The 461,373-nt window shown below is 52.5% G+C and carries 397 protein-coding genes, 8 tRNA genes, 4 pseudogenes and 1 riboswitch (2 of these 410 only partly in view); of the genes and pseudogenes, 181 read left to right on the forward strand and 228 right to left on the reverse strand.

The genetic code is table 11. From position 1 onward, the window contains the following. On the reverse strand, nucleotides 1–1,250 hold the start of the coding sequence (gene metH, locus CPA50_RS07205) for a methionine synthase (RefSeq protein ID WP_096781736.1). It extends 2,449 nt beyond the left edge of the window; the window shows 1,250 of its 3,699 coding nt (coding positions 1–1,250); the start codon lies at nucleotides 1,248–1,250; its stop codon lies off the left edge, out of view. 243 nt (nucleotides 1,251–1,493) lie between these two features. Between metH and nfuA the strand changes: the two genes are divergently transcribed. Next, a complete protein-coding gene (nfuA, locus tag CPA50_RS07210; RefSeq protein ID WP_096781737.1) occupies nucleotides 1,494–2,081 on the forward strand; it encodes a Fe-S biogenesis protein NfuA in 588 nt (195 codons plus the stop codon). 27 nt (nucleotides 2,082–2,108) lie between these two features. Here nfuA and CPA50_RS07215 read toward each other — a convergent pair whose 3' ends face one another. The 5 genes from CPA50_RS07215 to CPA50_RS07235 form a co-directional block, all read right to left on the reverse strand. Continuing rightward, nucleotides 2,109–2,435 (reverse strand): TusE/DsrC/DsvC family sulfur relay protein, encoded by a 327-nt coding sequence (locus CPA50_RS07215; protein WP_096781738.1) that lies wholly within the window; start codon nucleotides 2,433–2,435, stop codon nucleotides 2,109–2,111. Nucleotides 2,436–2,438: 3 nt separating this feature from the next. Beyond that, nucleotides 2,439–2,723, reverse strand: coding sequence for a sulfurtransferase complex subunit TusB (gene tusB / locus CPA50_RS07220; protein ID WP_096781739.1), 285 nt, complete (start codon nucleotides 2,721–2,723; stop codon nucleotides 2,439–2,441). Nucleotides 2,724–2,760: 37 nt separating this feature from the next. Next, on the reverse strand, nucleotides 2,761–3,111 hold the full coding sequence (locus CPA50_RS07225; RefSeq protein ID WP_096781740.1) for a DsrE family protein: 351 nt from the start codon (nucleotides 3,109–3,111) through the stop codon (nucleotides 2,761–2,763). 2 nt (nucleotides 3,112–3,113) lie between these two features. After that, complete coding sequence (tusD, locus tag CPA50_RS07230; protein ID WP_096781741.1) at nucleotides 3,114–3,533, reverse strand: sulfurtransferase complex subunit TusD; 420 nt, start codon at nucleotides 3,531–3,533, stop codon at nucleotides 3,114–3,116. A gap of 121 nt (nucleotides 3,534–3,654) precedes the next feature. Then, on the reverse strand, nucleotides 3,655–4,374 hold the full coding sequence (locus CPA50_RS07235) for a Bax inhibitor-1/YccA family protein (RefSeq protein WP_096781742.1): 720 nt from the start codon (nucleotides 4,372–4,374) through the stop codon (nucleotides 3,655–3,657). Nucleotides 4,375–4,632: 258 nt separating this feature from the next. On the opposite strand from CPA50_RS07235, the gene CPA50_RS07240 reads away from it, so the two are divergent. After that, nucleotides 4,633–4,723 (forward strand) — tRNA-Ser (locus CPA50_RS07240). 191 nt (nucleotides 4,724–4,914) lie between these two features. Further along, complete coding sequence (locus tag CPA50_RS07245; RefSeq protein WP_096781743.1) at nucleotides 4,915–5,133, forward strand: hypothetical protein; 219 nt, start codon at nucleotides 4,915–4,917, stop codon at nucleotides 5,131–5,133. Nucleotides 5,134–5,206: 73 nt separating this feature from the next. Here the strand turns inward: CPA50_RS07245 and hemH are convergent, their stop codons facing one another. From hemH to CPA50_RS07265, 4 genes are all read right to left on the reverse strand, one after another. Further along, nucleotides 5,207–6,316, reverse strand: a complete 1,110-nt coding sequence (gene hemH / locus CPA50_RS07250; protein ID WP_096781744.1) for a ferrochelatase — start codon at nucleotides 6,314–6,316, stop codon at nucleotides 5,207–5,209. A 42-nt stretch (nucleotides 6,317–6,358) separates the two neighbouring features. Further along, entirely contained in the window at nucleotides 6,359–6,790 is a 432-nt protein-coding gene (locus CPA50_RS07255; protein ID WP_096781745.1) for a TIGR01244 family sulfur transferase, read from the reverse strand. Nucleotides 6,791–6,923: 133 nt separating this feature from the next. Next, nucleotides 6,924–7,349, reverse strand: a complete 426-nt coding sequence (locus tag CPA50_RS07260) for a YeeE/YedE family protein (RefSeq protein WP_096781746.1) — start codon at nucleotides 7,347–7,349, stop codon at nucleotides 6,924–6,926. Between the two features lie 4 nt (nucleotides 7,350–7,353). Next, nucleotides 7,354–7,791: a YeeE/YedE family protein gene (locus CPA50_RS07265; RefSeq protein WP_096781747.1), complete on the reverse strand. Its 438-nt coding sequence runs from the start codon at nucleotides 7,789–7,791 to the stop codon at nucleotides 7,354–7,356. A gap of 393 nt (nucleotides 7,792–8,184) precedes the next feature. Between CPA50_RS07265 and CPA50_RS07270 the strand changes: the two genes are divergently transcribed. Beyond that, nucleotides 8,185–8,601 (forward strand): phasin family protein, encoded by a 417-nt coding sequence (locus CPA50_RS07270; protein ID WP_096781748.1) that lies wholly within the window; start codon nucleotides 8,185–8,187, stop codon nucleotides 8,599–8,601. Nucleotides 8,602–8,644: 43 nt separating this feature from the next. Here the strand turns inward: CPA50_RS07270 and CPA50_RS07275 are convergent, their stop codons facing one another. From CPA50_RS07275 to CPA50_RS07320, 9 genes are all read right to left on the reverse strand, one after another. Then, nucleotides 8,645–9,274, reverse strand: coding sequence for a TetR/AcrR family transcriptional regulator (locus tag CPA50_RS07275; protein ID WP_096781749.1), 630 nt, complete (start codon nucleotides 9,272–9,274; stop codon nucleotides 8,645–8,647). Nucleotides 9,275–9,292: 18 nt separating this feature from the next. Beyond that, nucleotides 9,293–10,105: an exodeoxyribonuclease III gene (gene xthA, locus CPA50_RS07280; RefSeq protein WP_096781750.1), complete on the reverse strand. Its 813-nt coding sequence runs from the start codon at nucleotides 10,103–10,105 to the stop codon at nucleotides 9,293–9,295. Nucleotides 10,106–10,189: 84 nt separating this feature from the next. Continuing rightward, nucleotides 10,190–10,423, reverse strand: a complete 234-nt coding sequence (locus CPA50_RS19645) for a hypothetical protein (RefSeq protein WP_227519522.1) — start codon at nucleotides 10,421–10,423, stop codon at nucleotides 10,190–10,192. 495 nt (nucleotides 10,424–10,918) lie between these two features. Continuing rightward, the gene (locus CPA50_RS07295; protein ID WP_096781752.1) at nucleotides 10,919–12,193 is read right to left on the reverse strand and encodes an SAM-dependent methyltransferase; all 1,275 of its coding nucleotides are present in this window, start codon (nucleotides 12,191–12,193) and stop codon (nucleotides 10,919–10,921) included. After that, nucleotides 12,181–13,068 (reverse strand): DUF1365 domain-containing protein, encoded by an 888-nt coding sequence (locus CPA50_RS07300; RefSeq protein WP_096781753.1) that lies wholly within the window; start codon nucleotides 13,066–13,068, stop codon nucleotides 12,181–12,183. The genes CPA50_RS07295 and CPA50_RS07300 overlap by 13 nt, the downstream gene beginning before the upstream one ends. Beyond that, a complete protein-coding gene (locus CPA50_RS07305) occupies nucleotides 13,068–14,333 on the reverse strand; it encodes an NAD(P)/FAD-dependent oxidoreductase (RefSeq protein ID WP_096781754.1) in 1,266 nt (421 codons plus the stop codon). The genes CPA50_RS07300 and CPA50_RS07305 overlap by 1 nt, the downstream gene beginning before the upstream one ends. Beyond that, on the reverse strand, nucleotides 14,330–15,130 hold the full coding sequence (locus tag CPA50_RS07310) for an SDR family NAD(P)-dependent oxidoreductase (protein WP_096781755.1): 801 nt from the start codon (nucleotides 15,128–15,130) through the stop codon (nucleotides 14,330–14,332). Before CPA50_RS07310 ends, CPA50_RS07305 begins: the two co-directional genes overlap by 4 nt. Further along, nucleotides 15,127–15,594: a nuclear transport factor 2 family protein gene (locus CPA50_RS07315; protein ID WP_096781756.1), complete on the reverse strand. Its 468-nt coding sequence runs from the start codon at nucleotides 15,592–15,594 to the stop codon at nucleotides 15,127–15,129. Before CPA50_RS07315 ends, CPA50_RS07310 begins: the two co-directional genes overlap by 4 nt. After that, nucleotides 15,591–16,547 (reverse strand): acyl-CoA desaturase, encoded by a 957-nt coding sequence (locus CPA50_RS07320; protein ID WP_096782373.1) that lies wholly within the window; start codon nucleotides 16,545–16,547, stop codon nucleotides 15,591–15,593. Before CPA50_RS07320 ends, CPA50_RS07315 begins: the two co-directional genes overlap by 4 nt. 28 nt (nucleotides 16,548–16,575) lie before the next feature. Between CPA50_RS07320 and CPA50_RS07325 the strand changes: the two genes are divergently transcribed. Then, a complete protein-coding gene (locus tag CPA50_RS07325) occupies nucleotides 16,576–17,622 on the forward strand; it encodes an NAD(P)/FAD-dependent oxidoreductase (protein WP_096781757.1) in 1,047 nt (348 codons plus the stop codon). Here CPA50_RS07325 and CPA50_RS07330 read toward each other — a convergent pair. Further along, a complete protein-coding gene (locus tag CPA50_RS07330; RefSeq protein ID WP_096781758.1) occupies nucleotides 17,612–19,096 on the reverse strand; it encodes an HD domain-containing protein in 1,485 nt (494 codons plus the stop codon). The two genes, CPA50_RS07325 and CPA50_RS07330, sit on opposite strands and share 11 nt — an antisense overlap. 113 nt (nucleotides 19,097–19,209) lie before the next feature. Here CPA50_RS07330 and CPA50_RS07335 point away from each other — a divergent pair, with 113 nt between their 5' ends. The 7 genes from CPA50_RS07335 (at nucleotide 19,210) to CPA50_RS07365 (ending at nucleotide 24,736) form a co-directional block, all read left to right on the forward strand. Continuing rightward, entirely contained in the window at nucleotides 19,210–20,430 is a 1,221-nt protein-coding gene (locus CPA50_RS07335) for a PP2C family protein-serine/threonine phosphatase (RefSeq protein WP_096781759.1), read from the forward strand. A gap of 14 nt (nucleotides 20,431–20,444) precedes the next feature. After that, nucleotides 20,445–20,936 (forward strand): STAS domain-containing protein, encoded by a 492-nt coding sequence (locus tag CPA50_RS07340; protein ID WP_096781760.1) that lies wholly within the window; start codon nucleotides 20,445–20,447, stop codon nucleotides 20,934–20,936. Nucleotides 20,937–20,999: 63 nt separating this feature from the next. Continuing rightward, nucleotides 21,000–22,067, forward strand: a complete 1,068-nt coding sequence (locus CPA50_RS07345) for an NAD(P)H-dependent glycerol-3-phosphate dehydrogenase (RefSeq protein WP_096781761.1) — start codon at nucleotides 21,000–21,002, stop codon at nucleotides 22,065–22,067. Nucleotides 22,068–22,092: 25 nt separating this feature from the next. Further along, nucleotides 22,093–22,542 (forward strand): SixA phosphatase family protein, encoded by a 450-nt coding sequence (locus CPA50_RS07350; protein ID WP_096781762.1) that lies wholly within the window; start codon nucleotides 22,093–22,095, stop codon nucleotides 22,540–22,542. A 44-nt stretch (nucleotides 22,543–22,586) separates the two neighbouring features. Further along, nucleotides 22,587–23,483, forward strand: a complete 897-nt coding sequence (locus CPA50_RS07355; protein WP_096781763.1) for a radical SAM protein — start codon at nucleotides 22,587–22,589, stop codon at nucleotides 23,481–23,483. Between the two features lie 24 nt (nucleotides 23,484–23,507). Then, on the forward strand, nucleotides 23,508–24,074 hold the full coding sequence (locus tag CPA50_RS07360; protein ID WP_096781764.1) for a DUF1285 domain-containing protein: 567 nt from the start codon (nucleotides 23,508–23,510) through the stop codon (nucleotides 24,072–24,074). Nucleotides 24,075–24,274: 200 nt separating this feature from the next. Continuing rightward, nucleotides 24,275–24,736 carry an FKBP-type peptidyl-prolyl cis-trans isomerase gene (locus CPA50_RS07365; protein WP_096781765.1) on the forward strand — a complete coding sequence of 154 codons (462 nt, stop codon included), beginning with the start codon at nucleotides 24,275–24,277 and terminating at the stop codon, nucleotides 24,734–24,736. A 114-nt stretch (nucleotides 24,737–24,850) separates the two neighbouring features. Here the strand turns inward: CPA50_RS07365 and CPA50_RS07370 are convergent, their stop codons facing one another. Beyond that, on the reverse strand, nucleotides 24,851–26,503 hold the full coding sequence (locus CPA50_RS07370; RefSeq protein ID WP_096782374.1) for an electron transfer flavoprotein-ubiquinone oxidoreductase: 1,653 nt from the start codon (nucleotides 26,501–26,503) through the stop codon (nucleotides 24,851–24,853). Nucleotides 26,504–27,033: 530 nt separating this feature from the next. Between CPA50_RS07370 and CPA50_RS07375 the strand changes: the two genes are divergently transcribed. From CPA50_RS07375 to CPA50_RS07390, 4 genes are all read left to right on the forward strand, one after another. Beyond that, nucleotides 27,034–27,783, forward strand: coding sequence for an electron transfer flavoprotein subunit beta/FixA family protein (locus tag CPA50_RS07375; protein ID WP_096781766.1), 750 nt, complete (start codon nucleotides 27,034–27,036; stop codon nucleotides 27,781–27,783). Beyond that, nucleotides 27,783–28,724 (forward strand): electron transfer flavoprotein subunit alpha/FixB family protein, encoded by a 942-nt coding sequence (locus tag CPA50_RS07380; protein ID WP_096781767.1) that lies wholly within the window; start codon nucleotides 27,783–27,785, stop codon nucleotides 28,722–28,724. The genes CPA50_RS07375 and CPA50_RS07380 overlap by 1 nt, the downstream gene beginning before the upstream one ends. Before the next feature lie 107 nt (nucleotides 28,725–28,831). Then, nucleotides 28,832–29,674, forward strand: a complete 843-nt coding sequence (locus CPA50_RS07385; protein WP_096781768.1) for a putative RNA methyltransferase — start codon at nucleotides 28,832–28,834, stop codon at nucleotides 29,672–29,674. A gap of 81 nt (nucleotides 29,675–29,755) precedes the next feature. Continuing rightward, complete coding sequence (locus CPA50_RS07390; RefSeq protein WP_096781769.1) at nucleotides 29,756–30,997, forward strand: saccharopine dehydrogenase family protein; 1,242 nt, start codon at nucleotides 29,756–29,758, stop codon at nucleotides 30,995–30,997. Here the strand turns inward: CPA50_RS07390 and cydC are convergent. The 4 genes from cydC to CPA50_RS07410 are packed head-to-tail and all read right to left on the reverse strand — an operon-like array spanning nucleotide 30,994 to nucleotide 36,738. After that, nucleotides 30,994–32,604: a thiol reductant ABC exporter subunit CydC gene (cydC, locus tag CPA50_RS07395; protein ID WP_096781770.1), complete on the reverse strand. Its 1,611-nt coding sequence runs from the start codon at nucleotides 32,602–32,604 to the stop codon at nucleotides 30,994–30,996. The two genes, CPA50_RS07390 and cydC, sit on opposite strands and share 4 nt — an antisense overlap. Beyond that, nucleotides 32,597–34,303: a thiol reductant ABC exporter subunit CydD gene (gene cydD / locus CPA50_RS07400; RefSeq protein ID WP_096781771.1), complete on the reverse strand. Its 1,707-nt coding sequence runs from the start codon at nucleotides 34,301–34,303 to the stop codon at nucleotides 32,597–32,599. The genes cydC and cydD overlap by 8 nt, the downstream gene beginning before the upstream one ends. Continuing rightward, nucleotides 34,304–35,305: a cytochrome d ubiquinol oxidase subunit II gene (cydB, locus tag CPA50_RS07405; RefSeq protein ID WP_096781772.1), complete on the reverse strand. Its 1,002-nt coding sequence runs from the start codon at nucleotides 35,303–35,305 to the stop codon at nucleotides 34,304–34,306. A gap of 2 nt (nucleotides 35,306–35,307) precedes the next feature. Further along, entirely contained in the window at nucleotides 35,308–36,738 is a 1,431-nt protein-coding gene (locus tag CPA50_RS07410) for a cytochrome ubiquinol oxidase subunit I (protein ID WP_096781773.1), read from the reverse strand. A 184-nt stretch (nucleotides 36,739–36,922) separates the two neighbouring features. Here CPA50_RS07410 and CPA50_RS07415 point away from each other — a divergent pair, with 184 nt between their 5' ends. The 5 genes from CPA50_RS07415 (at nucleotide 36,923) to CPA50_RS07435 (ending at nucleotide 41,091) form a co-directional block, all read left to right on the forward strand. Further along, on the forward strand, nucleotides 36,923–37,546 hold the full coding sequence (locus CPA50_RS07415; RefSeq protein ID WP_096781774.1) for a class I SAM-dependent methyltransferase: 624 nt from the start codon (nucleotides 36,923–36,925) through the stop codon (nucleotides 37,544–37,546). 46 nt (nucleotides 37,547–37,592) lie between these two features. Continuing rightward, nucleotides 37,593–38,282 (forward strand): c-type cytochrome, encoded by a 690-nt coding sequence (locus tag CPA50_RS07420; protein WP_096781775.1) that lies wholly within the window; start codon nucleotides 37,593–37,595, stop codon nucleotides 38,280–38,282. Next, a complete protein-coding gene (locus CPA50_RS07425; protein ID WP_096781776.1) occupies nucleotides 38,282–39,241 on the forward strand; it encodes a c-type cytochrome in 960 nt (319 codons plus the stop codon). Before CPA50_RS07420 ends, CPA50_RS07425 begins: the two co-directional genes overlap by 1 nt. Before the next feature lie 100 nt (nucleotides 39,242–39,341). Beyond that, nucleotides 39,342–39,428, forward strand: a tRNA-Leu gene (locus tag CPA50_RS07430). Between the two features lie 712 nt (nucleotides 39,429–40,140). Then, nucleotides 40,141–41,091 carry a hypothetical protein gene (locus CPA50_RS07435; protein ID WP_096781777.1) on the forward strand — a complete coding sequence of 317 codons (951 nt, stop codon included), beginning with the start codon at nucleotides 40,141–40,143 and terminating at the stop codon, nucleotides 41,089–41,091. Between the two features lie 367 nt (nucleotides 41,092–41,458). Here the strand turns inward: CPA50_RS07435 and CPA50_RS07440 are convergent, their stop codons facing one another. Then, a complete protein-coding gene (locus CPA50_RS07440; RefSeq protein WP_096781778.1) occupies nucleotides 41,459–42,484 on the reverse strand; it encodes an IS110 family transposase in 1,026 nt (341 codons plus the stop codon). Between the two features lie 457 nt (nucleotides 42,485–42,941). Here CPA50_RS07440 and CPA50_RS07450 point away from each other — a divergent pair, with 457 nt between their 5' ends. Then, nucleotides 42,942–43,256 carry a hypothetical protein gene (locus CPA50_RS07450; protein ID WP_096781780.1) on the forward strand — a complete coding sequence of 105 codons (315 nt, stop codon included), beginning with the start codon at nucleotides 42,942–42,944 and terminating at the stop codon, nucleotides 43,254–43,256. A 152-nt stretch (nucleotides 43,257–43,408) separates the two neighbouring features. Here CPA50_RS07450 and CPA50_RS07455 read toward each other — a convergent pair whose 3' ends face one another. Further along, nucleotides 43,409–44,017: a short chain dehydrogenase gene (locus CPA50_RS07455; protein WP_096781781.1), complete on the reverse strand. Its 609-nt coding sequence runs from the start codon at nucleotides 44,015–44,017 to the stop codon at nucleotides 43,409–43,411. Between the two features lie 99 nt (nucleotides 44,018–44,116). Here CPA50_RS07455 and CPA50_RS07460 point away from each other — a divergent pair, with 99 nt between their 5' ends. Further along, nucleotides 44,117–44,992 carry a LysR family transcriptional regulator gene (locus CPA50_RS07460; protein ID WP_096781782.1) on the forward strand — a complete coding sequence of 292 codons (876 nt, stop codon included), beginning with the start codon at nucleotides 44,117–44,119 and terminating at the stop codon, nucleotides 44,990–44,992. Nucleotides 44,993–46,290: 1,298 nt separating this feature from the next. Then, nucleotides 46,291–47,148 carry an AraC family transcriptional regulator gene (locus CPA50_RS07470; RefSeq protein ID WP_096781784.1) on the forward strand — a complete coding sequence of 286 codons (858 nt, stop codon included), beginning with the start codon at nucleotides 46,291–46,293 and terminating at the stop codon, nucleotides 47,146–47,148. On the opposite strand, the gene CPA50_RS07475 is transcribed toward CPA50_RS07470, so the two are convergent. Continuing rightward, entirely contained in the window at nucleotides 47,110–47,697 is a 588-nt protein-coding gene (locus CPA50_RS07475) for a LysE family translocator (protein WP_096782375.1), read from the reverse strand. The two genes, CPA50_RS07470 and CPA50_RS07475, sit on opposite strands and share 39 nt — an antisense overlap. 360 nt (nucleotides 47,698–48,057) lie before the next feature. On the opposite strand from CPA50_RS07475, the gene CPA50_RS07480 reads away from it, so the two are divergent. The 8 genes and pseudogenes from CPA50_RS07480 (at nucleotide 48,058) to CPA50_RS07520 (ending at nucleotide 55,628) form a co-directional block, all read left to right on the forward strand. Continuing rightward, on the forward strand, nucleotides 48,058–48,552 hold the full coding sequence (locus CPA50_RS07480) for a hypothetical protein (RefSeq protein WP_096781785.1): 495 nt from the start codon (nucleotides 48,058–48,060) through the stop codon (nucleotides 48,550–48,552). Between the two features lie 244 nt (nucleotides 48,553–48,796). Then, nucleotides 48,797–49,249, forward strand: a complete 453-nt coding sequence (locus tag CPA50_RS07485; protein ID WP_096781786.1) for a GNAT family N-acetyltransferase — start codon at nucleotides 48,797–48,799, stop codon at nucleotides 49,247–49,249. Nucleotides 49,250–49,972: 723 nt separating this feature from the next. Next, a complete protein-coding gene (locus tag CPA50_RS07495; protein WP_096781788.1) occupies nucleotides 49,973–50,731 on the forward strand; it encodes a hypothetical protein in 759 nt (252 codons plus the stop codon). Nucleotides 50,732–51,038: 307 nt separating this feature from the next. Next, nucleotides 51,039–52,160: pseudogene (locus CPA50_RS07500) on the forward strand (IS3 family transposase). A gap of 274 nt (nucleotides 52,161–52,434) precedes the next feature. Then, the gene (locus CPA50_RS07505) at nucleotides 52,435–52,887 is read left to right on the forward strand and encodes an MOSC domain-containing protein (RefSeq protein ID WP_202971739.1); all 453 of its coding nucleotides are present in this window, start codon (nucleotides 52,435–52,437) and stop codon (nucleotides 52,885–52,887) included. Nucleotides 52,888–52,933: 46 nt separating this feature from the next. Further along, nucleotides 52,934–53,800, forward strand: a complete 867-nt coding sequence (locus CPA50_RS07510; protein WP_096781790.1) for a CHAD domain-containing protein — start codon at nucleotides 52,934–52,936, stop codon at nucleotides 53,798–53,800. Between the two features lie 51 nt (nucleotides 53,801–53,851). Then, a complete protein-coding gene (locus CPA50_RS07515; protein ID WP_096781791.1) occupies nucleotides 53,852–54,727 on the forward strand; it encodes an ADP-polyphosphate phosphotransferase in 876 nt (291 codons plus the stop codon). 118 nt (nucleotides 54,728–54,845) lie between these two features. After that, entirely contained in the window at nucleotides 54,846–55,628 is a 783-nt protein-coding gene (locus CPA50_RS07520; RefSeq protein ID WP_096781792.1) for an enoyl-CoA hydratase, read from the forward strand. Here CPA50_RS07520 and CPA50_RS07525 read toward each other — a convergent pair. Genes CPA50_RS07525 through CPA50_RS07535 form a run of 3 tightly spaced genes read right to left on the reverse strand, consistent with a single transcriptional unit; the run spans nucleotide 55,625 to nucleotide 57,825 of the window. After that, nucleotides 55,625–56,155, reverse strand: coding sequence for a DUF192 domain-containing protein (locus CPA50_RS07525; protein WP_227519524.1), 531 nt, complete (start codon nucleotides 56,153–56,155; stop codon nucleotides 55,625–55,627). The genes CPA50_RS07520 and CPA50_RS07525 overlap by 4 nt on opposite strands. Then, nucleotides 56,119–56,880, reverse strand: coding sequence for an ABC transporter permease (locus CPA50_RS07530; RefSeq protein WP_096781794.1), 762 nt, complete (start codon nucleotides 56,878–56,880; stop codon nucleotides 56,119–56,121). The genes CPA50_RS07525 and CPA50_RS07530 overlap by 37 nt, the downstream gene beginning before the upstream one ends. Nucleotides 56,881–56,892: 12 nt before the next feature. Next, the gene (locus CPA50_RS07535) at nucleotides 56,893–57,825 is read right to left on the reverse strand and encodes an ABC transporter ATP-binding protein (protein WP_096781795.1); all 933 of its coding nucleotides are present in this window, start codon (nucleotides 57,823–57,825) and stop codon (nucleotides 56,893–56,895) included. A 103-nt stretch (nucleotides 57,826–57,928) separates the two neighbouring features. Between CPA50_RS07535 and CPA50_RS07540 the strand changes: the two genes are divergently transcribed. Genes CPA50_RS07540 through cls form a run of 3 tightly spaced genes read left to right on the forward strand, consistent with a single transcriptional unit; the run spans nucleotide 57,929 to nucleotide 60,192 of the window. Next, nucleotides 57,929–58,432: a hypothetical protein gene (locus CPA50_RS07540; RefSeq protein WP_227519525.1), complete on the forward strand. Its 504-nt coding sequence runs from the start codon at nucleotides 57,929–57,931 to the stop codon at nucleotides 58,430–58,432. A gap of 27 nt (nucleotides 58,433–58,459) precedes the next feature. After that, nucleotides 58,460–58,762: a hypothetical protein gene (locus tag CPA50_RS07545; RefSeq protein WP_096781796.1), complete on the forward strand. Its 303-nt coding sequence runs from the start codon at nucleotides 58,460–58,462 to the stop codon at nucleotides 58,760–58,762. Further along, nucleotides 58,762–60,192: a cardiolipin synthase gene (gene cls, locus CPA50_RS07550; protein ID WP_096781797.1), complete on the forward strand. Its 1,431-nt coding sequence runs from the start codon at nucleotides 58,762–58,764 to the stop codon at nucleotides 60,190–60,192. The genes CPA50_RS07545 and cls overlap by 1 nt, the downstream gene beginning before the upstream one ends. Before the next feature lie 29 nt (nucleotides 60,193–60,221). Here the strand turns inward: cls and CPA50_RS07555 are convergent, their stop codons facing one another. The 3 genes from CPA50_RS07555 to CPA50_RS07565 are packed head-to-tail and all read right to left on the reverse strand — an operon-like array spanning nucleotide 60,222 to nucleotide 63,231. Then, on the reverse strand, nucleotides 60,222–61,688 hold the full coding sequence (locus tag CPA50_RS07555) for a PhnE/PtxC family ABC transporter permease (protein WP_096781798.1): 1,467 nt from the start codon (nucleotides 61,686–61,688) through the stop codon (nucleotides 60,222–60,224). 17 nt (nucleotides 61,689–61,705) lie between these two features. Further along, nucleotides 61,706–62,356 carry a phosphonate ABC transporter ATP-binding protein gene (locus tag CPA50_RS07560; protein ID WP_096781799.1) on the reverse strand — a complete coding sequence of 217 codons (651 nt, stop codon included), beginning with the start codon at nucleotides 62,354–62,356 and terminating at the stop codon, nucleotides 61,706–61,708. Further along, complete coding sequence (locus CPA50_RS07565) at nucleotides 62,356–63,231, reverse strand: putative selenate ABC transporter substrate-binding protein (protein WP_193825467.1); 876 nt, start codon at nucleotides 63,229–63,231, stop codon at nucleotides 62,356–62,358. The genes CPA50_RS07560 and CPA50_RS07565 overlap by 1 nt, the downstream gene beginning before the upstream one ends. A gap of 245 nt (nucleotides 63,232–63,476) precedes the next feature. Between CPA50_RS07565 and senB the strand changes: the two genes are divergently transcribed. After that, nucleotides 63,477–64,463, forward strand: a complete 987-nt coding sequence (gene senB / locus CPA50_RS07570) for a selenoneine biosynthesis selenosugar synthase SenB (RefSeq protein ID WP_096781800.1) — start codon at nucleotides 63,477–63,479, stop codon at nucleotides 64,461–64,463. Nucleotides 64,464–64,477: 14 nt separating this feature from the next. Here senB and selD read toward each other — a convergent pair whose 3' ends face one another. The 4 genes from selD to CPA50_RS07590 all read right to left on the reverse strand — a co-directional run bounded on the left by selD (nucleotide 64,478) and on the right by CPA50_RS07590 (nucleotide 69,498). Next, entirely contained in the window at nucleotides 64,478–66,754 is a 2,277-nt protein-coding gene (gene selD, locus CPA50_RS07575) for a selenide, water dikinase SelD (protein WP_096781801.1), read from the reverse strand. Next, nucleotides 66,754–67,425, reverse strand: coding sequence for a helix-hairpin-helix domain-containing protein (locus CPA50_RS07580; RefSeq protein WP_096781802.1), 672 nt, complete (start codon nucleotides 67,423–67,425; stop codon nucleotides 66,754–66,756). Before CPA50_RS07580 ends, selD begins: the two co-directional genes overlap by 1 nt. Before the next feature lie 37 nt (nucleotides 67,426–67,462). Further along, entirely contained in the window at nucleotides 67,463–67,861 is a 399-nt protein-coding gene (locus CPA50_RS07585; RefSeq protein ID WP_096781803.1) for a hypothetical protein, read from the reverse strand. A gap of 116 nt (nucleotides 67,862–67,977) precedes the next feature. Continuing rightward, nucleotides 67,978–69,498 (reverse strand): bifunctional GNAT family N-acetyltransferase/carbon-nitrogen hydrolase family protein, encoded by a 1,521-nt coding sequence (locus tag CPA50_RS07590; protein ID WP_096781804.1) that lies wholly within the window; start codon nucleotides 69,496–69,498, stop codon nucleotides 67,978–67,980. Between the two features lie 116 nt (nucleotides 69,499–69,614). On the opposite strand from CPA50_RS07590, the gene CPA50_RS07595 reads away from it, so the two are divergent. Then, nucleotides 69,615–71,501 (forward strand): methyl-accepting chemotaxis protein, encoded by a 1,887-nt coding sequence (locus CPA50_RS07595; protein WP_096781805.1) that lies wholly within the window; start codon nucleotides 69,615–69,617, stop codon nucleotides 71,499–71,501. 1 nt (nucleotide 71,502) lies between these two features. Here the strand turns inward: CPA50_RS07595 and CPA50_RS07600 are convergent, their stop codons facing one another. After that, a complete protein-coding gene (locus tag CPA50_RS07600) occupies nucleotides 71,503–72,450 on the reverse strand; it encodes a hypothetical protein (protein ID WP_227519526.1) in 948 nt (315 codons plus the stop codon). A 269-nt stretch (nucleotides 72,451–72,719) separates the two neighbouring features. Here CPA50_RS07600 and CPA50_RS07605 point away from each other — a divergent pair, with 269 nt between their 5' ends. Beyond that, complete coding sequence (locus CPA50_RS07605; protein WP_096781806.1) at nucleotides 72,720–73,274, forward strand: DUF4442 domain-containing protein; 555 nt, start codon at nucleotides 72,720–72,722, stop codon at nucleotides 73,272–73,274. Nucleotides 73,275–73,301: 27 nt separating this feature from the next. On the opposite strand, the gene recQ is transcribed toward CPA50_RS07605, so the two are convergent. Further along, a complete protein-coding gene (gene recQ, locus CPA50_RS07610) occupies nucleotides 73,302–75,170 on the reverse strand; it encodes a DNA helicase RecQ (RefSeq protein WP_096781807.1) in 1,869 nt (622 codons plus the stop codon). A 187-nt stretch (nucleotides 75,171–75,357) separates the two neighbouring features. Here recQ and CPA50_RS07615 point away from each other — a divergent pair, with 187 nt between their 5' ends. Together CPA50_RS07615 and CPA50_RS07620 are read left to right on the forward strand one after the other, a co-directional pair. Further along, nucleotides 75,358–76,551, forward strand: coding sequence for a 1-acyl-sn-glycerol-3-phosphate acyltransferase (locus CPA50_RS07615; protein ID WP_096781808.1), 1,194 nt, complete (start codon nucleotides 75,358–75,360; stop codon nucleotides 76,549–76,551). Nucleotides 76,552–76,587: 36 nt separating this feature from the next. Continuing rightward, a complete protein-coding gene (locus CPA50_RS07620) occupies nucleotides 76,588–77,247 on the forward strand; it encodes an alpha/beta hydrolase (RefSeq protein ID WP_096781809.1) in 660 nt (219 codons plus the stop codon). A 25-nt stretch (nucleotides 77,248–77,272) separates the two neighbouring features. Here the strand turns inward: CPA50_RS07620 and CPA50_RS07625 are convergent, their stop codons facing one another. Continuing rightward, on the reverse strand, nucleotides 77,273–78,685 hold the full coding sequence (locus CPA50_RS07625; protein ID WP_096782379.1) for a TrkH family potassium uptake protein: 1,413 nt from the start codon (nucleotides 78,683–78,685) through the stop codon (nucleotides 77,273–77,275). Nucleotides 78,686–78,933: 248 nt separating this feature from the next. On the opposite strand from CPA50_RS07625, the gene CPA50_RS07630 reads away from it, so the two are divergent. Together CPA50_RS07630 and CPA50_RS07635 are read left to right on the forward strand one after the other, a co-directional pair. Further along, complete coding sequence (locus tag CPA50_RS07630; protein ID WP_096781810.1) at nucleotides 78,934–79,509, forward strand: ACP phosphodiesterase; 576 nt, start codon at nucleotides 78,934–78,936, stop codon at nucleotides 79,507–79,509. Further along, nucleotides 79,506–80,123, forward strand: a complete 618-nt coding sequence (locus CPA50_RS07635; RefSeq protein WP_096781811.1) for an ATP-dependent zinc protease — start codon at nucleotides 79,506–79,508, stop codon at nucleotides 80,121–80,123. Before CPA50_RS07630 ends, CPA50_RS07635 begins: the two co-directional genes overlap by 4 nt. 6 nt (nucleotides 80,124–80,129) lie before the next feature. Here the strand turns inward: CPA50_RS07635 and CPA50_RS07640 are convergent, their stop codons facing one another. Further along, the gene (locus tag CPA50_RS07640) at nucleotides 80,130–81,506 is read right to left on the reverse strand and encodes a PLP-dependent aminotransferase family protein (RefSeq protein ID WP_202971740.1); all 1,377 of its coding nucleotides are present in this window, start codon (nucleotides 81,504–81,506) and stop codon (nucleotides 80,130–80,132) included. A 189-nt stretch (nucleotides 81,507–81,695) separates the two neighbouring features. Here CPA50_RS07640 and dctP point away from each other — a divergent pair, with 189 nt between their 5' ends. The 4 genes from dctP (at nucleotide 81,696) to CPA50_RS07660 (ending at nucleotide 85,954) form a co-directional block, all read left to right on the forward strand. Next, entirely contained in the window at nucleotides 81,696–82,751 is a 1,056-nt protein-coding gene (gene dctP, locus CPA50_RS07645; RefSeq protein WP_096782381.1) for a TRAP transporter substrate-binding protein DctP, read from the forward strand. Between the two features lie 71 nt (nucleotides 82,752–82,822). After that, entirely contained in the window at nucleotides 82,823–83,338 is a 516-nt protein-coding gene (locus CPA50_RS07650; RefSeq protein ID WP_096781812.1) for a TRAP transporter small permease subunit, read from the forward strand. Then, nucleotides 83,335–84,657, forward strand: a complete 1,323-nt coding sequence (locus CPA50_RS07655) for a TRAP transporter large permease (protein ID WP_096781813.1) — start codon at nucleotides 83,335–83,337, stop codon at nucleotides 84,655–84,657. The genes CPA50_RS07650 and CPA50_RS07655 overlap by 4 nt, the downstream gene beginning before the upstream one ends. Nucleotides 84,658–84,682: 25 nt before the next feature. Further along, a complete protein-coding gene (locus CPA50_RS07660; RefSeq protein ID WP_096781814.1) occupies nucleotides 84,683–85,954 on the forward strand; it encodes a hydroxymethylglutaryl-CoA reductase, degradative in 1,272 nt (423 codons plus the stop codon). 24 nt (nucleotides 85,955–85,978) lie between these two features. Here CPA50_RS07660 and CPA50_RS07665 read toward each other — a convergent pair whose 3' ends face one another. Beyond that, nucleotides 85,979–86,788, reverse strand: a complete 810-nt coding sequence (locus CPA50_RS07665; protein ID WP_096781815.1) for an alpha/beta fold hydrolase — start codon at nucleotides 86,786–86,788, stop codon at nucleotides 85,979–85,981. A 188-nt stretch (nucleotides 86,789–86,976) separates the two neighbouring features. Between CPA50_RS07665 and CPA50_RS07670 the strand changes: the two genes are divergently transcribed. The 15 genes from CPA50_RS07670 to CPA50_RS07740 all read left to right on the forward strand — a co-directional run bounded on the left by CPA50_RS07670 (nucleotide 86,977) and on the right by CPA50_RS07740 (nucleotide 117,200). Next, entirely contained in the window at nucleotides 86,977–87,552 is a 576-nt protein-coding gene (locus CPA50_RS07670; protein ID WP_227519590.1) for a LysE family translocator, read from the forward strand. Nucleotides 87,553–87,760: 208 nt separating this feature from the next. Beyond that, nucleotides 87,761–88,357, forward strand: a complete 597-nt coding sequence (locus CPA50_RS07675) for a hypothetical protein (protein ID WP_096781817.1) — start codon at nucleotides 87,761–87,763, stop codon at nucleotides 88,355–88,357. A gap of 1 nt (nucleotide 88,358) precedes the next feature. Then, nucleotides 88,359–98,171, forward strand: a complete 9,813-nt coding sequence (locus CPA50_RS07680; protein WP_096781818.1) for a DUF6603 domain-containing protein — start codon at nucleotides 88,359–88,361, stop codon at nucleotides 98,169–98,171. Between the two features lie 6 nt (nucleotides 98,172–98,177). Beyond that, nucleotides 98,178–100,217: a hypothetical protein gene (locus CPA50_RS07685; protein WP_096781819.1), complete on the forward strand. Its 2,040-nt coding sequence runs from the start codon at nucleotides 98,178–98,180 to the stop codon at nucleotides 100,215–100,217. Continuing rightward, complete coding sequence (locus tag CPA50_RS07690) at nucleotides 100,214–101,188, forward strand: hypothetical protein (RefSeq protein ID WP_096781820.1); 975 nt, start codon at nucleotides 100,214–100,216, stop codon at nucleotides 101,186–101,188. The genes CPA50_RS07685 and CPA50_RS07690 overlap by 4 nt, the downstream gene beginning before the upstream one ends. Nucleotides 101,189–101,196: 8 nt before the next feature. Further along, entirely contained in the window at nucleotides 101,197–104,994 is a 3,798-nt protein-coding gene (locus CPA50_RS07695; protein WP_096781821.1) for a hypothetical protein, read from the forward strand. After that, nucleotides 104,991–108,806 (forward strand): hypothetical protein, encoded by a 3,816-nt coding sequence (locus CPA50_RS07700; protein WP_096781822.1) that lies wholly within the window; start codon nucleotides 104,991–104,993, stop codon nucleotides 108,804–108,806. The genes CPA50_RS07695 and CPA50_RS07700 overlap by 4 nt, the downstream gene beginning before the upstream one ends. 15 nt (nucleotides 108,807–108,821) lie before the next feature. Next, on the forward strand, nucleotides 108,822–109,541 hold the full coding sequence (locus tag CPA50_RS07705) for a sulfite exporter TauE/SafE family protein (RefSeq protein WP_096781823.1): 720 nt from the start codon (nucleotides 108,822–108,824) through the stop codon (nucleotides 109,539–109,541). After that, on the forward strand, nucleotides 109,542–109,835 hold the full coding sequence (locus tag CPA50_RS07710) for a hypothetical protein (protein ID WP_096781824.1): 294 nt from the start codon (nucleotides 109,542–109,544) through the stop codon (nucleotides 109,833–109,835). Between the two features lie 2 nt (nucleotides 109,836–109,837). Next, on the forward strand, nucleotides 109,838–111,055 hold the full coding sequence (locus tag CPA50_RS07715; protein ID WP_096781825.1) for a hypothetical protein: 1,218 nt from the start codon (nucleotides 109,838–109,840) through the stop codon (nucleotides 111,053–111,055). Between the two features lie 230 nt (nucleotides 111,056–111,285). Next, nucleotides 111,286–112,914, forward strand: coding sequence for a gamma-glutamyltransferase family protein (locus tag CPA50_RS07720; protein ID WP_227519528.1), 1,629 nt, complete (start codon nucleotides 111,286–111,288; stop codon nucleotides 112,912–112,914). Next, nucleotides 112,911–113,705 carry a sulfite exporter TauE/SafE family protein gene (locus CPA50_RS07725; protein ID WP_096781826.1) on the forward strand — a complete coding sequence of 265 codons (795 nt, stop codon included), beginning with the start codon at nucleotides 112,911–112,913 and terminating at the stop codon, nucleotides 113,703–113,705. The genes CPA50_RS07720 and CPA50_RS07725 overlap by 4 nt, the downstream gene beginning before the upstream one ends. A gap of 81 nt (nucleotides 113,706–113,786) precedes the next feature. Further along, a complete protein-coding gene (locus CPA50_RS07730) occupies nucleotides 113,787–114,908 on the forward strand; it encodes a DUF1116 domain-containing protein (RefSeq protein ID WP_179397163.1) in 1,122 nt (373 codons plus the stop codon). A gap of 58 nt (nucleotides 114,909–114,966) precedes the next feature. Next, nucleotides 114,967–116,229 carry an amidohydrolase/deacetylase family metallohydrolase gene (locus CPA50_RS07735; RefSeq protein ID WP_096781828.1) on the forward strand — a complete coding sequence of 421 codons (1,263 nt, stop codon included), beginning with the start codon at nucleotides 114,967–114,969 and terminating at the stop codon, nucleotides 116,227–116,229. Beyond that, a complete protein-coding gene (locus CPA50_RS07740) occupies nucleotides 116,226–117,200 on the forward strand; it encodes an XdhC family protein (protein WP_096781829.1) in 975 nt (324 codons plus the stop codon). Before CPA50_RS07735 ends, CPA50_RS07740 begins: the two co-directional genes overlap by 4 nt. 14 nt (nucleotides 117,201–117,214) lie before the next feature. On the opposite strand, the gene CPA50_RS07745 is transcribed toward CPA50_RS07740, so the two are convergent. After that, nucleotides 117,215–117,628, reverse strand: coding sequence for a hypothetical protein (locus tag CPA50_RS07745; protein WP_096781830.1), 414 nt, complete (start codon nucleotides 117,626–117,628; stop codon nucleotides 117,215–117,217). Between the two features lie 260 nt (nucleotides 117,629–117,888). On the opposite strand from CPA50_RS07745, the gene CPA50_RS07750 reads away from it, so the two are divergent. Genes CPA50_RS07750 through CPA50_RS07765 form a run of 4 tightly spaced genes read left to right on the forward strand, consistent with a single transcriptional unit; the run spans nucleotide 117,889 to nucleotide 122,908 of the window. Continuing rightward, on the forward strand, nucleotides 117,889–118,920 hold the full coding sequence (locus CPA50_RS07750; protein ID WP_096781831.1) for an efflux RND transporter periplasmic adaptor subunit: 1,032 nt from the start codon (nucleotides 117,889–117,891) through the stop codon (nucleotides 118,918–118,920). Between the two features lie 2 nt (nucleotides 118,921–118,922). Continuing rightward, a complete protein-coding gene (locus CPA50_RS07755; protein ID WP_227519529.1) occupies nucleotides 118,923–120,671 on the forward strand; it encodes an ATP-binding cassette domain-containing protein in 1,749 nt (582 codons plus the stop codon). Beyond that, a complete protein-coding gene (locus CPA50_RS07760; RefSeq protein WP_202971741.1) occupies nucleotides 120,668–121,792 on the forward strand; it encodes an ABC transporter permease in 1,125 nt (374 codons plus the stop codon). Before CPA50_RS07755 ends, CPA50_RS07760 begins: the two co-directional genes overlap by 4 nt. Before the next feature lie 3 nt (nucleotides 121,793–121,795). After that, nucleotides 121,796–122,908 (forward strand): ABC transporter permease, encoded by a 1,113-nt coding sequence (locus CPA50_RS07765; protein ID WP_096781832.1) that lies wholly within the window; start codon nucleotides 121,796–121,798, stop codon nucleotides 122,906–122,908. Nucleotides 122,909–122,957: 49 nt separating this feature from the next. Here CPA50_RS07765 and CPA50_RS07770 read toward each other — a convergent pair whose 3' ends face one another. Further along, nucleotides 122,958–123,635: a glutathione S-transferase family protein gene (locus tag CPA50_RS07770; RefSeq protein WP_096782385.1), complete on the reverse strand. Its 678-nt coding sequence runs from the start codon at nucleotides 123,633–123,635 to the stop codon at nucleotides 122,958–122,960. A 117-nt stretch (nucleotides 123,636–123,752) separates the two neighbouring features. Between CPA50_RS07770 and CPA50_RS07775 the strand changes: the two genes are divergently transcribed. From CPA50_RS07775 to CPA50_RS07785, 3 genes are read left to right on the forward strand one after another with little or no spacing between them, the layout of a single operon-like run. Continuing rightward, nucleotides 123,753–124,391 carry a TetR/AcrR family transcriptional regulator gene (locus CPA50_RS07775; protein WP_096781833.1) on the forward strand — a complete coding sequence of 213 codons (639 nt, stop codon included), beginning with the start codon at nucleotides 123,753–123,755 and terminating at the stop codon, nucleotides 124,389–124,391. 48 nt (nucleotides 124,392–124,439) lie between these two features. Then, nucleotides 124,440–125,423 (forward strand): MDR family oxidoreductase, encoded by a 984-nt coding sequence (locus tag CPA50_RS07780; RefSeq protein WP_096781834.1) that lies wholly within the window; start codon nucleotides 124,440–124,442, stop codon nucleotides 125,421–125,423. A 55-nt stretch (nucleotides 125,424–125,478) separates the two neighbouring features. Beyond that, nucleotides 125,479–126,057, forward strand: a complete 579-nt coding sequence (locus CPA50_RS07785; RefSeq protein WP_096781835.1) for a peroxidase-related enzyme — start codon at nucleotides 125,479–125,481, stop codon at nucleotides 126,055–126,057. A 493-nt stretch (nucleotides 126,058–126,550) separates the two neighbouring features. Here the strand turns inward: CPA50_RS07785 and CPA50_RS19435 are convergent, their stop codons facing one another. Further along, nucleotides 126,551–126,712 (reverse strand): hypothetical protein, encoded by a 162-nt coding sequence (locus tag CPA50_RS19435; RefSeq protein WP_179397164.1) that lies wholly within the window; start codon nucleotides 126,710–126,712, stop codon nucleotides 126,551–126,553. Nucleotides 126,713–126,946: 234 nt separating this feature from the next. Here CPA50_RS19435 and CPA50_RS07790 point away from each other — a divergent pair, with 234 nt between their 5' ends. Both CPA50_RS07790 and CPA50_RS07795 read left to right on the forward strand, forming a co-directional pair. Then, nucleotides 126,947–128,215, forward strand: a complete 1,269-nt coding sequence (locus tag CPA50_RS07790) for a tyrosine-type recombinase/integrase (protein WP_096781836.1) — start codon at nucleotides 126,947–126,949, stop codon at nucleotides 128,213–128,215. Nucleotides 128,216–128,377: 162 nt separating this feature from the next. Next, nucleotides 128,378–128,563 carry a helix-turn-helix domain-containing protein gene (locus tag CPA50_RS07795; RefSeq protein WP_096781837.1) on the forward strand — a complete coding sequence of 62 codons (186 nt, stop codon included), beginning with the start codon at nucleotides 128,378–128,380 and terminating at the stop codon, nucleotides 128,561–128,563. Here the strand turns inward: CPA50_RS07795 and CPA50_RS07800 are convergent. The 4 genes and pseudogenes from CPA50_RS07800 to CPA50_RS07815 all read right to left on the reverse strand — a co-directional run bounded on the left by CPA50_RS07800 (nucleotide 128,547) and on the right by CPA50_RS07815 (nucleotide 130,456). Next, the gene (locus CPA50_RS07800) at nucleotides 128,547–128,879 is read right to left on the reverse strand and encodes a hypothetical protein (RefSeq protein ID WP_096781838.1); all 333 of its coding nucleotides are present in this window, start codon (nucleotides 128,877–128,879) and stop codon (nucleotides 128,547–128,549) included. The genes CPA50_RS07795 and CPA50_RS07800 overlap by 17 nt on opposite strands. 1 nt (nucleotide 128,880) lies before the next feature. Further along, nucleotides 128,881–129,405 (reverse strand): hypothetical protein, encoded by a 525-nt coding sequence (locus CPA50_RS07805; RefSeq protein WP_096781839.1) that lies wholly within the window; start codon nucleotides 129,403–129,405, stop codon nucleotides 128,881–128,883. 376 nt (nucleotides 129,406–129,781) lie between these two features. Next, nucleotides 129,782–130,036: pseudogene (locus CPA50_RS07810) on the reverse strand (transposase); the annotation flags it as partial. 12 nt (nucleotides 130,037–130,048) lie between these two features. Next, nucleotides 130,049–130,456: a hypothetical protein gene (locus CPA50_RS07815; protein ID WP_096781840.1), complete on the reverse strand. Its 408-nt coding sequence runs from the start codon at nucleotides 130,454–130,456 to the stop codon at nucleotides 130,049–130,051. Nucleotides 130,457–131,131: 675 nt separating this feature from the next. On the opposite strand from CPA50_RS07815, the pseudogene CPA50_RS07825 reads away from it, so the two are divergent. Further along, nucleotides 131,132–131,702, forward strand: a pseudogene (locus CPA50_RS07825) (MFS transporter); the annotation flags it as partial. A gap of 40 nt (nucleotides 131,703–131,742) precedes the next feature. Here CPA50_RS07825 and CPA50_RS07830 read toward each other — a convergent pair. From CPA50_RS07830 to CPA50_RS07850, 5 genes are all read right to left on the reverse strand, one after another. Beyond that, nucleotides 131,743–133,410 carry a methyl-accepting chemotaxis protein gene (locus CPA50_RS07830; protein ID WP_096781841.1) on the reverse strand — a complete coding sequence of 556 codons (1,668 nt, stop codon included), beginning with the start codon at nucleotides 133,408–133,410 and terminating at the stop codon, nucleotides 131,743–131,745. A gap of 186 nt (nucleotides 133,411–133,596) precedes the next feature. Continuing rightward, nucleotides 133,597–134,349, reverse strand: a complete 753-nt coding sequence (locus CPA50_RS07835) for a hypothetical protein (protein WP_227519530.1) — start codon at nucleotides 134,347–134,349, stop codon at nucleotides 133,597–133,599. Nucleotides 134,350–134,608: 259 nt separating this feature from the next. After that, entirely contained in the window at nucleotides 134,609–135,025 is a 417-nt protein-coding gene (locus CPA50_RS07840) for a LysR substrate-binding domain-containing protein (RefSeq protein WP_096781842.1), read from the reverse strand. Between the two features lie 286 nt (nucleotides 135,026–135,311). After that, the gene (locus CPA50_RS07845; RefSeq protein WP_096781843.1) at nucleotides 135,312–136,004 is read right to left on the reverse strand and encodes a hypothetical protein; all 693 of its coding nucleotides are present in this window, start codon (nucleotides 136,002–136,004) and stop codon (nucleotides 135,312–135,314) included. 19 nt (nucleotides 136,005–136,023) lie between these two features. After that, nucleotides 136,024–137,133 carry an alcohol dehydrogenase family protein gene (locus CPA50_RS07850; RefSeq protein ID WP_096781844.1) on the reverse strand — a complete coding sequence of 370 codons (1,110 nt, stop codon included), beginning with the start codon at nucleotides 137,131–137,133 and terminating at the stop codon, nucleotides 136,024–136,026. Between the two features lie 160 nt (nucleotides 137,134–137,293). Here CPA50_RS07850 and CPA50_RS07855 point away from each other — a divergent pair, with 160 nt between their 5' ends. Continuing rightward, nucleotides 137,294–138,175 (forward strand): LysR family transcriptional regulator, encoded by an 882-nt coding sequence (locus CPA50_RS07855; protein WP_096781845.1) that lies wholly within the window; start codon nucleotides 137,294–137,296, stop codon nucleotides 138,173–138,175. A 58-nt stretch (nucleotides 138,176–138,233) separates the two neighbouring features. Here the strand turns inward: CPA50_RS07855 and ccoG are convergent, their stop codons facing one another. Both ccoG and CPA50_RS07865 read right to left on the reverse strand, forming a co-directional pair. Beyond that, a complete protein-coding gene (gene ccoG / locus CPA50_RS07860) occupies nucleotides 138,234–139,628 on the reverse strand; it encodes a cytochrome c oxidase accessory protein CcoG (RefSeq protein WP_096781846.1) in 1,395 nt (464 codons plus the stop codon). Nucleotides 139,629–139,738: 110 nt separating this feature from the next. Next, nucleotides 139,739–141,145, reverse strand: coding sequence for a PLP-dependent aminotransferase family protein (locus tag CPA50_RS07865; RefSeq protein WP_096781847.1), 1,407 nt, complete (start codon nucleotides 141,143–141,145; stop codon nucleotides 139,739–139,741). Nucleotides 141,146–141,425: 280 nt separating this feature from the next. On the opposite strand from CPA50_RS07865, the gene CPA50_RS19785 reads away from it, so the two are divergent. Further along, nucleotides 141,426–143,558, forward strand: coding sequence for a TonB-dependent receptor plug domain-containing protein (locus CPA50_RS19785; RefSeq protein WP_096781848.1), 2,133 nt, complete (start codon nucleotides 141,426–141,428; stop codon nucleotides 143,556–143,558). A 26-nt stretch (nucleotides 143,559–143,584) separates the two neighbouring features. On the opposite strand, the gene CPA50_RS07875 is transcribed toward CPA50_RS19785, so the two are convergent. The 7 genes from CPA50_RS07875 to CPA50_RS07905 all read right to left on the reverse strand — a co-directional run bounded on the left by CPA50_RS07875 (nucleotide 143,585) and on the right by CPA50_RS07905 (nucleotide 151,218). Then, nucleotides 143,585–144,388, reverse strand: coding sequence for a citrate/2-methylcitrate synthase (locus tag CPA50_RS07875; RefSeq protein ID WP_096781849.1), 804 nt, complete (start codon nucleotides 144,386–144,388; stop codon nucleotides 143,585–143,587). Further along, entirely contained in the window at nucleotides 144,385–145,218 is an 834-nt protein-coding gene (locus tag CPA50_RS07880; RefSeq protein WP_096781850.1) for a citryl-CoA lyase, read from the reverse strand. Before CPA50_RS07880 ends, CPA50_RS07875 begins: the two co-directional genes overlap by 4 nt. A 63-nt stretch (nucleotides 145,219–145,281) precedes the next feature. Further along, a complete protein-coding gene (locus tag CPA50_RS07885; RefSeq protein WP_096781851.1) occupies nucleotides 145,282–147,012 on the reverse strand; it encodes a thiamine pyrophosphate-binding protein in 1,731 nt (576 codons plus the stop codon). Between the two features lie 66 nt (nucleotides 147,013–147,078). Beyond that, nucleotides 147,079–148,770 carry an EAL domain-containing protein gene (locus CPA50_RS07890; RefSeq protein WP_227519531.1) on the reverse strand — a complete coding sequence of 564 codons (1,692 nt, stop codon included), beginning with the start codon at nucleotides 148,768–148,770 and terminating at the stop codon, nucleotides 147,079–147,081. Between the two features lie 13 nt (nucleotides 148,771–148,783). Beyond that, nucleotides 148,784–149,239, reverse strand: coding sequence for a response regulator (locus CPA50_RS07895; RefSeq protein ID WP_096781852.1), 456 nt, complete (start codon nucleotides 149,237–149,239; stop codon nucleotides 148,784–148,786). A 42-nt stretch (nucleotides 149,240–149,281) separates the two neighbouring features. Next, nucleotides 149,282–150,763, reverse strand: coding sequence for an ATP-binding protein (locus CPA50_RS07900; protein ID WP_096781853.1), 1,482 nt, complete (start codon nucleotides 150,761–150,763; stop codon nucleotides 149,282–149,284). Then, the gene (locus CPA50_RS07905; protein ID WP_179397165.1) at nucleotides 150,763–151,218 is read right to left on the reverse strand and encodes a YfiR family protein; all 456 of its coding nucleotides are present in this window, start codon (nucleotides 151,216–151,218) and stop codon (nucleotides 150,763–150,765) included. The genes CPA50_RS07900 and CPA50_RS07905 overlap by 1 nt, the downstream gene beginning before the upstream one ends. A gap of 533 nt (nucleotides 151,219–151,751) precedes the next feature. On the opposite strand from CPA50_RS07905, the gene CPA50_RS19440 reads away from it, so the two are divergent. Next, entirely contained in the window at nucleotides 151,752–151,892 is a 141-nt protein-coding gene (locus CPA50_RS19440; RefSeq protein ID WP_179397166.1) for a hypothetical protein, read from the forward strand. A gap of 91 nt (nucleotides 151,893–151,983) precedes the next feature. On the opposite strand, the gene CPA50_RS07910 is transcribed toward CPA50_RS19440, so the two are convergent. From CPA50_RS07910 to CPA50_RS07980, 15 genes are all read right to left on the reverse strand, one after another. Continuing rightward, a complete protein-coding gene (locus CPA50_RS07910; protein WP_096781855.1) occupies nucleotides 151,984–152,910 on the reverse strand; it encodes a branched-chain amino acid ABC transporter permease in 927 nt (308 codons plus the stop codon). 49 nt (nucleotides 152,911–152,959) lie between these two features. Then, the gene (locus CPA50_RS07915) at nucleotides 152,960–153,847 is read right to left on the reverse strand and encodes a branched-chain amino acid ABC transporter permease (RefSeq protein WP_096782388.1); all 888 of its coding nucleotides are present in this window, start codon (nucleotides 153,845–153,847) and stop codon (nucleotides 152,960–152,962) included. Between the two features lie 92 nt (nucleotides 153,848–153,939). After that, nucleotides 153,940–155,154, reverse strand: coding sequence for an ABC transporter substrate-binding protein (locus CPA50_RS07920; protein ID WP_096781856.1), 1,215 nt, complete (start codon nucleotides 155,152–155,154; stop codon nucleotides 153,940–153,942). Nucleotides 155,155–155,219: 65 nt separating this feature from the next. After that, nucleotides 155,220–155,936: an ABC transporter ATP-binding protein gene (locus CPA50_RS07925; RefSeq protein WP_096782389.1), complete on the reverse strand. Its 717-nt coding sequence runs from the start codon at nucleotides 155,934–155,936 to the stop codon at nucleotides 155,220–155,222. Nucleotides 155,937–155,944: 8 nt separating this feature from the next. After that, nucleotides 155,945–156,748, reverse strand: a complete 804-nt coding sequence (locus tag CPA50_RS07930; RefSeq protein ID WP_096781857.1) for an ABC transporter ATP-binding protein — start codon at nucleotides 156,746–156,748, stop codon at nucleotides 155,945–155,947. 40 nt (nucleotides 156,749–156,788) lie between these two features. After that, nucleotides 156,789–158,435: a fatty acid--CoA ligase gene (locus CPA50_RS07935; RefSeq protein ID WP_096781858.1), complete on the reverse strand. Its 1,647-nt coding sequence runs from the start codon at nucleotides 158,433–158,435 to the stop codon at nucleotides 156,789–156,791. A gap of 253 nt (nucleotides 158,436–158,688) precedes the next feature. Further along, nucleotides 158,689–159,984, reverse strand: coding sequence for an ABC transporter substrate-binding protein (locus CPA50_RS07940; RefSeq protein WP_096781859.1), 1,296 nt, complete (start codon nucleotides 159,982–159,984; stop codon nucleotides 158,689–158,691). Then, entirely contained in the window at nucleotides 159,981–161,339 is a 1,359-nt protein-coding gene (locus CPA50_RS07945; protein ID WP_096781860.1) for a sigma-54-dependent transcriptional regulator, read from the reverse strand. The genes CPA50_RS07940 and CPA50_RS07945 overlap by 4 nt, the downstream gene beginning before the upstream one ends. Continuing rightward, a complete protein-coding gene (locus tag CPA50_RS07950; protein ID WP_096781861.1) occupies nucleotides 161,332–162,984 on the reverse strand; it encodes a sensor histidine kinase in 1,653 nt (550 codons plus the stop codon). The genes CPA50_RS07945 and CPA50_RS07950 overlap by 8 nt, the downstream gene beginning before the upstream one ends. 189 nt (nucleotides 162,985–163,173) lie before the next feature. Continuing rightward, nucleotides 163,174–164,580: a TolC family protein gene (locus CPA50_RS07955; RefSeq protein ID WP_096781862.1), complete on the reverse strand. Its 1,407-nt coding sequence runs from the start codon at nucleotides 164,578–164,580 to the stop codon at nucleotides 163,174–163,176. Next, entirely contained in the window at nucleotides 164,580–167,747 is a 3,168-nt protein-coding gene (locus tag CPA50_RS07960) for an efflux RND transporter permease subunit (protein WP_096781863.1), read from the reverse strand. The genes CPA50_RS07955 and CPA50_RS07960 overlap by 1 nt, the downstream gene beginning before the upstream one ends. 11 nt (nucleotides 167,748–167,758) lie before the next feature. After that, the gene (locus tag CPA50_RS07965) at nucleotides 167,759–168,940 is read right to left on the reverse strand and encodes an efflux RND transporter periplasmic adaptor subunit (RefSeq protein ID WP_179397168.1); all 1,182 of its coding nucleotides are present in this window, start codon (nucleotides 168,938–168,940) and stop codon (nucleotides 167,759–167,761) included. Between the two features lie 208 nt (nucleotides 168,941–169,148). Beyond that, on the reverse strand, nucleotides 169,149–170,096 hold the full coding sequence (locus CPA50_RS07970) for a LysR family transcriptional regulator (protein ID WP_096781865.1): 948 nt from the start codon (nucleotides 170,094–170,096) through the stop codon (nucleotides 169,149–169,151). 142 nt (nucleotides 170,097–170,238) lie between these two features. Next, the gene (gene trxA, locus CPA50_RS07975) at nucleotides 170,239–170,562 is read right to left on the reverse strand and encodes a thioredoxin (RefSeq protein WP_096781866.1); all 324 of its coding nucleotides are present in this window, start codon (nucleotides 170,560–170,562) and stop codon (nucleotides 170,239–170,241) included. Nucleotides 170,563–170,670: 108 nt separating this feature from the next. Next, nucleotides 170,671–171,705, reverse strand: coding sequence for a lipid A deacylase LpxR family protein (locus CPA50_RS07980; protein WP_096781867.1), 1,035 nt, complete (start codon nucleotides 171,703–171,705; stop codon nucleotides 170,671–170,673). A 420-nt stretch (nucleotides 171,706–172,125) separates the two neighbouring features. Between CPA50_RS07980 and CPA50_RS07985 the strand changes: the two genes are divergently transcribed. Continuing rightward, nucleotides 172,126–172,377 carry a hypothetical protein gene (locus CPA50_RS07985; protein WP_096781868.1) on the forward strand — a complete coding sequence of 84 codons (252 nt, stop codon included), beginning with the start codon at nucleotides 172,126–172,128 and terminating at the stop codon, nucleotides 172,375–172,377. Nucleotides 172,378–172,470: 93 nt separating this feature from the next. Here the strand turns inward: CPA50_RS07985 and CPA50_RS07990 are convergent, their stop codons facing one another. Beyond that, the gene (locus tag CPA50_RS07990) at nucleotides 172,471–173,664 is read right to left on the reverse strand and encodes a YbfB/YjiJ family MFS transporter (RefSeq protein ID WP_096781869.1); all 1,194 of its coding nucleotides are present in this window, start codon (nucleotides 173,662–173,664) and stop codon (nucleotides 172,471–172,473) included. 155 nt (nucleotides 173,665–173,819) lie between these two features. Here CPA50_RS07990 and CPA50_RS07995 point away from each other — a divergent pair, with 155 nt between their 5' ends. Both CPA50_RS07995 and CPA50_RS08000 read left to right on the forward strand, forming a co-directional pair. After that, nucleotides 173,820–174,692: a LysR family transcriptional regulator gene (locus CPA50_RS07995; protein ID WP_096781870.1), complete on the forward strand. Its 873-nt coding sequence runs from the start codon at nucleotides 173,820–173,822 to the stop codon at nucleotides 174,690–174,692. 157 nt (nucleotides 174,693–174,849) lie between these two features. Next, nucleotides 174,850–176,919 (forward strand): bifunctional diguanylate cyclase/phosphodiesterase, encoded by a 2,070-nt coding sequence (locus tag CPA50_RS08000; RefSeq protein WP_096781871.1) that lies wholly within the window; start codon nucleotides 174,850–174,852, stop codon nucleotides 176,917–176,919. Here the strand turns inward: CPA50_RS08000 and CPA50_RS08005 are convergent. Next, nucleotides 176,916–177,629 carry an RES family NAD+ phosphorylase gene (locus CPA50_RS08005; protein WP_096781872.1) on the reverse strand — a complete coding sequence of 238 codons (714 nt, stop codon included), beginning with the start codon at nucleotides 177,627–177,629 and terminating at the stop codon, nucleotides 176,916–176,918. The two genes, CPA50_RS08000 and CPA50_RS08005, sit on opposite strands and share 4 nt — an antisense overlap. Then, on the reverse strand, nucleotides 177,629–178,033 hold the full coding sequence (locus tag CPA50_RS08010; protein ID WP_096781873.1) for an antitoxin Xre-like helix-turn-helix domain-containing protein: 405 nt from the start codon (nucleotides 178,031–178,033) through the stop codon (nucleotides 177,629–177,631). The genes CPA50_RS08005 and CPA50_RS08010 overlap by 1 nt, the downstream gene beginning before the upstream one ends. A 287-nt stretch (nucleotides 178,034–178,320) precedes the next feature. Between CPA50_RS08010 and CPA50_RS08015 the strand changes: the two genes are divergently transcribed. Further along, nucleotides 178,321–179,526, forward strand: coding sequence for an esterase/lipase family protein (locus CPA50_RS08015; protein ID WP_096781874.1), 1,206 nt, complete (start codon nucleotides 178,321–178,323; stop codon nucleotides 179,524–179,526). Nucleotides 179,527–179,536: 10 nt separating this feature from the next. On the opposite strand, the gene CPA50_RS08020 is transcribed toward CPA50_RS08015, so the two are convergent. Next, nucleotides 179,537–180,598: an NAD(P)H-dependent flavin oxidoreductase gene (locus tag CPA50_RS08020; protein ID WP_096781875.1), complete on the reverse strand. Its 1,062-nt coding sequence runs from the start codon at nucleotides 180,596–180,598 to the stop codon at nucleotides 179,537–179,539. Nucleotides 180,599–180,806: 208 nt separating this feature from the next. On the opposite strand from CPA50_RS08020, the gene CPA50_RS08025 reads away from it, so the two are divergent. The 6 genes from CPA50_RS08025 (at nucleotide 180,807) to CPA50_RS08050 (ending at nucleotide 186,681) form a co-directional block, all read left to right on the forward strand. Continuing rightward, entirely contained in the window at nucleotides 180,807–181,772 is a 966-nt protein-coding gene (locus CPA50_RS08025) for an ABC transporter substrate-binding protein (protein WP_096781876.1), read from the forward strand. Between the two features lie 162 nt (nucleotides 181,773–181,934). Then, nucleotides 181,935–182,903, forward strand: coding sequence for a beta-ketoacyl-ACP synthase III (locus tag CPA50_RS08030; RefSeq protein WP_096781877.1), 969 nt, complete (start codon nucleotides 181,935–181,937; stop codon nucleotides 182,901–182,903). Between the two features lie 126 nt (nucleotides 182,904–183,029). After that, complete coding sequence (locus CPA50_RS08035) at nucleotides 183,030–183,302, forward strand: YebG family protein (RefSeq protein WP_096781878.1); 273 nt, start codon at nucleotides 183,030–183,032, stop codon at nucleotides 183,300–183,302. Nucleotides 183,303–183,451: 149 nt separating this feature from the next. Then, nucleotides 183,452–184,933 (forward strand): flavin-containing monooxygenase, encoded by a 1,482-nt coding sequence (locus CPA50_RS08040; RefSeq protein ID WP_096781879.1) that lies wholly within the window; start codon nucleotides 183,452–183,454, stop codon nucleotides 184,931–184,933. Between the two features lie 66 nt (nucleotides 184,934–184,999). Beyond that, nucleotides 185,000–185,677: a FadR/GntR family transcriptional regulator gene (locus CPA50_RS08045; protein ID WP_096781880.1), complete on the forward strand. Its 678-nt coding sequence runs from the start codon at nucleotides 185,000–185,002 to the stop codon at nucleotides 185,675–185,677. A 2-nt stretch (nucleotides 185,678–185,679) separates the two neighbouring features. Further along, nucleotides 185,680–186,681 carry a bile acid:sodium symporter family protein gene (locus CPA50_RS08050; RefSeq protein WP_096781881.1) on the forward strand — a complete coding sequence of 334 codons (1,002 nt, stop codon included), beginning with the start codon at nucleotides 185,680–185,682 and terminating at the stop codon, nucleotides 186,679–186,681. 10 nt (nucleotides 186,682–186,691) lie between these two features. Here CPA50_RS08050 and CPA50_RS08055 read toward each other — a convergent pair whose 3' ends face one another. After that, entirely contained in the window at nucleotides 186,692–187,312 is a 621-nt protein-coding gene (locus tag CPA50_RS08055) for a molecular chaperone DnaJ (protein ID WP_096781882.1), read from the reverse strand. Nucleotides 187,313–187,440: 128 nt separating this feature from the next. Between CPA50_RS08055 and CPA50_RS08060 the strand changes: the two genes are divergently transcribed. Genes CPA50_RS08060 through CPA50_RS08070 form a run of 3 tightly spaced genes read left to right on the forward strand, consistent with a single transcriptional unit; the run spans nucleotide 187,441 to nucleotide 192,573 of the window. Further along, complete coding sequence (locus CPA50_RS08060; protein ID WP_096781883.1) at nucleotides 187,441–189,621, forward strand: TonB-dependent receptor plug domain-containing protein; 2,181 nt, start codon at nucleotides 187,441–187,443, stop codon at nucleotides 189,619–189,621. Between the two features lie 35 nt (nucleotides 189,622–189,656). Further along, nucleotides 189,657–190,628: an ABC transporter substrate-binding protein gene (locus tag CPA50_RS08065; protein ID WP_227519532.1), complete on the forward strand. Its 972-nt coding sequence runs from the start codon at nucleotides 189,657–189,659 to the stop codon at nucleotides 190,626–190,628. Then, entirely contained in the window at nucleotides 190,621–192,573 is a 1,953-nt protein-coding gene (locus CPA50_RS08070; RefSeq protein WP_096781884.1) for an ATP-binding protein, read from the forward strand. The genes CPA50_RS08065 and CPA50_RS08070 overlap by 8 nt, the downstream gene beginning before the upstream one ends. Before the next feature lie 25 nt (nucleotides 192,574–192,598). Here the strand turns inward: CPA50_RS08070 and gorA are convergent, their stop codons facing one another. Genes gorA through gspE form a run of 11 tightly spaced genes read right to left on the reverse strand, consistent with a single transcriptional unit; the run spans nucleotide 192,599 to nucleotide 202,514 of the window. Further along, a complete protein-coding gene (gene gorA, locus CPA50_RS08075) occupies nucleotides 192,599–193,960 on the reverse strand; it encodes a glutathione-disulfide reductase (RefSeq protein ID WP_096781885.1) in 1,362 nt (453 codons plus the stop codon). A gap of 26 nt (nucleotides 193,961–193,986) precedes the next feature. Next, a complete protein-coding gene (locus CPA50_RS08080) occupies nucleotides 193,987–194,649 on the reverse strand; it encodes a GNAT family N-acetyltransferase (RefSeq protein WP_096781886.1) in 663 nt (220 codons plus the stop codon). Between the two features lie 54 nt (nucleotides 194,650–194,703). After that, the gene (gene gspM / locus CPA50_RS08085; protein WP_096781887.1) at nucleotides 194,704–195,234 is read right to left on the reverse strand and encodes a type II secretion system protein GspM; all 531 of its coding nucleotides are present in this window, start codon (nucleotides 195,232–195,234) and stop codon (nucleotides 194,704–194,706) included. Between the two features lie 4 nt (nucleotides 195,235–195,238). Further along, nucleotides 195,239–196,543: a type II secretion system protein GspL gene (gene gspL / locus CPA50_RS08090; protein WP_096781888.1), complete on the reverse strand. Its 1,305-nt coding sequence runs from the start codon at nucleotides 196,541–196,543 to the stop codon at nucleotides 195,239–195,241. Nucleotides 196,544–196,545: 2 nt separating this feature from the next. After that, nucleotides 196,546–197,556 carry a type II secretion system minor pseudopilin GspK gene (gene gspK, locus CPA50_RS08095; RefSeq protein ID WP_096781889.1) on the reverse strand — a complete coding sequence of 337 codons (1,011 nt, stop codon included), beginning with the start codon at nucleotides 197,554–197,556 and terminating at the stop codon, nucleotides 196,546–196,548. A gap of 6 nt (nucleotides 197,557–197,562) precedes the next feature. Next, entirely contained in the window at nucleotides 197,563–198,312 is a 750-nt protein-coding gene (gene gspJ, locus CPA50_RS08100; protein ID WP_096781890.1) for a type II secretion system minor pseudopilin GspJ, read from the reverse strand. After that, a complete protein-coding gene (gene gspI, locus CPA50_RS08105) occupies nucleotides 198,309–198,683 on the reverse strand; it encodes a type II secretion system minor pseudopilin GspI (protein WP_096781891.1) in 375 nt (124 codons plus the stop codon). The genes gspJ and gspI overlap by 4 nt, the downstream gene beginning before the upstream one ends. A gap of 41 nt (nucleotides 198,684–198,724) precedes the next feature. Next, nucleotides 198,725–199,264, reverse strand: coding sequence for a type II secretion system minor pseudopilin GspH (gene gspH / locus CPA50_RS08110; RefSeq protein ID WP_096781892.1), 540 nt, complete (start codon nucleotides 199,262–199,264; stop codon nucleotides 198,725–198,727). Nucleotides 199,265–199,267: 3 nt separating this feature from the next. Further along, nucleotides 199,268–199,720: a type II secretion system major pseudopilin GspG gene (gspG, locus tag CPA50_RS08115; protein ID WP_096781893.1), complete on the reverse strand. Its 453-nt coding sequence runs from the start codon at nucleotides 199,718–199,720 to the stop codon at nucleotides 199,268–199,270. Nucleotides 199,721–199,778: 58 nt separating this feature from the next. Then, complete coding sequence (gene gspF, locus CPA50_RS08120; RefSeq protein WP_096781894.1) at nucleotides 199,779–200,990, reverse strand: type II secretion system inner membrane protein GspF; 1,212 nt, start codon at nucleotides 200,988–200,990, stop codon at nucleotides 199,779–199,781. Nucleotides 200,991–200,993: 3 nt separating this feature from the next. Then, nucleotides 200,994–202,514, reverse strand: coding sequence for a type II secretion system ATPase GspE (gene gspE, locus CPA50_RS08125; protein WP_179397169.1), 1,521 nt, complete (start codon nucleotides 202,512–202,514; stop codon nucleotides 200,994–200,996). A gap of 164 nt (nucleotides 202,515–202,678) precedes the next feature. Between gspE and CPA50_RS08130 the strand changes: the two genes are divergently transcribed. From CPA50_RS08130 to CPA50_RS08145, 4 genes are all read left to right on the forward strand, one after another. Continuing rightward, the gene (locus CPA50_RS08130) at nucleotides 202,679–203,338 is read left to right on the forward strand and encodes a type II secretion system protein N (protein ID WP_096781895.1); all 660 of its coding nucleotides are present in this window, start codon (nucleotides 202,679–202,681) and stop codon (nucleotides 203,336–203,338) included. A gap of 129 nt (nucleotides 203,339–203,467) precedes the next feature. Then, nucleotides 203,468–205,084: an FAD-binding oxidoreductase gene (locus tag CPA50_RS08135; protein WP_096781896.1), complete on the forward strand. Its 1,617-nt coding sequence runs from the start codon at nucleotides 203,468–203,470 to the stop codon at nucleotides 205,082–205,084. Between the two features lie 7 nt (nucleotides 205,085–205,091). Then, a complete protein-coding gene (locus CPA50_RS08140; RefSeq protein ID WP_096781897.1) occupies nucleotides 205,092–206,717 on the forward strand; it encodes a glycerol-3-phosphate dehydrogenase/oxidase in 1,626 nt (541 codons plus the stop codon). Beyond that, nucleotides 206,707–208,266 (forward strand): FGGY-family carbohydrate kinase, encoded by a 1,560-nt coding sequence (locus CPA50_RS08145; RefSeq protein ID WP_096781898.1) that lies wholly within the window; start codon nucleotides 206,707–206,709, stop codon nucleotides 208,264–208,266. The genes CPA50_RS08140 and CPA50_RS08145 overlap by 11 nt, the downstream gene beginning before the upstream one ends. A gap of 50 nt (nucleotides 208,267–208,316) precedes the next feature. Here the strand turns inward: CPA50_RS08145 and CPA50_RS08150 are convergent, their stop codons facing one another. From CPA50_RS08150 to CPA50_RS08160, 3 genes are all read right to left on the reverse strand, one after another. Beyond that, entirely contained in the window at nucleotides 208,317–209,876 is a 1,560-nt protein-coding gene (locus CPA50_RS08150; RefSeq protein WP_096781899.1) for a DUF4139 domain-containing protein, read from the reverse strand. 43 nt (nucleotides 209,877–209,919) lie between these two features. Continuing rightward, on the reverse strand, nucleotides 209,920–211,002 hold the full coding sequence (locus CPA50_RS08155) for an endonuclease/exonuclease/phosphatase family protein (protein ID WP_096781900.1): 1,083 nt from the start codon (nucleotides 211,000–211,002) through the stop codon (nucleotides 209,920–209,922). Nucleotides 211,003–211,133: 131 nt separating this feature from the next. Then, complete coding sequence (locus tag CPA50_RS08160) at nucleotides 211,134–211,991, reverse strand: LysR substrate-binding domain-containing protein (RefSeq protein ID WP_096781901.1); 858 nt, start codon at nucleotides 211,989–211,991, stop codon at nucleotides 211,134–211,136. Between the two features lie 190 nt (nucleotides 211,992–212,181). On the opposite strand from CPA50_RS08160, the gene CPA50_RS08165 reads away from it, so the two are divergent. From CPA50_RS08165 to CPA50_RS08175, 3 genes are all read left to right on the forward strand, one after another. Beyond that, nucleotides 212,182–212,409, forward strand: a complete 228-nt coding sequence (locus CPA50_RS08165; RefSeq protein ID WP_096781902.1) for a hypothetical protein — start codon at nucleotides 212,182–212,184, stop codon at nucleotides 212,407–212,409. A gap of 150 nt (nucleotides 212,410–212,559) precedes the next feature. After that, a complete protein-coding gene (locus tag CPA50_RS08170) occupies nucleotides 212,560–212,955 on the forward strand; it encodes a hypothetical protein (RefSeq protein ID WP_096781903.1) in 396 nt (131 codons plus the stop codon). Nucleotides 212,956–212,987: 32 nt separating this feature from the next. Continuing rightward, complete coding sequence (locus CPA50_RS08175) at nucleotides 212,988–213,770, forward strand: SDR family NAD(P)-dependent oxidoreductase (protein WP_096781904.1); 783 nt, start codon at nucleotides 212,988–212,990, stop codon at nucleotides 213,768–213,770. Nucleotides 213,771–213,772: 2 nt separating this feature from the next. On the opposite strand, the gene CPA50_RS08180 is transcribed toward CPA50_RS08175, so the two are convergent. The 31 genes from CPA50_RS08180 to CPA50_RS08335 form a co-directional block, all read right to left on the reverse strand. Next, nucleotides 213,773–214,585: a thioesterase family protein gene (locus tag CPA50_RS08180; RefSeq protein WP_096781905.1), complete on the reverse strand. Its 813-nt coding sequence runs from the start codon at nucleotides 214,583–214,585 to the stop codon at nucleotides 213,773–213,775. Nucleotides 214,586–214,594: 9 nt separating this feature from the next. After that, a complete protein-coding gene (locus CPA50_RS08185) occupies nucleotides 214,595–215,398 on the reverse strand; it encodes an enoyl-CoA hydratase-related protein (protein WP_096781906.1) in 804 nt (267 codons plus the stop codon). Between the two features lie 309 nt (nucleotides 215,399–215,707). After that, nucleotides 215,708–216,358, reverse strand: coding sequence for a HEPN domain-containing protein (locus tag CPA50_RS08190; RefSeq protein ID WP_096781907.1), 651 nt, complete (start codon nucleotides 216,356–216,358; stop codon nucleotides 215,708–215,710). Nucleotides 216,359–216,473: 115 nt separating this feature from the next. Beyond that, on the reverse strand, nucleotides 216,474–218,726 hold the full coding sequence (locus CPA50_RS08195) for a dynamin family protein (RefSeq protein WP_096781908.1): 2,253 nt from the start codon (nucleotides 218,724–218,726) through the stop codon (nucleotides 216,474–216,476). 34 nt (nucleotides 218,727–218,760) lie between these two features. Then, nucleotides 218,761–220,008: a TerB family tellurite resistance protein gene (locus CPA50_RS08200; protein ID WP_096781909.1), complete on the reverse strand. Its 1,248-nt coding sequence runs from the start codon at nucleotides 220,006–220,008 to the stop codon at nucleotides 218,761–218,763. Nucleotides 220,009–220,020: 12 nt separating this feature from the next. Beyond that, a complete protein-coding gene (locus tag CPA50_RS08205; protein WP_096781910.1) occupies nucleotides 220,021–221,679 on the reverse strand; it encodes a dynamin family protein in 1,659 nt (552 codons plus the stop codon). After that, a complete protein-coding gene (locus CPA50_RS08210) occupies nucleotides 221,672–225,226 on the reverse strand; it encodes a patatin-like phospholipase family protein (RefSeq protein WP_096781911.1) in 3,555 nt (1,184 codons plus the stop codon). Before CPA50_RS08210 ends, CPA50_RS08205 begins: the two co-directional genes overlap by 8 nt. Before the next feature lie 415 nt (nucleotides 225,227–225,641). After that, nucleotides 225,642–227,756, reverse strand: a complete 2,115-nt coding sequence (locus CPA50_RS08215) for a UvrD-helicase domain-containing protein (RefSeq protein ID WP_096781912.1) — start codon at nucleotides 227,754–227,756, stop codon at nucleotides 225,642–225,644. Between the two features lies 1 nt (nucleotide 227,757). Next, nucleotides 227,758–234,204: a DEAD/DEAH box helicase gene (locus CPA50_RS08220; RefSeq protein ID WP_096781913.1), complete on the reverse strand. Its 6,447-nt coding sequence runs from the start codon at nucleotides 234,202–234,204 to the stop codon at nucleotides 227,758–227,760. Beyond that, on the reverse strand, nucleotides 234,201–235,265 hold the full coding sequence (locus CPA50_RS08225) for a hypothetical protein (protein WP_096781914.1): 1,065 nt from the start codon (nucleotides 235,263–235,265) through the stop codon (nucleotides 234,201–234,203). Before CPA50_RS08225 ends, CPA50_RS08220 begins: the two co-directional genes overlap by 4 nt. 47 nt (nucleotides 235,266–235,312) lie before the next feature. Continuing rightward, a complete protein-coding gene (locus tag CPA50_RS08230; protein ID WP_096781915.1) occupies nucleotides 235,313–236,440 on the reverse strand; it encodes an HNH endonuclease in 1,128 nt (375 codons plus the stop codon). Next, entirely contained in the window at nucleotides 236,437–237,144 is a 708-nt protein-coding gene (locus CPA50_RS08235) for a flagellar motor protein MotB (protein WP_096781916.1), read from the reverse strand. The genes CPA50_RS08230 and CPA50_RS08235 overlap by 4 nt, the downstream gene beginning before the upstream one ends. Before the next feature lie 12 nt (nucleotides 237,145–237,156). Then, the gene (locus CPA50_RS08240) at nucleotides 237,157–238,776 is read right to left on the reverse strand and encodes a MotA/TolQ/ExbB proton channel family protein (protein WP_096781917.1); all 1,620 of its coding nucleotides are present in this window, start codon (nucleotides 238,774–238,776) and stop codon (nucleotides 237,157–237,159) included. A 116-nt stretch (nucleotides 238,777–238,892) separates the two neighbouring features. Next, nucleotides 238,893–239,930 carry a hypothetical protein gene (locus CPA50_RS08245; protein ID WP_096781918.1) on the reverse strand — a complete coding sequence of 346 codons (1,038 nt, stop codon included), beginning with the start codon at nucleotides 239,928–239,930 and terminating at the stop codon, nucleotides 238,893–238,895. Between the two features lie 268 nt (nucleotides 239,931–240,198). Continuing rightward, nucleotides 240,199–241,743, reverse strand: a complete 1,545-nt coding sequence (locus tag CPA50_RS08250; RefSeq protein WP_096781919.1) for a GTPase — start codon at nucleotides 241,741–241,743, stop codon at nucleotides 240,199–240,201. After that, nucleotides 241,744–243,432, reverse strand: a complete 1,689-nt coding sequence (locus CPA50_RS19535) for a GTPase (protein ID WP_096781920.1) — start codon at nucleotides 243,430–243,432, stop codon at nucleotides 241,744–241,746. Next, on the reverse strand, nucleotides 243,416–243,850 hold the full coding sequence (locus tag CPA50_RS08260) for a hypothetical protein (RefSeq protein WP_096781921.1): 435 nt from the start codon (nucleotides 243,848–243,850) through the stop codon (nucleotides 243,416–243,418). The genes CPA50_RS19535 and CPA50_RS08260 overlap by 17 nt, the downstream gene beginning before the upstream one ends. A 12-nt stretch (nucleotides 243,851–243,862) precedes the next feature. Beyond that, entirely contained in the window at nucleotides 243,863–244,777 is a 915-nt protein-coding gene (locus tag CPA50_RS08265; RefSeq protein ID WP_096781922.1) for a GTP-binding protein, read from the reverse strand. 223 nt (nucleotides 244,778–245,000) lie between these two features. Next, nucleotides 245,001–245,399 carry a TerB family tellurite resistance protein gene (locus CPA50_RS08275; RefSeq protein WP_096781924.1) on the reverse strand — a complete coding sequence of 133 codons (399 nt, stop codon included), beginning with the start codon at nucleotides 245,397–245,399 and terminating at the stop codon, nucleotides 245,001–245,003. 15 nt (nucleotides 245,400–245,414) lie between these two features. Next, the gene (locus tag CPA50_RS08280; RefSeq protein WP_096781925.1) at nucleotides 245,415–250,391 is read right to left on the reverse strand and encodes a class I SAM-dependent DNA methyltransferase; all 4,977 of its coding nucleotides are present in this window, start codon (nucleotides 250,389–250,391) and stop codon (nucleotides 245,415–245,417) included. A 32-nt stretch (nucleotides 250,392–250,423) separates the two neighbouring features. Next, nucleotides 250,424–253,324 carry a DEAD/DEAH box helicase gene (locus tag CPA50_RS08285; protein ID WP_096781926.1) on the reverse strand — a complete coding sequence of 967 codons (2,901 nt, stop codon included), beginning with the start codon at nucleotides 253,322–253,324 and terminating at the stop codon, nucleotides 250,424–250,426. 298 nt (nucleotides 253,325–253,622) lie between these two features. Further along, the gene (locus CPA50_RS08290) at nucleotides 253,623–259,451 is read right to left on the reverse strand and encodes a DEAD/DEAH box helicase (protein WP_096781927.1); all 5,829 of its coding nucleotides are present in this window, start codon (nucleotides 259,449–259,451) and stop codon (nucleotides 253,623–253,625) included. A 15-nt stretch (nucleotides 259,452–259,466) separates the two neighbouring features. Further along, the gene (locus tag CPA50_RS08295) at nucleotides 259,467–261,452 is read right to left on the reverse strand and encodes a hypothetical protein (RefSeq protein WP_143750727.1); all 1,986 of its coding nucleotides are present in this window, start codon (nucleotides 261,450–261,452) and stop codon (nucleotides 259,467–259,469) included. After that, nucleotides 261,445–263,982, reverse strand: coding sequence for a hypothetical protein (locus tag CPA50_RS08300; RefSeq protein WP_096781929.1), 2,538 nt, complete (start codon nucleotides 263,980–263,982; stop codon nucleotides 261,445–261,447). The genes CPA50_RS08295 and CPA50_RS08300 overlap by 8 nt, the downstream gene beginning before the upstream one ends. A 288-nt stretch (nucleotides 263,983–264,270) precedes the next feature. Further along, nucleotides 264,271–264,759, reverse strand: coding sequence for a hypothetical protein (locus CPA50_RS08305; protein ID WP_096781930.1), 489 nt, complete (start codon nucleotides 264,757–264,759; stop codon nucleotides 264,271–264,273). A 78-nt stretch (nucleotides 264,760–264,837) separates the two neighbouring features. Further along, nucleotides 264,838–268,020 carry a UvrD-helicase domain-containing protein gene (locus CPA50_RS08310; protein ID WP_096781931.1) on the reverse strand — a complete coding sequence of 1,061 codons (3,183 nt, stop codon included), beginning with the start codon at nucleotides 268,018–268,020 and terminating at the stop codon, nucleotides 264,838–264,840. Next, nucleotides 268,017–270,659 carry a PD-(D/E)XK nuclease family protein gene (locus tag CPA50_RS08315; protein ID WP_096781932.1) on the reverse strand — a complete coding sequence of 881 codons (2,643 nt, stop codon included), beginning with the start codon at nucleotides 270,657–270,659 and terminating at the stop codon, nucleotides 268,017–268,019. Before CPA50_RS08315 ends, CPA50_RS08310 begins: the two co-directional genes overlap by 4 nt. A 36-nt stretch (nucleotides 270,660–270,695) precedes the next feature. Further along, the gene (locus CPA50_RS08320; protein WP_096781933.1) at nucleotides 270,696–271,640 is read right to left on the reverse strand and encodes a metallophosphoesterase; all 945 of its coding nucleotides are present in this window, start codon (nucleotides 271,638–271,640) and stop codon (nucleotides 270,696–270,698) included. Between the two features lie 21 nt (nucleotides 271,641–271,661). Continuing rightward, on the reverse strand, nucleotides 271,662–272,309 hold the full coding sequence (locus CPA50_RS08325; protein WP_096781934.1) for a hypothetical protein: 648 nt from the start codon (nucleotides 272,307–272,309) through the stop codon (nucleotides 271,662–271,664). Continuing rightward, nucleotides 272,309–272,695, reverse strand: coding sequence for a hypothetical protein (locus CPA50_RS08330; protein WP_096781935.1), 387 nt, complete (start codon nucleotides 272,693–272,695; stop codon nucleotides 272,309–272,311). The genes CPA50_RS08325 and CPA50_RS08330 overlap by 1 nt, the downstream gene beginning before the upstream one ends. Further along, on the reverse strand, nucleotides 272,695–272,949 hold the full coding sequence (locus tag CPA50_RS08335) for a hypothetical protein (protein ID WP_096781936.1): 255 nt from the start codon (nucleotides 272,947–272,949) through the stop codon (nucleotides 272,695–272,697). The genes CPA50_RS08330 and CPA50_RS08335 overlap by 1 nt, the downstream gene beginning before the upstream one ends. 278 nt (nucleotides 272,950–273,227) lie before the next feature. Here CPA50_RS08335 and CPA50_RS08345 point away from each other — a divergent pair, with 278 nt between their 5' ends. Continuing rightward, nucleotides 273,228–273,473: a hypothetical protein gene (locus CPA50_RS08345; RefSeq protein WP_143750728.1), complete on the forward strand. Its 246-nt coding sequence runs from the start codon at nucleotides 273,228–273,230 to the stop codon at nucleotides 273,471–273,473. Here the strand turns inward: CPA50_RS08345 and CPA50_RS08350 are convergent. From CPA50_RS08350 to CPA50_RS08360, 3 genes are all read right to left on the reverse strand, one after another. Beyond that, nucleotides 273,470–274,453, reverse strand: a complete 984-nt coding sequence (locus tag CPA50_RS08350) for a hypothetical protein (protein WP_096781939.1) — start codon at nucleotides 274,451–274,453, stop codon at nucleotides 273,470–273,472. The two genes, CPA50_RS08345 and CPA50_RS08350, sit on opposite strands and share 4 nt — an antisense overlap. Then, entirely contained in the window at nucleotides 274,446–275,171 is a 726-nt protein-coding gene (locus CPA50_RS08355) for a hypothetical protein (RefSeq protein ID WP_143750729.1), read from the reverse strand. The genes CPA50_RS08350 and CPA50_RS08355 overlap by 8 nt, the downstream gene beginning before the upstream one ends. Before the next feature lie 328 nt (nucleotides 275,172–275,499). Then, nucleotides 275,500–276,498: a helix-turn-helix transcriptional regulator gene (locus tag CPA50_RS08360; protein ID WP_096781941.1), complete on the reverse strand. Its 999-nt coding sequence runs from the start codon at nucleotides 276,496–276,498 to the stop codon at nucleotides 275,500–275,502. 430 nt (nucleotides 276,499–276,928) lie between these two features. Here CPA50_RS08360 and CPA50_RS08365 point away from each other — a divergent pair, with 430 nt between their 5' ends. The 3 genes from CPA50_RS08365 (at nucleotide 276,929) to CPA50_RS08375 (ending at nucleotide 279,599) form a co-directional block, all read left to right on the forward strand. Further along, the gene (locus CPA50_RS08365) at nucleotides 276,929–278,128 is read left to right on the forward strand and encodes a peptidoglycan DD-metalloendopeptidase family protein (RefSeq protein WP_264753982.1); all 1,200 of its coding nucleotides are present in this window, start codon (nucleotides 276,929–276,931) and stop codon (nucleotides 278,126–278,128) included. 372 nt (nucleotides 278,129–278,500) lie between these two features. Beyond that, nucleotides 278,501–278,992, forward strand: coding sequence for a hypothetical protein (locus CPA50_RS08370; protein WP_096781943.1), 492 nt, complete (start codon nucleotides 278,501–278,503; stop codon nucleotides 278,990–278,992). Nucleotides 278,993–279,047: 55 nt separating this feature from the next. Continuing rightward, nucleotides 279,048–279,599: an ankyrin repeat domain-containing protein gene (locus tag CPA50_RS08375; RefSeq protein WP_096781944.1), complete on the forward strand. Its 552-nt coding sequence runs from the start codon at nucleotides 279,048–279,050 to the stop codon at nucleotides 279,597–279,599. Nucleotides 279,600–279,686: 87 nt separating this feature from the next. Here the strand turns inward: CPA50_RS08375 and CPA50_RS08380 are convergent, their stop codons facing one another. From CPA50_RS08380 to CPA50_RS08400, 5 genes are all read right to left on the reverse strand, one after another. Beyond that, entirely contained in the window at nucleotides 279,687–280,388 is a 702-nt protein-coding gene (locus CPA50_RS08380) for a FadR/GntR family transcriptional regulator (RefSeq protein WP_096781945.1), read from the reverse strand. A 96-nt stretch (nucleotides 280,389–280,484) separates the two neighbouring features. After that, nucleotides 280,485–281,474: an EamA family transporter gene (locus CPA50_RS08385; RefSeq protein WP_096781946.1), complete on the reverse strand. Its 990-nt coding sequence runs from the start codon at nucleotides 281,472–281,474 to the stop codon at nucleotides 280,485–280,487. 139 nt (nucleotides 281,475–281,613) lie between these two features. Then, complete coding sequence (locus CPA50_RS08390) at nucleotides 281,614–282,348, reverse strand: ribonuclease activity regulator RraA (RefSeq protein ID WP_096781947.1); 735 nt, start codon at nucleotides 282,346–282,348, stop codon at nucleotides 281,614–281,616. A gap of 133 nt (nucleotides 282,349–282,481) precedes the next feature. Further along, the gene (locus tag CPA50_RS08395; RefSeq protein WP_096781948.1) at nucleotides 282,482–284,059 is read right to left on the reverse strand and encodes an aldehyde dehydrogenase (NADP(+)); all 1,578 of its coding nucleotides are present in this window, start codon (nucleotides 284,057–284,059) and stop codon (nucleotides 282,482–282,484) included. Nucleotides 284,060–284,149: 90 nt separating this feature from the next. Beyond that, complete coding sequence (locus CPA50_RS08400; protein ID WP_096781949.1) at nucleotides 284,150–284,926, reverse strand: SDR family NAD(P)-dependent oxidoreductase; 777 nt, start codon at nucleotides 284,924–284,926, stop codon at nucleotides 284,150–284,152. A 535-nt stretch (nucleotides 284,927–285,461) separates the two neighbouring features. Here CPA50_RS08400 and CPA50_RS08405 point away from each other — a divergent pair. From CPA50_RS08405 to CPA50_RS08415, 3 genes are read left to right on the forward strand one after another with little or no spacing between them, the layout of a single operon-like run. Beyond that, nucleotides 285,462–286,430 carry a Bug family tripartite tricarboxylate transporter substrate binding protein gene (locus tag CPA50_RS08405; protein WP_096781950.1) on the forward strand — a complete coding sequence of 323 codons (969 nt, stop codon included), beginning with the start codon at nucleotides 285,462–285,464 and terminating at the stop codon, nucleotides 286,428–286,430. A 26-nt stretch (nucleotides 286,431–286,456) separates the two neighbouring features. Continuing rightward, a complete protein-coding gene (locus tag CPA50_RS08410) occupies nucleotides 286,457–286,927 on the forward strand; it encodes a tripartite tricarboxylate transporter TctB family protein (protein ID WP_096781951.1) in 471 nt (156 codons plus the stop codon). After that, on the forward strand, nucleotides 286,927–288,432 hold the full coding sequence (locus CPA50_RS08415) for a tripartite tricarboxylate transporter permease (RefSeq protein ID WP_096781952.1): 1,506 nt from the start codon (nucleotides 286,927–286,929) through the stop codon (nucleotides 288,430–288,432). The genes CPA50_RS08410 and CPA50_RS08415 overlap by 1 nt, the downstream gene beginning before the upstream one ends. Nucleotides 288,433–288,649: 217 nt before the next feature. Here CPA50_RS08415 and CPA50_RS08420 read toward each other — a convergent pair. Both CPA50_RS08420 and CPA50_RS08425 read right to left on the reverse strand, forming a co-directional pair. Next, nucleotides 288,650–288,723, reverse strand: a tRNA-Cys gene (locus CPA50_RS08420). 63 nt (nucleotides 288,724–288,786) lie between these two features. After that, a tRNA-Gly gene (locus tag CPA50_RS08425) sits at nucleotides 288,787–288,862 on the reverse strand. Nucleotides 288,863–289,118: 256 nt separating this feature from the next. Between CPA50_RS08425 and CPA50_RS08430 the strand changes: the two genes are divergently transcribed. Continuing rightward, nucleotides 289,119–289,499, forward strand: a complete 381-nt coding sequence (locus CPA50_RS08430) for a rhodanese-like domain-containing protein (protein ID WP_096781953.1) — start codon at nucleotides 289,119–289,121, stop codon at nucleotides 289,497–289,499. Nucleotides 289,500–289,538: 39 nt separating this feature from the next. Here the strand turns inward: CPA50_RS08430 and CPA50_RS08435 are convergent, their stop codons facing one another. Further along, nucleotides 289,539–292,199, reverse strand: a complete 2,661-nt coding sequence (locus CPA50_RS08435) for an AAA family ATPase (RefSeq protein ID WP_096781954.1) — start codon at nucleotides 292,197–292,199, stop codon at nucleotides 289,539–289,541. Further along, complete coding sequence (locus tag CPA50_RS08440) at nucleotides 292,196–293,329, reverse strand: metallophosphoesterase family protein (protein ID WP_096781955.1); 1,134 nt, start codon at nucleotides 293,327–293,329, stop codon at nucleotides 292,196–292,198. The genes CPA50_RS08435 and CPA50_RS08440 overlap by 4 nt, the downstream gene beginning before the upstream one ends. A 108-nt stretch (nucleotides 293,330–293,437) precedes the next feature. After that, nucleotides 293,438–293,535, forward strand: a riboswitch (TPP riboswitch). A gap of 67 nt (nucleotides 293,536–293,602) precedes the next feature. On the opposite strand from CPA50_RS08440, the gene thiB reads away from it, so the two are divergent. The 7 genes from thiB to CPA50_RS08475 are packed head-to-tail and all read left to right on the forward strand — an operon-like array spanning nucleotide 293,603 to nucleotide 300,569. Beyond that, nucleotides 293,603–294,607 (forward strand): thiamine ABC transporter substrate binding subunit, encoded by a 1,005-nt coding sequence (gene thiB, locus CPA50_RS08445; protein ID WP_096781956.1) that lies wholly within the window; start codon nucleotides 293,603–293,605, stop codon nucleotides 294,605–294,607. A 21-nt stretch (nucleotides 294,608–294,628) separates the two neighbouring features. Further along, complete coding sequence (gene thiP, locus CPA50_RS08450; protein WP_096781957.1) at nucleotides 294,629–296,305, forward strand: thiamine/thiamine pyrophosphate ABC transporter permease; 1,677 nt, start codon at nucleotides 294,629–294,631, stop codon at nucleotides 296,303–296,305. Then, a complete protein-coding gene (locus tag CPA50_RS08455) occupies nucleotides 296,298–296,912 on the forward strand; it encodes an ATP-binding cassette domain-containing protein (protein WP_096781958.1) in 615 nt (204 codons plus the stop codon). The genes thiP and CPA50_RS08455 overlap by 8 nt, the downstream gene beginning before the upstream one ends. Before the next feature lie 46 nt (nucleotides 296,913–296,958). Next, a complete protein-coding gene (locus CPA50_RS08460; RefSeq protein ID WP_413772146.1) occupies nucleotides 296,959–298,128 on the forward strand; it encodes an MlaE family lipid ABC transporter permease subunit in 1,170 nt (389 codons plus the stop codon). 3 nt (nucleotides 298,129–298,131) lie between these two features. Next, a complete protein-coding gene (locus CPA50_RS08465; RefSeq protein ID WP_096781959.1) occupies nucleotides 298,132–298,959 on the forward strand; it encodes an ABC transporter ATP-binding protein in 828 nt (275 codons plus the stop codon). A 6-nt stretch (nucleotides 298,960–298,965) separates the two neighbouring features. After that, entirely contained in the window at nucleotides 298,966–299,904 is a 939-nt protein-coding gene (locus tag CPA50_RS08470) for an MlaD family protein (protein ID WP_096781960.1), read from the forward strand. After that, a complete protein-coding gene (locus tag CPA50_RS08475; RefSeq protein ID WP_096781961.1) occupies nucleotides 299,901–300,569 on the forward strand; it encodes an ABC-type transport auxiliary lipoprotein family protein in 669 nt (222 codons plus the stop codon). The genes CPA50_RS08470 and CPA50_RS08475 overlap by 4 nt, the downstream gene beginning before the upstream one ends. Here CPA50_RS08475 and pgsA read toward each other — a convergent pair. The 4 genes from pgsA to CPA50_RS08495 all read right to left on the reverse strand — a co-directional run bounded on the left by pgsA (nucleotide 300,524) and on the right by CPA50_RS08495 (nucleotide 303,938). Then, nucleotides 300,524–301,075, reverse strand: coding sequence for a CDP-diacylglycerol--glycerol-3-phosphate 3-phosphatidyltransferase (gene pgsA, locus CPA50_RS08480; RefSeq protein ID WP_096781962.1), 552 nt, complete (start codon nucleotides 301,073–301,075; stop codon nucleotides 300,524–300,526). The two genes, CPA50_RS08475 and pgsA, sit on opposite strands and share 46 nt — an antisense overlap. A gap of 7 nt (nucleotides 301,076–301,082) precedes the next feature. Next, nucleotides 301,083–302,945, reverse strand: coding sequence for an excinuclease ABC subunit UvrC (uvrC, locus tag CPA50_RS08485; RefSeq protein ID WP_096781963.1), 1,863 nt, complete (start codon nucleotides 302,943–302,945; stop codon nucleotides 301,083–301,085). Next, nucleotides 302,929–303,588, reverse strand: coding sequence for a UvrY/SirA/GacA family response regulator transcription factor (gene uvrY / locus CPA50_RS08490; RefSeq protein WP_096781964.1), 660 nt, complete (start codon nucleotides 303,586–303,588; stop codon nucleotides 302,929–302,931). Before uvrY ends, uvrC begins: the two co-directional genes overlap by 17 nt. A 98-nt stretch (nucleotides 303,589–303,686) precedes the next feature. Then, nucleotides 303,687–303,938 carry a hypothetical protein gene (locus CPA50_RS08495; protein ID WP_096781965.1) on the reverse strand — a complete coding sequence of 84 codons (252 nt, stop codon included), beginning with the start codon at nucleotides 303,936–303,938 and terminating at the stop codon, nucleotides 303,687–303,689. A 120-nt stretch (nucleotides 303,939–304,058) separates the two neighbouring features. Between CPA50_RS08495 and CPA50_RS08500 the strand changes: the two genes are divergently transcribed. Together CPA50_RS08500 and CPA50_RS08505 are read left to right on the forward strand one after the other, a co-directional pair. Next, nucleotides 304,059–304,763: an AzlC family ABC transporter permease gene (locus CPA50_RS08500; RefSeq protein ID WP_096781966.1), complete on the forward strand. Its 705-nt coding sequence runs from the start codon at nucleotides 304,059–304,061 to the stop codon at nucleotides 304,761–304,763. Further along, nucleotides 304,756–305,106, forward strand: a complete 351-nt coding sequence (locus CPA50_RS08505; RefSeq protein ID WP_096781967.1) for a branched-chain amino acid transporter permease — start codon at nucleotides 304,756–304,758, stop codon at nucleotides 305,104–305,106. The genes CPA50_RS08500 and CPA50_RS08505 overlap by 8 nt, the downstream gene beginning before the upstream one ends. Nucleotides 305,107–305,115: 9 nt before the next feature. Here CPA50_RS08505 and CPA50_RS08510 read toward each other — a convergent pair whose 3' ends face one another. Beyond that, the gene (locus CPA50_RS08510) at nucleotides 305,116–305,520 is read right to left on the reverse strand and encodes a DUF1330 domain-containing protein (protein WP_096781968.1); all 405 of its coding nucleotides are present in this window, start codon (nucleotides 305,518–305,520) and stop codon (nucleotides 305,116–305,118) included. A 131-nt stretch (nucleotides 305,521–305,651) separates the two neighbouring features. Between CPA50_RS08510 and CPA50_RS08515 the strand changes: the two genes are divergently transcribed. Then, on the forward strand, nucleotides 305,652–306,599 hold the full coding sequence (locus tag CPA50_RS08515) for an AEC family transporter (protein ID WP_096781969.1): 948 nt from the start codon (nucleotides 305,652–305,654) through the stop codon (nucleotides 306,597–306,599). Between the two features lie 48 nt (nucleotides 306,600–306,647). Next, on the forward strand, nucleotides 306,648–307,247 hold the full coding sequence (locus CPA50_RS08520; protein WP_096781970.1) for a DUF938 domain-containing protein: 600 nt from the start codon (nucleotides 306,648–306,650) through the stop codon (nucleotides 307,245–307,247). An 85-nt stretch (nucleotides 307,248–307,332) separates the two neighbouring features. Here the strand turns inward: CPA50_RS08520 and CPA50_RS08525 are convergent, their stop codons facing one another. Both CPA50_RS08525 and CPA50_RS08530 read right to left on the reverse strand, forming a co-directional pair. After that, on the reverse strand, nucleotides 307,333–309,327 hold the full coding sequence (locus CPA50_RS08525) for a TRAP transporter permease (RefSeq protein WP_096781971.1): 1,995 nt from the start codon (nucleotides 309,325–309,327) through the stop codon (nucleotides 307,333–307,335). Between the two features lie 69 nt (nucleotides 309,328–309,396). Beyond that, on the reverse strand, nucleotides 309,397–310,551 hold the full coding sequence (locus CPA50_RS08530) for a TAXI family TRAP transporter solute-binding subunit (RefSeq protein WP_096781972.1): 1,155 nt from the start codon (nucleotides 310,549–310,551) through the stop codon (nucleotides 309,397–309,399). 300 nt (nucleotides 310,552–310,851) lie between these two features. Between CPA50_RS08530 and CPA50_RS08535 the strand changes: the two genes are divergently transcribed. After that, nucleotides 310,852–311,301, forward strand: coding sequence for a GNAT family N-acetyltransferase (locus CPA50_RS08535; protein WP_096781973.1), 450 nt, complete (start codon nucleotides 310,852–310,854; stop codon nucleotides 311,299–311,301). Nucleotides 311,302–311,307: 6 nt separating this feature from the next. Here CPA50_RS08535 and CPA50_RS08540 read toward each other — a convergent pair whose 3' ends face one another. Continuing rightward, the gene (locus CPA50_RS08540; RefSeq protein ID WP_096781974.1) at nucleotides 311,308–312,048 is read right to left on the reverse strand and encodes a siderophore-interacting protein; all 741 of its coding nucleotides are present in this window, start codon (nucleotides 312,046–312,048) and stop codon (nucleotides 311,308–311,310) included. Beyond that, entirely contained in the window at nucleotides 312,048–312,500 is a 453-nt protein-coding gene (locus CPA50_RS08545) for a MarR family winged helix-turn-helix transcriptional regulator (protein ID WP_096782393.1), read from the reverse strand. The genes CPA50_RS08540 and CPA50_RS08545 overlap by 1 nt, the downstream gene beginning before the upstream one ends. Nucleotides 312,501–313,027: 527 nt before the next feature. Here CPA50_RS08545 and CPA50_RS08550 point away from each other — a divergent pair. Both CPA50_RS08550 and yghU read left to right on the forward strand, forming a co-directional pair. Then, nucleotides 313,028–313,582 (forward strand): carboxymuconolactone decarboxylase family protein, encoded by a 555-nt coding sequence (locus CPA50_RS08550; RefSeq protein WP_096781975.1) that lies wholly within the window; start codon nucleotides 313,028–313,030, stop codon nucleotides 313,580–313,582. A 90-nt stretch (nucleotides 313,583–313,672) separates the two neighbouring features. Continuing rightward, on the forward strand, nucleotides 313,673–314,548 hold the full coding sequence (gene yghU, locus CPA50_RS08555) for a glutathione-dependent disulfide-bond oxidoreductase (RefSeq protein WP_096782394.1): 876 nt from the start codon (nucleotides 313,673–313,675) through the stop codon (nucleotides 314,546–314,548). A 66-nt stretch (nucleotides 314,549–314,614) separates the two neighbouring features. Here yghU and CPA50_RS08560 read toward each other — a convergent pair whose 3' ends face one another. After that, nucleotides 314,615–315,235, reverse strand: a complete 621-nt coding sequence (locus CPA50_RS08560) for a TetR/AcrR family transcriptional regulator (RefSeq protein WP_096781976.1) — start codon at nucleotides 315,233–315,235, stop codon at nucleotides 314,615–314,617. 160 nt (nucleotides 315,236–315,395) lie between these two features. Between CPA50_RS08560 and CPA50_RS08565 the strand changes: the two genes are divergently transcribed. The 6 genes from CPA50_RS08565 to CPA50_RS08595 all read left to right on the forward strand — a co-directional run bounded on the left by CPA50_RS08565 (nucleotide 315,396) and on the right by CPA50_RS08595 (nucleotide 321,284). After that, complete coding sequence (locus tag CPA50_RS08565) at nucleotides 315,396–316,094, forward strand: haloacid dehalogenase type II (protein ID WP_096781977.1); 699 nt, start codon at nucleotides 315,396–315,398, stop codon at nucleotides 316,092–316,094. A 262-nt stretch (nucleotides 316,095–316,356) separates the two neighbouring features. Beyond that, the gene (locus CPA50_RS08575; protein WP_227519534.1) at nucleotides 316,357–316,770 is read left to right on the forward strand and encodes a GtrA family protein; all 414 of its coding nucleotides are present in this window, start codon (nucleotides 316,357–316,359) and stop codon (nucleotides 316,768–316,770) included. Then, nucleotides 316,754–317,782 (forward strand): glycosyltransferase family 2 protein, encoded by a 1,029-nt coding sequence (locus CPA50_RS08580; protein WP_096781978.1) that lies wholly within the window; start codon nucleotides 316,754–316,756, stop codon nucleotides 317,780–317,782. The genes CPA50_RS08575 and CPA50_RS08580 overlap by 17 nt, the downstream gene beginning before the upstream one ends. Beyond that, nucleotides 317,766–319,265 (forward strand): ArnT family glycosyltransferase, encoded by a 1,500-nt coding sequence (locus CPA50_RS08585; protein ID WP_096781979.1) that lies wholly within the window; start codon nucleotides 317,766–317,768, stop codon nucleotides 319,263–319,265. Before CPA50_RS08580 ends, CPA50_RS08585 begins: the two co-directional genes overlap by 17 nt. Next, a complete protein-coding gene (locus CPA50_RS08590) occupies nucleotides 319,255–319,998 on the forward strand; it encodes a response regulator transcription factor (protein WP_096781980.1) in 744 nt (247 codons plus the stop codon). The genes CPA50_RS08585 and CPA50_RS08590 overlap by 11 nt, the downstream gene beginning before the upstream one ends. Further along, on the forward strand, nucleotides 319,995–321,284 hold the full coding sequence (locus CPA50_RS08595) for a sensor histidine kinase (protein ID WP_096781981.1): 1,290 nt from the start codon (nucleotides 319,995–319,997) through the stop codon (nucleotides 321,282–321,284). Before CPA50_RS08590 ends, CPA50_RS08595 begins: the two co-directional genes overlap by 4 nt. A 20-nt stretch (nucleotides 321,285–321,304) precedes the next feature. On the opposite strand, the gene CPA50_RS08600 is transcribed toward CPA50_RS08595, so the two are convergent. From CPA50_RS08600 to CPA50_RS08615, 4 genes are all read right to left on the reverse strand, one after another. After that, nucleotides 321,305–322,603, reverse strand: a complete 1,299-nt coding sequence (locus CPA50_RS08600; protein WP_096781982.1) for an NAD(P)/FAD-dependent oxidoreductase — start codon at nucleotides 322,601–322,603, stop codon at nucleotides 321,305–321,307. Between the two features lie 188 nt (nucleotides 322,604–322,791). Next, nucleotides 322,792–323,601 (reverse strand): MFS transporter, encoded by an 810-nt coding sequence (locus tag CPA50_RS08605; RefSeq protein ID WP_202971744.1) that lies wholly within the window; start codon nucleotides 323,599–323,601, stop codon nucleotides 322,792–322,794. Between the two features lie 131 nt (nucleotides 323,602–323,732). Beyond that, the gene (locus tag CPA50_RS08610) at nucleotides 323,733–324,251 is read right to left on the reverse strand and encodes a LysR family substrate-binding domain-containing protein (protein ID WP_179397170.1); all 519 of its coding nucleotides are present in this window, start codon (nucleotides 324,249–324,251) and stop codon (nucleotides 323,733–323,735) included. A 103-nt stretch (nucleotides 324,252–324,354) separates the two neighbouring features. Next, the gene (locus CPA50_RS08615) at nucleotides 324,355–325,281 is read right to left on the reverse strand and encodes a LysR family transcriptional regulator (protein ID WP_096781984.1); all 927 of its coding nucleotides are present in this window, start codon (nucleotides 325,279–325,281) and stop codon (nucleotides 324,355–324,357) included. 122 nt (nucleotides 325,282–325,403) lie between these two features. Between CPA50_RS08615 and CPA50_RS08620 the strand changes: the two genes are divergently transcribed. The 4 genes from CPA50_RS08620 to CPA50_RS08635 all read left to right on the forward strand — a co-directional run bounded on the left by CPA50_RS08620 (nucleotide 325,404) and on the right by CPA50_RS08635 (nucleotide 330,875). Next, the gene (locus tag CPA50_RS08620) at nucleotides 325,404–326,126 is read left to right on the forward strand and encodes an SDR family oxidoreductase (protein ID WP_096781985.1); all 723 of its coding nucleotides are present in this window, start codon (nucleotides 325,404–325,406) and stop codon (nucleotides 326,124–326,126) included. 286 nt (nucleotides 326,127–326,412) lie between these two features. Beyond that, complete coding sequence (locus CPA50_RS08625; protein ID WP_096782397.1) at nucleotides 326,413–327,312, forward strand: LysR family transcriptional regulator; 900 nt, start codon at nucleotides 326,413–326,415, stop codon at nucleotides 327,310–327,312. A 147-nt stretch (nucleotides 327,313–327,459) separates the two neighbouring features. Next, entirely contained in the window at nucleotides 327,460–329,784 is a 2,325-nt protein-coding gene (locus CPA50_RS08630; protein WP_096781986.1) for an FdhF/YdeP family oxidoreductase, read from the forward strand. Between the two features lie 128 nt (nucleotides 329,785–329,912). Continuing rightward, complete coding sequence (locus CPA50_RS08635; RefSeq protein ID WP_096781987.1) at nucleotides 329,913–330,875, forward strand: DUF6635 family protein; 963 nt, start codon at nucleotides 329,913–329,915, stop codon at nucleotides 330,873–330,875. Between the two features lie 105 nt (nucleotides 330,876–330,980). On the opposite strand, the gene CPA50_RS08640 is transcribed toward CPA50_RS08635, so the two are convergent. Next, nucleotides 330,981–331,071, reverse strand: a tRNA-Ser gene (locus tag CPA50_RS08640). Nucleotides 331,072–331,281: 210 nt separating this feature from the next. Between CPA50_RS08640 and CPA50_RS08645 the strand changes: the two genes are divergently transcribed. Both CPA50_RS08645 and CPA50_RS08650 read left to right on the forward strand, forming a co-directional pair. After that, a complete protein-coding gene (locus CPA50_RS08645) occupies nucleotides 331,282–331,812 on the forward strand; it encodes a hydrolase (RefSeq protein WP_096781988.1) in 531 nt (176 codons plus the stop codon). A gap of 14 nt (nucleotides 331,813–331,826) precedes the next feature. Next, nucleotides 331,827–332,480: a cupin domain-containing protein gene (locus tag CPA50_RS08650; protein WP_096781989.1), complete on the forward strand. Its 654-nt coding sequence runs from the start codon at nucleotides 331,827–331,829 to the stop codon at nucleotides 332,478–332,480. 29 nt (nucleotides 332,481–332,509) lie between these two features. On the opposite strand, the gene CPA50_RS08655 is transcribed toward CPA50_RS08650, so the two are convergent. From CPA50_RS08655 to CPA50_RS08665, 3 genes are read right to left on the reverse strand one after another with little or no spacing between them, the layout of a single operon-like run. Next, nucleotides 332,510–333,688, reverse strand: a complete 1,179-nt coding sequence (locus tag CPA50_RS08655) for an MFS transporter (protein ID WP_096781990.1) — start codon at nucleotides 333,686–333,688, stop codon at nucleotides 332,510–332,512. Between the two features lie 3 nt (nucleotides 333,689–333,691). Then, on the reverse strand, nucleotides 333,692–334,519 hold the full coding sequence (locus CPA50_RS08660; protein ID WP_096781991.1) for a CheR family methyltransferase: 828 nt from the start codon (nucleotides 334,517–334,519) through the stop codon (nucleotides 333,692–333,694). A 44-nt stretch (nucleotides 334,520–334,563) separates the two neighbouring features. Continuing rightward, nucleotides 334,564–335,493, reverse strand: a complete 930-nt coding sequence (locus tag CPA50_RS08665) for a chemotaxis protein CheV (protein ID WP_096781992.1) — start codon at nucleotides 335,491–335,493, stop codon at nucleotides 334,564–334,566. Nucleotides 335,494–335,770: 277 nt separating this feature from the next. Between CPA50_RS08665 and flgA the strand changes: the two genes are divergently transcribed. From flgA to CPA50_RS08695, 6 genes are all read left to right on the forward strand, one after another. Continuing rightward, nucleotides 335,771–336,385 (forward strand): flagellar basal body P-ring formation chaperone FlgA, encoded by a 615-nt coding sequence (flgA, locus tag CPA50_RS08670; RefSeq protein ID WP_319823110.1) that lies wholly within the window; start codon nucleotides 335,771–335,773, stop codon nucleotides 336,383–336,385. A gap of 211 nt (nucleotides 336,386–336,596) precedes the next feature. Beyond that, on the forward strand, nucleotides 336,597–336,923 hold the full coding sequence (gene flgM, locus CPA50_RS08675; RefSeq protein ID WP_096781994.1) for a flagellar biosynthesis anti-sigma factor FlgM: 327 nt from the start codon (nucleotides 336,597–336,599) through the stop codon (nucleotides 336,921–336,923). A gap of 7 nt (nucleotides 336,924–336,930) precedes the next feature. Beyond that, entirely contained in the window at nucleotides 336,931–337,401 is a 471-nt protein-coding gene (locus tag CPA50_RS08680) for a flagella synthesis protein FlgN (protein WP_096781995.1), read from the forward strand. 141 nt (nucleotides 337,402–337,542) lie between these two features. Continuing rightward, a complete protein-coding gene (locus CPA50_RS08685; RefSeq protein WP_096781996.1) occupies nucleotides 337,543–338,154 on the forward strand; it encodes a peptidylprolyl isomerase in 612 nt (203 codons plus the stop codon). A 24-nt stretch (nucleotides 338,155–338,178) separates the two neighbouring features. Continuing rightward, nucleotides 338,179–340,098: an FAD-dependent 5-carboxymethylaminomethyl-2-thiouridine(34) oxidoreductase MnmC gene (gene mnmC / locus CPA50_RS08690; RefSeq protein WP_096781997.1), complete on the forward strand. Its 1,920-nt coding sequence runs from the start codon at nucleotides 338,179–338,181 to the stop codon at nucleotides 340,096–340,098. A gap of 75 nt (nucleotides 340,099–340,173) precedes the next feature. Beyond that, entirely contained in the window at nucleotides 340,174–340,806 is a 633-nt protein-coding gene (locus CPA50_RS08695) for a CBS domain-containing protein (protein WP_096781998.1), read from the forward strand. Between the two features lie 53 nt (nucleotides 340,807–340,859). Here the strand turns inward: CPA50_RS08695 and ligA are convergent, their stop codons facing one another. The 3 genes from ligA to smc form a co-directional block, all read right to left on the reverse strand. Continuing rightward, nucleotides 340,860–342,890 carry an NAD-dependent DNA ligase LigA gene (gene ligA, locus CPA50_RS08700; RefSeq protein WP_096781999.1) on the reverse strand — a complete coding sequence of 677 codons (2,031 nt, stop codon included), beginning with the start codon at nucleotides 342,888–342,890 and terminating at the stop codon, nucleotides 340,860–340,862. Between the two features lie 77 nt (nucleotides 342,891–342,967). After that, a complete protein-coding gene (gene zipA / locus CPA50_RS08705) occupies nucleotides 342,968–343,936 on the reverse strand; it encodes a cell division protein ZipA (protein ID WP_096782000.1) in 969 nt (322 codons plus the stop codon). Between the two features lie 147 nt (nucleotides 343,937–344,083). Next, nucleotides 344,084–347,584, reverse strand: coding sequence for a chromosome segregation protein SMC (smc, locus tag CPA50_RS08710; protein WP_096782001.1), 3,501 nt, complete (start codon nucleotides 347,582–347,584; stop codon nucleotides 344,084–344,086). Between the two features lie 419 nt (nucleotides 347,585–348,003). Between smc and CPA50_RS08715 the strand changes: the two genes are divergently transcribed. Beyond that, nucleotides 348,004–348,930, forward strand: coding sequence for a GGDEF domain-containing protein (locus CPA50_RS08715; protein WP_096782002.1), 927 nt, complete (start codon nucleotides 348,004–348,006; stop codon nucleotides 348,928–348,930). Between the two features lie 29 nt (nucleotides 348,931–348,959). Here the strand turns inward: CPA50_RS08715 and rluB are convergent, their stop codons facing one another. From rluB to sdhC, 13 genes are all read right to left on the reverse strand, one after another. Then, nucleotides 348,960–349,991: a 23S rRNA pseudouridine(2605) synthase RluB gene (gene rluB, locus CPA50_RS08720; RefSeq protein WP_096782003.1), complete on the reverse strand. Its 1,032-nt coding sequence runs from the start codon at nucleotides 349,989–349,991 to the stop codon at nucleotides 348,960–348,962. Between the two features lie 39 nt (nucleotides 349,992–350,030). Then, nucleotides 350,031–350,672 carry an SMC-Scp complex subunit ScpB gene (gene scpB / locus CPA50_RS08725; RefSeq protein ID WP_096782004.1) on the reverse strand — a complete coding sequence of 214 codons (642 nt, stop codon included), beginning with the start codon at nucleotides 350,670–350,672 and terminating at the stop codon, nucleotides 350,031–350,033. Nucleotides 350,673–350,718: 46 nt separating this feature from the next. Further along, the gene (locus CPA50_RS08730; RefSeq protein WP_096782005.1) at nucleotides 350,719–351,549 is read right to left on the reverse strand and encodes a segregation and condensation protein A; all 831 of its coding nucleotides are present in this window, start codon (nucleotides 351,547–351,549) and stop codon (nucleotides 350,719–350,721) included. Then, nucleotides 351,512–352,726 (reverse strand): tryptophan--tRNA ligase, encoded by a 1,215-nt coding sequence (locus CPA50_RS08735; protein ID WP_096782006.1) that lies wholly within the window; start codon nucleotides 352,724–352,726, stop codon nucleotides 351,512–351,514. The genes CPA50_RS08730 and CPA50_RS08735 overlap by 38 nt, the downstream gene beginning before the upstream one ends. A 119-nt stretch (nucleotides 352,727–352,845) precedes the next feature. Further along, the gene (gene sucD, locus CPA50_RS08740) at nucleotides 352,846–353,718 is read right to left on the reverse strand and encodes a succinate--CoA ligase subunit alpha (RefSeq protein ID WP_096782007.1); all 873 of its coding nucleotides are present in this window, start codon (nucleotides 353,716–353,718) and stop codon (nucleotides 352,846–352,848) included. Then, nucleotides 353,718–354,884, reverse strand: a complete 1,167-nt coding sequence (gene sucC / locus CPA50_RS08745) for an ADP-forming succinate--CoA ligase subunit beta (protein ID WP_096782008.1) — start codon at nucleotides 354,882–354,884, stop codon at nucleotides 353,718–353,720. The genes sucD and sucC overlap by 1 nt, the downstream gene beginning before the upstream one ends. Nucleotides 354,885–355,079: 195 nt before the next feature. Further along, a complete protein-coding gene (gene lpdA / locus CPA50_RS08750; protein WP_096782009.1) occupies nucleotides 355,080–356,522 on the reverse strand; it encodes a dihydrolipoyl dehydrogenase in 1,443 nt (480 codons plus the stop codon). 35 nt (nucleotides 356,523–356,557) lie between these two features. Then, nucleotides 356,558–357,769: a 2-oxoglutarate dehydrogenase complex dihydrolipoyllysine-residue succinyltransferase gene (gene odhB, locus CPA50_RS08755; RefSeq protein ID WP_096782010.1), complete on the reverse strand. Its 1,212-nt coding sequence runs from the start codon at nucleotides 357,767–357,769 to the stop codon at nucleotides 356,558–356,560. Between the two features lie 25 nt (nucleotides 357,770–357,794). Beyond that, the gene (locus CPA50_RS08760; RefSeq protein WP_096782011.1) at nucleotides 357,795–360,632 is read right to left on the reverse strand and encodes a 2-oxoglutarate dehydrogenase E1 component; all 2,838 of its coding nucleotides are present in this window, start codon (nucleotides 360,630–360,632) and stop codon (nucleotides 357,795–357,797) included. Between the two features lie 314 nt (nucleotides 360,633–360,946). Beyond that, a complete protein-coding gene (locus CPA50_RS08765) occupies nucleotides 360,947–361,651 on the reverse strand; it encodes a succinate dehydrogenase iron-sulfur subunit (RefSeq protein WP_096782012.1) in 705 nt (234 codons plus the stop codon). Between the two features lie 14 nt (nucleotides 361,652–361,665). Continuing rightward, nucleotides 361,666–363,438 (reverse strand): succinate dehydrogenase flavoprotein subunit, encoded by a 1,773-nt coding sequence (gene sdhA / locus CPA50_RS08770; protein WP_096782013.1) that lies wholly within the window; start codon nucleotides 363,436–363,438, stop codon nucleotides 361,666–361,668. 3 nt (nucleotides 363,439–363,441) lie between these two features. Then, a complete protein-coding gene (gene sdhD / locus CPA50_RS08775) occupies nucleotides 363,442–363,789 on the reverse strand; it encodes a succinate dehydrogenase, hydrophobic membrane anchor protein (RefSeq protein ID WP_227519535.1) in 348 nt (115 codons plus the stop codon). Further along, entirely contained in the window at nucleotides 363,780–364,157 is a 378-nt protein-coding gene (gene sdhC / locus CPA50_RS08780) for a succinate dehydrogenase, cytochrome b556 subunit (protein ID WP_096782014.1), read from the reverse strand. The genes sdhD and sdhC overlap by 10 nt, the downstream gene beginning before the upstream one ends. Before the next feature lie 481 nt (nucleotides 364,158–364,638). On the opposite strand from sdhC, the gene gltA reads away from it, so the two are divergent. Together gltA and CPA50_RS08790 are read left to right on the forward strand one after the other, a co-directional pair. Then, on the forward strand, nucleotides 364,639–365,913 hold the full coding sequence (gltA, locus tag CPA50_RS08785; protein ID WP_096782015.1) for a citrate synthase: 1,275 nt from the start codon (nucleotides 364,639–364,641) through the stop codon (nucleotides 365,911–365,913). Between the two features lie 135 nt (nucleotides 365,914–366,048). Next, on the forward strand, nucleotides 366,049–366,921 hold the full coding sequence (locus CPA50_RS08790; RefSeq protein WP_179397171.1) for an NAD(P)-dependent oxidoreductase: 873 nt from the start codon (nucleotides 366,049–366,051) through the stop codon (nucleotides 366,919–366,921). 97 nt (nucleotides 366,922–367,018) lie between these two features. On the opposite strand, the gene topA is transcribed toward CPA50_RS08790, so the two are convergent. The 3 genes from topA to fadB form a co-directional block, all read right to left on the reverse strand. Further along, nucleotides 367,019–369,661, reverse strand: a complete 2,643-nt coding sequence (gene topA / locus CPA50_RS08795; RefSeq protein ID WP_096782017.1) for a type I DNA topoisomerase — start codon at nucleotides 369,659–369,661, stop codon at nucleotides 367,019–367,021. 272 nt (nucleotides 369,662–369,933) lie between these two features. After that, nucleotides 369,934–371,109, reverse strand: coding sequence for an acetyl-CoA C-acyltransferase FadA (gene fadA / locus CPA50_RS08800; protein ID WP_096782018.1), 1,176 nt, complete (start codon nucleotides 371,107–371,109; stop codon nucleotides 369,934–369,936). A 33-nt stretch (nucleotides 371,110–371,142) separates the two neighbouring features. Continuing rightward, a complete protein-coding gene (gene fadB, locus CPA50_RS08805) occupies nucleotides 371,143–373,290 on the reverse strand; it encodes a fatty acid oxidation complex subunit alpha FadB (protein WP_096782019.1) in 2,148 nt (715 codons plus the stop codon). Between the two features lie 416 nt (nucleotides 373,291–373,706). Here fadB and CPA50_RS08810 point away from each other — a divergent pair, with 416 nt between their 5' ends. Continuing rightward, complete coding sequence (locus tag CPA50_RS08810) at nucleotides 373,707–374,522, forward strand: hypothetical protein (RefSeq protein WP_096782020.1); 816 nt, start codon at nucleotides 373,707–373,709, stop codon at nucleotides 374,520–374,522. Between the two features lie 74 nt (nucleotides 374,523–374,596). Next, nucleotides 374,597–375,028, forward strand: coding sequence for a universal stress protein (locus CPA50_RS08815; protein WP_096782021.1), 432 nt, complete (start codon nucleotides 374,597–374,599; stop codon nucleotides 375,026–375,028). Between the two features lie 80 nt (nucleotides 375,029–375,108). On the opposite strand, the gene CPA50_RS08820 is transcribed toward CPA50_RS08815, so the two are convergent. The 4 genes from CPA50_RS08820 to CPA50_RS08835 all read right to left on the reverse strand — a co-directional run bounded on the left by CPA50_RS08820 (nucleotide 375,109) and on the right by CPA50_RS08835 (nucleotide 378,740). After that, a complete protein-coding gene (locus CPA50_RS08820; RefSeq protein WP_096782022.1) occupies nucleotides 375,109–377,079 on the reverse strand; it encodes an ATP-binding cassette domain-containing protein in 1,971 nt (656 codons plus the stop codon). An 8-nt stretch (nucleotides 377,080–377,087) separates the two neighbouring features. Beyond that, a complete protein-coding gene (locus CPA50_RS08825) occupies nucleotides 377,088–377,882 on the reverse strand; it encodes an MOSC domain-containing protein (protein WP_096782023.1) in 795 nt (264 codons plus the stop codon). 99 nt (nucleotides 377,883–377,981) lie between these two features. Then, nucleotides 377,982–378,057 (reverse strand) — tRNA-Gly (locus tag CPA50_RS08830). A gap of 80 nt (nucleotides 378,058–378,137) precedes the next feature. Further along, nucleotides 378,138–378,740 (reverse strand): DUF924 family protein, encoded by a 603-nt coding sequence (locus tag CPA50_RS08835; RefSeq protein ID WP_096782024.1) that lies wholly within the window; start codon nucleotides 378,738–378,740, stop codon nucleotides 378,138–378,140. Between the two features lie 102 nt (nucleotides 378,741–378,842). On the opposite strand from CPA50_RS08835, the gene CPA50_RS08840 reads away from it, so the two are divergent. From CPA50_RS08840 to CPA50_RS08850, 3 genes are all read left to right on the forward strand, one after another. Then, the gene (locus CPA50_RS08840; RefSeq protein WP_096782025.1) at nucleotides 378,843–379,220 is read left to right on the forward strand and encodes a sirohydrochlorin chelatase; all 378 of its coding nucleotides are present in this window, start codon (nucleotides 378,843–378,845) and stop codon (nucleotides 379,218–379,220) included. 11 nt (nucleotides 379,221–379,231) lie between these two features. Beyond that, nucleotides 379,232–380,134, forward strand: a complete 903-nt coding sequence (locus CPA50_RS08845; RefSeq protein ID WP_096782026.1) for a TIGR01777 family oxidoreductase — start codon at nucleotides 379,232–379,234, stop codon at nucleotides 380,132–380,134. 91 nt (nucleotides 380,135–380,225) lie between these two features. After that, nucleotides 380,226–380,301: transfer RNA gene (locus CPA50_RS08850), tRNA-Glu, on the forward strand. A 72-nt stretch (nucleotides 380,302–380,373) separates the two neighbouring features. On the opposite strand, the gene ccoM is transcribed toward CPA50_RS08850, so the two are convergent. Continuing rightward, nucleotides 380,374–380,529, reverse strand: coding sequence for a cytochrome c oxidase subunit CcoM (gene ccoM, locus CPA50_RS19910; RefSeq protein WP_179397172.1), 156 nt, complete (start codon nucleotides 380,527–380,529; stop codon nucleotides 380,374–380,376). 246 nt (nucleotides 380,530–380,775) lie between these two features. Between ccoM and CPA50_RS08855 the strand changes: the two genes are divergently transcribed. Genes CPA50_RS08855 through pta form a run of 3 tightly spaced genes read left to right on the forward strand, consistent with a single transcriptional unit; the run spans nucleotide 380,776 to nucleotide 386,591 of the window. After that, nucleotides 380,776–383,193, forward strand: a complete 2,418-nt coding sequence (locus tag CPA50_RS08855; protein ID WP_096782027.1) for an EAL domain-containing protein — start codon at nucleotides 380,776–380,778, stop codon at nucleotides 383,191–383,193. A 21-nt stretch (nucleotides 383,194–383,214) separates the two neighbouring features. Then, a complete protein-coding gene (locus CPA50_RS08860; RefSeq protein WP_096782028.1) occupies nucleotides 383,215–384,402 on the forward strand; it encodes an acetate/propionate family kinase in 1,188 nt (395 codons plus the stop codon). Nucleotides 384,403–384,434: 32 nt separating this feature from the next. Then, the gene (gene pta / locus CPA50_RS08865) at nucleotides 384,435–386,591 is read left to right on the forward strand and encodes a phosphate acetyltransferase (RefSeq protein WP_096782029.1); all 2,157 of its coding nucleotides are present in this window, start codon (nucleotides 384,435–384,437) and stop codon (nucleotides 386,589–386,591) included. A 27-nt stretch (nucleotides 386,592–386,618) separates the two neighbouring features. Here the strand turns inward: pta and der are convergent, their stop codons facing one another. The 13 genes from der to trmJ all read right to left on the reverse strand — a co-directional run bounded on the left by der (nucleotide 386,619) and on the right by trmJ (nucleotide 399,396). After that, the gene (der, locus tag CPA50_RS08870) at nucleotides 386,619–388,040 is read right to left on the reverse strand and encodes a ribosome biogenesis GTPase Der (protein ID WP_096782030.1); all 1,422 of its coding nucleotides are present in this window, start codon (nucleotides 388,038–388,040) and stop codon (nucleotides 386,619–386,621) included. A 61-nt stretch (nucleotides 388,041–388,101) separates the two neighbouring features. After that, complete coding sequence (bamB, locus tag CPA50_RS08875) at nucleotides 388,102–389,274, reverse strand: outer membrane protein assembly factor BamB (RefSeq protein WP_096782031.1); 1,173 nt, start codon at nucleotides 389,272–389,274, stop codon at nucleotides 388,102–388,104. After that, nucleotides 389,274–389,939 carry a YfgM family protein gene (locus CPA50_RS08880; protein ID WP_096782032.1) on the reverse strand — a complete coding sequence of 222 codons (666 nt, stop codon included), beginning with the start codon at nucleotides 389,937–389,939 and terminating at the stop codon, nucleotides 389,274–389,276. The genes bamB and CPA50_RS08880 overlap by 1 nt, the downstream gene beginning before the upstream one ends. A 42-nt stretch (nucleotides 389,940–389,981) precedes the next feature. After that, nucleotides 389,982–391,262 carry a histidine--tRNA ligase gene (hisS, locus tag CPA50_RS08885; RefSeq protein ID WP_096782033.1) on the reverse strand — a complete coding sequence of 427 codons (1,281 nt, stop codon included), beginning with the start codon at nucleotides 391,260–391,262 and terminating at the stop codon, nucleotides 389,982–389,984. Between the two features lie 50 nt (nucleotides 391,263–391,312). Beyond that, a complete protein-coding gene (gene ispG, locus CPA50_RS08890; RefSeq protein ID WP_096782034.1) occupies nucleotides 391,313–392,431 on the reverse strand; it encodes a flavodoxin-dependent (E)-4-hydroxy-3-methylbut-2-enyl-diphosphate synthase in 1,119 nt (372 codons plus the stop codon). Nucleotides 392,432–392,465: 34 nt separating this feature from the next. After that, nucleotides 392,466–393,494, reverse strand: a complete 1,029-nt coding sequence (locus tag CPA50_RS08895) for a RodZ domain-containing protein (RefSeq protein WP_096782035.1) — start codon at nucleotides 393,492–393,494, stop codon at nucleotides 392,466–392,468. Further along, nucleotides 393,484–394,284, reverse strand: a complete 801-nt coding sequence (gene pilW, locus CPA50_RS08900; RefSeq protein WP_096782036.1) for a type IV pilus biogenesis/stability protein PilW — start codon at nucleotides 394,282–394,284, stop codon at nucleotides 393,484–393,486. The genes CPA50_RS08895 and pilW overlap by 11 nt, the downstream gene beginning before the upstream one ends. Before the next feature lie 46 nt (nucleotides 394,285–394,330). Further along, nucleotides 394,331–395,443 carry a 23S rRNA (adenine(2503)-C(2))-methyltransferase RlmN gene (gene rlmN / locus CPA50_RS08905; RefSeq protein WP_096782037.1) on the reverse strand — a complete coding sequence of 371 codons (1,113 nt, stop codon included), beginning with the start codon at nucleotides 395,441–395,443 and terminating at the stop codon, nucleotides 394,331–394,333. Nucleotides 395,444–395,505: 62 nt separating this feature from the next. Continuing rightward, nucleotides 395,506–395,934, reverse strand: a complete 429-nt coding sequence (ndk, locus tag CPA50_RS08910) for a nucleoside-diphosphate kinase (RefSeq protein ID WP_096782038.1) — start codon at nucleotides 395,932–395,934, stop codon at nucleotides 395,506–395,508. A gap of 81 nt (nucleotides 395,935–396,015) precedes the next feature. Next, complete coding sequence (locus tag CPA50_RS08915) at nucleotides 396,016–397,164, reverse strand: IscS subfamily cysteine desulfurase (protein WP_096782039.1); 1,149 nt, start codon at nucleotides 397,162–397,164, stop codon at nucleotides 396,016–396,018. A gap of 18 nt (nucleotides 397,165–397,182) precedes the next feature. Further along, nucleotides 397,183–397,680, reverse strand: a complete 498-nt coding sequence (gene iscR, locus CPA50_RS08920; RefSeq protein ID WP_096782040.1) for a Fe-S cluster assembly transcriptional regulator IscR — start codon at nucleotides 397,678–397,680, stop codon at nucleotides 397,183–397,185. Nucleotides 397,681–397,757: 77 nt separating this feature from the next. After that, nucleotides 397,758–398,540: a serine O-acetyltransferase gene (gene cysE, locus CPA50_RS08925; protein WP_096782041.1), complete on the reverse strand. Its 783-nt coding sequence runs from the start codon at nucleotides 398,538–398,540 to the stop codon at nucleotides 397,758–397,760. Next, nucleotides 398,533–399,396 (reverse strand): tRNA (cytosine(32)/uridine(32)-2'-O)-methyltransferase TrmJ, encoded by an 864-nt coding sequence (gene trmJ, locus CPA50_RS08930; protein ID WP_096782042.1) that lies wholly within the window; start codon nucleotides 399,394–399,396, stop codon nucleotides 398,533–398,535. Before trmJ ends, cysE begins: the two co-directional genes overlap by 8 nt. Nucleotides 399,397–399,569: 173 nt before the next feature. Here trmJ and CPA50_RS08935 point away from each other — a divergent pair, with 173 nt between their 5' ends. Then, nucleotides 399,570–400,370, forward strand: a complete 801-nt coding sequence (locus CPA50_RS08935; RefSeq protein ID WP_096782043.1) for an inositol monophosphatase family protein — start codon at nucleotides 399,570–399,572, stop codon at nucleotides 400,368–400,370. Nucleotides 400,371–400,475: 105 nt separating this feature from the next. Here the strand turns inward: CPA50_RS08935 and secF are convergent, their stop codons facing one another. The 19 genes from secF to CPA50_RS09030 form a co-directional block, all read right to left on the reverse strand. After that, the gene (gene secF / locus CPA50_RS08940; RefSeq protein ID WP_096782044.1) at nucleotides 400,476–401,429 is read right to left on the reverse strand and encodes a protein translocase subunit SecF; all 954 of its coding nucleotides are present in this window, start codon (nucleotides 401,427–401,429) and stop codon (nucleotides 400,476–400,478) included. Next, entirely contained in the window at nucleotides 401,422–403,296 is a 1,875-nt protein-coding gene (gene secD, locus CPA50_RS08945; protein WP_096782045.1) for a protein translocase subunit SecD, read from the reverse strand. The genes secF and secD overlap by 8 nt, the downstream gene beginning before the upstream one ends. 94 nt (nucleotides 403,297–403,390) lie before the next feature. Next, nucleotides 403,391–403,756 (reverse strand): preprotein translocase subunit YajC, encoded by a 366-nt coding sequence (gene yajC / locus CPA50_RS08950; protein ID WP_096782046.1) that lies wholly within the window; start codon nucleotides 403,754–403,756, stop codon nucleotides 403,391–403,393. Nucleotides 403,757–403,785: 29 nt separating this feature from the next. Beyond that, nucleotides 403,786–404,907 carry a tRNA guanosine(34) transglycosylase Tgt gene (gene tgt / locus CPA50_RS08955; RefSeq protein ID WP_096782399.1) on the reverse strand — a complete coding sequence of 374 codons (1,122 nt, stop codon included), beginning with the start codon at nucleotides 404,905–404,907 and terminating at the stop codon, nucleotides 403,786–403,788. 14 nt (nucleotides 404,908–404,921) lie between these two features. Next, a complete protein-coding gene (gene queA / locus CPA50_RS08960) occupies nucleotides 404,922–406,034 on the reverse strand; it encodes a tRNA preQ1(34) S-adenosylmethionine ribosyltransferase-isomerase QueA (protein WP_096782047.1) in 1,113 nt (370 codons plus the stop codon). 41 nt (nucleotides 406,035–406,075) lie between these two features. Then, nucleotides 406,076–406,162, reverse strand: a tRNA-Leu gene (locus CPA50_RS08965). Nucleotides 406,163–406,245: 83 nt separating this feature from the next. After that, a complete protein-coding gene (gene flgL, locus CPA50_RS08970) occupies nucleotides 406,246–407,466 on the reverse strand; it encodes a flagellar hook-associated protein FlgL (protein WP_096782048.1) in 1,221 nt (406 codons plus the stop codon). 18 nt (nucleotides 407,467–407,484) lie between these two features. Then, nucleotides 407,485–409,524, reverse strand: a complete 2,040-nt coding sequence (gene flgK / locus CPA50_RS08975; protein ID WP_096782049.1) for a flagellar hook-associated protein FlgK — start codon at nucleotides 409,522–409,524, stop codon at nucleotides 407,485–407,487. 4 nt (nucleotides 409,525–409,528) lie between these two features. After that, a complete protein-coding gene (gene flgJ, locus CPA50_RS08980) occupies nucleotides 409,529–410,512 on the reverse strand; it encodes a flagellar assembly peptidoglycan hydrolase FlgJ (protein ID WP_096782050.1) in 984 nt (327 codons plus the stop codon). Between the two features lie 8 nt (nucleotides 410,513–410,520). Next, the gene (locus CPA50_RS08985) at nucleotides 410,521–411,618 is read right to left on the reverse strand and encodes a flagellar basal body P-ring protein FlgI (protein ID WP_096782051.1); all 1,098 of its coding nucleotides are present in this window, start codon (nucleotides 411,616–411,618) and stop codon (nucleotides 410,521–410,523) included. Beyond that, a complete protein-coding gene (gene flgH / locus CPA50_RS08990; RefSeq protein WP_096782052.1) occupies nucleotides 411,615–412,316 on the reverse strand; it encodes a flagellar basal body L-ring protein FlgH in 702 nt (233 codons plus the stop codon). Before flgH ends, CPA50_RS08985 begins: the two co-directional genes overlap by 4 nt. Before the next feature lie 70 nt (nucleotides 412,317–412,386). Further along, a complete protein-coding gene (flgG, locus tag CPA50_RS08995; protein ID WP_096782053.1) occupies nucleotides 412,387–413,175 on the reverse strand; it encodes a flagellar basal-body rod protein FlgG in 789 nt (262 codons plus the stop codon). Between the two features lie 80 nt (nucleotides 413,176–413,255). Continuing rightward, entirely contained in the window at nucleotides 413,256–414,008 is a 753-nt protein-coding gene (locus CPA50_RS09000) for a flagellar basal body rod protein FlgF (protein WP_096782054.1), read from the reverse strand. Between the two features lie 75 nt (nucleotides 414,009–414,083). Further along, entirely contained in the window at nucleotides 414,084–416,018 is a 1,935-nt protein-coding gene (locus CPA50_RS09005; RefSeq protein ID WP_096782055.1) for a flagellar hook protein FlgE, read from the reverse strand. A gap of 27 nt (nucleotides 416,019–416,045) precedes the next feature. Beyond that, a complete protein-coding gene (locus tag CPA50_RS09010; protein WP_096782056.1) occupies nucleotides 416,046–416,723 on the reverse strand; it encodes a flagellar hook assembly protein FlgD in 678 nt (225 codons plus the stop codon). An 18-nt stretch (nucleotides 416,724–416,741) separates the two neighbouring features. Further along, nucleotides 416,742–417,191, reverse strand: coding sequence for a flagellar basal body rod protein FlgC (gene flgC, locus CPA50_RS09015; protein ID WP_096782057.1), 450 nt, complete (start codon nucleotides 417,189–417,191; stop codon nucleotides 416,742–416,744). A gap of 34 nt (nucleotides 417,192–417,225) precedes the next feature. After that, a complete protein-coding gene (gene flgB / locus CPA50_RS09020) occupies nucleotides 417,226–417,624 on the reverse strand; it encodes a flagellar basal body rod protein FlgB (RefSeq protein ID WP_096782058.1) in 399 nt (132 codons plus the stop codon). Further along, nucleotides 417,608–417,832, reverse strand: coding sequence for a hypothetical protein (locus tag CPA50_RS19450; RefSeq protein ID WP_096782059.1), 225 nt, complete (start codon nucleotides 417,830–417,832; stop codon nucleotides 417,608–417,610). The genes flgB and CPA50_RS19450 overlap by 17 nt, the downstream gene beginning before the upstream one ends. 9 nt (nucleotides 417,833–417,841) lie before the next feature. Continuing rightward, complete coding sequence (locus CPA50_RS09030; RefSeq protein ID WP_096782060.1) at nucleotides 417,842–418,396, reverse strand: nitroreductase; 555 nt, start codon at nucleotides 418,394–418,396, stop codon at nucleotides 417,842–417,844. Between the two features lie 210 nt (nucleotides 418,397–418,606). Between CPA50_RS09030 and CPA50_RS09035 the strand changes: the two genes are divergently transcribed. After that, the gene (locus tag CPA50_RS09035) at nucleotides 418,607–420,052 is read left to right on the forward strand and encodes an adenylate/guanylate cyclase domain-containing protein (protein ID WP_096782061.1); all 1,446 of its coding nucleotides are present in this window, start codon (nucleotides 418,607–418,609) and stop codon (nucleotides 420,050–420,052) included. Nucleotide 420,053: 1 nt separating this feature from the next. Here the strand turns inward: CPA50_RS09035 and queF are convergent, their stop codons facing one another. The 5 genes from queF to CPA50_RS09060 form a co-directional block, all read right to left on the reverse strand. After that, complete coding sequence (gene queF, locus CPA50_RS09040; protein WP_096782062.1) at nucleotides 420,054–420,872, reverse strand: NADPH-dependent 7-cyano-7-deazaguanine reductase QueF; 819 nt, start codon at nucleotides 420,870–420,872, stop codon at nucleotides 420,054–420,056. A gap of 42 nt (nucleotides 420,873–420,914) precedes the next feature. After that, a complete protein-coding gene (locus tag CPA50_RS09045) occupies nucleotides 420,915–421,688 on the reverse strand; it encodes an ABC transporter permease (RefSeq protein ID WP_096782063.1) in 774 nt (257 codons plus the stop codon). Continuing rightward, a complete protein-coding gene (locus CPA50_RS09050) occupies nucleotides 421,685–422,629 on the reverse strand; it encodes an ABC transporter ATP-binding protein (RefSeq protein WP_096782064.1) in 945 nt (314 codons plus the stop codon). The genes CPA50_RS09045 and CPA50_RS09050 overlap by 4 nt, the downstream gene beginning before the upstream one ends. A 188-nt stretch (nucleotides 422,630–422,817) precedes the next feature. Then, nucleotides 422,818–424,128: an HD-GYP domain-containing protein gene (locus tag CPA50_RS09055; RefSeq protein WP_096782065.1), complete on the reverse strand. Its 1,311-nt coding sequence runs from the start codon at nucleotides 424,126–424,128 to the stop codon at nucleotides 422,818–422,820. 210 nt (nucleotides 424,129–424,338) lie between these two features. Next, nucleotides 424,339–424,617 (reverse strand): PilZ domain-containing protein, encoded by a 279-nt coding sequence (locus CPA50_RS09060; RefSeq protein ID WP_096782066.1) that lies wholly within the window; start codon nucleotides 424,615–424,617, stop codon nucleotides 424,339–424,341. Between the two features lie 231 nt (nucleotides 424,618–424,848). Here CPA50_RS09060 and CPA50_RS09065 point away from each other — a divergent pair, with 231 nt between their 5' ends. Together CPA50_RS09065 and CPA50_RS09070 are read left to right on the forward strand one after the other, a co-directional pair. Beyond that, entirely contained in the window at nucleotides 424,849–425,865 is a 1,017-nt protein-coding gene (locus CPA50_RS09065; RefSeq protein WP_096782067.1) for a Fe(3+) ABC transporter substrate-binding protein, read from the forward strand. A 181-nt stretch (nucleotides 425,866–426,046) separates the two neighbouring features. Continuing rightward, complete coding sequence (locus CPA50_RS09070; protein WP_096782068.1) at nucleotides 426,047–427,735, forward strand: ABC transporter permease; 1,689 nt, start codon at nucleotides 426,047–426,049, stop codon at nucleotides 427,733–427,735. Between the two features lie 8 nt (nucleotides 427,736–427,743). On the opposite strand, the gene CPA50_RS09075 is transcribed toward CPA50_RS09070, so the two are convergent. Continuing rightward, nucleotides 427,744–428,238: a thioesterase domain-containing protein gene (locus tag CPA50_RS09075; RefSeq protein ID WP_096782069.1), complete on the reverse strand. Its 495-nt coding sequence runs from the start codon at nucleotides 428,236–428,238 to the stop codon at nucleotides 427,744–427,746. Between the two features lie 129 nt (nucleotides 428,239–428,367). After that, complete coding sequence (locus CPA50_RS09080) at nucleotides 428,368–430,035, reverse strand: AMP-binding protein (protein WP_096782070.1); 1,668 nt, start codon at nucleotides 430,033–430,035, stop codon at nucleotides 428,368–428,370. Nucleotides 430,036–430,275: 240 nt separating this feature from the next. On the opposite strand from CPA50_RS09080, the gene CPA50_RS09085 reads away from it, so the two are divergent. From CPA50_RS09085 to CPA50_RS09150, 13 genes are all read left to right on the forward strand, one after another. Then, nucleotides 430,276–431,250, forward strand: a complete 975-nt coding sequence (locus CPA50_RS09085) for an ABC transporter substrate-binding protein (protein ID WP_096782071.1) — start codon at nucleotides 430,276–430,278, stop codon at nucleotides 431,248–431,250. A 69-nt stretch (nucleotides 431,251–431,319) separates the two neighbouring features. Continuing rightward, a complete protein-coding gene (locus tag CPA50_RS09090) occupies nucleotides 431,320–432,222 on the forward strand; it encodes an ABC transporter permease (RefSeq protein ID WP_096782072.1) in 903 nt (300 codons plus the stop codon). Between the two features lie 9 nt (nucleotides 432,223–432,231). Next, nucleotides 432,232–433,026: an ABC transporter ATP-binding protein gene (locus CPA50_RS09095; protein ID WP_096782073.1), complete on the forward strand. Its 795-nt coding sequence runs from the start codon at nucleotides 432,232–432,234 to the stop codon at nucleotides 433,024–433,026. Between the two features lie 244 nt (nucleotides 433,027–433,270). Beyond that, nucleotides 433,271–435,409, forward strand: a complete 2,139-nt coding sequence (locus CPA50_RS09100; protein WP_096782074.1) for an adenosylcobalamin-dependent ribonucleoside-diphosphate reductase — start codon at nucleotides 433,271–433,273, stop codon at nucleotides 435,407–435,409. A 28-nt stretch (nucleotides 435,410–435,437) separates the two neighbouring features. After that, nucleotides 435,438–436,136, forward strand: coding sequence for an NrdJb (locus CPA50_RS09105; RefSeq protein WP_096782075.1), 699 nt, complete (start codon nucleotides 435,438–435,440; stop codon nucleotides 436,134–436,136). 761 nt (nucleotides 436,137–436,897) lie between these two features. Next, entirely contained in the window at nucleotides 436,898–437,902 is a 1,005-nt protein-coding gene (locus CPA50_RS09115; protein ID WP_227519537.1) for a hypothetical protein, read from the forward strand. A gap of 99 nt (nucleotides 437,903–438,001) precedes the next feature. Beyond that, nucleotides 438,002–439,402 (forward strand): hypothetical protein, encoded by a 1,401-nt coding sequence (locus CPA50_RS09120; RefSeq protein WP_096782077.1) that lies wholly within the window; start codon nucleotides 438,002–438,004, stop codon nucleotides 439,400–439,402. Between the two features lie 89 nt (nucleotides 439,403–439,491). Continuing rightward, nucleotides 439,492–439,782, forward strand: coding sequence for an Ada metal-binding domain-containing protein (locus CPA50_RS09125; RefSeq protein ID WP_096782400.1), 291 nt, complete (start codon nucleotides 439,492–439,494; stop codon nucleotides 439,780–439,782). 95 nt (nucleotides 439,783–439,877) lie between these two features. Further along, the gene (locus tag CPA50_RS09130) at nucleotides 439,878–440,222 is read left to right on the forward strand and encodes a hypothetical protein (RefSeq protein ID WP_096782078.1); all 345 of its coding nucleotides are present in this window, start codon (nucleotides 439,878–439,880) and stop codon (nucleotides 440,220–440,222) included. 376 nt (nucleotides 440,223–440,598) lie between these two features. Continuing rightward, on the forward strand, nucleotides 440,599–441,546 hold the full coding sequence (locus CPA50_RS09135; protein ID WP_096782079.1) for a zinc-dependent alcohol dehydrogenase: 948 nt from the start codon (nucleotides 440,599–440,601) through the stop codon (nucleotides 441,544–441,546). A gap of 70 nt (nucleotides 441,547–441,616) precedes the next feature. Continuing rightward, nucleotides 441,617–442,015, forward strand: a complete 399-nt coding sequence (locus CPA50_RS09140) for a GFA family protein (RefSeq protein ID WP_096782080.1) — start codon at nucleotides 441,617–441,619, stop codon at nucleotides 442,013–442,015. Between the two features lie 99 nt (nucleotides 442,016–442,114). Further along, complete coding sequence (locus tag CPA50_RS09145) at nucleotides 442,115–442,900, forward strand: HNH endonuclease (protein ID WP_179397174.1); 786 nt, start codon at nucleotides 442,115–442,117, stop codon at nucleotides 442,898–442,900. A 126-nt stretch (nucleotides 442,901–443,026) separates the two neighbouring features. Further along, a complete protein-coding gene (locus tag CPA50_RS09150) occupies nucleotides 443,027–443,437 on the forward strand; it encodes a hypothetical protein (protein WP_096782401.1) in 411 nt (136 codons plus the stop codon). 132 nt (nucleotides 443,438–443,569) lie between these two features. Here CPA50_RS09150 and CPA50_RS19915 read toward each other — a convergent pair whose 3' ends face one another. Beyond that, nucleotides 443,570–443,758 carry a transposase gene (locus CPA50_RS19915; protein ID WP_202971761.1) on the reverse strand — a complete coding sequence of 63 codons (189 nt, stop codon included), beginning with the start codon at nucleotides 443,756–443,758 and terminating at the stop codon, nucleotides 443,570–443,572. Nucleotides 443,759–443,861: 103 nt separating this feature from the next. On the opposite strand from CPA50_RS19915, the gene CPA50_RS09160 reads away from it, so the two are divergent. The 6 genes from CPA50_RS09160 to CPA50_RS09190 all read left to right on the forward strand — a co-directional run bounded on the left by CPA50_RS09160 (nucleotide 443,862) and on the right by CPA50_RS09190 (nucleotide 448,074). After that, on the forward strand, nucleotides 443,862–444,770 hold the full coding sequence (locus CPA50_RS09160; RefSeq protein ID WP_096782082.1) for a hypothetical protein: 909 nt from the start codon (nucleotides 443,862–443,864) through the stop codon (nucleotides 444,768–444,770). Beyond that, nucleotides 444,767–445,270, forward strand: a complete 504-nt coding sequence (locus tag CPA50_RS09165; RefSeq protein WP_096782083.1) for a hypothetical protein — start codon at nucleotides 444,767–444,769, stop codon at nucleotides 445,268–445,270. The genes CPA50_RS09160 and CPA50_RS09165 overlap by 4 nt, the downstream gene beginning before the upstream one ends. Before the next feature lie 110 nt (nucleotides 445,271–445,380). After that, entirely contained in the window at nucleotides 445,381–445,740 is a 360-nt protein-coding gene (locus CPA50_RS19335; protein WP_143750730.1) for a hypothetical protein, read from the forward strand. A gap of 360 nt (nucleotides 445,741–446,100) precedes the next feature. Next, a complete protein-coding gene (locus CPA50_RS09180; protein ID WP_096782085.1) occupies nucleotides 446,101–446,343 on the forward strand; it encodes a type II toxin-antitoxin system Phd/YefM family antitoxin in 243 nt (80 codons plus the stop codon). After that, a complete protein-coding gene (locus CPA50_RS09185) occupies nucleotides 446,340–446,603 on the forward strand; it encodes a Txe/YoeB family addiction module toxin (RefSeq protein ID WP_096782086.1) in 264 nt (87 codons plus the stop codon). The genes CPA50_RS09180 and CPA50_RS09185 overlap by 4 nt, the downstream gene beginning before the upstream one ends. A gap of 337 nt (nucleotides 446,604–446,940) precedes the next feature. Further along, entirely contained in the window at nucleotides 446,941–448,074 is a 1,134-nt protein-coding gene (locus CPA50_RS09190; protein WP_096782402.1) for a VIT1/CCC1 transporter family protein, read from the forward strand. Nucleotide 448,075: 1 nt separating this feature from the next. Here the strand turns inward: CPA50_RS09190 and CPA50_RS19340 are convergent, their stop codons facing one another. Both CPA50_RS19340 and CPA50_RS19345 read right to left on the reverse strand, forming a co-directional pair. Continuing rightward, entirely contained in the window at nucleotides 448,076–448,264 is a 189-nt protein-coding gene (locus CPA50_RS19340) for a hypothetical protein (protein WP_179397175.1), read from the reverse strand. Between the two features lie 291 nt (nucleotides 448,265–448,555). Beyond that, nucleotides 448,556–449,137, reverse strand: coding sequence for a hypothetical protein (locus CPA50_RS19345; protein ID WP_143750732.1), 582 nt, complete (start codon nucleotides 449,135–449,137; stop codon nucleotides 448,556–448,558). Between the two features lie 17 nt (nucleotides 449,138–449,154). Here CPA50_RS19345 and CPA50_RS19790 point away from each other — a divergent pair. Both CPA50_RS19790 and CPA50_RS19795 read left to right on the forward strand, forming a co-directional pair. Continuing rightward, nucleotides 449,155–449,274, forward strand: a pseudogene (locus CPA50_RS19790) (Lrp/AsnC family transcriptional regulator); the annotation flags it as partial. A gap of 6 nt (nucleotides 449,275–449,280) precedes the next feature. Further along, nucleotides 449,281–449,595 carry an Lrp/AsnC family transcriptional regulator gene (locus tag CPA50_RS19795; RefSeq protein ID WP_413772157.1) on the forward strand — a complete coding sequence of 105 codons (315 nt, stop codon included), beginning with the start codon at nucleotides 449,281–449,283 and terminating at the stop codon, nucleotides 449,593–449,595. A gap of 70 nt (nucleotides 449,596–449,665) precedes the next feature. Here CPA50_RS19795 and CPA50_RS19800 read toward each other — a convergent pair whose 3' ends face one another. After that, a complete protein-coding gene (locus tag CPA50_RS19800) occupies nucleotides 449,666–449,800 on the reverse strand; it encodes a hypothetical protein (protein ID WP_264753983.1) in 135 nt (44 codons plus the stop codon). A gap of 81 nt (nucleotides 449,801–449,881) precedes the next feature. Between CPA50_RS19800 and CPA50_RS09210 the strand changes: the two genes are divergently transcribed. Both CPA50_RS09210 and CPA50_RS09215 read left to right on the forward strand, forming a co-directional pair. Then, nucleotides 449,882–450,139, forward strand: a complete 258-nt coding sequence (locus CPA50_RS09210; RefSeq protein ID WP_096782089.1) for a type II toxin-antitoxin system Phd/YefM family antitoxin — start codon at nucleotides 449,882–449,884, stop codon at nucleotides 450,137–450,139. Further along, nucleotides 450,127–450,429: a type II toxin-antitoxin system RelE/ParE family toxin gene (locus CPA50_RS09215; RefSeq protein WP_096782403.1), complete on the forward strand. Its 303-nt coding sequence runs from the start codon at nucleotides 450,127–450,129 to the stop codon at nucleotides 450,427–450,429. Before CPA50_RS09210 ends, CPA50_RS09215 begins: the two co-directional genes overlap by 13 nt. Nucleotides 450,430–450,797: 368 nt before the next feature. Here the strand turns inward: CPA50_RS09215 and CPA50_RS09220 are convergent, their stop codons facing one another. Continuing rightward, a complete protein-coding gene (locus CPA50_RS09220) occupies nucleotides 450,798–451,961 on the reverse strand; it encodes a YbfB/YjiJ family MFS transporter (protein ID WP_227519538.1) in 1,164 nt (387 codons plus the stop codon). Between the two features lie 110 nt (nucleotides 451,962–452,071). Between CPA50_RS09220 and CPA50_RS09225 the strand changes: the two genes are divergently transcribed. From CPA50_RS09225 to cysK, 4 genes are all read left to right on the forward strand, one after another. Next, a complete protein-coding gene (locus CPA50_RS09225; RefSeq protein WP_096782090.1) occupies nucleotides 452,072–452,917 on the forward strand; it encodes a LysR family transcriptional regulator in 846 nt (281 codons plus the stop codon). Nucleotides 452,918–453,044: 127 nt separating this feature from the next. Next, nucleotides 453,045–453,377, forward strand: a complete 333-nt coding sequence (locus CPA50_RS09230) for an SMR family transporter (protein ID WP_096782405.1) — start codon at nucleotides 453,045–453,047, stop codon at nucleotides 453,375–453,377. A 65-nt stretch (nucleotides 453,378–453,442) separates the two neighbouring features. Further along, nucleotides 453,443–453,985 (forward strand): DinB family protein, encoded by a 543-nt coding sequence (locus CPA50_RS09235; RefSeq protein ID WP_096782091.1) that lies wholly within the window; start codon nucleotides 453,443–453,445, stop codon nucleotides 453,983–453,985. A gap of 50 nt (nucleotides 453,986–454,035) precedes the next feature. Then, nucleotides 454,036–455,007, forward strand: coding sequence for a cysteine synthase A (gene cysK / locus CPA50_RS09240; RefSeq protein WP_096782092.1), 972 nt, complete (start codon nucleotides 454,036–454,038; stop codon nucleotides 455,005–455,007). Nucleotides 455,008–455,143: 136 nt separating this feature from the next. Here the strand turns inward: cysK and CPA50_RS09245 are convergent, their stop codons facing one another. After that, nucleotides 455,144–456,229 carry a hypothetical protein gene (locus tag CPA50_RS09245; RefSeq protein ID WP_096782093.1) on the reverse strand — a complete coding sequence of 362 codons (1,086 nt, stop codon included), beginning with the start codon at nucleotides 456,227–456,229 and terminating at the stop codon, nucleotides 455,144–455,146. A 535-nt stretch (nucleotides 456,230–456,764) separates the two neighbouring features. Here CPA50_RS09245 and CPA50_RS09250 point away from each other — a divergent pair. The 5 genes in view from CPA50_RS09250 to CPA50_RS09270 are tightly spaced (at most 11 nt apart) and all read left to right on the forward strand, a layout consistent with a single transcriptional unit that may run on beyond the window. Continuing rightward, nucleotides 456,765–458,753, forward strand: coding sequence for a phage tail sheath family protein (locus tag CPA50_RS09250; protein WP_096782094.1), 1,989 nt, complete (start codon nucleotides 456,765–456,767; stop codon nucleotides 458,751–458,753). An 11-nt stretch (nucleotides 458,754–458,764) separates the two neighbouring features. Continuing rightward, complete coding sequence (locus tag CPA50_RS09255; protein WP_096782095.1) at nucleotides 458,765–459,286, forward strand: phage tail protein; 522 nt, start codon at nucleotides 458,765–458,767, stop codon at nucleotides 459,284–459,286. Continuing rightward, nucleotides 459,270–460,016, forward strand: coding sequence for a hypothetical protein (locus tag CPA50_RS09260; protein ID WP_143750733.1), 747 nt, complete (start codon nucleotides 459,270–459,272; stop codon nucleotides 460,014–460,016). Before CPA50_RS09255 ends, CPA50_RS09260 begins: the two co-directional genes overlap by 17 nt. Next, complete coding sequence (locus CPA50_RS09265; RefSeq protein ID WP_096782097.1) at nucleotides 460,013–460,882, forward strand: hypothetical protein; 870 nt, start codon at nucleotides 460,013–460,015, stop codon at nucleotides 460,880–460,882. Before CPA50_RS09260 ends, CPA50_RS09265 begins: the two co-directional genes overlap by 4 nt. Beyond that, on the forward strand, nucleotides 460,879–461,373 hold the 5' portion of the coding sequence (locus tag CPA50_RS09270; protein ID WP_096782098.1) for a DUF4255 domain-containing protein. 798 nt of this gene lie beyond the right edge of the window; the window shows 495 of its 1,293 coding nt (coding positions 1–495); it begins with the start codon at nucleotides 460,879–460,881; its stop codon lies beyond the right edge, outside the window. Before CPA50_RS09265 ends, CPA50_RS09270 begins: the two co-directional genes overlap by 4 nt.

Consider the following 461,373-nt stretch of genomic DNA (forward strand, 5'->3'; position numbering starts at 1 on the left):
ACCATTACCTCCTTCGAATCCAGCATGCCCTCATCCATATTGATATCAATAATCTGGGCCCCGTTTTCTACCTGATCCCGGGCCACACTCAGGGCTTCTTCGTACTGCTCTTCTTTGATCAGTCTCAGAAAACGCTTGGAACCGGTAACGTTGGTACGTTCACCAACGTTGATGAACAGGGTGTTTTCATCACCGGTAAACGGCTCCAGGCCTGCAAGTCTCAAAGCTTCCGGGCGCTCAGGAATCCTGCGTGGCGGGTATTTGCCTACAGCCTTAGCTATTGCTTCGATATGCTCAGGGCGAGAGCCACAGCACCCGCCGATAATGTTAAGGAACCCGTCCCGGGCGAATCCTTCGATGATTTCCGCCATTTCTTCTGGCGTCTGGTCGTACTCTCCGAATTCGTTAGGCAGACCGGCGTTGGGGTGAGCGCTGACATAAGTTTCGGCTTTGGCAGACAGTTCTTCTACATAAGGGCGTAGCGCATCTGCACCCAGGGCACAGTTCAGGCCGACAGAAATGGGGCGGGAGTGGGCGATTGAGTTCCAGAAGGCCTCGGTAGTCTGGCCGGACAAGGTGCGGCCAGAGGCATCGGTTATGGTGCCGGAAATCATTATGGGCAGTTCAGTACCGCTGTCTTCAAAATACTGTTGCGTGGCGTAAATTGCAGCCTTGGCGTTAAGGGTGTCGAAGATGGTTTCGATAAGAATAAGGTCGCAGCCACCTTCAACCAGACCGGCAACAGCTTCGTAATAATTGTCTACCAGGGTCTGAAAGTCGACGTTACGGAAACCGGGGTTGTTAACATCCGGGGAGAGGGATGCTGTGCGCGATGTGGGGCCCACCGCACCGGCAACAAACCGGGGCTTGTCCGGGTTCTTTCTGGTAAATTCGTCCGCTATCTGTCGCGCCAGCTTTGCAGCAGCGACATTCAACTCTTTGGCAATTTCTTCCAGGCCATAATCGGCCTGAGATACACGGGTTGAATTGAAGGTGTTGGTTTCAATAATATCTGCACCGGCATCCAGATACTCTGCGTGGATATTCCGGAGAAGAGCTGGCTGGGTAAGGTTCAACAGGTCGTTGTTGCCCTGAACCTCCTGGTCATAATCCGCAAAACGGTCGCCACGGAACGCTTGTTCGTCCAGTTTCTGGTTCTGGATCATGGTTCCCATACCGCCATCCAGAATCACAATGCGTTCCTGCAGGGCTTTGTGAAGTTGTTTCAGGCGAGTGTTGCGATCGGTCATAGTCAGCATTCCGGATGGCGGTATTAACGGGTTATTCGTGTCTTTGGCGCGCGATCATAGCAAAATGGCGGTGCCAGTCGTAGTTTCGTTCGCAGTTATTCTGTTCCTGTATCAAATGCTGATTGCTGAGCATTTGATAGGGGAAAGTCATTACCCGATTAAAGACCAACTATTTTACTCGGTCTTTCATGTTGCTGCGAACTGCCTTAAAATGAATGCAAACATTCAACGGGTTTAAAAAACATGGCACTGGTTACTGTGACAGATCCCGCACGGGATTATCTTGCACAACTTATTGAGAAGCAGGACGTGGAAGGCATGGGTGTACGAATTTTCGTAACCCAGCCAGGCACCAAAAATGCTGAAACCTGCTTGGCTTACTGCCCGCCAAATGAAATTGTACCTACGGATGAGCAGGTTGATCTGGAAAAGTTCACTTTGTACCTGGATCATAACTCCGTTCCCTTTCTTGAAGAAGCCTACGTGGACTACTCCAAGGATCAGATGGGAGGGCAGTTAACCATCAAGGCTCCGAACGCCAAAGTTCCTAACGTTGATGAAAATGCTCCGCTGCCTGATCGTGTAAATTATGTTCTGGCTTCGGAAATCAACCCTGGTCTTGCGGCACACGGTGGGGAGGTTTCACTGGTTGAAATCGTTGATGGATCTGTTGCTGTCATGCGATTTGGCGGTGGCTGCCAGGGTTGCTCTGCAGTCAGTCTTACGCTCAAGCAGGGCGTTGAGTCGACACTTAAGGAGCGGGTACCTGAAATCACGGCGGTTCGCGACGTTACAGATCACACCAAGACTGAAAACGCATACTATCAGTAAGGGCTTTGAGGTCTGTCGGGTAAACTGCTAAAGGCAGTTTGTCGGCCTCGGCAGGCCTGCAATCCGGCAGGCCGTTTTTGCCGGAGTGCCGGGGAATAGCTGCATGAGATAAATGCTGTTTCCCCGCTCATCACCAAAAGCCTCCTTCACCGATTTAACGAACAATCGGTTGGAAGGCGGCGACATTTCATGTTCTTTGTAAAATAAACGCAGAAACTCAATGATTTCCCAGTGCTTTTCGCCAAGCACTATCTGGTCGTCTGCGGCAATTATTGCGGCAACTTCCGGTGTCCACTGACTGGCGTCTTCAAGAAAACCTTCATTGTTCCTGTCGGGCATTACGGAGTCTGTCATGGGTCACCAGCTGATTATGTGTTGGGCTCGCGCCGTCAGGTCGACCATGTCAGGGTAGCTCACCAGGGCAGCCTCACCGGCATTCTGCTCAAGGCCGCGAGCCTTCACATCCGGCATCAGCGCATAAACGGGAATGTTTATACCACGACAACCTGAAGTGGCAAGAGCCAGTACCGCATTCTCCGTTAGCAATAGCGCGTCTCCGGGCCTGAGTGCTTCCATACAGGCTGCAGAGCGCGGATGTCCGGGTGTTTTGTTCAGAATGTGGAGCGTATGAAGAGATGTCATAACGTATTCTGGCTCTCTGTTGGACTCTGTATGGGAATCAGCCGGCAAAGGTAGTGTGTGAGTGCTGGTGCAGCAGTTCAGAGCTGTTTTCAGACAATGCGACACCTGCAATCATATTTTCCGACTTAAGCCCGAAACGGGCGCAGGATGATGCGTCGGCGTAGATTGTTTCTACGCCGAAAACAGGCGCTGCAGAAAGGTTCTTTTCTACGGACTTTTGTTCGACTTCTCCGGTTTCCTGATGCCTGCGCAGCCAGTTGACGCCAGCTCCCGTAAACAACAGGGATACTTTCTGGTCAAAAGCCGCCAGGGAAAAAGCCATATCCAGGGCTTCTCGCCCCGCCCAGGTTCCGTAGGGAGACTGGTCAATAACGATTAATGTGCCCACTCTTAACCTCCTGCATGGAAATAGAGAACACGGGACGATGCCATCGTGCCTTCCACCCACTCACCAAGCCCGGCAATTATAAATGGCTCCAGAAGATTGCTGGCTGGCAGTTTGTAACGCTTTTGTTCTTTTTCGTTTATCAATCCTCGTCTCAACGCCGAGGCAATACAGACGACTCCTGGGATGGTGTATTCCTTGAGGAAGCCTGCCCATTCATCAGGCCAGTGGGTCTCATCTGAAGGTGGTGCTGAGAGTGCTGAGGCGAGGTGAACTCCGTCACCGTAGAGAAATACCCGGTCAACTGTATGGCCTGCGGCAATTGCCGCCCGGGCGAATGATAAGGCTGTTTGCGGAGCCTGAGAGGAGTAGGGTGCTCCTGTGATAACCAGCGTGTAGTTTTGCAAAGGAATGGCATCATTCATATGGTTGAAGCTCTGAGCCGGGATAAAGTCAGTGTACCTGTCAGTCAGTTTATCAATAGCAAAAAACCCGGCAAAGGCCGGGGTTTTTGCAGACTACCAGGCGCGCGATGCGCGGCTGATATTAATCCTGGCCGGAGAAGGCACCGATCAGGTGAAGCAGGCTCACAAACAGGTTGTAAATATTCAGATACAGGCCGGTTGTGGCCATGATGTAGTTGGTTTCACCACCGTTAACGATACGGCTGGTGTCATACAGAATGAAACCCGACATCAGGAACACGATCGCTGCACTTATAGCGAGGCTGATTGCAGTAACCTCTATGCCGAACATTCCTGCAACCATGGTGCCCAGGGCTGCAACCAGCACGACCACCAGACCGGCAACCAGCATGCCACGCATGAAGCTGAAGTCTTTCTTGGTGGTCAGCACATAGCCAGACAGAGCGAAAAATACCAGGCCAGTTCCACCCAGCGCCTGCATAATGATCTGTCCGCCGTTAGCGAATTGCAGGTAGTACATCAGAATTGGCCCAAGGGACAGACCAAGCAGGCCAGTGAACGCAAAAACAACTGCGATACCGGCAGAACTGTTGGCCGTACGTGGCAGGACCAGCCAGATCAAGGCAAGGGCACCGAGGCTGCAGATAAGGCTGGCGCCCTGGCCCAGACCGATGGACATGGATACACCAGCCATGACAGCACTGAATATCAGCGTCATTGCAAGCAGTGTATAAGTGTTACGCAAAACCTTGGTAGCCGACGCACTTATTGGTGCGGTAGCGGACCCACGGGCAATCATGCCGTTGCGGTTCTGCTGAACATTGTACTGTCTGTTTTGCATTCTGATCTCCGGTTTAATCCAGCTTGTGTGGTTACTGGCGTCAGGCATCGAGCCTGATAAACGCCAATCACTTGGAATTAGTATCCATAATAATGTCATATTCTCAACTTTCAATCATTTACGACACGAAAGTCTCCGTCAGATTCCATTAAAAGCCGTTAATGTAAAAAAAATGCTGTGTGTTCTTTCCAGGGCGTTGACAGCACAGGCAATTCCGGTATCATGCACACCGCTGTCGCTTGGCAGCAATGGAAAAACGGTGGGCTGGCAGAGTGGCCGAATGCAGCGGTCTTGAAAACCGCCGAAGGTTTGTAGCCTTCCCGGGGTTCGAATCCCTGGCCCACCGCCATTTTTCCTTCTGATCAAAGCTTAACCCCTCTTTCTGATAATTCCTTTTAGTAAAATCTGCACCGTCGACCTCAGCAATGTCGATCAGCGTGGCTTCTTTTGATCTTCAGGCTTTAAACTCCGTGCAAGGCGCCCCATCTTCTGTTGTATAGCCAGTCCCTGAACTTATACGTCGACTCTCAGGAGAGTGTTATGTCAGATGCCAAAAAAAGTAAGGATAAAGACACCGGGATTGCTGATCGCAGCGATCGGAAGTTTTCCGTTTCCACTAACCGGGGCAGTGCCAGTCATCGTGTTCGCTATGTCGAAGCGGGCGGCGCCGGAGTGGATATAGATGAGTGCACTTTTTGCGATTCGATTCCGGACCTTTCTGACAGGCCACAGAAGCCAGAGGGTCAGGCAGGCGGCTAGGGTGCCTGCCCGTCTTTTATGGGGGCTGGTCCGGCTCAGAGGCGCCGAAAACCGACGCTACTGAGCCCGGTTGTCAAAGATCGCGGCCTGGATAGATTGCTTCTTTTTGTTCGTCGGCTAACATCTGGCGGGCAGCAAGCGTTTCGGGTTTGTTATCTGGAGGCGTCCAGCCCTGCAGGTTTTCTTCTATCAGCTGAACCAGAGCGTCAATATGGCCAGGTGTTGCGTTCAGCGCGGTTATATAACTGAAGCCTTCGCCACCTGCTGCCATAAAGTAGCCGCGGTTTTCTTCATCAATTTCTTCAATGGTTTCCAGGCAGTCCGACGAAAAACCCGGGCAAAACACATCGACTGATTTGATTCCCTGTCCCGGAAGCGCTTTGAGCGTCATATCGGTATAGGGCTTGAGCCATTCTTCCTTCCCGAAACGGGACTGGAAAGTGGTTATGTATTCATCTTTCGTCAGTCCAAGCCGCTCTGCCAGGAGCCTTGAGGTTTTATGGCACTCGCAGTGGTATGGGTCGCCTTTAGTCAGGTATTTCAGGGGCACCCCATGATAGGACAATATCAGTTTTTGATTGCGTCCATGCTCCGACCAGTGGCTCTCAATATGCCGGGCCATTGCCTCGATATAAGGCGGATAGTCAGGGTAATGGGAAATAAAGCGCACATCCGGTATCCAGCGGCGCTTTGTGAAGTCCTGGCTTATCGCGTCGAAGGTTGATGCTGATGTAGAGCCGGAATACTGTGGGTAAAGAGGCAATACCAACAGCTTCCTGACGCCCTGTTGCTGCATTTCTTCAAGTACCTTCGGAATAGACGGGTTGCCATAACGCATTGCAAAACCCACGACCACATCGGGGCCATACTTCTTTTTCAGAACTTCCCGGATTCCTTCAGCCTGTCTGGCAGTATGAATCAGCAGTGGTGAGCCTTCAGGCTGCCATACGCTGGCGTATGCTGCTGCGCTGCGTTTGGGGCGGATGCGAAGGATTACACCATGCAATATCACCCACCAAAGAGGGCGAGGTAACTCCACAACCCTTGGATCGGAAAGAAATTCCGCCAGATAGCGCCGTAATGCTGATGGGGTTGGGGCATCCGGGGTTCCAAGATTGGTTACCAGAACACCGATCCGTTCCGGCTGATTATGCCGGAAGTTCTCTGAGCCTTTGTATTGCATGGGGAGATGGATCCTGAGCGTTGATCGTTTGAAGCGAAGTGTCTATTCCCGGTTGGCAGCCTGTTGCGCCATACGCGGAGCCAGGCCGCTCATATCGTAGCCGGCATTGCTGGCTTTGCTGAAGACTTCCTGTGCTGGAGTCGTACGGACAGCGTTCAGCGACCAGAGTATCGTACAGCGGGTTCCAGTCCGGCAGAAGGCTAATACGGGTTTTTCGGAATTCCGGATCATTTCCCCGAAACGATCAACGTCTGCGTCAGTTACATTTCCGGATTGGACAGGCATGTAAACCCATGTCATTCCATTTTCCCGGGCCGCAGCTTCTATGTCGGCCATTGAAGGCTGACCAAACTCTTCCTGATCCGGGCGGTTGGCTACGAGAGTTTTGAACCCCAGCCTTGCCGCCTCTGCCACATCGCCATAGCTGATCTGGGGGGTGACGGAAATTGTGTCGTCAATTTTTCGGATATCCATGGGGTTTGCTCTCCGGATTCGGTAAAAATTCGACGCTATCATCTCATAGGTGATAACGACTGTCAGAATGATACATCTGCGACTGGTCTGGCCCTGAGCCATCCTGTTTTAATCGACATCGGGGCCGGGCAGATCAGGACGCAGATCTTTGGCGCTCAATCACTTCAAATATACCCATGCCGGCCACCATAGCCACAACGAAGACAATGGCTTTGATCTCTCCCGCACCAAGAGCCACCAGTGCGGGCCCGGGGCAGAAGCCGGCGATGCCCCATCCCATACCGAACATCAGGCCGCCTGTGACCAGGCGTTTGTCGATATGAGAAGTCTGCGGAACCTTCATGTTAAAGCCCAGAAATGAAAGCGTTCTGTTGCGGGCTACAGTAAACGCCCCAAGGCCCACAATAATGGCTCCACCCATTACAAAAGCGAGTGATGGGTCCCAGAGGCCGGCGATATCGAGAAAACCTAGAACTTTTTCCGGATTAGCCATACCGGAAACAATAAGGCCGAAACCAAACAGTAAGCCTGCGAACAATGATGCAATAGCAGCTTTCATGATATTACACTCCCAGCAGATGGCGGATGACGAAAACGGTTACAAATCCGGCGAACATGAAGCTCAGTGTTGCGACCAGAGACCGGGGTGAAAACCGGGACAGACCACACACGCCGTGCCCGCTTGTGCAGCCGGAGCCATAACGGGTTCCGATTCCTACCAGAAGGCCCGCGATAATCAGCGAAGGGTATCCGGCCTCTATTTCAATGGGCGGTAGCTGTGCAACCAGCATCCAAAGGGCAGGTGAGCCGATAAGTCCGGCGAGAAATGCAATTCGCCAGCCGGTATCACCAGCGGCTGGGGTCAGTAAACCACCCAGAATTCCGCTTATACCTGCAATCCTGCCATTCAGCAGCAGAAAGCTCGCAGCAGCGAGTCCTACCAGCACTCCGCCGGCAAGTGCCGACCAGGGAGTGAAGTTACTCCAGGCAATATCTATCATTCAGAAAATCCTCCGGTATGCCCTTCAGGGTGAGGCATGGGAAATTAAGTTCTATTGGCGGGCGAACCCAAAGCCTTATTTGGAATAAGCTTATAAGTGGGGGCGATAATAGCAAAAAAAAGCCCGGCGGGAATGCCGGGCAGAGGCGTGCGAGTAGTATCCATGAAAGACTTCCAGACAAACCGGCGTCAGCAGAGACTCCGGTTACATTCAAGTATTGACTATAATTTGAACAGTTCAAGTTAAGGCGCCGTTCAGCTGAAAACATTTTTTCATATAGAGCCCCCTTTTATACTGCGGCCTTTGGCTGCAGGGCTTTCAGGCCGACTGAAATCAGCTGTAAGCTGTAATACAATAACGCTTCTAGCGCCTATTTTACCCAGAGGTTGTTGTATGTCTGATGAGAACGAGAAAAAACCCGAAGACGACCCTCAGCTTGCGGCCAAGATAAAGGGTTCGGCCCGTCAGATATGGCTTGCAGGCCTGGGGGCTTTTACCAAGGCGGAAGAAGATACGGGAAAATTCTTTGAGCGTCTGGTTCAGGAAGGTGAGCAGTTGGAAAACAAAACCCGCGGGGCGGTCGAGAAGCAGATTCGCTCAGTAGAAGACCGCGTGGAAGAAGTTCGTGAACGGGCAACAGGAACCTGGGACAGGCTTGAGCATCTGTTTGATGAACGGGTATCCGGAGCTTTACGCCGGCTTGGGATTCATCGCAGGGAAGATATCGAAGGACTTGAGCAAAGGATAGAGGCACTTGAGGCGGAATTGTCTGCACTCCGCGAAAAAAGCAACAAAGATGAAGAAGAGTAACCGGTCAGCACGCGGTCTCAAGTCTTCTGTAACTATCGGTCAGCTATAAATAATCCCGGCTGATCAGCTTCACGTGCTCCTGCTCGTTTTCAGAAAAATACGGCAGCATCAGGTGCATCATCTGATAAACACCCCGGCCGGGATCGACAGATTCCCGGTCATGAAGATGAGACAGGGTGTCAAAGGCGCTCCAGTAGCAGGCCGTAAGGGTAAGCTGCTCGCACAACGAATCCAGCTCTTCCTGTTCAATCTGCATCATGTTCTGGCGTTTCATGCTTTCACATATGTTACGAAAGGCACCGGTTTTCTTCTTCAGAAGTCGCCGGAATCGAACCTGCAGGTTTTCATAACGGGATAACACGTTCACCAGATCCTGATACAGAAACCGGTAGCGTGCCACTGTTTCAAATAACAGGTGCAGGAAGAAGCTCTGCTGATCCAGGCTGATGTCCACGTCTTCCGGAACTGCAAGTAAGTCCAGCATTTCCACTTCAAACCTGGTGAACAGTTCGTCGACTATGTCGCCCTTGCTTCTGAAATGGTAATACAGGTTACCCGGGCTGATATCCAGCTCATCTGAAATCAGCAGGGTAGTCACGTTGGGCTCGCCCAGGCTGTTGAACAGCGACAGGCTGGTATTGAGAATGCGGTCGCGGGTTTTTGTTTTTGTCATAGTGCGCCCGGCTCACTCTCAGAGTTCAAACGTTGCCCACACCGGACAGTGATCAGATGGCCGCTCCATCCCGCGAAAATCATAAGCAACACCTGCTTCACGCGCTTTTTCCAACAGGCTGTCATTTGCCATTATCAGGTCAATACGCAGGCCTCGTTTGGGCTCTCGCTCAAAACCCTTGCTGCGGTAGTCAAACCAGCTGAATGTTTGAGCATCGTCTGGATGAAGATAGCGGAAAACATCAGTGTAGCCCCGGCTTTCAACCTTGCCGAGCCATTCGCGCTCCTCGGGCAGAAAAGAGCATTTTCCCGTGCGCAACCAACGCTTGGCATTGTCCGGGCCAATTCCGATATCTTTATCAGTTGGTGAAATGTTCATATCGCCCATGATCACCACATAACCACCCTGTTTGTTAAGTTCATCCAGGTAGGCCACAAGGTCAGCGTAGAACTTTTCTTTGGCTGGAAACTTGGTGGGGTGGTTACGGCTCTCGCCTTGAGGGAAATACCCGTTAATGACGGTAAGCAGCTTCCCGTTTACGGTGAACTGCCCGGCAATCAGGCGGCGCTGAGCATCTTCATCGTCTCCCGGGTAACCCTTGATGACCTGTTCAGGTTCAATGCGGGAAAGCAGGGCAACGCCGTAATGTGTTTTCTGGCCATGAAAATGCACGTGGTAACCCAGTTCACGGATAGCCTCAACCGGGAACTCTTCATCTCTTACCTTGGTTTCCTGTAAACCAATAATGTCCGGGTTATGGCTTTCAATCAGCGCTTCCAGCTGGTGCAGGCGGGTACGGATACTGTTGACGTTAAAGGACACAAACATCATGACTGAGAAATTCTCCGGCGTGGGTTGCCGCAGAAGTTTAACACATAGAAACCAGTGCGCAGCTTTCGCTGAGGGGGTGGAGGCTCAGGGAATAAGCCCGCATATCGGGTAGGTGCTTACGGTATAGAGAATGGTGGCACTGTAATTCTGATCTCTATTCTCACGTACATTGGTGAGGCCCGCATAGGCCGTTAGTGCGCCCCTGCTGTTGTAGCCAAGAATGATCGGGTCCACCAGTAGTTTAAGGACAAGGCTGTCCGGTCGAATCTGTACCAGGTGATCAGCATCCACTATCTGGCTTTGTGCTGGTTCCAGCACAAAGGCGTAATCCGTTCCCCGGGTTGGTGCCAGAAACCGGAACCGGACCTGCTCGCCACGGCCAACAAGCTGTAATCGAGTTTCTTCCCGTCGAAAATCTTTTCGCTACCTTCAGTCTCGTGAACGTAGGTTACCTTATGACCTATGGGCTGAAATATGCCGTTATCGCAGGAACCCTCCACGCGGTGATGTTCCGCGTAGAGTGTTTTTCCATCATTGTTTTTTGCATACCCTGTAAATTTGAAAATATCTGCAGACACCGGCGAGGCAAGGACAGCCGCACAAACCGCTACCGGAAAATATCGGGGCTGGAAGTTCATTGGCTGAGCTCGGGGTAAAGTGATTTGCGGATATACAGCAGTAACGGGAATACAACCAGCCAGCCAAGGGCCAGAGCAAGAAGCGGTCCAAGCAGATCCGGATGAATTATGCAGGCGAACCATCCAGCCTGGAAAAGCATGAAATTCAATATATTACGGGTAGTTCCTGAAGTAATCATACACTAAGGATGTTCTGCCGTTTGTTTCCCAGCTTGGCGAAAACCAGTTGTGAAACGCCGATGGCACGCTCTGAGAATCCCGCTTCGCAATAGGCAAAATAGAAGTGCCAGAGCCTGCGGAAGGCCTGGTCATAACCCATGCTATCTAGCTTTTCCCGGTTGGACATAAAACGATCACACCAGTCGCGCAGGGTGCGGGCGTAATGAAAACCTGTGTCTTCCGAATGGGTCAGGACAAGGTTTGACTGATTTCGCACAGATTCCAGGATCGTGCCAAACGATGGAATGAAGCTTCCGGGAAAGATAAAGCGCTGAATGAAGTCCACGTTTTTCAGAGCGCGCTCATAGCGCTGCTCCGGCATATTGATCGCTTGAATAAGAGCAAGACCATCAGGTTTCAGCAGGGCGTGAATCTGGCTGAAATAGCTGTCCAGAAACTGGGGACCTACGGCCTCAATCATTTCAATTGAAACCAGCTTGTCGAACTGGCCAGCCAGGTCACGGTAGTCATCGAACAGCAAAGTGATTCTGTCTTCCAGACCTTCCCTCAGAACGCGTTTCCGGGCGAGTTCCAGCTGCTCTTTGGAAATGGTGGTTGTCGTTACATGGCAGCCGTAGTGCTTTGCCGCGTGTATCGCAAAACCACCCCAGCCGGTTCCGATTTCGATTACACGGTCACCCGGTTGTAAATCCAGCTTCCGGCAGATCGTATCAAGTTTGTGAACCGCTGCTTCTTCAAGAGTGGACTCTTCATCGGGATAGATGGCGGAGGAGTACATCATCGTGGAATCCAGAAAGGTCTCGAACAGGTCATTGCCGAGATCATAATGGGCACTGATGTTCTTTCTGGATCCGTCTCTGGTATTGCGGTTCAGCCAGTGCAGCCCTTTGAGGGCTGGCTTGGTTATCCAGCTGAACCGGTCTTCAAATTCATTCATGCGGTCAATGTTACGGGTGAAGAACCGAAGCAGGGCTACAAGGTCGGGCGATGACCAGTCACCCGCCACGTAGGCTTCAGCGGCGCCAATGCTGCCACCGGTCAGTAAATCCCGCCAGGTGCCGGGATCGTGAATTATCAGCACCGCAGGAAGATGCTTGCTGTTTCCATCGCCAAACACCAGGTCATCCATGCCGTCTTCCTGGATGGTGAGAATGCCTTCCCCCAACTGTTTGAGTTGCTGGATTACCAGGCTTCGGGCAGCTTTGTCTATCACGGATGGGCCAGACTGTCCGTTGGCAACGCGGCTGACTGATGTATTCATGTTCTCCATGAGCTTACCTTACCCTGTGTCTTGTTGGTGTCGATGGCACTGGTTACGTCTACGCCCTGATCGTTACTTCCCAGCCGATGGGAAGGGTCGTTTCCTGCTAGCTTGTCAGGGTGGGTGTAGAACGGAGCTCCTTTCAATTTCAGCTTCAGGGCATGCCAGTAAATGCCGGCAGCTACCTTGAGCGCTTCAAAAGGAAACCGGCGCAAGCTTCTATGGAGGGTTTTACGTGTGAGAGGGGCTCTCTGGACTACCAGTGTGGCATCAAAGTGTTTTTTTCCTTCCTCTAGCACATTCATATGAATTCTCAGCTCAGGCCCCCGGAAGCTGAACGTCCACTCATAATGCTGTGCCATAGCGTTGAAAGGAGAAACATGAAAGCGCTTGGTAAATCCGAACTGTTCTGTACGCCAGCCTGCTGAATTCGGCAGGCTCCCCGAGGTTTCGAGGCAGTAAGCATGGCGCTCATTCCAGGGTGTGTTGGTTATCTGGGCAACAATAACTGCAGGCACGTCTCCGCTGGAGCCGTTTTCTCCGGCACGGTAACAAAAGTAAAAGCTGACAGGGTTAAACACGTAGCCGGCGTATCGTGGGTGAGTAATCAGCTCCACTGGACCGTCAGGGCGCCAGCCCGTCGCTGTCTCAACCTGATCGCGCAGGGCGTCTGCCAGGTCACCAGCTTCGGGCCGGAAGTAGTCTTTGCGTTTCAGGGATATCCAGTTGAAAGCTTCCAGGGAGAAGAACGGGCTTACGTCGGCCACCTGATGCCATTCGTCTGTATCCAGGGCCAGCATACCTGTGTGGTATTCAAACTCGTGTTTTACCGGGTACAGGCGCCGGTGACGGATTGTTCCCTGTAGCCATTGGCTGCCCGCCATCAGAACTCCACACCAAAATCACTGGTTACCCGCAGTGCGCTGCGCACTCCATCTTCGTGAAAACCGTTAAACCAGTAAGCGCCGCAATAGTGAGTCCGGTTTTTGTTGCCAATTTCCTCGTAGCGTTCCTGAGCCTCAACTGCGGCAAGGGTAAATACCGGGTGAGCGTAACTGAAACGCTTAATCACTTTGTCCGGGGCAATATCCTGGGTGCGGTTAAGGGTGACGCAGAAAGTTTCCGGTGCATTATGGAAATTCTGCAGCGTGTTCATGTTGTAGGTGACAGAAACCGGCTCAGTGCTGTGCTTGGGGATAAAATAGTTCCAGGCCGCCCAGGCTCTCCGGTTTTCTGGTAATACACTGCTGTCCGTGTGCAATACCACATCGTTTTTCTGATAGGGGATTGCACTCAGGATCTCTTGTTCCTGGTCGCTGGGGTCTGCAAGCATGGCCAGAGCCTGATCACTGTGGCAACCGAATATAACCTGATCGAATTCATGGGTCTGATCTTCCGCAGTGATCAGGACGGCATCCTCAGTCCGGCGTACTGCCTGCACCGGAGTATTGAGGTGAATACAGTCACCGAGTCGATCCATCATGGCTTTTACATACTGCGCAGAACCGCCCGAGATCACTCGCCAGGAAGGACGGTCATCTACGGACAACATTCCGTGATTGTTGAAGAACTGCAGGAAAAAACGTATTGGAAACTGCTCAAGTACAATTTCCGGCGCCGACCATATAGCGGCACCCATTGGTACAATGTAGTGGTTCCGGAAATAGCGGGAATAGCCGTTACGGTTCAGATATTCACCCAGAGTTTCTGTACTCCGGATCTTTCCAGCGGCCATGTCTGCACGGGTTTCCTTGTTGAATCTGAGGATCTCCCGGACCATATTCAGAAACGGCAGGTTCAGGAGGTTTTTCCGCTGGGCAAACAGGGTATTCAGGTTTGTGCCATTGTATTGCAGTCCGGTTGAGCCTGAGTCCACGCTGAAGCTCATGTCACTGACTTCTGAACGCACTCCCAACCGCTCCATCAGGCGCATGAAGTTAGGGTAGGTCCAGTCATTGAATACAATGAACCCGGTATTTACCGGCCATGTACGCCCACCCGATTGCACATATTCGGTATTTGTGTGACCACCGGCATAATCTCCGGCTTCAAAAATTTCGACATCGTGCTTTTCAGCGAGCAGCCATGCTGCCGTGAGACCGGATACCCCGGCGCCGATGACAGCAATACGCTGACGTTCGTTGTTCATGTATTTGTTTCCTGTTCGCTGGAACTTCGGCGGGCCATAGACGCGGCCATGCGATCAATCAGTGACTGGGGCAGGGCACCCAGGCATTTGAGAATCCAGGTAAAGCGTTTCGGAAAGGCAATTTCGTTATGGCCTTTGGCAAGGCCACTGACGATTCGTTCGGATGCATCCTCGACAGTCACAAGAAATGGCATGGGGAAGTCATTGCGTTCGGTTAGTGGCGTTTTTACGAAGCCGGGAGAAACCAGCACTACGTCTATGCCCTCGGCAGCAAGGTCTGCCCGTAAGCTGTGGGCAAAGTAGGCCAACGCCGCCTTTGATGCGCCATAGCCTTCTGCCCTTGCGAAAGGGAACCACCAGGCAGAGGAGCCAACAATGACCAGGGTAGCGGGCAACCCTTTGGCACAGGTACGGCGCAATGCGGGCAGGGCGATTTCAACGCAGCGGGCAGTACCGATTACATTGGTCTCTATATTCTTCTCGATTACTTCACTGCTGTAATCCGCGACATCGAGATACTCACAGGTCCCGGCATTGAGAATGGCCATATTCAGATCGCCGTATGATTCCAGTAATGGCGCAAGCGACTGAAGATCTTCCTTGCTGGTTGTGTCCGCTACTGCCGGTACCATTCGTTCTGGCGCAAGGGTTGCCAGCTGTTCCAGAGGTTCAGAGCGGCGTCCTGTAATTATTAACCTGTGCCCTCCGCGAACCAGTGCTTGTGTCACAGATTCGCCAACGCCAGAGCTGGCCCCGGTAATCCATATGCTGGAAGGAGTATTCAGGCGCTGGCTCATCCTGCGTATCCCTTTACCCAACGGATAATGCTCCCGATCGCAGGCAGGTTTTCATACAAAAGCTGCCCGGCGTCAAAATAATCCCTGTGGTAGCAGACTTTTCCGTTTTTGATCTGCAGGTGGCTGATACCAGCTACCTGAATTTCGCGTCCACGGCGAATCCGTTTGTGCTGCAAATGCATCACCCAGGGTATGCTGGCGAAACCACCCTCAACTACCGCGGCCTCAAATGTGAAGTGACAGGAAATCACGTTTGCGTAAGCTTTAGCGAAGTATCGGGTTAAAGCATCAAGGCCTGACACAACGCCAAGGGGATCCTGAAACCGGATGTTCTCACTGTAAACCGAAGGCAATTTACCCAGGTTGCCTTTGTCGAGTTCGTCAAACAGACTCCTGAACTCAGCCAGTGTGGCAGGCACGCCGGGATCCGGGCGGCCGACTTCAATAGCGGGGGCGGTTTTCATGTACGGGCCCTCCTCATCTGATCAAGCTGTCGGGTTTCTTCCTGAATATGCCTGGGGATAGGGTTGAGTTCCCAGATTATTCCCAGTTTTGACAACAGCCACAGGCCATACCAGGTAATATCGATCTCATACCAGCGAAAGCCCTGCCGAACCGATTGCGGCCAGCGGTGATGGTTGTTATGCCAGCCTTCGCCCAGGGTCAGGAGGGCCAGCCAGAAATTGTTGCGGCTGTCATCTGCAGTCTCAAACCGGCGCTTGCCCCAAACGTGAGAGAGCGAGTTAATGGAAACTGTGGCATGAAACAGTGCGACCGTAGAGATGAAAAAGCCCCAGATCAGCATTTGCAGGCCATTGGTGCCAAGCCCGGGCGCCCAGGCGGCGAGTGCTTCACCCAATAGGTAAATGAGTAGTGCTGCCGCTGCGGGAACCAGGGCATCGAAACGGTTAAGAAGCTTCAGTTCAGGGAATTTGAGCCAGTCGCGAATACGGCGCTCGTTCGTCGCAAATCCGGCATCGCAAGTAAACCATCCCATGTGTGACCACCAGAAGCCGCCCTGATGGGGGGAGTGCAGATCCTGCTCGCGGTCTGAATGCTGGTGGTGATGCCGGTGATGAGCCGCCCACCACAGCGGACCACGCTGAGCAGCACTGGCTCCAAGGACTGCAAATAAAAACTGGGCCGTCCGGCTTGTTTTGAACGTCTTGTGTGCGAAATACCGGTGGTAGAATCCGGTAATGGCAAACATTCGCACCAGGAAAAAGAGGATCGCGAAACCCACTGCAAAGGCACTTGCGCCAGTGTAAAAGGCCAGCAGGCATGCCAGATGAAGCGTCAGGAATGGAATCACGCGGATGAAATTGAAGGAGCGTGAGTTTACATCTATGTGATCCGTGCCGGCATCTGAATCGAACCACCTCAGGATGTTTATAAAACAACTTTGCACTCGGGTCATACCCTGATTGCCCTTTTTTCCATGAATCATGTTTGACGAGACGTTTATTGCTATGGGTATACGCCGTATTGCGATTATTGGTTCAGGCATAGCAGGCCTGACTGCAGCCATCAAGTTGAAAGAGCAGGGGCATGATGTAAGCCTGTTTGAAAAAAGCAGAGGGCCGGGAGGCCGGCTGGCGGCCAAAAGGGTAGCCAATGGCTCAGTTGATGTGGGGGCACAGTATTTTACCTCCCGGAACCCGGAGTTCCTGCCATTCCTTACCCGGTTCGCCGGGAACAGCAGTTTTACTACATGGGATGGCCAGTTTGGCTTCCAGGGCAAAGATGGGCAGTGGCAGGAGTTTCCGGATGAACCGAGATATGTCGGTATTCCCAGGATGACCGCGGTTTCCAGAGCATTATCTGCCCACGTCACAGTAACTGCGGAGACACGGATTGAACGCATTGTGCGTAATGACAATGGCTGGGTTCTGTCGGATAGGGCCGGGAATGTTCAGGCCGTCGAGTTCGACTCAGTTATTATCACTGCGCCACCAGCCCAGGCCCGGGATTTACTTGTGCAGAGTAACCTGCCCGAACAGGCGGCATATCTGGATGATGCAGTTACCCGGGTTTTACCCTGCTGGGCAGTGGCTGCACATTTCAAAGAAACTCCATGGCCCCGCCACGAAGGTATGCGCTGCGACCATCCATCACTTTTCTGGGTGGCGAATAACTCAAGTAAACCTGGCCGAAAGGGTGAAGACCAGGGTGGCAGGGGATCATGGTGGGTGCTACATGCAAGCTCAGAATGGAGCCAGCGAAACCTGGAAACCACGCCAGATCAGGTTGCTGCAGAGCTGATTGCGGCATTCAGGGAACTTACCGGCTCGGACCTGATGGCTACCGACTCAGTAACGCACCGTTGGCTGTATGCCCGCTCAGAAGGCGGATCCAGTCCGGGCCACCTTTGGTTTCCGGAGCAGGACATAGGTCTTGCTGGTGACTGGCTTAGCGGGGGCCGGGTTGAAGGCGCCTTCGACAGCGCCTGCAGCCTTGTCTCCGCATACGTGGCAACTGATGCTAGCCGGTAATATTCTGCCCGGCGGCCAGAGTGCTATCGGGACGGGTATAGAAGTGAGTAATGGTGCCGTCGCTGAACTTGCTGAAAAAAGCACTGACATCGGTAATTTGTTTTAGCGAACGCGCGCGGGATACAGGATTGCGGATCAGCACCTTGATGCCATTAAAATTATCCTGGATATTGGAAAACCGTGCCCGCATGGAACAGGTGACTACATGGGCGGGATTCAACTCCATGGCCTCGGCGAGCCAGGCGCTGTGGCTGGCTATACCGCTGGAGGAAAGGTCTTCACGGGTATCCAGATGGTTCAGTTTTACCCGGTTAACGATACAGAATGAAAAACTGTCCGGGCGCTGGCGGGCGACTTTCCGGAAGGCTTCCCAGAAAAAGTTGTCGGTGAGCTCAGCAAAGTAGCGCATGTTGCTAAGGCAGGTGTCTATCCATTCAAAGCTTTCCGGATCTTCCAGAACTTCGTTAATGGCCTCCCGCAACAACCAGTCAAAGCCCAGCGCAGTTTTATGGGCGTAAACCTTGCGGTACATCTGATAGCGACTGTAAACAAAGTCTTCCAGTGCGCCCAGGCCTTTCTGAGTGATTGCAAGCCCAAGCCACGGCTCTGACTCGTCCCACCCGAAGCGCAGATTGCTGAGGAGATGGTCAAGGTTGAACCCACCAATCGTGACAGAAGAGTGGAATCCGTCCCGCAGCATGTAGTCTGCACGGTCGGCATCAATTTCTCCCGACACAATCGATGAGAGTAAATCCAGCACCAGTTGTGGGATATTCTCCCTGATCAGTGATTCCGACTCCGCGTCTTCGCCGGCAATAAACCCCCAGAATGTGCGGGCGTGGCGGCAGAAAGTTTCGCTGGGCGTCACCTCTGTTGTTTCCATAATGCCAATAATATCCTGGGCGTGAAGGCCTGCGCTCTCCAGGTCGACGGCCGACAGAACTTCGTGGGCAACCCTTACCGAATAGTGCTCATGTTCAAGTTCTTCGGGCTCCTCGCTGTGGTATGCCGAATAATTTACGCCTTCCCATAAGTCTGCGAACCGCCCTGGGCGTGACATCAGCTGGCGAATCCGCTTTGCCTGGGTAAACTGGTGGGAAAAACTAGAATGCCCGCTGTCATGGAGCAGGCAGCCAAGGCGAATGGTTTTGGCCAGGTAATCAATGGCGTCGAGCTGGCTGAGACTCAGGTCGGTCTGCTCGCTGAGCTGGCGCTCCCTGAGATAGGCGTCAATCATTGAACGAAACATGCGGGTCCCCACATGCATCACGCCAATACTGTGCAGAAAGCGTGAGTGTGTTGCTCCAGGGAAAACCAGGCTGAGAATATCGTTCTGGCAGATGTTGCGCAGCCGCTGGAACAACGGATGGTCAATCACCTGAATTTCATGCCGGTATAACGGGATCGCTCCGTGAACCGGATCCATGATCAGCTTGTCATAAGCTCCCAACAGGTCATTTACCGCTCTTCTCATTCGCAGGAATCTCCGGGTTTCGCCAAACTGGCCTTGTTATATCACGTAGGCGTGCCAAAATAGGTTTTGAAACGCCATTTTTCGTTTATCGCTAGTAGTTTAGGGCAGCAAACATGACCTCGCGCACCGGGCGCTTATTAATCCGTATACTTATCATCGATGCAGATGAGAAAGCTCGTACTGAGCTTGCGCATTATCTGGAAATTCGAGGATTTTACGTTTCTGGCTATCCCGATCAGGCCACCGCGCTTGCGTCTTTCAAAGATAGCATGCCCGACATCATATTTGCCGATCTTGCTCCTGCGGAAATCCGTAAGCTCGCGGGCGAGTTTGAAGAGAACGAAACATTTATCCCCATCGTTGCCTGTACGGCTACCGAGTCAAGTGTCGACGTGGTGGATGCGCTCCGTGCCGGAGCCGCGGATTTCCTGCTCAAACCCTCTTGTAAAGACAAAGGTGCACTGGGCGATGTTATCCGCCAACTGCTTGAAAGAGTAAGGGTTCGCCGCCTGAACCAGCTTTACAGACAAGAGCTGGAAGAAGCAAACAGCGATCTGAGAGATGGTATAGCCGAGTTGCGTGCGGATCAGAGAGCAGGGCGCAAGGTGCAGCTACGGATGCTGCCCGAGAAGGAGCAGATTACCGGTGGCCTCTATGTGGATCACCTGATCAAGCCATCCTTATATCTCAGTGGTGATTTTCTCGACTATTTCCCGCTCACCGAAGACAAAACGCTGGTTTATATTGCCGATGTATCCGGCCATGGTGCCAGCTCGGCGTTCGTGACTGTACTGCTTAAAAACCTCAGCAACCGTTTGCAGCGAAACCTGCGCCGGGGGTCCAGTGACGATATCCTTTTTCCCACACGGTTTCTTGAGCGCATTAACTCGGAACTGCTGGATACCGGCCTGGGCAAGCACGTTACTATGTTTGTCGGGATCATTTCGTTAACTGAGCGTACATTGGAATATGCGGTAGGAGGGCACTTTCCGATGCCCATACTGTCATTTGAAGGTGGAAGGACAGCTTTTCTGGAGGGTAGTGGCCTTCCGGTAGGGCTGTTTGAGTCCCCCCAGTGGGAAATGTATAAGGTTCCTCTGGACAGTCCTTTTCACCTGATTCTGTTTTCTGACGGCATTCTCGAAGTGATCCGCCAGAAAAGTCTTGATGAAAAGGAGCAGAGACTACTTGAACTCGTATCTGGAGGTCGGCACACTGTCGCATCTCTAAGCGAGGCTCTCAATCTCGATGAGATCACAGAGTTACCGGACGACATCGGTATTGTGACAGTTACTGATACGGTTAAAGTGTCAGAGGATATGTCCTTGAAATAGTGGCAGTATGAGACATGGCTGGTTATAAAATCCTGCAGGCTGAAAAACAGGGCATTTACGTCCTGAAGTTTATTGGAGAGATCCGGCTGAACCTTTGTTGCACGCTGGACAATCTGGTTGACTCCATCACCCTGGATCCGCATTTCAAAACCGTGGTGATTGACCTCACGGAAACAGAAATTATTGACAGTACCACCCTCGGCCTGCTTGCCAAGATAGCCATGGCAGCCCAGAAGCAAAGCCACTTCTTACCTACGTTGATTTCCACCAATCCGGACATTAGCCGTATTATCACTTCCATGGGTTTCGACAAAATTTTCATTATTGTCCGGGAACCTGCCTCGCGTATTGAAGAGCTAGAAGAAATACCTGTGCTCAGGGCCAGCGAACAGGAAGTTCGTAACAAGGTACTTGATGCCCATAAAGTTCTTATGGGGCTGAACAAACAAAACCGGGAAGAGTTCAAAAACCTGGTGCGCGCACTGGAATGCGAAGAGCCTGGCTGAGGGGCCATGTTCAGCATTCCGGGCTGTACGATTCAGACCTGATTCAAAAAAGACGGAATAACTATGCCTGAAAAAAATGAGCTGCTCACGAACGGGGCTAAAGAACCGGTACACGATGTAGCGGTTCTCGGGGGAGGCAGCTTCGGTTCGGCTATGGCAAAAGTGCTCGGGGAGAATGGTCACCGGGTTCACTTCTGGATGCGTGATGAGGCACAAGTTGAAGAAATTCGCACCACTGGCATCAACAGCCGCTATATGCCCGGCGTTGAGATCGCAGGTGATATCCAGCCCACTACTGATCTTGCCGGCGCCGTAAACAAGGCAGAAATTGTATTTGTTGCCATCCCAAGCAAAGCCTTCCGCGCAGTTATCCGCGAAAACAGCGACAAATTTCATGACGGGCAGATTGTTGTCAGCCTGACCAAGGGTATTGAAGCCCACGGCTTCAAACTCATGAGCGAAATCCTTCAGGAAGAGATTCCGCGCTGCCGGATTGGTGTTTTGAGCGGTCCGAACCTGGCAAGCGAAATCGTAAATCGCGACCTTACGGCTACCGTTATTGCGGCCAAAGATCCGGATGTACGCCGGACGGTCCAGGACCTGCTTGGTTGTGAGTACTTCCGGGTCTATGCGAATGTGGATATTTACGGTGTAGAACTCGCCGGGGCGCTCAAGAATATCTATGCCATTGTGGCCGGCCTCGCGTCTGCCCTGAGCATGGGGGAGAACGCCAATGCCATGCTTATTACACGTGGGCTGGCGGAAATGAGCCGCTTTGCAGTCAGCCTCGGAGCCAACCCCATGACATTCATGGGACTTGCTGGCGTAGGCGATCTGATTGTTACCTGTACTTCCTCCAAAAGCCGTAACTTCCGGGTTGGTTATGCCGTTGGCCAGGGCCAGAATCTTGATGATGCTGTTGCTGAGTTGGGCCAGGTAGCCGAGGGAATTTACACCCTTGAACTCGTAAAGGAAAAAGCGGAAGCAATTGGAATCTACATGCCCCTTGTTCGCGGCCTTTATGAAATCCTTTATGGAGACGCCTCGATCAGTGCGGTAATCAACAGCCTGATGATGTCTGTGCAGAACTCGGACGTAGAGTTCATCCTGCCCCGGACAATCGTAGAATAACTGGAACCACCACCGGAGGTTAGCTGTGCAACTGCTTATCATGCGTCATGGTGAAGCTGGCTGGCATTCGCTGGACCGGGAAAGGGCGCTCACTGAAAATGGCCGGCACCAGGCTGCGGAATGCGCATCACAGATTGCAGCATCGCCATGGCGACCGATGCAAATCTGGAGCAGCCCCTTCCTTCGGGCCAGGCAGACAGCGGCTATTGTTGCAGAGATTCTGAATTGCCCCGTGGACGAAAAGGTGTTTATTACTCCGGATGACGACCCCGGAGCATGCCTGGACGCTATTCTTGAAAACGCCCATTCTCCGCTTATGCTCGTTTCCCACATGCCCCTGGTAGGCAGTCTCTCCACATTGTTGATTGACGGGCACAGGCGGGGTATCCCCTTTATGACCGGGCAGGCTGTAGTGCTCGACATGCCAGTGGTCGGTCCCGGCTGTGCAGACTTGAAAGCCCAGTTTTTGCCCTGACTGTTTTGCAGGCAGGGTCATTTCTATTTTACCGAGTGCAGACTATGTACAGTTTTCCTATTGATTATGTAGAGCCAGTGTTCCGGCCTCCGAGTGAAGCCAAATCATTGATTCTTCCCGTCACCAATGGCTGCTCCTGGAATAAGTGTACATTCTGTGAAATGTACACCCAGCCCCAGAAAAAGTTCAGGGCCCGCAAGCCTGAAGATGTGAAACAGGATATCGACAATGCAGCCAGAAGTCTGGGCGGCGTGAAACGGGTATTTCTGGCCGACGGGGATGCCATGGTGGTACCAACGCGCCGGCTTCTGGAAATTCTGGCAGAACTGAAAACTGCGTTCCCGGAACTTCAGCGGGTTTCCAGCTACTGTCTTCCAAGGAATCTTGCGAAAAAATCTGTAGCGGAGCTCTCTCAATTAAGAGAGGCAGGCCTGAAAATCCTTTATGTGGGAATGGAGTCCGGCGACGATGAGGTACTGAAGCGGATTAATAAAGGGGAAACCTGGGAATCAACCCGGTCAGCCCTGGTGAAAATCCGCGAGGCAGGCCTGACCAGTTCAGTGATGGTGCTTAACGGCCTCGGTGGTGAAACCCTGTCACGGCAGCATGCCATAAATACCGCAACTCTGTGCAACGAAACCCAACCGGATTACCTGTCTACACTGGTGGTGAGTTTTCCTCAGGGGGAAGAGCGTTTCCGCGAGGGTTTCGGTGAGGATTTCGTGCCCCTGTCCCAGCAGGGATTGTTTGAAGAAATCCGGATGTTTCTGGAGCACCTTGAGCTGGACCGGACGGTGTTCCGGAGCGATCATGCCTCGAATTACCTCGTCCTTAAGGGGAACCTGGGTCGCGACAAGCAAAAGCTGCTGGATCAGGTTAACCTTGCCATAACAAATCCCGGTGCGGTCCCATTGCGGCCTGAATGGCAGCGTGGTTTGTAACTCGTCGCTATGCGGAGCAGATGTATGAGCGGGAATCCTGAAAATATTGTTGAGCAGGTACAGAACACCGGGGGCAATCTCAGCCAGCCACCGCTGGAGAAGTGGCATCCGGAACTGTCAGGAGACATGGATCTTCGCATAACCCGGAATGGGGACTGGGTTCATGAAGGTAAGCCTCTGGGCCGGAAAGCCATCGTCCGGCTGTTCTCTACTATTCTTCGCCGTGAGGAAGATGGTGAGTACTACCTCGTAACTCCGGTAGAGAAGTGGCGGATTCAGGTGGAAGACACGCCATTGCTTGCTCACTCTGTTGAAATAGAAGGAGAGGGCGAAGGCCAGATCATCAGGTTAACTACCAACGTAGGTGAAACCCTTGAGGTGAGCGATGAGCACCCTCTCGAGGTCGGCACCTACGCAGATTCCGGGCAACCCAGGCCCGTTATCCGCGTTCGACACGGTGTTGACGCCCTGCTTACAACGTCCGCTTACTATGATCTTGCGGAACATGTTGTTGAGCAAACCGTTGATGAAAAAGCCGTGTTCGGCGTGTTCAGCCACGGAAATTTCTACAAAATCGGTCAGGGCGGTTGAAAAGCTTAGGGAAGCCCCCACAAAAGACGGTAGAAAACGCACTGTGTCAGTTGTTAAACTGTGTTTTCGTGCTTGTTACGAGCCTGGCTCTCTAACGAGGCCCGGTGGTCGTTAGTCCCTCTGTGCAGTTTGGCTGTTCATGATTACTTTCGATTACCCCTAATCAAACATACAGTCATTGCGACACTCAAGGAGATCACATGGCCCAACCTCGCGTAGTCACCATCCATTACACGCTCACCAACAACCAGGGAGAAGAACTCGATTCCTCCCGTGTAGAAGGTCGTGAGCCTCTGTCTTATCTGGAAGGTGCACAGAACATCATCGGTGGACTTGAAAGTGCACTGAATGAGAAAAAACCAGGTGACCAGTTGAAGGTTTCTGTCGAGCCAGCTGACGGCTACGGCGAAATCAATGAAGAACTGGTACAGCCCGTTCCGCGTACCGCTTTTGAAGGTGTAGACACCATCGAGCCGGGCATGCAGTTCCAGGCACAGACTCCGGGCGGCCCTCAGGTTGTTCGTGTTGTGGACGTTAACGAAGAAACCGTTACCATTGACGCGAACCACCCGCTGGCTGGTGAAACTCTGCATTTTGATGTAGAAGTTATCGAAGCCCGTGATGCGACTGATGAAGAGCAAGAGCACGGTCACGCTCACTAAGCTTTTCTGAAGTCATATCGAAAACGGCTCCCCAGGGAGCCGTTTTTTTATGCCTGATAAGACGATGAACAAAAAAACGGCCCACAAGGGGCCGTTTTTGATCCTGATCCGGAATTACATGTTGGGGTAGTTTGGTCCACCACCACCTTCCGGTGTTACCCAGGTAATATTCTGGGAAGGATCCTTGATATCACAGGTCTTACAGTGCACACAGTTTTGCGAGTTGATCTGGAACTGTTTGCCGCTTCCGTCATCCTTCTCAATCACTTCATAAACTCCGGCCGGGCAGTAACGCTGAGCAGGCTCATCGTATTTCGGCAGGTTTACCTTGATCGGAATATCCGGATCGGTCAGCTTCAGATGGACAGGCTGATCTTCTGCGTGATTGGTGTTGGAAACAAACACCGACGTCAGGCGGTCAAAGGTCAGCTTGTTGTCCGGCTTGGCGTAGTTGATCTTCTTACACTCAGACGCAGGCTTCATGGTTGCGTAGTCAGGCGTTGTGTCACGGAAGGTGAATGGCAGGCTTCCGCGCAGAATGTTCTGCTCGAAGAAAGCTATTGCACCGCCCACATAGTTGCCAAACTTGTGCATTGCCGGCCCGAAATTACGCTCGTCATAAAGTTCTTTGTAGAGCCAGCTTTCTTTGAACCGGTCACCAAAGCTGGTGATTTCCTCACCAGACTGACCATTTTTCAGGGCTTCAAAGACTGCTTCTGCACCCAGCAGGCCAGACTTCATGGCCGTATGTGAGCCTTTGATCTTGGAGCCATTCAGGGTGCCCGCATCACAACCCAGTAACAGGCCGCCCGGGAAACTCATCTTGGGCAGAGCGTTGAAACCACCTTTGGTGATGGCACGAGCGCCATATGACACACGTTTTCCGCCTTCAAGATATTTCCTGACTTCCGGGTGCAGTTTCAGGCGCTGAAACTCTTCGAAAGGGCTCATGTGCGGATTGCTGTAGGACAGATCAGAAATCAGACCCACATAAACCTGGCCGTTCTCGAGGTGATACAGGAAAGAACCACCGGTTGAGCCACTTTCCTTAAGAGGCCAGCCAGTTGTGTGAACAACCAGACCAGGCTCATGTTTCGCCGGATCAATGTCCCACAGTTCCTTGATACCAATACCATAATGCTGAGGGTCTTTGCCTTCATCAAGGTTGAAATCCTTGATCAGGCGCTTACCCAGATGGCCGCGGCAGCCTTCCGTAAACAGAGTGTACTTGGCGCGTAGCTCCATACCCGGCATATAGCTGTCTTTGTGAGAACCATCTCGGGCAACACCCATATCGCCGGTGAGAATGCCCTTTACCTGACCGTCTTCAACAATAGTCTCGGCAGCAGCAAAGCCCGGGTATACTTCAACGCCCAGCGCTTCAGCCTGCTCGGCCATCCAGCGGCAAAGATTCCCAAGACTGATAATGTAGTTGCCGTGGTTGTGCATGTTTTTGGGCACAAACGCGTTCGGGATCCTGGTAGCTTTGTTCTCGTCTTTCAGAAGGAAAATGTCGTCACGGGTGACGGGAGTATTCAGTGGAGCGCCTTTCTCTTTCCAGTCGGGAAAGAGTTCATTGAGCGCAGTCGGTTCGAACACAGTACCGGCCAGAATGTGAGCGCCGATTTCTGAGCCTTTTTCTACCACGCATACAGTCAGTTCTTCGCCAGCTTCCTGTGCCAACTGCATAACACGGCACGCCGCAGACAGGCCAGCAGGGCCGCCGCCGACGATAAGAACATCAAATTCCATCGATTCGCGTTCCACGTTGGTCTCCTCAACATTATTTTTAATGGATATTATATTGCCCGCAGGCTTTGAATTCTGGAGCGCCATCATACCTTTAAATGTATCCGCAGACGACTACCCGCTGCCAAAAACTCCGGCTATATGGCCTCAAAGAATAACGTATTTGAGTGTGCAATCAAACGTTTGTTTGAAATTTGACCGCAGCTTTGGCATTGTAGTTTTGCACTATAAATCAGTGCGCTGAGTCCGGTTCTCCGCAGGTTTATGCCTTTTTCAGAAGGCTGCATATTGGTTGACTGGCTCAGGAAACACCCATGGTGCGTCTAACTGAGCTATTGACCCACTTAATCTTTGCCTTCAGTATTAGTCCGCCGTGACGAATGGCCCCAGTGCGAGGCCGCTTTTTATAACGTTCGGCCTGAATACACACAATGCTGGTATCTCGCCGAGACGAAGCAATCGAGAATACTCTGTAACCCGCCCGAACAGGCCTTTATTAGAGTGTTTTTGATAGAGTCATTAACCCATCGTAGAAGAACGAGGAATCTATGAAGGTTCTGGTCGCTGTAAAACGAGTAATCGACTACAACGTAAAGGTCCGCGTCAAGCCGGATAATACTGGTGTTGATCTCGCCAACGTAAAAATGGCAATGAACCCATTCTGCGAAATCGCTGTTGAAGAAGCGGTTCGCCTNAAGGAAAAAGGTGTTGCTAACGAAATCNTAGTGGTATCCATTGGCCCCAAGGCCTGCCAGGAGCAAATCCGTACCGCTCTGGCATTGGGCGCTGACCGTGGTATCCACGTGGAAACCGACGAAGAGGTTCANTCTCTTGAAGCGGCCAAGTTGCTTAAGGCCATTGTTGAGAAAGAAGAGCCGAAACTGGTCATTCTCGGTAAACAGTCCATTGATTCCGATAACAACCAGACTGGCCAGATGCTGGCTGCACTGACTGGTATGGGGCAGGGCACCTTCGCATCCGTTGTGGCTGTTGAGGGCGACAANGTTAATGTGACCCGTGAAGTAGATGGCGGTCTTATGACCCTTTCCCTGAATCTGCCCGCGGTTGTAACCACAGACCTGCGTTTGAACGAGCCGCGTTATGCATCTCTGCCAAACATCATGAAGGCCAAGAAAAAGCCACTCGACGTAACGAGCCCGGCTGATCTGGGTGTTGAAATCACACCACGTCTGACCACTTTGAAAGTTGAAGCACCTGCGGCCCGTCAGGCTGGTGTAAAAGTGGCTGATGTTGCCGAACTGGTCGATAAACTGAAGAACGAAGCGAAGGTGATCTGATGAGCATCCTTGTAATTGCTGAGCACGACAACAGCAGCCTGAAACAGGCGACCCTGAGTGTTGTAGCGGCCGCCAAAGCCATCGGCGGCGATATTGATGTCCTGGTTGCCGGTGAAAACTGCGGCGCAGTTGCAGAAGCTGCGGCCANGGCTGAAGGCGTAAACAAGGTACTGGTTGCCGACAACGCGGCTTACGGCCACTTTCTGGGTGAAAACCTGGGTGAACTGGTTGCCGAACTGGGTAAAGGCTACAGCCATATNCTGGCCGCTGCCGGTACTACCGGTAAGGACTTCATGCCACGCGTTGCTGCGCTGCTGGACGTTGCTCAGGTCTCTGACATTATCCGTGTTGAGTCTGAAGACACCTTTGTCCGCCCGATCTATGCGGGCAATGCCATCGCCACGGTTAAAGCCAGCGACAGCATCAAGGTAATTACCGTTCGCCCGACAGGGTTTGATCCGGTCGCTGCTGAAGGTGGCTCTGCTTCTGTCGAGCAACTGGACATTGTAAAAGACGCTGGCCTGTCTTCGTTTGTAGGCGAGCAGAAAGCGGAATCCGACCGTCCTGATCTTGCCAGTGCTGACATTGTTATCTCTGGTGGTCGTGGCATGCAGAATGGCGACAACTTCGCCATGCTGGAGAAGGTTGCGGATCTTCTGGGTGCTGGTATGGGTGCATCCCGTGCCGCAGTCGATGCAGGCTTTGTGCCCAACGACATGCAGGTAGGCCAGACCGGCAAGATTGTTGCCCCGCAGCTGTATATCGCGGTGGGCATTTCCGGTGCTATCCAGCATCTGGCCGGTATGTCGGAGTCCAAAGTGATCGTTGCGATCAACAAGGATGAAGAAGCGCCGATCTTCCAGGTTGCAGACTATGGCCTGGTAGCGGATCTGTTTGAAGCGGTACCGCAACTTGAAGAAGAACTGAAGAAAGTTCTGTAACTTTCTGTCAGACTTCAAAAAAGGCACCTTCGGGTGTCTTTTTTGTTTCAGCATCTTAAACTGTAAATTAATGCCCGCTCCTGTTCTGTTATACCGGAAACCCAGAAATGACTGTCAGCCCGTTCGAAGCTCTTGCCTGTCCTCTTGACGGCTCCCCATTGCAGAAACATGCCAGGAACTGGAGCTGCGCTGCCGGCCACACCTTCGATATTGCACGCCAGGGTTATGTTCACCTGCTACCTGTGCAGAATAAGCGATCCCGGGACCCAGGCGACAACAAAGAGATGGTTGCAGCCCGTCAGCGTTTCCTGAATGCAGGGTATTATCAGCCTGTTGCAGAAGCACTCAGCTGTGCTGTATTCCCCAAGGGTACCACTGAAGCCTCCATCAGTTGCCTGGATGCCGGTTGCGGGGAGGGATACTACCTGCGTCACCTCGCCGATAGCGCACCTGAAAATACCAGCCTCGCGCTTCTGGGGCTGGATATATCCAAATGGGCAGTGTTATCAGCGGCCAAACAGGATAAAAATCCTGCATGGGTTGTGGGGAGTAATGCCAACCTGCCTGTGCAGACAGAAACACTGGACCGCATATTGTGCCTGTTCGGCTTTCCCGTGTACCCGGAGTTTGCCCGAGTGCTCCGGTCCGGCGGTGAGATTATTCTTATAGATGCAGGGCCAGACCACCTACGGGAACTCCGGGAAATTATTTATCCGGAACTGAAAGATCCCCGGCTAGTGCCAGACACTGCTCCCGATGGGTTTACAAATGTGGATATATCGTTTGTTCGCTATAACCTGACCCTCCCGGACAAAGGTGCCATCTCGGATCTTCTGGCCATGACACCTCATCTCTACCGCGCTACCGCCGAAGGCTTGTCCCGAGCGGCGGAACTGGAGTCATTAACGGTTACGGTAGAGACCAGAATTCAGCGCATCCGGAAAGACTGACTGTTAGCGTCTTCCTGCTTTGTGGGGTACTTTACTGGTAATGGGACAGCTCCAGATCGAAACTCCAAAAAGGGATAGATAATGAGTAAGCCAGCAGCAACAACCTACGATCTGATTGTCTTTGGTGCTACCAGTTTCGTAGGCCAGATACTTACACACTACCTGTTCGAATCCTACGGTGTTGCAGGGGAGCTCAAGTGGGCCGTCGCCGGGCGTTCAGAATCAAAACTAGGCGCTCTGAAGTCAGGCCTGGGCACCGGCGCCGACGAGTTGCCGGTAATTCTTGCGGACGCCACTGACGACCAGGCTCTTACAGCAATGTGCGGGCAGACCCGTGTAGTTATCTCTACCGTGGGGCCCTATGCGCTGTACGGAGAGCCCCTGATAAAGGCCTGCGTAGCAACTGGTACGGATTACTGCGATCTTACAGGCGAAGTACAGTGGATCCGGCGCATGGTGGAGCGTTACGAAGATCAGGCAAAGGCCTCCGGTGCGCGGATTGTTCATTGTTGCGGTTTTGATTCCATCCCGTCTGATATGGGTGTTTTCTTTCTGCAGCAACAGGCGGAGAAAACCTTTGGCGAGCCCTGTCAGGATGTGCGTATGCGCGTGAAGGTTGCCAAGGGTGGCCTGTCTGGTGGTACGGTCGCTTCAATGATTAACATCGCCAAAGAAGCCGCTGCCGACCCGGAACTGCGTAAAGAACTGGCCAATCCGTTTTCTATCTGCCCACCGGAACACCGTTCACAGGTACGACAGCCAAGCCTGAAAGGAGCAGAGTTCGACAAGACCTTCAATGTATGGCTTGCGCCATTCGTTATGGGGGCAATCAATACCCGCATCGTGCACCGTTCAAACGCTATGCAAAGTGCCCGATACGGTAAAGAATTCACCTACGATGAAGCCATGATGACCGGCCGTGGTACCAAGGGCCGCCTGAAGGCCTATGGCATAACAGCAATGCTGGCCGGATTCTTCACCGCATCAGCTATCAGGCCCTCCCGCTGGCTGATTGAAAAAATCGTACCCCAGCCGGGTGAAGGCCCTAATCCGGACGCCCAGAAGGCCGGGTTCTATGACCTTCGATTTGTGGGGCGAACCTCGGACGGCAGAACAATGATTACGAAAGTCACGGGTGATGCCGACCCAGGTTATGGTTCAACCAGTAAAATGCTTGGTGAAGCCGGCATGTGCCTGGCATTTGATATTCCCGCAGATCATCCCGGGGGCTTCTGGACGCCAGCTTCAGTACTCGGGGATAAACTTATGGAACGCCTGACAGGCAAGTCAGGGCTGACGTTTGAAGTGGTCGAAACCCGCTAAAGCAGGATCACTCGGTCGGTGCCCGTAAGGGCATCCGGCCCGTGTGCCAGACTGATTACCGTTCTGCCTTCCAGCCAGGCATCAATATGCCGGGTGATTTTCTCTTTTGTAGCCATATCAACACCAGTGAATGGCTCGTCCAGAATCAGCAAGGGCGCCTGGCTCAGAAGCACACGGGCAAGGGCGACACGCCGCGCCTCGCCGCCTGAAAGCCTGCTGCCTGAACTGCCCAGCCAGGTATCCAGCTGATCCGGTTCCGACATAAACCGCTCAGCCAGATCAACCTTCTCCAGAATTTGCCATAGGTCTGTTTCAGTTGCGTCTGGCGAACCCAGCAGAAGATTTGCCCGCAAGGTATCTTCAAACAACACGGTTTTCTGAGTGAGATAGGCGCATGGCAGGGTGACACAGGCTCCGTTTGAAGGCACCAGCAGCCCGGAAAAAGCGTCGGCGAGGGATGATTTCCCACTACCGGAACTCCCGAGTATCCCCACTCGTTCACCGACTTTTACCTGCAGGTCGAAGTGAGTGAAAAGCGGCGCATATGCCGGGTACTTAACCGTCAGGTCTTTTGCCAGCAGCGCCGTACCTTCTGGCAGAACAACGGTATGTGCGGCGCCCTGGGAGTCTGGCTCCCGGCAATCCCGGTTCAGCCTGGCGGCAGACGCCTGGGTGGCCCCCAGCTTGCCGAAAGCATCAGGCAACATACTATAGACTTCTGCAAGCCCGAGGAGGGCTATAGGCAGTAAAACCAGAACAGGGCCGGATATAGCTCCTGAACGAAACAGCTCAAAACCGGCCCAAAGTGCAAACACCGCAGACAGGTTAATCAACAACTGCGAACCCGACTGGTGCCAGCCAATGCGGGAATCCGCTTTTACCTGGTCCGACGACGACTGATACGCCTGCCGCAGGAGCCATGCTCCGTGTTTTCCGGTGCGTCCGGCCGCAGTAAGTTCAGCAAAACCTTCCAGGTGTTCTATAACAGAGGTTCGCAGAGCTTCCTGCAGATCACTCTGGCGGGCAGCAATTTTCACGGTTCGTATATATGTGCCCAATGTAGCTAGTACAAAAGCCACTCCGAGTATCATCCCAACTCCGACAGCAACCTGAATATCAAAAAGTATCGCTGAAAAGCCGAATACGAGCAGCGTAACAAATGCTGCAAGTGCAGCAGGGGCGATCAGGCGCAGGTATAGGGTATCCAGCGCATCAACATCATTTGTCAGCCGGGACAGCCATTGAGCGCCGGTTAACTCATGTCTCTGACCCCGACCAGCAGAGGCCAGCCTGCGAAACAGTTCAACCCGGATATCGGTTAATAACCTTAACACCGTATCGTGGTTATACAGGCGCTCTGCGTAACGGGACACCGTGCGGGATACCGCAAAAAAACGTATGCCACCACCGGGAATGTAGAGGTTAATCGTGGCCGGCAAACTTGCTGCCAAAAGAATGCCTGCCAGCGCGGTTTTTGTAATAAACCAGCCAGACAACGCCAGCAGCCCAAGGCCGGAGAGCAGGGCTGCAAGCATTAACAGAGCTCCGATCAGAAGTCTTCCGGGACGGGCATAGATAAGCTTCAGCCAGGGTTTTAACTCAGACATTCCTGATATCTCCTCCGGAAACCAGCAGTACCCGGTTAGCAAGAGCAAGCAGGGCGTGATGATGGGTGGAAAAAATCAGTGTTTTGCCTGCCATAGCGAGTTTGTGCAGGGCTTCCAGTACAAAGAGTTCGCTGTCACTGTCGAGGCCGGCGGTAGGCTCATCCAGAAGAATCACCTCATAGTCCGCAACGAAAATACGGGCCAGACTCAGGCGCCGGGCCTGTCCACCGGAAAGCCCCTGGCCGTCTTCAGAAACTGCACTGAAAATGCCAGCTTCCCGGCTATCCAGTAAAGGGCCAAGCCCCACATTTCGCAAGGCCGCTTCTATTGCTACATTGGAGACGTCCGGGCTCGTAAGCCGCAGATTGTCCGCCCATGTGCCATGCACGAGAAAACCGCTCTGGCCAAGCCAGCCAAAAGCAAAACTACCCGCGGGCTTACCGAACAGGCGAACATCGCCGCTGTCTGGTTCCAGAAAACCTGCCAGCAGGTGTAAAAGGGTGGATTTACCGCTTCCTGATGGACCGGTCAGGGCGATTACCTCGCCTTTACTTACGGTAAGAGAGATATTGTTCAGGATCTTGTGGTCCGGGCGAAATGCCACAGACACAGAGTTCAGCTTGATTGTATCTGTGTCTGTATCCGGCTCAGGGGCCAAACCCTCCGGGCCTGCCTCTTTTTCAGGAGCCAGAGCGGTAGGCGCATCAGTACCAAGCCTTGCCAGAATCTCTGCGCCAGCTCCAAGTGCAGCGGCACGATCATGATAGTGCTGGGAGAGCGTACGCAATGGCTGAAAGAATTCCGGGGCAAGCAACAGAATCAGAAGGCCAGAGAAAAGCGTCAGATCAGACGATGGTCCATAGGTGATATAGCCAAGAAGACCAAAGCCGATATAAATGGCGATTACGGCGATCGCAACCGACGCGAAAAACTCCAGAACCGCTGATGACAGAAACGCAATACGCAGGGTTTTGAGGGTAATCCTGCGGTAATGATCCGACCGTTTCTGGATCAGCTCTGCGGCGCTGTCAGTCTGCCCGAACAGTTGCAGGGTGGTCAGCCCCCGGACCTTGTCGAGGAACTGGCCAGACAGCCGGCTGATGGTCTCGAAATGTTGCTGATTGAGCTTTTCTGCGCCCATACCCACCAACGCCATAAACAGGGGAATCAGGGGAGCTGACAGCAGAAGGAAAATCCCCGCAAACCAGTCCAGATAAAACACAAGCAACAGAATCAGCAAAGGAATCACAAGAGAAAGGATCATCTGGGGGAGGAAACGCGCAAAATATCCGTGCAGCGCATCAACGTGATCAATCCATTCCCGTGCCAGGCTGCCAGCTGAGGTTTGCCCCAGGGCCAGCGGGCCACTGTTTCGCCAGTGCCTGTGAATTTGTCTGCGCGCAGTGCGACGAACCTGCTCACTGCATCTTGCGGCGAGTTGCGTCTGAACACCCTGAGCTATCGCACGAAAAATAATAGCCAGTACAAGCCCGGCAAAAAGAGGCGCCAGCACAGAGGCTGGCGCATTTTCAATAACTCCAAGGTGAACGATCCGGGCCAGAAACACCATCTGGACGATGGTTGCGACACCTGCAAGGGTGCCGGCTGCAACTGTACCCCGGATCCAGCGCTTATTGCCGCTGGCAAGCCCGGAGAGCCAGCGCCTTACGGCGCTGCTCTCAACCTGCGTTTCACTCACTTAGTGGTAGCCCTCACCAGCCCGTACCTTGCCCCGGAAGACCCAGTAGGTCCAGGCGGTGTACACAAGCACGAAGGGAATCACAATCAACAGACCCAACAGCAGGAATACCTGTGAGTTGTATGCTGACGCCGCATCCCACAGGGTGTAGTCAGGTGGAATCAGGTAAGGCCAGCGACTGACGATCAGGCCAAGATAGGTTGTGATGAACAATCCCATTGTGGCCACAAAAGGCATGCCTTCATAGCGATTGCGTACAGACCGGAAAATCTGGAATGCACACAGCAGAGTCAGGGCAGGCAGCACCCAGATAATACTCAGGTTGCTGAACCAGCGCTCACGAACCATGTCGTCAATGAAGGGTGTCCAGACACTGATAATCCCGAAGACAATCAACACGGCTGCCAGCAGGGGCAGGGAGATCCTGTAAGCCCATTCCTGAAGCCGTCCCTCTGTTTTCATGATCAGCCAGGTAGAGCCCAGCAGCGCATAACCTGCAAGCAGTCCAAGGCCGGTCAGCACCGTAAAGGGAGTCAGCCAGTCCATGCCACCACCTGTAAACACGCCATTAGTCGTTTCATAACCCTGAATGTAGGTCCCGACAACAACGCCCTGAGCGAAGGCTGCTACTGTGGAACCTCCGGCAAAGGCCCAGTTCCACAAGTAGCGTGAAGTACGCGCTTTGAAGCGGAACTCAAAGGCAATGCCCCGGAAAATAAGACCGGCGAGCATCAGGAAAACACCGATATACAGTGCAGGCAGCAGAATGCTGTAAACCAGAGGGAATGCGCCCAGAAGTCCGGCGCCGCCAAGCACCAGCCAGGTTTCGTTGCCATCCCAAACGGGCGCGACGGAATTCATCATAGTGTCGCGATCCTGCTCCGACGGAGCAAAGGGGAACAGGATTCCCACGCCCAGATCGAAACCGTCCATCAGTACATACATGATGACGCCAAAACCAATAATAAATGCCCAGACCAATGTGAGATCAAACAGTTCCATATTCACTTGCCTCCCTGATTGACTGGCTTGAGTTTTGAGTCTTCGTGCAACTCAAACGGCACATGACTGGCAGACAGAGGTCGCATAGGCCGGTCAGATTCGTCGGGCTCATTGTCGTATTTATCCTCAAGCCCTTCATAGAGCACTCGCATCAGGTAATACAAACCGGCAGAGAACACCATGGAATAAACCACCACATAGCCGATCAACGTGAAAAGGGCCATGCCTCCGGTCAGCGACGGGGTTACAGCCTGGGCCTGAGTCATTATCCCGTACACTAGCCAGGGTGCCCGGCCGACTTCGGTTACAAACCAGCCGGTGAGTACCGCAATAAACGGAGCAACACTCATAAAGCGCATACTCTGCAGAAACCAGCGGGCGCGCCAGTAGCGGTTACCAACCCGCAACGCCAGCCCTGTGAACCCCATCAGAATCATTAAGGTTCCAAGCCCGACCATGGTCCGGAACGACCAGAACACAATGGCAACCGGGGGCTGTTCTTCGCGCGGCACATCCTTCAAGCCTGGCACCACACCATCGAATGAATGAGTCAGAATCAGGCTGGCCATACTCGGAATGCCGATTTCAAAGTGGTTGGTCTGGTTCTCCTGGTCTGGAATGGCGAACAACAGGAGTGGCACATGTGAAGAGGTTTCCCAGTTACCTTCCATAGCCGCTACCTTGGTTGGCTGATGCTCAAGGGTGTTAAGCCCGTGTGCGTCACCTACCAGGAGTTGTGCCGGCGCGATGAACAGAATCAGCCAAAGGCACATTGAGAGAGCCTTGCGGTTGGCCTCTACTTCGCGGCCCTTAAGCAGGTACCACGCGCTTACGCCGGCGACAACAAAAGAGCCGGTAAGGAAAGACGCGAGAACCTTGTGAGCGAAGCGGTACTGGAATGACGGGTTGAATATTGCCTCTGTCCATGAAGTTACATGGAAAACACCATCACGCAGTTCGAAGCCCGCAGGGGTCTGCATCCAGCTGTTTGCGGAGAGAATCCAGAATGCAGAAATGAAGGTCCCTGTGGCCACCATGATCGCCGCAAACAGGTGGACGCCCGCAGGCACCCGATCACGCCCGAACAGAAGCACACCAAGAAATGCCGCTTCCAGGAAGAACGCTGTAATCACCTCATAGCTCAGCATGGGGCCGAGGAAATTGGCGGACGCCTGGGAAAAATTACTCCAGTTGGTGCCGAACTGGAACGACATCACGATACCGGATACCACACCCATCCCGAAAACCACGGCGAACACTGTGGTCCAGAATGAGGACAGCTTTGCCCAAACGGGGTTTCTCGTTTTGTACGCAAGCCCCTCAAGGACAGCGATATAGGAAGCAAGGCCGATGGTAAACACCGGAAATATGGCATGAAAAGACACAACAAACGCGAACTGAATTCGCGACAGAATGAGAGGATCTAGTTCCATAGGAACACTCCGGTAATGATAACTTCACAATAAACGAGCCCAGCAAACTCGTTCGGTCGCTGCCTTAGCTTGTATTGTTATATTGTTATTACCAGCAGATACGGTGCATGCTACCGGATATGGTAACAAAACCGATAGGACAGATTGTCGCACTCGTTGACTTAAGACAATTTTGGTGCAACGCATGAGCTATTACGAAGAACGGATACTGCCACACATCATAGACCGTGCCTGTTCTATGGGCCAGGTTATGAAGCTGCGCAGCCAGCTTGTGCCGAGAGCCAAAGGCCGGGTTCTGGAAGTAGGCATGGGATCAGGTATTAACCTGGAATTCTACAACCCGGAAACCGTTTCCATGGTTTACGGGCTTGAGCCTTCAGACGGTATGCGGCGCAAAGCAATTCCCAATGTAAAGCGTTCGCCGATACATGTGGAGTGGCTGGGCCTGCCGGGAGAACAGATCCCTCTCGCCGACAATAGTGTGGATACTATTCTGCTTACCTTTACGTTATGCACTATACCTGACTGGAATACCGCACTGCTGCAGATGAAACGGGTACTGAAACCAGGGGGCGAACTCCTATTTCTGGAGCATGGTGAAGCACCCCATGAGACTACCCGTAAGTGGCAACACAGGATTACCCCCGGCTGGAAAAAAATATCCGGTGGTTGCCACCTGAACCGACATATCGCAGATCTGATCCGCCACGCCGGTTTTGAGCTGGAGGAGCTTGAGAACTTCTACATTCCCAATGCTCCTAAAATAGCAGGCTATATTTATAAAGGCATGGCGCGGAAATCAAACTGAGATATCCGTGCAGATTGCCAGAACAAAGAAAGTCAGGAGCAAACTGATGAGCAAAAACATAAAAACCGTATTCTTTGCACTAGCCGCCCCCTTGGCGCTGAATGTAAGTGTAGCGATTGCTGCCGGAGATTCAGACCCTGGAGAATCCATTGCCACACAGGGCAACGGCGCAGGTGCTCTGGCCTGCAGCATGTGCCATGGCCCTGACGGGAAGGGCAACGATGCTGCTGGCTTCCCGGACATCGCAGGCCTCAATGCTGAATACATGAGCAAGCAGCTTCATGACTACGCCAAAGGCACTCGAAAAAACCCGATCATGCAGCCTTTTGCATCAGCACTGAGCGATGAAGATATTCAGGCGGTAACCACTTACTACCAGAACCTCGAATCACAAACTGCAGCCGTTACTCACCAGACCGCAAACCCGGATAACCAGGGCGAATGGCTGGCGATGCGTGGCGACTGGGATAACGTCATCCCCGCCTGCAACCAGTGCCATGGGCCCAACGGCATGGGGGTAGGGAAATCCTTTCCGGCTCTGGCGGGGCAGCACTCAAGCTACCTGAAAGCTCAACTGACCGCCTGGCGAAGCGGAACCCGTGACAATGATCCGAACGAATTGATGAAAGGCATTGCGGAACGGCTCAGCGAACAGCAGATCTCGGTTATAGCCGACTATTATGCGAAGCTGCCCGAGCAACTGGCGAAGCAGACCAGCCAAAAGGAGAGCCACTAATGAACATCCGGAAATCACTCCGTTCGGTTGCAGTCAGCTCCTTCTTGGTTCTGGCCCTGTCTACGCTTGTTCACGCAGCAGACACCAAAGTGGATTACCAGAAACAGATACCCCCAGGACCTGCAGGCGAGGTCACCTTTAAGCCACCACTGGAAGCAGATATACCCGACAACCAGTATGGAGACATGGTTCGCCTTGGCCGCGACCTGTTCATGAATACCCAGCAATTGCGCGGCAAAAACGTGTTTAACGACCAGAACTGCGTAAATTGCCACCTGGACGCTGGCCGGGCGGCTCACTCAGCACCCATGTGGGCAGCGTTCGGAATGTATCCGGCGTATCGAAGCAAAAATGACAAGGTAAACACTCTTACAGAGCGCCTGCAGGGTTGTTTTACCTACTCCATGAACGGCATCCCTCCGGAAGCCGGCAGTGAAACCCTCGTTGCTATGGAGACCTATATTCACTGGCTATCAACCGGTGCACCTGTCAACAAGGCTCTCCCGGGCCGTGCCTACCAGAAACTTGAGAAACCGGAGGGCGGTTATGACCGCAATCGCGGTGCCAGGCTTTACACAGAACAATGCGCGGTATGCCATGGTGATGATGGCAACGGCCAGCGGGTGGCAGGGCAGGTTGTATTTCCACCTCTATGGGGCGACGGAGCCTACAACTGGGGAGCCGGGATGCACCGTGTAAACACCGCAGCAGGTTTCATCAAAGCCAACATGCCACTGGGCAAACCATACTCCCTGAGTGATCAGGACGCCTGGGACCTGGCAGCGTTCATCAACAGCCACGAACGCCCCCAGGACCCCCGACGCCGCACTCAGGATTCCCTGGACAGCACCGCTGAAACCTTCCATAACCATGATGGTTTCTACGGTAAGGAAGTGGACGGAAAACGCCTCGGGGATCACCATAACTACGGCGAAAACCCTGGTGTTGCCAGCCAGTAGCAGGTACCGAAGCCGCCGGTAAAGCTTGCCGGCGGCGTTTTGAATTGCGTTATTATCCGAGGCCTTATACAATTCTGGCCCTTAAAACCTGCCCCCGAATGCTCCGGTGGTGAAATTGGTAGACACAAGAGACTTAAAATCTCTCGACCTCACGGTCGTGCCGGTTCGATTCCGGCCCGGAGCACCAATAAAATCAATAGCTTATATATTTCTGGAAAATCCCGGCGCGCTTCTAAAGCTCTTTTGTAGACGCTATGTAGACAAAATGGGTGCCTTTTATCCTTCCTTGAACTGACCTTAAGACTCTAACTTCTTTGGGAACACGTTAATGAAGTGTTCGGCTGTCATTGGTTCCAAAGCTTGCTGGTTGTCGGCCCGATTAAACAAAAGCGAACATTCGAGAACCAGCCATTTCCGCCAATTTTTCCTCCTGCGCCGCTCTGAAACCGACGATTTTCAAAACTCAGAACGTTCGATCGCCCCGATTGCGACCGGAGAATCTTGATGGCGAAACGGCCTGTCGCTAAAGTGTGGGTATAATGAAAAATACTCAAAACGCCAAAATTCCTGCGGTTTAATGTGAACGGCTCTGCACACTTTTCACAAAGCATTTCTGTAGGTATCTGTTTCGGCGAGGGAAATTTTCGTCCCTCTGGATTTAACTTGCAAAAATGCGCACAAATATCCCGCGTGCACACTTTTGACAAGATCAGGAGCCCAAAAGCCCTCTGAGATAGAAAGGTAATACTCTGAAAAATATAGCCTATTCGGGTTGTGAAGGAGTTTTGGGCGGGGCGATAGTGTTGAGGTTTAATAAGAATGCAAACTAATAAGCTGTTATGTGCCTATGCTTTGGTTCTTTTATATATGCATAACTACTATTTCATAAGGGAATATTTATGAATACTAAAATTAAATTTTCGGTACTATCGTTATTTACTATGTTAAGTTTTTCGTCATCAGCTAGTTCTAGTGATTATGCTGGGACTGCTCATGTAATTAAAGGTGAGGCTAAAGTCAACGTTTCAACGTTATTTACCTGTAAAAAAGGACGTTCACGTCCGTCTCCAGTCGGCATTAAAAAATATGATAATATTGAATATATTGTTCCTGCAAAGGTTCAGTATGAACAAAATAGTTTTGCCACAGACCTTTATAATGAATGCTCGAAGGTAACCCCAAAATCTTTATCTGAGGTTAACTTGTCGTCCGTACCTATCATAGAAGTAGATAAAGATGGAGAGGTTATTACAGGGTACATATTTGCGGATAATTACTTTGAGTTATTTATAAACGGTAAGTTAATAGCCGTGGATCCTATACCTTTTACTCCTTTTAATTCCAATGTCGTGAAATTTAAAGTTAAAAAGCCATATGATATTGCAATCAAAGTTGTTGATTGGGAAGAAAATTCTGGCTTGGGTAGTGAAGATAATCGTGGTAAACGTTTTCACCCAGGAGACGGTGGTTTTATAGCAAGTTTCTCTGATGATACGATAACAGATTCTAGTTGGTCAGCTCAAACTTTTTACACCTCCCCTATTTATGATCTGAGTTGTGCTAAAGAGATTGGAGAGCAGCGTTCAACAACAGAATGCGATACCAATGGTGCGGATAAATACATTGATACCTACTCATTACATTGGGATATACCGGTAAATTGGAAATCAGACGACAGCTACTTATCTTGGCCAAACGCAGTGGAGTTTACGGAGTCTGAAATTGGAGTCGATAATAAGAAAGCTTATATGAACTTCCAAGAACAGTTCTCTGGTGCTGGCGCTTCATTTATTTGGTCAAACAATGTTGTGTTAGATAACCTTGTCTTATTAAGGTATCGAGTTAAATAAGGCACATAACAAGTTGCTCAAGTCGGATTGCGGTAAACTGTCACCTTGTTTGCAAAAAAAAACGCAAACAAGCCGCCACTTCACCACAACCGCTTAGCAAGGCTACATGGACTCCCCCTGCGGTCAAGCAACGCCATTTGATTTCGAATCGGTTTGAGACTGCAGCTCTACATTCGGCCTCTGTGTGGGCGCTTTTGCCCGGGCCAGGATGATGATGCGTGTGAGTGATGGCCTCATTCGTTAGTCGGCTTGTTATAGCCGCTGAGCTAAACAGGCTCTATCACTCTTGGTCTGACCGTTCCGTCATCGCTTGCCGTTGCAAGACTCGGTTGGCAGGCGTGCTCTGCCTGTCGTCGTTGCTCGGTTATCAGCCCTCCAGAGGCTGCGTTTTAAACTCTGTCTGATTCATGAGCAGTGCCCATATAATCCGGGCATTCTTCGCTGCCAACGCGACGGCTGCCCGCTTGTACCCACGTCGCTCTACCAACTCTTTGGCCCAACTGCTTAGCCGGTCATTCTTATCGGATAATTTCGCTATGACTGCTCGGGTGCCATGAATTAACAGCGTTCGAAGATATTTGTCTCCGCGCTTGGTGATTCTGCCCAATCGGGGTTTGCCACCCGTCGAATATTGCCGGGGCACCAGACCCAGCCAGGCGGCAAAATGTCGTCCGCTTTTGAATTGTCTGGGATCAGGAGCGCTGGCGAGAATGGCTGTCGCGGTTTGTGGTCCAATGCCAGGGATAGCCATCAGGCGCTTGGCTTGCTCATCACGCCGGGCCATGGCTTCGATTTCCCTGTCATAAGCCAGGATCTCTTCATCAAGTTGTAGGATGCGCNGGTTGATGTTGTTGAGTAATCGCCTTGCCAGCATGGGTAAGCCGTTTTCGGCATCCTCCAGGATTTCTGGAATCCGGTGTCGAGCGTGATAGCGCCCTTGAGGGATGATCAGCCCGAACTCAGCCAGCAGTCCACGAATCTGGTTGATCTGGGCCGTGCGTTCTTTGATCAGCCCACGACGAATGCGGTGTAGGCAAAGTACCGCTTGTTGATCCTCGGTCTTGATCGCTACGAAACGCATATTGGGTCGACCGACAGCTTCGCAGATGGCCTCGGCATCGTTGTCGTCGTTCTTGCTGCTCTTGCGATAGGGGGCAACAAAGCGGGGGGCAATGATCCGGGCATCGTGGCCGAGCCTGGTCATCTCCCGTGCCCAGTAGTGGGCACCAGAACAGGCTTCCATACCGATCAGGCACGGTGGCAGCTGTGCAAAGAACGCCAGCAGTTTAGGGCGATTAAGCCGTTTGCGAACCACGACCTTGCCGTATTGATTGGTGCCATGAATACTGAACACAGTTTTCGCCAGATCGATGCCAATAGTTGTAACATTCATGAGGACTCCCCCTCTTCTGATTGAAGTCTGACTACACCTTCAATGTGGCACATGATTGATGCCATGGGAGCAGGGGGAGTCCATATCATTCGTTATGAGTACATGATGGAGGTTTATGGAGAGTAATTGGCAGGTTGCAGGCTTGGAGCTTATCGCATTTCTCAATTATTCCTTCGCATTCATCGTGTCTATCGAGATTGCTTCTCGTGACTTGCTCACGGTTGGCCGAAAATTGAGTTGGACTGCATTTGTCTGGTTAATTCCTCTCATTGGCCCATTCGTCGCGCATCGGCATCTAAAAATTGGTTGGGCGAAAGGGAGAAATGGCGGTGGTAATTCAAATGTTCCACCCGGTGACGGGGGGGCTTTTAGTGCAAACTCATAACAAGGCGCTGTTGTCGGACGCACCTACGCTGCGCTCCGGCACGCCGCAAAGCCAAGCGTTAAGTGTAAAGCCATGAATGAAGTTAGTACGGAAAAATGGTTTATTCACGATCCGGACAAGATCATGAAAATAGCTGCAGGAGTTACGCATCTTTCAGCTGCCTTAGAACCAAGAGAAGATTTAATGTTCTTTGAGCACAAATCTAAGCCATTAAATATCGACTTTGGATTCTATGGCGATGAGGTGACATTGGAAGGCGAATGGGTGGTATGCGTACTGAACACCTCTCTCGAAGAACCGTGGGATGATCCAATAGATCGAATAAGTTCAAATAGTTTTGTAGAGGGTCTCAAGAATGTACAAAGCTGCGTGGCAAAATACACTTAACAAGGCCATCACAGGAATCCAAAACCGCCGCTCCGCTCTGGTTTTGTCTCCTGTGATGGCGGCGTTATAGGGTGAGGATAGTTCGTTAATAACTCGAAGCGGATATTAAAATCCCCAATCGAAACAGAGGCTTAAAACATCACAACAGAAAATTACGCATCAACGGTGATCACTTGACCTGTTATAAATCCATCAACAGAGCGAGCAAACGCCTTACCTACCAAGCTGCCTGGTACTGGTTGAAAGCCTGACATCATTTCTCCATAGACGTCCCATGCCTCTTCAATTACGGTTGGGTTAATCGAATTTATGCGGATGCCTCTTGGTAGCTCAAAGGCCACAGTCTTAACAAAGGTATCAATGGCTCCGCTGGTGGTGGCATCAGCAATCGCCATAGGGATTGGTTTTGAGCTCAGGATTCCAGTAATCAGAGAGAATGATCCGCCATCATTGATGTATTCCTGACCAATACGAACTAAATTGATCTGCCCCATCATCTTACTGAGGACGGTTGTCATCCATTGTCCTTCGGTCATTTCGGTAAAATCGGCGTATTCACAAAGGCCGACCGTGTTGACGACAGCATCGAATGTACCTATTTGCTCGAATAGGTGTCTGATGGATGACTCACTACCAATATCCACTTGATAATCACATCCCTTGCCTGAATAGCTGGCGGTGACCACTTCATGGTGTCCCAGTCCGCTCAGTGCGGCTTGACCCATTTTCCCTGATGCTCCTATTACAATAATCTTCTTCATATCTACCTCTTGCTGTGCCAGTTGTTTGTCATTTGAGTAGCCATAGTAGTCAGCCAAGCATACAATTATAAACAGTTAACTCTTGTTAGAGATACAAGTATGAGTGGTATTGATCGGTTGGAAATTAAGCAGTTAAGGATATTTCAAGCCCTGTTAAGGGAGCGAAATGTTTCTCGGGTTGCTCAGCAGGTTGGGTTGACACAACAAGCTGTCAGTGGGCAACTGAGTAAATTGAGAGAGATATTTAATGACCGGCTATTCCTTCGTAAGAGTAATGGGCTGGTACCTACGCCCTATGCCGAACAATTGAGTGGCAAGATTGATCAGGCTCTGCAAGGTTTTGAGCAACTGTTAGAGCCTGAGTCGTTTGAGCCTGAGCTTATAGTAGGCACTTATGTTATTGCCGCCACCGATTATGCTCAGCAAGTCGTGTTGCCGGAAGTTATCGCCAAGATGCGACAACAGGCCCCCAATTTGAAAATCATTATTCAAGATTTGGATATTGACAATTTAAGTGATTCGCTTACAACAGGAAAAATTAATCTGGTGATAGCATGTCCAGATTTTGTGCCAAGTAATTACCCCTGTAGGACGCTTTTTTCTGAGCATCATATTTGCGTTGCGGCTAAGAACTCTCCATTGGCTAATAAGAAATTGCGTCTTCATGATATTGCCGGCTATCCTCAAATTATTGTTTCGCCCTCTAGGCCCAATTTTCGAGGATCAATAGATACTTGGTTCGAAGAGCATGGCTTGAAGCGTAATGTTGTAATTTCTGCACCTTGCTTCTCTATCGTTCCTCTTTATTTGGAAAAAACCGAAGCTATTGCCTTTTTACCATCGAGAGCGCTGGAAAACTCCAATTTGTCTATCCTTGATCTTTCGGAGAGTCCTTTGAGTTTTGATGTGATTGTGGCTTGGCATCCGCGTTCAAATAAAGACGCCCTACACAATTGGGTTGTTGATTTTCTATAACCTATTTACTGCCCAATAGGCACCACTATCAGCTATTAGCACATAGCTGCTACTCTCCAAATATTCGTATGTTACCCTATAACAAGTTGCAGCAGTTCGCGCCTTTGGCGCCGGACGCTCTTACCTCGCGCCGCTATGCAAAGCATTATGTGGGCAGTTCATGAAGGGATTAGAATGCCGAAAAATTTGACCGAAGCGAAGGACAAGCTTTTAAGCACAGAGTACCCGCGTTGGCGCAATTTTTTATCGTGCACGATTCTCGTGCTTGTCGTCACGGGCGCAGTATCAGCTTGGTGGTATGTCTATTACACGACCCCCGACACTGAGTGCCACAAAGGATTTTTGTATTTCTCTGTCATATGGTTGGCTGTGCAGTGGGTAGTCATTGGTTATCTATATCGCTACCAAAACATTCCGGCATTTGCTCGGGATGCGATCAAGCTGCAGATATTGTTAGGTAATATTTGGTTTGGGCTATTTCTTTTTTCGCTACAGCCTTGTGCTCAGTAGTCCACCCACATAACCAGTAGTTGTAGTTTGTTCCGGCCTACGGCCTCCACCGGACGGCCTTTTCTCCGCTTCGCTACGTAAAGGCCACCGTTGAATTTAGGCGTTATCTTCAAAATTTCATGTCTGCTTTGCGATCAACGCGAAAAGTTCAATAGGACCTTTATCCCTAGCCGAATTAATGGATCACCAGTTTTCTTTTCTATGCTTCAGGAGTCTGCAAACGTACAGTTATTGACAGAACTCCAAGGTGGCGGAATATTCTCACAGTTCAGTTTCTCCCAGGCATAAGCGGTATCGTCAGGCAGTGCGTCGATTTCCGTCTGTGTCACTTCACGGACTTGAGTGAGGCGATTAACCCGTTCGAGCCAGGAGTCTTTCGAGGTGCACGCTAATTCCTCAGTGCGCTGCGGCCGCTTCACCTCCCATCGTAAAGCCCTCGTAATCCAGTATCGACCCCGAGCATAAAGGCCAACAACTTGCCTTTGGAGGGTTCGCCATACTGATTAACAGGCCAATCAAGATACTCACCGGTGTCCTGATTGAACTCCAGCCATTAGTTAGCTGCATGATGTTGGGCTAAGATGTTGCCATAGCCGCCCGGAGATGGCTGGCCGGTATTGTGATCTGAATATCGCTGATGCACAGCTATGATCGGAAAACGAGCAAAATTGCATCAATTGATCGCAAGTGATGCAAAAACAACAAGGCAGCTGTGGATTAAGCTCTGTGAAGCGTTTTTCTACAGGCTCGTTAGTATTGAACCAATACACTGAGAGTGTCAGCAGGATATGAAAGACCCAAGCAAACCTGTGTTCTGGCGAGATTGGCGCATGCCTTATGTGGAGCTCCGGAAAGTCGTGGACGGAAGACAGGTCTGCTACGCCCCACACAGCCATACTCAATGGTCCCTGGGTGCTATAACTGAAGGCCAGAGCACATTTCTCTACCGGGGCGGTCAGTTTAAGGTCAGTGCAGGAAATTTGGTAATTGTGAATCCTGACTGGGTGCATGCCTGTAATCCAATCGACAATCAGCCTTGGGGCTACCTGATGCTGTATGTTGACACCGATTGGTTAACCAATTTGCGATACGAGGCGGGCCTTCTGGAAACACCTTGTTGGGAGGATATCGCGACAGCCACCATGCCTGATCACGAGTGGTATGCGGGCTATTGTCGGATTGCAGAATGTTTGCTGGGGCCGGATCGAGAGTTGCTGGAAAAGCAAACGGCTGTCGTGGAATACCTGACAGCCCTGATGCACGAACTGTCAGGCCAGGCGGCAGAACCGCGACCGAAGGCACCGGATAACTTGCAAGCGGTGGCTGACTACTTGAAGGCTCACGCATCAGAGGAGGTGTCTTTGGATACGTTGTGCGAGCGCTCCGGATACAGCCCGGGGCATTTAATACGCTCCTTTAAGCATCACTTTGGCTTCACTCCACACGCGTATCTGATCAATTACAGGGTCCAATACGGGCAACGGGAGCTGAAACGCGGCAAGCCTATTGCTGAAACTGCAGTTAATGCCGGATTTTCCGACCAGCCACATTTTCAACGCACCTTCAAGAAATTGCTGGCTGCCACGCCGAAGCAATACCGACAGTCATTACTCAATCAGCAGATAGATACAGCTGGCGGCAAGTAACAGTGCGAGTGCCCGGTTCAGTATCCTCAGAACAATGGGGCGTTGAATGTACCGTCGCAGATAAACTCCAGCGTAAACCCAGCAACTTAGTGACAGCCAGCAGATGGGCATATAGAGCATCGCAAACATGATGACTTCACGGAAGTCGTGACAACTCGTGTAAGCCCCAATCCCCGAAGCTGAAGCTAGCCACGCTTTCGGGTTGAGCCACTGCATGATCGCGCCGGTTATAAACCCCGGTGCCTTTTGGGTTTCGCCCTCTGGCAGGCGCCCGTCATCGAGAAAAAGCTGCACACTAAGATAAAGCAAAAATGCGACGCCGGCCCAGCGCAAGAATGCGTTGAACCCTGGTACAACCGTCAGCACAGAATAAAGCCCCAGACCTATAGTAACGAAAAGGACGATGAACCCCAGAGTCGCACCGGTAACGAAGATTAGCCCTTTGGAAAGGGGGTAGCGGGTGCCGCTGCTCAGACACACCAGGTTTACGGGGCCGGGCGAAATGGAAGCCGCCAGGGCAAAAGCCGTCATTGGTAAAATCAATGATATTGTCATTTTTGTCTCTTTGTTTATTGGCTCCTGCTAAAGTTTGCGATAGCGTAAGTGCTAAGTATTGAACAAAATTGAGGTGACCCTGTTCGGTGGAGTCGGGTTCAGAGTGCGGGCGATTTTACGGAGAATGCTAACAAAGCTGTGCATGCGACAAGCGTGTGATCGTGACGGTGAGGCGGTAGAAAAAAACCAAACGAACCCGGTTTGATAAGATTGAGAAAACGATCCTGCCATTCTTCTGAAGATCATCCTGTCTACCTGTTTCAAGGGCATTATCTCCAGCTGCGAGATGAGGCAACGGGGCGACAGCGAAAAGGAGAAAACCATCTACAGACTCTTTGGGAAATAGATCATATTATGTCAAATTACTACACTTTTACTTTAAATTTAAAACTTAAGCGAAATTTAACTTATACAGATATCACGGTATTGGAATATATTCTTAATGGTGAAGGGGCTCCACCAACTGATTTACCAGATCACAATTTTTTTGATAATGGGCTGCCAAAACATGTTTACTGGAAATCATATAAGGATTTTTCAGTAGGAAGCTGGCGTTCTGAGTTTTGGAAATCAGTGTACTCTCCAGGTTGTATTGCAGATGGTGAAATGAATTATGGTGTAAATATACATCTGCCTAGTACTAAAATGGAGGGTGCTCTTAGCGAACTTCCATTTGCTTGCTGGCTTGCAACAATTAGTGCTTCAATTGGATATGTAGGGGCAATTACCTGTGAAGATGATGGTGTTGGAATGCCACTATTACTTATGTTTGTAAGTGACGGGCAGTTAAAAATAAGTAGCTTGCCTGGCAATCTTGAAATGGACTCCGCTGAAGGTATATCTGGTTAATCGGCTGTGTGGACAATCAAATATACTTGGAGCTCCTGATGTGGTAATTGTACTATCTGAAGGAGGGTCTGGTTTTACTAAACCACCCAAAAGGGATGTTGTTGGATATGAAGATAAACTTACCCCTTGTTTAGCCATCCCTGAAACCGAAATGCCTAATGGAAGCCGGGTTGGGTGAGGGGTAGCCAGCCGTTGTGCTAACTATTCAGAGCGGAAAACCCTTCAGGACAAATAGAGGCCAACTATGAGTACCTTCCAGACAAACTTCGTCGTGGCGAGTGATAAACAGGAATGGCGGGCTCTTTTTGACGGCTACGCCGAATTCTATGACGTACCCATGAGTGATGCTATTGCAGATGAAGTGTGGAAATGGCTATTGGACCCGACTCACGTGCTTGAAGGGTTGATCATCCGCACTGACACTGGCAATGCAGTCGGTATCGCCCATGTTCGTGCTTGCCCGCGCCCTCTTGGCGGGAACGAAATTGGGTTTCTGGATGACATGTACGTTTCCATGGAGGCTCGCGGTAGTGGGGCCGCCGACGCTATTTTCGAGGCTCTTCAGAACCTCGCTCATGAGCGAGGCTGGGCTGCTATACGCTGGATTACCCAGTACTTCAATGATCGAGGCCGAGCCTTCTATGACAGGTACACCTCGGGGCCGAGTGATTTCATCATGTACCAGTGGAAGCGGTAACCCTGCATCGCTAAAAGCGTAATGGCCGCTGAATATTGGCATTAGGGACTACCAGCTTCTAACTAATTGAATAACTATATTATTTTCAGTTGCCTTGGCTCCATTCATATGGTTTCAAGAGTTGCTTTCTTGGCATCCGGAGCATTAGGGTTGTTGCACTATTATTTTCGGCTATTTCGCCCGGCATTAATGGTGTCGTTTTAGAATCGCCAATCTTCGCCGCAGTGATGGGGATAATACATTTGATCCTCGTGTGGGCTATTGTCAGAAGAATGGCTTAGGCAATGCCTGTTATCATTTTTCTTCCAATTCTTCAGTACGGAACTTTGTGCCTGAAGACTGGTATTCAGGGTCAAAGCCACCGTCAGTTGAATGTGTTTTTTCAGGCATTAGGCGACAATCTCGGCTTTGAATACCCGGAGAAACCGGCAACTGCGTTGGTAGGGCTTGGTCTCGCTTACCAAGATCCAGCGTCGCCTTAGTCGGCAAATACGAACTCTCAAAAACTGAAAGGCCGTTGGCCTCTGTTTCGTGTTTCGATCCAACAATAACGGGCTATCAATAACTGACATACAAATCTTAACGGTATGACGCTTTTGTTGATATATCGTTTTTTGTACCATTGTCTCCGCACCTTTAACGCTGCATGGCTGGAAGTGTGCAATTTGCGATGATGAAAGGGTCTCGAATATCCATCAATTACAAAATGCTAGGAGCATGTAGATGTTTACATGGATCAAAGGCGGCGCGCTTAAAGCCTCTCCAATTCTTTTCGGTACACTTTTGGCTGCTTGCGGCGGAGGAGGAGGAAACTCTTCCTCCGATACCAATGCTAGTGAGACAAATGTCAAACTCGCTCCTGGTGGCTATGCGACGGGAATCGTTTATGGGGATGGAAGCACCGAAGAAGCCATCACGCTTCTTAGTCCGACTGGAAAATTCGTTACCGTAGTCTATTTAGACTCTATTACGGTGGGAACACTCCAGTTTGGTAGTGACGGTTCGATTAGTGGCAGCGGCACTGATGTCACCTTCGATAGTTCATGGGAAACTATTAACGGAACGTTAACTGGCAAGACTCTCACGTCGGGAACGGCCACAATCACGGCTGGAATCGCTGGGGTTGAGAATAAGGTAACTTTGGAGCGAGACCATCAATATAGTGATCTCGGCATAACGATGTCAGCTCTGACTGGCACCTATTCCATGTCCGACCCAGAAGTCTATCCAACTACGGTAACCGTAGCAGAAGACGGAACTATTACCGGTAGTGACACTACGGGATGCGCATTCAATGGATCTGTTTCCATACCTGATACGAAATACAATGTATTCGAGGTTTCTTACAAAGCGTCCAACTGTGCAGACTCGTTGCGCAACGGCCAGTTCTTTGGTCTGGGTGCCTATGACCCAGAGTTAATGGAGCTTGAGTTTGCTGGCACTGATAGGGAGGTCACGGCTGTTTTTATTGGCACCAAATAAGCATTAGAAAAAGAGGGGGCTTTGAGCTCCCCTTTTTTATTTGGTTCCCCTCCCGCATCGACTGCCACCTGTGTATTGGTGTCATTAAACTCGCACAGGACGTGCGGCTAACAATAGAACCACTACACACATCGCAGGTGGATCGATCTACATCCAGTCTTTAATCCAACTTCATCCTAGTAATGTCCGTAACTCTTGAATCAGTTTTTCCAAGTCGGAGAATGGAGGCAAACTCCAGGTGACCTGCACCCAACTTTCTAATCCATCGTGATCTTAGTAATGTTCATCACCAGAGAGGACGATGAACATGAAGAAGCGATTTACCGAAGAACAGATCATACCCATTCTGAAGGAAGCCGAGGCCGGCCTTCCGGTCAAAGAGCTGTGCCGGAAGTACAACATCTCGGACGCGACCTTCTACACTTGGCGCAAGAAGTATGGCGGTCTGGAAGTCTCTGAAGCACGTCGGCTGAAGGCCCTGGAGGAAGAGAATGCCCGGCTCAAGAAATTGCTGGCCGAGTCCATGCTGGACACCGAAGCTTTGAAGGCCGCTCTGAACCGAAAGTACTGACCGTCGGGAACAAGGGCGAGGCGGTGCGCACCATGCTGTCGAAGACGACGATATCCGAGCGCAAAGCCTGTTCACTCGTCGGGTTATCCTGCGCAACCATGCGTTATCAGTCTCAACGCTCGCCAGAGGAGCGTAAGCTGACAGAACGCATCAAAGCCATTGCCGCTCGAACGCCGCCGGTTCGGGTACCGGCGTATTCATCAGCTACTGCGTCGTGAGGGTACTGAGGTGAATCACAAGAAGGTTTATCGACTTTACCGGGAAGCTGGTTTGGCCGTCCGCAAACGTAAGCGCCGTAAAGGCGCGATGGTCTAACGACAGCCCTTGGTGCTGCCCGATGCGCCGAATCATACGTGGTCTATGGATTCCTTGGCCAGCGGGCGCAGGATCAAATGCCTGACGATCGTGGATGATTTCACCAAAGAATGCCTCGACATTCCCGTTGCCATGGGAATCTCAGGCGAACAGGTAGTTCGTACCCTGGATAGCATAGCGGCCTTCAGAGGCTACCCGAAAGCCGTCAGAACCGATCAGGGACCGGAGTTTACTTGCAGAGCATTGGATCAATGGGCTTACCGTCATGGCGTTGAGCTGAAACTGATCCAGCCCGGAAAGCCGATGCAGAATGGCTACGTCGAGAGCTTTAATGGAAAATTCCGGGACGAGCGCCTGAATGAACATTGGTTCCGGGGCCTTGCTCATGCCCGGGAGAAAATCAGTAATTGGCGACTGGATTACAATGAGCGTCAACCGCATCCATCCTTGGGATACCAGACACCCCTGGAGTTTGCCTCTGCTCTCCGACTTGGAACAACTGATTCAAAAGCAACGGACATTACTAGGGAGCAGCTGGATTAAATACTGGGTGCAGGTCAATAGTGACAATGCCTCACTGGTGGAAGCAATTGTTGTTTGCCTAGTGGGCCTAGCGATACCGATCACCATTTCAGTGCTTCTTGCTCCATGGGACAACTTTGGTACGTAGTGAAGCCTTTTCACGTAACAGAAAATCGCTACATCTAATTGAGGTCTTGGTATCATGAATTGCAAAGTAGTTGCCGTAAGCCGAAGTGGAAAGCACAACTTCAGTAAGGAAAACAGTGAATCGATTAATCTGATTCAGGATTTTGGTGTGGAAGGCGATGCCCACGCCGGGAAAACCGTAAAGCATCTGTTTTTGGCTAAAAAAGCCCCCTCCAGAAAAAATATCCGACAAGTTCACTTGATACCAATGGAACTCCTTGATGATCTGAACGGCAAAGGTTTTTCTGTTTCCCCAGGCCAGCTTGGTGAAAATATCACAACACAGAGTATTGACCTGCTCAGCTTGCCTGTAGGGTGTAAATTGCATATTGGTGAAGCTGCCATCGTTGAATTAACGGCGCTGCGTAATCCATGCGTTCAGATTGAGAACTTTCAGAAGGGTATGCTGAAGGAAGTCATCAGCAAGGATGATCAGGGTAAAATTGTTCGTAAGGTTGGTGTAATGGGTGCAGTAACGGCAGGTGGTTCTGTGAATCCGGATGACCTGATTACCGTTGAACTGCCAGATCCACCGCATAAAAATCTCGAGTACATTTGGTAAAAAGAGCCATGCGGCCCCATCGTCGTTGTAAATTCGAGGTAAATCTATGCGATATCGTCTTAGTGTTGAGGGGAGTCTGAAGAAGCACCTCCGCCGGCTTGTTTGTTCTATTAATGATGATATCGCTCTTGCTCTGTTACTCGCCTGCCGGGATCCGGAAAGAGGGGTTCATGAAGCCCGTAAGAGCTGCAAGGAAATGCGTGCGGTGCTGCGTCTGATCAGGCCCTGGTTGGGTGAGGCTGAATTCAGGTATTGGCAGGATTTTTACCGCTCTTTTTCCGGTAAGCTATCCGGTAATCGCGACGCTATGGTTCGGGTACAAACCTGGAAAAGCCTTGTTGCCGAATTCCCCCGGCTTCAAGGAAAAGCCTTCGCCGGCGTAGCCAGTTTCCTTTCAGCACAGCAGCCAGACTCTGCTGATGAAAGGGGTAGGGATTTTTACCTGGAGCTTGCACTGGAAATAGGCAAGCAGAGCGAAGTACCACAAACCTGGAACCTTCCGAAATCCCTGTCCGATCTGCTTCCGAATCTTAAAACCATATATCGGGATGCCTGTGAAGCCGGGAAAACCGCCAAAAGATCCAACAATACTGATAGCTTCCATCGGTTCAGGAAGCGCTCTAAAGACCTTTTTTATTGCCTGAGAGTTCTGAAACCTGTAATTGATACAAATCTCACATCTATGGTTGCGGGCCTGCAGGAGATGTCTGAGATTCAGGGTAACGCTAATGATCAGGCGGTATTACTGGCATACCTGCGTGAACACAGAAAATCTTTGGGCCTTGACGATTCTGATTGGAAGCTTGTCCAGAACCGGATAACAAAAAAGCGTAGTGAGCTTCGGAGGCAGGCCCATAAAATGGCGAAAAAGCATTTAATGAAATCGCCGGGAGTTTTCATCAAGTCATTATAGATACCCGGAATAACGGCTACTAACTATTATGAAATCGGGAGTGCTGAACCCATGAAGGCGAAGTTTGATACAGACCAATTCCGCGTAAAAGAAGATCAGGCTGTGGACCTCGCCCAATGGCCAACAGAGGTGGACCCCTTTTACTCATCAAAAAAAGACTATAAAAAACGCCTCCGACGCCAGGTAACAGAGTTAAGCGATCTTCAACAAATGCACTATGCATCTAATCGCTATGCAGTTCTTTTTATTTTCCAGGCGATGGACGCCGCCGGTAAAGACGGCGCTATTCGCCATGTAATGTCCGGTGTAAATCCCCAGGGTTGTCAGGTTTTCAGCTTCAAGCACCCAAGCGCCAAGGAGGTGAATCATGATTTTCTCTGGCGCACGAACAAGGCTCTTCCTGAGCGGGGCCACATTGGCATTTTTAATCGTTCCTATTATGAGGAAGTGCTGATTGCCCGTGTGCATCCGCATATTCTGCATAGTGAAAACCTGCCCGACTCATTGCGTGATGATAACGCTATCTGGAAGGGCCGTTACCGTTCCATTGATGAAATGGAAGCGCACTTGCACCGTAACGGCACACGTATCTGCAAGTTTTTTCTGCACCTGTCAAAAGACGAGCAACGCCGTCGTTTTCTCGACCGGATAGATGAGACAGACAAAAACTGGAAGTTCAGCATGGCTGATATTGAAGAGCGGAAATTCTGGGATGATTATATGGATGCTTATGAAGCCTGCCTGAGTAATACCAGTACCGAGCACGCCCCCTGGTATGTGGTGCCTGCTGACGATAAAAAGAACGCCCGGTTGATAATTTCCCAGATCATAATCAATACGTTTAACAGTCTGCCGATGGCTTACCCGAAAGTCTCTTCTGAGCGTAAGCGCGAGCTTAAAAAGATACGCAAAATGTTAGCCGACTGAATGGAATACCCTTTATGAAGACAGATTCTACAAAGGTCGCTTCGACAAGGTCGGGATCCTGTCCGATACTGTTTGTTTTCCAATAAACCCGATTCCCAACAATAAGAGGTAGTGAATCATGTCCAACCTGCTGTTAAAAACCACCGACGAAAACGGCATCACCACGCTAACGCTGAACCAGCCTGAGCGTCGTAACAGCCTTTCCATGGCTATGCTTGATGCGCTTTCCGACGCACTTAAGGTTCTTGCAACAGACGATGGGACCCGCGTGGTGGTTGTTGCAGCGGCAGGCAATGTGTTCTGTGCCGGGCACGATCTCAAGGAGATTCGCAGTGAGCTTGATAGCAATGATTTCCAGCTCGCTTTGTTCCGCCGGTGCAGTGAGGTAATGCAGCAGCTTGTGAATCTGCCTAAACCGGTAATTGCCCGTGTGGCTGGTGTTGCCACCGCGGCGGGGTGTCAGCTGGTTGCCAGCTGTGATCTGGCTGTTGCAGCGGATACGGCACGTTTTGCGACACCGGGTGTGAATATCGGGCTGTTCTGTTCAACGCCTATGGTGGCTTTGTCCCGCAACGTATCCCGCAAACATGCCATGGAGATGCTGCTCACCGGTGAGCTGATCAGTGCAGCACGTGCAGAGCAGCTTGGTTTGGTTAATCGTATTGTTGATGAAGCAAAGCTGGACGATGCTGTATATACCATGGCCCGCACAATTGCTGAAAAATCCGGGCATACGCTTAAGATAGGAAAGGGCGCTTTCTACAGGCAGCTGGAGATGCCTCTGGCCGAAGCATACGGCTATACGGCCAAGGTTATGGCAGAAAACATGCGTGCCGATGATGCCCGGGAAGGCATATGTGCCTTCCTGGACAAGCGTAAGCCCGACTGGAAGGATTGTTAAGGGGCTTTGCAGTTCTCTTTTCCCAGCCGGAGGTGATCCCCAGGCCCGATTCCATTCGCCTCAAAAAAGCCGGCGTTCATTTCTACTGCAGAAATAAATTTTACGCCGGCGGGATAGCTGGGGCACCGGGTTCCGTTGGATGAGGCGCAGGGCACCATTTGCAGGATGTTGCCGATTGCGTCATTTTCATCAAGGTATGCAATGTCCAAGGGAATGAGCGTCTGGTACATCCAGAAGCCATGTTCCGCGGTCTGTTGCTGCTGGTATTTAAACAGCATGCCGGAACTGGCCGCCAGGCTCTCTCTGCCCATCAGGCCCTTGCTGCGCTCCGGTTGTCTGGTTGCGAGTTCAAGGCTGACACTGACTGTGCCTGTGTCTGTCACGAAGCACCCTTCAGCAACCGGCAAACCAGCCGAAGGCTCAGCGCCCGTGCCTGAAGAGCATCCCGCCAGTAAGGTGGCAAAACAGAGCAGGGCGCATTGATACCGCATCAGGTACGCAACCGGTATCCGGTTTTGAAAATCCACCAGATACCTGCCATACAGGCCGCCAGGAACAACAGGGTCATGCCCACGCTCACGCCCACGTGTACATCCGAAACGCCATAAAAGGCCCAGCGAAAGCCGCTGATCAGATAGACAACCGGGTTAAACAGGCTGATGGTCTGCCAGACCTCGGGCAACATATCGATGGAATAGAAGGTGCCTCCCAGAAAGGTCAGGGGGGTCACAATCATCATCGGAACTATCTGGAGTTTCTCGAAGCCGTCCGCCCATATACCGATGATAAAACCGAACAGGCTGAAGGTTACGGCGGTCAATACCAGGAATGATAGCATCCAGAAAGGGTGCAGAACGCTGTAGTCCACAAACAGTCTGGCGGTGGCCAGTATGATCAGGCCCAGTATTACCGACTTTGTGGCAGCAGCGCCCACATAACCGAGAACAACTTCAACATAGGACACTGGAGCAGACAGCACCTCGTATATGGTTCCCGAAAACTTTGGCATATAGATACCGAAAGAGGCGTTCGAGATGCTCTGCATCAGCAGAGAGAGCATCACCAGCCCGGGAATGATGTAGGCAGCATATTCAATGTTGTCGATATTGCCCATGCGAGAACCAATGGCCGAGCCAAAGACAATAAAATACAGGCAGGTAGAGATGACCGGCGAGAGCACGCTTTGCATCAGGGTGCGTCCCATGCGGGACATTTCAAAACTATATATGGCTTTAACACCGTAAAAATTCATGCCTTTCTCCCGTTAGCCTTCAGCTTGTTCATGCACAAGGCCGACAAAAATCTCTTCCAGGGAACTTTCCCGGGTCCGCAGATCACGGTAATCAATCCCGATATCTCCCAGTGTGCGCAATAAACGGGCGACGCCGGCTTGTTCCTGCTGAGAGTCAAACGTATAGATCAGCTCGTAGCCATCGTCTGAAAGCTCCACGGGCTCAAGTGTGAGTTCGCCAGGTACCTTGTCGAGCTTGTTCTGCAACTGCAGGCGGAGTTCTTTTTTACCGAGCTTGCTCATCAGCTGGGTTTTGTCTTCCACCAGAATGATCTCGCCCTGGCGAATAACGCCGATCCGGTCGGCCATCTCTTCGGCTTCTTCGATGTAGTGGGTTGTCAGTATGATGGTTACGCCGTCTTCCCGGAGTTTACGAACCATCTCCCACATATCGCGCCGGAGTTCTACATCCACCCCTGCCGTAGGTTCATCAAGGAACAGAATCCGTGGTTCGTGAGAGAGAGCTTTGGCAATCATCAACCGGCGCTTCATACCGCCGGAGAGGGTCATTATGCGGTTTTTGCGTTTGTCCCAGAGCGACAGGTCTCTCAGTATCTTTTCAATGTGCGCAGGATTAGGTGCTTTACCGAAAAGACCCCGGCTGAACGACACAGCGTTCCATACGGTTTCAAACGAATCGGTATTGAGCTCCTGGGGTACAAGGCCAATGGTTTCACGGGCTTTACGATAATCGCTAACGATGTCATGACCACCGGCCCTGACCTCACCGGAAGACATATTGGTGATACCGCAAATGATGCTGATCATCGTGGTTTTGCCCGCCCCGTTAGGGCCGAGGAGGGCAAATATTTCACCCCGGTTTATTTCCAGGTTGATATTTTTGAGGGCCTGGAACCCGCCCTCGTAAATCTTGTTGAGGCTTTTTACGGAAATCTCCGGCTGCACGAGCGTATCCTGTTCCTGAAAGTGGGTCAGTGATGAAAGCGCGACATTTTCTCATGTCTGGCGCCGGTTTAGAAACTTTGCCTTGAGGAAGATTGTGTCCATAATGCCTCATTGGTTTCAACTGGGTGAGGGTATGTTACGAGCGATTGTGATTGTCGGTTTCATTGTCGGCATTATTACAGCAATTCTTTTGGGAACTGACTGGCTACAAATGGCTGATAACGACGCCTCCGATACTGACCAACCCGTTTGTGACCTGCTGGCCGGCCCATGTGAATGGCAGACAGATTCCGGTCTCTGGAAAGTCGACCTGGAAGATCTGGGCGATAAAGGGCAGGGTACAGAGTACCAGCTAACGGTGAATGCTCCGGCAGAACCGGATCGGTTTCTCGCCGTGTTGCGCGGCGAGTCCATGTATATGGGGGAGTACCCGGTACCGCTGCGCAGTGAAAGTGATGGCAGTTACTCCGCACACTTCACTGCCCCTCTGTGCACTACGGGTTCCAGAATGGTCTGGCGCATTGATCTGCAACAAGGCCAGGTTGCTCTTTCAGAGCCGTCTCCGTTGAAACTTATATATCGCGCCCATGAAAGAGACACCTTGTAAATTTACGCTAACTTCAGAGAAGTCGTGATGGATTACGGTGAGAGTGTACAAAAAGTGCTGCTACGAAAAATTCGTAAAGCAGAGCAGGATCTTATGCAGTTAAAGCTGGACTACTGTCGCTTCGTTTTTGGGCTGGGCCAGCGAACGAGGGTTGTTTCAGGGGGCGAAACTTACCTGGTTCTTTCGGTTGATGTCGACTCCATGGTTTCCACGGAGGAAGGCGAGTTCAGTCGTCCGGCAGTCGCCGGAGTACCTGTCGATGCACCAGACCAGGCAGAGATCGTTGAATTGGGGAGTGACTGGACGCTGGAACAGCACAACGGGAATTGATGACTATTATTCTGGTTCTCCACACGCTGCTGGTGGTTACATTTACTGTCCGGATTCTGCTTCGTGATGACCTTTCGCCACCCGGCCGGCTGGCCTGGTTTGTGATGCTTAACCTGCTGCCCTATTTCGGCAGCGCTATTTACTTCCTGTTTGGTGAAACAGACCTGGGCAACCGGGCGGACAGGCGGCACAGGGAGATTTTCGGAGAGATCAAAGCAAAAGCTTCCTGGTTTATGGGCGAAGCAGCCAACACAGAGAAACTGATCGATCCGGTTTATCTGCCCGCATTTCGCTACGCGGGTTCGATCAACAACTTCTATCCTTCCGCGGGTAATGCTGCCGAGCTGATGGCCGACGGCGAAGAAACACTTACCCGGATGGTCGCTGACATTGATGCCGCCACAAATCACGTCCACCTGATGTCTTACATCTGGCTTGATGACAATACAGGCCATGCCCTGGCTGAAGCACTGATCCGGGCGGCCCAGAGAGGCATTACATGCAGGGCCATGGCTGACGGGCTGGGATCCCGGGCGATGATCAACTCCGAACTCTGGCAACGCATGAAAGATGCGGGCGTTCATCTTGCGGTTGCACTGCCACTGAAGTCTCCCATCCGCACTATTCTGACCAGCCGTCTGGATCTGCGAAATCATCGGAAAATCACAGTGATCGATTCGCGAATCACATACTGTGGCAGCCGTAATACCGCCGACCCCGAGTTTCGTGTGAAAGCGAAGTATGCCCCTTGGGTTGATATTATGCTCAGATTTACCGGGCCGGTTGTTGTGCAGAACCAGCTTCTGTTTGCCAGTGACTGGATGCAGGCAACCAATCAGTCACTGGATTGCATCGCATTGTCTTCTGCCCCCACCGAGGGCGGCTTTCCGGCACAGGTTATGGGGGTAGGGCCAACTGAGCGCCATGGAGCCACACCCCAGCTCTTCGCTAACCTGATTGCCTGCGCCCAGACGAAGCTGACCCTGTCTACACCATATTTTGTTCCCGACGCGACGGTTCTGGAAGCCTTGTGTGCAGCCGCCCATCGTGGTGTTTCCGTATCACTGATCTTTCCCAGGGTGAACGATAGCTGGATTGTGGCGACGGCCAGCCGGAGTTATTACCATAGGCTGCTTGATGCGGGGTGCGCTATTCACGAGTTCAAGGGAGGGCTGCTGCATGCAAAAACCCTCACGATTGATGACAAGGTCAGCCTGATCGGATCTTCGAATCTTGATTTACGCAGTTTTGATCTGAACTATGAAAACAACATTCTTCTGCAGGATGAAGCAACAACTCTTGCTATCACAGAGCGTCAGGAAAGTTATATTAGCCGCTCTGAAGTTGTAGCCTTACCTGCGGTTCTGGCCTGGCATTACCACCAGCGCATCCTGCACAACGTTATCGCAACCATTGGCCCGGTTCTTTAAAACACGGCCAGGGGAAAGGCTCCGGATATTCAGCAGGTAGGCATGGTTTGCAGGGCAAGCTTGCGCCGAATATAACGTCCCAGCGCGTCAACACCAATATTGAGCAGGGCGGTTACCAGAATCAGTACCATGGCCCGGTCAAAGCGGATGTTCTGTATAGCGCTGTCTACATAAAAACCAAGAGTGTAAATCCCCAGAATCCCCAGAATTGCCGTTTCTCTCATGATGATTTCCCAGCGATAGAACAGAAACGCAAGGAATGAACGATACACGCGAGGTACCAGTTCCCAGCTGTAACGGTTAAAACCGGTTGCTGCATCCGGGCGGAGCCTGAGGGAATTGGTTTGCCTGCCAATCAGGTGCCCGATAATTCCGCCGTTGTGCAATGCCAGGGCAACCACCGCAGGCAACATGGATGGCCCCCAGAGCTGCAGCAGAATATAAGCCAGAATGTATTCAGGTGTTGAGCGCGCTATAACCAGAAACACATGGCCGGCGTTGCGTCTTATGGGGCCACCGAAATGGTTGGAAATGAGGGGGAATGCCAGCAGCGAAAGGATACCTGTAGCCACCAGCGCAATCTGGGTTAGCACTATGGTATTCCAGATGCCAGGCATGGCTTCATTTACCGCCAGATCACTTAACCAGGGCATCAGGCCCGTCAGGCCTTCACCGTTACGTATAGGAGCCGGTACTATATCTTCCGTGAAAAACCGTTGAACATTGCCCCAGACAATCGGCAAGCCTTCACCAAGAAAAAAGGGTGCTCCGAGAACATAAACCGGCAGGAGCTTTGGCCGTACCCAGAGGGGCATGGTGGCGATCAGGACATAAAACAGAATCAGCATTGCACCGGCGTCGGAATAAAGCCCTTGAGAGAAGGATGCCTCCAGATAGAAGCCTAGTGTGGGCAAGCCAACGAAGCCAAGGATCGCACTGGAACGCAGGCCACATTCCAGCCTGTAGGCTGTGTAGGTACGCATCTTCACCCAGCAATCCGGAATCCGGGTATAGAGGAATGCAGTAATGTTCCCTGTGCCCGGAGGCAATACACGGCCTGGCTCCGGATCAGCTTCTTCCAGAATTTCCGAATATACCTTGGCAAAGATTCCGGCATAGGGAATGGCAATGGCCAGCACACCCGTGAGCGGATGAAAGCCAAAGAACTGCAGGAAGATCAGCGCCCAGAAAAGTTCGTGAATGGCGCGGATAAAGGCACAGAATATACGCACGGGCAGGGACTGGTAAGCCAGCGCCAGCAAAAAGCCGGCGATACTGCCAAGAGCCACGCCAACAAAAGCAAAGGCGACGGTTCTCAGCAGTGCGGTCATCAACCCTTCGCTGCTGAAAAAGTTGGGGGTTGCCATTCCCAGGAAGAAATTGCCCAGATCCCGCCAGGGATTGGAGGCTGTGATGGCGATATCCGCAAACAGAAGCCCGACCAAAGCGATGGCCAGGAAAATAAAGCTGATACGAACCGTAGGGGAAGCGAACATGAAACGGGCCGTGTTAACTAGTAAAGAGACATAATGTCTGTGGCTGCAAGATTTTCACTTGGCTGGTCCAGGGCAATCTGGCCATCTTCTATACCGACGATCCGGTTGCAATACTTCAGCGCAAGGTCTACATCGTGCAGCGCAATGATACTGGTGGAGAAGCAATCCCGGAGGTATGTCATGACTGAGTTCGCCATAGGGCCATCGAGTGCAGAAACAGGCTCGTCTGCCAGAAGCACGTCTGCGTTACGATAGAGGGCGCGTGCAATAGCAACGCGCTGCCGCTGCCCACCGGAAAGCGAGGCTACGGGCACCCAGAGTTTCTCGGCCATGCCCAGGGATTCCAGGAGTTTACGCACTTCAGCGCGGTCACCGGAAAATGGCCTTGCGAGTGTTACCGTGTTGTACCAGGTGGAATGCTTGTCCAGCCGGCCCATAAACACGTTGTGGAACACCGAAAGGGCGTTTACCAGGCCCAGATCCTGAGGGATGAGCGAAGAGTTACGGTTAATCCGTTCGTGAATCAGGCGGATCAGCGTCGATTTCCCCGCTCCGCTTTTACCCACAAGCGCAATTTTATCGCCTGGATTAACTTGCAGCGAAAGCGGGCCAATGACCCGCTTTCCGCTGAAGGAGGCCGTCAGGCCGGAAAGATCAAAACCTGACATCAATCGAGGATTCCGATCTCTTCTGCCGTTATACGAATCGGCTCATAATCATCGTTGGAAGCAGGAATAAAGCCTGAACGCGGGAAACTTTTCAGAAGCTCCGGGTCATCGAGGTTTAACAGTGCTTCTTTGACCCGTTGTTTGAAGTTTTCACCAAAGCGTTCGTTCACGTCACCACGAATAGTCCATTGATAGTCTGGGTAAGCAGGTGTTTTCCAGATTACCTGAACCGCGTCGGTATCAATGTTTCCATCGCCCAGCTCTTTTTCCCAGACCTGGAAATTGAGTGCGCCTATATCGTAAGTACCCGCTTCAACCAGGCGAAGAGTGCGAGTGTGGTTGCCGCTGAAACCAACACGACCGAAAAATTCTTCAGGTTTGCCGCCAAAAGTGTCGCGTATATAGAACTCGGGCATGAGCCGGCCAGACGTTGAGCCTTTGGAGCCGAAGGTGAATGTTTTACCCTTCAGCTGATCTTCCAGGTCTGAAAATTCCGCAGCTGGCTCTATCCCTGTATTGGTATTGGCAATGAAATAGGTTTCGAAGGCTTCGTCCTCAACACCTTGGGCGATGGCTTCTGAACCCTTCACCAGCCGGCGTGCCTGAACACCAGAAAGACCACCAAACCAGGCCAGTTGCACCTGATTGTTGCGGAACGCACTAACAGCAGCAGCGTATGACTTCACCGGGATATAGCGCACATCTACGTTCAGCTGCTCGGAAAGATAATCCGCTACACCGCGAAAACGTTCTACCAGCTTGGTTTCGTCTTCATCCGGGATTGCCGTGAATACAAATGTTTCAGCCGATGCCGCAGCAGCGGTGAAACAGAAAACGCTGGAAAGCATCAACTTCCGTATAATATTCAAAGCCATTTGAAATCCTTGGTCGGTTATCTGGTTGGTAGGGCAGAGCTGCCATATCTGTCTGTGGCAGTCAGTATCTGCAGGCTAAAGGATACTCTGATTCCGTTTAACCCTGAACCGGTATAAGGTTTACCGGGTAAAATAAGTCAGATATCTACGCATTATTTTTCAGAACTCCATCTCCCGGTATCCCTCTCAATTCTATCAAGATACTGTACAGGCTCCGAATGGGGCTTTTTATACTGTAGAGCGCTATGTATATCATCATGATTACACCGGCTGGCCCGGAATCGAAAGCAGGCAACCGCGCAACGGCGGAGCGTTGGCAGACCCTGCTGGAGCAGGCAGGGCACAAGGTATCTGTTGTTACAGAGTATCTGGGGGAGCCCTGTGATCTATTCCTTGCCCTGCATGCCTGGCGCAGCCGTGAAGCTATCCGCCTGTTCCGGGAGGCAAACCCGGGCAAGCCTCTGGTTGTGGCGTTAACCGGCACAGATATCTATCTGCACCAATACACTTACCCGGAGGAGACTCTGTGGTCCATGAATGCGGCTGATGTGCTGATTGGCCTGCACGAGTCAGTTGGCGATGACATCCCGGAACCTTTTGTGAACAAGCTGGTGACGCTTTTTCAGTCTGCCGGTCTGCCTGCGGCAGACACAAAAAAATCAGCCTCTGTGTCGCCCTTTTTTGATGTGTGCGTTATTGGCCACCTTCGGGATGAAAAAGATTCTCTTCGCGCCGCGAAGGCCGCCAGACTCTTGCGCAAAGATTCCTGTATTCGTGTGTCCTGTGCGGGAAAGCCTCTTGATGTACATTGGGCAGAACTAACCGAACAGGAAGTCCGGGAAAACCCAAGATTCAGATGGCTTGGTGAGCTTTCAAAAAAAGACACTGCCAGGTTAATGACAAACAGCCAGATGCTTGTTCTGAGTTCACTGATGGAGGGCGGGGCAAACGTAATATCAGAAGCCTGCCGTTCTGGTCTGCCTGTTATTGCATCAGATATTCCCGGGAATAAAGGTCTGCTGGGTAAGGATTACGCGGGCTACTATCCCAGGGGTGATACCCGGGCTCTTGCAGATGTTCTCGAACGCGCAGAGACAGATGCGGGATTTCTGGAACATCTGCGAGAGCAGGTCGGGCAACTTGCGAGTCAGTTTACACCAGAGAAAGAACAGGAATCCCTGGAGCAGGCGCTTTCACTTGCTGTGAAGCGCAGCTCCGGGAATGGCCTTTAACGTCACCCTGTATGTCATTCCTTGAGCGAGACTGGCTCAATTGGCCCGTTTTCATCCTGAGCTGTTACCCGGCCGATAATGGCAGTATGAGGGTAACCAAGTGCCTTGAGTTCCCGGACACAGTCTTCAGCTTTGTCTGCCGCGACACTTGCAAGCAAACCTCCCGCCGTTTGCGGATCAAAAATCAGCGGGTAACGAGGATGCTTCACCCAGTTTTCCTGGTCCCGGATACCACGGCGCAGGCGCACATTAGCTGGCTGAAGAGAGCTGAGGATTCCGGCTGCAGCAGTTTCTTCCGCGCCTGGCAGAACTGGAATTGAAGAGAGGTCCAGCTCCGCATCCACGCCGGAGGGCCGCGTCATTTCAACCAGATGACCCAGTAATCCGAACCCGGTCACGTCGGTACAGGCTTTACATCCGAAACGCCGCAGACAGTCTGCAGCCGATTTGTTGGACTGAAGCATGGAGGCGAGGGCGGAATCTATCCAGCGGCCCTTGGCTGCCAGGCGGGCATGGGCAGCAAACAGGGTTCCTGTGCCGATGGGTTTGGTCAGAATAAGGGCATCACCGGCCTGCAGGCCGCCTTTGCTCATAACTTCATCGGGATTGATGAGGCCATTAACTGCAAAGCCCAGAGCGAGTTCACGGCCTTCTCCCGTGTGACCTCCCACCAGCGCACAACCAGCTTCATTCAGGACATCTACGGCCCCGGACATCATCTGGTAGACCACGTCTTCTACTTTGGATTCAATACCGTAGGGTACAGTAGCTACAGCGGTCGCACTTTGAGCTTCAGCGCCCATTGCAAAAACATCGCCGAGGCTGTGGTTGGCAGCTACGCGGCCAAATATATAGGGGTCATCAATAAACGCCCTGAAAAAATCGACGGTATGCACCACGGCTTTACCGGGCGGAACTCTCAGGACAGCCGCGTCATCAGGGGCGTGCAGGCCGATAATAATATCATCCCGCTCGATAGGCCTGAGTTCACCCAGAGCCCGGGAAAGCACGGTGCTGCCCACCTTGGCGCCACAACCACCGCAGCGCATTGCAACAGCTGAAATGGCCTGGGATGCATCTTCAGGATTCTGTGCTGCTGCGGTATCTGGCAAGGCCGCTCCCTCATCCATAGGAGGCAGGTCTGTGAAGTTTTCCATAAAGCGGCGATCGATCCAGTCCTTCCAGCGCCATACCATGGCGCCATCAAAGTGCATCTCACCACGAGAGGCTACTGCATATTTGTCGCCGGTACTGATCAATGCCAGCCATTTCTTTTGCGGATGAAAATCCTTTGGCGCTTTACCAAGAGCCATGCGCTTCAGGTTATCCGCAAGAGGCGGTCCCTGGCGTACAGCAAACACACCGGCTTTCTCGCGGGGGTGATTAATTACGTTGGCAATATCACCAGCTGCAAAAATATTGTCATCATTTTCAACCTGCAATGTGTCCCGCACTCGCAGGAACAGGCCTTCATCCAGAGCGAGACCGGTTTCTTCCAGCCAGGCCGGGCCACCGGCTCTGGTCACCCAGAGGACTTCGTCTGTATGCAGGTTTTCGCCCGCGGCTGTACGCAAGAGCCCTTCGGCCACCTTTTCTACCGGAGAACCAAGGTGCAGTTTTATCCCCCGTTCAGAGAGGGTTTTCCGGAAGACTTCCCGTACTTTGGGGTTGTGGGTAGGAAGAATTTCCTCTGCGGTATCAAACAGGTGAAAGTGCAGTTGCCCGGAATCCTTGCCGCGTTGTTCAAATTCGTTTTTTAGCCGGTACTGCATCGCCAGTGTCAGCTCAACACCGCCTGCACCTGCACCCACAACAGCTATAGTGAGTGGGCCTTCATGGGTTTCAATACGGGAGAGGAGGGCAAGCCAGCGATTGTTGAACCCGGTAATGGGTTTTACAGGTACCGAATGCTCTGCCGCACCTTCAACTTCATTCACTCTTGGTGATGAGCCAATATTGATCGACAGTATGTCATAGGGCACATCAGGGCGGTCTTTGCAGATAACACGCTTGCTATTGCGGTCTATGCCCCTGGCTTCTGCCCGGTAAAAGCGTGCGCCAGCAAACTCTGCCAGACGGCTCAGATCGATGTGTACGTCGTCGTAGCTGTAATGCCCTGCCACGTAGCCCGGCAACATCCCGGAGTAGGGTGTATGTGTGTCACGACAGATGAGAGTCAGCCGGACGCCGGGAACCGGTTTCATTGCAAACCGTTTGAGTACCCCGACGTGGCTGTGCCCACCGCCAATCAGGACAATGTCCCGTAGAACTGGCTGGTCAGGCTTTTGCATCAACTTATTTTCTTGGCTTCTGCCGTGAACTGACTAAATCCTTTGACCTTTGAAAAAGCCTTCAGCTTTTCCTGATCGTCTGGGGATGGGTTGGCAATCTGATCGATAGAAGTGATTCCGGCAGCTTTCATTTTTTCTGCTGTGGCGGGCCCGATACCTTTCACGAGGGTAAGGTTACTTTTATCGGCAGGCTTTTTAGCTTTCACCACAGGTGCTTTTTTCACAGCGGCCTTGGCCGGAGCCTTCGCAGCGGCTTTTGGTGCCGGTGCCTTTTTCGCAGCAGGCTTTTTAGTGGTTGCAGCTGCCTTTTTCGTGGGGCTGGCTGCCTTCTTGGCCGGCGCCTTGCTGCTTTCTTTCTTGCTTTCTTTTTCTGCTTTACGGATATCTTCTTTTGAAGCGACACCCAAGCGCTCAAGTACACTGGACTGCAGTTCGTGGAACTCTTCCATGCGACGTTCAAATTCGTCGTTAAAACGCTTCATTTCCCGTTCACGGAGCTCATCAACTTCCTTCAGGAGCTTGCGGATAGGGTCCTGAACCTGATGTTGCAGGGAGTCGAACTGCTTCAGTGCATCACTGATCAGACTTTCGATCTGGGATGATGTTTTCTCAAATTCTTTGTTGACCTTTTTTACAATTTTATCAACATTCGGCTTGGCTTTTTTCGCCATGGGTTTGTCTCCTTGCAGATAGAACAGATAACAGTGATCAGGCCATCTGCCGGAATCCGGACATAGACCCTGGGGAACGACGTGATTTTAACGACTGCTTTTTGGAAAGAACTTCCCTGATGCGGCGTAACTTATCTTCCAGTCCAGAACCTCCATCTGACGTCAAGTCAACAAAATCAATCGAGTAGAAGAAATTGCTACAGTGCTTTCTGCGCTCGGTGATGAGCCCGGTGATGCCTTCTGCACGAATCTTGTCAAACGGCATGTCCATAATCAGATCGAGCATAACGGTATCGCCGGGGTTGAAGATCTTGTCCGTCTTCATAACACAACCATAGGCATCCAGCTCAAACAGAGCGGCCTCGACCCGTTCCTTGCGGAAAAGGCCGTGCCGGACGATAAACTGGGCGACAAGATCGGGTAACGCGTCCTTCATGAATACTGAGTCTCTGAAAAGGCTGACTTGATATTGATTAAACAATAGACACTGACAGAAGGTTTTGCAACGCCATCAGTGTCATACGATAAACCTTTGAGGCTGTTGTTCAACACTTAACGGGTGATAATTTCATACATGTCAATTCTGCGGTCTTTTAAATTGGTAACTGACCCTTCATTACGCACCAGTGTCAGCTTTTCCAGATCCATATCAGAGAACATGATCATCTCCGTATTAGGTGTTGTTTCCGCCATTACGGCATCGTGTGGAAAAGAGAAGTCAGAGGGCGAGAACACTGACGACTGGGCGTACTGCACATCCAGGTTTTCTACCTTCGGCAGGTTTCCTACACTGCCGGTAATGACTACGTAGCACTCGTTTTCAATTGCCCGGGCCTGGGCACAGTGGCGAACCCGCAAATATCCGTTTTTGGTATCTGTCCAGAAGGGCACACAGATGATGTCCACTTCCTTGCTGGCTGCAATTCGCCCAAGTTCAGGGAATTCGATGTCGTAACAGATAAGAATCGCGACACGTCCTGCATCCGTATCGAAGACCTCAAACCTGTCCCCGCCTTCAACAACCCAGTCCCGACGCTCGTGGGGGGTAATATGAATCTTGCGCTGCTCATCCACCCGGCCATCCCGGTGGCAAAGATACGACACGTTGTAAACCCGGTCGTTCTCAAGCAGTGGCATGGAACCGGTAATGATATTGATGTTGTAGCTCACAGCCATATCGGACATGCGCTCCCGGAACTGATCGGTGAAGCCTGCAAGGAACCGGATGGCGCGGGTCTGGTCTATCTGGTCAGTCAGCCCCATCAGAGGTGCGTTGAAAAACTCCGGGAAGAGTGCAAAGTCACTCTTGTAGTCGGATAGCGCATCCACGAAGTACTCAACCTGTTCCAGTACTTCTTCCACTGAGCCAAATTCACGCATCTGCCACTGGACAGCCCCCATGCGAACCTGGGTTTTCTTTTCGTTCAGTACCGAGGAGGGCGGCGTATAGAGAATGTTCCGCCATTCCAGAAGGGTTGCATACCCCAGGGATTTCTTATCCTCCGGGAGATACTTGTGCATCAGGCGGGTGACCTGGAAATCGTTGGACAGCTGGAAACTCAGAATCGGATCATAGATATCCTTGCGGTCAACCCGGTCAATATACTCGGCAGGGGAATACTGATCCGAGTACTTGTAGTAGCCAGGTATCCGTCCACCGGCGAGGATAGCCCGCAGGTTCATCGAACGACACAGTTCCTTGCGCGCTTCATACAGCCGGCGACCAAGCCGGTAACCCCGATATTCCGGATCGATGAACACATCCAGTCCATACAGCGAATCGCCGTTCTGGTTATGCAGGATTTGCTCGTTAAGCAGGATCAGGTCGTCATAGGTGTGCGGATTACTGAACCGTTCGTATTTGACGGAGACAGTGAGCGCAACCGCGACCAGCTGGTCCTTGTCCTCAATGCAGATCTGTCCGTCCGGGAACTGTTCAACCAGCGCTCTGATAGTGTCCTTTGGCCAGGCACCACCGATATCGTCGTACACACGATCCATCAGTACCTGAAGCTGTTCGTAATCATCAAGTGTCAGGTTACGGAGGTTGAGATGCAGTTCTTCATGGGCCATTCAGATGGGCTCCGGTATGACAGAGAAATGAGTTTGCCACTCAAGTTTATCAGAAGGTATTAAAGACTTCGCATAGTCTGCCGAAAACCATTGAAAGCAAACTGCAGGAGTGTGTGGTGCATCTTACATTTGGTCAAAAACTGTTGGTTACCTTCAGTGTTCTGCTGATTATGGTTATGGCCGCGTTTACTATTGCTGGCAATCTGCGGCTGCAAAACACCACAGAAACTTATGTGGACGCGTTGATTGAAAATACTGCAGAGCAGAATGCGGCAAGCATTGCTGACTGGCTGAATACCCGGCTCGCGATGACAGAGGCCACGGCCAGATCCCTCGAAACAATGACCGGGGACGAACACGTCCGCACGCTGCTCCAGGCAATTTCAAGCGGTGGTGATTTCAAGGATGTCTATGTGGGCCGGAACGACGGCTATATGCTCATGAAAACCGAAGCCGCCGAAGCTGCCTTGCCATCGGATTATGACCCACGCTCGCGCCCCTGGTACAGGAAGGCGATGGATCAGGGCAGTTCATCCTTTACCGAACCCTATCTGGATGCGAGTACCGGTGAAACCGTGATTTCATCATTAACACCGGTAAAGCGTGGTGAATACGCAGGTGTTGCAGGCGCAGACATTACGCTGAAAGCTATTGATGACATGCTTTCTGTCATCAACCTGGCAGGTACAGGTTATGTAGCTCTCATCAGCCGCGAAGGCACAGTGCTGTACCACCCGCAAAAAGCCCTGATTGGAAAAGACATTCGTACACTGCTGGGTGAGGCTCCGAATCTTCAGGGTGGTGAGCACAGTTACCAGCAAGACGATACTCCATGGAATGCTCGTTTCCACCCTATCAGCCAGGCGCGCGGCGTTGACTGGTATCTGGGGACCTTCGTTAATGAGGACAAGATAAATGCTCCGGTCCATAGCGCTATCAAGACAGGCGTGATTATCGCGATCATCGGGCTCCTGGTTTCTCTGGCGATCCTTCATCTGGGCATCCGTACATTGATGGCTCCGGTTCGCCGGTTGAATTCAGCCATGGCGGATATTGGCTCAAACGATGCCGATCTTACCCAGCGCCTCGATGCCAGTGCCCGCGATGAGTTCGGACAACTGGCGGCAAGCTTCAATCAATTTGTAGAAAAGATTCATGATGTTGTCCTTGAAGTGCAGCAGGGCAGCAACGAACTGGCTGGTAATGTGATTTCCTTGAGAAACACCGCCAGAAACAGTCGCAACAGTGTTGAAAGTCAGCAGTCGGAAGTTGATATGGTGGCTACAGCAATAAACGAGATGTCTGCAGCTGCCAATGAAATCGCCCAGAACGCACTGGCAACTGCCGATGCCGCAAACACTGCAGATGAAGACAGCCGGGCTTCACTGGAAACGGTTGCTTCATCTCGGGATGCAGTGCAAAAGCTGTCTCACGAGGTCAGTGCCGCAACAAACGTGATAGATGCTCTTGGGCGCGACGTAACCTCCATTACGTCCGTATTGGAGGTTATTCAGGGCATAGCCGCGCAGACCAACCTGCTGGCATTGAATGCTGCCATAGAGGCAGCCAGGGCAGGAGAGGCCGGACGGGGTTTTGCCGTTGTGGCCGATGAGGTCAGAAACCTTGCTCAGCGTACCCAGGCCAGCACAGAAGAAATAAACAACATGATTGAGCGTCTGCAGAAGGGCGCAACCGATGCGGTTAATGTTATGAAGGCATCTACCGCAGTATCCAATGTCAGTATGGAAAAAGCACAGGATGCGATGGATTCACTGCACCGAATCTCTGCAGCCATCACCTCTATAAATGAAATGACATCTCAGATCGCGACGGCCTCGGAAGAGCAAACCTCCGTTACCGAAGAGCTGAACGCGGCGATCACACGCATTGCCGATCAGGGCCAGGAAGCCGCAAAGGCGGCGAGTGAGAACGATATCTACAGTGGCCAGATTGAAGAAATTGGCCGTACTCTTGAGGACAATGTTTCCCGCTTCCGGGTATAACTCAGCGGTTGAGCATATCAAGGCGCCAGCGCAGGTCTTTAAGTGTCTGGCGCCCGATGCGCTCTGATTCCTCACTCAGGAACGGGTTGTTCAGAACAATGATGGTTCGCCTGTTAAGGTGCAGGTCTGCTGCCGCAGCACCGTAATACTGATTAAGATAAACACCAAAACTTCCATCCTGGATTGCACGTTCCATTCCGAGTTGTAGCCGGTGGGCTGTCTGCTGGTCTTCGGGCCCCACAAACAGGTACGAAGGCATCGGGTAGGCCAGCACGATACCCGGTTCTATAGCGAGCCCGGGATCATTCTCCAGGGTGAGATCGTTAGCAACCTCGCTTACTCCTCGGGCAAAGCAGTCGAAACGCTTTTTCCGGAGCATCCCGAACAGAATTTCGTAACGGGAATGAGTCACCACCGCTATACCATTCTCTTTGAGGATGGGGGTGTCTGGCCAGTGTTCACCCTGACCAATTCGGACACCTCTTTCCCGGATATCCTCAAGGGAGTGGATACCCTCGAACAGAGGAAGGTTCTCAGGCATTACCACACAAACGCGAAAGCCGAGCAGGCCACCGTCTACGGGAACGGGGACTGCGGTGAGAGTCTTCTCACGTTCTGCTGAAGTTGCCACGTTGGCAATGTCCAGAAGGCGACTGTTGCCATCAGCCAGTTCCTTGAGAGCACGCCCCTGGCTCAGTTCACCGCTGCGGAGGATACGGAACTCCCCGTATTCGAGGGTTTTCCTCAGCGCAAGATTAACCAGGGCATAGATAGCAGGGCTGTCGTAGTTCCGGTACCAGAGCAGATAATCCCTGGCCGGGGGGCTGACCGGGGTCGCAAACGCCGCAGAAGTTTCTGCCGGGGAGGGTATCTCAACAGGATCGCGGGTCGCATCTGCGTTAACCGTGCCAGTAAAAAATACGGCATACAGAAAACCCAGTGAAAGCAAAAACTTTGTTTGCCCACCAGGTCTTTCATGGTCGCAAGAACAGGAGCTGCGGGCATATTGCAATATTGGAGTCCTTTTCGCCGGCCTTGCCGAATCTTTCCTGCCATCAGGAAAGCTGGTTAAAAGCATAACCGGTCAGTTAATTCCCTCTACTGTAGATCAGAAAGAACCGGGGAAAGGTTAACTCGCCTAAAATATTGTAAAAGAGTGTTGCGCTATGTAGTTAGCATTGCAATTATTTGCACCAACGACAACTCTGGAGCTGAACCATGGCATTGATTGACAATATTATTGGTGCTACCGGGCAATGGGTTTCTGCCACAGACCCCAAAGCCACGCTTGCTCAGCCTGTTGAATGGCTGAAAAAAATCGGAGGCTACGCTGCCGTCAACCGCATTATAGGGCTGTCGATTCCTTTCGCTCCCCGGAACCGGTTCAGTGTTGAAGAAGTCAGCCCGGGTTATGTCCGGGCACGGATTCAGCTCAAGGGCAACAAGAACCATTTTGGCAGCCTGTACGCCGGAGCATATTTTCTGGTGGCGGAAATTCCGGGCGGGGTGCTGGCCCTTTTTGATCTGGGCCCCGCGTATACGCCAATCCTCAAAGAAATGACGCTTCAGTTTCTGCAGCCCGCAAATTCGGATGTTACTGTTGAGTTCTCTCTGTCCCCGGAAGACGTTGCCGCAATTCTTGCAGACGCTGACGCAACCGGCCGGGCAAAGTTTACCCTGAAGGGTGAATTGCGCGACATGGAAGGCAACCACGTTGCTACTTCTATCGCGCAATACCGGGTTCGCAAGAAGGGTTTTCAGCCGGCAGAGTAACCGGCTACAAATACAGGGGCGGGTTGCTCAGGATTGAGACAGCCCTGCGATGGCGGCAAGGAAAATTTCGCCGTACTTTTCCAGCTTTGCAGCCCCCACGCCGCTGACGCCGGCAAGTTCATCCAGTGTTTTGGGCTTGCGTTCTAGCATGTCGAACAGAGTGGTGTCGTGAAATATCACGTAAGGAGGCACACCCTGTTTGTCTGCCAGCTCCTTGCGGCATGCCCTGAGTGCTTCCCAGCCAGCATGATCCGTAACCTGATCTTTAACCGCACTTCCGGATCTTCCGCCCGAAGAACGCCCGGAAGATGTTTTGACAACAGGGTCCTTGCGCAGCTCAACCTTGTGCTCTCCTTTCAGCAAAGGTCTGCATTGTTCAGTGAGCTGCAGAGCCCCGTAACCCTCAGGGTCTGCCCGCAGGTACCCGTTTGCCACAAGTTGCCGGAATACGGATTTCCATTCGTTTACTGAAAGCTCAGTCCCGATTCCATAGGTTGAAACCTGGTGGTGCCCCGATTGCAGAACCCGTTCGTTTTCCGAACCGCGTAATACATCAATCAGATAGGTAACACCAAAGCGCTGGCCGGTGCGGAAAACACAGGACAAGGCTTTTTGTACCGCAACCGTTCCATCCCAGGTTTCGGGCGGATTAAGGCAGGTGTCGCAATTCCCGCAAGGGGTATCAAGCTCATCACCGAAATAATTCAGCAGGACTTGCCGCCGGCATTTTGTTACTTCGCAAAGACCCAGCATCGCATCCAGCTTCTGTCTTTCTACCCGCTTGAAGTGGTCGTTGCCCTGGGATGCCTCCAGCATTTGCCGCAGTTTTATAACATCCTGCAAGCCGTAGACCATCCAGGCGGTGGAAGGCTTGCCATCCCGGCCTGCGCGCCCGGTTTCCTGGTAGTAGGCTTCGAGGCTTTTGGGGAGGTCGAGATGGGCTACAAAGCGAACGTCGGGCTTATCGATGCCCATACCAAAGGCGATGGTAGCAACGATAATTACACCGTCCTCCCGCAGAAAACGCTCCTGGTTATGAGCCCTGTCGTTTGCCGGAAGCCCAGCATGGTAGGGCAGTGCTGTGTAACCTTTCTGTGCCAGCATCTTTGCTGTGGCGTCTACTTTATTTCGCGAAAGGCAGTAGACGATCCCGCAATCACCTTCATGTTCTGCTTTTATAAACTCCAGTAACTGTTTGTTTGCATTCGTTTTCGGAGCTATACGATATTGAATGTTTGGCCGGTCAAATCCACTGATAAAGTGTCGCGCTTCAGTCAGAGAAAGTCTTTCAGCAATTTCCTTTCGGGTGCGCTCATCAGCGGTTGCCGTCAGTGCAATGCGGGGAATAGCAGGAAATTCGTTGGCCAGTACCGCGAGTTGCAGATAATCGGAACGGAAATCATGCCCCCATTGTGAAACACAGTGCGCTTCGTCAATAGCAAACAGTGAAATAGACGCATCGTGCAGCAACTCCAGGGTGCGAGGCTGTATCAGCCGCTCCGGGGCGCAATAAAGTAAATCCAGTTCACCCGTGCTCAGTGCATATTCAGTGGCGCGAGCCTGCTCAAAATCCATGGTGGAATTAAGGAAAGCCGCCCGGACACCGAGTTGCCGGAGCGCTGCAACCTGATCCTGCATCAATGCTATCAGGGGAGAAATAACAATGGCTGTACCCGAGCGAACAAGGGCCGGAACCTGATAACAAAGGGATTTACCACCACCGGTGGGCATCAATACGAGAGCGTCGCCGCCGGCGGCAACCTCGTGAATAATATCTCCTTGCAGCGGGCGAAAGGATTCGTATCCAAACACTTCGTGCAGAACCTGCTCAGGGCTCCTGCCTGAGGTAGTTGGCCGCTGTGCAGAAAGCTGTTCAAAGTCCTGGTCGGGATACATAGAATAACCGGTTAATCGTGAAGCTGAGGTGAAATCTGGTAGCGGATCATACCAGATTCAGCGTTGCGAATGGCCTGGAAGACCACCTTTTGGGAGGCAAATCCATAGAAGAAACGATACAATACCGCGCTTTCAAACTACCGTTTCACGGCTCACCATAATCTTTACATACAAGAACAGGGCTTCCATGCAGGAATTTGACGCCATCCGTCCCTATTCGGACGAAGAAACCGGCCCCGCAATTCAGCGGTTGGTCAATGACCAGGAATTTCTGGACATGGTGGGGCGCTTCAAGTCGCCGGCGCTTGCGCGCTGGGCCCCCGCCGTTCTGCGCTTTTTTACCAAACGCTGGCTGACCAGCCATTTTGGACACTTCACTCAGGTAGATGAGCTACAGGCCGGGCTATCCGGATACATTGGCGATCTGATTGAACACACCACTACCCGGGTAACAACAAGTGGGGTGGAGAACCTGAGTAAACAGGGAGCCTACCTGTTTATATCCAACCACAGAGATATTGTATTTGACCCTATGGTGGTCAATTACCTGTTGTTCCGCAATGGTCTGCGTACCACGCGGATAGCCATTGGTGACAATCTGCTCGCCAACCGTGTCTTTGCTGAAATGATGCGCCTGAACAAGAGCTTTATAGTTCGCCGCGACATGACCAGCCCTCGCGAAATGCGCGACGCTTACCTGACACTTTCCGGGTTTATCAATCACAGTGTTGCCAACCATGAGAACATCTGGATAGCCCAGCGCGAAGGGCGTGCCAAAGATGGCCTGGACTTCACTGATCCGGCAATCATCAAGATGTTTTATATGAGCTGCAAGAAGAGCGGTCTCAGCTTTTCTGAGGCAATGAACAAGCTAAGGATTGTTCCTGTTTCCATTTCTTACGAATATGATCCCTGTGATAACGACAAAGCCCGGGAGCTGGAGACCAAGGCTCGTGCTGGCAGCTATACGAAGGCAGAAGGTGAAGATACCGAGCAGATAATGAAAGGTCTGACCGAGTTCAAAGGCCATGTGCACGTGCACTTTGGTGCACCGATCATTGACGCACCGGAAAACGCCAAAGAACTTGCAAAGCTGATCGACCATGAAATTCATGCCAATTACCATCTCCACCCCTCCAATCTGGTGGCCTATGAGATGCGGGGAGTTTACCCGCAGGGTGCTATCGACGAGGCGGAACTTCGCAAATCTGTTGTAACCGCAGGGGACTGTTCTGCCGAAGAGATGCAGACTACCCGCTCAGAGATGGAAAAAAGGCTGGAGGCTTGTGATCCCGCTTCTCGCCCTTATTTACTGGATATGTATGCCAACCCGGTTCAGACCGCGCTGGATGCCATTAAAAATCAAAGCATTCCGGATTGATCCGGACCAATATTCCCCTTACAAATGAGGTACTGCGTGCAGGATCTTCAGTATATTGAGCTGGAAACCGGAGCTAACCCGACAGCGGCTGTTATCTGGCTCCACGGGCTTGGTGCCAGTGGCCACGATTTTGAAAACGTAGTGCCGGAGCTTGGCTTGCCAGACGACGCTGCCGTGCGCTTTATATTTCCCCACGCCCCCAATATACCGGTCACAATCAATGGTGGCATGACTATGCCAGCATGGTATGACATCAAAGCGATGGATATTGACCGTGTTGTCGACACCGAACAGCTGAAGGATTCGGCCCGGGCTGTGGGCAAGCTGATTGACCGGGAGATCGAACGTGGTATTCCTTCCGAAAATATCGTTATTGCAGGGTTTTCACAGGGTGGAGCCGTCGCCTACGAACTCGGCCTGACATATCCGAAGCGTCTTGCTGGCATTCTCGCGCTCTCTACCTATTTTGCAACCGCAGACACAGTGAAGCCTTCAGAAGCAAACGCCGGCATACCCATCAATATCTATCACGGAACCTTTGATCCCATGGTTCCTGAGACGCTTGGTGTCCGTGCGGTGGAAACGCTCAGGGGAATGGGCCACGAGCCCGCCTATATGACGTTCCCTATGGAACATAGCGTGTGTCTTGAGGAAGTTCAGGATATCGGGCGTTTTATTCGCAAGAACGCCCTGTAAGACATCTGCAATAACCAGCCGGCATTCAGCTACGCCAGAATGCCGGCGAAAGCACGATTACCACGCTCAGAATCTCCAGCCGCCCCATCAACATACCAACTGCCAGGACCCACTTGGCGGGATCGGGAAGGGGACCGAAGTTCCCCGCAGGCCCGATAATATCTCCCAGCCCCGGGCCTACATTGGTTAACGCTGTCAGCGCACCGGATAAGGACGTTACGAAGTCGAGCTGCATAGCCGCAAGGGATACGGTGATAAGTAGCAGGCACAGCAGGAAAATGAAGGTATAGGCGATCATGGACGCAATAATATCGTCACTGACCGCGCGGCCGTTGTAGTTACGGGTCAACACGGCACGTGGGTGCAGCAAGCGGATCATCTGCTCACGGAGCACGATTACTGACAGCTGAAAGCGGAATATTTTCATGCCGCCCGATGTTGAGCCAGAACACCCACCGATAAACATCAGGAAGAAAAACAGGACAAACGCCAGAGGGCCCCAGGCAGAATAATCCTCTGATGCATAGCCGGTTGTCGTAACCACGGAAGTGACATTGAACAGCGTAGCAACATAGTTGTGGAGAGGATCAAACGGCACCGGAGAGACAGCCCAGCGGTACAATGTCAGAAGCGCCGGTATAACCAGCAATATGGTTAAAAACAATCTGACCTGCTGATCATTGAACAGGGCTCCACGTTGCCCGTGAAGTTCTCTTACAAAAAGAAAGAAGGGCAAACTGCCGATCATCATGAAAAACGAAGCTTCCATCAGGATCAGATCATCGAACTTACCCATGGACAGATCCGAGGTAGAAAATCCACCAGTGGCAATACTGGTAATTCCATGGTTAAACGCATCGAACAACGTCATTCCCGACAGCCAGTAAGTGCTAACCGCAATGGTTGAGAATCCGAGGTAAACAAAGAGCAGCCCACGGCTGAGGGATTTCATTCTGGGAAGAGCTTTATCTGTCCATTCCGACGATTCTGTGGCGAACAGGCGCATGCCACCAACACGCAGGAACGGAAGTACCGCCACGAACATGCCGATTATTCCTATGCCGCCGATCCACTGCAGAATGGAACGCCAAAGGAGCAGGTCTTTGTCCATGGTATCCAGACCACTGAACACCGTTGCGCCCGTTGTTGTAATACCGGAGGCGCCCTCGAAAAAAGCGTCCGCAATAGAAATATCATTGTCACTGAGATAGAAAGGCAAGGCTGAGAGCAGGGCAATGATGAACCACGAAGAGACCGTCAGTACGAACATATACCTTGGTTTCAGGTCCCGGGGCTGCCGGTATGTGGAGGCAATACCCAGCATGCCAATGCCGAAGACAATGGCGGCGGATTCCACAAACGAAGCGGCATTCGGCGCTTCCGAGCCGAGCAACAGGAAGATCGGCAACGTCATGAATATGCTCAACAGCACAAACATGAGGCTGACAATAAAAACAACAGGATAGAGGTTTCTCAATGGATGCCCGAACCAGCTGAACCGAGAGAGGCGTCAGAATACCTGCGGTAAACCACATCCGCAAGGTAACAGACGAGCTGTCGCTTTATTAACCCGATATTAAAACACCGTCAGTTAGGGCTCAATCCGGGCCCTGGATGTGGAAAAGCCGTGCACTTTGATGCAGTCTCGGTAGTTAACATACTCATACGCAACCCGGGAACTGATCCTTGAACCACCTCGCCCATCTTTTTCTTGCCCCGGACTCGCCAGAAGCGCGGGTAGGTAGCCTGCTCGGGGATTTCACCAGGGGGGTGGACCTGGAAGCACTGCCAGATCCAGTAAGGCTCGGCGTCCGTCACCACTTCGCAGTGGACAGTTTTACTGACAGGCATCCGGATGTCCTTGCCAGCAAGCGACTTTTTTCCGGGCAACGCCGAAAGTTCGCAGGTGTCGCTCTGGATGTGCTGTATGACCATTTTCTTTTGCAGCACTGGAGCGAGTTTACCGATGCTGACCAGAGCACCTTTATAACCAGCGTTTACACAGAACTACAGGATAATGAAAGCCTGATGACCCCCGATATGAGCAGAACAATCCGGCGCATGGTGTCTCATGACTGGTTCGGATCCTACCGGGATCTCGATAACATTGGTTTTGCTCTGGACCGGGTAGCTGAGCGCATCCGGTTTCAGAACTCGTTCGCAGGAATCATTACGGAAATTCGCCCGATACAAGCTGAACTTGAAGAACACTTTCTATCATTTTTCCCGGAATTACAGAAGTTTGCAGGAGGAATTGAATGAAGTTTCTGGTCCCGTTTTCCCTCGCTACGGCGCTCATATTTCCAACTTATGCAATGTCAGAAACGACCCCGAAAACTAGTGAGACAGTTCCGGAGGCGCTCGGTTTTGTGGAGTGGGTTGTAATGAACGACACGGGCCTCAGGCTCAAAGCACGACTGGATACCGGTGCTAAAACATCATCGCTGCATGCAGTAAACGTGGAAGAATTCAAAAAAGACGATCAGAAGTGGGTCAGATTCCAGATCCCACTGGCAGATCACAAGGATCAGCCCGCCAAAGGCGACATTGATCATGAAGAAATCATTCTTGAGCTTGAGCGACCCGTAGAGCGCACCGTGTTAATAAAGCGCAAAGGTGCGCCGTCACAAAGGCGGTATGTGGTCATTATGGATTTCTGTATTTCCGGCACCAGTCACCAAACCCAGTTTTCACTTACAGACAGGGGCAACTTTTCCTACCCGGTACTGCTTGGACGAAGGTTCATGAGTGACGACAATATACTGATCGATTCCGCAGACAGTTTTATTGCTACCAGAGAATGTGAATACATGAGCCTGGAAGAACTGGTCGAGGAGCATGAGGCAAAAATCATCAAGGCTGAAGAAACAACCTGACAGTTTTTACAAATCCAGGGCACCTTTCATGAAATTCAGAAACTTGTGATTGTTAGCGTGTGCGATATTGACCCGCAGGGCTTCAGTGCCTGGTCCGCGGGTTAATTCGAACAATTGGCTCGGCGCCAGAAAAATGCCTTCCCGTGCAGCCTGAACAGTCATATCCATTGAATCCACGCCCTCCGGCAAAGGGCACCAGAGGTAATATCCTCCGGTCGGACTTTTCACCTGATCGAGCCCTATGCCATGCAGGGCAGATACGGCATCAATACTGGCGTTGGCGACCCGGTCTCTCAGCCGTTTCAAATGCCGGCGATAACGACCTCGTACAATCATTTCATGAACCAGACGCTCTGTAATACCCGAACTGCTTACTACCGTCAGCATTTTGATGTCGGTCAGTGACGCAATAAGTTTCGGTGTGGCGGCAATGTAGCCACAACGCAGGCTGGCTGACAGGGTTTTGGAAAACGTGCCCACATAAACCACGCGGTTCAATGCGTCCAGTGATGCCAGATGCGGTGTTGCTTTGGGCAGAATATCGGCAAAAGGGTCATCTTCGATGATCACAAGATCATACTTTTCAGCCAGGGTGAGCAGCCGGTGCATCTTCTGCAGTGACATAGATGTCCCGGTGGGGTTGTGGGCCATGGGCTGAACGAAAAACAGTTTAGGCCTGTGTGCCCTTATTTTCTCCTCAAGCATGTCAAGATCCGGACCGTCTGCCAGCCTGTCCACACCAACAACACTTGCTTTCTGAAGTTTCAGTTTGCCAAACAAGGGGTAGTAGCCGGGGGTTTCCACAAGAACTGCATCGCCAGCCTGAACAAAATGACGAACAATCAGGTCCAGCGCATGGTTCGCACCAAAGGTCATCAGGACCTGATCGGGCAGGGTATTGATTGACCGGTCATTCAATGCACGGGCCACATCCTCCCGCAATACCTCTAGCCCCTGTGGCCGGCCATATTCAAAGTCATCGGAATAGTCAGAGGCGTTGGATGTACGCCTCAGGTATCTCCCGATTTCCGAACTCTCCATCCAGGCTGCAGGTAATCTCCCGTCACCTGCACGCACTTCATAATGCTGGTTCAGCTGCTCCCTCAGCAGGGTTACAACATCTACAGCCTCCGTCACATGTTCGGAACGGGAAATAGATGGCGCAAGGTTCGCAGACTGCACATAGAACCCTGATCCACGCCGAGGATGAATGTATCCCGTCGCCACCAGCCGGTCGTATGCATCTGTGACTGTGTTCTTGGAGACGCCATGACCTTCAGCTGCTACGCGTATGGATGGCAAACGGCTTCCCGGAGGTAATCGGCCATCTTCAATTTGCCGGATAAGACTGTCTGCGATCTGTTGTGCGCGAGATATACCCAATCTTTAGCTGCCTTATTAAAGTGTACCAGTTATCTTGCTGGTACAGTCCGTGGTACACATGAGTAAACTGTCCCTTGTTGATTCTAATTGTCTGGCCTAATTTGTACAGGCAGCAATCATAAAAATAATTCGATGAAGATTCTGGTGAATATCGCCGACAAGCAAACAAAAACAAAGATGGAGAATGAGATGAAACTGCACTTTAAACAAAAGGCACAAAGTTATATCCGGTGCGCTCTGAGCGGGTTTATTGCCGCAGCGGCACTGGCTTCCGGGGTTACACTCGCGGAAGAACAACCAACTGTGAACTGGCGTATGCAGGCCCTCTGGGATGCCGGCACCACACCTTACGAATATGAGAAGAAATTTGTGGCGCGGGTCTCACAGCTTACCGATGGAAAATTCACCATCCGGCTGTTCGGCGGCGGTCAGTTGGCACCATCTGCACAAGCGTTTGAAGCTGTGCGTGGTGGCGCATTCGAAATGATGAAAACCTTCGACGGTTATAAGGCCGGCGCTATTCCTACCTTTGCATTCACCAGCACCATTCCTTTTGGCTTCCCGGAATCGGACCAGTATGAAACCTGGTTCTACGAAAAAGGCGGCCTTGAATTTGCGCGCGAAGCCTATGCCCAGGCGGGGCTGTTTTACATTGCCCCCACCGTTTATGGCCAGGAGCCGATTCACTCAAAGTTCCCCATTCACAAGCCTGAAGATGTAAAAGGCAAAAAAGGCCGCTTTGTAGGTCTGGCCAGCACAGTGATGAGCAAATTTGGTGTCGCTGTTACACCACTTCCTACAGCCGAGGTCTACCAGGCGCTTGAAAAAGGCGTCATCGATTTCGCTGACCGTGGTGATCTGACTGCCAACCTGGAAGCAGGTCTGGGCGAAGTCGCCAAATACGTGATCGTGCCGGGATTCCACCAGCCCACCACCGCAACCAGCTACGTAGCAAACCAGAAGGCCTACGACAAACTCCCGGATTCCTACAAAGCAGCACTGGAAGTGTCTGCCAGGGAAATCTCCGGTTCCCTGAGGCAGCACATCATTGCTCAGGATGCTGTAGCGCTTAAAAAGTTTCAGGAGCAGGGTGCTGAAATCATCCAACTGGACCCCGCAGTGGTCGCCAGTGCCCGTCCAACAGCTGTTGAAGCGTGGAAGGAAGCGGCTGGTGATGATGAACTCGCAAACAAAGTGCTTCAGAGCCAGATTGATTTCATGAAGGAACTGGGCTTGCTCGAATAAGCACTCAGGCTGAATTGATTCACCTCAGCCCGGCCTTGCCGGGCTGAAACTCTCTTCTTTGAGGCTTTCCCATGTCGATTATCAACGGCTACTGCAAATCCATTACGCAGCTGAACCGGTGGTTGGCCATAACAGCGTCGTCGCTGGTTTTCATAATGGTCGCGGTTATTTCCTTTGAAGTAATCGCCCGTTATTTTTTTGATGCACCAACAGTCTGGGCACTGGAGTTGTCAACCTTGCTTCTCGGCCCATACTTTCTCCTGGCCGGGCCTTATTTTCTGCATACAGCCGGCCACGTTAACGTCGATATTCTGTATAGCAAACTCTCACCCCGGATTGCCGCGTTTACAGACATGGGTATTTACGCGGTCATTATTGCCATCAGCTGTGTGCTTATTTACCAGAGTATTCCTGTTGCACAAAATGCCATCGAGTCCGGTGAAACGTCATTTTCTTCCTGGAACCCCCCAATCTGGCCTGTAAAGGCGCTCATCCCGGTGGCATTCAGCTTGCTGCTGCTCCAGGCCATTGCGGAATTCTTTACGGCAATTCATCGCGCAGGCTATAGCACAGAGGCACAGACATGAGTTCAACCCTGGTCTTTGCTGCAATGTTTGTTTCACTCCTGCTGCTGTTGCTGAGCGGGATGCCCCTGGCGTTTGTGCTGATATCACTTGCGGTGCTGTTTACCATTTTGCTTTGGGGGCTTGATGCACTGGTTCTGACGGTCCTCCAGACCTACGACGTGATGACATCGGACGTTTTGCTGGCTATCCCGCTTTACGTGTTGATGGCAAGCATTCTCCAGCGTTCCGGAATTATTGAGGCTCTGTACAAGGCAATGGAGCTCTGGTTCAGGCGCCTTCCCGGTGGCCTTGCCGTTGGAACAATTGCCATCTGCACGGTGATGGCGGCCATGACCGGCATCGTTGGGGCTGCAGTAGCCGCCATGGGAATTCTTGCACTGCCATCCATGCTGCGCCGTGGCTATGACGAGAAGCTGGCGCTGGGAGTAATCTGTGCCGGCGGAACACTGGGCATTCTGATTCCACCTTCAATAATTACTATCGTCTACGCTGCTACAGCGCAGATATCCGTAGGTAAAATGTTTGCGGCCGGCATAGTGCCGGGCATGGTGTTGTCCGGTCTTTACGTGAGCTACGTAGTGATCCGGACCATGCTTAAACCCAGCCTTGCACCAGCGCCGGACCACATCAAAATAAGCTGGCTGGAGATGTTCGGGTCACTGAAATCCCTGTTCTTGCCAACTCTGATTGTGTTCAGTGTTCTGGGCAGTATTTATGCCGGAATCGCGACGCCCACGGAAGCTGCTGCGGTTGGGGTAGTGGGGGCCATGTTGTCTGCGCTGCTCCAGGGCCAGTTCACTTATGCAAATCTCAGCGATGCGGCCATGGACACGCTGCGCGTAACCACAATGATCATGTGGATCACCATAGGTGCCAAGATCTTTGTCTCTATCTTCACCGGAACTGGCGGTGCTGACTCCCTTTTGATGTTCATTGAGAACCTGGAGCTGAATCGCTGGCTGGTGCTGCTTGCCATGATGGGCATCCTCGTACTCCTGGGCCTGTTCCTGGATGAAATCGGCATCATTCTTCTGTGTGTGCCTGTGTTCATGCCGATTATCGGTGCCTTTGGTTTTGATCCTGTGTGGTTTGGTGTGCTGTTCCTGATCACCGCGCAGATGGCGTATATCACTCCGCCATTTGGCTACACGCTTTTCTATATCAAAGGTGTATTGCCGCCGGGTATCGGAATGGAGACGGTTTATCGCGCAATTCTCCCTTTCCTCGTACTGCAGATTCTGGCGCTGATTCTGTTCATGTTATTCCCGGACCTGGTGACCTGGCTGCCCAATCAGCTATCCCAGCGCCTGGTTTCCTGATTCTTTACTGGCGGAGATTAATGTTATGTCTACCCAAAATTCCCGTATTTCCGGCTTTCACAACCTCTCCATGGCCGAACGCCTGGGGAAAGTTATCGAAGTCGCCGGTCTGAGCACAGATGTTGCCGATCACATGGGCAACACCGGAAACCTCACAGCCGAAATCGCAGACTCGATGATTGAGAATGCCATAGGCACCATGAACATCCCTGTTGGCGTGGCCACCAATATGATTGTGGATCAGCAGGATACGCTGATACCCATGGCCACGGAGGAATCCTCTGTAGTGGCAGCTGTATGTAACGCTGCGCGCCAATGCCGGGATTCAGGAGGGTTTATTACCTCCATGTCGGGCTCGTTGATGATTGCCCAGATTCAGTTGGTTGATGTGCCCAACCCGGAATTTGCCCGTTTACAGATTCTTGAGCACAAAGAAGAAATCCGGAAAATCTGTGATGAGACTGACCCTGTATTGCTCAAACATGGGGGTGGGTTTCGTGATGTTGAAGTTCGTGTCCTTGAGGGCAGAAAAACGGGCGCCATGGTGATCACGCACCTTATTGTAGACACCCGGGATGCCATGGGCGCTAATGCAGTTAACTCAATGGCAGAAGCCGTAGCGCCGCTCATTGCCAAATGGACCAGTGGCCGCACCTACCTGCGGATCCTGTCTAATCTTGCGGACCGCCGTCTCGCAAGAGCCCGGGCAACCTGGACCCTTGAGGCCATTGGCGGCGAATCTGTACGTGACGGAATTCTTGCCGCATTTGAGTTTGCAGATATCGATCCTTATCGCGCAGCCACCCATAACAAAGGGGTAATGAACGGTGTAAGCGCCGTAGTACTGGCAACAGGTAATGACACCCGCGCTGTTGAAGCAGGGGCCCATGCCTATGCTGCGCACACCGGGCGCTATCGTTCGTTAACCCATTGGGAAACCGACAGCGATGGCAACCTGACGGGCATGATCGAAATGCCCATGCCCGTGGGGTTGATAGGGGGCGCCACAAAATCCCATCCTACCGCTCGAGTTGCCCTGGATATCATGGCGGTGAAAAGTGCGGACCAGTTAGCGCGCACCATTGCTGCTGTTGGTCTTGCTCAGAATTTTTCTGCATTGAAGGCTCTGGCAACGACAGGCATTCAGAAGGGTCACATGGCTCTGCATGCCAAGAACATCGCAGTCATGGCCGGGGCTTTAGGCGCGGAAATCGACGCAGTGGCAAAAGATCTCGTCAGGCTGGGGAAAGTCAGGGTAGATATTGCAGAAGAGCTGCTCGAAAAACTTCGCGGCTGAATAGCCGGAGCATCCCGCCCCTGATCAATGGGGGGCGAGATGTTCTTCCATAAAGTCACTGACCAGCTGCACCACCTGGTTCTGCTTTTCCCTGTGTGGAACGTGCCCGCATTCTTTCAGCATTTCCATCACACAAAGGCCCGCCGGAAGGGAAGTATATTGTTCCGGGTGCCTGGCCGAGCCATATTCATCATCCTCACCATGAATCGCAAGCACAGGACAACGCACGCGTGACAAGGTTTCAGTGAGAGTCCAGTGTCTGAATGTTTCGGAAAGCCAGGTATCAACCCAGGCCCGTAAAACCCACTCGGCCTTCTCGCCATGATATTTTTTTAGCCGTTCTATCTGGCCATCCTGGGCAAAAAGAGTCTCGGCATCACGAATACCGTCTATTGTACGATCTTCAACAAAAGCCTGAGCCGCTTCTGTTATCAGAGCAATACAATGATCCGGGAAAGTCGCGGCACATACTGCAGCCATGGCACCACCCACGCTGTGGCCAAAAGCGACGAAGTTTCCAATACCAAGCTCCCTGCGCAGTGTTGTGAAGGGGCCAGTTGCTTCCTCCATAATGAAGTCCGTTTTCATGACATCCGTGCGGGCATATGAACGCCCGAATCCGGGCCGGTCATAGGCGATAACCTGTCGGCCGAGGGAAAGTGCTAACTGTTCAGGGAAGTCTCGCCAGAGTTCAACGCTGCCAAGCGAATCATGAAAGAGTACAACTGGTGCTTTGGTCCGGGAAATGCCCTCTGTGGCAGGTGTCCAGACCTTCACATACAGGTTACCGGCAGAAGTAGACACATAGCGGTCGTGTGCGGATATTGAGCGCATTGGTATTTTAAATCCTGTCAGGGCGTAAACAGATCAGAAAGCAAGATAGTCTATGGGAGACTAGGATGGAAGGGACAGATAAACTACCATGGATTTCGCTGAACCCGCCCTGATTTTCATGTGAGTACACTGACGTGTCGTTTTTGAACCTTTCTTTGCTGACTGCTTTTATCCCGACCTTTTTCCTGGTGTCGATCACACCCGGTATGTGCATGACCCTTGCCTTATCTCTCGGTATTACTATCGGTGTGCAGCGCGCAATGTGGATGATGGCAGGGGAGTTGGTGGGCGTAGCGATTGTTGCCTCTACTTCTGCTGTGGGTGTTGCTACCTTCATGCTGCGTTACCCTACAGCCTTTGAGTTGTTCAAATATGCAGGCGGCGCCTACCTGATCTGGCTTGGAATCCAGTTATGGATGTCCCGGGGCAAGATGGCTATGCCGGAAGACAATGCCGAACCAAATACCGCATCACGCTGGCAGCTGGCAACTCAGGGCTTTGTCACAGCCATAGCAAACCCCAAAGGCTGGGCTTTTTTTGTCGCCTTACTACCACCATTTATCGACAGTAGCTTACCTATGGCGCCGCAACTGGCAGCCCTGGTAATCATCATCCTGACTCTGGAGTTTATCTGCCTGCAGCTATATGCCCATGGTGGCCGGACACTTCGCCGTGCGCTGAAAAAAAGTGGCAGTGTCCGCCTGGCTAACCGGATTTCCGGCAGCCTGATGATTCTGGTGGGTGTGTGGCTTGCGCTCGGTTAGTTAAAAAATCCGCTAATTTTTTGCAGACTTGCCGTCTGCACCTATACTCAGATTTGTCATAGCAAGATGTCATGACGCTGTTTGCTGTTCATGGGCCGTTGGTCCGAATCCACGCAACAGGGTTTTGATTGTGCAGTCCGGGCAGAGGGGAAGGGAAGTTCTCCTCGCCGGTCAATTATCCTGAGCAAAATTGTCGCAAAGGAAAGCTATGGCAACCCCCGCTCTGTTTCCATCGATTGATTTCGACCGTTTCGTCTGGTTGAAACGCATCGAGGCCGGCCTGCTACTTGAGGTTGGCGCCCAATCTCCCGATCTGCTCTCCATTCCAGCCAAGGATGCCCAACAGGTCCTCAGTGAAACTGTCCGGTTGGTATTGGACCTTCCCCGGAATTCAACGCCATTTGTGGTCTGGACCAAAGGCGACAGTGAGCTTCTGGTTCACAGCGACAAAACCCGCATCAGTCTGTCCAGTGGCGTGGTAACACTCAGTATCACTGTCGAGTGCGAGGAACACGGCAAACTGGTCATCCCGGTACCTATAGGCGTAGGCACCAATCAGTCACCTATTGGCCTGGTAATGGCAACCTTCGAGGATCTGGAGGGCCCAGCTGAGCTGGTTGAGGCTTGGAGTGATGCGATCATTGCATTTGCGTGGGAAGCGTTGCTGGAAATTGCGCGCGTAATCTGTGGAGAGGTAGGCAAGGATAAACGCGGGCTGCCATTGGTTCCGGGGTCGATTGGAGCCTCTTCTAACCGATTACTGTTGCAACCGGTTTCCCGCTTCTCATTGATGCCGGAGGTCTGACATGGGTGCCCAACAGAATCTCGATGTTTTTGCGACCCTGGCTGAAGCCGTTGGATTAACACTCAATGGCGAACTTCAAGGACAGTGGTTTCAAGACCCGCTGGGGCGTCCTGACGGAACCAAGCGTGGCCTGAGTTCCATGATGTATCTCGACGGTCAGCGAGAGGCGCTGATCGACTTTGTTGACGGTGTGCTGGGCGCGGCTGAGCGTGACTCTGTAGGAGAGGCAATCTGGGTTCCACTCTTCAGTGATTCCGGTGCCACTATTTTTGCTGTCGTCGAACAGGCCAGTGATGGCGTACGGGTGGGTTTCGGAATTGAATACGAGAGCGGCAGCGAAACACCGTCGGTTGCTGTCCGCGCTCACGTTCCTGTGTTCCAGTTTGAGCGTCAACATGCAAGCCACGCACTCGATACCACCGGCTCCGAGCCTGACTGGCTGGTGCTTGGGCGGGCGGACGCATACATCGATGTATCCCTTGAAATCGGCATCTCCAATGAGGCACCAACACTGGGAGAGCTGTTTATCGGTGGGGTGTATCTGGCGCTTCATCTTCCAACGGATACTTCCGACGACCTGACTTTCAGCGTTGGTATGCGGCGCCTCCAGTTGCCTGGCAGCAGCACAGCAAAAGACTTTGACCTGACCGTTGATTCTATCGACGAGCTGGGCGGCGAATTTCTCGAATTCATGACTGGTCTTATTCAGGCGCAGGCTGAAGCGCTGGATACAGCTAACCCGGCTACAGCTCCGTTTGCTGCGCTGACCGCTTTGGCAGGGCTCAGGGCCGTAGACCAGATTCCTGCATTTCCTCTGGAGCAACTTATCTCCACGGGAATCCCGGCGGTAACACGTTGGTTTGAATCCATTCTGGCAAATACCGATTCCAGGAATGCCTGGCTCGGGCAATGGGCTGCGTTGCTCGGAGGAACAATCAATTCAGCTCGCAGCGCAATTGCGTTCAGCGATGGCCTGTTAACCGGATCTGTAGGCCTGCGAACCGAGACTTCCTCTGGAGGCGGGTTGATTATCACACCTTGGCTGGAAGGTGCATTGCGCCCTCAGTCTGGTGCAGAGGTCAGAGCTAACGTTGATCTGCTGACCCTGGAAACGCTGACTTCATCCGTCACGGTTTTGCCCAAACTGTCCCTCTCAGCAATCTTCGGGCAGGAGGCGGGACTGGTATCCGGACTTCTCAACGGTGATCCTGCGCTGGGGACTGTCCGGGTAGGGCTGGTTCTCACCGATGGCAGACCGGCATTTGCGCTGACGGCGCATGATGTGACGCTGAACGGCGTGCATCACAATGTGCTCGATCTCTCCAGTCCTGAGGCGGCAATGGACGCAGCCGAGGGCGTGGTTGACGGAGCCCTTGTTTCCGCATTGAACAGTTTGGGTCGGCCCGGTGAAATTTCTGCTCTGGTTTTGGGGCTCGATCCGCCTGCTGGCATCAACGGGCCATCGGCTATTGATTTGCTCACCGACCCAATTGGCCAGGTGTCTGCTTACTGGAATGAACTGAGGGGCTCTTCAGCATCGATGAGGCTCGTTTTGTCAGCAATACAGGAGCTTATAACCGGTTCTGCATCCACTGTGTCAGGTAGCGGTACATCGGGAAACCCATGGAAAATCAATCTTGATCCGGTCAACATTCTTGTCTCTCTCGAGGGGGAGTGGATCTATTTCGACCTCCAGGCGGCTGTAGAGCAGGGCGTGTTCAATGGAAAAACAGCAGATGTGTTTGTTGAAGCACGCCTGCTCAAAATAAATTTCACACACCCGTCGGTTGAGTTTTTCAGTCAAATCAAAGCAGGCACAAAGCTACGGGAATCGGGCGAGGGCAGTTTGAGGCTGGACCTTGGGCCCATCGACATCATCGCCAGTTCGGTTGGCGTGGCGGTTGGCTGGAGTGCCTCTTCGGGGCTCAGTGCCATATTGGAAGCTCCGGAACTCCACGTTGAGCTGGAAGTAGCTCAGGATTCCAGCAGTTCAACGATTGCAATACCGCTTCCGCTACCGGAATTCCATAACGACGGCAGCGTTACCTTTGCGCCCGACTGGGCAGCCATCGAACAGGCCATTGCGGCGCTGCTCCAGCGCATTGAGTCTCCGGTAATCGATGCGGGTCTTGAACTGACGGGCTGGTCGGGTACGGGTGCGCGCCTCTCTCTTTCCGCATTGCTCTCGGACCCCAGATCCGCTTTGGAGTCATGGATGGGGGATCTTGTCCTCAATTGTGACCATGTCCGTGAAGCCATGGGCCCCTTGGCTTACCTCCTTAGTGGTTTCAGGCAAAGGACCCCGTTGGGCACAGGCAATGAGCGCACGCCTTTCCGCGCAGCAATAGCCGCAGAGGCACAGGCACCGGGGCTTGCCGTATGGCTTGATCCCGGTTGTGCTATCCCTCGTGGGCGCTATGAGCCAGAGGCAGGTCACTTTGATCTCAGTGAGCCTCCAGAGCCAACTACACTCGCGGCTGCCCTCAAGTCCGCGGGAGCCGTGTTACCCGCCCTTGATGATCTGATGACGGGTAGGGGCAGCCTGGGTGATGCGTTCCAAATGTTGTTGGATCGCCTGACAGGCACAGATGGTTTGCTTGGCAGGCCAGTATCACTGCCGGATGGCGTCATCGGTGTCGATATAGGCGGGCTCAGCTACCGCGAGCTCATGGCTTATGGGGTTCTGAACCTCTTGCCACAGGAGGCAGCCGGCATTGCTCCGGATTCGGTGCTCTACGTCGGCTGCGAAGATATCTGGGCGAATTGTTTTGGATCAGACAGTTTCGATATCCGCACAGCCAGTGTGAGCCAGACAATTCCAGCTTCAGCTCAGGGTCGTTGGTCGGTTTGTCTTCCTGGCCCCGAAGCCGCCGCTTCAGCGCGCCCCGACCGTGGCGCTGTCGAGGAACAGGCGCACCGGTTAATTGCTGTTCTGGCAGGCCGCGTCGCACCTGTTACCGTTGTTGCATACGATGCTGCTGGCGCCGCCGCAATCAGGGCGGCCAGCACCGCAGCCAACATCGAGCATGTAATTACCGTTGGCACACCCTGGGGCCAGGTTTCTTTGAATGGGCTCACTTCGGGGCTGAGTGGCGATGCCCTCAGATTGCTCGAGCTGATTCGTCGCCCTAACAACGAGACCCTGCCAGAGGAAGAAATTGCAGGCGAATCCGGGCCAATGCTGCAATTCGGGTATGTGGTTGACCGTGCCGTTGCGGCCTCAGGCTTTACAACAACACAGTTGGGTGAACTGCCGCGGGCGGACATGCAAACCCATCGTCCGGGAATGCCCGTACACGCGGTATTTGGCTTACTGGATGCGGATACGCTCGAAGCGGGAATGGCGGCTCTGGTTTCCGGCGCTATCGATTACCAGTACGAGCAGTTTGAAGCACCCGAAACTCCACCTCGAAAGCTTCACCTCGGTGTCGATCTTCCGGTTTTTGATGCAGACCTTGGCGGCGTGCTCGTTGGCGCTGGTGCAATTCTGGAACTTGCCACCTGTGACAGAGGGGAGAGCGGCAACGGATTTGCTGTGCAGACTGAGCGCCAACTGATCGTTGATCTGCACTTTGGCGTTCACGACGGTTGGTTGATTGGTGGCCCGGGCGCAGCACAGACGGATATTGAAGTACGCTGGATTTCCACCCGACTGTATTTGCCTCTGCAAGGAAATACACGCGTTTCAGGCGCACGGATAACGCTTCATGAGGCCAACTGCTTCGGTATACGCAAAGAGCGGTGGGTGATTCAAAACGGAGCAGAGTTTGCGGAGTCCATCCTGCCAACGCCTGATATTCACCTGATCATGGCCGAAGTAGTCTCGCGTCTGTCGTCTGCATCACCCCCAATGACGCAATTGCTGGCAGATCTCGGCTTGATTCAGTCAGGAGGGTATAACCCTGAAGGACTGGATGAGCTTATTGTAGACGCGGGCACTGCGGTGTCATCGGCGCTGGACAGCTCTGCCAGCTCAATCGCCGGTGTAATCCGTGCACTTGCGGGGTTCTCAGGTATTGGCTCGGAAATTTCTTGGGCCGTTGATGCCGCAAGCATTACCGTCAATCTTGAAAATCGAGCTATCCAGGTGGGTGTCGAACACACCGCTGAAGATCTTTCAGATTTTTCAATGTCCGTAGGCGTGTCTTCTGCATCGGCATCCGTATCAGCCAGTTTGGGTCAAATACAGGAAGGTGCAGGGGGGCTTCGGTTAACCGGAGGCGCGCAAACTGGTTCAGCAGCCGCAAGCCTCGGGTTGGATTGGCGTCTACCGGGTGCGCCTGCGACCAAAAACATTAACTTGCTCGCCCCTACCCAGCTTGACGACCTCGCAAGGCTTGGCGCCTCCCTGATACCGGCAACACTGATTGCCGGGTTCGCTGACCATCTTCGCGATAACGCGTCTGAGGAGGCTCGGCAAGCAATTGAAAGCTTGATGAACAGCTTGAGTTTGCTGGCACCGGCATCGGAACTCGCAACCCAGAGAATCCTGTTGCCGTGGGCGCTGTTCCTTGACCCCGCAGGCTGGCTGAAATACGGAACCCGTCAATGGGCACTCGACCCCTTAGGGCAGTCCGTCCAGACACTCAATGCATTGGGGCAACTGCTGATTCCCGGTTTTGCGGGAAGTGAGTTCAACTTCAGTAATGAAGTCGCTGTCGGCTACGGCGTCAACGATGGCCGGCTTGAAGTGGGAGTCAACATTGAGACCAGCCATGCAATGGGGCCGACTCCGGTCAACATCGCTGTTACGGGTGGATTATCGATTACGGCAGCCGGCTCAGTTACGCCAATGCTGGCAACGACCGCTACATTTGATGGCAAGGGGGTGTCACTTGCCGTTTCTCCAGACGTCCGAATTGATCTGATTCGCGCGGCGCCAGCGGCACCAATGCCAATTTATCCGTCTGGGCCGGGAATTGGTGCTCTGCTTTCCACTGGCGCAGGCATGGCCATTCCTGTGGTATTGAACGCTCTGATCACAGAGCGAAGTGATCCATCACCGTCATTAACAAAGGATGTTGCCACCGCGATTTATGAGCTGGGCAGCGCGCTGGACCTGCTCGATTCAGATCAATTCGCCGACGCTAAAATACAGGCGTTCGCCGGCAACCCTGCCAATGCTCTACTCGCCCGGTTACCGAATCTTGTGGTGTCTGGCATTAGTCAGTTGGCGAATGCCCTTGATGCAAGCGGCACAGTTGTCAGCGCCGCACCAGTGGGGCCGGGCATCTGCCGCTTGACCCTTGGCAGCGCCGATCCGGTCGAAATCACGCTGGATGCCAGCAGCTCCGGGCCTGCGATCGAAGTCTCAGCATTCCTTTCAATTACCGATGTCGGAACCATCGGATTTGATCGTGTCAGATTAAGCGAATCCGGCGTTCAGGTGTCTGTTTCTTATAAAGCATCCGGCTTTGATGTAGGCAACGGACTGATACTGCGACCTGTTGCCCATGTTGATGCGGGCATATCCGGTTCCGGTTTTCAGAGGATGGCCGCCATTGGCCTGGCGACCGATGGTGTTGGCGACCAGTCCGTACAATTCCGATGGGCACTTAACCAGACGCCACCAAGAATGGCCCTGGTCGCAAAAAGCGCTACCGGTGAAACCGAGGACACAGATCCTGCTTCAGTTGCCCTGGCGCTACTTTCCCAGGCTATCTCCATGGCGGCCGGAGTTACGCTTGACGCGATAGGCGCTCTGGGCGGCGACACCGTTGATGCACTGCAGAACGTTCTCTTCACTGGCGACTCCGCCACCCTTGATCCAACCCTGTTTGACGACTTTGCAAATGCGGACAGGATGCTGCAGCGGTTGTTTCAGCTAGGCTTCAACCTGGCGGAGCATAACCTGAAAATCACGATCGACAGCAAAATTGACATCGGATTCACCCGCAATGGCGACCAGGCAGGGGTGTTCCTTTCCTTGCCTGAAGGTGAGCGAATAGCGCTGAACAGCAGTGATCCAACGGTGGATCTTGAAGTCGTTGCAAGTTGGATTAACTCGCCAGGTATTGCACCGGGACTATCCATTTTTCTGTTGGAAAAAGTCGACGGACGCCTGGAACTCAATGCGGGCTTTTCACTCGCCGGACTTGGGGTCCGAGTCGGCAAAAATTCAGGCCCGCTTCTGAACCTTGGAATCATGAGCATTGATGCCATAGGGGTTCATATATATGGCGAAGCTGCCTCAGCCGGGCCGGGTGGTGGCGTACAGGTTCAACTGGACGGCCTGTCCATTGTACCTTCGGCAGCTGGTGGCGATAACGCCGTTGCAAACACCATTATGAGCGATGCGGGTAATGATGCTTCTCCTGCCGCTCGCCCGGCATTCAGCCCGTCTTTGGCGATTCAAAAACCACCAGGGCAGGATCTTGGTATTTCCCTTAGCGCTGGAGATCAGCCCGGGCCATGGTGGTTAACCATCCAACGACAGCTTGGGCCTTTGTACCTTGAGCAATTCGGGTTTGACGTAGCCGAAGCGAATGGCACTGTTACCGGCATTTCACTGCTTTTTGATGCACGCATCTCGCTGTTTGGCCTGACAGCATCCGTTGAAGAACTCGGGCTGCATTGGTTGGGCGGGGACGTATTTGAACTGAATAACTGGGCTGTCGACCTTCAAGGCTTGGGCGTGGCAGGCGACTTCTCTGGCTTGTCGATCTCAGGCGGGCTGCTGAAAACCGAGCTCGATGGAAAAACCGGTTACCTCGGCATGCTGTCAGGCCGGTTTGGTGTATACGGGCTTTCATTGTTTGGCGGCTACAACGAAGACAACGGACTGCCGTCTTTCTTTGTATTTGGCGCCATTCAGGGGCCAATTGGCGGGCCACCGGCATTTTTCCTGACGGGGATCGGCGGGGGGCTAGGGATCAAACGGGGCCTGCGTGTGCCCGACGACCTTTCAAAGTTTGGTGAGTACCCGTTCATTAAAGCGCTGGACCCCTCTGCCAGTTCCTCAAGCGATCCGCTCGAAGAACTGAGGCAATTGGCGGCGTATTTCCCGCCGGAACCTGGAAACTTCTGGTTTGCAGCAGGCATCAGCTTTACCAGTTTTTCATTGGTCGACGGCATTGCGGTTCTTTCGGTTTCCATTGGAAACGGGTTGGAGCTGAACCTGTTTGGCCTGGCAAGACTGGCGCTCCCCAGACCTCAAGCTGCTTTGGTGTCGATTGAACTGGGCTTGTTGGCTCGCTTCTCGTCGTCAGAAGGGCTTTTCCTGATTCAAGCACAGCTTACCGATAATAGTTGGCTGCTGTATCCGGAAGTGCGCCTGACCGGCGGCTTTGCCTTTGCAACCTGGTGGCTTGGGCCAAATGCCGGACAGTTTGTTCTCACTCTGGGCGGCTATCACTCGAGCTTCCATCGCGACGGGTATCCGGTGGTTCCGCGGCTCGGGCTTGTGTGGCGAGTTACTGATGACATTGTCATCAAGGGAGAAGCGTACTTTGCGCTGACTTCTGAAGCACTGATGGCGGGCATTGACGTCGAAGTCAGTGCAGATTTTGGTTGGGCCTGGGCAAGGATAGCGTTTGGTGCCTACGCGATTGTCTATTTTGACCCTTTCTATTTCAAAGCAGGGGCCTATGCCCGGATATCCGCCGGCGTCAAGATTAAAACCTGGTTTGGCACCATCCGTTTCAGTATCAGCCTGGGTGCTCAAATTGAAGTGGAAGGCCCGGATTTCCGGGGCAAGGCAACGATTGAAGTCGGGCCTTGTGATTTTACAGTCAGGTTCGGTAACTCCCGGGAAATTCGTGGGAAATTCATTGAATGGGCTGACTTCGTACCCAAGTATCTGGAAGAGGCTGGGCCGGGCAGGGCACGGACGCTTTCCGGGATTACCGGCAAGGGTAGCTTGCCGGCTTCGACCAATGGCGCCAACTCCGCACCATCCTGTGACGGAAGTCTGGAAAAGCCATTTGAAGTCTTCGCTGAATTCGAGGTCTCGATTGTTGCGTCGGCACCCATCACCGCATTCGATCTCGGTCATCCGACGATCAACAAAAACATCGACACCACACTGCCAGATGGAACGACAGCTATCATGGGCCTCAGCCCGATGAATCTTTCCAATCTCACTGGCACTCTCAAGATCAGCCTTGAAAGAAAGTCCGAAAGCGGTTGGGACGATGAAACTCCGAAACTCCGCCTTCTGGCCAAGGGAATGGTTGACGAAAAAGAATCCAAAGAGGGCCCTACCTATGGAATGGAAGCCTTCCCGATTGGAGTTTGGGGTGCTGCAGAAGATACCGAATCATCCACGAATGCACTCCCGAAAGGCGACGTAATATTCGCAGGCAGCAGGTTAAAGCTCGTCGCAGCGGCGGACATGAGCACCCAGACCGGCCCGGAAATCGATTACTACCGTGTTGAGTCGGAACGCCGACTGTTACCTTTATCTGCTACCGGCAATGGCCGCCAAAACAACATCGATCGTGCCGCAGCTATGAGGCTTTCAGCCAACGTCGCCTCAGTGTCGGATGCGTTTAACGAGGCCCGCAAATACCTGTTTGCTGAGGGTGTCCGAGAAGTACCCGAAGGTTTGCTTGCCGTTGGCTCACGGAGCGCAAAATCCAAGGCCATCTATGAAAACTCAAGAACCGCACCGCCAATGTTTGGTTCCCTGATGGATGGGCTTGAGCCGGTCAACTCTGAGAACGCTTCAGTAAGCGTGATGGCTGCCGGCGCACCTGTGGCAGCTCGGAAACCCGCCAGGCCATTTGTGACCGGCGTCATGACCAGCGGCGCCGGTGTGGCTTTGCGTGCGGCAACGACGTCGGTTTCGGATGGGCGAATCAAACGCAGGCCTGCACCCTCGGTCGAATCTGTACGTGGCCGCCTTGGTCGTAGTTTGCCGATCAAACTCAACCTTACCCACGCTCCTTCGCGCATGAGCAACGAGACTGTTGTGCTCCGAGGTTCACTGCCACACACCAGCGTTGCCGGCCTTTCGCAATCTTACCTTGGGGATCGAGTAGGTTCGGGTGCTGGAGCCGGCTATGTCAAAGGTCTGGTCTCCGACCCTGCACCACAGGCGCCTCAAACCAGTCTTAGACCCGGTGATTTTGTGACCCTGCGTTGCCCGGATGCAGCGATTGACACAGGTTCTGCCCGTCCTCAGCTGCGTATTTCCGGTTTCGCTCGCGTCGTAATGCTGCTTGGTAACGGTGCCGTACTTCACGACGGCACGGTTCGAGACGCGACTATTGAAGTGCCGGCAAATACCAGTCTCATTGCGGTGCAGGCAAGCGGTGGTGGCGATGGCCGTGCTACGGGGCTGCAGGTACAAGGCTGGCACGATCAATCACGGCTGATCCGCTTGTCCGGCCGTTCTGCGCTGGGAGCAGGCTGCGTGCTCCTACTCAACGGCACCAGCGGCCGCACCCGGGTAGGCTGGAACATTGCGCAGGATATAGTGCGCGGTGCCGCCTCCGTTTCAACCCGTTTTGGCTCTCATATTACCTGCATTGGTGTGGTCCTGAAGGGAGCCAGCTCCAGCGCGTTGAATGATGTAGCGATTGAGCTTTACGGAGCGACTCATCGAACAGAACCCGTGGAGCCCATCGTGGTTCAGGCCGGCTCCAGGTCCATTCTTCTGTTCGACGTCATCCCGGATGGTAGAAGTTCAGGCATTTCAGTCCGCGCCGTTCAGGGTGGCGTAATGGAAATCGCAGGCATGATTGCCGCGGTTTCTGACGCAGATTCTCTTGCAGAGCTTGTTGCAGAAAAGGGGTTGCCTGTCACTGTTTCGCGCTTACGGGCAGTGTCTGACAAGAGCTGCGACATTGAATGGATTCCGGTGGAGGAGTGAAAACACATGCCTGTTGGTGAAGGGAAATTCAAGCTTTATGCCAAGTTGCCGGCGCCTTTGACGGCTGGTTTGTGGCGGCTGAGAGCCGATCAGCATTTCACGGCACAGTCCGGGGATGCAACGCTGGACGAGAACGATCTGCGCGTAAATCAGGAAAACATCCACTTGCGTATACGGTCGCCGAGATACCTGTTGCCGCCGGACCAGATCCTGTCTACTTACCCACCCGCAAACTCGTTTGGGAGCTATGGAAGCCGCTTGCCGCAGGTGGTTATCAAGCGCCGAACGCTGCCTTGGGAGCGTAGCCTTGATGGTGCACCGGAATACACTCCCTGGCTTGCTCTGGTTTTGATTGCCGAGGGCGAGGCAAAACTTGAAACCTCAGTGGATGTGAACAACTGTGTAACAGCCGGCGTAGAACTTGAGGGACTGAAAGAAGTTGCGAAAGGCAATTGCCTGGTTGCCAAACAATCACTGATTCACCGCGTTTTCCCTACCAAGAACGACATTGATCTGTTGGCCCATGCCCGGGAAGTGGACATCCGGGACACTGAATTGATGATGGGAGATGACGACGGTTTCCTCGCCGTTGTGATCAGCAACCGCTTGCCCCTGCCGGGCAAGGATGAAAACGGAAATGACGCACCGGTGAAGTACCTTGCGTGCCTGATCAACCTGGAAGGCCAGTACGATGTGTTATTGAACCGCTCGCCGGATCCGGCACCCACCTTCGTAACAACGTTCGTAACCCAGCACCTTTCGTTTCATGAGAACTATGCACAGAACGATCATGTCGTCATGGGGACTGCGCTTGCGCCCGGGGGCCCGGGCATTAATCCAGTCGACCTGGGTGAACTGACCAACCCGGTTCCGTTGGCACAAGGTATTAAAGGCTCTCATACCACCCGATACCAGTCCGGTGTGGCGACGGGAGGGGGGGCAAAGCCTTTTTCAGGAAACGGGCAATGGTCGATTTCTCCAACTGCCAACGACACATCGGCGAAAGTTGCCCTGCAGATGGCGGCGCCTTTTCGCAATGTCGATGAATTCCAGGTGCTTCCTTATGACCCGGAATATCGTTTTCCGGTTCTTTTGCACTGGAGCTTTACCACGACGGGCGATACCACTTTCCGTTCCCTTATGACTAACCTTGATTCCCGGTTGCTGGGCGACAAGGGCAGTTCTGCAAAGCCTCCAAGCGGGAGACTTCCCCTTGAAGTGGCGGAGAGCGGACATGTCGGGCTGGGGCACCAGACACGCGAAGGCGACCGGGTACGCGCTTGGTATCGCGGTCCTCTGGTGCCACACCCGACGAAAAATTCCGGCTCTGACAGGCTGAAACTTGCTCACAGTTCGGATCAGCTCAGGATCGTGATTCCCGATGGTCGGGAGGACCTCTCGCTGGCGACGGCCTTCGAAATCGGACGGCTACTGACGCTCTCCCAGCCCTCCATTATTGCCTCACTGATGCGCTGGCGACAGGCGGATTACCATGCGGCACGCCTGCATGCGCTAATGACCGCTAACCAGAGCCTTTGGGAAGAGGTGCTGGGTGTCGGTTTTGAGAAGATCGACGCTCACAGGATAGGCCCTCTGGTAGGCCGTTTGTTTGCAGACGCCATCGCTAAAAACCCGGAACAGTTCCTTGGTAACCCCCGTGCCCGGGTTACGGCCGGTCGACCGCTGGAGTTCGAAGGCAAAGCAACGGCCGTTCTGGCGCGGGGGCTTGGGCTGAAAAAATCTCTTTTTACCGGAGACCTCACCAAAGTATTCAATGGGCTGCGTGATGCCAAGATTCCGAGGGATAACCTGATGCTATCGGAACTCGGACGCGTCGATGTTCGGGATACCCTCGGAGTCGATCTCGACAAGCAACGCATCGACCTGGTTTCCAGTGCGCTTTCAAACAAATTACTGGATGACCATCTGACTGGCCCGGCATTTCCGGTAACAGACCGTTTCAGGGTCGACGTCGTGAATGACAACCTGGATGTAATCCTGCGCGACCCACGGCGTCACGGCTTCACGGATGAGGACGAATCATGATCAATATAAGCAGCGATATTCTTGAGCACCTGGGCGCAGAGCTTGTGAAAGCAGAGCGAGTTCCCGCTACAGAATTCAAACCCGACGAAAACACCGCTATGCCGGCAGAGCTCCGAAACTGGCTCGTTCGGCTGCGATTACTGGAAGGCGTGCCTTTTGCCAACCTGGTCGCCGACAGCGAACTGCTTCCACAGGAATCCATTCGTTGGTTTTACCTGGATCGGCGCTGGACGGACGCCGTCGTGCAAGGTGCACTGAGCGTCGGCACAGTGAACAGCGACGACCGAATACAAATCGAAGCTCAGTACGCCGCCATTCGCGCAGAGCTGGATACTGAGGAACGGAATGTTAGACGAGTCGAAGGCATGGCCAGATTCGCCGGACAGCCAGGCCCCATCACCGGTTTTCTGTTGCGGTCTTCTGCCGTATCCGGGTGGCCAGGCCTTCATGTCCGAGCGTTCAACGTGGACCTGGTAGACAAAGACGATGACCGCTTCCCGGAAGACGACCCTCGTCGAATCCGGCTGCTGCGACTTGAACGGCTCGCCCCGGCTGTGCTGCTTTGCATATTTGATGGAATTCCCAAGGTCGTCCATATCGAAGAACCGAGGCAGGGCATCCAGTTCGGGTTTATGCACAAGGACAACGGCAACCAACGCTCAGCCAAGCTGCGCCCCCGCGCTAAAGCTGACTTTGAGTACCTGGATAAAGATGGTGGAAAGGATATAGACGTTCCCTTCCGGGTTGGCTCGTCTGGCGTGGTAGATATTCGCCGTTTGTCTGAAGCCCTTGAGGCGCATGATGAAACAGGTGCCAACGAAGACGGCTTGAACAGCGCCGAATACGCTCTACAGCTCATTCAGTTTCCGTGGCGACAGGTGTTTGGCGAAATTCAGGTGCCGCCAATCCATGAAATGTTCCGGGCCTCCATCGAGTATGTGTCGATGGTCAATTCCACCTTCAAGCTGTGAGGCCCGCCATGTTCAAACATTTGCTCAAAAAGAAAATACTCGACAAAGCCGTCTATGACGAGCGCTGGGCATGGCTTGTCAGGGCAAACACAGACCCGGGTTCAGTTACAACCTGGGACCCGAACCTGCGCCGAAGCAAACGCATACTGGTTCCCATTGATGTTCAGGCCTACGTGGCCAACGATGCCAACCGGGAAACCCTGGTACCTGTGACAGGAGGGCCGGGTGATCCATTGCCGTTTGCCGAAGGCACAGTGCCTGAGGCTGGTATACACCTGCACTGGGCGCTACCCGACGCGTTGCTCAGAGGCGGCGATTCGGCGGCAGGCGGCGAACTCGAGATGACCGAACTGCCCGACCGCTGGGTGGTTATTCGTTCCCTGTTTCCTGTGGGTATCAACCGACCCATGATCCGAGGCTGGGTGGTGGATGCAAAGAAAGGATCCATAACACCACTGGATCAATATAAGGGGGCAACTCATAACAATGAGGACAAACCTACCTTCGACCAACTCGACGGGACGATTGGGGGATCGCCCCTGTGGACGGCATCCTATCACGCGAGTGCAGGGCGGTTCGGCTTCCACGATGCACTGGAGGATCTGCCCAGACTGAAGAAAGTTGCGAAGGACGGCTTCGAGAATAACGTGGCTACCTACGTGGTGGCAGGCTGGCATACCGATAGCAACAAGGACCCCCTGGCAGTCAGCAAGGCAGATTTGCTGGACGTACTTTCAGAGCTTGGCTGGCAGCTTGATCCAGAGGCCGAACCGCCCGGCAATGAGCCGGACCTTGCAGTGGCAGAGCGGTTACTCGCCAAGGGCAAGTTTAAACAACCATCTGACACAACACCCACAAAAATCATTTCCCGCGGTAGAGAAGAGACGTTTACTTACATTGATGTAGTCCCGGATATGGCCTTGCCTGTTCATAAAGCGGCCAAAGTTTTTATTGCTCAGAAACCACCTGCGTTTCTGTCGCTATTTCACGGGATGATTACCGGTGTGCCCGTGGAGGCAGCGCTGCCAGGCGCGGATGAGCGGCCCCGAAACGCGTCGCTGTCTGTTTCTGCGGGTTTTGATACCGACGATCTTGTGACTGCTCTCGGCGCTCAAACCTTAGGGGGCAGCCTGTCTCAGAGACGTGCGGCAGAAATGATAGCGGCGGCCTTTACCAGCGATCTCATTGACAGGTTTGGAACCCAGGATGGCCTCAGAGATATTGCCGAGCGCGAACACAATGACATGTTCAGTTCATTACCCGGAAAGCCTTTGCCTTCAGCGAAACTCGACCACCTGAGAGCTGAGGACTCGGCATCGGTAAATGCCACCACGGTAGGGCGCAAAGGTCGGACCAAGCTCGCCAGCCAAACCAAGGATGAATACCCCAGCCCCCTTGCACAATGGCGGGACAAGGTCGTTTTCAGACCGGCCGGCAAGGCATTCAAAGAGCCAGCGAGAAATATTGACGATAAGTCCGCTAAAGATAAAAGTGTGCCTGGAAACCGGCGCACTGTAGAGCGGCCAGCTCCAAGGATATTTATCCCTCAGCCGCCCTCCATTGCCATAAAAGGAGCCCGGCCCAGCCTGCGTCATCATTTCGATGGTTTGTACGACGATGAAGGCCGTTTGCGGTGCCGTTACCCGAACGAAGCCGTAAAAGGTATCAAAGGCGTCGTAAAAGCTCGCGACCTTTTACCGACACTCGGGTCCGGTGCCATTCCGCCTGAGGTTCTGGCAGTCGTGCGCGAGGCCATGGTACTGAACCCTTATTGCAGCCGCTGGCTGGCCAACGCCGCCGCTGACAAAGAAGAGAATCGTGTTCAGTACCAGCATCGCATCGAAGGTGAAATGCTGCGGATGTTTTCCGTTGACGGGCGTTACGATGGGAGTGGGGTGTATACGCTGTCCGATAGCGTAATCAGTCCGCAGGCACCGGGAGAGGAAAACTGGCGCTCTGTATCTTTTTTCCAGACCGCTTTGAAGAAGCAGGCCGCGGCCGAACTGAGCCGTGCTTCATACCTCGAAGGCTCCAACCCAGGCCCCTTGGGGGTGACCGCATGGCGACAGCCCTGGGTTCCGCTATGGCTTGAATGGCGCGTAGAACTGGAAGGCTCGACCCGGATCAGTGATTGGGAACTTGGCCAACTGGAAATGATTCGTGGTGGCGATGCGGCTGACATCCAGTTGATCGAGATTGCGGGTCGCAGCCCGATCAACAGGGGGCTTGGCACTGCGCTCCACAGCGGCATCGAACGGTGGATAAAAGCCGAACAGGAACGGGAGGCCACCAATGATTCTCTCACTGCTTCACAGCAAAGTTCACTGGAATCACTGGCGGATTTTCTGGAGCCTCTGGACCTGGCTTCAGCTTCGTTAGATGGAATCCGCGAACAGCTTTTAGGGCTCAACTATCGCGGCGGGTTTTTCTCTGCCCCCGAAGCCGATGATCGCCCGGAGGTGGTCGCAGACCCATTGCCGTTGTTTGGTGGCACTCTCAAATTCAGCGCACTGAGGCTGGTGGATGCATTCGGGCGGGTTCTGGATGTGCCCACCAACAACATCCACACGATTACATCGTTAGAGATCAGCGACGAGCCCTCGTCCATGAAAATGTCCGCAAGGATACAAGGCGGGGCGCGCTGGTTGTTTCGCCTGGTTGATCCAGCCTACCTGGGAGAGCCTTTGCTCGCACCGGAAGCCTTCGTCAATCAATTGGAGCCGGATCTCGCGGTTAACCCTGTCGCCGGTTTCCTGCTCAGTGATCACATTGATGAATCTCTGGAGATCTTTGATATTAAAGGCAATGCTCTGGGCCAGATAAGCCATCACGAGCTCACGGGTGCCGTGCGCTGGGAACCTGCACCGGGGCGGCCACTTCCGCCGGGAGCTGGCCCCATGGCAGAGCTGCCACCCAGTGCCACACCTTTGGGCAAGCTGGCAGCCGGCGTTATCCGGTCAGATGTCCGGCAACGCGATGGCAAGCTTCCTCAATCTGAAAGTTCTTTGACCGCGCTTCTCCGCGCAATCGATACCACCCTCTGGACAGTAGACACCTACAGCACGCTTGGGTCGTCAACAGTCGCCGGGCTGGTTGGCCGTCCGATTGCGGTGGTGAAGGCAACGCTGAGGCTCGATATTCCTGATGATCTGGACAAGGTTCGGGTCGATTCAGAAGAAACAGCCAAAGCCAGACGTGCGGCTTTTGACGCCTTACGGGATGAGTCTTTTCCCGTGCGTTTGGGCGACTTGCAGAGAAGCGACGACTCGTTGCTGGGTTATTTCATCGACGACAATTACGACCATTTTCATCTGGTCGACAAATCCATAGCCGCTCTCGCCCGGGATTCCGGCCGCCGTCGTGGCCAGCTTGGCTTGCTCGGCCAAGTCCACATACCTGGTGTTCAACCCTTGGATCACCCCTATCTGTTCAGCGACGACACGCTCTATATCAAACCCGGGCAGTCATATCGACTGACGTTGCTGATGCTTCCAGCGGGCAAGGTAAACCTGACGTCAGGTGTATTGCCCAGAAAATCTCTGGCGTTGAATGATGCGTGGATCAATAGGGGACTGAAACGTGTTATTCCCTCAGTAAGAGTAGGGCCGGTGCTGGTAGATCCGGAGAAAATCAGATTGCCAAAGGTGAATCTGTTGGGAGATCGACAACAATTCACTAAACGTACAGGGCCACTGACATGGAGAGATGATCCGATCGTTTCAGCGAGCCAATCCGCCTTGTTGCCGCGTATGCCCCATGAATTTCAGGAAGGCTGGATTCGGATAATCGAGGAGGATGAATCATGACTAACGCATCCACCGACCCTCGCATTGCCGCGGAAAAAGCCTGGGAGCGCAGGCGAGACAGGAAATCTAAAAAACAAAAGAATTCAACCGCTCGCGATGCCTTTCTCGAGGGGAGTACAGGTTTTGTAGACCGCCAGGCCCTGTCAGCGTCTTTAAGTGCATTCATGACACAGGCGGAAATTGGCGAATTTGGTGAGCCTGGCCGAGCACCGGGGCCGTCACCGATGGCAGGGCCTGCACCTATGGCTTTTGCTGTTAACAACATCAATCGATGGGTGCCCATTGGACCCTCTGTGGTCAGGCAGGGGCAGGCAGATGGACGGCCCCGAGTATCCGGGCGAGTCCGTGACCTGGCCGTCAGCCCCGATGGCGTGCGGGCCTATGCAGGAACCGCCAAAGGCGGCGTCTGGTACACGGGCGATGGCGGCGCTACCTGGGAACCGCTTGGTGGCTGGGCCAACGAGCCCAGACGGATAGGTGGGAACGTAAGCGCGTTTGCCTCTGGTTGCCTGCTGGTGTCATTTGGAGCCAATGCGGCAGCTGATTTCGTGATGCTGGGAACGGGAGAAATTGGTGCCCGCCAGCGTGCAACGGGGCACACGGCAACCCGCGGTATGGGTATCCTTGTAGCAACGGGCCCCGCCAGTGCGGCGTTGGATGGAGATCCCTGGGAAACGGAAACCGGCATCAATGTTCTGGAAGGTGTTTCGGTAGATCGCATGGTGAGAGTTCCAGGCGCTGTGGTTGGCGCCAATGGCGACCAGGTAATCGCGGCGACATCCGGAGGTTTGTTCCGGGGCACCCGATCCATGGTAGGCGCCGATCTGGGCTTCACATGGATCCCGCTGCAGTTCCCACCGGCTCCAGCAGTGCCGCCCGCTCGAGGTGTTGCGACCCAGTTCGCCGACCCTACGGATCTCTGCTACGTGGGCAATCGGCTCTTCGTCTGCTTCAGTCATACCGGCGTTGCCTTCTCTGATGACAACGGCAATAGCTTTGCATGGGCAACGATGAACTTTCTTCCGCCCCCGACAGTACCTGCGGGCAGTAGACTGATAGGGCGAATGAGCATTGCGGTGAACGATGATAATAACCAAATCTACGTGTTGGGCGAGGTGGATACCAACCCTTTTGTCAACAATTCCCCCCTTGTTGCCCACGTCTGGCAGATTGCTAATCCTGGTGCGATCGCACCCGCTGTGCCGATTGCCACCCCGCTCAACAATGTGCCCACTACGGCCAATCTCTGGCCGGGGCAGAGGGACTATGACCAAGCCATAGTGGTAACAACCCGAACAACAGCCGTCGGACCTCCTCCAGTCAGAACGGACCGAGTCTATATTGGCGGCTCTCTCACTTGGTTGGCAAACTGGAACGCCTCTATCTGGGCGTTCGATGTCATTGGAAACAATCTGGTTCCATCGCCTGGCGTTTCCGACCAACCCGCTGGCACCACCCACGGTGCAAGTACCCCGGGCCTCATAGGTAACGCAGTTCACCCCGATGTTCATAGCCTCCGTAAGGCCACCAATTTGGATGGATCGAGCCAGATCTGGGTAGGGTGCGATGGTGGAGTGTTCGTGTCGCTTCGTAACGGACAGAGCAATACGTTTGCCGCAAAGAACGTAGGGCTTTCCTCCATCGAATCGGTGTTCTCCGCGAATCACCCCACTTCCAGTCACTTTGCCATATTGGGATGCCAGGACAATGGCCGACAGGTGAGGGTGGGCAGCACAGTCTGGGAATTGAAAACCACCATGCAGGGTGATGGCGGCGGTGTCGTTTTCCATCCTGTGCAGTCACATTACGTGATGGGACAGTTTACCAGTGCAAACTGGGCGTGCGATCCTTCCTCACGCTATGTGGAACCGTGCAATGTTGCAGTCAACGATGCAGAGTCTGCAGCCAGTGGTTTCTATTCAGGCATTGCCGCGATCCGCCGTGCAGCTGGAAATCTTGGACGTATTGCCCTGGGTACCAATCGTGTCTGGATTACGGACGATCTGGGAACCAGCAACCCCAATACCTGGAGAGTGCTGCCCATAACAGCTGCCGGTATTTTTGTGCAGGCAAGAGATCCGCGTCCAGGCGGCAGAGGCCCCAGTACGCCCGCCAACCTCGCTTTTGGAGTGCCCGCAGGTGCGCTTGGGCCTGTTGTTACGGTGAAGTGGTCGGATGAGCGAACGGTTCTCGCATTGTTCAATCAAGGTGTTGTTCAGTACCAGGAGAGCGTAGCTAACCCTGGGCGCTGGACATCGACAATCATACTATCGCCTGGCATGGTGGCTCCCGCAGCTCCGCTTGTTGTGCCGGCGGCAACGTTTTTTACGGATATTGAACCGGTTCCTGGAACGAGCGATTTCTATCTGACAGGAACCGGTCAGACCAGCCAGTGGACGCCTGCGATCCCTGCCGTCGCCCCAAACCCCTCCGTAGCAGCTGCCCCGCCTCTTCCAGCGCAAGACACCTGCTATTACTTTGACAGTGCCGCAGGCGGATTCCGTCTAACCGGGCTGGGAGCAATCCTGCCGCCGGTGCCGCCGATTCTTCACAGTCCAATCGACCCGGCTTACTCGGTCGTTGTCGATCCGACAAACGTGAATACGGTTTATGTGGGTACCGCATCTGCCGTTTGGAGTGCCAACAAAATAGCCGGTAACGCTCACAGCCCGTGGCGGCTGTTTGTTAATGGCCTGCCAGAGTGTACCGTTCAGGATTTGAACATATGGGCCGATCCAACCGGCGCAGCAGGCTCACCGCGCCTGCTGCGGGCTGCGCTTCAATCCCGGGGAGTGTGGGAAGTTAACCTTGCTGCCGCTGAACCGAGCCGAACCTATCTGCGGGTGCACGCACGAGACGACCGCCGCATCTTTCCAACGCCGATGCAGAACCCCAGGCGACGACCGGCCGCACCAGCGGAACGATTTTTCGCCAGCCCTGACATTTGTATTCGACCGGAAGCGCCGGTTACCAACCCGCCGTCATTTCGTGGTACGAATCTCTTGAACGGTAGTCTCCGTTACCAACTCTGGACATTCCAGACTGCATTCCGCTGGATCTATCCCAGCATTATTCCGGATGGCCAATGGAGTGATCAGTTTGGCGACCTGGTGGAGAGGCACCGCCGACTGTTAGGGCTTCCAAATGCCGGTTCCCGGCGTGTAGATGCTGCTCTCTGGACGGCCGTGATGACCGCTGCTCTGGATGAAAACGGCTCTCCCGGCGTTTATCGGGCACCATGGCAAAACGCAGTAGTACCTGATCTTCCTGGCTCTGAAATCGACCTGATGGAAACGGTGATACCACGACGAAATATAAATGATGTTTGGCAGGTCTACCGGGACCGAAGCACTGTCGACGTGTTATTGCATCATCGTGACACCCGACCAGTCGCGGCTAACGGCTCATTCGCTGTTCTTTTGTGGCGTTCAGCCCCCTCTCAGAATACCTTGTTGGCAACCGACTGCACCAATCTCGTTCCCTTCGCCAGAAGCCTGACCGGCGGCGTTCCACAACCGATACCCGCAGGATGGAATGTACCCCTGGCCACTGATGGCACGCCTTTGCACAGGTTGTCAGTTCCTTTGGCTGCGCGCATGCCAAGGGCTGTCTCTATCAACATCAATCTTTCAGCAATACCCACAGGGCAACGCGTTCTGATTGTCGCGATTGCAGGGTCAACAACAGACCCGTTTTCGGCGGTTCCCGCCGGTACGCTGGATCGGGTGGAACGACTCGTTCGACACTGGCCACACGCGGCAGCTCGTGTGATTAGTGTCTGGCGTAGGCCAGGCACCCAACTTTTCCCATAAGAAAGGACGCCATCCATGGACTTTGATGCATTAACACTCGTTCTGCTGGTACTGGTTATCCCGGTGTCTTTCGTGCTGTCCGCTGCGGCCGGGCTTGGCGGCTCACTTATCCTTATTCCAGGGTTGATGATCGCCATTGGAACCCGGGAAGGCATAGCTGTGGCGGCACTGCTTCTTGCCTGCAACAACATTGCCAAAGTGGTGGTTTACCGGAAAACGCTGCCTTGGGCTGCGTCAGCATTGGTTGCAGCAGCTGTGATCGCCGGAAGTGCTTTGGGTGCCACACTTATGCTGCAAGTGCCAGAGGCCTGGGTTCGATATGGGGTTGCAGCCATGCTTTTACTGACACTGGCCGGTGACTTTTTTACTCAGGGGTCTGTCCGCAAGGCATGGGCTGTATTTCTGGCGTTTGTCTCTGGCAGCACATCCGGCTTCTCCGGCACATCCGGCCCCTTGAAAGGCATTGCTCTCCGGAGTCTTCAGCTGGAACGATTCTATTTCGTTGGTGCTGCCTCACTGGTCTCGATGCTTGGGGACATAACCAAGGCTCTGGTGTTCAGTCAAGCGGGCCTGATCACTACAACCCATTTAATACTGGCAGGTGGGTTGGTCCCGGTCATGGCCGGTTGCACGTTACTGGGGAGAAAGATCAATCGCGAAGTCGGGGAGAAATGGTACAGCGTGTTGTTCTGGACAGTAATGGGCGGCTATCTGATCCGCTTGATGGTGGTGTAAATGACCGACAGGAAGAAGCAGGATCAAGGGCAGGCTTACACCACCAGCGCACAGAAGCCCGAGTGCCAGCATAAGAACGAGCCTTGCGACGGAGAGAATCAAATAGACAAGCCCGATTTCGATGAGAAAGATGCCAATGTTGCACCAAGACGCAAAGCATCGGGGCCTAACATGCGAACCCGGAATCGTTCAGCAGACCTCGGGGAAAACTCTTCAGTTCAGCCACCGGAGAAAACTGGAAAGCCTCCTGAAGCACAGATCAAAGATGATCTGCCCCCTGAGCACGAGCGCTGATCATGGCAACTATCATAGACCGTTTCGAACTCGACTTCGCAGCGACAGGAGGCCAGGCCGGCACCATCACTGAGCCCAGTATTGCGTGCTCGGGGAAACGAATGATGATGACAGGCAACTGGTTCAGCTCACGCTCAATAACGGGAGGTAAAAGCTGGACGTTTATCGATCCATACACCGAACTGCCAGCTACGGACTCCGGCTTTTGCTGTGATCAGCTTGTCCACTATTGCAAATCCCGCCGCCTTTGGATCTGGTTGCTGCAGTTTTCCAAGAATGCCAGTGGTAACCTGATCCGGGTAGCTGTGAGCTCCTCCGGTGCACCGGGCACATGGACCTGGTGGGACACCCGGCCAGGAGACCTGAATGAAAGCTGGACTCAGGTCTGGCTGGACTACCCGGATATGGCCGAATCCGACTCAAACCTTCTGATCTCGTTCAACGTGTATTCCACAACCGCAAATCGTTGGCAAAGAGCTGTAGTTCTGAGATTGTCACTGGACCAGCTGAAAGCCCGCGAGCCAATTACCCGCGAAGTCTGGTCGACAACCGGTTTCGGATCTCTGCGTTTTGCCCGGGGTTCGGGCAGTACTCCTGTATTTGCAAGCCTCAGTACCAGCAGCCCGTCACTAGAGCTATTCCGCTGGCCAGACTCAGAGAGCGGGGTATCGCAGGTTTCAATACCCGTGACGCCATGGAGTGATGGCCCATATGGTTCAGATTCAGACCCTACCAGCGCATGGATGAATCGCCTGGATGACAGAGTTACGGCTGGATGGGATTGCGATGGCGTTCTGGGTTTTGCATGGACAGCCTCTGCCGACGCACAACACCCTTATCCCTTCATCAGGGTGGTTCGCATAGATAAATCAACCAATCAACGAATTGATGAACCGGATCTATGGAACTCGGACCGGGCCTGGGCGTACCCGTCTGTCAGTCCAAACCAAAGGGGAGATGTGGGCATAGTGGCATTTTGCGGAGCAGGGGGGAGACACCCGACATTAGGTGTCGGCTGTCTCTCTCCCTCAATACGTCTGTGGGATATGACTCTGGAGGCTGCCTCAACCCATATGCCAGCGGCTCAAGCCTGGGGTGACTACCTTGATATACAACCAGACCCCCGGCGAAAAACCTACTGGATAGCGTCCGGATTCACGCTCAGAGGCGGGGGGAGCAGGAATAATATCATTCCCCGGGTTGTGGTTTTCAAACCCTGACGCCTCAACCTCGCCCTCCATGATCACCAATAGTGCATTTTCTTTAAAAGGTTCCGAAACAGGGCATCTCAACACCGGGGAGACAGCCCTGGTAACCCCATTGTATTGCCTGTCATAACGCGCCACTCCTGCCTCGATACACTCGCCTTTCCCATTGGCATATGTAATGCATGCACTTTTATCATTATTTGCCATTGGAGTATGCAAGATGGGACGGAGAGTAATTCACTGTGATCACTGAGCGGAACACGACAGATTCCGGCAAGGCTATGTCCTGCGGGGGAGTGATATGCACTCCGCACCAACAGGCAAGTGAAGCGGGCCTGAAGATACTCAACGCTGGCGGTACCGCCATTGATGCAGCTCTGGCTGCCAGTGCTGCATTGTGTGTGGCCTTTCCTCATATGACCGGCCTGGGCGGTGACGCCATGTGGCTGTTGAGTGACGGGCACAAAGTGGATGCAATTCTGGGGCTTGGCCAGGCGGGACAGCGCCTGCCAGATGCAGGGTCTATTTCCGAAAGAGGGCCTGCCTCTGCCGCAACCACTGCCGGCGCTCTCCGTAGCTGGTCGTTAGCCCAGAATCTTAGCCGCGAACATTGGGGATCACTCCTGGAATGGAAAGACCTGTTGGCGCCGGCCATTGATATTGCCGAGCAGGGCGCTGTGGTCTCTCAATCGCAGGTATTCTGGCAGGATCAGAGAGCTGAACTGATTGCCGGGGCGCCGGGCTTACAACGCCTTTGCTATGGGGAAGACAACCAGTTCCGCAAAGAGGGCAGCACGTTTTTACAGCCAGAACTGGCAAAAACCCTGCGGCAACTGGCCCATGCCGGTGTGGATGACTTCTACGACGGGGAGGTCGCCAGCGCCCTTGCCAAGGGCTTTGCATCAATAGGCAATGGCCTTACAGAAGAAGACCTTCAAAATACTCAGGCTGAACTGGTTGATCCCATAAAAATCCGCTACCGAGAAGGCTATCTGTTTAACATGCCACCGCCTAGCCAGGGGCTTTATACCCTGAGAGCGCTGCATGCGTTGGACAGGGCAGACATCAGTGCAATGGAAAACGGTGGTACTGATTATTACCACCATCTGGTGGAAGCTATCAAACTGCAACTGGCAAACCGCAACCGGGAACTGTGTGACCCTCTCTTCTCAGCTATTGACCTCAGATCCCAGTTGTCAGCCGCTAACGCAGATGCCGATTTTGCGCGTATAGACCCCTTGCAAGCTTCCGTCTGGCAGGAGCCTGCGCACCCTGCGGACACTGTCTGGTTCGCCGCCACTGACAAAGAAGGCCGCACTGCCTGTGTAATCCAGAGCCTATTTCACGACTTTGGTTCTGGCTGTCTTATCGGCGACACAGGCGTGCTCTGGCTTAACCGCGCTGCGGGTTTTAATGCAGATCCGACGCACCCCAATGCCTGGGGTCCGGGAAAACGGGTGGCACACACTCTGAACCCGTCCTGTTACCTAGCGGATAACGGAGAACAGTTTTATTTCGGAACACAGGGAGGTGATGGTCAACCACAAACCCAGATGGTACTGGCCACGCAGTTGATCGATTATTCCCAGTCAATTGAAGCCGCTTTGCATGCACCGCGCTTTCTTCAGGGCCGCAGCTTCTTTGGCAGTACCGAAAACCTGAAACTGGAAGCCTCAGTGGACAAGACTGTTGCCAGCGAACTGGAAGACCGGGGCCATGATATCGAGTGGTTACCCGTGTTAAGTCCCTTGTCCGGCCAGGCGGGGATTATTCGCATACACCCTGACGGACGGAAGGAGGCAATGCATGATCCAAGGGGCGATGGTGTCAGTCTTGGACAATCAAAAGAACTAACGGAAGTTCCATTATGATAGAAATGATTCTTGCCTGTGTGGGCCTGGGTATCGTCGCAGGTATTCTGGCTGGCATGCTGGGCATTGGCGGTGGGGTGGTTATTGTGCCGGCCCTCGTTATCATCCTGAACCATCAGGGGTATCCAGCGGACTATGTTGTTATTTCGGCAGTGGCGACCTCACTGTGCACGATCATTTTTACCTCCATTTCGGCCGCCCGCGCCCAGATCAAGCGTAAAGCTGTAGATTGGGATATTTTCAAACGCTGGGCTTTACTGGTGGTGATCGGGAGCTTTTTGAGCGGGTTTATCGCCGGGCAGCTTCCCCCTATCGTATTAGAGACCGGCATCGCCGTTTTCCTCTTTATCGTCTCCATCATTATGCTTAGCAAGTGGACACCAAACCCGTCCCGTTCTATGCCAGGAAAGGCCGGCACCTCGGTTCTTGGCCTTTTCAGCGGCATGCTCTCAGGCCTGGCAGGCATAGGCGGAGGGAATGTTATGGTTCCCCTGATGGTTTTCTTTAACGTGCCTATGCAGAGGGCCGTAGCTACATCCAGCACTCTGGGACTGCCTTTGGCCCTGGTCGGCACTATCGGGTATTTAATATCAGGTTGGCAGCTATCGATCACCGACTGGAGCCTGGGGTATGTGTATCTGCCTGCGGCGGCTTTGATTGCCGTATTCACCGTCATCATGGCGCCGGTAGGCGTGGCCTTGAGCCATTATATTCCTGCACCCACACTCAAACGGTGTTTTGGCGCCTTGCTGATGCTCGTTGCTCTACGCATGCTGTACAACGCCCTCTGATTTTCCAGGCTGCCATCGGCCAATTAAATGTTCTACGTTCTACGAATCAAAAACCTGAAACTGAGAAAGGCTATACACCGTATGGAAATCGACAGAACTGGAAAGTTCGATGGGGTTTTTCTCAAAGGTATCACCCTGAGAAGTGGAGCTTTTCCCTCTCTTGGCTCTTTCACTTTACTTCACGCGGGGCCTCCATTCTCAGGCACTGATATTCCATTGCCTGTTCGCAATGCGGCCATACATGCGTTGATCTTTGAGCATCATGCTGAAACACGGGATGAGGCAGCCACACTGATTGACTCTGGCAAGGTCAGTTTTGAACCCGCTCAGGACTGGGGTGTGGTCACCCCTCTGGCTCAGGTAATTTCCGCATCCATGCCTTTGTTTGTTATCGGAGATGACAACCACCAAGCATTTGCTCCAGTGGTTGAAGGTGCTCCCGTGGGGCTCAGGTTTGGTTCGTCTGACCCGGCATGTGTGGAGAATTTACGGATCCATACGCAATTTTTAAAGCTTGAACTGATTCCGCAGCTAAACAAAACTCCGGTCAGAATGGCTGCCGTTATCGAAAAGGCTTTGGCGGAAGGTAATGAGTGCCATTCGTTAACTGACCGTGCAAATGCGGCCTTGCTGGAGCAGGTGGATGGCTTGTCCGGCCCTTACCGGAGCCTTCTTGAAAACAGCCCGGGATTCGTTCTGCCAATTATTATGGGCGCCTGTTCCTGGTGGCTCCAGTTTGGCTCAGCCTCCCATGACAACGGAAACGGAGTGGTTGCTGTTGGTGGAAATGGCGTGAGCTTTGGAATTCGCCTCAGAGGCAAAAAACACTGGAACACAGTTCCGGCGAAACCACCCACAGGTAACCGCTTCCCCCAGCAGGAGAACCGACCGGTTGTTGGAGCAATAGGTGACAGTGCTGTCGTGGATTTTTGTGGGTTGGGAGGCCAGGCACTGGACTGTGCACCTTCACTGGTATCTGAGTGGCAAAAGCTACTACCTGAAGATTGGCAAATCAGGCCGGAATGTACTCTTTGCGCAGATACAGGTGTTGTCAGCCCGACAAAAGTAGTCCAGCACCAAAGAGTTCCCATCGTTAACCTTGCACTTGTAAGTGCCGATGCGATGGGAGGCATCCTGGGTAAAGGCTTTTATGAACCCGACCTGGCCGTTTTCGAAACCAGCACAGGCGGTGCGACACAATGAGCACCGTAAGAGCCAGCGAATACTTGTGCCAGCAACCAAAGTAAAGAGGAAAAAACTTATGGAACCCAGGCCCTATGATCTGTTGCTTAAGTCAGGGCGCGTAGTCGATCCCGCCAACCGTATCGACGGCTTTCTCGACATTGCGATTAAGGATGGGCGAATTGCCGCAGTAGAGGCTGATATAGCGCCAGATCTGGCAAATGAAGTATTCGATGCAAAAAACCGACTGATCACCCCGGGCCTGATCGACACGCACGCCCATGTGTTCGAACACGTAACTGGACGTTTCGGGCTTAATCCAGACAGTTGTGGCGTGCGGGCAGGGGTGTCTACCCTGGTTGATCAGGGCGGTCCCAGCCTGATGACGCTACCGGCTTTTCGACACTACGTATCCGAACCGGCTAACAGCCGTGTATTGTGTTTCTTGTCCGCATACCTGGTAGGGGGGCTGGAAGGGCATCACTATCCTCAGCTGTATGGCCCGGAGGATGTGGATGTTACGCGCACTATTGATGTCGGCCTTGCTAACCGTGACCTGGTTAAAGGCATCAAAGCCCATGCGGAGGTTGGCGGCAAGTCTCGTTGGGGAATGGAAGTTATAAAACAGGCCCGGGATATCGCAAGGGGTATCGGGGTGCCACTCTACATCCATCTGGGGCAGATATGGCCCGAAGCGGGCAAAGGTATTGAAGACCCGGATACGGTTATCGAAGAACTGGTTCCTTTGATGCAGGAAGGTGACATCCTGGCTCACCCCTTTACCCGACATCCTGGCGGGTTTATCTCAACCAAAACCGGTGAGTTACACCCGATCGTCAGAGCCGGGTTAGACCGAGGACTGCGGGTGGATGTAGGCCATGGTTCCCACTTCAGTTTTGAGATGGCGAGCAAGGTAATCAAGGCTGGAATACTGCCACACACCTTGGGAGCCGATATGCACGGATACAATACAGATGCAGGGCAGACCAAAGCAGCAGATTTTGAATCCAGCCCATTCTTTGGCAAAACCCGCTTCTGTCTCACTCATGCCATGACTGAGTTGTTGGCCTTGGGTGTGCCTTTAAGCGATGTGGTTTCCACGGTAACGAACAACGCAGCGGAAATGCTGGGCATTGGTGATGAAATCGGTAGCTTGTCAGTAGGCCAGATTGCTGACGTAGCCGTGCTGGAGCATCTAACTGGCCGATTCACACTGTCGGACAACAGTAATATGACCATTGAGGCTACTGAAGCAATCAAGCCAGTGTGCTCATTTCGTGAAGGGGTTCGTTACGATGTGAACAGTCCGGTCGTTGTAGATCCCCTGGAGCTCGCGAGTTGATCTTTGACGACGTTGCTGTGTTGCAGGCGGCGCTGGATTTCAAGCGCCGGAATGCTGCTATTGCACTTATCACGCTTATTCGGAGAGATGGCTCCGCTCCCCGACCACTGGGAAGCCAGATGGTGGTGACTGGGGAAGGGGAGTGCGCGGGCAGTCTCACCGGGACCGGCTGTGCGGACAGTTTGATTGTTCACGAGGCATGTGCAGCTATCAAAGAGGGCATACCCAGGACTTTACGCCTGGGAGCTGGGTCTCCCTATCTGGACATTCGCCTGCCCTGTGGAAGTGGTATTGAACTCTATATCGACCCTCTGCTTGATATTTGTACCCTGGAGTTTCTGCTTAGTGAGTACAGGGCCCGCAGGCCGGTTGCCCTTGAGACAAATAGTGAAACTCACTCTCATCGATGTTTCCTGGGGCAGCCTGTTTCGCCCTTGCCTCCTGATGTGCTCAGGCGATGGATATACCCTCGCCAGCGTCTTATCGTAATCGGGCAAGGCCTCAATGCAGTGGCTCTGAGCCAGGTCGCCGTTGTCAGCGGTTACGACGTGTCGGTTTTTTCACCAGATGAAGCAACATTAACGGCCGGGCGCCAGTCGGGCGCAGACGCAATCCGATTAACGTCGGCGAAGACATTTCCCCCCCCGCCATTGGATGCATGGACCGCCGCCGTTACTATGTTCCACGATCATGATCGGGAGATCCCCGTTTTACAGAAACTCCTGGAAAGCCGTTGTTTTTACCTCGGCGCGCTCGGAAGTCGACGCACCCACTCTCTGCGACTTGCGACATTAAAGGATCTCGGATTGACAGACAGCACCCGACGACTACACGGCCCAGTGGGACTGGATATCGGCGCGCAGTCGCCAGCAGAAATTGCCCTGTCGATCCTCGCTGAAATAACCCACGTTTACCGTACGGTGGAGCGACCGTTGCTGGAAGTGGGGGTAATCACAACACAGGCTCGTTAGTTAATTTGCCAAGGTTACATGCAGGGGCGATAGCGTCCTTCGTGAACCTTTACGCGGTCAATTTCAAAACCATCAAATTTTCTCACGTAAACATTCTCACCAGCCTTCTCAAACACGCTACAGCCACCACGATGCCCGTAACCCACGTTGGTGCAGAATTCTCCGTCTTTTACCTCCCAGGTTCCCAGATACCTTGTATAACCTGATACCTGTTCAGCTCGCTTGTCCTGGCCATAAATTTTGCCGTCGTCCGAAAAGTACTCATAAAACGTGTGTCGGCATTCCCCGGCTTCCCGGTAATCAGCTTGCAAAGTATTGCCTACAAGCAACTCTCCAATCTGCTCTCCATCGAGAATTTCCTGGCTGAAAGCAACACTGGAAATTGAAAACAGGAGTGCCAATACACTGTAAGTAAGGATCTGTTTCATTTCTTTTCCTCAAGCGTGGATACGTAAACTGGAGTATAGATCAGCTGTACGACTTTGCTATCCAGGGAACCGATGATGTTAATCAACTGCACAGACTGACTCGCTATGGTGGATTGGAACCAGCGGATTTAATATGTGAAGACAGACAATCACAGCATCGATGATCATCACCGGTGTATGAATGCGGGATTCCCTTTCTCACCAGGTCAGCAGAATACCTACTGCCTGTTCAGACTCAGAAACAGCGATGGGTGGCGAAGATGCAGAAGAAAAAAATCATTACAGCGATCGTGCCGCTGGTTGTCATAGCCATCATCGCGGTGTTCTGGTGGAAAAACGGCCTGAATGTGAATGATGAATCGACCTTGCACCTCTACGGCAATGTAGACATCCGTGAGGCGCAACTGGCGTTCAACAGCAGTGAGCACGTTTTCGAGATCCTGGTTCAGGAGGGGGATCGGGTTACCAAGGGGCAGCTTCTGGCCCGTCTGCACACCGAATTACTCGATGCACAATTGGCCGAGGCGGAAGCGGCACTCCGTGCTCAACAACAGACCCTGGCCAAACTTGAGGCGGGGAGTCGACCAGAAGAAATCCGCAAGGGACAGGCCGAGTTTAATGCTACACGCGCCACGGCAAAATCAACCAACGACAGCTACGATCGCATAGCCCGCTTACTTGAGAAAAAAATGGCCTCTCCCGAAGATGTAGAGAAAGCCTACTCCCTCGCAGATGCCGCCAAGGCTCAGATGGAGGCATCAAAACAGGCTCTGGCGTTATTGCAGGCCGGCCCCCGCGAAGAAGACATCGCCGTAGCGCGCGCTCAACTGGCAGCTGGTGAGGCACGGCTGGAACTTGCGCGGCAGCAACTGGAAAACGCCAACCTCTATGCACCTGCTGACGGTATCATCCGCAAACGTATTCTTGAGCCTGGAGATATGGCCTTCCCACAAACGCCCGTACTGACACTGGCATTTATAGACCCGGTCTGGGTGCGGGCCTATCTGCCAGAACCGATGTTGGGCCGGGTGGCGTTAGGGGTAAAGGCACTTATTTCCACCGATAGCTATCCCGACAAAACCTACGAAGGTTGGGTAGGCTACATTTCCCCCACCGCCGAATTCACACCGAAAAGTGTACAGACACCGGAACTGCGTATCCGGCTGGTCTACTCGGTCAGGGTCTATGCCTGTAACCGCCAGGAAGAGCTGCGCCTGGGGATGCCGGCAACCGTTACGATTGAACTCGACCAGACATTGTCTGACATTACCGCTAACCACTGCGAGCCATAGGGGTGGGTACCGCCGCACTCACGTTTGCAGCTGTCAGTAAAGCCTTCTCCAGTGGTGGGCGACAGATCCTGGCGCTGGAGAATATGAGTTTCAGTATCCAGCCCGGCCGGGTAACTGGTCTGATGGGGCCGGACGGAGCGGGAAAAACAACTCTTATGCGTCTCGCCGCAGGCCTGTTAGTACCGGATACGGGTAACATTCGGGTATTGGGTATCGACGCAGTCGCCGAGCCATTGTCAGTTCAGTCCAGCGTCGGTTATATGCCGCAGCGGTTCGGTCTCTATGAAGATCTCAGTGTGCAGGAAAACCTGGACCTCTATGCTGATTTACAAGGTGTTCCAAAGGCGGAGCGCCTGGCCCGTTATACAGACTTGATGCAGATGACCGGCCTGAGCCCCTTTACCCGCCGGCTGGCGGGTCATCTTTCCGGGGGAATGAAACAAAAGCTGGGTCTGGCCTGCACACTCGTACGTTCGCCACGATTGCTTTTGCTCGATGAACCCACAGTTGGCGTCGACCCTGTGTCGCGCCGTGAGCTATGGCAGATTGTGTATCGTCAGGTGCAGGACGCAGGCATGAGCGTGTTACTGAGTACCGCCTATCTGGATGAAGCCGAGCGCTGTGATGAAGTAGTACTGATTCACGAGGGCAAACTGTTAGGGCAGGGTGAGCCGAAAGAATTCAGCCATGCAGTAGCCGGGCGCACCTTTAAAGTGACCGCCAGCGGACTGAAACACCGACGCTTACAGGAACAGCTGAGCCGGGCGCCCGGCGTACTGGATGCGCTAATTGATGGCGAGGCTGTGCGCCTGGTGATGACAAGCGCTCAGGCACCCTCGCCGGAAGAGCTTTTGCCAGGGCAGGCAGATGTTCACATCGCACCAGTGGAACCGCGTTTTGAAGATGCGTTTATTGCGCAGTTGAAAACCCGCCGGCCTGAGTCTGAAGAAACTCTTTCGCTAAAGCTGCAGATACAAGCCAGCGATGGAGATGAGGTCATCCGGGTAAATAAGCTGCAACGCCGTTTTGGTGATTTTATGGCGGTGAATAATGTGAGTTTCAGCGTTCGCCGGGGGGAAATTTTCGGCCTTCTGGGAGCGAACGGCGCCGGTAAATCAACCACATTCCGTATGCTCTGTGGACTATTGCCGGCCAGTGGTGGCGAACTGGCAGTAGCGGGGCACGACCTCCGTCGCGCAGCTGCCAGAGCAAGAAGCCGTATTGGCTATATGGCACAGAAGTTTTCACTTTATACCAACCTTTCGGTGATGCAGAACCTTCGTTTTTTCTCCAGCGCTTATGGCCTGCGAGGGACACAACAAAAAGCACGTATTGACTGGGCATTGACTACATTCGAGCTGGAGCCATTCCATAATGCCAATGCCGGGGATTTGCCGTTGGGCTATAAACAGCGCCTTTCCTTTGCTGCGGCGCTGATGCACGAACCCGAAATCCTGTTTCTCGACGAACCCACTTCCGGGGTTGATCCGCTCGCACGGCGGGAATTCTGGGCCCGTACCAACGCATTGGCAGAAGCCGGTGTCACGGTTCTGGTCACGACACATTTTATGGAAGAAGCCAATTATTGCGACCGGCTGGTGATCATGGCTGAAGGCGAAGTGCTGGCCGCGGGAACACCTCTTGAGATGAAAACCCAGGCACGAACAGCGAAACACCCAGACCCTAGTATGGAAGATGCCTTCATTCAGTTGATTGAGCAGCACCAGCAGAATCCGGGGATAACTGGATGACATCGCTTGCCGGAATGCGCCTGTGGGCGATGATTCGTAAAGAGAGCCTGCAGGTCCTGCGTGATCCGTCCAGCATTGCCATAGCCTTCATTATGCCTGTGGTACTACTCTTTCTTTTTGGCTATGGCGTCTCGCTGGACGCAAAACATATACCGGTGGGTATCGTTATTGAACAGCCGGATACGACAACCCAGTCCCTGGCCGGGGCTTTTGAACGTTCCGAATTTTTTAGCCCCCAGTACTTTACTGTCATCCAGACAGCTCAGCAGGCACTGAAGGAACGCAGGATCGACGGCATTGTATGGCTGCGCAATAACTTTTCTGCCCGGTTATTGTCTGGCGGTGAAGCGCCCATCGGCGTCATCGTCAACGGCGTGGACTCCAATCAGGCCAATATCACCCAGAGCTACATCCAGGGCACCTGGCAGGCATGGCTCAGCCACTATGCTGAAAGCCGTGGCAAGACACTGCAGATGCCGGTGAGCCTGGAACAGCGTGTGTGGTTCAATGCAGCCTTATCCAGCCGTATGTTTCTGGTGCCGGGTTTGATCGCTATCATCATGACCCTGATTGGTTCGCTGCTTACAGCCATGGTGGTAGCACGTGAATGGGAGCGTGGCACCATGGAGGCACTTATGGTAACTCCGCTACACCGGCTCGAGATACTGGCAGGCAAGCTGATCCCTTATTTTGTGTTGGGCATGGGAGGGATGCTGTTCAGTGTAGCCCTGGCCGTGTGGCAGTTCGATGTGCCTCTGCTTGGGTCCTTCTGGGTACTGATGCTCAGCTCGGCGCTGTTCATGTTAGTGGCACTGGCGATAGGCCTGCTGATTTCCATCGTCTCGAAAAATCAGTTCGTAGCAGGGCAGCTAGCCATAATTGTCACGTTCCTGCCTGCTTTTATCCTGTCTGGTTTTCTGTTCGACATTAATACAATGCCAGGCTGGATACAGCTCATCACTCATTTAGTGCCGGCACGCTATTTCGTTGCCATCCTGCAAACGCTGTTTCTCGCGGGTGATGTGTGGCCGGTAGTCCTGGCCAACATGGGCGCACTGCTTATTATGTCGTTGTTCTTTTTCACACTGGTGTGGCGGAACTTCCGCAAGCGGCTGGAGTAAGGCATGTATCCAAGACAGATTTTTGCTCTGGCCATCAAAGAGTTTCTTGCTCTTTTGCGCGACAAACGCAGCCGCTTTGTCATCATCGGACCGCCTCTGGCGCAATTGCTGGTGTTCGGTTTTGCCGCGACCTATGACCTTAATAATGTTGCAGTGGCAATCTATAACGAGGATCGGGGCGGGGCGGCTCGGGAATTGGTCAGCCGCATAGAAGGCTCGCCAAATTTTGAGGTTGTTGCTTACATCGACCATGACAGCGAAGTTGCACCGCTCATCAATAACCGGGATGTTCTGGTAGTACTGCACATTGGCCAGAATTTCAGTTCCGACCTGGTAAAAGGTACAACGACCCCCCTGCAAGTGATACTGGATGGCCGCAATTCCAACACTGCAATGATCGCCATGAACTACCTGCGCAATATCGTGCAGGATTACAACCTTGGCTGGCTGGCATCGCAGGGTGAAAGTGGCCTGCAGGTAACCCTTCAAACGCGATCCTGGTATAACGAAAACCTGCAGTCGCGCTGGTTTATCGTGCCCGGTATTGTCGGCCTGCTTACTCTGGTCGTCACACTTCTGGTGACGGCGTTGTCCGTGGCGCGTGAGCGGGAAAGCGGTACCTTCGACCAGCTACTGGTAACGCCTCTCCGGCCGGTGGAAATTCTCATCGGCAAGGCCATTCCCGGTATTGTCATCGGCTTGCTGGAAGCCACGCTGATCATTGTATTGATGGGTATTCTTTTCGATATTCCGTTACGCGGGAGCCTGGGGGCGCTTTACCTCGGTATTGTCTTGTTCCTGCTATCTGCGGTGGGGGTGGGCCTGATGATCTCGGCCATTTCGGTTACTCAGCAGCAGGCTGTTTTGGGAGCGTTTTTGTTTCTGGTTCCTGCAGTCATCCTTTCCGGGTTTTCCACTCCGATCGCGAATATGCCAGAAGTGGTCCAGTGGTTGACCTACCTTGATCCACTGCGGTATTTCCTGGTGATCGTACGTGGCGTCACTCTGGAAGGTAATGGGTATGCGTTACTGATCAACCAATACTGGCCCATGGCCGCGATTGGCGCGGTAACGCTGACACTGGCTGGCTGGTTGTTCAGGCACCGGATGTATTGAAAGGCAGATACGCAGCCCGCTTTGAAATTTGCGGGCTGCATGCCCTATATCAGGCTTTCGGGTAATTCTGGGGAAACAGTTCACGCCTGGCGGCTTCATCACGTTCCGTTTTGAAATCCAGGTCCTTACCTACTTCCCGAGCCTTTGCAGCGGCAGGGCGGCTGTTAATACTGTCAAACCAGCGCTGCAGATTCGGGAAATTTGCCATAGCTTCCGCACCCAGAATAAAGGGCCCTTTGTCGATCCATCCCCAGGCCGAGATATCCGCAATACTGAAGCTGTCGCCAACCAGGAACTCACGGTTTTCCAGATGCTTATCAAGCACCTCGTAATGACGCTCAGTTTCCCGCTCGTAGCGATTGATCGCATAATCAAGCTTTTCAGGCGCGAAGTGTTTGAAATGAACCGCCTGGCCAGAATAGGGGCCGACGCCGCTGGAGATGAACATCATCCATGACAGGAGTTCGGCGCGATCCTGGGGAGTGCCGGCTAGCTGGCCGGATTTCTCTGCCAGATAGAGCAAGATTGCCGTGGAATCGAAAACCCGTACGCCGTCGTCATCAATTGCAGGCACTTTTCCGTTGGGGTTAATACTGCGAAACGCGGGTAAATGCTGCTCGCCTTTCAGGGTGTCGACAGGCACCAATTCATAAGGCAAACCAGTTTCTTCCAGGTAAAACGCAACCTTCAGGGGATTCGGTGTCGGGTGAAAGAATAACTTAATCATATCTGTGCCTCCCATATTATTGAATGATCATTCAAACACTTCTTGAGTGATCATTCAAGTTAGTTGACAGCAACTCAGAGCTTTTATTTTAGAAACGATCGGTCTAATATATTGATCATGGAAACTAAACAGCCGACACGCCCACGCCGTGGGAGACCCCCGAAACACCGTGAAGATCTTATCAACACGCGTGAACTGCTATTGCGTGGAGGGCTGGAGGTACTGACAGAAAAGGGCTTTACCGGAACGGGGATAGACGAGATTCTTGGTCAGGTGGGAGTTCCAAAAGGGTCTTTCTATCACTACTTCAAAAGCAAAGAAGCTTTTGGCCTGGACCTGATAGACCATTACGGCCGTTTCTTTGCTCACAAGCTTGACCAGCATCTTCTCAATACCGAGCTTTCGCCACTGTCCAGATTGCATGCCTTCGTTGATGATGCAGCGGCCGGCATGGCCCGCTTTGAATACCGTCGTGGTTGTCTGATAGGTAACCTGGGGCAAGAGATGGGGTCTTTGCCGGAAAGTTTCCGTGATCGGTTAAGAGCAACATTTGAAGACTGGCAGGACCGTTTCGCCCGATGCCTTGAAGAAGCAAAGAAAGCCGGCGAATTATCAGAAAAGGTTGATACAAAACGCACAGCTGAATTCTTCTGGATTGGCTGGGAAGGGGCAGTGTTGCGTGCAAAACTGGATCAATCTGATACGGCACTTAATGTATTTGCCGAAAGTTTCTTCGCCAGCCTGCCAACACAATAAATTTTTTATCTTTTAATAGACGATCAGTCTAAATTGGGAGAAAAGGTTATGTTCAGAGGAATACTGATAGAAAAGAACGACGACCAGTACGGTGCCTCGATCAAAGAGATAGATGAGGCGCAATTGCCGGAGGGTGATGTAAAGGTTCAAGTCACCCATTCAACGCTCAACTATAAAGACGCACTGGCAATTACTGGCAAAGGTGCCGTGGTACGTAAGTTTCCCATGGTTCCGGGTATTGATCTGGCGGGCGTGGTGGAAGAAAGCTCTCACCCCGATTATAAAGCCGGAGACAATGTTTTACTGAATGGCTGGGGCGTAGGTGAGGGCCACTGGGGTGGTCTGGCACAGAAAGCGCGCTTGAACGGAGATTGGCTGATCCCTCTGCCGGAACAGTTCACACCAGCCCAGGCTATGGCCATTGGCACGGCGGGCTACACGGCAATGTTGTGTGTACTCGCACTAGAGCGCCATGGAGTAAAGCCCTCTGATGGCGACATTCTGGTTACAGGGGCTACCGGGGGCGTTGGCAGTGTTGCTGTAGCCGTTCTGGCAAAGCTCGGCTATTCAGTGGTTGCAGTTACCGGGCGCTCACAAGACTCAGTTTATCTGAAGCATCTGGGCGCTACGGAAATCCTTGATCGTCTGGAATTTTCCCAGCCAGGTAAGCCCTTGGGTAAAGCCCGCTGGGCTGGTGCAGTAGATGTTGCCGGGGGACACGTGCTGGCAAATATCTGCGCCACAATGAAGTACCGGGGCGTTGTTACTGCCTGCGGCCTGGCAGCAGGCATGGAGTTTCCGGCAACTGTTGCACCGTTCATTCTGCGGGGTGTCACCCTGGCCGGCATCGATAGCGTGATGTGCCCACGGCCGGACAGGCTTGAAGCCTGGCAGCGCCTGGCTACAGACCTGGATCTTGAGAAGCTGGGCCAGATAGGCTCCGAGATAGGGCTCGATGAAGTTATTTCCTCCGCCGAGAAGCTCCTGAACGGGGAAATCCGGGGCAGGGTCGTTGTGGATGTAAACAGATAACCAGTGTAGGCCAGTGTGCTGACAGCACACTCAAAGTATTTTTGAGGAGATCGTTATGACATCAGATAAATTGCAATCAATCAGCCGTTTTCCCGTTCCAAGTCTGGATGAAATGCCTGAAGATATTCGTGCAAGAATCGAAGCCGTGCAGGAAAAATCCGGGTTTATTCCAAACGTTTTTCTGGTGCTCGCCCACAGGCCCGATGAGTTCCGCGCTTTCTTTGCGTACCACGATGCACTGATGGAAAAGCCAGGAAATCTGACCAAGGCTGAACGTGAGATGATAGTCGTCGCCACCAGTAGTGCTAACCAGTGTCAGTATTGCGTGATTGCCCATGGCGCAATACTTCGCGTACGCGCAAAGAATCCGCTAATCGCTGATCAGGTAGCCACGAACTACCGGAAAGCCGAAATCACCGAGAAACAGAAAGTCATGCTGGATTTTGCCATGAAGGTTTCCCGACAGGCAGAGTTTGTAGGCGAGCAGGACTTCGAGTTACTGAAATCAAACGGCTTTGATGAAGAGGATATCTGGGATATCGCCGGGATTTCAGCGTTCTTCGGATTGTCCAACCGTATGGCCAATGTGACAAACATGGTGCCAAACCCAGAGTTCTACTCAATCGGTCGATAGAGCGGGAAGTCCTCTTATTCACGAAGCCGGTTGGCCGGTCGGGATTGCATAGTGATCCCGGCCGGCTTTTCAGCAGAAGAGCATGTGGACGTTATTGGTGAAAAATATCTGATCCTCATACTCCATTTAACATAATATACATTATGCGCAGTAGAGTATTGGAGCAGCAGCCGTATCTTCGGGGAGCACCGGCTGTGGTAACAGGCGGAACGGCTCTCCCTCGACGCTCTCACACAGACAAAGCGCAATGGCGCTCAAAATACAGCGCGGAACGCAACGACACAGATTAGCCATCTCAAAGTTGCTGCTAACAGGCGCGCTTGTGCTCCGACAATCTGTCTCGCCGCAACCCGGAGGCTCTCGCCGGACGACGACAGTTATCCGTTTAGGGTTTGACGAGTGGCATCCAGCAACCAAGAGTCACTGCGCCACCGTACCTACCTGTTGTGTCGGCCTGGCAGAATCTTTCAGGGAATCCTGCTGGACGTTTTTTTCAAGCAAGAAAGAATCGCCCAGGCTGCTGGTAGCCTTGCAGGATGATCCTGTTCGCTTCGGTTATGGCGATATCGTCTGTTGTAACCAGGATATGGCGTGATTGCTGGATTACCGGGGATGGTGCCACCTCGAAAAGCAGAACGCATATCCAGGGTGCCATCCGTCCTTTTTCCGGGACATGGGTGTGGACCGTCTATGGGACATGAAAGTGCACCATAACAGAGTCGAAGCGCTCCAATGCCGGCTTGTAGAGCGCGACACGGCTGGCAGCTGAAAACAGGAAAGCAATACTGGAAATAGCAACAAAAAAGAGGCTTTACACAATGTCCAATATTTGGGAGTATTGGACATTACAGCAACCTATTCAGAGTACCCGTAGCGAAAGGCAAACTGCATGAACTCCAGAGCCAGCTTCCCCGGCTTTCCTTTATTTGACACCGCCGATCTCATCCACGAACAGGCGGACCTGGCACTGTATCCCGACTTGCAGAAAGCCCTGGGGTCACTCCCGATACCCCAGCAAGCAGCCCTGGATGACTTTCATATCGCCCTGAAGTTTCTCGCCAAATACAGCGATGTATCAGGTACATTCAACCGTTTTCGCAGCGAAATCCAGCGTTTTCTCAACTACACCTGGCAGATTGCCAAGCGCTCCCTTGCCCAGGCCGACTCTGACCTTGTCAGCAGTTACTTTACCTTCCTGAAAACACCCCCAAAACCATGGATCTCCTGCGGCATTTACGCCGGGTTCGTCAGCAAAAATGGCCAGCGCCGATTCAACCCCCAATGGCGCCCTCTGGCATTGCGGTCAAAAGACCCCAAAGCCCCCTACTCCATGACGCAGGCGAGCCTGAATGCCAGCCGAACCGCGCTGCAGACCTTTTTCAAATACCTCCTGCTTCATGATTTCCTGCGGCGGAACCCCCTGCTGGATGTAAGAAAGCGGGACCGTAATGCCAAGCCCAATATGAATTCGGATAAAGACGAAAATGTCCGTCGGCTGACGGACTGGCAGTGGTCTTACTTGCTGGAGACGCTGACCGATCTGGCGAGCAAGGATGCCCGCTACGAGCGCCATCTGTTTGTGATCGTTACCATGAAAAGCCTGTTTCTTCGGGTCAGCGAACTGGCGCCCAGGCCCGTAGATCGGGGCCAGCTGAGAACGCCCACCTTTGGTGACTTCCGGCGCATCATCATTAATGGAGAGTCTTACTGGGTCTACTCGGTGTTTGGCAAAGGCGACAAAACCCGCCAGGTGACTCTCCCGGATGCCTACATGGATTACCTGAAGCGGTGGCGCAACCATCTGCAGCTCACCTCCCCCCTGCCCGTTCCCGGCGAAACCACGCCAATTCTGCCGTCCAAAAAAGGCAATGCCATTGGCAAAAGGCAGGTACAGCGCATATACGAACAGGCCATGGTGGCCACTGCGGACAGAATGGAAAAGGAAGGCTTCCAGGACGAAGCCAAACAGATCCTGGCCATTCGCTCCGAAACCCACTATCTACGCCATACCGGCGCAAGCCAGGCCATTGAGGCGGGAGCCGATATCCGTCACATCAGCGAAGAGCTGGGACACGCCAATGCCACATTCACTGAATCCGTATACGTCAATTCAGAGCAGGCGCGCCGCCGTACTGAAGGGCGGAGGCGGCTGGTTTGAAAAATGTGAGGCTCCCCCGTCAGCTATGGTGGCCTCGGGCTCAAGCTGGTGTCGCAGGCACCGTATAGCACACAAGGCCAGCCGGGTAAGTAGGCCGTGTTTGGCACACTCCGCGCGCTCAATAACTAAGTGCAACACCCTCTGATCGAGTAAGGTGTTGTCATGAAAAATCACTACCACCACCTCAGCACAACAGACCGTGTCACACTCATGCTGATGATGCGTCAGGGAGCCAGCCTTCGGGCCGTCGCTCGTGAGTTGAAGTGTTCTCCCAGTACTTTGAGCCGGGAGTTGCACTTGGAGTTGGCGACCGCCCACTTACGGACAATAATCATATTGCGCTGTTGATTATTGCTGTTTTCCAACGAGATTTTACGGAAACTTGGCAGCCGTACCCTTTAAGGTCAATTTTTTTCAAAGCTTTATTATTGGACTTTAAGAGTTTTCTAAGCCATCCCTTAGCTACAAACCCACCCCCCTTTGACAAATCCAATATAAGCTTTTTCATATTTGCATTGCACTTAGAATCAGCGGACAACATATCTTCAACAACATCCAAAGTCCTTTCATTGAAGCTGTTCTTATACAATCTTACTGTTGCATCCTCTCCAATTATGGCAACAATAAGGTCATATAGATTTTCTCTTTCAGACTTGCTCAACATGTCAAATTCCTTTTAACAACTTATTATATTCAACTTGATCAACATTCATCCCGGAAAGCATTAGAATATGCTCAGACATATTTACATCCACTAAAAATGACAAGCACGAATCCACACCACATGCCGTGTAGATTAATTTTCCATTACTTTCCGTTTTAGTTACTTCCGGATTATTATATATTCGCTTCGTCTCCTCCCAGGAATTCCTAAAAAGATCGGCATATGGCTGCGAAAGATTGCTTGTAGATTTTAACCCTAGCGAATACTCTGGATACTCTGAGAGATCAAAATCAGAAGGCAAAGATTCAACACCTTTATCTATTATAAGACCAGACAAAACACTACCATCTGAAAACCTAACAGAAATTGAATCCGACTGAAAAAATATTGCTCCGCCCAACTCTTCTAACGGAATACTAATCTTGAAATAGGGACTGTAAGAAATGACTGTGCTAGAGGTGGAAACAGAGGTAGAGGCGCAACCATATAACATGAACACAAAGACAGTAGACATTAAGTATTTCATTGAAACTCCTTTTTCAAAAAAAATACCATGTTACCACCGCATGGAGCAAGGTTCAAAAAGTAGACTGGACTCACATAACACGTGCGGTACACACGCCTGCGGAATGACGGTGTAAGCGCAATGCGATGAGCGTCTCGACACCTGCATTGCCTATATGCTCTATAATAAAAATACAGGAATTTTTATGGTACGGCTGTTTTTAGGGAGGGTCTGATTAAGGCCTGAATTTGCCGCTGAACCGCTTTTCAACTCGAAAAAAGCGATTCAACCGTCATTCGGGCGTTATTACCCCTTCATTCGTTTGTTTTTTTGCCCGTTTCCCGCCATTTTGGCGAAATTCAGGCGCACTGGCCCTACGCCAGCAGGTATTTTCACCCATTAGCAGGTTGCTGAACACGGCCAGCAAGTGTAGTCGGTTACTGTTTTTCGCCAGGCCATGATAGCGGACTTTGCTGTAGCCAAAGACTTGTTTGATGTACCGGAATGGGTGCTCCACCTTGGCCCGGGCGCTGGCTTTGAGCTTTTCAGCTTTCAACTTACGGTCGTCCAGTTTCTTACGAGCGCCAGGACGCTTGGCAATGAACCAGGATACGTTTTTACGACCTTTATGCTCATCCCGCTTTTGAATCCCAAGGAGACTTATTCAGAGCCTCCTTAAAATCAGCACAGTGCAATACACCCAAACCATCAGTAATAAAATACCGAAAGACACAAAACTATACCCATGAGCTCCACCCTTTAAGCCCGAAATAAACTCCAGGGGGCTTGCCATTCCCATCCAGATCATCCCAACGCCGACCGGAATATCTATAACCGAGAAAACGAAAAACATGAGTAACAGTTTTTTTGTGCCAATATCCGCTAATTTGTATTTGGCTGGATTTTTAGAAATAAGTTGTTTTACCAGATTAAAGCACACCACTAACGATAGTGGAAAAGCGGCCAGATCAAATGGCGAAATTGGAATTTGGTATTCTATCCTTATAAATTCAACAATAGCAGATAACAAAATAACGAAAGAAAAAAATACAAAGAATCTAACAACGTACATCAAGAAGGTCCTTCTTCCCCTTAAAGCTCTCCTTTGAGCCGCCTAACTTACTAATTTCCGAACTACGAGAACTATCGCAACGAGGAGTTCCAAGAAGATAGTAAGAAAAGGCTTCTATCCCTGTGACTGCAGAGCTGTGGTTGTTTCGTTTTGACGCCGCAACCACCCTGGACAATCCAATATAACTGTATAGAAACAGAAGCTTACCCAAGAAAACACCTGCTTTCCACGCAATTGTGTAACATTTTAATCTATGGCATACGTCATCCAGGGGTTAACCCCCTAACGTACCCTCCCACTGGGCTTTGCAGGGTGAAGGCGAAGCCGCAATGGAAAATACATCGCCCTACCTGCGACGGTTATACATTTAGTTCTGACCAAACGGCATATTCATTGCCATTTGGATCACTGAAATGAAAGCGGCGACCACCCGGAAACGAAAAAATACCCTTGATGATTTCGGCGATTTTCAACCCAGTTGTCCAAATAGCTGCACCTAAGCAGCTAATTTATTAAGCTCAACTTCCTGCAATTTGCCAGGGTTGAGCGATACCGAACCGGTGACTTCCCCGTTCCGGGTATTTCCAGGCCAACGCTGTGGATTCCGGAGCTTTGCGCTTTCATAAACCCGTTTCCGATGTGCCAAGCGCTGGAGATCAAAGCCCCGATGCCGAGCGACTGCTTCTGGTGTACGCCATGACCGCCGTCGGCTACGGCGGTACCTTCAGCGTTTACCTACCTGACGCCGATTCTGGAGGATGTCAGCGGATTTGCGTCTGGCATGGTAGGCCTGCTGCTGCTTGTTTACGGCATCTCTGTGGCCACCGGCAATATCTGGGGCGGCCGGCTCGCTGACCGCTTAGGGCCGACCAGGGCGCTCTACATCATTTTCGGTGGCCTGGCCGCCATCCTCTTTGTGCTCACCTTCACGGCCTACAATCCAATTGCCGCAGTCATCACCCTGCTTGTTTGGGGCGCCTTTGCCTTCGGCAACGTACCTGGCCTTCAGGTATATGTCGTCCAGCTCGCCGAACGGTTTACGCCCCATTCCGTTGACGTTGCATCCGGATTAAACATCGCGGCCTTCAACATCGGCATTGCCGGCGGCGCCTGGCTCGGTGGACACGTGGTCGAAGATATGGGGCTGATGAACACGCCCTGGATTGGTGGGGTTATTGTACTGAGCGCCCTGCTCCTGACCCGGATTTCTTCAACACTGGATAACCGCGAACCGGCTACGGCCTGAACCCGGTTGATTGTTTGATCGTCCACAGGAACTGGCCGATTCAGGAGATCCTGAATCGGCTCACCATACTGGACAGGCCATTGGCATTGTCGAGAAGCGTATCAGCTGACACCGAGGTCTCACGCCCTTTTTCACTGGTTTCCTTGGATTTGTCAGAGATAGTCACCAAGCGCTCGGTGATATCCTCGCAGACACTCGACTGCTCTTCCGAGGCAGCGGCAATCTGCTCATTCATTTGCGTAATTTCACCGATGGCAGAAACAATACGATCAATGGCATCAACTACTTCCGTATTCTTTGATAGCGCTTTACCACTTCGTTCGTTCGATTTCCGGATAGATTCAACGGCTGCTTTCGCTTTCGTATCCAGTTGACTGATCATGTCGGCAATTTCTTCAGTACTCTTCTGGGTTTTTTGAGCGAGCCCCCGCACTTCGTCTGCGACCACCGCAAAACCACGGCCATGATCTCCTGCACGGGCAGCCTCAATAGCAGCATTCAGGGCCAACAAATTAGTTTGCTCGGCAACACCTTTGATTACCTCAACCACAGAGTTGATGTTGCCGACACCTGCACCTAACTCTTCTACTTCATATGCAGCGGAAGCAATGTCATTTGCCAGAGCGTTCATTTCTGCGGCGCCATCGGAAACGGTTTGCTTGGACGTCATTGCCTGTTTGTCAGCATCCGATGCCGCCATCGCCGCAGAAGAAGCATTGGATGAGATTTCATTAGCAGCAGAGGTCATTTCAGTAACAGCTGTAGCCACCTGTTCGGTTTCTGCGTCCTGGTCATGTACCAGCAATCCCATAGTTTTCGAGTGGGTGGCGATAGATTCTGCATTCTCACGGGTAAGTTCAGCGTTCGTCTTTACGTCTCTGATCAAATCTTCAAGGAGTTCAAGGAATCGGTTGAAGTGTCCTGCCAGAGCACCAATCTCAAATCTATCGTTAACGCTTATACGAGCAGTAAGGTCTGCATCCCCTTTGGACAGGTCTGCTACAGAACTGGAAATTTTCGCGATCGGAGAGCTGATGGTTCGACTTATTATCAGCCCAATGATTGCAGCACCGATCACTGCGAACAAGGCGATGGATACGAACACAAACTGAGCACTCTCAAGGGCGGACTCTCCTTCTTTCTCAATTTCAGCCAGAACCGCATCAACATCATCGAAATAGAAGCCGGTACCAATAACAAGATTCCAGCGATCCAGATGGATGCTATAGGATGCCTTTGGAGCTGATTCAGTTTCGCCAGGTTTAGGGAACCAATAGATGAAATATCCATCACCACTTTTAGCGCTTTGGACAATCTCACGGACCAGGTAGTTGCCTTTTTTGTCCTGCAAATCCCAGAAGTTCTCGCCAAGACCTTTATCAGACTGACCGAGAACAACCCTGTCTCCTGTCTCGGTATAGCCGAAAACATAGCCACTATCGCCATACTTGAGATTCTTCAGAATCGGTATGGCCTCCTCAAGCGAACCACCGTTCTCGTATATATGAGCAATCGAACTGTAGGACATATCCATCAGCCGCTGAAGCTCGACACGTTTTAGCTCAGTGACGTCTTCCCCCACAGATCCCATCTGCTGATCTACCAGGTTTCGGGTTTGCTGGGTAAAAGAGAAAAAGAGAATAGTCGCAAGCGTAAGAACTGGAAGCAGCGCCAGGAGAAGCAGTCTGCTGCGGATGGAGACAGGCATATCATTTCCTTAAAGTTTCGCCGACTCCATGGCGTCAGTAGTCAGAGCGGAAAGAATATTTTTAATTCTGGCGTGTAACAACTATTAAAATGTATTTGTATGTTAACTTGCTCTCGGAACAACCGACGGCCACAGCCGGGCAAATTTCAGCTGGGCTATGGTCATTTACCAAGATTAATTCTGTGGTTAGACAATGGTAGTCAAAAACCAAAGCACAAAAAATACCCCCACAATGGCTCCAAGCTCGCTCATTTCTTCGCCATCACTCAACCAGTAACGCTTACAAGCCTTAAAGAAGCGCTTTGGCGTGTAAATATTTTTCCTGTAATAGCGCTCGTAATATTGCCGTAGTACTTCAGGCATGGTCTCGTCATCGTATCGGCGCCAAAGCTTCAGGACCCCCAGAAGATCTCTTTTCCGCGCCCAGGCTCGGGTAATAGAGGGGAGCCACTTCAGCGCCACCGAAGAACCAAAATCAATCAGCATAGGTTTGCCGTCTGGCGACACCAGAATATTGCCGGAGTTTCCCACGTCCATATGAGCAATCCCTTTATCATGCAGCTCGCTTACAGCTTGGTAGAGCCGAAAGAAAAATCCATCCGGAATATCACCCTTCCGGAATTGTTCTTTAATAGGGACCCCGTCCACATATCCATAACTTATGGTATTTGAACACGCAGCTTCACGTTTAACCCGCTGAGGCGTGAACGCCACCCCCTGTACCTGCGTAAGCATTCGATATTCGTGTGAGGCGAGCAGTCGAAAATATTGACCCAAGGGGCCCTGCTGGTAACGATAGGTTTTGATTGACCGCTTCTCGCCGCTGGCATTTGTATCGATACAGATGACCGGCTTGTACCACTTCCTCCCGGAAACACTCACCGCCTGACCGGATTGCAGATCAAAACTACCCAATGTCGTGCAATCGCTCTCACTCACCCTTTCACCCTCCTACAGCTTCTCTGTTTTACCTCTCAAGAGGTGGTTTTCGGGGTATTATTGTGCGCTGTCGAGAGGTTTAATAATTCCTTTACCGTATAGTGTCCATCATCCAGTGTGATATTTCGTTCCTTCGCAGTTCCCACCAAATCACTGCCCTGTCTCCCACGCCATACATAAAGCGTCCTCTCCAGACCAAGGCGAGGGAACTTTTGACAAAAGGGGGGGGGTATAAAGAGAACCGCATGATCAACACCGATTATCGAAGCCATGGAGGCCGCCGGCCTATCCTCTCCACCAGAAAATCAATAAACGCCCGCACCTTTGCGGTCAGTACATTGGATTTGGGGTACACCAGCCACAACGCCGGCTCAGCTTCCATCCGATAGTCTGGTAGCACCTGAACCAGAGTCCCCGCTGCCAGTTCCCGGTGAACACTCCACAGGCCATGCAAACCAATCCCCGCCCCCTCCATGGTGGCAATCTTGTAGCTCAGGCCATCGTCGATGATCAGCCGGTTCTGGGAACTGCGGTGCTCCACCTGGGCTTTTTCCCCCTTCGGGCCGAGCAGTGCCACAGAGGTCTGGGATTTGAAGGCAATCAGCTGGTGGGCATGCAGGTCGTCCGGGTGCTGCGGACTTCCCCATTTCTTCAGGTATACAGGGGAACGAGGAATTTAGCACTTTGTGTGGAAACCTGAATGAATGCCCTATTCTAGAATTCACTTTCAATTCGTTTAGCACTTTTTGTTGAATTCGTACTGTAACCTATTGATTCGTGGCTACGGAAATTTAGCACTTTCTGTGGTCGTCCAGATTTTTGGCCCCACAACGAGCCTTCTCATGCGGTTACCTTGAGCTATATCCCGAATCTCCGCATCAATCCGTTTTCAGGGCTGGTTTGGCAAAAACAGAACCGACTGAGACAGTCGGTTCCATAATCGGGTTAATCTCCTGCTCGCCCTATTTTCGCCATAACATCATCGGTTCGGCATTGGGCGAGAGCTTGGTTAATACTATCCAGTCGTTACCACTACCAAGGGCACCCTCAATATACCAATCCATACGCACAAATAAGTCCTGATACCCATCTCGATTGAAGTCCCCTCGTGCGACCTCTACATAATTTACTAGCATTTCATCATACGAAACTTTAACGCTGTGCCCCCCTGATTCTATCAGCGTCAAACCTGATTCATACGAAGCCAAATCACCTGTAAGGCCATCCAAGCTTTGCCCTCCCATATATGGAATAGATGTGGAGGGGAATTTTTTTAGTAGCGAAAAATCTAACTTCGAAGGCCAGAAACTGATAGCGGTTTCTGGTGAATTATAAAATCGCATTGCTGCTTCGCAGTCAGTTTTAAGCAAATCCCAACGAGAAAACTCTCTTTCAGATATTTTACCATCCCCTAATGACGCCACTTCCAAACAGTCATTAACTTCAATCCTATTACCATCAACATCTGAATACGATATATCGAAAACCAGGTCATGATAACTATCACCAATAGAATCTATTTTTTCAAATACGCTCACATTAAACCAACGTGATTCCTGTATTTCTTCATCGACATTAACATTTCCAGCTTGGCACCCAGACAAGCCAAAAGCTGAAACAACAAGTGGAGCGCAGATTGAAATTATTGGCTTCATACCAATGTCCTTATGGTAGTTAACAGTTTCTTTTACTGATTTCGATCGCCAGCTTGCCGGAAAACCGCTTGGCCATGAAATCTTTCTGGGCCTGCACCACATCACGCAGACCATAAGTTTTTGCCACAACTGGCCGGATTTCGTTTCGCTCGATGTAGCCAATGAGGTTTTCGAACACGCTCCTGGGCTGCCAGGTGGAACCGAACAGGCTCAGGTCTTTCAGGTATAAGGTACGCACATCCAGCTCTACAATCGGTCCGGCGATTGCCCCGGAAGCCACATAGCGGCCGCCTCTGGCAAGTATCTCCAGCAAGTCAGGCCACTGCGGGCCTGCAACCAGATCTGCCACCACCTGTACGCTTTCTTTTTCCAGAACATCCAGCAGTGACTGGCCCCGCGCAATAACCTGATCCGCGCCGAACTGCCGGACCTCGAAGAATTTTGATTCACCACATACGGCGATCACTTCAGCGCCCCGACGCCTGGCCAGTTGAATAGCCGCTGACCCGACGCCTCCGGATGCGCCGGTGATCAATATCCGTTCCCCGGATTTCAGGCCAGATTTTTCCAGCATGCCTTCAGCGGTAGAATAAGCGCAGGGGAAAGATGCGAGTTCTGCATCGCTGAGTATGCTGTTTACCGCAAAAACTTCACTGGACCGTGCAACAGCATATTCGGCGTAGCCGCCATTGCATTCGGAACCAAAGGTAATCAGATTGTAGGAGGATGGAGTGTCAGGCGCCTGCTGCATGGGGCGTACGAGCACCCGTTCGCCAGTCCGGCCAACATCAACACCCTCACCTACCGCAACTATGGTTCCACATACATCAGCGCCCTGAATAAGAGGAAAATTCAGGGCCTTGCCAGACCAACTGCCATCGTCCTGACTGGCTGACGCGAACCCGCTGGCAGCGCCCTCCTCCGTTCCTGCTGTAACACCCTTGGAATACCAGCCTGTACGAGTGTTGATGTCCGTATTGTTAATCGCGCTCGCACCGACCCTGATCAGCACCTCACCGGCCCCGGCCTTGGGCACCTCAATGTCTTCCCGGTACTCAAGTTTATCGAAGCCGCCGTGGCCGCTCAGAACCACTGCTGACATAAACTCCGGAATATCGGTGTTGTTCATGGTGTCATCTCCTCGCTCATTCAGAACCCATTGGCCTGATCAATTAATAGCCAGTACCAACGACTGCCATGAATCATAGAATCCGGAAGTGGTTCAATCAAACGAATATTAATGATAGCGTTGTTCAGGTTTTGTGAATCACCAGCTGAGGTTGCCCCCAATGAAACCCTTATTGGACCTGGAACTGCTAAATACCTTCGCTGTGGTTGTGGAAGCAGGCGGCTTCAAAGAAGCCTCAAGTCGTCTTTATCGATCCCAGGCTGCTGTCAGCATGCAGATCAAACGTCTGGAAGAGCATCTGGGCCACAGGCTCCTGGAACGCAGTAACCAGGGCATCCGGCTCACCGAGCCTGGAAAGATTCTGCTGGGTTACATCGAGAGACTGCTGCGCCTGAACAACGAGACCCTCAGTGCACTTAGTCTGGAGCCTCTTAGAGGGCCGGTACATTTTGGAATACCCACAGATTACGCCCAGACGTTTCTGAAACAGTTTATTCCGCGGATTCGGGACGCCTTCCCTGAGCTGGTGCCACGAATTACCTGCGGTCGCAGTCGTAAGCTCCGGGAGATGATAACCACCGGCGAACTGGACATTGCGATCGTCACGGGTGAGCCACAATTCACTCCGGAAAAAAGTCTGTGGTCTGAAGCCTTGTGCTGGTATGCCTCGGTTGGCCTTCAAATCAATGCAGAAGCCAGGTTGCCCGTTGCCTTTCTGGAGAGCGACTGTGCACTCCGGGACCTGGCAGCATCCGATTTGAAACAGTCCGGCCTGGACTATGACCCGGTTTTGACAAGCTCTGACGTGGCGAATCTCTACTCGGCGGTGGAATCAGGGATGGCCATTGCGCTGCTGCCAGAGTCCTCAGTGATATCCTCCAAAGTGCGCCCGGTTCAGCTTGATCAGTTGCCGGGGCAGCGGCAATTGACCATGAATATCATCAACGCAGGCACATTGAACCCCGGTTTTCATGAACCTCTCCAGGAGTGCATACTGGCCGCCGCGCGTCCATCTCATGATCGAGCAGCGGCCGGGGCCTGAACCTATCAAGCTGTCCGTGGAAACGAAAAGTATCCTTTGGCCGCGAACGACGTCTCCTTCACCGAAAGACCGGCCCTAAAAACGTGGTAGGTGCGGCGACCCGCTTCTCTGGTTCCGCTGATGTGCTTACTTCAAAGGTAATATTGGTAACCTCACCCTGGAGGCTTGCCGGAGCCTTTTCAAGAATGATCGGGATTTCCCGTTTCTCTCCGGCTCTTAGCTTCACTTCATCCAGCCCGGACATGTTGATGCCCCCGGCACCAGAGACCCTGATAAAGGCAGATCTCATTTCAGTTGCCTTATTGGTTAGACTGAGCAGGTAACTGTTTTCAATATTTCCCGAGCCGTTATACCGGAAAAGCCCCCTGTCTCTTTCGATCTCCAGCGACATTAAAGGTCGCGTCATCAAAACCCAGGAAAACAGGCCAATCATGGTTACAAGAATGAAGAAGTAGGCAACAAGGCGAGGCCTGATAAGATTCTTCATACCATTATTCAGTTCATTATCACTGGCGTAGCGAACAAGACCCTTTTGGTATCCCATTTTGTCCATAATCGAGTCACACGCGTCGATACATGCGGCACAGCCAATACACTCCATTTGCAGGCCATCCCGGATATCGATGCCTGTCGGACATACCTGGACACACATTTCACAGTCTATGCAATCACCCAGCCCCATAGCAGCAGGATCTGCGTCCTTGCGCCTGCTGCCACGAGGATCGCCACGGCCAGCATCATACGCCACCACCAATGAGTCATTATCGACCATGGAGGATTGAAAACGACCATAAGGGCACATGTGGAAACAGACTTTTTCACGGAACCAGCCGGCATTCACGTAGGTAGCCGCGGTGAAGAAAAACACCCAGAAAAATACTCCCCCTGAAAGTTCTAGCGACAGCAGATCCGGAACCAAATCCCGGATCGGGGTGAAATACCCAACGAAGGTCACTGCAGTCGCAGCACTGATTAACAGCCAGAGACAATGCTTCAGCAAACGCCGAACGGCTTTTTCCTGGCTGAACGCTGCGTCATCCAGCTTCATGCGTTGGCGACGGTCGCCCTCTGCCAGCTTTTCGGCCCATAGAAAAACCCACATCCAGACACTTTGTGGGCAGGCATATCCGCACCAGACCCTGCCGGCAAGAACGGTAATGAAAAAAAGGCCGAACGCGCAGATGATCAGGATGCCTGACAACAGGAAAAGATCCTCCGGCCAGTATGTTGCGCCGAATATGTGAAACTTTTTATCGGCGAGATCCCAGAGAACTGCCTGCCGGCCACCCCAGTTCAGCCAGACTGTTCCGAAATACAGAGCGAACAGCATAGAGCCGGCTGCAATGCGGATCTGACGATAGATTCCCGAAAAGCTTCGCGGATAGATCTTGTCGGATACGTGATTTGGCGGGGAATTCGTTACAACCTGTGTTACCGGGATGAGTCGATTCATTGACCGTTTACCTTCCCAAACGTTATATGGACGTGATTGGCAAAGTATGTCGGTCGCCTGAAAATAGAGACAGGCCCAATTTTTTTAATCTTTATAGGTACAGATTGCGATTACTGGTCCTGAATCAGCTCCAGGATTCGCTTCAATGCTTGCCTCCGGTGATTGTCCCAGGGGTGTGCAAAGCTCATCCTCAGACAGTTCCCGAACCGCTCAGACACAGAAAAAAGACTACCAGGAGTGATGACTATTCCCTCATCCAGTGCTCTGGAATAGATATCGATAGTGTTTACCTTTTCCGGTAGTTCCACCCAAACCGTTAAGCCCCCCTGGGGTGCCGTTGTACGCACAGACAACGGCCATGCTGCCAGATATTCCAGTAACTGGTCCCGCTGATCCCGCAACCGAAGACGTAACTTGCGAACAAACGCGGCGTAATCGCCGTCCCTGATATAGCTCTCGACACCCTGCTGAACAAAGCGACTACTGGCTAGCTGGGACGTGAGTTTCATTTGAAGGATTCTGGAGTGCCACCGGCCTCCACTCACCCAACCGAGCCTGAGATCCCGGGAAAGGACTTTCGACAGCGAACTGCAATGAATCACCCGGCCTGTCTGATCCAGGGATTTGAGGGTATCTGGTACGCCAAGCCAGCCAGTATCGGCGTATATATCATCCTCGATAATGGCAAGGTCGTGCTCCTCGGCCAGCTCAAGTAACCGCTTGCGGGCCTCTGTTGGCATGGTTGCACCGCTTGGCGTTGCGAACGCTGGTGATACCACGCAGGCACGGACGTCCCAACACTTGAGAACGTCTGCAAGCGCGGCAATATCCATCCCCGCCTGTAAAGAAGTTGGTACCTCAATGACCTTTAATTTCAATTGTTCCAACAGTTGCAGAACGCCATAGAACCCTGGCGATTCAACTGCGACTATATCTCCTTCGGAACAAACCGTAAGCAACGCCAGAAACAGAGACTGCTGGCATCCGGATGTAACACACAGTTCCGATGCATCCGTATTCCAGCCTCTTTTTGAAAATAACCCGGCAAGTTGAGTTCTCAGGCCATGGTCGCCCGCGGGTTCATCATAGTATTGGTAGTCGCCTTTCTGACGCCTCAGGGCCCGGCCAATTGAACGATTGAGTTGCACTATCCCCTGGGGCATTTCTCCCGATTGAATACTGGGCGTCAGATCAAACGCCGCACTTCTCGTCATGATGTCCCGAAACAGCTCGCTTACGGATACAGGTTTTGGAGACTCAATACGTTCCACCTCGCCAGGCCTGTCAAATTCTTCGTTCCTGTAAGTTACAAAGAAACCAGCCCGCTCACGTGATTCGATCACACCCTTGGCTTCGAGGCGTTGTAGTGCATGCTGAATGGTTATTTTTGCACAACCATGGAGCTGGCACAGTGTTCTGATAGAGGGCAGTCTCTCGCCACACCGCCACCGGCCAGCCATGATGCTCTGTTCTATCTGATTTTCCAGTAGCTGGTATTTCGGGAGGGAACTATTCATGGTGTCAGCTCAACAGATGGAACATCGGGCGATAAAATACCTTTGCTTTACGCCGAGTGCCATTTAATTGATTCTTCGGCAGGCGGGTTTAAAACTTTGCCTGGTTGTCCAGGTTATTGCTTACAGAATCAAGTGCCTCTAAATTCCTATTTAACAGGGGGTTTGTCATTTTGCGTATTCAGCATATCCCGGCAACCCGGTCAGACTGTTTGCTTAACCACAGAAAGGGGCTAGGATTACTATTGCACCATCTGAATGACCAATTATAATCAGAACGCTGATGCTACCCGGAGTAAACTTTATTCACTTCCTTCCCTTTCCCTGTTCCCGTTTGTGGAGCTCCGGTCTGGTGTTCCTCTTGTTGCCAGGGGTTGCCATTGCTGCCGGGAGCGAAGACAGCCTTTGGGATACCTCGCTGGAGGAGTTGGGGCAGATCAGGGTGGTATCCATAGCATCTGGCACGGAAACCCCGCTCGACAAGGCTGCAGCAATTACCTCCGTTATCAGTGCCAGTGACATTTCGGCCATGGGCGCAACGGATCTTGATCAGGTACTGGAAACCGTGCCGGGTCTCCACGTTAACCATTCAGACCAGACCTTTTCATCCAAATACATTTTCAGGGGTATTACCTCCAGCTTTAACCCACAGGCACTGCTCCTGGTAAACGGTATCCCTGTCACCACCATGATGTACGGCAACCGGGGTAATGTCTGGGGTGGTATGCCGGTTAAAGCAATCAAGCGTATCGAGGTTATTCGGGGCCCGGGTTCCGCTTTGTATGGCGCCGATGCCTACGCAGGCGTTATCAACATTATCACCAAGACTGCGCAGGACGTACAGGACACAGTTGTCGGGGCGAGAACAGGGAGCTTCGACACCCGTGGAGGCTGGATTGAAGCCGGGAAACAGCTGGATGGCGTGGGTATAAGTTTCATACTTGAATATCAGGAAACTGATGGCTGGCGGGAAACCATCCGCCATGACAGCCAGACAAATTTTGATACGACTTTCGGAACATCCGCATCTATGGCTCCCGGCCCGGTAAATACTTCAGTAGACCAGCTGGATGCGAGAGTCGATATGAGTGCTGACAACTGGCAACTTCGAGCCGGGATACAGGATCGCTCTAGTGTAGGCACTGGTCCCGGTATTGCTCAGGCGCTGGACCCTGAAGGTCTTTACAGTTCCCGGCGATTCAACACAGACTACAGTTATCGCTGGCAGGAAGTCGCAGATGGGCTCGATGTTGAAGCCAGAATAAGCTACTTCAATATTACCCAGAAGCCGGAAAACAACATTGTGCTCTACCCTTCTGGTGCATTTGGGGGCACCTTCCCCGACGGCTTCATCGGTAGTCCGGGCTATAAGGAGAACCAGGTTCGTTTTGATCTGAGTTCAATATATAGCGATCTGGATGATCACCGTGTATTAACCGGAATTGGCGTGTTTTGGGCAGATTTGTACGAAGTTACCGAGAGCAAAAACTTCAATCCGGATTTCAGTCCAAAAGGCAGTGTTGAAGATGTTTCCGATGATCGCAGGCAGGTCTGGATGCCGGAGGAAGCCAGGACTAATTATTATGCGTTTATACAGGATGAATGGCAGTTTGCTCAGAACTGGCAACTGGTTAGCGGCATTCGTTACGACTACTACTCGGATTTTGGCAACACTATAAATCCACGGGCCGCATTGATCTGGGCAACCACCGATACCATTACCACCAAGTTCCTGTATGGCAGAGCATTCAGGGCCCCATCGCTGAATGAGCTTTATGCCGCTAACAACCCGGTAGCCGGGGGGAACGTCGACCTTGATGCTGAAACCATTGATAGTTTCGAGATTGCTCTGGCACATCAGGTAACCTCCAGGTTCCTGTACGGCGTCAACGCCTTCTACTACGAAATTGATGACCTGATCACTGCAGAACCCACTTCCGGCCCTGTGGCCACCATTTACCAAAATAGCGGCCAGCGCATAGGTCATGGGGCGGAATTCGAAGCCACCTACCAGGTATCAGACGACCTGAAAATTATTGCCAATTATGCCTATCAGAACGCCAAGGATGACAAAACAGACGAGGCTGTTGGCGAGGCCCCCAATCATCAGGTATATGGTCGCGCAGAGTGGCGGGCTCTATCAGGGTGGTATCTCAACACCCAGGTTAACTGGGTAGGTAAGCAAAAACGGGTTGCGGCTGATACCCGGGAACCCGTCTCTGATTACACCACTATTGATCTTACCCTGCGCACTGAAGGGCTTTGGCGGGGGCTGGACCTGTCCGTATCTGTGCGAAACCTGTTCGATGATGATATCCGGGATCCGAGCCCCTACTCAGATCCAATGCCTCTCATCCCCTATGATTTTCCAATGGCAGGGCGTAATCTGGTCGCCGAAGTCCAGTATCGCTTCTGACCGGACACCGCGTTTAGTGCCGTATTTTATTCGGCGCCGTTCCAATCCCGTTTAGCCTTACCCTCATAAACAATGCTGGAGCACCTTACCGGGAAAAAACTCCCCTCGGGCTGGTCTCTGGCATCCTGATAGCAAGGCACCATGCCGGCAATGAAGCAGGGAGTCATAAAAAGCTGGTACTCCTGACATGTCAGCCCCATATCAGCAGCCAAAGCGGCATCAATAGCAGCGACATTCATAGAGTAGCCATAGGTCGCTTCCAGGTGCGCGTGAACGTCTAAAGCCATTTTTAGATAACGCCCTTCCCCCAGCCCACATTCCCCGGCTTTTTTGAGAGTGTAGGGTATTCGCTCATCAGTTTTCGCCAGCGGGCGACCATAACCATAGAGTATTCTGCCTTCGGATTTCTCTCGTTCCACAAACTCTGTCAGCTCACCTCCGTCATCACACCAACGCCCTGCCCGGTAGAAAAAATCCAGAGCCCTGACCTCGGGCCGCCGACCGTACATGGATGCCTCGGATACGCTCATGCCGGCCATCAATGCCAGAGAGGCAGTTGAACGAACACTCCCCGCCAGGGCGGTAACATGGTTTGGCCAGATTGAGGCATCCGGATAGCTGGTAGCAACCCAGTAAAAGTTCAGAAGCTTTGCCTCATTCTCTCCTATGTTTCGGCCGAGAATGCTATACAGGTAGAGACGGAGCCACTCGTAATCGCCAAGCTCCTGGTGCAGGTCCTTGTTGTGCATCACTACACGATCCGACAGATAGGCCTTGCCTTTCCGGGTCACCCAATGGTTTTCGGTATCCAGTAGATTCTTGTAGCTCATCGTGGTTCATGCTCCGGTGCAGAAGGCTGAAACGGGCCAGGGTCATCAGCCAGCTCTATCGCAGGGCCGTAGTATGGAAATTTCTTCCACCCCATTTGTTTTTGCTCCAGCGCATGGACAGCCGCGCCAGGGAGCCTGAGCATCAGATACAGCATGCTGCCCTGATCCTGGTCCAGCCCAAGGTCAACCAGCGCAGCTGCAGCAATACCGCTGATTGCCAAAGGGTATCCAACCCTGCTCTCCAGAGTTGCCCGGTTCTGTTTCAGCCAGGCGAGAGAGCCGTTTGAGGGTGCAAGGCTTGCGAGAAATTCCAGTGATTGCATAACCGGAGTGGGTGTCACATCGCCGTTGGGATCAAAGCCAGGCGCGTGCTCCATCGGGAGCCAGATATCCGCCCGTTCATCTTCTTCAGGATTAAAAAGCCGGGTACTCCAGAGATCGAGGTTTTGACCGCATTCCTGCCAGAGCCGAATACAGATGGAGACTTCCTGGGCCCCGCCGTATTGCCCGGCCCCCACGGCCAATGCTGCCATAAGTGCTGAGCTGTGATTGGTGCCGGCAACACCGGCATTCATCGCTGCACGAACACTGGCCTCACGAGGCCCCGGATTGGCCAGCACCATGGCCAGCTTTTCAAACAGCCTGGACTCTTCCGCTTGCGGACGGTCACCTTTGAACATGAGCAACAGGTACTCAGACCAGCTCGCTTGAGGAATGATCTGCCCGGAGACATCGTAACCATGGCAATAACTCGCCCTGGCTGCGAAAGGATTGGATTCCTCTGGCTCTTCCAGCCAGATGTTGGAGTGATAGTGATAATCAGAAGCCATGTTATACCCTTGCGCTTGTTCTGTTTTCCGTAACCGGACTTGTCACAGGCCCTGGTACCGTGCCTAAACGGCACCCGTTAATACTTTCATTCTGGAGCCCATGGGAGGAACTTCATCACCGTCAATAAGAATATTGAGCAGACAAGGCCCTGGTCGGGCGAGGATGGCTGCGATATCCAGTGCCTCCAGATCCTCCAGGGTTTCAGCTGTATAGGATTCGATACCCATGGACTCGGCCAGCATCGCATAATTGATGTTCGGGAGTTTACTGGCAGTGGCCTCGGCACCACCAAGAGCCTGCCCATGTTGAACCATTCCCAAGGAAGAATCGTTCAGTACCACCATCAGTAAATTGAGATTTTCTTGCAGAGCAGTGGTTATTTCCTGGCCCGCCATAAGATAGCTTCCGTCACCGGTAACGCATATCACCGGAGCACCTTTAGCACCCGCAGCCATACCAACAGAGGCTCCAATTGCCCATCCCATTGAGGCAAAACCAATCCCGATATGAAACAGCTTCTGGTGGGAACCAGGACCTTCTGGCAGGCGAATATTCCAGTAATGTATGCCCCATAAAAAACTGTTGCCGCTGTCCATGAGAACCCGTGTGGTCGGCGGGCAGGTCTGACTCAGGTACGTCATAAGTGCTTGCGGTTTAATCTTCCCAGCCTGAGGGAAGCACTTTGAGCGATCACTGAGCAATGTATGTGCAGGCAGAGGAAGGTCATCCGTTGCTGGTTCCGGCCCGGAGAAGTGGGATGGACGATCGCTTGTCAGGTACTCTACGACAGGCTTGAGCGCAAGCCTCGGCGACCCTAATACGACCAGACGAGCCATAGTCGAACGGCTGAGGTGTTCAGGGTTATGAGACAGGTGAATCAGACGCTCTGATAAGATCGCACCTGGATCCCAGGCGGCGGTTGATACTTCATCAAGCGCCGTTCCTACAACCAGAACTATTTCGGCATTTTCCGGCTTGAGGGCTTCGACAGCACTGTCATGCCCGGCAAACCCGAATACACCGCAGTAAAGGGGGTGACAACTATCAATCAACCCCTTACCACGAGGAGTCGTGACGATTTTCCAACCTTTCGATTCGGCCAGAGTAATCAGTATATCAACCGCACCGGCAGCACCTTCCCCGAGCACAACTGTGGCCCTGGAAATACTGGCGAGTTCCTGTGTGAGCCGCTGGAGGATCGCGGGGGCCGGAGCCACCTCATGATCCACAAATGCACATAGACTGGGAGCGCCAGGGGGCTCAGAAACTGGGTGCCGCATGATATCCAGAGGGATGCCCAGGTGCACCGGGCCAGGCTGGTTGCTCATTGCGTAGCTGATTGCCTGAAGCAGTTTCGGTTCCAGTTGGTCCGGATGTGACACCAGTGTGTTAAACCGGGTGCAGCGCGAAAACATCTCTACTGTATTGATGCTTGTGCAGGAGGATTCTTGCAGGGAGCCTTGCCCAAACCTGTTCAAAGATGTTTGCGCAGAAATCACCAGCATCGGAATACTGTCAGCATAGGCAGACGCCACGCCAGTGATCAGATTTGTAGCCCCTGGCCCGGCCGTTGAACAGCAGACTCCAAGTTTGCCAGTTTCCCGCGAATACCCCTCGGCCATAAATGCGGCTCCGGATTCATGCCGGGCCACCACCGCCCGGATACCTCCCCGGCGCTCACTGCGGGCCAGTGCGTTATAGAAGGGCTCGATACTACCGCCAGGTACCCCGAATACATACTCTACCCCCAAGGCCTCCAGATAACGCAAAATCAGGTCACCGTTCTCAAACATGGAACATTCTTTTCGCTTCGCCTTGAGGTGATGGCATACGGATATATGCCTTATGCAATCTGGCAATTAATCGAGCGGTTTGGGTTTTGCGATACCAAAACCCTGAGCGTAGTCGAGGCCCAGTTCAGTGACACGCGCTCTAATAGCGTCATTTTCGACAAATTCAGCGATGGTTTTAAGTCCGGCGGCATGCCCTATACGGTTGCAGGCATCGACAATGCTCAGATCAATAGGATCATCCAGCAGATTACGGACAAACCCGCCGTCCACTTTCAGATAATCCACTGGGAGAGCTCTCAGGTATGAGAATGAACTCATACCCGAGCCAAAGTCGTCGAGCGCAAACTCAAAACCGTCTTTCCGTGATTGTTCGATAAAGCTGATGGTCTGGTTCAGGTTGGCAATGGCCGATGTTTCCGTAATCTCAAAACAGACCCGCTCAGGCAGAATGGAATATTTCTCAACAAGGTTCCGGATGTAGCCATACAGCTCAGCATCACTCAGCGAGGAACCGGAAAGATTGATAAAGAAAGTACCGGTTGACTGTCGGCCCAAGGCAGTGCGGTCGAGATAGCTGAATGCCAAATCAATAACCCGTCGGTCAATTCTCGGCATCAGCCCAAAACGTTCTGCAGCGGGAATGAAGGCTCCGGGTGGCACGATAGTCTTACCCTGCTGCAGACGTACCAGAAATTCGGTGCGGAAACCGTCCGCATTGTGGGCCTGCAATGGCACCATTTCCTGTTGATACAGTATAAAACTGTCTGTTTGCAGCGCATCCTGAATACGACTCGTCCATTGCATATCAGCTTGCCGCTGCTGCATTTCCGAGTCGTCGCTCTGATAGAGCTGTACGTTATTACGGCCCCGGTCCTTTGCTGCGTAGCAGGCAAGATCAGCGTGACTGAGCAATTCGCTGGTGGAGTTGTAAGCGTTGCTGATGACTACCATGCCTACGCTCAGAGACACCGAAAACGGCTTGTTATGCCATACGAACCGGTATTCCCGGACTTCTTCGCACAAGGTCTCTGCCACTCTTTTTGCGTGGCTGGCGTCACACCCCCTGAGCAGAACCCCGAATTCATCACCGCCCAGCCGGGCCAGTGTGTCATCAGACCGGATGTGGCGACTCAGAATTTTGGATATCTGCTTAAGCAGTTCATCACCCGCGACGTGCCCGGAAGTATCGTTGACAATTTTGAACTGATCCAGATCCAGATAAAGCAGTACATGGTGGCGCCCTGTTTCCTGGGCATCCTGAAGTGCATGGGTCAGGCGTCGTTCAAACTCACGGCGATTGGCAAGATCCGTGAGGCTGTCATGAAAAGCCATATGTTCAAGCGTAGATTCCGCCACCCGTTTGGCCTTACGGACAGAGCTGTCACTAACCTCACGCCGGATGGCAGGAATCAGCCGGGAGAGGTTATTCTTCATGATGTAGTCATGGGCTCCGGCCTTCATGGCGCTGACAGCTACATCTTCGCCAATAAGTCCTGAAACAATAAGGACCGGTAAGTCTGTCCCGTATTGCCGTGTGAGTTCCAGAACCTGAAACGAGGTAAAACCCGGCATATTGTGGTCAGTGATGACAATATCCCAGAGTTCATTCTCGAGGGCTTTTCTCAGTCCGTCTTCTGTATCGACTACTTGATAAAATGGTTCGATGCCGCCTTTTTTTAACGCCCGCAGAAGAAGAATCGCGTCATCCTCGGAATCTTCGACGATCAACAGCCTTAACTGGCTATCTGTGTCAATCACTGGCAGTACCTTATTAAAGTTTACGGACTGAGCCGGATTCCGGAACCTTGTTCACCGTCAACCAGTAGCGGGCGAGTAAGGTCATCTGTTCCGTAAACTCATGGTAATCAATTGCTTTGGTAATGTAACTATTGGCCCCCAGACGGTAGGCCTCAACCAGTTCCGATGGTTCATCAGAGGACGAGATCATTATAACGGGCATCCAGTTAGTCAGTGGCGAAGAACGGATGTGTTTCAGTACTTCAAGCCCGTTTACTCGCGGTAACTTAACATCGAGTAATATCACACCCAGAGTGTCCAGGTTTCTGCGAGACGCCGTTTTTTCGTCCCCGAACAGAAAATCCAGGGCTTCCTGCCCATCCTCCAGAACTATAACCGGGCTGTTTTTGCTCGCATTTTTTAAAGCACGAACTGTCAGCACCTGATCATCTGGGTTGTCGTCTACCACCAGGATCGAATAATCATCCATGCTAATCATTGGTCCATTGTATTGAGCTGAAAATGGTGAGTTTCAGGAGTTGCTCTCAACAGAGTGTAGTCGATCCGCAGCAGGAACAGGCAAACAGACAGCAAATCGGGCACCCTTCCCCACCTCAGAACTCGCAGAAATGCTGCCATGATGTCGCAGAATTACCCGGTTGACTGTGGCAAGCCCTATTCCGGTACCACCAAACTCCGATGGTGTATGAAGCCGATTGAACGCCACAAACAGCTTATCGACATACCTCATATCGAAACCGACGCCATTGTCCTGTATGGCAATTGTAATATAACCAGCGTCTGACGTCGCCGACACTTCAATCACACGTGATGACTCTTTAGCGCTGTACTTCCATGCGTTTTCCAGCAGATTCTGAAAGGCAATACGTAACATCCGGCCGTCGCCTGCTACCCAGATATCTGGCTGGATACGTAATTCGGTTGGCAGGGGTTCGCTGAGATCGCTTAATTCCTCCGCTATTTCCTCTAACATTTCACTGAGGTTCAGGCGCTCGCTTTCCATTGGCTGGCGGCTCACACGGGAAAGTACAAGCAAGCCGTCAATCAGCCCGGCCATTCGTACACTCGCCGCTCTGATCCGCCGCAGATGATCCTTTCCTGTATCGTCAAGCACATCTTCGCAGTCCTCTTCCAGAGCCCGGCCAAATCCTTCTATGGCCCTGAGAGGTTGACGAAGATCATGAGATACTGAATAGCTGAACGCTTCCAGTTCCTTGTTTGCCAGACTGAGCTGGGAGGTGCGTTCTTCCACAGTGCGTTCGAGGCTATCCCGACTTTCCAGAATCCGCAGGTTCTGTTGTTCAATAGTACCGATCATATCGTTAAAGGTTCTGCCGAGGCGGCCAAGCTCATCTTTGCCGTACACCGGAGCCCGGATTGTGTAGTCGTGTGCCAGTGAAATCCGTTCAGCAGCCCTGGAGAGCTCAAGAATGGGTTGGGAGACGAGCCGCTGCAACCTGAAGGCGACGAACACAAGAATCAGCTGGATTAGCCCTCCAATTCCCATGGCCAGAAAAATGAAGGTCTGTATGTGTGCTTTAAGCACTTCCAGATGGGAAATGAGATAGATATAACCTACGGTATCCTCATAAAGCGTGACTGGTTGCGACAGCCGGTAATAGTTTCCAACAAACCCCACCGGGGGCTGCTCACTGAGGCTCGGGCAATCGGTGTCGCCAGAGCTGTACAGGGAATTCATAAGCGTGCCGGAAGCACTGAAAACACAAGCCTGCTTGATAGTCTCTATTTTGCGCAGACTCGAAAGAATACTGGAGAGTTGCTCATGGTCCTCAAATAACAAAGCTGCGGCTGATTGTTCGGCCAGAATTCCGGCAATGACGTGCAACTCTGATTCCAGCTGCTCCCGGTAATTCTGGTTCTCAACAGCAATCAGGCTCGCACAGACCAAAACGATACCCAAGGTACTTGTAAACAAGGTCAGGAACAGCAATTTGGCTTTCAGCGGCCAATAACGCCAGTGCCAACGCTTCATCACTGAATCACCCTCGAAGCCAGTTCCAGCAGCCGTGAATTAATGCTTACGCCAGCCGCGTCAGCAGCCTGGAGGTTAATCTCGAAGCGAATGATATTGCCTTGCTTCACGTATCCGATTATTCCGCCCGCATCAACAAAGCCCGGTAGTTCACTGATAGTGAGCATCTGCCCTTTTTCAGCCATGGAAATAACTGCGGGTAAATTGCGGAGGTTTGATGAACTGACGAAAAGCACGTGGCACCCGGCGGCAGTGGAGAGGTCTTCAGGATTTACAAGTTCAAGGGTTCGTCCTTGCGACTTTCGCCCCGCGAGAGGTTGCAGCAAATCCCCGAAAGGGTTCTCTCCAAGTACACAGACTCTTAATGGTAACTCACTGTCCGGGGTCGGGGTCCAGCTGACAAACTGGGTAAAATTATAAAAATATGCGGCTTTTATCTCGTATTCCGAACGCACGGAAGCATGCGAAGTTGTCAGACCAACGCATAGAACCAATGCAACAAGGAATCTCGAAAATAACAAAAGTAGCCCTCAGCCATCCTTCCTATTAACTCCGTGTCTCAGTACTGTCTGTAATACAATGTGTCAGGAAGCACCGCTGGAGTTACCAATAACCATTCTCAAGCCAGTCATGAAAAGCGGTTGCGCTTTATGAGCCGGGATTCAGCCCCTTCGTACGCACTGAAGAGTAACATTTCTATAGGCCCAAGACTTGTTTTGGTCCACAGACTATGGCAGAACCTACCTTATGTTTCAGTAACACTTTGTGTGGAATCTGCGTCCCCTTCTTACCGGCCTTTGTCGAAAGAAAAACAATAACGCCCCCTAATAGCAATAGCATTTTGTTGATCGTCAAGTCGTATCACTCAAACTGATGTGATGTATACCGCATGGAAACTTTTTCTCTGCACTGCAAACCCCGACAATCACTTCCAAGCCAAACGGGTGAAATTGTTTTTCTAACTTCTTTTCAATAGTGGAATCATCACATGAAAGCTATCAACAAGTTCCTTTTCGTTTTTTCAGTTCTTACCTTCTCTGTAGTAGCTCAGGCAGGAGGCGTCAGCCAGGAAGATATAGATCGTGGAAACAACCCTTCTTCTGTAACTGTTTCTGAAACCGGTTATTGATCAGTCAGTACCAGAGTCAATGGGCGGAGAGTCTCTTCGCCCATTGACAGGAATATCCGCACCAGCTTACTCCCGCGAATACCCTGAGCATTCATCCCGAATTTTTTCGAATCACCTTCTGTAACTCGCCAACCAAACCATTCCGGAACGCCAGCACACAAATAACAAAGACTACGCCCATCAACACATGGATGTAGTTCGCCAGTGGGCCAGAGGCGAGAAAGTTCTGCATTGAAATAATGGTCGCTGCACCCAGAACCGGGCCCCAGATAGTACCCATACCGCCCAGCAGCGTCATAAGAACCACCTCACCCGACATGAACCAGTGAACGTCGGTAAGGGACGCAAGCTGAAACACCAGTGCTTTGGTGGAACCCGCAAGACCTGCCAGTGTGGCCGAAATCACGAAGGCCATCAGCTTGTACTGGTTAACCCTGTATCCCAGAGAAATTGCGCGGGGCTCGTTCTCACGGATCGCCTTCATAACCTGGCCAAAGGGGCTGTGAATGGTGCGGTAGATGGTCAGAAAACCGAAAATAAAGATAGCGAGAACAAAATAATACATGGTCAGGTTGTCGGTCAGGTCAATCAGACCAAACAGCTTTCCACGCGGGATTCCCTGAAGACCATCTTCTCCGCCTGTGAGCGGTGTTTGGAGAAAGACAAAGAAGGCCAGCTGGGCCAGCGCCAGGGTGACCATGGCAAAATAGATCCCTTCGCGCTTTACCGCCAGTTTGCCGTATACGAGGCCAACCAGCGCCGACATAACAACACCTGCAAGAATACCAAGCTCCGGAGTAACGCCATAGGTAACCATCACATACCCGGTTACATAGGCGCCAGTTCCCAAAAATACCGCGTGGCCAAATGAAAGCAGGCCGGCGAACCCCAGCAGCAGGTTAAAGGCACAGGCAAACAGAGCGAAGCAAAGCACCTTCATCAGAAAAACCGGATAGAGCACGAACGGAGCAACCAGCGCCAGACCCAGCAATACCAGGTTAAGTTTTTTGTTGTACATGTTTGTTTCCTTAAAACGAAACAGCGGCGAATAGATAACGCAGAGGCATCTAGGCTTCTTTACCAAACAAGCCGGCTGGCTTGATCAGCAGAACCAGCACCATCACCAGGAAGATCACTGTGTTGGAGGCCTCGGGATAGAAGTATTTGGTCAGGCCTTCAATGATGCCCATGGCCAGACCTGTCAGAATGGCACCTCCAATGGATCCCATGCCGCCGATAACAACGATGGCAAAGACCACGATCAGGATATTCGAACCCATATCCGGGGATACGGTATATATCGGAGCCGCCAGTACACCGGCCAGTCCCGCCAGACCAACACCAAACCCATAGGTAAGAGTTACCAGTAGCGGGACATTGATACCAAACGCCTGCATCAGCTGAGCATTTTCAGTACCGGCACGCAGATACGCACCCAGCCTGGTCTTTTCGATCATGAACCAGGTTCCGGCACAGACCGCCAGTGAGAAGACAATAATCCAGGCACGGTAGTTGGGCAGATACATGAATGGCAGCCTGGTGCCACCCTTCAGCTCTTCTGGCATCTCGTAGGAAAGCCCGGATGAGCCAAACCAGTGGGTGAAGAGGCCCTGCAGTATCAGGGCAATACCGAAAGTCAGCAGCAAGCTGTAAAGGTGATCTTCATTGGCGATGGGACGAATCAGTATGCGCTCAAGTAAAATACCGAAAGCCCCGACCGCCAGGGGAACCAGTATCAGCGCCCACCAATAATTGATACCCAGGTAATTCAATCCAATCCAGGCCGCAAAAGCACCTAGCATGTAGAGCGCCCCCTGAGAAAAATTGATGATCTTCAGCAGGCCGAAGATGATCGCCAGACCCAGGGCAAGCAATGCGTAGAAGGAACCGTTGATCAACCCGATCAGCAGCTGGCCGAACAGGCCGAAAAGATTAATATCGAAAAAAGTCGCCATAACCAAACCCAAAAGTCTTTAGATAGAAGCAGGAGCTTCCTTTTCTTGTTACTTACCAGGGGTACGGGGCAGGATTACCTGCCCCGGAACGGTTACTCTTGGCTCAGCGCGAATGCGCATCCACCGTCTTCCATTTTCATAAAGGCATCTTCACCCTTGATAACTTTTTCTATCGCGAAGATGTCGTTCTCATTGCTACGCTCATCTGCGTTTTTGATCCTGACCTGCAACATGTCATGTACCATTCGGCCGTCTTTGCGCAGGTAACCGTTACGGGAAAAAAAGTCCTCTACAGGAGTCTCTTTCATCTTCGCCATGACCGCGTCAGACTCGTCGGTACCAGCGGCTTCCACTGCTTTCAGGTAATGCATGGTCGAAGAATAAGCGCCAGCATGGGCCATGGAGGGAATCTTGCCATCCATACGAGCCATATAACGCTTTGACCACTCGCGAGTCTGATCATCCATATCCCAGTAGAATCCAGTCGTCAGCTTCATGCCGCCGGCAATTGCCGGATCCAGAGCCTGGGCATTAGGGGTGAAAACCAGCAAGCCGGCTACGTCAGCCATCTCGGTCACACCGAATTCCGCAGCTGTTTTAAGGGCGTTAACCATGTCGCTGCCAGTGTTGGCCAGTGCGATGACATCCGCGCCAGAAGACTGGGCCTGCAGGATGTATGAAGAGAAATCCGAGGTTCCCAGAGGTGCACGCACACCGCCGACCACTTCGCCCCCGTTGGCTTCAATCACACCAGTCGCAACCGATTCCAGTGCATGGCCAAATCCATAGTCAGCAGTAACGAAGAACCACTTTTTCGCCCCGCCTTCAACCATCGGCTGTACCGTACCGTTGGCGAGCGACACCACATCATAGGTCCAGTGGGCATTGTAAGGAGAGCAGGCCGAGGTGGTAAAAGCGTGGCTGGCAGGGGCAGCAATCAGAGTGATTTTTTTGGCATCGGTCATCACCTTGGTTACAGCGCCGGTAACCGAACTGGCAACAGCACCATTAATGACGTCTACCTGTTCGTTCTCGATCCACTGGCGCGCGATCGTCGATCCTATGTCCGGCTTAAGCTGTGTATCGGCACTGACCACTTCGATAGGTTTACCGAGTACCTTCCCGCCAAAATCTTCGACAGCCATCTGTACGGCTTCAATACTGCCCTGTCCTGTGATATCGGAGTAAACACCTCCCATATCGCCCAGAACACCAATCTTGACCTTGTCATCGGAAAAACTTCCGTGAGCCAGCCCGGTCGCAGCAATCAAAGCAGTGGCGGCAGCAGTTTTAAACATCAGTTTCATGATTTTCTCCAGATTCATTGTTTTTGTTTCGGGTTTTACTTCACTGACATACAGATTTCCGGGCTTCAGACACCCAGATAGGTATTCAGAACGTCGGTTTTTGTTCCTAGTTCGTGGGCTTTGATTTCGTCAACGATATGGCCATGTTCCATCAGGTAATGACGGTCGGCGATAGGTGCGGCGAAGCGAAAATTCTGCTCTACCAGTATGATTGTCAGGCCGCGGTCTTTGAGTTTGGTCAGAACTCCCGCGAGCTTCTGAACGATCACCGGGGCAAGCCCTTCTGTTATTTCATCGAGTAGCAGGATGTTGGCTCCGGTTCGCAAAATGCGCGCCATGGCCAGCATCTGCTGTTCACCACCGGATAGCCGGGTACCCTGGCTTTTCCGACGCTCGGCCAGGTTCGGGAACATCTCGTATATTTCGTCAACCGACATGCCTTCAGACCGTACTTTGGGGGGCAGCATCAGGTTCTCTTCAACATTGAGGCTGGAAAAGATTCCACGCTCTTCAGGGCAGAATCCCATGCCCAGGTGAGCGATTTTATGGGGTGGCATGTTCAGGGTTTCCTGACCGTTGATCACGATCGACCCCGTGCGTTTACCCACCATATTCATAACCGCTTTCAGGGTAGTGCTGCGCCCTGCCCCGTTGCGCCCCAGCAGGGTTACCAGTTCGCCCTGATTTACGGTCATGTCGATGCCGTGAAGAATGTGCGATTCACCGTAAAATGCGTGCAAATCGGTTATCCGGAGCTTTTCCCGGTTGGATTTGACCTTCATGACCGTGCTCATACCGAGGCCTCCACTACCGGCCCGTTGTCTGCAGCATCCTCAGGCAGACCTTCTTCAACGCCCATATAGGCTTCGCGCACACGGGGATCAGCCGACACGGTTTCGTAATTGCCTTCGGTCAGAATCGCGCCACGTTGAAGAACCGTGATGGTGTCAGAAAGGTCTGCCACCACGTTCAGGTTGTGCTCAACCATCACAATCGTTCGGTTTTTGCCAACTTCTTTGATAAGTTCGGCAACGACACTGATATCTTCATGCCCCATACCCTGGGTCGGTTCGTCCAGCAACAGCAGCTCAGGATCAAGCGCAAGGGTAGTGGCTATCTCCAGAGAACGTTTACGACCGTATGGCAAATCAACAGCCTTTGCGTTCGGGAAATCCCGCAGTCCCACTGAATCCAGCAATTCCAGAGCACGATCATTGAGATCATCGAGGATCTTTTCCGAACGCCAGAAGACAAAGGTGTCTCTCCGTTTTTGCTGCAGCGCAACCCGGACATTCTCAAGCACTGTCAGATGCGGGAACACCGCCGAGATCTGGAAGGACCGCACAATCCCCATATGAGCGATTGAAGCAGAGTCCTTCCTGGTAATGTCCTGGCCGTTGAAAAGCAAGGTTCCCCGGGTTGGCGTCAAAAACTTGGTCAACAGATTGAAAACCGTAGTTTTCCCTGCGCCGTTGGGGCCGATCAAAGCATGGATAGTACCGCGCTCGATTTTCAGGTTGACGTCATCAACAGCAGTAAAGCCCTTGAACTCTTTGACGAGACCTCTCGTCTCGAGGATCAAATCCTGACTCATAGGTATTCCTTGTTTTTATTTGCAGTACCGGAGAGCTTTTTTATGCATCCAGTTCGCTACGAATCAGTTTTTTATTGATCTTTCCGACGCTGGTTTTGGGGATCTCGTAGACAAACTCAATCCGTTCCGGGATCGCCCATTTCGCGATTTCGCCGCTATCAACAAACTGTTTCAGGTGGGCCTTGATAACATCGGGGGTAGCTTCTGCGCCCTCTTTGAGAACGATGGTGGCCACCGGCCGCTCATCCCAGCGTTCGTCGGGAACACCAACCACGGCGACTTCTGATACGGCAGCATGCTTGCTGATCAGGTTTTCCAGTTCGATGGTTGAGATCCATTCGCCGCCGGTCTTGATCACGTCTTTGATCCGGTCTTTGATCTGCAGGGTGTTGCGGCTGTTTATCGACCCCACATCACCGGTATGCAGCCATCCTCCTTCCCACAATTCGGCGCTTTTCTCCGGTTCCTTCAGGTAACCTCCTGTCAGCCAGGGTGCGCGGGCGACCACTTCACCGACAGCCTCGCCATCGTGGGGAACATCGTTACCTTCAGCATCGACAATACGGATATCAACCAGAGGGGTTCCGACACCGGCCAGGATGCGGGCAGCGCTCTGCTCAGCCATCGGCAAAGTGCGCTCTTCATCCGACAGGTTGACCATTGTGATAACCGGGCAGGTTTCGGACATACCGTAAGCTGTCACAAAGTTGATACCGCGCTCAGCCATCTGGGCGGACAAAGCCTGGGTAGGCGCAGAGCCACCGGTGAGCATATTCCAGCCCGACAGATCCGTGGTCTTGGCTTCTTCGCAGTTGAGCACCATCTGCAGTACGGTCGGGACTCCGTGAGAAAAGGTAACGCCCTCCTCCCGGAACAGCTGAACCAGGCGGTTCGGTTCATAACGACCCGGATAAACCTGTTTGACCCCCAGCATGGTGGCGATATAGGGGACACCCCAGGCATGAACATGGAACATCGGAGTCATGGGCATATAGACATCGTCGCTACGCAGCAACGCGTTTGCATCCGAGCTACCCAGTGTTATCGCAGTACTTAGTGTGTGGAGCACCAGTTGACGATGACTGAAGTACACCCCTTTCGGGTTGCCGGTAGTGCCGGTTGTATAGAATGTGGTCGCGATCGAATTTTCATCAAAATCCGGGAAGTCGTATTCCGTATCTGCTGCAGCCAGCATCGACTCATATTCACCGATTACATTCAGGGTGGTCGGTCCGGCGTTCTGGCCGTCTGTCAGCTGTACATAACCACGAACAGTCTCGAGCTGAGGAGCCACTTGCTCTATCAGCGGCAGAAAATCATCGTGAACCAACACAACATCATCTTCAGCGTGGTTCATGGTGTAGATAATCTGATCTGGGCTCAGCCGGATATTCACGTGATGCAACACTGCACCGATCATGGGTATGGCGAAATAGGCTTCCAGGTAGCGATTGCTGTCCCAATCCATTACGGCCACGGTATCACCAGCACCAACGCCGGCCTTTTCCATGGCATTGGCCAGGCGTGCAATGCGTTCGTTCAGGGTGAGATAGTTATAACGGGAAATATCGCTGTATACGATTTCACGGTCAGGAAAATAACGCACACCCGATAAAAGCAGACTTTTGATCAGCAGCGGGTATTGATACGCGTTTTCTGTGCCGGGGAGCAGTTTAGGGGTTTTCATAGTTCGCCTCGTATTTTTATTGGAGCTATACCGGGGCTAGAGCAAGGCAGGTGCCAATTATGAAAAAAATACAACAGGGCTCTGTTTTTATTGGGGTAATTGTCACGCGGGTATGAGGAGCGGTAAATAATGAGCGGATACCGCTCATCACCGATCAGAATAATGAGCGGTATCCGCTCACTATTCGGCTGACCATGAGCGGGAGCCGCTCATGGTATTGGGCAAAACAGACCTGGAGGGGTGGCCTGCAGTGTTAACGATTCGGGGGTTCAAGCTCAGGCTTATAGATCTTCCAGTTACCCAACATACGCGTGGCCGGCGGATAGTCGTCATTGGGAATCGATTCGCCTATGGCGATAACCTGCATCACCTGATGACTGACAGGGTCGATCCAGGATTGAAACCCGGGCGGATCTTCCGGCAGTGACAATTTCAGCCCTTCTAACGACTGGCGAATCCCTTCAGCATCCATCGTCTCCGCTTTCCGCCAGGCCTCTGCAACCGCCATGACCACGGAATAACTGCTCTCTGCCATGAAATTCGGGTATCTGCCGCTGCGCCGGTAAAACTCCCCTACAAACTCACGGTTTCCCGGGGTGTCCGGCCAGTTATTATGGTGATGCCCTGCAAGGATGACTCCGGGAGGCAGATCGTTCCCCAGCGCCGCCATAACACTGTACCCTCCTCCGGTATCGAAGTTGGCTAACTGACTGACCTCCAACAAACCCTGCAGGTGCGCCTGCCGCACAAAATTGGCAAAATCATCGCCAAAAAAATTACAGACCACGATATCCGGAGGCGAAAGCAAAAGTGCTTCGATATAGGCCGAATAGTCCGGTTCCGAGAGCTTTGGGTAATACTCCGCACTGATCTCAAAGGGAACATCCAGGGCCTCTAACCCTTCCAGCAGGTCTTCCAGTGCCTGGTGGCCGTAATCGTAGTCGGGGCCGACATAGGCCAGCGTGGTCCAGGGTGTTTCAGACTGCATTTCTTTAAGGTAGCGAGCACCCGCCCGCATGGACTGGCGGCTGTCATTGTTGACCCTGAAGTACCATGGGTTAACGGGCGCCTGTGTCAGTCTTGATGAAGTGTGGCCAGCGCCAATGAAAAGCATCTTCTGCCTTTCGGCATAAGCACTGATCTCAAGTGCGATGCTGGAGTAGACAATGCCGCAAAGAATATCAACACCCTGTTCCTCTACCAGCTGTCGGGCCAGGGTCATGCTTCGGTGGCGCTTGCCTTTACTGTCCTCCAGAAGAACTTTCAGATGCGGATAAAGCCTCGCTTCACCAGCATTTATGTACTGTTGATTCAGAAGCGTTAGCTGATCCAGTGCCATGCCTATCGCCACATCAGCGTCCCGACCGAAAAACCCCATCGGCCCTGTCAAAGGATAAAGGCAGCCGATCGTTAAATCAGGTTCCGCCAACTCCTCCCCTTCCTGAAGCTCCAGACCGTATGCCAGAGGCACCAGCGACCAGAGAACAAGGGTTGCACCGAAAGCCTTGCGGAAAAACCGAGGTAGATTCAAAACACTTCGGGGGTTCATTCTGCGATCCCCAGTTTCTGTAATCGCCGTTTGAGCGCATGGCGGGATATGCCGAGCTTTTCTGCCGCGGCTCCCTTTCTCCCACCTGCCTGCTCCAGGGTTCTGAGAATAATGTCTCGTTCCGTTTCCGCCAGTCGATCTCCAATAGAGCTATCAGAATTATCGGCAAGGCGCGTTGAATGATCAGTCGGCTGCATTTCCGGTGGCAGCATGGAATGAGTTACCACTTCACCGGGATAAAGCACGGTCAGACGTTCCAGCAGGTTTTTCAGTTCGCGAATATTGCCCGGCCATTCATAATCTGTCAGGTGTGCCATTATTTCCGGATCAAACAACACCGGGGAACAGCCTTCACTAGAGGCCATCTTGAGACTGAAATGTTCGATCAGAAGGGGAATATCCTCCCGGCGCTGTTCCAGTGCAGGTACCCGGATCGGCATCACATTAAGGCGGTAATAAAGGTCCGCCCTGAAACTGCCTTCTTCTGCAGCCTGCCCTAATTCCCGGTTTGTAGCCGCAACAATCCGCACCTCAGCCTGATGGACCCGGCTGGATCCGATGGGCCTGTATGTGTGGTCTTCAAGAAAGCTCAGCAGTTTAGCCTGCAGCGCAAGAGGCATCTCTCCGATCTCATCCAGAAACAAGGTGCCACCGTTGGCTAACTCCACCAGCCCTGAACGACGCTGATGAGCCCCGGTATAGGCTCCTTTTTCCGCCCCGAAGAGTTCTGCTTCCAGCAATTGTTCCGGCAAGGCGGCACAATTCACTTCAACAAAAGGACCTGAGGCCACCTTCGACAGCTGGTGTACCTCACGCGCCACTACCGTTTTACCTGTACCTGAAGCGCCCTGTAACAGCAGGGTTTTGGCTCCGCTACGGGCGATGCGGGTCAGGTCTTCATGCAACCGCCGCATCGCGTCGCTCCGGCCGATCAGACGCACCTCCCCGAGCTCCCGTTCGCGGAAAAAGTGCACTTCTCTGTCCAGCCGGCAGCGTTCGAGGGTGCGGGCAATCAACGATTTCAGCTCGTGAATATCAAAAGGTTTGGTAATGAAATCCAGGGCACCATTTTTCAACGCTTCAATGGCAACCTTGATGTCCCCGTGGGCGGAAAACATCACCACAGGGCAGCCAGGCAATTGCAGCTGCAACTGTTTCAGCACTTCCAGGCCGCTGAGGTCCGGAAGCCGCAGGTCCAGCAACACCATGTCAGGCTGACAATCCAAAGCTGTTTCGATTCCGTCATTACCGGTATAGGCAGTTGCAATCCCGTAGCCGTCGGCTCCAAGTGCCAGTTGCAACGAGCGCACCAGGCGCTGCTCATCATCAATAATCAGAACCAGTGCCTTATCCATGAATATCCCTTGAAGCATTGAATATCAGCGAAACCCGGGTCCCGGCTCCCGGCTCACTGCTAATCTGCAGATTTCCGCCATTAAGCTGTACCAGGCGTTTGGAAATAGACAAACCCAAGCCAGTGCCCTGGCTCCTGGTCGTGTAAAAAGGCTCCGTGGCCCTTTCCAGCGCTTCAGGGGCCATACCAGTACCCGTGTCACCAACGATGATCACCGTATTTTCTTTAACCGTCTGAACGTCCAGATTCAACTCACCACCTTCCGGCATCGCCTGAATGCTGTTGAGCGCAAGGTTCATCAGCACCTGTTGTATCTGATTTTCATCCACACACAACTGAGCACCCTGATCGCCGGAGAGACTTAAATGAATGTTTTCTCTGACAGCCAGGGGGGCAATCAAGGCTGCCAGACGCCGAAGCAGATCGCCGGCACTTCCCCATACACGCTCGGGATCAAAAGGCCGGGCAAAGCTGAGCAGGTTCTCAACCACCCCATTGACGCGATCAATTTCCTCCAGAACAAGCGTGATCAGTTCGGCATTCCGCGGATCGTCATCCACGGGAAAACTCTGGACACAAACCTTGATGGTCGCCAGAGGATTACGAACCTCATGGGCAATACTGGCCGAGAATTCACCAAGAACCGCTTTCTTTTCAACGTCGAGACGGGAATCGATCAATGCCTGGAGCCTGCCACCCATGCGATTGAATGCTTTGGCCAGAAGTGTAATTTCATCGTTTCCTTCCGGGGGGATATGGATATTCCAATCCCCTCTGGAGACAGCTTCCGCACCTTCTATCAAGGGCACAAAACGTCTTTTAATCCGCACAATAAGCGTCATGAGGAAGCCGCTGACCAGCACAACAGATACACCTACTCCCAGAAGGAAAACAGGGCGCCTGAACTCCTGACTGAGGCTGACAGCGGGATTCTGCTTGAGTACTTCTACCGACCAGCCCGGCGCAAATTCCTGACTGAGCCAACTGGACGCCTGGTCCAGAGCAGGTTGACCATTTACGGTAAAACGTTGCCCTTCAGAGGTACTTAATAATGGCATGAAGCCGTCGATCCGGGTCTGGTTTCTAAGTAACTCAGTCAGGCTGGCCAAACGAACATGCAACGCAACAAATCCGGGAGAAGACGTGTCCCCGGAACTCAGTGGCAATGGTGCTGCCAGCAAAAACCAGCCTGAATGCCCCCGGCGAGGCGCTTGCGGCCCTATTAACCAGAAATCAGCGAATTTTCTCCTGGGCAATCCTTGCAGCGACAACTCCATTTCCCCCCAATAAGGAGATCCGGATGATGCAACACCTGGCAGTGCCGTTTTCAGTTGCCATTGATCATCGAAGAAAAGCACACCATAGATATCGAAGCTGTCAGTCTCGAAGCTGATCAGCGCATGAGTCGACTCTAACTCGGATGACAATGGATCCCACGACACGAACCGTTCGATGTTCGGCAAATCTATAATCGTTTCGAGCTCAAACTGCCGGGCTTTCAGAAAGCCTGACAACGCCGCACGGGTAGCATTCATGGAGTGCTGAACTTTCTGCTCCCCCAGGTCCTCAAGCAATTCACCGGTAAAACGGTCATAAAGCCAGGTAACCACCAACAAAGGCAGCACAGTAACCAGCAATGCAAGCACCAGGTAGCGCCGTAGGAGACTGTTGCGCCATAAACTTATTTTTATCTGGTTTCCTGTAGCTTCCCTCAACGATCGATCACTCTTGAAGTATTGGCCTGAGCCCGGGGCTTAACACTATCTGTTAACTATCGAATGAAAAGCAATTAATACGCCAACATTTCAAGTGCTGTAATTAATCGTCCGCGGATATCACTGGGCGGAAACATCCACCACACTGAAAAGCCGATGGCTCCACAACCCACTGAATTCGCGAAGCACGCTCACACGCGAATCCGCCACGTCGAGTTGCGCTTCCAGATGTGATCGCTGCGCAGCGATCCACTCTCTATTTGCATCGAGGTAATCAATGTAGCCAATCGCCCCTTCCTGATACAGGGCTTTGGCCGTATTGAATGCCGTTCTGGACGCAATCAACGCCTGCTCACTGGCACTTTCGGAACGGGCACTTTGGGTGAAGTGCTCGGCTGCTATCCTCGCCTGCCCAACCGCATTCACCACCGTTTTCCGATAGGCCACATATTGAGCCTCAGTACGGGCAGACTGAACGTCAACCTGTTTCAAAAGCATTGGATAGCTGAGCACCGCCCATGAAATACGTGGCACAGCGCTCCAGACACCCGCAAAACCATCACCCCCGGATTCGATGTTACTCACCCCGCCAAAGCCTTCCACTGAAACCTGAGGATATAGCTCAGCAACTGCGGCCTCGGACAGAGCAGCCTGTTGCGCCAACTCCGCCAGCGCGGCAGAAATGTCAGAGCGTGCCTGAATCGCCTGGGCGAAATTCGAGCCTATGGGTAATGCCTGCGCTTTAAGCAGCGTTTCCGGGGCAGCGTTCAGAATCACCCTTTCCGGGTCCTGCCCCAGCAGAAGGGCCAATCCGGTGCGTGTGCGATATTGATCAGATATGGCCACCGGTAACATCGCGCGCTGTTGATGATACAGAGTTTCTGCTCGAGCCAGATCAAGCCGGGGAGACAACCCTGCGTCTACCCGGTTGTTTATCAGTGCGAGACTGGCTTCGAGTGCCCGCATATCAGATTCAATCAATGCAACCTGCTGACGGGCAGATTCCCAACGCAGGTAAGCCTGAACAACGCCCACCGTAACTTCTTTAATAACGTTACGTTTCCGGGCTTGAGCATTGGCAACACCAGCCTCTCTTGCATCAATTACCGACCGTATCCGGCCAAAAAGATCCAGCTCCCACCTGACCTGCGCGCCTGAAACCGAAGACTCCAGTCTAGTGCCATCGCGCTCTGAAATACTGTACTCAGCAATGCCGCCACCTTGAGGCAAAAGCTCTGATTCACTAACGCCCAGGGTCGCAAGTGCTTCCTGTAAGCGCATGTCTGTCGCCTGAAGGTCCAGGTTCACCGTGTGTGCCAGGTCCACAAGATGATTGAGTTGCCCATCATTCAGGGCTTCCCACCACCGGCTTAGCTGGTTGTTCGTCTGCGCATCATCAACAGAGAATGTCAGCCCGTTCAGGTATTGTTGAGTGTAATCCACCTTCCCGCTGTGATCCGGAAGACTGGCACACCCAGCCAGAACCACCAGAGTTGCGACCACCGCCAGCCCCTTAATATGCAGCATTATGCTGTCTCCTCTCTATCTGTGGCCTGGAGTGCGCCTTCTTTCTTCGCCCGAGTCATTACGGAATAGAACACGGGAGTAAACAGCAGGCCAAAGGCGGTAACACCAATCATCCCTGAAAACACTGCAATGCCCATCGCGTGACGCATTTCAGCGCCAGCTCCGGTGGCAAGCATCAATGGCACAACCCCGGCCGTAAACGCGATGGAGGTCATCAGAATAGGCCTGAGACGTAAACGGCAAGCTTCAACAATGGCTTCAAGGTGTGATTTGCCCTGCAGGTTTTGATCGCGGGCGAATTCAACCATCAGAATGGCATTTTTACTGGCAAGGGCTACCAGAACGATCAACCCGATCTGGGTGAAGATATTGTTGTCGCCACCAGTAAGGGATACGCCCAGCAGAGCGGACAACAATGTCATGGGAACAATCAGAATGATGGCAAATGGCAGCTTAAGGCTCTCGTACTGAGCAGCCAGAACGATAAACACCAGCAATATCACCAACGGGAAGATATACACCATCGTGTTACCCGCCAGAACCTGCTGGTAGGTTACCTCTGTCCACTCATAGTCCATGCCTTCCGGCAGCGTGTCCGCCAATACCTGCTCTATGGCCAGGCGGGCCTGTTCAGAGCTGAATCCCGGAGCCGGGCTACCGTTCAATTCGGCACTCGGGTAGCCGTTGTAGCGCATCACCCGGTCCGGTCCGGTGGTGGACACTGCGTTCATTACGGCCGCCAGGGGCACCATCTGGCCCTTGGCATTACGGACTTTCAGGCTCAGGATATCCTCAGGGTCCAGCCGGTTTTCCGCTTCAGCCTGGGCCATTACCTGATACGTGCTGCCAAACATATTCACGTCATTCACATACACAGAGCCCAGATAAGTCTGCAAAGTGCTAAACACGGATTCCAGTGGAATGCCCTGCAGAAGCGCTTGTTCGCGATCAATTTCAAGATCCAGCTGGGGAACCTGAACCCGAAAGCTTGAATACAGACCAACCAACTCGGGATGTTTTTGAGCATTGGCTACAACGCTCTGCAGTGTAGTAAACAGCGCCTCAAAGCCCTTATTGTCGCGATCCTCAATCTGCAGCTTGAAGCCACCGGTGGTGCCAAGGCCCAGAATCGGTGGTGGTGGGAATACCGCAACAAAGCCTTCATCAATCCGCGAAAACTGTTCATTCAGTTTGCCGGCAATGGCGCCTGCTGACAGATTTGGTTCTCCGCGCTTCGAGAAGTCATCCAAAGGTACAAAGATGACCGCGCTGTTTGGGCTATTTGTGAAGCCATTAACCGAAAGTCCCGGAAATGCAACGGTGTTGGCAACGCCCGCAGTTGCCAACGCAATGGACTCCATCTCACGGACCACGCTGGTAGTCCGGTCAAGGCTGGCAGCATCAGGGAGTTGCGCAACAGCCACCAGATATTGTTTATCCTGCGCGGGGATAAATCCGCCGGGCACCTGGTTAAACAGGTGGCCAGAAAACGCTGTCAGGCCGATATACACAACACCAACAATCGCGCTGTAACGAATCAGCTTTTTTACCAGCTTCTCGTAGCCCGCGCCGCTGGCATCAAACAGGCGGTTAAACGGCTTGAACAGAAAGCGACCAAAGACGAAGTTCAGGCCACGGGTCAGGCGATCCGGCTTTTCATGTTCACCTTTCAGAAGCAGCGCTGAGAGCGCTGGCGACAAGGTGAGTGAATTAAATGCTGAGATCACGGTAGAGATGGTGATAGTGAGAGCAAACTGCTTGTAGAACTGGCCGGAAAGACCGGTAATGAATGCCGTCGGGATGAACACGGCACAGAGCACCAAAGCAATGGCAATGATCGGACCGGTGACCTCGGTCATCGCCACTTTGGTGGCTTCCCTTGGTGATAAGCCCTTATGAATATTCCGCTCAACATTTTCCACCACGACAATTGCATCATCTACCACAATGCCGATGGCCAGAACCATCCCGAATAACGACAGCGTATTGATGGAAACACCGAGCCACTGCATTACGCCAAAAGTGCCGATAAGGGATACAGGAACAGCAACCAAAGGAATGATTGACGCTCTCCAGGTCTGCAGAAACAGAATGACCACGAGTACAACCAGCGCCACCGCTTCAAGCAAGGTCATAATGACTGCATCAATCGAGCCGCGAACAAACACCGTCGGGTCGTAAGCTACCTCATAGGAAACACCTTCCGGAAAATTCCCGGACAGCCTTTCCATGGTCGCCCGCACATCATCGGACAGCTCAATGGCATTGGACCCAGGGCGCTGGAAAATTGGCATGGCTACCGCAGGCTGCCCGTCGAGCATAGCCCGCAATGCGTAGGTGTTTTGTCCCAGTTCAATCCGTGCCACGTCTCCCAGGCGGGTAACGGCGCCCTCGTCGCTCACTTTGATAACAATGTCGCGGAACTCCTCAAGAGTCGACAAACGTCCGCGCACATTCAACAAAACCTGAAACTGGTTTTCGTTCGGTGAAGGCTGGGCACCCAGAGAACCAGCCGCCACTTGCCGGTTCTGTGCGCGAATAGCAGCAACAACCTCAGAAGCGTTCAGGCTGAGAGAGGCAAGGTCGTCTGGGCGAAGCCAGACTCGCACAGCATATTCTCCGCCACCAAACAGCCGAACGTCACCAACGCCACCCAAGCGGGCGATATGATCTTTTACATTCAGTTCTGCATAGTTCGACAGATAAGTGATATCGCGGGAGTCATCTGGCGAGAACAGGTGAACGACCATAGACAGGTTCGGTGACGATTTCTCGGTCACCACACCCAGGCGTTGCACTTCCTCAGGCAACCGGGGTAACGCACTGTTTACCCGGTTCTGTACCTGTACCTGCGCCTTGTCCAGGTCGGTTCCCAGGGCAAAGGTTGCTGTGAGCGTCATCCGGCCATCGGATGTGGCCTGGGATGACATATAAAGCATGTTTTCCGTGCCGTTGATTTCATCCTCCAGCTGAGAGGCGACAGTTTCCGCAATCACCTTGGGATTGGCGCCGGGGTAATTGGCGGTCACTACCACCGTTGGCGGAACCACCTCCGGGTATTCACTGATGGGAAGCTGAAAAAGCGAGATGCCGCCTCCAATCAGAATGATCAGGGAAAGCATCGCTGCGAAGATTGGGCGGTCGATAAAGAAGTGGGCAAATTTCATTGTCAGTACTCTTATCGGGTCGCCGCAGCGGTTTGCGTGTTATTCAACAACTGAGCGTTCAGGGTGAGTTGCAGGTCATGGGTGTCCATATCTACCTCAACTGGGTTAATGGTCATGCCCGGGCCGACTTTGGCCGTCCCATTAATGACCACACTCACACCCTCCGCCAGACCACTTTCAATCACACGATAGTCACCAAACCGCTCACCCAGAGACACTTGTGTGTAAGTCGCCTGATTGTCCTCATTCACTGTCAGCACAAACTTGTTCCCAAGGTCCGTGGCGATAGCGCGATCAGGCACCAGCACCTTTGCACTGGCTTTAGCCACAGCTAGGCGGACGCGGGCAAAAGCTCCAGGTAACAGCTGACCTTCTTCATCGGGTAGCACCGCGCGAATTCGCAGTGTGCCGGAGCTTTCGTCAATGACGTTGTCGACAAAATCGATAACACCACGATGGGGGTATCCCTCTTCACCGATCAGTTGAACCACCACCGGTGCGCTAATAGCGTTTTCCCGTTTACTGTAGTGGCGGTACCAGGTGCGTTCTTCCATGTTGAAATAGGCATAGCGCTGCTGCTGGGACGAGATGTTGGTCAACAGACTTTGATTGGCAGATATAGTATTACCGGCAGTGATCTCTGCACGGGAAATAGTACCGGCGATCGGTGCCCGGATAGACGCGTAACTCAGATCAAGTTCAGCCTGCGTCAGACGAGCCTTTATGGAGTTCACATCAGCCCGGCGCTGCTGAGCAACTGACTGGCGCAGTTCTGCCTGCTCTTTGGAGATGGCTTGCTGTTGAATCAGGCGCTTAGCCCGATTGTATTCGTTTTCAGCCTGGCGCACGGCTGCGCTAGCACTGGCCAATTCTGCGCTAAGCTGATCAACACGAGCGGCAAGATAACGGCTATCCAGAGTAATAAGCAGGTCATCTTTTTTGACCGCCTGACCCTCAACGAAGTGTATGGCCTCTACAACCCCCGAAATGCGCGGACGTAACGCAACCTGTTCTGGGGCCTCAATACGGGAGGTATAGGTTTTCCAGGGCTGCACATCAAAAGACCGGGCTTTCAGCACCTCAATAGACGGTGCCTGACCTTGGGGCGGGCTGGCCTGGGCGGTCTCAGCGAGGTCACAACCTGCAAGCAATAGTGTTGTTGCAGTTATCAGCGCCAGTAATGGGATTTTCATGAGTAACCTCTGAGACTTTACTATTTTGAAAGAGGAAATCATGAGAGAACTATTGGCGAAAATGCCCCACCCAGCTCCTCTCATGAGGTTTGCGTGGGCGCATTATTCCTTCAGGCGGGATCAACGAATAATCATGAACCGGCATTTGCAATATCACCGGAAATGATGAGTCAGGATAATTACTGCGGTTAATCGGGCAATGTCAGCGTCAGCGGGTGCTCGACTGACGGCCACAGGGAGAATTTGTCATGACATCATGCCAGCGCTCCTGAAGGAGTCGCTCAATGTGATCCCGGATCCAGATCACTCCGGGATCTCTGTCATGGCGGGCATGCCAGACCAGATAGAGGCTGGTAGGGTCAACGTCAAATGGCAGATCGCCCATCCACAGGCCATTCACAAAACCACAATCCTGACTGATCATTTCCGGAACCGAGGCAATCAGATTGGTTTCTCTCAATATCTCGGGGACGATGGAAAAATGATTGACTGTGGCAGCAATGCGTCGACTTTTGCCTTTCTGATCCAGATAACTGTCCACGAAACCATGCGCATCTCCGGACATGCTTACCAGTAAATGCCGGGCTTCCAGAAACTCGTCCATGGTTATCTGCTTACCAGCAAGCGGGTGATCCGCTCGCATGGCCAAAGCATAACCCCCATCAAATAACCAACTGCTACGAAGACTATGATCGTGGTGATTCAGCACACCAACAGCGAGGTCCACATGGGCTTCACGTAAAGCATCGTGGGTGCCCTCTGGGGTATATGGCACTGCATGCAGATCGATGCCCGGTGCTTCACGTTCAAGCAACTCAATCAACTGGCGCCAGATCAGTTCAACGATCACGTCAGTCGCGGCGATGCGGAATTTCCGTCGTGAATCGGCTGGCTCGAACTGGGTCGCGTGTACCGCATTGGTCAGGGCAAACATTGGCCCGCCAACCTGATCCCAGAGGCTTCTTGCGTAAGAGGTTGGCTCGATATTGCGCCCTTTGCGAACGAAGAGAGGATCATTCCAGACATGCCTCATCCTGGAAATTGCGTTGGAGACTGCCGGTTGGGTCATCGAGAGCCTTTCGGCTGCGCGGGTGACAGAGCGTTCAGTCATGATCGCATCAAAGATATAGAGCAGTTGAAGCTCTTGAGTTTTCATCGCTAAAGTACCTGGGCAGGAGGAGCCGTTTTCCAGTCTGAACGGTAAAAGGTGCCGTCGCAACTGCGGTGAACCGGCAAGCCACATTCCGGGGAAACTAAAGTGAAAAAGCCTCCGGAGACGGAGGCTTTTTCATCTGTTGCTATAAGTGCCCTTTAACAAAGGTTCGAAGCTCGCTCAGGCTGCCGGCACCAGTCTGCTGTGCAATCACATCGCCATTCCGGAAAAGAACCAGCGTGGGTATGCTCCGGATTTTCATAGTCGCTGCAACTTGCGGACTGTCATCAACATTTACCTTGGCTACGACCAACTGGTCACCGAACTCGTCAGCGATTTCTTCAAGAAGCGGCGCCACTGCTTTGCATGGGCCGCACCACGGCGCCCAGAAATCCACCAGGACAGTCTGTTGATTGCCAATTACTGCATCTTCAAAATTTGCATCAGTCACATGAACCATGTCTGTCATTTCTATACTCCGATTATTGATTCAGCTTAAAGATGCGCCCGATTGACCGGTATAACTAATTTGGAGCAGGTATAGTTCGTATTTACCTGAGTGATAACTCCCGGTGTATCAGGAGGCCCCCAGCCTCTTACTGAGCACCAACCCTCCCCAAGCCAGGGTGCGGTTGCCTTTGCCACTCCTGATTTCGGAACTCTGAACCCGTAGGACATAGCTCAATTCCGTACCCGCCCAAAAGCTATGGGTGTAACCGGCCCAAACTTCAGCAAGCAGGATATTCAGGTCATTTGCGCCAAGCTCATGGTCGGAATCACGGAACTGGCCTTGCAATAAGGCGTTGTAGGCGCGGGCTTTGACTGACATGCCGCCCCAGAAATAGTCTTCCCGGCCTCCCGGCGTTGATACCGATGGGGCACGCTCTCCATAGGCCATCAACTCCGGGTTAAAACGATTGTCCGGCGATGAGATAAGTCCATCGCGAAATACCAGTGCAGCTCCGAACTCAGTCAGATAGCCGACTGAGCCAAAATATGTGACTTTGAATTTCCGGTCAGGCTGACTTGCATTCAGGTACTGGTGATAGGCTGCAGAATAGCGAAGAGTCGGCTCTCCTCCCTCTGAAATCTGGTGCCCCCAACCCTCGGCCCGCTCACTCCCGATCGCCTTATGGATAGTATTCTGGCCGGATTTAAATACATCAAGACCCAGCGCCCCGACAGTCAATGACGTAGTCCACCCAGCCCCGGATCCCGGCTGCTGGTAGCTGCGACTTGAGGAGATGTACACAAGGCTGCTGTATGGTCGATCATCCCTATCGATCGTCTTTGCTTCTATTTTTTCCGGCGTAAATCCATAAGCGCCAAACTCCAGCGCCGTACTCACAGGCTTTAATGGAAGCTGGAAAAACCCACCGAGTAACCTCTGGTCAATATTGCCGGTCGCCCGTGAGAACACATTATTGCTGAACCCGTCTGAATTCGAGGAATAGGTTATTGAAACTCCGGCGGTATAGTCTCTGTCGGTCTGAGTTGGGGCGAAAAGGTCGTTGTCGGTGGAGATTGCCAGCACCGAACCTGTGTTTTCTGCATAGGCTGTCGTTGAAAAAATCGCAAAAACAAATGAAATGGCAAGTGAACGGCTTAGCATGGCCAACTCCGAGGTATCAATGGTCGGAAAAAAGTTGGCGCTATTCTTGAGGTGGCGAACCGGTAAAACTAATCAGTTATACAAATTTCAATTATCACGGCTGGTGATAGATAGGTATTTTTACGACCATCGCTGCCCTGTCGAGGCTCCCATAATTATTTATAACCTACATCATCTTAACAACGTAACTTGATGTATTAAAAGTATTTATATGTTTTTATTTTGAGTGTGAAAGCTACCAGCCAACAAAATTGCAAATATAGAGATGAGCAACGAAACATCATACTGAGTGATATTTCCCATACCGTTTGAAAATTATTCACCAGTGAATCCGATCTGCATAATTCGCTGCAACTGAGGTCGCACAGGTTGACGACTTCAATACGAGTATCAAATCAAAACTGTACTGGGGAATTTGTTATGCGCAACATTGCACTGATCACCATCGCCTCTCTCGCCGCCGTCGTTGCCCTGCCTGCACAGGCAAGCCTTGCCGACCGTAAATCAGACGTAGTTATTGAAGCGCCGGCGCATCCAGCGCCGTATTCAGGCCAAGTCGTTATTCGCGGAGAGATTCAGTCGGATGAAGGCACTTACAAATCTGCGCAACCAGCACCATACAGCGGCCAGGTTGTTATTCGTGGACAAGTCCAGCCAGCAAGCCACGGCTAGATAGAAACAGTTTCTTTGCGAGGCACCAGGGACGGTGCGTTTTCCAATCAATCCGCGTCCATGCGCTATTGGTCAACAAGCAGACGAAAGGATTTACAGCTTGACGTCGGTGGCAACCAAGGGTTTTACACCAGGTTTCCGGCTCCTGGCCATAAGCAGCAACACACTTCCTGCCAACATCGCAGCTGCTGCGGCATAAAGCCCGGCGGCATAATCACCATTGTATTCACGGAGCAGGCCAGTAATTGCCGGAGCAATGATCTGGGCAGATCCAAACGATATGGTCATTTTTCCCATGAATTTTGCGGGTCGCGAAGGATAAAATCGCCCTGCCATAGTCAGTACAAGGCAAACAATGCCAACAAAAGTCCCGCCAAAAAGAATCGCTCCCAACATGGTTAACAGAATACTGGGCTCAATCACCGGTAAAAGAATACCTGCCGTTTGGAGCAGGCTCGCAGCGATCAGCGCATTCAGGGTACCAAATCGCCGGGCTATCAGGTCCCAGAGAATGGCACTCGGAGCTGCCGCCAGCCCCATGACTAAAAAGGCCCATACCCCCTTCCCTTCCAACCCGGGAAGCTCATCAACAAGGGCCACAATAAAAGTGGCACTCACGACATAACCAATTCCAGCACAGAAATAGGCAATGGTGAAAAGCTTCAGAAAAACAGGGTCCGGCGGGGAATCTTTCATTGCCTGATGGTTTGCAGGCACAGGTTCTGGCCGTGGCAACCACCCCCATGCCGGGACAAGAATCACAGCGCCAATGGCAGTCAGCACCAGCCATTGCTGGCGCCAGTCAAATACGGAACTCATCAGTTCAACCGCAACGGCGCACAGAATCATTCCGAGTCCAACGCCGCTGAACTGAATGCCGAGCTCACTACGATGGTTGTTCCGGATCAGCCAGTTAAGAACCAGTCCCGAACCAATCAACATGCCGGCTGCACAGCTAAGTCCTGCCAGAAAACGAAAGATTGCCCAGAGCCAGATATTCTCAGTCAGCCCCATTCCCGCAGTGGTAACAAGCGCCGCCACCAGGCCAATGCGATACAGGCGATCCTTCAGAGCCAGATCACTGATCATGGAAGCAACTATCGCCCCGACGAGATACCCCAGGTAATTTATTGATGCCAGCCATCCCCCTTCTGCTGGCCCCAACCCGGCACTTTCCTGCATAACAGGCAGCAAAGGGGTGTAAGAAAAGCGGGATATACCCATGACCAGAATCAGGTTTAGCACCCCTGCGGTCAGTACCTTGTAACGTTGTACAGGATCAGCCATACATGCCTCAGTGCTTCTTGAATGTCAGGCCGGACGGGGTTGTTTATAGTCGTGCCCCTTCTTCAACCAGTGGTGGTACTGGTAAAAGCGTATCCCAGCAAATACCATAGATAAAATCGATTATTTATATACCTACCACAACCATTGGTTATGACATGGAGCTACAGCAACTGAGATTGTTTCTTGCGGCCGCGGAATCCGAAAGTTTTACCCGGGGAGCCAAACGGGCTTTCGTTTCCCAACCGGCTCTCTCTGCTTCAATCGCAAAACTGGAAGCCGAACTTGGCGTAAAGTTATTTACACGAAACAAGCGCAACGTCGTGTTAACGCCAGCCGGCAGAACGCTTTTCGAACGTGCCACGCGCATAGTCGGGGAATGCAATAAAGCCCGCGATGAACTGAAGCATCATGGCCAGCAGCGCAGGGTAAGACTTGGCGTTATCAACACCTTATCCATTACCCATGTTGCCCGCCTCATTGAGCCCTACCGCCGTGAGAATCCCGGGCTCAAGTTGCAGGTATTTGACGCAACCATGGAAGAAATGGAGGAATTTGCCGGAAGCGGCCGGATTGATATGGCGTTAACCCTGCTTGGTGACCGCCCAGGACACCACCACTTTACTCATACGAAACCCTTGTTTTCCGAGTCTTACAAAGTAGCCATGTCAGTCCATCACCACCTGTGCGAGGTGCCATCTTTAAGTTTTGAGGATCTGGGAAAAGAGCCCTTTATCTCCCGCTCTCATTGTGAATACCGGTTCATGCTGAAAGACCTGCTGAGATCGTCCGGAGTGCGGCTGAATGTCGCATACGTTACCAACCAGGACGACCGTGCTTTGTCACTGGTCGAACAGGGGGTTGGAATTGCAATCGTTCCCGAGCACTACGACTCACCGAATATCATAAAACGTCCGCTTTCAGGGTTGTCGGCAGTCAGGTCAGTTGGTTTTGAATGGGGAGCAAGTGACAATGAACAGGAAATCAATCAATTTGTCGATTTTGCATCTACCGTTCGATGGCCGTATTAAAAGTTGTGTGGGATTCACCTGCCTCCGGGGCAGTCATTGAATGACTACACTGATAATAACCTGGCGTTCTTGATGTAAGTCTGTGATTGCTCTATCTTGAAATTAATGCTGTGCTTGAGGAAGCGGCCCCAAACCAACAGGAAATTGAACAAGCAATATGATAAAAAACCGCACATCTACCAAGGATTCTGTTCATCTATTGCTCGATGCGGTAGACGCGATTTCTGTTCAGGGTTATGACGAGGAACGGAAAGTCACCTATTGGAACAGAGGTAGTGAATTTTTATATGGCTACACCGAGGAAGAGGCCCTGGGAAGGCGTCTGGAGGACCTGATCATTCCTGAAGAAATGCGCGATGCTGTTATTACAGCGCATAAAAACTGGATCAATGAAGGCATAGAGATTCCCGCAGCTGAGCTTACCCTTAGAAATAAAACCGGCGAAGATGTGAACGTATTTTCAAGTCATGCCTTTTTTATTAACAATAAAAGAAAGCATGAAATGTTCTGCATTGACATTGACTTGTCTGAGGTAAAAAAAGCCAAAGACGAAGCAGTTTTCAAGGAAAATATGCTCGAAGCCGTATTTGAGGCGACTCCCGATTTATTTTTCCTGATGGAAAAAGATGGAACTGTTATTGACTATCATGCCGGCGACCACAAACATCTCTACGTCCCCCCCAAGGCATTTATCGGAAAAAATATCTCAAAGTTACTCCCTGGAAAAATTGCAGATAGCTTTATAATACACATTGAAAAAACAATAAATGAACAAAGCATGTCGATTTTTGAATATTATTTAGACATGCCCCACGGCACCATTTATTTTGAAGCAAGATTCAATTACCTGAAAACATACCAGCAGGTAGTTATAATTGTCCGGGATATAACCGATCAACACAAATCAGCAGAAACAATAAAAAGACATGCCTATTTCGACTCATTAACCTTGCTTCCAAACCGATTCTTGTCGCTTGACCGTTTATCAGAAATGCTCAAGGATGCGAAAAGAAGTAACGAAAAAACCGCCGTTCTTTTTCTTGACCTCGACGACTTCAAAAAAGTAAACGATTCTCTTGGTCATGAAGTTGGCGACAAGATACTTGTTGAAGCCGCTAACAGGCTGACACAGGCAGTAAGGAAATCGGATACGGTCGGTCGCCTGGGTGGCGACGAATTCATTATATTACTTCGGACATTATCAGACGAGATCAATGTAATAGAAATTTCTGAAAGCTTACTGAACGTTTTCAGAAAACCTTTTAATATTGACGGAAGAGAGCTTGTTCTGACATTAAGTATTGGAATTGCAACATATCCTGAAAATGGAAACAGTGCGTCTGAATTATTACGCAATGCTGATACCGCAATGTACCAGGCAAAAACTTCAGGGCGCAATACATATTCATTTTTCACGAAAGAAATGAATGACATTATGCTGCGCCGCTTCGAAATAGAAGAGCAATTAAATAACGCTCTGGAAAACAATGAACTTGAAGTATATTACCAACCAAAATACAGTGTAAAGGACCGAAGCATTGTTGGCGCAGAAGCGCTGATTCGGTGGCACAGCCCCTCCCTCGGAAATATAACACCAGACGAATTCATCCCGATTGCAGAGCATACCGGCTTGATATCGCCCATAGGTAGCTTCGTGATCAAAGAATCTCTTGCATTTTTGAGTGCATGGAGACGAGCACATAGAAAAGACTATACAATTGCAGTTAACCTGTCTCCCCGCCAGTTTCGGGATACGGATTTAATTGGTTTTATCAAAAGCTCCCTTGAGAATTCTGAAATCAAGCCTGAAAGCCTGGAGTTTGAAATTACAGAAGGCTTGCTGATGGCCAGAAGCTCATACATTGACGATACATTAAAAGAGCTACATAAACTGGGCGTTAAATTGTCAATGGATGACTTCGGAACAGGGTATTCGTCACTAAGTTATTTAAGAGAGTACCCATTTGACATATTGAAAATTGACCGAAGCTTTATAAGTGGAATTTCCTTAAAAAAAGAAGATTGCGATCTTGTAAAAGCAACCATTGCAATGGCACACAGTCTGGGATTGCAGGTTGTTGCTGAAGGTGTGGAGTTACACGAACAACTTATCATTCTGGATAGTTTAGGATGCGATTTAGTTCAGGGATATTATTTCAGTAAACCCGTACCTGCAAATGAGCTCCTTGGACTTCAGGACTCCTCAAGTAACTCTTCCATTGCCTAGGTACAGGCCCTCACAGAAATAAGGGAATGCGCCTCTCCTATTTCAGCCCAGTGCGTAATACGTTGCTTGTCGCCGTCCCAGAAATATTTCAGATGTGGCCCCTGTACCGGGATAGATACAGCGTTAGGTTTGAATGCCGCTATACACTCACTCCCCGGGTGCCGGACGCTGTTGTATAACAACCCGTTTGACCCTTTGTTGCGCCATCGACGCGCAAATTTCTGGCTCAGGACATAGTCATTAACGTCGGGATTATGCAGATCTGTAAATTCCGGCCCACGGATATCATGCATCTGTGATGTCACGCTGCCAATATAGGCTCTCATGGTGAGTTCTATAGAGTCTTCATTGGCTGCTGCCAATTCCCGCTCTTTGTGAAATACAGTCTCCCGAATTGCTGCCTCAAGAGTGTTTGCGGCGTAATAGACTCCAAAATGTCTGTCAGCAAAACGGCTTCCGAATCCAAGGTGCGTGAACGATGCCATCACAGGCGTGCTTCCGGGGCCGCTGACCCGGTCACCAGGAGGTACCAGAGCGATATCCCCGGCTTCATCAAGCAGGCGGGGGTTGGTCATTCCCTCAATCTCGAATGCCAGCTCAAATTCTTCTGGTTCGTAGATGCGCTCAAAAAGGTCTATTGGCGGATAGTGACTGGGTATAATCCGGTAGGTTTCCCACTCAGGAAGGAACAGCGGAGGGGTGGAAAACATCACCAACCCCGCTTGGCATCGAAATACTGGCGGGCCAGCATCAGATTCATCATTGAGCCTTGAGTCATGAATTCCATGGCCGACTTGCCGCAAAACGGAACTTCAGATGTTTTTAACCGGATTCTGCGGTTGGCCCGTTCATGGGTCGGGTACAACAACTGCAAAGCCTTGTAGATACCAAGGATGTAACTGATGCGCTCCATGGTGTCATTGGAAAGCTTGACCGGGTTGAGCTTCGCATAATTATAAAGCGTAGTTCTGGAAGGACCGCCAAGAAGTTTGCTCCGCTCTTCTGTACTGCACCCCCACTCTTCTGTAACCCGGAAGAACCCCTTTAATGCCACGCGCCCTTTCTCAGCTTCATGGTCACCATGTTCGGTTCTACGTTCAACGATTGCTGTCATGGTACCCCCTCGACGCTATATTGTTCACATATTTACAATATATCATCTTTTGTAAAAACCTACACTCTTTTGGGAGGCCAGTTTACTGGCCCAGAGCCCCGGTGTGCACCATCCGACGTTATCACTCCCGCCCTGATTTCAGAGCTTTACGGGGTTACCTGCGACCTGATCCAGGATCCTGAAAGCAGGCGCCCTGTTCTCGTCAATATTCAACGTGTTCGCTGTATACTGGATAAAGACTGCATCTCTTGACGAGAAAATTCCTGACGACTTTCTGGACTACCAAAATGTTATCTATCAGATTGTTACAAGGCTCAGCTCAACTACTCCTTGATGTTACCAGCGGGGTTACCCAGATTGTCGAAAGGATGCATCACACTATTGCAAGAGAGGTAAACCCGCTCAACCGACTGCGCGACATCGCAGGTATACCTTCCGAGGAACGCCAGGGTCGTCGCACCTACCAGATCATTCAGTCGACCACATCCCTGCTGCAGCATGGACTGCACCGGTCACTTGATGAATTCTCAGCGCAGGAAGAACCCTCAAGTTCCACACAAAGCGTGAAAATCATAGCTGCATTGAACGGTGTGTGTGGGGATCACCTTGAAGCCAGTAACAACCCTCTGGCCATCCAAATGCATTTCCGGAACAGTCACGGCGAGAAACTACAGCTGAACCAGGAAAATACGGGCACCAGGATTCCAGATATCAGTCCACGCATTGTTGTATTGATTCACGGGCTATGTCTCTCACATGAGTACTGGAAAGGCGGCAGCAAGGAGAACCTGGGCGAGGAGCTTCAGCGCGCACGTGGTTTTACTCCTTTGTATCTCTACTACAATAGCGGAAGACATATTTCTAACAATGGCAAAGAGTTAGCGCAACAACTTCAGGATCTGGTTGATGCCTGGCCGGTGCAGGTTGAAGAGTTGGTCCTGATTGGGCATAGCATGGGCGGGCTGGTTATCCGCAGTGCCTGCTGGCATGCCACTGAGCTCAGTCTGCCCTGGACCGGGCTATTGAAAAGCGCCCTGTATCTTGGCTCACCCCACCACGGCGCAGCGCTCGCCAAAGCCGGAAATCTGGTGACATTTATTATGAACAAATTCCGCTACGCCAGCCCTTTTGCACTGGGGCAGCACACCAGCGCAGGCATCAAGGATCTGCGGCATGGAAACCTGCTGGATGACGACTGGAAAGGCATAGATCAGGACGACTTCCACCCGGACCACCGTATCCCGGTTCCATTACTGGATGGGACCCGGCACTATTTCCTGGCCGCGGTTATCGGCAATAGTGTGTCGGATTTTCCCAGCACCATGCTGGGAGACCTTCTGGTCCGGCTGGATAGCGCCAAAGGGCATCATTCTGATGTATCACGAAGTCTGCCCATAAGCCCGGGAGACTGCCGCGTGTTCAACAAACTCAATCATCTCGACCTGCTCGACAACAAAGTGGTGCACGATCAGATACTGGAGTGGCTGTCCTGAACACCAGCTTTTAGTCCTGACTTTCCTTCAGAATCAGCGCCATCAGCTCTGACGCCGGCAGCTCCCGTGCCAGAGGGGCACCCTGCCCGGCCCACTGTGCAGCAAATTCGTGGTTGCCGCGCTTTGAAGCGGCAGCATTGAGACGCTTGGTCGCATCATAGGCAACAGGATAGTCGGCTGGCCGCGGGCTGTTTTCCGCCTCACCGAACGAGATCAGCCGGTTGACCATCCCTCGGGCCGGGCGTCCCGAAAGCACTTTTGTTAACCGTGTTTCTGCAGCTCTATCGCTTTTGAGAGCCTCGCGGTATGCCTGATTCGCGGATGACTCCGGGCACAATATAAAAGCAGTTCCCAGCTGAACAGCAGTAGCACCCGCTTTCAGTGCGGCATTCATTGCGTAACCATCCATAATCCCACCGGCGGCAACAATAGGCAGAGATGTCTGACTGGCAAGCAGCCGCACCAGCACCGAGGTACTCAGGCACTCATCGGTTGCATCGGGGTTGAACATGCCTCTATGGCCGCCTGCTTCGATACCCTGGGCGACGATGACATCAATTCCGGCCTTTTCAATTTTCGCTGCTTCAGAAGGGCTCGTAGCCGTTGCCATAGTGCAGATACCGGCTTTTTTGAATGCCTCCAGGTATTCAGCCGACGGGAGACCAAAGTGAAAGCTGACAACTGCCGGCTTCAATTCGAGCAGCATTTTCAGGGTATGGCCGTCTTCAGTAAATGAGGTATAGATTTCGCTCAGCGAATCCGGCAACTCTGTACCCGCTTCGGCAAACAAGGGGGCCAGATGTTCCAGCCAGGCAGTTTCTATGTCCACATCACGATGGGCCGGCTGATGACAGAACACATTTACATTAATCGGCCCGGAAGTAAGAGCCTGGGTCTGCTCAATCATTTCCCGTGCCTGAACGGTTGAGCTCGCACCAATCCCCAATGATCCAAGCCCGCCAGAATCAGTAACGGCTGCAGCCAGTTGAGGCGTGGCTACACCGGCCATCGGTGCCTGAACAATTGGATGCCGGATACCTAGCCGATTCAGAAATTTTTCACGCGGATTCATGGATATTTCCTGCTCATCAATGAGTAACAACTATGCAGTGTCCGGAAAACCAAACAACAGTGTATGCAAATCCAGACACATCAAGCAGAAAGAATACAATAAAATCATATAAAACAACATGCTAACAAAGCGGTGTACTTTTTGCATACACATTTCCAGGCTATCAGCCCGATCAGCATTCAAACAAAAAATAAATAAGGGTCAGTACATGCGTCTGCTCATTCTAGCCTTACTACTCGTAAGTCCGTTGTGTTTCAGCAAGACCGTAGTCGTCATCCAGAGCTATCACGCTGAATACAAGTGGGATAGTGATTATATTGTTGCCATTAAATCTGTATTGGGAGACAAACACGACGTCACATTCCTTGAACTGGACACAAAGCGCTTAACCCAATCAGAGTGGCCACAGCAAGTCGCCCTCATCAAGAAATCAGTAGCAGAAATCAAGCCGGACATTGCCATTTTAGGCGATGACAATGCATTTTCATTGATGGCACAGCACCTGGTCGACCAGGAAATTCCGGTTGTGTTTTTCGGCGTGAATGGCACCCCGGTTCAACACCCTGCCCTTGAACACCCGTTGGTTACAGGCGTTCTTGAGCGTCCGTTTTTTGCACAAAGCGTCCGCCATCTACGGAAAGTTCTCCCGAGTAATGAACGCTTTCTGATTCTGATGGATGATTCAATTACCATGCGCAATGCCGTAAACGATTACTTCGGAGACGCCCGCCAGGCAAAGCTTCATGGTTCCGAACTCGATATCCTGCTGACAAATGACAAAGACACCTGGCTCAGCGCCGTTGAGAATGCGCACACGCAATATGACGCCATCATCGTAGGTACTCACCATACTATTCGGGACAGCGAGAGTAACTATGTATTACCAGACCAGCTGATCAATCAGGCCTACCACAGTTCACGGATTCCGATATTTTCATTCTGGGATATTTCTATCGGGCCTCAGCAGGGTGTGGGCGGGTTTACGGTTTCGGCTTACCAGGAAGGCCTTACGGGGGCCCGCCTTGCATCTTTAGTCCTCAACGGCATAAAGCCCGACCGTGTACCACAGGTCAAATCTCTTAGCGGCCACTACGTCTATAGCAGAAGCGGCATGAAGCACTGGAACATATCACTTTCATCATTGATTTCCAGCCAGTCGAGCTTTGTCGACTAGCGCCCTGAAAGATAAGCCGCCTCATAATTTTCATAGGGGTCTTTGACAAACAGCTAATTACAGACAAAGGTTCAGAGGTATAGCATGGCCGAAAGCCAAGGAGCGCGTTAAACGCATTCAGTGCGCTGCGCTCCCCAATCGGAAACACCTAGGATTTTGCGAATGACCTTTGCACGCATTGCCGGTACTGGCTCTTACCTGCCAGAGAATGTTGTTACAAACAAAGACCTCGAAAAGATGGTTGATACCACGGACAACTGGATTCGTGAGCGTACGGGTATCGAGCAACGGCATATTGCCATTGAAGGCCAGACAACCGTAGACCTTGCGGAACAGGCCGCTCTCAAGGCCATAGAGGCGGCTGGCATCGATGCCAACGATATAGATCTGATCATTTTCGCCACCTCTACCCCGGACAAGATTTTTCCGAGCTCCGCATGCATTCTGCAGGCACGACTGGGCATCCACGGATGCCCGGCTTTCGATATACAGGCCGTCTGCAGCGGCTTTGTCTATGCACTCTCGGTAGCGGACAAGTTCATAAAGACCGGTGCCAGTAAAAAGGCACTGGTGATAGGCGCTGAAGTGTTTTCCCGCATCATCAACTGGGAAGACCGTGGCACCTGCGTACTTTTTGGTGATGGTGCAGGTGCAGTAATCCTAGAAGCTCATGAGGAAACAGGAATTCTCTCGACGCATATCCATGCGGATGGCCAGTATGAAGAACTCCTGCATGTTCCCTGCGGTATTGCCGACGGATACGACCAGTTAAAGGCCGGGCGCGCATTTGTGGAAATGAAAGGTAATGAAGTCTTCAAGGTTGCCGTCAATACGCTTGGCAAGATTGTGGACGAGACCCTGGCAGCCAACCAGATGCAAAAGTCTGATATCGACTGGCTGGTACCCCACCAGGCAAACCTTCGTATTATCTCGGCCACTGCGAAAAAACTGAGCATGTCGATGAACCAGGTGGTCGTTACTGTGAACAAACATGGCAACACTTCTGCTGCGTCGATTCCTCTGGCGCTCGATGTAGCTGTGCGGGACGGGCGAATCAAGAGGAATGATGTGGTGATGCTGGAAGCCTTTGGTGGCGGCTTCACCTGGGGTTCTGCACTGCTGCGCTACTGACATCGAAGGTCCTTCCGCTACCCTGCGGACTGATTGCTTTTACCGCTGTTGGGTGTATTTCTCCATGACAGTCAGCTACACTGTGTTTTTATACAGTAAAGCAGACATTCACTGCGAGGAATGACCATGGCGGTACAAGCAGTCTATTTTTCCGATAGGGACGGCCTGGATATGGCATTAAAAAATCCTGAGACCATGCTTTTCACATCAAAAGCAGACGCCGATGCCAGAGACAAAATACTGGAGCTGGCGGAAGAAATTCAGGTTTTCCTGACCAGGAAGGTGGAAGGTCTGGGCGATGATATGGCCGAAAAATGCGCTATGGCCATCGCCGAAGACAAAGACCTCTTTCAGAGGGCCATGAAAAAGCCGGAACTTCTGAACACTGCCCAGGAATAACCCGGGCAGTTTTCCATACGCTGCTGTCAAACCACTCCAGTTAACCATTCAGGCCAGTAACTCTGGTATAAATGGCCATGCCTCCGGTGCCACCGGATACGTATACTGAACAAGTCGTCATAAAAATAACAACGACCGGACTATCAGATATGGCACGGCATAATATCACTGCGCGGCCTTCGATCATCATTATCGGAACAGGATTTGGTGGTTTGGGCATGGCAATCCAGCTAAAAAAAGCTGGTTTCATGGATGTCACCTTACTGGAAAAAGCCGGCCGCGTTGGTGGTACCTGGCGGGACAATACATACCCCGGCGCAGCCTGTGACGTGCAATCACATTTTTACTCCTATTCTTTCGAACCAAAACACAACTGGTCCCGAAAATTCGGGCTGCAACACGAACTCCTCGGCTATATGGAGCACTGTGTTGAAAAATACGATCTGGCTGAACAGATCCGCTTCAACTGCGAAGTCGCCGAAGCTGTGTTTGATTCCAGGCACAACAACTGGGCACTGACATTAACCACCAGTGAAACTCTGGAAGCACAGGTTGTCATTACAGCAACCGGGCAATTGAACCAACCGGCCATGCCTGATATCGAAGGAATGGACGACTTCAAGGGAACCTGTTTTCATTCTGCCCGCTGGAACCATGAATACGATCTGAAGGACAAGCGGGTTGCGGTTATTGGAACCGGAGCAAGCGCTATCCAGTTTGTGCCTGAAATTGCGGGCAAGGCAGAGTCCCTCGCTCTGTTTCAACGCTCAGCTGCCTGGGTTCTTCCAAAACCAGACAGGCCCTTCAAAAAATGGGAGCAGTCCCTTTTCAAGGCCATTCCCGCCTGGGACCGGCTTTACCGAAATCTGATCTACTGGAAAAATGAAAGCCGGGGGCTCGCTTTTACCCGTTTCAGCGGCCTGCTCAGTATCTTCGCCAGACAGGCCAGATCAGAAGCCCGCAGACATGTTACTGATCCGGAGAAAATCAAACACATAATCCCGGACTATCAGATTGGCTGTAAGCGGATTCTGATTTCCAATGACTGGTACCCGGCCATTAACCGCTCAAACGTTGATCTGGTTACCAGCCCTATAGAGAAGATTGTCAGTACAGGTGTTCAAACGCGCTCTGGTAAACATTACCCAGTTGATGCCATCATTTTTGGCACCGGATTTCGTGCCTCGGAGTTTCTGTCACCCATCCGCGTAACCGGGCGTAGTGGATTAACGCTGAACGAAGCCTGGAAGGATGGAGCGGTTGCGTTCAAGGGCATTACGGTATCGGGTTTCCCGAACCTGTTTATGCTGTATGGACCAAATACCAACCTGGCTCACAACTCGATCCTCTATATGCTGGAATCCCAATTCCGGTATGTGCTCAGCTGCCTGACAGCCCTGCAGAAGTATCCGGGTTCGGCCATGGATGTGCGCAAAGACCGGCTTGAACGCTACTCAAGTGTTATTCAGAACGGGCTTGAAGGTAGTGTATGGAGTTCTGGCTGTTCCTCCTGGTACCTCGATGCCAATGGAAAAAACACACTGAACTGGCCCGGGTTTACGTTTTCCTACCGGTTTTCAACCCGCAGTGTGGATACGGCAGACTATCAGTTTCTCTATCCCAGGGAGTAACACCCATTTGCATCCTCCCGACATTCATAGGATGATTGGATGATCAGATAAACGGATGATAGGTCAATGCTCAAAAGAATCCAGAAAGGCTCGCTGGTAGAAACTGCAATAGAAAGCCTGAGGCACGCCATAGAAACAGAGCAATGGTCGGTGGGCGACAAACTACCCATTGAATCGGAGCTCTCCGATGCCCTCGGCGTGAGCAGGAACACTGTACGAGAAGCGGTGCGAGTGCTGGCCCATGTTGGAATGCTGGAAACCCGACAGGGAGACGGCACTTATGTAAGAGCAATGCGCGACGCAGGAGAAACTCTAAAACGCATCGCCCGGACCCAGCTCACAGATCAGCTGGAAGTCCGGATCATGCTTGAAACGGAAGCCGCAAAGCTGGCAGCGCAACGACGCACTGAACAGGATCTCCGCCATATGACTCTGGCCCTGGATGCAAGAGGCAAAGCCGATGCCGACCTTGCAGCCCGCATTCATCACGACGAAGCATTTCACCATGCACTTGTGGCTGCATCCCACAATTCTGCACTGGCGGAGCTTTACGATTATTTTTCCCACGCCATCACACAGACGATTGAGCGAACCGAACAGGATGCGGACTTGCCGGAGCCATCGCAGGAAGATCATGAACTCCTTTTGGCCGCTGTCCGTCGTCAGGATTCGGTGAAGGCTGAAAAGCTTGCCCGTGAACTCCTCGCACCCAGCCTCAAGGCCCTTCGGAAGAGAGGCTCCTGACCATGAAGTTCAGACCAGATACGTTTACCGTTCTATTGATTGGGGCAATAGTTCTGGCGTCATTTCTACCGGCTACAGGCTCTGCCGGAAGCCTGCTGGCATCCGCAGGTACTATAGCCGTTGCCCTGCTCTTCTTCTTTCATGGTGCCGCGCTATCACGGGAGCAGATTGTTGCAGGTGCATCACACTGGCGATTGCACATACTGATCACGACGCTCACATTTGTCTTTTTCCCGCTGGCCGTACTCCCCATCAACGGCATGAGTAGTTTCGCACCAACGTGGATGCCGGCAGACCTGGGGCTTGGGTTTCTGTACCTGGGGGTATTGCCATCTGCCGTCTCTTCATCAATTGCCTATACAGCCATGGCCCGGGGCAATGTACCCGCAGCTATCTGCAGTGCTGCTGCATCCAATGTGTTCGGCATGATGCTGACACCTTTCCTGCTGTTATTGCTCGTGAGTTCAGCTGGTAGCGGAGATTTTGCAGTAGGCGAAGCGCTGAAAGATATCGTTTTACAATTGTTGTTACCGTTTGCAGTCGGCCATGCAATGCGCCCCGTTCTGGGAGGCTACCTGGCACGCAACGAAAGCCTGATGGCCCGATATGATAAGTGCGTTATCTGGCTGATCGTGTATTCCGCCTTCTCACATTCTGTAGAAAGTGGTCTCTGGCAGAACCTGCCTGTAAAAGCAGTTATTCTCACGATACTGATCTGCATCGGACTTCTGGCTCTGTTTATGTTCTTCGCGAGATTTCTGGTGCGGCGATTCGGGTTCAGCCTGGAAGATGAAGCAGCTGTTGTTTTCTGCGGTTCCAAAAAAAGCCTGGCTTCCGGGCTCCCTATGGCTAAAGTGCTTTTTTCCGGACACCCAGGTTTTGGCATGATCGTTTTACCGATCATGTGTTACAACCAGGTTCAGGTCATTCTCGGCGCCATTCTGGCGCAGAAATATCGTGACAAGATCGCTGAATCCAAATCAAGACAAACTGAAACAGAGTGAGTTCGGGGCGTCAGCCGCCCCCGCCCATACCGCCAAAAATAGTAGCGAGTATCACAAGCCCGATAATCCACCCAACAACAGCTGGCCAGAAGTTAACCATCTGCGGGGACTCGGTATCTGTCCCCTCCCCTTCCATATCCGGCTCCGGGTAGCGGCGTTCATCTTCCTGAGCCGCTTCACCCTGAAAGTCATACCACTCAAACCACTCTCCCAGAAAACGCACAACCGGTCCCGGAAAGGTTCCATTTTCGGCCATTGGCCGAAGCTGCGGCTCCAGCTGCCGGCCAATTTCCCGTCGCAGGGGGAGTTGGTCGGCTGGAGGCTCGCACAGAATAGCTTTCCATATGCCAGCATCCTGACTTCTGCCGGAATCGTTCAGAAGCGCCTTTACCTGGATTGTTACCTCGCGGGCGACCTGTCTCTCCGAGGCATCAAGCTCTCGCTCTTCTGAACCTGGCTCTGATACGACAGGAGAAGTTTCTGTCGGCGCCTCGCCAACAGCTTCCCGGAATGCTTCTTTGAGCTGGACAGCTTCATCATCCGATGCAAAACGAAGCTGGTTTTCGTAGGCATCCTGAACTCTTTGGCGATCACGAGTAGGCTCAATTCCAAGAATTTCCCAGCAATTCATATCCGGTTTACTCCCACCCTTTTTGGTTCATTACATTTTTGAGAGACAAATGGCGCGTACTCAAATACGATAGCAAAATCATAAAAATATAAATTCGCTGATTTCCCTGGGATTATAGAACGACACCCATGTCCGTTACGAATTTGACAGATCACAGCCTGAGGCGTTCCGCTATCTGCGCCTTCAGTTTCATAGCGACAGGCCTTGTGGGCGTATCGCTGTCAACCCCCGCTTCGGCCGATACTCCGGCAGGCTCAGACGAGCCTGAAGATATCGGGTTCTACGGTTTTAATGACGAAATTCCAGAAGTGCTGACAACCACCCGGTTGCGCCAGCCTAAAACAAGAGTTCCAGGAACAACAACGGTTATCACTGGCGAGATGATCCGGGATCTGGGCATTATGAGCCTGGCGGAAATATTCCGGCTCGTTCCGGGCATGGTTGTAGGCAATGTCGGCAGCAGTACACCGGTCGTCACCTATCATGGCACCGTGCACTACGAACAACGGCGAATGCAGGTTCTGGTTGATGGGCGTACAGCCCACAGAACCACACTCTCAGACATGGACTGGCAAACCATGCCGGTACCTATGGAGCTCATTGAGCGAATAGAAGTAAGCCGGGGGCCGAACTCCGCAGCCTATGGCATCAATGCCTTCCTGGGAACCATCAACATCATCACCCGTAGTCCCGCCGACACGTCTGGCAAGGAGGTGCGCATTGTTCGTGGCTCCCGAAACTACATGCGTGCTTTTGCTTCCGCTGGAGATATCAGCGAAAACTATGACTGGCGGCTGAGTTATGAAAAGCGAAAGTTTGACGGTTTTGACTACCAGCTGGACAAGGTTACACCTGCGCCTATCCATGACGGCCATGATATCAACATTATTAACTATGACTCCCGGCTGAAAGTAAACTCCGGGCTCAGCGCCGACATTCGTGCCGGGGTAGTCGATGGCCTCAATGAAGAGGATATCCTGAAGGATGGAGAACTCTTCGCCACCGATCATCCGGATATCCAGGTCCGGGATTACTACCTTCAGACACAACTTAACTTTACTGCTTCAGAAACCCATTTTTTTCACGCTCAGGTCAGCTTTGAGAACTACAACCGCAGACAACGCTGGCCCATAGCGATCCCCGAATCGGTTATCGGCTGCCTGGCCAGTGGTTCCCCCTTATCTGATGCGTGTTTCCAGCCAGGAGGAACCCCTCTGACCGGTACTCTGAACTACGATTCGGAAGACTCGAGGCTGGAATTCGAGCTTCAGGATACGCTGTTATTCAATGATGACCTGAAGCTTGTGACCGGGCTGGGCTACCGAAAAGACACATACCGTTCCGAGACGCTCTTCAATGGTCGCGGAAACAGCTACCAGTCCCGTGTATTCGGTAACCTGGAGTACACGCCAATCCGTTGGCTCACTCTGAACGGCGGTGGTAACTGGGAGCGGACAACAACCACAAATGAAGGCTATTTCTCGCCACGCGTTGCGGCAAACTTCATTCTGGGTAACAACCACGCGCTCAGATTCGTCTATTCAAAGGCTGTGCGCACCCCGGACAGTTTTGAGCAAAATCCCGACTTCGGTTTTACACTGAAGAATGTCAGTCCATCACAATACTCCGCCTTCGAAGGCTACCGGGTAGAGAGTGCAGCAGCCTGGCAAGACGAAACCCTTGTCACCGCGGGTAAGGATATTTCAGAAGAACAAATCATCTCCCGGGAAATCAGCTATTTCGGACTGTTCCCCATGGACTACGGGCAATTCTCGCTGGAAGTGAGAGTATTCCGGGACAAAATGCAGGATATGATAAGCGGCGTCATCGGATTTGATAACTGGACAATTGACAACAATGTGGATCTCGACCAGAAAGGCTTTGAAGTGGAAGCCGCGCTTGAATATCCCGGAACGACCGTAAGGGTCAGTTACGGCTACCTTGATCAGGACGACTGGTATAGCGGCGATGAAATCTCCAGCGATCCAGAGGTCAACAGCGCTGAAAAAGAATACAAGGTTGGCCTTCTGAGCCGTTTATCGGCAAGACACTCCGGGAGTCTGGTCCTGATCCAGAACCTGCCGTACAGCCTGAAAGGTTCCGCCGCTTATTACTGGGCCGATCAGCTCAAGGAATCACAGTTTGAACGCCTCGACCTACGTCTGACAAAATCGATTATTCTGCCCAGGTACACTGCGGAGTTGTCGGTAACTATGCAGCACTACATGAATACAGATCCGGATATGAGTCCGGATCATAATATCGAGGATCAGAATCAGCTCTTTCTGGAAGCAGGTATCCGCTTCTGACCTTTAATCAGGGAATTCGTCTGGCCCGGGATGGTATGACAGAAAACACCGTTTTGTTTTGGAAACTGGCTACTGCCAGAATCCATCAAGCTCTGCACATGCTGATAGTAGCGGCAATACTTGTCGGTACATCGCCTGCGCAAGCGCGGGATACTGATCATTTGCCTGTATACCTTGCCGGCTCAGGAAATGTCACTCTAGACAAGCACATACAGAACCTTCTTAAACAAAATCTGGGCAGCCAGCGGGACCTGATTCTTGTTTCAGACAAACAAGCTGCCACCATTAAAAATGAGCCCATTGTAACTATAGGCCCCGGTGCCTTTTCCCGTATTCGTCAGGTAAACCGAAAAGCCGCTGTGCTTGCCATGCTGACAGGACAGGATTTTCTGAACGGTTTTGCAAACCGGTCATCAGGACGGATTTCCGGAGTTTATTACGACGTTCCGTTGCTCCGGCAAGCATTAATCGGCAAAGCCATTCTTCCCCAGGCTACCCGGATCGCACTGCTGGCAACCACAAGTTCTGCCGAGCTATACGACCTCCTCATTGATCAGCTTCCGCAATACGGACTCGAGGCCCGGCTCTTCATTGTGAAAGATGACAAACAACTCATCCCGACGCTCATCCGTGCACTGAGTTATGGCGATTTCCTGCTGGCTGCCCCAGACAGCGCTATATACAACCCCAGAACGATAAAACACATCCTTCTGACCGCATATCGCAGAAACCGTATCGTCATCGGCCCAAGTCAGGCTTATGTCAAGGCCGGAGCCCTTGCATCAGGCTATGCCCCCTTCCCCGCCATGACTGAGATGGCCGCTGATTATTTGCACGAGTTCTTTGAGACCGGACAGTTTCCAGGACCGGATTATCCCGCCGACTTCAAGGTTGAGATTAACCAGCAAGTCGCCCGATCCCTCAATATTCCGCTTGGATCAAAGGAGCAGATCGTTAAATCCGTTCAATCTCTGATAGAAAACAAAGGAGGGCAAGGCGATGAATAAACACAATATTGCCGGCACTCCACTTTCCCGCAAGCTACTGTTTTTGGGAGCACTGCCAGCCACTGTAATGTTTGTAGCTCTTATCGGCTTTTTTACATCTGCGCGCTTTGATGATGCGCGTCGCGATCTGGCAGACAGCAATCAGCTACTCGCGGACAGCCTGGCGCCATCTCTCGAATACGCAGTTGTATCAGGCAATACCCTGGCACTGGAAGAAATACTCACCCAGTCAATCAAGTACAGCAAAGCCGACTGGATTCGCGTAACCGACGTCACCGGGGAGCAGATCGGACTGGCGGCACAAAGCGATACCAGCGCTCTTGAAGTGCCGGGAGAGCTCAAGGTTTACACCGCTGAGATTCTTCAGAAGCCATTGGCATTTGAAACCAATAAGGACACACAGTGGTTCGAACCTGAACACGGATTCGGGTCAGGCGCGCTGCGCGTCGGCACTGTACAGGTAGGAGTGAGCAACCGGCTCCTGGAAGCTCGGCGCCAGGACATACTCTGGACATCAGCTGCTGTCGGGCTTTCCGTACTGCTGTTTACCATTCTGGTTATAAAGTACTCGCTGAACGCAATTCTTTCGCCTATCCATAAAGTCTCTGGACGTGTCAGTCGTCTGATTGAGCGGGACTACCGGGTCGCGACAGTAAACATACGAGGCAACTCCCGGGATGTTATCGCCATTGAGCAGCAGCTCAACGAACTGGCAGAACATCTCAGTGCCCTGCAGACATCGCAGGTGCAGACACTGGCCGCCTCAGAACATGCCCGGGAAAAGGCCGAGAGCGCAAACAATACAAAATCCAAGTTCCTGGCCACCATGAGTCATGAGCTGCGAACACCACTCAATGGCGTGCTCGGGATGATCGATCTGGCTCAGGAGGAAACGCTCAGCCCCAGGCAGAAAGACTATTTACAAACTGCCCGCCAATCCACTGAAGATCTGCTGACAGTCATAAGCGATATTCTTGACTACTCCCGCATGGGCAAAGACACCGTCGTCCTGGAGCAGAGAGCTTTCGATTTACGGGCCCTGGTCACCAACTGTGTTGCATCATTCCGCCATATCGCTGAATTACAGGGACTGGTCTTGACGCTTGATTTCTATGGTGACTGGCCGGAAGAAGCTCTTGCAAAAGGGGACGCCCCCAGGCTCCGGCAGATTCTTGCCTACCTGCTCGACAACGCCATCAAATTCACAGCCGAGGGTTTTGTGAACGTCAAGGCAGGTTTTTTCAGCGTGGAAGACGAATGTATCATCTTCAACTGCTCCGTTAATGATTCAGGGCGAGGTATAGCCCATGACAGCCTGCCGGATATCTTCAGTTCGTTTGAGCAACTGGATGCCGGCGACACCAGGAGTTTTGGTGGCGCAGGCATGGGTCTGTCTCTGGTACAGCGGCTGGTTGAACTTCTGGGCGGACACATACAGGTTGACACAGATCCGGGCAAAGGCTCGTCGTTTCGTTTCGAATTGCCCTTAGATATTGCAGCTCCAACAGAAGCCACGGAGAAGCCTGAAACACCAGGCGAAGCTGGATCATCTCTCTCTGTTCAAGCTCTGGTTGTGGAAGACAACCCGGTAAATCAGCGAGTTGCTGTGGCATTGCTAAACCGTCTCGGGTTTCAAACCGAAGCCGTTACCAACGGCAAGGAAGCTCTGGATAAAGTCCGTACCAACCATCAAGGTTATGACGTAATCCTGATGGATTGTCAGATGCCGGTAATGGACGGCTATGAAACAACGCGCCTTATCCGTGATTGGGAAGGCAGCAACGGCCAGGGCAGAACCCCGGTCATAGCCCTCACTGCGGACGTATTACCCGGGACTCAGAACAATTGCCTTGAGTGTGGCATGGACGACTACCTGTCCAAGCCTGTTCGAAAAGATAACCTGCGGGAGGTAATAGCTCGCTGGGTAAAACTGGAGGAGAGCTGAGCCCGTCCCTGGGCTCCAGCTTCAATCAGGCGACAGGCTCACGCATGGTGACAAACTCTTCCGCAGATGTCGGGTGAATGCCCATGGTAGAGTCGAACTGAGCTTTGGTTGCTCCTGCTTTTATGGCCACGGCCAGCCCCTGAGTGATTTCGCCGGCATCTGGCCCTACCATATGCGCTCCGAGCACACGATCTGTTGCACCATCAACCACAAGCTTCATCAGGCAGCGTTCGTCACGGCCACTGAGTACATACTTCATGGGCCGGAACTCAGAGCGGTAGATTTTCACAGAGTGCCCTTTCTCACGCGCCTGCTCTTCCGTAAGACCCACTGTACCGATATTGGGCTGGCAGAAAACAGCAGTTGGAATAGCCGTGTAATCCATCTCACCCTCTCCGTCCCCGAACAGCCTGCGGGAAAGCACCATCGCCTGCGCGATTGCCACTGGTGTCAGCTGTGGCGTTCCGATTACATCGCCCAAAGCAGTTACCGAGGGCACTGACGTCTGGAAATGGTCATCCACAACCACATGCCCGGAAGCATTAAGTTCAATGCCAAGTTCAGTCAGCCCCAACCCGTCTACCAGCGCCCTTCTGCCCGTTGCAGCCATTACGAGCCCGGTTTCCCTGGTCTCTCCATTACTGAGGCTGATCCGGAAGTGGGTATTTTCAGCTTCTACCGACTCAATAGTCACGCCAAACTCAAGCCGGATACCTTTTTTGCGCATTTCCTGCTCAAGAAACCGCCGGACATCATGGTCGAAACCACGGAGAAACAGGTCGCCCCGGTAAAGTAGCGTGGTCTCTACGCCCAGGCCAGACAGAATTCCAGCGAACTCCACGGCGATATACCCGCCACCCCAGACGACTGCCGTTTTGGGCAGCTGAGGCAGATAAAACATTTCGTTCGATGTGAGAATGCATTCCTTCCCGGGAACATCTGGAACAACAGGCCAGCTCCCCGTGGCTACGGTGATATGAGCTGTTGTGTATTCCTGACCACCAACGACAACCGTATTGGGGTCCTTTATAGACGCAGTGCCCTCTATAACCGTAACACCGGCACTCTCAAGCATATTCCCATATATGCCATTCAGCCTTTCTATCTCGGTATTTTTATTGGCTACCAGCGTCGGCCAGTCAAAGCTGACACCATCCATGGGTACATTCCAGCCATAACCCGCTGCATCTTCAAGATCGTCCCTGACATGAGCCCCATAGACAAAAAGTTTTTTGGGCACACAGCCAACATTCACACAGGTTCCGCCGAGGTAGCGGGATTCAACCACAGCTACGCGAGCACCGCGCCCAGCCGACATACGGGCCAGACGCACACCACCGGAACCGGCACCAATAACAATCAGATCATAATCCTGGCTCTCAGACACAGTCTCTCCTGTTGCTTGTAACAACGTTAGTTTTGATTAGCCGTAGCCTTGGCTTCCGGGTGGATTTCACGAAACAATACATGGTCTTCGAAACCACCGAGCCGGATCTTCCCAAGGCTGCGAAAGCCTTCCGATTCGTAAAAAGGCAGATAGCGGCTGTTACCAGTATCCAGAACCAGCCCAATTCCGCGGGGATTGTCTGCACACAGCCGCTGAACAGCATTGAGCATCAACCGGCCATAGCCACGATTCTGGTATTTCGGATTAACCCCCATCAGTGGCAACTGGTGCGTGAGTGGCTGGGGCAACATAGCGCGTAATTTCTCGTGGTAATCCAGATAGCGGCGGGTAGAAGCAAAACCGGCCGTCAGCACCATACGGATTCTCCAGCTGAGCTGGTCTGCCAGGTTCAGGCGCAGGTCCGGATCGCCGATGAATGCGACAGCAACCAGTGTGTCGCCAGCCATGACGCCGATTGCTTCTTGTTCAAGTTCAAAATAGAGGTCCACCAACTCCCGCAACGTGGCCCGGACACGCTGGTTGTAACCAGGCTTGCGATGGTTGAACAGGTACTGAAACGTTGGCTCGTTGCGGTAGGCATCGTACAGGATCGATCTGGCTTCATTCAAAGCACTGATATCCAACCGTACAATAACCGATTCAGGTTTGTTCTTATTGTCGTTATTCATGCTTTTCCCCTGCCTCTGTCCAGGGCGGCTACCCCGGAACCCAGATATTCGGAATCAGATCGCCAAGGTCAGGCGAACAGAAACCTGACCAGGTTCTCCCGTACCATCCAGAGCTGCCTGATCAATAACCACACCATGCTTACCATTAAGCATTTCCAGCCAGGCTGCAACCTCCGGATAAGGAACAGCTTCCAGCCAGACCCGGATTGCGTCCTCACCACTTGGCTCGAAGCGCTGCAGGGTAAGGCCGGCCTCCCTTGCAGACCTGGTTACAAGGCCCATCAGTGCCCTGCCATCCGCCGGGACATCAGCAGATGATGCTGCAGCCCCTGCTCCATTGCCACCCAGGCTCCGGATAACCGGCTCATTGGATTGCATCCAGGCTAAAAGTTCCGAGGCATTTTCTTTACTCGCCACGGCTTCATCGTGAAAACGAGTGACCGGACTCCAGACCGCAAAATAGAGAACCCCGAGAAACACGGCAATAACCAGCACCGTAAGTGCCTGCTGATCGCGCCTGGGGAGCTGGTCATACTGCGCAATCAGTTTGCCAATTGATGGCTGTTCTTTCAGTTTCGTCAACATTGCCTTAGCCTCCGGATACCGTCAGGCGGCCACGGGCACCGCTGGATTCATTTACCACAGAGCCGATTTTGGCATCCAGACCCTGACCGGTCAGACCGTTGCGCAAAGCGCTCAGGCGATCGTATGTTTCGGCACGCACATCCACAACCAGCTCTCCGCGAGACTGGCTGTAATTAATGGAGTTGAACGTCACTGAACCGGTACTCGCTACCTTTGAGTATTGCTGGCCGGTGTATTTCATGAGCGTAACAAAATCCATGTCGGGGCCACCAGAACCGGCGGTACGCAACTGCCCTTCAACCACACGCCTTACGTTGCCGGCATGGGTTCTGCGGTCGCCCGGGAATGACTCGCGGTAAACAGCCATTGCCTGCTGCCTCAGGTCGTCTGCCTGCTGCTGATAATAAAAGCCCATTCCGGCCTCTACTGCAACCTGCACCACGAACCATACCGCGGCAACTGCAATCAGTGGCTTCCAGGGCTTCAGAGGGCTTGCCTTGCCGTCTTTAACCGAGAATTCACGCTGACACAGGTTGATCGGGCGACAAAGATGATTGTGATGAGCGTGAGCCAGTAGCTCCAGTGGCATTAACTCCAACCCCTCTCGCCGGACAGAAAGCAGCCCTGGCGCCATCAGCTCCCCAAGCAGAGCCTGTTGCTCATCAAATTCCGATTCCGTACCGTAAACCACAACAGGCACTTCAGTCACAACATCTTCAGGCGAAGGCGCCGCAAGTGTGTGAGCAAACATTCCCAGATTGGCAGATTGCATGCTCAGCCATTCACCGCGATCGCTTGCCATCATCGCGGATTCACCGGCCAGACAGACAGACCATCCACCTTCCGTTACCGGAAGCAAGGCTGCATCGGGATAGATAGCTTCCAGCCTGCTATGTGACCAGCCGTTAAACAGTTCGAGCCATTGAGCCATTCTGTCACGGTCAATCGCAGCCACACGGTAGCCTTCCTGAGTGTGCAGGCCGAGTGCCAGATGAACACTCTCTATATCCTGTGCGATTTGTTCTTCAACCGCATAGGGCAATGCCTGATTGACGAAACGGCTTTGTTTCGCAGGGATATCGGCCACACAGAACAAGGCCTCGTCGCCCGGGATGAGGCCAACCAGCAGAACGTCTTCCAGACCGTTCTGGCTTAGTGTCTGTTCTATCGTACTGCGAAGATCGCCGGTACCCTGTGCCTGGGCGTCACCGCTGGCGTCGTAAAGCACCCAATTGAACAAACAGGCGTCGGAGTCTTCTCCGTTCCCCGCATTGGGTGGCAGTGGTCGCACATAAAGGCGATAAGACATGATTATCCTTCCGAAATGGTATAGGGCTCTTTGGTAATGCGATTCTTCTGTCCGGTATCCCTGTGAACCGTCCGGACATTACCTTCCTGATCGCGGAAAACCGTGCTCACCATATTTACTACACGGTTGTCATAGGTAATCCGTGAAACAACTTCAAAAAAACGGGTTTGCAGACCTAACCCGGCGGACTTCAGCCCCAGTCCTGCGAACTCCGGAAGCGCAAGAAAATCCTGAAGACTCTCGAACCGTTCTTCCTCACGCCCTTCAAGAATAGACTCCACCTGAGCTGTCGTCAGCTCTTCGTGCAGAGACATCAACACTTCGGCTGTTGCTGTGTTCACATTAATACCAACACCGGTGACCGGCAATGTTGCCACATGGGGCCGGAGTGCCACATAGATTTCTTCGGTCATACCTTCAATCAGCCGGAGCTCCGACACACTGACAAAAGGCTGGTTTGCCGCACGAAACCCGGGGTCGGCCATCAGGTACTGGCCGTCTTCAGCGCCATAGGCGCTGATTGTCTCATCGTCCGGATCAATCCAGTCCACCAGAGCATCCACGGAAATACCGGTAATTCCCAAGGCAATCAACAGGCGGGAAACACGATCTTTGGTTAACGGATCAACCTGACCGTTGGTAGCGACAAGATCGTTGAGGTTGATCCGCCCTCCAAGATCATCGATCTGTACTTCAGCAACACCGTTATCATCCAGAGGTAAAATAGCCGCATTCACCGCCCAGAATTCATCAAGACTGTCGACCAGCTGGTTGTCTTCTTTATCCTCTTCAAAATCCCGTACCAGAATCTGACGGGCGAAGGCTTCTGCCCCCACAGCAATGCTCTGGCCCTGTTGCTGTGCAAGGTAGTGCCCTGCTTTGAACACCCGGATATTCTGCTGCTGGGTCATTCCTGCGGCCAGCATAACCACAAGAGCCATTGCGAGCAGTACCATTATCAGCGCAACACCCTGCTGTTTCTTTGGGCATGAATCAAAGGCGGAGAGAGTCATAACGCTTTAGCCTTCCTCCCCTGTTGTTTCTTCACCAGTTTCCGGATCGGCTGTGCTGTCATCTTCGTCTTCATCCGTACTACTGGCTTCGTTCAGTTGATTCACCAGGCCCTGAGCACCCGAGGAACTGAAATCCGGCAGAACAAACGTCCTTACAATCTCACCAAAGAGTTCGTGATTCAGCGTTACCTCTATACCCCGGGGAAGAGGTATGTCCGGCCGGCTTCCAGGGCTCAGCCCTGACATAGCCTCATCCGAAGGCCAGTCTGTCTCCCAGCTGTCCTGTTCGTTGAGAAAGCGGAGGTCAAAAGAGGTGACGTTTTCAAGCAGCAACAGATCCCGGCTGTTGTCTTCCTGCCCCTGATCGAGAGTTGGCCAATAACGGCGCCGGAGTTCACTGCCAGTGTATTCCCAACCGACCCTCTGCAAACTGCTTCGGCGTATACCCAGAGGATTGCGCCATCCCTGTCGCGTCAGCATCAGGGCAAAATCATCCTCACGGCTGGTCAATGCCGGCTCAAAATCCCCATAGATGTTCCGGCCCGGCCGGTTCACTATCTGGGTCATATCCCGTTCCAGAAGGAGCATTGCCCGCTGCAGGCCATCAAATTCTTCGGCCAGCTCATCCACCCGGTCCCGGGACAGAATCACACCGTTTAATACCTGCCACACGCCAATACCGATAACAGCAGTGATGGTGATGGCAACCAGCACCTCAAGAAGCGTAAACCCCCTTCCATCCCTTATTCCGCTCATTTCTCACCCACAAAGGCGGAAAGCGTATGCACCGGGTAGGATTTGGACGAGCCATCACGGTAACGACCAACGCTGACCTCCACACGCCGCATTTTTGACTCGGCTGTGGCCAGCACCTTTGTCGTCACCTCCCAACGATACGGCCCATAGTCAGTGTCTTTGGAATTCTCGGAAATAGCGGGCAGGTTTTCATCCAGCCGGATTTCATTTATACGATTGTCGGCCAGCCAGCTCGCGAGGGTTTTGTCACGGATTCGTTCATAGCTGGAAATATACTGGCTACCCACCTCTGCAGCAGCGGTGGCGATCAGCCCGAACACCAGCAGGGCAACCATCACTTCAATAAGCGTAAAGCCCTTTGCAGACCCCATGGGTTTTGCCGGGCCAGCTGGTCTCAGGAGAATCTTCGGCCTCACCAATCGTCCCTCTCTTCACCCGGCTGGAGCCACTGGATAGGAGAGATTCCATCCGATTCAAGAATCTGTGTGTAATCCGTTTCTTTGCCGACAGTAAATTCCAGCTCAAAAGGCGTAGTTTCTCCGCTTGAGAAGAACACTACATCCGGCCGGAGCTTGTCTTCAGCCGACGCGAGACGGGGAGCATCACTTTCGATAAACCGGGTAGCTACCAGCCATTCCGGAAACTCTCTGGCCCGGAATATATGCTCACCTGATCCCTTCCACTCACCTGTTTCGTCCTGAAAGGCTACAAACCGATACCCGGTCTCTTCAAATAACAGCCCGAGCTCCAGGTTGTTCAGTACTGCCTGGTCCGAAGCTGTCTGCATCAGCAGATACAGCTCCCGAACCTCGTTCTGCAACTCACGCTGTTGCGAGTTACCACCCATGGTAAACACCGCCAGAGCCGCAAGAAGCCCGATCAGAACCAGAACAACCAGTATTTCAATCAGCGTAAAGCCGTTGTTGTTACCCCCTGGTCCTGCGCGCCTCACAAATCAGCTACCGATAGCCCAGATACTGATATCCGAAGCGTCTCCATCGCCACCTTCCTGGCCATCAGAGCCGTAAGAATATAAATCGTAGGGGCCTTCAGAACCTGGGCTGACATACTGAAAATCATTGCCCCAGGGATCCTGCGGGATGCTCTTCATGTAACCATCCGGGTTCCAGTTTTTGGGTTCCGGGCTACCGCTCGGCCGGGATTTTAAAGCTTCCAGGCCCTGCTGCGTGGAGGGGTAATGACTGTTATCCAGCCGATAGATATCCAGCGCCTTGGAAATATTAGTGAGCTGGGTTTCAGCTACGGTTACCTTTGCCTGATCACTCCGGCCCATAATATTCGGGGCCACAATGGCCACCAGCAGGCCGAGAATCACCATCACGACCATGATTTCGATAAGGGTAAAGCCCCGGCTGGATTGCGGCGTATTCAGGTTTTTCATCGTCATTATGTCACTCGTTATTGGCTTGAAAGGCAGTTGTAACAAATACTATTTTCAGCAGCTACTAACCGACCAGATTACTCATGTTCAGTATGGGTAGCATGATGGCCATTACAATAATCAGTACGACCACACCCATTATCAGCAGCATCATGGGTTCGAAAAGCCCGACAATGGCGGCTATTTTCGATTGCAGGGTATTTTCCTGCATCTTTGCCGTACGCTCCAGCATGCTGTCCAGTTCTCCGCTGGCCTCCCCACTTGCGATCATATGCAGCATCATCGGTGGAAAGTACCCGGACTGGTCCAGCGCCCGGTGCAAAGAGCCGCCCTCGCTGACTTTACGCGCCGCTTCCCTCAGTTCCTGGCGCAAATAGTCATTGGAAAGCACCTCTCCGGCAATTCTCATGGCATCAACCAGCGGTACACCACTGGTTGTCAGTATGCTCAGTGTGCTGGCATAACGGGCCGTGTTAACACCCCGCACCATCCCCGCAAACAACGGCAAATGCAGCAGACGTTTGTGGAAACGCATCCTGATAGCCGGCTTGGTAAGTGCAAAACGGAATGCAAACAGACAAGCCAGCAACAGAATAAAGAGATAGACACCGTAACTGGTAAGAAATTCCGACATAGTCAGCATGGCTACCGTAAGCCCCGGCAATTCCTGCCCCTGTTTCACGAAGACATCAATGATATCGGGTACAACGTAAGTCAACAGAAACACCACAATAGCGATCGCGACAAAACTCAGAATAATGGGATATATCGCTGCCAGCTGGATTTTCTGACGAGATTCCTGCCGGCTTTCGGTGTAGTCGGCCAGACGGTTCAGAACCAGATCCAGGTGCCCCGCATGCTCCCCTGCGGCAACCGTTGAGCGGTAGAGCCGGGGAAAGGCTTTGGGAAACTCACCAAGGCTGTCCGCCAGCGTGTAGCCTTCCATCACCTTGGCCCGGATAGCAATCAACATACTCCGGGTGCGGGGCTTGGTAGTCTGCTGGGCTGTTGCTGAAAGCGACTGCTCTATGGGAATGCCAGACTGGATCAAGGTCGCCAGTTGCCGCGTAACCAGCGCAAGATCTGAGGCTGAAAGAGACCCCCGACTGCTGAGCGGATTGCTGCGACTGGTCTTCTGGACAGCCGGCTCTACTTCAAGAGGTGCAAGGCCTTTTTCCCGGAGTTGTTGACGCACCGCTCGAGGCGAATCAGCCTCAACAACACCCTGTTTCTGCTTGCCCCTTGTGTCCAGGGCTTTATATTCATAGGCAGGCATAGCTTACTGACCCCGGTGCGTTACACGGAGCACCTCTTCCACAGTCGTCACGCCATCGAGTATCTTGCGAACGCCATCCGCATGAATACTTGGGCCCTTAAGCCTGGCTTCGTGCTCCAGATCCAGTTCCCCTGCCCGTTTATGAATCAATGCGCTGATATCCTCAGTCACTTCAACCACTTCATAGATACCAATACGCCCCCGGTAACCAAGCTGGTTACAGTGCTCACATCCTTTGGCTCTGTATATGGTGGGCGGGTTGGCAAAATCCTGCTGCAGAAATTCGCAATGCTCTTCTGTAGGCACATAAGGCTCACGGCACTCCTTGCATAGCACCCGGACAAGCCGCTGGGCCACGATTCCCACCAGACTTGATGAGATCAGGAATGGCTCGATCCCCATATCCATGAGCCGGGTGATCGCACCTACTGCAGTATTTGTATGCAGCGTTGACAGCACAAGGTGACCGGTAAGACTGGCCTGGACGGCAATCTCAGCGGTTTCCAGGTCGCGGATTTCACCAATCATCACCACATCGGGATCCTGCCGCAAAATAGCTCGCAGCCCCCGGGCAAATGTCATTTCAACCTTGGGATTTACCTGAGTCTGGCCAATGCCCGGCAGGTTGTACTCAATAGGATCCTCAACGGTAAGTATATTGCGGCTGCGGTCGTTGATCTCCTGCAGTGAGGCATACAGAGTTGTGGACTTACCCGAACCCGTAGGCCCGGTGACCAGCAATATGCCATAGGGCCGGTGAATGAGCCTGCGCAGAATCCGCAGGTCGTCCGGGGCCATACCCAGTGACTCAAGGCGTATTGCACCCGCCTGTTTGTCCAGTAAACGCAGCACTACCCGTTCGCCACCGGATGAAGGCATGGTTGAAACCCGGATATCCACCTCACGCCCCGCCACTCTCAAAGCTATCCGGCCATCCTGAGGCACCCGTTTTTCGGCAATATCCAGTTTCGCCATAACCTTGATCCGCGAAACCAGCAATGGCGCAAGTGCTCGTTTCGGCTGCACCACTTCCCGCAATACACCATCAACCCGGAATCGCACCACCAGGCGCTTTTCATAGGTTTCAATATGCACATCAGAGGCACTGCTTTTTACAGCCTCCGTCAGAATCGCATTAATCAGACGAATAATCGGAGCATCGTCTTCCTGCTCAAGCAGATCCTCTGTTTCAGGAACCGAATCAGCAAGCGAGGCCAGATCCATATCATCGCCAATACCCTCGACCATCTGCATGGCTTCAGCAGAATCGTTCTGGTAGGCCGCATTCAGCGCCTGATCAAAGTGATCAGGATCAATGGTTGTAAAGCGTGCGCGCCCACCGCTTATACGGTTGGCTTCTGCCAGCGCTGAATGAGGTGCGCCGGGCCGGATCAGGATAACGGGGTTGCCCTCTTGAGAGCGGGTCAGAATAACCCCATTACGCTTCGCAAAGGTAAAAGGAAGACGACCCAGCGGAGCATCCTGCGGCTGAAGTTCGGTTTCTGTGGTCAAGGTTGTCCCCATTCTGGTCTGGCAATCTTGGGAAGGCTATCACAGGACATAGGCCTGCTGAATAACTCTGTACACTATACTGCCAATAAAAGGTTTCAATCTGATAACCTGTGGCCTTTCGATCGGCAGCGCTTTGACAGCAGAGGCGGCTGGCGAACACGTATTCAGGACGATCAATGTTTTCTACAAATCAAAGGGTCCCCCTTATTCTGGCTGTGCTTGCAGGACTTGCCATGGTGGCACTCACTTCCTGGCAGGGCTACAGCTTCTGGCGGGCCGAATACCAGCAAGCTGCCCGGAACAGCCCGCTGGCTGTAAAACAAGCCGCACAGAAACCCGGTGTTCCCGCTGTACCGCTGGCCTCTCTGGCATTTTTCGGTACAGCTCAGTCTTCAGGGACAGCTGAGCCAGAAGATACCGAAGATTTACCCGAAACCAATCTCCGGATTTTTCTTCGGGGCGTTCTCGCAGCGGACGGCGACTTTCCGGGCAGCGCGGTGATAGAAGATGACAAAAGCAAAACCGACGTTTTTCTTATTGGCGATGAACTGCCGGGCAACGCCAGGCTCCACTCTGTTCACCCCGACCGTATCATTCTCGATCGGGCTGGCAAGCTGGAGAACCTCTATTTTCCGGAATCTGATGACCGTTCAGGTATAACCTTCTCAGCCGGTGCCGACAACACCCGGGAAGAATCCAGACAACAAATCCAGGTTCCGGAAATTTCCAACCGCCCCACTCGGTCTACGCCCCGGGCAGTAAACGAAGAGGAGCGCAGGGAAGAAATACGCAAGCGCCTGGAAAAGCTTCGTGAACGTCTGCGAACCAACGGCTAGCGGGCAACCTTCTCCGCTGGCACAGCCATGTTGGTATATGACACTGTTAATGTCATTTCAGAACAGTGTAAGCGCCATATAAACCGCTAGAATGCTGCCTGATCCAAATAAAAAAGAGAGGGTACAGTGATGCGACGCTGGAATGGCTGGGGCGATGAGCAGTTCAATCTGGAACTTCCGGCACAGGGGCAGAGCTTTCTCGCAGACCGCCTTGGCCCCGGCAGACCTCTGAGCGATGCCCGTCTCGAATCTGTCCTCTCAAGAGTTCCTGAAACACGCCTGCCGGCAGACATAAACGTAGATGCACTGATCGACACCAGCCCCGAAGCACGGGTGCGCCATGCCCGTGGCCAGAGCCTGCCTGACTGGCTGGCTATGCGCAGCGGTGAATTCGGGATATTCCCGGACGGAGTAGCCAGTCCCGAAAACAGCCTCGACGTGCAGAAACTGCTGCAATATGCACAATCCAGCAAGGTTGATCTGATTCCCTACGGCGGCGGCACCAGCGTTGCAGGCCATATAAACCCGGTTGCAGGCGACAACCCGGTACTCACCGTGGATATGGGCCGGATGAACCGCCTCAGGGACCTCGACAGGGAAAGCCAGATAGCCACCTTTGGCGCAGGTACCCCAGGACCTCTCGTGGAATCGCAGTTACGGGCCCAGGGCTACACTCTCGGCCACTTTCCCCAGTCATTTGAGCTCTCAACCATCGGTGGCTGGGTTGCTTCGCGCTCAAGCGGGCAGCAGTCGCTGCGCTACGGCCGGATCGAGCAGTTATTTGCCGGAGGCCGGATCGAAACCCTCAAGGGTACGCTCAACCTGCCAACCATACCGGCTTCAAGTGCCGGCCCGGACATTCGTGAAATGGTTCTGGGCTCAGAGGGCCGGATAGGCCTTATTACTGAAGTGAAAGTAAGAGTCAGCCCTTTGCCGGAAAAGGAAAGCTTCCACGTTGTATTCTTTCCGGACTGGCACAAGGCCAGGACCGCCTGCCGGAAGCTGGTACAGAACCGGACTCAGCTTTCCATGCTGCGCCTCAGTAACGCCATTGAGACAGAAACCCAACTCGCTCTCGCCGGACACCCACACCTTATCGGGGCCATGGAAAAACTGTTTTCCCTGCGCGGCGTTGGGGAGGGTAAATGCATGATGACCTTCGGACTGACCGGCACCCCGCGCCAGTGCGCCAGCGCCAGAAAGGAAGCCAGGCGTATCTGTGCTGAGTACAAAGGAGTTTATACCGGCACCCGGCTTGGAAAAAAATGGGCGGAAAAACGCTTCACCATGCCCTATCTTCGGGAAGCTTTGTGGCAGCTGGGCTACGCGGTGGACACCCTGGAAACAGCAACCGACTGGGACAACGTCGACAACCTTCTTGGCCTGATGGAAACCAACCTTCGTGAAGGACTGAAGTCCCGGGAGCAAAGCAAGAGCGAGCACACACATGTATTTACTCATCTGTCCCATGTTTACGGCCAGGGTTGCAGCTTATACACCACCTACGTATTCCGCGTTGCAGACAGCTACGACGAAACTCTGGCGCGCTGGAAACACCTGAAAAACACAACGTCAGACCTGATCGTCCGCAACCGCGGCACGATCAGCCATCAGCATGGCGTCGGCAAAGACCACGCGCCCTTTCTGGCAGTTGAAAAAGGCGAGCTGGGCATGCTGGCCATCCGCTCCCTGTGCAGTACTTTTGACCCGGAAGGCATCCTCAACCCGAAAACCCTTATAGAGTGAGTGTGTGATGAAGCGTCGAGACTCATTGCTCAAGGAGCTTCACGGCAGCACACATACGTTTGATGTTGTTGTAGTTGGTGGTGGTATCACAGGAGCTGGTGTAGCCCGGGAAGCCGCTGGAAGTGGTCTTAGTACACTACTCGTTGAACAAAAGGATTTTGCCTGGGGAACCTCCAGCCGTTCGTCAAAAATGGTGCATGGAGGCTTGCGCTACCTTGGTAGCGGCCAGTACCGGCTAACCCGCAACGCGGTCACCGAACGCCAGCGCCTGATGGCGGAAGCCCCGGGGCTTATCGACCCCTTACGCTTTATCATGCCGCATTTTCAGCGGCAGTTTCCCGGCCCGCGGCTGTTTCAGTTTTTGTTAAGAATCTACGACCGGATATCCGGCTCCCATTCGCGCCACTTCCTGACGCCGGGTGAGGCGCAGCAATGGGTTCCAGGCCTGAACACCAACAAGCTGACCGGCGCCAGCGGCTTTACCGATGCGGTAACCGACGACGCCCGACTGGTGCAGCGCGTTATCATGGAAGCCCGGCAGGATGGGGCCCGCTGCCTCAACTACGTTAAAGCTATGAAGGTTCTCCGCACAGACGGCCATGTCAGCGGGCTTGAGCTCAAAGCAGAGGGCGAAAGCGGGACATTTACGGTTAACACCCCCCTGGTTATTAATGCGACCGGCGTTTGGGCCAACCGGCTTCAGCAATCCGGCAATGGCGATGATGCAATGACCATCCGTCCTTTGCGCGGCAGCCATCTTGTTATTCCCTGGCAGAAGCTACCGCTCTCCTGCTCCGTTTCCCTGCTTCATCCCGATGACAAACGCCCGGTTTTCGCGCTTCCCTGGGCGGGCACGACGGTACTCGGAACAACAGATCTCGACCATAAAGAAAGCCTCGACAATGAGCCCCGTATTGCCGAAGAGGAGGTCGACTACCTGTTGAGAATATCCAGCAACCTGTTTCCAGGTGCCGCCCTGTCCAGAAGCGATATTCTTTCTACCTGGGCGGGCGTCCGCCCGGTTGTAACCAGCAGACAGGAAACTGGCGGTGCTAAAGCCCCGTCCAGAGAAAACCGCGAACATGAATTTCGCGAAGACAGTGGGTTGATCAGCATTGCCGGAGGCAAACTCACCACATTCCGTCTCATAGCACGTGAAGCACTTGTACGAGGGCTTGCCGGCGAAGACCAGCTGCGGCCTGAGAGTGAACCGGTTTTCCGCCCAGCCAGTCCTTCACGTCGCCCCGCAAACATCAGCCACCAGAACTGGCAGAGACTCAGGGGCTTTTATGGTTCGGACCTGAGCGCAGTCCTGCAGGCCGGACCTGCTGTATCTGTCAGTGATGATACAGATTCTGGCGCCATCCCCGGGGATCTGTTGTGGGCTGAAATCGCGTGGGCCTGCACCCATGAAGACGTATTGCACCTGGATGACCTGATGCTCCGGCGGACCCGGCTTGGCCTGATCCTTCCACAAGGCGGAAAAGCACTCCTTCCTGGACTGAAACAACTCTGCCAGAGCCTTCTTGAATGGGATGATGAACAGTGGTTTGCGGAGGTAGCCCGGTATCAGCAACTCTGGCTCAAGGCCTATTCGCTGCCTGCAGGCCCGGAGCCAGAGTATGCCAACTGATCCGTTGATTCTTGCCATTGATAATGGCACCCAGAGTATTCGCGCCCTGCTCTTCGATACCCGAGGCAATCTGATCGCCAAAGGCAAACAGGAGATCCAGCCCTACTTTTCAACGAAGCCCGGCTGGGCCGAACAGCACCCGGAGTATTTCTGGGATAACCTTGGGAAAGCCTGCAAAAAGCTGTGGGCAACAACCGATGTTGACCCTGGAAGGATTGCAGGCGTTACCGTAACAACCCAGCGCGGCACAGTTATCAACCTCGACGAATACGGCAAACCGCTGCGCCCGGCTATTATCTGGCTGGATCAACGCCATGCACGGGTCGATGGCCCGGTGAAAGGCCCCTGGGGCTGGCTGTTCAAACTGGCCCGGCTTGAAGACACCATTGATCGCTTCCGTGAGAAAACCCAGGCCAACTGGATCGCCCAGAATCAGCCGGAAATCTGGGCAAAAACCCGGCACTTTGTTTTGCTCTCGGGTTATATCAACTACCGTTTAACCGGCGAATTCCGGGATTCCACCGGCAGCCAGGTGGGCTACCTGCCGTTTGACTACAAAAAACAGCGCTGGGCAGGCCCCAGAGACTTCAAATGGCAGGCCATGCCAGTGGAAAAATCCATGCTGCCGGAGCTTGTGAGCCCGGGCTCTGCACTGGGGCAGCTTACGCCTGAAGCCGCCAGTCATCTGAATCTTCCGGCAGGCTTGCCGGTGATCGCCGCGGCCTCCGACAAAGCCTGCGAGATTCTGGGTTCGGGTGGATTAACGCCAGATACAGGCTGTATGAGCTACGGCACCACCGCTACCATAAACACCACCAGCAAACGCTACGTTGAGCCGGTACGGCTGATGCCGCCCTATCCTTCTGCACTGCCGGGCCACTACTCTACAGAGGTCATGATATACCGGGGATTCTGGATGGTGAGCTGGTTCAAACGTGAGTTCGGTCTGCGGGAGCAGGCAATTGCCGAAGAAAGGGGCATAGAACCGGAAGTCCTGTTCGACGAACTGGTTAAAGCCGTACCGGCTGGTTCAATGGGCCTGATGCTCCAACCCTACTGGTCACCAGGGGTACGCCAGCCAGGGCCGGAAGCCAAGGGTGCCATCATCGGCTTTGGTGATGTCCACACCCGCGCGCATATCTACAGGGCCATTCTCGAGGGCCTTGCCTACGCACTCCGGGAAGGCAAAGAAAAGATCGAGAAGCGCAGTGGTGTCAGAATCCGCAAACTCCGGGTAGCCGGCGGAGGTTCCCAGAGTGATGCAGCCATGCAGCTGACCGCGGATGTATTCGGCTTACCCGCCGAACGGCCCCACACTTACGAAACCTCCGGGCTGGGTGCCGCAATTGATGCCGCCGTTGGCCTTGGCCTGCACCCGGATTTCGAAACTGCGGTAGCAGCAATGACCAGGGTTGGTGATGTCTTTCAGCCTGATCCGGAAGCCCGGGATCTGTATGAACAACTCTACACTGAGGTGTATCTGCGCATGTATTCGCAGCTACAACCGCTGTACCGGAAAATCCGGGACATCACCGGTTATCCGAAATAAGTCCGCAGTTTTGCCTGATAAAACCAAACAACCACTCAGGGACAGAACAGCTACAACCTTGGCAGCGCTGTACCTTCCGGAACCCTGACTTCAAACCCGGATTTCACGCTGATGGTCTGGCCGGCAGGTACTTCGCGGTTCCAGGCAAGAACGCCTTTTTTGTCATCAACATCCCGTTCTACCGGCTCGCTGATTTCCAGCGGCTTCACTGTCAGAACGTCCTTTTGAGAGACCGGAAGCCGGTCAAAAATCCGGACTTTTACAGCCTTCGCGTGATAATTGGTAATCTCAAACCGGTTTTGCCGGCGCTTGACGTTCTCGCTCTTCCAGATTCCCTCTTCCCCGCTTCGCTCAAGCTCATTCACCACCGCAATCCGGATACCTTCATCCACACCGAATCCCAGGGTTAATTCTTCGCCGTCTGTCAGCTCCTGCAACTGACTCTCACCCACACTCTGTCCATCCCGGTACAAAATCACCCGACCTGCGGGTATGGGGGCATCAGCATGAAAAATGCCGGTGGCGTTCACATACCCTGTTGTGTCCATTACCGGCGCAGACCAGACAGCAACATCAACCGGAACCCGGTGCTCTGCAACCGTCAGCCGTTGGCCTGAAATACCACTGGGAATATCCACCGGTTGTGGCAGCCGGTAGCTCTGCGTGAATGTGCTCTGTTGCTCAACAACCGCAGCACTACCCATAAGCGATTCGGCCTGTACATCAGCCATGGGCGCCAACGCCTTCGACCGGTACAGCTGGGGCTGTTCCGGGCTGACAACCCAGGAATCAAGGGCTGGCATAGCCGTCCCGCGCCGGGCATTTGCAGTTGAAAGATGCAGGTCAACACCTTCCCAGTCGGTGCCGGTAGACTGCTGTACAACGGCAAGATGCTCCAGGGCTACTTCACCACCGGGCTTACCATCTGCTTCCGTTTTCAACCGGGCAGTATATTCGCTCCGCCAGTTTGCTTGTGTGGTCTGGAATTTCACCTTTACCTTCAGCTCACCGCTCTTGGGTGCCCGGTAGCGCACAAGCACTTTCTTGGTTGCCCTGGCGCTCTGCTTTACCTGAGCCAGTTCCCTGGTTAAACGGTCTCTCAAGGCAATATCGCCGGTCATTTTCTCCTGAATGCTTCTGATCTCTGCCAGCGCACCGAGGGTTGTGTCCTTCAAGGCAGCAGCCATGTCATTCAGTTCAGAAGCTGAAAGTTCATGTGGAGACTCCGCCGCTTTGCTCATGAGAGTAACCTGCTGATTCCAGGCCCGGACAGAATCTTCCTGTTCCTGAATCCGTAATGAAACTGCCGCCAGCTCATCCTGAATCCTCCGGGCCTCTCCCGCCACAAACTCAGCCTGCTCCACACGGCTGACCTGTACCTGCCGGATTTGTGATCCATCAATACCTTCAAGCACCACCTGCAGGCTCTGATCCTGAAGGCTGAGCGGCAACCCTTCGACTTCCAGCACTCCTGCACCGGAACCCACCTGCTCGCTTTCCTCCCACGTAAGTTCCGCATGGGAAGGATATAAAGTCGCCGTTGTGATCTCTGCTCGGGCCATCAATGGTGTGATCGCAATGGCGATCGCAAGCAAGCTGTGCTTTTTCATTCCATGAGTCCTTCTATTCCAGGCTGTTTGAATTCAATGAAGACTACCGGCCCGGCGCCGGCACATCGTGCTTATCCGCTGCCTGCTCATGCGCGATCTCATTTGCCCGCGCACGGTCATCACTATCGGGCCGCAGTGGCGCCTGGTCTTGTCCACGGGCCGGAGCCAGAACCACTCGGGTCAGCAACGGAAAATGATCCGATCCGATCGAGGGCAAACGGCTGATGGAAGCCAGAGTAAAATGATGGCTATGAAACAGGTGATCAAGCGGCCACCGTAAAAACCAGTAATCCGCATGGAACGTACTGTAAAACCCTCGCCCTACCCTGGGGTCGAGCAAGCCGCTGACCTTCCGGAAAAGCCGGGTTGTCGGCGACCAGGCAACATCGTTCAGATCGCCGGTTACAATCACAGGCCCTTCGCTATCAGCAACGCTGCGCCCTACGATAACCAGTTCCGCATCCCGTTCCGTTGATTCATCATTTTCCGTAGGGCTGGGCGGTGCCGGATGCACAAAGTGAATCCTGATCTGTTCACCGGATTGCAACTCCACTAACGCATGCATCGACGGTACCTGATCCTCAATCAGGAAACACACCTCAGATTCGTGCAGAGGCAGCCTGGAGAACACGTGCATACCATAAAGGTTATCCAGCGGACACTTGATACTGTATGGCATTTCGCGTTCGAGTACCGAAAGCTGGTCCTCCCACCATTGATCCGACTCCAGGGTTACCAGAATATCCGGCTTATGCTCTTTCACCAATGCCAGCAATGCTGGTGCGTTACGGTTAGGGGTTAATACATTTGACGTAAGTATGGTCAAAGTCCGCTCCGGGCCTGAAGCCGGTGCGCCTTTTACTTCTTCGCGCCAGATTGGTGTATAGGGCAAAATCCACCAGAGTTGCGCGCCCAGCGACAAGGCTGCCGCAAGAATCAGAACCCGGCTCAGGGGCTGAGCCAGGTCCAGAAACAGCAATTGAACGATTAACAACAGCACTGCCAGAACCGCCAGCTGCAGCCGCGGAAAATCAAAGCTTCGAACGCTCCAGTGCGGGTTTCGCCAAAGAGGCAATAAAGTCGCCAGGACAATGGCCACAGTAAAAACAAGTAGCGTAGGTAACATCACTGGCCTGGTATGCCCCGGCTAAAAGGACGGTGGTACAACCGCCAGATGGCAGTCATGGTTTTTGGGATCTGCATTAAAGACTACTGATCATGCCAAGGATTTCGGTTCGAGTTCAAGGGAATTGCTGACTACAGGTTCTTGAATGCCCCCTTCACGTGGAGTGCCAGGGCATCCGTAAGCTGACTGGAGCCCCGGCGGACCAGAGCCAGCTGATAAGAGCCGATCTCGGGCAGATCCTGGTTTACTATTTCTTTCAGAGGTGGCCGCACAAGGCTCTTCGGAAATGGCGCAACAGCCAGGTCCGCAACCATTGCGGCTTCCTGGCCGGAACAATGCTCGCAGGTATAGGCAATCCGGTAGGGCTTACCGGCACTGTCGAGCGCCCGCAACGTCATTCGTCGCCATGAACAACCTTCATGAGCTACCGCAACCGGCAGGGGCGTCCGCAGGAATGCCGAAGCCCCCTCGCGCCCTGCCCACACCAGAGGCTCTTCATGCACAACCTCGCCCCGGATATCCCGCGCTTCGTTTGCAACAGTAACCAGCGCCATATCCAGCTCGCCGGCGTCCAGCCGCGTAAGGTTCTGCTTGCTTGAACCAACAACAACATCAACCAGCACGGCCGGATAGGAGCGCGCAAACTGGGCAAGCACCTCTGGCAGAATTCGCGTGCCTACGTCATCGGAGGTTCCAATACCGACCTTGCCTTCCAGTGTCGGCGAGAGAAAATACCCTACGGCCTCCTCATTTAACCGAAGCAGACGGCGGCTGTAGCCCAGTAGCGCCTCGCCCTCAGCTGTGAGCCGTACCTGTCTCGGCTCCCGGATAAACAGGCATTTACCCAGAGTCCGTTCAAGCTGCTTGATCTGCATACTCAGCGCAGAGGGGGTCCGGTGCACAACCCTGGCCGCTCCGGTGAAGGTGCCACACTCGGCAATAGCCACAAAGGTCCTGAGCACATCGTTGTCGAGCAATGGTATTGCCATTCAATCGCACCCCAGTCGCGCATATTCAGCATTCTGACCTAAGCATATCTGAACGCAGAGTTAAATTCTTTTCGTTTGATTGAACCCAATGAAGACGCCACCCTGTTATCACGCAGCACTCTGGCCAGGCAGGTTTTTTCTAACGACCAGATGCATTCAAACGGAATACGTCTGAAGAAAGGTAACGACAATGCCGGGCATCAGAATAGATCAACAAACCACAGGACTGGGCGCCCTGTCCTGGATGGAGAATTACTCCCGTCGCCAGCAGTTCCGGCGCATGGCCAACTCCCTTCTGGCAGAGAAGGATGATGTTCTTTCCGACCTGGGTTATGAACGCAGAGACCTTTTCGTTGCATTAAACCTGCCCTTGCGCAGTGATGCCCTGAGGTATCTCCAACAGCAACGAAGACGGTGATAATCCGGCCTGGCAAGAGCCCTGGCTGACGCGACAGGAAACAGCACCGCTATATTTGCCGTGGGAAATATCTCCGGCTTTTGGAACTCTTGAGCATCACCCCGGTCAACCGGAGCGATCACTCAAAAACCAAAGCCAAAGGATAGAGAAATGCCCAAACAGTTGCCCCTCGCCCTTCTACTGCTCAGACTCGGCATATTTATCGTGTTCCTTGTCTGGACCCTGGACAAGCTCCTCTACCCCGAACATGCAGCAAAAGTAGCTGGCGCGTTTTACGGGCTTGAAAACCCCGGAGACAACATCTTTTACATCATGGGGCTCGCTCAACTCGCACTGATTCTTGCCTTCCTCGCAGGGCTGTTTAAAACATGGACCTATGGAGCAATCCTGATTTTTCATGGAGCTTCTACCCTTTCGGCATTCGGCAAATACCTCCAACCCTTCGATAACCTTCTGTTCTTCGCCGCCTGGCCAATGCTGGCCGCATGCGCCGCATTGTTCCTGTTACGGGAATACGATACGTTAACGCTATCGCGAAAAGCGTGATTACAAACCAACAAACATAAAACGGACATGCCATGAAACTCAAAGACTCTGTTGCCATTGTGACCGGCTCATCCTCAGGCATAGGCGCAGCCATTGCCCGCCTGTTTGCGGAACATGGCTGCCATGTGGTGATCAACTTCAGTAACAACGAGGAAGGCGCACGCACGGTAGCCTCTGAGTGCGAAAAGCATGGGGTAAAAACACTGGTATACCGGGCTAACGTGGCTGAGGATTCCGAGTGCCGCGCCATGGTGGATGCTACGCTGGAACAGTTTGGCCGTGTCGATATTCTGGTAAATAATGCCGGCACTACCCGGTTCTGCAACCACAACAATCTTGATGGCCTCAGCAAGCAGGACTTCCTTGACCTGTATGAGGTTAATACTATCGGCCCCTACCAGATGACCCGGGCGGCCGAAAATGCCCTGCGAGCCAACGGCTCCGGCCATATCATAAATATGGCTTCCATTGCCGGCCTGGCGGGCATCGGCAGTTCCATTGCCTATGCTGCCTCCAAGGGAGCGCTGATCACCATGACCCGCTCTCTTGCCCGCGTGATGGGCCCGGAAGTGCGGGTAAATGCTGTCTGCCCGGGCTTTGTGCAGGGCGAATGGCTGAAAAAAGGCCTTGGTGAAGACAACTACAATGTATTACTGGAAAAAACCAAAGCCGCTGCACCCCTGAACGATACCGCGTCGCCGGAAACCGTGGCAGATGTCTGTCTGGGCCTGATCATAGGTGGTGATCTGACCACTGGCGAGACCATCCTAATAGACGGAGGCGCGCACCTGGGTGCGGCCCCTGTGCGTCGCTGAGCTCACCCTTCGGCCTGGGGTCTCGTCATAGTGATGATTGCCTGCAGAATCTTCCCTACCGGGCCCTGGCTGTCGAACAGTGTCGTTTCTACCAGGCCAACACCTGTCTCCTGCATTCGGCTGCGGGCATCCAGCCCCAGCCACTCGCCAACCGGCAGGCGGTGAAGGTACAGAGTAACGTCCGCGTTTATACAGCCTACGCCACTGCTCAGGCCGAGCTGACCAACACCGTTCCCAAAATCGCAGAGCGTGGCAGCCATAACGGTGGGACTGGTTGTGACACCCTTTACCAGCGGCAGTGGCAGTTTCATCCAGGCAATCCCCTGGCCCCTGGAATTGACCCCGTCAATAACAACGGCTTTGGCCGTACTGTGTAAGCCCACCGGACTGAACTGATTCTGCCAGCCAGCGGCCTCCGAAATATTTGTCTCTACAGGCCCGGAGGGAGGATCAAACTCCGGCCCCGGAAAGCGGCCGTATTCCGGAACCGATACCGGGTTGTTCTCAAGGAAAAGCGCACTTGCCCGGGCCACTTCCGTGTCCCCCGCCAACAATGACGCCTCCAGAATCTGAAGTCGCTTACCGCCACGCACCAGCCGGGTGGAAACCGCCAAGGGCGCATAGGGAGCGGGCCGCAACAAATCCACAGTGAGCCTCGTCAGGTTCAAATTCACGCTATCCGACGCCTGCTCCACTGCATGGGCCATCAACCCCACTACCGGCCCGCCATGCAGATGCTGAGGACTCCAGGGACTGCAGCATGCAGACGTTGGTGTATAGATTTCGCCCTCACGCTGAAAGAGTGCTTCAATCATGAAATGCCCTCACCTTTTCGCCATGGATTCCAGCATCCGGTTTACCGCATCCAGGTGCTCCGGCTCGTTGTGACACATACCCTGAAACACAGCACAAAGATCCAGAAAGTCTTTCATTTCCATACGCTGAGCCATCTTCATCAGGCGCTTGGTCAGACGGGTAGCTTTCGGGGGCTGGCTGGCGATGCGCTTTGCCATCGTCATCGCCGTTGGCATCAGATCATCCGCAGGCACCACCTCCAGGACAATCCCAAGCTCTTTGGCCTCACTGGCCTCTACAACACGGCCGGTAAGCGTAAGTTCAAACGCTCGCTGATAGCCAATCAGGCGCTGCATGAGCCAGGCACCACCATCACCGGGGATAATGCCCAGATTAAGGAAAGTCTCGCCAAATTTCGCCTTCTCCGATGCGATACGAATATCCGCCATGTTAGCCAGATCAAAGCCGGCACCTATGGCAGGCCCGTTCACCGCAGCAATAATGGGAACCTCCACAGCCAGCAACGCCAGCGGTATCTTCTGTATGCCCTTGCGATACCGGTCCGCACACTCAGCCACGTCGCCAGCAAAGTCACCACCACGCTCAGCCATATCGCGAACATTACCTCCTGCACTGAAAGCAGAACCGGCCCCGGTAATAACCAGCACAGACACGTCATCGCAGTTATTTACCCAGTCGGCGGTGGTGATAATGTCATCAATCAGATGGGAACCGGTCAGGGCATTACGCAGGTCGTGTCGATTGAGGGTAAGCACAGCAACCCGGTCTTCGAGGGTCAGCAGGGCATCGGTAAGATTCGGAAGATTACTCATCAGGAAATTCCTTGGGGGTTGGCACGCGCCCGGTCGAGGCCAGGCATGTTGTTTTGACTAGGATAAACTACCGGCGGGGGATTATCTCCCTTCCAGGTGCAAGCCAGGATTCAGGAGCTAGAAGTTAATACTCAGGTCGAGGGCAAGCTGGGTTTCTTCATGCCCACGGAGCGACGTCAATAGTGCCTTGGCGTGATCAATATCCTCCATCAGCCAGAGCGAATACCACCACAGCCTTTGCTGTCGTTTGCTGCGGGCTCACCAGTTCCATACTCCCACGGCGAACTCATGAGCGTTTTATGGAACAAATTACCCTTCAACAACCGGATAACAGGCGTCACCCCAAAGCGTTCCGTAGTTATCCATCATGATCGTGAGAATAGCAGGCACCAGCTTTTCCATAAGCGCCACACAATCGCGGACCTGATCCCGGTTTACAGAACTGTTCCAGGTAGCCCCCCCATGAACCAGCTGGTTGCGAAGCGTATAGATTCGGTGCAAGGCGATGCCCAATATTGTCGGCGTATCCTGCCTCCCCAACGCTGTCTGGGCGGCAACCTTCGCTCTCTCGAACTGGCTTTCCCAATCTTCTTGCGTAATTTTACCGTTATGGAAATCCCAGAAGCCCTGAAAAACATAGCGGTTGTTCAATAACACGCGGATGCTTTTCGGGAACTCTGTCCAGGTCAATTGTTCAAGGTAGCGATTGCTGTCCAAGCCCGATAGCTTTTCGAGGAAGCTACCAAAAGACAGCTTTTCTGATGTGCGGTACTCGTCGGCGATTTCTGTAGCGTAGGCCGCGTTGAAGGCTATCCAGAGAAAGATGAACCGGCCGTCCAGGTCTTCTGCTTGTTCGGCACGCTTCAGCCAGCTTAGCGAGCGATGAACGCGGAGGCTGAGGTTGGCGTGGTAGCTCTCTCGCTCTGATCTATGTCGGACTTTCAGTTGCTCGTATCGCACCTTAACTCTCCTTTCACGTCAATCTGGGGGCTATTGTGAGACCACTTTTAGCAGCCGCACCAAATAAAATTCACAAATAAAATTAACAGCTCCCATCGGGAGCGCTAGCTTACGATCAGAGAGCTTTTAGCTCGGCAATATCAGCAACCAGCAAGTCATATATCTGGCCATAACGTTCCAATGTGGCTTCTTTATTTTTCAACTCATGCTTAAGGCGCTCCACCGTATCGGTCAAATCCCGAGTCAGGCTGGGGATGAACACCTGCTCCTGTTGAGTAAGCTTCTCGGCAATGGCTTGGATATTGCTATCCAGTTCCTTTGCAATATCTCCTAATAGAATAGCGACGACACGGGCTTGTTCATTACGAAGTTGCTGAACTTCATCCCCTTCAACTTCCGGGCTGACAAATTGCTCCCGCACGCTTTTGATATGGTGATCCAGGTTCAGATGAATAGCCGGTATCGTTATGCGATCAACGGCATTACTCAACGGCAGAAGAACCCGTTCGGGGTCAAAGCTCTCATCAGAGAAATCGAACATCCCCTTTACCGCGGACTTAATGTCCTGACGAAACGCTTCTACAGGGATGGCTTGTGAAGCGGCGTCAAACAATTGCTGTTGGACTTCGACAACAAACTGTTCCAGCATTGCAACCGACTCTTGTACGTTGGCATATGTATAGTTCACCGTGCGAGTGTGGTGTTCCGTGACAGTTCGTGTACTGAACCAAGTACGTGGGTCCCAACCAGGATCATAAACCTCTCTGGATGTTGTATAACTCTCTTCGCGGGAACCGGTTTCTGAACGCACTTGCTTGGCTTGAACAGCACTCTGCTGTATTGAATTCCGGGTCTGCCCCATTTCTTTCTCCGCCAGAATCCGATATTTCTCGAACACCGCGCCAACTTTTTCCTGCCCTGCTTCAATGCGTTTGATGATGGCCTGCTGTTGCTCAGTCAATGAGTCCAAATCGCCTTCGCTAAGCAACTTACGTTTATCGGCGATATCCGCTCGCATCCGCTCTAAAATCTGCAAGACTCCACGTTGAGAACCAGTCAGCAAATTGTTGAAACGCTCCGAGAGAATCTGTTCTTTTTTGTTGCGGATACTCGCCAATCGCGCCTCGACAGGCCCGAAATTACCGATAGCACGCAACGCATCCGGACCAAACTCGAACCCCTCATACATCCTATTTAGCTGGTTAAGTGAGTGCTGCTCTTCTTCGGACAAATGTGGCCCTTTAAGGCTCAGGTCATGGCACCGGGCTGACAAAAAAAGTGGAGGCAGTGCGTTCTGCAACGTAGTCATCAGATGAGACTGGCCAGACTGCTCTTTGTCCAGGGCGCACACCTGCTCAACGTTGCTTGAAGCTTCCTGGTTCAATTTCCTGGTGAGGGCTGGTAGCGCGTCTTGGATCGACTCGTACTCGTGGTATTCATCCAACAAAGCACTGTCGAATAGCGAGCCGATAAGCACAATCTCCTCAATGCCTTTATTGGGGATGTTCTGTGCTAAAAGCGCCATGTCGTGCTGGTCCAGGAACTGGCCACAATAACTCAGAAAGAAAACAACATCGCACTGGCCGATAAACTCCTGTGTTCGCCGAGAGCGAGAGATGATCGGATCATTCATGCCTGGTGTGTCAACAACTTCGATATCCTTGAGACTCTCAATATCCAACTGCAACTCAGTGCTTTTGACGATCGGCGTATAGTGGCCATCGGCCCCTACGTAGTCGTTAAGTTTGCTGACCAACTGATCCGTTGACTCAATACCTTCCAGCATTGCAACCTGCCCAAGATAATCATCTACCTGCAAGCCGCTACTCTCTACCATCTGGAAAAGCTCAAGGCTGGCTTTGTCTTCATCGCTTACACGAGGTGACTGAGGGGTTGGCGGCAAAAAATCCCTTGAAACTCTGTTTCGCCGAGCAGCCTGATAAGCAGACAATTCTTCTTGATACTTTGCCTCTTTGCGCGCAATTGATTCAGCGCTAGCCTTAATGTTTTGCCATTCATTTTTGCTATAGAACTCGATTTTCGCGGAGGGTTTCTCCGCGTAACTTATGCGGGTCAATGCAGCTGTCATTGGTGTCGCGGCCTTGGGAAGAAGGTCGCGACCTTCAAATAACAAACTATTCAGAAACGAGGACTTGCCACGCTTTATCTGCCCGACGATGCCAACGCGAAGTAGCCGTGACTCATTTTGAGCATTTACGGCGTCTTGCTCAAAGCTATTTACAAGTACTTTGAGGTCTCCGAGGAAATCTTGGTGAATTTCTTCGGAGAATGATTGGTACCGGCTGCTCAACTCCAAAAAGTCTCGCAATTGGTTTTCAGTGGCGAAATCAGAGCACATATCATTCATCTAAAAAAAACTCTTGTAAGATAATTGGACTAATTTACTTCGGTGCGTGATGGCCGGGGACAGGAAGCCCCTTAAAGAACACACGCTTCAAGAGTGAATCTATATCCAACTCCCGGAGGCACCCCCGTTGACTCCTATTATCTACTGATTGTTGCAAATACAAGACACTTTTTTTACTAGAGTACGCATCTGAAAGATAAAAATTACTATTACTAAAACTACTTAATATTCCGGTATCCAGATTTGCTTCAACTGTAAAAAACCTCCCTTCGAGCTTTAAATAAGGAAGTGATTTTTCAACACTGCTAGTTGTTTTTATTAAACGAGGGTCTTCGTCACTCAGTTTAGCTTTAAATACCTTAACTTTAGAATCGTATAGAATGTCAATAACTTCTTCAGCCGTATTTATGCCAATAGTATTGATCAACCTATTCACTACTTCCTGACCTACTTTTCCAAAATCTGCACCTGGCTGCTTAAAAATAAAATTATATTCTTTGCTGTACTCGAGCCCATAGTTCTTCAGTTTAATTTCCACCTTCCCAAGATCGTCATCTACCAGAAATACACCACCATTTACCGAAGCATTCCCTCGATCAAGTTCTGCCTGAAGCATAGGAATAACGATCTCATGGTTCAGCTCAGGTTTTACTTTCTCCCCGGGCGTCAGCGGAGGCATCTTTTTTTTAATCGCTTGCAATATGCGCTGGCCGCGCAGGGAGGCGGTTTCCTTCATTAATTGATCATAATCCAGCTCATGGTAGGCGAGCAGGTGCTTAAAATGGTCAGGATTCAACAAGTGGGAATTAAAGTAGAGTGCACTCTCCCGCCAGTTTCTGTTTTTTATGTAACAAAATAGATCGAAGATATCCTCCTGTATCCCCTTTAATATCTCCAGTTTATCGGCAAGGCTGTCAATAATCGCATTCTCTCGTTCATCAACCTTTCCATCACGCCGGCTCATCATAAGCGCGTCAAACAGAAAAAGCTGAGCAATAGGTCGACGCCGATAGGTTTTGAAGAAGGCCTGAACAGTATCCTTGTCGGGGGATTGTGCAAATGCAACGAAGTCGTTCAGTGTCGATTCATCCATGTCAAACGACTTTATCAGAATGCGTATATATTCTTTTTCTTCTTCATGAATATCGCCATCAACATTCATAACTAATGCCAAACCCTGCAGGTAGAGCAAGCGCTCTTCCAGAGTGAGTTCTTTTGCAGCATGGTTTTCGAATGCATCGGCCTCTTTCGTGGCCTCGTTGATAATGTCTAGTATGTCCATGATTATCGCTACCTAGTTAGCATGATTAATGGTGACCTGACAGCGATTTTTATTCAGTATATGTACGCTGACAGGCATCCCCTCGAAAAACAGGGAGTCAATTTCCGATTGATTCAGTTGCTCAAGAATTTTTTGTTTCAAAACAATGATGTCGAGGTCGACATCAACTTTAATCGTTACCCCAAGCGCGCTGACCTTACTTACCCACCCCGGCAGTGCACTCAGATCAGCAAGTGCTGAGAGATGCTTGGAGTCTCCATCTAACAATGCATCGAAATGATATGCTGGAAGCGCATCGTCTTTGGTCTCCGCTTTCCTTGCTACGCTTAACTCAACACGGCTAGGTTGATCGCTTATTCTGATATCCAGCGTATTGCACAAAGCACTGATTAGCTCTGCAAGCTCTGAGGCTATTTTCTCGGCTTCACGCTTCTGTTTGAATAACGCATCCAGTTGAGCCTTGGTCTTTGCTTGGTAATTTCTCAGCTGTTCCCTTTTATCCTCTGAAACGCTCTCATCAAAAATCAGCTCATTGATTGTGGCGTGGGTTAGCTTTGCAGAAAGATGTTGAGACTCGTACTGGTCGATGTACCTTTTAAATATCTGTTCAACCTGCCATAGAACAGACCACCCAGCTTTGGGTTGATCAACTTGAGATAAAAAGCGTGTCAGCACGGTCCCACTACTCGAAAACTCCCGGTTCAGCTGGGAGGAATATCCAACTACATCAACGTAGTCTATCTCGGCCTTATCCAGTGTTTTTCGGGTTGAAGCAATTAGTTCCGCAATTTGCGCTTCTGGCTTTTTGTCCGCCTTACTGATGATCACCAGAATGGGCTGATCAAGCTCCAGCCCCTGTATGAATTCAATATCAGGTTGTGGAATTGTTCCATTTTGCTGGTCTACCAGCCAAATCAGGTAATCTGCGCTGCGCAGGTGCATTCTTGAAATCGTTGCATCGGTATTGTTATCAGATGCACCCATGCCCTCCGACTTACTGTAGCCCGGCGTATCCAGGAATATCAGATTAGGGTATCGGAGCCCCGGCTGCTCAATCGCGATCAGTTGTAGTACATGACTAAAGGTCACATTAAAGCGTTTATAAAAAGCGTGACAGATAGCCTTCAGGGCCTCCTTATCAATAGGTGTTTTTTTGCCTTGAAAATTCAGAGCGTGCATATTGCTCTGATCACCTTGATACAGATACGTCGGTATTGAGGTAGTCGGGGTGGTATCGGTCGGCAGCAGTGATGGGCAACCCAGCACCGAGTTTAGAAACCGGGATTTTCCGGCACTGAAAGACCCGCCGACGGCCAACGTGCAGGATCTGGCCAAATGCGGGAAGTTGGCAGCCTCATGCAGCGCTTTCTTGAGCTGATTTAGTTCAATGTAGGTGCCAATGCCAGTGGTATTATTATCACGCTCGCTGAGGGGTAGAAACTTTTCTTCAATCAGACTATGGATCTGGTCAAGAAGCTGTGAGACCTTGCCAGTTTTAGACCCGACTGCAATCAACTCAGCGCACAGCTTTAATCCCCGCTCCGGTCGTTCAAGGTATTGATTCCCACCCACAGAAGCTTTTCGTTGTCCGGTCGAGGCTAGCTCACCGGCCCCCGCTTGGCTTGTTGGCTGTGTGTGGGCATTCATCAACTGGTCTAACGAATCAGGCATGGCCGGACTCCATAGCGTCGATTTCCTTCATGGCTTGCTTATACCTGCCCAGCAGTTCCTCGTGATGTTGCTGTCCCTCCTGCATTTGCCGTTTCAATTTCTGAACGGTTTGCTCATGCTGAGCTTTTTGCTGCGCAAAGGCGTTTAGTACGTGCTGACGAAGTGTTTGTGCAGAACGCTCTAACTCGGTACCAACCTGCTCAATAACCTGAGACGTTGCCTGCGGGATCACCGCGTTCCGAATCTGTTCCTCTAGCAAGCGTTCGCGTTCTTCGGCTTCTGATTTCAGGCCAAAGATACTACTGAGTAAGCCGGTGATCATTGCGATCAGCGGGCCGAAAATCAAACCACCAATGCCAGCAGTAATGGTAGAAGACGAGGTTGAAAACAACTCTCTGGCTTGCGGGGGGATCTGAATGACCACCCGGATGTCACCGCGCGTTTGTCCAGAAATATTGTCCAGCTTTGTTTCGAGGCGTTGTAATTCGGTTTGTATCAATTGCTCAATACCGCCTTGTACCACAGGCCGGAGCAGATCGTTTATCGTGCCCTCCAGATTGTTGGTTTTTGCTGCATTGATGAGTCGCTCGATAGCACCCGAGAGGCTTGCCCCCGCTCGCTGTATCAGTTGCTCTTTCCCCCTGGCGCACAGGTTGTATTCCAGCTCACTCAAACTCAGTTCCAGATCCTTTTCTACCTGCTTGAATGCCTTTTTGGCGTTGGCTAACTTTAGTTCCAACTCCGGCCCGTCCGATTCGGTATAGGAGATTTTGGTTACGAGGCTCTCTTGAAGCAGGGCTCTGCAATTATCTACTTGGGGTTTGTAGCGCTCAAGCAAGAGTGCGTCATAAGACCGGACGGCACCGTCTACAGCGTATTCAAAATCCATCAGTGTTACCTGAGTACCAACCGACTCAACATGCCCCACCTTAGGGCAGTCCTCAAGCGCGTCAGCGAGAGTCTTTGCTAAGTTTTGCTTCTGCTCTTCCAGTGCCTGGGGTGTCTTTCTGCTCGCTTTGGAGATCAAAGGGACGATCTCTTTTCCGTACTCCCATTTGATTTCTGAGAGGCGTTCGATCACAGAGGCATCAAAGGGTATGTCGGCAGGCATAAGGCTCACGAAGCGATCACCACGACCCAGATAACAGGCAATGGCCTTCGCGTGCCCTGGAAATTTTGAGTCAAAACCCGGCATATCAACTAAAATCAGGTTCGGGCGGTTTTTCAGCTTGGCGCTGTTAATAAAAGCCTGAACGTAATAGAGCTCTGGTACAGGGCGGAGATCGTTCAGGGCACTCAATGGCTGGCGTTCTGCCGGGCGCCCGTTCAGGTAATTAACAAGAAGGTATTCTTCATTGCAGTAACTCAGTTCGGTTGCAAAAGCGGTTTCCGGCGTCAGCCCAGTCTTCAGATAATCCTTACCTAAATACCGGTTGAGCAGTGTGCTCTTGCCACCAGAAAACTTGCCTACAACTGGAACCACTACTTTGAAATCGCTGATTCGACTCTTTAGGAATTGCAGGTCGTTAACGATCTCAGGATAAACATCCAGCTCTTGATTAATCTGTTGCAACCGATTCAACGTTTCAAGCAGCCCAGATTTGGCTGAATGGCGCTCAAGATCATTACAGTGGAGGCTGTGCAGTAGTTCCAAGCCAAGCGGACGTGCTTCGCACTGACGCATTGAGCTCAGGTTAAGCTGCTGTTCAATCTGACAATTCACGGCCTTGGTGTCCGGCTCTTCGCACACCATCTGCATACCTTTTAACAGGGCATGAAACGGACTGGCCGGCAGCAGGCGATCTGGGCCTATCTTTTCTATCAGCAGTCGTGCATTAACAGGCTCCAGAAGATCCGAAAGTGCCAGCGGCTCCGTGCTCAAGCCCTGCTCATCCAGAACGTTAACGTAGCGAAGCAGTTCAGCCTGACTCCATTGGCCAGACGTGTAGTTATAAAAGCTGCTTGTAAGCTCTACAAGGCGTTCAGCCAGTGGAGATGCTTTAGCAAGTTGTTTGGCTTGATGATACCAATCGTCGATTAGTCGAGCCCGTTCCAGGTTCTCGAATCGACCTTCCATCGCTTTGAAGCGCTGGTCGCTTTGGAAGGCCAGTGCTTCAACACCTTGCTGCATAAGCTTGAACGACGTAAGTGTTTTCTGCTCCAGCGACTTCAGGCCAGAACCTACATGATTCACATGAGTTAATAAGTACGTTGTTTTATTAGATAACGCTGCGATGGCTTCCATGCTCAACATTTGTTTATGGTTAAGCTTTTGGATCATCTGCTGATTGGCGTATATGCAGCGATTCAAGTCCCAGTTGATCCCTGCTTGGAGCTTGGCATTACTTCCCGTAAGCTGTCCCCAAAAGCGGCTAAAGCCCCCCTGGTCAACCTGATGTTTAATTCGCCCTTCAGTTGAAGCCAACGTTGAAATTGATGTGAACGCTGCTTCAAGAAGCTCATCGGAGGTAAGCTGAGTGTCTGCAAGAAACTCATCCATCTGGCTGTTTATCAGCAGGCGCTCCTGCTCGTGTAGAGTCATCGCCAATTGCTGTTGAACTTCATCATAAGAAATGGCGCTAGCCTTGCCTGCCTCTGCTGACTCACCCCTTATCTGTCGGCTAAAATCGATTTGCTCCTTAAATTTATCGGCCGAGTTTGCGAGGGCGAAAACTGCATTTCGGTAACGCTCTTCATCGTCAATAAAGGCTTTGAACTGCTCGAGAACCTTCCGGACATCCTTGTAGCCACACTCAATCAGTTTTGCTGCATTCTCAGCAGTAAAGTTCAAGGAGGCGATAATACCGGCCGATTCTTCTGTTGGAACAATGTTCCAAAAGTTGACGTTCTGATAGGAACGTTGGTGTGTGAGCAATTCTGGGTTCCGATCCAGATAGATATTGATGATGTGGGTACAGCCGTGGATTTCGATCAGGGGTTTGAATGGTGCATTGTCACTGTATTTCCCTGGTAGAACGCCACCATCGTAGTAGCTGTTTCCGTCAATGATCACAGCATCAAAAATGACTGGAATAGCTGCAGAAGCCAACAGCCATTTTGCACATTCTTCTGGCGTTTTGCTGTTCAGCTGAGGGTATTCAAGCTTGCCCTGAAGGCGATTGAGTGCACATACATGAAACGGCAGAGCCTTAGGTGATATTTCATTGCAGGCCTCACTGGCCTCTATAAGATCCGCCAACCCTGATTGGTCAAAAATACCCTTGCCTTCAGTCAAGCGAGTACTGCCCAAAAGCACTTTCGCTGGCACACCCGGCAAAAGAAAACTACCCGCTACAGTCGCGAGGGTTTTGGCTAGTTCTTTTTTGTTGAGTGGCAGAATCTTTTGTGGCGCTATATCGAGCCAGAGTCTCTCGGCTTTGTTGTAATCGCCCTGAACGAAGAGGGCACTATTAAGGCCACCAACCGAGGTACCTGCTACCGCCTGAATGTTCCGATCAAACTCATACTCCCGAAGCGCTTTCCACACACCGATTTCGTAGGCACCTTTGCCTCCACCACCTGAAAAAACTAAACCAACCTTAGCCATCCAACAGTTCCTTTCGATGTTTGTGGCCCACAAACATGGTTCCACTGCCTAAGTTGTCGCGAACATAGTGCTTCAGTTGCTATGAAGGCAGCCAACTAATAAAACCGTAGATTACCCAAGCGCCACGACAAATACTGTCGCCTAACGATGCACTTTTCTTACGTATGGTCTGGATGGTGATTTAGATTGACATAGATTGGAAGGCTTGACGTGTAAGTTTTCTTTTCTTAACGACTGATTTCTTTACATAAAAAAATAATACTATCTTGTCTTGGTGCTCTATATCTGTGAATCGTCACATTGTGTCGAGTTCCTACTCAAAATTCCTGCCAATGGCGTACAATTGGCAGGAATTTTGAGCAAAAAACCCATCTATAAAACGATCTAATATTGATACATTTACAACCCATTTCCTTTACTTAACCGCACAAAACCACTCACTCATCTGCCCATACCCATAAACAAACGCCAGCTTGCGTGCCCGAGTCAGGCTTACATACACCAGCGCCCTTTCTTCATTTTCCCGCTGACGCCTGGTTACAGGATCTGCTGCCGAGTTCACCACAAAGCTCAGTGGCACCAAGCCTTGGTTAACCGATGCCAAAAACACAGCATCAAACTCCAGCCCTTTTACCCTGTGCATGGTGGCAAGGTTCAGTGAGCCTTCGGGTGTGTTGCCACTGCGGCCATCGAGGATGTGGCAAAGTTGTTGGCGGCTCTCGAGATTGCTTTTTAGTTCGCCTACTTCCTTGCGAGTGCGGGCGATCACGCAGCAGGCTTCCGGTGCCAGCTTGTTGTCACGGATGGCGGCGAGTATTGCATCGGCCTGTTCAGACATGGAGTTAAAGCTCCAAACTTCGGGCGTGGGGCCATGCATCAAGGAATGGTAGAACGTCTGGTTATCTTCACCACCGTCGAGATCGTCAACCGCTACCCCTTCCAGGATACCAACCGCCAGTTTTCGGGTTTCATCGGTGGTGCGGTAGTTCACTTTCAAACGGGCGCTACGGCCACGGATATCTATTCCGCACTGGCCCAGTACCACTTTATTCTTCCCATAGATTCGTTGGTGGCCGTCACCCACAATAAACAGATCGTTAGGAGCTGGGGGCACCAGGGCTCTAATCAGCATAAACGCCTGAGTCCCCATATCCTGAGCCTCATCCACAATCACCGAGCAAAGCTGTGGCCGAAGCTCAGGCTGTGCTTCCAGTAGATTGCGGGCATCACGGTAGGCGTCATCAGCCTCTTTCAGGTAGTTACTAGCCAGCAAATGCCGATAGCGTTCAAACACCGGCCAGATATCAACCCGTTGTTGGCGGTTCAGGCGCGTGCCGCGACCAATCCGAGAGGCCTTTTTATAGCCATCCACATTAGTAACAGACTGAGGCTGAATAACCCGCGCCCACTCTTCCTGGAAGAACGCCATACTCAAATCAGAGCTCGCAGGCTTTTCTGAGTAGGCCTGCTCCCACAGGTGACGCTCTTCCTGGCTATCCATCAACAGGCCGTAGTCGTAGCCTTGTTTTTTCAGGAAGCTGACCACCCAGGCGTCCAGGTTCATCACCTCAATGCGCTCGAGCGCATCCTGATTGCAGATCTTATTCAGGTTCTGCTGAATATCGGCTGCCAGGTTACGGGTAAATGTCGTAAACAACACTTTTCGATCAGCCGTAGCAACGTTTTCAGACAGCCATTTTGCACGGTGCATGGCTACTACGGTTTTACCGGTTCCGGCACCACCGAGCACACGTACTGGACCGTTTTTCTTACCGCTCACCAGCCTGCGCTGGGCTGGATGTAAAAACACTCGCCATTTTTCAAGGGATTGATTAAGCACTGCCTGCAGCGCCTCTTCATTGTCCGCAACGGCGAAATGAGCCTGGGATTCAGGGCGTGCCAATGCAGTATTGAAGTCCTCGGTATCCACTTCTTCAGGCGCAGCAGGAACAACCTCGTTATACGCCTCCTCAAAGTTGGCGCCTGCCATGAGCATGAACAACCCTTCATAGGCATCTGGTGGAACTTGTTCATTATCCCTAGCATTTTCAAGGTCTGCTTCGGTTGTCATAGCACGCACTAGCGCCAAAGCATCCTCTGGCAAACCTAGCTGTAGTAGCTGACGATCACGAATACTATCGAACAGCCCTGGCTGTTTCTCGGCTGCAACCTCGGCTGCTTCTACTAGCTGTTTCTCTTCAACCGTAAAAACCTGAACACTACCGGTGTTTGGGTTGATCTCCACCTTACGCTTGGCGCCCCACGCATAGGCGTCATCATGACGATCCACGTACAGCATCAAGTAGAGGTTTTGTTTTTCAGCTGCAGCCAAAATAATTCGCACATCCTGATTGACTCGAATAGAGCGTAACTTGGCGTCTCTACAAGCCGTCAATTTTTCATAGTGTAGGCCCCCGTGCTGGGGATCCTGTTGAAACTGCATAACCGCCTTGTTGGCCTGGCTTTGCTCATTGGGCTTTAGCTTTAACAAGCTGCCAAAATACTTATCAGAAAACGCAACGCTGACCATTTCAGGCTCCTGAATTCAATTTTTTGATAGCGGTTTCCAGTTCAGTCACAACAGTACACACCCGCCAACCATCTGCTTCCAAGTGGGCTTTACTGGCGATCTGGTCGTCTACATCTTTCAGCAAAAACGCAATTTTGTGCTCGTTAAATAAAATCTCAGCCTCGCCGACAATCTCCTCGCTAGCGTTCATCACCGCATCACCGACCTGGCATTCTGCAGGCCAGTTTATAGTCAGTGCACTTAACGCCTCTGCCAGCTCAGGATCAAGTTGCTCAAACCAACTGGGGGTGGAACCTGGATCAGTTTTTACCTGCGTCTTTAAACTCAAATCCGGCCACAACAATCCTGCAGCGGTACCGTCGTGCTTCGATGCCGGCGTCCAGGCATACATAACCGGCAGGAACTGTAATAAGTTCACCGCAGCCCAGAACCTCTGCCACTGGTACCGTGCAGCTTTTTCACTGCCCTGGCGTAAGTCATAGCACACCGACACCATGGCTTGGGTCAGATCGGCGGTCTTCAATAAGTTAGTACCTGCAATCAACTCCACAATCACAGCGGCTGCACCCTTGCCGTCTTGCAGTTCAACCGAACCTGCCAAAGCCACTGGGCTGGGGGTAAGGTCAGCAAATGCAGCTGGAAGCCCTCCCAAACTGTCCAGTATTTTTGCCTTTACCGTTTGGTCCGCCAGCACAGCAGCTGGCTGGCACTGCAAGGCAAAGAACATGGCCTGCTGAGCCAGTGCGGCAGAATCTTGCGTGCTCAGAAAGTGCATCAGCAGCTCAAAGGTGGTTTTATTCAAATGCTCGGCGGTGTTCCCGACGTTCGCCAGTTTTGCCAACCCAGCGATAGCAGAATGGTTCTGCTCTGGTGATGTCATCCCCGTAAGCAATGGAACATCCATCGCTTTATCACCCATCATTTTATTAACGTCGTACCAGTTCAACGACCACACCACAAAGCCTGCATGCATCAAGGCTTGCCGCTTGATCAGATCCTCACTGCCCTTACTAGCATGGAATTCATAACCATCCAGAAATATCGCCACAGGCCTCAACCCACTGCTTGCCGGCCAAAGTACAAAGTCTGGGCGACTGGCAAACTGCACGCCTTGACTGGCACCAAAATCAACTTGCGGCTCCATTTCATAAGCCATTGCCCCAATGGTAAGCCGGCAACCATGCTTCCCGCGGATAACATCTTGAGACACCCGAACCTTCTCGCCACCAACCGATTCGTGGCCAGAAAACGCTGCCAGCGCTTCAGGGAATCTCGCTTCCAGCTCGCTATCAATCCACGGATTCGCCGCCAGAGCGCTCAATGAATGGGTATCCTGAACCCACTGATGCCCTGCATCCACAATATCTTTCAGCATCTCCAGGGCCAGCTCTTTGCTGGTGCTTTCCATGCCGTAGGCGTTGCGATATTCGAGCAAGCAACGGTAGCAGCCATCCATAGTACCGTCGTAACAATCACAGCCATCCATAACGTCGTAAGCCATGCGGAACACAGACTGCATGTGCTCGGCTTTGCTCAGAAGCTCATGCAGATAACCCGTACCGCCGGGCACAGAGTCGTAGAGCACAATAAAGTGCCGGCGCTCATCGGTTTCACCTACCGGCTCACTTTGATAAGCCACCCGTAGGTGATCCACTTTGCCACCAAACCGACGTTTCAAACCCAACTGCAAAGCTGCCACAAATGAGTTCACTTGCTCTTCCGTACCACCGGTAGACAGCCTGGGAAGCAGAATACGCAGGGCTTCTGATGAGAACTGTCGATACAGGTAAAGGCAATTCTCAATGCCGATATCTTCCTTGCCATTGGCAAGCTTTTTGGGCCCCCGAGAATACCCACAGGTTTTCATGTGGTCCGCCTCCATCTTTCCAGAAGCAGCTGCACGGGTTTGTACAGAGCCGCATTCCTTACAGATGGGGAAGCCGGCTCGCTGTATGTGCTCACCCGCCACATCAAAGTACATTTCCTCCCCTTCGCGGCGGCCAAAGTTCACCTCTAGAAAGCTGGCAGAGCGGATAAACTCAAAGCCGAAGGGCCGGTCTTTGTCATCCAGAACCCAGGTGATGTCGATATCGGAGGGCTTGAAATCGATCAGCATCTGCTTGTTGAAAAATACCGGTTCGCGGTCATCGGAACGGTCATCAAGTTGCGCATCTTTAGCGTTGGTAAAGGCGTACACCTGAGTCATTTTCAACATCTTGGTGCGCGCGCTTTCATCCCCCCACTGATTAGTGTGACACCTTGGGCAGGTTTTATCGCTGAACCCTGAACCAGGCTGATCTGCAGCCGCGGAATAATGGCAGCGAGGGCAAAAACGCCAATCCTGAATATTGCGCCCTTTGGCCGTCTCTACCCGCGAAATCTTTACCTTGCGATTACCCGCGTAGAACACAGATTCCGGAGCCAGCTCTGTCAGGGCCGCCTGCGCGGGCCTTTGATACTCATACTCCCGCTTGATAAATTCACGCTCGGCGCCATCACCACTGCCAGCCTTTTTCTCAGAGCGGAAAATGACTGAGTGTAGTGTTGCCCCCTCTTCCGGGAAGGCGTAATTCGGCAGCAGGCCTTCGTCGGTAAAGAAGTTCAGGGTTTCGCGCTTATTCAAGCGAATGCGCATGCTGCGATAACCGGCTATCTCCCGCTCAAGCTCCGTTATTTCCTCTTGAGTGTGTTCATCCAAAGGCTGCTTGCGCAGTTGGTTCAGCTGTTTCTCCAGCTCTTTAATCGTGCCCGCCATTTGCTTGCGATCAACCGCAACCCGCCTTAACCGACCGAGCACATACAATCGCAAATGGTCGTCCTTGTGCTGCGGCCCGCCAAACAAATACTGGCGTAGCAGTTCCAGATCATCCTCGCTCAATTCTTTAGCAACGTGCCTGGCAAAACCGTCCCAAATTTCCTGCATCTCATGTTTAAGAAAGTTCAGCAGCGTATAGGGGAAGCGATCTTCCTGGGTTTTCTCAACCGCATCCAAAACCGGCTGCATGTTAGACGGTACCTGGTTGTCGCCTTTCGCCATGCGCGTCCAACAGTCCATGGCATAGGCCAACAATTGCCGCCGTAATACATGGCGAGCTTTAAGAAACACGGCCGGTGGTTCCACTGGCGTATCCAGCATTCGGCTTGGGTCTGCATAGAACACCAAATCATGGGGGCGGCCATTGGCTACGGTAAGCACAAAAGAGTTGCCATCTCGCCGCCCTCCACGGCCTACCCGTTGCAGATAGTTGGCCTGTGCAGGGGGTACCGAACACAACAACACGCTGGACAGATCGCCAATATCAATACCCATTTCAAGCGTGGGCGTGGCTGAGAGCAGATTGTATTCCCAGGGTTTCGTACCGTTGATAAAACTGTTCTCTACGCGAATACGATCACTCGACGCCAACAACCCCGTGTGCTCGTGCGCAATGACCCGATGAATCTCACCCTGCCGATAAAGTGTACGATACAAAGAGTCCCGTACTGGGGCCGAATGCTCATACACCAAGTTGGGGTGCGCGGCATTCAGCAAAGGCATTCCCTGCCAGTAATCCACATCGCTGGCTGGTACATGCATGGGCCGATACCCCGGGCATTCCACCGCCTGAACATCCACGGTAATGGTGAGCTGCTCTGGGTTCAGCACCCATAGTGTTACCCCACGCTCATTTATCTCCTGCTTCAGCAAGCCAGAAACGCATAGCCCGTCCAGCGCCGCTACAAGCACATGCTCAAGCTGCTTTCGATCCACCAAGGCATCGGGGTTCAGGCACGCCAGCCAGCGCTCGTACCAAGATTGCGAGGTGCCGGCATTCACTAACGGCTCATACCCTTCGCCCTTTCCCATTGCCGGGTACTTAGGCCTGGCAGAAGCCGGGCCTAAGGGCGGTGTATAACCCAATTTCATCAACAGAAACGCTTTACCAGATTGGTTGCGATAGGACTGAAAACTCTCAAGGCCAACGGCACCCAGATACACAAGGTGCTGCACAAGCCCTGTCATAAACTTCTGGGCGGTTTGTTCATCAATACGGTAACCCAGAGTGTTATCCACCGTTTGGGACCAGGCTGTAGCGGTGCTGGTTACCGTCTGCATAGGCCAGCCCAAGGCGGCAACGCCCAACCGGTTCAGGGAGCGCCCAACCTGTGAACGCCAACCAAGATCTTCCAGCAACTGCCACAACATGCGCTCGCGAATCTGTTTAAGCAGCGGCTTAGGCTCTTTTACCTCACCAGACTGCTCAAAATACTCAAAAGCGCCTTGGTAGCGCTTGTCTGGCGGCATGAATTCCCGAAGATAAGACGTTAATGGCAACTGCCCCTGGTGACCATCGTGATTAAGCCACCAGGCTTCAAACAACTCCGGCAGCTTCAATAGCGGAACCGGCCCTGGCTGGCCCTCCAATAATTGAGTCAATGCCATACGCACGTTGTTTTGCCAAGTACGAGCACCAAAAAAACCAGCCCGGTGAGTCGCATCTTGCACTGAGTCGCTGAATGTAAGCAGCTTGCGGTCATCATTGTCACGGCTACTGAATAACTGATGAATAGCCACAGCGCTCAAACTCGCCGCTCGAGCACCGAACACCACCAGTGCCGATTTCGCGGAACAGTATGGGCAGTTATGTTCATGTACCACACGGTTCACATTGCCTTTGCGAACCTCTTTTAGAAGATGCGGTTTACTCACCCGCACCAGTGCCTCATTGCCAGCCTGGCAGCCTTTGCAGTCGCCGCTATAGTCCACTCCCGCTGTTTTGCCACAGTCCCGGCACACCCGGAAATGCTGAAGCATTACCCCACCTATGGATTGTGCCTGGCCTTCCTGCCAAGGCAGCAACAGCGTTGTCTCTTCGTGGTTGCCAAAAAATGCGGGGTAAATCTGCGAAAGGTCTGCTTCTATAACTTGATCAGTGGGGTGGCCCTGCTCCATCCGTGTCAACCAAGCCGTTCCGTGGCATTCCCGGCATTGCACTAACGGTAAGCGAACTTGCTTTTGATCTTTCGGCGGCTGATCATCACCAAATGACAACAAAGGCGACTGGCGCGGGCGATCATCAATAGCTTCAAAACCCTGACCAGCCGGTAAACCCGCTTTTGGCTCACGAAGCGTTCCAACAATCCGCCGCAACTCCCGAGACCATAACTGCAATCGCAACTGCACAAACGGTTGCGTAGTTTCAGCGCGGGCATGGGACATCAACGCCAGCAAAGCAATCAGCGCCTGCTCGGGTTGCCTCTGAAACTGTTTGGGAATTTGCGCCGCCAAACGAGCGACCAAAGAACGAAATGTGGGCGTGCCCTTACCCTGACTCACTTGCCTCAACAAGTTCGCCAGCTGCCCGTGTTGCTTCAACTCGCTACCCAACGCAATGCGGCCTGCCATATCCGCCAGGTTTTCACTCGGTGCTTTGCTGAAATACAACTCGTAAGCGGTCTGTAAATACGCCTCCAAGCTCTTACCCAGCGCAGCACTTAATTCCTCTGGCCCAATCTCCGGGTTCAAACCCAAATAGGCCATGTTATCCAGAAAGTCTAAATCGCTTTTACGTTGTTCTAAAATGACCGAATTGGTACGAAAGGCGCTGGAAAAAATATCCGAGGCATAATCCAACAACCCCCGAATACTGGCATCCCCGCCCAAGGTAGCCGACGTACCCACGCAAATAAGCTGCTCCGCCGCCATATCAAATCTGGCCCGCAAACGCCGGATCAACAGCGACAAATCGGTGCCCTGAGCCCCATCAAAGGTGTGCAGTTCGTCTACGATCAGATAACGCAGGGTATCTGGCCCGTTGTTCGCCCACAATTTTTGGTCTTGCGGGCGCATCAACAAATAATCGAGCATTTTATAGTTGGTGAGCAGTACATCCGGCGGGTTTGCCCGCAGGGTATCCTTATCTGTAATTACCTGTTCCGGCCCCATGGCCTTGCTGCCATGACCATCACCACCCACAAACAACCCAACCCGCAGCCCTTTAAGGGCAGGCTGGCCATGAATAATCTGGGCAAAACGCTTGGCCTGATCCGTCGCCAATGCGTTCATCGGGTATATCACAATCGCCTTGATGCCCTGCGCCTTCTCGCGCTGGCAATGATCCAGAACAGGATACAAAAAGCACTCGGTTTTACCCGAGCCGGTACCCGTAGCGACCAAGGTGTTGGCCGCCTGTTTTTCAGATGCTAACCGTTGCCATGCTTCTTGCTGATGCGCATAGGGGGGATATTCGGTTGAAAAACCATTGAAGAAATCCCGGCCCGCAGTGCCCTCCATAAACGGCAGCCCTACCGACACATAAGGGCCTTTAATAAAGGCCTCGCCGTCTTGCTGCTCTTCTACTAACCGGTGAAACTCACCTTTGAAAGGCGCGGTTTCGGTTTCGTAACCGGTGACAATAAACTCGCGCAGGGCGGCTGAGACTTCGCTGGCTAGTAGGCCGGGGATCATGTTTTCTCACCATAGAGCTGAGTGTAAAAGTCTGAACACTCAACGGTCTCTAAGTATTTGAACGCTAAATCTGAATCACCATAGAGAACCAGAAGATTTCCGTACATCATAGAAAGGGCCTCGCACACAAACCGTTTCGCATAGGAAAAGTCAGGGAAATAGCCGAGCATAATGGCTATATCTTCCGCAGGACTAACGTCCCTCAAGCTATACTTTCGACCATCATACTCTGGCACTGCCACATCGTATTTTGAAAGTATTCTAGACACGGGTTCACCTAACACGTCACATGACAAAATCATCACCAAAAAGCCTTGATAATCAATCGGCAAATTCCCATAGGCTCGGTAATATGAAAGCACAACCTCATGGAGTCTCGCCTCCACCTCATTAAGAGAGAGATGATAAAACGTTTTTTCTGATTTCAGCGCAGGCTGGTTGAGAAACTTTCTGATATTTTCTTTGAATTCATATCCGAGTAGATCGACTTGCCTATTAGGAAATATTCTGTGTTGAAGCAGGTGAATATGTTCATGGGATATTACTGCATCCAACGATATCTGTGCTTTTTTGATAGATTTAGGCTTTACAACAATTTCGCTCTTCTGCTGTGTAATGGGAGAGAAAAATCCCAGCGCATCTTTACCTGTAACTGGCATTCTGTAAAGATGAATAGCTGTTTTTCCTAGCACGAAAAAAATAAATAGTAGAAAAAATGGAGAGATAAAAAACAACAGGAATAAAGTCCCAATTTTTTGTACTAATTTAAGATTTTTGAAGGTCGAAAAAAAGTCTTGTATCGGAGCCTTAATACCTTTTTTTGCATTCTTAACTATTTCAAGCATTGCTTTTAAGTTTTGATCTCTTATCTTACTGGAATCATCCTTAAAAACTCGAAACAATCGGGAGAGTGAGTAGTACTTATCTCCAATTCCAGATAAATAAATTATATCGAACGAGTATTTCAAAGCTCTAGTCGTTAACGGCTTTGGTGGGCAATCACCAAAATCCTTTAACAGCTGTATTTGGGAGCATGTTGGATATTTCTTGTAAATTTGCATAATTCCCCATAGCTGCTGAAAATAATTCAAATTTTAGTAAGCTAACTCTATTTTCTATCCCTGAATTCACGCAGAGCCTCCTCAAGTGTAATAGCCTTCCAAGCCATCGACTCTAGACTGCGTTTATCATCAGGATTACTCACAACGGCAAACTTCGCAGTGGGCCAGGCAATCTCCGATTCAGCAACAACTGCACCGCTGGCGCCAGTTACCTCATAACCAATTTCGGGTTTTGCGCTACCTTGTTTTTGATACAGCCTGAGCAAACCCTCAAAGGCAGAATCCACTAGCTCAAACAAATTGTCCCAACTCGTGGTGCTACCGATAATGTACTGAGCTTTGCGAAACTGCTGAATCGTCGCCATGTCTCGCCGCTTGATGTACATATGATCATGCAAGGGCTGCTTTCGATGGCAATCGGCGCAAAGCGCTTGAAGGTTTGCGGTGTCGTTATGCCTTTTATTTCCATCTATGTGATGCGTATGGAGCAGCGCTTTAGCTTGTTTTAAATCGACGTTGCAGCTTTCACAAACGAAATTTTTGCTTTCCCTGAACTGTGCCGAAACCTCTTTCCAGTTCTCGGCATAACCGCCCTTGTCTTCTATGAACGATTTCGGCAGATAGCGGAAAAGGGAGCTGTAATGAGCAAAGAAATTTTTCAAGTCAAAATTGGAAAGAATCTCCCCTTTGCGCGCAGGAGTCGAAACATACCCCTGATAATTCAGATGCTTCAGACAATTAATACACACTCTCAAGCGAGCACTACCCTCAACTGAACTGAACGTTTTCTTCGAATGACCGAAGACCTCGAAGTCTCCGGATGTATTAACCACGGCTCGATATCTTTGAAAGCGATTACGCTGCCTCATCTGCTCCAGGGTTTGGCAATCTGCCACATGCACTTTTTTGCCATCGAGGCCGCTCTCCAACACCTGATCGATGTTCTGCCCCTGGTCAGGAATATAGAGAACAATTTGAGCGCCATTACTGCTTAGTAACCCGCCCATAGTCTCTACGTCTTTCAGCTCAATTTCAGCGCCGCCCCCCCGGTTGATTATCTCAATAAAATCCGGCAACGGATCCGTTAAGGCGACATTCAGCTTATAAGGGCGTTCCGCAGCCCCCATTTTTTGAATTTGACTCCTTAATTGCTCAATGGGGAAATGCAGCTTCATCCATCAATCTCCAGTATCTGCTTGATGCGAATATCTGCATTTGAAATCACACGAAAGGTGACCCGACGGCTCTTATTAAAGTCCTCCTCACCATCAGCACCAATGATGGGCTTAGCGGAGGAAAAACCGACTGCCGCAACATGCGATTTAATCCAGTTCTGGTAGGGTTGAATGTCATCCAGCCTGTAGATATATTCAAGAACACTTCGGGTTCTACCCTGCGACAACTGCATATTGAGAAAGTATGCATCCGTGGGGCTAGTGGAACGATTCCAGATGCTGCTAGTGTGCCCTTCTATACGCACCTCATTGATAGAATCCTGGAACCCACTGAGAACGCCCATATAACGGGGAAAAAAGTTGCCTAGCAGCGCTCGATAGTCTTCGCTCAGCTCAATATCCCCGCGCCGGAACAGAACGTCTGGAGACTTAAAGGTAAATGTAAGAGTGTCCTTATCGATTTCGGCATTCCAGCGCGGTAAATCCTCGGCAAACTCTTCCACTAGGGCGTTATAAATATCGACCTGAGTTTCCTGGTAGGCGACGGCTACCTCCTTAATGCGATCTCGCTCAAGCAGTGCGTCGCGCATCAAAGCAATCGCTATAAACAGGAAAACCACCATCAAACCAGCCATCAGATCTGACACGGAGAGCCAGTGATTTTCTTCCTGTTCGGACGCCCTTGGTTTTAAAAAGTGAGCCATAATATTCCCTTATTAGGCCCGAGCCTGAACAACCTGATTCATTTGATCTACCAGGCCTCGATAGTCCTCGGTAAACTGACCCGTAATGGAAACCAGCGCTTGTCCCATTTGCTCCATAGAGCGATTGATCTCCGACTGCAGCGCCTGATCCAGAATTTCAATACTTCCCTCCACGGACTCTGCACTTCTGCGGATCGACTGTTCCATCGCTTCTTTCAGGCCAGTGACAAGGCTCTGGAACTGAGCAGCCTGCTGATCTGCCATTTGCTCTAAGTTGCTATTTAATTGATTACGCATACCCTCAAGCCCAGATTCAAAGGACTCCCTGCTGTGCGCCGCCTCCTCAACAACCGACTTACCGGATTCACGCAACGACTCACCAATTGATTTCGTTTGGTCGTTCATTTCAGCCGCTAGCGTGCGGAAATTACTGTGCAGATCATCAGCCATATCAGCGAAGAGCTGACTGGTTTGCTCGGAGCCCTTTTGCATCGCATCCGAGGTGCTTTGAAGGGATTGATTTACCTGGCGAGTACCGTCCGTAAATTCGGCCACACCCTGCGAGATGACTTCCTGATAGCTTTCGGTAACCTTGGTAATGCCTTCCACCAACTGTTTGGATGCGTCTTGGACACCATCCACCGTTAGACCGATCTGCTCTTTCAAAGAAGGCACAGCCTCAACAGCCTTGTCCCGGACATCTTTAAACGCTTCAAGGTGACGACCCAGCTCATCAACCTGATGCTGATTTACCGTCATGACTTCGCCCAGCTTGGTCATCGAGTCCGGGATTTGATTGGTATGCTCCTGAATTTTCGCAATCGCGGCTTCTGTTTCAGTGATCGCGGTAACACCCTGGGCATACTGCAGGGTCATATCACCAAGCTGGACTTTGTAGTTATCCTGCCATTCAACCAGCTTCTCAACAGCCTTGTTCAATTCTTTGAAGTTTTCACCAAACTGCTCGGTTAGATTATTATTAAAGTCAGTAATGACCTGTTTGAGCGCTTCAATAACCGTTTCCGTCGCAGACTTCGAGAGCATATCTGCAAAGTCCTGAAGTTTAATCCAGAGTTTTTCCTGAAATTCTGAAAACTCTTTGCGGGACTGTTTATCTGCGTCATTGATGTCCGACCGCATCAGTTTCATCTGGCCGGTAAGGCTGGACTCGTCGCCACTACCAATAGCCTGATTAAGTGCACTGATGCCATCGCGCTGTTCCCGCATAACGACATACAGCTCTGCCGCGCCAATCTGGTCTTCATCAATTTCCTCTGAGTCGGCCATATACAGAATGCCTACTGACACCAGAACTTTGTATACGATCGAGAGGAACATACCCACAAGGCTGGTTATAAACGCGGTTTTCATACCGCCCAGAAGTCCCTCGATGCTTCCATCAATATTTTTAACATCGAATGCCAGAAGCCCGGCGACGATACCGAAGAAGGTTCCAAGAATACCCAGCGTAGTGAGCAGCGTTGGCGCATACTGCGTGAACGAATGATGTTTATTCAGTCGTTTCCAGACACAAGCCAGCAAAAATACAAACAGCAACAAGCCAAGAAAAATATCTGTAACCAAACCAACCTCAACCGAGGCTACAGCGTTCTCCAGAGGTACCGAGAACATAAGGACTCCATTATTACTACGATGTTATAGAACAACACCAACTTGAATCCTTCAAAATGATTGCTCGTCCTGAGCTTGGCTACAGTTTCAAAATAGCTTTATTGAAATTGAAAACACTAAATTGCCGGCATGGCTTTTTCCTCTTCAGCCCCATTCCCAGGGTCCACACTTTCATACTTATCTGGCAATACCACCGAATTAAACACCTGCACACATAACGGTTTTACCTTCTCAAACCGAAGTTCAACTGACTCATGCTCGCTTTCGAGTGAGCCGGCAGAGCAATGAACAGCGATCATCCGATCTCTGTAGAAAAAACTGTACTGGCGTATTTTCTGATAAATCACCATGCCGGCACGCTCCTGTAAATGGCCAAAATCCATAAAATAACCTGGCAGATTTTCAACAGACACCATGCCGTAGTCTTCAAGAACACCCCCGCTGGGAACCATGCTTTCAATCTCGCCAGACTGCATCATTTCAACCACATCTGAGCTAGAAACATATACACCCTCAGTTTCGCGTACTTGCAGCATGATTAATTCCATGCCGGTGCCCGCCTCGCTTTTCCATTTCTGGACAATATGAGGTCGGTAACCCTCTGCGGTCTGCCATGAACGCGGCACCTGCATTTCCAAAACAACGCCTCTAGACTTGCCAGAGCCATCGGTTCGATATTTCTGCCGAAATCCTTTTGCAAACTCATCTGCGGGAAACTCACTAAACTTGATTGCCAGCAAAAATTCCAGAACCGGGCTGTGAATATTGCCTTCACCGCGACTTCGAACCTCCTCCAGAAAGTTTTTGGCCATCTCCCTGGTCAGCGGTTCATTATGGATTTGCTCGGTCAGCGTCTTCTCAAAGGCAGAACGAAAATTTTGATACTCAACGATCCCTAGAGCCTCTTTCAGCATTAGCTCTACCTTCGCCGGGATGTCACCGAACGCTCGCTCGAACGACAGCTGGGCGAGCAACGCCTCCCTCGCAAGGTCAGGATAGAGGACTGAAATTCTCTCCAGTGACATCTGTTGGCCAAACACAAAGCCGTAAGCCTCTGAAATTCCGCCCTGATTGCCTCTGTTCAGCTCAATAGAGTGGGCACTCGCGTTAAAAAGGAGCGCCATCAGCCAGATGCTTGCCAGAGATTTAATCATCACACTACTCACAAATAACCGATGACTTCGACGAATACGCCCAGCCACCCCAGCACGACGGAAATTTTGCGAGCCAAAGATCGCCGTGTACCAGCTTTGAAAAAAATCCTTTCGACTCCAGTCCGTTTAAAGCATTTTCTATCTCAGGCATTTACTAATGTCCCTCTGACAAATCCAAGAAGTCGGCTGATATTTTGGGGACCCGCATATCAAGCTACTTAAAGCTTCAACGACATCGTCCTTGTTTTCTGTTTTCGAAAAATTCTTATCATATTGTTAGTGAATCCAAAGTAGCTACCAGACTTCTCACACGCTCGTTATCTCGAGTAATTTGTTCACAACTCTCTGTAATTTGCTTAATGCCAGAGTCAAGAGCCACTATCGATCTTTCTCTTCCTGAAGATATGATTTTCCGAGCTTCGCCTAGAATTGAGGAGCCTATATCACTTGCTATACTCTCTACAGCCTGATGAGCGCCGAGAGATTGTTTGCGCTGCTCAGCATTAAGCTTATCTTGCTCAGCGGAGGCGCTATAAATTTCATATGCCGCTAGCACGGCCGTTAATGCCCAGTTGGCTTTACCAGCCCACCCGCTAAGTGTTTTCTCCCAACGGCCTTTAATACCCGGAAACTTAAATTTTCTCAATAAGAGAAGGCCGTTTTTTATCGTTTCAGTATTAATGGATTTAAAGCTTTGTAGCATCACTTTTTCAATGGCTTCACTTACCTGCGAGCTTCCACTATCAGCAGAAACATCCAGTGATATATTAATAGCTGCAGCCAATTCAGCATTGACCTCCTCACAGCGCTGCTGAATAAAATTACTAGTTGAAGCCAGAACAGTGTCGGCCAGTTTCAGAATTTCGCTTTCAGCTTGATTCTGTGATGAGGAATGGCCCATGGCACCGGCAAGTTCTGGCTTTAATCGTGCTACTTCAGAGCGGACGTGGTTGGCAACCTGACTATCAAGTAGATCATACTGACGAACTACTTCGTCGCGCTGATATTGTAGAGCCTCTAAACCTTCGACATCTTCGCCATTTTCTTTTTGTGATATGGCTTCTAACAGAGGACTGATAAGGCACTGATGAATGAACTTTCGCAGTCGATCAAGATAATGAAATTCACTGTCAAACGCTCTCAGCCAGTTTATGAAAACTTCTTCAAATTCAACAATACCCGAATACTTGGCAAGGTTCTCGGAGCCCTTGACTCGCGCTTTCATAGCTGTTTTAACATTTACCGGAATAACCGGAATTTCAGCCACCCGCTTCAAATCAATTTTAAACTGATTAGCGTATTGTGCCATTATTTCTGTTAAACGTGCAGACGCTTCTACAAGCTCTTCAGGGCTTAGCTCATGGTTATAAACAATAAAAATATTTTTACCACGTGCCAGCATGCTGAACATGCGATCGTAAACATCCTTTACATCCTGATCCCCTTGTCGGATAACAAAAAGAATCAGCTCTGAGCGATCTATTTGCGTTTCAGTAATGGACTCATGCTCAATGGGTGCGTTTACGCCAGGCGTATCAAGCAAATAACAATCGTTCCAAAGATAAAAATCAGCAACCGCTGTCTTTGGTATATCACCTATTTCAGCAACCTCTTTCTCCAACAATGCATTAATCATGCTACTTTTTCCGGCGTTATAACTACCGAAAAGCATTATCTGCAATAAAGACTCAGACTTCTTGGCCTCATATTCTTCTTTAAATACCGATACGGCATCGGGTCCCAAATATTGTTCGGCAACTTCCAACAGGCCAGCTAGATTATGATCTATTTTATTGATGCTGCTTAGTTTCATTCAAAGTGCTTCCTTAGCGCTATTTAGATTTTTCTCGAAAACATGAACTTCTGCCATAATATAGCTAGCACTTTTTTCCATATCTCTTAAAACTTCCAACCAGGGCTCGAATGCTCGCTTAACAATGCTCGGCAATTTGCTATCTAACTTATGTAAGGTTTCTTCAACAGCTTGAGTTGCATCCACTCCAACTGTCACTTTTTCCATTTCCGTCTCGACCAGCAACTGCCCACCGGCTCCTCCTAACAGGCCACCCAAGAGCCCGCCTACCGCCGTACCCACTGGACCTAGAAACGAACCTGCTGCCGCTCCCGCAAGCGCTCCGCCTGCTGAAATAGCAGCTTGCATGGCGCGACCAGTGACCTTTTCGTACTCGATTTCAATGTCTTTGAAATCACCCACATCATTCTCTTCAATCTGAACAAGAATTGTATCTACGCTATCCACAAATTTTTCTACAGAATAACGAAGCTCTTTGGCCAGTCTTTCACTGACCAGAGTATTGATTCGGCTGGCTAATAAGGCCCTATCTCCGCTGTCCTTCAACTCCTCAGCCCAATCAGTAACCTTTTCCGCAAGTTCTTGCCGTAGTTTCGTCAAGCCTTCTTGACTGTGCTGAACAGCCGCTTTTTTTTCATTGGAAATCAGCTTCTCTAAATCATCTACAGCAGGCAAAAGCAGGTCATTTACAGACTGAAGTACAGAGCGATCCAGATAGTTAATAATCTGCTGTCTTGCTTTGCGTGGTTTATAGTCTCCAGCGGCTGCAACCAACTCCGCCATGCGCACTTCGAGCTCAGCAAGGCCACTTTCCTGCAAGCTATGAGAGTCTCCGCCAGACTGTTTGTGGGCGTGCACGGAAACCGAAAACGGCTGTTTGATCTTTGTTTGATCACCTAGTTTCTCGGCTGCCCTGCGAAAAACGTCGTCTTCTTGTTCTTTTCGGTTTTCTAGTGTTTTATTTATCAGAATACTGGTCAGGTTGCCGTCTTCATCGCAGTCTTCTTCTCTTGAGTCACTGCGAGTAATAATAGGTAAAAGAGGCTTATCGCTCTCCAGTTCGATTCTAAGGTCGTCAAGCTCTTGCACCTGGCCCGGCGAAGTCGACGGTGTTAACCATAGAACAGCATCGGCACTGTCGGTAAACAAGCGTGTAAGCTCACCATTTTCATCGGTCACAGAGTGCAGACCTGGCGAATCCAACAATACAAGATTGTCGCCCAGTTCCACTCCCTGAATTCTTGCAGTTGTCTCAGTAACACCTTCACTGAATGGTTCTGGTGTATATCTCCGCACGCCGTCTTCGAGGTAGAAAAACTTAACCTCGTCCCTTTCAAACAATGAAGCAACGTAGTTACACAAGGAACTCTTACCCGCATTTACTTTGCCGAACACAAGTAATATCACTTTGTCACCAAAGTGCTCTGATAAAGCCCGAGTAGTTTCGCTAGCGTCCCAATCCTGAACTGATTTTCGAATAACAGAAGATATCTGCCGCTCAACTATATTGCCGGCTTCCGCAAGAGGGTTCTTGCTCCTTAAGCTATCGCTCACCGGGCTTACCCGGGTTACGTTTTGAACGAAATCATCGCGAATTTTCATCAGCACATTTTCTCCTGCGCTGATCTTTTCGAAAGATTGGCTAAAATTCTCTACGGCATTAACAAGCGGGTTACTTGAATTCGTCATCTATCATCTCCAACAGCGCCATTGCGTCTTCCAGTTCACTCAACTCCGACTCAAGTTTTTCGACAGCCTGCTGTTTTGTTTGGTACTTGTCAGCTAATTGCAGCAAAGATGAGGCAAAATCCGTTGTTTTCAGGGTATTGTTCCAATTGCTAACTACTGGTTTGAGTTTTCCAGCCAGCGCATTCGGATCAGATGGTCGATATTTCTGAGCTAAATTTAATGAAATGCGGTTAGCATACTTCTGTAAATCTTCTTTTTTCGCTTCAGTTTCTTTGTGTTCCCGGGCTCTTTCTAGTTCTCGTTCCTTTTCACGCACACTGCTGTCAGAACTCCCAGATGAGCTTTCACTTGCCACCGCTGCTGTTATTGCTGTAGCCACTACAGCAATCGCGCCACCAATCAACCAAGGAATTGCCATGCCTTCTCTCCCTTACACCAAATCCAATTTCTTAGCGTGGTCCAGAACTTTTTTGCCTGCATTCTGAATATCCCGCTCAAAACCGTTTTCAAATTTTTCAACGTCACTGATTGCGCTAGTTAGTGCCTTTTTACGATCGTTTAGAAGTTCGTTCATTTCTACCCGCGCCTTTCTAACTAACCTCTTTCCCTCTTTCTTTCGCAGCTGAGCAACCTCAACTTTCAATGATTTCAAATAATCAAGGAACTCAGGAATACCGCTGGCTTTAACAAAACCTGGCTTCTGCTCTTCAATTCCTCGCATATAACGCAAGGCTGACACTTTTGAAACATTCAGATCTGGCAGCTGCTCGTCAATCTTTTTAAGCACCTGCTTCAAATCTTCAGAGTTTACCTGGTCAATTTGCGTAAGCACCAGAACCAGCTTGCTTCGGTAGTTGCTATCTTGACGCATCAGCTGTTTGTATAGCTGCATTTCGCTGCGATCCAGCTCACCGGCTTTTACGTTATGGATCAGGCATAAAATGTCAGCGCTTTCCAGAGCTGCTGTCATAGCGCGGCGATCATCTTCACCGTGTACATCAGCATCCAGACCCGGCGTGTCTATCCAGGTGACACCATCATGGCTGAAATCGCTTACCGCGATGGTCTCTCGCTTATCTGCAACCTTAAATATTTCCTGGCCAATCAAAGCGTTCAACAAAGTACTTTTGCCATGATTGTACTTACCAAATACCGCTATTTTTGGTTGCTCTGCCGCGTTTATTAATACCGAAATCCGACGTATATTGGCCTTAGAGCTTGGAAGCATAGCTTCTAACTCGCCAAACATCTCACTTGACATTTCATCCCAGCTTACATTTTTCAGAGTCATAGCTTCACTCTCCAATCCAGCGGTAAACCTGCCGCTTCCTGCAATTGATTGCATACTTGAACATTGCTGCGGTAATACTCTTCCAGTGTCATTCTGTCGCTGGCGAATACCTGATAGCCCTCATCGACGCGACAGGCTACCGGCCGGCTGTCGTACACAGTACAACCAACATTCGGCTTATAATAAATACAAACCCCGTCACCACGGTGGTAATTTTTTAACATCTCCACCTTGCCTATGTTTTGGCAACAAAGACCACAGCGCGTGCAGGGAAAGCTCATAGGTGAATTAAAGCCTCACCCTGAATAAACAGTGACAAAATGCTCTTTGCCCATTCTTTGTAAACAATCGCAAGATTTGGATTTAAACCAAAGCGTTCGACTATTTCGTTAATTGTTATCTCTTCAGCGCTGTGGAGCTGCCCATCGGAAAACACGAGCGCCATTAACTCCAGAAGCGCAATTTTTTTGTGACCGTCGTCTTCAAACACCTCTAAAACATCATCCAGATCAAAATTATCAGGATCGTATTCCACGTCATCAATCTGCATCTCCATGCAGTATTTATCGATGATGACTCTCTCTTCCTTACTAAAATCCTCGTCAATATTAGCAACATGATGAGCGAGCGTCAGGAATGCCTGTTTTTCCTTAAGCGTTAATCTATTTAAAAACATCGTGATTTCCTCCGGTTATTTAAACTTTCCATTCTGGATATCATTGCCCTGAGCGCTAAATACTTCCCAAGCCACCCCATAATCCCCTTCCCTATCCGGCTTAAAGAACGGCGCTTTATACTCCACCGTTCGCTCGGTCGGCCCGCCGGGGAGGGTGTCGTCCATATAGGTTTTGTAAACGCTGCCTTCTTGCAGGTGCTGGATGTCTTCCCAGCCGAGGGCGGTGTTTTGTTGTTGGTTTTCGGGGGCGTTTACGCGGTAGTGGGTGCCTTCGCTGAGTTCTTTTTTGCTGGCTTTTCGGGGCAGGCCTACGCCTACCAGGCCTTTGCTGGGGGTGAAGACAATACGGCCGTTCTGGTCGTAGAAAGTTTCCGCTTCGTACTGGCGCATCACCGGGAACTGCACGCGATAAATGGTGAGCAGCTCTTCCAGCGTCAAGCCCAAGGCTTGGGCCACCAGCACGTCTATCTCCACCAATGCCTGACGGCGGGCGTAGTCATTGCGCAGGGAATTATGCCGCTGCCATGCTGGAGTCAGCTTAGTAAAAAAGTCCCGCGGCAGAGCGGTATCGGGCACGGACTCGGCGCAGGCCCACTGCTGCTGGCGGAAACTGTCCTCCCAGTTGGATTGCCAGAGGTCGGTGTAGTGGTTGGTGAGGCAATACAGCATTAATCCTCTAAATCTAATACGTCCATCACTAATGAGTGGCATCAGCCGTAATACTGATTCGTAGAGATCACCTTTTCCCGTTGTTTTCAACCAAAAATCAAAAATCAGTGACACACACGTGGTTCCGAAGTCCAACAATGCTTTTTGATCTTTAAAAGTCGTTGAGATAACTGGATGAATATGCGCTACACCTTTGGGAGCAACCATCCCCAGTAAGGTTCTCTCACCTGACTGGCTGAGCTGTCTTCTACAAAATAACCGATAATACTCCGTCACCAACTTAGGTTCGGTTTCGCCCTCTTCCACCCAAGACACACGGGGGGTGCGATCGCGGTAGGTAGCGGAATCACAGGCGGGCATGTAGTTGCTGCGCGGCAGGTAGTCGTCCGGCAGGGTTTGCAGGTCGAGGTTGTCGTAGGCCCTGTGAGTTTCACAAACACGTTTGGGCGTCTGGAACATCGGATTGCCAACAAAGAAGTGAGGACCGGAGAGGACCCACTGCTGCGGGCTATCCGGAAAACGGGTTTCCCGTTTGATGGTGCCATCCCGCTGGGCATAGGTCTCATCGAACATGACCGTGGAATAATATTGACCCTTCAGATCCCCCAATCGTCGGGGCTGGGCAGCAAATTTTTCCAGCACCGCGATCAACTGACGGGCGTGGAGCGCCGGTAAGCGGGCGGCCAAAGGGTCGGTACCGGCCTCGTCATAAAGCTGGGCAAACAACGCCAGTTCCTTTTCACCAACGTCAATAACTCGATCAGGATGGCCGACCACATTCCACTCATCCCGCTCATTTTTGATTCCGCCGACCAAACAACCACTAACAACCCCCTCGTAACAACCATCTACCGTTGAGGTTACAAATAGATTAGCAATATTGTTGAAGCCCACTTTTTCTCCACGAGCACCATAAATATTGACACTGAATTTGTTCCTATTACCAATAGGGAAAAGGCCTTTTTCATTCTGAAACTGGAAATGGGCCCGCAACCTCGTATACACCTCCCGCCGGAATCCCCCGCCCTTAGGATCGTCATAGATACCTTCAGGATGAAGAAAGCCGCTGACCCCCTGAGTATTCATATGGGCCCAGGCCACCGGTAAAAAACATTTGTACAGATTGGTCTGCACCCCTTTCAGCTGCGGGTAGTTCTGGGTGGCGTTAAGGAAAGCCTGCGCCCCCTCCGCTTCGGCCAGTTCGGTAAACCAAGCCTGCTCCAGTTGCGGATTGCGAGTAAAGGCGGCCTCCCGCTCTTGGGTCAGCTTGGTGGCGCTGAGCTTGTGCAGTACAAAGCTGGGATTGTAATCGCCCAGCACCCCGCCCTCCTGCCATTCCACCTTACGCCACGGCGGGTTACCCAAGGTGATATCAAAGCCACCACGGCGGGCAAAGATGTCGGCAAAGGCCAGCTCCCAGTGAAAAAAACGGAACTGTTGCGCGAGCTGGTTCGCTAGGTTCAGGGTATTGAAAAACGGATTTTTAAACAGTTTTTCTAAGTTCAGCTCACCGCGCTGGTTGCTCACCTCGCGGGCGGCTTGGGTTTCGGCGCGCAGGGTTGGCTGGGGGGCCTCAGCGGCAAACAGATCGTCAATAGGCTTGGCAAACAAGTCGCTACCTGTCTCTGCTGTCTCTACTGTCTGTTCAGATGCAGGCTCTGATACCGGTGATGCCCCTAACAGGCTCTCCTGTTCTGGGGCAAAATCGAAGGTGCCGGCACTGTTAAGAATGGTATTCAGGTCAAACAGCCATTTCTGCCGATCGGGTAATTGATCCACCTTGTCCAACGGCCAAAACCAGAGGGCGCACCAGTAATCCATGGCCAATTTCAGGCGTCGATAGGGCGAGGCGATACGGGCGTGGGTGTTAAAAATGCCGCCGGTGCGGATGTCGTCTTTTTCCCGCGTACTGGAGTAGTGTTCCTCCACCGCCGGCTGTCCCCACAGGCTGTGATCATCTTCGGTGCGGGCACGGTCATGGGCCAGCATCTGGGTATGTTCACGCCACAAACGATCGACGGCATCACTCAAGCCTTGCAGAATCTGGATTTCACTGTCATCCAGTGGCGCACAAAACTTATTTTTCCACGCTTTAATCGCGTTAAAAGCATCGGGGCGCAACTGTTTGGCGGTTTTGTCTTTGTAGCCCACCATGCCGGTGTCAGGCAGTAAGAAGTGGTAGATTTCGTCTGCCTTACGGCCGCCGTTAGCGGGATCAAGCAGCGTTTCCGGTGACAAACGCCGCGGGGCTTTGTTATACCACAGTCCCTCTTTGGCTTGTTTTTTCAAGGCGCTGGCCGGATACACCTCACGGCGGGCACCGGTGAGGCTGTTACCACTGAAGAGTTGATAGCCAAACCAAGGGACGTTATGGCCACCACTCAGGGCGTTGAGCCAGAGGGAGACTTCAGCCAGCTCGACGGCGATGGGGTTAAGATCCACCCCATAGACATTGTGGTCGGCGATGTGCATCTTCACCCGCTGCAATTCGTGCTGGTAATCCTCATGGGGGATGCGCTGGCCTAACTCCTGCTGTTTACGGGTGAGGTAAGCTTCGGCCAGTTGGTTAACCGCTTCGTTCAAGAAGGCGGCGCTGCCCATGGCGGGTTCGCACACCGTTAAGCCAAGTATCTCATCGGCGCTGACGTTATCGGTTAAGCGCTCTTTTAAGGTGTATTTCACCAAGCTTTTAGTGAGCACCTCGGGGGTGTAATAACTGGCGGACTTTTCCCGATCTCGCCCCGCCATGCGGTAGATAAATTTACCTTTGGGGTGCAAACGCAAACTCAGCTTGCCGTCGACGTTGTCATACACCCGCTCTTTATCGTCGAACTGATCCAGCTGGCTCTGGCTGACAAAGTAACCGGTATCGAGTTCATCCGGAGTGATATTTTTCCCTTTGGGGGCGACTTCGTAGAGATCGTCGGTGGCGAAAAATCCACGGTAACTCAGCAGAGCTTCATACACTGCGCCTAATTGGTTGATACCCAATTGGGTGTAACTTACCCGCCCGCGCCGTTTTTTACCTGTCGCTGGCCGCGTGAGCGACATGCTTTGAATCACCTGTTGCAGGGTCTCGTTACTGAACACGACCCGGTTGAGCAACGGCGTCTGAGCTGGGTCGAACAGATGGCTATCGAGCCCTTTCATGGTGAAGGTGCTGGCGGCCCCTGCCCGGGTATGATCCGCCTGATGGCTGCCTTCGCGGCCGCTATAGATCAAACCGAACATGCGTTGCAGACTATCGTGGAAATATCGGCCACGACGGCTCTCATCGGTGGTCAGACGCACACTTTCGAGATCACGCAGGCTATCGAGGCTATAACCCTGACGCCAGGTTTCATCGTTGGGTAAGTAACCGAGTTCTGGCCGTGCCTCAATGTAAAACAGAAACAGCGTGCGATACATATAACGCAGGCACTCTTTAGAGAGCTGATCGGGGTCGAGGGCGTTGCTGCCACTGAAGATCCCCTCTTTACGTTCGCGGGCCTGAGCGATCAACTGTTCGGCCGCTTCATTACCGAGTAACTCAATCGCTTGCCGCAGGGCGTATTTCAGGTCATCCGACACGGCAAAGGCGTGTTTGTGGCTGTTTTCATCCAAACTATCGAGACGACACTGGCCCTGCTTACCCGCTTCATCTTGGGGCGCGAGGCTTTCCCGATGCAGTAGCACCGCGGTGGCTTTGAGGGTTTTATCATCACGACGACCCAGAATCTCTTCCCAATCAAACCGTAGCATACGGTTTTGCGACCATTTGTAACGGTCGATCAGAATGCCCTGACGGTCGGATAACAACAGCACCCAACGGGGTGGATTATCCTGCTGAAAAACCGCGTCATTGAGAATGCTATACCAAGCGGTGTTTTTGAGTTTGTCGTGGTGCGGGCCTGGGCCAACAAATTGATGGCTATGTAGCGGGAGCGACAGTGGATCTTCACCATCATTGTGTTTATCCAGTGCCCCCAGTACCCAGAGTTGATCGCCCAAGGCCGACAGCACTGGCAGTTCGACATTGGGTGCGATTTCACGATTCTCTGGCTGATAGGGGATGCCTAATACGGCGGTCAGCTCTTTAAAAAACTCCCGCTGCAAACGAATACGTTCGTCGGCATGGCGCTCGGTCTTAAGCTTATGACGCAGACCGAAGTAGCTCTGATTGAGATTGCGCAAGGCGCGATGGGGTTGCTGCGGCTGGGCTTCCCACGCTTTGATGGTCTCGGCAAAATCCCCCTGAAACACTTCCGACAGATAGTGGGCGCTAAAAAATTCGTTCTCATTGGTTAAACCAATAAAGGTGGCGACAGTATCCTGAACGGCCATCTGGTGCTACTCCTTTGCCCTACCCGGGCTGCTTAGTCGTTTTCCCGGGTAAACACGGCGATGATCTGGATGAAGGGGACCGGCTCAATCGTGAGGGTGTCCCGCACCCAGTTTTCGTAGTCGTTAAAGACCCGTTCGATACGGCTCAGGCGCTCTTCTTTCTTGGCGGCCTTGAAATGCTCGGCCTGGGCTGAGCCTTCCAGCTGAAGATTTAACTGCTGGACCTGCCGGCCTTTCAGGGCTTCTAGTTCCTGGAGCTGCTGCGCCAATTCAGTTTGTTTTGCGGAAGTGTATGCCTGCTGGTGTTGCTGCATTTCGGCCTTCGCAGCCTCAATCACCGGACTCCGCGAAGCCTCCAGCTCTGATAGATTAATGGGCTGAGCACGGTTCGGCAGCTTGGTGTTCAACTGCAGCCGCTGAAGCCATTCTTCGCCCTTCTGGAACTCAACCACCGAACCGCTCTTGCAACGGATGGCGAACCATTGCCAAATGACTGGGTGAGCCTTTCGGTTAGGAATAAGCCCGCTAACAAGAAAAACAGCCTCACCCGGTTGAAGGGTGCCACTCACCTGCGGTGAATCCGGTAATGCCAGTACCGGCGCGCTGTGGCGAGCCACCTGGGCCAGCAGTTTGTCCTCCAGCCATTGAATGGTTGGGTGTTGGGGCCACAGATAATGAAGCTTGGGCCAGGCGTTTTCATCCTGGCGGCTACGGCGGATTTCATCTTCAAAACGCTGTTTGTCGGCGGTGAGCACCATGCTGCCGCTATCTGAGTTGATTTCTGGCGGTAAAAAGCGAAAACGGTATTCCAGATCGTCCGGCGGCGTAAGGGTGATGGTTTGATGTTCCTGGTTAACGGTAAAGCTCACCTGCCTGCGCTCGCGGTTAATCGCTTCCAGTGCTTGGCGGGCAAACTCAAAATCACTGGGGAACAGGCTGTAGCGCTCTACGGTTTGCGCCTCCACTTCTTGTTCAGGTTTAGGTTGTGATGCCTCGGGGTTGAGGAACATGGCCAGTAAGTCATCGCCTTCGTTGCTGTCGTCTGGCTGGTACTGCTCATCAAACGCTTTTGCATCGGTGCCGCTGGCCATGGCATCTGCCGTGAGACTTTCTTCGGCTTCCGGATCATGGACTTTCATGAATGTAGCGGGATCGCCAATGTTCTTGTATGCCTGCTCGTCCTTCTCTTTCAGAATTTCGAGAATCCGCTGATCACCCTTCACCGTGGGATTGTCGCTGCGGTTAATCAGATAGGTGATGATTGGCGTTTCTGTCTGGCCATAACGATCCACCCGGCCGTTGCGTTGCTGGAACACCATGAGCGACCAGGGCAAATCAAAATGCACCAATCGGTGCGACAGGTAATGCAGGTTGATACCTTCGCTGGCGACATCAGAGCAAAGCAGCACCCGCAGTTTGCTTTCCTGTTTACCGAAGGCTTCGACGATTTCCTGCTGCTCGATATCGCTCATGCCACCGTGCAGAATTTGTACAGTTTGGTCTTTCAGCTTGAGGTCGCCCATCATCTGGCTCTGCAGCCAGTTCAGGGTTTCAATGCGCTCGCTGAAGATGACCAGGCGGTCTTCGGTATCGGTTTTTTTCCAGCCAAAATCTTTGCTGTTCAGCAGCTTCAACAGTTCCTGATATTTATTGAAGTGAGCCGCACCCACATTGCGGAGGGACAGCAACAGACTGTTTAGGGCTTCAATCTCCTGATGCTCGTCTTCGCTGGTTTCCTCTTTGTTTTCCAGCTTTTTAATGCGTTGCTCGACAGACACCTGGGCAGCTGCCGGGGAGCTGAAGATGGACTTCTGGAGGCCGATCCGCACCAGCTGGCCATTGCGCTCGGCATTATGTTCACCACGGTAAGTGAACGGCACATCCAGCAAGGCCTGGTAAGCCGCCTCTTCTTCCGGAGAGGCATCCAGGTAGATGTCGTTCACGACCCGCTCTTTGAATTCCTGTTGCACCTGATCACGGATATCCTTCTTGAACCGGCGGATGACCAGGCCTTTGTCACGGAAGTCTTCTTTCGCGTAGTCGTCCGGATCGGAAATGGCCGTGGGGTCCAGCATGTTCATCAGGCTGGCAAAGCTGCGCGCCTTGCCGTCGTGGGGCGTTGCGGAGAGCATGATTAACGTATCTGAACGGCCGGCCAGCAGTTGTGCCAGTTTCGCTCGCTGGGAGCTGCTACCGCGTTCAGCCACGTTGTGGGCTTCATCGATAACGATGATGTCCCAGTAGGCCTGCTCCAGATGGCGACGGTATTCGTTGTCTTGCTTTAGGGTGTCGATGGAGATGATCGACTTATCAAAGTAGTAAAACGGATTGTGGTTGCCGGGGATGTTGTTACGCACCCGCTGCAGGCCTTGGGAATCTAACCGGGTAAGCGGAATGGTAAAGCGGTTCCACATTTCCTTCTGGAACTGGGTCATCATGCTTTTGAGGGTAAGCACGAGAATGCGCTTGCCCTTGCCACGGCGCATTAGCTCCGTCATCAAAATACCGGCTTCCAGCGTTTTACCCAGGCCCACAGCATCGGCAATCAAAATACGCTGACGATTTTGTTTAAGCGCTTGCAAGGCAGGATCCAACTGGTAAGGAACCGGATCCATAGCAGCCTTGTGGCCCAGGTGAATGCTCTGGTCTGCAGGGGTGATCTGGCGTAACTGGGTTTCGATGAACAGACGGCTTTTTTCAAAGCCGGGGCTCATGTCTTGTTCGAAGCGGGTTTCGGCTGGGTCTAATACGCGAATGGCACCCGCGGCTTCTTCCAACTGGGTCAGAAACTGGGCGCTTTTGCCGCTCACCAGTTCAGACAGACCATCTACGGTGAGGATATAACCGCCATCGTCACAGGGGTCTGCACGGCGAACGATCCATTCACAATCCCGTACTACAACGCGCGCACCTGGTGCGTAGAGTGCTTCCATTCCTGGCCCCTGAGAGATTCCGCGGCGACTGTTTTTCGTTCTGACGGGATACTAACTAGAGGCCCCGACATCCTGTGTCGCTTTATATGGAATTACATTTTGTTTATGAATAGGATGATGCGGCAGATTGATGTAAAGGGAAAGGGAGGGGCTGTAAAATCTTGTTATTTAACTGTTTGATTTTTTTGGTTGTTTGCATAAGTGAACTAATTGCGTGCTTGGTGGTCGTTGTTGGTTTTAGAGAGGCCCTTCTCAGGGCCTCTCTACTTACCTTAGATATGACCTGCTGTAACTCTAATCATATTCGTGTTCTCGCAAACTGCATTGCACTCATTAACCGACGACTAGCTTCAAACGTGTCTACAAAACGTACCGCCAGAGAGTGGTCCAGTTCATCCACAGCCTCTTTGAGTGCTAGGGCCGGGGTATGGAGGTCCCAAAAAGGATGTACGATCACAAACGCCTCGTGTGATTCCGGGTTGCTCTTATCGATTACCGCAGGCAGGTTGATGCGCCCAATGGATATCAAACTGCAATGATCTGGATTCAGGCGGCGGATGTTCTCAGCCGCCATTTCTGCTTGGCTGCGCCAATCCTCTAGTTCTGGATAGCGATGGAATTCCCCATCGAGTCCCGCTTTGTATGCCGGGTCAAGCATAGCCCGAAGAAAGCCAATGCCAAGTCGCCAGTCGAGTAAGCCGTGATAGCCCCGGTTACCGTACCGTTGGATACAACGATAACAGGACCGGATACATTCCTCTTTGTGAGTGAGCTCGAAGAAAGCCCCAGTCATCGCATCGTTGGAATTGTCGATCATAGAACGGATTAACTCGACAACGAGCGGTTCAGGCCCTTTACCTGCTTTAGCCAATCGACGGCAAAACCCTGCTCCGTTTACCAAGGTATCCGCAATTTGTAGGTATGGCTTCCCATCGCGTAATCTTGGTTCAAGCGGCTCAAACTCTTCAGGTGCAATATCCATCGCCAAAGACGCTCTTTGCACGAGCATATGGGTTGCACTTAATGCAGCGGCTCTCAGGCTAGTCCCTGACTGCTTTCTTGGCCCAATACGACCCATTGAAAGCCCACTGCCAATACTAAGCATACCTACACTGATCGCATCGGTTCGCTTACTGGAGAAAAGTCTGACTTGCGCCGGGGCCGGTCCTTCTGGCTGCTCAATCCAGTGTTCGCGGCTTTTCGCTTTCTCCGCGAGAATGGCTTGATTGGGCAGCTCGGCGATAGATCTGAACCCCTTCACTGGTACGTACACTCGGCTCTGTGCCCGGGTAACGATTTCATAGCTTTCAGGCTCTCCCCCTACTGCAATCGGGCCGCGATTACGCCTTATCACATAGGCCTCCGTTCCGCTTGCAACGGAGAGGTTGGTATCCCTGACAACAGTCGTTTCCATAGGCTTTATGATTGCGCCAGTCTCACGCCTTACCATGCTTCTAGGTGGCTCTGTGCCATCAGAAGTTCTCGGTATGAAGTCTGTACGAAATGCGGCTGGTGAGAAATAAAGTTCAACATTTTCAGCGGGAATGTTTTCACCGCAATCATTGCAACTCAGGTTTTTTGGCTCGCTGTCACCGGCCGTTCGATTCAATGCGCCACAGTTTGGGCAATCGGCAATGCCTGCTTTATCTGACCACCAGCTTTCATTGGGCGAAGGCACAACCTTGGGGCCGCCCTTTGACCGTTGCACATAACCTAACTGATCTGTAAACCCGATGCTTTCATGGAGTCTTTTGTCACGAACGACTACTTGGCCGGGTGCAAACTCATAGATCGCAACGTCGATTTCTCTGTCGACCAAATCCCACTCAACGCGTTCCTGCCCAGCGGATTTAAGCCCGAGGTACATAGGGCGAACCCTTGTTGGCATACCGAACATAGGCAACAAACCGCTTTCCGCAAGGAACTGAGCCAACCCGATATCTCTTCGCGCACCTTCAGCCTTCAAGTCCATTATTTCTTTTATAATGAGTTTGGGTTGCATGTACTCACTCAAAGCTTCGCTTCTTCCCGGTATACCAGCCCCCAGTACACTACATATCTCGTCAGATACATGGATCGTTTGTATTAGCGCTGCCTCCAAACGCACTGGCCAGCCACTGTTCTGCTCATAAAAATTTCTTGCCGGAAGATACTCACCATGGATATCTGGGGGCGCCTGATCTCCAGGAAACTCTGCCCCATCCTCCTGGCGCAGGAGCTCAAAGGCTTTAGTCAGCCACGCCTTACGTACCAGCCGTAGAGCTATGTCTATATGATCCTGAGTGAGGAAAGGTGGCGGTGGTGCATCGCCGGTAATTGCCTCTGGGTGGCGAAAGTAGTGCATGTCGTGACTTCGTCCACGGCACAGTGTCATGGCCAAGGAAAAGGCTTGCTTACGACGCCCGGCCCGGCCAACGCGCTGCTGATAATTGAATCTCTGGGGGGGCATATTCGCCTGGTAGACCGCTTGGAGCGAACCAATATCGATACCCACTTCCATTGTTGTGGTAACCGAGAGCAGGTCTATTTCCTCAGCAAGCCGCTTAAGGCTGCCCACCTCTTCATCCAGGAATATCCCCTGAAAGCGACGCAGTCGATCCGCGGGCGAACTGGTCTGACCTGTCAGCTCTTCGCACCGAAGCCTGAATGAAGACTGCTCATCTGCAAGCGCTTTTTCCAATCGCAAAGAAATGTAATTCCGGCGGCGTAAATCATCTGCAGTAAGATTAGGGTTTTTAGACAGGCCATCATGGCAGCGCGTACAAACACCCGTCCCACGATGCAGGTGCGCCCTGCCACAGGTTTGGCATTCAAACACCGGCGCATCCGGTTTAACTAGGCGAACTCGCAGTTTTTCAAGTCTAATAATTCCACCTTTATGGCCAAGATTTTCGAGTTTTCCTAAAATCCCGGTCATACGTGGGCCATCCACTGCGGACGCTTTCATGAATTCCTTCACGCGACGACTACTAACAGAGTGTCCATCAACCCATTCTTTGATGTCATCTTCACGAACCCACTTATTCGCCATTACGCGGTAGCTATCGGCTAAAACGCGGAGGAATGCATCAAGCTCGTCTGCTTCAGCCTCAGCTCCTGCGCCTTCACCAACCTCGACGCAGGGATAGCCAAGCCCGGTTTCCTCCAGCGCGAAGTAGTTCCGTGAAAACAGCACATCTTCGATTAGCGTTCTTTGGGCCTTACCGACTTCACCACGAGCCGCGTTGATATCAAGCGGATCAAGGTCTGTGTTCCAATGAATTGAATCTTCTTGCCTCTTGAAGAGTTCAGGCCAATCAAACTTAGTTCGCTTTCCGTCAGCGCCTGCTATCTTTTCTACACCTGTTTCATCTGTCGGGTGAACACCAATATTGATCATTCCCTGTAGAAGCGGATAAGTGTTGGTACCGCTCCTTGGTGTATCTAAACCCACACTCTCGAGGACATACTCCAGCAGAATTCGATCGCTATCCCCCTGTTTTCTTGCCTGCTTTATTAGTGTCCCTAGCTCATCTATCAGTTCATCATCATCGTTATCCACTGCTATTCTTCGACGTTTCTTCAGTGCAGCAAGATCCTCTGCCGGTTGAGCCGCTTTTTGTAATGCATCTACCAAAACCTTACGCCGGGTGTCGTTGTGATGATGCCTTTCTATATCAATAGCTGTTTTCGCCGCATCTTGCCGACTGTCAGAAAACGCAACAACTTTGGGAGCGTTGCCCGAGCGCTTCAAAAGCTCAAGAACCTCGGTAGCCAGAAGCTGAGAAGTTTTAGCGAAACCGGTTCTGAAACTTCGAATTGGTGAACGACGGTACTGATCACTCCTCCTGAAATAATCAGCACCGCATGCCGGACAGCAGTTTGGGGCTGCAGTTTTTGGGGCCTTGGTATCTCTTTTGCCGCCCTTTATGATTGAAAAAGCGCTTCCACTTATAGCTCCTAAACCACCCTTAGGCGCAGAGCCGCGGCGCAGCTGCCCATTTTTGGTATCTAGCCACCTTGGCTCCCAGCTTTCAGCTTCATTCTCTCCCTTCCTCGGATCCATATGGGACGGCCAGAAAAGAACGAACTCCTCATGACTAAGATCCTCAAAGCTCCGGCCTGCACCAGACTCAGGAAGCGTCTCAAGCTCCTGAGTCTGAGGGAGGAGCTCTATCGGTGGGTTTGGCCCGCGATGGCCTCCATGCCCTCTTAAGCCTCCAATAAACTCCGAATGACAGCCTTCACAGTGAAACAACTCAAACAGTCGTTGGGCTCCCTGATCCGTCTCGACGTGACTGGCGCCCCGCTCTATCGTCAAGCCTTCGTATTGCAGCCCTTGCTCTGCCATTAGTGGAGTTGCAAACAGCCCCTCCAAACTTCGCAGAAAAAGGTGCTCACGAAATGCGATGCTCTCAGACCCCGCCTCATCCCCAAGACCTCTGATGAGAGTCAAACCACGTATCGCCGTTATCGCATCTGGATCGCCAAAGATTTTCCGGGCTAATTGAGATATAGCTCTAGCCTTGATATCGCCGCTGTCATCAGCGCAGCCATACGTAAGCATGGCTGCCGCCTCATCTACGATATTTACCAATAAAGCATTAGCAGATAGCCCCAGCGCCTCACCGCATATGGCTATAAGTTGATCAAGTTCTGGATCTTTTCTGGGTTGATAATCGAGCTTTCCGATGTATTCACCGCTCGGAGTGAGATGCTTAGTCAGTGCCTCGAAGGGAGCAGGTAAAACCGGTCCTGATGCGGAAGGCTGAGGTAAGGACACCTCACCCGTTACCACTGAAGCGGCCCAATCGTCTGGATTAGAGAACCCTTTGCTTGAGACGTTTATAAAACTGCCAAAGGGACCAAAAAAATCATACAAATACTGCAGGCTTGCCGGCCTCTCATCGCCCTCTATTGGTAGTGAGGCACTCGAAGCCAGGATTCGTAATTTGTGACGAAGTTCAGGGCGATCCAGGCCGAGTCGATTAATAAAAACTCGAATTAAAGACGAAACTTCGGAGCCAGTAGAACCACGTATCAAATGGAGCTCATCGAGAACTAGGAAAAAATAGGCCTCTGGATCGGTTTCCAGCCATTGTCGCGTCTGCTCAAAAATTGGCGTATCAACTTCGCGTGAGAGCATGGCATTTAGCATCGAAACGTTTGTCACTAGTAGGTCAGGTGGTGTCTCTTGCATATCCCACCGGGTGATCAATTCAGCCCCTTCCGGTGACGGAAAAAGGTACCGGGTTGGGTCTGGAGATTCCCCTAAAATAGCATCGAACCGTCGTGCCTTGTCCTGATCTTCGGCAAGGCTATGCAGTGCTGTGCGCATCCGCTCCAAGCGCCCTTTTGCGCTTTTTATCTCCTGCTCATCACGACGTCTGGGGTGTTTCACATAGCCCGGTACTGGACTAGCACTGGTGTATCGACCGAAAAATATCCGATTACCATTAGCTCGTTGATTCAAAACCGTTTCAGCTTCGGGAGAATCGAGCATTTTCCGTAACCGAACCATCTGATCTTCAACTAAGGCATTCATTGGATAAAGTAACAACGCTCTTACTGCCTTAGGGCGAGAATGCGACTCCTCTTTTCTATGGGGAGTAAAAGCACCACCATCTTTCCACCAATGGGTGTCAAGGTAACCAGGCCACGGTGCTGGCCAGCGAGTCGCCTCTGCCATAAGCTCGGCAAGTATTGGGAGAAGAAAAGCTTCTGTTTTCCCTGATCCAGTGCCCGAAGTCACTATACCGGGATGCCCGGGCATCAAGCCCCGGCGGAGCATGTCCATTTGATGCTGGTAGGGTTTAAATAGGCTGCTTCGCTTCAGGTCGCCTTCTGATTGTTTGCCTGGGAACAGGCCAGAAAGGATCATCTCTATGATGGCTTGGCGTTCCTCTTTCGAAAAGCGAGAAAGAGGATTCTCATCAGACTCCTGATCAAGCAAGCACTCCATTGAGTTCTCTGCTTGCCGATAACGCACAACAGGTTCAAGGAAAGGCTCTGGCATCAGGGTCCCCGGTTGGGTCAGAAGCCTCATCCGCTCTTGCCGCAAGTCGTCGCGCCTGAGTCGATAAACCGTATCCAAATAGGAAAGATAAAGTTCCTGAATATCTTTATATGCACCTATGGGGTCTATCATTACAACGCCTCAGTCTTAATTCTCAAAAAGTGATTTTAACCAGCTACGCCCGTTATCTCGCAGAACTGCAATTCGCATCAAAATATCAGCTGCCGAGGTATTACCTTCGGCATAATGGCATGCAGCTCGAAACATACCTGCCTCAAGAGAGGTGGCGCTATCTTTCTCTACCTGCACATCGTCGAGGTAGTCCAGTAAGTCAGCTCCATCTATCTCAGGGGATTGGTCAGTGGTAAGAACCGTATTTTGATGCGCTGTTTTATTGTGACCGGTAAGAAAACTGGCGGGCCTTAGTCCTTTCAAAGAAGGATCCAACGGAACAGCTACTTTGTCCAAATTCGGAAAAAAACGATCACGGTCAAGAAGAGGTGCATCGAGGCTAGCTGCTACAAGCAGGTTTTTCGGCCGATGTTGGCTAGCAAGAACGCCAATCAAGCTCGGCAGCCAAACGTCCATTGGCGTCCGCTGCAAGCCATCAAGCCATACCAGGTAGAAGCGTTCACTATTTTTTATAGCTGCATTCCAGCTACGCGCAAATGCGGTTAAAGCCCCTCGTACCGGTTCCGTCCATAAATCATCTAAGCTTAGAATGGCCGGCCCAAGCGGTTGCCTTACAAACTCGCCCCCCGCAGCCGAGTTGGCGTATGCAGGGACCACAATCTCTGCTGCAGCTTGGGGCAGTATGGTGAGTGCGCCAGATCGCAATGCGATATCCAGTGCTGATAGGTCTTCAATGTTTAGACCAGTCCTTCTCGCATCAACCGACAGGCGTTCTGTGAATGTTTTGAAATCTATTGGCTGGCCCATAGTCAGCTGGTCGACACGCGCCCAAGGGGGAAGGGTCTGATTAACCGGCTGAATCAAGGCGCCTGATGACCCCAGCGACTCTTTCAAGCGTTCAACTAAACCTTGAGAACTCTCACAATCTGGCTCACGTATATCACCCAGCGCACCGTTCAACTCGGCAACTTCAGTAAAAAGCTGCCGCCTAAAAGTCGTTAACGTTTTTGAAACATCTTCGTATTCGTTAAGGGCCTCACCCAGCTTAGTTTTTTCTTTCTCTACCTCTTGTTCCACCGTGTCCCATTTGTCGTAGAGCTCGCTCAGATCATTCTCTATCTCAGCTCTCACAACGGGTTCAAGGTCGGAACGAAGCTCCACAACAGCACGTGCTCGAATAAGCTCGAGCTCATCCCGCACTGGCGCTAGTTCAGAAAGAGCCAGTGCAACTTCCTTTGCAGAATTGAGGTGATCTTGAGCGCGGGCAGAATAGCTCTCTAGCCACTCATTTAATGAATCCCACTCAGGTTGCTCTTGAGCTAAAGCAGATGCCCGATTCAAAACAGAAATAATTCGTTCACGTTCAGTCTTGGAAGGCCCCACTTCATCAACTTTCTTAAGGCGCTTAAGTACCGTGTCGAGCAGGTCCTGATCCATCTGCCAATGAATTTCTTCTTGAAACTCACCAACTGTGACTCCCGGGATTTCCAGAAACTGATCATCAAATTTATCACCTGAAAACACCTCAGGATTTAACTTAAAAAGCTTTATCGCACCGGAGGGTGCTACTAACCTACCGGACACAGGGTGTTCAGTTAGAGTGACAACAGCACACTGAGTGTCTGAAATAGCAGCAATAAGTTCAGAAGAACGGGGAGCCACTCTGACTACCCCTTTTTCAAGCAACGCCGCTCTTGCAGCCTCCATGCCTCTCTTTCTGAAATCAACCACTTGCCTTAGGGGCTTTGCCTGATCAACGATAAACTGATCTTTATTTTCATCAAGAGAAGTTCTGGGATTCAAGACGGCCGTAATAGCCACTGGCTGATTCAACTGTAACCACGACAAACTGACTGCAAAAACCTTCCCGAATGGCGGCAGGTCTGCGGAAAAATCTTCGGCTCGCCGCCACTTTCCTGCGACGGCCCTTGCTACACAGGTAATTCTTGTATAGGGATTGGGAAGATAATCTGAGTAACCGAGATAGAGTCCGTTAGCCATAAAAACCTGCACCTCCATGCTTATAAATTCTCAATCGTTCACCCCTTCGCCGCTGCATAGCAAGCGATGCGACAGCCTGCTTATGGTTCTGCAATCCTTTCAGGCATATAGCCCCGCCAAATATCGCCCTAAGAACATTTACTTGGCTGAGGCTAACACCATACAAATAATGTGACTGGCCGGATTCAACAAGTATTGGCCCTGTTTGCACGAAAGACGCTCGTCTTAACCATTGGGCCACTGGTAACGGAAGATGCCCTCCTGGCCTCCAGCTTCGGAGAATCGAATCAGACCACTCGAATTGCGGTTTTCGAGAAAGGCGAGAATATTCCAGGAACCCAATAACTCGCTGGTGAGTGACAAATTCGTGGTTAGTTCCTCTAACGCTATACACATCTCTATCATCATCGCGAATAAAGCGTGAAAGCGTCCAGGTGCCCGCTTTATGCGAACCACTCGGCATGAACTTTTTTAGCTCAGCATGCCAGAGTCCTGCACATTCGCGCCCTTGCGTTGTACGCTTCTCTTCCGGCCAACAAGCAGGAGCTGGTCGAAGTTTCGGAATTTTTGCCTGATAGATTTTGTAATGCAGTTTTTCGGCCACCTCAGGGATACGATCGCCAACAAGCCCGATAACAGGCACAGCCCAGGAGTTTTCGGCATTTATTTCAATTGCCACTGAGACTTCTTTTGCTTCAACGGTCAGCAGATCCAGTTCCTCGCTGCCCAAGGCCCCCTCGACCAGCCCAGTCTTGTCACCTGTCAGTACAATGTAAGGCCGCACCACTCTCCAAAAACGCCCTCGCCATTGCCGATTTAGATCCTGAGCAATCCAGCCAGCCTCCTCTAGCGAGCGCAAAATATCCCAAGGAGACACTGAGCCTGGCACTATTCGTTTGATGAGCTGAACTATCTCTCCCTCTGGCCGTGGCGATCCGAAACGTGCATATATAGCTTCTAAAACGTCTGCGAAACGATTCGGATACAGACCCGCGCTAAAGGGATATGCACCATCCGTAAGAAACGGCCCGCCATCAAAGCGCACCTCCACTGACTCCTCATGACGTTCAGACCTTGCTGCCCATCGGGTCGCTAGCGGAGCGTTACGTATTAGCTGAAACGATGTTTTAAAAATGGATGAGTCACTGGCTGAAGCATCAATTCGTCGTCGACCATCAGTTGGCGAAGAGTCTTCTATTATCGCCACGCCCCCCTCATATCTAAGGGCTACTTCCGGAATGATGGTGAGCTTTTTACAATCATGGAGTCGTATATAGGGCAACAAACCGGGCCTGTTAAGCCATTTCCCTCTACCAAGCGACACACCGCCTTCTAGTTGAGCACTAGATTGCGAAGCTTCCTTCTTAACTATCCCCTCCCCTCGGGTCAGCTCAAGCGCTTCCGCCAAGGTCATCGGTTCCGACACCTTCCAGCATTTCCCTGCCGTCAAGCTAGCGGGCATATAAGCAACGACATCGTCGAGACATGAAAGGATGATAGCTCTGCAGTCTTCTGGTGTCTTTTGGTCATCTTGAGCCCACAGACCACCGGGGACTTCATGGAGGATCAAAACTCCAGACTTAAGCAATTTCTCTACTTGAAGAGGTGCTTTCGAGTAATTCAAAAGCTCTTCAAAGCTGCCAGACCAATATGAGTTATCTAATTGAGATCTGCGGTTCCCTCGCGCCAACGAAGCTTCAATTTCATCACCGTTCCAACCAGTGAAAGCAAGGGATAGGCGCCACAGCAGAGACGCCCTTTCGGGTTCACTTTGCGACAGTTCTGCTAATACATTCTCAATTAGCCGCCAAAATGAGCTCTGTTCAAAGGAGTCGCTCTGCCGATAAAGCATCTCCAATTCGCGCAGATCATCCTGCATACGCTCCGGGAGCTGAGCGCTTTCGCTAGATAACTGTTGGAAAAGAGCATAGCGGTTTTCCAGAGCTCGTTCAGGTAACCGCTTCAACACGCTTTTTAGCTGGGAACGATCATTTCTTGACGGATACGCTAACCGAACGGCATACCCTATTTGGGTCATGTTTCCTGGATCAGGCAGAACAATCCGTCTAAATGGCTCCCCTTTTGAGATTTCGCTATCGATCCACCTTGCTAGTGAGCGCCAAAGAGAGTTGACGCCTTGGACCTGCTGCTCCTGGCCATTGTCGTCATCAAGCAGCACGCCTAAACGCTCACGAAAATTACCAGAGTCGCCGGCTTCAGTTGTTGTTGCGCTCACAACACAGGTTAAAACGAGGAAGTGGAAGCGGTGATACACATGAGAACCCACATATTTGGACACTTCCGTACCCAGAACTTTTCTTACAGTATCCCGAGAAAAAATCGCCATAAATGAGCTAAGAATCTCTTCGTCAGACAGATCCTCAAGGCCGGCCGCTGTGCGAAGTTCTGAAGGCGTAGCATCCAGCGAATCCAGAGGCGTGCTTCCACTCGGTCCATCCGTTCGCAAGTAGTGGTCTTGTAGGCACTCCGCCCACTCTTTGGCGGTGAGAATTGAATGCTTGGCAGTCATAACGTCACCTCGTAACCACCTAGCAATCCAGTCGAATGAAAGATGCGAGGCAAAGGATCCAATTCATGACCTGACACTAAAGCGCGCACACCTAGTGCATTCAGTATTTGCATGCTTGGCCCCTGAAAGCTTTGTGACGATTTTTATTGATTCGGGCAGGATACTAACCATGAGATCCGACATCCGATGTCGCTGTATACAAATTACAATTTTGTTATGAGTAAGATGATGCGTCAGATTGATGTGAAGAGAAAGGGACCAGCTGTAAAATCTTGTTATTTAACTGTTTTATTTTTCAATAAATGCACATACGGAGTAATGCATGCAAAGTGTTTTTGCTGCCCTTTTAGACAGGCCCTTCCCTGAGCCTAATGAATATCTAAAATATCCAGTGTGGCTGTAATCAGCTGAGCACAGAAGACTGTTCAAGTCATATTCTTTACCAATCACAATGCAATAAGAACCTCCCACCAGCTGTGACCCTGAGATGATGAGCGCTTGAAACTGATCTCCTGGGTACATTTCAACCATCTCATCTAAAAATGGAAAGTCGTTACTTTCTGCCGTTTCCTCATAAAAAGAAGACCAGATTGAGCTAAATTCGCCAGAAGCGAACATTGCCTGATCCGGCGATTCCTGATCGAGGATGGCAGCTATGATGGTCCCAACCGGAACCTGATCGTGTTCCCACTCGTCCACGTCAAAGTCAATGAAACGTCCAGTGATTGGGCAATTAATGCCTTTATGTTGATTATAATCTACTTTGACAATTTCCATAGCTAATCCTTACTAAGGGCTTTTACAATTAGTTTACGCAACGTAAATACTCACCAAGCATGCTCCGTATCGAGCTGGTCATAAATGGCTTATCTCGAATTCATTCTGTGCTGCCCAATTTATGGCCATTCTTTCTATACCTGAAACAACACTGTAATAACGCAACTGGTGCCAATAGCTTGTGTTTTTGGAACTTCTATCCGTTTTATGGTCCACCAGCCAACTTTCATTTTCTCCATCCACAATCAAGTCTATTACCCCACTACAAACTTGCCCCTGTTGGTTCACCCCCAGAGCAGGGACTTCGTTACGCCACTGCACCACACCATCCATGAGTTGATTCATGTGGGTTTTGAATGCCTCAAAATGCAGTATCAAAGCATCTTTTTGACCCTCATCCGCGAGATGGCAGGGGTGCATAGCCATGGCCTTGCTAATCAACCCGGGCTCCGTTAGATAAACCTGGTACAAACGATGCACCCAAGTGCCAAGTTCATTGGCTGGCACCCCACTGAACGCATCTAGATTAAGCCCTGGGCTGTATGCAGTGGTTTGCGTCTCAGGCAGCTGCGGTTCTTCCTCGTCTTTACTCAGTGAAGGACTAATGGTGTGCAGGAGCTTCGCTGGTTGCTCTTTCTGGGCAATCCGAAGCCCAGTCCGCTCTACTGTTTTCCCTGCCCCCTCATGCAGGTCGGCATCTGAGGAAATCACCGTCCTTTCTTCATACAACGTACTATCACCCTGCTCCGCCCTTGCACCTAACAACGGCTCAATATAAGTGAGCATGGAGCCATCGGCATAACCTTCCCAGCAAGGCAGGATAATCTGCTCGCGCGCCCTCGTTAAGGCTACGTAGTACAGGTTTTTGGCTGTCTCCGTTTCATCCTCTGCTAACAATTCCAAACAACGCTCTTTGGTTTCTTTATTGTTGAACTGGGGCAGTATCTGCACAAAGCTTTGCTCTAGCATGGTGTCGATGCCACCACTGGGATAGGCCATACTGATATTGGGGAAGCGAGGTTCGAACGCCTTTTCAGCATCCAGTACCATAACCACCGGCCACTCCAAGCCTTTGGAGGAGTGCCAGGTTTTCAGCACAACGGCGTTTTCTGCCTGCCGGTCTGCCCCTGGCTGGTCATCGATGCCGTCTTTGCTCTGGTTCAGCCAAACCTGGAAGGTTGCGACGTTCTTGCCCGCAATGCCCATGGCGTTAAGAGTTTCTGGCTGCAACGCCTCGAACTCTTCTGCCAAGCCGATCAGCTTGATCAGATTCGCGCGGTACTGTGGCCCTTGGGGTTTGCTACTCAAGCTCTCAAAAAGCTGAGCTTCTTCGATGATGGTTAACAGCTGTTTTTTAAACGGCTGAGTCCGTAGAAATTTACGCAGCGGTGTAAGTTGTTCGGTTAATTCGTTTTCAAATCTGAACTTTCCACGATAGCCGGTCAGCAGTGCCTGCAATCGATCGGTGTTTTGTCCTTTGATCAAGGGCGAGGTTAGTAAATCCAACCAGGCGTATTGGTCTCGGCTGTTGTTCAATCCTTGCAGGGCATTCAGAACCCACCGCACCGCAACGCAGTCTAGAAAACCCGGTTGCTGGATTTGAACCTCTATTCCTGCTCTGCGTAGCGCACCCGCAAACTTTCGAAGTCGATTGTGCCCTCTTGCCAATACGGCAATATCCGCACCGCGAATCGCTCGTTTGGTTTTGGTGTGCCGGTCGGTGATTTCCTTACCACTGCAAAGCAGATCTGCAATGTGATTAGCCAGCGCCGTATTACCCTCGCTTGTGAAGCCGAGCTTGGAGCTTCTGGAGCTGGCATCCCGGCTCCAGCTGTCTTTATTAAATCGTAGCGCGTGTACCGCAGGCAGGTCAGATTGATAACCGGCTTTGGGTGTCAATTTCTTATACTTAGCTGCGTAAAGCGTCTCGCCCATGTCGTTAATGAAGTCCATCAACTCCGACGTGCTACGCCAGTTGCTATCCAGTTCTTTGACCACGTCAGGCTGCTGCTCGCTGTCATCCAGTAATGTGGCAAACAAGCGGCTATCCGAGCCTTGAAAACCCATGATTGATTGCTTCAGGTCACCCACTATGAACGTGTGTTTGCTGCTGTTTTGAAAACGGCGCAGTAGAGCGAACTGCAGTGGGTTAGTGTCCTGGAATTCGTCGATTATCAGGCAGTCGTATCCGCTGGCAATTTCATCCAGCCATGTCGGGTTGCTGGCCAGCATATCGTTGGCGAGGTGCACCATGTCGCTATAATCCACCAGGCCCGCCTGTTCCTTTGTCTGCTGATACTCTGTCAAAACTTCCAGTGCGCCCTCTATCAGGCACTCCATGTGTTGCAAAGCATCGTTCAATGGGCCTGGATGCACGCTGAGCTTTTCGGCAGCATTCCAAATAGCATCCGCCAAGTCTGCGCGGGGGTGTTTCTCGTGAATTTTTTTGAGCTTATCGGTGTATTGAAGATTTGCCCACAGCTTCCAATCGCGTTTTAGTTGCTCTTGAGTAGCGGCATAGATATCTACTACGAACTCTCTTGTTTGCTCGTTGTTGCCCCACTCACCCTTTTGTTCCAGCTCCGTCTGATCTGGATATTCGGCTTTAACGGCCTCTATTGCACGCCACAAGTCGTCGGTTAGTGCGACCCCGTCACTCTGAACGTGACCATATACCTTGGTAACAACCGCTTTCGCCTGGCTGAGCAGTGCTTGCCGCTCCCCAGGAGACGTAGCAAAGCCTTTACCAAGGGAACGGAGTTTGCCGATAACGCTTAAAATGGTGCTAGTAAGCTGATCGACACCCTCTTGGTACTCATCCCCAGCGTAACCACCGGTATACCCAAAATGCTGCAAATCTTCGAGCAGGGGCTGGATGGACTTGGCTTTATCTAGGGCCTCCCTTAGTAGGAAATCTTGTTCCTGTTCGGTTAGCTGTCTAGGTGTAGGGGAATTGCCAGCTTCGTAAGCGAAGGTTTTCAGAATCTCAAAGCCAAAAGCGTGAATCGTCGAGATGGTCGATTTTCGCAGCAACCGTGCGTCATTCATCAGCCCTTCTTTTAAAAGGGCCAAACGAATCCTCGTGCTCATTTCGCTGGCTGCATCGGTGGTGAAGGTTACTGCAAGTATTCGGTCGGCTTTCACTCGGCCCTGCTTCACCCACTCAGCAAGCGTGTTCTGAATAGTGTAGGTTTTTCCGGCACCCGCACCGGCTTTAATCAATGTGAGTTTTTGCGGGGGGAGAATCGCTGAATGACTCATACCGCCTCCTCCTCGCCGTCTCGGGTGAAGCGCGTCACCACAGGGTCATCCGTCAGGGCGTACGCTTTTATACCGCGCTTATCCCAGGTTTTATCATCTGAGGTCTGATTGAGTTTAATCGTGCCACTTTCTAGCTCACTAAGTCTTTGCTCTACCAGCTCAACAGCATTGGCAGACTGCTCATCTAAAGAGAGGCTCGGCTGAACAACACTCAATCGATCGCTGGCGCTTAATGGTCGATCGGCAAGCAAAGTGGTGTCATTCAGGGTGTAATACCCACTCATGACTTGGCTGCCAGCATTCTTCTGCTGATACAACTCGCGATAAATAAGGGTTTGCAGGTCGTAGCCCGCTTCAAGCTGTTTCAACCGCTGCTTATGTTTTGACGTTTTGTAGTCTACGATCAGCGTTTGACTGCCCTTAGTGAGCACGGCATCTACAAACCCTCTCAGGGGTGTTCCCCATAGCTCGCCTTGCAGTTCTAGTTCGGTGTCCGAAATACCCCATTTCTCCTGTTCGCACCAGCCGCAAAAACTATCCAAGGCGTTGTAAACTTTGTTTCTGAGTTGTGTCCGCTTAAGCCGCCAATGAGGTGAATCCAAAAAGGACGCCTCTTGCTCAATTGACTCGCTGAATAGCTCATCGAACAGAGCCTCATTCCAGGGTTCTCCTTGCTTGGCCGAGAACAACTCAAACACCTTGTGAGCGACCGTCCCCTGCACAGAGATCTTGGGTGTTTGTGGCTCCCACACTCTGGGCTTGATGCCCAATCGGTACAGCAGCCATGCCAACGGTGATTGCATTAGCTTCTCAAGGCTGCTGGGGGATTCCGGCTTGATGGTGCCATCCTGCTGGTGCCTGACAGCGTGTAAAAGTGCCTGGTCAAGCTGAAGATCTTCCAGCTTCGGTATGTCCTGCTCATCCAGCTTAGAGGAGATGGTTCGTAGCAATGGGTGACTAGACTGCATGACGGGTCGTTCTAGCTGTTCAGGGTCGAGTTCTGCCAAAGGCTGAAAACAAAGAGCCATATCTAGCAGCGTTTCACTTGGCTCCAGATTTTTGCCTTGATAGTCATTTATCGCCCGAATGAATGTTATGCGACTATCGACTCTGCCAAGTAGCTCCGTAAACTCTTTCTGCCATTGCTGCAGACTCGCTTCTGCTACTGGAATGGCGAGACCAACCTCGCTTGCCAGCTGGTCCCAAGCATCTCGGTGGATCGGACCGGTATGCTCAGGCTGGTAACTGTAATGGCCTTGATTGAAACCAATGACGAACAACTCATCCACCTGAAAGGGCAGTGGTTCGCCTTCTTGGATTATATTGATCCCATGTAGGTAACGAGCCCTGTCATCCTGTGATTCTAGGGTCGCCACTGGTGTTTGGCGGACAACACGCTTGAGCTGTTCTTCGAAGGAAAGGTTCTCGTAGAGTGCTAAGAGCCGATGGGTGTTCTCTACTAACTTTTTTAGCCGCTGCTTGCCTAGCCCCTTTATTCGTGTAGCTCCGCACTGCTCGGCGGCGGCGCTCAACCAAGTCATAATCGCAGCCGGCGTCTGTTCTGGTAGCCCCCGCAAGAGTCCAAGCATGGTTTGCCCTTCGGCGCTTAACTCTACTCCTGGGTCGAGCTGCCGCCCTTCTCCCAACTGTTCCGCCAGCTTATGGCCAATACTGGCGCTCCAGGGCATTAGCGGGTTGATCAGGACACTCATCATAGCCATGGGAATGTCTGGCTGAGCAACCCTGGTCAAAAGGTCGTGAATCAATGCAGCTTGCCAGTCAAAAACAACAGAATCAGAGCGCAGGTTACTGGCAATAATGCCTGCATGCTCAAAGTGTTTTACCAGCCAAGCCTCGTAGGCTCCACCTCGGGGTACAGTGATTGCGATGCACTCTGGGGCTGTGCCGTTTTCTAAGGTGCTTTGAATCAAAGAAGTTACCGCTTCTACTTCTTGAACCTGATCACGGCAAGTTAACCAGTACAGGTTATCGCGGGAAATGATGTCAACTGCGGGGCAAAAAAGAGTCTGGGCAAATTGCTGGACCGGTGCACTCTCGCTTGCTGGAGTCGGCTGTTGAATGAAGCTGTACTTTTCTGGCTCCGGTGCTAACCAGCCCTTTTCCGCTAGGATATCCAGAACCTGTTGTTGCCAGGGATATAGGCACTCGATGTTTAGCGGTTGATAGACGTACAGCGGCTCAATACACAACCCTTCGTGCTCTATCACCCACTGTTCCGCCAACTCATCTTGCGCTGGGCGCTCCCCAATGTTCTTCAGCAGACACACTAGGTCATTGTAATAGCGCTCGTGCCGGTTAGCCGGCTCCAAGATTTTTGCTGACTGAATACCAAGAGGCAAATAGTTGAGCAAAAACCGCAGGCTGGCCTTTAACTCCGCAACGGTTGCTGGCTCATCTACCTGAATGCTTTGAGCCCAAAAAGCACTCTGCATGGCTAGCGCCTGCTCTTGGAGCGCAACATCCCAGTCCAACTCCGATGGTTCAATAAGCCATAGCTCGGCCAACGCTTCGAGTAATACAGAAAAGCTGCCGACCCTCGCCCCCATGGTGTTGTGCTGGGCGAGTGCATAGCGAACTTCGCTGGCAGTTAATGCATCCGTGACGAGGATGAAGTCCATTTCGGTTCCTTTTATTGTGGTTCTAGCTTCTACTTTTCAGGTTGGGCGTGTCATTCCATCAACCCATACAAAGCATTGTGAACGTAAACTGACTTCGCCATCGAAACGATACGCACAAAGCTTTCCACCGCGATTGCCCCCTGCCACGCTGTAATCCAAACAAGCAATGCGGTCACTCAGAGGGGCCGGCTCGCCTTTAAGCCAGTAATGCCCAACAAACACCGGCTTTTCACCGTCATAACCAGGAAGGATGTCTGCCTCAACAGGGTCATGAGGGATTTTGTCGATCTCAGATCCCGGAACCATGGCAAGATCGCGGTAAGTCAACTTTTCGGTTTGCCACCATCTGGTTCGCACGTCAGTACGTTTATTATTTTCTTTATCGAGAAAATAGTGCCCGGGTGGCAAGGGAATTTCGAGGCCCTTGAGCAGTGTTTCAATCGTGTCGTACGCTAGGCTTCCTTCTCGGCTGCTGGCTTCCCATGCTTCTGGTAACAGCCGGTTCTGATCATCCGTAAACTGGCCAATGGACTTCAAATACTTTGGGTGCCAGCAGGCGTGCACCACTCTTAGGTCGGGCAATTCGAGATATACTGGTAGAGTTTTGAACCATTCGACCATGCTTTTGTGTTGATCGCTTCCCTCGCCTACTTGATCCAGAAATGCTTGGTGCTGATCCTGATTTTTGGCGGTGTGGGGGCGTAGATATTCATCGGGATTTTCGGGATCTGGCGTAGCCCAGCAAACGGCGTTGAACTCATGATTTCCCATTACGGCTAGGGCGTTACCGCTTTCGACCATGTTCCGAGCAATTAGAACGGTTTCGACCTGTTCTGGCCCGCGGTCTACGAAGTCGCCGAGAAAGATAACTTTGCGCTCAGGGTGTTGCCATACGCCGCCGGTTTCCTGGTAGCCCATTTTGGTCAACAGGGCTTTCAGTTCGCTGGCGTAGCCGTGAATATCACCAATCAGGTCGTACATCGATACTGCATCCTTCTTCGATTACTGTTCGGCTTCGCGAGAGGCAGATAAAATTACATCCAACGCTTTGCTTCCAGTGACTAGGTTGGGGACTGGCCCTTCGCGCTTACCTATCACCTCACCATTGCGAGCTAACAGATAGGCTGCGTCTTTTTTATAATAAAACCAATACTGCTCGATCTTCCCCCAAATTCCAAGGTCTGCGCCGGTTTCGTAGGCATGTTCACGAACCATACCCTGCGCACGGCCCAGTTGTTTGTCTAGGGTCAATCGCCAGAAGCCTTCTGCAAAGTGCAAATACCGTTGATGCTCGCAGGCTGCCAGTGCAAACAGCGGCTGGCTTTTACGTTTGAAGCCGGTATCTACCCAGAGGTATGGCTTGAAGGCCGCTTTCTCTTCCGCCAGCTGTTTCTTCACTCGGGTTATGCGCTGGTCTGTCAGCTTCATCTCCATTCCTGTAACCGTGCATAAAGCCCGCAGGAAGCCTTCACTGCTGTATTTGAAGTCGAAACCGCCATCGTTTAAACCGAACTCATCACTGTCCAACACGTTTTGGAGGCGTTCGAGGTTGGCGGAGGTTGCCCGGAGATAACCCATACCCTTTAGGATATCTTCAGGGTGCATGGCGGCTACGCGGATCACCAAATCGGTTTTGAAGTTATCGATCATCACACCTCCTTGAACAATTTCCTGCGGTAGAAGTAGAGCACGCCGCCATCTTCGGCCAGTTGATAGGGGAACCTTTGCGCTAGGTGGCGCGCTACTCTGCGGTATATCTTCCGACGTTTCTCTGTCTCTGCAGAAAAGCTGAACATAGGTGGGCGAGTCTCGCCGATCCAGTGGACTATCCTCCGGAGTGCGGTGCGTAGTACCGTTGTTGGATATCGGGTGGTACCTATATCTGCTGTTACACGAGGTATGTAATACCAGTCAAAGGGATCATATTCCGGCTGGTAGGTTGGCGATGCGCCGCCAGTGATGGCCAAGTAGATGGAGTTGCCAGTGCTGACCGTTAACTCGTAGATTAATCCATCCACCTTGAATGTGTAGATCATTACCATTCCTCCCTGAGTAGCTTGAACGCAAGGGTCAACCTACTTACATCGAAGTGTGCGCCGTCAAAAAACCATTTCGAGATTTCTTCAACCAGGGCTTGGTCGAGACTCAATCCCTCCGCTAGCCTTTCCGTCACCGCTTCGGCAACGTAGTCATACTCATCGAAGCAATCGTTTTCTCGGCAGCAGGTGTTCATGGGGTCGGCATCGAATAGTGCCTTGGAAACTTGCTGTGCGGTTAAGCGTGCGCTCATAAGACCCTCCTGATTGATATGATCATTATGCAGGCGAACTACGACAGATCATGTCGCTTTCGCACCGATAATGGGCATCTCGATCTTTTTGGGCTTAATATTCTCTAGAACCCCCTCCCCTAAAAACCGAGATCGAGTTTCAGACGACGGGCCCGACGGTATATTGGCTGTCGCCAGGTTAATACCAGTCATAGCATTTCGAGCTGGCCCAAGCCTGCGCTGTTTCGCAAGCTGCCAGGACATTAGCAGCCTGTTCACCGCTTTTGTTCATACCGGTGGTGAACTATGCGCGCAGTCAGCCACTCTCCATTGAAGAATTTGAGCATTTACTGGCGTTGAAGCCCACAGCCCTTCTTGAAAAGGTTGGCCTCCTCGCCAGCAAATCTCTGGTGCATTTGATTAACTGGATTAAGCTCTCCCCTCTATTAATCTGGGAGCTCGAAGATGTGGTCAAAGTGCTGGAACGGGTGAATTCACGACAGGCGCTTTACGTTCTTCTGAATAATGATATTCAACGCGGCTAATCTAAAAACTGCAACAGAACAATGGGCTCCTTGGTTTCGTTACGCAATGCAGAAAGGTAATCTTCACCAGATATACCTCTTCGTCCAAGCTCTTCTATAAGCGCCGGTTTACAAATCGCCGAATCTGTAATATCACGCAAACCAGCTATCAGATGACTCACACCCACAGTAATATTATCTGCCGTCTCTCTAGCTTTTTCACGAAGACCAATACTTCTTAAACGCTGTTTTTGTTTCAGATCAAACGGTGTTATGTCGTCAAACAAATTACGATAAGATTCAGAAATCGAAGTGGCGACATGATGTGCAGAATCGTATTCTTCAGCCACGATATACGCTTCAACCCTTGCATTGTCACTCATCAACAAGGCTCCGGCGAGCTGCGTAAATAGATATTCATCAAACGCCGGTAGTTGAAGTTGATACTCCAGCTGACCTCGCATTACAGAGCTAATCTCTGTAAGCCGGGATCCCGCAGATATAAGTTCAGACTTTGGTTTAGATTGCCTTCTTGCCAGCCCAATATGTTCCAAAACACCACGAAGAGTATAAAAATCCCTACGCAGCTGATGTTCGTAAAGTTCAACAAAGCGTTGGTCAATCCTATTTGAAACTCTTTCAATGGAGGACTGAATGCTATTGAGTTTCTTATTGACTACTGCAAAACCAACAACCGTAACAGCGACACCGGTTAATGCGACACCTAGATTGGCGTACTGCAGGACTTGCAAACCTTCAACCATCCTTTTTAACTGGCTTAACTGCGCATTAGCTGCAAGCGACGAAACAGCTTCAAGCGGTGAAAAAGGGGAAGACGCCAACGAGCTAAATATTTGCTGTCCCAGCCCAGTTTCTTGCACGTGTGCCACAATTTTACCAGTCTGGGTATTCTTTATAATCGCGCCAAATTTCGTTAAACTTCCATCGGCAATGCCCGACATTAAAATTTCGGGGATTTTGAAGGTAAACTCATTAAGCACTCTTCAATTCCTCCATGTATGCGACTGCCGCTATTCTTATTTTTTCTTGAAGACTAGTCGTTAGCGAGATTTTTGTTCCCTGAGTTGCCAATATAGCTAACCGAAGTTCGGATTCTACCGACCCCTTAAAGTCCTGAATAGCTTTCTTTCTAAGTCTTGCTAATTTCGTGCCGCCGAAAACAGCCACTGTCCCTAGAACAGCTGCTCCCCCCAACATAGCTGGCCAGCTGATCAGCGTTACACCAAGCAACCCAAGCCCCCACCCAGCAGACACTGTTGAGAATGCCTTAACCACAGGTATCCCCAATACAGCTGCACCAGCACTCCCCGAAGCAATACCCATACGTACGGCATTTTTACCTGATGTATCCGATGGAACCCAATATTCAAGATTCGAGTTGTATTCAAGAATATCCCTGTCTATCAATTTCAGGTCATTATGAGCCAGATCCATGATTTTCTGAGACGTTCTTACGACCCAGGACTCATAGATTGGTTGAATATTTTTCTCTGCGTATTTTCCAACAGAGAACGTTTCTTTAAATGAGATCTGACCGATTTGGGCATCGAGTAGCGTTAACAGAGACGAAAGCTCACGACCAAGCACAATGGGAATCTGATCCAGCCACTTGTCACGCCAATCCAGAACCTGACGACGCAAGATCGCAACCTCAACATTTTGCATCATTATCCTCGCGATACGCCGATTAAAATTCATGAGCTATACAACTGAATTCTATAAATAAATATGTAAAATGAGCGTTTTTATTAAATTTTTATTAGAAACTCATGATGCTTGATCCGCATTAAAATGCAAGGGTTTCACCCGCGCTGAAATGCATGATATCCCGTTTATTCGACGGTTCAAAAACATTTACCCACACCACTCACAACAGTCCCGACCATGATTAAGCCTATTACATCAATCGAAATTTGATAAAGAAATATATCTTATGGGCTTAAACTGAGTGTGAAAGCTAAAATATGAGCTCCACCCGACACATAGTGGCGCTTTATAATCAGTGGATAAAAACAAAATAACACGCTCAGATTCTCCTCGCGCGCTCCAACCCCGTTGTTAACGTCTCCTCAATCTCATCCCGTAACCACTGCGGGTCCAGAATGTCACAATGAATCGCCTGAGCCGTTAGCCACCAGCGAAGGTCCTGGGTATCGCCGACTGTCACGGATATTTCAAAGGTACTGTCGTCGACATCGCTGGTGATCTGATCAAAGCCCAGAGGTGATTCAATCAGGTGGTTCAATGCCGGTTTATCGCAGCGGAGCCTGAGGAATACTGGTTCATTAGATCTCAGTATGCCCATAGCGCCTGAATGGATGTAGAGATCCAAATCGAAGTCTTCCGCGCGCTCTACTGGTTGCTCAACCAGCTCTCCGGTGCTTGCCCGGTGCAATACCAGCTGGCGTATGCCTTCCCTGCCTTCAATGGTTCCAATCAAGTAAACGTTCGGGTCCCGGAAGATCAAACCGAAGGGATGAACTGTGATTTCTTCAGGCTCCGACCAGTTACGCGCCTGGTAGGTCAGTTTGCACTGGTACTCACGCAACAGAGCTTCAGTTACCGTCTCCAGAACATCTGCATCAATCGCCGGGCGACGGCCGCCTAACCCGCGGTTAATCACGCGCACACGGTTCGGCCATTGGCCCAAGGGATTACGCTCTCGCGACAAGGTCCTGTGGGCTTGATCGAAATGCGGCTGCAGATGGGACAGTGCTCTGGGAGGAAGCATTGGCGTCAGGTATGCTTTGGCTAACTCGAAGGTCAGCGCAGCCGGGAGATCCAGTGCCGGTATGATGTCCATGGTGGCCTCTCGGTCGAACGACCACTGGAAGGGCCTTGCGCTCTCATCGACCAGCAACGGGAAGTCCACACTTAGCTTTTCCAGGTCCCGCTGAATCGAACGCATGGTTACTCTAAAACCCTGCTCTTCCAGACGCTGCGCAAGCTCAGTGGATGTGATCGATTTGGGGTACCTCGGCACCATTCGGAGCATGGTGAGGTAGCGAACTGCGGTGCTGGACAAGATGAAGCTCCATATCTGCTAGGGACTACGATCATATTGCCATCAATATGTAGTCAAAACACCAGGGGTTCTTGCGAGAAATCGTTAATTCATTTAGGTAGTGATGACTAAAGTCTTGCCTTAAGCCCATCACCCCAAGCCAGCAGTAACATCGAATAGCCTGAACTCCCCGGACCGCCCTCTCATTCACAACATCGTGCACCTGATAACAATTAGAAAGCATCACTGAAATCCGGTAATCTTACTCTGTTGTATCAATGTGGCTGCAAGCCTGCCAAGAGACGCTTTACTAATGATTCGTTCCAGAACATATACACCAACCCATGCCGTTTTATTAGCGGGCGCATTCATATTGATTCTGGTGACCAGTATCTGGTCGGCACAGAGTGAATCATCCACAAGTATCCACCCGCCGACGAGTACTGGAGCGGTGGACCACTTGGCAAACCTCGTCAAACAGTCAGACTCCGAAGCGATAGAGCCCCCATCACAGTCAGGCGCTCCAAACCCGGCTCAGGCAACCCATGTTGTCCACCACAAGGTCCAGCCCGGAGACAGTCTCAGCAGCATTTTCAGCGAAGCCGGGGCCTCGCAGGCCGACCTGAACCGTATTATGAAGGCCGATGTGGAATATCTGGCGCTGGAAACCCTCAGGCCGGGGACAGAACTCGAGCTGACGTTCGATAAGCAGGGCGAATTCCAGCAACTTGCACTGGATCTGGATCCTGCCCGCTCTCTTGCCTACACCAGAGTGGATAAGGATACGTTTGAATACCAGGAAACCGTGCAAAATACACACTGGGTATCCGAAGTTCTGAAGGGCTCCATTCACGGCAGTTTTTACCAGTCAGCCCTGAACGCCGGGCTCTCCAAAACGCAGACTGCGTCGGTCCAGAAACTGCTCGAGTACCAGATCAACTTCAGGCGGGAACTGAGGGCTGGGGATACCTTTTCGGTTATCGTTGGCCATGAAAGGACCGCTACGGAAAGCACCGGAAAAACCCGCATCGAAGCTGTGTCGCTCGAAAGAGGCAACCGGACTCACACCGCATTCCTGTTCGACGACGGCAACTATTACGATCAGAACGGCAAAAGTGTCTTGCCCGCATTCAGGCGCCTGCCTACGGCCAAGTCCTTTCGGGTTAGCTCTAACTTCAACCCTAACCGGCTTCACCCCATTACCGGCCGAAGATCGCCCCACAATGGCGTTGATCTGGCCACACCTATCGGTACTCCAGTCATGAGTACTGGCGACGGCGTTGTCGAACGAGTAGGCAATCACCGCTATGCCGGCAAGTATGTCGACATTAATCACGGCAATGCCTACAAAACCCGCTACCTGCATCTGGATAAAATCTTTGTGCGAAAGGGACAGCAGGTCCGGCGCGGTGAAAAAATCGCAAACTCAGGTAATACCGGCCGCAGCACTGGTCCTCACCTGCACTTCGAACTCCACATGAACCAGAAGCCGGTAAACCCGTTGAAAGCCGACATCCCTACCTCTGCAGATGTCCCGAAAACAGCACTCAAGCAGTTCGAAAAAGTCGCCGAATACAAGCTCGCGGTGATGCGTGATGCTGCCAGCCGGTCGAACCTCATACTGGCAGGTATAGACACCCCATTCGATTAACTCCGGGCGGGAATGCGCCGGGGTTCCGGTAAAGTCGAGATTAACGGCGTAGTAGAAGTATTCACTGGCAGAGGAAATCGACATCGGAGCAGCACAATACACTGTTTATAAAGAACAAAGAGCCTTGCTGGCAAACTGCTTTACGTCTCCCAAGGTGACCCTCTCGGTTAGTTGACACCTATAAGACCGCTCCCTATTATTCGGAAATGGTAATAAGAGTTTTTCTCTGCACCCATAGTCACCAGATCCCTTGCAGCCCAAAATGACGAGCCCCTATCTACCTCAGCCAGCCGTCATGCACTTGGTGTGCGCATGCATAAAACTGCTTATTACTGAACAGGGAGATTAAACAACTAGTCAGGGATTAGACAAATGAAGAAATCAGTGCATCTGAAGTCGTTTACTACGGATGAAATCTTGCTTTCCGAGGCCGATGCCAAAGTATTTCTGAAATTTCTATGGCCATCAAAAAGTAGCAGTATTGATAGCGCCACTATAGACCTAAACCTAAGCTCGTTCGCTCAAGGGCTCCTTGTGGAGGCTATAGATGCAACATACGCTATGGGATACGTACACCAAGCATTCAACGCACTGCACTCAGCCATACTCCCGCCAACCAATGGCAACGCAGCAGTAAAACTGATAAAAAGCTTTGGCAAAAAAGCAGCCCCTCACTGGTTCAGACACGCGACAAGCGCCAACCTGGCTCAGGCGAAGATCTACGAAACTGTTCGTGTAAGCCTCGCACGGTCTTTTGGTCGCGTTCTGGACGCAAAACTGCTTGGACTGGCTATAAAAGCTCCTCCCACAGCAATTATTGAGTATGCCGGCACTCAATTTAAATCCGAGAGAGTTTGGGCATGAGCGTCCCCACCGCCCAGCACGCAAACTATAGAACAGCAATGTCGCGAGCAAGCTCATGAATAAACTTGTACGGTGCACTTCGTTATCCGCGCTAGGTTTTGCATTACTTTTTGCGGGCTTTTCCACTTATATGACACTCAACTTGCCATTCGATCAGAAAGTAGACTGCGCAACAGGTGAGCCAGGTTATGGACTTTTGGCGCCAGCGTGCCGCGCTTATATTAATTTTTTCTCAACAGGCGCAACACAAGGCGAACGTGAGCAAATGTCCTCAAACCTCCATCGATTGATGACCGCCTACACCCTGAATAGCCAAACTGAAATTGGAGAAAACGCCCTCAATCTCGCCGATCGCTTCATTGAGAGAGGAGCAGACGCTAACTTTGTTGATAAGGATGGGGCCACTCCTTTACATACAGCGGTATTACACGGCGACGAAAGACTTGTCCGCTTTTTGCTAAGCCGCGGAGCTGATGCCGACCAATCAACACATATACAATTTCTATCTGCAACGCTATCACCACTTGAGCTTGCCCAGACCATCAAACAGAAGGGAAACAGCGAACAAAAATGGGGTGAGATTATCAGACTGCTTGAAAACCAATAATCGCAGCTTCATGTCCTAAGCAGGAACCCTACGTCACATCCTCGGATTATGGAGATGATGCCAAAGTGGCATCATAGGCCGGAAACATCAATCTGAGACCCCTTCAAACATTCTCCGGCGTGCATTCTCAAGGTGCCTGCGCATGTACTTTGCCGCTTTATCCTGATCCTTGTCAGCAATAGCATTTATAACCGCCAAGTGCTCATCCTGGACGATTCTCAAGCGGCTCTCTGGCGCAAGCAAAGACAGGCCCCGTGTTATATTCATACCTTCCTTTATGCTTTTATGGAGCGACTTGAGTACAGTGGCGTAATAGTGGTTGCTCGATGCCTCGGTTATCGCCAGATGAAGCTCGAAATCTTCGTTCGTTGCCAGGTCATATTTACTATTTGCCTGGTTAATTGCTTCATATTTTTCCCATATACGTTTCAGCTGCTCATCTGTACGCCTGATTGCTGCCAGGGAGGCTGCACCAGACTCAACGTTGGTACGAAACTCAAAGCATCGCTGTATGTCTGCAATGCTGGCAATGCGTGCGAACTCTAACACTGCGCTGTCGGGACGATTAATTACGAAGCTCCCCGACCCTCGACGAGAGGTAACAAGATTATCTTCACGCAAGCGTGCAAGTGCTTCCCTGAGCACCGGGCGTGAAACGTTATAGGCTGCGCACAAGTCGGCTTCTGTCGGTAACTTCTGATTGACCGGATACTCACCATCTATAATGGAAGACAAAATCTTCTCATACACAACTGATGACAAAGAATGCTTTTCAGTTTTAACTTTCATTCGCTATGAGCCTTAATTGCACACTCTGTGATCCCTGAATGCACTTTTGAAAAGACGCTAAAAATGACCGTACTCCAATGGCTGAAAATACTTGCCTCAAGCCTGGGAGTCCGCCGCACAGATGTTTCCGCGCTTGGCGGCGTTAGATTCGCAAGGAGGCCGTGAGAGCTGTTTGCCAGGTATTTTGGTATAGGCGAGCATGACGATTCCACTGACCACAATCAACCCTCCTGCAATCTGGATTCCACCCAAAACCTGATCAAGAATCAGCCAGCCGAATATCAGCCCGGCCACAGGTTCGACATTCATTACCGGTGCGTTGCGAGCGATGTCCAGCCGCGTAACGAGCGTGAATAATACTGAGAAAGCCGCCCCATACAAAATGGCCAGGCTGACTAGAGCAACCCAGCCCGCTGAAGCGGTAGGCAGACTCATCCCATTTGGAATCAGCCCGGAAGATCCCACAACCGCAGTCGAGATGAACACCACCATAATAGTGAGCAAACTGCGCACCAACCCGGGCATACTCCCCAACCGGTGATCTGTGATCCATAGAGCACAGGCAAATACTGCCGCCGCAGTAATGCCAAATAGCAAACCTTCAATAAATTTGATGTCTATTTCACCGGAATCAGAGAGGCGAGATGGCAAATCCAGTGCCAGCGCCAACCCAAACAAAATGAATAGCATCAGCAGGCTGGCTGCACCCGATGGGCGCGCGCCACCCAATGCCCATGTCAGCAACGCGAGCATAATAGGCGCGAGATTAACGACCAACAGTGCCAATGCAATGGGGATACGTGCAACCGCGGAATAGATGCAAAAGCTCTGGATGGCGATAAGTAAACCCATTAACAACTGCCAACCCCAGGCTTGCGGCTGGAATCTCAGAGATTCACGGCGCCAGATTACCAAACAGAATAAGGCTACCATAGCCACCCCTGAACGGAAGAGTATGGCTACCAACAAGCCAGCGTCATGGTCGAATGCAATGCGAGCGGCTACATGATTGCCTGCGAAAGAACAGGCCAGTATTACGAGAACCAGGACCGCAACGTGGCGGGGTAATTGAGCAGACGACATCATGACAGCAGCTTCCACTTCGGATAGATTTACTTATCAACAGCAACACGACCTATGCTCGATTTTACTATACGGCAGGCCATCCATTCAGGCGACCTGCCGCACAGATAAATACCGAACCAGCCCGTGGATAACGTCTGCTTCAACGACTTTCCATATAGCGTCTGTATTCCGCTTGAGCGTCTTCGTTGGGCGGATACAGGCCAATGACAGGGGTACCTGAACGAACTTTTTCAAGAACATAGTCTTCAAAAGCTTCCATTTTGACTGCCTCTTCAGCAACCTCATCAGCCAGTTCCTGCGGAATGACGATGATTCCGTCATTATCGCCGACTAGTACGTCGCCAGGGAAAACAGCTACCCCACCGCAACCAATTGGTACTTGAATATCAACTCCGTGGTGCTTGGTAAGATTGGTTGGCGCGCTCGGCTTGGCGCAAAAAACCGGCATAGTCATGGTGGCAGCATCCTCCGAATCACGGATACCAGCATCCGAGACAAAGCCTGCGCAGTTACGGTAATCCAGGCGGTTCAGCAAAATACTTCCTGCGCTTGCAGCGGAGGCATCCTGACGGCAATCAGACACTAGCACCATGCCTTCTGGAACGGTTTCTACAGCCAGGCGCTGGGGATGCTCCGGATCCCTGAAGGCAGCGACTGTATCAATGTCCTCCCGTGCAGGAATGTAACGGAGGGTAAAGGCCTGGCCGACCATTTTTACCGGCCCTTTATTGATTTTGCTAACGCCCTGAATGTATGTGTTGCGCAGGCCACGCTTGAACAGAATCGTATGCAGTGATGCGGTAGATGCACGCATCAGGCCTTCTTTTGTGGCGCTGGACAGAGTCTTCTTGGGAGTGTACTGAGATGTGCTCATGTTATTTTCTCTTTCCGATAGTAGTTGGTATTGCCTGGCAAGCAATAGGTGTCCAAAACAGATTTTACATGTAAAAGGCAGCACGCCTGCTGGCTCAGCTTCAAGGCGTGCCTTGTCTGAAAATTGAATAACCTTACTCTCGAGTGCCATTGACCAGGCGCGAGACTCCCAGTGGATTACCGTCTCTGAGCGCATCGGGTAACAGCGTTTGCGGTATACCCTGATAGCAAACCGGACGAAGGAATCTGTGAATGGCCGCGGTGCCGACCGACGTGCTCCTGCCATCAGAGCTGGCAGGCCAGGGACCACCGTGAACCATGGCATCGCATACTTCGACACCGGTGGGCCACGCATTAGCAAGAATTCTTCCGGCTTTACGTTCGAGGGTGGGCAGCAACCCCTCGACCGCTGCGTAGTCGGCATCGAGCATATGCACTGTGGCAGTAAGCTGACCTTCCAGGTGTTCCAGCACTTTTTTTAGATCGGCCATATTCTCGCACTCAATAATCAGTGCGCAGGAGCCAAACACTTCAGCATGCAATCGTTCATCACTGATAAAATCTTCCGCATTAACCGCAAACAGCGTTGTATGGCACAGGTTTTTTGAATCACCAACAAGGTTGCTGGCAGCAATCTCTTGAACCTTGCCCGTCTCACGCAACTGCAAAAGCCCGCTGCTATAAGCTGAGTGGATACCCGGTGTCAGCATGGTTTGCGGCGCACTTTTACGTACATCTTCCGCTGCCGCCATCTTGAAGCGATCCAGAGCCGCACTTTTTATAGAAAGGATCAACCCCGGATTTGTGCAGAACTGCCCTGCCCCCATGTTGAGTGAGGCTATAAAGTCTTTCCCCAAAGCTTCGGCGCGCGCTTCCAGTGCGGCAGGCATCAGCACCACAGGGTTTATACTGCTCATCTCAGCGTAAACAGGTATTGGTTGTGGGCGATTGTTTGCTGCCTGCATCAGGGCGGTTCCACCACTGCGTGAGCCGGTGAATCCAACAGCTTGAATGCGTGGGTCAGTAACCAGCGCCTGCCCCAACTCATTACCGGCACCATAAAGTAATGAAAACACACCGGATGGAAGTTCACAGGTAGCTATAGCTTTTTGTACGGCGCGCCCTACCAGTTCGGAGGTCCCTGGGTGAGCAGAATGCGCTTTGACTATGACCGGGCAGCCTGCTGCCAGTGCTGATGCTGTATCGCCACCGGCAACTGAAAAAGCCAGAGGAAAGTTACTGGCGCCGAATACGGCTACCGGGCCAAGAGCGATGCGCCGCTGACGCAAATCGCTACGGGGCAGCGGGCTGCGCTCCGGCAATTCAGGGTCAATGCGGACATCGAGCCACTCTCCCGCGCGAACGACTTTCGAAAAAAGCCGCAACTGACCACAGGTCCGACCGCGCTCACCTTCCAGCCTGGCACGAGGCAGGCCAGTTTCCAGCATAGCCCGCTCAATCAGTTCATCCCCGATTGCTTCAATTTGAGCGGCGATTTCCTCCAGAAAATCCGCTCTGGCAGTCAGTGTTGTCTCACGATATTTATCAAACACCGTCCATGCCAGCTGACATGCACGATCAACCTCTTCTATGCCGCAGCCGCCGTAGCCAGGTTCAATACGTTCTCCTGTAGCCGGATTAATTGCATAGATCGGCTTACCTCTTGCCGCAAACGATTCTTGACCAATAAGCTGGTGTCCATTGAGCTGCATAAAAATAACCTGACAATAAAAATGAAAAGTACGCCCCAATACATTCACGGGGACGATTTAACGTGCCAACTTTCTATCGAATGCACGCCATTACGGACACATCTGCCCGCCGTTTACATCGATCACCTGGCCGGTGATGTAGCCGCTAGCCTGATGCGAAGCCAGGAACAGATAGGCAGGCGCACACTCCTCTGATGTACCAAAACGCCCCATAGGTATCGAATTGCGTATTTTTTCTTTCAGCTCAGGACTTTTGTCATCATGGAATGCGGTATCAATTGTGCCGGGCGCCACAACGTTGAAGCGGATATTGCTAGTGGTGAGCTCCTTCACCCAGGTGCGATGCAAGTTATGGATAACGGCTTTAGAGCCCCCATAGAGGCTCGCGCCAGGACCTCCACCTTCCCGACCTGCAATCGAGCCTGTACTAATAACGGCAGCCGTAGTACCACTCCTGGCGGCAGATTCTTTGAGATGAGGAATCGCATACTTGGTAGTCATGACAACCGAACGAATATTCAGATCGAAAACCAGGTCATACGCCGCGTCATCCAGGCTTTCAAGGCCGGCACGTATACCCAGGCCACCGGCGTTGTTAACCAACACATCCAGCCCGCCGAACTTCTCAACAAACTCATTAATTAGTGCTGCACACTCTTCGCTCTTACTGAGGTCGTGCTGAAAAAAAGCGAAATCAGCACCCAGGCTTTCCGCTTGAGCGATTGCCTCCTCTGCAGCGGCATCCATGACGTGGCTGTTGATCCCCACTACAGCTCCCTGCCTGGCAAACTCCAACGCCGCAGCAAGGCCGATTCCCTTGGTTGAACCAGTCACCAGAACTTTTTTATTTTTCAGATCATTAAACATGTCAGTTCCTTGAGTCTTTTGAATAAGCTTCACATGGCGCAATCACCGCGAGCGATAGCCCACCGCAACTGCCAGACATCCACAATATAGACGAGGGATAAACAGTAATCAAACAAATTATTACAACTTCAGATTCCGATGAAATTACACCCAGCACTCAAAAAAACTTACTGTTCCCTCACAACCAGGTACAGACGAAACCCTCATGCAATATATATTTTTTTCTTACTAATCAGTAAGTTAAAAATAACCAATAAGATTGGATCATGTTGAGTTGAGCATTAGTTCCGGTCAACCCCGACCGACAGAAGATCTTTTAAATTACCGAAAATCGTCATGGAAATGATGAGAAAAAATACTTGTTGTAAATACTTGCAAATTTTTTTTGCCACGACGATACTCCGTCAAGCGAACAGACTCCCGAGAGAGACCGCTCGCAATTCAGCTTTATATGGGCAAGGCTGCACACCACATTTTTTTGGTTCTGCACGCACCCCGCTACAAACAAAACCATCCAAAAATAATGAGGTTTTCAATGAGCACACTATCCAAACTTCTATGCGCCACGGTAATTACTATTGCTGCAAGCACCGCATACGGCGCCTCCAATTACCCGGTCAAACCTATTACGTTAATTGTGCCCTGGTCTGCCGGAGGTGGGTCAGACGCCGTAGGCCGACAGCTGGCAATGGGGCTTCAGGAAGAGCTGGGGCAGCCTGTAAATGTTGTGAACAAAACTGGCGGAGCAGGCGTGATTGGTCACATGACAATGAAGATGGCCAGACCAGACGGCTACACCCTGGGGCTTGGAACCGCCGAAATCGCAACCTACAAGCACATCGGTACCGCTGATATCTCGTACACGGACTTCACCCCGATTTCGCTACTCAATGTTGATTACGCCACATTTACTGTTAATGCTGAGTCACCCTGGAAGAACCTCAGTGATGCATTGAGCGACCTGAAAAACAAACCAAATACCTTTACCGTTTCAGGCTCGGCTCCCGGCGCCGCCTACCACCTGTCATTTGCCGGCTTTATCGACCAGCAGGGCATAGACCCTCAGACCATCAATCTGGTTCCCAGCGAAGGCGCGGCCCCTGGTTTGCAGGAGCTCGCAGCTAATGGCGTGCATATTGTTTTCAATTCACTCCCGGAAACCGAGCCTATGAACAGGTCCGGCCGCACTCGCACACTGGCGGTGCTATCGAACGACCGCCTGAAAAGATTTCCCGATGTCCCCTCTGCCAAAGAAGTGACTGGCGACGAGTGGACCCAGGGCTCATGGCGCGGCTTGGTTGGCCCGGCCGATATGCCGGAAGATGTCACGAAGCGCTTGGCAGCAGCAGCAAAAAAGGTATTTAACTCTGAGTCATTTCAATCCTTTATGAAGGATCGTGGATTCGGTCCGGTATGGGCTGACGCTGCAGGGTTTGAGGCCTACATGAAAGAGCAGGACGAAAAGAATGCAGTAACGATCGACAAGCTTGGCCTGGCCAACTAAGCCGACACCACCCAGAGGGCAGCCATATGCGCAGTAATGACAAGATCACAGGGCTGGTGACAGTGACATTCGGGGTTTTGGTGATAACCAACTCCAGGGGGTTGGCCAACCTACCGCAACAGGACTACGGAGCAGGAACTTTCCCTGTAGTTATTGGCGGGCTATTAATAGCCTTTGGCGGGCTATTGACTGTGCGGGGGTTCAGCAGCGACGCGCCCCTGATGGTATGGGTCAACGAAGTCCCTATCAAGCGCTTTTACCTAACCCTGCTAGGAATTGTTTCAGCAATTGTTACGTATATATTGCTGGTTCCAACCCTTGGCTTCCCTGTCGTCTCGACTTTACTGCTGAGCCTGCTGCTATACGGCTTTTATCGTCAAAGCTGGACGCTGGCCGTGTGCACAGCAGCAGCCTCAACAGCTGTCATCTGGGCTGTTTTCGGTCGCCTTCTCCAGGTGCCGCTCGAACTGGGTATTCTGGAAAAGGTGGTCTACTGATGGATAGTTTTCTGACAGCAGCTTCACTCGTATTCACATGGAATGTGATGCTGATTATCCTGGCAGCATCAGTCTTTGGGCTATTCATGGGTGCAATCCCGGGCCTCACCGCCACTATGGCAACAGCACTTTTGGTTCCGGTCACTTTTTTTATGGAGCCTCTACCTGCAATTGCTGCGATCGTTTCAGCCACAGCGATGGCTATAGTGGCGGGAGATCTGCCGGGCGCACTGCTTCGCATGCCTGGCACACCCGCATCTGCAGTTTACACCGACGAAGCATACCTTATGGGCAAACAAGGCAAGATTGGTGTTGCACTAGGCCTCAACATCGTTTGCTCCATGATTGGCGGCATCATTGGCGTGGTATGTCTGGCTATGCTTGCTCCCCTTATCGCTGATTTTGCGATCAAATTCACAAGCGATGAGTATTTCTGGCTCGCGCTACTGGGACTTTCATGTGCCATTCTGGTTTCGGGAGGAGACCGGCTAAAAGGCGCGATATCAATGCTTGTTGGCCTGGCTATCTCTATGGTTGGCATGGACAGCGTCTCAGGACAGGCACGGTTCACGCTGGGCAACTATGAACTACTCGCAGGCATCTCTATTTTGCCAGTACTGATCGGCCTGTTTGCTATTTCGGAGCTCATCCGAAGGATGCCAGAAAGCAAGAAACCCCATCTGCAAGTACAGACTCGCGTCAAAAGACCTTTTGCAGGTATTGGATCATTACTCTGGAAATATAAGTTTGGTGTGGCACGAAGCGGAGTGCTGGGAACCCTGATAGGCGCCCTGCCCGGGGCAGGCGCAGACATCGCCTCATGGGTCAGTTACGCCATAGCACGAAAGTTTTCGCGTACGCCTGAAAAATTTGGTACCGGGCACCCTGAAGGGCTGGTATCCGCAAGTTCCGCCAACAACGCATCACTATCCGGCGCCTACATCCCTGCATTGGTTTTTGGCATTCCGGGTGACGCCATTACAGCAATCATCATTGGCGTTTTAATGACGAAAGGCATTACCCCAGGGCCTGATGTTTTTGTTAGCGAAGCTCCACTGGTTAATGCGATCCTTCTCGTTTTTATTCTTGCCAATTTACTGCTGTTACCTCTTGGCTTTTTAGCCATTAAAGGAGCACGGCACATACTCTCAATTCCATCGGGAGTGCTCTTCCCTCTGATCCTAATATTCTGCATGGTAGGTGCTTTTGCGGCCAATAATTCCATGTTCGACATCTGGATTATGCTGGCTTTCGGATTACTAGGCTTTGTAATGGCGGAAAATGACTTTCCGGTTGGCCCCTTGATACTTGCAGTGATTCTTGGGCCAATCATCGAAAGCAACTTCATGCGCTCGATAATCAAGGCCAACGGGGACTTGACTGCATTTGTTGATCGGCCCATAGCCATAACGCTAGCCGTTGCAGCCGCCCTGATCTGGGGACTGATTGCAGCCAATGGCATTGCCTCTGGCCGAACCAAAAACAGGTTATCGCTCAATCAATAAGCCCCCTTTAACGTAACGACCAGGCTTACTCCAAACCACATCAGGTTTCGTGTAAGCCGGAGATAGGCGGCCTGAACAATTGAGGTTCAGGTCATTCCCTGCGCTGGATCGAGCACAGTAAAGGGAAAACCATGGGGAGGGGGCACTTCGGGTTCTGAAAGACTGAATATTCAACCAACACAGAAAATTCTGCGCTGCTGATCTGACAAGAAAATAATGGAGGCGCGGGTCGGAATCGAACCGGCGTACACGGAGTTGCAGTCCGCTGCATAACCACTCTGCCACCGCGCCGGAAAAGATCGAAGGGATCGAATCTTTGTGCTCTCAGGTGGACATTGAGAGACTTGAAGAAATTGGAGCGGGAAACGAGATTCGAACTCGCGACCCCAACCTTGGCAAGGTTGTGCTCTACCAACTGAGCTATTCCCGCTTCAAGCTACCGGAGCAATGCCCCGACAACGGATGCGTATTCTACGGATTAGGTTTCTTTCGTCAATACTTTTTTTAAGTTTTTGTTTTGGTGGGAATTGTTGATCAAATATTGTACGCCCCACGGACCTTCAGCGAAGTCATAGCTAGCATATATCACCGTGATATAACGATATTCCTTGATGGAATTTTATGCAAAATATATATTCCTGCTTTGAGATAAGCGCTTTTTCCGACAAACACTGGGATATCTTACGATGAAAAATGTACACGATATGGTCGAAGCCGCCAAAGCCCAAATCCGCGAAATACCTCTGGAGAAGTCCGAGGACGCCATTAAACAGGCAGATCTTCTGATTGATGTCCGTGAAGCGGACGAATTTCACGCCGGTCATATCCCTGGTGCCCTGAATATTCCCAGAGGCATACTTGAGTTCAAACTGACCAACGATCCTGCCCTGGAAGACAGAGGCCTGAATATAGTGATCTACTGCAAGAACAGCGGGCGCTCTGCCCTCTCAGCCAAAGCCATGAAGGAGATGGGCTACATGCACGTACAGTCCATTGCCGGAGGAATAGAGGCATGGCAGGAGGCAAACAAGCCAGTGATTACACCTGAACTGCCAGACTTCGGCTGAAGCCCGCCCTCAAGCGGGCGGCCACCTGACTGCCTGTTTTCAACCGGCGGTACTCTGTAATTTCAGGGCAGCTAGATCCCGGGGCTCTACGCCCAGGTCCCGCCATTTTTCGGGATGGCAGGTCAGCAGCAGGATCTGATGCCGGGTGGCCGCATCAAACAGGATGCGCTTCATTGAATCCAGGCGCTCGGCATCGCTGTGTACCAGAGTGTCATCCAGGATGATCAGCGTTGGCCGGCCAGCTTCCTGCAGCAGGTCGGCGTAGGCCAGCCGGCTTATCAGGCCCATTTGTTCCCGGGCGCCAAAGCTCAGTTCTGCCATCTGGCCCAGTTCACTGCCACGACTGAATTTTCCGGGCATCAGGTTTTCATCAACCTCCAGATTGGCTTCCGGAAACAATACGCTCAGGTAGTGATCCAGATGTTTCTGCAACGGCGCCTGTAGTCGGCGGGTCAGCGCCTGTCGCTTTTCCTTGAGCAGATTCAGGAGCAGATCCAGCGCCTTCGCCCTGCGGTCGAGTTCGAGGTACCTGCGGTTGACGTGTTCCAGTTCAGCCCTTTGTTCGTTGCACTGTTCTTCCAGCCCCTCGGCACCCCAGGCTTCTAGCTTTGCCCGGATCTCACTTAATTCGAGAGCACGGTTTTGCTGGGCTTTTTCCTGGTGCTCAGCGGTGGCGCGGTATCGCTCTATGTCCTGCCTTATAAGCTCGGGGCGAGCCTCTTCTATTTTTGCCTCTCGCTCTTTCAGGGAAAGCTCGAGCTCTGCCCGTTGTTTTTCAACGGCAGCAATATCCCGGTTCAGTACTTCGATCTGTTGCTGGCGTTCAGGGCTGCTCAATTCATTCTGCACCCGTTGCCACTCGCGGTGGGCAGCTTCACAGGCGTGTCGGGCCGTCAGCAATTCGGTTTCCTGGCTCCTCGCTTTCGACTCCGCTTGCGCCAGTTGTTCTTCCGCCTGCTTCAGCTCTGATTCCACCAGGCTCAAAGGCTTCGTATCTGCACCCTTATCCTCGTCAGCCCTCTCTGTAACAGCCAAAGTTTCAAGTTCTGCAGTGCGGGCGAGCAGTTCCGATTCCAGATCGGCTCTCATGGCATCCAGCTGCTCCCGACCGCTGGGAGCCAGGGAGTTCAGAAGCTCGTCATATCGCTGGATCTGTACCTCTGCATCCTGAAGTCGCCCGTGTCTGGCCTCTGCCGCCTCAAGGGACCCGACAGCGAGAGCGGCCAGCTGCTGGGACAGGGATTGCTTCAGCCGTTGGAGCTTCCGCTGAAGGCTTGCCAGATCATCGCCGCCGGGCTGGATACCGAGATTGCCCATCCCCGGAATATCAAGAACTCCGGGCTCCAGGAGAAGTTTGTCTCCCTGCCCTTCAATCCTCTCTCCATCCAGCTCCAGGCTGTGGCCGGCATCCAGATTCCAGGTAACACGGGTGGCCGCGGTCTGAATGCGGATATTCAGATCATCCAGTTCACGCTGGTCCTGCCTGAGCTGACGTAACGCATGGGGATCAATGTGATTCTGCTGTTTCTGTTTGCGGGCTGCACTCAGGGATTCCTGAATATTCCTGGCCTTCTCCTGGCTCTGTATAAGCTTGGCCAGTTCTGCATTCAGTCTTGCGCAGTCTTTCTGTAGCTGTACCCGTTTGTCCCTGAGACGTGCCCGCTGCAAGGCTTCTTCGGCGAAGCGATACTGAGTGCGGGCACTTGCAACGGATTTCTCGAGATCAGGGCTGGCGAGTTCTTGTTGCTCAAGCTGTTTTCTGGCGCTCTCATAGCTTTTGTGGCGCTGGTCGAGCTGTTCGCTCTGACTCTGCCAGTGAGCCTGGTTCTGCTGCAGCAGGGAGAGGTTTTGCTGCAGCTGTTTCAGGGAATCTTTCCCCCGGTTTTGCTGTTCCTGCAGTGCTTCAATTTCCTGAAACCTGGCTTCCGCATGTTTCATGCTGGCCCGGGCTACTTCCCAGGGGCGCTCACGATTTGCTTGCTCGTATTCAGTGGCCAGAGTACCAAGGCGGTCTACCTGAACCTGATATTGTGTAACCCGGGCCTGCAGGTCGGAGACTTGCTGCTTTAGCGTTTCCCGCTCGTTAGCCAGGGCCAGATAGTCTCCCCGTGGTTTCCCGGTAGCTGTCAGCAGCTCCTGACGCTGTTGCTCCACGGCTTGAATAACCTCATCACCGCCGCTGCTGGCAACTTCACCTACAAGGTTGTTCAGCGCAGATTTCAGGTGTCCGCCAGCGTGCAGAACAGACTTTTCAATGTCTTGACCTGTACCCTGCTCTACCCATAACAAGCCCGGAATTCCCCAGTGCTCTTCTTTGCTCGCACCCTTTTTAGGGAATTGATAACCCAGCAGCTCGGCAAGCTTTTCCTCAGCCTCTTCACCACTGAACGACGTGCCGTCTATCAGCAGATCACAGCGGTGCCGTTTGAGGAAGCGCTTGTCCAGTTGCCAGCGCTGCCCCTTGTGCTCGAATACGATTTCAACTGTAGGTGCAGCTGAGGAATCCCCCCAGGGCGCCAGGTCTTCAGCAGATTTTGACCGGTAGCGCTCAAAAAAGGCGGCGCGGATTGCACGCACCAGGGTGCTTTTGCCGGATTCGTTGGGGCCATGTATCAGGTTGATACCGGGCTGAAGGTTATCCAGCTCAAGGCCTTGCCGGAACTGGCGAAACTGCTCAACCCGTATGCGCTGAAGTTTCACTGGGCCACCTCCGCGTCCATGGGCTTAAGCAGGCCTGCCAGAATGGCGAGAGCATCACGAGCCGCCCCGGCTGCATCGGTGTTATCCGCCGATTGCTGGCTCTCCCGTAATTCCCGAACCACGTCGCCGAGATAACCGTCGGCATGCAACGCGGCGATGTCGTCGTCCGTCGGTTCAAGCTGCAGCCCGGTGCGGTCACAGGTAACGCTGCGATAGCGGGCCTCGGCAATGGAAAGCGCATCAGTCAGCTGCTGATCGCCGGCCAAAGTAAGAGTGCCATTAAGCTTGAGGTCCAGAACGGACGCTTCAGGCAGATGCTTCAACCGGTCCAGTAACTGATCCAGATCAGAAGGCACAGATAAGGTTTCCCGCCACTGATGCCACTGATAGCGCGCGGTTTCGTACCGCGTAACCTTCGGGGTGGAACCCGCCTCTTCGATATCAACAATCAGGACGTATCCAGCGTCGTTATTCCGGAAGCGTTCTGGTTCCGGCGTACCGCTGTACCAGGTGCGTTCGTTGATTTCCCGCACGCCGTGCCAGTCGCCCAGAGCCAGGTAATCCAGCCTTGCAGATTCTGTTCTCCCGGGGGCAATGGGGTTGGTTGAATCAATATCCTCGGGCAGCACGCCTTGTACGCTGCCGTGGGCCAGCCCGACACGCAACATAGACGGAGGAGTTTCCATACCGTCGAACGGCTGTGTCAGGTCACCATAGGTATGGCGCTGCGTCAGGGGCGCGGACAGCACCGCAATGCCCTGCTCCTGCAACCGGGTAACACCGGATTCAAGCGCTAGTTGGACGTTATCCGGAACGGCACCAATCCTCTTTGCCCGGGTCCATACACTCTCTGCAAGCGCCGCATCGTGATTGCCGGGGAGCATCACCCAGGGCCCGGCGAAACCTCGGGTGGCATTGAAAACACGGCGAATGGTGCGATCGGAGACCGTCTGGGCATCAAAAACATCACCGGCCACCAGCACAGCATCACACTGATGTTTTGTCGCTAACGCGGCCAGCCGTTCGATCGCCTCGTAACGTGCCTCCACGAGTGCAGCACCATCTTCGGCATCAAACCGGCTATATGTGCGGCCCATTTGCCAGTCAGCTGTGTGTAAAAATCTTGGCACCAGTTTTCTCCTCGCTTTCAGTCTGGTGGCGGCCCACCACGCTCGTCGCACAATACAGGCTTCCGCAGCGGCCATAAAGAACTGCCAATGTGAGCATGGTACACTCAACGCAACTCAACGGGGTGCCGGGCAAATGCCGGGCTGAGACCATACCCGCGGAACCTGATCCGGATTATGCCGGCGAAGGGATTGAGCACTCACCGGCCTCGGTGGGGCCCGCGGCATGGTTAACCCCCAATGATTTTTCTGGTTTGTTGCGGAGGTTATATCACTATGCTCATCCGGGCATTTACGCTGCTCCTGCTCGCCCTGGCCTCTGTTTCTGCCAGTGCCGGGAAAGTACCAACTCTTACAATTTATACCCACCCTTCGTTTGCCGCTGAATGGGGCCCCGGGCCTGCCGTTAAAGAAGCTTTTGAGAAGACCTGCAACTGCCGGATTAACTATGTGGTTCTGGACAGCGGCGGTGACATTCTTCAGCGTTTGCGCCTTGAAGGGGAAAGCACCCAGGCAGACCTGGTGCTGGGGCTGGACACAGGCACCATGGAAACAACGAGACAGACAGGTTTACTCGCCAGCCACAAAACCGATCTGTCAGCCCTGAACCTACCCATCGACTGGCAGGACTCAGTGTTTGTGCCATACGACTGGGGCTACTTCGCTTTTGTTTATGATACCGAACAGTTACCCAACCCACCTGAGAGCCTGGAAGCTCTTATCGCAGCACCTGATGATCTGAAGATCATTATCCAGGATCCCAGAACCAGCACACCCGGGCTTGGGCTCTTGCTGTGGATGCGCCACGTTTATGGCGATCAGGCTGCGGAAAAGTGGCAGCAACTCAAAGGTAAAATCCTCACCACCACCAAAAGCTGGAGTGACGGCTATTTCTCGCTGTTCATGAACGGTGAAGCGCCGATGATTCTCTCCTACAGCACGTCTCCTGCCTACCACATGGCTGTTGATAAAACCGAGCGCTATCAGGCCGCTGAATTCAGGGAAGGTCACTATCTGCAGGTTGAAGTAGCTGCCCTGGTACAGTCATCCCAGCAAAAAGAACTGGGCCAGGAATTCCTCGACTTCATGCTCAGTGCCGGTTTCCAGCGTCATATTCCTCTCAAGAACGTGATGTACCCGGCTACGGATCTGGGTAGCGAATTGCCGGATGTGTTCGAAAAACTGATTCACCCTTCAGCACCACTCTATTTCGACCCGAAAACCGTAACAGACAACCGGCGTGAGTGGCTCAATGAGTGGCTGGATGCCATGACCCGTTAATAAATGGGCACGGAAAATTCAATGAATTACCAACCCTGCTCTCGATGGGCGGCGCTCCCCCATAGGGCACCGTTCAGCCGTCCCGGCTGGCGGCTCTGGCCAGGGCTGATCATTGCCTGCGCACTGGTATTGCTGGCAACAGCTGGCCTGGGCTCGCTCATCCTGGAAGCCTCTTTACCAGATCTGAGTGAACTCTGGCGCAACCGCTACCTGCGTACAGTGGTTACCTTTACCCTGTGGCAGGCGTTTCTATCCACGGCTATCAGCCTGCTTGTGGCTGTTCCCCTGGCCAGAATCCTGGCCAGACAACCTGTTTTCCCCGGGCGCTCTGTTTTGCTCCGTCTGATGGAGCTGAGCCTTGTGCTTCCGTCCATCGTAGCTGTCTCTGGTCTGGTCAGCGTTTATGGCCGCCAGGGGTGGTTTACAGACCTGGTCAACGACTGGCTGGGTATGTCCTGGAACCTTTACGGTATCAACGGAATTGTTCTGGCCCACGTATTTTTCAACGCGCCCCTTGCCACACGTATTCTTTTACAGGCCATTGAGAGCGCACCGGCACCGCAACGGCGGATTGCAGCCCAGCTCGGGCTTGGGCGCTGGCTGTACTGGCGGGCGGTGGAATGGCCTGCGGTCAAACCCGTCACGCCGGGCCTCGCGGCCCTGGTGTTCACTCTGTGCTTTACCAGTTTTGCCATTGTGATGACTTTAGGTGGAGGTCCTGCAGCCACAACCATTGAGGTTGCCATCTACCAGTCTTTGCGCTTCGAATTTGATGCCGGACAGGCCGCTCTTCTTGCCATGGTTCAACTGGTCATTTGTGGGCTGCTCTGGTGGCTGGCAGCCCGCCACGGGCTCACCTCATCGCTGCTCCCGGACAGACAGGTTGCCTCACACCGGAGCAAAGCAGGCAGTTCTGTGTGGGCGCGCCTGGGAGACGGAGCCATCCTCAGTGTATTTGTGCTGTTTCTGACAATGCCACTGATCGCCATTTTACTCAGGGGGTTGCCCGGGCTGGATTTAACCCCTGCGTTACTTGATGCCACCCAGAGAAGCCTGGCCATTGCTTTGCCGGCAGGACTGATGTCCGTGATTGCCGCTCTGTTGATTCTGGCTTGCGCAGGCACAGCCTCCAGGCCTGTGGTCATCCGGCTTACCAATGTCGCGGCCTGCCTGCCATTAATGATTCCACCACTGGTGTTAGGTACAGGGCTGTTTTTGCTGTTCCGGCCCAGCCTGGGGAGCTCAAACGAAGGGCTTGTAATGGTTACACTGATCAACGGGATGATGGCGCTTCCCTTTGTCCTGCAGATGCTCAGTGGGCCAATGGGTAGTCTGGATTCAGCCAGCCGGATGCAGGCCGATCAGATGGGTGTTCTGGGCTGGTATCGCTGGCGCTGGCTGCACTGGCCGCGAATGCGCAGGCCGCTTGCACTCGCCATGGCTTACGGCACAGGTTTGTCATTGGGTGATTTTGGTGTAATCGCCCTGTTCGGCAGCCCGGGCCAGCCTACCCTGCCGGTTCTGCTGTACCAGCAACTGGGCAGCTACCGGATTGATGCAGCTGCTGGGACCGGGTTATGGCTTGTACTCCTGTTGCTCTTGCTGTTCAGCCTGTTTAACCGTCTGGGTTCTCCCCTGTTCAGGGCCGGTCTGAAAAACAACACATCCCGTATTTTACCGGAGCCTGAACATGCTTGAGGTAACAAACCTGGTTTTCGCCTATCCGGACCAGGTGAATCCCTGGAACTTTAATTTCAGTGCAAGCCCCGGTACCTGCACAGCCATCCATGGGGCCAGCGGATCCGGAAAATCAACACTTATGAATCTTCTGGCAGGCTTCCTTGAGCCTCAGACAGGCGACATTCTGTGGCAGAACAAAAGCCTTCGCCACCTGCCTCCCTGGGAACGGCCGATGACCAGCGTGTTCCAGGAACACAATCTGTTTGAACACCTTAGCGTTGAAGCCAACATTGGTCTGGGCATTCACCCGGGGCTGAAACTATCGCCGGAGAATCAGCAGGCCATAGAGCGGAGCCTGCAACGCGTCGGGCTTGAACACATCGGCAAACGCTTACCCGGAGACCTCTCTGGCGGCCAGAGGCAACGTGTTGCCCTGCTGCGTGCAATCCTGCGCCCACAGCCCATAATGCTTCTGGACGAGCCGCTTACAGGCCTGGACAGCGAGGCCCGGGATCTTCTCAGGCAACTTCTGCTGGAACAAAAAGCCCGGGGAGCTGTCATCGTGCTGGCCAGCCATGATGAGGAAGACCGCCGGATACTGGCGGATAATGTCTGTAGTCTTTAAGCTGTTATGCTAATTAAATAAACCAACCCTTGGGATTCTGACACCCGTGCCTATACGTGCCAGTTCCACTGATAATGAAGACGCAACCCGAACCCTTCGCCAGCCGGGAACGCTGAAGAGCGCCGGTAGCACACTGGCTATTCAGGGTGACTGGACGCTGGCCGATTACCAGTCCCTTAAAAAAAGCATTGAAGAGCATTCCGGTAAACGGTGGCTCCCCGAAAACATTGATCTCAAAGATCTGGGTCGGGTTGACACAGCAGGAGCCTCTCTTCTGATTGCACTGGTAGGCCCGGAAGTTCTTACCTCACTGGTACAGCAGGATAGCGCTCTGCCCCGGGAGCAAAGCACTCTTCTGCGCACTGTGGCTGATGCAATACAGAACAACCCTGCCCCCGAGCCTCAAAGCCCGTCCCCTGTCGCTCAGTTCCTGACCGAAACCGGCAAAACGGTGGAAGCCATATGGCATCTGCTGTATTTGCTGGCAGGGTTTATTGGCCAGATCCTCGCAGCACTGTTTGTTATTCTGCCCAAACCCAGCCGCTGGCGGGTAACACCCTTTGTTGCTGCCATTCAGAATATCGGGCTCAATGCCCTTCCTATTGTTGCGCTCCTCACATTCCTTGTGGGTGCTGTGGTGGCATTCCTTGGCGCCACAGTGCTGAAAGAATTCGGCGCAACGATTTATACCGTTAACCTTGTAGCCTTTTCTTTTCTGCGGGAGTTCGGCGTTCTGCTCGCCGCCATTCTTCTCGCAGGCCGCACTGCCAGTGCCTTCACTGCCCAGATCGGTGCCATGAAGGTCAATGAGGAGCTGGACGCCATCCGCACAATGGGGCTGGATCCGGTTGAACTTCTGGTGATTCCGCGGGTTCTCGCGACAATGGTCAGCCTTCCCATTCTTACGTTTGTGGGTATGCTGACAGGCCTGGTTGGCGGCGGTATGGTTTGTGCGCTTTCACTGGATATTTCCCCGGCCCAGTTCATGGCAATTGTGGAGCGGGATATAGCTCTCAAACACTTCCTCGTAGGCATTTCGAAAGCGCCCGTTTTTGCCTTCCTCATTGCCGCCATCGGGTGTCTGGAAGGGTTCAAGGTAGGCGGCAGTGCTCAATCTGTTGGTGTGCATACAACATCCAGCGTGGTGCAATCGATTTTTATCGTTATTCTTCTGGATGCCGTTGCTGCACTTTTCTTTATGGAGATGGGCTGGTAAACCATGACCGGCTCAAGGGCTCAGCCAGCCAACAGGCAATCCGGTCCCGTTATCGCGGTGCGAGGGCTTTTCAATCATTTTGGAAGCCACGTGGTGCACGAGAATCTCGACCTTGATCTTTTCAGAGGCGAGATCCTGGGAGTTGTTGGTGGCTCCGGAACAGGAAAATCAGTGTTGCTGAGAAGCATTGTGGGGCTTAACAGACCTTCCGCCGGTCATATACTTGTCTTTGGAAAGGATCTGGCTGAACTGAGCACCAGAGAGCGTTCGGAAACCGAGCAGAGATTCGGCGTTCTGTTCCAGCGAGGCGCCCTTTTTACCTCTCTGAATCTCTTGCAAAACATTGCCCTGCCATTGATTGAGCATTGCGGCCTGCTTCGCTCAGACGCGGAGGAACTTGCCCGCATGAAGCTCGCACTGACCGGCCTGCCAGCAGATTCAGCGCTCCTGTACCCGTCAGAACTTTCCGGTGGTATGGTCAAGCGTGCCGCTCTGGCGAGAGCTCTGGCCATGGACCCGGAGATCCTGTTTCTGGATGAGCCTACTGCCGGCCTTGATCCGATTGGAGCTGCGGCTTTTGACAGGCTGATACTAACCCTCAGGGATGGGCTGGGCCTGACCGTTTTTCTGGTCACTCATGACCTGGACACCCTGTACACAACCTGTGACCGTGTCGCCGTTCTGTCCAGTAAAAAAGTTCTGGTCGCAGACCGCATTGAGACGGTTGCAACAACAGACGACCCGTGGATTCAGGAATACTTTCAGGGCCCCCGGGGCCGGGCTGCCAGTTACGCATTCCGGGCCCGGGAACCGGGCCGGATACGGGAGTAGGAGCTTATGGAACCAAAGGCACATCATCTGATCATCGGGCTCTTTACGCTTATTGCAGTGGCCTCAGCACTGTTATTTGCACTATGGCTGGCCAAGTCATCTGCAGATCGTGAATGGGCCTACTATGAAATCGAGTTTGATCATGCTGTAAGCGGCCTCGTTAAGGGGAACCCGGTTCTATACAGTGGCGTCGAAGTAGGTAGCGTGCTTGAACTCAATCTGGATCATAGCAACCCTGGCCATGTACGTGTGTTGGTGCGTGTGGAAGAAGACGTACCTGTAAGGAAAAACACCAGGGCCGGGATGGTGCTGGCCAATATTACCGGCAGCATGAGCGTTCAGTTCAGCGGTGGTAGCAAAGACAGCCCGATACTTAAAGGAACCCGGGATAACCCTGCAAAGATAGCGGCGGAACCTTCGGCATTTAACAGCCTCCTGACCAATGGTGAAGCACTGCTGACCAAAGCGGAAACCCTGCTCATCAGTGCCAACCAACTGCTGTCAGAGGAAAACACCGCAAACCTGACAGCGCTTCTCCGCAACGCCCGGGAAGCGAGCGACTCCCTGCTCGGCAGTCGCGACCAGCTTACAGCCATGCTTGAGCGAATCGACGATGCAGGTAAGCGAGCTGCAGAAGCGGCATCCAAAGTGTCTGCAGTCTCTGACAGCGCCAATGCCCTGCTCCAGACCGAAGGGAAATCCGTGCTCACCAACATGAATACGGCCATGGCAAGCTTTCAGGACACGGCGGCCCGTATTGATCAGTTAACCCGGGAGAATGAAGGCGCCCTTGATTCAGGTCTTCAGGGTATGGGCGAACTGGCGCCGGCTCTGAGGGAACTGCGCAATACTCTCAGGAATCTGAACCAGTTTACCCGTCGCCTGGAACAGGACCCGAGCGGCACCCTGTGGGGCGGTCCCACAATGAAGGAGGTATCTCAGTGAACAGGATAACTGCCAAGACGTTCAGCTCCCTGGGTGCCGCACTGATTCTTTCGGGAATGATGACAGGCTGTACGGTTTTTCCTTCAAAGGAAGCTCCAAGGGTAATGGATTTTCCCGTACCAGAAGGCCTGAAAATAAGTGATATTGCCCGGTCCCAGAGCCTGCGCATTGATACACCTTCGGCTTCAGAACCTTTCAATAGCAAACGGATTCTGGCCAAGCCTGAGCCCTGGGAGTTCCGTGTCTATAGCGGAGTAAGGTGGAGGGATACAACGCCAGTTATCCTCAGGGATATGCTGACGGGCGCATTCAGGGCCACCGCGGGCTTTGATGATGTGATCATGGATACGGGGCCGGGCAATGCAGATCTTACTCTGGCTACAGAGATTACGGCATTCCACACTCTCAGCCACGGTGATGGCACCCGGGCCACCATCGCCATCTATGCTCAACTGATCACTAATCGTTCAAGAACAACACTCTGCTCCAGGAGTTTCACCGTCTCTGCCCTGGCGAAAGACAACAGCATAGATTCCATTATCCAGGCATTCGGCAATGCAGGAGAAAAGCTGGCAGAGGGCGTTATTGGCTGGGCAAAGGCCTGTGAAGCCGGCCCGGCTCAGTCGTTTTCCGGAAACAGATCCGGCCAGGCTGCCTTGATGTAAAGCCCCATGGACCAGAGTGTCAGGAACGCAGCAATGTACAACAGAACCACGGAAAGCTCTGACAGCAGCTGCCCCGGAGGAAAGGCCAGAAGGCCAACGATAGAGGCCATTTGTGCTGTGGTTTTAACCTTGCCGATGTAGGAGACAGCAACGCTTGCGCGACTGCCTATCTCAGCCATCCATTCCCGCAATGCAGAGATCACAATCTCCCGGCCGATAATCACCGTAGCGGGAATGGTAAGCAGAATAGCCGAATATTCCTGAATCAGCAGCGCCAGAGCTACTGCCACCATCAGCTTGTCGGCAACCGGGTCAAGAAACGCACCAAAAGGCGTGCTCTGGTCCAGCTTACGGGCAAGATATCCGTCCAGCCAGTCGGTAGCAGCCGCAACGCCGAAAATCGCCGCACTCGCCATATAACTCCACTGCACGGGGAGATAAAACACCACCACAAAAACCGGAATCATGAGAATGCGGGAGAGTGTGAGCAGGTTGGGTAAAGTCATACGGTTATTACTCGTCGTGCAATGCTGCATATAAGTTTTCAGCCAGTGATTTGCTGATGCCCTGTACCTTGGTCATCTCATCAATGCTGGCTTTGCGTAGTTCCTGTATGCCACCGAAATACCGGATCAGCTCCCGGCGGCGTTTGGGGCCGACCCCTTCAATGCCTTCCAGAGTAGACTGACGACGTTTTTTGTCGCGCCCCTTACGGTGTCCGGTAATAGCAAAGCGATGGGACTCATCCCTTATGTGCTGGATCAGGTGCAGCGCCGGCGAATCAGCCGGCACCCGGAACACGTCACCCGTCATGGCATCAATCAACTGTTCCATGCCTGCGCGCCGGGTTACACCCTTGGCAACCCCGATCAGCGGTATATCAGAAACCCCAAGTTCATCAAACACTTCCCGCGCAATGCTCAACTGGCCCTTACCGCCGTCAATGAAGACAAGGTCCGGGCGCTTGCCCTCACCCGCAACCATGCGGCGGTAGCGACGCGTCAATACCTGGCGCATGGCGCCATAATCGTCTCCGGCAGTCACACCTTCGATGTTATACAGCCGGTAATCACTTTTCAGAGGACCATTCTCATCGAAAACGACGCAGGATGCGACGGTATTTTCACCGTGACTGTGACTGATATCGAAACATTCCATCCGTGAAGGGGTATCTGTAAGCTCCAGCATGTCACGCAGGGCCAGTAAACGGCGATAGACCGTCTCCTTGCTGGCGAGATGAGTCAGCAATGTCTGCCGGGCATTCGTCATCGCCAGCTCCAGCCAGCGGCGGCGCTCACCGCGGACATTTCCCCTTATGCGGGTTTCGCGATTCGCGGCATCGGAAAGCGCCTGAGCAAGGAGTTCCTGGCCGTCAACATCAACCGGAACCAATACATCTCTCGGAATCTCGCGCCGGGCACTACCGCCAAAATAGTATTGCCCCAGAAATGCACTGAGCAGTTCTCCCTCGGACTGTTCAAGAGAGTAACGGGGAAAGTAATCCTTGGTACCCAGAACCCTGCCCCCGCGCACGATGATAACCACAACACATACAACGCCGGCATCCTGTGCGATGGCAATAACATCGGCATCACCACCCTCCCCGTCTACCGACTGCTGCTCCTGCACATGGCGCAGATGGTTAATCTGATCACGGCAGGTGGCGGCTTTTTCAAATTCCAGCTTTTTGGCAGCCGACTCCATCTCATCCATCAGGTCACGAATGATGACGGGGTTCTTGCCTTCCAGGAACATGGTGGCGTGGCGGATATCCTGAAGGTAGTCCTCAGGCGAAATGTATCCCACGCAAGGCGCCGTGCAACGATTGATCTGATACTGCAGACAGGGGCGATTTCTATTCCTGAAATAACTTTCACTACAAGACCTTATACGGAATACCTTTTGTAAAACATTAAGGCTTTCCTTAACGGCACCCGAGCTGGGAAAGGGCCCGTACCAGGTGCCTCCCCCTTTTTTGGTACGACCACGCCGAAAGGTCAGCGAGGGATAATCGCTGTGGGAAGAAAGATAAATATAAGGATAGGACTTATCATCCCGGAGCAGGATATTGTATGGCGGCCGCAGAGACTTGATCAGGTTCTGTTCGAGCAGAAGCGCTTCCGTCTCACTTCCGGTGATGGTCACTTCAATGGAGGCGATCTTCGCAACCAGAGCTTCGGTTTTCGGAGCCAGGCCGGTTTTTCGGAAATAGCTGCTGACGCGTTTTTTCAGATTGCCGGCTTTGCCGACATACAGCACGGCGCCACCTTCATCGTACATGCGGTAGACGCCGGGCCGTTCCGTCAGTTGTTTCAGGAAGTGTTTGCTGTCGAACTCTCCGCTGCTTACAGTGGGAGCATCAGATCTTGTGGGCATCGAGTAACCCAAGTCGCACTGCCATCAGAGCCAACTCAACGTCGCTGGAGATCTCCAGCTTTTCAAAAATCCGATAACGATAGCTGTTTACAGTTTTCGGGCTGAGGCAAAGCTTGTCAGAAATATCCTGCACTTTCTGGCAGTCCACCACCATCATGGCTATCTGCATCTCCCGCTCAGAAAGACGATCAAACAAGGATAATTCACCCTCGTCATCCTTGTCTCCGCCCAACTGCTTGAGTGCCATTTTCTGGGCAATTTCCGGGCTGATGTAACGCTGTCCGGAGTGCGCCATACGGATGGCACGAACCATTTCCCGGATATCCGCACCCTTGGTAATGTAGGCGGTAGCGCCGCTCTGCATAACCCTGGCCGGATAAGGATCGTCGGCGCAGGCGGTTACCACAATCACACGGATTGTATCGTCGATTCTGAGGATACGGCGGGTAGCTTCGAGGCCACCAATGCCCGGCATCCGGATATCCATCAGCACGATATCGGGGCGGTCCTTGCGTACAAACTCTATCGCGTCTTCCCCGGATGAAGACTGACCAATAACATCAATATCGGGGTTGTCCGCGAGCATCCGGGTTATCCCGGAACGAACCAGCTCATGGTCATCTACAACCAGTACCCTGATCAAAATCCACCTCGCACACTGCTTTCGAAAACCAGCGCAATTGTACCGTTTACAGACACCCCCGGGTAGGGCAAACCAAAATACACCGGGAGGTCAGCCATTCATTCCGGCGCGCCAAGCCCAGCTGAATTTTCCACCGGATCAAACCAGACAACCAGGTCGCCGCGACTGATTGCATTCAGAACACGGCTCAGCTCGCCCATCGGGTTTTCGGTATCATTCAGCCCGTGGTAGCGGGTGCAGTACTCTTCTGCCAGGCCATTAAGCTGATCTTCCGTCAGCAACTCCCTGTCCACAATAAACTTTTCCTGACGTGGGTCGGGCTGCGCCTGATACGCGGCTTCATCGTTCATACAATCTCCTGTTGATGGGCTCCATCTTAAGGATTATGCATGCCCAGGAGAAGCCTCACCCACTTTCAAAATCCGTAGCGATTCTCTATCATCCCCCGTTTTCAGACCGTTTGGATGCTAATGAACTCGTCCGTTTTTCGCCTTACACTGCCCATCCTGTTCGGTTACCTCCCGCTCGGTATGGCTTTCGGGGTGCTGTTCACAACCCAGCTTGATTACGCATGGTGGGCCGCTCCGCTTATGGGGGTGGTTATTTATGCCGGTGCTGGCCAGATTCTGGCCGTCAGTCTTCTGGCAGTGAGCGCAGGCCTGCTGGAAGTATTCATTGCCATGTTCGTACTTAATGCCCGTCACCTGTTCTACGGCCTTTCGTTACTCGGGCAATTCCGGGGAGCCGGATGGCGCAAGCTATACCTGATTTTCGGGCTGACTGACGAGACCTACTCACTGCTTACCAGCAGACCCCGCTCCCGGGACGCTCTTCACGAACTGGATATTGATTTCCGCATCACAGCATTCAATCAGGTTTACTGGGTGATTGGCTGCACTCTGGGAGCACTTCTGGGGCGCAATGTAGCCTTCGACAGCACTGGCATCGAGTTTGCTCTCGTAGCCCTATTTATCGTACTGACCATAGAACAGCTCAAAGCTCTCGGGGAAGCCTTTCCTGTATGGGCTGGCGCTGCGGCCGCAGGGATCGCCATGATACTGCTGCCTCCGGCCCATCAGCTGATTGGCGCAATCGCTATAGTTACCTGTGTGCTTCTGCTTCAGTACCGCATCCTGCAGGCCCGATCCGTTACGGAGAGCAGCAGGCATGTCTGAAACCACCTATCTCGTTGCGTTTATCGCAGTTGCTGCAGCGGCTACCTTTGCGACCAGAATAATACCTTTTCTGTTTTTTGAGCGTCATACCGAGCACCCGCTGATCAAACATCTGGGGCGCTATTTACCAGCAGCGGTTATGGCTTTGCTGGCAACAGTCTTTTTGCAACGTTCAGGAAACTGGTCAGCGACGGTGCCCGGGCTTGATGCGGTTCTTGCAGGCGCAATTGTGGTTGTTATTCACCTGTGGCGTCGCAATGCCCTGCTATCGATTGCAGCAGGCACAGCAGCGTACATGCTGATCCGCCAGACCGGCATGCTGGAATCGTTATTCGTTAGCTGAGGCTTTGCCTCAGTGCCGTCCTTCCAGGCTGGCAACCAGTCTGGAATCGCTCAGAGCTGCCCTGCGGTGCTTCACCACGCCCTTGTACTCAGAGCTTTCAATCATCGCCACAAATGCATCGATTGACGGATACCGTACAAGCAGCACCTGATCCCAGGACTCGTCTGGCGGCGCGATAAGTGAACCGACACTACGACCAGACCAGATAACTTCGGCGCCCACGGCACTGACACACGCAGCTGCCTCGCGCATATATAATTGATAGGCTTCGCGGCCGCTTCGCTCTCCGGATTCATCGTCATAGTTTGCTATGTCGCGGAACCGTAACAGGTTAAGCATCACCACGGGATGGTCTTTCGGAGTGTCTGCGAGAACCTTTTTCAGCTGTTCCGGCGCGGGATTTACGGCGTTCATGCTGGCCCTTTTATTCTGGTGAGTTGCGCAATACTATATCTCACCCCATATGGCTTACCATAATTGATTTCATTACCTTTCGGTCAGATCTATCATATAGACCCCACTCATCTTCCAACTGGCCTCACTGAATGGACCTGATCAGCCTTTTCCAACAAACACTCGAAACTACACTCCCGGTTTTTGCCATGGTATTTATCGGGCTTGGGCTGCAACGGGTAGGCTGGATCGATGATGTGTTTGTTCACACGGCCTCAGCACTGGTTTTCAAAGCCACACTGCCAACGCTGGTTTTTCTGAGCATTGTGAAAGCTGACCTTGATACTTCGCTTAACTTCAACCTGCTGACTTTTTACTTCGTTGCGACTCTTGGCAGTTTCGCTCTGGCCTGGTTGTGGGCGCGCTGGCGCGTTGCCCGTGAAGACCGCGGCGTCTACGTGCAGGGAGCCTTCCGTGGCAATTGCGGCATTGTAGGGCTGGCACTGGCCGCAAATATGTATGGAGATTTCGGGCTCTCCGCAGGCGGTATCCTGTTGGGTGTCGTCATCCTGTCTTACAACGCACTTTCAGTTATTGTGCTTGCAGCCTACCAGCCTGGGCAATCCCCTGAGTGGCAGAGAATTGGTCGAGATATACTTCGCAACCCTCTGATACTTTCAGTTTTTGCAGCTATTCCCGTTGCATGGCTCAACCTGGAACTGCCAGACTGGGTAATGACCAGCGGCGATTACTTTGCCTCCCTTACCCTGCCGCTGGCATTGCTTTGCATAGGTGCAACGGTTTCATTCAGTGCCCTGCGCAGTGACAGTTCTACAGCACTCAGCTCGGCCCTCATGAAGATGGTATTTTTGCCTGCATTGTGTACCGGCGCAGCATGGGCAACAGGCTTTTCCGGCCCCGAACTCGGCCTGCTGTTTCTATTCTTCGCAAGCCCTACCGCCGCGGCCAGTTTTGTCATGGCCAAAGCCCTTGGCGGAAACGACCGGCTGGCAGCCAACATTATTGCGATAACAACACTGATGGCCAGCGTTACCATAACCCTGGGTGTATTTGTCCTGAGGGGTGCCGGGCTGATATAAACACACATTCACATACGAACGTCCAGCGGACGGTCAGGGGCATGTAAATTGGACAGCAAACCCTTTTCTCAGGCCTGCGAGAACAACAAACAGGCCATACTCGAAAAGCTCGTCTCAGTATTCAGTGGCTCCGGAACCATTCTGGAGATAGGAACAGGAACCGGGCAGCACGCTGTCCATTTTGCAGGCAACCTCCCTCACCTGACCTGGCAGCCAAGTGACCACCCGGACAACTACCAGTTGTGCGAGCCCTGGCTGGCAGAGGCCTGCCTGCCAAACATAAACAAGCCACTGGCTCTGGATGTTTCTGCTGAAGACTGGCAACTGCCGCCTGTCAACGGTGTATTCTCTGCCAACACTGCACACATCATGTCGTGGCCAGAAGTTGAATCCATGATCCGCAAGGTGGCTGCCAAACTGAAAAAAGGTGAGGTTTTCTGCCTGTATGGGCCATTCCGTTACAACGGCAGATTTACCAGCTCAAGCAATGAGAAGTTTGATACATATCTGAAGCAGTGCAATCCCTCTATGGGAATTCGCGATATGACAGAACTTGAAAGGGTCAGCGGTGAAAGCGGAATGTTTCTGGAGTCGGATATTGATATGCCGGCCAATAATCGCCTGCTGATCTGGACCCGTCATCGGTAAGCCACAAATGCCCTTCCCTGATTAATGCCGGAGACCGGCGCTGTGCAAGCGCCGGTCTCCGGAAGTCCAGGGAGTTTATCTGTTTTCAGCTGCTAACCGAAACCAGTCGGTATCGGCGCTGACTGACTTTCACCAGCGCCAGGGCAGGAAGTATCAGAGCGGCACTTGCCAACGATAACTGCAGGTTCGTCAAAGGCACAGGGCCACCGCCCGGAATGGCTAACAAAAGGCCACCAAGAATTAACGAAAGCCTCACAGGCCATTGAAGAACACCACCACGGGCCAGGTTACCGACACCCAGCAACCAACCCTGTATGGACCCCGCAATCAATACGACTCCTGCCAGAGCCTGCATTATGACGATGAGAACTTCATCCCAGCTACCCTGGAAAATAAGCGCCGGATTCAGCACGAACAGGAAAGGGATAAAATAGATAACACTACCCAGTTTCATCGCCTGAAAGCCGGTTTCCATCGGCCGGGCACCGGCAACGGTCGCAGCGGCAAATGCACCCAAGGCAACCGGAGGGGTAATGAAGCTGAGCATACCCCAGTACAGGATGAACAGATGAACCGCCAGAGGGTCCATGCCACCGCCGTTTATCAGGGCTGGCGCAAGCGCAACGGCCAGGAAAATATATGCGGCGGTCACTGTCATCCCTATTCCGAGAATGAAACTGGTCAGGGCTCCCATCAAAAGCAGCACCAATGTGTCGCCGCCAGCCAGGTAAATCAGATCATTGGCGATAGTGCCCGACAAACCGGTAACCGACAGAGCCCCCACAAGCAACCCGACACCCGCCAGAATAGCGATAAGCTCAGCAAACAGCTTACCGGCATCAGAGAAGAAGTCTTTTACTTCCTGAAACCCCCAACGCTGTGTTGGCAGCACCTGATTGATAATCAGCAAAAGGGCTGTGGCATAGAAAGGTGCCGTCGCTTCCTGTCGCAGAAAAAACAGCATCCAGATCAGCAAAGCAAATACAAAGATAAAGTACCAGCCTTCCTTGAGCGTATCCCGTATAGACGGCAAATCCTCTACGGGCAGCCCTTTCAGATCATGTCTGGCAGCATAGGCATCAATCTGGATAAACAACCCGAGGAAATAGAGCACTGAGGGAACAACTGCCGCCAGGGCAATAGTTCCGTAGGGAATATTCAGGAATGCAGCCATTATGAAAGCCGTCGCACCCATTACCGGCGGCATAAGCACCCCACCGGTCGATGCACACGCCTCTACCCCCGCAGCATATGACTTGCTGAAGCCAACCCGACGCATAGCCGGAATAGACATAACTCCGGTTGTCATCACATTTGTAATGACGCTTCCGCTCATTGAGCCCATCAAACCGCTTGAAAAAACCGCAACTTTGGCTGGTCCGCCCCGAACATGCCCTAACAAGGCAAATGCAAGGTTAATAAAAAATCTGCCGCCACCGGTTTTCTGCAGCGCAACACCGAATAGCAAAAATCCGATAACGAGATTCGCAAACGCCTGAAGAGGTATACCCATTATCCCTTCACGGCTCATAGAAAGGTAGATCGCCGTCTGTTCCGGCGTCGACGGGAATCCCTGGATAGGTCCCGGCACCACATCGGCAAAAATAGGATACACACTGGCTACAGCGACAATAATGGCTATGGGGAGTCCACCTGCTCGCCGGGTCGCTTCCACAACCGTGATCCACAGCAGAAAGCTCATGACGACTGCATACTGAGGGGCGTCATACTCCCACCCGCGATCGAGAATCTGTTCCGCGTTAAATACAAAAAATCCACAAATTGCTGCCGAAGCAAAAAAGAACAGAACGTCATACCACGGCACTTTGCTTCTGGTGGAATAACGGTTCATTGGCCACAGAATAAAAACCAGGGGCAGCATAAGTGCCACAACCGTATAGAAAAACTGGCTTTCGACCTGAGTCACCAGATTTATCAACTGCAGGTTAAAAAGGTAGTCGATTGTAAGTAAGGTCAGGACCAGGGTGAAAAGGCGGGGAACCCACAACCACCCCCCCACCAAATGCCGGATACCGGACACAGCTTCACTGTCCAGATCGATTTCAGGCGTTTGCGTCATAATGCAGAAACTCCAGTCAGCGATTCAGGCGAGAGGTGAGCACACCTCCCGCCCGGGATGATTAGGAAATCAGATAAAAATTGGGTTCATTCCCTCTGCTTCCAAAGCTGCAGCTCTCGCCTTCATCCATGCCGCGCGGAATTCATCTTCCGACTCAGGAGTGTCGCCGGACATAAACTCATCCCATGCACCCAGCAGGGTCTCCTGCCGAAGTACCAGCATGTCCTGGTGCTGCTGCATGGCATCAGTCCAGTGACCAATTTCCTTGTAGTACTCAACGACAGCATCGTGGAACGGAACTACCCACTGCATGTTCTGTTTGTCGAGCGCATAACCTGCGTTTCCGGGCGCCGCATCTTTGTACTTGTCATAATCTTCGGTAAAGACTTTTACCAGGCTCTTTACCAGCGTTTTGTCTGTGTCGGCATTTGCAACAACGATAGGGTACGGGTAGCTGGCGCCAACCCAGGGATCATTCTTGTCGATTCCGGCGCCCAGCGTAACCTCGTGCGGCTGGAAATAAGGTGCAACCTTTTTAAGCCGGGCCCAGCCCTCGGTGTCTTCCGGGTCCAGGGTCAACCAGCTGATACCCCGGGGACTGGCGGCAAGCTGCTGAGGCCCTCCGGCAACACTCACGGTGAAAGCGGTATCGCTCTGGCCGGCGATAACCCCTTCAAATGAACGGCCGTAACCCGGGAAGTCAACGCGCTCAACGTCATCCCAGGTCAGGTCACCGAACGCGAGCATGGCTTCGGTCCCAAGATTATTCGCATCATCGCCACGCAGATAGGATACGCGCTTGCCTTTAAGGTCATAGGGCGTTTTAGCGCCAATATCCCCGGCGACAGCAATACTGAGACCGAAGTTGGCAATTGACGTAGTGACCACCCGGATGGGCTGGGGGCCCCAACTCTTATCCGCAAACAAAAGTACGCCCTCGGCACCGTAAAAAGCTGCAATACCACAGGCACACACAGGAACACGGTCCATTTTCAGGGGCGTCATACGGGATACGTCATTCTCTCCGGGCAAAATCCTGAGAGATACGCCGTATTCGTTCTGGAGCAGATTACCAATAGATACCATCTGGCTGTACCCGGCCGAGCTGGTTCCATAAGCAGTTATGCCCAGGGTTTTGGGCAGTTCAACACCATCTGCGCCAAAGGCCATCACTGGAGTCATAGCCATAGCCAGGGCGAGCAGTCTTCTTTTGGGGCTAAACATTTTCGTCATCCTTTTGTTAGTTTTTATATGCGGCGCGATTTCCGCTGTGCGGAATGCTGTTTTATTTGTACAATCGACTCTAAATGAATATTCGACAACATGTCAATTTCAAAACACTAAATAATTTTTCTATCAAAATCATGACAAACTGCGGAACTGGCCCCTTACATATTGAAAGTGAGGCAGGCAGGAAAAAGGTAAGGTTCATTTTGCATGAGAGATCAACGTACACTAACCGGCCAGCCCTCAATCATTGAGGCTTTTCCCAGAGGAACCCCTGGCTAAAACGGCATAATTCAGATGAACCACTCTTTCAGAAAAGTAGAACCCGACGATATGGAGTGGCTTTACGAGCTGAACAAGGCGTCGTTCCTTGAGGTTGTGGTTCGCCAATTCGGAAACTGGGACGAAGCCTTCCAGCGAGAGATGTTTTTCGCCAAGTGGGCGCAACCACGGCAAGCCCGGATTATTGAAACAGAAACGGGCCGGATCGGCGTTCTGATTTCAGAGCAGTTGGATGATTGCGACTGGCTGCACGAGATCCAGATTGATCCCGGCTATCAAGGGCGAGGCTTAGGGACGATACTTCTTCAAAATCTGCTCACAAATGCCCGGTCAAGATGCGTACCACTTTGCCTTCAGGTATTACATGCAAACCAGAAGGCAAAGCGGTTGTATGAGCGGATGGGGTTTCGTGAGATCGAAAAACTGGAAAACCATTATCTGATGGAATCCAGGATGACCGACTAACCGGAACTAGGCTGACTGCGCATCATCCTTTTTCGCAATTTTGTGCTGATCTTCGGTGCTGTTGATTTTCCAGTAACTCGATATATACAGATGGCTTTTCAGCACCTGGCGCTGCTTCTTGAAATATGTCCGTAGTGCACGCATGCTGTGAAATTCACAAGCCGTCCAGACCGCCGGCTGGCCAGGTAGCCAGCAAAGCTGCTCAACACGTTGCAGCAGAGCGCTGGAGTCACCATCCGGGGTGGCATTTATAACCCAGTGAATCTCAACATTCTCCGGATGCGGCAGCGGCTGAATGTCCGCCTCTGTTAACACTTCAAGAACCGCATAGCCACGTGCATCTTCAGGCAGCTGAGCAAGATTGACTGCGATTGCTGGCAAGGCAGTCATATCCCCCACCAGAAGGTACCAGTCCGCGTCTTTGTTGATCAGTTTTTTCGGCCCCGGCCCGCCCACGAGAATCTGGTCACCGGGTTTCGCATTGCGGCCCCATGCAGATGCCGGCCCGTCAGCAGCGTGAAGCACGAAATCGACGTCTATCTCATCACTGCGCTGTCCGCTGACGGTATAGGTTCGCATCAGGGGTCGTGATTCCCCTTGCTGCGGAAAAATCAGTTTTATATAAGCGCTTTCCTGATCCTCCGGAAACGCGGCTAATTCCGAACCACCGAGGGTTACACGCAACATGTGCGGAGTGACATAAGCGGAGCGAATGACCTCCAGTGTTCTGGGTACAGGTTTCGACATCAGGAATCCCCCTTTTCTGTATCAGTAATCTGTTCCGCGCTGTCTGCCATGGTCTGACTGATGCGGAGGAAAAAGGCGAGCTCATCTCTCTCCAGCCCGGCAGTCAGCTGTTGTACAGCCCACTCCTCCACGGCATCCAGTTTAGCCATCACTTTCAGGCCTTCAGGCGTGGGGGTCAGCAACTGGCTGCGACGGTCCAGCGGGTTATCCGCCTTAACAATCAAGCTGGCTCCGATAAGGTCATTTAATGCGCGAGTGATCTGGGCCTTGTCCCGCTGCATACGCCTGGCAATGGACTGGGGAGTAGCCTGGTGTTGCCGGCAGATGCATTTCAGCACCCGGATATGAGTGACAGGTAATTCAATATGGTGCCTCTGAATACCTTCACGAAGAAGATGAGTATATGCATGCATCAGCCGGTGCACGGCTTCGCTGAGTGATTTGTCTGGCATAAGCAACCCCGATATAGTTGACAGGAGCAACCATACATAAAAATTGTTGACCCTGTCAACCAAACGCAGACTATCCTTAGATTGAGACCGGACACCTAGCGCCTGCACCCAGTTTCTGGAAGCTTCGCGGGATGCTGTAGCTATGACCCCTGCCCCTGCCAGGGTTTTGGCCGCTCTTGTCGCACACGGCATTTTGCCCGATATCCACGTCCAGGGCCCTTGACGCGAGAAACCTGCATCACTATCACCGATATTCGGCTTTGCAGGGGCACTTGCTCTGGTCTTTTCAATTACTTTTTTCAACTTGTCCATATCCGGAAAACTGAGTTCAACCTGAAGGAATATCCGGTAGTCCGGCTAATAGGGTATCAGAACACCTGAACCTGGAGACCTTGATCATTTTTTGTACAAAGACTGCTATATGGATTTCTGTTATTAAATTTGAGTAACCACTCAAATTGATATTGAACGATCACTCAAGTTCGGTTACAGTCAATTCCACTGAAACCTGCCTGAGGAAATATTTTATGACAAACTTTACTCTTCACGACAAAGAAAGCGCGCCCCAGGAAAGCCGGGCACTGCTCGAGAATTCCGAAAAGGCCATGGGCCGGATACCTGGTTTACATGCGGTTATGGCGGAAGCGCCCGGGCTGCTTGAAGGCTACCAACAGTTGCATAAGTTGTTCATGAACAGCAGTTTTGATGACGAGGAAGTTACCGTAGTCTGGCAAACCATCAATGTTGAAAACGCCTGCCACTACTGCGTCCCTGGCCACACGGGTATCGCCAAAGCAATGGGTGTTGATGACGCCATTACAGAAGCCCTGCGTAACGAGACCCCTCTCCCGACCGAGCGCCTGGAAGCTCTTCGTGACTTCACGCTCGCTATCGTACGAGGCCGGGGTAACGTTGACGACGCCGCTATAGAAGCCTTCCTGAACGCAGGGTTCACCAAGCGTCAGATTCTGGAAGTGATCCTTGGCACGGCTCAGAAGATCATGAGCAATTACACCAACCATCTCGCAAACACGCCGATAGACAGGGCGATGCAAAAGTATGAGTGGCATAAAGCTGACTAATCAGTAAAAGTTCGCAAGCCGGTTTGCCAGGGCGTCAGCCTGATGCAGCTTTCCGGCTTTGAATCAGAAAACATCCAGGAGATCAGGGTTATGTCGGACACCAAGCAGTATCAGCCACCCAAAATCTGGACTTGGGATGCAGAAAATGGCGGTGAATGGGCCAGCATTAACCGCCCCGTCGCCGGGCCTACACATGAAGCCCGGTTGCCCCGCGGAAAACATCCCCTGCAGATCTATTCAATGGGCACGCCCAATGGCCAGAAAGTCACTATCATGGCCGAAGAGCTACTTGCTGCAGGTGAAACCGGCGCAGAATACGATGCGCACCTGATCAGAATTGGCGAAGGCGATCAGTTTTCATCTGGTTTCGTCGACATTAATCCGAACTCGAAAATTCCGGCCCTGTTTGATACCGAAACCGGACGCAGGGTTTTCGAGAGTGGTGCAATCCTTCTCTATCTCGCTGAGAAGTTCGATCGCTTTCTGCCGAAAGATGCCGATGCACGCACTGAAGCACTGAACTGGCTGTTCTGGCTGCAAGGATCCGCTCCTTACCTGGGCGGTGGCTTTGGCCACTTTTATGCTTACGCACCTGAAAAGTTTGAGTACCCGATCGATCGCTTCACCATGGAAGTCAAACGCCAGCTGGACGTGCTCGACAGGGAGTTGGCTGAACACCGTTTTCTGGGGGGAGATGAATACTCCATTGCAGATATCGCCACCTGGCCCTGGTACGGAAATCTGGTTCTGGGAGAAGCCTACGACGCAGCGGAGTTCCTGCAGGTAGAGAGCTACAAAAACGTACGCCGGTGGGCAACAGAAATTCTTGAGCGGCCGGCCGTTCAGCGTGGACGCATAGTAAACCGCACCAGAGGAAAACCCTCTGAGCAGTTGCATGAACGTCACGATGCTTCGGATTTCGATCTGAAAACGCAGGATAAACTGGCGCCAGAATCTACGGGCTGATCCCCGGTCTTAAACAGCCTGCTCTCTGCGCGAAAGCCATGAGAGCAGGCAGATACCCACAGAATGTCAGTGCATATGTGAATCAGCACTACTATTGATGCGCAGTGCTTCCAGCGACTGTGCCATATCTTCTGCCAGGGCATGCACGGCTGCACTGCCTACATCACGCTGAGCAAAAGCCCGCAACCCCATTACTTCAGCCTGTAACCTGCGGCCAAGCCGGACCGGATCAAGCCCGCTATCCAGCTCTCCCATCTTTTGTGCATCGGCGAAACGTTCTACAAAACGCGCTTCCATACCAGCAAGCAAATCTTCGGCCTTGCTCCGGGCTGCATGTTCACGCTCACCTAACTCAAGCAGGCTTTTTACCAGCATGCATGCGCGACTTGGCAAATCCTGGTCGCAAAGCCCGCCAAGCCCGCGTAAATAAGCCGCAAGTCCCGCCAGCGGTGATTCGTGGGCGTGCAGAATACGCTCAAGGTTCTCCAGCCCCAGGCTGGCATAACGTTCAAGAGACTCCTGGAAAAGTCCGTCTTTGCTACCGAAGGTTGCGTAGATGCTGCCTGGTCGCATGTCGAGAGCTTTCTCCAGGTCCTTCAGTGAGGTGGCATGAAAGCCTTTCTGCCAGAACAGGTGCAGTGCCCGCTCCAGAGAATCCTGCCGATTGTGAATCATTGCTCGAGCCATGATTATTTCCAGTTTTCTGTACCGCGATACACCGCGGCAATAGAGTTTGAATGATTACTCAATTTTATATTGAGCAACCACTCAAGTCCAGCTAGAGTCGTCGAATTGAACTATCATTCCGGCATTGACCTGCGTTCCGGAAACCGCCAGAGGATGTCCTATGCCAGATAAAGCCTTCCCCTCGATAATCGTATTTGACGTTAACGAAACACTATTGGATATCACTACGCTGGAGCCCTTGTTCGATCGCATCTTCGGTGATCCGGGCGTGCTTAGAGAATGGTTCGCCCAGCTTGTGCTTTACTCTCAGGCGATGACCCTTGCCCAGCTCTATACACCCTTTGGTGAACTTGGTATTGGTGCGCTGAAAATGACGGCGAGTATCCATGGAGTGGGTATTTCAGATGAAGATGTTGCGGAGCTTAAAGAGCGAATGAGTTCAATGCCGGCACATCAGGACGTTGTGCCAGCCCTCACCCGCTTGCAGAACGCAGGGTTTCGCATGGTGACTTTGACTAATTCAGCCAGCGCCGCAACACCTACTCCACTTGAACAAGCAGGCATAAGTCATTTTTTTGAAAAGAATTTCAATGTCAGCACGGTCGGTAAATTTAAGCCAGCTCCTGAGACCTATCATCTGGTCGCTACAGAGTTATCTGTTGAGACCTCGGATCTGTGCCTTTTAGCCTGTCACCTGTGGGATACCATCGGTGCCCAGGCCGCAGGATGCCAGGGCGCGTTTCTCGCACGCCCATACAACGCTCCCTTGTCTGCGCCAAATGTACCCATCCCTGATCTGTGTGCATCAGACCTGATAACCCTTGCGGACGAGATCATTAGGCGCAGACAGGGCTCCTGACGGACAGAAATGCAAGCAGGGCGCCAGCGATACTTCAGCAGGCGCCTTCGCTATAGAGCATACGACAAGGCTTCTCGCCAAGGTAATAATAACGGGGCTTCGCCATCCGCCTCTTGCCTCCGGCTGCGACAATACGCTCAGCCACCTCAAGTTTTGACAATTTCCTGATAAAACCTCAACAAAGCCCTGACACACCCTGGGCTAAGGTACCCCCCTCACCGGCAGTTCAGCCGGGTCAGTCTCCAAAAGGAGGGGGATCATTGTGAATAGGTTCTTACCACTCGTCCTGTCACCTTTTTTATCACGGCAGGTGCAAGGATTTCTGGCCGCAGGTGGTCTTGCCACGCTGTTTCATTGGCTTGTCATGGCGGCTCTGATCGTTGCCGGGCTTGAGCCAACGCTGGCGACCGCAAGTGGAAGCATATCCGGGGCTACGCTGAACTATGGCCTGCAGCGGCGCCTGGCTTTCCAGAATGCGGGCCCGCACAGGTCTACTCTATGGCGCTATATGGGCTCCTGCTTTTTCGCCTGGCTGTGCAATCTCATTTCCTTCTTCCTGCTCAATAACCTTCTGGCACTTTCTGTTCCGCTTTCTCAGGTGGTTACCACAGGTCTTGTCGCTGCGTTGAATTACCTTGTTTATCAGAGGCTGGTTTTCCATGAACAAACCCGTTGAATTTCCCGTTATACCGTTTGATAAGCCGTTACTGTCACTGGTGGTACCGCTCTTCAACGAGCGCCCAGTGCTGCCTGTTTTCTTCGAGCGGGTTCTGCCCGTGCTTGCAAAACTGGATCTGCATTGGGAAGTAGTGTTGGTTGATGACGGAAGCGACGATGGCAGCGCCCGATACATCCGGGATGTTATCAACCGGACTCCGGGCGTCCGCCTCGTAAAACTGAGCAGGAACTTTGGCAAGGAAGCGGCAATGACGGCGGGAATGGAACACGCCAGAGGGGATGCTGTGATTGTGCTGGACGCCGATCTTCAGGATCCGCCCGAGCAGATTCCCGCTATGGTCGAGTGCTGGCAGTCTGGTGCTGAAGTTGTCCTGATGCAGCGCCGTTCGCGGGCTGGTGAAACCGCCTTCAAACGCTGGAGCGCACACTTTTTCTACCGGTTGCTGAACAGAACAAGCCGGACGAATATCCCGGTGGACACCGGTGATTTCCGGTTGATGAGCCGGAAAGCAGTTAACGCTCTGCTGGAACTGAAGGAACGCAATCGGTATATGAAAGGGTTGTTTGCCTGGGTCGGCATGCCAACCAGAATCATCCAGTATGACCGCGAACCTCGGGTGGCGGGAGAAACAAAATGGGATTACCCGGGGCTGGTTGGCCTCGCTCTTGAGGGGCTTACCTCGTTCTCCATCTCGCCACTACGCTGGGCCATACTGATCGGACTGATTGCCGCCAGTATGGGCTCGGTATTCGGGCTATGGATTGTAGTCAAGGCCATCATGCTGGGCGATGCGACCAGCGGTTACCCATCACTTGTGGCTATCATCAGTTTTCTCGGTGGTATTCAGTTAATGAGCGTGGGCATTGTGGGCGAATACGTCGGCAAGACCTACATCGAATCAAAACAACGACCGATTTACCTGACAGAAGAAGTATTTGAAGGCAGAGAGAGCGTACGACAACATATTAATCGCAAAATGACAGGGGCGCCTCATGTCAAAGCGGTTTAACCCCTGGCTGATCATACTGGCTGTAATAATGTTGAGCCGTTTCATTGGAATGGCTCTGCTTCCCTTTGCAGACACCACCGAGCCTCGCTACGCGGAGATTGCCCGCTTGATGGCGGAAACCGGAGACTGGATTACTCCATGGTTTGAGCCTGGCGTTCCTTTCTGGGGCAAACCACCCTTATCTTTCTGGGCCCAGGCAGCGGCCATCAAGCTCTTTGGTGTCTCTGAGTTTTCGCTGCGATTTCCCGCATGGCTGGCATCGCTTGCCATGGTATGGCTGGTATGGAGACTGGCGCGGCAACTCTGGAATGTTCAGGCAGCTCAGTGGAGCAGTCTGGTTTTTGCAACCATGGCCCTCACATACATCAGCGCCGGAGCCGTAATGACCGATGCCTTTCTGGCATTAGGCACCACCCTCACTCTCGTCAGTTTTTGCCTGGTAATGTCGGGAGAAGGCGGTAAATGGCGCTGGTTTTTCTTCCTGGGCATCGTAATCGGACTCCTGTCCAAGGGGCCCCTGGCTATTGTGCTGACCGGTATTCCCATCGCGCTGTGGCTACTTGTTTCATGGCGGAACATGACCAGCAATCTGCAGCGGCTTCCCTGGTTCAGGGGGGCCCTGATGACGGTTCTGCTCGTCTGTCCCTGGTACCTGCTGGCTGAATTCAAGACCCCCGGCTTTCTGGATTACTTTATCGTAGGAGAACATATCCGCCGGTTTCTAGATCCGGGTTGGGTGGGAGACCTGTATGGCAGCGCCCATGATCAACCTAAAGGCATGATATGGGTGTTCTGGTTGTGGGCATCTTTCCCGTGGGGCATCGTTGCACTGCTGAGCCTGGCACTACCCTCGTTCAGGGGCAAAAAAAACGGCACCTGGCGCAAAACCCTATCCAGTCCAGGCGTCAGCTTTTTACTACTCTGCGCGCTGGCACCCATGCTGTTTTTCACGCTCGCAGGCAACACGCTCTGGACTTATATACTCCCTTCTCTGCCATTTACAGCCATACTGATCGGCCGCTGGGTATCGGAATGGGATTCTCGTTGGCTATTCCCGGTAAGGGGCGGCATAGCGGCACTTGTTCCTGTTTTACTGACCGCCTTCGTTGGTCTGGCTGCAACAGGCTGGACACCGCTCAAAACGGAGAAAGAACTGGTAAGCTATTATGAACTTGTCAGCAAGACTGATGACAGTCCTCTGATCTATCTGGATAACCTGCCCTTCTCCGCCAGATTTTACTCAGACGGCAGTGCTATCGAAGTAACGCAGGATGAGTTGAGTCACTTGCAATCGGCCAGAGCCTATCAACGTTTATATGTGGCCGTCCCCAATACCTGGTCAGATGAAAAAGTGGCCGGTTTATCCTCATCAACTCACAAGATTATGGAAAATTACCGCTATCAATTGTTGGTCATTGATGGATTGCTTCACGATCAGCAGGCGATGTCTGGCGCCAACGGAGCTCGCTCGAATGACATCTGATAACACGTCTGTCCAACCTCCTCTCAGGCTTTTGATTGTCGAGGATCAGGTAGACCTCGCTGAAAACCTTTTCGAGTTTCTGGGTGAAGATCGTTACGCGCTGGATTTCGCAGCTGACGGGCTGACTGCATTGCATTTGCTGGCCACTCAAAGCTATGACGTTATTGTGCTCGACCTTATGCTCCCCGGCGTCAATGGCTATGACATTTGCCGCCGGATCCGCCAGGACCTGAAATGCCAGACACCTGTCATTCTGATGACCGCATTGAGCGCCCTGACCGACAAGGAGAAAGGGTTTGATTGCGGTGCAGATGACTATCTCGTGAAACCCTTCGAGCTGCGTGAACTACAGTTACGAATAGAAGCTCTGCATCGACGCCATTCACCGCAAAGACAGGTTTTGTCAGCCGGGAATATCCGGTTCGATCCGGGCACGCTGGAAGTGGAGCTGCACGGGCGAAAAGCTGTTCTGTCCGGCACGCCTGCCCGCTTGTTTGAATTGCTGGTCAGAGCCTATCCGAGTTTTCTCAGCCATGAGGCACTCAGTGATGCCGTATGGGGGGCGCGTCATGGAGAAACTGAAGGAAACAGCCTTCGGACCCATATATACACACTCCGGAAAGCCCTGCAGGCCGGAGTGGGTAGCGGCCTCGTAAAAACTATCCATGGACGTGGGTACAGTCTGGAGGTCCCTGCAGACGCACTTCCGAAAGGGAACACCGATACGCGATGAAATCATCTCTGACTACGCGCCTGACCCGGACTCTGTTCTTTCTGATCGCCGCCACAACCGCAATCTCGATGTTTACCGTTGAGGTGTTTGTTAATGACGTCGAGGACACCATTCTGAGCCTCGAACTGAAAGCAGATGCCGAGTATTTCGCAAAGCAACTCCGGGACGGGAGTTTTCAACCTGTAAAAACGGCCCAACTGGAGGCCGTTTTTCTTCCTGAAGGCGCTATGGACGCGGCGCTTCCGGAATATTTCCGGAACCTTCCCTTGCCGTTTTCCCGGGAAATCGAGATAGGTGAGACAACGCTTCTGATATATGGCGAGCAGGTCGCAGCACCAGATGGCAAGCTCTTCCTGGCTCAGGATATAACCATCATGGAAAATCGTGAATCTCTGGTTCAGCTTGCTCTGGCGGGTGTGGCTGGCTTCATGCTTCTTGTTGGTTTTTTTGTGGCCCGAACCGGAGCCGGCTACCTGGTACGCCCCTTCAGGAAACTGACCAAGGAGGTTCTTGATACAACACCCGGGGCCAGAATGCCGCAAATAACGACGGAATATCACGATCAGGAGTTTTGCGATATCGCTGCTGCGTTTAACCGGTTTTTATCTGCCCTCGAACACCATATCGAGCGGGAAAAGTCGTTTGTCAAACTGGCAAGCCATGAGCTTCGTACTCCTCTGGCTGTTATGAGTGGCGCCCTGAATGTACTCGAACAACGACAAAGCATGTCACAAGCCGATCAGAAAACCCTTGCCCGAATCCGCCGCGCCATGCAAACCATGCGCGACGATACTGATGTCCTGCTCGAACTTGCCAGAAGCGAAACACCCAAAAGCGATGCCCGGACAGTAGTACTTCAGGAAATCATACAGAACACCGTTGATGACCTGGAACAGGGGCTTCCCAATGATGTGGGACGAATTACTGTCTATGCCGACAGCCCCGGGCTGAGAGTAAAAACCCACCCGGCTCTGGTGCGTATGCTGCTCCGCAACCTGCTGCAAAATGCGCTCAGACACACCCTTTCAAAAGTGGAGGTTCGAATGACCGGCAACGGAATATCGGTGCGAGACTTCGGATCCGGGCTTCCCGATAGAATCACGGAGAACCTGAGCACTGCTGAAGCTCCCCATGCCATCACATCCCCGGCCGGAGAATTCAGTAACACCACCTTCGGACTACTGATTGTCCGGCTCGTTTGCGAGCGACTGGGCTGGGAGCTGGAGGTAGCTCAATCAGACAGTGAAGGAACTGAGTTTTTGATTCATGTTCACAATCTTGCCTGACAGGCCCGGCTCCCCGGGCCTCAGAAAACCTTCTCTGCGGCAAACTGCGCCAGGTTCAGGCCAAAGCCGGGAGTCTTCCCGTGGGTCAGGAAAAACAGGTTCCGGTAGCTCATCTTGAGCTGATAGGGCACCCGGCCCATTTTCAGGATCTCGTCCCTGCCACCGAACCAGGTGCTGGCACGCACATAGAATGCCTTGCCCTGGCCCATATCGCCGATACAGAAGACCACCGGCTGAAGGGGCTCATTAGCCTCGTCAGCATCCATCAGGCCCATATCCAGGGCTACCTGGCGGCCCACGATCTCCGCCTGCTGGTGACCTATGCCACCGATCTTGGGCATGGTGACCGCCGCGCAATCGCCAAGCGCAAAGATTTCAGAGTGCCCCGGCACCCGCATCAGCAGGTCGGTTTTGATAAATCCCATACTGTCAGCGATTGGCAGATCCCGCAGACAGGGATGTGCTACCCAGTCCGGCAGCACAATTTTCAGTTCCGCCTCGATGCTCTGACCATCGGCAAACTCGATGCCGTCCGCAGTCAGGCGTTTGATGTCCGCCATATGATTGCGATAGTGAATGCCCATCTCCCCGGTCATCTTGAGGAAGGCCTTCACGTTGTTCAGCCCGGCATCGGCCGCAATATATTCCTCCGGGGTGAATATGGTGATCTTGTCGGGGGAAGAGTTGGCCTCATGTTTCAGGTAACTGGCAAGGGCGGTACTCATTTCCAGCACTGGCCCCTCGCAGGCGGCTTTGGCATACGGGATGGAACCACCGGGATAGGGCTCCAGCCCTTCAGCACCATCGCCCTGATGAAAATGGGCCGCACCTATGGCAATGGGCCCACCCTTGTAGCCCCCTTCGAACAGATATTCCCGCAGTTTTTTCCCGTGAAACAGGTCAGAAACCGTGTGGCCATGCTCAGCAAAACCTTCAATCCGGTCATAGGCCAGATGCGCGCCCAGGGCCAGAACCAGTATGTCGTAATTCAGGGTCTGGCATTCCTCCCCTGCACGCTCAACGGGCCGGAACTGGACTGTTCTGGACTCTATGTCGATACGCTCCACCCTGGCCAGAACAAAGGAAATATCATCACTGGCCAGAACCGGGCGCAACTGCATCCGCTCCCGCAGTTCCGGGTTGCGATTTTCCATCACATCAGATGGGATATTGGGTACAAACAACAGGTAATCCCGAAGGTCCATCACCGTAATGTCCACGCTGTCACCGGCATATTGGCGGATCTTCTGGGCGGCGCCGAGGCCGGCAAAGTTGCCACCCAGCACCAGTACTTGGGGTTTTGTCTTGGTATCAGTCATAGGATGTGTCCTTCCGTTTGAGCGCTATCCTGCACTCAAGGGTCATTATTAAAATGACTGGCCAGATAGAACATTCACAGAAAAGGATTGATACCCTTGTTTTCTATCGACCTTCTACCAAGAAGATAGGCCTGGAATCAGCTTCTCAAAATCAGCAATAGTACGACCACGGGCCTGCGATACACCCATTACCAGTTAACCATGGTACCAGCCACCCCGGCCACGGCCACCACACCAAACATGCCTGCCTGCTGGGTGTTGTAGCCCAACGGCTCCTGAGTAACATGCAACGCCAGGGTTGCCCACAGGGCGTTGAAAGCCGCAAACCAGAACATGCCGGTGAATGCCGACTTGCGCAGCAGCCCATGGCTTCGAAACAGTGTCCACATGCTCGCCAGCAAGGCCCCGTAGCCCATGCGCAGTGCCGGCTCACGCCACGGCAGAGCCCTGTGCAGTGCCAGCCCGAACAGCAGCGCCAGTATGGCCGACATCCCATACACCGCACGCCATCCAAAATGCTCGCCGACAAAACCACTGAGGGTACGGGACAGCAATATGCCCAGGGTCAGCCCGGTCATCAGGGTGCCAATCACTTTCGCCTTCTGCTCCGCACTCACAAGGGTGGCGGCGAAGGGCAGCAACTGCTGGGTAATGTTTGCGCTGAGGCCAATCACCAGACTGGCCAGCCCCAGCACCACAACATTTCCGGATACCACCGCCAACAGCGAACCCAGTACCAGAAACACCGACAGCAGATCGATCAGGCGACGACGGGCAATCACATCCCCCAGGGGAGAAATCAGCAGAATGGCGAGAGCGTAACCCACCTGATTCATCCCGGGAATCCAGCCAATAGTGGCCTTATCCAGTTCAAGATCCCGCGCGATCACCGGCAGCAACGGCTGGTTGTAATACAGATTGGCCGCACTGGCAGCAACCGCGCAGGCCATCAGAAAGATCAGGCGTTTGCTCAGGCCCGGGGCCTCTTGTACTTCCACGTGTCGATTCCTGGCAGCGGAGAATGGAGCTGTGCAGTGTATGGAAGCGGCAGTTATTTTATAAATGATTTAAGTGGTACAGATTTATCCTGTTAATAGATAATTCCAGAATCCGGTTCCGCCACCTCCAGCTACACCGGTTCCGGAGCGTGGGTCAGATCGGACTGGCTTTCACACCAGTCCAGCCAGTGCCGGGCAGTCGCTCCCGGATTAGCCTGCCAATGCATTTCCAGGGAAACATACAACGGCTGCGCAAGAGGCACGAAGCAGCAGCTTTGGGTTTGCAGATTGCGCACACAACCGGGCACCAGCGCCACACTCTGGCTGCTGGCCACCTGGGTCAGCAACGCCTGCATGGTGCTCGGCTCGCTGTGCACCTGGGGTTGCATGCCTTGGCTGTGAAAGGCGCTGATCAGCAGATCAAACAGGCTGGGGGCATGGGCTCGGGCAAACAGGGTCAGCGGATAGGGCGACAGCTGGTGCAGTTCCACCTTTTTCGCCTGTGCCAGCGGATGGATATCCGAGACCGCCAGGCAAATGGGGTCATCCAGCAAATGGAGACACTGGATCAGCCCCTCATAACCGCTTTCCACCGGGCGGGAGAAGCCGATATCCAGAGTCCCTTCGCTGCCAGGGAAAAGCTGCCACAACGGGCTACCTCTGCGAAGGTCACAAAATGTTTGAAGTTCATACTTATGCCAGAAATGAATTAATTGCTTAAATCTATATCATTTAAAGTTGATAACTGAAATTTCAACCTATCCGCCCCAGCGGCAACCCTTCCCCCAACGCCTGTGCATAAACGCCTGCGAAGTGTTCCTTCAGCCAGTCCATCAGCTCCCGTACCCGTTGCAACTGGTACCGGTGGGGCGGACAAATAAGGGATAACTGGGTAGCTTCGGACCACTCGGGAAGCACTTCCACCAGGTCGCCCCGGGCAATATCGGCCTGCACGTAGGCGTCTGCCAGACGGGTGACCCCCAGCCCGGCCAGTGCGGCCTGACGCATGGCGCGCCCGCTGATGATCCGGAACCCCTTTTTGGCGTGTACCAGCTGCTGCTCACTACCCCGAACCAGTAGCCAGTGGTCCACGCTGCCGTAGATCAGTGGCAGTTCCCGCAGGTCTGCAGGCTCACGGACAGGACCCTGCCGGACCAGAAATTCCGGGCTGGCCACATAGCGGGTGGTTACCCGGTGCAGGCTACGGGCCACCAGGGTGGAATCCGCCAGTTCCCCCATCCGCACCACCAGATCGTAGGGACTGCCGGGAAGATCCACCCGGGGGCTGGAAAAATCCAGTTCCACCTCCACCCCCGGATGGGCCTGCTGGAATCGGAACACCAGGGGCGCAACCAGCTCCTCGCCAATCAGCCCGCCCACGGAGTTCATGCGGATCACCCCTTTCAGTTCCCGGGTGGACTGCATCGCCCAGTCCGCCGCAGACTCCAGTTGGCGGAAGGCCAGCTGGCTGCGCTCAAGATAGCCCTCACCGATACTGGTCAGACGCAGGCTGCGGGTGGTCCGGTGCAGCAGCTGCACCCCCAGCGCCTTTTCCAGCTCTGTCACCTGCTGGCTGAGATTGGCCTTGGACTGGCCGGAAGCCTCCGCAGCCGCGGTAAAGCTGCCATGTTCGGCCACCAGCAGAAAAGCGCGTACCCAGCGCCAGGAGATATTGTTCATAAAAACCGAACAGCCTTTTTGGAATGTGGTGATTTTTCATATTACAGACCTTGCCCAGAATACGCCCCTGATTTTGATTTCCGGGCAGCCACTGGGGCCGCCCCATTCACAGGAGAAATTTCATGGCAAAACCCCTGGTAGTTATCACCGGTGCATCCTCAGGTATCGGCGCGGCCATGGCCCGTCAGTTTTCACAGGCAGGCCACCCCCTGCTGCTTCTGGCCCGGCGCGTGGACAGAACTGAAGCCCTCAACCTGCCTGACACCCTGTGTCGTCCGGTGGATGTGACCGACGCCCAGGCCTTTGCTGAGGCGATCCGGGAAGCCGAATCCGTGTATGGCCTGGCGGACCTTCTGGTCAACAACGCCGGTGTCATGCTGCTGGGGCAGCTGGACACCCAGGATGCGGCCGAGTGGAAGCGCATGTTCGACGTGAATGTACTGGGCCTGCTGAACGGCATTCAGGCGGTACTTGCGGATATGATAGCCAGCGGCAGGGGTTCCATTCTCAACATCAGTTCCATCGCCGGCAAGAAGAGCTTCCCCAACCACGCCGCCTATGTGGGCAGCAAGTTTGCAGTCAGCTCCATCACCGAAAACCTGCGGGAGGAAGTGGCGGACAGCAGCGTGCGGGTAATGGCTATCCACCCGGGCGCCGTGGACACCGAACTGCTGGGCCACACCACCCGCCCGGACATCATCGCCGGCTACGAGGAGTGGAAAACCGCCATGGGCGGCGTACTGGCCGCTGACGACATCGCCCGCGCCGCGCTCTTCATGTACCAGCAGCCTCAGAACGTGAATATCCGCGACATCACCATTGCAGCTACCCGACAGCCGGCCTGACCCGGGGCGGGTTCACCCTGTTCTTTTCCTCTGGGCAGCAGCTCCCTGAATGTTGACCAGGCACCCATAAAGTGCCTGAACAGGGCGCACCTGACCTCCAGAGGAAACGAACATGAAATGGATCTCTCTGGCTCTACAACGACCGGAGCCTGAAAAATATGGTGGTTCCGCTTTCCAGCCTTAACCTGATGACCGGGCTGAAGATGAAGATCTTTGGCTCCCTCGGGACAGTCGCCTGTCTGGTATGGTAATTTTGATCAATCCTGTCTATCAGCCCGAGTTCTTTATGGATATCCGCCAGCTGCAGTTCCTTTGCGCCCTTGACCAGCACCGGCATTTTGGCCATGCCGCCGAAGCCTGCCATGTCACCCAGCCCACCCTGTCCATGCGACTGAAGAATCTGGAAGAGGAACTGGGAGTCACACTGATTCGGCGGCGCCAGCGCTTTGAGGGTTTTACCGAAGAAGGAGAGCGCCTGCTCAACTGGGCTCACCAGTCGGTCGCCGCCTTTGAGGGTATGAAAACCGAGGCGCAGCGTTTGCAGGGGGAACTGGTGGGCACACTGCGTATTGGCATGGTGCCCCTCAGCCACGTGGAACTTATGCCCTCCCTGCAACAGCTGCACAAGGACTCCCCCCACGTCCGGCTGCAACTGCATGCCCTGAGTTCACAACAGATTATTGCCGGCCTGGAAGCCAATCAACTGGATATCGGCCTGACCTATCTGGCCCAGGCCGATATGGCCGGTTATCGGGTCTGGCCCCTGGGAACGCCCCAGGTGGGACTGCTGTATCACCCCGATTATTTTACTCCGGAATCCACTCACACCCCTGACGGCAACCGACTAAGCTGGGAGGCACTGACCACCCTGCCCCTGGGGCTGCTGAGTGACTCCATGCGCTTCCGTCAGGGCCTGGAACACAGCGCAAAACTCAAAGGCATGGAACTGTCACCGGTACTGGAATCGGATTCCGTGGAGCACCTTCTGGAAGGCACCAGCAATGGTCTGTGCTGCACTCTGGTGCCGCTGCCGGCGCCGCGCTCGGCATCAGCCACCGGACTGCGTACAGTGGCCATGGAAGATACCCTGCCGCAATCGACACTGGCACTGGTCTGCCAGAACAGCCAGTACAGCAACAACCCCCTGGTGCAGGCGTTGATACAGCGCATGACCTGCAATAATTGATAAATGTCATCTATCAGTACATCAGTACTGGCAATTGGACGCCCCACCAGCCCCGCCGTATCCTGAAAACAGAATCTGTTCACTCCGGCCAACCCTCCCGGCCAGTGTCACACCCATACTCCGCATACAACAGACAACAAAAGACTTATGAGCAAAACAAAATCTGTTTATTCCGCTTATGAAGGTCCCGCCGGCGGCTGGGGCGCACTAAAGAGCACTGCCCGCTTCTGGATGAAAAGTGAAAACCGCATCCACAACATCAAGAGCCTGCTGAAAACCAATCAACAGGATGGTTTTGACTGCCCGGGCTGCGCCTGGGGTGATAAGCAGGACCCGGACAAATTCAAGTTCTGTGAGAACGGCGCCAAAGCGGTGAACTGGGAGGCTACCAGCAAAAAGGTGACGGCAGATTTTTTTGCGCGCTATCCGGTCGGCTGGCTGAAGCAGCAGAGCGATTACTATCTGGAGTATCAGGGACGGCTGACACAGCCCATGTGCTACAACCGGGAAACCGACCACTACGAAACCATCAGCTGGGAGGACGCCTTCGCCCTGATCGGGAATACCCTGAAAGGCCTGTCGTCCCCGGATGAACTGGAGCTGTATACCTCTGGCCGCACCAGTAACGAAGCAGCCTTTCTTTACCAGTTATTTGGCCGGGCGTTCGGTACCAACAATTTCCCCGACTGCTCCAACATGTGCCATGAAGCCAGCGGCTACGGGCTGACCAGCAGCATCGGCATTGGCAAGGGCACGGTGGTGATGGAGGATTTCAATCACGCCGATGCCATTTTTGTCTTCGGCCAGAACCCGGGCACCAACCACCCGCGCATGCTGGCCACCCTCCGTGAAGCCCGGGAAAACGGCGCCCGGGTTCTCAGCTTCAATACCCTGAAGGAACGAGGGCTGGAACGCTTCCAGGATCCGCAGGAACCCCTGGAAATGCTCACCAATGGCTCCAAAAGGATCAGCGACAGCTATTTCCGTCCGAACATCGGTGGCGACATGGCCCTGGTCCGTGGTGTGGTCAAGGTGCTGATTGAAATGGAAAAGGAGGCCAGCAAAGAGGGCCGAGCGGTTTTCGATCACCGGTTTATTGAGCAGCACACCACCGGCATGGAAGACTACCTGACTCAGGTGCAAAACACCGACTGGGAAATCATCCTGCGCCAGTCCGGTATCAGCCGGGAGGAAATAGAAAACATCGCCCGCATCTACGCCGAGTCTGACCGGGTCATATGCACCTGGGCCATGGGCCTGACCCAGCACAAGCACTCAGTGGCCACCATCCACGAGATCGTAAACCTGCTGGCCCTGCGCGGCAATATCGGCAAGCCCGGCGCCGGCGCCTGCCCGGTTCGGGGCCACAGCAATGTGCAGGGTGACCGCACCATGGGCATCAACGAAAAACCCTCCGCCGAGTTTCTGGATCAGCTGGGAGCCCATTTCGGCTTCGAGCCTCCCCGCCATCCGGGCCATGCAGTGGTGGAGGCGATCCGCGCCATGCGTGACGGCAAAGCTAAAGTCTTTATCGGCATGGGCGGCAACTTCGCCTCTGCCACCCCGGACACGGCTGCAACGGAAGACGCACTGGCCAACTGTGAACTGACCGTACAGGTCAGTACCAAGCTCAACCGTTCGCATCTGGTGGTGGGAAAAAACGCCCTGATCCTGCCCTGCCTGGGGCGCACGGACATTGATATGCAGGCCACCGGTCCTCAACGGGTAACAGTGGAAGACTCTTTCAGCATGGTGCATGCCTCAGGCGGGGTTCTTGAGCCTCTTTCAGACCAGATGAAATCCGAGCCTGCCATTATCGCTGGCATAGCTTCTGCCACGCTTGGAGTCTTCCCCCTGGCCTGGGACGCACTGATCGCGGATTACGACCGAATTCGTGATCATATCGAAGCCGTTATTCCCGGCTTTGAGAACTTCAATACCAGAATCGCCCAACCCGGCGGCTTCTATTTGGGAAACTCCGCCCGGGATCGGCATTGGAACACAGCTGGAAATCGTGCCGTGATTCATACACACCCATTGCCCGACAGTATTCTTCCGGACAAGGCGGCCTCCCAACTGAGCGAGCGTACCCTTATCATGCAGACCCTGCGCTCCCATGATCAATACAACACCAGCATCTACAGCCTGAACGATCGCTATCGTGGTATTCACGGAGAGCGCAAGGTGGTCTTTATCAACCATGCGGATATCCAGCGCCTGGGGCTGGACCCGGAACAGCCGGTCACCATCCGCTCCCTCTGGGATGATGACAGCGTCCGTGAAGTCAGCGATTTCCGCCTGATTCCCTATGAAATACCCGCCGGCAATGTCGCCGCCTACTACCCGGAAACCAACCCACTGGTTCCTCTGGACTCACTGGGAGAGTTCTGCGACACCCCCACATCCAAAAGCATTGCAGTGGAACTGCGCAATGAAGAAAACCAGCAGATGATAAAGGTGAGTAACCTCTGAGCCTTTGCCTGGTGTAGAGTAGAATCAACTGTTGCGCATGAGGCACCGGGAACATAAACCTGTCCCGGTTTGCCCAGTTGCGGTTTAATACACCAGACACTTACTCTCCCGTAGAACCCCCTGTCACTATGGACAACGCCGCAGCGCCCGAGGCCAAGGTTTCAGAAGCCGAGATAGAACAGGCCATCCGCTCAGGCGTCCGGCGCTACTTTAACGACTGCCGCGCTCGGGTCCCGGCCTTTATCGACCGCCATTTTCACTACCCCGGAGCTCTGGCGACCAACCGGATGGCGCTGGGATGGGACATGCTGCGGGCGCCCATCAATCTTCTGTGGGCGCCAGTCTACGCCCTGGCCTGCCTGGTTAAGGTTTTGGCCCCCAAACGGGACGGACTGATGTGGCTGCACCGTATCGCAAACCATATACCCGCAGGCTTTACCACCCGGGTGCAGCAGCACATATCCCACCTGATTCGCACAGAGCTGTTGAACCAGGGTGAGGAAAGCCCGTTGCTGGAACGCTATCTGATTGAAGAGCTGGAAGCCGTCTATGCCCGCCATACCGACAAACCAGTTGACCACCAGCAGTTCAGCACGCTGATAGAGCCACTTGTCGCGGATGCCCTCAGCCAATACCGGGTGACCCGGACCGCGTCTGCCGATATCACCAATAGCATTTCCTGCACAGTGCTGGGAGCCTTCGCTTTCCAGAAGTTTACCCCTGGTGGCATAGGGCTCGGAGTGGTGCTCGCTTCCATGCTCGCGAAAACCCTCGCCGCCCGCGATTTTTTCCTTGGTGAGACCATAGGCACCTTGTATTACAGCTGGTTTCCACCAGAGCCTTCGCTGGCCACCACGGCCATTGTTTTGGTCGCGGTTATGGCCTTACTGGCAGCCTTTGCTGCCATGTCTGGCATCATATCCGACCCGGTTCAGGCGGCAGCCGGCCTGCATCGCCGGCGACTGCTCAAACTACTGGATCACCTGCAGCAGGACGTAACAACCAGCACCCACAGCAGCTTCCGCCCGAAAGACCAGTTTGTGGCCAGGGTTCTGGATATGTTCGACATGATTAAATCGGGGTTGCTTTGAATGGGGTGTTATTTGGAGTAGCTCCAAGAACAGTTTGAAATCCCCGGGTTCTGCCCCAAAAACGAAAAACCCCTGATTTTATCTAGTAAAATCAGGGGTTTAATTTGGCGGAGAGAGAGGGATTCGAACCCTCGATACGCTATTAACGTATACACACTTTCCAGGCGTGCGCCTTCAGCCACTCGGCCACCTCTCCAATAAACTGTTTCAAACCAGCACTGTCGTCGCTCATTTGAGGGCGCAAACTTTAATGGTTTTAGCGGCGCTTGGCAACTCCCTTAGAAGAAAACCGAGCAATATTTCCGGTTTACACCAATAATTATCAATATGATGCCTGCTGCTGCCGTTGCAGGTAACATGACACCCCTTCCCTGTTCAGTGTTTTAATCATGCCCGGAGGCCATCAATGCTCATGAAATCGGAACAATCTGTCCTGTTGCTGATCGATATCCAGGAACGACTGATGCCCGCAATTGCCCATGGGCAGGATGTGGTCAATCAATGCGTTACCCTCGCCACAATTGCAGGGCTTCTGGACGTTCCTGTTCTCGCTACAGAGCAGTTACCGGAAAAACTCGGGCCCAACGTCGAAGCCGTTAAAGAGCTGTGCCACCATACGCTGGAGAAGCACCACTTTGACGCTTGCCCGGACGGCCTGGTTGAGAATCTTCCCGAAGGCCGGCAACATATTATTATCGCAGGCTGTGAAACCCATGTGTGCATGATGCAGACCGCTCTTAGTCTGATCGACGCGGGCTACAAGGTCTGGGTCGTTGCAGATGCTACAGGATCACGAAACGAGTTTGACCGGGATGTTGCTCTTGACCGGCTCAGCGATAGCGGCGCACGGATTGTTACCACAGAAATGGTGGCTTTTGAATGGATGCGGCATAGCAAGCACCCTGCCTTTCGTGATGTGCAGATGCTAATCAAGTAGCCAAGAGGTTCACAATGCTGAACATGGATTTTGCCCGCAAAGTGGTTGTCCGTACCCTTGACCAGGACTGGGTTCCCAGCCCTTCAGGTGGAGTTTCAAGAAAACTGCTGGCCCGGGAGGAAGCCGAGCGCGGGCACGCTACCAGTATTGTTCGCTACGAACCTGGCGCATCATTCAACCGGCACGAACATCCCCTTGGAGAAGAAATCCTGGTTCTGGATGGCGTGTTTTCAGATGAAACAGGTGATTACCCTGCCGGTACCTATCTGCGCAACCCTCCCGGAAGTGGCCATGCGCCCTTCAGCAAACCAGGCTGCACACTGCTTGTAAAACTGCACCAGTTTAACGGGCGCGACCTGACTACTGTAAGGATTGATACCGCAAACAGTGACTGGCACCCCGGGATTGGCGGTCTGGAAGTGATGCCCCTGCATGAGTTTGAACACGAGCATGTTGCGCTTGTTAAATGGCCGGCCAATGAAGTGTTTCAGCCCCACAGGCATTTTGGCGGAGAAGAAATCTACGTGCTTTCAGGCGAGTTCTGCGATGAATATGGCCGTTACCCGAAGGGCTCCTGGCTAAGAAGCCCTCACCTGAGCCAGCATCATCCTTTTGTAGATGAAGAAACCATTATCTGGGTGAAAACGGGTCACCTGCCCTCTGATTGAAGGGCAGGTATTCAACCACGCTGAAATCCTCAGGAACAAAGCTCGCCTTTTCTGGATAGCCAGAAAACCATCAGAACACCGTGGATAACCAGAAACGGCACAGCAATCATTACGAGCGAGGACCAGCCAAGCCAGGAGAGAATCACGCCGGCAGACAAGGCGGCTGTGGCTTGAGAGCCAAACACAAATACATCATTGATACCCTGAACCCTGAAGCGCTCAGCCTCTGTGTAGCCACGGGGCAATAATGTGGTACCACTCACAAACAGCAAATTCCAGCCAACACCCAGCAAAAGCAGTGCCGACAGGTAGTGGTGGAAACTGACGCCACTGGCAGCCAGTACAACACACCCCAGATAGGCCAGCAATCCGGCTGCCATCATCAAAGGTATGCCAATAACCCGAGTCAGCCAGCCGCTGATGAGCGACGGCAGATACATTGCCATTATGTGCAGCTGAATAACGCGCTTGGCGTCATCCAGATCATGCCCGGCCATTTCAGTCATGCTAAGTGGCGTTGCAGTCATGATAAAACTCATAACCGCATAGCCAATCGCAGCAGCACTGATTGCCACCCAGATCAGCGGATTTGCAAGTATTTCCCGTAGTGGCCGGCCACCACCAGCGTGCGCCTCCCGGACCCGCTCTCCTTGCGCCCGGTAACCCAGGCCGAGTATGACCAAAGCCCCCAGCTGAACACCCGACAGGGCCAGCCAGCTTATGAGGAACGGATACTCGGCCTCGGTTCCATTACCGAGTGTGGCAATCTCAGGCCCAAGCCACGCGGCAATCAGTCCGCCGAGCAAAACCCGGGCTGCAGCGGACCCCGCCAGACTATCCGGGACAGATTCCATAGCGGCAAAACGATACTGGTGAACCACTGCAAGCCCGGTGCCGCCTACAACAGCAGCCAGACAAAGCAACGGAAACTGCTCTGACCACGAAGCCAGGGCTCCGAGAAGACCCGCAAGCATTCCCATCGCCGTCCCCAGCAGCATCACTCTTTTGCGTCCGAGCCTCTCCATCAGCCAGGTCGCAGGTTTGATAGCAAGCACAGTGCCCAAAACAACCAGCCCAACGGGCAGAGTGGCATACTCCGGAGTTGAGGCCAGCAGTCGCCCCTGAATACTGCCGATAAAAACAATATAGGGAGCCGTACACATGGCCAGGGCCTGCGCTGCCACAAGCACCCATACGTTAAAAGGCATGGTCTATTTTTTCCTGTAAATGATTCCGGGGTGGCACTGAACCATCTCATAGAGATCCGGCAAGCCGTTAAGTGATTCAGAAGCACCAAGAATCAAATAACCTCCCGGATTCAGGGTAGCGTGAATACGGGTCAGAATATCTTTCTTCAGGTCTGCGGAGAAGTAAATCAGGACATTGCGGCACATCACTATGTCAAACCTGGAAAGCATGTAGCGCTCAAGCAGGTTCAACTCCTTGAACTCCACCATGCTTTTAATCTGTGGCCGGATTTGCCAGCCGCCCTTTGCGGAGGGCGTGAAGAAATGCTTCTGGCGCTCCGGAGATAACCCCCTGCCAATGGCGATCATTTCATATTCACCACTGCGAGCCACCTCGAGTACACTTTTCGATATGTCCGTCGCAGTGATTTTTACATCGCGTAATTTACCGGGTTTCTGACGCCGGAACTCGTCAACAATCATGCCAACCGAGTATGGCTCCTGCCCGGTAGAGCAAGCAGCTGACCAGATTCGCAAAGGAGAGAGAGAGGAGCGGGCAGCGAATTCCGGAAGCAGTTTCTCCTGGAGAATACGGAACGGGTGATTGTCCCGGAACCAGAGTGTTTCGTTAGTGGTCATGGCATCGATGACCACTTCCTTAAGGCTGGCCCGGCCAGGTTTTTTCAGACGTTCAAGCAATTCCCCAAGAGAGTTCAATTCGTTCTCTTCAAGAATTCGGCGCAACCGGCTTTTCACAAGGTATTGCTTGTTGTCACCCAGTAAAATGCCGCAAGCATCCTGCAGGAACGATTTAAAGGCTTCATACTCCTGTAGCGTAATATCCGCTTTCATCGCATCTCATCAGTTCTTAATGAATAACCGGGCATTTGGAAAGCTCAGTTCTGGTCAACAATTTCCATGATTCGTTCAGCAAGTTCATCAGGGCTGAATTTTGCCATAAAATCGTCTGCACCGACTTTCTGCACCATCGCTTTATTGAATACGCCGCTCAATGAGGTATGGAGCATAACAAACAGATCAGCAAGGGCGGGGTCACTCTTGATCCGGGTAACCAGTGTATAGCCATCCATTTCAGGCATTTCCACATCGGAAATCAGCAGTGAAAGATGGTCCGTTGCTTTCGAACCATCGCTGGTAATTTCTTTCAGGTATTCAAGCGCCTGTTTACCATCATTCCGGGTTATCACTTCCATACCAATAGCAGTAAGACAGCGTTCCATCTGCCGCCGTGCTACAGCTGAATCATCAGCAACCAGGACCGGGAAATGGCCAGGAACCCTGTCAGCACTCTTGTTTATAATTGCTTCTGTTACATCTTCCCGGAGAGGAGAAACCTCTGAAAGAATCTTCTCTACATCTATGATTTCAGCCAGTTTATCATCAATTTTCGTAACAGCCGTAAGATAAATATCCCGACCTGTCCCCTTGGGAGGAGGAAGAATATCCTCCCAGTTCATGTTCATGATTCTGTCTACGCCGGTAACCAGAAAACCCTGTGTCTTGCGGTTGTACTCGGTAATGATCACAAAGCTCGATGCCAGATCTTCCTGAGGAATTCCCGGCAGGCCGATAGCCATACCCAGATCAATAACAGGAATAGTCTCGCCACGAGTATGAGCCACACCACGCACAACCGGGAGACTGTTCGGTATGGAAGACAGTTTCGGGCACTGGAGCACTTCCTTCACTTTAAATACGTTGATGCCATATATCTGGCGCCCCCGCAAACGGAACAATAGGAGCTCAAGGCGATTCTGCCCGACCAGCTGCGTACGCTGGTTAACACTGTCCAATACTCCTGCCATAGCATCCTCTCCCGCGCACACTGAAAACACCGGCATGCATTTTGCTGTTCTTTAGAATGAGTTGTCCGGGTGACAAAATAACGTCATCCCTGAGTGGACCTGCCTGTTTAACGGCCGGAACGCCTCAACCCTTAGGCATTTGAATATGATTTATGCCGTAATACTGACAGCATAGGACAAACCAGGACATATGCGCACCACGCTTTTAGTCTCGCTCTTATTCATGTCGTCCCTGGCCAACTCTGTGTCGGCCAGCACGACTGCGGATGAGATCCATATGGCGACCAGGTCATTTCTTGAGAGCTATGCCAGAACCCAGGCTGAAGATGGGTATCAGGTTAAGTTTGAGGCAGGCAATATCGATAGCAGAATCGCCCTCGCACCTTGCGCAGATCCGCTAAAGGTTGAATTTACGGGTGACCCCTGGAAAAGCGAACATCCTTCGGTACAGGTAGCCTGCAATGGCGACCGGCCCTGGCGCCTGTTTGTAACAACCACTGTTTCAATCAGCGGCCCGGCTCTTGTTGCAGCCCGGCCGCTTGGCCGTGGTGAGCGGATAACGGGCAACATGCTTGAAACCCGCTCTGTGGTCATTAATGCGACCCGCCGCGGAATAATAGCCGACGCCAGCCTTGTAGAAGGAATGGTGGTACGCAGACCGGTCAATGCCGGCTCGGTCCTGACGCCAGACCTTCTTGAGGCGCCGGATGCCGTTGCGCGAGGCGACCATGTTATTATCACCGCCCGCGCCGGCACATTTTCAGTTCGCTCCCGGGGCAAAGCCCTGGCAAGTGCGTCTGTTGGAGAGCAGGTTCTGGTAGAAAACCTCACATCCTCCCGCACCGTAAGGGCGAATGTAACGGCACCGGGGCACGTAGAAGTTCCAATGTAACCTTCCCTGTGGAAGCTGGTGGCAAAGTTTTTCCGCCGGCAAAACTTTGCCACCGGGTAAGCACCGTTACGAACACAGATTTTCAATGTTACATAATGTTAACGAAAAGTGTATATCTGCACCCTAAAGTATAGAGAGATTGAGCCGTTAAGCAGATATAAACCCGAGTCAGCCCACGTATGTGTGGCGCAACTGTAGAGCAGGTAACGATATGTCAGTTGACTTAAATGGAATTGGCCAAGGCCAGGTCAACACCCAAAGAACAACGGCCGACAAGCCCCTGACCAGCAAAAGTGGCGGGCAAACTCCCCCGGAACAGGCTAATGCCCGGCCCCAGAGTGCCCGCGGCGAAAATGTAAACCTGAGTAGCCAGGCCAAGAACCTCAAACAGCTTGAGCAAAAGCTGGGCGATTACCCTGAAATGGATGATGAACGGATTGAAGAGATTCGCTCAGCTCTGGAAAACGGTACCTACAAGATAGATGCAGAGAAGCTGGCCCAGAAAATGCTTGATATGGATAAAAGCATTTTTGGATGAGTAAATCATGGCTGCAATCGACGATCTGAAGAACCTTCTTTCCCTGGATATCCACCAGCTTGAGTCATTGGTGGATATCCTGAAAAAAGAAAAATCCTGCCTTTCAGGCTCCGATGCCAAAGCACTCGAAGCATTAACCCGGGATAAAAATGCCCTTCTTGGAGAAATCCGGGAACGCGCAAAGCAGAAAATTCGCATACTGGTAGCCATGGGATTCCGGCCAGACAGCGGAGAACCTTCCCGTTTTATCCGCAGCGCCGGCCTGACCGATCTTTACGCCCTCTGGCAGCAAGCTGATACAAAGCTTCGTGAGTGCCACACTCTTAACGAAAACAACGGACGCATTGTCAGCCACCTGCAAAAACGCCTGACCCGGCTTTCGGACATTTTCAGAGGCGCCTCCGGGCAACAAAAACTGTATGGCGCCAAGGGCCAGCAAACGACTGTATCCAGCCGCACGGTTCTTGCCAGCGCCTGATGACAGCTACAGATTGACAGCTCAATGCCCTTCGCAGGGGCCATGGCCTTTCCCCTGCGGGGGAGGGCTTCTCAAACAATGACCCAAATCTGTTAAGATCCTGGTCCGATTCAGTCCATGTAATTATTGAGAGCCCTTGCAATGAAAGATCTGGTTAAACCGCTGAGCAGTTCGATCACCGCCCTGATTATGTTTCTCGGCTTATCGTTTTTAACACTCCAGGTTCACGCCCAGACAGACAGTAAGAGCACCGGGGCCGAGCTGCCCAAGGTACGAATTCTTACCAGCGAAGGCGCTATTGAGCTGCAACTCCGCCCCGACGTGGCCCCTGAAACGGTCAGGAATTTTCTGGAATACGCCCAGGCCGGTTTTTTCGACGGAACCATTTTCCACCGGGTTATTCCCGGCTTCATGATTCAGGGCGGTGGTTTTACCGCCGATATGGCACGTAAGGAAACACGGCCAGCCATAAAAAATGAAGCATCCCGAACGCTCCCGAACCTCCGCGGAACAGTTGCCATGGCAAGAACCAATGCTCCTGATTCAGCAACTTCCCAGTTTTTTATCAACGTAGCAAACAACGACTTTCTGAATGCCGGCGTTCGCGGAGCAGGCTATGCAGTCTTCGCAAAAGTAACCGCAGGCATGGGTGTGGTTGATACCATCGCAGGTGTCCGGACTACCCGTGTTCGAGGCATGGCTGACGTACCTGTGAATCCGGTAATCATCGAGAGTATTACCCTCCTGGATTAACAACGCATCACAGGACATCTCCCCATGACCTCCTCCACTGTTCCGCCAGCCATTGCGCCGGCGGAACTGGTTTGGCAAGACGGCTTGCCACAGTCAAAACAGTTCGGCGACATCACTTTCAGCGGAAAAAACGGCCTGGATGAAGTCCGTTGCAGTTTTATCAGCCAAAACGATCTTCCTGCACGTTTCGCTGCGGTTTCCGAGTCTGGATCCTTTGTTATTGCATCGAACGGATTCGGTACCGGCCTGCACTTCCTGGCTACATGGCAAGCATGGCAAAGCAAAGGGCCAGCGCATGCTGCGACACTTCATTTCATATCCGCTGAGCCTCATCCCCTGACCCTGAAGGATCTTGAAAAAGCTCTTTCAGCCTGGCCAGAACTGAAGGACCTTTCCAGAGAGCTTGTCGCCAACTACCCACCTCTGGTACGCGGTGCTCACCGTCTGATCCTCGCCGGCGGCCGTGTTCGTCTGACGTTATTTTTTGGCGAAGCGAGTAATGCCTGGGATGAGCTGGGTTTTAAGGCTGACGCCTGGTTTCTGAACCGCCCTGCCCATGAAATGAATTCTGAAATATGGCAGAACACAGCCATTGAGCGAATCCGGCAGCACTGCAGGCCCGGCACTACGCTGGCCACCTCAGCAACTGACAAGGCAACCCTGAGAACACTGAAAGAGGCAGGGTTTCAAATACAGGAACCTGACGACTCAGGGTGTAACGAGACGATACTGAACGGCGTATTTCAACCTCTCAATGTTCCCCCCGGAAAATCGGATATTTCTGCCAGCGCTCCAGTATCTGTGGCTGTTATTGGCGCCGGCATTGCCGGGTGTCTGCTTGCGAACAACCTTGCCGAAAGAGGCTGTACTGTTACCCTGATAGACTCTGCAAGCCAGGCCGGTTCTGCTGCGTCCGGCAACCTTCAGGGCGCTATGTACGTAAAGCTTGGCGTCGAATTCAACCACCAGACCCAGCTTGCCCTGTCTGCCCTGACCTTCAGCCAGCGTTATTACCGCCCCTACCGCGATCAGTATTGGCATCCGACAGGCTTGCTGCAACTGGCCTGGAATGAAAATGAAAAGGATCGCCAGCACCGTTTTATCGAACGCAATCGATATCCGGAGGAAATCCTGCGCGCAGTGACCAGGCAGGAAGGCGAAGCTCTCACCGGCAGTAGCCTTGAGAGTGGTGGACTATGGTTCCCCTCCAGCGGCTGGCTTGCACCGGGAGAACTCTGTAAGTCACTCGCCTTGCACCCGCGTATCCGAAGAGTTTTTGATTTTTCAGTTGAACATATGACTGCGGCTGATGGCGAATGGATTCTATCCGGCACAGGCAACACCGACATCCGCACAGATCGCGTTGTTATCTGTGCGGGACACCTGAGCCCGCGCCTGATTCCCGGCCGGGGCGCATTTCGCTTTAAAGCCATTCGTGGACAGGTAACTCACATGCCAGCGGCCATGGTTGTAAACCCGAAGGCTGTTATCTGCGGAGCCCGTTATTTCAATCCGGCTCAAGACACTGAAGGCGGGCAACTGTCTGTCATTGGTGCAACGTTTGACCTTCACAGCGATGAGCCAGCCCCTACAACGCAGGGCCACCTTGAGAACCTCCGGGAACTGTCAGCAATGGTGCCACAGGTACTTTCGCCGGAACTGGCATCCGGTAGCCTGCCAGAACAGCTGACTGGGCGCGTAGGGTTTCGCTGCACCACCCATGATTATCAGCCTGTTGCCGGGCCATTTGTGGATGAAAACGGGCATACGCCGGCTGGCATCTATCTTTTAACCGGTTTAGGGAGCAAAGGCCTTACCTATGCCCCCTTGCTCGCAGAGTTTGTCGCAGACCAACTGACAGATCAGCCATCAGTTCTTCCTGCGGCGCTGATAAAAAGAGTGGCCACTGGCCGCATGCACAGGCCAAAGGTGGAATCTTCGTAATCAATTACCGCTAATGATCTGAACAGACACGCCGATACACTACCTGATAGGTACTGTTCCCAGAGGGTAAGACAGGTGTCCATTTTTGTCAGCGAACCAGGCCGTCCCGTCGGGACAAGATTGCCGGAGGTCTTCCGTGGGAGGCGTGTGGGCGATGTCAGCGAACTGACAGAGAGCCAGCAGATCAACCCCGGTCGTAGTGAAGCAACAGATGCTGAGTTTCAGCTTGCTGCTCAGTCCGGGCGGCATCGTGCACTGGAGGAGTATGGTGCTGCCGTAGCAGGTGAACGCAAAGATCAGCGGCCTTATCTTCCGGTGTCCTCCATCTGCTCACCAGCACTTTTCACCATTCCAGCCTCTGCAACAGTTGCTGACGCCATCACCATGATGGACGAACAGGGCGCCAATCATCTGGTGGTTACCGCCGACACGAACGTGGCGGGGCTTGTTGCCCAGCAATGGCTACTGGCCTGGCTTCACGAACATCAGGCTGATGCCATGAACCAGACTCTCACCCAAATTGAATTACCAGCCTTCCTGACGGCCTCTCCTGAAACCGACGCTCACCAGCTCGCCAGACTGATGCTGGCGCACCAACTCAATGCTGCGCTGGTTGTTGACGCTCAGGGCGAACCGACAGGCCTTGTAACAAGCACTGATTATCTGCGCCTGTATGCCAGCGTCGGGGGACAGCAAGGCAGTGTTTAAGGCCACCTGAAAGGTGGCCAGGGCCATTCAAACACACCCTCAGGAGCCTTCAGTTACAGCAGCTCGTGCTCTTTGAGCATTTTCAGCAAAGCTTGCTCGTCCAGCACCTGCAGACCTAGCTGTTCGGCCTTGGCCAGCTTCGAACCAGCGGCCTCCCCTGCCACAACACAAGCCGTTTTTCGGGAAACGCTTCCAGCCACTTTTGCCCCAAGCCTTTCCAGCTTTTCCTTCGCTTCATCACGGGTCAGTTCTGACAGAGTGCCGGTAAGCACCCAGGTCTGGCCCTGAAGCGGCTTGGCGCCAATGATAATTTCCTCCTGTTGCCACTTCACGCCAGCTTCACGCAGTGCATCAAGTATTTCCCGGTTATGAGACTGAGCAAAAAAGCCGCGGATATGGCCAGCGACGATCGGACCTACATCCTGTACCTCTTTGAGGGATTCTTCATCGGCTTCTGCAACAGCCTCAAGGGTGCCGAAATGGGACGCCAGTGATTTTGCCGTAGCCTCTCCCACCTCCCGTATACCTAAAGCATAAATAAAGCGCCAGAGCACCGGGTGCCGGGAGCGATCAATGGCTGCGACAAGATTGTTTGCTGATTTTTCGCCCATGCGCTCCAGACGAGTCAAATCCCTGGTAGTGAGGTGATAGATATCAGCAACGGTCTCCACCATGCCCTGATCAACCAGAATATCGATCCATTTATCGCCAAGGCCTTCGATATCCAGCGCCTTCCTGGACGCATAGTGCCGGATCGCTTCTTTCCGTTGAGCGGGGCAAAACAGGCCGCCGGAACAGCGGGCAACAGCTTCACCCTCAATCTGAATAACGTCAGAGCCGCAGACCGGGCAGTGCCTGGGGAGCACTACTGCTTTTGCGGATGCTGGCCGTTTTTCCTTAACCACTTTTACAACTTTGGGAATAACATCACCGGCCCTGCGCACGAACACCGTGTCACCGATATGAACATCCAGGCGGCGAATCTCATCCATGTTGTGAAGTGTCGCATTGCTTACCGTCACGCCACCCACAAAGACAGGTTTAAGACGTGCAACCGGCGTAACTGCTCCGGTGCGCCCGACCTGAAACTCCACATCCTCAACAACTGTCAGCTCTTCCTGCGCAGGGAACTTGTGAGCTATGGCCCAGCGCGGTGCGCGGGAAACAAAACCCAGCGCTGTCTGATAATCCAGCCGGTTTACTTTAAACACAATGCCGTCTATCTCATACGGCAGCGCATCGCGTTTCTGCATCAGCTCTTCATAAGCTTCAAGGCATTCGCGGGCACCGATGGCTTTACGCATCTCGGGGTTGATACGAAACCCCCAGCGCCGGACTTGCTGGAGGCTGTCCCACTGCGTATCCGGCAACTGGCTTTCGTCAGTTACCGCAACACTGTAGGCGCACATTTCCAGAGGACGTCGGGCCGTTACCGTAGATTTTTTCTGACGCAGACTACCAGCGGCAGCGTTCCGGGGGTTAACGAAGGTTTTCTCGCCCTGATCCGCCAGCCGGCGATTAAGTGCATCGAAGCCGGCTCTCGGCATGTATACCTCACCCCGTACTTCCACCATGTCGGGGAAATCGTTCCCTCTCAGGCGCAAAGGAACGGACGGTATAGTGCGGATGTTTGCGGTGATATCCTCCCCCGCATAGCCGTCTCCCCGGGTCGCCGCCCGGGTTAGCGAACCCTGCTCGTAGGTGAGACTCACAGCAAGCCCGTCCAGCTTGGGCTCACAGACATACTCAATATCCTGATCACTATTGAGCCGCTCTCTCACCCGGCGATCAAAATCACGCAGCTCGTCTTCGTTAAATGCATTATCCAGCGACAACATGGGCAACCGATGAACCACTTCTTCAAAGCTGGTGTCTGCACTACTTCCTACACGGCGGGTCGGCGAATCATCCGATGCCAGCTCAGGGTATTCAGATTCAAGCTTCTGCAGTTCACGAAACAGGCGGTCATACTCCGCATCGGGAATGCCCGGATCGTCCAGCACGTAATACCGGTAGTTATGTTCATCAAGCGCTGACCGCAGCTCCATCGTCCGCCTGATAATATCCGGTGAAGGCTTGCTCATAGATTCGTGCTCTTGGCTGTCAAAAAAATGCCCGGACGACTCCGGGCATTATTGTTTCTGTAACGGCTCAAACGGACTCAGTGCCGGGGCGACCGCTGCTTACGTTCGAACTCACGAATGCGCTGACGGCAGTGCTCAATTGTCTGGCCGGTCATCACGCTGCGGCGTTCATCCTTCAGTTCACCGCCGAGATTGCGTACCACGCACTGAGCGGTTTCAAGCATGAAGTCAAAGGCCTGCAACGAATTGGTTGGCCCCGGCATGCTCATGAAAAAGCTGATGCCCGGCGTAGTCATAGCGCTTGCATCGTTGGGCGTAAAGGTGCCCGGTTCAACAGCGTTAGCAACACTGAACTGCACAGGACTGGTGGTATCCTCTGCTTCATGGCGATGATAAATATCCATATCACCATGGGCCAGACCGCAGGCTTCAAACAGTTTCTGCAATGCGCTCCCGCTAAACTCCTCCCCCTGACGCGCAAGCACGTTGATCACGATAACCTCACGGGCTTCCGGGCGGTTAGCTCCGGCAAGAGGCTGGTCCGGCTTCGGGCTTTGCGGCTCGCGACGGGCCGTATCTTCCTCTACATCGGTTGTCGTTATTGCCGCAACTGCCGGCTCAGACGACTCATCATCTCCAGCCCCCCAACCTGTATCAACGGCTAAATCGTCCTGCTCAATGGAGGAGAAACCCGTCTCTTCGCTGTTCCCCTGAGGAGAGCTGTCCTGAACAGCCTCATTTGGCTCAGGTGTATCGCAAACGGGACGCGTAGGCTTATGTTTTGGAGTACGGGAGCGCGACGGTTTTTCCCGACGCACGTAGCCACGTTCTTCCAGAGTATCTTTTGAAATAGCCCTGGCCCCGCCATTGGGGAGCTCGGGATTGTGGTCTTCATCCAACGGAGATCCTTTAAGATCGTCGGCACCCATACCTGAAGAAATCGCTATAGATTCCTTACGGGCACGGCGCATGCGCCTTAAACCATCTATAACAATGCCGATGATAACCAGGGTACCGATGGCAATTAACCATTCCCTTAGTGACATAGTGCTGCTGTCCTGTTTGCAATTCGGGTCCGGGAGCGAATAAAGGGCTCCGGTTGATACTCTAAAAAAAGCCCGTAGTGAATACAACGCAAAGCCGCACCACATGGCCTTTTTGTCATTCTTGGCGATTTTCTGGCCAGCCTGTTTTCAGGCCTCCACCAACGCCGCTGCCTCGTCAACATCCACTGAAACCAGGCGTGAGCATCCGGGTTCGTGCATGGTAACGCCCATAAGCTGATCACCCATTTCCATCGCGATCTTGTTATGGGTTATGTATATAAACTGCACTTGCTTCGACATTTCCTTGACCAGATTAGCGTAACGACCAACATTGGCGTCGTCGAGAGGCGCGTCAACCTCGTCAAGCATACAGAAAGGCGCCGGGTTAAGCTGAAAGATGGAAAATACCAGAGCAATCGCTGTCAACGCCTTTTCTCCACCGGAAAGCAGGTGGATAGTGCTGTTCTTCTTGCCAGGAGGCCGTGCCATGATGCTCACACCGGTCTCAAGGAGGTCTTCTCCGGTCAACTCCAGGTATGCACTGCCGCCCCCGAACACCTTCGGGAACAGGGCCTGAAGACCTCCGTTTATCTGATCGAACGTTTCCTTGAACCGCTGACGGGTTTCGCGATCAATTTTACGGATAGCAGTATCAAGAATTTCCAGAGCCTCCGTCAGGTCTTCGTGCTGGCTGTCGAGATAGGTTTTACGCTCGCTCTGCACCTGATACTCATCAATCGCCGCAAGGTTAATGGCACCAAGGCGTTGAATCCGGTTACCGATTTTTTCGAGCTCTGCCGCCCATTCATCCTGACTGGCGTCTTCCGGCAACTGGGGCAGGATGTCCTGAAGTTTCACATCCAGCTCTTCGAGTTGTTCAATGTAATTGCCCGAACGGATCTCAAGGGCCTGAGATTCCATTTTCAGCTTTTCAAGCTTTGACCGGACATCCTGAATCCGGTGGTCGGTACCACTTCTGCCCTGCTCTTTTTCCCTCACCTCGCGGTCGATCTCTTCCAGTGCATCTCGGGCCAGACTCAGCTTTTCTTCTTCTGCAAGCCGGCGGTCCAGCAGCCCTTCAAGTTGCATCTGGAGATCTTCCATGGGCTCTTCCGCATTTTCCCGGGATTCCCTGAGCATTTCCAGTCGCTCCTCCAGACGCTCTTTCTGCATCTGCATGCGATCTATAGTCTGGTTCAGCCCGTCCCGCTGGCTGCTGAGGGTCTGCAACTGAAGTTGCAGCTGATGGGCATGATCCCTGTCATGGCGTGCTTCCTGGCGCAGTCCGTCAAGCTTTTCCCTTAGCAGGTCCCGCTGTTCGAGAAGCCGCTCTTTTTCATCGTCACCGTCTTCTGTCAGGGCCAGCGCCTGTTGCCACTCTTCACGAGCGATCCCAAGGCTTTCCTGTTGAGCTTCGAGATTCAGTGCTACATCCGATACATCCTCACGGATGCGTGCAAGACGCGCGTCGATCTGTTCTGCCCGGGCCAGAAGCCCACTGATCCTGGAGGCTGACAAACCAAGCGCGCGATCGGCTTCACTCAGCCGGGCCTGGGCATCATCCCTTGCACCCTCAGCCTTTTCGGTTCGCTCCTGCAGGGCTTCATGACGTGCCTTAACCTCATCCAGAGCCTGTTCCGCCCCGGCCAGTTGCCGCGCCAGCTCATCCACTTTTTTCTGTCGTTCAATAACGCCGATCTGCCCGGCATCTGAATCCGGCATCAGAACCCAGTCGCGCGCGATCCAGACACCCTCTCGGGTGATGATACTACAACCGTCTGCAAGACCCTCTCTGCGTTCCATGGCATCAGAAAGGGTTTCAGATGTATCTATACCCGCCAGCATGACATTAACCGAAGCCGGACCATCCACTTTGGCCGCCAACCCCTGAGCCGGAACCGAAACACCGCGGCCAGAACCAGACTGAATAACAGCAAGCCCTTTGGGTGCCTGCTGCAGGGCCATGGAAAGCTGGTCAATATCAGGAAGCAACAACCCCTGACTGAAGCGCCCTATTACCTGCTCCAGTGCAAACTCCCATCCATCGTCTATACGAAGCTGGCCCGCCACCCGGGGCAATTCACCCAGATGATGCTCTGATAACCAGGTCTGAAGGGTGTCATCCTGCCCACCCATCTGTTCATCAAGCAAAGCTTGCTGAGATTCCAGCGCGGCCTGCAAACTCTGAACGCGCTGCCTCGCATCGGCCAGACTCTTTTCTGTATCGCGCTGATTATGACGGGCTTCCTGAAGCTCATCCTGCACGGCTTCAATGCGCTCAGCAGCTTCCTCCCTCTGAAGCTCCAGTGTCTCCTGTTGCTCCTGAAGTTCCTCAAGCTCTGCGCGATCGACCTGTCCGTCCAGCTGAGCCTGTTCATCCTGGAGTTTGCGCTGGCGCACGAGCAACTGCTCTATGGCCTCTTCCAGAGAGGCTATACGGGATTGCGCAAGCTCCGCTTCACGGCGGGTATCTGCAGAACGCGAACTGAACTCTTCCCAGCGCTGCTGCCAGTTACTCATGGCGTCTTCAGCCAACTGAAGCTTCTCACCGGAGTCTTCCGAACGAATGGCCAAAGCTTCCTGCTCCGGCTCAATCATCTCGAGCTCTTCGAGGATCCCTGCCAGCTTCTCTTCGTCCTGACTCAACTCCCGGGCAAGCTCACGCTGGTTGGCCATGGCCTGATCCAGCTCTGCTGCTGTCTGCCGGCTGCGTTCGCGCTGATGCTCAAGGCTTTGTTCAATACGTGCGATATCTGCCCCGGCCTCATAATAACGGGCCTGGGCACGGTTAAAGTGCTCGGTACGTTCGTGATGACCATCCCGGAGCGATTCAAGTGAAGTTTCCAGGCTGATGCGTTCGGTAAGCTGCTTTTCCAGCTCAAGTTCGGTATCGCGAATTTTACCGCGCCAGCTTTGCAGGTCGTTATCCAGTGACTGCCAGCGCAGGACGGTGAGTTCAGCTTTTTTCTTACGTTCGTCGTGTTTGTAGGATTTGTATTTCTCCGCTGCAGCAGCCTGCCGCTCAAGGTGATGCAACTGGCGGCCAAGCTCCTCACGAAGGTCGGTCAGGCGCTCAAGGTTTTCCTGAGTGCGGCGCATCCGGTTTTCTGTTTCCCGGCGGCGCTCCTTGTATTTTGATATACCGGCCGCTTCCTCAATATAGGTTCGCAGTTCCTCCGGCTTGGCCTCGATGAGCCTTGAAATCATGCCCTGCTCGATAATGGCGTAGCTCCGGGGACCCAGACCTGTACCGAGAAACAGGTCGGTGATGTCCCGGCGGCGGCATTTTGCACCATTGAGGAAATACTCTGACTGACCCTCACGGGAAACCCGGCGGCGCACAGATATTTCGTTGAAGCTGACAAACTCACCAGGGGCTGAGCCATCGCTGTTATCAAACACAAGCTCGATTGACGCCTGCCCCACCGGCTTGCGTGCACTGGAACCATTGAAGATAACGTCAGTCATGGACTCGCCCCGCAGATACTTGGCAGAGCTTTCCCCCATCACCCAACGGACAGCATCGATAATATTGGATTTTCCACAGCCATTTGGTCCAACCACTGCCGTAAGGTTCGTAGGAAACGGAACCGTAGTGGGATCTACAAAGGACTTGAATCCGGCAAGCTTGATGGACTTCAGGCGCATGTCACGCGCGCTCCTCCTTGAGTACACTCGCCTGGCCTGAAACGACCGCGCCCCGATGGCAAGAGAAAATCTCAACCAGGTACCGGACACTCTGTTCAGTGAGACTTTCTGGAGCCTGAAACGTCATACGGAATGTTGCTCACTTCTGAAATCGGCGAGGATTTAAGCAAGGCAGTTTAACACAGGGATTCCCCATCCCCACCCCCCTCTTAAAGAGCATTATGCCCTGGGAAACCCTGCCCCCCTGACAGGAACGCCGTGTTTTTGACGCTTCGGGCTGATCCTGCTGTGAAATACCTCAACAAGGTTCAGGATTCAACAACATCTATATGTTTCATATGCGAATTTTTTTGTCAGGCACGAAAGCTGCTCTGTGTTACCGAAAGCCAGCGATCAACCTTGCCAGAGACTGAGCCCCAGTGAAAAACATATCGTCGATACAGCGCCCCACCTCACAGCCGAAAGACCTTGCGGCACTTCGACAGTCTTACCAGAACTGGTCGAATACGCCAGACACCTTCAGCAGGCTCACAAGACGACTCTCCACCACTCTGTCACTGGAAACCCAGCTTGGTATTCTTGCTGAGGAACTGCAAGAAGTTATCCCCTTTGATGCTCTCAATTATCGTCATCAGATAGCACACCGGGATTTTGTATATGCGACCGGGATGGGCGGGCCTCACCGCTGTGAGTATCGCCTCAACCTTGAAGGAGTTTGCTACGGATCACTGACGCTTAACCGGAGACAGAAGTTTTCAGACGATGAATTACAAGGTATAGAGATGGTCATCAGTGCAGCTATATGCCCGATTCGCAATGCCTGTCAGTTTATTACAATCGAACAGGCGGCACTGACCGATGCGCTTACGGCGATCCCCAACAAACGGGCCCTGGATGAACAACTTCAGCGCGCAAGCCTGCTTGCTGAGCGTCACGCACACGAATACTCCCTGATTCTCTGCGATCTGGATCATTTTAAAGCGGTAAATGATCAGCATGGGCACGTAGTGGGGGACCACCTGCTGCGATTGACCGCAGCAACTCTGGAATCCGCTATCAGAAATTCGGACAGCGTTTACCGGTTCGGTGGTGAAGAGTTCGCTATTTTACTGCCTCACACAGGCGTACAGGAAGCCCGGGACGTAGCTGACCGCGTACGAAACGCCGTCGCCAGTCTTCGGGTAGATTGCGGAGGTACTGAGTTGTCTGTAACAGTCAGCTGCGGCGTGGCCAGCCATATGCCGGCAGAAAACGCGAATCAGTGGATGGCCCGCGCCGACGAAGCCCTTTACAGAGCCAAGGACCATGGCCGGAACTGCACTCAGGTGTTTGCCACTATTCGCTGAGCCATCAGTTTCAGGCTCAGCGTTCCGGACTAGCGCCCCGATTTACCCGCGCTTGCTGAATGGGCTTTACGCGGCCGACCTGATCCAGCCTTAGGCTTACCAGCCCCGCTTCGGGGCTTACCTGAGCCACTACTGCGCGAAGGTTTGCTATCACTGACATCCCAGCGCCGGCTACCAGCTTTCCTGAGGCCGCTTCCCGGGCTTTTTCTTTTCTGCCGGTCATGGGCCGCCTGCTCGTCCGGAGTTTTCTGGGGTATATCTATGGAATCCAGTCCGACTGTTTTACTCAGGGCGTCTACTGCTTTCTGGTCCAGCTCTTCCCATTTACCAAGCGTCAGTCTGCTGGGCAGAAAAATTGGCCCATAACGCACGCGTTTCAGACGACTCACACGCACACCCTGAGACTCCCACAAACGCCGTACCTCACGGTTACGGCCTTCCAGAAGCGTAACGTGAAACCAGCGATTTATTCCACTGCCACCGGCAGGGCTGAGATCGCTGAATTTCGCCATGCCGTCTTCAAGAAGAACGCCAGCCATCAGGCGTGCAATCATGGCGTCATCAACTTCACCAAAAACCCTGACAGCGTATTCCCGGTCGATCTGGCTCGAAGGATGCATCAGGCGGTTGGCCAGCTCTCCGTCGGTAGTAAAGAGGACTAACCCGGTGGTATTCAGGTCCAGCCGGCCTATTGAAATCCAGCGGTTGTCCTTTAGCCTGGGCAAGCGGTCAAAAACTGTCGGACGACCCTCGGGATCCTTACGGGTAGTCACCTCGCCTTCGGGCTTATTGTAGATAAGCACCCGACGAACAGTGGCAGCGCCCGCTGCAACCTCCAGCCGCTTCTCGTCCAGTTCGAAGCGGTCATTCACCGTTGCTTTCTGGCCAGGCACTGCGGCCTCACCATTAACCGTCAGGCGCCCGGCTTCCATCCAGCCCTCAATTTCCCGACGCGAGCCAATTCCGGCACGGGACAGAAGCTTCTGGATCCGCTCCGGACCTTCATTTGTAACCGTATCTGCGGACGGTTTTGCCTTTCTTCCGGGGCGTTGTGACGCCATGAACATAATCCTTAATCGCTGACTGATACCCGAATGGTATCAGTGAAGTGTCTCGTCCGGAGAGTTATCCTCGGCGGACTCTGCCGTGGTTGAGCCAAACTCAATCTCGGCCTGAATATTTTTTTCAATTTCTCTGCCTATTTCTTCCAGATCCCGGATCTCAGATAAGGGAGGCATCTTATCCAGGCCGGAAAGATTGAAATAATCCAGAAACTGTCGGGTCGTCGCATACATGGCCGGCCGGCCAGGTACATCTCGATGTCCCACGACGCGAACCCACTCTCGCTCAAGTAATGTACGAATGATATTGCTGCTTACCGTAACACCCCGGATATCTTCAATTTCACCCCGGGTAATAGGTTGACGATAGGCAATCAATGCAAGAGTTTCCAGCAATGCCCGGGAGTAGCGGGGAGGCTTTTCCTCAAACAGGCGGCTGACCCAGGGAGCAAACTCTTCACGAACCTGAAGCCTGTAGCCGCTGGCCACCTTGCGAAGCTCGAATCCACGCCCCTCACATGCATCACCAAGAAGCATCATGACATGCTCCATAATCTGTCTGGCCGGGCGTTCATCTTCCGTAAACAGTTCCCGCAACTGCTCAAGAGAGAGAGGTTTGCCTGCAGCCAGCAACGCAGCTTCGGCAATCGCCTGAATTCTGGAGAGGTGTTCTTCATTCATGATGGCTATCCATTCTTCAATGCGCCGTTTCCCGCCACAGAATAATCTAGCGGGCAGCCCGGGCCCGCACGTGAATAGAACCCAGCACTTCTGTCTGCACAACTTCAATCAACTGCTCTTTAACCAGTTCCAGCGTTGCCAGAAACGTGACAACCACACCAAGCCTCCCCTCCTCTGCGGTGAAGAGGCTCTGGAAGGCGACAAACTGATCATCCTGCAAAACTGACAAAATGGCTGACATACGCTCACGGGTTGAGAGCTTTTCTTTTTCCACATGATGGCTGGTAAAAAGATCAGCCCGTTGCAGCACACCCCGAAGGGCAAGAAGCATATCCCGGAAATCAACGTCAGGGTGCTGTTGGGTTGACGGTAACTGCGGCAAAGATGCCGATGCATAAAAGCTGTCACGCTCCATACGCGGCAAGGCATCGATATCCTCCGCAGCCTGCTTGAAACGTTCATACTGCTGCAGACGACGAATCAGTTCAGCCCTTGGATCCGACTCGTCTTCTTCGTCGCTTTCGTGCCTTGGCAACAACATCCGGGACTTTATTTCTGCCAGGGTGGCCGCCATCACAAGGTACTCTGCAGCCAGCTCGAAGCGCATGGCCTCCACCGCTCCGATGTAGTCCATGTATTGCCGGGTTATTTCGCTCACGTCTATATCCAGAATATCCATATTCTGACGACGAATGAGATACAACAACAGATCGAGCGGACCCTCAAAGGCTTCCAGAAATACCGCAAGGGCATCTGGCGGGATATACAGGTCAGTGGGAAGATCGATCAACGCCTTCCCGGAAACCCGCGCCAGTGGAGCCTGCCCCGGCCCATCAGGATTAACGATAACTGAGACCCATTGCCGACCGGACTTCATCAAGCGTATCCCGGGCTGCATCACGTGCGCGTTCACGCCCTTCCTGCAGAATTGAATACACAAGATCCGGGTTGCCCTCATATTCACGGGCCCGTTCATGCAAAGGCCGCTGCTCTTCTACAATCGAATCAATCAACGGTTTTTTGCAGTCAAGACAACCAATACCGGCGCTACGGCAACCCACCTGAACCCACTCTTTGGTCTCAGCATCGGAGTAGACCTGATGCAACCCCCAGACCGGACATTTCTCAGGCTCACCGGGATCCGTTCTTCTGACCCGCTGGGGGTCTGTCTGCATGGTACGGACTTTTTGAGCCACGCTGTCTGGCTCTTCCCGCAGACCAATGTAATTGTTGTAGGATTTGGACATTTTATGACCATCCAGACCCGGCATTTTTGAATCCGGCGTCAACAATGGCTGAGGCTCCGGAAGAATCACTTTTCCGCCACCCTCTATGTATCCATACAGACGCTCACGGTCGCCAATGGATATATTCTGCTGTTCCATAAGCAAGGCACGAGCCGTCTCAAGTGCCTCCATATCGCCCTCTTCCTGATATCGTTTTTTCAGAGTGCGATAAAGTTTGGCGTTCTTCTTGCCCATTTTGACAATAGCTGACTCTGCCTGATCTTCAAACCCGGGTTCACGCCCGTAGAGATGGTTGAACCGGCGAGCAATCTCACGGGTAATTTCGACGTGAGACACCTGGTCGGCACCTACCGGAACCTTACCCGCACGATACATCAGAATATCGGCCGTTTGCAGCAGCGGATAGCCAAGAAAACCGTATGTTGCGAGATCTTTTTCACGCAGCTTTTCCTGCTGATCCTTATAGGTGGGGATACGTTCCAGCCAGCCCAGAGGCGTGATCATCGATAACAACAGGTGCAGCTCCGCATGCTCAGGTACCTGCGACTGGATAAACATGGTTGATGACCCGGGGTTTACGCCCGCCGCCAGCCAGTCAATAGTCATATCCCAAACACTTTGTTCGATGCCGGAAGGGTCATCATACTGTGTCGTCAGGGCATGCCAGTCGGCAATAAAAAAGAAGCATTCAAATTCGTGCTGGAGTTTTACCCAGTTTTTCAGCACACCATGGTAATGACCGAGATGAAGCTTGCCGGTCGGACGCATACCAGACAAAACCCGTTGCTGGGAATCTACAGAACTCAAAGCACAAACTCCTTCATTTGAATAGGATTCGCCCAGAGTAAATCAGACGACTCGGCATTATAAATAAAAAACCCCCGCTCTGCAGGACAGAACGGGGGTTTTAGTGAAAGAAACCAGCTTTACCAGCCAGTCACTTCCTTCAGAGCCTTACCAATATCGGCCAGACTCCGCACGGTTTTAACACCGGCATCGTTCAGGGCCGCAAACTTCTCATCTGCTGTACCTTTACCACCAGAGATGATGGCGCCCGCGTGGCCCATACGCTTGCCAGGAGGTGCTGTAACACCGGCAATGTAGGAAACCACTGGCTTAGTGACGTTTTCCTTGATGAACGCAGCCGCTTCTTCTTCAGCGGTACCGCCGATTTCACCAATCATAACGATAGCTTCTGTTTGCGGATCGTCCTGCAGCAAACGGAGGATATCGATGAAGTTGGAGCCCGGAATCGGATCACCACCGATGCCCACGCAGGTAGACTGGCCGTAGCCGAAGTCTGTGGTCTGCTTGACTGCTTCGTAAGTCAGGGTACCGGAACGGGACACAATACCGACTTTACCTGGCTTGTGGATATGGCCTGGCATAATCCCGATTTTGCACTCGCCCGGAGTAATAACACCCGGACAGTTAGGCCCGATCATGCGAACACCTTTACGATCAACATATTCCTTGGCGTAAAGCATGTCGATAGTCGGGATGCCTTCAGTGATGCAAACGATGAGCTCAAGGCCTGCATCTGCTGCTTCAATGATGGCATCTTTGCAGAACGGAGCCGGAACGTAGATGACGGTTGCCTGAGCACCGGTCTTTTCTACGGCATCACGTACGGTGTTGAACACCGGAAGCCCCAGATGCTCAGTACCGCCTTTACCCGGGCTAACGCCACCAACCATCTTGGTGCCGTACTCAATCGCCTGTTCAGAGTGGAATGTACCCTGTGCGCCGGTAAAGCCCTGGCAAATTACCTTGGTGTCTTTATTAATCAGGATGCTCATTATTTACCCCCTGCGGCTTTAACGACTTGCTCTGCAGCATCGGCCAGGCTGCTGGCGGCGATGATGTTCAGGCCACTATCAGCCAATACCTTTGAACCCAGTTCAGCGTTGTTACCTTCAAGGCGAACAACCACGGGCACCTTAACGCCAACTTCTTTAACTGCGCCGATAATGCCTTCAGCAATCATGTCACAGCGGACAATACCGCCGAAGATGTTAACCAGAACGGCTTGCACTGCATCATCCGACAGGATGATTTTGAACGCCTCGGACACACGCTCTTTGGTAGCTCCGCCGCCAACGTCCAGGAAGTTAGCCGGGCGACCACCAGACAGTTTGATGATATCCATGGTTCCCATTGCCAGGCCGGCACCGTTAACCATGCAGCCGATGTTACCTTCAAGGGCAACGTAGTTCAGTTCCCAGGCTGCAGCTTCTGCTTCGCGGGCATCTTCCTGCGAGGGATCGCGCATTTCCTGAAGTTTCTTCTGACGGTACAAAGCGTTGCCATCGACACCGATCTTGGCATCCAGGCAGTGCAGATCACCAGCCGGGGTAATAACCAGTGGGTTGATTTCCAGAAGTGCCAGGTCATAGTCTTCAAACAGCTTAGCCAGGCCCAAAAAGATTTTGGTGAACTGACCAATCTGCTTGCCTTCCAAACCCAGCTTGAAGGCCAGCTCGCGCCCCTGATATGGCTGTGCGCCAACCAGCGGATCAATCTCGGCTTTCAGAATTTTCTCGGGAGTTTCTTCTGCAACGGTCTCAATTTCAACACCGCCTTCCGTAGAAGCCATAAATACGATGCGACGAGTACCGCGATCAACAACTGCACCCAGGTACAGTTCCTGGTCGATGTCAGTCAGGGATTCAACAAGAATTTTACTGACTGGCTGGCCATGCTCGTCAGTCTGGAAAGTAACCAGCTGCTTGCCCAACCACTGTTCCGCGAACGCGCGGATATCGTCAGTATTCTTGACCAGCTTTACACCACCAGCTTTACCGCGGCCGCCAGCGTGAACCTGGGCTTTGACTACCCAGCTGTTTCCGCCAATTTTCTCTGCAGCTGCTACAGCTTCATCCGGGGTATCGCAGGCGATGCCCTGTGATACAGGCAAGCCATATTCAGCGAAAAGCTGTTTGCCCTGATATTCATGCAAATTCATAGTTAGTGTCCCGCTTTTTGATGGAGGATAACCACGTACGGAAGTGAACCCGCCACTCCCACAAAGGAAGCAGTTAATACGGATTCATTTCGGTGAGCAGGGGATCACCTCAGCTCACCACGATCGCAACCGGAAATCAGCCCTTTTCTATGGTAAAGGGGCGCCATCACTGGCGCCCCTGTTTCCTGGATTGCGTTACTTCTTTTTGCGACGGTTCGCTTTGTGAATAGCACCACCGTCAACCGCAAGCGCCGCCTCGTGCACAGACTCCGAAAGAGTCGGGTGTGCAAAACAGGTCAACGCCAGATCTTCTGAACTGGAGCCAAATTCCATGGCAATAACACCCTGGGCAACGATTTCCGATGCCTGAGGCCCTACAACGTGGAAGCCAAGAATCCGGTCAGTTTTCTCATCGGCAATGATTTTCACCATGCCCGCGACTGAGTTTGCAGCCATCGCACGGCCGTTAGCCGCAAATGGGAAAGTACCAACTTTGTAGGCTTCACCTTCAGACTTCAGCTGCTCTTCCGTTTTACCTACCCAGGCCACTTCAGGCGCTGTGTAGATAACATTAGGAATGCAGTCATAATTGACTTGGGGTTTATGGCCGGCAATACGCTCCGCAACCATAACACCCTCTTCCGAGGCTTTGTGTGCGAGCATTGGGCCACGAACAACGTCACCAACTGCCCAGACACCCGGAGCTTCGGTTTTACAAGTGTCATCAACAAAGATGAAACCACGCTCATCCATGTTGACACCCGAGTCGGCAGCCAGCAGATTGTCGGTATATGGCCGGCGGCCAACCGCAACAATCAGCTTGTCGACTTTCAATTCCTGTTTACCGGCGCTGTCTTCGTAATTCACATAAACCAGCTTGCGCTTGACCTCGGCACCGGTTACACGGCCGCCCATTACAATGTTCAGGCCCTGCTTACGGAATTGCTTCAGCGTTTCCTTGGCTATCTGCTGATCTACAGCAGGCAGGAAGGTATCCTGAGCTTCCAGAATGGTAACTTCGGAACCCAGACGCGCCCAGACACTGCCCAATTCGAGACCAATAACACCCGCACCGATAATACCAAGGCGCTTGGGAACCTCACCAAACTCCAGAGCACCTTCCGAATCGACAATGTAGCCTTCGGTCATCGGTGCAGGCGGAATTTCAATAGGCTTGGAGCCAGTAGCAATAATTACGTTGTCAGCTTCGTAGGTTTTTGTGCTGCCATCCGGAGCGGCAACTTCAACCTGACGATTGGCCAGAAGCTTCCCGTGACCATGGATAGCGGTAACACCGTTAGCCTTGAATAGTCCCGCAATACCGCCAGTGAGCTGCTTAACAATGCCGCTTTTGCGCTCCATCATCTTGGCGATGTCCATTTTGACATCCTTGGCGATGATGCCCTGCATTTCGTAGTCGTGGTTCGCTTCCTCAAACTTGTGAGAAATTTCCAGCAACACTTTGGATGGGATGCAACCTACGTTCAGGCAGGTACCACCAAGCACCTGGCTTTGGTCATCCTTCGAGCTCCACGACTCGACACATGCGGTTTTCAGGCCAAGCTGAGCAGCTTTAATGGCAGCAACATAGCCTCCCGGGCCGGCGCCAATGACGATTACGTCGTACTTATCAGACATAGTTGATCCTGTTTTCTGATTCGTTAAATGTCGGCTCAGACGTCCAGCAGAATACGCGCCGGATCCTCGAGCATGTCCTTGATGGCCACAAGGAACTGTACCGCTTCCTTGCCATCGACCATGCGGTGATCATAGGACAGCGCAAGGTACATCATCGGACGGATTTCTACCTTTCCATTAACAGCCATCGGCCGCTCCTGGATTTTGTGCATACCCAGAATAGCCGTTTGCGGCGGGTTAAGGATCGGCGTGGAAATCAGCGATCCAAAAATACCACCGTTGGTAATAGTAAACGTACCACCGGTCATATCTTCAATTGCAAGTTTGCCGCCTTTTGCCTTGGTACCGTACTCAACAATCTTCTTCTCGATATCTGCAAGGCCCATCGCATCAACATCACGCAGTACCGGAACAACCAGACCACGATCCGTAGAGACGGCAACACCAATATCCTGGTAGCCATGATAAACCATGTCGTTACCGTCAATAGACGCGTTAACGGCCGGGAAACGCTTCAGGGCTTCGGTAGAGGCTTTGGCGAAGAACGACATAAAGCCCAGCTTGATGTCGTGGCGCTTAACAAAGCTTTCCTGGTATTGCTTGCGCATCTCCATGATGGGACCCATGTCGACCTCATTAAAGGTCGTCAGCATGGCAGCTGTCTGCTGCGCATTCACCAAACGCTTGGCGATGCTGGCACGCAGACGGGTCATGGGTACGCGTTTTTCCAGACGCTCACCTGCAGCAACATTGACTTCAGGCATGGCGGCCGGGGCTTTCACGGAGCCACCTGAAGACTTGGCGCTATCTACATGATTCTGAACATCTTCTTTAGTGACTCTTCCGTCTTTTCCTGTACCTTTCACGGAGCCAGGATCAACACCATTCTCGTCTGCCAGCTTACGTGCAGCCGGACTCAGAATAGCGTCTTCAGAACTGGCACTTTGCTCAGCTTTGGCTTCACTCTTGTCGGCACCGGCAGTATTGTCAGCGCCGGCACTGGCCACAGCACCAGCTTTGAACCTGCCGACAAGTTCACCGCTTTCCACGGTGTCGCCTTCGCCTTTAATGATCTCTTCGATCACGCCGTCAGCTGGCGCAACCACTTCAAGAACGACCTTATCGGTTTCGATATCAACAATCAGGTCGTCACGTGAACAAGCTTCGCCAGGCTGTTTATGCCAGGTCGCGACGGTACCCTCTGCGACCGACTCCGGGAAAACGGGTGCTTTAATCTCAGTAGACATTACAGTTCCTTAATTCGGTAGCTCGTCAGATTTCAAACGCGTCGTTAACAAGTTTTTTCTGTTCTTCAATATGAACAGACATATGCCCTGCTGCCGGAGCAGCCGAAGCCTCACGACCGGCGTACTGAAGATGAAGCTTGGGATTCAGGCGTTGCAGCGCATTACGCATGTGATGCTGACTGCAATACCAGGCACCCTGGTTCATGGGCTCTTCCTGACACCATACGGCATGTTTCAGCTTAGTATACTGGGCCAGGGTTTCATCCAGATCTTCTCCGGGGAACGGATACAGCTGCTCAATACGCACAATGGCAACATCATCACGCTCATCGGTCTTTTTCTTTTCCAGCAGATCGTAATAGACCTTGCCGCTGCAAAGAATAATCCGGTTAACCTTTTTGGCATCAGACAACTCTTTCTCGGGAAGAACAGTCTGGAAGGTACCAGATGTCAGATCTTCCAGATCAGATGTCGCTTCCTTGTGACGCAGAAGACTCTTGGGCGTGATAGCAATCAACGGCTTACGCAGTGGACGCTTGACCTGCCGGCGCAGCATGTGGAAAACCTGCGATGGCGTAGTCGGCACACAAACCTGAATATTCTGCTCTGCAGACAACTGCAGGAAACGCTCAAGGCGCGCAGAGCTGTGCTCAGGCCCCTGCCCTTCATAGCCATGTGGCAACAGCAAGGTCAGGCCACACAAACGACCCCATTTATGCTCACCACTGGTAAGGAACTGGTCAATAACAACCTGGGCGCCGTTTGCGAAATCACCAAACTGGGCCTCCCAAACCACAAGCGCATCCGGTGTGGTGGTTGAATATCCGTATTCAAACGCCATGACCGCTTCTTCAGAAAGCAGCGAGTCATAAATCTCGAACTTCGGCTGCTTATCGGAAAGCTCGGCAAGGGCTATGTGCCTGGAGCCATCTTTCTGATTATGCAATACCGCGTGGCGATGAGAAAAGGTTCCACGCCCAACATCCTGACCAGTCAACCGGATCGGGTGGCCTTCGTTGAGTAGTGTGGCATAGGCCATAATCTCGCCATAACCCCAGTTAATCGGCAATGCGCCAGCAGTCATCTTCTCGCGATCAGAAACAATCTTGGAAACCTGACGCTGAATGCTGAACCCTTCCGGAACCTGAGTCAGTTTTTTACCCAGTCTCTGGATCGTTTTCAGGGCAACACTGGATTTACACTTGGCTGTCCACTCATGGCCAAGGTGCGGTGTCCAGTCAACGTACAGATCCTTGTTCGGTTCTTTAACAAGAGATTTGACCACATGCTCGCCGTTATCAAGAGCATCACGGTAGTCATTCTCCATCTGCTTGGCTTCACTTTCGGAAATCACACCGGCAGCGATCAGCTTTTCAGCATAAAGAGTACGGGTCGTTTTCAGCTTACGGATCTTGTCATACATCACCGGCTGGGTTGCAGCAGGCTCATCGGCCTCGTTATGCCCACGACGCCGGTAGCAGACCAGATCGATAACAATATCGCCCTTGAATTCGTTGCGATAGTCCATTGCCATCTGCGTAACAAACACTACCGCTTCAGGATCATCCGCATTCACGTGAAGTATCGGTGCGTGCACCATTTTGGCGACGTCTGTGCAGTACTCTGTGGAGCGGGCGTCTTCCTGTTTGCTGGTAGTAAAGCCGACCTGGTTATTGATAACGATATGGATGGTACCACCCACGCCGAAACCACGGGTCTGGGACATCTGGAAGGTTTCCATGACGACGCCCTGGCCCGCAAACGCTGCATCACCGTGCATGATAACCGGAACTACCTGATTACCCTGAGTGTCAGTGCGGCGGGTCTGGCGGGCACGAACAGAGCCTTCAACCACCGGAGATACGATTTCCAGATGCGATGGGTTAAACGCCATTGCAAGGTGTATTTCGCCGCCTTCAGTCATCACATTGGATGAAAAACCCTGGTGATATTTGACGTCACCGGAGCCTGAATCTGCGAGCTTTTTACCTTCAAATTCATCAAACAGTTCTGTCGGGTTCTTACCGAGAGTATTTACCAGAACGTTCAGTCGGCCTCGGTGGGCCATACCCAGCACAATTTCCTTGGCGCCGTAGTGCCCAGCGCGTTGGATAAGCTCGTCCATACAAGGGATAAGGCTCTCACCACCCTCAAGCCCGAAACGCTTGACACCCGGGTAACGGGAACCAAGGTATTTCTCCAGACCTTCAGCCGCCGTCAGACGTTCGAGAATATGCTTGCGGGTATTGGTCTCATAACCCGGCTCGGAGCGAACAGGCTCCATACGCTGCTGAAACCAGCGCTTAATGCGGGTATCAACTATGTGCATATACTCGGCGCCAATGCTGCCGCAATATGTCTGCCGCAGTCCATCGACGATATCACCGAGCTTCATGGTTTCAGAACCAAAGCTCAGGGAGCCGGTCTGAAAAGTCAGATCACGATCAGATTCCGACAGTTCATGAAACGAGGGATCGAGATCTTCTACTTTCTGGCGCTGCCAGACCCCAAGAGGATCCAGCTTTGCTTCCTGATGACCGCGAAAGCGATAAGCATTAATAAGCTGGAGAACACGGGTCTGCTTTTTATCAGCATCCGACGTTGCACTGACTGGCACGCCATTATTCGCGAGAAAACGCTGATTCCGGGATATGTGTTCAAACTGCTCGCGGATAGAAGAGTGATTGACATCACGACCATGGTTGCCGTCAACGCTGGGGAGCTTGTCAAAGTAGCTCCTCCACTCTTCGGGAACGGCATTAGGATCTGTCAGGTAGGTCTCAAAAAGCTGCTCAACGTAGGCCAGATTTCCACCCTGTAAGTGGGACGTCTGCCATAACTGCTCCATGATGCTTTCTTGCATTTTGAATAGCTCACCTTGGGCTGGTGCGGGGAAGCCCGGTATGGTCGGCCAGGGGTGGTTATCAGTCAATACGGGTTTTTACGGGATCGACTATGGCAACCACACCCAACACGGATGTCTTCCGTTCCCCAATGATTTTTTTGTACTCAGCAACGCCGCAAGAAAACAGAATAAATTTCCGCCACGGCTTGCGTAGTGTGCACACGGTTAATACTTTTGACTATAAGCCTTTGGTTGAAGGCCCCGCACAAATGCGAGGCCTTCAGCTTTCATCCTGAACAGATAAGTATAGCGTCTGCCTTCAACTTTGCCGCCTAAACAGTCCGCTGCAGCAGAAGGTTCCGAATATGGCCAATTGCCCTTGTAGGGTTAAGGCCTTTCGGGCAAACGCTGACACAGTTCATAATGCCCCTGCAACGGAAAACGCTGAACGGGTCATCCAGATTCGCAAGACGGTCAGCCTGAGCAGTGTCACGGCTATCTGCCAGAAAGCGATACGCCTGCAACAGCCCGGCCGGACCAATAAACTTATCCGGATTCCACCAGAACGATGGACACGACGTTGAACAACATGCACAGAGAATACACTCGTACAGGCCATCCAGCTTTTCGCGGTCTTCCGGCGTCTGCAAACGTTCAATAGCAGGCGCAGGCTTATCGTTCACCAGATACGGCATTACCTTTTCATACTGTTTGTAGAAAAGACTCATGTCGACAACCAGATCACGAATAACGGGCAGGCCAGGCAACGGACGCAGCACCAGCTTGCCATTCTTGACAACCTGAGACATTGGCGTGATACACGCCAGGCCGTTCTTGCCATTCATATTCATGCCATCAGACCCACAAACACCCTCACGGCATGAGCGGCGATAGGCCATTGACGCATCTTTCTCTTTAATGAGATTCAGCACATCCAGGACCATCAGATCCTTTCCGGCCGGGAGTTCAACTTCGACGTCCTGCATGTATGGGGCGTTGTCAGTTTCCGGGTTATAACGGTAAAGGCTTACCAACATAATGTACGTTCCCCTTAGTAAGTCCGGACTTTCGGCTGAAAGGTATCGACAGTTTTAGGCGAGAAGTTAACATCACGCTTGCCAATACGCTTATCCAGCGGGAAGTAGAGAGAGTGCTTCAGCCAGTTTTCGTCGTCACGCTCGGTGAAGTCGTTACGGGCATGAGCACCACGGCTCTCTTTACGCTCATTTGCGGCAATCGCAGTAGCCAGAGCCACCTCATACAGATTGTCCAGCTCCAGCGCCTCGATACGCGCCGTATTGAACGCACTGCTCTTGTCTGTCAGCATGGTGTTACGAACACGCTCACCGATAGACTCGAGCTTCTTCAAGCCCTCTTCCATACTCTTGCCGTCACGGAACACACCGAAGTAAAGCTGCATGCAGTTCTGAAGATCCTTGCGAACCTCTGCAACACTCTCTCCTTCAGTGGTGCTGTTCAGACGATCCAGACGCGCCATCGCGCGCTTGATATCTTCATCACTGGCGCCATCTACCTCAAAGCCACCACGCAACTGCTCTTCAATGTGCAGACCAGCAGCACGACCAAAGACAACAAGATCCAGCAGAGAGTTCCCGCCCAGACGGTTAGCCCCGTGAACGGATACGCACGCCGCTTCGCCACAGGCAAACAGACCAGGAATCGGCTTATCGTTACCATTCTCATCCTGAGTCAATGCCTGACCACCTACGTTGGTGGGAACACCACCCATCATGTAGTGGCAGGTAGGCACAACAGGAACCGGTTCCTTCACCGGGTCCACGTGAGCGAAAGTACGAGACAGCTCACAGATACCAGGCAAACGCAGGTTCAGGGTTTCTTCACCCAAATGATCCAGCTTCAGCAGTACGTGATCTTTCTCCGGACCACAGCCACGACCCTCAAGGATCTCGATAACCATGGAGCGCGCGACCACATCGCGGCCAGCCAGATCTTTTGCGTTTGGAGCATAACGCTCCATGAAGCGCTCACCTTCGGAATTGATCAGGTAACCACCCTCACCCCGGCAACCTTCGGTTACCAGCGTACCGGCACCATAGATACCCGTTGGGTGGAACTGCCACATTTCCATATCCTGCATCGGGAAGCCCGCACGCAGCGCCATACCAATACCATCGCCAGTGTTAATCAGAGCATTGGTAGTAGAGGCATAAATACGGCCCGAGCCGCCAGTTGCCAGAACCGTAGCCTTGGATTTGATGTAGGCCACTTCGCCAGTTTCAATCTCAATGGCTACAACACCAACAACTTCATCCTTACTGTTCTTGACCAGATCTACGGCGTACCACTCATTAAGGAAGGTAGTACCACCCTTGAGGTTTGCCTGATACAGCGTGTGCAGGAGCGCGTGACCAGTACGGTCAGCCGCCGCACATGTGCGCGCTGCCTGGGTAGGGTTATCCGGACCTTTGGACTGCCCGCCAAACGGACGCTGATAAATCCGGCCCTGCTCGGTACGCGAGAACGGCAGACCCATGTGCTCAAGCTCGAAAACAGCCTGGGGACCTACGGAACACATATACTCAACTGCGTCCTGATCGGCAATGTAGTCAGACCCCTTAACGGTGTCATACATGTGCCAGCGCCAGTCATCGTTGGGATCAGCACTTGCAATTGCACAGGTGATACCACCCTGGGCTGATACCGTATGTGACCGGGTAGGAAATACTTTTGTAATACAAGCCGTTTTAACACCGGACTCGGTCAGCTGCAGGGCCGCTCGCATACCGGCACCGCCGCCGCCGATAACAATCGCGTCGTACGACATAGTCTTGATATTAGACATCGATTAAAGCCCCCAAATAATCTGAATACCCCAGACCACATACACAAAAATCACCAGAATGAACGCTGCCTGAAACAGAAAGCGCTGCACTGCTGATTTGATGTAGTCGGTAGAAACGGTCCAAAGCCCGACCCATGCATGAGCCCCGATAGAAAGCAGCGCCAACAACGTAAAGATCTTGAACCACGCCTGATCAAACAGAGCCTGCCACACCTGGAAATCAACATCGGTTGTTGCAAAAAAACCAAGCAAAAACAACGTATAAAAGGCCAGAACGTAAGCCGAAACCCGCTGAATAATCCAGTCCTGGACGCCGTTACGGCCAATATTGGTCACACTATTCATGCCCATACCCAGACTCCTGCCAGAACGATGAGGATGACGGAAACTGCAATTGTGATTTTGGCGGCAGCACGCCCGCTCTCCAGTTCTTCACCAATACCCATATCCATGAGCAGGTGCTTGATACCAGCAACCAGATGGTAAAGCAGAGCAGACAGAATGCCCCAGGTAATCAGCTTGGCAAGGAAGCTGTTCAGCAAATCACTAACCTGACTGAAGCCTTCTTCCCCGGAAAGGGAAAGCTGAAGCCCATAAAGCATGAACGCAACACCAACAAAAATGATGATGCCGCTTACTCGGTGCAATATGGACGTAATGGCAGGCAGCGGAAAATGAAACTTGCCGAGATCGAGATTTACTGGTCGTTTGCTATTCACAGCGCTCTCACACTCTCTTTCTAGTACCGCGGAGCCGGCGAACCGGTGGCGGATGGTTTGTATGTAAGGATCGGATGTTCGATACGAAATCGGCAGCCGATTGGTTCAGGAGGGTGGACACCCATCAGGTAGCTCACTGTACACAAGCGCCCATGAAAAAGATGAATCCCCAAATCTGGGCTAGGGATTATAAGGAGGCGCCCGTATAATTACAAACGGGCAACCCACGCCAAAGCATTGAAGATACAGCATCAGGGCAAGCCATAAGGCGTATTGACAAATACTTTTTACGGCCTGAAGCCGCGTTATTCGTGATATCCCTGATTTACAACAACTACAGGAACACAATATTTCCCCACTCTTTCATTGACAAAAAAAGCCAACACCCTATATTTTGCCGCCAGTTTTGCGATAATACGCGCCTTCTAGCGCAACTATAAAGGCAGCGCATGCTGCTAAAGCTGATAAACAGGAGAGCACTATGACCGACAGGAAAGCCACGCTCTCGGTGGGGGACAAGTCCATTGAGCTACCGGTTTATTCCGGCACCGTTGGCCCTGACGTCATCGACGTACGAGGCCTAGTCCAGCAAGGCGTTTTCACTTACGACCCGGGGTTTGTTTCTACAGCCGCCTGCGAGTCGGCCATCACTTATATAGATGGTGAGAACGGCGTTCTCCTGCACCGGGGTTACCCGATTGAACAGCTCGCAGAGCATTCAGATTACCTTGAAACCTGCTACCTGCTACTGAAAGGCGAACTGCCTACCCCCGAAGAGAACAAGCAGTTCCACAACACCATCAAAAACCACACCATGCTGCATGACCAGATGCGCAATTTCTTCCACGGCTTTCGCCGGGACGCGCACCCTATGGCCATCATGTGCGGTGTTGTTGGCGCCCTTTCTGCGTTCTATCACGACCAGATGGACGTTACAGACGCACATCAGCGGGAAATTACTGCCCACCGCCTGATCGCCAAAATGCCCACAATTGCGGCCTGGTGCTATAAGTACAGCATCGGCCAGCCGTTTGTGTATCCCAGAAACGACCTCTCCTATTCCGAGAACTTTCTGCAGATGATGTTTGGCGTTCCCTGCGAGGAATACAAACCGAATCCGATCCTGGCTAAAGCCATGGACAAAATCTTCATTCTGCACGCAGACCATGAGCAGAATGCGTCAACGTCCACAGTACGCCTGGCCGGCTCAACCGGTGCCAACCCTTACGCCTGCATCGCCTCTGGCATCGCAGCACTCTGGGGCCCGGCTCATGGCGGCGCTAACGAAGCCGTTCTCGATATGCTCGCGGAAATCGGCGACGTAGACAACATTGATACCTTTATTGCGAAGGCCAAGGACAAAGACGATCCCTTCCGTCTCATGGGCTTTGGCCACCGGGTATACAAAAACTTCGATCCGCGCGCCAAGGTAATGGCAGAAACCGCACACGAAGTTCTGAGCGAGCTGGGACTGGAAAACGACCCACTGCTGAAAATTGCTCAGCGCCTTGAGCAGATTGCTCTGGAAGATGAGTATTTCGTCAAACGCAAGCTCTACCCGAACGTGGACTTCTATTCCGGCCTGATTCTCAAGGCAATCGGAATCCCGACTTCCATGTTCACGGTCATCTTCGCGATGTCGCGTACGATCGGCTGGTTCTCACACTGGAATGAAATGGTCAGTGGCGACTATCGCATTGGCCGCCCTCGTCAGCTCTATACCGGCTTCCCAGCAAGGGATTACCCGAAAAAGTAATCCTGCACACCCGAAAGCCAGAAGGCCGCTGATTCAGCGGCCTTTTTTTGTGACCAATACAAATACAGGGTTTTGGCCCGGCAACTCCTGAACTCTGTGCTAACTTAAGCCCCATAACTAAAAAAGGAGACAATAATGACTACAGTAACCTTCATCGGCCTTGGTGTTATGGGATATCCGATGGCTGGCCATCTCGCCAAGGCAGGCCTTACCGTCCGGGTATGGAACCGCTCAGAACAAAAATCCTCACAGTGGGCAAAGGAGTACACAGGGACCGCCTGTGAGACTATTGCGGAGGCTGTGAAAGGCTCTGATTTTGTATTGACCTGTGTGGGCGCAGACAAAGACCTTATTGCTGTTTATGAGGGCGATGACGGCATTCTGGCCCATGGAAAGCCCGGTACCATCCTGGTGGACCACACAACTGCATCAGCAGGAGTTGCCGAGAGACTTTCTGAAGCTTCACTCAAAGTCGGGATGAGCTTTATTGATGCACCGGTTTCCGGAGGCCAGCAGGGAGCACAAAACGGCCAGCTTACGATCATGTGTGGCGGTACCGAGTCGGACTACGCCAAAGCCCACCCCCTGTTACAACATTACGCCAAAGCCCTGAACCTGATGGGACCGGCTGGCAGCGGACAGAAAACCAAAATGGTGAACCAGATTGCCATAGCCGGTCTAGTACAGGGGCTGTCTGAGGCCCTGCATTTCGCTGAACAGGCAAACCTCGACGTAAAAAAAGTCGTGGATGTGATCTCAAAAGGCGCCGCTCAGTCGTGGCAGATGGAAAATCGATCCGCAACCATGATTGAAGGCGAGTTTGAACATGGGTTTGCCGTAGACTGGATGCGCAAGGATCTGGGCATATGCCTGGATGAGGCGCGGAAAATCAAGGCATCATTACCAGTCACCGCCCTGGTTGACCAGTTCTATGGCGATGTTCAGGAAATGGGCGGAAAACGCTGGGATACATCTTCGCTGATTGAAAGACTGCGGAAGTTCAGGTGAGCCCAAAGCTCGATAAACCGGGAAGAGCCTCATAAAAAAACAGGGGCAGGAACCTTAGTTCCTGCCCCTGTTTTTTCAGAATAGCGCTATACAGCCACTATTTTTTCTCCCGAGGCTGCCATTTGCCATCCACGTACCACGCAGACCAGCCCGTTGCCTTTCCGTCTTTTTCCGACATCACGTACTGCTCTTTCGTTTTTCGGCTGTACCGGATAACCGTCGGGTTACCTTCAGGGTCACGTTCGGGCGCCTTCATCAGATAATCGTGCTTTGGATCAATTTCCTTCTGGTGCGGCTTGATCTCCATAACAAGCGGGGGCCGGGTTTCACGATTTTTCGGAAACTTGCTTGCCGCCAGAAATAGCCCGGAAGCCCCGTCTCTCAGCACATAGGTGTCATCGACTTTCAGGCACTGAAGCTCGGGCATTGGCACCGGATCCATTTTAGGCGGCGCTGGCTCACCACTTTTCAGCAGCTTACGGGTATTTTTACAGGTATCACTCATACACCCGAAATACTTGCCAAACCGGCCAGTTTTCAGCTGCATCTCGGAGCCGCACTTGTCACACTCCAGCGTAGGCCCATCATAGCCTTTTATGCGGAAGGTCCCTTCCTCCACCTCATAACCGGAACAGTCAGGATTGTTACCGCAAACATGCAGTTTGTGAGTCTCGTCAACCAGGTAACTGTCCATGGCGGTAGAACATATCGGGCACCGGCGCTTTTTCCGCAACAAGCGGGTCTCACCCTCACCTTCCACATCATCGTCGGCACTGACAACTTCATCGCCGGAAACCAGGTTGATGGTGGTTTTACAACGCTCTTTAGGTGGCAGCGAATAACCCGAGCAACCTAGAAAGACCCCGGTACTGGCAACCCGGATCTGCATATTGCGACCACAGGTCGGACATGGAATATTCGTTTCCGTCGGATCGTTCGGGCGCATACCGCCCTCACCATCAGCTGCCTCGGCAGACTCCAGTTGCTGACGGAACCGCGCGTAAAAATCGTTCAGGACAGTCTTCCAGTCCACATCGCCTTCAGCAATATGATCCAGATCACCTTCCATCTTAGCCGTGAAATCAAAATCCATCAGGTTGGAAAATGACTCACAAAGCCGCTCGGTGACAATCTCACCCATTTTTTCTGCGTAAAAACGCCGGTTCTGCAGGCGCACATATCCTCTGTCCTGAATGGTCGAAATAATAGAAGCATATGTAGATGGACGACCAATACCCTGCTTTTCAAGCTCTTTAACCAGACTCGCTTCAGTGTAACGGGGCGCCGGCTTGGTGAAGTGCTGACTCGGCTCCAGCTTCTCGAGACTCAGAGCCTCTCCCAGCTTGATATCCGGCAAAGCGACATCTTCTTCTTTCTTGGCCGACTGAGGTGCGACCTTCAGAAAACCATCAAACTTGATAATACGGCCACGTGTGCGCAACTCGTAATCACCATTGGCAACCACGATGGATGTACTGAGAAATTCCGCTTCAGACATCTGGCACGCTACAAACTGCCGCCAGATCAGCTCATAAAGCTTCTCAGCATCCTTTTCAAGGCCACTGATAGCCACAGCCTGGCGCGTCACTTCTGTCGGACGTATGGCCTCGTGCGCTTCCTGAGCGCCCTCTTTGCTGCCATAGACCTTTGGCTTCTCTGGCAGATAGCGCTCGCCGAACTGATCCAGTATGTAATCACGACAGCTATTAACGGCGTCCTGACTGAGGTTCGTCGAATCGGTACGCATGTAAGTGATGTACCCTGCCTCATAAAGGCGCTGGGCAAGCATCATGGTTTTCTTGACACTGAAGCCCAGACGATTGCTCGCCGCCTGCTGCAGTGTCGATGTAATAAACGGAGCCCCGGAGCGGGATTTTGTCGGTTTGTCTTCCCGCTTGGATACCTTGAAACTACCTGACTCAAGGCGCTCTACATGTTCTTTGCTCTGCTGTTCGTTGACCGGGCGATAAGGTTTGTCGTTATAGCGTGTAACTTCAAAACGCACAGGCTGAGTACTGGCCTCGGCACCAAGGGCCGCAAACAACTGCCAGTATTCTTCCGGTACGAAAACCCGAATATCACGCTCGCGCTCTGCGATTAATCGAACCGCAACGGACTGAACACGGCCTGCCGACAGCCCACGGGCAAGCTTTGCCCACAGCAGAGGCGAGACCATATAACCCACAACACGATCCAGAAAGCGCCGCGCCTGCTGCGCATTCACCTGGTTCTGATCAAGAGTGCCCGGATGTTCGAATGCCTCCTGAATCGCACGCTTGGTGATCTCGTTAAACACCACACGACGGTATTTTTCCGGCTCACCACCAATGGTCTGCTTGAGGTGCCAGGCAATGGCTTCCCCCTCGCGGTCGAGATCCGTTGCGAGATAGATGTGGTCAGCAGTCTTGGCAAGTCGCTTAAGCTCACTGACAACCTTTTCTTTGCCAGGAAGAATTTCGTAGCGGGCACTCCAGTCCTGATCGGGATCAACGCCCATACGGGCAACAAGCTGCTCCCGTGCCTTGCGCTTTTTATGCGCAATTTTGTCTTCAGGGCTGAGTTTTCGAGTGACTGCCGCCTGCCTGGCACGCTCTTTAGGGTCGGACTGGGATCCGCTGCCACTGACGGGAAGATCACGAATATGCCCGACACTCGACTTCACGATGAAGTCGGAGCCCAGGTACTTATTGATGGTCTTCGCTTTCGCTGGTGACTCGACAATTACGAGACTTTTACCCATATCGGAGATCTGTATCCTTGGCGATAAATCGGTCATTAAACAAGCAGACCGTAAACTCGCTGTAAAATCAATCGGCTGGAAAAACTATAGGAGCCGCCATTATGTATAGGCTCACTGTTTTACAGGGTCATCAATTGCAAGACAACCCATTCTTTCGTTTCAGTCATGCTTTTTTTCGTATTTCGGAAGGCGCTTTCACGGCTTCCTGAAAGCAGGAAGGCCCGGCGCAAGCCGGGCCTTCCATGAAAGCACTAACGTGTCCGTCTAGCGGATCACAGGCGCTCCCACACTGTTGCAATGCCCTGCCCCAGGCCGATACACATGGTGGAAACACCAAGCTTACCGCCTTTGGCCTGCATTACGTTCAACAGGGTTGTGGAGATTCTGGCACCAGAGCAGCCCAGCGGATGACCAAGGGCAATCGCGCCGCCATTCAGGTTAACCTTCTCTTCCATCACACCCAGCAGCTTCAGGTCTTTCAGTACTGGCAAAGACTGTCCGGCAAAAGCTTCGTTCAGTTCCCAGAAGTCGATATCTTCGACTTTCAGGCCTGCACGCTTCAATGCCTTTTTGGTGGCCGGTACCGGACCGTAACCCATGATTGCGGGATCGCAACCTGCAACGGCCATGCTACGGATCTTCGCCATGGGCTTCAGCCCAAGCGCTTCAGCACGCTCTGCAGACATCAGCACCAGTGCTGAGGCGCCGTCTGTCAGCTGCGAGGAAGTGCCGGCAGTCACGGTTCCGTTCTTCGGATCGAATGCTGGCTTCAGCTTGCCCAGAGATTCCGCAGTGGTTTCCGGACGAATCGTTTCGTCGTGCTCGATCAGCACCTTGAAGCCGTTCTCGTCATGACCTTCAATAGGTATGATTTCGTTTTTGAAACGACCTTCCAGGGTTGCTTCGTGGGCAAGACGATGTGAACGAGCGCCGAACTCATCCTGCTGCTCACGGCTGATACCATGCATTTTTGCCAGCATTTCTGCAGTCAGGCCCATCATGTTGGAAGCCTTGGCAGAGTACTTTGATGCAGCGGGGTTATGGTCGAAGCCTGTAGTCATGGGTACGTGCCCCATGTGCTCCACACCACCAACCATGAACACATCACCGTTACCGGTCATGATGGCCTGGGCCGCTGTATGGATCGCACTCATTGCGGAGCCACACAAACGGTTTACCGTCTGGGCTGCAGACTCGTGAGGGATACGGGTCAGCAGAGAAATCTGCCGGGCCACGTTAAAACCCTGTTCCTTTGTCTGGTTTACACAGCCCCAAATTACATCTTCAACTTCTTTTGGGTCGAGCTTCGGATTGCGATCGAACAATGCATCGATCAGCGTAGCCGACAGGGTCTCCGCACGTACGTTACGGAAACAACCATTTTTGGCACGACCCATCGGAGTCCGCACGCAATCGATGACGACAACGTCTCTCGGATTAAGGCTCATAGATCTTTCTCCGTTCGGAAATCTCATTCAGGGTTAGCCAAAAAACTTTTCGCCAGTTTTGGCCATTTCGCGCAGCTTCTCGGTCGGGTGATAAAGTGGACCCAGGTCTGCATACTTGTCTGCCAGTTCAACGAACTTGTCGACACCCATATCGTCGATATAACGTAAGGCGCCACCACGGAACGGCGGGAAGCCGATACCGAAGATCAGACCCATATCGGCATCAGCCGGGCCTTCAACAATGCCGTCTTCCAGGCAGCGAACAGTTTCAAGACACAGAGGGAGCATCATGCGAGCGATGATATCCTCGTCACTGAAATCGTTCTTACCCTGAACAACTGGTTCGAGCAGTTTGTAGGTTTCTTCATCGACAACCTTCTTCTGCTTGCCCTTGCGGTCCAGCTCGTACTTGTAGAAGCCTTTATCGTTCTTCTGGCCATAACGGTTGTTGTCAAACATGACATCGATAGCCGTTGTGCCTTCATGCTTCATACGATCCGGGAAGCCATCAGCCATAACCGCACCGGCATGCTTGCCGGTATCCATGCCAACAACGTCGAGCAGGTATGCGGGGCCCATGGGCCAGCCGAACTTCTCCATTACCTTGTCTACATGCTGGAAGTCCGCACCGTCGCGCACCAGGCCGATAAAGCCGCCGAAGTACGGGAACAGAACGCGGTTGACCAGAAAGCCCGGACAATCATTTACAACAATCGGGGTCTTGCCCATCGCCTTTGCGTAAGCAACGGTTGTTGCAATAGCGCGATTGCTTGTCTTCTTGCCACGGATAACTTCAACCAGCGGCATCATTGGCACCGGGTTGAAGAAGTGCATGCCGCAGAAGTTTTCAGGCCTTTTAAGGTTCTTGGCCAGAAGATCAATAGAAATAGTCGATGTGTTAGACGTCAGGATGGCGTCATCACGGGTCATTTCTTCAACTTCACGCAGAACAGCGTCTTTTACCTTGGGATTCTCAACAACAGCTTCAACAACCAGATCTACGTTCTTGAAATCACCGTAATTCAGGGTTGGCGTAATACTGTTAAGAACATCCGCCATCTGCCCGGCGTTCATGCGGCCTTTATCAACACGCCTGGTCAGCTGCTTCTTGGCTTCTTTAAGGCCCAGTGCAATGCCGTCCTGGTTGATATCCTTCATGATGATTGGCGTGCCTTTCAGCGCAGACTGATAAGCAATACCACCACCCATGATGCCGGCGCCCAGTACAGCGGCCTGCTTCACTTCAGAAGCTTCCTTTTCCCACGCCTTGGCTTTCTTCTTCAGCTCCTGATCGTTCAGGAACAAGCCAACAAGGCAGGCTGCCACGTTCGTCTTCGCCACTTTGGCAAAGCCTTTGGCTTCTACTTCAACCGCCTTGTCACGGGTCAAGCCCGCGTGCTTCTGCATAACCTTGATAGCTTCCACCGGTGCGGGGTAATTCTTACCCGCTTTGCCACCGACAAATGCCTTGGAGATTTCAAACGCCATCATGCTTTCCATGGCGTTCAGCTTGATCTTGCCTTTCTTTTCTTCGCGGCGCGCTTCGTAATCGAGCTTGCCTTCATTGCACTGGTTAATAATTACGACAGCTGCTTCAACCAGTTTCGCAGGCTCAACAACCGCATCTACAGCGCCGGTTTTCAGAGCTGCATCTGCGCGATTTTCTGTACCGCCACAAATCCACTCAACAGCATTGTCTACACCTACAAGGCGGGAGAGACGAACAGTGCCACCAAAGCCCGGGAAGATGCCCAGCTTGACTTCTGGCAGTCCAACTTTCGCCTTGGGCGCCATGACACGGTAATCGGTCGCCAGGCACATCTCAAAACCACCACCCAGCGCCATACCGTTGATAGCTGTGACAGTCGGGAACGGAAGATCCTCAACCGCACTGAAAATGGCATTGGCTTTCAGGTTGTTGGCAACCAGATCTTCTTCGGAGCCGGCAAACAACTCAGTAAACTCTGTAATGTCGGCACCAACAATGAAACTGTCTTTGGAACTGGTTACCACCAGGCCCTTGAGTTTCTTTTGTGCTTTAAGTGCATCAGTCGCGGCGCGGAGCTCTTCAATGGTAAGACGGTTGAACTTGTTTACTGACTCGCCTTGCAAGTCAAAGTCCAACTGAGCGATCCCGCCTTCGATCTCTTTAACCGTGATGGCTTTACCTTCGTAAATCATCAACTGATCTCCAGTCTGTGTTTGGAACTGCTTTCAGCTCTGGCATCACTCTTGAAACTGCAAGAGTTATCCAGTCTGTTTACGCAGCGAGATTTCGGTCACTGCCCGATCAACCGACCTGAAATTCATACAGTCGTTTGAATCGTGAGGGCACACGATGGGAAAAAACAGCACGTTTGTCAATTTGTTTCTTTATGATCAGACCCAACCAAACCAAAATTTTTAGAGACCATAAATAATAGGCAATAAATTTCAGCAAGTTGCACGCAATATAAAGAAAACGCCTGAGCTTTATCCCGCAAATTTCAAAAATGTTTACATTTCCCTGAGACCAACCGCTTGATTGGTCATAGATGTTACTTTACCTTCGACCTACGACTTTCGTACACAATAATAAAATAACGGAGACTCATCCGATGAACACCATCCTCCTGCGGTCGCGCTTCCTTGCAATGTCGCTTCTGTTATTGGTGCTTACGTCCGCAAACCTCCGGGCCCAGGATACTGATGACTTTCTGTCTCAGCTTCACACCTTTCGTGTCAGCAACTATGTTTCACTGGATGCGTACTACCGGTTCATCGGAAACGGGACCACCAGCACCCTCAACGAAATCGTAGCAGGTATCAACACAGCCAACGAATCCATGAATCTGCTGACAAGCAGCACCAGCGATGCTTTGACAACCCAACAGACTGAAGCTCTCAACCGCGAATTCGACAAGTTCAAAAGCCTGATGCGGGATAACATCAATGATGTACGCACCACAGGTTACCCGGACTTACGCCTGGTTTCTGATATGGCCAATCAGGCGTTGACCATGAACGATATGGCAACAGAGTTTTATCGGGATGCTCAAGAAAAGTCCCAGGCAGAGACAAGCCCACGAGTAGAGGCGGCACGGCTGGCCGCAGTCAAGATTGCCCAGATGATGGCAAAATACTCAGTCAGAACCAACTCATCCGTTTCACAGATTTTTCAGGGCTCATCTTCAGAAACACCTCTGGACGGGCAGGCAAAGGAGTTTGATCAGTTGCTCGAATCTGTCCTGAAGGGAAAAAGTGATGGCGAGCTCGCAGCACTTTTAAACGATGTCGCTGGAAAATGGCAATTTATCCGAGGCTCCTACATTAACTACAACGAAAACAACGTAGGCTTTGTAATTGACAGATATTCGAAAAAGATTCTCCAGAACTTGACCACAGCCATTGAAATGCTTCAGCAAAGCTCCTGATAACCCCGGGCCTCTTTCCCCCGCCGTGCTTGCGTATTATGCTGTACCAAAGCCCGAACACTAAGGAGTTAGCGATGTCTGCATACAAGAAAATGCTCGTTGCCATAGATCTCACTGAGGAAGCACCACAGGTTCTGGATAAAGCCAAAGCAATGAGCAAGGCCAATGACGCGAGTCTGGTTCTGGTGCACGTTGTGGAACCAGTCGGTTACGCCTACGGTGGAGATATCCCCATGGACCTGACCGAGCTGCAGGATCAGCTCGACAAGGCTGCCCGCGAGCAGCTCACCGCTTATGGCGACAAATATGGCATCGATAAGGCGAACCAGATTGTGACCGTCGGTCGTCCCGAATCGGAGATTCACCGCCTGGCAAAAGAACAGGGAGCCGACCTGGTGATCGTTGGAAGTCACGGACGAAAAGGCTTTCAGCTTCTTCTGGGCTCAACCGCCAACGGCGTTCTGCACGGAACCGAATGCGATGTTCTGGCCATCAGAATCAATTAATACTCCCTGACCTGAGCCGCACCTTATACACTTGCCCGGGGCATTATCTGCCTCCGGGCTTGCCGTGACTCCCGGAACAATCAGTTAAGCGCCTGCTCCTCAAGCTCCATCCAACGTTCAATCACTTTTTCCAGACGCTTTTCCGTTTGCTCCAACTCACCCAGTGTAGCCGCAACTTCGTCAGGCGGACCGGCATAGAAGTCCGGCGACGAAATACGCTCCTGAATACGGACAATGTCCTGCTCCAGGGCCTCGATCTGCCCCGGCAACTGCTCAAGCTCAAGCTTTAGTTTATAGCTCAGTTTTGATAGTTTGGGCTTGGTACCGCCGCCTTCCGGAGAACCTGAAGCACTCTGTACCTTGCCTGCAGACGAGCTGCTCTCTTTTCCGCTACTACTCTGCCTGCCGGATTTCGCCGCCTTGTCATGCTTGTCGGGCCGGGCACCACTAGCCTCTGCAGGGAAACAGCCGCCCTGCCGACGCCAGTCACTGTAGCCACCCACGTATTCGTGTACGCTTCCCGACCCGTCAAGAAATACAGTTTCGGTTACGACATTATCAAGGAATTCACGGTCGTGACTGATAACAATCACTGTGCCGGCGAACTCAGCAAGCTGTTCCTCCAGAAGCTCAAGGGTTTCAACATCGAGATCGTTAGTGGGCTCATCGAGAACCAGAATATTCGCAGGCTTGCTGAACAGTTTTGCCAGCAACAGCCGGGCTCGCTCCCCCCCCGAAAAGACACTGACAGGAGACCGTGCCCGCTCCGGAGTAAAAAGGAACTCCTGCAAGTACCCCAGCACGTGCTTACTCTGCCCGTTGATATCAATAAACTCACGACCTTCTGACAGGTTATCAAGTGCATTACGGCTAAGGTCCAGTTCACCACGAAGCTGGTCAAAATATGCAACTTTGAGGTTGGTTCCCAGACGAATAACACCCTCTGTCGGCTCCAGGTCTCCCAGAAGTAAACGTACCAGTGTTGTTTTACCCGTTCCGTTTTCACCCACAAGACCAATCTTGTCGCCCCGAAGCACTGTCAGATTCAGGTTCCGGATAATCGAAGTCCCGTCCGGGTATGCAAAGCCAGCATCAACCGTTTCGACTACCAGCTTGCCCGAGCGCGCCGCATCCTCGACTGCAAACGTAGCCGTTCCGCCACGAACCCGACGCTGCCGGTGCTCTTCCCGCATTGCCCTGAGCGCCCTCACCCGCCCCATGTTACGGGTGCGACGGGCCTTGATACCCTGGCGAATCCAGGTCTCTTCCTGCTTCAGTCGTTTGTCAAAAAGTGCGTTTTCCCTGTCTTCCTCCTCAAGCGCTTTTTCCTTGAGCTCCAGATAGCGGTCATAAGAAGCCGCGAAGCTGACGAGCTTTCCCCGATCCAATTCCACGACGCGGGTAGCCATGCGCCTTATAAAAGCACGATCGTGACTCACAAACAGCATCGCACCGCGAAACGCACCGAGCGCCTCTTCAAGCCAGGCAATTGCCGGTACGTCCAGATGGTTGGTGGGCTCGTCCAGTAGCAGAATATCAGGCTCTCCAACGAGCGCGCGGGCAAGAAGCACCCGGCGCTGCCATCCACCAGAGAGCGTATTCAGCCTCTGATCAGGATCTATACCGTATTGCGCAAGAACTGCTGCAACCTTCTGGTCAAGGCGCCAGCCATCAAGAGCTTCTATGCGCTCCTGCACTTTCATCATACGGTCGAGGCTGGCCTCATCTGCATGCTGCGTAAGCGTATGGAATTCGGCTAAAAGCTGACCTGCCTCCGGGAAAGCCCCGGATACAACCTCATAAGCCGTTCTCGAATCTTCAGTGGGGAGGTTTTGTGGCAATACGGCTAACGCAGCGCCATCCTCAAGACGGATCTTACCTCCATCCGGCAAAACCTCTCCGCTGACAATCTTGAGCAAGGTTGATTTACCCTCACCATTTCTACCCAGCAAGCACACCCGTTCACCGGCATCAATATTGAGGGATGCCTTATCCAGCAACGGGTGCATCCCATAGGCCAGGGAAATCGAGTCCAGCGTTAACAATGGCACTTTGTGGTCTACTCCGGTTCAATAACAGTGACGGAATCATCCACATGAATGATTCCGGGGGATTCATGAATTGCGTTCTGGCCGAAAATGACACCATCTGCCGTTTTACGGTAGCCAGAAAGCGTTCTTAAAGGTTGCAGACCGGTATCTTTTATTCCGGTATCCGGGTCAACAGTTGTAAGTACACAGCGGGAGCAAGGCTTTACGATATCAAAGTACTGTGCACCAATCCTGAGTTTGCGCCAACCGTCTTCCTCCCAGGGAGCCAGACCTTCAACAACAATATTGGGCCGGAATCTGCGCATATCCACTGACACCTCAAGGCGCCCGTTCAGTTCCCCGAGCGACTCCAGGCTGGTAATCAGAAAAGGGAAACCATCGGCAAAACCTACACGGCGATATTCTGTTACACGCCCGGCATCAACCCGCCGGAACTCCGAGTCCGGCATATAGACAAAACGCAAGGCTTTACCACAGAAACGACTCAGCGCTTCACTGGCCGAAGACTCTCCGTTCCGGGCCTTCACCCAGTCCCGCCAGACCAGAACGCGCAGTTCGTCATCAGCTGGACTCAATGTGAAATTACCTTCGCCCGGAATATGGATACTGACACGGCCATCTACAAGCGAGGTAGCAATCCTTGCCAGTTCAGGAATGGCTCTCTGTGTAACAAAGTTGCGGTCTTCATCAACAATCATCCAACGCCGGTCACCTTTCGGGCCGAAATCATCCATCTCGAAGAACGGAACCTGAATCCCGGACAAGGACTTGACCGGGTAGATATGAAGCGAGTGAACTTTCACAAGGCGCGTCTCCGGAGTTGCGGGTTAATGTTGACGAGGCGGCCCAGTATAACCAAAAACAAAAAACCCGACCTCTTTCGAGGCCGGGTTTCCGGAATCTGGAGCGGGAAACGAGATTCGAACTCGCGACCCCGACCTTGGCAAGGTCGTGCTCTACCAACTGAGCTATTCCCGCAGTGTTGATTGGCTTGCGCCGACAACGGAAACGTATTCTACGCATTCAGCTCCGTTCGTCAACCTCAATTTGAGACTTTTTTACTGTCCAAAGCGACGAGCCGAACCCAGATAGTCCTTTTCAGCATCCGTGGACAACCGCCCGAGGGCCTGATTTCTGTGGGGGAAGCGACCAAAACGCTCGATAATTTCTTTGTGATCCAGCGCAGACTGCAAGAAGCTTTTCATAAAGCCCTGCAGCATTCCCGATGTTGAAGCCACCAACTGCTCATAACATTCGACGGACAGAGCCTGGTCTTCAAGACGCTCGGCATGCTCCAACGGCATATAGATAAATGCTCGCTGAACCGGGGGTAGAGACATATCGTGGCCTTTGCGCATAGCTTCTTTGCAGAGTCTGTTGGCCAGTTTATCCTGCTCAAAAGCCATAACACTGCCCCGGAATATATTCCTGGAGAACTGATCAAGCAGGATTATCTCCGCAAGACTCCCGCCTGCCGCCTTGCGCCAGTGGTCAAGGCCCTGCTCAGACGCAAACAGAACCATCGAAAGAAACCGTCGCCGTATTTCCTGATCAAACCTCTTGCTTGAACGAAACCAGCGGTTGCGATGAAGGCTGTCAGGCAAGCCGTGTTCATCAAAATCTCCAAACCAGAAATCCAGAATCTCTTTCCAATCGAACATTAGAATACACCCTGTTATCTTGATTATCTGGACAGGCAGAGAATAACGGCCCGGAACTCAAATTACGACAGTCACTTTCAACACCACTATTCAGGAGCGTTAATGAACAGCCGTTGCATTATTCTGTTAGCACATGGCAGCAGCGACAAGCGCTGGTGTGACACCTTTGAAGCCCTTGCAGAGCCAACCCTCAAAGGCATAAGCAACTCCAGAATTGCCTACATGGAACTGGCAGAGCCGTCCCTGGAATCGGTGATTCATGACGGGGTTGCCGCGGGCACCCGTGAATTTACCATCGTCCCCCTGTTTCTGGCAGCCGGGCGCCACCTGCGCAAAGACGTACCGGCCATGATAGAAGAGCTGGAACGGGCCACAGGAGCCAGCGTTCTGCTCACCCCCCCTATCGGAGACAACCCTCTGCTAGGCCTGGCGATCAAGGACATAGTCGCTCATCAACTGGATCAGGGCGACGACCAATAAGGAAAAGAGCCATGAACAAGCGTGTACTGATTACAGGCGGCACGGGATTTATCGGCAACGTACTGTGCCGCGAGTTACTGACAAGAGGCTATAAACTATCAGTACTGAGCCGACAGCCTGCAAGTAAGGTGCAATCAGTGTGCGGCCCGGTAGAGGTCATCACTGATCTTGAGCACCTCAGATCCCACAAGGGCTATAGTGCAGTAATCAATCTTGCAGGCGAAGGCATTGCAGACAAGCGATGGTCTGATGAGCGGAAACAGGTTCTGCGCGATAGCCGCATACGCCTCACCACAACCCTGACAGAGATCATTACCAGCTGGGCACAGTTGCCAGAGGTACTGATTTCCGGTTCAGCCGTTGGTTTTTACGGCGACCAGGGCAGTACAGTGGTAACCGAAGCTACTGCACCTCACGATGAGTTTACCCACCAGTTGTGCAAAGACTGGGAAAACGCAGCCCTTGAGTCAGGCTCACACAATGTACGCGTGTGCCTGTCGAGAACAGGGGTCGTTGTCGGCTCCGGAGGAGGCTTTCTGCAGCGAATGATTGTCCCTTTCAAATTAGGTCTGGGCGGACGTCTTGGGAATGGCCATCAATATATGCCGTGGATTCACCGCAATGATGTTGTTGCAGCACTTATCTGGATGCTGGAAACACCGGAGGCGTCAGGAGCATACAATGTGGTAAGCCCGGCTCCTGTTACAAACAGGGATTTTACAAGCTGCCTGGCAGATGTGCTCAGACGTCCGGCAATATTTCCTGTTCCGGCGCTGATTCTTGAAACTGCTTTTGGAGAAATGTCACGCCTTTTACTCACCGGGCAGCAGGCAATCCCGGCAAGGCTCACAGATTCCGGGTTTGTATTCGAGCTCCCTTCACTGGAGCTGGCGCTTAAAGAGGCTACAGGTTAAAAACAAACTTTTTGAATAAAAGCGTTGACAGGTGGAAGGGGCTTTCTTAATATACGCGCCACCTCGACGAGGCATTGTTTTGAAGCGTTGCGTCCCCTTCGTCTAGTGGCCTAGGACTCCGCCCTTTCACGGCGGCAACAGGGGTTCGAACCCCCTAGGGGACGCCATTTCCGCTTCACAGATTTACAAGCACGGAAATGAAAGTCTACTGTAGTGACAGATGGCCTAGCCGGCCTCTGTCAAGCAGTCTTTCCTCCAGTTTTCAGTTGTTTCTTTTGTTCATCCCCTCCATGGGTCTTCTGATCACGCATTATGAAGATACCCACACCAACAAAGAATACAACCATCAGCAATACAGTTGCGATACCTGCGATAACCACTGCGTCCATATACATAGTTCTGCTCCTGCCCTATATCAAACTTGATTAAGCTCAGGTTACGTTACCGCCTAATATCCATATTGATCTGCGTCAATGGATGACATCACTCGTAAAATTGAATTATTCAGAAAACCTCGAAGCGCGCATGTTTCTCTCCAATTCTCGCGTATTTGCAAGGAATTCGAAGAGCGGGGCTGATATAGTTCGTTAGTGAGAGACTGCCTGCTTTTATCAACCGGCTTGGATGGCTGAAGTTACAAGATGCCAAAACTAACGACGCGTCTTCAACGTTTCCGTACGGGCTCTCCCCTGTCTTTCAGACTGCTTGCCTGGATACTTCTCTTCAGCTCTGCTTTTTCCCTTATAGCCTCTGCTATTCAGATCTATTCCGACTATCGAAAAGATCTTGTCCAGATTGAGGGCCGTATGCAGGTAGTTGAGTCGGGGTATGCATCCAGTCTCACCAGAAGTCTCTGGGCCCTCGATAAAAAACTGCTTCAGACTCAAATGGAGGGCATTCTCAGCCTTCCCGACGTGATTCATATACGACTGGGCATTGAACCCGACTCTGAACTGGTAATGGGTGAGATACCGCGCGGAGCTGACACCCTGTCACACAAGTTCGACCTTGTTTACCTGGGTGAAGGGTCGCTCAAGCTGGGTGAACTCACGGTAACAGCCAGTCTCGAGCGCGTTTACCAGGAGATGAAAGTAAAGGTTGGCATCATATTGGCCACCGAGTTCCTCAAGACTTTTTTCGTATCCATACTGATTATCTTGGTTTTCCAGCATTTCGTTACCCGCCACCTGACGACCATGGCTAACTATGCGAAAGACTTTTCGCTGACGAACCTCAGTACGCCGCTCACCCTCGACCGCCCCGACTCACCCTCACACCGTAATGATGAGATCGGCCGCGTAACCGAAGCATTCAACCAGATGCGTGAACGGCTGAACGATGATATCGAACGCCAGGAACGGGACGCCGCAGAAATCCATAAATTTTCCAAGGCGATTGAGCAAAGCCCCTCTTCCGTTGTCATTTGTGACCGCCAGTGGCGCGTCGAGTTTGCAAACCACAAGTTCACCCAGCTTACCGGTTATAACGCTAAGTCCATCGTCGGCCGGCACCCTGGCGCCTTAAGCGATGACAATCTGGAAAACCGTGACAGTCGCCATCTGTGGCAGTCTATTCGGTTACAGGTTCAGCGGGTTGGTGTCTGGCAGGGCGAGGTCAACAGCGTGCGACGTAACGGGGAGCGGTTCTGGGAACAGCTGATCGTTACACCAATAAAAGACAGTGCCGGCGATACCACGGGCTACCTCATTCTCGGTGAGGATATCAGTATCCGAAAGCGTTACGAGCAGCAGCTGTTGCGGCAGGCAAACTACGACATCCTGACCGGCCTGCCCAACCGGATGCTTGCTCTGGACCGGCTCAAACTGGCCCTGGCTCAGGCCCGGCGCGAGAACTCCATGGTTGGCGTCATGTTTCTGGACCTTGATAACTTCAAGCACATTAACGACACACTGGGCCATGACGCCGGTGATAATCTGCTGATAGAAGCAGCCAGAAGAATCTCCAGCTGCCTGCGCGGAACCAGCACAGTGGCCCGGCTCGGGGGTGATGAATTCCTGGTTATACTTCCGGGCCTTGCCGGCCCCGAATCTTCCTCCCAGGTTGCCGAACGCATTTTGAATACCTTTGCTCCGGCCTACTCCCTGAATGGTCAGGAAGTGTTTGTTACAACCAGCATAGGCATTGCCGTATACCCTACGGATTCTGACAACAGCGGCACCCTTCTGCAGCACGCTGATGCAGCCATGTACCAGGCAAAACACCAGGGGAAGAGCTCCTTTGCGCATTTCACACCGGAAATGTCAGAGATTTCCCACGAGCGCCTGCAAATGGAATCACGTATGCGGCGAGCTCTCGAACTACAGGAGATGGAAATCTACTTTCAGCCAATCGTGGATACAGCTACCGGCAAACTGCAGGGAGCCGAAGCACTATTACGCTGGAATAACCCGGTTATGGGCATGATTATGCCTGACCGCTTTATCCCGCTGGCTGAAGAGACCGGCCTGATTATCCCCATCGGTGAATGGGTTCTTGAACAAGCTTGCCATGCCGCAACCAGCTGGCAAGCGATAGCCGGTCGGGACATCGGCATATCAGTGAACGTCTCCCCGCGCCAGTTCCGCGACCCCGGCTTTACCAATGCAGTCATGCGGGCTCTATCCAACAATGATCTGGCTCCCGAGAGGCTGGAGCTCGAAATCACTGAACGCCTGCTTCTCGACAACTCAATAGAAACAGCAGATATTCTCAGAAACCTGGACCGAGCAGGGGTACGCCTGTCAGTAGATGACTTCGGTACTGGTTACTCCGCCCTCAGCTATCTCAAGAGCTACCCCTTCGATACACTCAAGATCGACAAGTCATTTGTCCAGGATGTGATGAAAGAGCCTGAAGATGCGGCTCTTGTACGTGCCATTATCAATATGGCTCACAGCCTCGGTTTGACCATAATAGCCGAAGGCGTTGAGGACGAGGCTCAGACAGAGTTCCTGAAGCAGGAAGGGTGTGATTGTGCCCAAGGCTATTTTTATAGCCGCCCTCTCCCGGCCATTGAGTTTACTGAGTGGCTGAAAGCTAATCATCGAGTACAAACCTGACATTCGGGGAACTGTGGGAACATGAAACAATCCGTTCTTGTTGTTAACTGTGGCAGTTCATCGCTGAAACTCGCCCTGTTCGACGAAAATGAAAACGAACTTGCATCGGCAAAAGCAGAACGCCTCAACGAGACGGATGCGTTTGCCGGAATTGATGGCGATAACCTCACTATTGCACTCCCGGCCGGCGCCAGTCACAGACAAGCCTTACAGGCACTGGTTACGGCTTTACGTGAAAGGCAATTGATGACCGACGCCCCGGCGTCTGTCGGGCACCGGGTTGTACATGGGGGAGAAACCTTTCGTGAAGCAGTTCTGGTCAACAACAGCGTGATCAAGGGTATCAACCGCTGCGCAGGACTTGCGCCCCTGCATAACCCGGTTAACATTGCAGGAATTGAAGCAACCGGGGAACTGTTTCCAGACACCCCGCAAGTCGCAGTGTTCGATACGGCTTATCATCAGACACTTGCTCCGCGAGCATACCTCTACGCACTTCCTGAAGCTTACTATCGTGACTGGAGCGTGCGTCGGTACGGGTTCCATGGCATAAGCCACTTTTTTATGGCGAATGAGGCCGCCCGCCGGCTTGGGAAAACACCTGCGACAACATCCATTATTTCAGCACACCTGGGTAACGGGTGCAGCATTTGCGCCATTAAAGACGGGCTAAGCGTCGATACAAGCATGGGGCTCACCCCTCTCGAAGGACTGGTCATGGGCACCCGCAGTGGCGATGTTGACCCAGGACTTTTTGAATACCTCAGCACCCAGGGCGTTTCTTTGAAAGAGGTACACAAAGTACTGAATCATGAGAGCGGGCTGCTCGGGATTTCTGGCCAGACCAATGATATGAGAACTCTTTGCGACCTGGCAGATCATGGCCATGAACCTTCAGCCCTCGCCATTGAGATATTTTGCTTTCGTCTGGCGAAATACGTAGGCGCCATGATGGCTTCGCTGAGCCATCTGGATGCACTGGTATTCACAGGTGGTATCGGGGAAAACAGCAGCCGGGTACGGAAAAAAACCCTCAGCCATCTGGGACTGCTTGGATTTAATCTTGATACAGACATGAATGAGCATCACGGTGGATACACTGATGGCAGAATAGACACTGCCGATTCCCGCTTCCCTGTACTGGTTATACCTACCAACGAAGAACTTGTAATCGCCCGCGAGGCCAGGCGTCTGGCCACCAGTATTTAAAGAACTGCCTGCAAATCTATCTGGAACTCACTATGGCCAAAAGCTTGTTTATCGCCCCTACATCCATGAATTCAGGGCTTACGTCGGTTTGTCTGGGCCTGTTACGTGCAATGGAACGTGTGGGAATCAGTGTCGGGTTCTACAAGCCCTTCTGCCACTCGGTTAACCAGGGAGAATCCTTGCATAATGGCGGCAAAGACTCCTCCGTTACCTTTGTGCGCTCACGCAGCCACCTCCAGCCACCCGATCCGATTCCGCTGAAAAAAGCCCAGCAATGGCTTAACCGCGGGAAAGCTGACCTGCTGATGGAAATGGTAGTTGGCGAGTACCAGAAAGTTGCCAGAGACGTCGACGTTGTCGTCATAGAAGGTCTGGTTCCTGACCGTAGTGAGGCATATATAGCACGGCTCAATGTTGAAGTGGCACGAAACCTCGGCTCCGATGTTGTTCTGGTCTGCACTCCGGGCACAAGCAGTGCAACCGAGCTTGACGAAGAGCTGGATTTTTCGGCACGGCTGTTTTCCGACGTATCCGCCCAGGATGTCATTGCAGTTATTCTTAACAAACTCGGCGAACCCGAACGGTCGACCCGTGCTCTAAACAGCAACACGACACAAGCCGGATACGAAGCCGCTGACTATCGTAATGATTGCAGGGTTTTCCGTGACGGTCGCTTCCGTTTACTGGGAGAGATTCCCTGGCAGCCGGATTTGCTTGCGCCCAGGGTGTCCGATATTGCCCGCGAGCTCGATATTCCGGTACTGCACGAAGGTCAGATGTACACCCGCCGGGTTCAGAAGGTCTCAGTATGCGCCCGATCAATCCGTAATATGACGGAAACCCTGAGCCCCGGCACGCTGATGGTTACCCCAGGAGACCGGGAAGACATCATTGTAGCCACTGCAGTCGCAGCTCTGAACGGTGTGCCTCTGGCCGGAATTATGCTGACAGGCGGTCTCATGCCGGATCAGCGTGTTATCGATCTGTGTTCCCGGGCACTGCATACCGGATTACCTGTACTAAGCTCTCATACAAATACCTACGAAACTGCGCACATGCTGGCCAACCTCTCTACCGCCATCCCTACCGACGACCCCGACAGGGTTGAAAAGGCAATGGAGACGGTCGCACCAAATATCGACACCGACTGGCTTCAGGAGCATCTTCGCGTTGAAGTTCAAAGCCGGTTATCTCCCCCGGCGTTCCGTTACCAGCTCTCTGAACGTGCACGTGCTGCCAACAAACGCATCGTGCTTCCTGAGGGCAGCGAACCACGCACTGTTCAGGCGGCTATCATCTGCCACCAGCGTCAACTTGCCCGCTGCGCTCTGATCGGCGATGAAAACGAAATACGCGATGTTGCGACATCCCAGGGCTTCGAACTTCCCGAGGATATCGAGATCATTAATCCGGCCCGAGTGCGCAGGAATTATGTTGCACCTATGGTTGAGCTGCGTAAACACAAAGGACTTACCCCGGATATGGCGGAAGCCATGCTTGAGGACAACGTGGTTATGGGCACCATGATGGTCGCTCTGGATGAAGCCGATGGTCTGGTTTCCGGCGCTATCCACACAACAGCCAATACCGTGCGCCCTGCTCTGCAACTGATCAAGACACACGATAAGGCTCAGGTTGTGTCATCCGTTTTCTTCATGCTGCTGCCTCAGCAGGTTCTGGTCTATGGCGATTGCGCGATCAACCCCGACCCTGACGCAGAAGAGCTTGCGGATATTGCCATACAGAGTGCCGAATCAGCGGAAGCTTTTGGTGTCGAGCCTGTGGTCGCAATGATCAGCTATAGTACCGGGGAGTCTGGCAGCGGGCATGATGTGGAGAAAGTACGGGAAGCAACCAGAATAGCCCGCGAACGCCGCCCGGACCTGCTCATTGACGGCCCTCTGCAATACGATGCGGCGGCCATAGAGAGCGTAGCCAGGAGCAAAGCACCAAAGAGCAAAGTGGCAGGGAAGGCAACTGTGTTCATCTTCCCTGACCTGAATACTGGCAACACCACCTACAAAGCCGTTCAGCGGAGTGCCAATGTTGTGAGCGTCGGGCCTATGCTTCAGGGCCTGAGGAAGCCGGTAAACGACCTGTCGCGGGGTGCCCTGGTAGAAGATATTGTATTTACCATTGCCCTTACAGCCGTACAGGCAAAGCAGGTAGAGGACGCGGGGCTCGCCTGAGCCCACCCCGCGCAATAACCAGACCTGTCAGCGTTTCAGACTTTTCTGACGGGTCTTTTTCACACGGCGCCCTGCTTTAAGATCATTATCCTGTTTGACCTTCTGACGCGGTGTTTTCCGGTCAACCTTATTGGCAAAAGGGTTCTCACTGGAGCGGAACTCAAACCGGATCGGTGAACCGGTAACCTTCAGCACTTTACGAAATGTATTTTCCAGGTAGCGTTTATACGAACCCGGCAAGGCGGCAGTCTGGTTACCATGAACAACAATAACCGGAGGGTTTGAGCCACCCTGGTGGGCATACCGGAGTTTAATCCGTCGCCCGCGAACCAGCGGAGGCTGATGCTGAGCAATCGCATCTTCAAGGATCGCTGTGAGGCGATTGGTTGGCCATTTGGCCATGGCGGATTCATAACAGGCTTCCACCGACTCATACATAACGCCCACACCGGATCCGTGAAGCGCGGATATATAGTGTTTGTCAGCGTAATCGAGGAAGTCCAGCCGGCGTTTTACCTGCTCTTTTACCTTGGCACGGTCTTCCTGATCCATTCCGTCCCATTTATTGACCGCAACCACCAGAGAGCGGCCGGCATCAAGAACAAAACCAATCAGGTGCAGGTCCTGATCAACCAGCCCCTCCCGCGCATCGATAACAAGTATGACTACGTGCGCATCATCAATGGCTTTCAGTGTCTTGATAATCGAAAACTTCTCGACGGCCTCATTAACATTCTTCCGGCGCCGGATACCCGCCGTATCAATCAGGGTGTACTGTTTTTCATGACGCTCATAGGGGATATAAACACTGTCCCGGGTGGTACCAGGCATATCATAAACAACCACCCGGTCTTCTCCCAACATGCGGTTAACCAGGGTTGACTTGCCTACATTGGGACGGCCAACAATGCCGATACGGATACCTGGGTACTGGTCTGCACGATCATCTTCAACCCGGTCTTCTTCTGAAGGCAGTACCACCTCCAGCATCGAACGTACGCCACGGTTATGGGAGGCCGCGACCATAAAAACAGATTCGAATCCAAGGCTGTAGAAGTCAGCAGCGGCGACATCGGGGTCCTGACCATCAGTCTTGTTGACCACCAGGTGGCCCTGCTTGCCTGACCGGCGCAGGTGATCAGCTATAATTTCATCACCGGCCATAAGTCCCGCACGGCCATCAACCAGAAACAGAACAATATCTGCTTCTTCAATAGCCTGCAGGGATTGCCGGGCCATCTCAACATCCAGCCCTTCTTCTATGCCGGTGAGGCCGCCAGTATCTATGACGATAAAGCGCTGATCTTCGTATGTGCCCTCACCATATTTACGATCCCGGGTCAGGCCAGCAAAGTCCGCAACCAGAGCATCGCGGGATCGCGTCATCTGGTTGAATAGTGTCGATTTGCCAACATTAGGCCGACCGACAAGAGCAATTACTGGGGTCATAATAAGTCGCTATAAAGTCGTTTTAGGCTCGGCCTGAAGCAGAGCGTTGAAGGAGTACGGATCAGTTCCGCTCCCTCAGTTTGAATACAGACAGCTTACCGCTGTTCCCGAAAACCATCAGGTTCCCGTCCGCCATCCGCTGTAACGGCACCCGGAGACCATCGCTGTCGTATCGTTCCTGGCCAACGAGACTTCCGTCAACATCGGAAAGCACATGCAGATAACCTTCATAATCGCCAATGACCAGATAATCTTCATAAATGGCTGGCTGGGTCAGCTGGCGCCACGATAATGCATCCTGATTCCAGATTTCCCGGCGATCAGAACCACGATATGCAACGACTTCGCCATTTGCAGAAGACAGGTAAATATTACCGTCCCCAATCATCGGAGCATTCAGGCTGGATGCCTTTCGGCTCCAGATTTCCTGGCCGGTACGGATATCAACCAACGCAAGTTTACCCTGATACCCCACAACCATGATTGCAGAATCAAGAACCAACGGCTGACCAGAGATGTCCACCAAGCGTTCAAGTTCTGTACGCCCCTGCGGCTGTCCTACTTCGTATTGCCATACAGGCTGTCCGGCATCCGCTGACAATGCAATGAGTTTGCCGTTGGAAAACGAGGCAATCACAACGTCGCCACCAACCAGAGGCGCGGCCGCAGCCCGCAGCGAGAGCGCGGGTACCACACCATCATACTGCCAGCGTTTTTCACCTGTGGCTGTATCAAACGCAAGAACCCGGCCATCAGTAGTCTGAGCCACCACTATGGTGCCATTTGACTGCGGAGCTGCAAGCGCTTCCGTAGGCAATGCACTACGCCAGAGTTCACGGCCATCTTCGCGGGATAGCGCAATCAGGTCTGCCTCCCGGGAAACCAGATAAAGCTGTTTCAGGTCACCGCCAACACCGGCAAAAATCCGGTCCTCCAGTTCCCGCTGCCATTGTTGCTTACCGGTCCCGGCATCCAGGGCTAACAGTTTGCCATCAGCAGAAGCTGCATAAACTATGTCACCGGCATTCAGAGGTGAAAGGTAAAGAAACTCTTCATCATGCCCGTCACCTACCGACCTGCTCCAGACCGTTTTAAACTCAATGGTGCTATCCACATCGGGAACAGGAACCGGCTGTTCAAAGGTATCAGTGGTGCTGCACCCGGTAATGCCCAGGGCCGCCGCCAACACTGAAAAAACGCCGGCGCGGACGAGCCTGTTACCAGTCAACCACATCAGGCGTCCTCCCCGACACCAAGATCAGAAAGCTTGAGTTCAAGAATACCACTCCCGCCTTGCTGGCTTTGTTCCCGTGCTGCCAGATAGGCATCACGGGCGCCCTCTTCGTTCCCCTTGGCCAGCAGAATGTCGCCACGTAGCTCAGAGAAAATCGCCGCAAATGCACCTGTAGTCTCAACACTTCCGGCTCCATCTATGGTCGCCAGTGCATCGTCATAATTCTCGGCAGCAAACTGGGCACGGGCTAGCCGGTTACGAACTACCAATGCAAGAGCCTCATGCTCGCCTGTTTTCTCAAGGGCCCACTGGAGCGAATCAATCGCAGCCTCAGCATCGTCTTCCTCAACCAACTGCTGTCGGGCAAGAATCAGGTTGCCGTATACGGCATAGGCACTATCGGTAAAATCCTCACGCAGAGTTGTCGCGATAAAGGCTACGGTATTGCCCGAAGTTTCATCTGCTTCATTGGCAAAGGCATTCAACAGGGTTGCGAACTGATTAGCCGCTTCTGCCCGTTGCTGTTCCTGATGGTTCTGCCATGCCTGCCAACCGAATACAATCGCCAGGGCGGCACCGACGCCAATGAGCAGTGAACTGCCATTACGCTTCCACCAGTCCTTGATCGCTTCTACCTGTTCTTCTTCGGTGCGCAATTCCGCCATGTTGACTCCTGTAATGTGTTTTAACTTTTATGTTCGTTCGAATCAGTTCGTCAGGGCTTTCGCAAGCACCGTTGCCAAATCATTCTGCGCCACACTTCTCTGCTCTTCATCCGAGCGCAACGGTTTGAGACCCACAGTCCCATTCGCCAGCTCGTTCTCCCCCAAAATGACAGCATAGCGGGCGCCACTTCTGTCCGCTTTTTTCATCTGACTCTTGAAGCTGCCACCACCGCAATGGCTGACAACGACCCGATCTTCAAGTTCATTACGCAAGGTCTCGGCAAGTGCCATGGCCGGAGCAACTGCCGCTTCACCCATTGCAGTCACATAAACATCCGCATTGCTGTTGGCTTCTTCCGGAACCAGCCCCAGGGTATCAAGCAGCAGAATAAGGCGCTCAAGCCCCATAGCGAAACCAACAGCACAAGTGGGCTTGCCGCCAAGCTGCTCTACCAGACCGTCATAGCGCCCGCCTGCGCAGATAGTGCCCTGGGCACCAAGGCTATCAGTAACCCACTCAAAAACAGTTTTTCCGTAGTAGTCGAGCCCGCGAACCAAAGCCGGGTTAACGGTATAAGCAATACCAGCCACATCCAGCAGTTTCCTGAGCTGGTCAAAATGCTCACGTGATTCAGCATCAAGATACTCTTCCAGGCGCGGCGCTTCTGTAAGCAGTTTACGTGTGCCCGGATCCTTGGTGTCCAGAATACGTAGTGGATTGGAATCAAGACGCCGCAGGCTGTCTGCGTCCAACTGATCCTTGTACTGTTCCAGGTACTGCACCAGGGCACCCCGAAATTCCTTGCGCGCCGCCGCCGAGCCGATAGAGTTGATTTCCAGCCGTGCATGGGTACCCAGGCCCAACTCCTGCCAGAGCCTGGCAGTGAGAATCAGCAGCTCAGCATCGATATCCGGGCCCTGCATGCCAAAACATTCAACACCGATCTGATGAAACTGACGGTAACGGCCCTTTTGTGGCCGCTCATGCCGGAACATAGGCCCCGTGTACCACAATCTGCGGGTCTGATTGAACAGCAGACCGTGCTCTTCTGCAGCACGCACGCACCCGGCGGTGCCTTCAGGCCGGAGAGTCAGGCTGTCACCATTGCGATCTTCAAAGGTGTACATTTCCTTTTCAACGATATCCGTAACCTCACCGATGGAGCGCCTGAACAGATCAGTCTGCTCCACCACGGGCATCCGGATTTCCTGATAACCATATTGCCGCAAAACCTTGCGCACAGTCGACTCAACAAACTGCCACAGCGGTGTCTGTTCTGGCAGGATATCGTTCATCCCGCGTATTGCCTGAATCTTAGCCAATGTAAACCCTTAGTACTTTCTGGAGAATAATGCCTGAACGAATCAAACGATCACTTGTCTGAGCGCACGATGATGGCGTCTTCCTGCGCTTTACGACGATCGATCTCTTCCCGGATGAGCCGTTCGAGATCATCGGTAAGATTGGCATTATCAAGTTTCTGGTTTGGCTTTCCAGCCCTATAAAACAGGTTCTTCGGGCTACCACCAGTCAGACCGATATCTGCTATTTTAGCTTCACCCGGGCCGTTCACGATGCAGCCAATGATGGCAACGTCCAGCGCATCATTTACATCCTCAAGTCGCACTTCCAGATCATTCATGGTCTGAATAACATCAAAGTTCTGGCGCGAGCAACTTGGGCAGGCAATGAAATTGATACCTCGGCTGCGTAACCTCAGGCTTTTCAGAATATCAAAACCTACCTTGATTTCCTGAACCGGATCCGCAGCCAGAGAAACCCGGATAGTATCGCCAATGCCATCCATCAGCAGCATGCCAAGGCCTATGGATGATTTCACAGTGCCCGACCGGAGCCCGCCTGCTTCAGTGATACCTAGATGCAGTGGCTGCTCAATCTGGGCCGCAATTTTGCGATAGGCGTCTACCGTCATGAAAACTTCTGACGCTTTCAGGCTGACTTTAAAATTCTGAAAATCGTGCCGGTCCAGAATATCAATATGGCGCATAGCCGATTCAACCAGCGCATCAGCAGTCGGTTCGCCGTATTTGCGCTGAAGTTCTTTTTCCAGAGAGCCTGCATTCACACCAATACGGATTGGTATGTTGCGATCGCGTGCAGCACTGATCACAGCGCTTACCCGGTCTTCCCGGCCAATATTGCCAGGATTAATCCGCAGGCAATCTACGCCCAACTCGGCAACCCGAAGGGCGATTTTATGATCAAAGTGAATATCCGCAACAAGAGGCACTGAAACCCGTTCGCGAATTTTCCCGAAGGCGTCGGCCGCTTCCATTGACGGCACAGATACCCTCACAATATCGGCGCCTGCATCCTGTAACGCTGCAACCTGACCGACTGTCGCATCAACATCACACGTATTGGTGTTGGTCATACTTTGCACGGCAATAGGCGCATCACCGCCAACGGGTACATTCCCCACCATGATCTGGCGGGATTTGCGTCTTTTGATCGGGGATTCGTGTTTCATTTGCTAGAGACCAAAATAGATAAATGCACAGTTTTCAGATTGTCAGAGTAAACTCAGACCGATTGTTCACAACCGGAAAATCGCTAATGTCCACAACTTTGCCCTGAAAGCGAATCGCTTTGACGGTATCAACAGCACCAATAACAACTTTCAGCGGCACCTCTCCGGATACCTCAAGTTTATCACCCGCTCTTTTCAGGGAGCTTGCAAGCCTTGCACCGGTGGCGTCCCTCACCTGTACCCAGCAATCGCCGGTAAAATCGATTTCCAGCCTGCCGGCTATGATACCTGACTCGTCACTGACCAGGGGCTGAGCCAGCGCGGGCTCAGTAGATTGAGCGACAACCGGAATCTGATCGCTTTCAATGGGGTTCTGCGGGGCAGCGGCTGCCTCCTCAACTTCAGCTGCAGCGGACTGCTCCATCGAAGTATCTACCGCATCCGGATTTTCCGGGGATGCCGGATCGGCAGCTCCGGCCAGGTCGTTGTCCGGGGAAGCTATTGTAGTTCCAGTGCCGGATTCACGACCTTCACTATTGGTACTTTGCAGAGAGTCAGAAGCAACTGCGGGCTCGTCTTTCACCAAAGACTCGTCCGGCCCAGACAGTGTGGAAACCGGTGCACCGGCTTCTCCGGGGCTGAACCTGGGAATAACGAACATGACAACCAGAGCGCCCACCAGCACAAGGGTTGTGACCAGCAGAAGCAGCTTGCCAATCCTGCGTTTTCTGCGTCTCCGCCGTTCAATATTAACCAGCGGACTCGCTTCCAGTTCGCGCACTTTCTGTTGCCGCAGAGGCTCAAGCTCACGATTCAGATCAGCAATAACTGCATCAGCGTCAAGGCTAACCTGTCTGGCATAGGCCCTTACATAGCCTTTAAGAAAGAGCTCGCTGTCTATCTTCCCGTAATCACCGCTTTCAATTGCCTGAATAATACAACTTCTCAAATGCTGCGCATCAGCAATCTGGGCGACGCTCAATCCATGCCTTTCTCTTGCCGTCTTTAGCTGCTGGCCAACGGTTTCAGTCGACACAGACTGTTGGAGATCATCACTTGTCATTTGAAATCAGCGCCTTGTATTGTTGGTACTCTACTGACTCCGGGTATTGGTTCTTCAACTGCAACACCATACTCGACTCCCGATTTACGTCTCCGAGAAAGCGCGAGATGCGGATACCCGTAAACAGACTCTCAGGGGAATGCTGCAGCCCCTCAGTTCTTTCCAGTCGCAGCAGCAGGCGATCGTAATAACGCGCAGCACCCGCGATATCGCCGGTTTCTACCATCACGCGGGAAAGTGAAAGCAGCGATCGGGCATCACCACGACTTAACTCAACAGCACGACGATAGGAACCAACAGCTTCGTCCTGCTGGCCGAGCCTCTCCTGAGTCATACCAAGATTATAGAAAACAGAGCTGCGGTCTTTGTAATCTGTATCCCTGGAAGCTGCCTGAAACTGGTCGCGAGCTTCTTCGAACCGCCCTTTGGAATAGAGAAATGCACCGTAATACACTCTGGCACGAGTGTATCCGCCATCTTCGGAAATGGCTCTTCTGAAAGACTGCTCTGCGAGTTCCGGATCACCGTCAGAATGGTAGACAAGCCCTTGGGCGGCAAGAGCGGAAGGACTGTTTGGCTCAAGTTCCAGTGCGCGATCCAGGTGCTGCCTGGCCCGCTCGATATTACCCTGGCCAATGTAGGCGGTAGATAGCTGAACATAGTTTTCAACAGCTTTCTGACGATCCGCCTCCCGGGTGAAACGGCTGTCTGTTGTGGTGACGCACCCGGTGATAAAAAGAGCGACCAGCAAGGGCACTACAGCAGTAAAACATCCACTCACCGATTTCATAGCCACAGAATGCGTTCCTCGCAGATTAAACGTTGTAGGTGTCCGCTCAGGGATTCACCTGCTGAACATTAATATATCGCTGACTCCTGCGAGTACGATCTTCAACCTTGCCGACCAACTGGCCACAGGCAGCGTCAATATCATCGCCCCGGGTCGTTCTGATAGTTGCGATATAACCGGCCTCATTCAGCACAGCCTGAAAACGTCGGGTAGCATTCATGCTTGGCCGGCGGAAATCACTTTCAGGGAAAGGATTAAAAGGAATAAGATTGATTTTACAGGGAAGATCCCGCAGCAGTTCCGCAAGTTCTCTGGCGTGCTCAGGCTTGTCATTCATCCCTTCGATGACCGTGTATTCAATGGTCGCCTTTCGCTTTTCCGGCAAGCGGCTGAAATACCGGCGCGTTGCCGCCAGAAGTTCCGCTATCGGGTACTTCTTGTTGAGCGGAACCAGCTTGTTCCTTAACTCATCATTGGGGGCATGCAGCGAAATGGCCAGTGAAACATCCGTAACTTCTGCCAGCCGGTCGATCCCCGGCACAACCCCGGATGTACTCAGGGTAACCCTGCGTTTGGAGATGCCGTAAGCGAGGTCTTCCATCATCAGATTCATGGCATCTACCACATTGTCGAAGTTCAGCAGAGGTTCACCCATGCCCATCATGACAACGTTGGTAATTGGCCTGTCCGGCCCCGGCTCAAAAGGCATGAATGCCTTACGCGCCACCCATACCTGGCCAATAATCTCGGCAGCCGTGAGGTTTCGGTTAAAACCCCGTTTCCCGGTAGAACAAAAGGTGCAGTCAAGGCTGCAGCCAATTTGCGAGGATACGCACAAGGTTCCGCGCTCGCCGTCCGGGATCAGCACAGTTTCGACACTGTTGCCATTATCCATGCGCATGACCCACTTGCGAGTGCCGTCTTTTGACGTTTCGTCATAGACAACTTCCGGGCCGCGAATTTCAGCTACTTCCTTGAGCCTATCCCGCAGGGATTTGCTCACATTGGTCATTTGATCAAAGTCATCCACGCCACGCTGGTGCATCCACTGCAGTATCTGAGTAGCACGAAAACGCTTTTCCCCCAGAGAATCAAAGAAAGCCTCAAGCTTGTCTTTCGGCATCCCCAGCAGGTTGGTTTTCTCAGCGGCCGCTGTCATTTTATAACCTCAATCAGATAACCAATGCGGAGACTGCCGGCGGCAGTCCCCGACCAACAGAATCAACCGCGCGGGCAGATTTCGTTGTCATTGAAAAAATAGGCGATTTCACGCTCAGCTGAAGCAGCAGAGTCAGAACCATGAACCGCGTTCGCATCGATAGATGAAGCGAAATCAGCGCGGATTGTGCCGGCTTCAGCTTCCTTGGGGTTGGTAGCACCCATCAGGTCACGGTTTTTCAGGATGGCGCCTTCGCCTTCCAGAACCTGAACAACAACCGGGCCGGACGTCATAAATGCAACCAGGTCATTAAAGAACGGACGCTCTTTGTGCTCGGCATAGAAACCTTCAGCCTGCTCCTGAGTAAGGTGCATCATGCGTGAGGCAACAATGTTCAGGCCGGCTTTCTCAAAACGGCTGTAGATCTCACCGATCACATTTTTTGCAACTGCATCAGGCTTGATAATGGAAAGCGTGCGCTCGTTAGCCATGGTACTTCTCCTTTAAGGTTCAGGTTATAGAATTCGGGTAAATTTCAGGCCTGCGATTATACGCAGTCGAAGGCCCACTGCCTACCGCACTGCACGAAGACGGGTAACAACATCAACAATTTGCGCACTGGCGAAGGCTATTTCTTCTGCTGTTGTGAAACGCCCCATGGAAAACCGCAAGGCACGATGCGCCAACTCATCGCTCAGCCCGATACCACGGAGCACAAAAGAAGGCTCAACTGCGGCTGAAGCGCATGCAGAACCAGAGGAAACAGCCAGATCCCGCAACCCAAGCATCAGCGACTCTGCGTCTACGCCTTCAAACGACAGGTTAATGATCCCCGGCACACGACAGGCGTCAGAACCGTTAAGGGTCACACCAGGCAAGCCTTTCAGTCCACCCAGAAACGCTGTACGCAAACACTCAAGATGCTGCACATCGTCATCAAGGCAGGCTTCCGCCATGGCAAAGGCCTTACCCATACCGACAATCTGGTGTGTTGGCAGAGTTCCGGAACGCATACCGCGCTCATGGCCACCGCCATGAATCTGAGCCTCTATCCGTACATCGGGCGAGCGCCTCACATAGAGTGCGCCGACACCTTTGGGGCCATATACCTTGTGCCCTGAAAGAGACAACAGATCAACCGGCATGGCAGTCACATCAACAGGTAGCTTGCCAGCCGCCTGGGCTGCATCCACGTGAAACATCACGCCACGACTCCGGAGTTCCGAGCCAATGGCTGCTATATCAGTCACGCAACCCAACTCGTTATTTACAAGCATCAGACTCACCAGAACCGTTTCGGGCCTGAGCGCATCAAACACCTGGTCGGGCTGTATGCGACCATCGCTGCCGGGACTTAGCCAGGTAACATCGACACCCCTGGATTCCAGCCACTTGCAGGTATCTACTACCGCCTTGTGCTCAATAGCCGAAGTTATAACGTGCGCATTGTCACGCCCGGCAACAGCCCCCTTGATCGCAAGGTTATCGGATTCTGTTGCGCCGGAGGTCCAGACAATTTCCCGCGGGTCTGCGTGAATAAGGCTCGCCACCTGGCCCCGGGCCGATTCTACGGCGGCTTCCGCCTGCCAGCCGAACCCGTGGGTGCGCGAGGCAGGGTTGCCAAACAGTCCATCGGGAGTCAGGTATTTGATCATTTCATCAGCGACTGCGGGGTCAACGGGTGTCGTTGCCGCGTAATCGAGGTATACGGGCTTTTTCATAAAATACAGAGACTTGATTCAGGCGGGCGCCTGATCGTTCAGACGCTCGGTATTAATAGTGTCAGAATCACCATCTATCTGACGGCGGTTCTGCCGGTCCGCAACCAGGCGGATTTCATGTCGCTCCATCAGATCTCCGAGACTGATCTCACTGAGAAACTGATGAATCTGATCACTCAGATCAGACCAAAGGTGATGAGTCAGACATTTTTCGCCATTCTGGCAGTCACCTTTATTTCCACACCGCGTGGTATCCAGGGATTCACTCACAGCATCAACAACGTCCGCAATATAAATGTCAGACGCGCCACGGTTGAGGCGGTAACCTCCCCCGGGGCCACGGATACTGGTCACCAACTGACGACGGCGAAGGCGAGAGAAAAGCTGTTCCAGATAGGAAAGTGAAATTTCCTGACGGACTGATATATCCGCAAGAGTCACCGGCCCCTGCCCCCCGTGAAGGGCAAGATCCAGCATTGCCGTAACGGCGTAGCGGCCTTTTGTAGTCAACTTCATGGCATCAGCCCCATCATGGGATTGAATCTCGATATCGGGTACCGAGTATGAATTGACCTAGTATTTCAGTCAAGTATTCAGCTCCGCTCTTCCTTATCCTCCCGGTCATCACGCACACAATCAAAATCCTGTTCATCCAGAACCGGCAATTCTCCATTCTGGTATTCGCTATTCACTTTGCGAAGGGCCTTGCACATGATCTCGATCCGATCATCCACGGCATGCATATGGTCCAGCAGCGCCCGTACTGAGCGAGCTACCGGATCCGGCATTTCTTCCGTCACGCCATAGGCATCGAACCCCATGCGCTCTTCCATGATCTTGCGACGGACATCATCTTCCGCCTTCTGTTTAACGATAACCCGACCGGGAATTCCCACAACTGTCGCTCCGGCCGGAACCGCCTTGGTCACCACGGAATTCGACCCGATCTTGGCACCCTCACCCACTTCAAAAGGTCCCAGGATTTTTGCACCGGCGCCAACAACAACGCCGTCGCCTATTGTGGGGTGGCGCTTACCCTTGTTCCAGCTCGTTCCTCCCAGAGTAACTCCCTGGTAAAGGGTAACATCGTCCCCGATAACCGTTGTCTCACCAATAACCACACCCATACCGTGGTCAATAAAAAATCGCCGGCCGATCGTTGCGCCTGGGTGTATCTCTATACCGGTAAACCAACGTGCCAGCGTGGAAATCGTACGCGCCAGCCATTTGAGTCCTGCATTCCACAGCCAGTGAGAAACACGATGTATCAGCAGAGCGTGAAGCCCCGGATAGTTAGTGAGCACCTCAAACGTGTTTCTGGCAGCCGGGTCCCGGTGAAAAACACTTTTTACATCTTCACGCAAACGTCTAAACATGGCCTTCATCCTGTCCGGTCGACTCAGTGCCGGCCTTGGTCCGTTTCGTATCGCCCGACACCCCCGCGGCTTTTTGTACCGCACTCAGAATGCCCCGGAGAATATTGATTTCCATCTGGTCAAGCTTTGCCCGCTGGAACAACCTGCGCAAACGGGACATCAGCTGCCTGGGATTATCACGACGATGAAAGTCCACATCGTGCAACGTCTGTTCAAGGTGACCGAAAAAGCCTTCAACATCGCCGACTTTGGCGGGAGGAACATCCCAGCCTTCATCGCCGGGCGCCATCATCGGCTTTAAATAGGGGCTACCTTCACCCCCTTCAAGGTTGCGCAGAAAAAGCATACGCAATTCATAACACATAATCTGAACAGCCATGGCCAGATTAAGCGAGCTGTATTCGGGGTTGGACGGAATATGAATATGGTAGTGACAACGCTGTAGTTCGTCGTTGCTAAGCCCGTGATTCTCCCGGCCAAATACCAGTGCTACCGGCCCTGCCTGGCAGCTTTCTGCGGCAATGGCAGCAGCTTCCGGAGGCGGCACAACCGGCCAGGGTATCTTGCGGCCCCGCGCGCTGGTACCCATCACAACCACACAGTCTCCCAGCGCCTCATCCAGTGTCGCTACAACCTGCGCCCGGTCGAGTATATCGGATGCTCCGGCCGCACGTGCGTATGAAGCTTCATCAGGAAACGAATTCGGATTAACCAGCCAGAGATTGGCAAGGCCCATATTTTTCATGGCCCGGGCTACGGCACCAATATTGCCTGAGTGAGAAGTCTCAACAAGGACAATCCGGATCTGATCCTGATACGCGTCCGGCCCTTCCAGTGGCGGAGATGGTTTGTGCATTGGCTGCAGGCCCAAAGTTAAAATTTAAGGGCGGCAATGATATCAGAAAGCACTTACTTTCTGCGCCCCCGAAATCCCCTTATCCGTGCTATTGCTGAGTCAAAAAGCATACAAGAGCGGTGTTCTTTTGCTATCATACCCGCCCTTCACACACCCGGATAACGAACACTCAGATGGAACCAGCTATCAAAATGGCCCTGCGCGTTGCGCGTCAAGGGTCGGATTACCTGAAAGCCCACTTCGAGCGCCAGGAGCCTACCGGAAAGGACGACAGTGAACGTCGCATCCAGTTGGACCGGGTAGAGCAATCCATTTATGACAATTTTGCCGAGCAACTCGGAAAGTCATATAAAGATCACACGATTGCGCCACTGAACGAGGCCGACGCCGGTGCCAGCGATAAAAGCTGGCATATTTTCCCGGTTATGGGCCGCGAGAACTTTCTCAGGGGCATTCCCGAGTTTGCTCTTGCTCTGGCGCAAAAGAAAAATAACCGTACCGAGAGCCTGCTTCTCGTAAACCCGGTTACAGGCGAAGAATATTCTGCCAGCCGTGGACACGGTGCTGCGCTGAACAGCCGCAGAATTCGCACATCAGAAGTCCGGCACGCTGAAAAAGCGGCCTTCGCAACCAACCTCCTGGATCAGGCACGCAAGAGCGAAAATCCGCTTCTGTGGGGAGAGATGGCTGCCGTAGTGGCTCAGAACTCTTCCATGTTCCGTACATCCGGCTGCGTGGTTCTGGATATCGCCCGCGTTTCCGCTGGCCTTCTGGACGCGGCCGTTATCTTCCGGCCGGAAACCGCAGACCTGGATCTTGGCGTAACGCTGGCCATGGAGTCAGGCGCCCTCACCGGCGACTTCTCAGGCAACCCGTCGATAGGCAACGCCCGTCAGCTGGTCGTTGCAAACCCGAAGCTGTTCCGGGAAGTCCTGAAAATACTGCAACCGTTCCGTGGCCGTATTCCTGGCTAGACTGGACACCGGCCCCTGGAGTTAAAATCAGGTTCCGGACACAAAAAAACCGCCACTTTTCAGTAGGCGGTTTTTTTGTGTCCGGGAATCAACTCCTGCATTGAATTACATGCGATTGAGCCATTCCGGTGGCTGCTCTTCTTCACCATCCTCGCCTGTGCCTTCCTTCGCAGGAACCATAAGATCCTCCCGGGAAACGCCCATCACCATCAGGAGATTAGCGGACACATAAATGGATGAGTAGGTACCCACAACCACACCGATTATCAACGCAAGAGCGAAGTTGTTGATAGCCTCACCACCAAAGAAGTACAGAGCCAGCAGAACCACCAATGTGGTACCCGACGTATTTATGGTCCGGGCAATGGTCTGATGAATGGACTCATTAATGATATCCCAGGATTCGCCCACACGCATTTTGCGGAAATTTTCGCGAATGCGGTCAGCCACAACAATAGTGTCGTTCAGGGAATAGCCAATGATAGCGAGCAGTGCGGCAAGAACCGTCAGGTCGAAGGTCCACTGGAACAGCGCGAAAAGCCCGAGAACAATAATAACGTCGTGTGCCAGAGGCACAACGGACGCAATACCGAACTTGAACTGAAACCGCATACCCACGTAGATGAGCACAACCACAAGCGCAAGCAAGAGCCCGAGACCACTCTCTTCCTTCAGCTCATCACCAACCTGTGAGCCAACGAACTCTGAACTTATCAGCTCCAGCTTGTCACCGCCGGCCTCCAGCGTACGGGTCACTTCTCCTGCAAGCTGGTCGTTACCCGACTCAGACAGACGTACAAGCACGATCGTATCCGCACCAAAGTTCTGCACCACAAACTGATCATATCCGGCTTCAGTAAGCGTGGAGCGCACCTGATCCAACTGCGGCGCCTCTGCATACTCAAGCTCAACCGATGTACCACCGGTAAAGTCCATGCCAAGATTAAGACCACGAACTCCCAGAAGCACAATAGACGCGACCACCAAGGCAATGGAGATTACGGAAGCAAGCTTCCGGAACCCCATAAAATCAAACGGTTTCTTCTGATCATCAGACATTGGTGAGCTTTCCTCCGATCGACAGTTTCTCGACCCTGCGGCCGCCATAAAACATATTGACGACACTCCGACTAACCATCAGCCCGGAGAACATAGACGTCAGAATCCCGATACACAGTGTTACCGCGAAGCCTTTCACCGGGCCGGAGCCCATTGCGAAGAGAATGATGGCCACGAGCAAGGTAGTTATATTGGCATCGAAGATCGACACAAACGCACGGGAATAACCAGCATTAATAGCAAGCTGTGGCGATACGCCCGATTTAAGCTCCTCTTTGATACGCTCAAATATCAGCACGTTAGCATCCACCGCCATACCAACAGTGAGCACTATGCCGGCAATACCGGGCAGCGTCAGAGTGGCAGAAAGAATAGACATGCAGGCTATGAGAAGCATCAGGTTGATAGTCAGAGCGATATTCGCCACAACTCCGAACCCGCGGTAATAAACCAGCATATAAAGCAGAACAAGAATAAACCCGAGCGCCACCGACATCATGCCCGCATCAATATTCTTCTGCCCCAGGCTTGGCCCGATGGTGCGCTCCTGTACAAAGTACATAGGTGCAGCCAGAGCTCCGGCACGCAACAGCAGGGCCAGCTCCGCAGCTTCAGGAATGGAATCAAGACCAGTGATACGGAAACTGCTTCCCAGAGCAGACTGAACCGTAGCAAGACTGATAATGCCTTTTTCCACAACCCTCTTCTCTGTATCCACAGGTTCACCGTTCACCATTCTGGTTTCGGTTTCGGTGCGGAACTCGATAAACAGAACAGCCATGCGTCGACCGATCGCACTACGCGTAGCGCGGTTCATCAGGTCACCACCCACAGAATCCATGGTGATACTCACCTGGGGCTGACCATTTTCGTCGAATGCCTGCTGCGCATTGGCTACATTATTACCTGTAGCAATCACATCACGCTCAAGACGGGCTGTACGCAGCTCTTCATCACGGAAGCTGAACTGCTCGGTATCACTTGCCGAAGCATCCTGGCGGGCTTCCATACGAAATTCGAGGTTCGCCGTGGCACCAAGAACCCGCTTGGCCTGCGCGGTATCCTGAACACCCGGAAGCTCTACAATAATCCGGTCAGCACCTTGCTGCTGAACCAGCGGTTCCGCAACACCGAGTTCATTCACCCGATTCCTGATAGTGGTCAGATTCTGCTCAAGGGCATACTTACGAATGGCATCAACTTCGGCTTCAGACAGGGTGAGAACAATCTGGAACTCACCACCACTGGTTCTTTCGTCCAGCAAAAACTCGTTGTACTGGCGCTTGATAAGGCCGAAAGCCTCAGCACGGGACTCCTCATCACGGAAGCTCAGGACGATATCCCGGCTACCATCCACATCACCACCACGGTAGCGGATGCGTTCGTCGCGGAGCTCCCGCTTGATCTGCCCCGAAACCGCTTCGAGTCTCTGGCCAACAGCCGTATCCATATCCACTTCCAGCAGGAAGTGAACACCACCGCGTAAATCGAGACCAAGCTTCATTGGTCCTGCGCCCACACTCCTCAACCATGCCGGTGTAGAGGCTGCCATATTAAGGGCGACGAGATAGTCTCTGCCAAGAGCAGCCTGGACAGCAGGACGTGCACGTAACTGGTCATCGGAACTGTTTAGCCGGATAAGGGCATCCCGATCCTCAAGCGTACTGCTTTTTATCTCTATGCCATCCGACTCCAGAGCTTTAATGGCTCTTTCGAGTACAGCAGAATCAACTTCAGTGCTGCTACGGGCACCAGTGATCTGCACAGCGTAATCATCAGGAAACAGGTTGGGCAAAGCGTAGATGAACCCGATCACGATCGCGACCAGGATAATCAGATTTTTCCAAAGCGGATACTTGTTCAGCATGGGATCCCTTATAGCCCGCCCGGAGGCAGGGCTTGGTGTTTCAGCCTGGAAGGTTCAGGCCGGCGGGTATCAGGGCCGGCCAGAGAGTCCTTGCTCAGATATCTTTGAGCGTACCTTTCGGCAGTGCGGCGGCAACAGCTACTTTTTGTATCTTTACTTCAACATTGTCAGCAATTTCAACAACGATGAAATCATCAGATACTTTTGTGATCTTTCCGACAATACCACCGGAGGTAACCACTTCATCACCCTTGTTAAGGCCGGACATCAGAGACTTGTGCTCTTTTGCACGCTTGGACTGCGGACGCCAGATCAGGAAGTAGAAAATCAGAATAAAGCCGGCGAAAAAGATCACCTGGCCCATAACACCCATACCACCGGCAGCTCCTGCATCCTGAGCCATTGCCAGTGCAGGCATCATCGCCATAAGGCCGGCCAAAAACAACTTGACTGATTTCATTAAAACTCTCCGTTGATTAGTAAAAATAGTTACCCGTTGCTCATAACCGGCGCTGTCTCGCCGCGCAGAGCATAGAAGGTATTTATAAAGTCCGACAATGTACCTGCTTCAATGGCCCCGCGCAATCCAGCCATCAGGTTCTGATAGTAGCGAAGGTTATGAATAGTATTCAGCTGGGAACCCAGCATTTCTCCACATTTATCCAGATGATGCAGATAACTTCTCGAAAAATTCTTGCATGTGTAACAGTCACACCGGTCATCCAGTGGCGAGGTATCGTGTCGATTCTTCGCATTGCGGATTTTTACAGTACCAGTAGACGTGAACAGGTAGCCATTGCGGGCATTTCTTGTGGGCATTACACAGTCGAACATATCGACTCCCCGACGCACCCCTTCAACAAGATCTTCAGGCCGCCCTACCCCCATCAGATAGCGGGGCTTATCCGCAGGCATCTTCGGAGGCAGGTGGTCGAGGATGCGGATCATATCTTCCTTCGGCTCACCAACAGAAAGACCACCGATAGCGTAACCGTCAAACCCGATATCGGTCAGACCGTCCAGAGAGCGATCCCTCAAGGATTCATACATTCCACCCTGAACAATACCAAACAGAGCTGCCGGATTACCTTCATGGGCGTCCTTGCTGCGCTTCGCCCAGCGCAAAGACAGCTCCATCGACTCCTTCGCCTGCTTCTCTGTTGCCGGATACGGCGTGCACTCATCAAAAATCATCACGATGTCGGAACCCAGATCACGCTGAACCTGAATCGCTATTTCTGGAGACAACTTAACCGGCGAACCGTCTATCGGAGAGCGGAACGTCACCTCCTTCTCGGTTATCTTGCGCATTTCGCCAAGACTGAACACCTGAAAACCGCCCGAGTCTGTGAGGATCGGCCCCTTCCATTGTGTAAAGTCGTGAAGATCACCGTGAGCTTTGATTACCTCGGTACCAGGGCGCAACATAAGGTGAAATGTGTTGCCGAGAATGATCTCAGCGCCGATCTCATGGATATCGCGAGGCAACATCCCCTTAACTGTCCCGTAGGTGCCTACAGGCATGAACGCGGGGGTTTCGACCGTACCTCGTGGAAAAGTCAGCCTGCCGCGTCGGGCCAGACCATCTTCTCCCAGTTTTTCAAAGGACATGAAACAGGACTGGCTCACGACTTGTCTCCGCTATTAAGTGGTAATGGGCTGCCTGCGTTTGCAGACTCATCGGGGGCGCCAAGTAACATCCCCCGGCTTGGTTCCTGCCCGGTTATAAACATGGCATCGCCATAACTGAAAAACCGGTACTCTTCGCGGATCGCATCGCGATATGCCTGCATCACATGTTCATAGCCTGCGAAAGCGCTGACCAGCATAATCAGCGTGGACTCGGGCAAATGAAAATTGGTGACCAGCGCATCGACTGTCTGAAACCGGTAGCCCGGATGAATAAAAATATCCGTCTCGCCCCGGAAAGGACGCAGACGACCACCCCGACTCGCAGATTCGAGAGACCGCACTGAAGTGGTACCTACAGCAACCACACGGCCGCCACGGGCGCGAGCACGGTTAACAGCTTCCACCGCCTCTTCGGGCACATGCACTATTTCACTGTGCATGACATGTTCGTCCAGGCGCTCTACACGTACTGGCTGGAACGTGCCCGCGCCTACATGCAGCGTAACAAATGTACTTTCCACGCCCCGTGCCTTAAGGGTCTCCAGCATAGCCTCATCAAAATGCAGGCCGGCCGTGGGCGCCGCAACAGCCCCGGCTTCCTTCGCGTAGACAGTCTGATAACGCTCACGATCCGCAGACTCATCAGGGCGGTCAACATAAGGCGGAAGGGGCATATGCCCGATACGTTCCAGCATGTCGAGTACCGGCTCACCGGCCTCGCTCTCCAGATGAAACAGCGCATCACTCCGCCCCGTCATATGCAGGCGGGTACCATCCTCAAGAATGACTTTCTGGCCTGCCTTGAGCGCCTTGGACGCACGAACGTGAGCAACAAGGCTATGCTCGCCAGTCACTCTCTCAACCAACACCTCGACCTGACCGCCAGTTTCTTTCTTTCCAAACAGGCGGGCGGGTATAACACGGGTATTGTTGAAAACAAGCAAGTCGCCAGGTTGCAGCAGATCAGGAAGGTCAGTAAAACAACGGTGGGCAATATCGCCACCATTGCCTTTCAGGCACAACAAACGGGAAGCACTACGCTCCCTTAGCGGGTACCGGGCGATGAGTTCGTCCGGGAGATCAAAATGAAAATCGGAGACGTTCATGGGCCGGGCTGTTCAAGACGCCGCAATATGCGACTTTAATATGGTAGCGGCGGGCGGACTCGAACCGCCACTCCGGTTAAGGAAACGGATTTTGAATCCGTCGTGTCTACCAATTTCACCACGCCGCCAATAAAGAGAGAGGGGGATTATACTTAGCCTGATCGTGAAAGCAATACACAGAGGCCCTGAGTTTTCCCAAAGGCCCCTGATTTTATAACCGATCGAATAACGATAGCTGAGAAACCTGGGCGAACGACAGTTGAGCAGCCTCTAGTACAAAACTCTGAAAGCTGAGATTGCTGATGGCTTCTGCGTAATCCACATCCTGTAACTGTGAGCGGATTTCGCTGGTATACAGCGATGAATCAGCAAGAAAATCCCTGGTAGAGTCCACAGCATTCATCCTGCCACCGACTTCTGTCTGCTTGAGCAATATGCTCTCCTGGGCATTATCCAGGTTAACCAGAGACTGCGCGATCAAGTCATTATAGGCCGCAAGCCCTTCCGGAGTGCCCTTATCCAGGGAACTGAGCCCGGAAATCAGGTTTTCTATAGTGCCGAATACCGATTGCCGCTCGTTGATCTTCAGCGTGAATGAATCCCCGGCTCCCGGCGTTATATCTGAAATAGTCGCCTCAACCCCGGCCACCACGAACGGCTCACCGCTCTCATAAACAGCCGGACTTACGGCTAGCGCATTGCCCTGAGTGTCCTGAGCCTGAATATTACCGGCACCATCTACAGTGATCGTAATATCATCGGGGAAGCTGCCACTGTAGGCTGCATTGAGGTCAGCCTCATTGACGACTGAAACACCGGAGATAAACCCACCGGAAACATTGTTGGTGTACTCCCCGGTGGCCGCTGCCGGAATATTCACAAAAATCCCTTTACCGTTGTCACTGATCGGTACAGTGACCCCATCATCAATCTCGAGAACTCTCTGACCCTCGTCCCCCATATAGACATACTGACCTTCATCATTCTGCTGAAAAGCCTGCACAGAGCCCTGAAAACCACTGAAAATATACTCGCCAGAGGCATCCCGGGTATTACCGATATTGGCGAGCTGGCCCAGCCTTTCTTCTATTTCCGAGGAGATCGAGATACGGTCGTTGACAGACAAGGCCGCGTTCCCGGCCTGAACAGTAAGCTCACGAATTCTCTGAAGGACGTCTATAGAACTTGCCAGAGCGTTCTCTTCCTGGCTGAGCCTGTTGTCGGCGAGATCCACATTGCGCTCATAGGTGCTGATCCGGGTAAGCTCCTGATCAAGCTTCAGAATGCGGGCAGCAGCCACAGGATCATCCGAGGGTTTATTCACCCGCTTACCCGTGGATATCTGTTCCTGCGTACTGGCCAGATTACTGTTCAGGTCCTGCAAACGGCTGATACCATTAGCAAATATCTGTTGTGATGAAATCCTGATCATGTCACATCACCTCATCTGTTACCGGAAAGTCTGCAACAGCGTGTCAAACAAATCCTGGGCTACTGAAATCACCTGCGCCGAGGCATTATAGGCAGCCTGATACTGAATCAGCCTGCCGGCTTCTTCATCAAGGTTTACCCCTGAAACCGACTGCTGGGCAGCGGTTGACTGTTCCAGCAGGGTCTGGCTCGCATCCAGATCAAACTGGCTCTGGCGGGTTTTTACACCTATGTCTTCCACCAGACCGGCATAACCTTCCGTGAAACTCTGGCTATTGCCATTCATGGTATTCGCAGTACCCAGAGCGGCCAGAAGCTCAGCATTCCGGTTATCCGACACCCCATTGCTGTTATAGGCAATCTCAAAGGTGTCGCCGGTTGCGGGAGTACCGGTCAGTTTGAACTGGAACCCCTGGTAGTCATCACCCGCCGCCGGGTCGTCACTGAACACCGTATTGATTTTTCCGGCTTCATAAGGCTGGTTTGCTGAACCCACTGTCGCGTTCGCCGGCGGTGGGCCGGTGACGGTAAAGGTCATACCTGTCGGGCCGCCCGAAGCAAACGAGATAGTCAAAGGCCCGTTAGCCAGTTCTCCGGAAGTCTGAAAACCCGGCAGCAAAGAACCCGTGAACGGGCTGCGCACATTCAGCATGGTTCCCTGGTCAATTTCGGCCGTACCAATATTCTGATCACCTGAGGTAGCTCGTATCGGACTGGCAAAGGCCAGATCTTCTTCGCGGCTCACCTGCAGGGTCATCGATTCGGCAGCATTGCGGCTGGGCTGAATCAGATACGAGTCTCCGGCGTTAAAGGTTCCGCCTTCAACGCGGATATTGAACCCGGGCATGGTTATCTCGGACTGCACAGGATCTGGCAGCCGGCCCTGATTCACAATCTCCCCGGAGGCCTCATCAATAAGCTCAAAGCTACTCCCGTCACCGGTGAACTGAAGCCTCCAGCTTCCGGCCGGCAACTCACTGCTATCCGTAATTTCTACCGCCAGCTGACCATCCCTCGGCAACTGGTTATCGGCGCTGGCTACCACCCGGCCTCTCTGCAGAGCAAGATCGTTCACGTCATTAAAGAATAACCCGCCAAGATCACCCTCAAGGTCCATACCGATTTCATGCTGATGGTTAACACTGTCAGCAACCGCGATTGCAATCCTTCCCAACTCATCAAACGCAGGCTGGAGAGCCTCATTTTCAAACCGCTTAAGCCCCCCAAGTGTGCCGCCAGTAATCTGTTCATCCACGTTAGTGACGCGGCCACCGGTAGTTAATGTGAACTCCAGGCTCGTGGGATCTTCAGCACTGTCCTGGGTGCCCAGCTGAGACGCCTGATCTCCTATTACCAGTGACAATCCGTTGGAAAGCGAAACATTAACCTGACTCCCCTCAGCCTCAGTCACTCGTATGCTTACGAGTTCAGCAAGCTGACGCAATTTTTCATCGCGCTGATCCAGCAGCTCATTCGGCATCTGGCCCTGAGCCAGCCCCGGAGATTCAGAGATTGCAAGGTTCAGACCGGCAATACTATTCAACAGAGCATTGGCATCGCCGACACCCTGCTGCATCTGAGTCTTCACCGACTCGCGCTGCTGAATTAACTCCTCACTCAGCGCCTGGAAACGGTTTACTACCTGCTCCGCCTCACTCAGCACCAACTGGCGCTGCGGCAACGAAGCAGGATCTTCTGCAGCATTCTGCAGACTGGCAAAAAAATTATTTAACGCATTATTCAACCCGGTGGTCTCACCACCCAGCAAGTTGTCCAGACGACTCAGTTCAGCATTCAGGGCTTCCTGCTCGCCAGACAGGGTACTGTCTTCACGCACCTGCTGTGCAAGGAACTCATCCGCCAGCCTGCGGACATCCACTACACTTACGCCGTTGCCAATCGTGCCAGCGCCAGTGCGCTGCCCCAACTGAGTTTCAAACACCACTTCCTGCCGGCTGTAGCCCGGCGTATTCGCATTCGTGATGTTGTTGCCGGTAGTATTCAGAGCACTCTGGTGGCCAATGATACCGGTCAGGCCAATTCCTATAAGTCCTGCCATAATTTTACTCCCCGGCTCCATTGCCCATCGAAAGTGTCATCAGCGAATCACGGTTCATAATCTGGTTTATCTTGTTGCCATACTGAGGATCCGTGGCATAGCCGGCTTCCTGCAGTTTTCTGGCAAATACCTCTGGCTGATCAGCACTGTCCAGCACATCCCGGTACCGGGGATTCGATTCCAGAAACTCCACATAATCCCTGAAACTGGCTTCATAATCCGGATAGGCACGGAAATCCGCACGCTCCTTCATAGCCACACCTTCACGGAATTCCGTGGTAGTAATTGTTACAGCATCGCCCTGCCAGCGACTGTCAGCCTTAATACCAAAAAGGTTATAACTGGGTTGATTGCCATCGCCCTGGATCATATGCCGCCCCCAGCCTGTTTCCAGCGCCGCCTGGGCAACCATCAGTTTGGGGTCAATGCCCGTATCTGCAGATATACTCTCGGCAAAAGGCAACAGGGTGCGGACAAAATGCTCTGGGGAATCAAACTGATCAGGTAATACAGAGATATCATCAACCGGCGTCAAAGGCGCTGCATCAGCGACCTCAGCGACTTCTCCAACCCGCTCCGGTAGCCGGGGCGAGATTGCCGGTAAACTGCGCTCGTAGTCAGCCAGTGAGGCTTTGTGGGATGCGAGAGGAGCGCCCTGCTTATTGACGCCCGGAATATCCTCACCCAACTGCCGGACCAGAGCATCAGCAAGTCCGGTTCCCTGCCCGCCAGCCATGGTAAGACTCATCTGGCTGTCAAACATATCGCGGTAGAATTCTGACTGGCCGCCGTTCAGGTAATTACCTTCCGAGAAGACATCCCCCGCCTTACGCATAGACTTCAGCATTTCAGACAGAAAGATACTTTCAAACTGACGTGCGACTTCCTCAAGTGCCGTCTGCTTGTCTTCCCGGGCTCCGGCTTTCAGTGCATTCAGCCCGCTGAAATCTGTATATACCCTGGCCTGCTGAAGCTGATAGTCCTGCATCATGTCACCTAGATAACTATAAGCTCGGCGCGCAGAGCACCAGCCTGTTTAAGTGCTTCCAGTACTGCCATGACATCGCCGGGGGCAGCACCGACCTGATTCACGGCCTGAACAATTTCGTTTAGCGTAACCGCCGGTCCGAACTTGAACATGCGGGCCGGATCTTCGGTAACGGCAATCTGGGAATCCTGTTCAATCTCGGTAGTACCACCAGAAAACGGATTTGGCTGCTGTACTTCCGGGTTTTCCTGAATGGTTACTGTAAGGTTGCCGTGGGTTACGGCCGCCGGGCTTACCTTAACGTTCTGCCCTACGACAATGGTCCCGGTGCGACTGTTGATCACGACCTTCGCGGCCTCTTCTGCGGGTGTAACCTCAAGATTCTCCAGGATGGAAAGAAAGCTGACCCGCTGCGAAGGATCACGGGGTGCCCGCACCGAAATCGACGTTGCATCATGGGCATAGGCCATATCAGGCCCAAGGTATTCATTAACTACTTCCACCACACGCCGGGCGGTTGTGAAATCCGGGCGCATCAGGTGAAAGGTAATCGTGTCGCCACGGGTAAAGGGGGAGGCAATCTCCCGCTCAATGGTGGCGCCATTCGGAATACGGCCAACACTGGGAACGTTCACAGTAATACGTGAACCGTCCAGCCCCTCGGCACCAAACCCGCCAACAACAAGACTGCCCTGTGCCATAGCGTAAACGTTACCGTCGGCACCTTTAAGCGGTGCCATAAGCAATGTGCCACCCCGCAAGCTGTCCGAGTTACCAATAGACGAGACGGTGATATCTATTTCCTGGCCAGCTTTGGCAAACGGAGGCAGATTTGCACTCACGGTAACAGCTGCCACATTGGCCAGTTTCGGGTCCACGCCATCCGGCAAAGTAATGCCGAACTGGTTCATCATGTTGCGAAACGTCTGATTGGTAAAAGGTGCCTTGTCGCCCGTGCCATCCAGACCCACTACCAGTCCATAGCCCACAAGCTGGTTGTTACGGACACCTTTGATCCGCGCAAGATCCTTCAGGCGATCCGCCATCACAGGTGCTGCCATTACGGCAAGCATCAGCGAGAGAACTACGCACCGGCGTATAGTCATAGGGGCCACCACTCGCTGTTGAAGAACCGGGCCAGCCAGCCCATTTGATTTGCCTGATCAAAATCACCCGTGCCACCGTATGCAATGCGGGCATCAGCAATACGGCTTGAATCCACCATATTGCCCGGATCAATATCCTGTGGACGAACCAGGCCGGTAAGACGCACATACTCATCGCCGTTGGTCAACGACAACCATTTCTCGCCGCGGACTCTCAGCACGCCATTTGGCAAGACCTCGATAACCGTGACCGTAATGCTGCCAGCAAGACTGTTGCTCTGGTCAGCTTCAGCTTTGCCGCTGAAATCCCGTTCACTCGTTAACGAGGTCGCAATACCAAAACTGCTTTTGCCCAGAATAGTGGGCTCTGGCAAAGTCAATTCGTTGTCCTTGGTGATGCTGGACTCTGCGTTTTTGCTCGCCCGGGTGGACTCGTTGAGCGTAACCGTCAGCACGTCACCAATATTCAGGGCTATGGTGTCCCCATAAAAATTGTAATTGCGGGAGCTCTGGTAGATAGCTCCGGACTCCGCGTCACGCTGCATCATTGCCTGAGCACGCACAGGTGCGTATGCGGGATCGTTGGGCTCAGCCCGAGGCCGGCTCATGGCCGTACATCCCTGCAACAGGATAAGTAACCAAACCAGCAGAAGGGATCCTGCAGATCTGGCAAACCAGGTTGATGTCGTTGATTTCATGAGCTCGTTCCCCACCGGTTTCACCTATTGCTTCGCGCTGTTTTTATCAAACTCGCCGAATTTCAAAATGTTAGCCAATGTTGTTAGTAATGAACTGGAGCATTTCATCGGTTGTGGCGACGACTTTGGAGTTCATCTCATAGGCACGCTGAGTGGTGATCATATTCACCAGCTCTTCAACAACTTCCACGTTGGAAGATTCCACCATGCCCTGCTCCAGTGAGCCCAGCCCCGCCAGCCCCGGCTCACCTTCAGCGGGGTCGCCGCTGGAGTTGGTTTCCTTGAACAGGTTGTTACCAATAGCCTGCAGCCCCTGGGGGTTAATAAAACTAACCAACGTGATCTGGCCCAGATTTATGGGGGCTGCCTCATCATCTGTGATGGCCGTTACCGTGCCGTCTTTACCAATGGTCACGGTTGTAGCGTTCTCAGGTACGTTGATGTTGGGCTGGAGAGCGTATCCTTCCGGTGTAACTACATCGCCGTCTGCGTTGAGCTGGAACTGGCCATCACGTGTATAGGCTGTCTGGCCATCCGGCAATTCAATCTGCAGAAAACCACGGCCATCAACCGCCAGATCGAGAGGCTGCTCAGTAATCTGGAGATTACCCTGGGTAAATTGCTTTGCAGTACCGACGACCCGCACACCCGTTCCCAACTGCAAACCCGATGGCAGCTCGGAGTTCTGCGTGTTCATGCCGCCAGGCTGCCGGTTGATCTGGTACAACAGATCCTGGAATACAGCCCGGTCCCTTTTAAAGCCTGTGGTGTTCACGTTGGCCAAATTGTTCGAGATGGTCGACATGTTGGTGTCTTGGGCGCTGAGCCCCGTTTTACTTACCCAAAGAGCCGGATGCATAGTCTTTACCCCTTGCCGGTGTCCGGGATGCGGCTAAAATTTGCCGCTTCTGGCCAGACTGGCGTTGTTTTCAACAGTTATTAAAGGTTCTGCAACAGCCGTGCCGTTGCTTCAGAATTTTCCTTCGCGGTACTCATAACCTTCACCTGCATCTCGTACTGGCGCGTTAACTGAAGGTTGGAAATCATTTCCTCAACCGCATTCACGTTGGAGCTTTCAAGAAATCCGGATGCCACACGCAAATCCGCGTCGGCTGGTTCTCCGCCACCACCTGCCAGCTCACCCTTGCGGCGAATAAAACCATCCAGACCTTTTTCCAGCTCCTCCGGCGGGGGGTTAACGAGCTTCAGTCGGTCAACTTCAACCAGCTGATCCGGAGATCCGCCCACGGGAATAATAGAGATAGTGCCGTCAGCACCAATCTGAAGATTTTCGAAGGGAGGAAGCGCTACCGGGCCACCATTGCCCAGTACCATCTCACCACTGGCCAGGCGCACCAGACCGTTGACATCAACCTGCAGGCTGCCGGAGCGGGTAAAGACCTCTTCACCAAGATTGTTCTGAATAGCCAGCCAGCCCTCGCCTTCTATGGCGACGTCCATATCCCGGCCTGTCTGCATCAGCGCTCCGGCCGTAAGATCAGTACCAGGGCGCTCGGCCATGGCGTATGCACGGGTAGGATGATGTTCCCCGAACACAGGCATACTCCGGGCCTGGGCAAAGTCTTTCTTGAAACCTGTGGTATTTACATTGGCCAGGTTATTGGCGTGGGCACGCTGGGAAAGCATATTCTGCTTCGCGCCAGACATACCGAGATAAAGTGCTTTGTCCATGGGAAAACTCCTGCCGGAATTTTGACTGTTTCCAGTCTTCCTGCAGGAGTCATGCCATATTCAGATCAAAGCCGATCAGCGGAGGTTGATAATGGTCTGAGTGACCGCATCGGAGGTTTCGATAGTTTTCGCATTCGCCTGATAATTGCGCTGGGCAATGATCAGGTTAACCAGTTCAGCAGAAAGATCCACGTTGGATTCCTCTACAGAACTTGCTTTGATACTGCCAAGGGTGCCTGTATCCGGCTGACCGATAATCGGCTGGCCTGATTCAAAGGTTTCAGCCCAGCTGGTATCTCCTATGGGTGACAGGCCATTCGTATTATTGAATGACGCCAGGGCAACCTGCCCCAGGGCTTTGGACTGGCCGTTGGTGTAGCGAGCGAACAGCACACCCTCATCGGACACATCCAGACCAGAGAGCCTGCCGGTGGTATAACCATTCTGGGTCTGATCATCAACACCAAAGGCAGCACCATACTGAGTGGTTTCACTAAGGTTAAGCACAAAGGCCGATGTAGTTGGTGGCTCCGGAACCGGCGTAACCACGGTCTCACCCGCAGCTGGTGGGCCATCGGCTCCATTGGGCTGACCATCCACATCCTTTGGAGTCCAGTCAGTCACAACTATCTCACCACTGACATCACCATTGATGGACTCAAGAGTACCGTCCTGATCAAACCTGGCGGTATAAGGAGTCGTATCAGTACCCGCAACCATCTCGCCGTCAATCTGCAGGTAAACAGACCACTCGCTCACACCCACCCCATTTCCGGGAGACGGCTCTTTAACAAAGAACTGCGTCAGCTCATGTGAGTTACCCAGGCTATCGAAGATAGACGTAGATGTGGCGTGATTGTATGTACGCTGATCCAATGGGTTAAACTCATTGGTTATACGAATGGGAGAATTATCATATTCATCCACAAAATTCGTACCTGAAGCTGCAGCCGCTGTCAGGCCGGAAATCGTCCGGTCACCTGTCACATTTACATCACCGGATACCGTCACCGGAGTGCTTACGGATTCAGCTGCCACGCCGTTGCCGTAACTGAACTCTATATCCTCACCCTGATTGTGAATCACCCTCAGCACGTCATTACCAGCGCCATCGTCCACAACCGATGCCGAAATTGCGGTATCACTGGAATTATTGATCGCATCTCTCAGCTCCAGAAGCGAAGTCGCGCCGCTGGTATCAAGCTGGAGCGGGGCATTATTGACACTGAGACTGAACGTAAAGCTACCCGCAAGCTGTGCCGCTGAAATATAACTATCTGTCAACGCCAGCGCTGCCGGGACATTGGTATCGACAATCGATGCAGTAGTGGTCGCTGAAGCGCTCAGACCGGGCGCAGCGGTGATAATATCTGAAATTTCCCGGGCGGTTGTCGCAGTGCTCAGGTCAACCGAGTAATCAGGGGTTCCGTCGGTATATGAAATATCAAATTGCTCCCCGCTGATATCGCTGAATGCCAGTGCCCCCACATCCCGCACACGGGATTCAAGCACGGTTTCGCGGGAATCCAGATTCAGATCAGACTGGAGATTTGTTGTGCGATGCGGAGCAAGGTTGGCCGTCGCAATTTCCAGATCCCCGCGGATACCGGAAAGATTTCCGTCTTCATCAGCGGTATAGCCCTGAACCCGCATAGCCTGGTTATTCACTACAAAGCCGTCTTTATCAATGTTGAACTGCCCTGCACGCGAATACTGGGTTTCGCCACCATTGCTGAGAATAAAGAAGCCGTCGCCTTCTATGGCCATATCCAGGCCGTTATCAGTAAAGCTGACATTACCCTGGCTGAACGACTGTTTTACACTCTGGACATTTACACCATCTCCGATTGGATTGGAGCCTCCGCTCAGAAAGCCACTGGCGTATAGATCACCAAACTGCACGCTACTGCCTTTAAAACCAACCGTACTGGCATTAGCGATATTATTACCAGTAACTTCCAAGTCTACCGCTGCCGCCCGCAGGCCGCTGAGCCCTATATTAAAAGCCATAATTCACCTCTGGTCTTGACACCGGTATCAATTGATTTGTTGAACATCTGACAATGCAATGGAACCCATGCCTGCCAGATTAAGGGTTACGGAGCCACCCTGCCCCAGTGAAACACTGTCGACATTTGCACTGACAAGCGTTGAAAGCTGAACACTCCCGTCAGGGTAAGATCCTTCGGCGACAATCCGGTAAGAACCGGTCGGCAAACTATTGCCGTTGCCATCCGTGCCGTCCCACCTGAACCCGAGCACACCAGCTGAGCTGCTACCCAGATCAATCTGCCGGACAAGCTCACCGCTCGAACTCTCAATAGACAAGCGCACACCACCCGTGGAAGCAGGCACTTCAATGTTGCCCGATATCTCACCCTCGGCGCCGAGAATACCGACTTCGGAAGGCGCCAGTACGGTCTTGCCGACCATCGCCGATGCCTGAAGCGCCTGAGTGGAGCGGAACTGGGTGACCACATCATCGACAGTGCTGGTAAGTGTCTGCATTTCCTCAAGCGAGCTGAACTGCGCCAGCTGGGAAATGAACTCACCGTTATCCTGGGGCTCCAGAGGATTCTGGTTCTCCAGTTGCGCCAGCATCAGTTCCATAAACTCATTCTTTCCGAGTTCATTGGTACCACTGGTCGTAGTGGACTGATCTGTGCGGTATGCGCTCAGTACATCAGAGGTTTCGGTTGTGCTAGCTATACTCATGGTCAAATCCTCGCCCCGTTACTGCTGACCAAGTGTCAGGATGCGCTGCATCATGGATTTAGCGGTGTTCATAACATCTACGTTCACCTGAAAGCTTCTTGAGGAAGACATCATGTCTGCCATTTCTTCAACTACGTTGACGTTTGGGTAGAACACATAACCGTCTTCATTGGCCGCCGGATGATGAGGTTCATAGCGCATCTGCAGCTCCGCATCACTTTCAACGATGCCCTCAACACGAACGCCTGCTCCCGCACCTTCTGAACTCTGAACACCAAAACCCTGCTGATCCGGGTTCAGCATCGCCTGCTGAATGGCTGAAAACACAGGCTTCCGCGCACGATAAGTGGTGTCAGTGCTTGAGCTCGCGGTCTCTGCGTTGGCAATATTTGAAGCGGTAGTGTTAAGCCTCAACGACTGCGCTGTCATGCCGGATCCGGCGATATCAAAAATGTTGCCCAGTGACATGGTGATTCTCCTTAGCTAATCGTGGAACCGCGGATTACTCGCCTTTCAGGGCTTTGGTCAGGCCGGTAAACTTGCTGTTAAGAAACTGGAAGCTCGCCTGATAATCCATCGCATTACGCATGAACCGGGTCTGCTCTCCCTGGGCATCAACCGTATTTCCATCAAGCGATGGCTGATTTGGTACCCGGTACAACAAATCCGAATCTCCGGCGCTTCCTGAAGCATCCATATGGCCGTCATGGGTTTTCTCCATGCCAAAGCCACTCATGCTGTCCTGGGCTTTCTGCATCATGGCCTGAAAATCCATATCCCGAGCCTTGAAGCCCGGTGTATCGGCATTCGCCATATTGTTTGCCAGAATTTCAGCACGCTTTACTCTGGCTTCCAGCGCGTACTGGTGAATGCCAAGAGCGTTATCAAATGTGATTGCCATAAAACCTCCGAAATTCTGTCACCGGCGCCTCAGGATGTTGCCGGTATCGTTCTATGGCAGAACTGTAGCAATGCTGATGCCAGAATTCGGCAGCCCCCAGAATCAGGGCGGTTTCAGCGTATAAGGGGGTATTAACGAAGGGAAAGGTAGCGGCAAAACCAATCAAAGCGGCAAGCTGTTTCCCCTGCCGGAACAGCGGGGGAAACATACCTGCGCATCACGCCGGCCAGCGTGCAACAAACTCGGCCAGTTCTGGCCTGGGAACAGCAGGCTTGGCAGAAGATACAGTGCCGGTATACAGAAAACCGGTTACAGATTCCCCTTCTGCAAGCGCCAGCCCTTTGTGCACCACAGGGCTGTAGGACATTTCTCCGGAACGCCACATGACCCCGTAGCCCGCGTCCTGCAGGGCTAGCCCAAGAAAGCTCATGCTGGCACCAGCTGAAAGCATCTGCTCCATCTCCGGCACCTTGTGGTGCTGTTTCGGCGAAGCAATTCCAACAATAATCATGGGAGCACGCTGTGTCTTATTGCGTATTTTTTCCAGCTTTTCGGCATCGCCCCTATCAATACAGGCCGCGGCAAACAGATCTCCGAGGGCCTTCAGGCCATCACCTTCGATGACCAGGTAGCGCCATGGGCGCAACAACGCGTGATCAGGCGCGCGGGATGCGCAGGCAAAAGCCCGCTCAAGTGTTGCTGCATCCGGAGCCGGCGCTTCCAGCCGGGGCTCAGATGCCCTGTTGAGCAAAAACTCAGTGACTGAACTCATTTCAATAATTTCCGCTGACTGAATTATGGTCGGGCACAACGTGAGAAAAACCAGTGAATTGTGGACAATACGTAATACTGTTAACCTTAGGTTGCAACCCAAGGGTGCTTTCTACTAACGATATGTTTACTTAGCAGTACGTTCTATCTAATCATGCTCTGCAAAACAAATAAATCTATACGGTTCCAATGCCATGAGTGATCAGCGCATATGATGAGTGCTCAGGCAGATCTACGCAATGCCGCCGCCTTCGCAAGCAAAACCCAGGCTTCCGAAGCTCTCAACAGCCCGGTGGCAATCCCTCCTATGCCCGACTACTACCGGCGCTTTCTTGCCTACACGGTTACCGCCGCAATTATCGTTGTTGGAGTCTTGCAGGGAGCTTTCCAGCAGTGGCATCTCTGGCTGATTGGCGGGGCATTGCTCTGGCCGCACATCATACACGTGCTTACCCTGCACACCTTTCTTAGAAACACCCCTGGCATTCGCCAGAAAATGCTCACGGTAGACTGTATTATCGGCGGTGGCTTCATCGGCTGTATCGGCCTTGTCGCCATCCCTTCAGCCTCAATTGCATTGATGCTTATGTTCAGCAGCCTGATCATCGGCGGCCTTCGGCAATGGCTCATCGGCTGCTTTTTTATGGCAGCTACCATTCTGGCGTTCTTCCTCGTTCTTGGCCCGGCAGAATCCTTTGAATCGCCGCTGTTCACCAGCATGCTATCCATTCTGTCTATGGGCCTTTACATCTGTATTACAGCGTTCTATTCGCACCAGCAGGCCCATGCACTGAAGCTCGCAAAAACACAGATCCAGAGTCAGCGCGAGCAGTCCATTGCACTTTCCCACAAGCTCTCAAAATACCTTTCGCCCCAGGTATGGCAATCCATCTTTACCGGTGAAAGAGACGTCCGCCTTGAAACCCAGCGCAAAAAGCTCACCGTATTTTTCTCGGATATAAAAGGCTTTACCGAACTTTCGGAAGAAATGGAACCCGAGGCGCTAACCGAACTGCTTAACCACTACTTCAACGAAATGGCGGAAGTTGCCCTGAGATACGGCGGCACCATCGACAAGTTTGTGGGCGACTCCATCATGATTTTCTTTGGCGACCCTTCCAGCCGTGGCCAGAGAGAAGACGCATTTTCATGCGTGTCCATGGCCATTGATATGCGCAAGCATATGAAAATCATGCGGCAGAAGTGGCGCAGCCAGGGTATAAAAACGCCCCTCGAAATCCGCATGGGTATCAGCACCGGCTATACAACCGTGGGCAACTTCGGGGCTGAAAACCGTATGGATTACACCATTGTCGGCAAGGAAGTTAACCTGGCCAGCAGGCTGGAATCTTTAGCGAAGCCCGGGGAAATACTTGTTTCCTATGAGACCTTCTCACTGATCAAAGACCGGATCATGTGCCGTGACAAAGGTGCAATCACAGTGAAAGGGTTTGGCCGGCCAGTCCCCATCTATGAAGTTGTGGATTTCCGCCGGGATCTGGGGCCGAACCGGAGCTTTCTGGAACATGAGCACAGCGGGTTTGCCATGTACCTCGATTCCGAAAAGATCACAGCAAAAGAGCGTCGAAGTATCCTCAACGCCCTTGAAGATGCCGCAGAACGCCTGCGGCATGAAGAAGATATCGCCAGAGACTAAACTACTGGCGAACCAGCCTTGAGCCAACCTGCTCTTCCGGCTCGGTACTGCGCCAGGGGTTTATATCAAGGCCGCCCCGGCGTGTGTATCGGGCGCAGACAGTCAGATGCTGCGGTTTGCAACGGTTCAGCAGATCGGTAAACAGTGTCTCTACACAGTGTTCGTGAAAATCCTGCTTCTGCCGAAAACCTACGATGTAACGCAACAACCCTGCCCGGTCGATAGCCGGCCCGGTATAGGTGATCAGCACAGTTCCCCAGTCCGGTTGCCCGGTCACCGGGCAGTTACTCTTCAGCAAATGGGAACATAGCCGCTCGGTAACCTCAGGGCCGGATGCGGACAGCGACTCAGGCGCATAGTCGTAAACCACATCGTCAACCGCTTCATTATCAATCAGCTCAAAGCCCAACGGGCGCCCTGTAGCCGTTCCGGAATCATCAACACTGAGAAAGCGCACATGCACAGCGGCACCACAGGCACTGGACAAGTCCCCGGTGATAGTTTGTGCAACCTGGTCAGCAGACGAAAATACCGTCTGGTTCAGGGAGTTCAGATAAAGCTTGAGTGACTTGGACTCAATAATCGACGGCGAGGCGGCCGGAAACCGGATCTCCGCCCAGGCCAGATCGGGAATGCCGCTGGGACGTAGCCAGGAAATCTCCCAGGCCTGCCAGAGATCCCCGCCAAACCAGGGCCAGCGCCCGTCTTCAAGGCCGATACGGCGGCGGTTTTCCTCGCGCGCAACGGGGAAAAGCAGAGCTGGATCGTAGCGGTCCGGGTAGTCGCTTTTTTTGCCAAGCGGCGCATTATCGAGAGCCATAAGGTTTCCTGAAAATAAACATGTCTGAAAACAGAACCAAAGTCAGTGCCGGATACCCTTCCCGCGCGCCAGCAATTTAAGGGCAACGAAGGAAAGCGCGACAATAAACGCCAGAATCATACCAAGGGACACAAACGGGTTTACATCAGAAACACCAAGTATGCCAAACCGGAAACCATTCACCATGTACAAAATCGGGTTTGCCATGGAAACGCTCTGCCAGAATTCCGGCAGCAGGTTGATACTGTAGAACACCCCGCCCAGGTAGGTGAGCGGCGTAAGAACAAACGTAGGCACAATGGAAACATCATCAAATTTGGTAGCCAGAAGTGCGTTAATAAAACCGCCCACTGCAAACAATGCTGATGTCAGAAACACAGTCACTACAACCATGGGCAGATTATGAATCTGCAAACGCGTGAACGCGAGAGACAGCAAGGTAACAATCACCCCGATACTCAGCCCCCGCGCCATGCCTCCGGTTACGTAGCCTGCCAGTATCACCCAGTTGGGCACCGGCGAAACCAGCAGCTCTTCGACGCTGCGCTGAAATTTCATGGAGAAGAATGACGACACCACATTGGCGTAGGAACTGGTAATAACCGACATCATAATCAGCCCCGGCACTATGAATGACATATAGTCAAAACCACCCATTTCACCGATTCTTGAGCCAATCAGGTTTCCGAAAATAATGAAGTACAACGTCATGGTGACAGCCGGCGGCAACAGAGTCTGCGGCCAGATGCGGGTAAACCGGCGAATCTCCCGCAACACAATCGTAGTGTATGCAGTGAACAGCGCTTGAGCATTCATTTGCCAGCCTCCGCTTTCGCAGCCGGTGCGTTATGTTCCACCATACGAATGAACAACTCTTCCAGCCGGTTTGCCTTGGTCCGCATGCTGACCACTCTGATCCCCTGCTGTTCCAACTGCATAAATACATCGTTGAGAGATTGTCCTTTCAGAACATCCACCTCAAGCACACCTTCGTCGTCCAGCCTGCAGGAAAATCCATCCAGCTCCGGAGCTGTGGTGAGTACCCTGTCCGCATCCAGCAAAAATGTCTCAAGACTAAGCTGCTGCAACAATTCCCGCTTGCTGGTATTCCGGATAATCCGGCCATGATCAATAATAGCGATGTTCCGGCACAGCTCTTCTGCTTCTTCCAGATAGTGGGTAGTCAGAATAATGGTAGTGCCCTGCCGGTTCATTTCCTCAAGAAACGCCCACATGGATCGCCGCAGTTCAATGTCCACCCCGGCTGTCGGTTCATCAAGAATCAGCAGTTTTGGTTCATGCACCAGAGCGCGTGCAATCATAAGCCTTCGCTTCATACCGCCAGACAACATCCGCGCCGGCGTATCGCGCTTATCCCAGAGCCCGAGTTTTCTCAGGTACTTCTCTGCAGACACGGCTGCTTTTTTCAGGGGAATCCCGTAATACCCGGCCTGAATGGTGACAATATCAAACACCTTCTCAAACTGGTTGAAATTGAACTCCTGAGGAACAACACCCAGATGCAGCTTGGCGTCTGAAAGGTGGGTGTCGATATCACATCCGAACACTTTCACCTTGCCTGCAGTTTTGGTCACCAGGGAACAGACGATGCCCAGCGTGGTTGATTTACCAGCACCGTTCGGCCCCAGCAATGCAAAGAAGTCTCCCTGTGCAACTTTAAGGTCGATTCCCTTGAGAGCTTCAAACCCACTGCCATAGGTTTTGGTAAGCCCCTCAATTTCGAGCGCATTGGTCATAACCGGTTCCGATGTGAAAAAGCAAAGTTCAAGAGACACTCTTGTATTGAGGCGTCTTTGGCTTTTTCAAGGCTACAGGGTACTTCTCGCAGGGAGGCGTAAATCCGGGGATCAAACAGATGGAGCAGGAGTATTACTCAACCGGGCTCGCCGAAGGCGCGCCCGGTTGCTGAATCTCGGGGTGATTATTACCGGCTTATCAGCCGGCCTAAACTCCAGCGTGACTCTTCGCCGGACACACCATAAGCCGCAGGATTCAGGCCGCCGGTACCGTGGGCGAGACATTCCTTGATGGTTAGAGCCTCGGCAGCTGCACGGCTTGAGTTGTACTTTGCAAGATCAACAACCTTGGCGGATTTCAGCGGAGCATGATGCCGGTCAGTCATAACCATAACCCGCGGCCACAGCCTGCGTTTGGGAGAATGCGAAACAACGATGCCGCGCTGGCCATCCGTCAATTCAACCAGGCTTCCCGTGGGATAAACACCAATTGCCTGGATGAAGTTTTCAACCAGGTCTTCCTGAAATTCAATGTTGCGCATCTCGTAGAGCAGAGCCACAGCTTTTGCCGGTGTCATCGGCTCCGCAAAACTCTCCCTCGGCTCAATAAGCGACTCGAAGAATTCCGCAAGCCCGGCGACCTTGGCCAGCAGAGGAATTCTGTCTCCGCGAATGCCTTCAGGGAAGCCTGAACCGTTATGCCGTTCACGGTGCCCCTGCACCACACTCAAAACGGCCCTCGACAGACCACTGTCTTCAAGAATCTCCATGCCTTTGGCGACATAGGTGCGGTATAGCGCAAACTCTTCCGGGCCATACTGACCTTCGCGACTAAGCATTTCGGAGGGCAGCCTGGTTTTACCAACCTGGGACAGGAGGCACCCCAGGCCCAGATGGTTCAGCAAGCCTTCGTTCAAGCCAAGCTGGCGCCCACAAACAAGTGCCCATACCGACGTATTAAGTGCGTGCCGGTAAACATGATCGTCATGCTGCTGAATGCGACTCAGCCAGAGCAACGCATCCGGTTGACGGATAACGCTACTGACCATTTTATTGACGACTGCAGCAACTGGCCGCAGATTACGGAATCCTTCAGAAGCGAAAGTATCGTAGAGGCGTTCAAGCTCAACTGTGGCGTCTGCCAACAGTTTTTTCGAGGCTTTCATTTCCCGCTTTAGCGTGGTGACAGACTGGTAGGTTACAGGATCTTTTATACGCAACGGAGGGAGTTGAAGCTCTTCCCTGCCTCCCCCTCGGCGCGAGCGCCTGGAACTGAAGGCCGAGCTGCCGATTTCACCAAGCCCGACCGAATCCCGGGATTCTGCAATGTCGATAGCGACCCATTTGCAGTGGGATACCAAGGCACGAATATCGTCCTGGGACCGGATATGAAAACCCTGAATAGGGAAAGGAGTCTGATGCCACGGCCGATCAAGATCAGACACAAACATGCCGACCTCCAGATCATGTACCGCAATTTTTTTCTGACAGACGCCCACGTTTCGCTCCTGAATACGTATTTTGGATGGCTATCATTCTTCAATGACCGGCCGGAATAGTCCATTACACATTAGTGTTTCAAAGTAACCGCAACAATACAATTGGTAACGGTTATAATAAGTCCGAAACATTATGTAGCAGCGTGATTACTGTCACAAAACAAAAACCTACTACATCACACTTTAACCTTTCAGTCCGGGGCAGTCCGGTCAACTCATGCTATCGCCGAACTGCAGACCGAAGCCATCAACGGTTTTTCTGACCACGACCATATCCAGCTCAGGTGCAGGCACAGGCAACCCCTGCACCTGAACCGTCACCCTGTCTCCCAGCTCGGGAACAAACGGCTCAGAACCCACCACGATGAACACACCACCATCCGATATGTCACGGGTTGAGAAAACAAATTCACCCAACTGTTCATGGCAAACCTTTACCTGGGCACTCATCGCCGTGCGAAAGTGCTCTCTGCGATCATCTACTGCCATCTGCGAAGTTCCACGGCGTTACTACGGTGCATTATAGGTTTTGTATGCTTTTCACGAATCGTATCCTCATCGAATATTGGCAAGAATAACATCATTTTATAAGAAGTATCCCTTAGGGAATATTGACTTTGCACGTAACACAAATGAGAATGGTTGGCGTTTTAAGGTGCTTGTAACTCTCATGTACAGGTGTACAGGCGCAAACCCGATCAGAACCCCGAGGATGGCACTATGCGCATGAAACTGACCGCAGCAGCGGCAATCGCACTTACCGCTCTTCCCCTTGCGGCATCCGCAGATGGCGAAGTCAACATCTATTCATATCGTCAGGCATACCTGCTTGAGCCACTCCTGAATGCCTTTGAAAAAGACACCGGCATCAAAGCCAACGTTGTATTTGCCAAGCAGGGCCTGGCTGAGCGTCTGGAACGCGAAGGCCGCAACAGCCCCGCCGATGTTGTGATGACCGTAGACATCTCTCGCCTTAACGAGCTGGTTGAGCGTGATCTTGTCCAGGGCATCCAAAACGACGTACTCGAAGAAAACATTCCCGAGAACCTGCGCCAGCCAGATGGCAAGTGGTTTGGCCTTACCACCCGCGCCCGTTTGATTTACACCTCCAAAGAACGCGTTAAAGAAGGTGAGATCACAACCTACGAGCAGCTGGCCGATGACAAGTGGGACAACCGCATCTGTACCCGCAGCGGCAAACACCCGTACAACATCGCGCTGATCTCATCCATGATTTCACATCACGGCGAAGCGGAAACAGAGGCCTGGCTGAAAGGCGTCAAAGACAATCTGGCGCGCAAGCCACAGGGCGGCGATCGTGACCAGATCAAAGCCATTGCCGAAGGCGTGTGTGATGTAGCCATCGGTAACAGCTACTACTACGGCAACATGCTGCAGGATGAAAGCCAGCGCCCGGCAGCAGAAGCTGTTCGCCTGGTATTCCCGAATGCAGATGGTCGTGGCACCCACATCAACGTTAGCGGTATTGCACTTACAAAAAGTGCCCCGAACCGGGATAACGCTATCAAGCTGATGGAGTTCCTGTCGTCACCGGAAGCTCAGGGCATCTACGCTACAGCAAACACAGAATACCCGGCAAACCCGCACATCAAGCCTACCGGGCTGGTTGCAGAATGGGGCCCCGTCCATCCTGACAGCCTTTCCCTGCAAGAGATTGCTGATAACCGCAACGCAGCAGTCAAACTGGTTGACCGTGTAGACTACGACGGCGAATAAGTGTTCAGGCGGGGGCGGCAGTGCCGCCCTCGCCTTCATCTGTATCAACCCCTCAAATGACTCCAGTCATTGCAGCGACAATTTGAGCTGATTACAATCCTTACCCTTCGATCTGGCTCAGCCTTTCCCGGAACAGCCAGAGCTGGATATTTACCTACTCCAATTCACTAACAGGAATCCTATGAGCGAGGCCGCGACCAGCGTTGACCCAGGGCTAACCCCGCCCCTGCTGGCAAAGCGTACCTCTCGCCGCTGGCTATTCAGCGCGATACTGACCACTGCCATCGTCGCTCTGCCGGTTCTTTCCGTCATTTTTCTGGCCTTTTTCCCCGAAGAAAATATCTGGCCACACCTGATGGACACCACATTACCCCGCTACCTTGTCACCACACTCAAACTCATGACAGGAGTTGGCGCCATTACTCTGGTTATCGGCCTCGCATCCGCCTGGGCCGTCACCATGTGCGAATTCCCGGGGCGCAAGTTCTTTGAATGGGCCATGCTGCTGCCTTTTGCTGTTCCGGCCTACGTGATTGCCTATGTTTACACCAGCCTTCTGGATTACGCCGGCCCGGTTCAGGGCGCTCTGAGAGACTGGTTTGGCTGGACCAGTGCCGCTGACTACTGGTTCCCGGAGATTCGCAGCCTCGAAGGGGCCACCCTGATGCTCGGCCTGGTGCTCTACCCCTATGTTTACCTTCTTGCCCGTGCCGCATTTCTGGAACAGTCACCTTCCCTGTTTGCAGTCAGCCGCAGCCTTGGCCACTCAGCCCTGAGCACCTTCTTTAAAGTAGTTTTGCCCATCGCCCGCCCGGCTGTTGCAGTTGGCCTTTCACTGGTACTGATGGAAACACTGAACGATTTTGGTACGGTCGACTTCTTTGCGGTACAAACCCTCACCGCTGGCCTGTTTGACACCTGGATGAACCTTGGCAATATTGGTGGTGCAGCCCAGATAGCCACAACCATGCTCATATTTGTGGTTATTCTGGTGACCCTTGAGCGCTATTCCCGACGGCGCCAGCAACAATACGCCGGCAGAGACAACCGCGACCCAATCCGCCGCTTTACCATGTCATTTCCAAGACAGCTGGTATGCGTTGCCGTGTGCGCGCTGCCGGTAATATTCGGCTTTGTTATTCCTGGTGTGACACTGGGTGTTTACGCCTGGGAATATTTTGACGATAGCTGGAACCCGGCATTTATACGCAACACATTTAACAGCCTGTTTCTCTCAGGTACAGCCGCACTGACCACTCTGCTGATCGGTGTCACCCTCGCTTACAGCCGCAGGCTTCACGACACCCGCGGCATGCAGGTGCTCATGCGCCTATCAAGCCTGGGGTATGCAATGCCGGGCGCCGTTCTGGCAATCGGCGTGATTATGCCTATGGCAGGATTCGATAACTGGCTGGACACCCTGATGCGCAACACCTTCAATGTAAGCACAGGCCTGCTGCTCAGCGGCTCCGCCTTCGCTATTGTATATGCGTATACAGTGAGATTTCTGGCTGTGTCTGCCGGTAGCGTAGAAAGTGCACTGCAGAAAATCACCCCGAGCATGGATATGGCATCCCGCTCCCTCGGCAACAGCCCGGGCAAAACACTGGTGAAGGTGCACCTTCCCATGCTTCGTGGAACCCTGGTTACCGCTGCACTGGTGGTTTTCGTGGACTGCATGAAGGAGTTACCAGCCACGCTGATACTCCGGCCATTCAACTTTGAAACCCTGGCCACCTACGTGTACCAGTTTGCCTCTGATGAGCGGCTGTACCACAGCGCCCTGCCAGCCCTGATTATTGTACTGGCCGGTATCCTCCCCATCATTCTGATGAGCCGATCAATCTCCAATAGCCGCTCGATGACCTGATATACACCTCAAAACTCCAGAGCGCTTATTCTGGAGTGGGCATCCTGGACGACAAACCGCCCCTGGAACACAGCAACCGGATCACCCTGGGGCAGTGGATTGGGCGTGCCACAAAACACTTCCGTTGTCAGATCCAGCCGCCCCTTGCCGTGTCTTGCAAGGCTCTTTCTGAAGCGCTCGGGGATTTCATCCCCCGGCAGCCGGCAGATTGCGTAAAAATCAGAGGTTACCGGTTCAAGATAATCAATGCTGCCTGTTTGAACCACCACACTGCCCTTCAGGCCAAGATCTGCAAGCGCAAGTTCTGTAAGCCCCCAGGCTGCGGTTACCGCAACCGAGTACACACTGCCGCCAAAACCAGTGCCCTGGTGATTCAGGTTGGGCTCAAGCGGCGCACTCAGAAGCAGCGCGCAGCCGTCCCACGAGTGCAGTTCAATCCCAAGGGCACGGGAAAGAGGAATTTCCTCATGAATGCGCCTCTGGAATGCCGAAAGCTGGGTCATAAGTTTCTCCTGATATAAACTGGTTCCAAGCGGGCTGCCCGCTTACCCCTATGCGACCAATGCCGGTTCAGAAACGAACCAAGCCCGGCGGAGCCGGGCCTGGTCTGAACATGGCAATCAGCTCACGGATTACTGCCAGATTACCTTCTGGCCTTTCGCATACCAATCGTTGACATTGCCTTCGTAGGCGTCTTCCACCACGTTTCGCTTGAGCTTCATCGTAGGAGTCAGAAAGCTGTTCTCGATCGACCACTCATCACTGACAACGATCACAAAAGCCAGTTGCTCATGGGGGTCTACTGTCTTGTTCACCTTAGCCACAAGATCGGTGAAACTGGCTTCAAGCTCCTTACGGAAGTTCTGGTCGGCCATTTTCGGCCGGATAGCCTCAGCAAGCTGAATAATAGCAAAGGGCTGGGTCTGGTTAGCCCCGGAAACACACACCATCTCAATCGACTGATGCGCCATCAGCCGGTTTTCAATAGGTGCAGGCGCAATATACTTACCCTTGCTGGTTTTGAAGATTTCTTTCATCCGGCCAGTAATCTTCAGACGCCCGAGTTCGTCAATCTCACCTTTGTCACCGGTTTTCAGGAAACCATCATCGGTAAAGGTTTCCTTCGTCTTCTCTTCATCCTTGTAGTAACCCACCATAGTGGCCGGGCTCTTGATCAGAATCTCGCCTTCGGGGCTGATTTTGGTTTCCACACCTGGCATGCACTCACCTACATAGCCGGTACGGGTACGCCCCGGCTTGTTGATGTGAGAATAGGCAAAATTCTCAGACATACCATAGCCTTCAAGCAACTCCAGGCCAAGGTTCCGGTACCAGTCCAGCACATCGCTGGCCAGCGGCGCCGACCCACTTCCGGCCAGCTTGGCCTGATCCAGCCCGAGACCCTTGAGAATCTTCTTCTTGATCAGCTTGCTCACCACAGGAATCTTCAGCAGCGTATCCAGCTTCTTCTGCGGCAACTTTTGCAGAACGCCCTGCTGAAACTTGACCCACAGCCTGGGCACAGACAGGAACAGTGTTGGCCGCGCACGCTTCATATCCTCAACAAAGGTATCCAGCGATTCCGCGAAAAATATATGGAAGCCCGCATACAGTGACGCCAGCTCAACAAAGGTCCGCTCAAATACATGGGCCAGCGGAAGGTAGGACAACATACGCTCTTCATGACCAACCTGCAGAACCTGCAGGCTGCCATCGGCTGCAAAAGCCATATTCCGGAAACTCAGCATGACGCCTTTGGGCTTGCCGGTACTGCCAGAGGTATAAACAATCGTCGCCAGCTCATCCGGATCACGCTGCACGTTTTCTTCCAGCGGCGGAAACCTGGCGACAATGTCATCCCAGGTTTCAAAATCGTTGGGCGGGCTCAGGGGGAAAGAAATACAGCGCACAGATTCCGGCACGCCAGACTTCATCATGTCCCAGTCATCCAGCTTGCCCACAAACAGAACTTCACACTCCGCGTGATTCAGCACGTAGTTGACTGTATCGGAATTCAGCGTGGGATAAAGCGGCACGGAAATATGCCCGGCCATCCAGATAGCCCAGTCAGTCATGACCCACTGTGCACAGTTTTTGGAAATCAGGCCGATACGGCTTTTTTCGGGGAGGCCAAGTGACTTGAGATACGAGGCTACACGGCGCGCCTCATCGACTGCCCGGCTCCATGTGTACTCAACCACTTCGCCATCACCGACGGGCTGAGTCATGTACAAGGAATTCGCCTTGGCATTCTCCCAGTGGTAGACCATATCCAGGGGAAGTTTGATTGTTGTGTCCATGGACCATCCTTGCTTTCGTTATTTGAGTTATAAACTCATTATTTAGACTTTAGTAGAGCATTTCAATAGATTATGGCCAATCAAAGGGCCACCCGGGACAACTGCACGAAAACTCGCCCCGGGGAAAAGTCAATCCGTTCAAATCCACGTTAACATGCCCTACTACCAAGGGGGCGGGGCTGTGATAAACTCTCGCACCTTAAAACCGTAACCACCGCAAAAGACCTCGGAGATGGGCATATGGCCAAGAAAATCCTGCGTACCCTGTTGGGCGCATCTTTAATGGCAATGGCAAGCATTTCGCAGGCTGCAGAGCCTCGCGTTGTCGCTATTACGCAGATTGTTGAACACCCTGCGCTGGATGCCGTTTACGAGGGCGTAAAAGATGAGCTGGCAGAACGGGGCTATAAAGAAGGCGAAAACCTGACAGTCATGCATGAGAGTGCACAGGGTAACTCCGCCATAGCATCCCAGATTGCCCGTAAATTTATCGGTGACAGCCCCGACGTAATTGTGGCGATTGCTACACCTTCGGCACAGACCATTGCCGCTGCTGCCCGCAACATCCCGGTGGTGTTTGCCGCAGTAACAGATCCGGTAGGCGCAAAGCTGGTAAAGGATGCCCAGGCACCCGGCGCTAACATTACCGGCGTAAGCGACATGCTGCCCATCGACAAACATCTGGATATGCTGCTGCGTATGGTTCCGGATGCCAAGCGCATCGGTACCGTATACAACCCCGGCGAAGCCAACGCTGTATCCCTGATCGAATTGCTCGACGAACGCCTGCAGGCCCGTGGCCTGACACTGGTTAAAGGTGCTGCCACCAAAACCTCCGAAGTGCTGGGCGCCGCCCGCTCTCTGGTGGGCAAAGCAGATGCCATTTACCTGACAACCGACAACACAGTAGTCAGTGCTGCTGAAGCAGTCATTTCTGTTGGCGAACAGGCCAAAATCCCGGTATTTGCCGCCGACACAGCCACAGTTTCCCGTGGCGCCGTTGCTGCACTGGGCTTTGACTACTACGATCACGGTCGCCAGGCTGGCGTAATGGTTGCGCGTATCCTCGAAGGTGAAAAACCAGGCGACATGCCGGTAGAAACCATGGAAAAGCTCAACCTGTTTGTAAATCCGGAAGCTGGTAAACGCATGGGCATCACCATTTCAGATGATGTTATTGCTGAAGCGGCAGAAGTCGTCAAAAGCGGCAAGTAACGCCTTACCTACACGGGCGGGCTCTTTATCCGGAGCCCGCCCGTTTTTCTTTCACGGTGAATCATCCCCATGCTCAGTAACATTGCATTCTATGGCGCAGTCGAGACAGGGCTTATCTACGGCTTGGTAGCTTTCGGCATCTATCTTTCTTTTCGTGTACTCGACTTCCCGGATCTGACCGTTGACGGCAGTTTTCCGCTGGGCGCTGCGGTTGCAGCCGTCCTTATTATTGAAGGCTGGAACCCCTGGCTGGCAACAGGTTGCGCGGTATTCGCCGGCATGGCCGCCGGAGCCGTAACTGCCATTCTTAACGTCAAGCTGAAAATTCTTAACCTGCTGGCCTCCATCCTCACCATGATTGCCCTGTATTCCATCAATCTCCGGGTTATGGGCCGGCCAAACATCGCCCTGCTCGGCGAAGACACAGTGCTCACACCCTGGTATTCACTGGGTCTGGCCTACCATCAGGTGCCGGTGCTGCTATTTACGATCGTGATCTTCATTGCTCTGATACTGTTGTGGCGCTTCATGAAATCAGAAACCGGCCTCGCCATGCGGGCAACCGGTGCAAACGCCCGGATGGCTCGCGCCCAGGGCATTGCCACCGGTGCCATGATCATCCTGGGCGTAGCTGTATCCAATGGCCTGGTCGGGCTGGCAGGCGCACTCTTTGCCCAGAGCCAGGGTGCCGCAGATGTCACCATGGGTGTTGGCGTAATTGTTATCGGCCTTGCTTCATTGATTGGTGGAGAAGCCGTAATTACACCATCAACCGTTGTTCGCGCCCTGATAGCCTGTGTAGTTGGCGCCATTATTTACCGCCTGGCCATTGCCTTCGCCCTGAACGCAGATTTTCTCGGCCTGCAGGCGCAGGATCTGAACCTGATAACCGCCGTTCTGGTTACCCTGGCAATTGTATTGCCCGGAATCCGCAGTTCCGTGGTTAGCAAATTCACCCGCAAAAAGGCCTGAGGAGACAATATGATCAGTGCAACCGACCTGCGGCTGACCTTTGGCAAAGGCACACCGCTGGAAAACCCCGCACTCCGGGGCATGAGCCTGACCGTAAACCAGGGCGAGTTCGTTACCGTGATAGGCAGCAATGGTGCCGGAAAGTCCACATTCCTGAACGCTCTTGCTGGCGAAGTTATGGTTGATAGCGGCACTATTATTGTCGACAACCTCAACGTTACCAAGCTGCCCACCCACAAACGGGCGGGCCGCGTGGCACGGGTATTCCAGGACCCGCTGGCAGGCACCTGTGAAGGCCTGAGCATCGAAGAAAACCTTTCGCTCGCCATCAAGCGCGGCCAACGCCGCAGCCTGGGCACGGCAGTAAAGAAACAGTACGAAGAACAGTTCAGGGAAAGCCTCTCTTCCCTCAACCTCGGGCTTGAAAACCGCCTCGGCGACAAGATGGGCCTGCTCTCCGGTGGTCAGCGGCAGGCTGTCAGCCTGCTAATGGCCAGCCTGACACCCTCCGCCATTCTGCTGCTGGACGAACACACCGCAGCACTGGACCCGAAAACAGCAGCATTTGTGCTGGAACTCACAAAAAACATCATTGAAGAGCAGAAACTCACCGCTCTGATGGTCACCCACAGCATGAAACAGGCGCTGGAAGTTGGCACCCGCACAGTAATGCTGCACCAGGGCGAAGTGGTGTTCGATATTGAAGGCAAAGACCGCGAAGGCCTGGAAGTTAAGGATCTTCTGGAGTTGTTTGAAACCCAGCGCGGACTTTCCGTAGACGACGATAGCCTGCTGCTAGGCTGATACGACTGGGCGGGAGCCTCTCCCGCCCCTTTTCCAATTGATTTTCTTTGCCAGAAACCTCCGATCAATAGTCCCGCTTAAATTCACAAACCACTATATCCTGTTATACTCATCCAAAATAAACCCATATATAGTGATTCTGACGATACCCGCACCTATACTGGTGCCTGCAACGCTTTACATGAAGACAGCACCGCCACGCGGTGCTTCCGGCAACCGAAACACATGAAGATTGAGGGTGGCAATGAACGCTAAGGCAGAGGCAGTAGTTTCAACGATTCCGATGCAGGAAACTTCGCTAGACATCTGGAACAGCAAGTACCAGCTTAAAACCAAGACCGGCGAACCTGTAGACAAGGACATCAACGCCACCTACCAGCGTGTTGCAACTGCCCTGGCCCAGGTTGAAAACAAGTCTGTGCGCGCAGAGCAGATGAAAAACTTCGTATGGGCACTCAAGAACGGAGCCATTCCCGCCGGGCGTATTACTTCAAACGCCGGTGCCGAAGCCCATAAGCCTGCAACCTCTACCATCAACTGTACTGTATCCGGTTCCATCCAGGATTCCATGAACGACATCCTGGAGAAAAACCACGAAGCAGGCCTCACCCTCAAGGCTGGCTGTGGTATCGGATACGAGTTCTCTACCCTGCGCCCGAAAGGCGCTTACGTTGCCGGTGCCGGAGCAACCACTTCTGGCCCTCTGTCCTTCATGGATATCTTCGACCGCATGTGCTTCACCGTGTCCTCTGCCGGTGGCCGACGCGGTGCCCAGATGGCCACCTTTGACGTTCACCACCCGGACGTTATCGATTTCATCCAGGCCAAGCGTGAAGATGGCCGCCTGCGCCAGTTCAACCTGTCGCTGCTGATCACTGAAGACTTCATCGAGGCCGTTCGCAACGATGGAGACTGGAAGCTCTCCTTCCCTGTAACCAAAAAAGAAGCGGAAGAAGAAGGCCTGGACCTGGCGGATCCCGACCAGTTCGTGTATCGCGACTTCCCGATTCTCGATGGTTATGTGGTTAATGAAGAAGGCAAGGTAGCCTGCCGTGTTTACCGCACCCTGAAAGCCCAGTTCATCTGGGACACCATCATGACCTCCACCTACGACTACGCAGAGCCCGGTTTCATCCTGATCGACAAGGTCAATCAGATGAACAACAACTGGTTCTGCGAAGACATCCGCGCCACCAACCCCTGTGGCGAGCAGCCCCTGCCCCCATACGGCAGCTGCCTGCTGGGCTCTGTGAATCTGACTAAATTTGTGGACTACCCGTTCACCGAAAAAGCCAGCTTCAACTATGAAAAGTACCGCAAGGTTGTGGGCATCTTTACCCGCATGCTGGACAACGTAGTTGAAATCAACGGCCTGCCGCTCCCTGAGCAACGCCACGAAATCACCTACAAGCGCCGCCACGGCATGGGCATTCTGGGCCTGGGCTCAACCCTCGCCATGCTGCGTATGCCTTACGGTTCTTCGGAATCTGTACAGTTCACCGAAGACGTTGTACGTGAAATGGCCGTAGAAGGCTGGCGCCAGTCGCTGACTCTGGCCGAAGAAAAAGGCGTTGCGCCGATTATGGACGACGACTTTGAAGTTACTCCCAAAATGCTGGGTAAATGCCCGCAGCTGGTAAAAGACGGCTACAAACTGGGCGACAAACTGAAAGGCCGCCTGCTGCACGCCAAATACAGCCGCTACATGCAGGAAATTGCCGCAGTTGAACCGGAACTGGTTGCCAAACTGGCGGAGAAAGGCGGGCGCTTTACGCACCACACCTCCATCGCACCGACCGGCACCATCAGCCTGTCACTGGCCAACAACGCCAGTAACGGCATTGAGCCAAGCTTCTCGCACCACTATGCACGTAACGTGATCCGCGAAGGCCGCAAGACCAAAGAAAAAGTAGATGTGTTCTCCTTCGAGCTGCTGGCCTATCGCCACCTGGTTAACCCGGGCGCCATGCCCTTCTCAGACGAAGAAGACAAAAAACTGCCCAGCTACTTCACCACCTCCGATGACGTAAGCCCGGCGCAGCACGTAGACATACAGGCTGCCGCCCAGAAGTGGGTAGACTCCTCGATTTCCAAAACCGCGAACGTACCAACCGACTTCGCCTACCAGGACTTCAAGAGCATCTACCTCTACGCCTACGACATGGGCCTGAAAGGCTGCACCACCTTCCGCTTTAATCCGGAAGCCTTCCAGGGCGTACTGGTAAAAGAGAAAGACCTTGAAAACACCATTTACGAGTTCACCCTCGACGACGGCAGCAAGGTAAACCTGAAGGGCAACGAAAAGGTAGAGTACGACGGCGAAACCCACACCGCCGCAAACCTGTTTGACGCCCTCAAAGAAGGCACTTACGGAAAGTATTGATCCGGAACACCGACACAGGACAAAAGACATGACAGTTAAAATCAGCAACAAAATCGTCGGCTACCGGGTTAAGAAAGCCGACACAGACGCGCCCAGCGAACAGCAGGCAGCGGCAAAGGCGGAGCCCCAACTCCAGAAGATGAACGAATACATCGAACGGCCGGATTTTCTGGTGGGCACCACCTATAAAATCAAGCCACCGGTGGCCGAGCACGCGATGTACATCACCATTAACGACATCCTGCTCAACGAAGGCACAGACCACGAAAGCCGGCAGCCATACGAAGTGTTTATCAACTCCAAATCCATGGAGCACTTCCAGTGGGTAATCGCCCTCACCCGCGTAATCTCTGCGGTATTCCGCAAAGGCGGCGACCTGACCTTCCTGGTGGAAGAGCTACGCTCGGTATACGATCCCAACGGCGGCTACTTCAAGAAAGGCGGCGTATTCATGCCCTCACTGGTAGCTGAAATTGGCGCGGTTATCGAGAAGCACCTGAAGGCCGTAGGCCTGATGGAAACCGAGGAAATGAGCGAAACCACCAAACGCATCCTCGCCGAAAAGCGTGCCGAGTTTGAAGCCAACAACGCCAAAGCAACCAACGACGACAAAGCCGGCGACTACCCACCCAACGCCACCATGTGCAGCAAGTGCAACACCAAGGCTGTTATCGTGATGGACGGTTGTGCCACCTGCTTGTCCTGTGGCGACAGCAAGTGCGGTTGAAGTGAGTGATTAACTGGTAGATAAACAGGAAGGCCTGGAGTTAGCGCTTCGGGCCTTTTTTTTTGTTTGTGCCCTTACCCACTGACATGTATTCGCGTGACCGCTTCATTATTGCGAGGCGATATTACGGAATTTGACGGACTGGCGGTGGTAAATGGCTGGTTTTGCGATAGTTTTTTATGACGCTTGGAGCTGAACAAGTTAACAAGTGATTGTGATATCACTTTGATAACGCAACCCATGCTTTCACACCCCGAAGACAGACCACTCGGCAGGTGCTACATCCAGCGGCGGCTGTGCCGGAGCCAGTCAGACCGAACTCATTCTATTGCGGGCTTTATTCACGCTAAAGCTCTTAGCGGCGCTTTTAACAGTAATCTTTTCCATGGCCATGATTGCAGGTTACGCCACCTACCTGTTGTTCTGATCTACGGGGAACCGGACTGTAAAAAAACGGAGATATACGACAAATGTCGCAAAAACGCATGCGCTTAAGGGGTAGATCCTTATAACCCTATGAAAAATATATAATAGTTACTGGTGAATGATTGGAGATAAGCGAACGGATATTTTTGGGGAAATCCGACAATTGACGCTTATCTCCAGCCAGACTATCTTTCAGGTTAGGTAGTTTTTTGATAACAAAGAAAAATTTGATGGGTGGCATGTGCAACGTTGGGAAATAGACGCGTTTGGATAGATGTCATTTGTCGTTGAATTAGCTGTTAAGAGGCAAGTAGCAGGTGCAACAATCGCAGATCATGGAAGATAAGATTATTTCAGCAGTAAAAGACTTTGCTAACTCGATAAACTCGGGCAGTAAGGTCGTGGCTGATATGTCTGTACTAATTGATGTCACGGATGAGTTGCCTCTTTCGAGCTTTGACTTCTGGGAGCGATTGATTCGCTCTGAGTTTTCGTTGGCACTAAGAGAGTCAAATCCTCCAAAGTGGAAGGTATGGACGAAGCCTAAAGAACTAGTAACCTGGCTTGACCTGATTAGCTGGGATGGTCACAAACGAGAAAAAGCTTTACGAGCTCTGTCTGGGGCGGCACCGAATACATTCTTTTTTTCTCTTGCTGTTCGTAGGCTTAATGACTGGGTGCCCCAGGTTCGTAAGGCAGCAAGGGACAAACTTCCTGAAATAGCAAGATCAACTGACCCCGAATATGTGGTTGAAGCGCTATGCGTCGCACTCTCCAATTGGAACTCTTGGGGCAGAATAGAAGATGTGGATAAAGATGTTCTTCTGCAAATCATTTGCGAAAAGGAAATAGCAAAGTCCCTTCGGTCTAAGCTGATTTCATCGGCTTCCGGGCCCATGCCATCACTCTTTTCTCAGCTCGGTCGCACGTCGATACTTGATGAAAAAATTGAAGAAATTGCTAGTTTTGCTGTTCAGCCATCGCTTCGAGCGAAAGCATACCGCAGCTTATTTGAAGGGCGGATTGTCTGGATGGAAGGCCGGAAGTGGGAGTGGACCGATATACGATATTGCGAAGGCCGGCTAAAACCTGTCGTCGCGGAGCGAAAACTGAATATAAGAACCCCACAGCTCGAATTGCTAAAACGATCCTCTAAAGATCGCTCTTCTATCGTTAGACGGGTTTCAGCAGAGATTCTGATACGAGAGCTAGGCAATCTAGGTTCTGTAGCTAGAGTGTTTGCTGAACAGTTTGCTTCAGATAAATCTCACCCTGTATATGAAAGGGGCGAGTTCGCCTTAAAGAAGTTGGACGAAGCGGAGCGTGCCAATGTCTCTTAACAAGCGCATGTTGTCGGACTGGTTTTCCGCTGCGCTCCAAACCAGCCGCAAATGCGGGCGTTATGCCCTCGGTGGCACCCGTGTACGAGAGGATTATTCTTGAGATTACATCTAAGCAATTTGGACGAACTAATTCAAAATGTCCGTAACGTCCACGCGAAAAATTATCTAAACGAATCCATTGCTGCATACCGAACAGGTGCATACCGAGCATCCCTGATCACAACGTGGATTGCCGTGTGCGTAGATATAATCGAAAAGATACGAGAGCTTAGCCTTAGTGAAGACCCTGCGGCAAAAAAATGGGAACAGCAGCTAGACAAAATTCAGCCTAATGACCCAAGAGCTATGCTGGATTTTGAAAGAGACTTACTCAATATTGCTTGCGATGAGCTGCAACTTATTTCAACAATTGAAAAATCACACTTAGAACGCTTAAAAGATGACCGTAATATATGTGCGCATCCGACATTTTCGGATGATGGTAGTCAATTCTCGCCGCCCGCAGAATTAGCTTTAGCATACATTGTTCAGTCGGCTAATTATCTGTTAGTTCACCCTCCAGTGAAGGGCAAGGTAATTGTTCAGAGACTGTACGAGCTGATTAACGAGCCCTCTTTTCCAGAGGATGAGGAGAAAGCCTTCACTTTGCTTTCATCGGAAAATAATTTGGGACGAGTAAAAGATAGCGGGGTAAGAAATTTAGCTATCCTCATTTTAAAGAGGATATTTCGCGACGAAACAGGCGTTTCACAGGAACTATTAAATCGTTTATCTGCTTCCTTGAGCGCGATACAAAGGTTATATCCCGAAATCTACGCGGAAGTTGTCTCTAACAAGCTGGTGGGCATGCTATCTGAAGCGAATGACACTCGACTCAAACGGATATTCCCGTTCCTGAGCTTGAGAAATGAGCTTTGGTCTAAAGTTGAACATGCAGAAAGGGTGCGTATCGAAGGGCTAATCAATGCAATGAGTCCTGAGGAGATTTCAAAATACCAAGTCACCCGGCTGGTTGATATAAACGCAGACATAAGAAATCAAGTCTTTGAAAAAATAGATCGCTTAAACAATGTCGAGAAAGCCAAAGTAATTGCGGGCTACCCTTCGGTCTTTTTTAAAGATAGGTCCATCCTTTTGTTTTCTGAGTCGCTCAGCTTCGATTCGGCTGAGTTTAGAGGGAATCAGCTGCTGCTTCCGATTAGCTCTACCTTCAATGACAAAGATCTAGAAAACGTTTTCAATGGTGCGATAGACAACACTGGATCGTATGGAATTAATCAGGTACTGAACGCTGGCGCGATTGGAGCATTCTTTTCTGGCCTTTACACCGAGACGAAAGCCGCGCCGTTAAGTCATCGAGAGCTCTGGAAAAACTTCTGGGAAAAAATTTCAGAGAAAGGGTTCTCGTACAAAGCATTGCGGGAAAAGTTAACAGAGGACCAGTACATTGATCCCGAAGTAGAAAACGAAGAGGACGATGACGATATTCCGTTCTAAAAGGCATAACCAATGCGTCAACGGGACCGGTTTTCCGCTGGCGCTCCAAACCGGCCCGTTACGCCAGCGTTATGGGTATGGGAGTAACCATGAAAAAGTATAAGTTGCTGGCTGCAGATGGAACTACCGTCATTAGCGAAACGCCTGGAACCCTGGGCGGTAACTCTAAAGCCAGAATATATGGTCGCTTGGATTGCTCAGCAGCAAACGGTGCACTCTCGAAAGGTTACGCACAACATCGTGTCTTTTTTGCGAATGAGCAAGATGCTATTGAGTCTGGTTACAGACCGTGCGGGCGGTGCATGATTGCGCAGTATAAAGACTGGAAAACTGGGCCACAGGGTAAGGATGTTTACCCATGGAAGTCGCTGCCCAAGTGACAATCCATAACAAGTGCAGGCACGGCGACGCCTGCTACATTGCGCCTTCGGCTCCATTCCGTGGGCGCGCATGCTGCAAGCGTTATACGTAAATTATGGACAGAGTTTTTACCCATGAATCAGAGTTGAAGCGGTGTGCCTCAAAAGCGATTGAGCTGGCTGGTTCATTGCTCGAGTCTGACGCAGACTACCTAGAGAACGTGTTGGAGCTGAATTCCATTGGTACTCGTCTTGTCGGCGAAGTTTGGGAGACGGAGTTCCATGTTTTTGGCGTGATTGCGTCTGATACAGATCATTTGCCAACAAAGAAGGTTCGCCCGCTATGTTCTGCCGCCATGCTAGAAAAATCCGATGATGAGTTGCGTGGAATTATTAACTCATACAGAACGGAGGTTTCGGATGCGTGCCGTCGAATTCTGTCCAAGTATCAACACGTATAACAAGGCCATTAAGGTTGTTCCGGGCCGATGGCCCTCCACCGGACGCCCTTGTCAGGGCGCCGCTTATGGCTGGCGTTAATGGCCAAGGCCTCGGAAGGATCTAGGTAGTAGAGCAGGGAGTTGCTTTCAAATTTTCACTTCAGTTCAGCTCTTCTCCCCGCAAAACACTGCAAAATCTGGGAGTTTCGTGTTCTGGTTCTTTGCGCCATGGGCTAGGCTGGGTGCAAGCTGCATTGCAGAGGGCATTCGAGTTTGGGTGCCAGGGATAAACGGTCGGGTGAACCGGCCACTAACAAGTGCAGGTTGTCGGACGTGTACTACGCTGCGCTCCGTACCCGCCGCAACTGCAAGCGTTATACAGGGAGGTGTAACCTAAATGAGAGCTCTCTTGCTTAAGGGCCCGCACAAATTTGGTCTCGAAAATGTCGCTCCACCACAGCCAAGTCAAGGCGAGGTGATCATTGATGTAGAGGTCACAGGGCTTGGTGGCAGCGAAGTAGCGGCACTTCAGAATCCAGGGCTTCGGCCTCTTCCAAACATAATGGGGCATGGGCTGTGCGGCGTAACAACCGCAGGTCAACGAATAGCGGTTTTTCCACTATCAGGTTGTGGGGACTGCCTCTACTGCAACCAAGGCCAATCCCAACTTTGCAACGATTGGAATCTGATTGGTGTTCAAAGACCTGGGGGCTTTGCTGAACAGGTATCGGTTCCAGAGAGCGCTCTCGTTCATCTACCCGCCTCATTAAGCTGGGAGCAAGCGTCGTTCATCGAGCCGTTCGCAAACGCCGTAAATGCGTGGGAGCGCTCTCAACCAAAGCCAACCGACTCAGTACTGATTGTAGGAGCTGGCTTACTGGGTTTAGGTTTAACAGCAATGGCTCGGGATCAGGGCTGCGGATCGGTATTTGTCTCAGATCTATCTCCCAATCGTTTAGAAGCTGCTTTGTCACTTGGCGCTTGCGAGGTAGCTCGGACCTTCGGTCGCGAATTCGACATCGTGTTCGACACTGTTGGCACAGAGGTAGCTCGCACTGAGTGTATTAATCGAACGAAGAAAAATGGAAAAAGCGTTTTCCTTGGCTTTGCTTCGCAATCTTTAAGTGTTGATTTCACACGCATGATTCGAGAGCAAAAAACGTTTATTGGATCGTTTGTTTTTTCGAGGGAGCAGTTCGCGAAAGCAATGGAGCTAGTGCAGGGTTGTAGTTCTAAGTGGGTAAGAAACGTGAGTTTCAGTGAGGTTGAGGCCGAGCTTATGGCATACGAAAATGGCGATTTTGAGCCAATAAAGTCCGTGCTTCGACCGCAAAAATCAGTATAACCAATAGCGTAAGACGGACGGCTTTCAGCCGCCGCTTCGCATAGGCGTTATCACACAAGGAGGTGAATAAATGAAGCAAACAGGTAGTTGTCTCTGCGGGGGTATTCAGTACGAAATCAATGGTCCTCTGACGGATGTTCTGAACTGTCACTGTTCAATGTGCCGGAAGCTTCATGCCTCGGCGTTCAGAACGCGGGCTAAGGTGCGGTCCTCGGATTGGAANACCGTCAAAGGTNAGGAGTTACTGAAGTTCTACGAATCCTCCCCGGGTGAGCANAAAGGCTTTTGCTCAAACTGCGGCTCTAGCCTCTACACTAAATTCGATGCAGCNCCCGAGGTCTATGGTTTCCCACTTGGAACACTTGATACCGACCCGGGAGTTAAAGCGGAGCGCCACGTGTACGTTGGCAGTAAGGCGCCCTGGTTCAATATCACGGACGATCTGCCTCAGAATGCGGAATACGACTGAGTCAGTGATAACAAGTGCAGGCTCGGCGACGCCCACTACATTGCGCCTTCGGCTCCATTCCGTGGGCGCGCATGCTGCAAGCGTTAAATGGAATCGAGAATGAGCCAAATTCTTCAGAAATGCCATGTTTTCAATTTTAGTGAATCATATTCCTATGCCGACAAGGTTAGGAAAGCAATTTTTGAAGATAACTTTTTGATTGATCCTATTGATATAGCAAGTGATCTAGATAATCAAATATCGAGGCCACAAAAATGGTCACTTTTACATGACTATATTGATTATGTTGTACGCGATGATTTGAATTTTTATTTCCGTGGTGGTGGCTGGGATTACGAAGATGTTAATCCAGTATTTTCCATGCTTGAAGCCCACAATATTGAATATACAACTCTTGAGCAATATATCGAAGAGCACTATCGTGATGACGAAACGGGGAAAACAATAGTAGTAACCGAAGATCATATAGAACAATATAAATACGAATACGCCATAGAATATCTAGAAGACATTGTGTTGAATAATCTACCTTCTTTGATTGTCCCTGAAGTTTTTACATTACTATTTTCCGATCGTGAAGCAATGAAGGCTTTCAATTTAAAAATTGCAGGTATTCTTGGCACAAGAACGGCAAGGTGTACCTATTGGCCCAAATGGCTGGAGCGGGCGCTATTTTGTAGAGAGAAAGGCCTCTGTGCCATATGTAAATCCGATTTAACGTCACTACATCATGTGAACGGAAAGCTTGCGATCGACCACATTATTCCTATCGCCCTCAATGGTGTGAACGATCCAACTAATCTACAAATACTATGCGAAGCCTGCAATGGAAAGAAGAGCGGTCATGAAGTGGTTACTTCGAATGCGTTGCCAGTATTTTGGTAGTTCATCATTTAACAAGGCCATCAAATCGACGCCTTTTCCGTTGCTTGGTTTGTGGCTTAACGCTACGCTACCACAAACCAAGCAACTCCAAAGCCGCGATTTATGGCGGCGTTAATTGGTAGAGACATGGAACCAGTCATCCAGGAAGAAACAACGGGTTGCGGCATTGCAGCAAGCGCTGCTCTCACGTGTGTTAGCTATGCTGAGGCCAAGCGGAAGGCCAACGCTCTGGGTATTTACGCCGCAGATAAAGCGCTATGGTCAGAAACTGAGTACGTCCGAAAGCTTCTGCGGGAATTCGGTATCTCGGTGTCGCCCAAAGAAACTCCCTTCCAGTCTTGGGAGCGCCTCCCAGACAAGGCTCTCATGGCTATTAAATGGCGCACGGAACGGGGTAAGCCATTCTGGCATTGGGTGGTGTTTGTCCGAGAGGGCGGCGAGGCAAAGGTGCTGGATTCCAAAAAGGCTTTGAAATCAAACGTCCGCCGGGATTTCGGGCGCATCAAGCCCAAGTGGTACATTGAGGTATCCAATTAACAAGTGACAGTGGTGTCAATTCCATAAATTAAGCCATATTTTCACGCCACGGTTCCTGGTTTTCAACCATGGTATTGAGCACCACGATCATCTTTCTCATGCAGGCAATCAGAGCTACTTTTGGAAGCTTCCCTAGGCTTTCAGGTACTCATAGAAGCTTTTAAAAGCAGAGGTGCCCTGGTCAGATGAGAGCATGGCCATGAACATCACCGTTCGCACTCTGTGACGCCTTCCCCGTATCCTTCGTTTGCCATTGAGCTTGCCGCTATCCGGGTTGACGGGGGCAATGCCGACCAGCGCATCAATCTCTTTGCGGTTCAGTTATCGCTTTAGAGTCATGCAGTGACCTGCTCGCTTGTACCGTCAGCTGAGTTTGCCTACAATCCGCCGCTCAATGGACCTTCTACTTCAAGGATGAAAGAAGATGAATGCCGCTCTACAACCCTTTGGCGAAACTTTCGCCCAAAGACAGCTACGCGTTCGACTCGAGCACAGCCTCGACCAGAAAAAACTCTTCGCTGCTATTGATGCAGATCCCGAACTTGTCGGCGCCGGTGTTGTTTATATCGATGCCAACTACACCATTGTTACCCTTCGGGAATTTCAGCCGCTCTGCCGCATTGAACCGATAAAGATAATTTTGCGTGAGCCACGCCAGCCAACCTCGTCCATCCAACACGCTCAGGACCTTTCCTCAACACCGAGAGAAAGCCAAATGTTGGCTGAAGTGCTGGGTGCCTCTCTTTCATGTGGCGCTGCTCTGCTAAGTTGGGTGGTTATTGTCGGAAGTACCGGTGCAATCCCTCTGACCGGTGGAGCCAGTTCAGCGCTCACAGCCCTCTCCTACTCTGCATTTGCAGCAAGCTCACTGCAGTGCATGAATGGTCTCGCGCGGGTGGGAATAGAAGCCCGTAATCCTGAATTCAAGGACCAAATCGATTCAGAGGAATGGTATAACACCGCGACAACAAGTCTTGATGTTATATCTCTTGGAGGCGCCGCGGCAGCTGGGTTTGTGACGGTGCGGATGGTTAAGACTTTGCATGCACAGGGGGTGACTATCCGAGAAGCCCTGGAAGGTCTCAGCCGCCGTCAAAGAACACGGCTAACCGAAGAAATCGTGCGCATGAATAAGCCGGGCATTTCTAACAAGATGCTCAAGTTCCTTAAGCGAAATGGAACGGTACCCAAGCGCTATACCAAAACTCAAATTTCTCATGCCACAAAGCGACAGTTAAAAGATGCATTGGGTGCGTTCTTTAGCTTCTCGGGAAGCGCCTCCAATGGAGTGGTACGCACTCTTGCTATCGGTATTTACGAGGAAGTTCAATGAGGCGTGATGCGAAAGAGGCAGCCGACGTTCAGGATATCAGTTTATATCCCCCCGGGATGGGAGCATTTTTGCTGGCTACTTTTTGCATGCTGGCTACGCATACTTGCCTGCTTTTATCTGTTTACGCCCTCTATGTTCAGCCGATTCCCAATCACGAGGAATCGGCTGGGTTAATTCTCGCAGTAGGCGCACTCAGCGCTTTTTTGGTGATCCACCCGAGCTTTCTCCTGACACGCGCGAAACCTCGAAGCCTTCGTTTTCTAAGTGCGTTGAGCACCATCTACGCACTGTTTCTTCTCTTGGTTAGTATGTGGTCTCTTTATGTCGCCGATCCTTTGATTTACATTGCCGGAATTGGCCTGACAACAGCTACAGTTTGCAGATTTATTTACAGGAGTAGCAGAATTCGCTTTTTTTCTGAGCACTATGTGCGGTTGTGGGGTCTACTTAAAGAATCTAATAGAAAAGACACCCACAACAAAACCCCGGAGAAACATTAATTGGATACCCACACCAAAACCCCCTACAATTCTTGCGTTTGGCGAGGGTGTCCGCGCTAGCATTTCTCTGCAGCCTTATTAAGTTGCAATAATTCAATGCAGATATGAATATGCCATTATTGATTTGGTTATTTTTAGTCATCTCTACAGCCTCCTTATTTTGTTTTTATATATCTCCGTATCGTAAAGGCAATCCAAGCAAGATACGTACAATAACTGCTATTACCTGGATAATATTCCGGCGAGTGGTAAGTTTCATAGCCGCTGCTTTCGGTATTTTTTTCCTCTATATTCTTTGGGATAGCTCCGGATCAATATCAGATAAAATATTTGGAGGCGTATTAATTATTATTATTTCAATATTTTTTATCTACATTGGTATTGTCGGACAAGGTTGGAATCAATATGACATCGCAGATGACTTGAGTTTTTATAAAAAAATAAAAAAGAAATATAATATTCGTTGGTGACTGAAAATTAACAAGTGACAGTGGTGTCAATTCCATAAATTAATCCATATTTTCACGCCACGGTTCCTGGTTTTCAACCATGGTATTGAGCACCACAATCACCTTTCTCATGCAGGCAATCAGAGCGACTTTTGGGATCTTGCTCTAGGCTTCCAGGTGTTCGTAGAATCGTTTAAAAACCGGGTTGCACCGAATGGATGAGAGCATGGCCATGAACATCACCGTGACGCCCTTTCCGTTCCGCCTACGGCTTCACTACAAGGGCGCACGTGCTGCGGGCGTTATGCAAAGGCGTTCGCCTTTACGTACGTACATAAAAGCGTACACTGAGTTAAAAGTTAAACACGCAAGAGGTGCGTTATGACGGGAATCACAGCAACTGAGGCGCGCAGCAACCTTTATCGGTTAATCGACGAGACCGCTGAGTCCCACCAACCAATCGTCATTACGGGTAAGCGGAACAAGGCGGTTTTGGTATCCGAGGAAGATTGGTCGGCAATTCAGGAAACACTCTTCCTGCTCTCCGTTCCGGGTATGCGTGAGTCTATTCGTGAGGGGATGGACACCCCCGTGGATGAGTGCGATGAGGAGTTGGACTGGTGACATGGAAGTTGGTTTACACTAAGCAAGCCCAAAAAGATGCAAAGAAACTGGCCTCCAGCGGCCTCAAACCAAAAGCCCAGGAACCATTAGCGCTGATAGCGGAAGACCCATACCGCAGGCCGCCACCGTTTGAGAAGCTAATTGGTGATCTTGCGGGAGCCTATTCGCGCCGTATCAATATTCTGCATCGCCTGGTCTACCAAGTGCTCGAAGACGAGCGAGTGGTGAAAGTTCTCAGGCTTTGGAGCCACTACGAATAATGCATAACCAGTTTGCCTGTGCACAGTGGTTGCTGTCGGCAAAAATACATTTGAGTATGGGATTACTTACACTTTCTCAAACTGTCGTCATTCATAACCGGACCTTGTTCAGGGCTGGCTTTCGCGTCAGATAATTTTACAATTTAGTCCCATTTGAGAAACTTCAATCAAAGTAAAAAACGCGTCGGTAAGATAGCCGGTTCTTCTCGCAATTCTGTCCCACACCAGTTGCACTGGCATGGATGGCGGCAAGCCCTGTCAGCAAAGACGCGAGCGTCCCCTGCCCCTCCAACATTTCGCAAGGCGAGGCCAGATGACCCCAAAGGAGAAAGGTACCATGACTGATATCTCCGGTAACAAGCGTGAGCGCTACGAGGACAACCTTCACGGTGAGATCGACAGCGCCAGCCTTTACCATGCCCTGGCGGAGGCAGAAACCGACGAACGCCTGGCCGAGGTCTATCGTAGGCTGGCTGCAGTTGAAGAGAGCCACGCCGAGTACTGGAAAAAGCAGCTCACCCGGCTTGGTGCGCGTATCCCCACCCTTAAGCCCGGTTTTCGGGCCCGTGGTCTGGCATTCCTGGCACAACGTTTTGGCCCTGGCTTCGTACTCCCGGTGGTCAATACCCTTGAGCAGGTCGATAGCGGTGCCTACGACCAGCAGGCTGAAGCCGTTGCAGCTGGGTTACCACAGGAAGAACGTAGCCACGCCAGGATTCTCTCGGCCATCACCAGTACCAGCGAAGGCCTGCCTGGCACCAGTATTGCCCGTATCGAGGGTCGCCATCGTGCGATGGGCGGTAACAGCCTTCGCGCTGCGGTGCTGGGTGCCAATGATGGTCTGGTGTCTAATCTGTCATTGGTGATGGGGGTAGCAGGTGCCAATGTGGCGAGCGGTTCCATTCTGCTGACCGGCCTTGCAGGCCTGGTTGCCGGGGCCTGCTCGATGGCTATGGGAGAATGGCTGTCAGTAAATTCCTCCCGCGAGCTGTATCAGAAGCAGATCGCGACAGAAGCAATGGAGCTCCAGGAGGTTCCGGACGAGGAACGGGAAGAATTGGAGCTGATCTATGAGGCGAAAGGGCTGCCTGCAGAGCAGGCAAAAGCATTGGCCGCTCGACTGCTCGCCGACAAGGCGACGGCACTCGATACCCTGGTACGTGAAGAATTGGGGATAGATCCCCAGGATCTCGGGGGTTCTGCCTGGGGTGCCGCCGGAGCTTCGTTCCTGCTGTTCACCTTCGGCGCTATCTTTCCTGTGGTCGGATACTTTTTTCTGTCCGGCAACGCCGCCTTGTGGACGAGTCTGGGCCTGAGCGGGCTTGCGTTGATGGCCATAGGTGCAGGCACATCCCTGTTCACCGGTCGTGGTGTGGTTTTCTCCGCCCTGCGCCAACTGCTGTTCGGTCTCTCAGCGGCGGGCGTCACCTATGGTATTGGAGCCCTGGTGGGAGTGGGCCTCAGTGGCTGAATCAGCGAGTGGTTGCTGTAGCCTCGAGGGTATTTTCAGTTGTGCCTGCAAGCTCCCATTCTCGCGCTTGAAGCAAAGCCTTTGCTGCATCCATGGCACTCGCCAGCGAACCATTCAGAATAATCGGCTTCAACTCAGGATAAGCTGCCAGTTGCAGGCTGGCAGTTTCTGCAATGATACATGTGCCCAAGGCACAAGAAATCTTTACGGCTGACGGTTCATTGCAGGCCCAAGAGGATCAGGACTCCTGGTTCGATTATTTTGGCCGAACACTCAACCAATTAATGTGGTGGGCTCAGGCAACGAAGGAATATCGAGCGCAGTTTGATCCGCATAAGCTGGTAAGGGATTTCAAGAAGGATCCATCCGAACGCAACGCGCCTTAGTGTGTTTAACACCGAGCCCCGGCGATTTTTACCTATTTGCCCAAATGACCACTACACCCGCACGGTGAACCAAGGTTCGCCCTCGTTCATTAAACTCAGGTGGTTAAGAGTGCACCCCATACTGTGATCAGCAACAATATCGCCAATAGCTTATTGAAACAGGCTTCCCGCTTGGAAAAGCCTTCCATCCCCTTTGCCGACTGACCCAGCCAACTCCAACAAAGCTGACAAGGTGCTGCAATCAGGAAGAAAATCAGGGCAAGCCAGGAGGTATGCTGTAGATCGTCGGCCCCGGGCAGGGCAAAAATTGAAATGCTCGATAGCGCCATGCTGATCGATGCGCCAACGATAAATGGTAACGCCGCCATTGCGCCCTGCCGGGTTCCTATTGCCAGTGAAATCAGGTTGCTGGGCCCTGGAGTGATTGAGGCGATAAACGCGAACAGGGAAAAACTCAAGTAGGTGCTCAACATAATTATTGCTCCGGCAGCGTTGCTAATAAGCCTAAAGTTCCAGGTACGGCCCGCAGCAGATGTTTTCCCACTGACCCACTTCGGCATCACCGTCAATATTCTAAGTTGATCGCCAGGAATGTCCTTGCTATAAAAACCATGAAATTGGGATTTTATAGAAGGAACCACTAATTTTGACAAACTTAGAGAAAGAAAAGACTCCATAGGGGTTAGACAAGACCGATATAGAGTTACTGAAACATTTGCAGGTGAACGGCCGCATCAGCAATGCCAGTCTGTCGGAAAAGATCAATCTGAGTGAAACGCCTTGCTGGCGTCGTTGGAAAAAACTGGAGGAAAACGGTTATATAGAAGAATACAGAGCTGTTCTCAGTCGCAGCAAGATGGGCTTTAGCGCTACGGCGTTTACTCAAGTGACGTTCTCCAGTCATGATGTCGATCTGACCGATGAATTTGAAGCGATCGTAAACGAACTGGACTGGGTTCAGACTTGCCACTGCATAACGGGGAGCGTGGATTACCTCTTGCAGATGGTGTTCAGGGACCTGGATGAGTTTTCTGAGCGCATCAACATTATCCGGCGCATCCGTGGAGTAAATGCGATTCAGACCCATATCTCTGTTAAGGAAATCAAGACAAGTACCAGCTTGCCAATCGGTTGACCGGGCTAGATTAATGGGTACCGAAATTTATAGAAATCAGTTATCCGGATTCTTCCAACTCTGGGTGGACCTAATATGGGGTCAGGGTCACACTGGTCAGGATCTCAGCTTTGATGTGCCAGTGATCGACTTTGGCAACTTTGAGGATTTTGACGAATCGCCGGATGCGGGCCTCAACTTTACCCACACGGCAGAAATTATCCATACAAGCGCATGTTGTCGGACTTGGACTTCACCCGAATAGTGATACTATAGTATCACTATCAATTTGGATCAGGGTGAGCCCATGAAAGTTGAGCTTGTTACAAACCTTAAGCGCCAAGCTACAAAAATCCTGGCAGACCTGCATCTGTCTAAAGAGCCGGTACTGATCACTGAACATGGCAAGCCATCGGCTTATCTTGTTGATGTGCAGGATTACGAGTTCATGCAGCGCCGGCTTGAACTGCTCGAAGAGCTCTCACGAGGAGAGCGTGCTGTACTTGAGGGAAGAACGTACAGTCAAAGTGAGGCCAGGGAGAAAATGGGTAAATGGCTGAAGTAATCTGGACGGAGCCCGCCCTTCAAGAGTTGGATGCCATCGCTGAGTACATTGCTCTGGATAATCCTGCCGCCGCAAGCCGCCTGGTAGAAGAGATTTTCGATAACACCGATCGCCTGGAAGATTTTCCTCAATCCGGGCGAATTCCTCCAGAGCTTCCTGATTCAGTATACAGAGAAGTAGTTGTTCCACCCTGCCGCATTTTTTATCGTGAGGATGAGAAGCGGGTTTTTATCCTCTATGTCATGCGAGAGGAAAGGCAGCTTCGTGCGTACATGCTTGGGAGCAGCTAACCAGGCGCGGCAATCGGGTGCCTCTGTCCCCGCTACGCGGCCGTATTATCAGTCTATGCGCCTTTACACCCTGCCAGGCCACATCATGAGCCTCTGGGTGCAGGTCACATGTCACTGATCACGCCATATTAATGGATACCCAACTTGAAAAAGCCACTTGTATATTTCATTAGCCTGATAGCCTCAGGAATCGCCTGCCTGTTATCGGGTATTTATTACGCCGTGAAATGCCAGTGGGGGTGCGATTACCTGGCTGCTCCTGCTATCTATCCATATTTTGCATTCTGGATTTTTTTATTCTTTCACTCTATCTTTTAGCCAGGCTCATCATGCTGATTTTATTCAGAAAATAGGATTCTGGAATCCGCTCACACGGGAGCTCTTTCCAGGCGTACTAATCCAAGCAAGAATGTAATACCGATGATCATGATGCCTGCTGAAAAGTATAACCCAAGGTTATAGCTAGCAAACGCTTCGGCAAGATAACCGGTAAAGACAGGGGCGATTATCTGAGCCGCACCATAGGCCAGTGTCATTACGCCCATAAATCGGGCTGGATTGCTTGGGAAGAACTTTCCAGCCATGGTGAGCACCAGGCTGACACAGGCAATAAAGGTCCCACCAAATAGCAGTGCACTTAACAATAACGCCATCAAGGTATCGTTAATGGCAGGCAGAATAATGCCAACCACCTGTAGAACATAAGCTGCCAGGAGCGCATAGAGATAGCCGGTTTTTCTCGCAATTCTGTCCCACACCAGGGTCGCTGGCATAGCGGCAAGCCCGATCAGCAAAAACGCCAGTGTCCCCTGCCCCTCCAGCCCTTTTGTTCGTTCTACAATGTCCACAATGAAGGTGGAGCTGACAGCGTATCCGTAACCCGCACAAAAATAGGCAAGCATCATAAGCGTGGTAAACACCCGGCCTGGGGGATTATCTTTTGTGGCCGTTGCGTCCTGCCCATCCACCAGCGGGTGAGGAATCCATAACCATGCGGGAATAGCGACAATGGCGGCCATCACGGCCAGCGACAGCCACTGCTGCTGCCAGTTGGCCGACAGGGTCAGCATTACTTCCACTAAAACGGATGTGGCTATGATGCTCACACCGATACCGGCGAAATGAATACCTAACTCAGCGCGATGATCATTCTTCACAAGCCATTTCAGAATCAGGCCAGAGGCAATGATAAGGCCCCCGGAAGCACAAACCCCGGCTATGAATCGCAATACAGCCCAGGCAACAACATCCGTTGTCATCACCATGGCTGCTGAAGTGCCAATGCTTAACAGAAGATAAGCCCGGTGCAGATTGTATTTGTAGCTGAGGTTGTGCAGCCGGGACGCAAGCAGCACCCCGGCCATGTACCCCATAAAATTAGTGGTCGCCAGCCAGCCGCCACCTACTTCGGTGAGGCCTGCTCCGCTTTGCATGATGGGTAGTAAAAGGCTGTAGGAAAGACGGGCTACGCCAACGGTTACGATCAGGCTACAGATTCCGGCCAGATAGACTCGAGTCCGAGTAAGCTCCATTAACATTCCCACCATATTGTTATTAAACGATTTTCAGCAAAGATTACTCCAGTCTGATAATCTTAAAAATTGAATTATCCAGAACATTTAATTCTTTTTAAGAGAACTATATGGAAATCGTGGCATTGAAGACCTTTAAAACCCTGGTTGATGAAGGTGGCATCAAGGGCGCAGCAGACAAGCTTCATACGGTTCAGTCGAACATCACCAACCGGATTAAAAAGCTGGAAAGTGAGCTGGATACCAGGCTCTTCACTCTGGCAGGCAGAAAACTGCAGCTAACCCCCAGCGGGCAACAACTCTACAAGTATGCGGATGAGATTCTGGAGCTGGAGCACCAGGCCAAATCCGCCATTTTGCGTGATAAAGGCAACTATGAGTTGAGGGTTGGAATGCCCGAAACCTTTGCCGCAGTTCACATGCCTTTAGCACTCAAACAGCTCAAACGGGATTACCCTAATATCCAGACCAGGATCTTTACGGATACCAGCGACAGGCTCGTAGGTGCCGTGTTGAACAACAAGGTAGACTGCGCCGCCATAGGCAATGCCCCCGCCCATGAAAAGCTTTGTGTTATTCCTATTGTGAATGAAGAGCTGGTTATGGTGACCCCTGCGGAAAGCCACTATGACCCTGTGCTGTTTGTACGTGACGAAGGATGCGGTTACAGGAACCATGCGCTTATATGGCAGCAAAAAGCAGGGCGCGGTAGCGATGAACTCATGATCATGAGTAGTGCGGATGGGGTTTTGGGCTGCATATCTGCAGGTTTGGGTTACACCATTATTGGCAAAAACATGGTGATCGGCAGCCGGTATGAAAAGTCCCTGGCAATGACGCCCGTCACCCATGGCCCAAAACATGTTCAGCTATCCATCGTTTACCGCAAAGGCAGCCCCCTGGAAGCGGGCACGCTGGCACTTGCGGACATTTTTACAAATAAAAATACACAATAGCTTCGTGAGACACTGGCGGGCCAGCCATTACATTCACCTGGCACACAGCATTGAAAAACCAGCCAGGACTATAGATTTCCCAGCTCTTTAAGTACCATGCTCTGCTGAGTTTTATTGGGGTATGCAGATGAAAAACTGGCTGTTTCTTGGTGTTGCAATTGCTTCTGAAGTGGTGGCAACTTCCAGCATGAAAGCAAGTGCAGGTTTTACAAAATTCTGGCCCAGTGTGGTCGTGATTTTGGGGTACGTCATTGCCTTCTATTTTCTTTCTCTCACCCTGAAGGTGATTCCTGTCGGGATTGCTTATGCAACCTGGGCTGGTTTGGGAATCGTACTGATTTCTGTAGCAGGCTGGCTGGTTTTTGGTCAGAAACTGGATTTTGCCAGTATTATTGGCATGGCCCTTATCATTGCCGGTGTAGTGGTTATCAATGTCTTTTCCAAAGTCAGTGTGCATTAGGCAGTCAACAGACGGCTGCACAATAAAATTGTCTGGCGCTGGAGATCACACAACAAGGAACTCAGATGAGCCTGAAACGCCACTTTGAATTGCTGGCTGCCTACAACCAGTGGATGAACGTAAAGGTATATGAGGCGGCCGGTCGCCTCACACCAGAAGAACTGGAAAAGGATCGCGGCGCCTTCTTCAGCTCGATTCTGGGCACCCTCAACCATGTCATCGTTGGAGATACCATCTGGCTCAAGCGGTTTGCCACACACCCGCCCTGCTTTGCCTCACTGCGTGATGTAGCCAGTCTCCCGAACCCCTCCAGTCTCGACCAGATTGTTTTCAGTAAATTCGCCAGCCTGTCGGAACACAGGTTCTGGCTGGATCAGCAGATTATTAACTGGGCAGGCAAGCTGTCTGACAGTGATCTGGATTCTGTCCTTAGCTACACAAGCACCAAAGGTGTGCCTTCCAGCAAACGATTCTCAAGCCTGGTTACTCATTTTTTTAACCACCAGACACATCACCGGGGCCAGGCTTCCACTCTGCTTTCACAGGCGGGTCTGGAGATTGGCATTACCGACCTTTTGGTTCTGATCCCCGAAGAGGCCGGTGTATAAACTGCTCTGCCCCGGTATGCTAGTATCCTTAAAAACCAAGGAGATAAACGATGTCCCGCATATTTGAAGACAACTCTCAGTCCATTGGCAACACGCCGCTGGTCAGGCTGAACCGTGTTAACGATGGCGCTGCTATCTGGGCCAAAATTGAGGGTCGTAACCCGGCCTACTCGGTGAAGTGCCGCATTGGTGCTGCCATGATCTGGGACGCCGAGAAGCGGGGCGTGCTTAAGCCGGGGATGACCATCATCGAACCCACCAGCGGCAATACAGGCATAGCCCTGGCATTTGTTGCTGCGGCCAGAGGCTACAAGATCACTCTTACCATGCCGGCATCCATGAGTCTGGAGCGCCGCAAGGTATTGAAAGCACTGGGCGCGGACCTGCTGCTGACAGAGCCCGCCAAAGGCATGCCCGGCGCAATTGCCAAAGCGGAAGAACTGGCTGCCGCCGAGCCCGAAAAGTACTTTCTGCCACAACAGTTCAACAACCCTGCCAACCCGCAGATCCACGAAGACACCACCGGCCCTGAAATCTGGAAGGATACCGATGGCGCAGTGGATGTTTTTGTCGCCGGTGTAGGTACGGGCGGCACCCTGACCGGTGTGTCACGCTATATCAAGAACACCCAGGGCAAGGCCATCACCACCGTAGCCGTTGAGCCGACTGATTCGCCCATCATCACCCAGGTACGTAATGGCGAAGATCCAAAGCCTGCCCCCCATAAAATACAGGGTATCGGCGCGGGCTTTGTACCCAAAAACCTCGATATGAGTCTGGTTGATCAGGTGGAGACAGTATCCAACGAAGATGCCATGGCTATGGCACATCGTCTGATGCGGGAAGAAGGTATTCTCTGCGGGATTTCCTGTGGCGCAGCAGTAGTTGCCGCAATCCGGGTCAGCCAGCAACCCGAACACAAAGGCAAAAACATTGTGGTGATCCTGCCGGATTCTGCAGAGCGCTACCTGTCCACTGCCCTGTTTGCCGACCAGTTTGGCGATACGGAAAACGTGCAGTAAAGATGCCCGGCGCTGGGTGGCGAGTTACATGCTTGTCAGCAGCGCAGTTATTTCTCGGGTTTCCAGAATGCGAATAAGGAAGTAGCAGGCAGGTAAAGCATGAGGCCCGGAGCGCCTGCTCCGGGCCAGATCAGAATTACTGGCGATCGCTAAGTTTGTAATCAGCCGGCAAATTGAAGACGCTGTCGTGTACAAGCTCTTCAGCAATTGAGTTCACTTCGTAAATGTAGCGAACCTTTGGCTTTTTCTGCCATTCGGCGATCAGTTCTTCTTTCTTCTCGTTCACCATATTATCGAGCAGGTTGCCAGCAGCGCTTTTTAACCCGTCGAGGCCCTTGGTCAGATCAATGTCAGTGGACTTGGCTTCTTTAACTTTCGGGCAGGCTTCATTGCGCTGGAACCACTCCATTTTTATGGAGAGCGGATACCCTTCAATTATGCCCAGCTCACTGGCCCAGGAGTTGTATGCTGTCTCATCCGTTTTTTCAATGTCACCTACAAAGGAGCCTATAGCCTTGAATCCGTCACGGCCAAGCAAGCGTACCAGGATGTTGTCGTCGCCTACGGCATCCAGATAGTTATCCATTGCTTCGGAATGAACGCGCCAGGCCTGGCTCATTTCCTGTGTTGGGGGCGCAGTCCAGAATACAAACTGGAGCAGGTTCACATCAGCCCGGCCCTGTTCATCCTCCATTTTTGTCTGCCAGCTGACAACGTATTCGCTCGCATCGAGCCCGCCAAAGCGGCGAGTGTTTCCGGTATCCTCAACACTGAACTCATTCTGAGCCAGAGTAACCGCGCACTCCCGGTCCTCGTAGGTTTCGTACTCTTCTTCCTCTTCGCCACGGCTCTCTTCAGTTAAGAACAATGGTGAAACCACGCATCCGGCGAGAGGACATTCCCGATAGGATTCGTCGTCATTGTCGAGAAGCCAGAGCAGATTGCGATCAATGCGGAAAATATCGCTGGTATCAGAGTTTGCAAAGCGCATCAGAAAATTATCGAATTCGTTGATGTTATCGATGCGACGCATATCCGAACGGGTATAAACCGTCTGCTTGCCCGACACATCCGGCACAAAACCACCATTGAATGCGAAGGTCGCATGAACAACGGAAGTGGGGTTTTTCGGGGTGGTATCTTGCGGTGCGTTACTTGCACAGCCTGCGAGAAGAGCAAAGCTGGAGACGGCAATCAGACTGCGCGTATGGGCATACAGCATAAAATTTCCTTGGTGATAGGCTAATCCATGAAGGCGATGTTTATACCCGATCGACCACTACTGAGCAAGACTGAGGGAGGCCGGAACAGGCCGGTGGAGACTGCAGCACGGCTTCCGCCTTTCCCATACAATGAACTCTCAGAAAATCAATCAACATATACGTCGCACATATATACAAGTATATTTACTTTACTCTTATAATCACCCCTTAATTAAACATTAATATTACCGTGGCACCTGCCTTGCATTAAATGCCGCAAAAAACCAGGAACACTTAAAAGCAACACTCATACCAAAAAACAAAAACACAATTAAATACTTATCATTAGATGACTTAATTTACCGCCACGAGAGCACTTACAAAATTAGTACTTATTAAATACTTTCCTTCCTGAAAAATTTAAAATAGGATTCAGATTATACAGTCGGGTGCAACATGCAGTGGGTCGCCAGATTCCGTTTGGACACCGATGGATATTTGAAATAAATATCTTTCCCCACTCTGCATGTGCACGGAACCAAGGAGGTTCAACCCATGGCTGTCTCCGTTAGTTATCCCGGTGTTTACGTTCAGGAATTACCCAGTGGCAGTCGCGCTATTGTTGGTGTGCCAACATCCGTTGCCGCTTTCGTTGGCTATACATCCAGGGGCCGCGACAATACCTCCACACGCATTTTCAATTTTGGCGATTTCGAACGCTTATTTGGTGGCATTACACAAGACAGCCTGGTGTCCCATCAGGTTAAACATTTCTTTGATAACGGTGGTGGCCAGGCTGTTATCGTGCGGGTACCTAAATCTGATAGCCTGCCTGCTGCCATCGAACTGCTCGATGGCACTGCTGGTGGCGGTGCCGACGATATTGCCTTCACGCTAACCGCCAATAGTAATGGTTACTGGGGCAATTTTGTTGTTGCCTCGGTCGACTACAACGGCGTCAGCGACGACGACTCGTTCAACCTCACCATTACTGATCTCGCATCAGGCACCTCGGAATCCTTTGCCAACCTGTCTGTCAGCCCCGGCTCGCCGAGATTTGTTCAGGTGGTAGTGAATGATCCCGCCAGCGGGTCGGACATTGTTACTGCAAACGTTCCCGCTACGAATGCCGGCGGGCGGCCAAGTCAGACCGGGATTATTGGCGGCGACTTCTCGCTTACCAACGGCCAGATCACAACTATTTCCAATGCTGCAAATATTGATATCACTGTTTCCGCCAGCCGGCCGAGTGGTTTGATCAGCTCTGTGCCTGTGCGGCTGCTCGATATCAATGAAACGGTTCCGGGCAGTGTGGTCGGCGTTGCCCGCATGCTGGAGCGAAAAATCTCGAATGCACTCAATGCCAGGTTGCCTGGCGCTGGCGTTAAGGTGATGCCCACCGCCAGCGGATATGGGCTGCGCATTGTTGCCGATTTCGATCCGGCTCTGATTCCGGATGGCGTTGACACCCTGCTCAGCTTCGCTGATGTTTCTGCCGGTGCACTTGCTGCGTTTCATCTCGACACACCCACCAGCAATGTCGCCTATTACTGGGTGGGCCAGGGTTCTGACGAAGCCGCGCAGCAAAATGCCCAGGCAGGCGATGACGGCACCCAGCTACCTCTGACGGCAAACCTCATTGGCAGCCGTGCCGGGTTTACCGGCATCTATGCGCTGGAACGTGCCGATATTTTCAACCTGCTGCTGATTCCGGATGCAACCCGTCCTCAGGTATCAGATCCGAACCAGCTCGATACCGGTTTAGACCCGAATGCGGTCTACACAGAAGCGCTTAATTACTGCGACGAACGGCGTGCGTTTTTGCTGGTGGATCCGCCACCACAGGTGGGTGACCTTGAGGCTGCAGTGGAATGGATTTCAGGTGGCCTGACTGTCTCCGGCGCCAACGCGGCAGCCAACTGGCCACGGGTGCGAGTGCCAGACCCATCCAACGATTTCAAACCCCGTGCTTTCGGCCCTGCTGGCGTGCTGGCTGGTCTGTATGCACGCACCGATGGTGCCCGCGGCTTATGGAAAGCACCTGCAGGAACCGAAGCGCGGCTTCGTAATGTTGTCGAGCCAACCTACAAGCTTACAGATTCTGAAAATGGTGTGCTGAACCCGCTGGGGCTGAACTGCATCCGCTCGTTTCCGATTTACGGCAATGTCAGCTGGGGTTCGCGCACACTGGTTGGTGCCGATGTCATGGCCAGCGACTGGAAATACACTCCGGTCCGACGACTCGCCCTGTATATCGAAGAAAGCCTTTACCGGGGCATTCAATGGGCTGTATTCGAACCCAACGACGAACCTTTGTGGGCGCAGTTGCGCACTTCGGTCGGCGACTTTATGCACAACCTGTTTACCCAGGGCGCATTTCAGGGCAGCTCGGCCCGCAAGGCGTACTTTGTGCGCTGTGATAACACAACCAATACGCAGTTTTATATCGATCGCGGCATAGTCAATGTCGTGGTGGGTTTTGCACCCTTGAAACCGGCGGAGTTTGTGATCCTGTCGATCCAGCAAATCGTTGCTCAGCCCTGAGGAGAAACCCTATGGCACAGTTCACTGTCAATGGATCCCGCTTCGATCCCTATAAAAACTTCAAATTCCGCATCAAATGGGATGGCCGCTACGTTGCCGGCGTCAGCAAGGTCAGCGCCCTGAAACGTACCACTGAGGTTGTAAAACACCGCGAAGGCGGCGATCCATCTACCAGCCGCAAGTCGCCGGGGCGCACCGAGTACGAAGCCATTACTCTCGAACGCGGTGTGACACACGATCCGGAGTTCGAAATCTGGGCCAACAAGGTCTGGAACTATGGCTCGGTTGGCGAAGAGGTTTCTCTGGCTGATTTTCGTAAACCTGTGATTCTTGAGGTTTATAACGAAGCTGGTCAGAAAGCCATCGCCTACAAGATCTTTCGTTGCTGGGTGTCGGAGTTCCAGGCACTTCCCGATCTGGATGCCAACGCCAACGCAGTGGCAATACAAATGCTGAAGCTGGAAAACGAGGGCTGGGAGCGCGACTATGACGTCACTGAACCAGAAGAGCCCAGCTTTGTCGAACCGACATAGGCTGAGCCAGAACTTCTCGGCTTCCGATGTATTGAGGCTCTGGGAAACAGCTAGCGCTGCGCCGGCTGTATCGCGGGCAACGGCCTTGCTGGCAGCTGCGAATGGCGAAGACGTAGCTTCAACGGGTGCGCACAGCCTTGGCGTTCGCGACCGTGGCCTGATGGAGTTGCGCCGCCAGCTGGTTGGCGAAACCGTCGAGGCCCGCACCGCCTGCCCCCAATGCGGCGCGCAGATTGAAGCCTGCTTTCCCCTTGCTGATCTGCTGGCACAGACTGATGCGCCGGTGGCCACTATGGCGGTTGACCTGCACGGTAAAAGGCTGCTTTTAAAGGCCCCGTCCACATCGGCTCTGGAACAGCTTACCTCTGGCTGTCACCACGAAACCGAACTGCGCGAAGCGGTTATCAGCCTCTGTGTGCAGTCATGTACAGACACCAACGGTGAACCTGCTGTGGTTCCGGCGGATGCCGACAGTGTTATCGCCGAAGCCCTGGAAAAACTCGACCCTCTGGCGGCAATTCACATTTCACTTGATTGCCCCGACTGCACCGCCGGTTTCGAAATGCCGTTTGATCCGGCCGAATTTGTCTGGTGTGAAATCTCACAAGCCGCCGAACGTCTTTTATGGGAAGTCGACCAGCTTGCCCGGCTATACCACTGGCCGGAAGCAGACATTCTCGCTCTGTCACCCAGGCGCCGGGCGGCCTATCTCGGGATGGTGCAGATATGACCGATTTCGTTTCATCGATCGTTAAACGCCTGGCCGGCACTCAAACGGGGCTGCGACCAGTAGCCCGGTCCAGATTTGAGCCCATGACAGACAATGAGCCACTGCTGCATGAACAGGTGCTTGAGTTTGATGCCGGTAACACAACAGTCCCAGCCCCCCTGACTGCAGCCAATAACCCTGGCGCAGTTAAACCTCAACAACCCGACAGCGACGTCACTCCCGGTAATACCGTGGCTACACCAGCGCAAGAGGTTGCTCCGTCGTCGAATGGCGCACCCGCCGTTTCTGCGGTTAGTGACAACCACGAACCACCTTCCGGTACACCCGTTGCTCGCATCCCTCCCAATGCGCCAGTTACAACCACGCTGCAGCGGGAACCAGTATCACCCAGTGACGAACCCGGTAAATTGGCTGCCAGCGTTGCGGGCACAAAGGAAACCACCAGCAAGCGTGTGACAGGGCGGGAAAACCCGACCCGCATCGAAACTCCCGTTTCCGTGGGGCGCAGCACGAAAACCAGCCAGGCTACAGAAACCGGAATGAGCAGTGAGCCGTCAGACCCAAGGAGGCCGGCCGACGAGCCCTTGACGAGGCCGGCACGTGTTCAGGCTGCTGCCGAACACGTCAGTACACGGCGATCGGGATTTCGGGCACTGACAACCCCGGCTCAGCCACTGCCTTCCGCACCCGCAGCACCCGAGGCCATTGCAGAACCAGCGCAGCCCGCCGTGCGGATCAACATCGAACGTCTTGAGGTGCGGGTTCAGCCTGCCAAAGGTGTGCCGGTTAAAAATAACCACACCGTGCGGCCGCCAGCGGCAACGGACCTTGATGCCTTTCTTGACAACCTGGAGGGGCGGCGATGAGTGATGGGTATGCCGTTGCTGCGGTGACAGCTGTCATCCGGCGCACGCTACTGGAAGCCTTTGCCGCCGCCAGCCTGTCTGACGTAGTAGGCACCATCACTGTGACGGCAGAACCGCCCGATCGCGTAATCGCGCCCAATGCAGCTGACCCTACACAGGTGAACATTTTTCTGCGTCAGATCACCACCAACCCGGCATTTCGCAACCGGGATTTACCCAGCCGTAACAGCGCTGGCGATCTGGCATCAGGTCCACCGCTGGCCATTGATCTGCACTATTTCATCACGGCCTATGGCGCCGAGATGTTTTTCAGCGAGATTTTGCTTGGCCATATCGCTCAGGCGTTGCATGAAAACGCCGTGTTGCCCCGTGAATGGATAACCCGTGCCCTGTCACCAGTACCAGCTGACCCTCTGATGCCGCCGGCCCTATCTGCTTCCGGTATCGATGCGCAGCCAGAGCTTATAAAGATATTGCCAGAGCCTGTAGAC

It is taken from the genome of Marinobacter sp. ANT_B65 (genome assembly GCF_002407605.1).
Classification (GTDB): domain Bacteria; phylum Pseudomonadota; class Gammaproteobacteria; order Pseudomonadales; family Oleiphilaceae; genus Marinobacter.

Bases quoted from the DNA above. Each gene is read 5' to 3' on its own strand.
- topA (WP_096782017.1), bottom strand. From the start codon at position 369,661: ATGGGTAAAAGTCTCGTAATTGTCGAGTCACCAGCGAAAGCGAAGACC.
- CPA50_RS08660 (WP_096781991.1), bottom strand. From the start codon at position 334,519: ATGAAAGCGGATATTACGCTACAGGAGTATGAAGCCTTTAAATCGTTC.
- CPA50_RS07330 (WP_096781758.1), bottom strand. From the start codon at position 19,096: ATGAGAAGAGCGGTAAATGACCTGTTGGGAGCTTATGACAAGCTGATC.
- gspG (WP_096781893.1), bottom strand. From the start codon at position 199,720: ATGACGATGAAAAACCTGAATACGCCGCAATCCAGCCGGGGCTTTACC.
- CPA50_RS07700 (WP_096781822.1), top strand. From the start codon at position 104,991: ATGACTAACGCATCCACCGACCCTCGCATTGCCGCGGAAAAAGCCTGG.
- CPA50_RS08010 (WP_096781873.1), bottom strand. From the start codon at position 178,033: ATGACAGCAATCGTTGAACGTAGAACCGAACATGGTGACCATGAAGCT.
- CPA50_RS08580 (WP_096781978.1), top strand. From the start codon at position 316,754: ATGAACAAACCCGTTGAATTTCCCGTTATACCGTTTGATAAGCCGTTA.
- gspJ (WP_096781890.1), bottom strand. From the start codon at position 198,312: ATGAGCGGAATAAGGGATGGAAGGGGGTTTACGCTTCTTGAGGTGCTG.
- flgL (WP_096782048.1), bottom strand. From the start codon at position 407,466: ATGATCAGGATTTCATCACAACAGATATTTGCTAATGGTATCAGCCGT.
- CPA50_RS08935 (WP_096782043.1), top strand. From the start codon at position 399,570: ATGGAACCAGCTATCAAAATGGCCCTGCGCGTTGCGCGTCAAGGGTCG.
- CPA50_RS07735 (WP_096781828.1), top strand. From the start codon at position 114,967: ATGGAACCCAGGCCCTATGATCTGTTGCTTAAGTCAGGGCGCGTAGTC.
- CPA50_RS07795 (WP_096781837.1), top strand. From the start codon at position 128,378: ATGAAAAATCACTACCACCACCTCAGCACAACAGACCGTGTCACACTC.
- CPA50_RS07970 (WP_096781865.1), bottom strand. From the start codon at position 170,096: ATGAAAACTCAAGAGCTTCAACTGCTCTATATCTTTGATGCGATCATG.
- CPA50_RS08515 (WP_096781969.1), top strand. From the start codon at position 305,652: ATGGACCTGATCAGCCTTTTCCAACAAACACTCGAAACTACACTCCCG.
- CPA50_RS08815 (WP_096782021.1), top strand. From the start codon at position 374,597: ATGTCTGCATACAAGAAAATGCTCGTTGCCATAGATCTCACTGAGGAA.
- sdhD (WP_227519535.1), bottom strand. From the start codon at position 363,789: ATGGGCATGAATAGTGTGACCAATATTGGCCGTAACGGCGTCCAGGAC.
- ccoM (WP_179397172.1), bottom strand. From the start codon at position 380,529: ATGTATATGGACGCAGTGGTTATCGCAGGTATCGCAACTGTATTGCTG.
- CPA50_RS07990 (WP_096781869.1), bottom strand. From the start codon at position 173,664: ATGGCTGATCCTGTACAACGTTACAAGGTACTGACCGCAGGGGTGCTA.
- CPA50_RS07765 (WP_096781832.1), top strand. From the start codon at position 121,796: ATGTATCCAAGACAGATTTTTGCTCTGGCCATCAAAGAGTTTCTTGCT.
- flgH (WP_096782052.1), bottom strand. From the start codon at position 412,316: ATGAAATCAACGACATCAACCTGGTTTGCCAGATCTGCAGGATCCCTT.
- yajC (WP_096782046.1), bottom strand. From the start codon at position 403,756: ATGAAATCAGTCAAGTTGTTTTTGGCCGGCCTTATGGCGATGATGCCT.
- CPA50_RS07450 (WP_096781780.1), top strand. From the start codon at position 42,942: ATGAATGAAGTTAGTACGGAAAAATGGTTTATTCACGATCCGGACAAG.
- CPA50_RS07940 (WP_096781859.1), bottom strand. From the start codon at position 159,984: ATGAACCCCCGAAGTGTTTTGAATCTACCTCGGTTTTTCCGCAAGGCT.
- CPA50_RS09105 (WP_096782075.1), top strand. From the start codon at position 435,438: ATGACAGTTAAAATCAGCAACAAAATCGTCGGCTACCGGGTTAAGAAA.
- CPA50_RS08145 (WP_096781898.1), top strand. From the start codon at position 206,707: ATGCCAACTGATCCGTTGATTCTTGCCATTGATAATGGCACCCAGAGT.
- CPA50_RS07590 (WP_096781804.1), bottom strand. From the start codon at position 69,498: ATGGCCCATGAAGAACTGCATCTCAACCTCCGTAACCTGACACTTGAT.
- cysE (WP_096782041.1), bottom strand. From the start codon at position 398,540: ATGTTTAGACGTTTGCGTGAAGATGTAAAAAGTGTTTTTCACCGGGAC.
- CPA50_RS08540 (WP_096781974.1), bottom strand. From the start codon at position 312,048: ATGTCGAAACCTGTACCCAGAACACTGGAGGTCATTCGCTCCGCTTAT.
- CPA50_RS07800 (WP_096781838.1), bottom strand. From the start codon at position 128,879: ATGTTGAGCAAGTCTGAAAGAGAAAATCTATATGACCTTATTGTTGCC.
- CPA50_RS08215 (WP_096781912.1), bottom strand. From the start codon at position 227,756: ATGGTCAGCGTTGCGTTTTCTGATAAGTATTTTGGCAGCTTGTTAAAG.
- CPA50_RS08020 (WP_096781875.1), bottom strand. From the start codon at position 180,598: ATGAATCCGCGTGAAAAATTTCTGAATCGGCTAGGTATCCGGCATCCA.
- zipA (WP_096782000.1), bottom strand. From the start codon at position 343,936: ATGTCACTAAGGGAATGGTTAATTGCCATCGGTACCCTGGTTATCATC.
- CPA50_RS07455 (WP_096781781.1), bottom strand. From the start codon at position 44,017: ATGAAGAAGATTATTGTAATAGGAGCATCAGGGAAAATGGGTCAAGCC.
- pilW (WP_096782036.1), bottom strand. From the start codon at position 394,284: ATGAAATCGGTGAGTGGATGTTTTACTGCTGTAGTGCCCTTGCTGGTC.
- CPA50_RS08430 (WP_096781953.1), top strand. From the start codon at position 289,119: ATGAAAAATGTACACGATATGGTCGAAGCCGCCAAAGCCCAAATCCGC.
- CPA50_RS07360 (WP_096781764.1), top strand. From the start codon at position 23,508: ATGAGCGGGAATCCTGAAAATATTGTTGAGCAGGTACAGAACACCGGG.
- CPA50_RS08330 (WP_096781935.1), bottom strand. From the start codon at position 272,695: ATGATCTACACATTCAAGGTGGATGGATTAATCTACGAGTTAACGGTC.
- CPA50_RS09010 (WP_096782056.1), bottom strand. From the start codon at position 416,723: ATGAGTATAGCTAGCACAACCGAAACCTCTGATGTACTGAGCGCATAC.
- CPA50_RS08915 (WP_096782039.1), bottom strand. From the start codon at position 397,164: ATGAAAAAGCCCGTATACCTCGATTACGCGGCAACGACACCCGTTGAC.
- CPA50_RS09050 (WP_096782064.1), bottom strand. From the start codon at position 422,629: ATGACCAATGCGCTCGAAATTGAGGGGCTTACCAAAACCTATGGCAGT.
- CPA50_RS09130 (WP_096782078.1), top strand. From the start codon at position 439,878: ATGGACAGAGTTTTTACCCATGAATCAGAGTTGAAGCGGTGTGCCTCA.
- CPA50_RS08165 (WP_096781902.1), top strand. From the start codon at position 212,182: ATGCCGGGCATCAGAATAGATCAACAAACCACAGGACTGGGCGCCCTG.
- CPA50_RS07530 (WP_096781794.1), bottom strand. From the start codon at position 56,880: ATGAATTTTTACGGTGTTAAAGCCATATATAGTTTTGAAATGTCCCGC.
- CPA50_RS08040 (WP_096781879.1), top strand. From the start codon at position 183,452: ATGGCACGGCATAATATCACTGCGCGGCCTTCGATCATCATTATCGGA.
- CPA50_RS08680 (WP_096781995.1), top strand. From the start codon at position 336,931: ATGGCTGCAATCGACGATCTGAAGAACCTTCTTTCCCTGGATATCCAC.
- rluB (WP_096782003.1), bottom strand. From the start codon at position 349,991: ATGGCGTCACAACGCCCCGGAAGAAAGGCAAAACCGTCCGCAGATACG.
- CPA50_RS08860 (WP_096782028.1), top strand. From the start codon at position 383,215: ATGAAACAATCCGTTCTTGTTGTTAACTGTGGCAGTTCATCGCTGAAA.
- CPA50_RS07270 (WP_096781748.1), top strand. From the start codon at position 8,185: ATGTCTGATGAGAACGAGAAAAAACCCGAAGACGACCCTCAGCTTGCG.
- CPA50_RS07615 (WP_096781808.1), top strand. From the start codon at position 75,358: ATGCAGGAATTTGACGCCATCCGTCCCTATTCGGACGAAGAAACCGGC.
- CPA50_RS07355 (WP_096781763.1), top strand. From the start codon at position 22,587: ATGTACAGTTTTCCTATTGATTATGTAGAGCCAGTGTTCCGGCCTCCG.
- CPA50_RS07540 (WP_227519525.1), top strand. From the start codon at position 57,929: ATGCCTCATTGGTTTCAACTGGGTGAGGGTATGTTACGAGCGATTGTG.
- CPA50_RS09070 (WP_096782068.1), top strand. From the start codon at position 426,047: ATGAGCGAGGCCGCGACCAGCGTTGACCCAGGGCTAACCCCGCCCCTG.
- flgC (WP_096782057.1), bottom strand. From the start codon at position 417,191: ATGTCACTGGGCAACATTTTTGATATCGCCGGATCCGGCATGACAGCG.
- CPA50_RS08030 (WP_096781877.1), top strand. From the start codon at position 181,935: ATGACCTTTGCACGCATTGCCGGTACTGGCTCTTACCTGCCAGAGAAT.
- CPA50_RS07545 (WP_096781796.1), top strand. From the start codon at position 58,460: ATGGATTACGGTGAGAGTGTACAAAAAGTGCTGCTACGAAAAATTCGT.
- CPA50_RS07560 (WP_096781799.1), bottom strand. From the start codon at position 62,356: ATGTCAGGTTTTGATCTTTCCGGCCTGACGGCCTCCTTCAGCGGAAAG.
- CPA50_RS07420 (WP_096781775.1), top strand. From the start codon at position 37,593: ATGAGCAAAAACATAAAAACCGTATTCTTTGCACTAGCCGCCCCCTTG.
- CPA50_RS07960 (WP_096781863.1), bottom strand. From the start codon at position 167,747: ATGAAATTTGCCCACTTCTTTATCGACCGCCCAATCTTCGCAGCGATG.
- yghU (WP_096782394.1), top strand. From the start codon at position 313,673: ATGTCGGACACCAAGCAGTATCAGCCACCCAAAATCTGGACTTGGGAT.
- CPA50_RS07910 (WP_096781855.1), bottom strand. From the start codon at position 152,910: ATGTACAACAAAAAACTTAACCTGGTATTGCTGGGTCTGGCGCTGGTT.
- CPA50_RS07920 (WP_096781856.1), bottom strand. From the start codon at position 155,154: ATGAAACTGATGTTTAAAACTGCTGCCGCCACTGCTTTGATTGCTGCG.
- CPA50_RS08335 (WP_096781936.1), bottom strand. From the start codon at position 272,949: ATGAGCGCACGCTTAACCGCACAGCAAGTTTCCAAGGCACTATTCGAT.
- CPA50_RS08545 (WP_096782393.1), bottom strand. From the start codon at position 312,500: ATGCCAGACAAATCACTCAGCGAAGCCGTGCACCGGCTGATGCATGCA.
- CPA50_RS07255 (WP_096781745.1), bottom strand. From the start codon at position 6,790: ATGGATATCCGAAAAATTGACGACACAATTTCCGTCACCCCCCAGATC.
- CPA50_RS19800 (WP_264753983.1), bottom strand. From the start codon at position 449,800: ATGGATAATTTCTGCCGTGTGGGTAAAGTTGAGGCCCGCATCCGGCGA.
- CPA50_RS08180 (WP_096781905.1), bottom strand. From the start codon at position 214,585: ATGATTGAAGCACTCTTTCAGCGTGAGGGCGAAATCTATACACCAACG.
- secD (WP_096782045.1), bottom strand. From the start codon at position 403,296: ATGCTGAACAAGTATCCGCTTTGGAAAAATCTGATTATCCTGGTCGCG.
- CPA50_RS08045 (WP_096781880.1), top strand. From the start codon at position 185,000: ATGCTCAAAAGAATCCAGAAAGGCTCGCTGGTAGAAACTGCAATAGAA.
- CPA50_RS07965 (WP_179397168.1), bottom strand. From the start codon at position 168,940: ATGAAAATCCCATTACTGGCGCTGATAACTGCAACAACACTATTGCTT.
- CPA50_RS09085 (WP_096782071.1), top strand. From the start codon at position 430,276: ATGGCCAAGAAAATCCTGCGTACCCTGTTGGGCGCATCTTTAATGGCA.
- CPA50_RS08590 (WP_096781980.1), top strand. From the start codon at position 319,255: ATGACATCTGATAACACGTCTGTCCAACCTCCTCTCAGGCTTTTGATT.
- CPA50_RS09045 (WP_096782063.1), bottom strand. From the start codon at position 421,688: ATGAATGCTCAAGCGCTGTTCACTGCATACACTACGATTGTGTTGCGG.
- CPA50_RS08025 (WP_096781876.1), top strand. From the start codon at position 180,807: ATGCGTCTGCTCATTCTAGCCTTACTACTCGTAAGTCCGTTGTGTTTC.
- CPA50_RS07310 (WP_096781755.1), bottom strand. From the start codon at position 15,130: ATGAGCCAGCGCCTGAATACTCCTTCCAGCATATGGATTACCGGGGCC.
- CPA50_RS07655 (WP_096781813.1), top strand. From the start codon at position 83,335: ATGAGTTCAACCCTGGTCTTTGCTGCAATGTTTGTTTCACTCCTGCTG.
- CPA50_RS07315 (WP_096781756.1), bottom strand. From the start codon at position 15,594: ATGAAAACCGCCCCCGCTATTGAAGTCGGCCGCCCGGATCCCGGCGTG.
- CPA50_RS09125 (WP_096782400.1), top strand. From the start codon at position 439,492: ATGAAAAAGTATAAGTTGCTGGCTGCAGATGGAACTACCGTCATTAGC.
- CPA50_RS08645 (WP_096781988.1), top strand. From the start codon at position 331,282: ATGCTCATGAAATCGGAACAATCTGTCCTGTTGCTGATCGATATCCAG.
- smc (WP_096782001.1), bottom strand. From the start codon at position 347,584: ATGCGCCTGAAGTCCATCAAGCTTGCCGGATTCAAGTCCTTTGTAGAT.
- recQ (WP_096781807.1), bottom strand. From the start codon at position 75,170: ATGTATCCCGACCAGGACTTTGAACAGCTTTCTGCACAGCGGCCAACT.
- CPA50_RS07665 (WP_096781815.1), bottom strand. From the start codon at position 86,788: ATGCGCTCAATATCCGCACACGACCGCTATGTGTCTACTTCTGCCGGT.
- CPA50_RS08205 (WP_096781910.1), bottom strand. From the start codon at position 221,679: ATGCCTGATTCGTTAGACCAGTTGATGAATGCCCACACACAGCCAACA.
- CPA50_RS09145 (WP_179397174.1), top strand. From the start codon at position 442,115: ATGAGCCAAATTCTTCAGAAATGCCATGTTTTCAATTTTAGTGAATCA.
- CPA50_RS08000 (WP_096781871.1), top strand. From the start codon at position 174,850: ATGATAAAAAACCGCACATCTACCAAGGATTCTGTTCATCTATTGCTC.
- rlmN (WP_096782037.1), bottom strand. From the start codon at position 395,443: ATGACAGCGGCCGCTGAGAAAACCAACCTGCTGGGGATGCCGAAAGAC.
- xthA (WP_096781750.1), bottom strand. From the start codon at position 10,105: ATGATGTTTGTGTCCTTTAACGTCAACAGTATCCGTACCCGCCTGCAC.
- CPA50_RS09250 (WP_096782094.1), top strand. From the start codon at position 456,765: ATGGCTGTCTCCGTTAGTTATCCCGGTGTTTACGTTCAGGAATTACCC.
- CPA50_RS08160 (WP_096781901.1), bottom strand. From the start codon at position 211,991: ATGGCAATACCATTGCTCGACAACGATGTGCTCAGGACCTTTGTGGCT.
- CPA50_RS08495 (WP_096781965.1), bottom strand. From the start codon at position 303,938: ATGAACGATGAAGCCGCGTATCAGGCGCAGCCCGACCCACGTCAGGAA.
- CPA50_RS09210 (WP_096782089.1), top strand. From the start codon at position 449,882: ATGAAAGTTGAGCTTGTTACAAACCTTAAGCGCCAAGCTACAAAAATC.
- cls (WP_096781797.1), top strand. From the start codon at position 58,762: ATGACTATTATTCTGGTTCTCCACACGCTGCTGGTGGTTACATTTACT.
- CPA50_RS08065 (WP_227519532.1), top strand. From the start codon at position 189,657: ATGACAGAAAACACCGTTTTGTTTTGGAAACTGGCTACTGCCAGAATC.
- CPA50_RS19335 (WP_143750730.1), top strand. From the start codon at position 445,381: ATGCCATTATTGATTTGGTTATTTTTAGTCATCTCTACAGCCTCCTTA.
- CPA50_RS08895 (WP_096782035.1), bottom strand. From the start codon at position 393,494: ATGACAAGTGATGATCTCCAACAGTCTGTGTCGACTGAAACCGTTGGC.
- CPA50_RS08370 (WP_096781943.1), top strand. From the start codon at position 278,501: ATGAAGAAATCAGTGCATCTGAAGTCGTTTACTACGGATGAAATCTTG.
- CPA50_RS08155 (WP_096781900.1), bottom strand. From the start codon at position 211,002: ATGTTACCTACGCTACTTGTTTTTACTGTGGCCATTGTCCTGGCGACT.
- gltA (WP_096782015.1), top strand. From the start codon at position 364,639: ATGACCGACAGGAAAGCCACGCTCTCGGTGGGGGACAAGTCCATTGAG.
- CPA50_RS09165 (WP_096782083.1), top strand. From the start codon at position 444,767: ATGAGGCGTGATGCGAAAGAGGCAGCCGACGTTCAGGATATCAGTTTA.
- CPA50_RS07955 (WP_096781862.1), bottom strand. From the start codon at position 164,580: ATGCTGCATATTAAGGGGCTGGCGGTGGTCGCAACTCTGGTGGTTCTG.
- sdhA (WP_096782013.1), bottom strand. From the start codon at position 363,438: ATGTCTAATATCAAGACTATGTCGTACGACGCGATTGTTATCGGCGGC.
- trmJ (WP_096782042.1), bottom strand. From the start codon at position 399,396: ATGCACAAACCATCTCCGCCACTGGAAGGGCCGGACGCGTATCAGGAT.
- dctP (WP_096782381.1), top strand. From the start codon at position 81,696: ATGAAACTGCACTTTAAACAAAAGGCACAAAGTTATATCCGGTGCGCT.
- CPA50_RS07770 (WP_096782385.1), bottom strand. From the start codon at position 123,635: ATGATTAAGTTATTCTTTCACCCGACACCGAATCCCCTGAAGGTTGCG.
- odhB (WP_096782010.1), bottom strand. From the start codon at position 357,769: ATGTCTACTGAGATTAAAGCACCCGTTTTCCCGGAGTCGGTCGCAGAG.
- CPA50_RS19535 (WP_096781920.1), bottom strand. From the start codon at position 243,432: ATGACGAATTCAAGTAACCCGCTTGTTAATGCCGTAGAGAATTTTAGC.
- CPA50_RS07265 (WP_096781747.1), bottom strand. From the start codon at position 7,791: ATGATAGATATTGCCTGGAGTAACTTCACTCCCTGGTCGGCACTTGCC.
- CPA50_RS07485 (WP_096781786.1), top strand. From the start codon at position 48,797: ATGAGTACCTTCCAGACAAACTTCGTCGTGGCGAGTGATAAACAGGAA.
- CPA50_RS08380 (WP_096781945.1), bottom strand. From the start codon at position 280,388: ATGAAAGTTAAAACTGAAAAGCATTCTTTGTCATCAGTTGTGTATGAG.
- CPA50_RS19435 (WP_179397164.1), bottom strand. From the start codon at position 126,712: ATGGCACCCTGGATATGCGTTCTGCTTTTCGAGGTGGCACCATCCCCG.
- CPA50_RS07390 (WP_096781769.1), top strand. From the start codon at position 29,756: ATGAGTAAGCCAGCAGCAACAACCTACGATCTGATTGTCTTTGGTGCT.
- CPA50_RS07830 (WP_096781841.1), bottom strand. From the start codon at position 133,410: ATGCCTGTCTCCATCCGCAGCAGACTGCTTCTCCTGGCGCTGCTTCCA.
- CPA50_RS08635 (WP_096781987.1), top strand. From the start codon at position 329,913: ATGGACAACGCCGCAGCGCCCGAGGCCAAGGTTTCAGAAGCCGAGATA.
- flgG (WP_096782053.1), bottom strand. From the start codon at position 413,175: ATGCATCCGGCTCTTTGGGTAAGTAAAACGGGGCTCAGCGCCCAAGAC.
- CPA50_RS08175 (WP_096781904.1), top strand. From the start codon at position 212,988: ATGAAACTCAAAGACTCTGTTGCCATTGTGACCGGCTCATCCTCAGGC.
- CPA50_RS08220 (WP_096781913.1), bottom strand. From the start codon at position 234,204: ATGATCCCCGGCCTACTAGCCAGCGAAGTCTCAGCCGCCCTGCGCGAG.
- CPA50_RS08880 (WP_096782032.1), bottom strand. From the start codon at position 389,939: ATGGCGGAATTGCGCACCGAAGAAGAACAGGTAGAAGCGATCAAGGAC.
- CPA50_RS07895 (WP_096781852.1), bottom strand. From the start codon at position 149,239: ATGGATGATTATTCGATCCTGGTGGTAGACGACAACCCAGATGATCAG.
- CPA50_RS08305 (WP_096781930.1), bottom strand. From the start codon at position 264,759: ATGGAAATTGTCAAAGTAGATTATAATCAACATAAAGGCATTAATTGC.
- CPA50_RS07580 (WP_096781802.1), bottom strand. From the start codon at position 67,425: ATGGCGAAAAAAGCCAAGCCGAATGTTGATAAAATTGTAAAAAAGGTC.
- CPA50_RS08230 (WP_096781915.1), bottom strand. From the start codon at position 236,440: ATGAAGCTGCATTTCCCCATTGAGCAATTAAGGAGTCAAATTCAAAAA.
- CPA50_RS08465 (WP_096781959.1), top strand. From the start codon at position 298,132: ATGACCGGCTCAAGGGCTCAGCCAGCCAACAGGCAATCCGGTCCCGTT.
- CPA50_RS07855 (WP_096781845.1), top strand. From the start codon at position 137,294: ATGAAACCCTTATTGGACCTGGAACTGCTAAATACCTTCGCTGTGGTT.
- CPA50_RS09245 (WP_096782093.1), bottom strand. From the start codon at position 456,229: ATGCTGTATGCCCATACGCGCAGTCTGATTGCCGTCTCCAGCTTTGCT.
- CPA50_RS07850 (WP_096781844.1), bottom strand. From the start codon at position 137,133: ATGAACAACACCGATATTCCGGAGTTTATGTCAGCAGTGGTTCTGAGC.
- CPA50_RS09150 (WP_096782401.1), top strand. From the start codon at position 443,027: ATGGAACCAGTCATCCAGGAAGAAACAACGGGTTGCGGCATTGCAGCA.
- CPA50_RS07585 (WP_096781803.1), bottom strand. From the start codon at position 67,861: ATGAAGGACGCGTTACCCGATCTTGTCGCCCAGTTTATCGTCCGGCAC.
- CPA50_RS07410 (WP_096781773.1), bottom strand. From the start codon at position 36,738: ATGGAACTAGATCCTCTCATTCTGTCGCGAATTCAGTTCGCGTTTGTT.
- CPA50_RS07345 (WP_096781761.1), top strand. From the start codon at position 21,000: ATGCCTGAAAAAAATGAGCTGCTCACGAACGGGGCTAAAGAACCGGTA.
- CPA50_RS07320 (WP_096782373.1), bottom strand. From the start codon at position 16,547: ATGACCCGAGTGCAAAGTTGTTTTATAAACATCCTGAGGTGGTTCGAT.
- CPA50_RS07865 (WP_096781847.1), bottom strand. From the start codon at position 141,145: ATGAATAGTTCCCTCCCGAAATACCAGCTACTGGAAAATCAGATAGAA.
- CPA50_RS08410 (WP_096781951.1), top strand. From the start codon at position 286,457: ATGCGCAGTAATGACAAGATCACAGGGCTGGTGACAGTGACATTCGGG.
- CPA50_RS08585 (WP_096781979.1), top strand. From the start codon at position 317,766: ATGTCAAAGCGGTTTAACCCCTGGCTGATCATACTGGCTGTAATAATG.
- CPA50_RS08005 (WP_096781872.1), bottom strand. From the start codon at position 177,629: ATGTTTTCCACCCCTCCGCTGTTCCTTCCTGAGTGGGAAACCTACCGG.
- der (WP_096782030.1), bottom strand. From the start codon at position 388,040: ATGACCCCAGTAATTGCTCTTGTCGGTCGGCCTAATGTTGGCAAATCG.
- gspI (WP_096781891.1), bottom strand. From the start codon at position 198,683: ATGGGGTCTGCAAAGGGCTTTACGCTTATTGAAGTGATGGTTGCCCTG.
- CPA50_RS09220 (WP_227519538.1), bottom strand. From the start codon at position 451,961: ATGGAGCTTACTCGGACTCGAGTCTATCTGGCCGGAATCTGTAGCCTG.
- CPA50_RS07385 (WP_096781768.1), top strand. From the start codon at position 28,832: ATGACTGTCAGCCCGTTCGAAGCTCTTGCCTGTCCTCTTGACGGCTCC.
- CPA50_RS09100 (WP_096782074.1), top strand. From the start codon at position 433,271: ATGAACGCTAAGGCAGAGGCAGTAGTTTCAACGATTCCGATGCAGGAA.
- CPA50_RS07625 (WP_096782379.1), bottom strand. From the start codon at position 78,685: ATGTTTGTGCTGTTGAGCATATTCATGACGTTGCCGATCTTCCTGTTG.
- CPA50_RS07900 (WP_096781853.1), bottom strand. From the start codon at position 150,763: ATGAAGCGTTGGCACTGGCGTTATTGGCCGCTGAAAGCCAAATTGCTG.
- CPA50_RS08560 (WP_096781976.1), bottom strand. From the start codon at position 315,235: ATGGCTCGAGCAATGATTCACAATCGGCAGGATTCTCTGGAGCGGGCA.
- hemH (WP_096781744.1), bottom strand. From the start codon at position 6,316: ATGCAATACAAAGGCTCAGAGAACTTCCGGCATAATCAGCCGGAACGG.
- CPA50_RS09095 (WP_096782073.1), top strand. From the start codon at position 432,232: ATGATCAGTGCAACCGACCTGCGGCTGACCTTTGGCAAAGGCACACCG.
- CPA50_RS07470 (WP_096781784.1), top strand. From the start codon at position 46,291: ATGAAAGACCCAAGCAAACCTGTGTTCTGGCGAGATTGGCGCATGCCT.
- CPA50_RS08285 (WP_096781926.1), bottom strand. From the start codon at position 253,324: ATGGAAGCACTCTACGCACCAGGTGCGCGCGTTGTAGTACGGGATTGT.
- CPA50_RS08855 (WP_096782027.1), top strand. From the start codon at position 380,776: ATGCCAAAACTAACGACGCGTCTTCAACGTTTCCGTACGGGCTCTCCC.
- CPA50_RS08730 (WP_096782005.1), bottom strand. From the start codon at position 351,549: ATGAAGTCCGGTCGGCAATGGGTCTCAGTTATCGTTAATCCTGATGGG.
- CPA50_RS08185 (WP_096781906.1), bottom strand. From the start codon at position 215,398: ATGAGTAATCTTCCGAATCTTACCGATGCCCTGCTGACCCTCGAAGAC.
- CPA50_RS07715 (WP_096781825.1), top strand. From the start codon at position 109,838: ATGGCAACTATCATAGACCGTTTCGAACTCGACTTCGCAGCGACAGGA.
- CPA50_RS08055 (WP_096781882.1), bottom strand. From the start codon at position 187,312: ATGAATTGCTGGGAAATTCTTGGAATTGAGCCTACTCGTGATCGCCAA.
- cydB (WP_096781772.1), bottom strand. From the start codon at position 35,305: ATGGAACTGTTTGATCTCACATTGGTCTGGGCATTTATTATTGGTTTT.
- CPA50_RS07710 (WP_096781824.1), top strand. From the start codon at position 109,542: ATGACCGACAGGAAGAAGCAGGATCAAGGGCAGGCTTACACCACCAGC.
- CPA50_RS09060 (WP_096782066.1), bottom strand. From the start codon at position 424,617: ATGGCAGTAGATGATCGCAGAGAGCACTTTCGCACGGCGATGAGTGCC.
- CPA50_RS08015 (WP_096781874.1), top strand. From the start codon at position 178,321: ATGTTATCTATCAGATTGTTACAAGGCTCAGCTCAACTACTCCTTGAT.
- CPA50_RS08150 (WP_096781899.1), bottom strand. From the start codon at position 209,876: ATGAAAAAGCACAGCTTGCTTGCGATCGCCATTGCGATCACACCATTG.
- CPA50_RS07845 (WP_096781843.1), bottom strand. From the start codon at position 136,004: ATGAAGCCAATAATTTCAATCTGCGCTCCACTTGTTGTTTCAGCTTTT.
- secF (WP_096782044.1), bottom strand. From the start codon at position 401,429: ATGTCTGATGATCAGAAGAAACCGTTTGATTTTATGGGGTTCCGGAAG.
- CPA50_RS07930 (WP_096781857.1), bottom strand. From the start codon at position 156,748: ATGAGTCAGGATTTGATCCTCGAGACGAGAGGTCTCGTCAAAGAGTTC.
- CPA50_RS08650 (WP_096781989.1), top strand. From the start codon at position 331,827: ATGCTGAACATGGATTTTGCCCGCAAAGTGGTTGTCCGTACCCTTGAC.
- CPA50_RS07555 (WP_096781798.1), bottom strand. From the start codon at position 61,688: ATGTTCGCTTCCCCTACGGTTCGTATCAGCTTTATTTTCCTGGCCATC.
- CPA50_RS07510 (WP_096781790.1), top strand. From the start codon at position 52,934: ATGCGATATCGTCTTAGTGTTGAGGGGAGTCTGAAGAAGCACCTCCGC.
- CPA50_RS08790 (WP_179397171.1), top strand. From the start codon at position 366,049: ATGACTACAGTAACCTTCATCGGCCTTGGTGTTATGGGATATCCGATG.
- cydC (WP_096781770.1), bottom strand. From the start codon at position 32,604: ATGTCTGAGTTAAAACCCTGGCTGAAGCTTATCTATGCCCGTCCCGGA.
- CPA50_RS07985 (WP_096781868.1), top strand. From the start codon at position 172,126: ATGCGCAACATTGCACTGATCACCATCGCCTCTCTCGCCGCCGTCGTT.
- CPA50_RS19345 (WP_143750732.1), bottom strand. From the start codon at position 449,137: ATGGAGTCTTTTCTTTCTCTAAGTTTGTCAAAATTAGTGGTTCCTTCT.
- gspM (WP_096781887.1), bottom strand. From the start codon at position 195,234: ATGTTGACGAAACTGAAAGAACAGCCATCAATTGGCAAACTGATTGCG.
- CPA50_RS09230 (WP_096782405.1), top strand. From the start codon at position 453,045: ATGAAAAACTGGCTGTTTCTTGGTGTTGCAATTGCTTCTGAAGTGGTG.
- CPA50_RS08385 (WP_096781946.1), bottom strand. From the start codon at position 281,474: ATGATGTCGTCTGCTCAATTACCCCGCCACGTTGCGGTCCTGGTTCTC.
- tusB (WP_096781739.1), bottom strand. From the start codon at position 2,723: ATGACATCTCTTCATACGCTCCACATTCTGAACAAAACACCCGGACAT.
- CPA50_RS07780 (WP_096781834.1), top strand. From the start codon at position 124,440: ATGTTCAGAGGAATACTGATAGAAAAGAACGACGACCAGTACGGTGCC.
- CPA50_RS08235 (WP_096781916.1), bottom strand. From the start codon at position 237,144: ATGGCTCACTTTTTAAAACCAAGGGCGTCCGAACAGGAAGAAAATCAC.
- CPA50_RS08525 (WP_096781971.1), bottom strand. From the start codon at position 309,327: ATGACGCAAACGCCTGAAATCGATCTGGACAGTGAAGCTGTGTCCGGT.
- uvrC (WP_096781963.1), bottom strand. From the start codon at position 302,945: ATGCCCACAAGATCTGATGCTCCCACTGTAAGCAGCGGAGAGTTCGAC.
- gspE (WP_179397169.1), bottom strand. From the start codon at position 202,514: ATGGGGACAACCTTGACCACAGAAACCGAACTTCAGCCGCAGGATGCT.
- CPA50_RS07815 (WP_096781840.1), bottom strand. From the start codon at position 130,456: ATGTACGTTGTTAGATTCTTTGTATTTTTTTCTTTCGTTATTTTGTTA.
- CPA50_RS08195 (WP_096781908.1), bottom strand. From the start codon at position 218,726: ATGAATGATATGTGCTCTGATTTCGCCACTGAAAACCAATTGCGAGAC.
- CPA50_RS08275 (WP_096781924.1), bottom strand. From the start codon at position 245,399: ATGTTTTTAAATAGATTAACGCTTAAGGAAAAACAGGCATTCCTGACG.
- gspL (WP_096781888.1), bottom strand. From the start codon at position 196,543: ATGTCTTATCGCCTTTATGTGCGACCACTGCCACCCAATGCGGGGAAC.
- CPA50_RS09030 (WP_096782060.1), bottom strand. From the start codon at position 418,396: ATGAGTTCAGTCACTGAGTTTTTGCTCAACAGGGCATCTGAGCCCCGG.
- CPA50_RS07650 (WP_096781812.1), top strand. From the start codon at position 82,823: ATGTCGATTATCAACGGCTACTGCAAATCCATTACGCAGCTGAACCGG.
- CPA50_RS07295 (WP_096781752.1), bottom strand. From the start codon at position 12,193: ATGGAGAACATGAATACATCAGTCAGCCGCGTTGCCAACGGACAGTCT.
- CPA50_RS07775 (WP_096781833.1), top strand. From the start codon at position 123,753: ATGGAAACTAAACAGCCGACACGCCCACGCCGTGGGAGACCCCCGAAA.
- CPA50_RS08655 (WP_096781990.1), bottom strand. From the start codon at position 333,688: ATGCCTTTTAACGTATGGGTGCTTGTGGCAGCGCAGGCCCTGGCCATG.
- CPA50_RS08535 (WP_096781973.1), top strand. From the start codon at position 310,852: ATGAACCACTCTTTCAGAAAAGTAGAACCCGACGATATGGAGTGGCTT.
- CPA50_RS07605 (WP_096781806.1), top strand. From the start codon at position 72,720: ATGGCATTGATTGACAATATTATTGGTGCTACCGGGCAATGGGTTTCT.
- CPA50_RS07805 (WP_096781839.1), bottom strand. From the start codon at position 129,405: ATGAAATACTTAATGTCTACTGTCTTTGTGTTCATGTTATATGGTTGC.
- CPA50_RS07215 (WP_096781738.1), bottom strand. From the start codon at position 2,435: ATGACAGACTCCGTAATGCCCGACAGGAACAATGAAGGTTTTCTTGAA.
- CPA50_RS09225 (WP_096782090.1), top strand. From the start codon at position 452,072: ATGGAAATCGTGGCATTGAAGACCTTTAAAACCCTGGTTGATGAAGGT.
- CPA50_RS07425 (WP_096781776.1), top strand. From the start codon at position 38,282: ATGAACATCCGGAAATCACTCCGTTCGGTTGCAGTCAGCTCCTTCTTG.
- CPA50_RS07495 (WP_096781788.1), top strand. From the start codon at position 49,973: ATGTTTACATGGATCAAAGGCGGCGCGCTTAAAGCCTCTCCAATTCTT.
- lpdA (WP_096782009.1), bottom strand. From the start codon at position 356,522: ATGTCTGATAAGTACGACGTAATCGTCATTGGCGCCGGCCCGGGAGGC.
- CPA50_RS07335 (WP_096781759.1), top strand. From the start codon at position 19,210: ATGACCTCGCGCACCGGGCGCTTATTAATCCGTATACTTATCATCGAT.
- CPA50_RS08615 (WP_096781984.1), bottom strand. From the start codon at position 325,281: ATGAACAATATCTCCTGGCGCTGGGTACGCGCTTTTCTGCTGGTGGCC.
- tgt (WP_096782399.1), bottom strand. From the start codon at position 404,907: ATGTCCTTTGAAAAACTGGGAGAAGATGGTCTGGCCCGACGCGGCAGG.
- CPA50_RS08530 (WP_096781972.1), bottom strand. From the start codon at position 310,551: ATGTTTAGCCCCAAAAGAAGACTGCTCGCCCTGGCTATGGCTATGACT.
- CPA50_RS07685 (WP_096781819.1), top strand. From the start codon at position 98,178: ATGCCTGTTGGTGAAGGGAAATTCAAGCTTTATGCCAAGTTGCCGGCG.
- gspK (WP_096781889.1), bottom strand. From the start codon at position 197,556: ATGACTCTCTCCGCCTTTGATTCATGCCCAAAGAAACAGCAGGGTGTT.
- CPA50_RS08840 (WP_096782025.1), top strand. From the start codon at position 378,843: ATGAACAGCCGTTGCATTATTCTGTTAGCACATGGCAGCAGCGACAAG.
- CPA50_RS19785 (WP_096781848.1), top strand. From the start codon at position 141,426: ATGCTACCCGGAGTAAACTTTATTCACTTCCTTCCCTTTCCCTGTTCC.
- selD (WP_096781801.1), bottom strand. From the start codon at position 66,754: ATGCAAAAGCCTGACCAGCCAGTTCTACGGGACATTGTCCTGATTGGC.
- CPA50_RS08265 (WP_096781922.1), bottom strand. From the start codon at position 244,777: ATGCAATCAATTGCAGGAAGCGGCAGGTTTACCGCTGGATTGGAGAGT.
- gspF (WP_096781894.1), bottom strand. From the start codon at position 200,990: ATGCCTGCCTATGAATATAAAGCCCTGGACACAAGGGGCAAGCAGAAA.
- CPA50_RS09000 (WP_096782054.1), bottom strand. From the start codon at position 414,008: ATGGACAAAGCACTTTATCTCGGTATGTCTGGCGCGAAGCAGAATATG.
- scpB (WP_096782004.1), bottom strand. From the start codon at position 350,672: ATGAATGAAGAACACCTCTCCAGAATTCAGGCGATTGCCGAAGCTGCG.
- CPA50_RS07925 (WP_096782389.1), bottom strand. From the start codon at position 155,936: ATGAAGGTCAAATCCAACCGGGAAAAGCTCCGGATAACCGATTTGCAC.
- pta (WP_096782029.1), top strand. From the start codon at position 384,435: ATGGCCAAAAGCTTGTTTATCGCCCCTACATCCATGAATTCAGGGCTT.
- CPA50_RS07745 (WP_096781830.1), bottom strand. From the start codon at position 117,628: ATGAAACAGATCCTTACTTACAGTGTATTGGCACTCCTGTTTTCAATT.
- CPA50_RS08170 (WP_096781903.1), top strand. From the start codon at position 212,560: ATGCCCAAACAGTTGCCCCTCGCCCTTCTACTGCTCAGACTCGGCATA.
- CPA50_RS19450 (WP_096782059.1), bottom strand. From the start codon at position 417,832: ATGTTTCCCCCGCTGTTCCGGCAGGGGAAACAGCTTGCCGCTTTGATT.
- CPA50_RS07730 (WP_179397163.1), top strand. From the start codon at position 113,787: ATGGAAATCGACAGAACTGGAAAGTTCGATGGGGTTTTTCTCAAAGGT.
- CPA50_RS08500 (WP_096781966.1), top strand. From the start codon at position 304,059: ATGAACTCGTCCGTTTTTCGCCTTACACTGCCCATCCTGTTCGGTTAC.
- senB (WP_096781800.1), top strand. From the start codon at position 63,477: ATGTATATCATCATGATTACACCGGCTGGCCCGGAATCGAAAGCAGGC.
- CPA50_RS07235 (WP_096781742.1), bottom strand. From the start codon at position 4,374: ATGCAAAACAGACAGTACAATGTTCAGCAGAACCGCAACGGCATGATT.
- CPA50_RS08035 (WP_096781878.1), top strand. From the start codon at position 183,030: ATGGCGGTACAAGCAGTCTATTTTTCCGATAGGGACGGCCTGGATATG.
- CPA50_RS09115 (WP_227519537.1), top strand. From the start codon at position 436,898: ATGGAAGATAAGATTATTTCAGCAGTAAAAGACTTTGCTAACTCGATA.
- CPA50_RS07945 (WP_096781860.1), bottom strand. From the start codon at position 161,339: ATGGATAAGGCACTGGTTCTGATTATTGATGATGAGCAGCGCCTGGTG.
- CPA50_RS07790 (WP_096781836.1), top strand. From the start codon at position 126,947: ATGAACTCCAGAGCCAGCTTCCCCGGCTTTCCTTTATTTGACACCGCC.
- CPA50_RS07275 (WP_096781749.1), bottom strand. From the start codon at position 9,274: ATGACAAAAACAAAAACCCGCGACCGCATTCTCAATACCAGCCTGTCG.
- CPA50_RS07875 (WP_096781849.1), bottom strand. From the start codon at position 144,388: ATGAGCTACAAGAATCTACTGGATACCGAAAACCATTGGGTGACCCGG.
- CPA50_RS09180 (WP_096782085.1), top strand. From the start codon at position 446,101: ATGACGGGAATCACAGCAACTGAGGCGCGCAGCAACCTTTATCGGTTA.
- CPA50_RS08225 (WP_096781914.1), bottom strand. From the start codon at position 235,265: ATGCAAATTTACAAGAAATATCCAACATGCTCCCAAATACAGCTGTTA.
- CPA50_RS09035 (WP_096782061.1), top strand. From the start codon at position 418,607: ATGATGAGTGCTCAGGCAGATCTACGCAATGCCGCCGCCTTCGCAAGC.
- CPA50_RS07915 (WP_096782388.1), bottom strand. From the start codon at position 153,847: ATGGCGACTTTTTTCGATATTAATCTTTTCGGCCTGTTCGGCCAGCTG.
- CPA50_RS08200 (WP_096781909.1), bottom strand. From the start codon at position 220,008: ATGGACATACTAGACATTATCAACGAGGCCACGAAAGAGGCCGATGCA.
- CPA50_RS08320 (WP_096781933.1), bottom strand. From the start codon at position 271,640: ATGTACGACCTGATTGGTGATATTCACGGCTACGCCAGCGAACTGAAA.
- CPA50_RS07340 (WP_096781760.1), top strand. From the start codon at position 20,445: ATGGCTGGTTATAAAATCCTGCAGGCTGAAAAACAGGGCATTTACGTC.
- CPA50_RS07705 (WP_096781823.1), top strand. From the start codon at position 108,822: ATGGACTTTGATGCATTAACACTCGTTCTGCTGGTACTGGTTATCCCG.
- CPA50_RS08395 (WP_096781948.1), bottom strand. From the start codon at position 284,059: ATGCAGCTCAATGGACACCAGCTTATTGGTCAAGAATCGTTTGCGGCA.
- CPA50_RS07725 (WP_096781826.1), top strand. From the start codon at position 112,911: ATGATAGAAATGATTCTTGCCTGTGTGGGCCTGGGTATCGTCGCAGGT.
- CPA50_RS09265 (WP_096782097.1), top strand. From the start codon at position 460,013: ATGACCGATTTCGTTTCATCGATCGTTAAACGCCTGGCCGGCACTCAA.
- CPA50_RS08210 (WP_096781911.1), bottom strand. From the start codon at position 225,226: ATGGCTAAGGTTGGTTTAGTTTTTTCAGGTGGTGGAGGCAAAGGTGCC.
- flgJ (WP_096782050.1), bottom strand. From the start codon at position 410,512: ATGCAGGACTATCAGCTTCAGCAGGCCAGGGTATATACAGATTTCAGC.
- CPA50_RS08505 (WP_096781967.1), top strand. From the start codon at position 304,756: ATGTCTGAAACCACCTATCTCGTTGCGTTTATCGCAGTTGCTGCAGCG.
- CPA50_RS08245 (WP_096781918.1), bottom strand. From the start codon at position 239,930: ATGATTAAATCTCTGGCAAGCATCTGGCTGATGGCGCTCCTTTTTAAC.
- CPA50_RS08315 (WP_096781932.1), bottom strand. From the start codon at position 270,659: ATGGACTTCATCCTCGTCACGGATGCATTAACTGCCAGCGAAGTTCGC.
- CPA50_RS07880 (WP_096781850.1), bottom strand. From the start codon at position 145,218: ATGGCTTCTGATTATCACTATCACTCCAACATCTGGCTGGAAGAGCCA.
- sucC (WP_096782008.1), bottom strand. From the start codon at position 354,884: ATGAATTTGCATGAATATCAGGGCAAACAGCTTTTCGCTGAATATGGC.
- tusD (WP_096781741.1), bottom strand. From the start codon at position 3,533: ATGAATGATGCCATTCCTTTGCAAAACTACACGCTGGTTATCACAGGA.
- CPA50_RS08550 (WP_096781975.1), top strand. From the start codon at position 313,028: ATGACAAACTTTACTCTTCACGACAAAGAAAGCGCGCCCCAGGAAAGC.
- CPA50_RS07980 (WP_096781867.1), bottom strand. From the start codon at position 171,705: ATGCTAAGCCGTTCACTTGCCATTTCATTTGTTTTTGCGATTTTTTCA.
- flgA (WP_319823110.1), top strand. From the start codon at position 335,771: ATGGCGACCAGGTCATTTCTTGAGAGCTATGCCAGAACCCAGGCTGAA.
- CPA50_RS08280 (WP_096781925.1), bottom strand. From the start codon at position 250,391: ATGGCCGTTCAGGATACTGTCGCCACCTTTATTGGTTTAACCAATGAG.
- nfuA (WP_096781737.1), top strand. From the start codon at position 1,494: ATGGCACTGGTTACTGTGACAGATCCCGCACGGGATTATCTTGCACAA.
- CPA50_RS09080 (WP_096782070.1), bottom strand. From the start codon at position 430,035: ATGGACACAACAATCAAACTTCCCCTGGATATGGTCTACCACTGGGAG.
- CPA50_RS07260 (WP_096781746.1), bottom strand. From the start codon at position 7,349: ATGAAAGCTGCTATTGCATCATTGTTCGCAGGCTTACTGTTTGGTTTC.
- CPA50_RS07695 (WP_096781821.1), top strand. From the start codon at position 101,197: ATGTTCAAACATTTGCTCAAAAAGAAAATACTCGACAAAGCCGTCTAT.
- CPA50_RS08375 (WP_096781944.1), top strand. From the start codon at position 279,048: ATGAATAAACTTGTACGGTGCACTTCGTTATCCGCGCTAGGTTTTGCA.
- CPA50_RS07435 (WP_096781777.1), top strand. From the start codon at position 40,141: ATGAATACTAAAATTAAATTTTCGGTACTATCGTTATTTACTATGTTA.
- CPA50_RS07750 (WP_096781831.1), top strand. From the start codon at position 117,889: ATGCAGAAGAAAAAAATCATTACAGCGATCGTGCCGCTGGTTGTCATA.
- ccoG (WP_096781846.1), bottom strand. From the start codon at position 139,628: ATGAATCGACTCATCCCGGTAACACAGGTTGTAACGAATTCCCCGCCA.
- CPA50_RS07460 (WP_096781782.1), top strand. From the start codon at position 44,117: ATGAGTGGTATTGATCGGTTGGAAATTAAGCAGTTAAGGATATTTCAA.
- CPA50_RS08415 (WP_096781952.1), top strand. From the start codon at position 286,927: ATGGATAGTTTTCTGACAGCAGCTTCACTCGTATTCACATGGAATGTG.
- CPA50_RS08630 (WP_096781986.1), top strand. From the start codon at position 327,460: ATGAGCAAAACAAAATCTGTTTATTCCGCTTATGAAGGTCCCGCCGGC.
- thiP (WP_096781957.1), top strand. From the start codon at position 294,629: ATGAATTACCAACCCTGCTCTCGATGGGCGGCGCTCCCCCATAGGGCA.
- CPA50_RS08985 (WP_096782051.1), bottom strand. From the start codon at position 411,618: ATGACTATACGCCGGTGCGTAGTTCTCTCGCTGATGCTTGCCGTAATG.
- CPA50_RS07680 (WP_096781818.1), top strand. From the start codon at position 88,359: ATGGGTGCCCAACAGAATCTCGATGTTTTTGCGACCCTGGCTGAAGCC.
- CPA50_RS07305 (WP_096781754.1), bottom strand. From the start codon at position 14,333: ATGAACAACGAACGTCAGCGTATTGCTGTCATCGGCGCCGGGGTATCC.
- flgB (WP_096782058.1), bottom strand. From the start codon at position 417,624: ATGGCAATCACATTTGATAACGCTCTTGGCATTCACCAGTACGCGCTG.
- CPA50_RS07995 (WP_096781870.1), top strand. From the start codon at position 173,820: ATGGAGCTACAGCAACTGAGATTGTTTCTTGCGGCCGCGGAATCCGAA.
- CPA50_RS07565 (WP_193825467.1), bottom strand. From the start codon at position 63,231: ATGGCTTTGAATATTATACGGAAGTTGATGCTTTCCAGCGTTTTCTGT.
- CPA50_RS07325 (WP_096781757.1), top strand. From the start codon at position 16,576: ATGTTTGACGAGACGTTTATTGCTATGGGTATACGCCGTATTGCGATT.
- CPA50_RS08810 (WP_096782020.1), top strand. From the start codon at position 373,707: ATGAACACCATCCTCCTGCGGTCGCGCTTCCTTGCAATGTCGCTTCTG.
- ligA (WP_096781999.1), bottom strand. From the start codon at position 342,890: ATGAGCAAGCCTTCACCGGATATTATCAGGCGGACGATGGAGCTGCGG.
- sucD (WP_096782007.1), bottom strand. From the start codon at position 353,718: ATGAGCATCCTGATTAATAAAGACACCAAGGTAATTTGCCAGGGCTTT.
- CPA50_RS08620 (WP_096781985.1), top strand. From the start codon at position 325,404: ATGGCAAAACCCCTGGTAGTTATCACCGGTGCATCCTCAGGTATCGGC.
- CPA50_RS08060 (WP_096781883.1), top strand. From the start codon at position 187,441: ATGTCCGTTACGAATTTGACAGATCACAGCCTGAGGCGTTCCGCTATC.
- CPA50_RS09255 (WP_096782095.1), top strand. From the start codon at position 458,765: ATGGCACAGTTCACTGTCAATGGATCCCGCTTCGATCCCTATAAAAAC.
- CPA50_RS08325 (WP_096781934.1), bottom strand. From the start codon at position 272,309: ATGATCGATAACTTCAAAACCGATTTGGTGATCCGCGTAGCCGCCATG.
- thiB (WP_096781956.1), top strand. From the start codon at position 293,603: ATGCTCATCCGGGCATTTACGCTGCTCCTGCTCGCCCTGGCCTCTGTT.
- CPA50_RS08140 (WP_096781897.1), top strand. From the start codon at position 205,092: ATGAAGCGTCGAGACTCATTGCTCAAGGAGCTTCACGGCAGCACACAT.
- CPA50_RS08050 (WP_096781881.1), top strand. From the start codon at position 185,680: ATGAAGTTCAGACCAGATACGTTTACCGTTCTATTGATTGGGGCAATA.
- CPA50_RS08405 (WP_096781950.1), top strand. From the start codon at position 285,462: ATGAGCACACTATCCAAACTTCTATGCGCCACGGTAATTACTATTGCT.
- CPA50_RS09190 (WP_096782402.1), top strand. From the start codon at position 446,941: ATGACTGATATCTCCGGTAACAAGCGTGAGCGCTACGAGGACAACCTT.
- CPA50_RS07245 (WP_096781743.1), top strand. From the start codon at position 4,915: ATGTCAGATGCCAAAAAAAGTAAGGATAAAGACACCGGGATTGCTGAT.
- CPA50_RS09160 (WP_096782082.1), top strand. From the start codon at position 443,862: ATGAATGCCGCTCTACAACCCTTTGGCGAAACTTTCGCCCAAAGACAG.
- CPA50_RS08290 (WP_096781927.1), bottom strand. From the start codon at position 259,451: ATGATAGACCCCATAGGTGCATATAAAGATATTCAGGAACTTTATCTT.
- CPA50_RS09005 (WP_096782055.1), bottom strand. From the start codon at position 416,018: ATGGCTTTTAATATAGGGCTCAGCGGCCTGCGGGCGGCAGCGGTAGAC.
- CPA50_RS08295 (WP_143750727.1), bottom strand. From the start codon at position 261,452: ATGGCTAACGGACTCTATCTCGGTTACTCAGATTATCTTCCCAATCCC.
- cysK (WP_096782092.1), top strand. From the start codon at position 454,036: ATGTCCCGCATATTTGAAGACAACTCTCAGTCCATTGGCAACACGCCG.
- CPA50_RS08845 (WP_096782026.1), top strand. From the start codon at position 379,232: ATGAACAAGCGTGTACTGATTACAGGCGGCACGGGATTTATCGGCAAC.
- mnmC (WP_096781997.1), top strand. From the start codon at position 338,179: ATGACCTCCTCCACTGTTCCGCCAGCCATTGCGCCGGCGGAACTGGTT.
- CPA50_RS09065 (WP_096782067.1), top strand. From the start codon at position 424,849: ATGCGCATGAAACTGACCGCAGCAGCGGCAATCGCACTTACCGCTCTT.
- CPA50_RS08260 (WP_096781921.1), bottom strand. From the start codon at position 243,850: ATGGCAATTCCTTGGTTGATTGGTGGCGCGATTGCTGTAGTGGCTACA.
- CPA50_RS08835 (WP_096782024.1), bottom strand. From the start codon at position 378,740: ATGTTCGATTGGAAAGAGATTCTGGATTTCTGGTTTGGAGATTTTGAT.
- fadB (WP_096782019.1), bottom strand. From the start codon at position 373,290: ATGATTTACGAAGGTAAAGCCATCACGGTTAAAGAGATCGAAGGCGGG.
- CPA50_RS08080 (WP_096781886.1), bottom strand. From the start codon at position 194,649: ATGAATAACGACAATAAGAACAAACCTGAATCGGTTATTGTACGGTTG.
- CPA50_RS07935 (WP_096781858.1), bottom strand. From the start codon at position 158,435: ATGAAAACCCCTAAACTGCTCCCCGGCACAGAAAACGCGTATCAATAC.
- CPA50_RS09135 (WP_096782079.1), top strand. From the start codon at position 440,599: ATGAGAGCTCTCTTGCTTAAGGGCCCGCACAAATTTGGTCTCGAAAAT.
- CPA50_RS07520 (WP_096781792.1), top strand. From the start codon at position 54,846: ATGTCCAACCTGCTGTTAAAAACCACCGACGAAAACGGCATCACCACG.
- CPA50_RS09075 (WP_096782069.1), bottom strand. From the start codon at position 428,238: ATGACCCAGCTTTCGGCATTCCAGAGGCGCATTCATGAGGAAATTCCT.
- CPA50_RS07480 (WP_096781785.1), top strand. From the start codon at position 48,058: ATGTCAAATTACTACACTTTTACTTTAAATTTAAAACTTAAGCGAAAT.
- CPA50_RS08455 (WP_096781958.1), top strand. From the start codon at position 296,298: ATGCTTGAGGTAACAAACCTGGTTTTCGCCTATCCGGACCAGGTGAAT.
- CPA50_RS08070 (WP_096781884.1), top strand. From the start codon at position 190,621: ATGAATAAACACAATATTGCCGGCACTCCACTTTCCCGCAAGCTACTG.
- queF (WP_096782062.1), bottom strand. From the start codon at position 420,872: ATGGCTCTCGATAATGCGCCGCTTGGCAAAAAAAGCGACTACCCGGAC.
- CPA50_RS07885 (WP_096781851.1), bottom strand. From the start codon at position 147,012: ATGTTTGAGAACGGTGACCTGATTTTGCGTTATCTGGAGGCCTTGGGG.
- CPA50_RS08310 (WP_096781931.1), bottom strand. From the start codon at position 268,020: ATGAGTCATTCAGCGATTCTCCCCCCGCAAAAACTCACATTGATTAAA.
- pgsA (WP_096781962.1), bottom strand. From the start codon at position 301,075: ATGACTTTACCCAACCTGCTCACACTCTCCCGCATTCTCATGATTCCG.
- CPA50_RS07300 (WP_096781753.1), bottom strand. From the start codon at position 13,068: ATGGCGGGCAGCCAATGGCTACAGGGAACAATCCGTCACCGGCGCCTG.
- CPA50_RS19440 (WP_179397166.1), top strand. From the start codon at position 151,752: ATGAAAGCTATCAACAAGTTCCTTTTCGTTTTTTCAGTTCTTACCTTC.
- trxA (WP_096781866.1), bottom strand. From the start codon at position 170,562: ATGACAGACATGGTTCATGTGACTGATGCAAATTTTGAAGATGCAGTA.
- CPA50_RS07690 (WP_096781820.1), top strand. From the start codon at position 100,214: ATGATCAATATAAGCAGCGATATTCTTGAGCACCTGGGCGCAGAGCTT.
- CPA50_RS09215 (WP_096782403.1), top strand. From the start codon at position 450,127: ATGGCTGAAGTAATCTGGACGGAGCCCGCCCTTCAAGAGTTGGATGCC.
- CPA50_RS07635 (WP_096781811.1), top strand. From the start codon at position 79,506: ATGAAGTTTCTGGTCCCGTTTTCCCTCGCTACGGCGCTCATATTTCCA.
- CPA50_RS08600 (WP_096781982.1), bottom strand. From the start codon at position 322,603: ATGACTGATACCAAGACAAAACCCCAAGTACTGGTGCTGGGTGGCAAC.
- CPA50_RS07660 (WP_096781814.1), top strand. From the start codon at position 84,683: ATGTCTACCCAAAATTCCCGTATTTCCGGCTTTCACAACCTCTCCATG.
- flgK (WP_096782049.1), bottom strand. From the start codon at position 409,524: ATGGCAGGACTTATAGGAATTGGCCTGACCGGTATCATTGGCCACCAG.
- CPA50_RS08300 (WP_096781929.1), bottom strand. From the start codon at position 263,982: ATGACTGCCAAGCATTCAATTCTCACCGCCAAAGAGTGGGCGGAGTGC.
- CPA50_RS08625 (WP_096782397.1), top strand. From the start codon at position 326,413: ATGGATATCCGCCAGCTGCAGTTCCTTTGCGCCCTTGACCAGCACCGG.
- CPA50_RS07415 (WP_096781774.1), top strand. From the start codon at position 36,923: ATGAGCTATTACGAAGAACGGATACTGCCACACATCATAGACCGTGCC.
- CPA50_RS08565 (WP_096781977.1), top strand. From the start codon at position 315,396: ATGCCAGATAAAGCCTTCCCCTCGATAATCGTATTTGACGTTAACGAA.
- CPA50_RS08685 (WP_096781996.1), top strand. From the start codon at position 337,543: ATGAAAGATCTGGTTAAACCGCTGAGCAGTTCGATCACCGCCCTGATT.
- CPA50_RS08130 (WP_096781895.1), top strand. From the start codon at position 202,679: ATGTTTTCTACAAATCAAAGGGTCCCCCTTATTCTGGCTGTGCTTGCA.
- CPA50_RS08665 (WP_096781992.1), bottom strand. From the start codon at position 335,493: ATGGCAGGAGTATTGGACAGTGTTAACCAGCGTACGCAGCTGGTCGGG.
- iscR (WP_096782040.1), bottom strand. From the start codon at position 397,680: ATGAAGTTGACTACAAAAGGCCGCTACGCCGTTACGGCAATGCTGGAT.
- CPA50_RS08595 (WP_096781981.1), top strand. From the start codon at position 319,995: ATGAAATCATCTCTGACTACGCGCCTGACCCGGACTCTGTTCTTTCTG.
- CPA50_RS08400 (WP_096781949.1), bottom strand. From the start codon at position 284,926: ATGTTTAATGATCTGAAAAATAAAAAAGTTCTGGTGACTGGTTCAACC.
- CPA50_RS08760 (WP_096782011.1), bottom strand. From the start codon at position 360,632: ATGCAAGAAAGCATCATGGAGCAGTTATGGCAGACGTCCCACTTACAG.
- CPA50_RS08355 (WP_143750729.1), bottom strand. From the start codon at position 275,171: ATGAATTTTAATCGGCGTATCGCGAGGATAATGATGCAAAATGTTGAG.
- ndk (WP_096782038.1), bottom strand. From the start codon at position 395,934: ATGGCTAACGAGCGCACGCTTTCCATTATCAAGCCTGATGCAGTTGCA.
- CPA50_RS08510 (WP_096781968.1), bottom strand. From the start codon at position 305,520: ATGAACGCCGTAAATCCCGCGCCGGAACAGCTGAAAAAGGTTCTCGCA.
- CPA50_RS07760 (WP_202971741.1), top strand. From the start codon at position 120,668: ATGACATCGCTTGCCGGAATGCGCCTGTGGGCGATGATTCGTAAAGAG.
- CPA50_RS09090 (WP_096782072.1), top strand. From the start codon at position 431,320: ATGCTCAGTAACATTGCATTCTATGGCGCAGTCGAGACAGGGCTTATC.
- CPA50_RS07785 (WP_096781835.1), top strand. From the start codon at position 125,479: ATGACATCAGATAAATTGCAATCAATCAGCCGTTTTCCCGTTCCAAGT.
- queA (WP_096782047.1), bottom strand. From the start codon at position 406,034: ATGAACGTCTCCGATTTTCATTTTGATCTCCCGGACGAACTCATCGCC.
- CPA50_RS08765 (WP_096782012.1), bottom strand. From the start codon at position 361,651: ATGTTGGTAAGCCTTTACCGTTATAACCCGGAAACTGACAACGCCCCA.
- CPA50_RS07675 (WP_096781817.1), top strand. From the start codon at position 87,761: ATGGCAACCCCCGCTCTGTTTCCATCGATTGATTTCGACCGTTTCGTC.
- CPA50_RS08470 (WP_096781960.1), top strand. From the start codon at position 298,966: ATGGAACCAAAGGCACATCATCTGATCATCGGGCTCTTTACGCTTATT.
- CPA50_RS09235 (WP_096782091.1), top strand. From the start codon at position 453,443: ATGAGCCTGAAACGCCACTTTGAATTGCTGGCTGCCTACAACCAGTGG.
- CPA50_RS07365 (WP_096781765.1), top strand. From the start codon at position 24,275: ATGGCCCAACCTCGCGTAGTCACCATCCATTACACGCTCACCAACAAC.
- CPA50_RS08250 (WP_096781919.1), bottom strand. From the start codon at position 241,743: ATGAAACTAAGCAGCATCAATAAAATAGATCATAATCTAGCTGGCCTG.
- ispG (WP_096782034.1), bottom strand. From the start codon at position 392,431: ATGAAACACGAATCCCCGATCAAAAGACGCAAATCCCGCCAGATCATG.
- fadA (WP_096782018.1), bottom strand. From the start codon at position 371,109: ATGAGCCTTAATCCGAGAGACGTTGTCGTCATCGATTGCGTGCGGACT.
- CPA50_RS08135 (WP_096781896.1), top strand. From the start codon at position 203,468: ATGCGACGCTGGAATGGCTGGGGCGATGAGCAGTTCAATCTGGAACTT.
- CPA50_RS08240 (WP_096781917.1), bottom strand. From the start codon at position 238,776: ATGTTCTCGGTACCTCTGGAGAACGCTGTAGCCTCGGTTGAGGTTGGT.
- bamB (WP_096782031.1), bottom strand. From the start codon at position 389,274: ATGTGGTTGACTGGTAACAGGCTCGTCCGCGCCGGCGTTTTTTCAGTG.
- CPA50_RS08390 (WP_096781947.1), bottom strand. From the start codon at position 282,348: ATGAGCACATCTCAGTACACTCCCAAGAAGACTCTGTCCAGCGCCACA.
- CPA50_RS07515 (WP_096781791.1), top strand. From the start codon at position 53,852: ATGAAGGCGAAGTTTGATACAGACCAATTCCGCGTAAAAGAAGATCAG.
- flgM (WP_096781994.1), top strand. From the start codon at position 336,597: ATGTCAGTTGACTTAAATGGAATTGGCCAAGGCCAGGTCAACACCCAA.